A 453,650-nucleotide genomic window follows, 5' to 3' on the forward strand; every position below is an offset into this window, starting at 1 on the left:
GCCGACGAGATTGCTGAACTCTACAAGAGGCGCTGGCAGATCGAGCTGTTTTTCCGCTGGATCAAGCACACTCTCAAAATCCGTCACTTCTTCGGCACGTCCGAGAATGCCGTGCGGATCCAGATCACCATCGCGCTGATCGCCTTCCTGCTCCTGCGCTCAGCCCACAAAGCACAACAAAGCGTTGAGAACCTGCTGATCTTCACCCGTCTGGTCGCTCAAAATCTCATGCAGCGGCGGCAGATCGATCACCTTCTCGACCCACCGCCCCCAATGATCAGAAACGACCGCCAGATGAGCTTAAGACTATGCCAAAATTAAACCGGACAGCCGTGGGACAAGCCCGGCCATGACGACGAGGAATGACAGCTGAACTGCAAGCCGAAGCCTACGCCACCATCAGCATGTAGAACACGATGACCGGCGACAGCGTGAGGATCACCGACCAGATGCCGACGGCCCAGAGAATGTCCTCGGTGGTAAAGCTCTGCTCGGTGGACAGCTTGCCGTATCCGGCGTCGAAATGCGACGCCATTTCATTCTGACTATTCACAATACGCCCCCGCGATTTCTTCGCTTATGGGCGTGAATGATACCCGGGATGTTTTAAGATTCCGGCTTGCAGGCTGCTGCGCATTTTGACCGCATTTGTGACGGCCGTTTAACCATCCGCGCGCGCTGCCGCCTCAGGCCAGCCAGATCCGCAACAGCAGCACCGGCATCAGGCCGAGCATCACCGCCCAGAATCCGAACGACGAAACGACGAGAATTCCCTGCAAAAGATCGGCCGGCGCGAATTGCCGGGCGGCCGTCGGCCGGATGCGATGCCCCATGATCATTCCCCCTTCTGGAAGCTTCTGAAGGGCAACGATAGGCGCGGAAGCGTAAACGAGCCGTGGATGCGGCATGCGGCGTGAGCGAAGGCCGTTGGGATGATGTTAACCACAGGCGGCGCTCTGTCGCCCGACCGCCGTCATTCCGGGGCGCGACGAAGTCGCGAACCCGGAATCCATTGGGCGGCTGAGTTGGCGGATGAATGGATTCCGGGTTCGCGCTGCGCGCGCCCCGGAATGACACGGGGGTGGCGTGAGAAGTCCGCTACGCCGCGACCTTCGTCCGCCGCTCGATCTCGCGATCGATCGCGGCGGCGAGCTCGCTGCTGACTTCCACCATCGGCAGCCGCACTTCGGGGCTGTCGATCAGGCCGCATCGCCACAGCCAGTACTTCGCCGGCGCCGGGCTCGGCTCGGTGAACAGCAGGCGCGTCAGCTCGGCAACCTCTTGCCAGCGCGCCTGCGCCGCCTCGTGGTTGCCGCGCTTGTGCTCGGCATAGACGGCCGCAAAGGTCGCGGTCTCGACATGGGCCGACAGCACGATGCCGCCGTCGGCGCCGTCGGTGAGCGCCTCGAAATAATTCGCATCCTCGCCGGTGAGCACGCGGAATTCCTTCGGGCGGTCGCGCAGCAGCGCGATGGATTGCTCGCGGCTGGCGCCGCAATCCTTCAGGCCCACGATGTTCCTGTGCTCGGCGAGCCGCAGCATGGTCTGGTTGGTGATGTTCACGGAGGTGCGATAGGGAATGTTGTAGAGCGCGAGCGGCCACGCCGCGTGATCGGCCAGCGCTTCGAAATGCGCCAGCAGGCCGCGCTGCGAGGGCCGCACGTAATAGGGGCTCGCGATCAGATAACCGTCGATCGGCCAGTCCGCGGTCTCGTCGAGACGTTCCTGCAGCCGCGCGGTGTCGGCGCCCGACAGGCCAAGGCAGACCGGCAAGGTGCGGCGGCCGGCCGCCATCTCCTCGCTCACGACCGCGACGAGACGTTCGAGCTCGGCCTCGCGCAGCGTCATGCCTTCGCCGGAGGTCGCGCCCAGGATGAAGCCGTCGATGCCTTGCGCGCTGTAGTGCCGCGTCAGCCGCCGCAGCGACCGCTCGTCGAGGGCGCCGTTCTGGAACGGCGTCACCAGCGGCAGCCACAGCCCGTGCAATTGTTCCTGTAGTCCAGTCATGTTTCCATCTCCTTCTCGGGAAAAAGACCTGAGACGGAGGGCACATGAAAAAACCCCGTCCAGGCGGCGGGGTTTTCGAAGATTTGCAGCGATGACGAAGCTTGGCTAGCGCGCGCAAAAATCCGAGGCCCCGGGATGGGGGCCTTTTTTCGAGGCGACGGCCTCGAACGAGATTGCGCACGACTTCGTGATCATCTGTAAATGATGCGGGGTATGCGTTGAACTGTCAATACACGCGGAGGGCGAAGGTCGATCTACACGAAAAAAAGCCGGACCCGAAGGGCCCGGCTTAGGTATTGGCCACGTGAGGCCGACACAATCACCTTCCAAGAGGGATTACTGAACTCCCGCGCCACTGGAGGAGGGGGACAAATGCGCAACGCGAAGGCTCAGCGTAGGAACAGTATGGGCTTGACGAGCGGCCTCCAGCAACAGCCGAGGCCGCATGTCAGTCATGCGGAAATCAGGACGGCCAGCGCTGCGCCTTGCTGACCACGAAGTCGCGGAACACCTGCACGCGCGCCACCGTCTTCAGCTCCTCGGGATAGACGAAATAGGTATCGAGCTGGATCGAATCCGACTCGCCGAACAGCTGCACGAGTTTGCTCTGTTCCTCGACGAGGTAATCGGGCAGCGCGGCGATGCCGAGGCCCTGCTGACAGGCGCGCACCAGACCGAGGATGTTGTTCACCCTGAAATAGGCCTCGCGCGGACCGGAGCCGTTGCGCCCGGCTTCGACCAGCCAGTTGCGGTTCTGCAGATGCGGCGCGAAGTGGCCGTCGGCGAGCGTGATGATGCGGTGGGAGTCGAGCTCCTCCAGCGTGCGCGGCGTGCCGAAGCGCTTGATGTATTCCGGCGAGCAATAGGCGTGGAAGCCCATCGCGAACAGCTTGCGCTGGATCAGATCGGGCTGCGTCGGCTTGCGGGTGCGGATCGCGACATCCGCCTCGCGCATCGACAGATCGAGCTCCTCGTCGGTGACGATCAGGGAGATCCGGATCTCCGGATAGAGCGCGGTGAACTCGCCGAGCCGCGGGATCAGCCAGTTGATGCCGACGCCGGGCGTGGTGGTGATCTTGAGGTCGCCGCTCGGCCGCTCGCGGCTGTCGGTGAGTTTCGCGCGCGCCGCCTGCAGCTGCATGAACACGTCATGCGCGGTGCGGAACAGGAGGTCGCCCTGCTCGGTGAGGATCAGGCCGCGGGCGTGGCGGTGGAACAGCGAGACCGAAAGCTCCTGCTCCAGCGCCGACACCTGACGCGACACCGCCGATTGCGACAGGCCGAGCTGCTCGCCCGCATGCGTGAAGCTGCCCGCTTCCGCCGCTGCGTGAAACACCTTCAGCTTGTCCCAGTCCATATCCGTAAATCCGTCGCGTGTTCGAGGCATGATCGTTATTCCGCTGCCGCGCGCTCGCTGGCGCGCAGGGCCAAGAAACGTTCGGCCTCGAGCGCTGCCATGCAGCCGAGGCCTGCGGCCGTCACGGCCTGGCGATAGGTCTCGTCGGCGACGTCGCCGGCGGCGAACAGGCCGGGCACCGAAGTGGCGGTCGAGTTCGGGGCGACCTCGACATAGCCCGACGGTTTCAGCTTGATCTGGTCTTTCACGAGCTCGGTTGCCGGCGCGTGGCCGATGGCGATGAAGACGCCGTCGGTCTTCACGTCCGTCAGCGCGCCGGTCTTGACGTTCTTCAGGCGGACATGGGTGACCTTGTTCGGGTTCTCGGTGCCGCAGATCTCGTCCACGGCCGAGTCCCAGATCACCTTGATCTTCGGGTGCTTGAACAGGCGCTCCTGCAGGATGCGCTCGGCGCGGAAATGATCGCGGCGATGCACGATGGTGACCTGCGCGGCATGGTTGGTGAGGTAGAGCGCTTCCTCGACCGCGGTATTGCCGCCGCCGACCACGACGACGTCCTTGTTGCGGTAAAAGAAGCCGTCGCAGGTGGCGCAGGCCGACACGCCGCCGCCCTGGAACTTGGCTTCGGACGGCAGCCCGAGCCAGCGGGCCTGCGCGCCGGTGGCGAGAATGACGGCGTCGGCGAGATAGACGTCGCCCGAGTCGCAGGTGAGGCGGAACGGCCGCTGCGCCGTCTCCAGCTTGGTGACCAGGTCGGTGACGATCCGGGTGCCGACGTGGACCGCCTGCTTCTCCATCTGCTCCATCAGCCAGGGGCCCTGGATCACGTCGGCGAAGCCCGGATAGTTCTCGACATCGGTGGTGATGGTGAGCTGGCCGCCGGGCTGGATGCCCTGGATCAGGATCGGCTCGAGCATCGCCCGCGCGGCGTAGATCGCCGCCGTGTAGCCGGCGGGGCCGGAGCCGATAATGACGACCTTTGCATGAACGGGAGCGGACATTTCGATGGACGCCTTTCACGGGGGATTTGCAGCGCGGGCGCGGAACATGCCGGGAGGCGTTGCGGGGCGCTGAAATGTCAGAGCTAATCTAAGCCTTCTGGTGAGCTATGCAAGAATTGCATTCCCTATCGGCGGATTTTTCCAACAGGGAACAAAAGTCGATTGCGATGCGCGCGCAATAAAATTGCGCTGGCGCCGCAGACTGGTTATGAGGATTGCGACAAGCCACCCAATACCGCCGTAAAGGCCAGGAGTTCCAATCACGTGTCGCGGAACCTAGACGAGATCGACCTGAAAATTCTCACCGAGATTCAGGCCGACGGTCGAATCACGAATGTCGAGCTGGCCAAGCGCGTCGGCATCTCGCCGCCGCCCTGCCTGCGCCGCGTCCGGGCGCTGGAGGAGGAGGGCTATATCCACGGCTACCGCGGCCTGTTGGACGCCCGCAAGCTCGGCTTCGACGTGACCGTGTTCGCCGCCGTGCACCTGTCCAGCCAGGCCGAGGCGGATTTGCGTGCCTTCGAGGACTTCGTCCGCGCTGAGCCGCTGGTGCGGGAGTGCTGGATGTTGTCGGGCGAGGTCGATTTCATCCTCAAATGCGTCGCCCCCGACATGGCGACGTTCCAGGATTTCGTCACGCATCTGACGGCGGCGCCCCACGTCCGCAACGTGCGGACCTCGCTGGTGCTGCACAATTCAAAATATGAGGCGGCGGTGCCGCTGGAGGTGAAGGGGCGAAAGTAAGTTTCCGCTCTCGTGCCCCGGACGCAGCGCAACGCCCCCTTGGCGGTGCGCTGCAGAGCCGGGGCCCCCGTCGCGGCGACTTCCCGTGCCGCCTTATGGGTCCCGGCTCTGCGCCGCAACGCTCCGCGTTGCAGCGCGTCCGGGACACGAGAGTGGGGGCGACGCTGCACCAACGCCGTCATTGCGATGAGCTCTTGCGACGAAGCAATCCAGACTGTTTCGCGCAAAGATTCTGGATTGCTTTGCTGCGCTCGCAATGAGGTGTGGTGAGAGCTGAGCGCCTCGCGGGCCGAGCCGCACGCCGAAACAAAAAAGGCCGCGCATTGCGCGGCCTTTTCGTAACGTAGCGCAGCGACAAGTCCTTATCGCCACTCCACCTTGGTGATCTCATACGCCTTGGCGCCGCCGGGTGCGTTGACCTCGACGGTCGATCCCTTCTTCTTGCCGATCAGCGCGCGCGCCAGCGGCGAGGTGATGGAGATGCGGCCTTTCTTGGCGTCGGCCTCGACCTCGCCGACGATCTGCCACACCGTTTTCTTCTCGGTGTCCTCGTCGACCAAGGTCACGGTGGCGCCGAACTTGATGGTGTCGCCGGACAGCTTCGAGATGTCGATGATGTCGGCGCGCGCGAGCTTGTCCTCGAGCTCAGCGATGCGGCCTTCATTATGCGACTGCTCTTCCTTCGCGGCGTGATATTCCGCGTTCTCCGACAGGTCTCCGTGCGAGCGCGCTTCCGCGATATGCTCGATGATGCGCGGACGATCTTCCGACTGGCGCTTCTTCAATTCTTCCCCGAGCGCGACAAAGCCGGCCTGGGTCATCGGAACCTTTTCCATCTCTTCTCTCGTCCTTCAGCTGCGCGCCCCACGAAGACCGGGGCGCGGCAACCTTGATTCGTCGGTATTCCCGGGGCTTAACCGCGCCCACCGGGAGCTATGTGGGTCTGGTGCCGGAACAGAACAACCCACATGGCCGGACAGTTCCTCCGGCCATTGTGGCTTCATTGCCAATCACTTAGCGGCGGTTTCACCGCCGCTAGCGATCAGGTTTCCGAAAAGTAGCTCTGCAGGGTACGAACCTCAAGGTCCCCGCCCAGATAGGCCCGGATGCCCTGCGCGGCCGCCACGGCCCCGGAAAGAGTGGTGTAATACGGCACTTTATGCAAGAGGGCCGCGCGCCGCAGCGAACGGCTGTCGGCCAGCGCCTGCGGGCCTTCGGTGGTGTTGAAGACGAGCTGGACGTCGCCGTTGGTGATGGCGTCGACGATGTGCGGCCGTCCTTCCAGCACCTTGTTCACCTTCTCGGTCGGGATGCCCTGGTCGGTCAGGAAGCGCTGCGTGCCGGAGGTCGCCAGCACCTTGAAGCCGAGCGAATGCAGTTCACGCACCGCTTCGGCGATCCGCGTCTTGTCGCTCTCGCGCACCGAGACGAACACGGTGCCCTTGCGCGGTACCCGCGTGCCGCCGCCGAGCTGGCTCTTGGCGAAGGCGACCTCGAAGTTGCGGTCGATGCCCATGACCTCGCCGGTCGAGCGCATCTCGGGGCCGAGCACCGTGTCGACGCCGGGGAAGCGCGCGAAGGGGAAGACCGATTCCTTGACGCCGACGTGCTTGAGCTTCGCCTTCTTCAGCTTGAAATCGGCGAGCTTCTCGCCCGCCATGATGCGCGCGGCGATCTTGGCGACGGGGGTGCCGACCACCTTGGCGACGAAGGGCACCGTGCGCGAGGCGCGCGGATTGACTTCGAGCACGTAGATCTCGCCGTCCTTGATGGCGTATTGCACGTTCATCAGGCCGACCACGTCGAGCCCGAGCGCGAGTTCGCGGGTCTGACGCTCCAGCTCCTCGATCATCTCGGGCCCGAGCGAATGCGGCGGCAGCGAGCAGGCGCTATCGCCGGAATGGATGCCGGCTTCCTCGATGTGCTCCATGATGCCGACGATGAAGGTGTCCTTGCCGTCGCAGAGGCAGTCGACGTCGATCTCGGTGGCATCAGACAGATAGCGGTCGAACAGCAGCGGGTTCTTGCCGAGCACGGTGTTGATCTGCCCGGTCTTGTCGTTCGGATAGCGCGCCTTGACGTCGGCCGGCACCAGCTCCGGCAGCGTGCCGAGCAGGTAGTCGTTGAGCTGGTTCTCCTCGCGGATGATCTGCATGGCCCGGCCGCCGAGCACGTAGGACGGCCGCACCACCAGCGGCAGGCCGAGATCGGCGGAGACGAGCCTTGCCTGCTCGACCGAATAGGCGATGCCGTTCTTCGGCTGCTTGAGGCGAAGCTTGTCGAGCACGCGCTTGAAACGGTCACGGTCCTCGGCCAGGTCGATGGCATCGGGCGAGGTGCCGAGGATCGGGACTTCGGCGGCTTCCAGCGCGCGTGCCAGCTTCAGCGGCGTCTGGCCGCCGAACTGCACGATCACGCCGTGCAGCGTGCCGTTGCTGCGCTCCTTGGCGATGATTTCGAGCACGTCCTCGGCGGTTAGCGGCTCGAAATAGAGCCGGTCGGCAGTGTCGTAGTCGGTCGACACCGTCTCCGGGTTGCAGTTGACCATGATGGATTCGTAGCCGGCATCATGCAGCGCGAAGCAGGCGTGACAGCAGCAATAGTCGAACTCGATGCCCTGGCCGATCCGGTTCGGCCCGCCGCCGAGAATGATGACCTTCTTCTTGTCGGACGGGGTGCTCTCGTCCGCAGGCAGGCCCGCGAACGGCGCCTCGTAGGTCGAATACATGTAGGCGGTGGGCGAGGCGAACTCGGCCGCGCAGGTGTCGATCCGCTTGTAGACGGGGCGAACGCCGAGTGCATGGCGCTTCGCGGTGACCTCGGCTTCCGTCGTCTCGGCCAGCACCGCGAGCCGCGCGTCGGAGAAACCCATGGCCTTCAGCGTGCGCATGCCGAAGGCGTTGCCGGGCAGGCCGTGCTTCCTGACCTTCTCCTCCATGTCGACGATGCCGCGCATCTCGCCGAGGAACCAGGGATCGATCTTGCAGGACTTGAAGATGTCCTCGTTCGACCAGCCGAGCCGCATGGCCTGGGCGACCTGAAGAATGCGGTTCGGCGTCGGCGTGCCGAGTGCGGCGCGGATCGCGTTCTTGTCGTCGTCGCGGCCGAGGCCCTCGATCTCGATCTCGTCGAGGCCGGTGAGGCCGGTCTCGAGCCCGCGCAAGGCCTTCTGCAGGCTTTCCTGGAAAGTGCGGCCGATCGCCATGACTTCGCCGACCGATTTCATCGACGTGGTCAGCGTGGTGGAGGCGCCGGGGAATTTCTCGAAGGCAAAGCGCGGCACCTTGGTGACGACGTAGTCGATAGTCGGCTCGAACGAGGCCGGCGTAGCGCCGCCCGTGATGTCGTTGGCGATCTCGTCGAGCGTGTAGCCGACCGCGAGCTTGGCGGCGACCTTGGCGATCGGGAAGCCGGTGGCCTTCGAAGCCAGAGCGGAAGAGCGCGACACGCGCGGATTCATCTCGATGACGACCATGCGGCCGTCCTCGGGATTGACGCCGAACTGCACGTTGGAGCCGCCGGTCTCGACGCCGATCTCGCGCAGCACCGCCAGCGAGGCGTCGCGCATGATCTGGTATTCCTTGTCGGTCAGCGTCAGCGCCGGCGCCACCGTGATGGAATCGCCGGTGTGCACGCCCATCGGATCGAGGTTCTCGATCGAGCAGACGATGATGCAATTGTCCTTCTTGTCGCGTACCACCTCCATCTCGTACTCCTTCCAGCCGAGCACGGATTCTTCGATCAGCACTTCGTTGGTGGGAGACGCATCGAGGCCGCGCTCGATGATGTCGAGGAATTCTTCCTTGTTGTAGGCGATGCCGCCGCCGGTGCCGCCCATCGTGAAGGAGGGACGGATGATCGCGGGCAGGCCGATCTCGGACAGCGCCATCATCGCCTGTCCGAGCGCGTACTCCTGGTAGCGCTTGCGGCGGTCGCTCTCGCCCAGCGTCCACTGCCGCTCATGCTCCTCGAGCGCGGCACCGGAGAGCTTTTCGCGCTCGGCGAGGTACTTGTCGCGGAACGACTTCTTCAAGGCCGAGGCGTTGGCGAGCCGCGACTTCGGCGTCTCGAGCCCGATCTTGGTCATGGCCTCGCGGAACAGCTGGCGGTCCTCCGCCTTGTCGATGGCGTCGGCGGTGGCGCCGATCATCTCGACGTCGAACTTGTCCAGCGTGCCCTGGCGGCGCAGCGACAGCGCGCAGTTCAGCGCGGTCTGGCCGCCCATCGTCGGCAGCAGCGCAAAGCCGCCGGGAATGACATGGCGTTCCTTCTCGATGATCTTGGCGACGATCTCGGGCGTGATCGGCTCGATATAGGTCGCATCGGCCAACTCCGGGTCGGTCATGATCGTGGCCGGGTTGGAATTGACGAGGACGATGCGATAGCCCTCTTCCTTCAGCGTCTTCACCGCCTGGGTGCCCGAATAGTCGAACTCGCAGGCCTGGCCGATCACGATGGGGCCGGCGCCGATGATCAGGATGGTGGTGATGTCTGTACGTTTGGGCATCAACTCTCGCCGAAGTGGAATTTGGGCACAAAAAAAGGGCGCGCTGCTGCGCGTCCCTGTGGCCGAGAGCGCGGTGGTCTCCCCTCGCGCGCGGGTGGGTCTTAGACCAGTTTTCGGGGCGGCGAAACCCCGAAAAATGCCCATCAACCGGCAATTTTGACGGGTTAGGGGGCCTGGGCCGCGGTCCGGTGGGAGGTCCGTCTTCGCTTGCGCTCCGCTCCAGCTACGCCGGACACGCTTCGCCCCTGCGGGTCCGGCGTGGCTGCGCCACGCGTAGCCCCGCAGGGGCGAAGCGTGGAGACCCGGCCTGGATTTGAACCAGGATGAAGAGCGTTGCACCGCCCTCGCGTAGACGCTTCCGCCACCGGGCCGCGGCGATCATGACCGATTGCAGCGCGACAAGCTACAACGGCTAATTGTTAAGCTTAACCAACCAGGGGCGGCCGGGCGATGAAGGTCATGCGCCAGCGGTTATGGCCGATATTGCCGTGGGCGCGCTGGACGGCGAACCCGGCGGCCCTCAGCTTGGCGGTGATTTCGTCCTCGCTGTAGCGCTGCAGCCCGATGCGCGTGCGCAGATGACGGTAATCCGACAGCGCGGTGCTGATCAGCCCGATCAGCGCATCCTTCAGGAAGCCGTGGCGGAGGCCGAAGCCGAGCAGCGCCAAGACATCCCTGAACATGCCGACATTGGGCTGCAGGATGTCCCCCAGCACCAGCTTGCCGGAGGGCTTCAGGATCCGGCGGATGGTGAGCAGCGCGGCGTCGAGCTCGTCCGGCGCCATGTACTGCGCGACCGAGTTCATCACCACGAGGTCGATCGACTGGTCCTGCATGTTGCGGACGTCATCGAGCGAGCGGACGCGGATCCTGGTGTTGGGGGCGAAGCGCGCAATCAGCCGGCCGCGCACCCCTGGCGCGGGCTCGGCCAGGATCAGCTGGCCGCAGGCGGCCGCCACCTGGTTCGCCGATAGCGCCTCGCCGCAGGCATAGTCGAGCACCACCGCGTCGGGCGAGGAGATGTAGCCGATGATGTCCCGCGCGATGATCTGGAAGTGCAAGTCGCGATGCAGCTTGCTGACATAGATCGTATGCGTGGAGTCGTAATAATCGATCCAATCGTCCATGGTATCCGAAGGTCCCGGCCAAACGGTTCCTGATCGGGAACCGGCGCTGCCCGCCTTGCGTTAGGGGTGCGACGGCGCGCCGTCAATGTCCGCGTCCTAACAGGAAGGTCTCCCGTGAGCAAAACCAACAACAAGGTCTCGCCCGATCTCGATACCCCCACCGATCTGTCGCCCGATGGGGTCAAGAAGGTCTCGGAGGCGCTCAACGTGCTTCTGGCCGACGCCTTCGCGCTGTATCTGAAGACCAAGAATTTCCACTGGCACATCAGCGGGCGGCACTTCCGGGACTACCATCTGCTGCTCGACGAGCAGTCCGACCAGATCTTCGCCACCACCGACCAGCTTGCCGAGCGCGTACGCAAGATCGGCGGCACCACCCTGAAGTCGATCGGCCAGGTCGCAAAGCTCCAGACCATCAAGGACAACAACGAGGACTACGTCCCGCCGCGGCAAATGCTGCGCGAGCTGATGCAGGACAACAAGCACGTCGCGGCCGCGATGCGCAAGGCCCACGAGGTCTGCGACGAGGCCGGCGATGTCGCCAGCGCCAGCATCCTCGAAAACTTCATCGACGAGACCGAGCGCCGCACCTGGTTCCTGTTCGAGGCGACGCGGCAGGAAGGCAGCAACGCGGCGTAGGCTGAGCTGTCGTAGGGTGGGTTAGCCGAAGGCGTAACCCACCTCATCTGCTTCCGCCGATATTGACAGTGGTGGGTTACGCTTGGCTAACCCACCCTACGGCACCGTATTTGTAACTACCGCCACAGCCGCATCAACGCGCCATCCTTCCCCGTCACGGGATCGGCCGGCGGCAGCGCGATTTGGGGAATCGTCGTCAGCGCCTTGGCGTGGTTCTGCGGCGTCGCGCGGGTGATCTCCATCTTTGCGCCCGGCGGATAGGCCCCGATCACGCAGAAATCGTCGCTCGCCTTGATGCATTGATGCCCGGTGCCGGCGGGCAGGATCGCGACGTCGCCCGCCTTGATGTCCAGCTCCTGGCCGTGGTCGCCGCCGAAACGGACGCGCGCGCTGCCGCGCGCGACGCCGAGCACCTCATGCACCGTCGCGTGATAATGCAGATAATCGTAGACGCCATTGCACCATGTGCCGCCCCAGCCATTGCCTTCGAACAGGTCTTCGATGGTCGCTTCCGGGTGCTTCGGATCGAGCTTCACCGCGCTTTGGTAGACCAGAAACGGGAGGATGTTGTTCGGCACGAGGCCATCGTCCTCGAACACGATGGCGAGCGGCTCGGCATGGTCGCGGACGACGGACATGGGGACTCCCACTGGCAACGGACCGGAATCAAGCGGGCGCAAGCCCTCTTGTTCCTGACGACACTCCATACGCCGGCTTGACCGAGATCAAGGCACTGGCGGCCGTTGGCGGGCACGCAAGTGCGAGCGAAGACGAGGGAACGCCATGTACGCATCCGACGTTGCGCAGCGTCATTTCTCAGCAGCCGTCGACGAGGCGGAGACAGCCGGCCTCGGGCACGAGGCGGTCTGCCGGGCATTGCTCAATCTGGTGATTTCGAAATATCTGGAGACGAGGTCGGTCGCCGACATCCAGGCAGAGCTGCGCTTCATCGCCGAGAACTGCGATCCGGACACGGACTTCATGTTCATGCGTCCGTGAGGGAGCCGAGCCCCGGCGGACTTATCCGCCGGGCGGTGTTGTCGCCTTACGCGCTCTTCTTCTGCCGCATCAGGTCGGCGAAGCGCTGGAACAGATAGTGCGAGTCGCGCGGGCCGGGCGAGGCCTCGGGATGGTACTGCACCGAGAACACCGGTCTGCCGTCGAGCTGGATGCCGCAATTGGACCCATCAAACAAGGAAATGTGGGTCTGCGTCGCGCCCTTCGGCAGCGTCGTCTCGTCCACGGCAAAGCCGTGGTTCATCGAGGTGATCTCGACCTTGCCGGTGGTCTCGTCCTTGACGGGATGATTGGCGCCGTGATGGCCCTGATGCATCTTCTTCGTCTTCGCGCCGACGGCAAGGCCCAGCATCTGGTGGCCGAGACAGATGCCGAAGGTCGGCGTGCCCGACTTGATGACGTCCTGGATCACAGGCACGGCATATTTGCCGGTCGCGGCCGGATCGCCCGGACCGTTGGACAGGAACACGCCGTCCGGCTTCATCGCCAAGATGTCTTCGGACGAGGTCGTCGCCGGCACCACCGTCACCTTGCAGCCGACGCCGGCGAGCAGGCGCAGGATGTTGCGTTTGATGCCGTAGTCGATGGCGACGACGTTGAACTCCGGCTTGTCCTGGCGGCCAAAGCCCTTGTCCCAGGCCCAGGGCGTCTCGTCCCAGGTGAAGCGCTGGCCGCTCGTGACCATCGGCACGAGATCCATGCCCTCGAGGCCCGGCCATTCGCGCGCCTCTTCCTTCAGGCCATGCAGGTCGAACTCGCCGGTCCGGGAATGCGCGATCACGGCATTGGGCATGCCCTTGCTGCGGATCAGCGCGGTCAGCGCCCGGGTGTCGATGCCGGAGAGGCCGATGATGCCGCGCGCCTTCAGCCATTGGTCGAGATGCTTGGTGGCGCGGTAGTTCGAGGGATCGGTGATCGCGGTGCGCAGGATCACGCCGCGCGCGCCCGGCGTCGCCGCCATGTTCACCGTCTCGATATCCTCGTCGTTGGTGCCGACGTTGCCGATATGCGGAAAGGTGAAGGTGATGAGCTGGCCGGCATAGGAGGGATCGGTGAGGATCTCCTCATAGCCGGTCATCGCGGTGTTGAAGCAGACCTCGCCGACGGCGTGGCCTTCGGCACCGAGACCAAAGCCTTCGAGCACCGTGCCGTCGGCGAGCACGAGGAGCGCGCTCGGTTTGTGGTCCGGCCAGGCGGGATCGTTGTCATGTTGTGTCATGAGCGCGTTTCATAGTCCCCGCGGGCGCCGCCGTCAAAGCGCCAGAAGCCGGATTCACATGCGTTTTTGCATATTTGACAGGCCTCCTTGGGCCCTTAAGCTCGGCCGCATAATTTCCGGCAATTTGAAGGGCTTGCGAGGCAATAATGGACCAGACCACCCCGATTCTGCTGGTTCCGGGGCTGGCCTCCTCGGCCCGGATCTATGCTCCCGTCATCCCGGCGCTGTGGCGGCTCGGCCCCGTGATGATCGCCAACCATATCCGCGACGACAACATGGCTGATATCGCGGCCCGGGTGCTCGGCGAGGCGCCGCCGCGCTTCGCGCTCGCCGGCCATTCCATGGGCGGCTACATCGCGCTCGAGATCATGCGCCAGGCGCCCGAGCGGGTGGCAAAACTCGCGCTGATCAACACCCAGGCCCGGCCCGATACGCCGGAGGCGACCGCGCGCCGCCGCGGCCTGATGGCGCGCGCCAGGCGCGGCGAGCTCCGCGCCATTCGCGCGGAGAGCTTTCCGGAGCTGGTGCATCCGTCACGGCGCGACGATGCCGAGATCCTCAAGCTCGTGCACGCACAGGACGAGGATGTCGGCGTCGAGGGCTATCTGCGGCAGCAGGCAGCGATCATCGCGCGAGTGGACTCGCGGCCGTCGCTGTCCGCCATCACCTGTCCGACATTGGTGCTGACGGGCGATGCCGACAACACCATTCCCAATGCGTTCTCGAAGGAGATGGCCGAGGCCATCGCCGGCGCAAGGCTCGTGATCCTCGATCGCTGCGGACACCTGCCGCAAGCCGAGCAGCCGGACGCGACAGCGCGCGCGCTCACCGAATGGCTCGAGAGTTGATCATTCACCCGCAATAGGCGGCCTTGGTCCATAGCGGCAGGAGGAGGAAGCCCGCTACGGCCAGATCGACCACATAGAGCACGCGTCGGGCCTTCGCCGAGACCGGATTTGGATTAGCGGAGTGTTCGCCCTCATAGACCACGAGCGGATCGAACTTCGTTTCCCAGCCGAGCTTGTAGGTCAGCAGGGATATGAAGTCGTAGACCGGCAGGTATAGCAGGAGGATCAGAAACAGGCCGTTCGCGGCGATCGCGATCCAGGACGAGCCGGCTTCTCCGGTGAAGGCCGGAAGCGAGCCGCAGGTGTAGGGGCCGAAACGGCTCGCCCAGAGCACCCCGAGGCAGACTGCCAACATGGCGAGATGCTTTCCGGTCTTCATGCAAGCACCTATATTGGGCCAGGTTATTGTTGTAGATCACGAGTCTTTCCGGACTGTTTCCAAACGAGGCGATCATGCTGCGCGACGACATCAACAATGCGGTCAAGGAGGCCATGAAGGCCAAGGACGAGCGCAAGCTGTCCACGCTGCGCATGGTCAACTCCACCATCAAGAACGCCGACATCGACGCCCGCGGCAACGGCAAGCCGCCGCTGTCGGACGCCGACCTGCTCGGTGTGCTCCAGAAGATGATCAAGCAACGCCAGGAGGCGGTCGAGCTCTACGACAAGGGCGGCCGCGCCGAGCTCGCAGCCCAGGAGCGCGAGGAGATCGCGGTGATCTCGGCCTATTTGCCGAAGCAGATGGCCGACGACGAGGTGAAGAAGGCGATCGCGGATGCGATCGCCGAGACCGGTGCTGCCGGCATGAAGGACATGGGCAAGGTGATTGCCGTGCTGCGTGCGAAGTACGCGGGCCAGATGGATTTCGGCAAGGCCAGCGGTTTGGTGAAGGCGGCACTGTCGGGCTGAGCTGTCATTCCGGGGCGACGCGTCAGCGTCGAGCCCGGAATCCATCGCGCCGCCGACTCCGTTGCGAAATGGATTCCGGGCTCGCGCTACGCGCGCCCCGGAATGACAACAAGAACAAGGGGAGGCACGATGACCGCCATCAAGCCGTTTCGCATCGCCGTCGGCGACGACGTCCTCGCCGACCTCAAGTCACGCCTCGCCCGCACCCGCTGGCCGGATGCCGAGCTGGTCGACGACTGGAGCCAGGGCGCGCCGCTGAAGTGGATCCAGGAAATCTGCGGCTATTGGGCCAACGGCTACGACTGGCGCGCGCGCGAGGCGAAGCTCAACCGCTTCGCGCAGTTCACCACCGAGATCGACGGCCTCGACATCCACTTCATCCACGCCCGTTCCAAGGAGCCGAACGCGCTGCCGCTGATCATCACCCACGGCTGGCCGGGCTCGATCGTCGAATTCCAGAAGGTGATCGCGCCGCTCATCGATCCCGCCGCGCATGGCGGCAATCCGGCCGATGCCTTTCACGTGATCTGTCCCTCGCTTCCCGGCTTCGGCTTCTCCGAGAAGCCGAAGACGACCGGCTGGGGCGTCGATCGCATCGCCGCGACCTGGGCGAAGCTGATGGAGCGGCTCGGCTATGCCCGCTACGGCGCGCAAGGCGGCGATTGGGGCTCGGCGGTGACGAGCTCGCTCGGCGCGCAGGATGCGGCGCACTGCGCCGGCATCCACATCACGCTGTCCTTCAACTCGCCGCCGCGTATCGAGGGCGAGCCGACGGCGGAAGAGAAGCGCGCGCTGGCCGGCCTCAAGCATTATGTCGATCTCGACTCCGGCTATTCCAAGCAGCAATCGACGCGTCCGCAGACGCTCGGCTATGGCCTCACGGATTCCCCGAGCGGGCAGGCGGCCTGGATCCTGGAAAAATTCTGGGCCTGGACCGACTGCGACGGACACCCCGAAAACATCTTCAGCAAGGACGAACTGCTCGACAACGTCATGCTGTATTGGGCGACGGAGACGGCGACTTCCTCGGCGCGGCTCTACTGGGAAAGCTTTGGCAAGCGTCGCACCAGGCCTGTGGTCGAGGTGCCGACCGGCGTCGCCGCGTTCCCCAAGGAGATCATCACGCCGGTGCGGCACTGGATGCAGCCGAACTTTCCCAACATCACCCATTGGAGCGAGATGGAGAAGGGCGGCCATTTCGCCGCCTTCGAGCAGCCGGAGCTGTTCGTGCGCGATGTCAGGAAATTCTTCGCGACGGTGCGGTAGCCTTCACTGTCATTCCGGGGCGACGCGCCAGCGTCGAACCCGGAATCTCGAGATTCCGGGTTCGGTCCTGTGGACCGCCCCGGAATGACGCTGCATCGTCATGCCCGGGCTTGTCCCGGGCATCCGCGGCCTTAAACTGACTGACCACGGAAGAAGAACGTGGATGGCCGGGACAAGCCCGGCCATGACGGAGTTGCCGGAAAACGCCAAGCCATGCTGACCGAAGCCGCGACCTATGACGAACTCGTCCGCAACTTCCGCTGGGACATCCCGGCGCGCTTCAACATGGCGCAGGCGTGCTGCGATCGCCATGCCGACGGCACCGGGCGGCTCGCGCTGATCTATGTCGACGAGAACGGCGCGACCAGCCGCACCTCCTTCGACGAGGTCGCCGAGATGTCGCGCCGCTTTGCCAATGTGCTGAAGGCGGACGGTCTGGCGCGCGGCGACCGCGTCGCGGTCTTCCTGTCGCAATCGCTGGAATTGCCGATCGCGCATGTCGCGGCGTTTCGCTCCGGCCTGATCTCGATCCCGCTGTTCGCGCTGTTCGGCGAGGACGCGCTGGAATTCCGCCTGTCCAATTCCGAGGCCAAGGCCATCGTCACCGACGAGGGCGGCTGGGAGAAGCTTGCGAAGATCCGCGACCGCCTGCCGGAGCTGAAGAATGTCTATATCGTCGGCACGCGTGCACCGGCCGGCACGACATCGTTCTGGGATGCGGTGAAGGCGGCCTCACCCGACTTCACGCGGATCAACACCTCGTGCGATGACCCCGCGCTGATCATCTACACCTCGGGCACGACAGGAAATCCCAAGGGCGCGCTGCATGCGCACCGCGTCGTGCTCGGCCACCTGCCCAACGTCGAGATGTGCCACAACTTCCTGCCCAGGCCCGGCGATCTCATGTGGACGCCGGCGGACTGGGCCTGGATCGGCGGCCTCATCAACGGCCTGTTCGCATTCTGGTATCACGGCATCCCCCTGGTCGGCCATCGTGCGCGCAAGTTCGAGCCGCAGGCGGCGATGCAGATGATGGCCGACCTCGGCGTGCGCAACGTCTTCCTGCCGCCGACCGCGCTCAAGCTGATGCGGCAGGCCGGCGTGAAGCATGCCGGCGTCAAGCTGCGCAGTATCTTCACCGGCGGGGAATCGCTCGGCGGCGAATTGCTCGGCTGGGTGCGCGAGACCTTCGGCATCGACGCGCACGAGGTGTTCGGCCAGACCGAGTGCAATCTCGTGATCGGCAGCAACTCCAACCTGTTTCCGATCCGCCCGGGTTCGATGGGCCGGGCGACGCCGGGCTTCGACGTCCGAATCGTCAACGACAAGGGCGAGGAATTGCCGCGCGGCCAGCGCGGCATCATCGGCGTGCGCCAGCCGTGCCCCGTCACCATGCTCGAATATTGGCGCAATCCGGAAGCGACCGCGAAGAAATATGCCGGCGCGTTCCTGCTCACCGGCGATCTCGGCGTGCAGGACGAGGACGGCTATTTCTGGTATGTCAGCCGCGAGGACGACGTCATCACCACCGCCGGCTATCGCGTCGGTCCGTCCGAGATCGAGCACACGCTGATGAAGCATCCTTCGGTGGCGATGGCCGCGGTCGTCGGCATCCCCGATCCGATCCGCACCGAATCGATCAAGGCCTGGATCGTGCTGCGTCCGGGCTTTGCCGGCACCGACGCGCTCGCCCGCGAGATCCAGGACTTCGTCAAGGTGCAGCTCGCCGCGCACGAATATCCGCGCTTCGTCGCATTCGCCGAGACGCTGCCGATGACCGCCACCGGCAAGGTGCTGCGGCGCGAGCTGCGGGCGAAGGGCTGACGTTGATCATGGCAAAGGCGCCTCAAGCCGCGGGATTTCACCGCGCCTCGCTCGACAAGCTGCACGATCTCGATGCGGCGCTCGAGCTCATGTATTACGGCTGGCGCGGGATGACGCGTGAGGCGGACGCATATCTGGCCAAGCCGGGCCTGTTCGCGGCCAATCTCGCAGTGGCGCTTTTACTCGCATCGCGCTTCTAAAGCGCGATGCGAGTAGGATGAATCGTCATCGCGCTTTAGGTTGTTGTTTGAGCATGATCTTCTCGGAAAACCGCCGCGCACTTTTCCGGATCATGCTTAGCTATCGCGGCGGCGCTGCCAGGGCGGACCGCAGCATCGCGGCAAGATCCTGCCTTCGGAACGGCTTGGTCAGGATGCGGGCGGCGATCCCGTCCGGCGTCTTGACGGGATCCTGGCTGTAGCCTGAGGTGAACAGCACCTTGAGATCGGGCCGCAGCGCCGTTGCTTGTCTTGCGAGCTCCGGCCCGAACATGCCGCCGGGCATCACGACGTCGGTCAACAGCAATTGGATCTCCCCGCTTCGGTGCAGCAATTCCAGCGCCGCGGGCCCGTTCGACGCGGTGATGACGCGGTAGCCGAGCGTCTTCAGCTCGTTCTCGACATAGGCGCGCACCATGTCGTCGTCCTCGACGAGGAGGATGGTCTCGCGCTCCGCCTGTGTGACGGTCCGCTCCGGGGGCGGCGGATCTTCGCTCGGCGGTGTTGCGAGACGGGGAAAGTACAGCCTGACGACACTGCCTTGTCCCGGCTCCGAGTGCATTTGCACGAGTCCGCCGGATTGTTGTGCAAACCCGTAGACCATGCTCAGGCCGAGGCCGGTCCCCTTGCCGACCTCCTTGGTCGTGAAGAACGGCTCGAACGCGCGGCTCGCCACTTCGGAGCTCATGCCGCTGCCGGTATCCGTGACCGCCACCATGACGTAGTCGCCGGGCCGCGGCTCGCCGTTGACGTCGAGGTCGGATTGGCCGAGCGAGCTGTTGCGGACCTCGACGGTCAGCTTGCCGCCTTCCGGCATCGCGTCGCGCGCATTGAGCACGAGGTTGAGAACGGCGGTTGCCAACTGGCCGGGATCGACGCTGGCCAGCCATAGACCCGGCGCGAACGTGAAGTTGCACTCGATGTGCTCGCCCAGGGTCCGGCGCAGCAGCTGCTCCATGCCGAGGATCTTTTCGGCGATGTCGACCTCTCTCGGCCGGAGCGGCTGCTTGCGCGCGAAGGCGAGCAGGCTGCGTGTCAGGTCGGAACCGCGCTCGGCGGCGGTCGCGATGTCGGCGGCGATCCGCTGCAATTCCCTGTTGCCCGCCAGCCTGTCGGCAAGATGCTCCGAATTGCCGAGGATGACGGTCAAGAGATTGTTGAAGTCATGCGCCACGCCGCCGGTGAGCTGGCCCATGGCTTCCATCTTCTGGGACTGGCTGAGCTTGTGGCTGAGGTCGGCAATGGCGGCGCGTTGCTGCTCGAGCGACTCGGCGGTGCCGTTGAGTAGGGTCATCAATCCGCCGAGCTCGCCGCGCGGATGGGGCGGCGGAATTCGTGCGCTGAGATCGCCGCGCCCGAGCCTTTTCGCCATGACGGCGAGCCGCCCAACCTGGCGCCCGATGCTCACCGTGGTGAGGATCCACAAGCCGGCCAGGAGCAGCAGCAAGGCCACCGCGAGAATCGCCATGTCCTCGTAAAGCCGGCGGTTGGCCGCCGCGACCAATCCGTCCTTCGAACGTCCGACCAGGATGTAGAGGCCGGCCTTGCGGATCGAGGCATTGCGGGCAACGCCCCAGATCTGCGCGTGGCCGTCGCGGTCGGTCACCTCCCGAAATGGCTCGCCGTCGGGCGCTGCCGCGAAGCGGAACAGGTCGGAGCCCGCGATGGATCCGCCGACGGGCTCGCGCCAGCCGCCGCCCTTGGGCGCGGCCAGGACCGTACCGTTGGCATCGACGAAGAGGATGTCCTTTTCGGCGAGCAACCGCTTGTCGTGAAACTCCGCGAACTTGTTCAGGTTGAACGACGCGAGCAGCACGAACTTCAGCGCGCCGGTCTCTGATCGCACCGGATAGGCGATCTGCAGCACCGATAATCCGGTGAGGCGGCCGAACACCGGCTCGACCGCGACGACGCCTTGAAGAGTCTTCACCTCCTTGAAATAGCCGCGGTCGTTCAGGTCGAGCGTGCGGTTGGTCCGCAGCGAGTCGCAGAACAGTCTGCCGTCAGGATCGATGGTCAGGATGCCCGTGAACTGCGGATATTCCTCGCGGACATCGGACAGAAACGCCGAGCACGCCGCCTTGTCGCGCGTATCGAGGTCGCGCGCACGGGCGAGACCATAGTGAAGCTGGGCGGTGCCCTGGATCTTCTCGTCCAGATCGCTCGCGATGTCATCGGCGGACGCGGCCAGATTGGCCAGCGCCGCATCGATCTCGCTGGTCCGGTTCTGCATGAACCGTAGCCCGACCAGAATCGCCGGTACCAGCATGGCCGCGATGACGAGGATCAGTAACCGGGTACGCAGGCTCATCTGTTGGGCGGTCCGTTCTGATCATCGCGCGTTGGTCTGAAGGTAAAATTTGCGGACGATTGTCGGCTCAGTCCATAGCAATCTGCTCGAAAATCACATGGAAGAGTAAAGAATTCGAGGCGTGGCTCTGCTGGCCGCCGCTCCTTCCCGTCATCCGGCATTAAGTTGCACCTGCGCGCAGTGACGCTAATATCGCGTCGAGGCCGCGCGCGACGCAAGATCGCGCCGATCTGTGGAGGATGCTGATGTCCATCTCGGGCAAGGTCGATCCGGTGGTGCGTCCCGTGGCGGCGAACGACATCGCCGAAGCGCTGGTCGAGGGGCTGCGTGATTTCCAGGCACTGCCGCTTTACGGTCTGTGCTTCGGCGCGCTCTACGCCGCCGGCGGCATCGCCATCATGCTGTGCTTGACCGCCTTCGGCATGGTCTATCTGGTCTATCCGCTGGCGGCAGGCTTCGCGCTGATCGGACCGTTCGTGGCGATCGGCCTCTACGAGGTCAGTCGCCGCCGCGAGCGCGGCGAGCCGGTCTCCTTCGGCGCGATCTGGTCGGCGGTGCGCTCGCGCAGCGAGATCGGCTGGATGGCGTTCGTCACGCTGTTCGTGTTCGTGGTCTGGATGTACCAGGTGCGGCTCCTGATCGCGCTGCTGCTCGGCCTCAACGCCTCGTTCTCCAGCCTTCAGGAGTTCATGACCGTGGTGCTGACGACCAACGAAGGCCTGCTATTCCTCGGCATCGGCAATGCGGTCGGTGCCGTGCTGTCGCTGATCCTGTTCTCGCTGACCGTGGTGTCGTTTCCGCTGCTGCTCGACCGCGAGGTCGATTTCGTCACAGCGATGGTGACGAGCGTGCGCGCGGTGGTGACGAGCCCGCTGCCGATGATCTCGTGGGCCGCCGTGATCGTGATGCTGCTGATCGTCTCGGCGCTGCCCTACTTTCTCGGGCTGATCGTGACGCTGCCGGTGCTCGGGCACGCGACCTGGCATCTCTACCGGCGCCTGGTGGCGCCGGTGTAGCTCGCTGCCTTCGTCCCTTGGGCAGTGCCGTTGGGTGGGCAAAGCGGAGCGCGCACGCCTACGGCGTCTTGATGCCCATCGCCTTCAGCGCCTCGAGCAGCCGCACCGGCGGGGACATCTCGATATGCGGCGCCTTGCCGGTCTCCAGCAGGCTCTTCAACCCGGAGAGGATCGCGGGCCAGCCGGTACGGCCGCCGGAAAGGATGTCGTCGCTGAGCTCGCGGTCGTGGCGTTCGCTCATGGTGAGGCGGACGGCTTCGCCGGCCTGCTCGAGCTCGTAGGTGACGAGCGTGGTGCCGAGCTTTTCCACGAGGTCGGGCCAATTGACGTTCCAGCTCACCGTGAGTCTCTTCGGGGGATCGTATTCGAACACTTCACCGCGGATGTGCTCGGAACCGTCGGGCGCGCGCACGATGAAGCTGCCGCCGAGCTTCGGCTCCATCTCCACCGCAAAGCCGGAGAAATACTTTCGGCTGAACTCGGCCGACGTCAGCGCCTGCCACACCTGCTCCGGCGTGGAGGCGATGTAGATGGTGTAGACGGTCAGCGGCTTGAATTGATCGATGTTCATCACGCAACTCCTTCGATACCAAGCGTGGCGGGCGGGATCCTCAGTGCCTCGCCGGTTTCCGATATGGTCACGTAGACGAAGTCCGGCTTACTCATCGCGCTTCTCCAACTGACGTTTCAATTCGCCGAGCGCGGTGAGCTTGCCGCGCTCGAATTTCCTGATCCAGCGTTCGCCGATCTGATGGATCGGCACCGGGTTGATGTAGTGCAGCTTCTCCCGGCCATGCCTGATGGTCGTGACGAGATTGGCCTCCTCCAGAATCGCAAGGTGCTTGGTCACGGCCTGCCGCGTCATCGCAAGGCCCTCGCAGAGCTCGTTCAGCGTCTGGCCATTCCTGGCGTGAAGCCGGTCCAACAGCGAGCGTCGCGATGCATCGGCGAGCGCTTTGAAGACCTCGTCCATGGCAACGATAATAGGCAACCAAATGGTTGCATGTCAAGCAGAACGTCATTCCGGGGCGCGCGAAACGCGAACCCGGAATCTCGAGATTCCGGATAATTGCTGCGCGGTTTCCGCAATGGCAATTTGAGGAATCGAGCTTTTTGTCGCGCGCAATCGGCCGTGCTAGCTTCTCATCTCAGCCAGCGCAGACTGGTTCCGGGAGGACTTTCATGTTCCGTTGCGCTTCACTTGCTGCCGCCGTTGTCCTCTTCGCCTGCAGCAACCTGGTCCACGCCCAGAAGCAAACCGTCGGCGCGCCGCCTGAAGCGTCCAACATGAAGCTCGTCGGCCATCATGACCTCCAGGCTCGCAGCGCCTATCAACCGACCATCCACCGCCAGGGCGACCGCTGGATCGCCTATATCGGCCATCATGGCGGCACGGAGGATGTGCCCGCGCCGGTCAACCCGATGACGGGCAAGGCCGAGCCGAACGGAACGTCCATTGTCGACGTCACCGATCCCGCGCGTCCGAAATATCTGCGGCACCTGCCGGGGCAGGAGGGCAAGTACGAATCCGGCGGCGCGCAGATGGTGCGGGTCTGCGACGGCAAGGCATTGCCGAAGGGCGATCCCAATGCGGTCTACATGCTCAGAACCTTCGGCAGCGAGGCGCATGAGATCTGGAACGTCACCGATCCCGCCAGCCCGGTGCTCATCACGCGCCTCGGCGGCTTGAAGGACACGCACAAGAGCTGGTGGGAATGCGACACCGGCATTGCCTATCTCGTCTCGGGGCCGCCGGACTGGCGCACGCGGCGCATGACGCAAGTCTACGATCTCTCCGATCCGGCACGCCCGCACAAGATCCGCGACTTTGGCCTGCCGGGCCAGGAGCCCGGCTCGACCGGCGCGGTGCCGACGGCGTTGCACGGACCGATCTCGACCGGGCCCAACGGCAACCGCGTCTATTTCGGCTACGGCACCAACAAGGGCGGGATTCTGCAGATCGTCGACCGCGGCAAGCTCCTGAGCGGGGCAAAGGAGCCGACGCCGGACAATCTGCGCTATCCCGAGATTGCGCGGCTGCCGATGTCCGCCTTCAACGGCGCGCACACCACGTTTCCGATGCTCGACATGCCGATCGCGGAATTTTCCGAGGACAAGGACGGCAAGACCCGCGACATCGTCATGATCGTGAATGAAGCGATCCTCAACGAATGCGGCGAGGCGCGGCAGATGGTGTGGTTCGCCGACGTCACCACCGAGACGCGGCCGATGATGATCTCGAGCTACACCGTGCCGGAGGCGAGCGGGCAGTTCTGCCAGCGCGGCGGCCGGTTCGGCGCGCATTCGTCGAACGAGAGCATGGCGCCGGTCTATTACAAGAAAATGGCCTTCATCGCCTTCTTCAATGCCGGCGTGCGCGCGCTCGACATCCGCGATCCCTATCACCCCAAAGAAGTCGGCCATTTCATCCCGTCGATCACGGCTGCAACCGACAAGCGCTGCATCCCGATCGAGGGCGGCGAGCGCTGCAAGGTGGCGATCCAGACCAACAATGTCGAGACCGACGACCGCGGCTACATCTACATCGTCGACCGCGCCAATACCGGCCTGCACATCCTCGAGCTGACCGGCCCCGCGCGCACGGCCGCCGGCCTGCCGAAGAACTGACGATGCGGGGGTGGCTGCACACGATCTTTCCCCCATTTCCGCTGTCATCACCCGCCTTCGCGGGTATGACACGGGCGGTGGGGCGCAAGCGTTGCGCTCATCCGGCTTCCGTTTCCGCCTCTCGCATGCATTAATGGCTCCAAATCGCTTTCAGCCGAGTCCCTCCCATGATGTCCATGCAAGCCTATCTCGCCTTCGTCGCCGCCTGCATTGCGCTGGCGCTGCTGCCGGGGCCGATCGTGACCCTCGTCATCGCCAACGGCCTGCGCCACGGCACGCGGGCCGCGCTCACCAACGTGGCCGGCGCCCAGGCCGGACTTGCCATCGTCATCGGCATCGTCGCGGTCGGACTGACCTCGCTGATGGCGACCATGGGCTATTGGTTCGACTGGGTGCGCTTTGCCGGCGCCGCCTATCTGATCTGGCTCGGCATCAAGCTGATCTGGGCGCCGGTCGAGGGCGTCGATGTCGACACGCCGCCTCCGCCGCCGCGCGGCGGCTTCTTCCTGCAGGGGTTCCTGGTGCTGCTGTCGAACCCGAAGGTGCTGGTGTTCTTCGGCGCCTTCATCCCGCAGTTCATGGACATGAACCAGCCGCACTTTCCGCAGGTCGCGCTGCTGGGCGCCACCTTCATGGTCACCGCCGTGATGACGGACGCGCTCTATGCCCTCGCCGCCGGCCGTGCGCGAAAGTTCTTCTCGGCGCGCCGCACGCGGATGATGTCGCGCATCTCCGGCGGCTTCATGATCGGCGGCGGCATCTGGCTGGCGCTGACGCGGGCGAAGTGAGCCTTACACCGGCCGCTTCGCGGTCTGCTCGACCGCGATCTCGCCAAGTATTGCTGCAAGAATCCCAGCCAGCCGTTCGGCCCATTGCTGCTGGCCGGATTGATCCGCGATCAGATCCTGCCGGATCTCGATGCCGGTGTTGACGAGGCCGCGGGCCTCGCCATGCACGGGAATGGTGTAGTCGGTGAGGTCGCTGACCGCATAGGGCTCGTTGTCGCCGACGACGAGATCGCCTTCGCCGCGCAGATGCTTCAGCAGCAGCTGCGGCAGCACGGTGTCGCGATTGTAGAGCGCGCCGATGTGCCAGGGCCGCACGACGCCGGCGTAAACAGGCGTGAAGCTGTGCAGCGACACCAGCACCGTCGGCTGCCCGGCGTTGAGGCGGCGGGTGATCGCAGCGTCGATGCGATCATGATACGGCTCGAAGATCTCGCGCCGCCGCGCTGCGCGCTCCCATTCCGAAATGCCTTCGTTGCGCGGGATCGTGGTGGCCTCGGAGATGACGGGGATCGAGCTGGCCGCAGCCGGCGGGCGGTTGCAGTCGATGACGAGCCGCGAATAGCGCTGCGCGATCAGCTGTGCGCCGAGCATGTCTGCAAGGCGGTCGGCGACGCCGGCAATGCCGATGTCCCAGCCGATGTGCCGCGTCAGCTCGGCCTCGGTGATGCCGAGATCGCCGAGCGCGCGCGGCAGCGCGCGTCCGTAATGATCCGAGGTGAGCAGGAAAGGCGACGTTGCGCCCGCATTCACCTCATGCACGGGCGGCATGTCGCCCTCGCCGAGCAGTTGGTCGGTCGCGGCGGCCGTATGCTGGTCCATCCTGATTGCCTGTGAAACGATTACGTGTTGAAACGGAGTAGCGATATTGCACCGGCCTCGCAACGTTAGACCAGCATGACCTCCGATCGCCTCTTCGTCTACGGCACCCTGATGCGCGGCTTCGACCATCCGATGGCGCGGCTGCTCGCGGGGCACGCCGATTTTCTCGGTGAAGCGACCTGCCGCGGCCGGCTCGTGCTGGTGAAGCATTATCCGGGATTGCTGCTGTCGGGCGCGGCCTCCGAGCTCGTCCATGGCGAGCTCTTCCGGATGCGCGTGCCGGACGAGCTGCTCGGCGAGCTCGACATGTACGAGGCCTGCGGCGAGGGCTTTCCCGAGCCGACCGAATATCTGCGCCGGCTGGTCGACGTGACGCGCACCGACGGCACCACGGAGCAGGCCTGGACCTATGTCTACAACTGGCCCGTCACGGATCTGCCGCACATCGCGTCCGGGCGCTTTCTCGAGCATTGACGCCAGCTGTTCTTCTAAGCCGACAGCACTTCCTTCACCACGCGCACGTCGACCTCGCGCTCGACATAGCTCCACTCCTCGGTCTGCCGGAGCATCGCGACCAGCTCCTCGAACAGCGCGGCGTGCGTGGGGGCGAATTCGAACCAGGTCAGGAAGTCGAAGGGCTCGCCGAGGTCGCGGCAATGATAGAGCTGGCGCGCGATCGCCGGCAGGAAACGAAGGCTGCTGGCGATGTGGTGCGATCTGTCCTCGAAGATCCTGCGGCGCTCTTCCTGGGTCAACTCCCACCAGGCCTGCGACTTGCGGATCGGGATCAGCGCCGCGGAGGTCGCCTCGGGACGGCCAAGGCCGGCCTGCACGGCGGCGAGCTTCTCCTTCTCGGCCCGCTCGGTGTAGCGCAGGCTGCTGGCAACGCCGACCAGCCGCCACGCATTGCGCGAGGGCACCAGCGGCAACGACACGGCCTCGCTGTCGGTCGCCGACAGCGCTGGCACGAAGGGCAGGGGCTCGCCCGTCACCGGTGCAACCGAGGTCACGCGCCAGCCCCCGCTCTGGCCGCCGCGAAAGGTCCTGAACATGGGGCTATGGAAGCGTGGAACCGGGGCGGGTTCAAGCTTTTCCCGTCATTCCGGGGCGATGCGTGGCATCGAACCGGGGATTTCGAGATTCTCAGGTGCGCAATTGCGCACCGTAGTTCGCCCTGCGGACGCCCCGGAATGACGGGAGGGCTGTGAACAGCGCGTATAAGCCCGACAAACCTGACTTTTGCCCACCCCGCACCTATATCCCTGATCCCAGCCCACCTCACTCCGGATTGCGCTAGACACAGCCCATGCGCTTCACGCCTCAATTCCTCGACGAGCTTCGGGCCCGGCTTTCGGTCTCCGAAGTCGTGGGCAAGCGCGTCAAGCTGAAGAAGGCGGGGCGGGAGTGGAAGGGGCTGTCGCCGTTCCAGCAGGAGAAGACGCCGTCCTTCTACGTCAACGACCAGAAGGGTTTCTACCACGACTTCTCCTCCGGCAAGCACGGCGACATCATCAGCTTCGTGATGGAGACCGACGGCCTGCCGTTCGCCGAGGCCGTCGAGCGGCTCGCCGGCATGGCCGGCCTGGCGCTGCCGGCGGTGACGCCGGATGCAGCCCGGCAGGAGCAGCGCCGCCGCACGCTGCATGACGTCATGGACCTCGCCGCGACCTATTTCGCGGAGACGCTGGCCTCGCGCCTGGGCGCCAAGGCCCGCGGCTATCTCGCCGACCGCGCCATCTCGCCGGCAACGCAATTGCAGTTCCGCCTCGGCTATGCCTCGCCGGATCGCTTTGCGCTGAAGGAGCATCTCGGCAAGCTCGGCATCTCCGTCGAGGACATGGTCGAGACCGGCCTGTTGATCGGCGGCGCCGACATCCCGGTGCCTTACGACCGCTTCCGCGATCGCGTGATGTTTCCGATCACGGATCTGCGCGGCCGCGTCATCGCCTTCGGCGGACGCGCGCTGGAGAAGGACGTTCCGGCAAAGTACCTGAACTCGCCGGAGACGCCGCTCTTTCACAAGGGCGACAATCTCTACAACCACCAGACCGCGCGCAAGGCGACGCATGACGGCGCAGCGCTGATCGTGGTCGAAGGCTATGTCGACGTCATCGCCATGGTCACCGCGGGTTTTGCCGGCAGCGTCGCGCCGCTCGGCACCGCGCTCACCGAGAGCCAGCTCGCGCTGCTCTGGAAGATGGCGGACGAGCCGATCCTCTGCTTCGACGGCGACCGCGCCGGCCAGAAGGCGGCCTATCGCGCCGCGGATCTTGCCTTGCCCTTCCTCGCGCCCGGCAAGAGCCTGCGCTTCGCGCTGCTGCCGGAAGGACAGGACCCCGACGATCTCGCGCGCTCCGGCGGGCGCGGCGCGATCGAGGAGGTGATCGGCGCGGCCCGCCCGCTCGCCGACATGATCTGGTCGCGCGAACTCGAAGGCGGCAACTTCGCCACGCCCGAGCGCCGTGCCGCGCTGGAGGCGCGCATCAGGGAGCTCACCAACGGCATCCGCGACGAGGTGGTGCGGCGCTATTACCGCGACGAGTTCGTCGAGCGGCTGCAGCGCACCTTCGCCCCCGAGGGCGGGCGCGGCTTCGGCGGCCGGGGCAACTTCCGCCAAGGCCAGGGCGGTGGCGGCCGCCAATTCCAGCCCAGGGGCGGCGGCGCGAATCGATTCGGCGGCCAGGGCTTCGGAGGCAGAGGCCGCGGTACGTTCGCCCCCACCCCGCTACCGTCAGGTCCCTACCAGGCCGCCAGCCCCCAACTGGCGGCAAGCCCGATTATGAAGGGCCAGCGCAGCGCCATCTCCCGCCGCGAGGCCCTGATCCTGCAATGCCTGATCAACCACCCCTGGCTGCTGCACGACCACCTCGAGGAGGTCGCGGCCCTGGAGCTGGCCCATCCCGAGGCTCACAAGCTCAGGGCCGGCATCATCGCCGCTTTCGCCAACGACCATCACCATTCGCCCGACCCCGAGGAGCAGGCCGAGAAGATGCGGTCGGACCTCGCAAAGGGTGGATTTTCGCAACTCCTTCAAAGGGTTGAGAACGGCATCACCACCGCGGCGGTGTGGGGCGCGCGCGAGGGCGCGGCGCGGGACGATGTTCTCGCCACCTGGCATCAGCTGGTTGCCTTGCATCGGCAATGGCATTCACTACTTAGAGAGCTGAAGGACGCCGAGCTGGCCTTGGGGGAGGACCCCAGCGAGGCCAATTTGGCGTGGCTGCGTGACGTCAAGGCTCGGATCGGCGAGGTCGACGGCACCGAAGCCCTGATCGAGGGTTTTGGCGAGCTGTCGGGTCGGTTCCAGAAGAGCATGTGATGCAAAGAATCATGCGGACGGCCGGGCTAGGTACCGCTAAAAGACTCGCCAAATCCTGGGTTTGGCGGCAAAAACAGGGTTAATCGAGGCTTAACGGTCTTGTAGCACTTTGGCCCAGAGGCGGCCGCAGGCAGAACAGACGCGTCAGGAATGAATCCGCGCAATCGCTGTTGGCACTACACCTGCATCCGCTGCGACAAAGAGGCTGACGAAGCGTTAGGCAATTCCGGCGAGAGAAAGTTGGGGGTGGCGAGAGACATGTGCGCCGCCCTTTCCGTGTCGAGAGCTGCCGAAGCGAGAGCGTCGAGCAACAGGTTCATGTGAATTCAGGCAGGCGCTGCCAAGCGCCTCGCATGAAGCGCGTTTAGGAGCAATGGATGGCCACCAAGGCAAAGACGCTGCAGGCGAAGGACAAGGAAAAAGACGACAAGGCAGCGGACGCGCCGGAGAAGGACTCCCAGGACGCGCCGTCGCCCTTGCTCGACCTGTCCGACGCCGCCGTGAAGAAGATGATCAAGCAGGCCAAGAAGCGCGGCTTCGTGACCTTCGATCAGCTCAACGAAGTCTTGCCGTCGGACCAGACCTCGCCCGAACAGATCGAGGACATCATGTCGATGCTCTCGGACATGGGCATCAACGTCACCGAAGCCGACGACACCGAAGGCGAGGAAGAGAAGGACGAGGGCGAGGACGAGACCGACAACGAGCTCGTCGAAGTCACCCAGAAGGCCGTCACCGAGGTCAAGAAGAGCGAGCCGGGCGAGCGCACCGACGATCCCGTGCGCATGTATCTGCGCGAGATGGGCACGGTCGAACTGCTCTCCCGCGAAGGCGAAATCGCGATCGCCAAGCGCATCGAGGCTGGCCGCGAGGCGATGATCGCAGGCCTCTGCGAAAGCCCGCTGACCTTCCAGGCCATCATCATCTGGCGCGACGAGCTCAACGAAGGCAAGATCTTCCTCCGCGACATCATCGATCTCGAAGCCACCTATGCCGGCCCCGACGCCAAGGCCGGCATGAACACTGCGATGATATCAGGTCCCACCGGCGAGAACGGCGAAGCCACGGCCGAAGGTGGTGAGGCCGCCTCCGCTGCCGCGCCCGCCCATGTCGCCCCGCCGGCGGCGCCGCCGGCGCCGACCCCGTTCCGTGCCGCCGCTGCGCCCGGTGCCGCCGAAACCGAGGAGAAGGATCCGGCCGAGGCCGCCGCCGAATCCGACATGGACGACGACGAGTTCGAGAACCAGATGTCGCTCGCGGCGATCGAGGCCGAGCTCAAGCCGAAGGTGGTCGAGATCTTCGACAAGATCGCCGACAGCTACAAGAAGCTGCGCAAGCTTCAGGAGCAGGACATCCAGAACCAGCTCCAGAACGAATCGCTCTCGCCGCACCAGGAGCGCAAGTACAAGAAGCTGAAGGACGAGATCATCGTCGAGGTGAAGTCGCTGCGCCTCAACCAGGCGCGTATCGACTCACTCGTCGAGCAGCTCTACGACATCAACAAGCGCCTCGTCTCGCACGAGGGCCGATTGATGCGCCTTGCCGACAGCCACGGCGTCGCGCGCGAGGATTTTCTGCGCAACTACACGGGTTCTGAATTGGACCCGCGCTGGCTCAACCGCGTCTCGAAATTGTCGGCAAAAGGCTGGAAGAACTTCGTCCACCACGAGAAGGACCGCATCAAGGACCTCCGTCACGAGGTGCATCAGCTCGCTGCCCTGACCGGCCTCGAGATCGTCGAGTTCCGCAAGATCGTGCACTCCGTGCAGAAGGGCGAGCGCGAGGCCCGCCAGGCCAAGAAGGAGATGGTGGAGGCCAACCTCCGTCTCGTGATCTCGATCGCCAAGAAGTACACCAACCGCGGGCTGCAGTTCCTCGACCTGATCCAGGAAGGCAACATCGGCCTGATGAAGGCGGTCGACAAGTTCGAGTACCGGCGCGGCTACAAGTTCTCGACCTATGCCACGTGGTGGATCCGGCAGGCGATCACGCGCTCGATCGCCGACCAGGCCCGCACCATCCGCATCCCCGTGCACATGATCGAGACGATCAACAAGATCGTGCGCACCTCCCGCCAGATGCTCAACGAGATCGGCCGCGAGCCGACCCCGGAAGAGCTCGCCGAAAAGCTCGGCATGCCGCTCGAGAAGGTCCGCAAGGTCCTCAAGATCGCCAAGGAGCCGCTCTCGCTCGAAACCCCCGTCGGTGACGAGGAGGATTCACACCTCGGCGATTTCATCGAGGACAAGAACGCGATCCTCCCCATCGACGCCGCGATCCAATCCAATCTGCGCGAGACCACCACGCGCGTGCTGGCCTCACTGACCCCGCGCGAAGAGCGCGTCCTCCGCATGCGCTTCGGCATCGGCATGAACACGGATCATACGCTGGAAGAGGTGGGGCAACAGTTCAGCGTGACGCGCGAGCGTATCAGGCAGATCGAAGCGAAGGCGCTGCGGAAGCTGAAGCATCCGTCGAGGTCGCGGAAGCTGCGGAGCTTTTTGGATAATTGATTTGGGTTGTCATGCCCGGGCCTGACCCGGGCAGCCATCGTAACGAAGACGGCGGGCCGAAAAGCCCGCCGTTTTTCGTTGAAACTTCCAAATATGCAACCATTTGTATCCTAGGCGGGTATGAGGAGCAGAATTCCGGCTACCTCAATACAAAACAAGAACAAAGGCCTTGCCAACACGTTCGCTGTATATTAGATGTTACCTATTGGGTAACATCGCGGTTGACATGAAATATTACCAAACAGGTAATTTATGGAAATTAGGGCCAAGGGAAAGCTCAAGAAGGCGCTGGACAGCGAGGCGGCCTGCCAAAAGCAGTACGGGCGCGACATGATGAAGAAGATCATGATGCGGCTAAATCAGCTTCAGGCGGCAGTTTCGCTGGCGGATTTTTGGCCACCAAATTCCGGGCCTGAGCGTTGCCACGAGTTGAAAGGAGATCTTGCGGGCACGTTCTCGATGGATCTGAAGCAGCCCTACCGGCTGTTGTTCGAGCCAATTGAGGACAGTGTTCCTAAGGACCGCTCTGATGAACAAAAGCGGTGGGCGTCTATAACGAAGATTGAGATCGTAGAGATTGAGGATACCCATGGATAGCGATCAGCAAGCCACTCTGATCCAGCCGGCGGTTGTCCTGCATCCTGGCGAGATCGTAGTCGACTATCTTGAGTTTCGCGGATGGACGCAGCGTGATCTTGCGCGGCGTACAGGACTCACTCCCAAAACCATCAGCGAGATTTGTAACGGCAAAGCGCCTATCACGGCGCCGACCGCGCTTGCCTTAGAGAAAGTGCTTCAGCGGCCTGCGCATTTTTGGCTCAATCTTCAGCGTCAGTTTGATGAGGCTGAAGCAAGACGTTTAGAATTGGCGAAGTCAGCTGAATGGTCCGACTGGGCTCGTAAGTTTCCGTTGAAGGATATGCGGAGACTTCGCTTTCTCAAGCCAGGTCAGTCGGAAGCGGATGCTCTTCTAAATTTTCTCGGCGTCTCGTCCCCTGAAAGTTGGAGTGCGGTGTGGAGCGCCGCAAATGTTGCGTACAGGCAAACCAGAAAATTCACGACTAACGTAGAATCTGTCTCGGCGTGGGTTCGCGAGACGGAATTGGTTGCGTCTGAACTTCAGACTGCAGATTTCGATGAGCTTGTACTGCGCTCCTCGCTGGAATCACTTAGGCGTCTTACTAGAAAGCGAGCTGATGAAATTATGGACCCAATTCAAGGGATCTGTGCGGCAGCGGGGGTCGCAGTAGTTTGGGTTCCTGAGCTGCCTCACTGTGGAATCAGTGGCTGTGCTCGATGGCTATCAGACAAGAAGGCCCTCATTGGTCTGACGCTTCGTTATAAGACGGATGATCAGATGTGGTTTACATTTTTTCACGAGCTTGGTCACGTGTTGCTCCATAGAAAGAAGCGAGCGTTTGTCCTGGATAATGCAGCCGATAGTCTTTCAGATCAGGTCGTTGATCCTGAAATGCAGCGATACGAGAGCGAAGCAAATCAGTTTGCCGCAGATACGTTGATTCCACCTGCGGCTTTGGGTGAGTTCGTTCGGAGGAAGAACTTTGCCAGTGAAGATATTCATAATTTCGCGGAAGAGATCGGGATAGGTCCAGGGATCGTGGTGGGTCGATTGCAGCGCGACGGCCTGTTAGCGCGCCATCAGGGCAATGCCCTTAAGCAAAAGCTCAATTGGCAATTTGCTGAAGATGCCTAAGTTGCCTCGGAGGTGAAGATGATTGGGAAGATTTTCATTACAAGCAGCGGCTACGATCCGCAGCTTGGAAAGCATGTAAAAGATCCGTACCTCGGAAAGAATCCGAGCCTTGGCGCCTGCCGTCCTGATCTCAGGCGCCAAGTGAAGGCCGGGGATCATTTGTTCGTAATTTCGGGCAAGCTCCCTAATGTACGCCAGTATGTTATGGGCGGCTTTGAGGTGGTTCAGAAAATTGACGCACAGGTTGCTTATCAGCGATTTCCAGATCAGCGTCTGCGGCTCCGTGAAGACGGACAGCTGACAGGAAACGTCATCGTCGATGCGAATGGTGCGCAGCACGAGTTGGATAAGCACGACCCGAAAAAGTTCTCCAGACGGATCCCCAATTATATTGTGGGAACCAACCCTATTGCTTTGATAACGCCTGGAGAGATCTCGCTCGGAAGAGAACAGACTCTGGATGTCCTACGTGACATTTTCAAGAAGAACGGTGCATCGCCGTGGGATATTGTCGGCCACTACGGTGCGCAGCTGACGGAAGAGCAGGTCAAACAACTACATGCATGGTTGTTGTCGCTGAAGAGAGTGGCCAAAGCGGCCTAGACATTCTGAAAAAAGGGATCGGTCATGGGACAGCTGGAATTGTTCGGTCCGAAAAGAAAACAAAGATCAAAACACGCCGCTGGGTGTGAAATTACTCCAGTCGGCAAGCGAAGGGATGGTGGGACACGATACTGGTGCTTGGCACACAAGGCAGATGCCACTGCAAAGTACGGGCGTCGCGCAAAGGTTTGCCGTGCTGCGCATCTTCCAGCCATTCAGCCTAACGAAATCCTTGAATTGAATATCGATGAATATCCGGGCGGAATAGCACTTTGGGGGGCTGTTCCGCCAGTTTACGATACGACGCGCCTGCCGCTTGACTTCGGTATTCACGTTCACGCGCGTAGAGTCGCCGAGGGTGACAAGGTTATTGATCAGACATACCGTGGGGTGAAGCTGACTGGTTCTCGGCTTCCTTTAAGCGGATTGATGGTTTCTGAAATCGATGCTGTCTACTTTATGGTCAGCAGTGTGTTCGGATTCAATACGCGCTACGTTCGCTGTACTCTCTGCGGATTTCCCCACCTCGATAAAGATTGGTTCAGTATACACCCGCATCGGCGGCACCTGTGTGCAGGTTGTGGGAGAACCTTCAGTGACACCGGTTTCGGAATTGGAAACCCAATCCGCGCGACGCAAGAGACCTTGGGGCTGCTACCCCGTAAGCCCACGAAGGCAGCGAAGACCTTATCACTTCGACAGTCCGATTATCCCGGCGGCATACAGATTTGGGGTTCCAATCCGGCGATTATTTGGTCATCTGAAAAAGCTGAGGAGGAGGGCATTCATGTCCATGCTTTTAAGCGCGATTGCGAATTTCCTGACTGTGACGATACGTTTTCGGCAGTAGAGATAGATGGCGTAGAATTTGATCCTATTATGGTCCGAACGCTAATGGCCCAGAACTCGTTACCGCATCTCGAAGCCCGGGTAGTCCCGTTGAAGTGCGATAGTTGTGGTGAGATGGAGTTCAGCACCGGCGAACAGGCTTTCACTCCAGCGGTCGGACGTTTATGTTCTAGATGTGGCAGCCATCTTAGCGGACCGACGCGGTTGCGCAGGACGATCGGCAATCCTTTGATTGCGACCCTACAGAGCTTGGCGGCAAGCGCGCCTCGGCCACCGCAGAAGCATTCAACCGGACTGTTGCCAGAAACGCTATAGTCGCCTTTGCCAACCGCAATTGGATCGGGACAAATTTCATGACGCAGGAGGAGTTTGCTGCATCGCCGGCGACCGCGGCGCCATCTGTCTGCTAAGTACTTAATGAATGTGCAGACTCTTGGCTTGATAGGGGTTAAGTAGATCAGGACATGACGCCTACTTCTTCTTCGCCCCGACCCGCTCGAGCCGCTTGATCTCCAGCGCCGGGCGGCCGCTCTTCTCCGCGATCTCGCGGTCCTGCTCCATGATGAAGCCGCGGGCGGGCTCGTCGCCGTCGAGACCGCCGAGGAGTTCTGCGGGGACGCGGCGGTTGGAGCGCTGGGAATCGTCTTCATAGACGACGTTGAAGAAGGCGAATTCGCCTTTGGGATTGGTTCCGGGTTTCTTGGCCATGGCGGCTTGTCGTCGATAGCAGCGCCATAGTCAAATGACTTTGCGCGCCTTTCGGGGGCGACGCGGAGCCGTGGCCGCGGACCCGGCGCATCGAAGACGCCCGTCTCACCAATGCTTGCCTCATAAACGGCGGGCCGAAGCCCGCCGTTTATTTTGGTCTTCAGTGTCACCCGGGGCTGGCGGGGCGACAACCTAAAATAGAAGGGTATAGAAGCCGCGCTGCGATGGCAAGATGAATCACGGCGGCAGCGATGTCGCGGCGAGCGCATCAGATATGCGTTGGCCGCGATGTGTGATGTGGTGCCACATCGAAGCAATTGTTTGGATCTCAAACCACTTTGTTCATCTTGGCGTCCTCGCGCCGCACGCATGTGGGCCGCGTTCTTGTCGGAAAGTTGCGCTGGCCTGCACGTCCTCCCGCTTGCGCGCAGATGACGTGAAGCGGCTTGCATGACGGCGCGTATCTCATCGCGCGTGCGTGCGCTGCGCCACCTCCTGCACGGCGAGCCGCGACGATCCGTGCCCGCCACCTTTGCCGCTGTCCTCTTTCCGCCCCTGCGCCATGATCGCGCTGCCCATCGCGGCCGAGCCGAAGGTGATGAGGAAGGACGCCAGCAGCAGCCCCAGCGCGACGCCGGGCGAAGCATCGGCGAAGATCAGCTCGCGCAGATGGCCGGGATTGAGCCAGAGCAGCCCGCCGACGAGCAGCGCCGCGGCGCAGGCGCCGATCGCAAGGTTGATGGCGAGCAGGCGGAAGAGGGGGATGCGGAGCAGGGAGCGGCGAGGGGGCTGAGGGTTGGACATGGCTGATTGCTTCATGCTGGCTGAAAGCGGCGATCGCGGCGCAAGCAACGGCATCATAGCGCCAACTCTCTCATCCGTCATTCCGGGGCGCGTTCATCGGGATCGCGCATCGCGCGGCCCGATGACCGCGAGCCCGGAATCCATTCATCGACCGTCTCTGCCGCCTGATGGATTCCGGGCTCGCGACTTCGTCGCGCCCCGGAATGACGAGCGGAGGACTTGGCGCGATACCATTCCCCTCACGCCGCCGGCGCAGCTAGGCCGGCGGCCGCGCGCTGCCCGGCCTGCTGGCGTTCCATCATGTTTTGCCACAGCGTTGCGATGCTTGCTTGCGTCGGCGGTGCGATCAGGCAATGGCCTTCATTGTCGAAGCCGCAGAACCGCACCGACGGATCACGCTTCACCTCGACCAGCGCCTGGTTGATCATCTCGAGGCAGGTGATGACCTCGCCGACGTCGTGCAGGCGGGTGTGGTGCAGGATGTCCATCAGGCGGAACGTCATCACCGCGGGCTGGCCGAAGCTGATGCCGGGGCGGCCGAGCTCGAGCAGCACGTTGACCGCCGGCAGCACGCCCCTGACGTGCTCGAGCACGCCGGCGACGTCCTCCACGCTGCAGGCGACGAGATGGGACGCCTGGGGCGGGATCGTCACGGGCGCGCGGGGCGTAAGGCCGAGCGAAGAGATCACCTCCTGCTCGATCCATTGCCGCACCGCTGCGGGCGCATTGCGGATCTGTTCGGCGGTCAGGGTATTCCGGTCATGGGTAAGTCTCCTGCGGTTCTCCTGTTGACGGCAATCTAGAAAGCAGGGAGTGAGACGGCTTGACGCGGATCAAGCCTGCCGTTTTGACGCTTGCCTCTTTCCCGGGCATGATCCGCGCGCTGCTTCGCGCATTTTTTCAGGGATTGCTTCATATGCTGAGACTGCTTCTCGCCGCCGCGTCGGTGCTGTGTCTTTTCGGCGGTTCGGCGCAGGCCGCGCGCTGCGGCGGCGACTTCAACACCTTCGTCGCCGCCATGGCCCAGGAGGCGCAGGCGGCCGGCGTCTCGGCGAGCATCACCAATGCGGCGCTCAGCGGCGTTGCTCCCGACCCTGCGGTGCTCGCCTTCGACCGCCGCCAGCGCTACACCTTCAACAAGACCTTCGAGCAATACGTCTCGACCCGCGTCGGCCCGGGCCGCATCAATGGCGGCCGCGCGATGCTGCAGCGCCACGCCGCGCTGCTCTCGCGCATCGAGCAGAAGTTCGGCGTGCCCAGGTACATCCTAGTCGCGATCTGGGGCCTGGAGAGCGATTTCGGCAAGGGCGACATCGGCAAGATGCCGGTGGTCCGCACGCTCGCGACGCTCGCGCATGATTGCCGCCGCACCGATCTGTTCCAGGGCGAGCTGCTCGCCGCGCTCAAGATCGTGCAGCGCGGCGACCTGCCGCTGCGCGACCTTATCGGGGCCTTTGCCGGCGAGATCGGCCAGACCCAGTTCCTGCCGTCGTCCTACATCAAGTACGGCGTCGATTTCGACGGCGACGGCCATGTCGATCTCCGGCACAGCATCCCGGATGTGCTCGCCTCGACCGCGAATTTGCTGCACACGAGCGGCTTCAAGATGGGCCAGCCCTACGGCGAAGGCACCGCCAATTTCGAGGCGATGCGCGAGTGGAACAGGGCGGTGGTGTATCGCAAGACGATCGGTTATTTCGCGGATCGTTTGGCGGGGCAGTGACTTCACCCTCCCCTGGAGGGGGAGGGTCGATCGCGCGCAGCGCGAGCGGGGTGGGGTGATCTCTCCACTCGGGCAGTGTCGGATGTGGAGAGACCGTCACCCCACCCCGTCTCACATTTCGCTGCGCTCAACGTGAGCCGACCCACGGGCGAGCTACGCTCGTCCCGGACCCCTCCAGGGGAGGGTGGGCAGGAATGCTCACGTCCCCTTCGCCATCTTCTCCAGCCGCCGCTGCAGTGGTGCCCAATAGGAGCCCGGGCGGAAGCGCTGCAGCAGGTCCATGAAGCGGGCGTCGTTGCCGATCAGGATGCGCGGCTCGTTCCGTTCGATGCCCTTGATGATGCGCAGCGCGGCCTCCTTCGGCGAGGTCCTGGCCGCGTTCTCGAACCGCTCGATCGACTGCGCGCGGCGCGCATTGTCGGTGACGCCGACGCCAGTGCGGGAATTGCGCGCGATCGCGGTGGCGACGCCGCCGGGATGCACCACCGACAGTTTGACGGGACTTCCCGCGACGCTGAGCTCGTGCCGCACGCTCTCGGAAAAGCCGCGCACCGCGAATTTCGCCGCCGCATAGGCCGATTGTCCGGGCGGGGCGATGATGCCGAAGATCGAGGACAGGTTGACGATATGCGCCTCGCGCCTCGTCGTCAGATGCGGCAGGAAGGCGCGCGTGCCGTGCACCACGCCCCAGAAATTGATGTCGAACAGCCAGTCCATCTGCGCCTGGTCGATCTCCTCGAACGAGCCCATCAGCGCGACGCCGGCATTGTTGACGAGGATGCCGAGCTCCGGATGCGTGGAAATCGCCTCGGCCGCGAATTGCGCGATGTCGGCGGGCTCTCCGACGTCGACGCGATGCACGCTGACTTTGCGGTCTCGTCCGATCTCCGCCGCCAGCTCCTTCAGCCCAGCCTCGTCGCGATCGGCGAGCGCGAGATCGCAGCCGCGCCGCGCCAGCTCGATGGCCAGCGCCCGGCCGATGCCGCTGGCGGCTCCCGTGATGGCGGCGGCGCCGCGAATCGCTGTCACAATGTTTCCCCCGTCGAACTCCCGCAGATGGAACTATGCTTTACATTTTTTCATAATGGAACCGAACTCCACGCGAATTTGATCCTTAACATACGTTACGCAAGCGAGCATTGGAGACGCCGATGGGACAAGCGCAACCATTCCGAGCTACCGCGCTGATCGTCGAGGACGACGTCATGCAGCGCGAGATGCTATGTCTCCTGCTGGAAGAGAGTGGCTATCAGGTGATCCAGTGCGAGAGCGCCGAGGCGGCCGAGCGCGTGCTCGAGAAGAGCGCCGGCGCGCTCTGCCTGATGATGACCGACGTGCAGCTCGCCGGCCGCATGAACGGGGTCGAGCTTGCCCATGTCGCCAAGGATCGCAATCCCAGGCTCGACGTCGTCGTCACCTCCGGCCGCCCCTTGAAGCAGCCCTTGCCCGCGGGCGCAAAATTCTGGGCCAAGCCCTGGGCGCCGCTCGACGTGCTGCGTGAAGCCGAGCTCGCGCAGCTGTCCTGAGACGCAGGAGTGCACTTCCAGGAGCGTAGGCTTCCCCGCCGCGATGCCGGGTGATAGCTTCCGCCCATGTCCTGGTCCTTCCTGCTCACCTCGCTGATCGTCGTCGCCTCGCCCGGCACCGGCGTGCTCTATACGCTGGCCGCGGCGCTGACGCGCGGCTCGCGCGCCAGCGTTGCCGCCGCCTTCGGCTGCACGCTCGGGATCGTCCCGCACATGGTGGCGGCGATGCTGGGGCTTGCCGCCGTGCTGCACACCAGCGCGCTCGCCTTTGCCGCGCTGAAATGGGGCGGGGTGCTCTATTTGCTCTACATGTCCTGGCAGGCGCTGCGCGAGAGCGGGGCGCTTGCGGTCGAGGGCAATATACGCGAACGTTCGAGCGGCCGCGTCATCGTCACCGGCTTTCTGATCAACATCCTCAACCCCAAGCTGTCGATCTTCTTCCTCGCCTTCCTGCCGCAGTTCATTGCCGCGGACGAGGCCCATGTGCTGGCGCGCATGCTGGAATTGAGCGGCGCCTTCATGGCGATGACCTTTGCGGTGTTCGTCGTCTACGGCCTCTGCGCGGCTTCGGTGCGCGAGCGCGTCATCTCCCGCCCCCGCGTCATGGCCTGGCTGCGCCGCAGTTTTGCGGCCGGCTTCGCCGCGCTCGGCGCCAAGCTGGCGCTTGCGGAGCGGTAGGCTTCTTCACCCAATAAAAAAGCGGGCCTCGTGCCCGCCGCCTCCGAACTCTCACCCGACGCCCGGGCGGAGCGAGGCTCCACCCGGGCAAAGAACAAGCCTCGTTACTTCTTCTTCGCCTTCTTGGCCTTCTTCGCCTTCTTCTTCGTCGCCTTCTTCGCTTTCTTAGCCATAGGATCCTCTTAAGGGTTAATGGTGAAACGCGACACGAGGGATGCTCGGCGGAGGGCCAGCCTCGCAACATCCTCAGGCGCAAGCTCAGCAGATTCGCAGGTCTCTGCCCCGCGCTGTCACATCCATGTCATCGCGTTATCCACAGCCCAGATGCATTTTCAGGTGATTTTGCCGCGCGAATCCGCTTCACGCCCCCGCCGCGGCGCGGCCCACGCGTGCGCGGCAGGGCTTGATTAACGATGCCGGAGGCCGCTTTCGGGATTCATCAATCCAAAACCAACGCCGGAGTTTGCGCGATTGCGGTGAGACTCCATTAAGCGCGTCGCGCGCATGATCCTCCGCAAGAACACGGGGGCGGGGTAATGTACGGACGTTTGCCAAACGAAGAGGGCGGGACCATGCGCGTCCCGCAGTCGCCATGCTGAGCGTGCCGACACTCTGGACCGTCATCGTCATCAACTTCCTGGCGCTGGGCATGGTCTGGGCCTATGTGGCGCGCGCCTATCCCAAATTCGAGGCGGCGCGGTATTGGACGGCGGCCGCGTTTCTGGCCGCATCAGGCGCGGCGATCTCGATGCTGCGCGACGTGATGGACCCGCGCTTTCCGCTGATCGCCGGCGGCGGCATCATGATCTTTTCGTCCTGGCTCGCCTGCATGGGCGTGGCGCGGTTTTATCACCGGCCGGTGTCCTGGCCGGCCGCCATCGTCAATTCGCTGCTCGCGACCGCCGGGCTCGCGTTCTTCCTGGTCGTCGTCGACAACATGCCGATGCGGGTCGTGATCTACTCGCTGGCCCAATCGACCCCGATCCTGCTGACGCTGCCGCTGCTGATCGGCGAGCAGAGCGGCCGGGAGAACCCCGGCGCCCGGCTCGCTGCGATCGTGGGATTTCTGCTGCTGTCGATTCACGCCGTCCGCTCCGGCGCGGCGCTGCTCGGCTATGGCGGCGCCATCACGGCGATCAACTTCAACGGCTTGCAGTCCATCATGATCCTGCTGCTGGTGTTTCTGGCCATGGGCTGGAATTTCGCCTGCCTGCTGATGGCGATCGAGCGGCTGCGCAACGAGGTCGCCGACCTCGCCTTGCTCGACGACCTCACCGGCGTCGCCAACCGGCGGCATCTGTTGCAGCGCCTGACCGAGGAATGCGCCCGCTCCGAGCGCAGCCATCAGCCGTTCTCGCTGCTGGTGATCGATCTCGACGGCTTCAAGACCATCAACGACACCCACGGCCATGCCGCCGGCGATGCCTGCCTGAAGCACTTCACCCTGATGGCGCAGACGCGGCTGCGGCCCGGCGACATGCTCGCCCGCACCGGCGGCGACGAGTTCTGCGTCGTGCTGCCGTCCTCGTCCCTGCGCGAGGCCGCGATGATCGCTCGCCGCGTGCTCGAGGTCTGCCGCCAGGATGCCGAGGCCTGCACCGGCAACGACATCCCGATCGCGATCTCGATCGGCGTCGCGCAATGGGATCACGGCATCGGCGCGTTCCCGGACCGCCTGATGGCCAATGCCGACCACGCCCTCTACGCCGCCAAGAAGAACGGCAAGAACGACTTTGCCGTCTACGATCCGGCGCCGCCGCTGTCGCCCGAGCCGAACGACTCGCGCGAGGCCTCGCACCATTTCGCCTGAGGCCATGCTAGATTGCGGTCCCCGTTGGACCCCGCATGATGATTGCCCGCCTGCTCGCGGCCGCTCTCGCCGCTCTCTGCCTGATTTTCCCCGCCGTCGCCGAGGACGCCGAACTGACAAGGCTCGCGCGCGCCTCCGGCACGCCGGAGATTCCCGGCCTCAGAATCGTCTGGCTGGCGCCGTGGGGTGAGGTCCGCAACGCAAGACCCTGGCGCAACATCATCGTGCACCAGACCGAGGGGCCGGCGGGCTCGGCGCGCGGCGGCGCGCTGGCGCAGGCAAAGGCCCCGACCCGCCGCGGCGTCACGGTGTGGGTCGAGACCGACGGCACGGTCTATTGGGCAGTCGCCGAAAACCTGGTGCCGACCCATGGCGACGGCGCCAACCGCAACGACAACAAGTACATCGACAACGGCCCGACCTACCGCCAGGTCGTGCGCGACAATTCGATCGGCGTCGAGTTCGCCGGCAATTATCCCGACGTCGCCGCAGGCCCGACCGAGGCGCAGGTCGTGGCGTGGAAGATCCTCGTCAAGGTGCTGCGCGCCCGCTACGGCATCCCCCTCGACCGCGTCTACGCCCACAACTGGATCGACTACAAGGACGCGCGCTATTGCGAAGGCTGCTGGCTCGCGACCCTGGCGCGGATGTGGGGGGAGTGAGAACCGTCATTCCGGGGCGCGCGCAGCGCGAACCCGGAATCCACTCATCCACCAACTCTGCGGCCAGATGGATTCCGGGTTCGCGCCAAGAGGCGCGCCCCGGAATGACAACGGAGTTCTCACCGGCTGCGACATCCAGCCGAACAGCCGCGTCATCAATCCCGGCCGGCGCGGCACCTCCGGCGGCGCGTCGACGGCCAGCACGCGCTTGAAGAAGTAGTCCAGGAACACCATGTCGTTCGGCTCGGTGACGGTGAACTGCTCCCCGCCGAAGAACACGCTGTAGCTGTAGAAGAACGGGCCCAACAGCGGGATCGTCGCCGTGCCGGCATAATCCTTCGAGATCACGAACTCGGACGGCTCGAGGCCGTGCTCGCGCATGGCCTGCTCGACCAGCGGCAGCTTGCGCATGAAGTCGCCCGAGAAGCCGCCGACGGTGGATTGCAGGATGATCGACACGGCGCTTGTCCACTCGCTGCTATCGGTCCGATCATTCTGGGTCGGCCGATCGGCAGCGCGGGTTCAAGGCGAGCCGGTTCTTTGACGGCGGAGGGGTGTGGACTGCGGCGGTTTTCCCGGGGCATGACAGCAGGGGTGGGCTGGCTTCGCATCCGAACGATGCTTACACCCAAAACAAAAAAGCCGGCGTCGCCGCCGGCTTTCTGTCTCTTTCGATCCGCCAATCTCTCTTCGCGGCGAAGCCCCGCTCAGTGCGCGGCTTCCAGCGCTGCCTGTTCGGCCTTTGCGATCGTACCCTTGACCGCGGACTGCACCTTCTCGAAGGCGCGGACCTCGATCTGGCGGACGCGCTCGCGCGACACGCCGAACTCGGCGGCAAGGTCTTCCAGCGTCATCGGCTCATCGGCGAGGCGGCGGGCCTCGAAGATGCGGCGTTCGCGCGGGTTGAGCACGCCCATGGCGCCGTTCAGCGCTTCACGGCGGTGATCATACTCCTCGTGCTCCGCCATCATGGCTTCCTGGTTGGGCGTGTTGTCGACCAGCCAGTCCTGCCATTCGCCGGCTTCGCCGTCGTCGCGGATCGGCGCGTTGAGCGACGCGTCGCCGCCGAGGCGGCGGTTCATGTCGATCACGTCCTGATCGGTGACGCCGAGGCGCTTGGCGATGATCTTCACCTGGTCGGGGCGCAGATCGCCTTCGTCCAGCGCGTTGATCTTGCTCTTCGCCTTGCGCAGGTTGAAGAACAGCTTCTTCTGGTTCGCGGTGGTGCCCATCTTCACGAGCGACCAGGAACGCAGGATGTACTCTTGAATCGACGCCTTGATCCACCACATGGCGTAGGTGGCGAGACGGAACCCCTTCTCGGGTTCGAAACGCTTCACCGCCTGCATCAGGCCGACATTGCCTTCCGAGACGACCTCGGAGATCGGCAGGCCGTAGCCGCGATAGCCCATGGCGATCTTGGCGACGAGCCGGAGATGGCTGGTGACGAGTTGGTGCGCCGCGTCGCGATCGTCATGCTCGCGCCAACGCTTGGCGAGCATGTATTCCTGCTGGGGTTCCAGCATCGGGAATTTGCGGATCTCGGCGAGGTAGCGAGATAGGCCGGATTCTCCATTGAGGACCGGCAAAGCAGCGGTACGGGCCATGGTGCGCCCTCCAAAGGTTCAGGCCCCCGATAGCGGCGGGCCAGGCAGACGACCGCTGTGTCAAAGCCGGTCGGGCTGCGATGTTCCGCGTCGGTCATTCCAACGCAGGCGCAATATACTCCATCGGGGGGCAAAAAGGGAAGGATTGCTGACGTCACGTCCCCGTGTGGCCGCTATAACTTTTTGTAATGTAACGCCTTTCCTAAAGCGGCTGCGTCATAGCGCCGCTTTCAGGGTGCTTTGCAGGAGAAGCAAATCCTCTGGTAGAGCCGCCTCCCAGTGCAGTAATTCTCCGCTCCTCGGGTGCTCCAATACCAGAAGGTAAGCATGTAGGGCCTGCCGTCCGAGCGCGGCGAGGGCGGCTTGCGATTCGGGACCGAGCTGGTTCGCCTTGGTCTTGAAATGCGGGCCATAGACCGCATCGCCCATCAGGGGATGGCCGATATGGGCGAGGTGCACGCGGATCTGGTGGGTGCGCCCGGTCTCGAGCTCGCAGGCGAGCAGCGAGGCCACGGGCTTGCCGTCGCGCCCGGCAAAGCTCTCCAGGATCTCCCAATGTGTTACCGCCTCGCGGCCGCCCTGGCGCACCGCCATCTTCTCGCGCGCATGCGGATGGCGGTCGATCGGCGCATCGACCGTGCCGCGGTGCCGGCCGGGAACGCCCCAGGCAAAGGCCATGTAGCCGCGCCGCATCTCGCCGGTGCGGCCGTGATCGGCGAACTGGGCCGACAGCGAGGCGTGCGCCATGTCGTTCTTGGCGATCACCATCAGCCCCGTGGTGTCCTTGTCGAGCCGGTGCACGATGCCGGGCCGGCGCACCCCGCCGATGCCCGACAGCGAGGCGCCGCAATGGGCGATCAGGGCGTTGACCAGCGTGCCAGTCTCGTGGCCGGCGGCAGGATGCACCACCAGTCCCTTCGGCTTGTTGATCACGATGATGTCGTCGTCCTCGAACACGATGTCGAGGGCGATCTGCTCGCCCTTGGGCTCGGCGGGCGCTGCCTCCGGAACGTCGATTGTGATCGTATCCCCGGATGCGACGTGATAAGCGGGGTCGCGGATCGGGGCCGCCTTCAGGCTCACCGCGCCCGCCAGGATCAGGGTCTTGAGCCTTGACCGCGACAGCTCCGGCAGGCGCGCCGCCAGCACGCGGTCGAGCCGGGCCGATCCTTCGTCGCCGGCGACCACGACCTCTAACCTCTGCGCTGAACCAAGACCCTTGGGGCCAAGACTTTCCATGACGACGTCTGACACTGCTGTTCCCGAACCGACCCCCGAGCAGGCCGCGCTGTTCGCGCGGGTGCGGCGGATGATGCTGATCGCGGGGTTGACCACGGCGCTGGCGATCTGCGCCGTGCTGATCGCGGTGGGCTACCGCCTTTTCAAGTCGGAGGGAAGGGCGCCGGAGGCGGCCGGCGACGTCACCGCCACCCTGCCGAAGGGCGCCAGGATCGTCTCGACCGGGGTTGCCGGCGACCGTCTCGTGGTCACGCTGGATCTCGGCGGGGTGATCGAGATCCGGACCTTCGACGCCCATACCCTGAAGCCGGCCGGACGGCTGAAATTCGCCAATGAGCCGTAAAAGGCCCGCCGGGGTCCTTGCGGCGGACAAATTTCGAGGCTATTGGCTAGCCCTCACGCTCCCTTCGTCTAGCGGTTAGGACGCGGCCCTCTCAAGGCTGAAACAGGGGTTCGATTCCCCTAGGGAGCGCCATTGTCTTCAAGCCAGTCCTTCCCTCTGATCTCGATTTGATGTTCCACCCCTTGGGTGAACCTGTGGCGTTGGCGATCAATATCCGGGCCGACAACGAGTCAGCCGGCGAGATCGAGCGGCTCTGGGATCAGGTTGCCGTATTCGAGGTTGAGCCCTCGATGCGCGCCCTCGGCTATCGGCCTCATTTTACATTTGCGATCTACGACTCGCCGGCGGTTGACGAGAAGGCCGCGTGGGATGCGATGCTGGCAGCTGTTGCCGGCCAGAGGCAACTGCGCATCGAGTTCAAACGAATTCGCTGGTTCGAGGGTCCGCCGCTCGTTCTCTGGGCGGAGCCGGAGGCCAACGAAATCCTGGCTCGTATCCACGCCGCCATCAGCGTGGCAATCGATCCAGCGCATTGTCGCCCTCATTACCGGCCCGGCGCCTGGACCCCACATTGCACGCTCGGCACCGCCGTTGCCGATGAGTGGCGCGATGAGGCGATGGCCTTTGCACGTGCGTTTGATCGCAGCATCGAAGTGCTGTTCGACGTGGTGGACTCCGTCGTTTTTCCTCCGGTACGGATCATCGTCGAACGGAGGTTGCCGCCGTAATTGCTGTCGCTTTTGGCGTCATCGATCACGCTGCGTCAACCTGATGCCCCACCGACCGCCACCCCTCACGCCGTCGTCCCGTCGATCGACCGCCGGATCACCTTCTGCACCTCCCCATTCGACAGGAACAAATCGTGGTTGATGATGCCCCAGCCTTCCGCGGACGCATCGATCACGCGCACGCCGAGCTGCGCGATGGCGGCCTTCTCGGCGGCGCCGACCCTGGTCATTCCGCCTGCGAGCTGTCCCGACAGCGCGAGAGCGCGATCGTTGGTCGAGGCGATCACCGTGATCTTGCCGGCCAGCGGGCCGATGCGCTGGACCGCCGACGAGAACACGTCCATGTCGATGTCGGGCGCGGCAAACACCACCGCGCCGATCTTGCCCGTCACCGTCTCGCCGTATCGCGCATGGAGCTGGCGCAGGCTCTCTAACGTCAGCATGGTTCCCATGCTGTGCGCGACGATGTGGACGCGGCCCGTCCCCGGCGCCGATACCAGCGACGAGAGCACGCGCTCGAAATCGTCGCGCGACCACATCGCGCTGTCGCGGTCATAGGCGTAGTCGAACAGCCCGGCCTTGGAGGGCCAGGCGAACACCATGGTGCGGCCGCGGAACCTGATGGCATCGGAGAGATAGGCGCCGTCCAGCACCGCCGTCTCGAACGTCTGCTTGAAGCCGTGCACATAGATCAGCACGTCGCCTCCGCCGGCCTGCGCGGCGAGGTCGCCGGCGTCGGCCGGCACCGGTTCGATCCGATCGAGACGCCAACCGCCAAGTCCGACCGAGGCAAGCGACAGGCGGCTCTCGTCGGGCGCCACCAGCTTGGCCCGCGCCACGGTCATGCTGGTTGCGCGCTCCGGACCGAACCAGGGTTTGCTGCGCGCCCCATTCGCGGGCTTGCGCGTGGTGGCGACGAGCAGGGTGGGATCGACCGAGAGCGACGAGGCGTCGTAGCGCGCGCCGGTCGCGCCGAGGCCGGCGCAGCCGCCGAGCGCCAGGGCACTGCCCGCCGATAGGAGCCCGCCGAGCAGAGCGCGGCGCGACATGGAAGGATTTGCTTGAAGTAGATGTCGGTCTATCACTGGGAACCTTGGAACTTCGCCCCCGATTGCGCTGCCCGTCAGCTCCCTGAATGACAATGGGGGCGAGATGACGGCGGCGCAGAATTGGTTGAGGTTCCAGCGAAACCATCGCCAGCCTTGTACGCAATGCGGCGACGACGAGGAAGAGTGTCGTCTAGCCCTCGATGCTGATCTCTTCCTCCTTGCACCACTCGCGCAAGGCCTGCTCAGTCGCCTCATTCTCGAAAGCATGCCAGCGCTCGATTGCGCGGCCTCTGGCGAGCAGCGCCTTGAATTTCGAATAACCGCCCCTCTTGTTGATGAAGTAGCGGACATCGTCGAAATCACCGGGCAGGAACTCGCGGACGAAAGCCAGCACCAGGGGTTTGCCGAGGTCGAGGTCGCGCTTGTCCGGCAGCCTCACGTACTTTGTCGCATCCTCGATGTCGTCAGGAAGTTCGTCGAGCGGTTCCGAATACATTTCATCGGCCCAATAGTAGGTCTCTCCTGATTGTCTGCAGACATAGGCGCGGAATATCCCCATGTCGCCGCTCGTGTTGGCGAATTCGAATGCCTCTCTGATTTTTGCGAACTTCGTCGGCATGGCTTCCTCCACGAAACGCAGAATACAGGATTACGTTCGTCGTGGAAGTAGAGCCGGGTTTCGCCTCGGGCAAAACACCTCGCTCGCTTGTCAACCCCTCCGGCCAAAAATATTCCACTTTACCGAAATTCGGATTTGTCGTATGTGTCGACCATCCCAGCCCACCACAGGGGCGGTCGTACGTCGTTTCGAGCGCGGGCTGGGAGTTGCGATGGACGCGGGCGGCGTTAAAGGCGGAGCTTGCGCGTGCAGGGCGAGATCAACCTCGTGAGCATGCGTGACCCGCAAAGACGAACGGCGCTGCTTGCGTGCGGCGAAACCGTGTGGTCCTGGCCGTCGTTGCTACGGTCAAGCTGTCTGCGGAGATGCCAGCGAGCCCGACCGGGCAGACTGCATCATCCAATTCGCGGGGCGAGGGAGGCCAAAGGAAAGTTCGGCTCCCGGGAGAGCGCGGCATAGGCCGTCAAACCATCGCGCAGGGAAGGCCTGGTTTCGGCTGCCCTGTGTCTCCCCTGTGCACTGCGTGTGCATCTGTTCAGCACGGGGGTCTTTACGGGTGCCGGCCGGCGCCCGGCCTTCCCTGCGCCCTTTCCTTCGAGAGGGTGTGAAGAGAAGCAAAGCTCGGGCAAATCATGCCGCGAGGGCGCGAACGCGTGCCCGATCGACCTGCGACAATCGCGCACGGTTCACGGGCCGGTTTCAGCTTGGCGCGAGGCCAGGCGCAACCGAATCTCAACCGTACCCGTGTAGGCCTGTCTTTTGTCATTTGCGGTCTCCTACCACGGGTCTCTTGCATGAAATCGGCTTGGCGTTTCTCTTTCCTGCTTGTCGTCCAATTCCTCATGGGGGTTTCCGCCCATGCGCAGGAAGGCCAGGTCGTCAAATTGCCGGCCGGCATCGAATACCAGCGCATCGCGCGCTGGGATGCCGAGCAGCTCAACAAGATCCTGCAGGTCGATACGCCTGCTTTCGCCGGCATCACGACAGCCTACAGCCCGGCGCGCAATGCCGTTCGCCTCTATCGCGTGACCTATTCGTCCGTCGTGCCCGAGCGCGGCAACAAGCCGACGATCGCGTCCGGACTTCTCGCGATCCCCGAGGACAGCGGCACCTCGTTCCCATTGGTGTCGTATCAGCACGGCACGGTCTACGGGAAGCAGGAGGTCCCCTCCTTTCCGCAGCAGTCTCCGGAAACCCAATTGATGATCGCCCAGTTCGCAGGCCAGGGATACGCCGTGATCGGCGCCGATTATTTCGGGCTCGGAACGTCGTCGGAGCCGGAAGGCTACATGGTGAAGGCGAGCCACCAGCAGGCAACCTATGACATGCTGATGGCAAGCCGCGCCGTGCTCGATCATCTCAAGCTCGCCACGACCAAGCTGTATCTCGCGGGCTGGTCGCAAGGCGGGTTCGTGACCATGGCCATGCTCGAAAAGCTCGAGCAATCGGGCGTCAAGGTCGACGCCGCCGCCACCGCGAGCGCGCCGGTCGACGCGTTCGTGGCGCTGAACGGCTTTCTCAGCTTCCCGCGCAAGAACGATGCGAGCTGGGTGAATTCGCTGTTCATCCTGACGGCGTTCTCCTTCGAGAATTACTACGGTGTTCCCGGGCTCGCGCGCTCGCTGATCGCGGACGCCTATTACGACGTGTCGCGCAAGGCTTACATGCGCGAACCGTTCAACGCTGCGGACGTGCCGACCGATCTGCGCAAGCTGATCCGCGCCGATTATTTCGATCCCCAGTTCTTCGCGGCATCGGCTTACGGCCGGCTCGTCGCGCAGACACAGGCGTATCGCTGGATCGTCAAAAGCCCGGTCCGCAACTATTATGGCGACACCGACGAAGCCATCACCGTGGGTCTCGGCCAGCTCGCCATGACCTACCAGCGCGCGATCGGCGCCGGCAACCCGGCAGTCGAAGCCGTCTCGACCGGCAGCACCAGCCATCGCGGCACCTTCGCGACGGCCGTGCCCAAGTGGAAATCCTGGTTTGACGGGCTCTGACGGCGCGCACGATTCCGCATGATGCGTCGGCATCGGCGGCGGTAGTCGTTACCCCGAGAATCTGCCTCTATACGCGCCGGGACGGTGCGCGATGCGGCCGGTCTCCGCCTCCAAAGCTGCTGCCGGGCCTTTGGCGGCTTTGGCAATAGCTTTTCGGAGTGACGATATGGGCGGCTTGGTGATCTCTGGCGGCCGGGTGGTGGATCCCGCAAGCGGCATGGATGCCGTGGGGGATGTGGCGGTGGTGGACGGCAGGATCGCCGCGGTCGGCGCATCGCTCGGCGGCGCCGAGCGGGTGATCGATGCCACCGGGCTCGTGGTCGCGCCCGGTTTCATCGATCTGCACGCGCACGGCCAGTCGATCCCCGCCGACCGCATGCAGGCGTTCGACGGCGTCACGACCACGCTCGATCTCGAAGCCGGCGTGCTGCCGGTCGGGTCCTGGTATGAGCGGCAGGCGAGGAAAGGCCGCGTCCTGAACTACGGCGCCGCTACCAACTGGGCCTTCGCACGGATCGGCGCGATGACCGGCTCCAATGCCGAGAGCTCGCTGGAGGCGTTCGGCAACGCCATGCGCGACCGCCGCTGGATGGACAATGTCGCGACCGAGGCGGAGGTCTCGGGCATTCTCGAGCGCCTCGGACGCGGGCTCAACGAAGGCGGCATCGGTATCGGCATCCTCAATGCTTACGCGCCGGGCGCCGGCGTGCAGGAGCTGACCGCGGTCTGCCAGCTGGCCGCGGCCAGGAACGTGCCGACCTTCACTCATGTCGCCTTCATGTCGCGGATCGACCCCGAGAGCGCGGTGGAAGCCTATATCCGCCTGATCGGCTATGCCGGCGCCACCGGCGCGCACATGCACATCTGCCATTTCAACTCGTCGAGCAAGACCGACGTCGAGCGCTGCCGCGCGCTGATCGAAAAGGCGCAGGGACAGGGCCTGCCGATCACGGTCGAGGCCTATCCCTACGGCACCGGCTCGACCGTGCTGGCCGCCGCCTTCTTCAGCGACCCCGAATTCGTCGAGCGCAACGGCACCGGCTACGATTCCGTGCAGCGCGTGACCGACGGCTATCGCTTCCACGACCGCGAGGAGCTCCTGAAGGCGCAGGCCGAGGAGCCGTCCGCGCTCGTGCTCTGGCACATCCTCGACACCGAGCACAATGCGCATCACCGCGACCTGCTCGACATGTCGGTGCTCTATCCCGGCGGCGCCATCGCCTCCGACGCGATGCCGTGGACGACCTCTGACGGCAAGACCTACACCGGCGATGCCTGGCCGCTGCCTGACGATGCCACCTCGCATCCGCGCTCGGCCGGCTGCTTCACGAAATTCATCCGCGAATGGGTGCGCGAGCGCAAGACGGTGTCGCTGCTGGAAGGCGTGCGCAAATGCGCGCTGATCCCGGCCGAGATCTTGTCGCAGAGCACGCCGGCGATGCGCAGCAAGGGCCGGCTTGCTAAAGATGCCGATGCCGACATCGTCGTGTTCGACTACGAAAAACTCTCGGACCGCGCCACCTTCACGGCGATGAACCGTCCCTCCGAAGGCGTGCGGCACCTGATCGTCAGCGGCGAGGTGCTGATCAATGACGGCATTCTCGACGTCGCGGCGCGGCCGGGAAAACCGGTGCGCCGCCCCGTCGTCGAGGGCTGACCCATGCCGGTCCCCATTCTGCTGGTCACGGGCTTTCTGGGGGCGGGCAAGACGACTGTCGTGAACCACCTGCTGGCGCATGCGCAAGGACGGCGCATTGCCGCCGTCGTCAACGATTTCGGCGCCATCAACATCGATGCGGAGCTGGTCGCGGGCGCCAGCGACGGCGTGGTCAGCCTCGCCAATGGCTGCATCTGCTGCTCGCTCGAAGGCGATCTCCTGCGCACGCTCTCGACGCTGCTGCGGCGCGATCCGAAGCCCGACTATATCGTGATCGAGACCAGCGGCGTCGCCGATCCCGCCGATATCGTCCGCAATCTGATGGATCCGCTGATCCTGCGCGAGGCGCTGCTGGAGACGGTGCTGTGCGTGATCGATGCCGGCACACCGCCGGCCGCCCTCGACGATGCCCTCCAGCGTTCGCAATTGCGCGTCGCCGACATCGTGGCGCTCAGCAAGCTCGATCTGGCGGACGAGGGCGCGGCGACGCGGATGCGCGCCGCCATCCGCGCTCAGCGCGTTCCCGCCGTGGTCGTCGAGGCGCCACACGGCGCAATTCCGTCCGCGCTGCTGTTTCCCGCGCATGTCGATCGTGCGCCCGCGCCACGCAGCCCCGGGCCGAAACGGCCGGCGGAGGACCGTTTCGAGACGCTGAGCTGGACCTCCGACCATCCGCTCTCGCTGCCGCGCCTGCAGCAGGCGATCGGCCAGCTGGCACCGAAGCTGGCACGCGCAAAGGGTCTGTTCGAGACGGTCGAGCAGCCCGGCCGCCGGATGGTGTTTCAATTCGCCGGCGGCCGCGCCACGCTCGCCCCTGCCGATGCGCCCGCGCCGGGCGTGCCGCGCGCGCGGATCGTCTTCATCGCCGAGCTCGGCGTGCTCTCGCGCGCCGAGCTCGACGGCATCATGGCGGCGTGCGTTGCGAACGAGTAAGGCTCTGAACGCGGATCAGGATTCGGATGACTCGATGCAGGCCGAGATTGTGCGTCCAGGGCCCGCCGAGGCCTCAGCACAGGGCAAGCGCGTTGACCGCCCGTGTCGCCGCGTCTTCCTTGCCGGAGCCGACCAGCTGGCAGACGATGGATTCGAGCTCGCCCGGCTGCTTGCGTCGCGCGACCGCCAGCAATTGCATCAATCCGGCCTCGTCCTTCGACAGCCGCCGGCAGGACGGCGGCATGAAGCACAGCTCGCATGGCCGGCCGCTGCGCAGGATTCGGACCAGCGCGGCGGCGCGTGCCACCAGCAGCGGACTGTCGGAGACGCCCGGCGCCTCGTCGGCAAAGCGATAGGCCGCTTCCCAGCAATCGGACGCGCCGGTCGTATAGGCCGCCCCGATGAACCGGAACAGCGACAGTGCGACCCGGCAGAACTCGTCGCAGCTTTCGACGCAAGGGTGTGCCGCAAGCGCGGCCCTGAGCGGACAGAGCCGCGGCTGACCGGCGTCCGGGGCCGTCGCGGAACCGCAAGTATCAGGAGGCATGAACGATCTCGTCAGTGCAGCGTCGGGCTTCCGACCAGCCAGCTCTTCATCGCCATGGTGCGGTCATGGTCGAAAGACCTCACCTGGCGGTCGGGCAGGATGAGGCCGGCCATGCGGAAGATCGTCGCGAGCCCCCGCACGGGCGCCAGCGCCCAATCGGCGCCGACCGGCGGCAGCCAGCTCTCGAACCGCTCGCGCACGAGGTCGATGCGTTCCTGTTGTGCCGCGGCGATGGCATGCAGGATTTCCCGCTCGCTGTCCGACACGCGCGGGCAGGTCGGGCAATGCACCTCGATGGCCGTATGGGCCGTGCAGGCGAATATCTCGATGATGGATTCCAGCGAGGCCACGGCATCGCCCACGCGAAAATGGTCGTACACCTCCTGGATGTCGGTGGCGGTCGGAACGGCGCCTCCGCTGCGTGCCTTGGCCCGGAATCCCCAGAGGAAGAGCCGTTCCGCCGCGCTCAGGGCGGGCAGGTCGAGAGACCTTGATGATGTCGATGGATGCATGGAGCCTCTAGCCCTTGGCTGCTCTCACGCCACGGCTGGCGCTGGTTGTCTGCACCGATCGTTCTGCCAGAGCCCCCGCCAAGTCAACGCGCGGAAGGCCGATATCGAGGTGTTCTAGATTTGAAGAGGTTTACATTCGAATGCCGGGGCCAGGCGTCGGACTATTTCCGCGCCGCGGCATCGGCTGCGACGCCGGTGCTGTTTTTCTTGACATGACCTCTGCCGTGCTCGACGTGTAACGACGTCGATCGACGGCACCTGCGTGCCATCGCGAGAAGAAAAGCAACACGGGAAGAACGTCATGAACGCGGGCTGCGACGAGAAGGATGACCTCGCCACCTTTGCGCGGCCCGTGGGACAAGGCCTGGCCGAAGGGCACGATCTCGATCCCAATCGTTCTGCTGCGGCCTGAGTGAGAGATGCCATGTCGTTCAAGAAGCTCCTGATCGCCAATCGCGGCGAGATCGCCATCCGCATCGCGCGTGCTGCGGCCGATGCCGGCATCGCGACGGTTGCGATCCATCCCGCCGACGATGCGCTGTCGCTGCATGGGCGCGTTGCGGACGAGGCGGTCGAAATCCCCGGCCGCGGCGCGCGGGCCTATCTCGACATCGATGCGGTGGTGACGGCGGCGAAAGGCGCCGGCTGCGACGCCGTGCATCCCGGCTATGGCTTCCTCAGCGAGAACGCAGGCTTTGCCAAGGCCTGCGCCGATGCAGGTCTTACCTTCGTCGGCCCGAAGCCGGCGGCGCTCGAGCTGTTCGGCGACAAGGTCGCGGCACGGCAATTGGCAAAGCGCTATGGCGTGCCGATCATCGCCGGCACCAGCGGGCCGTCGAGCCTCGAGGAGATCACGGCGTTCTTCACCTCCCTCGGCAGCAACGCGGCGATCGTGATCAAGGCGATGGCGGGCGGCGGCGGCCGCGGCATGCGCGTGGTGGAGAACGCCTCCGATCTCGCGGAAGCCTATGCGCGATGCCAGTCGGAGGCCAAGGCCGCCTTCGGCTTCGAGGGGGTCTATGCCGAACGCCTGATCCGGCAGGCGCGCCATATCGAGGTGCAGATCATCGGCGATCGCCACGGCGCCATCTCCCATCTCTGGGAGCGCGAATGCACCATCCAGCGGCGGCACCAGAAGCTGGTCGAGGTGGCGCCCAGCCCCTCGCTCAGCGATCCCCTGCGCGGCCGCATCATCGATGCGGCAAGGCAGCTGGCAGCGGCCGCGGCCTACGACAATCTCGGCACGTTCGAGTTCCTGGTCGATGGCACCGCCGAGGACAGCTTTGCCTTCATCGAGGCCAATCCGCGGCTTCAGGTCGAGCACACCGTGACCGAAGAGGTGCTCGGCCTCGATCTCGTCCGCGCCCAGCTCGCGGTCGCCGGGGGGGCTTCGCTGGCGTCCCTCGGCCTCGCGCAGGACTCCATCCCGAAGCCGCGCGGCCATGCCATGCAGCTCCGCGTCAACATGGAGACGCTGGACGTGTCAGGTGCGACGCATCCGACCGGCGGCGTGCTCGCCGTGTTCGAGCCGCCCTCCGGGCCGGGCGTGCGCGTCGATAGTTTCGGCTATGCCGGCTACAAGACCAGCGCCGCCTTCGACTCGCTGCTGGCAAAGGTCATCGTGCATACGCCGGGCGAAGCCTGGCACGACGTGGTCGCCAAGGCATCGCGTGCCTTGCGCGAGTTCCGCATCGACGGCGTCGTCACCAACATCGCCTTCCTCCAGGCGGTGCTGGCGCATCCCGATTTCAAGACCAACCGCATCGCGACCGATTTCATCGACCGCAACATTGCAAAGCTGGTCGAGGCCGCCGATGGCGCGGCCAAGCCGCTCTACTTCGCGGCGGTGGAACGAAGCGGCGCGCACGCTGAGGCGCATGTCGCGCAAGTGGTGCCCGAAGGCGCGGTGATGGTCGCGGCGCCCTTGCAGGGCACCATCGTCACCATTCAGGTGAAGGAAGGCGAGATCGTGCGCCCGGGCCAGCAGCTCGCGGTGATCGAGTCCATGAAGATGGAGCATCTCGTCATGGCCGAGCAGGGCGGCCGGGTCATAAAGCTCGTCGCCGGCGATGGCGTTACGCTGCTGCATGGAGAGCCGATCCTGTATCTGGAGCCGCTCGACGTTGCGGCTGATCGCACGACGGCCGAAGCCGATATCGATCTCGATCACATCCGCCCGGATCTTGCCGAGCTGATCGCCCGTCAGGCCAACACGCTGGATGCGAACCGCCCGGCCGCGATCGAGCGCCGCCGCAACACCAACCAGCGCACCGTGCGCGAGAACGTCGCCCAACTCGTCGACGAAGGCTCGTTCATGGAATACGGCAGCCTTGCGATCGCGGCGCAGCGGCGCCGGCGCAAGCTCGACGACCTCATCAAGAACACGCCGGCCGACGGCCTCGTCATGGGCGTCGCCACGGTGAACGGCGAGAAGTTCGGCCCCGAAGGCGCGCGCTGCATCGTCGTGGCCTATGATTACACCGTGCTGGCCGGCACGCAGGGTCACATGAACCACAAGAAGATCGACCGCATGCTGACGCTGGCGGAGGACTGGCGGGTGCCGCTGGTGTTCTATGCCGAAGGCGGCGGCGGCCGGCCGGGCGACACCGACCGGCTCGGCATGACCGGGCTCGACGGTCCGTCCTTCGTGCAGTTCGCAAGGCTGTCCGGGCTCGTTCCTGTCGTCGGTGTCGTCTCCGGCTATTGCTTCGCCGGCAACGCCGCGATGCTCGGCTGCTGCGACGTCATCATTGCCACCAGGAATGCCTCCATCGGCATGGGCGGCCCCGCGATGATCGAGGGCGGCGGCCTCGGCGTCTATCATCCGGCCGAAGTCGGCCCGGTCTCGTTCCAGTCGCCGAACGGCGTCATCGACATCCTGGTCGAGGACGAGGAGGAGGCAACGTCCGTCGCGCAGAAATATCTATCCTACTTCCAGGGCGCGGTGACGGAGTGGGAAGCCGCCGACCAGCGCCTGCTTCGGCGTGCCATCCCCGAGAACCGGCTGCGCGTCTACGACATCCGCAGCGTGATCGACCTCGTCGCCGACAAGGACAGCGTGCTGGAACTGCGCCGCGACTACGGCGTCGGCATGATCACCGCGCTGATCCGTATCGAAGGCAAACCGTTCGGCCTGATCGCCAACAATCCGCGCCATCTCGGCGGCGCTATCGATGCCGATGCCGGCGACAAGGCCGCGCGCTTCCTGCAGCTCTGCGACGCCTTCGATCTGCCGATCGTCTCGCTCTGCGACACGCCCGGCTTCATGGTCGGTCCGGAGGCCGAGAAGACCGCGATCGTGCGCCACGTCTCGCGCATGTTCGTGACCGGCGCGAGCCTCACCGTGCCCTTGTTCGGCATCGTGCTGCGCAAGGGCTATGGCCTCGGCGCACAGTCGATGATCAGCGGCGGCTTCCACGCCTCGTTCTTCACCGCGGCGTGGCCGACCGGCGAGTTCGGCGGCATGGGCCTCGAAGGCTACGTCCGCCTCGGCTTCCGCAAGGAGATGGAGGCGATCACTGACCCCGAGGAGCGCGAGACCTATTACCGCAACAAGGTCGCCGAGCTCTACGCCAACGGCAAGGCCGTCTCGATCGCCTCGGTGTTCGAGATCGACAACGTGATCGACCCCGCCGAGACCCGGCGCTGGATCATGGCGGGCTCGCGCACGGTGCCGAGGCCGCCGGCGCGGACGGGGAAGAAGCGGCCGTGCATCGACACGTGGTGAGGGCGGTGCAGCAAATTCGATGATTTACTCCCCGTCATTCCGGGGCGGCTCGAAGAGCCGAACCCGGAATCTCGAGATTCCGGGTTCGATGCTTCGCATCGCCCCGGAATGACGAGAAGAGACAGCACAAACAGTCCCCATTCCCGGTTCCCGATTGACATCCCCGCCTGTGGTGCCAGACTTTGCACAATAATACAGGGTGGAGACGTCCGCGATGGCCAGCCTGTCGGCCTCGAACCATGTCGCCCGCGTCTTGTCCGTCGCCAATCATGTGGCCGACGTCGATGCCTCCTCGCGAATTGCCAGTTCCTGGCGACGGTGCCTCGTCAACCACAAGCTCGATCCGGCGCGGCAGGGACCGCCGCAGACCTTCACCGAGGCCGAGGTTCGGCATGCCGCCGAGCCGATGGAGGAGACAATCAGGCTCGTAACGCCCGAGCTCGATGATCTCGCCCGTGCGCTGCGTGACGCCGGCTATTGCGTCAATCTCGCTGATGCCAACGCAACCATGCTGTTCAGCCGCCTGCCGGGCGAAGCCGACGCAAGGCAGTTCCTCCACTGGAAGATCTACACCGGCTCGAATTTTGCCGAAACCTTGGAGGGCACCAATGGGCTCGGCACCGCGCTCGCGGAGCAGAAGCCGATCCTGGTGCATCGCGACGAACATTTTCGCGCGCAGTGGCACATGTTCTCCTGCGCCGTGGCACCGCTGTTCGACCAGGCGGGCCGGCTCGCCGGCGCCGTCAACATCACCTCCTGCCGCGAGGATCTGGAGCGCACCGCGCATCAGCTCGCGCTCGCGGTGACGATGCAGGCGACCCGGCGCATGGAGAACGCGATCTTCCGGGCCCATTTCCGCAGCGCCTGGATCGCCACCGTGCCCGGTGACGGTGGCAGCGGCCTCATCGCCTATGACGATGACCGCCGCGTCGTCGGCGCCTGCCGCTCCGCGCGCGCATTGCTGGGCCTCACCGACGGCATGATCGCCTCCGGCATCGATGTGTCCCGCTACATCCATGTCGATCATCAGGCCGTGCGCGTCACCGACGAGCTCGTCGAGCTGCGTCGGGCGGATGGCAGTCCGTTGGGGCAGGGGCATGTGGCGCCGCCGATGCGCGCAAGGCCCCTTGCACCGCGCCGTGATGCGCCCGTCGATCGCTTCGATGCGCTGCATCGGCTCGCGGGCTGCGATCCCGAACTGGTCAAGAGCGTGAAGCGGCTCGGGGCCGTCATCGATCGTGATCTGCCGGTGCTACTGCAGGGCGAGACCGGCGTCGGCAAGGATGTGTTCGCGCGCGCCATTCACGCGGCGAGCAACCGGGCGCGCAGCAATTATGTCGCGCTGAATTGCGCGGCGATGCCGGAGAGCCTGATCGACGCCGAACTGTTCGGCTACGAGGCCGGCGCCTTCACCGGCGCGCGCCGCGACGGCTCGAAGGGCCTGATCGTGCAGGCCCATGGCGGCACCCTGTTCCTCGACGAGATCGGCGACATGCCGATCAGCTTGCAGACGCGGCTGCTGCGCGTCCTGGAAAACCGCGAGGTCTGGCCGCTCGGCGCGCTCAAGCCGGTGGCGGTGGACATCCGCCTGATCAGCGCCACCCACCGCGATCTCGGAGGCATGGTGGAGGAGGGCGCCTTCCGCGCCGATCTCTACTTCCGTCTGCGCGGCATCGCGGTGCGTCTGCCGGCCCTGCGCGAGCGCGCGGACAGGGACGATATCATCCGCCAGATCGCGCGCGAGGAAGCGCCGAATTGTCGTCTGTCGGACCAGGCCTGGTCGCAGCTCGCAGCCTATCCGTTCCCCGGCAACATGCGCCAGCTCCGCCACGTGCTGCGGCTCGCCGGCTGCACCGCGGAGAATGGCGTGATCACGGATGCGGATCTGGATTTGCCCCCGTTCGGCGGGCGGATGGAGCCGAACCTCGAAGCCGCCGAACGTGCGACCATCGTCGAGGCGCTACGCAAGCATGGCGGCCGGGTCGCGGAAGCCGCGCGGGCACTGAAGCTGAGCCGCGCGACGCTATATCGCAAGATCAAGCAATTGAAGATCGAGGCGGCGCCGCGATCGCTCGTATCGTAAGGTGGGCAAAGCGAAGCGTGCCCACGCATTTCATGCGATCGAAAAAGATGGTGGGCTCGGAGCAGGTGCGCCTTTGCCACCCTACGATGCCGGCGCCGGTTACGAAAAATCCGTCCAGCTCAGATGCCGCGCGTCGAGGTCGCCGATCGTCACGCCCTCGCGCATCTCCCGCGGCGTATGGAAGTTGCTGCGCAAGTACACGAGCGGCGTCGCCATGGCCGAATGCGAGACGTCGCGCACCTCGCCGACGAAGATCGAGTGCGTGCTGGTCTCGAATTCCTGCGCCAGCACGCAGTCGAAAGCGGCGACCGCGTCGCTCAGCACCGGTGCGCCGGTCGCGCCGCGCCTCCACTGCCCGAAGGCGAAGCGGTCGTCGCCGTTGACGCCCTTCTGACCGCTGAAGGTGAGCGCGAGCAGCGCATGATCCTCGTGCAGGAAGTTGATCGCAAACGCGCCTTCCTCGCGGATGCGCGCATGGGCGCTGGCATTGCGGTTGACGCAGACGATCAGCGAGGGCGGATTGTCCGACAGCGAGCAGGCCGAGGTCACCGTCAATCCCGTGCGCTTGCCGTGCTCGGCGCCCACCGTGACCAGTGCCACCGCGCCGGCGCATTGGCGCATCGCCTGCTTGAAGTCCTTGGCATCGACCGTCACGCCGACATCTCCGAAATGAATGCGGGTGCGGCACGATCGCGCCGCACCCGCGATGCGTCAAGCCGCCTTCTTCGCCGAGCCGAGATGCGTAAGGCGCGGCATCACCTCGTTCTTCAGCAGCGAAAGCGAGTGGTGCCAGGCTTCCGGCTTGTGCTTGTAATCGAAGCCGAACACGCAGAGTACGCCGAAGCCGCCGACCTCGTCGTAGATCTTCTCGATCTTCTCGGCGACAGTCGCGGGCGAGCCGACGATCCAGTTCCGCTTGGCGCAATATTCGACCGTAACGTCGCTGTCGGGCACGTCGGGCGCGTGCTTCAGATAGTCCTTGAAGCCGAAATGGCCGAGCAGCGGCAGGAAGTACTCGCTCATCATCCGGCCCATCATGTCGCCGGTCGAGAGCTTCCAGGCCTCTTCATCGGTGTCGGCGACGAACACCTCGCGCACCAGCCGCCAGTCCTGCCGGTTCGGCTTGCGTCCGGTCTTGGCGGCCCCGATCTCGACCGAGTCCCAATGGCTGGAGACATAGGCCGGGTTGAGGTTGAGGCTCATCGGGATGAAGCCGCGCTCGCCGGCGAGCTTCAGCGTGTCCGAGTTCTTCGACAGCCCGGCGACGCCGATCGGCGGATGCGGTGCCTGCAGCGGCTTGATGTGTGGCTTGAGGAAGTCGAACATCGTGTCCGGCTTGGAGACCGTCCAGAACTTGCCTTTGTAGGTCCATGGCGCGGGATCGCTCCACATCTTCAGGATGATCTCCAGCGCCTCGCGGGTCATGTCGCGGTTCTGCCCGCTCATGCCGTCGACGTTGAACATCGCCCAGTCGCTCGGCAGGCCGGATGCGGCGACGCCGAAATTGAGCCGGCCCTCGGAGAGATGGTCGAGCATGGCGACGCGGTTGGCGAGCTCGGCCGGGTGGTGATAGGGCAACAGGAAGCCGCCCGGTCCGATGCGAAGCTTCTTGGTCTGCAGCAGCGCCTGCGCGATCAACAGATCCGGCGTAGGATTGGGTTCCCAGGGCGCGGTGTGATGCTCGCCGATCCAGGCTTCCTGATAGCCGAGCTCGTCGAGCCAGCGCAGGACCTGCAGATCCCAATCGTGTCCTTCCTTCAGGCCGCACTCCGGCGGATGCGAAGGCATCGTGAAATAGCCGATCTCCATGGGTTTCCTCATCTGATGTTGACGCGTCTTGTCGCGCGTTGACGGAGTTGAACGGAGAGGCTTCAGCAAGCGCTGTGCCAGCGCCATGGAGGCTCGAGTTGGAGAGAAAGGGCTGGTTTGCCCGCGCAATAGCCGGTATCTCGGCGATGGCCCACAAGAGATCGTCTCATTGTCGCGAGACGGCGTCTTGCAGGTGAGACAAGAGCTTGTAGATGAGACAAGAACCTGACCGTGGACGAGGGCAGTTTCGCATGACCGAACCCGCTTATGTCGCGGTGGACTGGGGCACCAGCAGTTTTCGCCTGTGGCTGGTCGATCGTGCCGGCCAGGTGCTGGCCGAACGCCGCAGCGATGAAGGGATGCTGGCCGCCGCCAAGATCGGCTTTCCCGCGGTGCTGCAATCGCATCTCGCGGCGGTCGAGGCGCCGGATCATCTGCCGGTTCTCGTCTGCGGCATGGCCGGCGCCAAAACCGGCTGGGTCGAGGCCGGCTATGTCGACACGCCGGCGCCGCTCTCGTCCATCCTGAACTGGGCCGTGCGCGTGCCCGGACAGGCGCGCGACATCCGCATCCTGCCCGGTATCGCACAGCGCGATGCGGCCGCGCCGGACGTCATGCGCGGCGAGGAAACGCAGCTGCTGGGCGCGCTCGGCCTCGATGCGGTGGGCGAGGCGCTGGTCTGCATGCCCGGCACGCATTCGAAATGGGTGCGCGTCAGGGGCGGCATCGTCGAACGCTTCTCAACCTTCATGACCGGCGAGCTGTTCAGCGTCATTGCGCGCGAGACCATCCTGTCGCTCGCGGTCGCGGGTGCCGACGAGGCCGAGGATGTCGCGAGCTTCAAGGCCGCGGTCAAGGCCGCGTACGCGGCGCCGGCCTTCGCCGCGAATCTCCTGTTCACGGCGCGCTCGCGCCAGCTGTTGTTCGGTGGCACGCCGGCCGCGGCGCGCGAAACGCTGTCGGGCACGCTGATCGGCGCCGAGCTGGCCGCCGGCCTTTCCGGCGCGGTGTCGCACGCCGGTGTCGTGCTGATTGCCTCGGGCCGGCTTGCGATGCTGTACCGGCAAGCCTTCGATGCGCTGTCGGTCACGGTGCAGCCGGTCGATGCGGACAAAGCCGTCCGCCGCGGCCTGTCGATGGCGGCTGCCGCGATCTGGACGAAATAGAAGGATACTCGAGATGAGCGTTGCCTTTCCGTCGATGAAGCGGCCGCTGGTCGCGATCCTGCGCGGCGTCAAGCCCGAGGAGACCGAGGCCATCGTCGCCGTGCTGATCGAAGCCGGCATGACCGCGATCGAGATCCCGCTGAATTCGCCCGATCCGTTCCGCTCCATCGCAATCGCCGTGAAGCAGGCGCCATCAGGCGTGTTGATCGGCGCCGGCACGGTGCTGTCCACCGCGGATGTCGATCGCCTCAACGACGTCGGCGGCAGGCTGATGGTCTCGCCGAACGTGGACACGCAGGTGCTGGTGCGTGCACATCAATACGCCATGGTCACGCTGCCCGGCGTGTTCTCCCCGACCGAGGCGCTGCTTGCCGCGCGCTCCGGCGCGTCGGGCCTGAAATTCTTTCCGGCGAGCGTGCTTGGTGCCGCCGGCATCGCCGCGATCCGCGCCGTGCTGCCCTCAGGCGTGATGATCGCCGCCGTCGGCGGCGTCTCCGACCAGAATTTTGCCGAATACATCAAGGGCGGCGTGACCGCGTTCGGGCTCGGCTCCAGCCTCTACAAGCCCGGCATGAGCGCCGCCGATGTCGCGGCGCGCGCCAAGGCGACGGTCGAAGCCTACGATCGGGCGATTGCGAAAGGCTGAGCCGCAATAAACCAGCTGTGAACCCGGCACCGCCTAATGTGCCTCATATTGCCGCAATGCCGATGTTGACGCATCGCGCAGTGTGACCGGCGCAGCAGGAGACCGACATGGCGATCAACAACGTGGCCGATCTGTTCGTGGCAACGCTCGAGCAGGCCGGTGTCAAGCGCATCTACGGCATCGTCGGCGACAGCCTGAATGCGCTGACCGAGGCGTTGCGCCGCCGCGGCACGATCGAATGGGTCCATGTTCGCCACGAGGAGGTCGCAGCCTTCGCCGCCGCCGGCGAAGCCGAGATGACCGGCAGCCTCGCGGTGTGCGCGGGCTCCTGCGGTCCCGGCAATCTGCATCTGATCAACGGCCTGTTCGACGCGCATCGCAGCCGCGTGCCCGTGCTGGCGATCGCGGCGCAGATCCCGACCGCCGAGATCGGCGGCGGCTATTTCCAGGAGACGCATCCGCAGAACCTGTTCCGCGAATGCAGCCATTATTGCGAGCTGGTGTCCGACCCCAGCCAGCTTCCTTACGTGCTGGAGAACGCGATCCGCGCCGCGGTGGGCCTGCGCGGCGTCGCCGTGGTCGCCATGCCCGGCGACGTCGCGTTCCGCAGCCCGCCGAAGCGTGCGCTGTCGACGACGCGCGGCCTTGGCGTGGCGACGCCGAAGGTGGTGCCGCAGGCCGGTGAGCTCGAGGCGCTCGCCGATCTCCTCAACAGTGCCGAGCGCGTCACCCTGTTCTGCGGCCGCGGCTGCGCCGGCGCGCATGCGCCCCTGATGCAGCTCGCCGAGGCGCTGAAGAGCCCGATAGTGCATGCGCTGGGCGGCAAGGAGCACGTCGAATACGACAACCCCTACGACGTCGGCATGACCGGGTTCATCGGCTTCTCCTCGGGCTATGCCGCCATGCACGCCTGCGACACCCTGTTGATGCTCGGCACTGATTTTCCCTACAAGCAGTTTTTCCCGACCGACTGCCGGATCGCGCAGATCGACATCCGCCCGGAGAACCTTGGCCGCCGCTGCAAGATCGATCTCGGTCTCGTCGGCGACGTCAGGCTCACCATCGAGGCCCTGCTGCCGCTCTTGAAATCGAAGACGCAGCGCAAGCACCTCGACGACGCCGTCGCGCACTACAAGAAGGCGCGTGAAGGCCTGGATTCGCTCGCCAGGGGCACGCCGGGAAGCAAGCCGATCCATCCGCAATATCTCGCCAAGGTCATCAGCGACCATGCCTCCGACGACGCGGTCTTCACCGCCGATGTCGGCACGCCGACGGTGTGGGCCGCGCGCTATCTCGACATGAACGGCCGCCGCCGGCTGATCGGCTCCTTCGTGCACGGCTCGATGGCCAATGCGATGCCGCAGGCGATCGGTGCGCAGGCGGCCCAGCCCGGCCGGCAGGTCATCTCGCTCTCCGGCGACGGCGGCTTCACCATGATGATGGGCGACCTGATCACGCTGACGCAGGAGAAGCTGCCGGTGAAGGTGGTCGTCTTCAACAACGGTGTGCTCGGTTTCGTCGCGCTGGAGATGAAGGCGGCCGGCTTCGTCGATACCAATGTCGACCTGGAGAATCCCGATTTCGCGGCGATGGCGCGTGCGATGGGGATTTTTGCCAAACGCGTCGAGGATCCGGGCGAGCTTCCCGGTGCGGTCAAGGAGATGCTGGCGCATGACGGGCCGGCCTTGCTCGACGTCGTCACCGCCAAGCAGGAGCTGTCGATGCCGCCGACCATCACCGCCGAGCAGGTCAAGGGCTTCAGCCTCTGGGTCTTGCGCGCGGTGATGAACGGCCGCGGCGACGAGGTGCTGGATCTTGCGAAGACGAATCTGCTGCCGCGCTAGCGCGCGATGAAATCAAGATTGACGCCACAGCGCCGGTGCGCTCCCTCTCCCGCAAGCTCGCGGTAGAGGGTTGGGGAGAGATGAGGACCGCATGCGCAATCTCAACCCCGCTTGACCGAGGGCGCAGGCAGCCGCTGCTCACGGCGCTGGAGACGTTGCCAGTGCAGCACGGCGCCGACCACCAGCGCCGGCGCGAAGCCGAGCACGATCAAGAAATGCGGCAGAACCTCCGATGAGACGAAAGCGATCGCGATGTCCGAGATCAGCCAGAGCGCCGCGAACATCACCGCGAAGTCCGTTCGCGGGCAGCGCAGGTAGTAGAACACGGCGGTGATGAATATCGCGGGGCCGATCGCGGCCGCGAACATGATCGCGGTCAGCTCCTTCGGCGTCACCGCGTCGAGCATCATCGAGGCGAGCAGCCAGAGTGCGGCGAACATGGCGACGATGTCGAGCGGATGCCGCAATCCAATACCTCTCGCGGGGACGCGCTATCGTTGTGGCCGCAGCCGTGGCCGTCAAGTTAAAATGCGTTCATTCGTCGTCACTTCCCGGCATCGGACGCAGCATGAAATGACCAAAGGCGGTGGCGATCGGCTTCGCCGCATCGTCCTGCCATGCGCGCGCCTCGAAGGCGACGATACGCCGGCCCTGCTTCACGATCGAGACATTGGCGAACGTGTCGAGCGCGCGACCCGATCGGAGGTAATTGACGGTGAGGCCGATCGGCTTGGGCGGCGCGGCGGTACCGAGCTCGCGCGCGACGCCGATGACGGCCGTCGTCTCGAGGAAGGCGCCCGTCATGCCGCCGTGGATCGCAGGCAGGATCGGATTGCCGATGATCTGCGGCGAGAACGGCATCGTCAGCGTGCCGTCGTCGTTGACGCGGATGCCGAGCGCGCGCGCGAACGGGCTGCGCGCGAACGGCCCGTCCGGATCCTCCGGCGCCTCCAGCACCGGGATGCTGCGTGCATCCATCTGGTGATCGGCGAGCATGTTGGTGCGGTTGGCGCCGATCATGAAGCAGGCGGTCGCGGTCGCGACCGGATCGTCTTCCGAGTCCTGATAGGCGGTGGAGCGCACGAAGGCGATCGAGCGCGTGGTGCGGTAGCAGACCGAATGCGCCTTGATGTCGAGGCCTGGCGTCGCCGGCTTCTGGTAGTCGATGCGCAGGTCGAGCGTCGCGATCGCGCGCGTGCCGTCGAGCGCAAGCTGCACCGCCATGCCGCAGCTCTCGTCGAGCATCGCGGTGACGACGCCGCCATGCAGCACCCCGGTCTCGGTGTCGCCGACGAAGACGGGCCGATAGGGCAGGCTCGACCAGGCTTCGGCCGGCGCGAAGCGGTCGAGCTGGAGGCCGCTGATATGGCCGTAATCGGAGCGGCGGTCCTTGATCGCCTCGGCGAGTTCCTCGAACGGGAGCGTGGTCGGTATGGTGCTCATGGGGACGTTCTAGACCAGTGTCGGCTGCCGCGCAAAAGCCCCGGATGGAATCCCGCACCGCAGGCGGTTTGGCCTCGACAGAGCGGGCCGAAGCGCCGATGGTGGGCGCTTCGTACGCCAACGAACTGCAAGGAGCGCCCATGGCCGACCCCGAAACGCCCGCCGCCAATCAGGGGCCCGTCATCATTTCGAGCTCCAGCGCGGAGCGGGCGCCGATCGTCTATTTCGACGGCGCATCCTGCTTCGGCCATCACAACGGCGCGATCCAGATCGAGCTCGCCGCAAACCTGTTGATGCCGGTCGGCGCCGCCGTCAGGGTCGACGTGGTCCAGACCGCGCACTTGCGTTGCAGCGTCGCCGCGGCGCTGGCGCTGCGCGAAGCCCTCGACAAGGCGCTGGCGATGTACCAGCAGGGCCAGAAGCAGCCGATGGCGGAGGAGATTCCGGCGGTGAAGAACTGAGATCGCAATTGACAGCGATTTATCTTTGGGCCACCTTCCGTGCAGGTTGATACGACCTGCCGGTTGCACCCTCCGTGGAATGGTGAACGTATCGAGCCTTCGTCGGCCTCCCCTTTGCCCGAGCGACCGGGTCAGCAACGCAACCACCTGACACACCTGGATCGCTCATGCAGAGGACGAACCGATGCGCGATTTTCGCGATGCCAAGGCTATGGCGCAGACCCTGCGCGAATCCCTGACCACCAAGGCCGTCACCATCAGTCACAGCGAAAGCTTCGAACTGGTGTCGAGGATGCTGGGCGTTGCCGACTGGAATACATTGTCGGCAATGCTTCACGCCGAGCGGCGCGATCTTGCGGCGCCGCCTGAGAAGCTCAAGACAGCGACGACGCTCTATCCCGCCGTTCCGCTCCGCGATCTCGTTCCGTTTCCAAATGCGACATATCCGATGTTTGTGGGCCGGGAGAGCTCCTTCCAGGCCCTGAATCAGGCGTTTGAAGGCGGACGGGAGGTCGCGCTGGCGGTTCAGCGGGAGGCGGGCGTCGATGATCCCCGATTTGCCGACGTCTACGAGATCGGCATCGTGGCCCAGCTGCTCGAACTCGAACCGCTCCGCGATGGCACGTTCAGAGTGCTGGCGCGCGGACTGCGGCGAGTGGAGCTACGCGGCTTCGCGACCGAATCGGCCGCCTATTGGGCTGAGGCGGTCGACGTCAGCGAAGGAGTTGCCCGCAACGCAAGGGATCTCATCCGAAGCATCTATCAACGTTTCCAGGATTATACGGCGGCTCATGGAATTCTGGTGCCGGACCTCTGGCTGTTCTTCGATCAAACCCGTGATGCCGGGCAAATCGCCGATACTATCGCGGCGCGGATGAAGTTGCCCATCAAGGACAAGTATGAGTTATTGGCGACACTCGATCACATGACGCGGCTCGAGCGGATCGAGGCGCTGCTCAATCTGTCGCAACGGCCGGTCTCGGCAGACTACGCGGCTACGAAACGGCAGGCGCTTGATCATGCTGATCGGCGCCGCCATCAATACGCGACACTCGAGCATTTGCTGCTCGCTCTGACCGAGGATGCGAACGCGTCAGCGGTGATGCGCGCCTGCGACGCCGATCTCGACAAGCTGAGGCAAAGCCTCGTGCAGTATCTCGATAACGAACTCAAACACACCGTGATCGAGACCGGACGTGCCGAGCCGACGGCGGCCTTCAAGCGCGTCGATCAGCGCGCCCCGTTCCTTGCCCAGGAACTCGGATATCCTGAGGTCACCGGCGTCAATGCGCTTGTGGCTCTGTTTGCCGAAACACGGAGCCCCGCGGCGCGCCTCCTCGCGGAGCACGGCGTGTCGCGCGGGCGCGTCGACAAAGCGATTGCACGAGGCGTTGGTTAAGGCGCGCGGTCTCGCCTCAGCTCACATGCACCTTCGGCTTCTTGCCGCCGTTCCACTTGCCGTCCAGCGCGCGCTCGATCTGGGCGGCGAGTTGCAGCAACAGGCCGTCATTGGCCTGCTTGGCGATGGCCTGGATGCCGAGCGGCAGGCCGTGGTCTTGCATGGCCATCGGCATCGAGATCGCCGGCATGCCGCAGAGATTGGCCAGCGGCGTAAATGCGAAGAAGCGCCAGAGATTGCCGAACCAGTCCAGCACGTCGGGATTGTCGGAGATGGTGAGATATTCCCTGGTGCCGACCTTCGGCGTCGGCAGCGCGGTGATCGGCGTCAGGATCACGTCCCACTGCTCGAAGAAGGCGCCGAAGCCGCGCGATGTGGTGTTGAACACGCCCTGCATCTTCGCGCGCTCGGCGAAGCTGGTGTGGCGGCCGGCTTCCCAGATCCGGATGTTCATCGGCTCGATCAGGTCTTCCGGCGGCTTTTCCAGCCCGCGCGCGGCGAGCATGTTGGAGATCACCACCGCGAAGTTCGAGATATAGCAGGTGGTCTGCGCGGCGAAGGCGGCGCGGAAGTCGAGCTCGGGCAGCGCATGATCGACGTGATGGCCGAGGCCTTCGAGGAAGCGGCCGGCCTTCTCCAGCTCGGCGGCGATCTCGGGCGTCGCGGTGTAGTCGCCCCAGCTGTGCGACAGCGCGATGCGCAGCTTGCCGGGATCGCGCTTGATCATCTCGGAATAAGGCTGCGCCGTGGTCCAGAACGGCATGAACTCGCCGGGCGCAGGTCCCCTCGCATGATCGACGAAGGCGGCGGTGTCGCGCACGCTGCGCGACTGGCAGCCCTGGATTGAGACGAGGCCGGTCAGGTCCGACATGTGGGGCGCCAGCGAGAACACGCCGCGCGAGACTTTCAGGCCGATATTGCCGTTGACGCCGGCGGGAATGCGGATCGAGCCGCCGCCGTCGGTCGCGTGCGCGATCGGCACCACGCCGGCGGCAACCATCGCGGCGCTGCCGGCGGACGAGCCGCAGGTGGTGTAGTCGGTATTCCAGGGATTGCGCGTGACGTAGACGGCCGGATTGTCGGCCGAAGAGCACACGCCGAATTCCGGCGTCGTGGTGCGTCCGATCAGGTTGAGGCCGGCCTGGCGGAATTTACCGGTGAGGAACGTATCGGCGCTCGCGCGATTGCCGCGCATCAGCAGCGAGCCCATTTCCTGCAGCCGGCCCTTCATGGTCGGACCGAGATCCTTCATCAGGAAGGGCAGGCCGGCGAAGGGGCCTGCGAGATTGGCGCCGTCCTTGGCGGGATCGGCGATCACATCCTCGAACACCTCGACCACGCCCGAGAGCGCCGGATTGACCTTGGCGACGCCCGCGGCGGCCTGGCGCGCCAGATCCTTCGCCGTCAGCTCGCCCTTGCGGACGCGGCCCGCCAGCGCGACGCCATCGTGCTGCGCCCATTCACTCCAGCTCATCGGCAAGGTCATGAAATCAAATCCTCTCAAGGTGCGGCGCCAGCTTTTTCGCAAGGGAGGGCCTGAATCAACTGAGCCGGCGCGAGGGGCAGGGTTGCGCGGGGCGGAGGGGTCGCGGGCGCGCGCCGTCTCAATCCGGCAGCGGTGTGACAATTGCAACCTCACATTCGCAGCCATCGCCCGCCGGGTTGCGACGAATGACGGCGGAAGTCGAAGAACCAAGTGCTGCCTCATACTCCGTCATTGCGAGGAGCCGTTGCGACTTCGCTCGCAGTGACGGCGCGGAGAGAGCCGGCGCACGCGCCGCTCGTGCCCCGGACGCAGCGCAGCGTCGCTTCGACGATGCGCTGCAGAGCCGGGCCCATCTCGCTACAGCTGTGCCGCCGTCCGGGACACGTGAAGCGTCAGTCACGCGCCTCCCCACGAATGTGGCGAGATCGCATCGGTTCGAGAAAAAAATCCCTTGTCGACGGCCCTCCGCCGTACCTTGATGAATCAGCCCCGGTTGGTCCATAAGCGGCGTCCCGTGGCCGGTGCTTCGCCGCCGCTCCACGGGCTTGGATAGAGGGAATCTCGCGTGGCAAATATCAACCAGAAAATTGCGCAGGAGCTTGGGGTCCGCAGCGAGCAGGTCGAGGCGGCGGTGACGCTGCTCGATGGCGGCGCCACGGTTCCCTTCATCGCGCGCTACCGCAAGGAAGCGACCGGTGCGCTCGACGACGCGCAATTGCGCACCCTGGAGGAGCGCCTGGTCTACCTGCGTGAGCTCGAGGACCGCCGCAAGGCCATCCTCGAATCGGTCCGCGAGCAGGGCAAGCTCGATGCCGCGCTCGAAGCCTCGATCATGGCTGCCGACAGCAAGGCGCGCCTCGAAGACATCTATCTGCCGTTCAAGCCGAAGCGCCGCACCAAGGCCGAGATCGCCAAGGAAGCCGGCCTCGAGCCGCTCGCCAACCAGCTGATGGCTGAGCCGACGAGCGATCCGAAAGTCGTGGCCGAAGCCTTCGTCAACGCCGAGAAGGGCGTCGCCGACGCTGCCGCTGCGCTCGACGGTGCCCGCGCCATTTTGGTCGAGCGGTTCGACGAGGACGCCGACCTGATCGGCGCACTGCGCGAAGACATGTGGACCAATGCGCGCATGGCGTCCAAGGTGCGCGACGGCAAGAAGACCGAGGGCGAGAAGTTCGCCGACTATTTCGACTTCTCGGAGCCGCTGACCAAGCTGCCCTCGCATCGCATCCTCGCGATGTTCCGGGGCGAGAAGGAAGAGATCCTCGACCTGCAAATTCAGGCCGAGGCCGAGGCGCCGCCGCCGGGCGTGCCCAGCCCCTATGAATTGAAGATCATGAAGCGGTTCGGCATCGCCGACCTCAAGCGCCCCGGCGACCGCTGGCTGATCGACACCGTGCGCTGGGCCTGGCGCACCAAGATCCAGGTGCATCTGAACATCGACCTCCGCATGCGGCTGTGGAACGCGGCCGAGACCGAGGCGGTGCGCGTCTTCGCCTCGAACCTGCGCGACCTGCTGCTGGCCGCCCCGGCCGGCACCCGCGTCACCATGGGGCTCGATCCTGGCTACCGCACCGGCGTCAAGGTCGCGGTGGTCGATGCGACCGGCAAGGTGGTCGATACTGGCGTGATCTATCCGCACGAGCCGCAGCGGCAGTGGAACGAGTCGCTGGCGACGCTCGGGCGCCTGGCGATGAAGCACAAGGTCGAGCTGATCGCGATCGGCAACGGCACCGCTTCGCGCGAGACCGACAAGCTCGCGACAGAGCTGGTCAAGGGGCTCGCCGAGCTGAAGATGTCCAAGATCGTGGTGTCCGAAGCCGGCGCGTCGGTCTATTCGGCCTCCGCCTTTGCCTCCGAGGAATTGCCTGATCTCGACGTCACGCTGCGCGGCGCGGTCTCGATCGCGCGCCGCTTGCAGGATCCGCTCGCCGAGCTCGTCAAGATCGAGCCCAAGGCGATCGGCGTCGGTCAATATCAGCACGACCTCGGCCAGGCCAAGCTCGCCAAGTCGCTCGATGCTGTGGTCGAGGATTGCGTGAACGCCGTCGGCGTCGACGTCAACACCGCCTCCGCCCCGCTGCTCGCGCGCGTGTCGGGCGTCGGCTCGGGTCTGGCGCAGAGCATCGTGGCGCACCGTGACGCCAACGGACCGTTCAAGTCGCGCAAGGCGCTGAAGGACGTGCCGCGGCTTGGTCCCAAGGCGTTCGAGCAGTGCGCAGGCTTCTTGCGCATCCTCGGCGGCGAGGATCCGCTCGATGCCTCCGGCGTGCATCCGGAAGCCTATCCGGTGGTGCGCCGCATCCTCGCGGCCACCAAGAGCGACATCAAGGCGCTGATCGGCTCCAGCGAGATCGTGCGCACCCTGAAGCCGAAGGACTTCGTCGACGAGACCTTCGGCCTGCCGACCGTCACCGACATCTTGAAGGAATTGGAGAAGCCCGGCCGCGACCCGCGCCCGGCGTTCAAGGCCGCGGTGTTCAAGGAGGGCGTCGAGGAAATCAAGCACCTCAAGAAAGGCATGATCCTCGAGGGCACCGTGACCAACGTCGCCGCGTTCGGCGCCTTCGTCGACATCGGCGTGCACCAGGACGGCCTCGTGCACATCTCGGCAATGTCCAAGACCTACATCAAGGATCCGCGCGAGGTGGTGAAGCCCGGCGACATCGTCAAGGTCAAGGTGCTGGACTTCGAGGTCGCGCGCAAGCGCATCTCGCTGACGCTGCGCCTCGACGACGAGGTCGGGGCCAAGAAGGACGCCCCCGGCATGCAGCGCGACAACGGCGCACGCAACCCTTCGCGCATGACCTCGTCGGCGCCGCGCCAGCAGGAGTCCTCCTCCGGCGGCGGCGCCCTCGCCGAAGCGCTGCGCCGCGCGGCCGAGAAGAACGGCGGCAAGCGGGTGTAGCAGCAGAGCGCCTGGCATAGGTCAGGCTCCATCCACGTCGTCATTGCAGGTCAGCGACAACGTCGCCCGCCAGGCAATGGACTTGGCCTCAGCCTCGTCGCCGCCGTCGCGCGGGCCTTCACGGTGCGGAGATCGCGCTGGGCGACAGCGGGCCGGGACCGACGGTGCAATTACGGTTTCCGTCGCCCACGAGCTGGAGGTGCGCTGATGCCGATCGGCGTCTCGATATCGCGGGGTCATTGAGCCACCTCAATATGGGCCGAGGCGGATCGGCCTAGCTTTCGACCGCAATCTTGCTGCCTCAGGTTGCGGGGGGACGATGCGCATCGAATTTCCAACCGGCTGGCGAAGGTATGGTGCGGTGGTCGTCGCCGCGATGCTGCTGCTCGCGTCACCGGCGCGCGCGGGGTGCAGTCTCGAGGACCTCGCCAAGTCTTTCTACGGCACGCTCAAGGCAACATATGATTGCGAGTCGCTCTGTTCCGACAGCGAGACCAACTGCGACCTCGCGATCGCGCTGGATCTGGCCCTCGCCGGCGTGGCGATCCAGGGCTCGGACACGGGCAAGGGTCAAGACCTGGTCGATCAGTTTTGCGCACAGGCGACGGGCTCCGGCGACGTGATCGCCGACAAGCTGCAGGCGATATTCGGCAGCTCCATTCCGGCCGACATCTACAAGAAGCTGAAGGAGAACAGCTCGGCCCAAAAGATCGCGAAATGCTCCTGCGAAACCGAGCAGAGCACGAATTCCATCGGTTTCGACCTCGGCGAATGCGCTCAGGATTTGCTGTGCGGCGGGTTGGGGATTGGGTGCAACTGCACGCGGCCGCCGCCGCAGAAGGCTTTTTGCGGGTCGGTCGACGTCAAGCATTGCCAACCCATGGGTCACTTCGACCAGATGAAGGATCCGGCCTGCATTCCGTACAGCTCCATCGCCAATTGCAATCCGAACTGGCAGAAGTGCGGATACGGCGACAACAGCCCGACGGTCGCGAAAGCGGAGACGCAGGACGGAACGCTGGCCATCTGGCTGCCGCCGACGCAGGAGAACACCGGCTGCGATCCCGTGCAATCCTGCTTCTGCCCCAAGCCGATGGTTCCGGCTTGGCACGAGGTGGCCAACCCAGGGACCGATGTGCATCGCTGGCTGTTCGCGTGCGACTGCCCGTATGAAGCCGATAATCCGGATCACCAGACGCATCCCGGCCCGATCCTGCCGAACGGGCTGTCACAGTGCCTCTGCGACAACACGAATCAGCCGGCAAATCTCGGCTTCGCGCCGTTCGGCATGTGCCCGCCGCCGGCATGTCCCGCGGGACAGATACGCATCGGCCAGAGCGGCGAATGCGTGAAGCCGTGCGCGGATCCGACCCAGGGCATGGCGTTCGACGGCAGCTGCTGCAACCCGGCGCAGATGACGACCTGCGGGCAATGCTGCCCGCCAGGGACGATGCCCGATTCGAACAGCGGCACCTGCGTGCCGAAGCAAATCGTGAAGTGAGGCTGCAATCATGCCGTCTCGCCGACACAGGTCGATCTCAACCGTTGTCCGCGTGATGCGCCGGGCGTCCGCGCCCGCGTTTCGCAAAGTCGGCTTGAGAGCCTCGTCCGTGGTGTTCGCTATCGCCGCAACGATCCTGCTGGCGGCGCCGGCGCGAGCGGGGTGTAACCCCAGCGACATATTCAATGCCACCAAACAGTCGGTGAGCGGACTGTCGGATTGCGCCTCGGCCTGCGCGACTGGCGCCGGTTGCGCTGCGGCGGCCGCGGCGACCGGCATCCTCACCGAGATCGCCGCCTCGGCGGGACAAGGCGTGGTCAATTCGTTCTGCAGCCATGTGCAGGGCAACGCCAACCAGATCCTCGGTGCGTTGCAGTCGGCGGGCGGGTCGTCGATCGGACAGAGCTTGCTCAACGAATTTGCCGATGTGCTGACGGCTGTCGGTTCGCCCGCGGCGGTCGTGCAATGCGCCTGCCAGACCGAGCAGGGAGTCGGCTCGCTGGGCTCCGATCTCGGGCAATGCATGGAGGATGTGCTGTGCTGGCTTCAGGGCGTACTCGGTGATTCCTGTGACTGCAAGCGGCCGCCGCCTGCCATCGTCAGTTGTCCGTCGATCGACGTCAAGAAGTGCTTGGAAGACCACGACTACTCGGGAGTCTGGAACCCGGCATGCATTCCCTCCGCCGGGATCGTCAACTGCAACCCGGATTGGCAGCAATGCGGATACGAGGGATACAGCCCGTCAGTTGCAAAGCTGCAGACCCCCGAGGGAACTCTTGCCGAGACATTGCCCGCCACCGCTGAGGGCACTGGTTGCTACGGGGTCTCCTATTGCTTCTGTCCGGTGCCGATGAACCCTACCTGGCACCAAGTGCCAAATCCGGGTGGCGATCTTCCCCGGTTCATGTTCACGTGCGATTGCCCGTACGATCCGAATGACCCTGATCGTCAAACGCATCCCGGCGCTCTGATGGCGAACGGGATCTCGTCGTGCCTGTGCGACAACACGAACCAGCCCGCAAATTTCGGCTTTGCGCCATTTGGCATGTGTCCGCCTGCGGCGTGCCCCACCGGACAGGTCCGCATCGGTGGAGTCGGCGCCTGCGTGACCCCGTGCTCAGATCCGAGTCAGGGCATGGCGTTCGACGGGAGCTGCTGCAATCCCGCTCAGATGACCTCGTGCGGGCAGTGCTGCCCGCCGGGCACCTTGCCTGACCCGAAGAGCGGCACCTGCGTCCCGCGACCTCAGCCCCCGAAATGAGGCGACAGAGCACCATGGAACCTCGTCGACACAAATCGTTCGTCAACGCGTCCCGCGCGATGCGGCGTATCGCCGTCGCGCTGAGCCTGGCTCTCGCGCTGGGCAGTGCGGCCTCGGCTCAGGCGCCGCGCGGCGTCTATGCGCCCGGCCAGGCCGCGGTCACCGGCTTCTCCGGCGGGCTCCGGCCCTTCGAGATCGAGCCCGGCCAGGACGCCGATGCGCGCTCCTTCATCAATCCCGACGGACCGTCGCTGCGCGTCGTCGATCTCAGCCGCATGGGCGGTCCACCGGAGGCGCAGCTCGTCGGAGCGCCAAAGCCCTTCACGGTGAGCGCGAAATGGATCGGGCAGGTGTTCGGCGTCGCGCTGGACGACCAATCGCCCGCCAACATCTATGTCGCGGCGACTTCGGCCTATGGGCTGTCGATCGTTGCGCCCGGAAGCGATGGCAAGCCGCAGCACATCAGGTTCGGGACAAACGGTGCGGCTTTCATGCCGGCGCAGTGGGGACCCGGAGGCGGGCCCGGCTCGATCTGGAAGATCAACGGCCTTACCGGCGAGGTGAAGCTGTTTGCGAATGTCGTCACCGCCGGGAGGGCGAACTCGGGCGCAGCGCTCGGCGGACTGGCCTACGATCCCGCTACGAAGTCGCTGTTCGTCGCCGACCGCGAGACGGGTCTCATCCATCGCTTCGGCATGAATGGCGCTGATCTCGGCGTCTACGATCACGGCACAACCGGCACCGCCGCCGTCGGGATCGCGCCCTTGCCGGCAACTGCCGGGTCCGGCATCGATCTCACCAGCCCGCAATTCGACAGTGCGCGGCCCGAGACCTGGGGCTACGCCGCGCCGGGACGTCGCGCGTTCGGCCTCGCCGTGCGCGATCATCGGCTCTATTACGCGGTCGCCGAGGGGTTGCGGGTCTGGTCGGTCGGGCTCAACGCCGATGGTTCGTTCGGCCCGGATATCAGGATCGAGGTGGCCGCGCCGCCCGCGGCCGGCCCCACCGAGATATCGCGCATCACCTTCGACGACGCAGGACGGATGTATCTCGCCGAGCGGCCGGCGCCGACCGGCGCCCAGGATTTCGAAGCGCTGTCGGTGCCGTCGATCGGCCGCGTGCTGCGCTATACGGTGATCGGCGTCACGGCGGCAAAGCAGCCGATCTGGCAGGCCGTGCCGGACGAATATGCGGTGGGCTTTCCCGAGACCTTCCGCAACGACAATGGCGGCGTTGCCATCGGTTACAGCTACGACGGGCACGGCAACATCAATCCGCGCTCCTGCGGCGGCTTCGTCTGGACTACCGGGGAGCAGTTGCGGCACGCCACCGATCCCAAGCTCGTCGCACAGCTCGGTCAGAGCGATATGCTTGCAATCGACGGGCTGCAGGGCAATCCGGCCTGGCGCACCCGCCGTGACGACGCGCCGCCGCGGCTCAGCTATTTCATCGACTATGCCGACGCGCCGCCGGATCTGTCCGCGCGGGGACATCTGGGAGACATCGCCATCCTGCGCACCTGCGCCGAACAGCCGGCGCAACTTCTGCCGGGCTTGCGCCCCGTCGGCGTGCCGCTGCCGCCGCCGCCGCCGAGCTTCCGGGCCTGTCAGACCCATGTGTGCGGCCCCGGGGGCAAGCCCGTGTGCCCGATCAATCAAGTGTGGAGCAACGGCGCCTGTGCCTCGGACTGCGCGAAGTCCGAGACTCTTGTCAACGGCAAGTGCTGTTCAGCGGTTGATCTTCGCCCCGGCGGCGCTTGCGGCAATCCCTCGACCGACATCGGCAAGCCGATGTGCGGAACGACGCAAACGGCGATCGGTCCCAACCACGAGTGCTGCGAGAACGATCACATCTATACCGGCTCGGGCGGGGCGCAGCTTTGCTGCGCGGGTGCTCTGGTCAACGGCAAGTGTCAGCAATTCATTCCCAAGATTCCGGGCGGCATATGCCTGGACTGCTGTTCGCCGGGTTACGTGAAGATCGCGGGCAAATGTTGCCTGAAGAGCCAGGCGACCTCGAAGGGGGTGTGCTGTCCGATCGGCCAGACTCCGAGCGCCGACGGGACGCAATGCCAACCGAAATTCAAGATTCCGAAGATCTCGCTTTGTTGTGCCGCCGGCTATGTGCCAACCGCGGCGGGAAAGTGCTGCGCGGCCGGAAACCTGACGTCGAGCGGCGAGTGCTGTCCTGCCCCGGTCAATCCGGACGATCGCTCGCAGTGTGTCGCACAGAGCGGCAAGAAGTCCTCGCAGCAACCCTGCGCGGCAGGCGAAACGCGTGACGACAAGGGCACCTGCGTGGCGCGCGCGCCGAAGCCTGTGCCGGTCAAGCCTTCGCCCGTTCCCGTGCCGCGTCCCTCGAAGCCGAAGGCGCCTGAAGCACGTGAGCCTTCTACTACGAGCCGTCCGATCAGCTGTCCGGCCGGAACCGTCCCAGGGCCGTTCGGCAAACGCTGCTTGCCGGCCGGACCTCGCCGAGTTGCGCCGCCTCAGCCTAGCCGGGTTGCGCCGCTTCAGCCCGGCCGTGTTGTGCCGCCTATGCGGCAACGGGAGCGCTAGGATGCTCTTGAGAGGTAAGTGGAGGAATTCGGCAATGCCAACAATGATCGACAGACCAAGGCTTGCGTTACACCGGCTCCACGGAGCCGCGCTAGGCATATTCGTCGCTGCCGCAATTGCGGTGCCGAGCACGGCGTACGCAGAGATGCAACGCAAGGACGTCGACGAGGCCATCCAGCAATATCTCGCCGCGCACCCGGAAGCCCTCGGCCCGGCAATCGAAAAATACCTGGCCGATCACCCCGAGGCGGTGCGCAATGCGCTCGTGGCCCTCATTGCCAAGCGCAACGCCGCCGCGCAGACCGCCCCAACGCCTGCGGCAAGCAACATCAGGCAGGTGATCAGTGACAACGCCAAGGCGCTGTACGCCGCGCCGCTGCAGACGACCCTCGGCGCCGCCGAAGGCGCCCGCACTTTGGTCGAATTCTACGACTTCAACTGCGGCTATTGTCGCAAGGCCCTGGGCGACACGCTGGCGCTGATCGCCGACGAGCCGAACGTGCGCATCGTGCTCAAGGAGCTCCCGATCCTGGGCCCCGACTCCGTCGAAGCCGCCAAGGTCGCGATCGCGCTGCAGATGCATCATCCCAGCGCCGCCGAAACGCTCGAATTTCATCGCCGCCTGATGGCGACGCAGGGCCGGGTCGATCGTGCCGCGGCGCTCGCGGTCGCGGCCGATCTCGGCTTTAACGCGGGGGAGATCGAGAAGAATGCGGCCAGCGCCGAGGTGAGCGAGGCCCTGCAACAGAACATGCGCCTCGCTTCGGCGCTCGGCATCAACGGCACGCCCGGCTATGTCGTCGGTGACAGCGTGATCCCCGGCGCGGTCGGCGCCGCAGCCCTGAAAGCGCGCCTCCAGGCCGCGAAGGCGCCGTGATCGCCTGAGCGCGCGCCGACCCTACAGCTCGATCACGCCGCGACGGGCGGCGTGAGCCACCGCATCGGTGCGGCCGGTGGCATCGAGCTTGTCGAGCAAAGAGCCGACATGGAACTTGACGGTGTGCACGGAGATGCCGAGCCGGCGCGCGATCATCTTGTTGGAGGCGCCCTCGGCCATCAGCGCCAGCACGTCGAGCTCACGCTGCGTCAGCGCGATGTCATCAGGCATGATGCGCGGATCACGCGCGACGATCGTCGCCGCGGCAGATTCGCCGGGCGCGGCAAGGCGTAGCCCTGTGACGTTACCGAGCAGCTTCGCCAGGCGGTCGGCGAGCGCGGCATCGTCGATCTCCAGGGACACCACGATCTCCGGGGAGCTGTCTTCACTCACGTCTCCGGCCTCTCGCCGACCGTGACCTTGAAGCCGGCCGGCTCGCCGCCACGGTGCACCGCGAGGTCGATCACCGCGCCGACGCTCGAAGGTCCCAGCGTCCGCGACAGCGCGCGCACGCCGGACAGCTTCTGGCCGTTGACTGCGACGATCACGTCGCCCTGACGGATGCCGGCTGCGGCCGACGGTCCGGCCTTGTCGACATGCATCACCATCGCGCCGACGCCTTCGTCGAGCCGCACCGGCTGCAGTCCGAGGCCGAGATAGCCGCGCGCGATGCGGCCGCGCGCCTCCAGATGGGAGGCGACCCGCTCGATCGTCGCCGTCGGGATCACCAGCACGCGCCGCGGGCCGAGCACCGCCATGCCGAAAGCTTGTCCCGAGGCATCAAGCGCAAGGCCGCCCTGCTGGCTGTCGCGCAAGCGGACGTCGAGCTCGATCCGCGCATCGATCTCGCCGCCGCGCAGGGAACGCCAGCTCTTTCCGGACGCCGACACCATCCCGAGCGCCGCGCTCGGCGTGTCGCGGTTGGTGGCGACCACGATCGCCAATGCGCCCAGCGGCGGGACAATTGCCGCGAGCTGGACCGGGGTCGATGCGATGTCGGCGCGGAGCAGCGCGATGTCGGTGGTGTGGTCGCGGCCGGCGATCGTGGCTGGGCTCGTGCGGCCGTCCGGCAGGTCGATCTCGACCTCGCCTTCGTCGGCCAGCGCCTCGTCCGCGGTGATGATCAGGCCCGTCTTCCAGACGAAGCCGGTCGAGCGAAAGCGATGCGAACGCACGGAGACGATCGAGGGTGCGGTGCGCGCCACCACGTCCGCGAGGGCGGATGACAGTGACGACAGGGGACTGGGATCGGTCATGGCGTGCTCCTGTGATTACGCTCAATCTGGGATGTCGCGGGGAATTGCGAAACTGGCCGGGTGGCCAGGACAGGGACGGCCTCGTTGAGACAATGGCCGACGAACATGTGATTGGGAGCGCCTCACGGGAACGTGTAGCAATCCCGGGATTGCGCCCCGTGGCCCCAAGGATTGCGAGCCGTCATGACCGTCGACCTCACCCGCCGCACCCTGCTGCAACTCGCCGGCGCAATCTCGCTTGCCGCGGCCGCCACGGCGGCGGCACGCGCCGAAGGCATGCAGCAAAACGGCGGGCCGACCTATGCCAGCCGCACGCCGATGCGGGTCGGCATGGTGACGCTGCGGGTGAAGCACCTCGACACGATCGCGGATTATTATCGCGACGTGATCGGCCTCACCGTGGAGCGGTCGGCGACTGCGGCAAAGCTTGGCACGGCTGGTATCACGCTGGTGGTGTTGGAGGCCCGGCCCGATGCGGCGATCGAGCCGCGCAACGCTGCCGGCCTCTATCACACCGCCTCCTGATGCCGACCCGCAAGGATCTGGCGCGTTGGCTGGTCCACGCCGCCTCGCACCGCGTGAAGCTGTCGGGCTTTGCCGATCACCTCGTCAGCGAATCCGTTTATCTCGATGATCCCGAAGGCAACGGCATCGAGGTCTATGCCGATCGCGATCCCTCGCAATGGCAGTGGAGCGAGGGCAGCGTGAAGATGGCGGCCGACGAGCTCAACATTCCTGACCTGCTCTCGCTGACCAATCCGCGCGTGCCCGATTATGCCGGGGCGCCCGAGGGCCTGCGCATCGGTCACATGCATCTGCGGGTTGGCGATCTCGCGCAGGCCGGCAATTTCTATCATGGTGCGATCGGTCTCGATCCCACCCGCAGCCGCAGCGGCGCGGCGTTCCTGTCGTCCGGCCGCTATCATCATCACCTCGGCATCAACGTCTGGCAGAGCCAGGGCGCGGGCCAGCGCGACGATCAGACGACCGGCCTTGCCTGGTTCTCGCTCGTGACGGACAAGCCGGACATTGTCGCCGCCCAGGAGCAGCGCCTGCGCAAGGCCGGCGCGAAGGTCACGGCGCTCGCGGACGGCCTGGAGGCGGTCGATCCCTGGGGCACGCGGATACGCTTGCTCAAGGCTTGATAGTTGTTCAGCCTGCCGCGCGCTGGATGCCGGCGTATTCGTCCGACCAGACGCAACGTCCGCCTCCCGCACGCTTTGCCGTATAGAGCGCACGGTCGACCCGTTCCAGCAACTGCGAGGCCGAGCCCGCAGTGATGGTCCCGGTACTGACGAGAATGCCGGCGCTTGCGCCAATGCAGACCGGAATGTCCGTCAGCAGGAACGGCATCGACAGCTCGCCAATGGCCTGACGTGCCAGCGCGAACGCCTCCTCACGACCGGCTTCGCCGGCCCTGACAGGCCGGAGCATCATGAATTCGTCGCCGCCAAAGCGTGCCGCGATGCCGGTGTTGCCGACGCACGACGCCAGCCGCTCGGCCACTTGGCGCAGCAGATCGTCGCCGGCCTGATGGCCGTGACGGTCGTTGATGGGCTTGAAGCCGTCGAGATCGATGGCGACGATCGCGAAATCGCTGCGCGTCTCGGCCAGGGCTTGGAAAAACGCGGCGCGGTTCGGCAATCCCGTGAGAAAGTCGTGCGTGGCCTGCCGCGCCAGCCGATGCTTGGCCTCGACGCGCTCGACGAACGCGGCAGACAGGTGCTTGGAGGCCTCGCGCAGGGTCAGCCAGAAGAACACCAGCATGATCGCGCCGATCTTGTAGGCAAATTCGGGTCGGAGCAGGCCGCCGACGATCGTCGGCAGCAGGAGGATGGCGGCCGTGTTCAGGATGATCCAGGGGCGGATCGCGGCGCGCGAGACCATGCCGACGCAGAACGACATCGAGAGGCCGAACGCGATCCACGCGCCTGGGTCGTCGTCGAGCTCGAGCGCACGATAGGAGAGCAGGCCTAGCGCAAGGCCGAACGCCGACGCGCCGGCGCCGTAGAGCCGCTCCCAGCGAACCACGTCTGCGTCCGACAATTGCGTGGCGCGAGCTTTATAGCGAAGCAGGGAATAGACGCGGGCGGCCGCGGTGACGAAGATTAATCCCGAAATGATGGCATAGCCTATGTCGCCGCTCATGGCCGTCAGCGCCACGGCGCCCGTTACAGATGTCACGCCGATGGCGGACACTTGCGGCAATGACGTGTACAGGAGATCGACGAGCTCGCGCCGGATGCGCGGATCGGGATGCAGATACCTGGACAGCATTGTGAGAGGCATGCGGGCACCATCGCCATCACTCCCTAATACGGAGTAGGGCGATGGGCGCGGCATCATGGCCAGTTCGCAACATCCTTAAGAACTGGTCAATGCCCGCCTTGCTGGCGATTTCCTCACATGTTAGCAGCGGTCAACGGGGTCTTTGGCGGGCTCCGATGCTTGGACCATCGACCGACATGTCCGAATTCCACGGCGTCTTCCCCTATCTCGTCTCGCCCGTCGATGCCGGCGGCAATGTGCGCACCGAAGTCCTCGGCAGGCTCTGCGACGACCTGATCGGCGCCGGGGTGCATGGGTTGACGCCGCTGGGCTCGACCGGCGAGTTCGCCTATCTCAATGCCGCACAACGCGTCTCCGTGGTGCAGACCACGATCGAGGCCGCGCAGGGCCGCGTGCCGGTGATCGCCGGCGTCGCCTCGACCTCGACGGCGGACGCGGTGGCGCAGGCGAAGGCCTACCAGAAGTCTGGGGCCGACGGCATCCTCGCGATCCTGGAAGCCTATTTCCCGCTTACCGATGCCCAGGTCGAATCCTATTTCCGCGCCATCGCGGATGCCGTCGACATTCCCGTCGTCATCTACACCAACCCGCAATTCCAGCGCTCCGATCTCACCCTCGACACCATCGCGCGCCTCGCCGAGCATCCGCGCATCGGCTACATCAAGGACGCCTCGACCAACACCGGCCGGCTGCTCTCGATCATGAACCGCTGCGGGGATGCCTTGCGGGTGTTCTCGGCCTCCGCCCATATCCCGGCCGCGGTGATGCTGATCGGCGGGCTCGGCTGGATGGCAGGCCCGGCCTGCATCATTCCGCGCCAGAGCGTTGCGCTCTACGAGCTCTGCAAGGCCGGTCGCTGGAACGAGGCGATGGTGCTCCAGCGCAAGCTGTGGCGCATCAACGAAGCCTTCGCGCGCTTCAACCTCGCCGCCTGCATCAAGGCCGGGCTCGCGATCCAGGGCTACGATATCGGCGACCCCGTGCCGCCGCAGGCACCGCTGACCGCCGAGGCGCGCAAGGTCGTGGAGATGGCTTTGCGCGAGCTGACATAGCGCTTGCCACGCGGCAATTTGCCCCGGCGACCTGTCGGGAGCAAAATGGCTCTTACCTGACAGAGAAACTTCCGTGCGCTTGCGGCGTTGCCGCGTGAGCGACCTCTGTCGCCCACGCATGTGCATCTCAGAGCCCGCATCCAGCACAAGATACGGTGATCACCCATGAACCGTCGCTATGCGATTGCCGCGGCAGTCTTCGCCGCCCTGCTGCTCGCCGTCACGGCCGCGAAGATCCTGCATGTCCCGATCTCCTATGTCCCGTGGGCGGCGCCGTCCGCGCGCGCCATCGAGCAGCGCGGGCCGCTGTCGGATGGCGAAAAGGCGACCATCGATATCTTCGAGCGCGTGTCACCCTCGGTCGTTCAAGTCGCCGTGAAATCGGCCGCCAGTCCTCTCATGGGCGACGAAGGCCAGGGTGGCGGCGGCGCGTCCGGCACGGGCTTCGTCTGGGACCGCGAGGGTCATCTCGTGACGAACAATCACGTCGTCGCCAATGGCAGCGAGATCGCCGTTCGCTTTGCGTCGGGAGAGGTCGCGCAGGTGGACCTCGTCGGCAGGGCCCCGAACTACGATCTCGCGGTGCTGCGGATCCGCAGCGTGCGCGAGCTGCCGGCGCCGGTAGCGCTCGGCAGCTCGAGCGACCTGAAGGTCGGTCAATCCGCCTTCGCGATCGGCAATCCGTTCGGGCTGGATCAATCGATGACCTCTGGCATCATCAGCGCGCTCAAACGCAGGCTTCCGACCCATGGCGGCCGGGAGATCGCCAACGTCATCCAGACCGATGCCGCGATCAACCCCGGCAATTCAGGCGGTCCCTTGCTGGATTCCGCAGGCCGTCTGATCGGCGTCACGACCGCGATCATCTCGCCGTCCGGCTCGAACGCCGGCATCGGCTTCGCGGTGCCAGTCGACGTCGTGAACCGGATCGTCCCCGAGCTCATCCGCAACGGCCGGGTGCCGACGCCCGGCATCGGCATCGTGGCGGCCGGCGAGGATGTTGCCACCCGGCTCGGCGTCGAAGGGGTAATCGTGGTGCGGACCGCCCCCGGCAGCCCGGCGGAGCGGGCGGGCATTCGCGGCGTCAACTTTTCGACGGGAGCGGTCGGAGACATCATCACCGCGGCCGAAGGCAGGCCGGTGCGGCGGCTCTCCGACCTGACCGACGCGCTGGAGCAGGCCGGGGCGGGGAAGACCGTCCGGCTCACGGTCAAGCGCGGCTCGGACAGCCGTGACGTGAATGTAGGCATCATCGATATCGACAGGTCCTAGCCGGCCGATCCGTAAGCAGCCGCAAGGGGTTCGGAGGCGCATTGCTGATGTGCCGGGGCTCGGTTGTCTGGCCCGCAAAATCCGCTAAAACCGCCGCGGTCGTTTTTGCGGATTTCGAGGACACAGCGGAATGAACATTCTTCCCGGCAATTTGCGTTTCGGGGCGGGGCAGCCCGTCAAGCGTTTGGAAGACCAGCGGCTGCTGACTGGGAAGGGACAGTTCATCGACGACAAGCCGGCCGACGGCGCGCTGTGGCTGCACGTGCTGCGCTCGCCGCACGCCCACGCCAGGATCGTCTCGATCGACACTACCGCCGCGGCCGCGATGCCCGGCGTCACCGCCATCTATACCGGCGCCGATCTCGTCAAGGACGACATCGGCGCCATCCCGACCCTGAACATCTTCAAGCGCCCCGACGGCAAGCCGATGACGGTGCCGCCGCGCCGGCTGCTGGCCCATGAGGTTGTGCGCTATGCCGGCGAGGCCGTCGCCGCGGTGGTGGCGTCCTCGCGGGTGGAGGCGCAGAGCGCGGCCGAAGCGATCGTGATCGAGTACGACGTGCTGCCCGCGGTGGTTGACCCGGTCGAGGCCGTCAAGCCCGGCGCGCCCGTGGTGTGGCCGGAGGCGCCCGACAACATCGTCGGCGCGATGTCTTACGGCGATGCCGCCAAGGTCGACGAGGCGTTCGCCAAGGCGGCGCACATTGTCGAGCTCGATCTCGTCAGCCAGCGTCTGGTTCCTTCCGCGATGGAGCCGCGCTCGACCATCGCCGAGATCGACAAGAAGACGGGGCGCCTGCTGCTGCACGTGCAGTCGCAGACGCCGGCCTCGACCCGCGACGTGCTGGCGGAAGCCGTGCTCAAGCGTCCCAAGGACAGCGTCCGCGTCCTGGTCGGCGACATCGGCGGCGGCTTCGGCCAGAAGACCAATCTCTATCCGGAAGACGGCATCGTCGCCTATGCCGCGACCAAGCTGAACAAGAAGATCCGCTGGCGCGGTGACCGCACCGACGAGTTCGTCGGCGGCACCCATGGCCGCGATCTCACCTCGACGGCGTCTTTCGCGCTGGATGAGAAGGGCAAGGTGCTGGCCTATCGCGTCAAGTCGATCGGCTGCACCGGCGCCTATTCTTCCGGCGCGGCCAACATCATCCCGCTGGTGCTCGGGCCGTTCGTACAGACCGGGGTCTACGATCTGCCGCTGGTGCATTTCGAGGTGCAGTCGGTGATGACCCACACCGCCCCGGTCGGCGCCTATCGCGGCGCCGGCCGTCCCGAGGCCGTCTTCATCGTCGAGCGCCTCTTTGACGCCGCCGCGCGCAAGATCGGCATGGATCCGCGCGCGATCCGCAAAGCCAATTGCATCAAGCCGACGCAGCTGCCGTACACCAATGCCGCCGGCCAGGTCTACGATTCCGGCGCCTTCGCGCACATGCTCGACCGCGCCGTGAAGCTCGCCGACTGGGACGGCTTTGCCGCGCGCAAGAAGGCAGCGAAAAAGAAGGGCCTGCTCTACGGCCGCGGGCTCACCTCCTACATCGAATGGACCGGCGGCCGCGCGCATACCGAAAAGGTCACGTTGCAAGCGACCTCGCAAGGGCGGGTCGTGCTGCATTCCGGCACCATGGCGATGGGCCAGGGCTTGCAGACCACCTACACCCAGATGATCTCCGACACGCTCGGCATCCCCATGGAGAAGATCGACGTGGTGCAGGGCGACACCGATCTCGCCACGGGTTTTGGCAGCGTCGGCTCGCGCTCGCTGTTCGTCGGCGGCACGGCGGTCGCGGTTTCCTCCAACGATCTGATCCAGAAGGCGCGCGAGAAGGCGGCCAACGTGCTGGAGACCTCGATCGAGGACATCGAGTACCAGGGCGGCATGCTCACCGTGGTCGGCACCGACCGCCGCATCAGCCTGTTCGATCTCGCCGAGAAAGAGAGCGGCGCCAAGCTCAGCGTCGATTCCGAGGGCGAGGTGGACGGTCCGAGCTGGCCGAACGGCACCCATATCTGCGAGGTCGAGATCGACCCCGAGACCGGCGTGTCCAAGGTCGTGCGCTACACCACGGTCGACGACGTCGGCGTCGCGGTGAATCCGATGCTGGTCACCGGACAGATCCATGGCGGCGTCGCGCAAGGCATCGGCCAGGCGCTGTATGAGGGCGTGTCCTACGACGCCGACGGCCAGCTGCTGACCGCGAGCTATCAGGATTATTGCATCCCGCGCGCCGACGACGTGCCGCCGATCGTGGTGACGCTGGATGATTCCGCGCCCTGCCGCACCAATCCGCTCGGCGCCAAGGGCTGCGGCGAATCCGGCGCCATCGGCGGCCCGCCCTGCGTCACCAACGGCGTGATGGACGCACTCGCCGAGCTCGGTATCACCCAGCTCAACACGCCGCTGACGCCGCAGAAGGTGTGGCAGGCGATCCGGGACGCGAAGGCTGCGGGATAAGTGCGGGTCATTGTTGCGCAGTCTACTGCGCCAAACTCAACTCGTCGTCCCGGGGCGCGCAAAGCGCGAGCCCGGGACCCATAACCACAGAGAGTGGTGTTGTGCGAAGCTGGTGACTGAGTCCCTGTAACCACATTCGCCTGTGGTTATGGGTCCCCGCCTTCGCGGGGACGACACTGAGGATGTGGCCCCTGTTCGTCCTCAAATCCCCAGCATCATCTTCGCGATGATGTCGCGCTGGATCTCCGAGGTGCCGCCGAAGATGGTGTAGGCGCGGCCGTTGAGATATTCCGGCACCGTCGTCAGCATCTCCTCAGGGATCGCTGGCTCGTGGTTGAGCTTGTAGAGCGGGCGCATCGGCTCGACGTGAAGCGCGTCGTGGCCGATCACGTCGACGCCGAGCCGCGTGACGGCCTGGCGGATCTCGCTGTTGCGCAGTTTCAGGATCGAGGACACAGCGCCGGGATTTTGCCCGGTCTGCAGCGCCGAGAGCACGCGCAGCTCGGTCATCTCCAGCGCGTCGATGTCGACCTCGACCTCGGAGATGCGCGTTGCGATGTCGGGGCTGTCGATGGCGCGTCCGGTCAGGTCCGACTCGGCAAGGTCCGCGATCGCCCTCAAGCCCTCGCGCAACTTGGCCGAAGCGATGCCGGCCCCGCGCTCGAACTCGAGCAGATACTTGCCGTAGGTCCAGCCCTTGCCTTCCTCGCCGACCCGGTTGGCGACGGGCACGCGCACGTCGTCGAAGAACACCTGGTTGACCTCGTGGTCGCCGCCGATGGTGAGAATGGGACGGGTGGTGATGCCCGTCGTCTTCATGTCGATCAGGATGAAGCTGATGCCGTCCTGCTGCCTGGGACCGTCGCTGGTGCGCACCAGCGCGAACATGCGGTTGGCATGGTGCGCGTGCGTGGTCCAGATCTTGGTGCCGTTGATGATGTAATCGTCGCCGTCGCGCACGGCGCGCGTCTTCAGCGAGGCGAGGTCGGAGCCTGAGCCCGGCTCGGAATAGCCCTGGCACCAATAATCCTCGCCGGAGAGAATCCGCGGCAGGTAGAAGTTCTTCTGCTCCGGCGAGCCGAAGCCGATGATGACCGGCCCGACCATCTTCACGCCCATCACGTTGACATTGGGCACGCCGGCCCGCGCGCATTCGGTCTCGAAGATCCAGCGTTGCGCCGGCGTCCAGCCCGGCCCGCCATATTCGACCGGCCAGCCCGGCGCACCCCAGCCCTGGGCGTGCAGCGCGCGCTGCCACGCCTTGCCGATGTCGGGGTCGGAGAACACCGAGGGCGTCAGCGCGGTCGCGCGCTTCATCTCCTCGGTGAGATTCCTGGCGATGAAGCCGCGCACCTCGCTCTGGAAGGCGCGCTCCTCGGCATTGAAACTGAGGTCCATGAGGCTCTCCCGGTGTCAGGCCTTGCGGCCGAGTTCGGCGTGGCGGGCATAGTGATGCGCGCTGCCGCCGAACAGCGTGTCGAAGGCGACGAGGCGCTTGAAATAGGCGCCGACCTCCAGCTCCTCGGTGACCCCCATGCCGCCATGGAGCTGGATCGACTGCTCGCCGACGAAGCGGGCGCATCTGCCGATCTTCGCCTTCGCGCCCGACGCCGCCCGGGCGCGCTCGGTCGGCGCAGCATCCACCTTCAGCGCGGCGCGCAGCGCCATCGAGCGCGCCTCGTCGACCTGTATGGCCATGTCGGCGAGTCGGTGACGGATGACCTGGTTGGCCGAGAGCGGCCGGCCGAACTGTTTCCGGATCTTGGTGTATTCGAGCGTGGTGTCGAGCAGCGTCTGCATGACGCCGACGGCTTCGGCACCGAGCGCGGCCATGGCGCGGTCGACGGCCCATTCGATCGCCGGCAGCGCGTCGTGGCCGTCGCCGAGCAGGGCGTCTTCGGGCAGATGCACATCCGACAGCTCGATGTTGCAGGCGCGCCCGCCGCCGAGGCGCGCATAGTCGGAGATCGCAAGGCCCGGCGCGGTTGCCGGCATCGCGAACAGGCCGATCCGTCCCGAAGGGCCATGATGGTCGTGCATGAGCGCAGAGACGATGATCTCGTCGGCGGCATGGCCGTCGAGCACCGCGATCTTGCTGCCGGACAGGCGCCAGCCTTGTGCCGTCTTGGTCGCCGATGTCGCGACCTTGGCGAGATCGAACCGTGCCGCCCGCTCGGAATGCGCGAATGCGAGCTTCAGTGATCCGTCCGCGACCTTTGGCAGGCTCGATTGCTTCTGCTCATGGCTGCCGCATCTGGCGATCAGTGCGGCGCCCAGCACCACGGTCGCGACATAAGGCTCCGACACCAGCCCGCGGCCGAAGGCCTCCATCAGGATGCCGATCTCGACCGCACCGCCACCGAGCCCGTCGAATTCCTCGGGCAGCGGCAGCGCCAGCCAGCCGAGCTCGGCGAACTGCTTCCACACCGCGGGACTGAAGCCGAGCGGATCGTTCGCCATCCTGCGGCGGTGAGCGGCATCGTAGCTTCCGGCCACGAAGCGCTCCGCGCTGTCGCGCAGCAGCTTCTGCTCGTCGCTGAGATTGAGATCCATGTTGTCTACTCCGCCGCCGCCGGCGGCTTGCGCACGGAAGGATGCAGGCCGGAGGGATCGACGATCATGCCGAACTCCTGAAGATTGTGGGCGTGGCAGAGCTGATGCAGGGCAAAGGCCTGATCGATCGCGGCGGGCTGGCCCATCACATCGACCGAGCGGTTGACGGCTTCCTTGGTCATCTTCAGCGCGAAGGACGGCTTGGCCGCGATCCGGCGCGCCAGCTCCAGCACGCGCGATGAGAGCTCCGCGCGCGGCACGACCTGGTTGACCATGCCGAGCTGGTGCGCCTCCTGCGCGCTCCAGCTGTCGGCGGTGAACAGGAATTCCTTGGCCTTGCGCGGGCCCAGCTCCCAGGGATGCACGAACCATTCGACGCCGCAGACGCCCATGGTGACGACGGGGTCGCAGAACTGCGCGTCGTCGCTGGCGACGATGAGATCGCAGGCCCAGGCCAGCATCAGCCCGCCGGCGATGCACTTGCCGTGCACCTCGGCGATGGTGGGTTTCGCCAGATTGCGCCAGCGCCGGGTGATCTGGAGATAGATTTCCTGCTCGCGCGCGAAGCGGCCATGGGCGTTCGGCTCGGCGAAACCGCCCCAATTTCCGATCGGCGGGAAATCGACGCCGGCCGCATTCTTGCCGCCGGGGCGCAGATCGTGGCCGGAGGAGAAGTGCGGGCCATTGCCGGCGAGAATGATCACCTTGACCGCATCGTCCTGCACCGCCGCGTCGAAGGCGGCGTTGAGGTCGTAGGTCATCTGCAGGTTCTGCGCGTTGCGCGCCTCGGGCCGGTTCATCACGACCCGGGTGATATCAGGCTCGGGCCGCTCCACGAGGATGGTCTCGAACGAGGTCATCGCGTTCCCTCTGACGATTTTCGTCTTGTTGCGGGGAGTTGACTATGTCGGCCCGTGCGAGGCAAGAGGCTTGCGTCAGTCGGCTGGGGCGCGCTCATCCATGCCGTCATTCATTCCGGGGCGCGAAGCGAACTATGGTGCGCAATTTCGCACCTGAGAATCTCGAGATTCCGGGCTCGATGCTGCGCATCGCCCCGGAATGACGTTGGGATGCTGGCGTCTTGCGGGTCTCATCTGGTAGTTTGCGCCAGATTCCACCGGGAGAAATTTAATGCGCAAGATCCTCACCGTGCTGGCGGCGCTGGCCTCGCTAAGCCTCACCAATTGCGGCTACAACGCTATCCAGAGCGAGGACGAGCAGATCAAGGCCGCCTGGTCCGAGGTCGTGAACCAGTATCAGCGCCGTGCCGACCTCGTGCCCAATCTCGTCAACTCGGTGAAGGGCTTTGCGCAGCAGGAGAAGGACGTGCTGCTCGGCGTCACCAACGCACGCGCCAAGGTCGGCAGCATCCAGGCGACGCCCGAGGTGCTGAACGATCCGGCCGCCTTCCAGAAGTTCCAGGCGGCCCAGGGCGAGCTCTCCAGCGCGCTGTCGCGGCTTCTGGTCGTGACCGAAAACTATCCGCAGCTGAAGTCCGACGCCCTGTTCAAGGATTTGATGTCGCAGCTGGAGGGGACCGAGAACCGCATCACGGTAGCGCGCAACCGCTACATCAAGTCGGTGCAGGATTACAACGTCACCATCCGCTCCTTCCCGAGCAACCTCACCGCGATGGTGTTCGGCTACAAGGAGAAGCCGAACTTCTCGGTCGAGAACGAGAAGGCAATCTCGACCGCGCCGAAGGTGGATTTTAACACCGCTCCCGCGCCGTCGAAGTAGCGGCGCGTCCGACTCAGATGCGAGCCCAACCCACCACTGTCATTCCCCGCGAAAGCGGGGAATCCAGTACGCCGCGGCCCCTCCGGATCCCGCTGGCGTCTCTGGAATACTGGATCGCCCGGTCCCGGCTTCGCCAAGGCTACGCCGAGGCTCACACCGGTGCTCGGCGCGCCGAAGCTTCAGCGAAGGCGGCAAGCCGGGCGATGACAGCGAGAGTGTGGTCGGCGCTTGCGGTCATCGCGCTGCTGCTCACCTTCGCGCTCCCAGCATTCGCCGACGTCGCCGTCCCGGAGCTCACCGGTCGCGTGGTCGATCAGACCGACACGCTCTCCAGCAGCGACATCGCCGCGCTGTCGCAGAAGCTGCAGGACTTCGAGAGCCGCAAGGGCAGCCAGATCGCGGTCCTGATCGTGCCGACCACGCAGCCGGAGACGATCGAGCAGTTCTCGATCCGGGTGGCGGAGGCCTGGAAGATCGGCCGCAAGAAGGTCGACGACGGCGCGATCCTCGTCGTCGCCAAGGGCGACCGGCACTTGCGCATCGAGGTCGGTTACGGCCTCGAAGGCGCTCTGACCGACGTCACGTCGCGGCGGATCATCGATGAGGTCATCACGCCGAAGTTCAGGGCAGGCGATTTCGCCGGCGGCATCTCCGATGGCGTCGACCGCATGATGCGGGTGATCGAAGGAGAGCCCTTGCCGTCTCCCTCGCGCACCGCGAACTTCGCCCACAATCTGGACGACCTCGTGCCGGTCTTCGCCGTGGCGCTATTTGCCTCGATCGGCGTGGGCGGCTTCTTCCGGGCAATCCTGGGACGGCTGCTCGGATCACTGGTGACCGGCGGCATCATCGCGGCGGTGACCTGGGTCATCCTCGGCTCCGCAGCGCTCGCCGCCGCCGTCGGCGTCCTCGGCTTCATCATCGGTTTCATCGCCGATCTGTTTTCGGCGATCACGCCGGGCACCGGCCGCTCGCGCAGCGGCTCCTGGTCGAGCGGCTCGTCGGGAGGCGGCTGGAGCAGCGGATCGTCGAGCAGCGGCGGGTTCAGCGGCGGCGGGGGCAGTTTTGGCGGCGGCGGCGCCTCGGGGAGCTGGTAGCGGTCATGAGCATCAAGCGCATTGCCAGACATCTCGTGCAGTATCATTGGCGGGCAAGGCAGATCTTTCCGCCAGACGTCCTCGCCCGCATCGAGCAGGCGATCAGGCGCGGCGAAGCCACCCATTCCGGCCAGGTCCGCTTCGTGGTCGAGGGCGCGCTCGACGGCGTGCCGCTGTTTCGCAACCAGCCGGCGCGGGCGCGTGCGCTCGACGTATTCTCGCACTTGCGCATCTGGGACACCGCGCACAACAACGGCGTCCTGATCTATCTCCTGCTCGCCGATCGCGACGTCGAGATCATCGCCGATCGTGGCATCGACGCGAAGGTGGGCGCGGCGGGCTGGGAGAGCATCTGTCACGCCATGGAGGCGGAGTTCGCCTCCGGCCAGTTCGAGCGCGGCGTCATCGGCGGCATTGAAGCGGTGTCGCGCGAATTGGCGCGGCATTTTCCGCCGCAGGCCTCACCCGCCAACGAGCTGCCGGATGAGCCGGTCGTGATGTGACGGACTGTGATGTGAGGGACGGGTGCTGCCTGCTGCGTCATTGCCAGCAGCCCTTGTGACGAAGCAATCCAGACTACCTCCGCGGAAGGATTGCTGGATTGCTTCGCGGAGCCTGTCATCGGGCCGCGCTTCGCGCGGACCCGTTGGCTCGTAATGACGATGTGGCTAGAGCGGGCGCTCGATCTATCACCGGCGCGTAGCCTCATTCCTGCGCCGTTCATCTTGGCCCGGTTACAAATTGTTTCACGCCCGCCACACCGGTTCCATTTTCCCGGCCTAATTCGGCCCCGGATAATTTCCTAAAACTTCGGTAAGCGGGTCCCAAGGTAAGGATTTCGCAAGCAATGAAAGTTACCAAAAGGTCAATCCAGAGCGGAGTATTTGAACCGTGAGCGAACCAATGGCTGAGCAGGCTGCCCAGGACAACAGCGTCGTCGAAGCCGAGACGACCGCGCCGCGGGCTGTCGAGGCTGCCGGGATCGACGCCCCCTCGATCGCGCCTGACCACGAGGCGCCGCCCAAGCCGGATCCGGTCGAGCCGCCGAAGATCGAAGCGTCGAGGATCGAGCTGCCGAAGGTCGAAGCCAAAGCCGAGACCAAGCCCGAGCCGAAGCCCGGCAAGCTCATCGTCATGGCGCCCTCGGAGCGCAGCTGGGACCGCGAGGATTTTGCTCCGCATATGAAGGCGGACGCGCAGCGCGAGGCCGGCGGCAAGCGGCGCCTGTCGGCGATGGCCGCGGTGGTGGCGATCGCAGCCGGTGTCGGCGCGATCAGCGGCGCGCTCGCAACCGCCGGCATGATGCATTTCGCAAGTCCCGCCCAGGCACCGGTGCAGGTCACCGATACCAGCGCGCTCGATGCTTCGGTCGCGCGGATCGATGCCGATCTCGTCGCGCTGAAGGCCAATGTCGAGCACAGTTCGAAGACGGGCCTCAGCCAGTTCAATCGCGCCAACGACCGTCTCGACAAGCTCGAGAAGGCGCAGGCCGAGCCGCTCGCCAGGATCGCAAAGCTGTCGGAAGCGGTCGACAAGCTGCGCGTCACGCCGCCCGCGCAGGCTGCCGCAGCTCCGGCGCCCGCGAAGGAGATCACCGGCTCGGTCGCTCCGACCCAGGTTGCGACCGCCGCCGCAGCGGCTCCGGTGGCTGCCGCCCCCAAGCCCGAGGTCGGCCGTCTGCCGACGATCGAAGGCTGGCGGCTGCGCAACGCCGGCAATGGCGGCGCGCTGATCGAGGGCCGCGACGGTCTCTACGAGGTCTATCCCGGCGACCCCATCCCCGGCGTCGGTCGCGTCGATGCGATCCGCCGCCAGGACGGCCGCTGGGTGGTCGTCACCAGCAAGGGGCTGATCGTCGCACGCTGAGCGTCTAGTATCCGACTTCGAAGAGGCGCTTCACCAGCATTCGAGGCGCCTTTTTGCTTGAATAGGCATCCCGGCGCGGTGTTACCTAAGGCATGAGCCGCGCGCTGCGAATTCTCGTTGCTGCCGCCGTGTTGCTTGGCGGCGCCGCCTCGTCGTCAGCCGCGGAGACCGCACAGCTGACGCGCGGCACGGCCATCACCGATCCTGATCTGTTGCGCAAGCTCGACGACGGCGACGTCCTCACGATCGCGCGCCTGCTGGCGCCGGAGCGCAAGGCGGACCGTCCGCTGACGACCGACCGGCTGTTCGCGGCGCTGCCGCAGCTCAAGGACATTCCCCCCGCGATCGACGCGGAGCTCGAGCGCTACATCGCGAGGCAGAAGGCGGCTTGGCCGACCGAGACCATCGGCACCGGCGAAGGTTTCGACGTGCAGCTGTTCGATCGGGCCAATCTGACATCGCCCGACACGCGCTTCGTGCTGGCCGGCGTCGTCAATCGCATGGACCGCGCCTATGTCGCCGAAGAATCTTGCGGCGAGATCCGGCTGATCTACCGGCTCGCGCGGTTCGGCGGTGGCAAGCCCGCGACGCGCCTGCCGATGACGTTCAATCTGGTGATGAAGGCGCGGGATGCGCGCCGGACGGAGGGGAATGGCAAGCCGCTCACCTGCGCCGAGATCGCGCGGCGCTGGCTCGACAACGGCAATTGGCAGGAGCTGATCCGCGGCCGGGACGATGCCATGCTCGACCGCATCGAGACCAACATCCAAATCTCCGTCGCGCCGAAATCGGCGCTGCACGATTTCCGCTCCGACTATCTGCTCAAGGTGTTCAAGTATGACGCCGCGACGAAGACGTTCGCGGAAGCGGTGCTGGAGAACCAGATCGACCGCGACCGCATCCTCGCCGACCAGGCGCTCCGGCGCGATTTCAAGCACTGGCTGCTCGCGCCCGGGAATCTGCGCGAATTCGATCGCGGCACGGTGCTGATCCCGGAAAGATTCCTGGCCAAGGCTGCGGTGGTGCCGACGCCCGCCGGCCTGGACGCTTCCGCGCTGCAGCCCGAGTTCGGCATGGTGCAAGGAGAGGAGAAAGGCGAGGGCGGCGGCGACCCGGTCTTCACCGATGACGACGTGGTCGGCGCGCTGAAGCAGGCCGCCGCACGCGGAGACATGCAGAACATCCGCTCGGTCGCGGGCTTTCAGCGTCGTCTCAACGACGTCACCTGCTCAGGGTGCCACCAGACCCGCGGCATCGGCGGCTTCCATTTTCCTGGCGTCGACTGGCTGGCTGGCAAGCCGTCCAACGCGGCCATCGTGCCGGCCTCGCCGCATTTCGTCGGCGATCAGCTGCGTCGCCGCGACATCCTGACCGCCTTTGCCGCGGGCAAACGTCCTGATTTCTCACGCGGATTCGCCAGCCGGCCGCAGACCCGCGGCAGCCGCGAGCTCGCCGGAAGCGAGTATCAGGACGGCTGGGGCGCGCATTGTTCCCTCGAGGATGCGGGATCGGGAACGCCAGACAAGAGTTTTACGTCATGGAACTGTGCTAACGGTCTCAGCTGTCAGGCCGCCGCGGCCTCGCGCCGCATCGGCATGTGCTTCATCAAGACGCGTTAGCCAACAAGCGATTTGGATGATTCATGACGGATACCGGCAACGCCAACAAGGCGCGCAATCGCCAGATCGCGCAGAACGAAGAAGCCAAGCAGGTCGCCGGCAGCGCCCGCGTCAGCGTCTGGGCGATCGCGATGGCCGTCGTCGTCGGCGGCATCCTGTTCACGCTCGGCTGGCTGTCGCTGCGGTAGGATCTCTGTCGACTGAGTCTCGGAGCGAGCCGCGCGATTCGCCTGGCCCCGCTTGCGGGGAGAGGTCGACGCGCGAAGCGCGGAGAAGAAGAGAGTGCCGCTCACTTGGCGTGGTTCGTCATCCGCCTGCCCGGTAGCAGCTCGTACGCCGGCTTCCAGCCGGGCAGGGCGGCGATGCGGCCGAGCCAGGCGTGGATGGCGGGATGGCTGGCCGCGAAATCGAAGCCGTGCTCGTCGCTCGGATAGTGCAGATAGGCCATCATCGAGATATCGGCGACCGTCGGCCTTGCGCCGATCGCGAAGTCGTTGTGCTGAAGATGCCCGTCGAGAATGCCGAGGAAATCCTCGAGCCGGCGGCGAAAATGCTTCAGCACCTGCGGATCGTTCTTCTCGGTGAAGGCGCGCATGAAGCGGTAGGTCGCCATGTAGCCGGTGAGCTTGTGGTTGTCCCAGAACAGCCAGCGCAGCAGCTCGAAGTTTTCGTCCTCGGTCTCGGCGCCGAAGCGGCCATATCGCTCGGCGAGCCTGAGCAGGAGCGGCGCGGTCTGCGTCATCTTCACGCCGTCGATTTCGAGCACGGGAATCTCGCCCATCTCGTTCACCGCCTTGCGCCATTCCGGCGTGCGCGTGACACCGCCGGCAAAATCGGTCCAGATCGGCTCGAACGTCTCGCCGCACAGCGTCAGCATCAGCGCGAGCTTGTAGCTGTTGCCTGACTCGGGGAAATAGTGGAGGCGGTAGCTGGGCATTGAACGCTCCTTGCCTTCGGCGGCCTGGACGACGATATTACATATGATCCGCACAACAGAACATTTGTTCTGTCGTTGGTCAAGAGCTGGATGCTGGGCCGGATGAGCAGGGATTCAAAAACAGAGTCGGGCGAGCGCGAGCGATCCCTGATGCAGGCGACGCTGCGCATCATCGGGCGAGATGGGCTGGACGGCGTGACCCACCGGGCGGTCGCGGCCGAAGCCGGGGTTTCGCTCGGTGCGGTCACGCATCATTTCGGACCCCGTGATGCGCTGGTAGAAGCGGCGCTGCAGTTTGCTCTGGCGCGCGAGGTCGGCCGGCTGCGTGCGTTGGCCCTCGGCCTTCAGGATAAGGCATTCGAGGTCGAGGCCTGGATCGATGCGCTGGTCGACTTCTATGTCCGGGAGCTCGGCACGGACGCCGAGACGCATATCGCCTGCTATGAAGCTTTCCTGGCTGCCGCGAGGCAACCCTGCTATCGGCCCGTGGTCGCCGAGTGGTTTGACACGTGGCGGCAGAGTGCGGAGCTTGCGCTGAAGGCCGCGAAGTCGCCAAACCCACGCCCTCACGCCGAGTTGTTCGTCTCGGCGTTGATCGGCTTGCTGTTTCGTCAACTCGCCACGCCCAGGGCCGGCTTCCGCCGTGAGGCGAAGGCGGAGCTGTTGGAGCTGGTGGGCGGCTTGCTCGCGCGGAAGTAACGCCGGCGCGCCGGCCTATCCCACCGCTCCGTTCGACCGAAGCTGCTTGATCGCCCCCTCGTCGTACCCCGCAGCGCGCAAGATCTCGTCACTGTGCTCGCCGACAGCGGGCGGCTTGCGCGGCTGCACCTTCTTGGCGCCATCGATCCAGATCGGGCTGTTGATGGTGAGCATGGTGTCGTTCTCGAACGGCACCAGCACCTCGTTGTCGAGCATCTGCTTGTCGTTGGGGATGTCGTCCAGAATAGCGACGACCCCGAACACCAGGCCATTGCCGTCGAGGATTTTTCGCCATTCGGCGAGATCTTTCGTCGCGAAGGTTTCGTCCAGGATCTTGATCAGCTCGACCGAGCGGGCGTGACGGTCGGCCTTGGTGACGAAACGGGGATCATTGATCAGATCCTCGCGCCCCAGGCATTTGGCCAGCGTCGGAAACTGCTTCTCCTCGTTCAGCAGCGACAGGATCAGCCAGCGGCCGTCCTTGCACTGGTAGTGATTGGCGACCGCGTTCAACGCGCGTTCGCGCGGGCGCCGTTCGCCGAACTTGGCGCCGCACAGCTTTGCCTGCGCTAGCACGCTCGCCGCCCATACCCCGTTCGCCATCAGATTGGAGGCGACATGCGAGCCCTTGCCGGTCTTCTCGCGCTGATACAGCGCGGTGACGATGGCACCGTAGAATGCCATGGCGCAGGGATGGTCGCCCATGCCGGCGACCGAGCGCGCCGGCGTGGTGTCGGTGTCGGCGCGGACCAGATCCATCAGGCCGGAGCGCGCCCAATAGGCGTTGCTGTCGAAGCCGGGCTTGTTGGCCTCCTCGCCCTTCTCGCCATAGCCGGTGAAGGAAGCGTAGATCAGCCGGTCGTTGAGATGAGCGAGATGATCATAGGTGATGCCGAGCTTGGCCCGCACCGGCGGCGGCATGTTGGTGATGAAGACGTCGGCTTCGGCCACCAGCTTGTACAGCACGGCCTGCGCCTCCGGCTTGGCGAGGTCGAGCGCGATGCTCTTCTTGTTGCGGGCTTCCAACAACCAGGCGAAATTGTGCTCGCCGGTCGGATAGCCCGGCAGGTTAGGCAGATTGCGGTAGGGATCCCCGGCGCCGGGTGGCTCGATCTTGATGACATCGGCGCCGAAATCGGACAGCACGGTTGCGGCCGCGGGCGCTGCGATGAAGCTCGCGCAGTCCAGAACCTTCAGGCCCGAAAAGATGCCCTTTTCCATCGCGGCGTCGCTCCCTCAGCTCTTGTCGTTTCCCGCGCGCTGGAATTGGCGCGGGCCGGTGGTGGGAGCCATTAGACCGATGTTTTGCAGGGATGCAACGGCGCCAGGCGCAGGGCCTCACTCCTCACCCGCAAGCAGCGCCGCATTGCCGCCGGCAGCAGCGGTGTTGATGGTCACTGTCTGCTCGGTGGCGAAGCGCGCGAGGTAGTGCGGGCCGCCGGCCTTGGGGCCGGTTCCAGAGAGGCCGTTGCCGCCGAACGGCTGCACGCCGACCACGGCGCCGATCATGTTGCGGTTGACGTAGATGTTGCCGACCTGGGCGCGGTCGATGATGGCTTCGATCGTGTCGTCGATGCGGGAGTGGATGCCGAGGGTGAGCCCGTAGCCGGTGCGCTCGATGGCAGCAAGCACGCGCGCGAGGTGTTCCGCACGATAGCGCACCACATGCAGGATCGGGCCAAAAACCTCCTCGGTGAGCTGGCCGGCTTCCTTGAGCTCGAAGATGTGCGGTGCGACGAAGCAGCCCTCCGGTGCGTCGCCTGCAAAGTGCAGCTTCGCCTCGCTCTTCATCCGCGCGACATGCGCATCGAGGCGCTGCTTGGCCTCGAGGTCGATCACCGGGCCGACATGGGTCGCGACATCCGAGGGATCGCCGATCTTCAATTCGCGCGCGGCGCCCGCGATCATCTCGATCATGCGGTCGGCGACGTCCTCCTGCACGAACAGAAGCCGCAGCGCCGAGCAGCGCTGGCCGGCGGAGCGGAACGCGGAGGTGACGACGTCGTCGGCGACCTGCTCGGGCAGCGCGGTGGCATCCGCGATCATCGCGTTGATGCCGCCGGTCTCGGCGATCAGCGGCACGATCGGCCCGTCCTTGGCGGCGAGCGTCCGGTTGATCAGGCGGGCGACCTCGGTCGAGCCGGTGAAGACGACGCCGGCGATGTCAGGATGCGCGGTCAGCATCGCGCCGATCTTGCCGTCGCCGGTGACGAGATGCAGCGCGCTTCTGGGGATACCGGCCTCGTGCAGCAGGGCGACGGCTTCGCGCGCGATGCGCGGCGTCTGCTCGGCCGGCTTTGCCACCACGCTGTTGCCGGCCATCAGCGCGGCCGTGACCTGACCCAGGAAGATCGCCAGCGGAAAATTCCAGGGCGAGATCGCGGCGAAGACGCCGCGGCCGCGCATCGCGAGCGCATTGCTCTCGCCGGTCGGGCCGGGCATCGCGGTATCAGCACCGAACAGCTTGCGGCCTTGCGCGGCATAATAGCGGCAGAAATCCGCAGCTTCGCGCAGCTCCGACAATGCATCGTCGAGCGTCTTGCCGCCCTCGGCTTGCAGCAGCGCGATGAAGCGGGCGCTGCGGCTCTCCAGCAGATGCGCCGCCTGTTCCAGGGCCGCCGCGCGCGTGGCCGCCGGCGTCCGGCTCCAGGCGGCAAAGCCCCCGCGCGCCGCAGCGACTGCTGCATCGGTCTGATCCGGCGTGGCATCGGCGATGGGCTTGAGGTCCACGGCCGCGGCCTTCACATCGGCCAGCAATTGGTCGAGCGCGAGGCGCGCGCCGACTTCGACGCCGCGCGAATTGCGCCGCTCCGGCGCGAACAGGTCGGCCGGCAACGGAATCTTGGAATGGGCCGTCGCTTCCGGCCGGGCAGTGGCAACTGCCGGCCGCTGCAGCAGTGCCGTCACAGGCACGCGATAATCGGCAGCCTGCGCCACGAAGGAGGAGTTGGCGCCATTCTCCAGGAGGCGCCGTACCAGATAGGCCAGCAGGTCGCGGTGGCTGCCGACCGGCGCATAGGTGCGATAGGCGATGTCGGGCCGGTCCTTGGCGAGCTGCTCGTACAGCGCCTCGCCCATGCCATGCAGGCGCTGGAACTCGAATCCGCCGCTACCCGCGGCGAGCTCCAGCACGGTCGCGACCGTCAGCGCGTTGTGGGTGGCGAATTGCGGGAAGATGCGCGGCCGCAAGGCCAGCAGCTTCGTCGCGCAGGCAACGTAGTTCAGGTCCGTCATCGCCTTGCGCGTGAACACGGGATAGCCGTCCAGCCCGCGCTCCTGCGCGCGCTTGATCTCGGTGTCCCAATAGGCGCCCTTGACGAGGCGCACCATCAGCCTGCGGTCATGCGCGCGCGCGAGTGCGTCGACATGGTCGATCACGGCGCCGGCACGTTTCTGATAGGCCTGGATCGCAAGGCCAAATCCGTCCCAGCCTTTGAGCGAGGCATCGGCGAGCGTTGCTGCGATCACGTCGAGCGACAGCTCCAGCCGGTCGGCTTCCTCGGCATCGACGGTGAAGTTGAGGTCGTGGGCCTTGGCGCGCTGCGCCAGATCGAGCAGCAGCGGAACCAGCTCGGCCATTACCCGCGCGCGGCTGATCGCCTCGAAGCGCGGATGCAGCGCCGAGAGCTTGACCGAGATGCCAGGCCGGTCGGGGAGGGAATGAGTGCCTGCGGCCTTGCCGATGGTTTCGATCGCGCTGGCATAGGCATCGAAATAGCGCGTCGCGTCGGCCGCCGTACGCGCGCCTTCGCCGAGCATGTCGAAGGAATAGCGCGACTTCTGGCCGGAGCGCGGCTGAGCCCGCTCCAGCGCCTGCTCGATGGTCTCGCCGAGCACGAAATGGTTGCCCATCAGCCGCATCGCCTGGCGCGTCGCAGTGCGTACCGCCGGCGCGCCCAGTCGCTTGACGAGGCGGCCGATGGTGCCGTCCGGCGTCTCGCCGGGCTGGATCACCCGTGCCGACAGCCCGAGTGCCCAGGCCGAGGCGTTGACCAGGAACGCCGTGGACTTGGTCTCGTGGTGGATGAAGTCACCCTCGCCGAGCTTGTCCTCGATGAACTGGTCGGCGGTGCGCGCGTCGGGCACGCGCAGCAGCGCCTCGGCCAGCACCATCAGCGCGAGGCCCTCCTTGGTCGAGAGCGCGAACTCCCGCAGCATGTCCTCGACGCCACCAAGATTCCCTGCGAGCCGGTCGTCGCGCTTGCGGATTGCCTCGATCAGCCGGGTCGCGGTCCGGTCGATCCGTGCCTCCTGCGGCGGGGCGAGATGCGCCGCCGGCAACAGCTGCGCGGCAAGCTCGGCATCGTCCGGCGCGTAGGGGGCGGCAAAGGGAGGCGGGATGTTCGGCATGGCGTGTCCTGTGGCTGAATTCAGGATAATGCCCGCGTGACCGCAGTTCGATAGACAATCTAGCTCATTTGCCTTAGAAAATGAAGATTGACACCAAAATAGCCTCAGAAGATATGGAACTAGATCGCGTCGACCGGAGAATCCTCTCGATTTTGCAGGAGGATGGACGGATCGCCAATGTCGACCTCGCCGAGCGCATCGGGCTGTCGCCGACCTCGATCGGCGAGCGGCTGAAGCGCCTGCAGCGCGAGGGCTTCGTCGAGGGCTATGGCGCGCGGCTCAACCCGCATCGGCTGGGCCTTGGCCTTCTGGTGTTCGTCGAAGTGCTGCTCGACAAGACCACCCCCGACAATTTCGAACGGTTCGCGCGCGCGGTGAAGCTCGCGCCTGAAGTTCTGGAGTGTCACATGGTTGCCGGCGGCTTCGACTATCTTGTGAAGGCGCGGCTGGCAGACATGGCGGCGTATCGACGCTTTCTCGGCGAGACCCTGCTGGCGATGCCGGGCGTGCGCGAGACGCGGACCTATGCGGTGATGGAAGAGATCAAGCGCGACGCACCGTTGCCGGTGGGCTGACGAAATGCCGTCGCGATTGTCATTGCTGTGGCGTTGAACGTGCGGTCTTCCCGGGAAAAATAGCTATCCTCGTGCAATCGCAACGCCTGTCGTCGAATGCACTGGCCGTCTTCTGAAATTTGCTTGGCCCGCTCCCGGAAGGTGTTCCGGGAGGCAGCAAAGGCTGGCGGGCTTATACTTTGAGGTTCTCTGCGGAAGTCTTGCCCCGGTTTGCGATCTCTTCGTATTCCACCGTCTGTCCCTCGTTCAGGGTCGACAGACCGGCCTTCTGCACTGCCGAGATATGCACGAACACATCCTTGCCTCCCGACGCAGGCTGGATAAATCCATAACCCTTCGTCGGGTTGAACCACTTGACCGTACCTTTAGCCATCACGACTTCTCCGCGGGTCTTCCTCCGAAATCTCCGAACCGCCAGTCCCCGCCAACCGGCCGGTTCGGTCCTAACAGGATACGCGGAATGTGGCGGGCTTGGTAGCTCAAACCACATCGGCATTTCGCCGAATTCCGCTCAACTTCGCGGCGCTTTTGCCGGTTTTGCCCGTTTCGCGGTCAAATGGCCCGCACGCCGCAAACCATGCTGCGGAAGAGGGAAGAGCGGCGGTTCTTGCTGACCCTCCCCCTCCATGGGAGGGTGTCAGAGCAGTTGCGCCTGACGTCTGCCTTCAATAAGTGGCGGCCAGGTAATCGACGATCTTGCCGACATCCGCATCGTCGATCGGTGCGCCATAGACCTTGATCATCTTGGTCACCTCGGCCTGCCAGAAGCCCTTCTTGTCCTTCATCGGCGGCTGCGTCTTGATGTAGTCGGCCGAGTGGCAGGCGCTGCAATTGCCCTTGACGACTTCGAGACCGGGGCCCGGCTCGAACGCTGCGACCTCATCAGGGGTCTTGTAGTTGACCGGCGCGGCAAGTGCCGAACCCATCGCGGCGGCAAGGCCGAGCGAGACGGCGAGGAGAACGGTGCGCTGCATGATCATTCTCCCTCAGGCCACGGTCACGCGGGTGGTTTCGACGACGTTGCGCAGATAACCCGCCGGGTTCCAGCGCGGCGTGTCCGGCTGCGTCTCGCCGCCATTGCCGGTGGCGCGCACCTTGAGCTCGACATTGCCGGCCGCGAGCTTCACCGGCAGCCTCCATTCGCGGAAGGCGTATTTGCCGAGATCCTTGCCGAGCTTGGCGCTCGTCCAGCTCTTGCCGCCGTCGGTGGAGACCTGGACCTCCTTGATGCCCTTGCCGCCGTCGAAGGCGATGCCGCGCAGCGTCGTGCGGCCGGCCTTCAGCTTGGCACCGTCAGCCACGCTGGTGATGAAGGAGCGGATGGTGAAGCGGTTGATTGGGATGGTCGCCTTCGGCGTGGTGCCGGGCTCGATCGAATTGTCCGGTGTATCCGGAATGCGATAGGCCGACTTCATCCAGAAGCCGTCATAGACATTGTCGATGACGGTGATCTCGTTGAGGTGCTTGACCCAGTAGGTGCCGAAATAGCCGGGCACGATCAGGCGCAGCGGGAAGCCGTTGAGGAACGGCAGATCCTCGCCGTTCATGCCATAGGCCAGCATCACCTCGCCGTCATTGGCGTGATCGACGTCGAGCGCCTTGACGAAATCGGGCGTCTTGTCGCTGACCGGTCCGTCCATGCCGCCAAACGTCACCTGCTTGGCGCCACTCTGCACGCCGGCCATCGCCAGCACGGACTTCAGCGGCACGCCGCGCCAGCGCGCACAGCCCATCGCCCCGTTGGCGAGCTGGCCGCCGGCGACGCGCGGCTCGAAGAAGCCGCGGCTGTTGCCGGAACATTGCGCGACGGCGACAATCTCCGTCGCCTTCATCTTCCGGATGTCCTTCAGCGACAGCTTGAGCGGCTTGTCGACCTTGCCCTTGACCTCCAGCGTGAACTTGTCGGGATCGAGATCGTAGGGCAGGTCGGAGAGGTGATAGCGCACGAAGAACGCGTTGTTCGGCGTGATCGGACCGTCGTTGAAGATCGCAAACGGCGTCTCGAGCTGCGGCGGCCGGCTGGTCAGGCCGATCATCGGCCGCTTCTGCGGGTATTTCACCAGCGGCCGTTCGCCATTGGCGAACGGGAGTGTGACGGTGTCGAGGGCCGCCGCCCTCGTGGAATTCAGTGTGGCCGCAAGTGCGGTCAAGCCCGCTCCCTTGAGCAGGTCGCGTCGATCGAACATCCTCGTCTCCTCCCGGAGCTTTCTTCCGTCCGCGGTCATCACCGCCGACCTGCGCTCATCTGTCGCAACGATCGGAACGAAGTCAATTCGTGCTTTCGCAGCTGGCCCATGCCGCTGCGTCGCAGCAGACCGGTGTTACGCCTGTGACGAGATTGAACGAAAGTGTAGCCGCGACGGCAGTGTGTTCCCTCGCCCCGCTTGCGCGGAGAGGGTTGGGGTGAGGGGGAGTCTCCGCAAGGGAGGAAGCAGTTGGACTCGCGGAGAGGCCCTCTCACCCGCCGCGCTGCGCGCGTCGGCCTCTCCCCGCAAGCGGGGAGAGGCGAACATCACGCCGCGACGCGCTGGCTGCGATCGACCAGCGCCGCCAGCTCCCTCGCATCCGCCACCACCCGCACGGCAAGCGGCTCGTCGCGGCCGCGGATCGCGACCTCCTGGTGCGGCAAGGCATCGTCGGCCAGGCCCGCGCTGCGGCTGATCTCGTCCGACACGATCGCCTCGCAGCCCAGCGTCTTGGTCATGTCCTGGAGGCGGGCGGCGACGTTGACGGCATCGCCCAGCGCCGTGAACACGATGTGATCGCGATAGCCGATGTCGCCGATGATGACCTCGCCGCCGTGAATGCCGATGCCGAAGCGGATCGGCTGGCGAAGATCATGGCTCAGGAGCCGGTTCAGCTCGTCGAGTTGGGTGGCGATGCCGCTTGCCGCCTTCAGCGCCTGCCGGCAGGCGGTTTGCGGGTCGGCCGTGAGCCCGAACAGCGCCAGCATGCCGTCGCCGACGAACTGGTTGGGCTGGCCGCCATTCTCGATCACGGCCTGCGACACCGCGCCGAGGAAGCGATTGACGATGAACACGGTGTCGAACGGCAGCCGCTTCTCGGCGAGCTGCGTCGAGCCGCGCATGTCCACGAACAGGCTGACGAGATAGCGCTCCTGGCCGATGCTCGCCGGCGCCGAGGCATGCGCGGTCGCCGTCGTCGCTTGCGGGGTGAAGAGCTGGAAGAAGGAGAGGTCCGACGTCGGCCGCAGCTGGCAGGCCAGCCGGATCGAGGGATCGTTGGTGCCGACGCGCGTCAGCACGAAGGCTTCGCGCTGCGACGGCTCGGGCAGGGCGGCATGATCGCCGATGATGCGGATGCGGCAGGTCGAGCAGCGGGCCCGGCCGCCGCAGACGCTGGCATGCGGCAGATTGTGGCGCAGGCTCGCCTCCAGCACCGAGAGGCCCTTGGGAACCCGCACCGTCTTGCCGTTGCCGTAGGACAGCGCGATGACGCCGCCGCGCCGCTCGCGCCAGGCGCGCACGCCGCGCGCCGCCAGCGCCAGGCCCACCAGCCCGAAATAGGCGATGGTGAAGCCGCCGGTGATGCGATCGAGCGTCGCGGCCTCGGCCGAGGTGCCGACCTGGCGCCGGGTGAGATTTTGCGCCCGCCACTCGCCGTCTTCGGCCTCGATCACGACGCTGCGGCCGCCCTGATAGATGCCGAGCAGCGACAGCGTCGGGATCAGCACGGCGGCGGCGAGCAGATAGGGGGCGGCACGCGTGAAGAACGGTTTGAGGCGCAGCCAGAAATAGATGCCGATGCAGCCATGGACCCAGGCGATCATGAGCAGGATCGTCATCTGCCAGAGCCGGCCCGGAGCGGCGACGAAGAACAGGTAGAGCTCCTGCGGGTAGAGCTTCTGGTGATCGTACAGCGTGTAGCCGAGCCGCACCCCGACCACGTGGCCCATGACCAGAGCAGGGATGCTCAAGCCCAGCGCGAGCTGCAGCGGCTCGGTCGTCCGCCAGCGGAACTGGCGGCGCTGATAAAGCGCGTAGATGCCGAGCCCCATATGCGTCAACGCGGCGGTATAGAACACGATCGCGACGGGCAGGAACTGCCAGAACAGGATGTGGTAGGTGACCCCGGCCTCCATGGCCTCGACCGAGATATTGCCGAGCGCATGGTTGAGGAAATGGCTGATCACATAACAGAACAGGATCACCCCGCAGACGAGCCGCACCTGCCGCACGCTGGTCGCGCGGACGAGTTCGGACATCTGTGCAGCAGCGGTGACCATGATTCGATTCTATCAGCTCGGAAAGCAGAACGGCCAGCCTAGCGTTTAATTCCCGGGGGTGACAGGTCACATGCGCGGCAAGCCCCACTGTCGTCCCGGACCAGCGCGCCCCCAGGCGCGCGCAGATCCGGGACCCATAGCCCCAGGGAGATATTTGGGGCTGGCCGGCAACCACGAATCTTCGCCAAACTCCTCCCTGTGGTTATGGATTCCGGGTCGCGCTTCGCTTGCCCGGGACGACACCCAGGGGCTCCCCGCATTGACTCCCCCTCCCGGGTTGGCGAAAAGCGCGGCCGTGACGATCGCTGCCGATATCCCTGTTAAGCCAGACGGCGCCGAACGCCGTCTCATCCTTGTTGCCGTGCTCATCATCGCCGCGATGACACTGCTGCGCATCGTCTACGCCTCCGCGATCGAGCTGCGCACCGACGAGGCCTATTACTGGACCTGGTCGAAGGAGAGCGCGCTCAGCTTCCTCGACCATCCTCCGGGCATCGCCTGGCTGATCCGCCTCGGCACCGCGATCTTCGGCGACACGCCGCTCGGTGTCCGCTTCGGCGGCATCGTCGCGATGCTGCTGACGCAGCTGTTGCTCGCAGACATGGTCCGCCGCCTCACCCATGATGTGCGCGCGATCGTGCTCGCGGCGCTGATGCCGGAGGCCGCGCTCTATTACGGCCTGCTGATGGCCAAGGTCGCGCCCGACGTCGCCATGATCCCGTTTGCGGTGGCGATGATGTGGTCACTGGTGCGGTTGTCGGAGAGCGGCGACGGACGCTGGTGGCTGGCGGCCGGCCTGTTCGCCGGCCTCTCGATGCTGTCGAAATTCACCGCGATCATGTTCGCGCCGGCGGTTGCCGCCTTTCTGCTGGTGCCGGATTGGCGTTGGCGCTGGCTGCGCAGTCCCTATCCGTATCTCGCCGTGCTGGTTGCCACCCTCGTGTTCTCGCCTGTGCTGGTCTGGAACGTGCAGCACGACTGGGCCTCGTTTCGTTTCCAGGGCGTGCGCGCCACCGCCAATTACGGCATCTCGCTAAGGACGCTCGGCGATTACATCGGCCTGCAGTTCGGCCTGGTCGGCTTCGTCATGCTGCCGGTGGTGCTGACCGGGCTGGTGCTGACGGCGTGGCGCGGCTATCGCACGCGCGAGCCGGTCGCGATCCTGTCGTCGACCGCGGTGCTGGTGCCGTTCCTGTATTTCCTCGCGAAGTCCACCACGCTGCGGGTCGGCGATACCTGGCCGATGTTCATGTGGCCGGTCGGCTTCGCCGCTGCTGCCGTGAACCTCGTGGCGATGCTGAAGGAGGATTGGTCGGCGCGCATGCTGAGATCGTCGCTGTTCTGGGCGAGGACCGCCATCGTCTCCGGCATCGCCTTCGTCGTCATCGTGTTCCTCTATTACGTCGCCGCCCCGTGGAATCTGCTCGGCAGGATCGACCCCATCGGGGCCGAGGCCGGCTTTGAGCAGGTCGCCGCCCGCGCACAGGCCGCGCTGGACGAGACCGGCGCGACCTGGATCGCCACGACGGATTACCGCACCTACGCCATGATGCGCTGGCTGTTCAGGGGGCGCGTGCCCGTCATCGAGATCAACGAGCGCGGCCGCTTCCAGGATTTTGCCGATCCCGGCATGGACCGGATCAAGGGCCACGCCGGCATCTATGTCGGCCGCGAGCCGGACAATCGGTTGTCGCTTTGGGAGAACATTCCGGCGAAACGCGAGCAACTCGCGACGGTGGAGCGCCGCTGGCGCGGCCTCATAATGGATACCTACGCCATTGAAAAACTTTCCGGCTGGACCCCGGAGCTGTCACCACCCAAAGACTCGCCGCTGTTCCAATGGAAGGTGCTGGCGGGGGAATTCAGCGTGAGACTTGCACATTTTCTCTTACCCTCCCCTGGAGGGGGAGGGTCGATCGCGCGCAGCGCGAGCGGGGTGGGGTGATCTCTCCACGCGAGCAGTGTTCGAGACGGAGAGGCTGTCACCCCACCCCGTCTCGCATCGCTGGCGCGCTGCGAGCCGACCCTCCCCCTCCAGGGGAGGGTAAGGAAGCGCCGCTACTCCTCATCGTCCTTCTTCCGCAGCAGATCCGTCGCCAGATCCGACAGCTTCGGCGGCGGCAGTGCGGCGAACGGCAGCGGGCGCGTGACGTCGATCGCGGCGAGGCCGAGCCGCGCCGTCAGCAAGCCGTTCAGCACGCCTTCGCCGAGCCGCTGCGACAGCTTTGCCGCGATGCCGTGGCCGAGCACCTGCTGCACCAGGCTGTCGCTCGCGGCCATGCCGCCGGTGATGGCGAGATGGGCGATGACGTGGCGCAGCAGGCGGATCATGCCGAGCGCGCCGGGGCGGCCGCCATAGAGAAAAGCGAGCTGGCGGATCAGGCGCAGCGCGGCGACGAACACGAACAGCACGTCGATCGCGGCCCGCGGGCTCACCGCGGTCACGATCGAGACCTTCTGCGCGGCCGACGACACCAGCCGCCGCGCCTCCGCATCGAGCGGCGACATCAACTCGCGCTCGGCGAGCCGGATCATGTCGGCGCCGTCGATGATCTCGCCGGTGTGGCTCTCCAGCGTGGCGCGGGCGCGCGCGAGCTGCGGGTTCTGGTGCGCGATCTTGAGCAGGTCCTGCACGATCACGCGGCTCTCCTTGCGGTCGTCGCTGGCAAGGACGGCGGCTGCGCGCTGGTGCAGTTGCTCGATCGTCGCAAGACGCGCGAGGCCGAACGCTTCGCGTCCGATCACCACGGCCAGCGCCAGCGCGGTGACGGAGGCGAAAGCGAGGCCGACGAAGCCGAGCGTTTCGCTCCGCGCGAACAGATCCTCGATCAGATGGACCACGGCGAGCCCGGTGCCGAGCAGCGTCAGCCCGGCGAGCCCCGACCAGAACAGCGCGCCCCAGGGAAAGCCGCGCCGTGCGGGAACGGCGGCCGCGATCGGCACCGGCAGCGCCTGCGGATCGTGCTCCGGCGTGATCTGGATGGTGGCGCGGCCGAGCCGCGCCGTCTCGTCGGCTTCGGTGACGACGACGCCGGGATCGTCGAGCCGGAACGTCGCCGGCCGCCGTGGCTTCGATCGGTCGTTCATGCGAGCTTGTCTCCGATCAAGAACTGCAGGGCGCGGTCGAGGCGGATGTGCGGCAGCGTCGGCGGCTCGGTGCCGTCGCGCTCGAGGCTAGGCGGACGGAAGCGCAGGAAGCGGAAATCGCTTCTCTCGGCGGCCTCGGTCGCAAGGCCGCGGAACGCATCAGTGCCGTTGAACAGCGGCTCGGGATCCAGCGGCAGGTCGCCCGGAAAGGTTGCCACTTCCGTGTTGCCATCGAAGAACTCGCCGCCGGCGCTTTCGCCTGCGGCGGGCGTTCCCAGGATCGACGGCAATTTGTCGCGGCCGCGCGCGACCTGCGCTTCCCTCGTGGCGCGCACGGCGGCCAGCGCCACCACGTCGATGGTGGCACCGGTACTTTCCGCGCGCGCTACGGCGCCCGAGACGGCGCGGCGCAGCACGGCCTCGAGCCGGTCGTGGCTGGAATGATGCAGATGGTCGGCCTTGGTCGCCGCGAACAGGATGCGGTCGATGCGCGGCCGGAACAGGCTGGAGAGCAGGGTGCTGCGGCCGATGTTGAAGCAATCGAGAATGCCGGCGAGCGCGGCTTCGAGATCGTGCAGCGCCTCGGGGCCCGAGTTGAATGCGGCGAGCGCGTCGGCCAGCACGATCTGGCGATCGAGCCGGGCAAAATGATCGCGGAAGAACGGCCGCACCACGACGTCCTTGTAGGCCTCATAGCGGCGCACCATCATCGCCCACAGCGATCCGTCCGATGCCTGCCCGCCCACGGGCACGTCAAGCGGCGCGAAGGTCAGCGCCGGCGAGCCTGCGAGATTGCCGGGCATCAGGAAGCGGCCGGGCGGCAAGAGGCTCATGGCGAAGCGCTCGTCGCGGCAGGCGCGCAAATAATCGGTGAAGAGCTTCGCGGCGGCGAGCGTCGCCTGCTCATCCTCGCGCGCGTCGGGCTTGAGCGTTGCGAGATGGGCGTGCCATTCGCCCGCAAGATGCGCGCGCGGCGCCTCGCGCGACAAGGCCAGGCTCTCCGCCGACCATTGCTCAAAACTCTTCTGCAGCAGCGGCAGGTCGAGCAGCCATTCGCCGGGATAGTCGACGATGTCGAGCGTCAGCGTGCGGTCGGCGCCGTTCGGGCGCTGGTAATCGATGACGAGCCTGAGCTCGCTGATGTCGACGGTCGAATTCGGCCAGCGCCGCTCCTCGACCAACGCGCGCAGATGGCTCTCATAGGCAAAGCGCGGCACGGCATCGTCGGGCTGCGGCGCCAGATGCGCCCGCGCGATCCGGCCCGAGGCATAGGCGTCGAACACCGGAAACCGTCCGCCGCGGGTGAGGCCGTGGACCAGCGCGGTGATGAACACGGTCTTGCCGGCCCGCGACAGGCCGGTAACGCCTAACCGCACCGTCGGGTTGAAGAAGTGCTCGCCATAGTCGATCAGCGCCTGCGCGGACAGCCGCGCTTCTTCGACCATATCCTGGAAACTGAATGCCATCTGAACGTTAGAGGATCCGGGGCGGGAGGAATGTGCGGCCGTTCACAAAAGTGGCAATTGCGTGAGGAAAATCAAGCTCCATACTTCCACCGCCTTTGTCGGAGAATCAGCCGTTTGAACGACGCGCCGATCCCGAAACACCCATAGCAGAGGGCACTACCTCTTTTTGCGGATTGCCATGACCGTCTTCCAACTGAAACAGCTTGCATCCAGCTCTGTCCACGCCGCGGCCGACGCGATGGGCTGGCACTACGACCGCGCCGAGCTCATCGCCGACGGCATCGTCCACGCGATCGGAGTGCTCGCCGGCATCGTCGCGGCCACCGTGCTGGTGGTGCTGACGGCGATCTATGCCGACGCGACCGACGTCGTCGGCGTCTCTATCTACATCGCCGGCCTGCTCTCGATGCTGGTGCTGTCGGCGACCTATAATCTCTGGCCGGTGTCGCCGGCCAAGTGGCTGCTGCGCCGGTTCGACCATTCCGCGATCTATCTCCTGATCGCAGCGACCTACACGCCGTTCATCCTGGAGGTGAAGGACAGCGGCTTCGCGCTGGTGCTGCTCGCCGGCGTCTGGTGCGTGGCCATATCAGGCATCGTGCTGAAGCTTTGCTACCCCGGACGCTTCGACCGCGTCTCGGTCGGCATTTATCTTGCGATGGGCTGGAGCGGGGTGATGCTCTACGACGCTGTGGTCCGGGCATTGCCGGCGCTGGCGCTGGGCTTCATCCTGGCTGGCGGACTGCTCTACAGTTTCGGCGTGATCTTCCACGCCTGGCGGCGGCTGCGCTTCCAGAATGCGATCTGGCACGGCTTTGTCTTGGCCGGCGCGGCATGCCATTATACCGCGGTGCTCGACCTCGTGTTGAGCTGAGCAAGCTCCGCGCCGCGGAATAAGTGCGCGCGGTGTCAAGCGGTATGAGACAAGAGGAGACGTCGCATGCAGGTGACCGGCAAGGTCGTGGTCGTCACGGGCGGCGCAAACGGTATCGGCAAGGCGTTGTGCGAGGCGTTTCACAATGCGGGTGCGGCCAAGGTCGTGGTCGCGGACATGGATGCCGCCAACGCCAGGGCGGTCGCCGCGATGGTGGATGGCGCCGCCTTCAAATGCGACGTCGCGCAGGAAAAGGACATCGCGCATGTCATCGAGGAGACCGAACGGCAGTTCGGGCCCATCGACCTGTTCTGCTCCAATGCCGGGATCGGCGGCGGTTTCGATCCGATGTCGGAGAATGCCGGCGGCGCCTCCGACGAGCCGTGGCAGCGCAGCTGGGCGATCCACGTCATGGCCCATGTCTACGCGGCGCGGCATCTCGTGCCCCGCATGAAGGCGCGCGGCGGTGGCTATTTCCTCAACACCATCTCGGCCGCGGGTCTGCTGTCGCAGGTCGGCAGCCCGGCTTATTCGACGACCAAACACGCCGCGGTCGGCTTTGCCGAGAATCTCGCGATCTCGCACAAGGCCCACAATATCAAGGTGTCGATCCTCTGCCCGCAGGGCGTCGACACCAACATGCTGCGCTCGATCCCCAAGGGTCCGCAATCCGGCGACGGCGACCTGACGCCCGAGCAGGTCGCCAAGGACGTGCTCGCCGGCCTCGCGCAGGAGACGTTCCTGATCCTGCCGCACCCCCAGGTGCTCGGCTACATGCGCAAGAAGACCGAGAACTACGACCGCTGGATCGGCGGCATGGCCAAGATCCAGGCCAGGATGCGCGAAGAGTTCGGGAAGTGACAGACTACGATCTCGCGACTGCCTAGAATCACAACTACGACGCTCGGCGGCCGCAGGCTTAGTTGCGAGGAACTATTTCTTTCTCCGTTTTCCTTCGCTGATCACATGCCGTATCTTAAATTGATCTGCCGTCGCTCCAAACATGGCATAGTAACTTTGATGCTCCGGATTTAAGAAGGCGTCCTTTCTTGCCTCAAAGAATTCCCGATTGTACCAATTGACTCCGAAATAGATCGTCATCCCCTCTCGCCAGGTCATTTGCCAGTCCCACAGTATTCTCTGATCTGGTCGAGCCCTAAGACGTTCATCCGACCAACGTAAGAGGCGTACACATTGACGAAGGTCACGTTCGTTGTTGAACGTGATTTGTACTTCCGATCTCGCATATGGCTTTCTTGGCGGCGCGCTTGGGTCTTCGCTGCCCTCGAGTATCTGCACCCGCTCTGAGCGTCCCTTCTTCAATAGCTTATCTAGCTGAGCATCGATGTCAGGAAGAAGGTCGTCACCGATCCTTAGGATGTCGCCTTCAAAATTTCGATTTTCCACCATTGCAATCTCCTGATAAAACAACCAAAGGTTATTATCGGGGAGCAGCAACTACAAATACTTTTATGAGGATTTTCCCGGCGCGACGACTTGTCTCATACCTTGGGCCATGGATCGTAGGGCGATCCCTTATGCGTTTCGATTGGCTCCGCGAGCGCAAATCACCCGGCTAATTCAGCCTCGCTCCCCACCCGGCTCGCCCGCAGCGCCCGCGCATAGAGCATCATGCCCTCGCGTACCTTGCGCTGCTCCGCTTCCGTCAGGGTCGCCAGCGCGCCGCGCACCTGCTGCCGGCCGAAGGCATGCAGCGCTTCCAGCGTGCGGCGGCCCTTCGCCGTCAATGACAACAGCTTGCTGCGCGCATCCGCCTCGTCCGGCGTCTCCCTGAGCTCGCCGCAATCGATCAGCTTGCGCACCATGCGGCTGACGCTGGATTTCTCCAGACGCAGGAAGTCGCCGAGCTCGCCCGAGGTCATGGGACCGCGGATGCCGATCTCCAGGATGGTGTGCACCGCCGAGGGCGGATAGTCCGATGCCGCAACCGTCGCGTCCATGAAGCCGAGCTCGCGCACCATCAGGCGCGAGGCGGCGCGGATATCGTCGATCAGCGAAAGTTCGGCCATCTTGACTCCCGGCATATAGTTGTACCATACAACTATATGGGCGCAACAATGCGCGCAAGTGTCTGGAGTGCGCGATGAGCGGGACTTTGCCGGCAGGTCAGCGGATGAGCGGCAAGGTCTGCCTCGTCACCGGCGGCGGCAGCGGCATTGGCCGCGCCACCGCGCTACGCATGGCGTCCGAGGGCGCCGAGGCGATCCTGGTCGCGGGCCGGCGCGAGGCCGAGATCGAGGCAACCGCCGTCTCGTGCCGCGAGCTCGGCGCGAACGCGATCGCGATTCAGACAGACATCACCAAGGAAGACGACGTCGCGCGCCTCGTCGGCACAGCTGTCGCGCGTTGCGGCCGGCTCGACGTTGCCTTCAACAATGCCGGCTTCCAGGAGCGCCGCGCGCCGCTGGAAGAACAGGGCACGGAGATCTACGACAACGTGTTCGACACCAATGTCCGCGCGCTGTTCCTCTGCCTGCGTCATCAGCTGCCGGCGATGCTGGCACAGGGGCGCGGCAGCATCGTGGTCAACGCCTCGGTCAGCGGCGTGCGCAATCCCAATCCCGGCTTCTCGCTCTATTCGGCCTCCAAGGCCGCCGCGATCTCGCTGACGCGTTCGGCGGCGCTGGAGAACGCCCCGCGCGGCATCCGCATCAACGCCATCGCGCCCGGCCGTGTCGTCACCGACATGATGCTGCGCGCCGGCGTCGGCGACGTCGCGACGGTCAGCGCCGGCCTGCCGCTGCGGCGGATGGGAAGTCCGGAGGAGGTTGCGGAGGCCGTGGTGTGGCTATCGTCGGACGCGTCATCGTATGTCGTCGGGCATGTGCTCGCGGCGGACGGGGGCTTCCTGGCGTCGTGATGACGTAGCCTGGATGGACGGAGCGCAATCCGGGGCCGGCTCGCTTGTGGCAAGATCCCTGGATTGCGCTCCGCTCAATCGGGGCTACGACGCTACATGCGCAAGAAGACGGAGAACTGCGATTGTAGGATCGGCGGCATGGCCAAGATCCACGCCAAGATACAGGAAGAGTTCGGGAAGCGGGGCGGCGGACTCGACGCCGCGCTAACCCGCGCGAAAACGGATTAGAAAGTTCACGGTAAGGCTGGGTGGCATGTTGTTGTGGGCCTTGCCTCCGCCAACAGATTCGGTCGATCCCGTCGTGGCGCCGAAGAGGCCATTATCCCGTCGCGTGTGGTCACCATCGACGCCTGTGTAAGCCGGCGTTCTATGGGCGTGACTTGGGATTTCGTCGATGGTGAGAGTGTGTGCTTCCTCACCCACAGCTTCACCTAATTTGCGCGCTGACAGCCCGTTTGCTGCAGCAGCATTCGCGCCGATCGGTGATCGCGCGCGAAAATCCGGAATGAAAAAATTCTCAGGAACGCTGACTTGGCCATGACCATAATTGGATCCGATCGCTGCAAACAGCTCAGGAAACTTGGCTCGCGAGAGAGAGCGTCCATCGCATACCAGCCAGCCGGCCTGTTCAAGCTTCTTCTCGATAGAATCGTTCAGTTGACCTGCCCATATCACGACTTCTCCGGCAACAGGCAACATGGCAATCTCCTTTGATAATATACTGCGATGCACAATCAAAATCGGATTAAGCAACTAAAGATTGTTTCAACTTGCCCGTAAAGTCTAGTCCTTTTGCGCAGACGTCAAAGGTACGCGGAGAGCGGAAGCAGGAGGCTTTGACGGCGGCGTACTACAGCCTATGCGCGTTTAGCTTTTCTGCCCGTACAGCACCGGCACCGCGGAATCCACGACGACCTCGACGAGGCTCGTGCCCTCGAACGCCATGCCGCGCTTCAGCGCCTCGCCGAGCTCCGCGGCCTTGCTCACCCGCACCGCATGGCAGCCCATGCCTTCGGCGAGCCGCACGAAATCGATTCCCGGCAGCTCCAGCCCGGGCACGCCCCGCACCTGCATCACCTGGCTGAAGGAGCGCATCGCGCCGTAGCCGGAATTGTTGATGACGATGACGGTGAGCGGCAGCTTGCGCTGCGCGGCGGTCCACAGCGCCTGGATCGAGTACATCGCCGAGCCGTCGCCGATCAGGCAGATCGTGCGCTGCTTCGGCTTGCCGAGCGCCATGCCGACCGCGGCGGGCAGCGAATAGCCGAGGCCGCCGCTCGCCATGGTGTAGAAACTGTCCTGGCCGGGCATCGGCATGAACTTCTGCATGGCCGGCCGGTGCGAGGGCACTTCCTCGACCAGCGACGCCCCATCCGGCATCGCTTGCGACAGCGCGTGCAGCAAAAATTCGACCGGCAGCGGATCGGCGGCCTGCGGTGCCGGCGGCAGGGTGCGGCCCTTCGGTGCCGCGCGCTTGCTCTCCGGCAGCAACTCGAGCAGCGTGGTCAGCGCCGGCTTCATCGTCGCGATGATGCTGGTGCCGACCGGCGTCACCGCGGCGGCATCCGGATCATCGGTGATCTGAAAAATGGTCGCCCCGCCGTCGAAGATTGCGGCATGGCCCTCGACATGGAAGGTGAATACCGGCGCGCCGATGACGACGACGAGGTCGTACGCGCGCAGCGCGTCGGACAGCTGCGCCGGCGAAGCGTGCAGGAAGCCGGCGAATTGCGGGTGACGCTCGGGGAAGGAGCAGCGCGCCGAGAACGGGCTGACCCAGACGCTCGCCTTGGCCTTTTCGGCCACGCGCACCATCAACTCCACCGCGCCGGCGCGGTCGACGCCGGGGCCGACCACGAGGGCAGGATGCTTTGCGCTGGCGAGCGCGGCCACCAGCGCCTTCATCGCGTCAAGCTCGGGGCCGATCTCGCGGCTGACCTTGCGCGCTTCCACGGGGGCGGTGGCGTGAGCCCAATCATCGATCGGGATCGACACGAAGGTCGGCCCGCACGGCGGCTGCATCGCGGTGTAATAGGCCCGCGCGATCGCGGCCGGAACGTCCTCCGGCCGCGCCGGCTCGACGCTGTACTTGACGTAGGGCCGCGGAAACTCCGAGGCGCGCTCGGCATAGAGGAACGCTTGCAAGGGCAGGATCGAGCGCGCCTGCTGGCCGGCGGTGATCACCAGCGGGGTCTGGTTGCGATGCGCCGTGTAGATGTTGCCGAGCGCGTTGCCGACGCCGGCCGCCGAATGCAGATTGACGAAGCCGGCATTGCGCGTCGCCTGCGCGTAGCCGTCGGCCATGCCGACGGCGGACGCCTCCTGCAGCGCCAGCACGTAGTCGATGTCGTCGGGCCAGTCGGACAGGAACGGCAGCTCGGTCGAGCCGGGATTGCCGAACACTTTTTTGATGCCGAAGGCGCGCAAGAGGTCGAGCGTCGCCTGCTTGACGGTGACGGACTTGCTGCCGGTCTTGCCGTTCCTGGCCATTGGTTTCCGTCCCTTGTTGTTGGCTGGCGCGGTATCGACCCCACCGTCATTGCGAGGAGCTCTTGCGACGAAGCAATCCAGACTATCACCGCGGAGGGATTCTGGATTGCTTCGCTACGCTCGCAATGACGGAAAGCGAGCGGAGCTCACCACACCGCCGTGCCCTTCATCGTCGGCTGCCCCTCCGCGTTCGCGGTCCACAGCTCCATGCCCGCCTCTAGCTCGTTGGCATTGACGGAGAACTCGCTGCCCTCGAACAGCGGCTGCAGCCCGCGATAGGTGAACTTCTTCGGCGCCTTGCCGCCGCGCAAGCGCGCCGCCATCTCGATGATCAGCGCCGCCTGCAGCGGGCCGTGGAAGATCAGGCCCGGATAGCCCTCGACCTTGGTGACGTAGTCGCGGTCGTAATGGATGCGGTGGCCGTTGAAGGTCAGCGCGGAATAGCGGAACAGCAGCACGGGATCCGACACATGTGTCTCGCGGTGCTGTGCCTTCGGCGGTGGCGGCGGAGCTTTCGTGGTCGCCGGCGCGCTGCTCGTCATCTCGCGATAGACGATATCCTGCCGCTCGCGGATGGCGGTGCCGCGCGGCGAGGAAATGCTGTGCTCGACCGAGACGAAGCATAGTGTGCCGGTCGAGCCTGACTTCACCTGGACATCGGCGATGCGCGAGGTCCGGGTCGATTCGTCGCCGACGCGCAGCGGCTGCAGGAACTCGATCTCGCCGCCGGCCCACATCCGGCGCGGCAGCGGCACCGGCGGCAGGAAGCCGCCGCGGGTGGGGTGGCCGTCGGGGCCGAGCATCGACATCGGAAACACCGGCTGCGCCAGGCACCAATGCACCGTGAACGGCGCGGCGTCGCCCTTCCTGGGCTCGCCGACGTCCTGGAACAGCGTCGCGCGCAGACCCATGACGAGCTGCGCGGTGACGATGTCGGTCGCCTCCGTGCTGCGGCCGATCCATTGCCGCAAATGATCGATGTCGAGCTTCTCGGTCATGATGCCTCGCTCTGCTATTTCCTGGCTTGGGGCTTTTCGCCGATCGCGGGCACGGCGCCATAGTTGCGCGTCTCGCCGACGACGATCGGTGCCGGCGCGGGATAGCTGACACGTCCCTGCGGCGTGTCGACCTCGATGCGGCGCAGATGCGGATGCTTGGCAAGATCGGCCATGGTGTTGACCTCGGCAAAGGCGATGTCGGCATCGGACAGCCGCTTCAGCAGTTCGTCGCGCGTCATCTTGCCGAAGGCGTCCGCGACCGTCTGGTCGGTGAAGTCGCGATTGCGCACGCGCTCGACCATGTTGGCGACGCGCGGATCGGCCGGCAGATCCGGTTGATCCAGCACCTTGGCGCACAGCGTCTTCCACTCGCGCTCGCTCTGGATCGAGATCAGGATGTCCTTGCCGTCCTTCGACGTGAACACGCCATAGGGCGCGATCGAGGGATGGCGCAGGCCCATGCGCTTGGGCGGATTGCCCGCTTCGGAGTTCAGCAGCGGCACGGTGCACCAATCCGCCATGACGTCGAACATGGAGATGCGGATGTCGGCGCCCTTGCCGGTGCGCCCGCGCGCGATCAGCGCTTCCAGGATCGCCGCATGCGCGGTGGCGCCGGTGGCGACGTCGACGATCGACATGCCAACGCGCGAGGCGCCATCAGGATTGCCGGTGATCGAGGCCAGCCCGCTCTCGGCCTGGATCAGGAGGTCATACGCCTTGCGATGCGCGTAGGGACCCTCGTCGCCATAGCCGGTGATGGTGCAGGAGATCAGCTTCGGATAGTCCTTCAACAGCCGCTCGCGGGAGAAGCCGAGCTTGTCCATCGAGCCGGGCTTGAGGTTCTGGATCAGCACGTCGGCGCTTGCGATCAGCTTTTCCAGCTCGTCGCGGCCTTCCTTCGTCGTGAGATCAACCACCGCGGATTGCTTGCCGCGGTTGAGCCAGACGAAATAGCTGCTCTGGCCTTTGGCCGCCGCGTCATAGCCGCGGGCGAAATCGCCCTCGGGCCGCTCGATCTTGATCACCTCGGCGCCGGCATCCGCCAGGCGCGAGGAGCAGAACGGCGCCGCCACCGCCTGCTCGACCGCAATCACCCTGATCCCGTCAAGTGCTCCCATGATGGCGCCTCAGTACGAGCGGGGCATGCCGAGCACGTGCTCGGCGACAAAGGAGAGCACGAGGTTGGTCGAGATCGGCGCCACCTGGTACAGCCGCGTCTCGCGGAACTTGCGCTCGACGTCGTATTCCTCGGCAAAGCCGAAGCCACCATGGGTCTGGATGCAGGCGTTCGCCGCTTCCCAGGAGGCATCGGCCGCCAGCATCTTGGCCATGTTGGCCTCGGCGCCGCAGTCGAGCCCGGCCTCATATTTCCAAGTGGCTTCCTTCACCATCAGCTCGGCCGCGCGCATCGAGGCGTAGGCCTTGGCGATCGGAAACTGGATGCCCTGGTTCTGGCCGATCGGCCGTCCGAAAACGCTGCGCTCCTTGGCGTAGTTGGTCGCCTTGGCGATGAACCATTTGGCGTCGCCGACGCATTCGGCGGCGATCAGGATGCGTTCGGCATTCATGCCGGAGAGGATGTAGCGAAAACCCTTGCCCTCCTCGCCGATCAGGTTCTCCGCCGGCACCTTCATATCGGTGAAGAACACTTCGGTGGTGGCGTGGTTCATCATGGTGCGGATCGGGCGGATTTCCAGGCCGTTGTTCTTGGCCTCGCGCATGTCGACGATGAACACCGACAGGCCGTCGGTGCGCTTCTTGGCCTGCTCCTTCGGCGTGGTGCGCGCCAGCAGCACCATCAGGTCGGAATGCTCGGCGCGGCTGGTCCAGATCTTCTGGCCGTTGACGATGTAGCTGTCGTTGCCGTCCTTGCGCGCGAAGGTCTTCAGCGAGGAGGTGTCGGTGCCGCTGGTCGGCTCGGTGACGCCGAAGGCCTGCAGCCTCAATTCGCCGCTCGCGATCTTCGGCAGGTACTTGGCCTTCTGCTCGGCATTGCCGTGCCTGAGCACCGTGCCCATCGTGTACATCTGGGCATGGCAGCCGCCGCCGTTGCAGCCCGCGCGCTGGATCTCTTCCAGGATCGCGGCGGCCGCCGACAGCTTCAGGCCCGCGCCGCCATATTCCTCGGGGATCAGCACCGAGAGATAGCCGGCCTGCGTCAACGCATCGACGAAGGCCTTCGGGTAGGCCATCTCGCGATCGAGCTTGCGCCAATATTCGCCGGGAAACTGGGCGCAGAGCTTTGCGACGGCGTCGCGGATATCGGCGTAATCTTCGGTGTGGTGTTCATCGCTCATGGCGTTTCCCGTTGGTAGCGGCAGTTAAGATAACGCCGGCCGATCCTCTGGCGTTGTGAAAACAATGCCAGCCCCCTATGCTCATTTGTTATAGCGTATGGAGTAGCCTTCCAGGATTGGCAAGCATGGATTTCCGGCAGCTCAGGACCTTCAGTTGCGTGGCGGAGCTCGGCAGCCTGTCCAAGGCGTCCGACACGCTGCGCGTGGCGCAGCCGGCGCTTTCCAGGCAGATCAAGCTGCTGGAACACGAGCTGCGCACCGAACTCTTCACCCGCAACGGCCGCGGCATGGTGCTGACCGAAGCCGGCCGGCTGCTGCTGGCGCGCACCTCCGGCATCGTGCGGCAGATCGACCAGATCCGCGACGACATCCAGTCGTCCCAGGGGCCGCCTTCGGGCCAGGTCGTGCTCGGCCTCGTTCCGACCGTCAGCTGCGTGCTGTCGGCGCGCTTTGCGCGGCGCTGCGTCGAGAAGTTTCCAGGCATCTCGCTGCGCATCGTCGAGAGCTACAGCGGCCATTTGGTCGAATGGCTGCATCGCGGCGAGATGGACCTCGCCATCCTCTACGGCCGCTCCGCCGACCTGCATCTCAACGTGGAGAGCCTCGGGCGCGACAACATCGTCGCGGTCGGCCCGCGCGGCTGCGGCCTTGCGCGCAAGAAGAGCGTCGATGTTGGCTGGCTGCTGCGGCAGCGGCTGGTGCTGCCCTCTCACTCGCACGGCCTCCGCGCGCTGATCGAGCACGCAGCCGCCCAACGCAAGATCAAGCTCAACGTCCAGCTCGAGGCGGATTCCTTCCGCGTGCTGACGAGCCTCGTCGAGGAAGGTCTCGGCTTCGCGCTGCTGCCGCCTTCGTCGGTCCATAGCGAGGTCGCGGAGGGCCGGCTGGAAACCGCTTCCGTCTCAAAGCCGATGACGCGCGAGCTCATTTTCGCTTCTCCGATCGACCGGCCGGTCTCGACGGCCTCGCTCGCCGTCACGGCGCTCCTGCGCGAGGAGGTCGCCGCCTGCCGCAAGGACGGGGTGTGGGACATCAAATTGAGTTAGATGGCGTTGTGGTAGAACACTCGGGCGACGACTTGCCTTCGCATCTGGCGCGAGCTGTCATGCCGGAATTTTATAGCTGGGTTGCGGGGGACTGCGGGTGTGGCGCGCAGATGCACTCACAATCTCGTCATTGCGAGCGTAGCGAAGCAATCCAGGAATCCCTCCGCGGCGGCAGTCTGGATTGCTTCGTCGCAAGAGCTCCTCGCAATGACGGAGGAGGGAGCGAACGACAGCGGATGAGAGCCTACCCCGGAATCCGCACCGGCAGCGTCTCATACCCCTTGATGAAGCTGGAATAGATTCGCTTGGGCTCACCGACCACCTCGATGCGCTCGAAGCGCTTCAGCATCTCCTCCCACACGATCTTGAGCTGCAGCTCGGCGAGGCGCATGCCGACGCAACGATGGATGCCGAAGCCGAAGGAGAGGTGGGTGCGCGGGCGCGGGCGGTCGATGATGAACTCGTTCGGCCTGTCGAACATCTCCTCGTCGCGGTTGCCGGAGACGTACCACATCACGACGCGGTCGCCCTTGCGGATCGGCTTGCCGCCGATCTCGGTGTCCACTAGCGCGGTGCGTCGCATATGCGCGAGCGGCGTCTGCCAGCGGATCACCTCGGGCACCATGGAGTCGATCAGCTCCGGATTGGCGCGCAGCTTGTCGTACTGCTCCGGGTTCTCGTTCAGCGCCAGCACCGAGCCGGTCATGGTGTTGCGCGTGGTGTCGTTGCCGCCGACGATGAGCAGGATGATGTTGCCCATGAGATTGTCGGGGTCCATATGGCGCGTGGCGTCGTTATGGGCCATCAGCGACAGCAGATCGTTGCGCGGCTCCGAGTTGACGCGCTCATTCCAGAGCCTCGACATGTAGGCGTAGCACTCGTCCATCTCGCGGCGGCGCTCTTCGGCGCTGGCCACGATGCCGCTCTTGGGCAGCGCGGTCGAGACGTCCGACCAGCGCGTCAGCTTGCGCCGCTCCTCCCAGGGGAAGTCGAACAGGGTCGCGAGCATCTGCGTCGTCAGCTCGATCGAGACGCGCTCGACGAAATTGAAGGTCTCGTTGCGCGGCAGGTTGTCCAGCACGGTCTGCGAGCGCTGGCGGATCAGCTTGGCGAGCTCGTCCAGATGCTGAGGGGTGAACATCGGCGACACCGTCTTGCGCTGCGCCGAATGCTTGGGCTGGTCCATCGCGATGAAGCTCGGATAGTCGTAACCTTCCGGCACGTCGCGGATCGAGATGCCGCCGAGCTTGGAGTCTGAGGAGAAGATGCCGTGATTGGTGTCGACATGCATGATGTCGTTGTACTTGACCACCGACCAGTAGGGCTCGATCGGCGCGTTGGTGCAGCAATGCACCGGCTCTTCCTTGCGCAGCCGCTCGAACCACGGCCACAGCGTGTCGTCCTGGAACAGCCGGGGCGCGCCGGGATGGAATTGCGACAGCGGCGTCGCATAGGCCTCCTCGCGGGCCCTGCGCATGCGTTCGGCCTTGTCCACCTTAACCGGCGCTTGGATGTTCATCGTCGTGGCTCCAGTTGTTCTCTTGCTTCGCCTCTCCGCGCTAGTGGGAGAAGGAGTTGACTCACGCCGCAATCTTCACCGGCAGCTCTTCCAAACCCTTAACGAAGCTCGAATAGACCCGCTTGGGCTCGCCGACCACGTCGATATGGTCGAACCGCCTAAGGATCTCTTCCCAGATAATCTTGAGCTGGAGTTCGGCAAGCCGCAAGCCCACGCAGCGGTGAATGCCGAAGCCGAAGGACAGATGGGTGCGCGGGCGGGCGCGGTCGATGATGAAATCGTAGGGCTTTTCGATCGCCTCCTCGTCGCGGTTGCCCGAGACGTACCACATCACGACCTTGTCACCCTTCTTGATCTGCTTGCCGCGGAACTCGAAGTCGGAGAGCGCGGTGCGGCGCATATGCGCCAGCGGCGTCTGCCAGCGGATCACCTCGGGGACGAAACTGTCGAGCAGCGCCGGATTCTCGCGCAGCTTGCGATATTGCTCCGGATGCTGGCTCAGCGCGAGAAGCGAGCCGGACATGGTGTTGCGCGTGGTGTCGTTACCGCCGACGATCAGAAGGATGAGATTGCCGAGGAAGTTCTTGGCATCCATGTCGCGGGTCGCGGCGCCATGCGCCATCATCGAGAGCAGGTCGCTCTTCGGCGGCTGCCCGGCGCGTTCCTTCCAGAGCTGGGAGAAGTAGGCCGCGCATTCGCCAAGCTCGGCCAATCGCTCCTCGTCGGTGGCGACGAGGCCGTCAGGGCCGGGAATCGTGGTGGCGATGTCGGACCAGCGCGTCAGCTTGCGGCGGTCCTCCCAGGGAAAGTCGAACAGCACCGCCAGCATCTGCGTGGTCAGCTCGATCGAGACACGGTCGACCCAGTCGAACACCTCGCCGCGCGGCAGATTATCCAGGCATTCGGCCGAGCGCTTGCGGATGTTGAGCGCGAGATTGTCCAGGTGCGTCGGCGTGAACATCGGCGCCACGGTCTTGCGCTGCGCGGCATGACGCGGCGGATCCATCGAGATGAAGCTCTCGCGGCGCAGGTCCGGATCGATGTCACGGATGGTGATGCCGCCGAGCGCGGAGGCCGAGGAGAACACCGCATGGTTGGTCTCGATCTCCATGATGTCGTTGTAGCGCGTGACCGACCAGTACGGCCCGAACATCGAGTCCTTGCAATAATGCACGGGGTCTTCCCGGCGCAGGCGATCGAAATAGGGCCAGAACGTATCGGTCCTGAACAATTCAGGATCGCCCGGATCGAATTGCTCCAGCGGCAACGAACTGGCGCGATCGCGCAATGCGTCGAGCTTGGCCGCGCTCATGGTCCCATGCATGACCGTTCTCCCTGGCACGAACCGCGCGTTCTCGTTGAATTCTGCGCTGCGGTATTTAATTTGCAATTACAGCCGGTTGTCTGCGCCGGAGCAAGGGAGAGTTTTGCCACATCCAACTTTTGCGAGAGGGCTGGGCAGACGCGTAGCCCGGATGGAGCGCAAGCGTAATCCGGGGCCGGCTGCGCTTGGGGCAACTCCGGATTGCGCTTTGCTCCATCCGGGCTACGGGACCCTCACAGCGTGATTCCCCGCACACCGTTCGTCGTGAAATCGTGCCAGAAATCGATTGGAATCGAGGTAAATCGAACCCGGCCGTGTTGGGGATCGACCAATCTCTGATCTATAGTTTGATTGGAACAGACCGACATCCCGAGGTTGCCGCCGTGAACGACATGCAATGGACCCCGATCGGCTCCGAGCCCATTCCGCCGCCGCTGCCGCCGACGCGGGTCGAGTTTTCGGGCAACCGCTCCGACTTCCGAAAAATGGTCACCAAGGGTGCCATGTTGGAGCTCGTCACCTTCGGCTTCTACCGGTTCTGGCTCGTCACCGACATTCGCCGTCATCTGTGGGCGCACAGTGCGATCGACGGCGATGCCGCCGAATATACCGGGCGGGCCAGGGAGCTTCTGGTCGGCTTCCTGTTCGCGCTCGCGATCCTGGTGCCGATCTACCTCGCCTATTTCCTTGTTGGCATCGAGTTCGAGCGCTGGCAGGGCTTTGCCTCGGTGCCGCTGTTCATCGGTTTCTACGCCTTCGGTCAGTTCGCAATCTTTCGCGCGCGACGCTACCGGCTGACGCGCACAGTCTGGCGCGGCGTTCGGTTCTGGATGGACGGCTCGGGCTGGGCCTATTCGTTCCGAGCCATGGCCTGGGGTCTGCTGGTGTTGCTGACGCTCGGCCTGGCGCTGCCGTGGCGCGAGGCCGCGCTCGAACGCTACAAGATGCAGCACAGCCATTACGGCGATCTGCGCGGCGATTTCGAGGGCGATGGCTGGACCTTCTTCAAGCGCGCCTGGTGGCTGTGGCTGCTCAGCCCGATCGCGGTCGTGATCTTCCCGCTCGCGCCGTTCTTCTATGCCGAATTCAAGGCGCGCGAATGGCGCTGGTGGCTGGATGGCATCCGCATCGGCGGCGTCAGCCTGTCCTCGGACCTGCCTCATGACGCCTTCTACGGCCTGTACTGGAAGGTGGTCGGCTGGTGGATGCTGCTCACGTTCGCCTTCGCTGCCTATATGGGCGTCGGCGGCTTGCTGCTGGTTCAGCTGAGCGGCGTTCCGGCCGAGGAGATCTTCGCCGGTGACAACGGCACCAAGAGCATCCCGATGGTGGTGATGATGGTAGCAGGCTATTTCGCCCTGGCGCTCGCGATCAACATCGTGATGCGGGTCTATCTCCAGCGCGATCTCTGGGCCAAGGTGCTCGAGACCGTCGAGGTGCACGACATCGCGGCCGCGGCGGACGTGCGCGGCAGCGGCCAACTTGCCAGCGCGCTCGGCGAAGGCTTTGCCGACGGGCTCGATGTCGCGGGATTCTAGGCTGTGAGTGAAACATTTGCCGCGGCGCCGGCGCAGTCAGCGAAGCCGACCATCTTCTTCGACGGAACGTCGAGCCGGAGGCGGCAGGTCACGCTGGGGTTCGGCGATGCGCTGGAGATTGCCGAGGAGGGCGGGGCGCCGGCTCGCTGGGCTTACGCCGACATTCGCCGCGCCGACAGTCCGTCCGGCATCTTGCGGCTGTCGTGCACCGCCGCGCCGCCATTGGCGCGGCTGGAAATCCGCGACGCTGCGCTCGCCGCAGACGTGACGGCGCGCTGCATGCGGCTCGACGAGCACAGGACCTCGCGCCGTGGTGTCGCGAAGATCGTCGGCTGGTCGGTGGCCGCCGCCGTCTCCATCGTCTGCGTCGTTCTGTTCGGCGTGCCGCTCGCCGCCGATCGTCTGGCGCCGCTGGTGCCGAAACCCGTCGAACGGCGCATCGGCGACGCCGCCGAAGTGCAGGTGAAGACCATCTTCGGCCGCAATGCGTGCGAAGATCCCGCCGGCAAGGCCGCCTTCACCAAGCTCGTCAATCGCCTGCGCGACGCCGCCGGCCTCGACGACGATTCCATGACCGCGGGCGTGCTGCCGACCTCGGTGCCGAACGCGTTCGCGCTGCCGGGCGGCAAGGTCTACGTGCTCAAGGGGCTGCTCGACAAGGCCGAAAGCCCCGACGAGCTCGCCGGCATCCTCGCGCACGAGCTTGGTCATCTCAAGCATTACGACAACATGCGCGGGCTGATCTACAACGGCGGCACCTCGTTCCTGATCGGCCTCCTGTTCGGCGACGTCACCGGCTCGTCCGCGGTGATCTTCGCCTCGCGCAGCCTGGTCGAAGCCTCCTATTCGCGAGAGGCCGAGACCGCCGCCGACACGTTCGCGATCGAGGTCATGCACAAGCTCGGCCGCTCGCCGAAGCCCGCCGCCGAATTGATGTTCCGCATCACCGGCAAGGAAGGCGGCTCGACGCTCACGACGATCCTCGCCAGCCACCCGCTGACCGAGGACCGCCTCGCCCGCATGACCCGGGAAGACCGCCCGGCCTCCGGCCCGCCGCTGCTGACCGATAAGGAGTGGCAGTCGCTGAAGCTGATCTGCGGCAGCGGGAAGGTGTGAGCGGACCGCCGATCACTTCGCCGGCGCAGCCGGCGCGTTCGAGCCGGTGGTGACGCTCGGCGCATTGCTCGGACTGGTCGACGTCGCCTGCGGTCCGACCTCGCGCCCATTGTAGAAGAAGACGGTCGCGATCACGGCGATCACGAAGATCGCGCCGATCGCCCAGCCGGTCGGGCTGTTGCGGCGCGCTCTGTCGGCCCTGCGGTCATTGTCCTGATAGGTCATCGAGTTCTCCATCCTGAAAGCAGGAGAACCGCGCGCGATCGAAGCTGTTCCTAAGCGGGCGAAACGCCGCCGAGAGACCTATCGCGTTCCGTAGGCGCGGTCGCCGGCATCGCCAAGGCCGGGCAGGATGAAGCCGTTCTCGTCGAGGCCCTCGTCCACCGCTGCGGTCCAGATCGGAACGTCCGGATGCAGTCCGCGCAGCCGCTCCAATCCTTCCGGCGCTGCGATCAGGCAGGCGAGGCGGATGTCCCTGGCGCCGCGCTCCTTGAGCCGGTCGATGGCGGCGACGGCCGTGTTGGCGGTCGCGACGACAGGCGTCACCACGATGGCGAGGCGCTCGCTGAGGTCGGACGGCGATTTGAAGAAATACTCGACCGCCGCAAAGCTGTGCGGCTCGCGGTAGAGGCCGATATGGGCGACGCGCGCGGTCGGCACCAGGTCCATCATGCCGTCGACGAAGGTGGTGCCGGCCCGCAGCATCGGCACGAACACCAGCTTCTTGCCGGCGATCTTGGCCGAATGCATCGTCGCCAGCGGCGTCTCGATCACGGTATCAGTGAGCGGCAGATCGCGCGTCACCTCGTAGCACAGCAGCATGCCGATCTCCTTGATCAGCTCCCTGAACGATTTGGTCGAGATGGATTTGTCCCGCACCAGGGTCAGCTTGTGCTGCACCAGCGGATGATCGACGATCGTGACGCCTTCCATGATGAGATGCTCCTGAAATTCACCGAGACGTCATTGCGAGCGCAGCGAAGCAATCCAGAATCTCTCCGCGGTGGGACCCTGGATTGCTTCGCTGCACTCGCAATGACGCGCGTGGTCGAAAATCTCTATCCATTCTCTAAAACACCGTGCCGTCGCTGATCACCTTGAGCGGCGGCGAGCCATCGAGACGACGCGAAAATGCAATCGCGCGGCCCGCGGCCCAGGTGCCGCCTTCCAGGATGCTGGCGAGCGGCAAGGTCTCCGCCGTGCGGCCGAGCTTGGCGCGAATGAGGTCCGCAAGCCGGTCCAGCAGTGCCACCGTCAGCGCGCGCCATTCCACGACCAGCAGCGAATCCACTGCATGCGCGCGCCCGGCATCGGCGCCATCGCGCAGGCGCAGCACCTCGTGATCGACGAACAGGCCGCCATTGCGATATTCGGCCAGCCCGGTCAGGCCGTCGATGTCGGTGACGTCGAAGCCGGCGCGCTGCAGCGGCTCGATCAGGGAATAGCTCAGCCATTGCGACAGCTTGTGCAGCGGCACGAGGCCCGCCGTCGCGTCGTCGGCCTTGATCGCCGGATGGCGCCAGCAATCGCCGAGCGGGACGCCCGCAAGCTCGAGCCGCGAGGGCCAGATCGGTCCGAGCTGGTTCAGCACTGCGGCGAGGATCGCAGGCGCGGCAACGGCGCCGCCCTTCGCCTGCGCCGCGATGTGATCGAACAGGCCGCCCGGCCGTGGCGCGTCGCGCAGGCCGAACACGTCTGCGCGCTCTGCCGCCAAGGTGCCCAGACGCCGCAGCAGGTCGACGCGTCCCTCGAGGCCCAGCAGCGGATTGGCATCGCTGACCTGAAAGGCGGAGGTGAGGGAGGCGAGCGGCAGTCTTGCCAGCACGTCCGCATCGGCCCTGAACGGCGCACGGACGTCACCCGAGAACAGGCCGCCCGCGAACATGTCGAGGCTCGCGATCGCAAGCCCTTCCGAACGGCCGATGGCTTGTCCCGTCACAGCATCGCGATATCGCCACGCCGCGCCCGCGCCGGCGTCGAGCAGCACGCTGACGATGGCGAGGTCGAACTCGGCGCGCGCCCGTGTCGCGCGATCGGGCCGGGGCGCCGCGTCCGCAAGCCTTGCCCAGCGGTCGACGCCGCCGGTCACAAAATGCCGCCAGCGCGCATGGAACGGAATCTCCAGCGTCGGATAGGCCTGTCGCGTCACCGCGAGCACGGCCTCCGCGACACCATCCATGCGATCGAGGTCAACAGTGAAGTGGTGCAGGCCGCCGGCAAGGCCGATATCGAGCATCTGTCCGGCACGCGTGCGCACCGCTCCTGCGCTGAGCAGGGAGCGGGCCTGTCGTTCCAAAGCGTCCGCCATGGCGCGATCAGTATTTTTCCAGCGAACGTCCGACCACGCCATCGACGTCCTTCTCCGGCGCGATGTCGGTCGAATAATAGCCGGCGGCCTTCTTCGCGGCGATCTCGACATGGGCGTCGGCCGGGATCAGCTCAGGCGGGATCGGCACACGCTCGACGATGTCGATTCCCTGCGAGGTCAGCGCATCGTATTTCATGTCGCTCATCGACAGGAAGCGGTCGATGCGCTTGAGGCCGAGCCAGTGGATCGTGTCCGGCATCAATTGCTGGAAGCGCGCGTCCTGCACGCCGGCAACGCATTCGGTGCGCTCGAAATAGGCCGCCGCGGCGTCGCCGTCCTCCTGGCGCTTGCGCGCGTTGTAGACCAGGAATTTGGTTACCTCGCCGAGCGCGCGGCCTTCCTTGCGGTTGTAGACGACGAGCCCGAGGCCGCCCTCCTGCGCGCCGCGGGCGGATTCCTCGATGCCGTGGATCAGATAGGGCCGGCAGGTGCAGATGTCGGAGCCGAACACGTCGGAGCCGTTGCATTCGTCGTGGACGCGGCAGGTGATCCTGGTGCGATGGTCCGGCAGCTTCGTCACGTCGCCGAACATGTAGACGGTGGTGCCGCCGATCGGCGGCAGGAACACCTTCATGTCCGGCCGCGTCACCAGCTCGGGGAACATGCCGGCGGTCTGCTCGAACAGCGTGCGGCGCAGCTCGGTCTCGCCAGTGCCGAAACGCGTCGCAAGGCCGGGCAGGTACCAGACCGGATCGATCGCGATCTTCACCACGGAGACGCTGCCATTGGCATGCACCACCTCGCCGTCGGCGCGCAGCCGTTTTGCGGCGAGCGCCTCGCGGATCTCCGGCAGGTCCAGCCGCGCCCGCGTCACCGCGATGCTCGGCCGGATGTCCGCGCCCTCAGTGATCTCCTGGCGGAAGTTCTCGGCAACGAGATGGCCCCAGGGATCGAGCGCGACGATCTTGGTCGGATCCTGCCATTGCGGGAAGGGGCCGATGGTCGCGGCCGGAAACGTGTTGGTGAGGTCGGGCCGGCGGATCGGATCGAGTGCGCCGGCGGACACCGCGAGCGCACGGTACATCGCGTAGGAGCCGCCATGGCTGCCGATCACGTTGCGATCGCCGGCGCGCGACACCGTGCCGATGACCGGCCCACGCGCGCGCGCCTCGGTGGCACCCCAGTGGATCGGGAAGGCGGACTTCTTGCCCGGCTCCGGATGCGAGGTGAGGCGGATGTGGTCGGTACGGTTGGCGCGGCTCATGTCCAGGCTCCCAAAAAGCCAACGGCCCGCCGCTCGGACGGGCCTGGCTCGCTTGCGAGGCCGAAACCGGCGGCGCAAGCTCAATCCAACATATTGTAACCGCGGCGAGCGACAGACAAGTTAATCGTGCGCGGCGGCCGCGACCCATCCCCGCGCTCGTTCGGATCGGCGAAGGGCGCCAGATGTTTCCTATATCTATGTAATTGTTATCATTTTTGAAGGGGTGGGCGGCGTCTCGGATGCCCCAACAGGTGACTGGATAAAACCTGCAGCTTCGGACATATCGACCGGATCGGCTCTGCCCCCGGAGACCCCCATGCCCGCCAGCTACATCGACCCCCGCAACGGACAGCTCTATCCCCTCGACCAGCCGCGCTGGTGCTCGGACGAGCGCACGCCGCTGCTGGTGACGCCGGGCGCCGGCATCTCGCGTGACGATATCGATGGTCGCACGCGCTCGCTCTGGCGCTACCGGGCCGCACTGCCGGTCGAGATCGCAAACCCGATCACGCTCGGCGAAGGCTGCACGCCGCTGGTTCAGCAGAATTGGGGCGAGCTGCGCCCGTTGTTCAAGCTGGAATGGTTCAACCCGACCGGCAGCTTCAAGGACCGCGGCTCTTCCGTGATGCTGTCGTTCCTCCGCCAGATCGGCATCTCGGCCATTCTTGAGGACTCCTCCGGCAATGGCGGCTCGTCGATGGCGGGCTTAGGGGCCGCCGGCGGCATGCGCGTGAAGATTCTTGCGCCGGCCTCGACCTCGCCGGCCAAGATCGCGCAGGTGCGCGCCTATGGCGCGGCGGTGCAGCTCGTCGAAGGCCCGCGCGAGGAATCCGAGGCGGAGGCCATCCGCCAGTCGAGCCAGACCTTTTACGCCAGCCACAATTGGCAACCGTTCTTTCTCGAAGGCACCAAGTCGCTCGCCTATGAAATCTGGGAGGATCTCGGCTTCCGCGCGCCCGACAACGTCATCGTTCCCGTCGGCGCCGGCAGCAGCCTCCTGGGCTGCGCCTTCGGCTTCCGCGAGCTCAAGAAGGCCGGCCAGATATCGAAGCTGCCGCGGCTGTTCGCGGCGCAGCCGCTCAACTGCTCGCCGGTCGATGCGAGCTTTCAGGCCGGCGTCGACACGCCCGTCGCGCGCGAGGTGAGCAAGACAATCGCCGAAGGCACCGCCATCAAGCATCCGCTGCGCCTGCGCGAGATCATCGCCGCCCTGCGCGAGAGCGGCGGCGGCTCCGTTGCGCTCACGGAAGCTGAGATCGTCGCCGCGCTGCGCCGCCTTGCGCGCCAGGGCCTGTTCGCCGAGCCGACCAGCGCCAGCGCGGCGGCGGCACTGGACAAGCTCGCAGCCGCCGGCGCGATCAAGGCGACCGAGACCACGGTCGCGGTCCTCACCGGCACCGGGCTCAAGGCCGCGACGACTGTGGCTGATCTGGTGCAGTAGGGTCGGAGCGGGCGCCGTGCTTACCCTCCCCTCCAGGGGCAGGGCAATCGCATATGGGAGCGATCTCGCCTGTGGCCATCCTTCGAGACGCCCGCCGTTGGCGGGCCCTCAGGATGACGACCAGGTGCGCGGCACCAGTTTCAACGAGCACCAATGCTGCTTAGCCTCATCCTGAGGAGACCGCGAAAGCGGTCGTCTCGAAGGACGAGGCGCGCGCTCAGGTCTCGCAAAGCGCCATATGCGTTAGCCCTGCCCCTCCAGGGGAGGGTAAGCAACACTTCACTCCTTCAGCTCATTCACCTGCTTCACCCAGGCACGCACGTCGGTGAGCACGGCGGGCAGCACGGCCTTGACCTCGGCGAGGGTCATGCCTGCCTTGATGCGGGGGTCGTACAGCAGGTTGAGGATGTACTGGTCGTACACGTCGAAATAGCCCATCGAGACGTTGTCGTTGAACATGGTCCAGGGCACGCTCGTGGTGTCGTTGATCGGCCCGAGCGATTGCAGCAGCTCCTCATAGGCGCAGTCGAGAAAGACGAAATCGCCGTTGTCGACGGTGAGGATCACGTCGGAATGCTCGATCTCGAAATTGTCGTTCTTGCGGAAGCCGGACAGGCATTGCGGGTCGAGCGAGGAGCGGATCTCGCGCGCCTTCGCGGCGCCGTAGAAGCTGGTGAGGGTGCGGTAGACGTCGCGATCGCGCACCAGCTTCACCCGCACATTGGCCGCTTCGGAGGTCGCGGTCATGGCGATGTCGAGATGCTGCACGCGCTTGCCGATGTCGGCGACGACCTTGGCAAGCTGCGCCTTGCGATCGGCGCGGTCGCTCTCGGCATAGACGCGCACCGGTCCGTCGAACTTGCGGATGCGGTCGACGCGGCCGGCGAGGTGATATTCGGCGCCGAACGCCGTCTTCAGGAAGCCGTCGACGATCTCGCCGTCGGTGAAGCTCTTCTTCTCGGCGCGCTGGCGCGAGGAGATCGCGGGCAATTCGCCGGCGGCGGCGGGAGCGATCTCAGGCGCGCAGGTGAGCGCTGCCAACGCCAGCAGGGCGAAGCGAAGGGCAGCAGAGGACGAAGTCGATGCGCTCATCATGGTGCGACGCTGCCGCATTCACGCCGCGCGCACAAGAGTGCGAGGCCGCACGTCCTGCGGTTCCCGGCGTTGTCTGTCGCAAGAGAATGACAGTGCCGTAGTGCCGTAGGGTGGGCAAAGCGGAGCGTGCCCACGCCTCTGTGGCCGGATCGGAAAGATCGTGGGCACGGCGCTTCGCGCCGTTGCCCACCCTACGAGGGCTTGCCTCTGGTCAGTTGTTCAGCACCACCACGGGGGTGCCGACCGCGACGCGGCTGTAGAGATCGCTGACGTCGTCGTTGGTCATGCGGAAGCAGCCCGAGGAGACCGCCTGGCCGATCGTCTCCGGCTCGTTGGAGCCATGGATGCGATAGAGCGTCGAGCCCAGATACATCGCGCGTGCGCCGAGCGGGTTGTCGATGCCGCCCTTCATGTGGCGCGGCAGGTCGGGGCGGCGGGCCAGCATCTGCGAGGGCGGCGTCCAGTCCGGCCATTCCTTCTTGGCGGTGATCCTGTGCATCCCGCCCCAGCGGAAGCCGTCGCGGCCGACGCCGATGCCGTAGCGCAGCGCCTGACCGTTCCCGAGCACCAGATAGAGCCGGCGCTCGGCCGTGTTCACCACGATCGTGCCGGGCGCATAATTGCCGTTGTACATGACGGTGGTGCGGGGAATCGGGCTGGCGCCGCTGCCGAGAAAGCCGGTGGGACTGGTGCCCGTGAAGTCTATCATTCCCGCCGCGGATGCGTCGGCCGCGCCGGCCAGCACGAGCGCCATTGCGGCGATCTGCGCGGCAAAAAACCGGATCATTGCTTCCCCCAGAAAAAATCGATTCAACAAAGGCCACAGGCCATATTTACGGGCATTTCGCAAGCCACGGGCGCGTGAGGCAGGGCATCCTTAACGGATGGTGTCGCCAAATCGGCAACCGCGTCAATTTGCGCAAAAACGTCGAAGCGCTGTCAAGCAAGGCGGCGCCCGGTCGGCGTCAAGAACACGCGTCAGGACGAGACGCTGATGCTCCGTTCCGGATCCACCGGAACGGAGCATTAGCCAAACCCGCGCATCGTCATGCGGGGCAGGGCCGCGATGCCGGCTCTTGCTTTGACGGGCCGAGCGAACAATGATTGATCGCATGGATCGCCGGAAGCGACCGGTTGCGGAGCAAAAAGAATGAACGGTGCGGAAAGCCTGGTGCGGACGATGGTCAAGGGCGGGGTGGACGTCTGCTTCACCAACCCGGGCACTTCCGAGATGCATTTTGTCGCAGCGCTCGATCGCGTGCCGGGCATGCGCTGCGTGCTCGGCCTGTTCGAGGGCGTGGTGACGGGCGCTGCCGACGGCTATTTCCGCATGAAGGGCACGCCGGCATCGACCCTGCTGCATCTCGGCCCCGGCCTCGCCAATGGCCTTGCCAATCTGCACAACGCCAAGAAGGCCAATTCCGGCATCGTCAACATCGTCGGCCAGCACGCGGTCTACCACATCGGCTACAACGCGCCGCTGACCTCCGACATCGAGGGCCTGGCCCGGCCGATGTCGTCCTGGGTCCGGACCTCGCCGGATGCCAAATCGGTCGCCGCTGACGGCGCCGCGGCCATTGCCGCCGCCAAGAGCGCGCCGCCGCAGATCGCCACCCTGATCCTGCCCGCCGACACCGCGTGGAACGAGGCCGACGGCATCGCCGAGGTCCCGGCCGAGCAGCAGCGCGCGAGCTATTCGCCGCAGGCGGTCGAGCAGGCCGCAAAGATCCTGCATGGCGACGGCGAGGGCACGCTGCTCTTGATGACCGGCAGCGCGCTGAGCGAGCAGGGCCTGGCATTCGCCGAGCGCATCGCGAGCAAGACCGGCTGCACCGTGATGGGCCCGACCTTCAGGCCCAAGATGGCGCGCGGCCGCGGCCGCTTCTCGATCGACCGCATCCATTACGTGATCGAGCAGGCGCTGCCGATGCTGGCCAAGTTCCGTCACATCGTGCTGGTCGAGTCCGACGATCCCGTGGCGTTCTTCGCCTATCCGAACAAGCCGAGCATGCTCAAGCCGGAAGGCTGCGAGGTCCATCGCATGACCTCCTGGGGCGAGAACTCGGTCGCCGCGCTCGAGGCGCTTGCCGGCGCGGTGAAGGCCAGGCCTGCGGACGTCAAGCCGCAGGCTTTGCAGGAGCTGGTCAAGCCGACCGGCGCGCTGACGTTCGCCTCGATCGCGCAGGCGATCGCGTGCGCGATCCCCGAGAACGCCATCATGGTCGACGAGTCCCTGACCACCGGCCGCGGCTTCTTCCCGCCGACCGCGGCGGCAGCTCCCCACGACTGGCTGCAGAACATGGGCGGCTCGATCGGCTTCTCGACGCCGCTGTCGATCGGCGCGGCGATCGCCTGCCCGGACCGCAAGGTCATCACCATGGTCGGCGACGGCAGCGCGATGTACACGATCCAGTCGCTGTGGACCCAGGCCCGCGAGAATCTCGACATCGTCACCATCGTGTTCGCCAACCGCATCTACCAGATCCTGCGCGGCGAGTTCGACAATGTCGGCGCCGGCGAGCCCGGCCAGCGCGCCAACGACATGCTCAGGCTCGACCGTCCGACGCTGGATTTCGTCGCGCTGGCCAAGGGCATGGGCGTGCCCGGCCGCGCCGTCACCAATGCCGACGAGTTCAACAAGGCGCTGGCGGAAGCCGTCGCCGAGCCCGGGCCGCGGCTGATCGAAGTCCAGATGTAGGTCTGGCCGATCGCGCCGCGAATTCAGCCCTCGTAGCCCGGATGGAGCGCAGCGTAATCCGGGACTTCGTGCGTCTTGCGAGAACCCCGGATTGCGCTACGCTCCATCCGGGCTGCGAATTCTTGCGTGCGCGTGATGAGCCCGGAGGCACGATGCAGACCGAGCTGAACAAGGTGGTCGCGGCTGTCAGGGACTTCTACGCCCACGAAGGCTTTCTGTTCGAGAAGGACATCGGCGAGCGCGCGCTGACGCACCGCTTCGCCGTGCACCTGGAGAAGCAATTCGCCGGCTGGTCGGTCGACTGCAATTACGACCGGCTCGGCGAGCGCACGCTGCATCTGCCCCACGGCACCATCATCTCGACCGACGATCATCTGGGAAAGTCGATCTACCCCGATGTCGTCGTGCATCAGCGCGAGATCCCGAACAATCTGCTCGCCGTCGAGATCCGCAAGGCGAGCAATCACACCCCGCTGGACCACGACCAGCACAAGCTGAGGGCGCTGACCGACGTGCACGTCTGGTTTCCCTACTGGATCGGCGTGCTGCTGGTGCTGGACAAGGACCGGGTGACGATGTCGGAAGTCTATGTCAGCAGCGCTGCCGACGACACGCTGTCGCGCTGGTTCGCGGCGCGGCTCGCGGAGGCCGGCGTCGGCGTCGCGGGGTAGCAGGCGCATTCATGCCGGCAGGACCCGCTCGGGTGATCGCCGACGACCCGTCGGCTTTTCGGTAACCTTGCTGGTCGCCGTGTCGTCCGAGACCGGCAGCGGACTGGCGAGCAATGTGATCTCGGCCACAGTTCTCCTGTGGGATCGGACCTAATGTCGCCAGACTTGCACGCGTCGATGCCGCAGGCCTAGCTTTGGCCCGTTGGGATCAGGCAATTTTGGAGGTTCTGATGCAAAAGTCATACTTGCTGGCCGCGACCGCGACGCTGGCGCTCATCATGCAGACACCGCTCGCGCTGGCCCAGACCGCGCCCGCCGCCGGCGGGACCGCCGCGCCGGCGGCGACAGCCACTGCGCCGGCCACGACGGCGGCACCGGCTGCGACCACCGACAGCGCCAGCCAGCCGACCGATGCCAAGAAGAGCGCATCGAAGAAGCCGGCGAAGAAGAAGATGACGCGGCAGCAGGAAATCGATCACTCCGTCGACACCGGCACCGTGCCCGCGCGCTATCGCAGCTCGGTGCCCAAGCAATACCACCAATATATTCCGTTCGATAAGCGGTGACGGATCGCACGGCGGCGCTTGCGGCCATCCTTCGAGACGCCAGCCGTTGGCGGGCCCTCAGGATGAGGGCAGAGTGCGTTGAGCCAGTTTCAAACGGCTCTGGTGCCGCTTAGCCTCATCCTGAGGAGACCGCGAAGCGGTCGTCTCGAAGGACGAGGCGCGCGCTCAGCTTTCGCGCCGCCGGGCCCTCCGACCAATGGTCTGCGACGAACCGCCTCTGCCAGGCGGACTCCGCTCGCAGATCCCCGGTGGCAGTCTGCGGGAGCAGTGCTAGAATAGGCCGAAGCCGGGGGGAATGATGAGCGACGACGTGAAGGATGCTGGCCTTGTGGCCATGATCAGCAGCATCCTCGGAGGCAACAAGCGCGCAGACAATGTTGCACCGCCGCCGCTCGCCGAGGCGCCGCCGACAATGCCCGCGAACGGAGCGGAACCGGTTTCGGCGCCCGTCACCGAGGCGACCTCGATCCGGCAAGAGGACGCGTCCGACGCTGCACCGGCCAAAGTGGAGCCGGTCGAGCAGCCCGCAAAGGTCGTCACGACGCGGGATGGCAAACAGCTGCTGCCTGCGGAAGCGATCGCCGATCTCGTGCTGGGCGAGCTGCGCAAGCTGGAGGATTTTCCGGCAAACGGGGCCTCGATCACGGTCTATGGCTACCGGCAATGGAACGCGATGATCACCTTCGCGCCGTTCTCGACCAGTTTCCAGAATGCAACGCGGTTCCGTCAGGCCCTGCCGGATATCGTCTTCAAGCTCCGTCGTTTCGTCGAACTTGAGATATAGTCCGGGACAAGCGGCGTCGCCTGGCGCCGCCCCCGGAACGGTTCGACAGGATTGTTGCATTGAGCGTCGCCTTTACCAAGGAAGAAAGCGCCGAGACCGCGTCCGAGACGCTGTTGCCGGATCGCCCGATCTCGCCGCATCCCAACCTCGTGACGGAAGCCGGCCTGCGAGCGTTGCAGACGCAGCTTCGAGAAGCCCGCGAGGCCTATGAAGCCGCGCAAGCCATCGATGACGTCAACGAGAAGCGCCGGCAATCGGCCGTGCCCTTGCGCGACGCCCGCTATCTCACGGAGCGGCTGCGCACGGCGCAGCTCGTTCCCGATCCGGTGTCGAACGATGTCGTCGCCTTCGGCAGCACGGTGACCTTCAGCCGCGCTGACGGCCGCGTGCAGACCTATCGCATCGTCGGCGAGGACGAAGCCGACCCGAAGGCGGGGACGATCTCCTTCGTCGCCCCGGTGGCGCGGTCGCTGATGGGCAAGACGGTTGGCGATATCGTCGGGGCAGGCGCGCAGGAGATCGAGATTTTGTCGATCGCCTAGCAAAGCGCGCTATCGACAGGAGCAATCCCATTCGCCTAAAGCATGATCCGGAACAGCGCGAGGCCGTCGTCTCCGCCAAACGAAGCGCGATGGTTGGATGAGACGGTTTCTATCGGGAGCATTGCCGTTCTACGCGCTGGCCGGCCTTGCCGTATGCATGTACCTCGTTCTGTACAGGACGAGCCTGTTCGACTTGAACGCGATCGTCCACGGCGCCACCGGGTCGGCATGGTTTCCGGCCTTCATGTTCGTCTGCGTGCTGCTGGAAGCGGTGTTCCCGTACTTCGGCTATTTTCCCGGAACGGCTTTGATCCTGATGTCGGTGGCGCTCAATCCCAAGGTGGATGGCTCCGTCTTCATCGTGGCGTGGCTCGCCATCATCCTCGGCGCCGTTCTCAGCTACGGACAGGCTCGTTTCTTCAGGCCGTTCCTGCAGCGGGTGGCCTCGAAGGCGGCCTTGCGCCGATGCGAGTCGCTGTTCGATGCCTACGGTCGTTACGCGCGCATCGCCCTGTTCATTCATCCCAACGCCTGCGCGATGTATTTCACCGCGCTCGGGCTTCTCGGCCGCAATCTGATGCGGGAGCTCGCTTATCTCTGCGTCGGAGCCGCGGCCGCCGTCGGTATTCTGTTCGTCATCGTGACCCGGCTGGTGTCGTCCGTCGGCCCCACCGACGATGGCGAATTGCAGCTGCTGCTGGCCGCCGCGCTGGTCGCCATCGGGACCATGGCCGGTCTCTACACGGCCTGGCGGACGCAGCCGGTCGCCTGAAGCGCCGCTCTCTCCACCGACGTGCCCTACGCCGCCGGCAGCTCAACGCCTGTCAGCTTCTCCAATTCCGCGATCAGCGCGTCCTGAAACTTCGGATCCGCCGCCTCGCTGGCCGGCTGCTGCTGCGCGAGATGATGCCAATAGCGCCCGCTGACCAGGGCCGCGGAATCCTCGCTGACCGCCAACCAGGTTTGCGTCCGTTGCCCGGTGTCGATATCGACCGGCGCGCCTGCGCCGCCCATCTTCGTGCGCACCCAGCCGGGATCGACGGCGTTGCAGAGGACCCCAGGCCAGCGCCGCGCCAGCGCGAAGGCGAGCGCGACCACGTGCAGCTTGCTCTCGGCATAGGCCTTGGCCGCATCCCAGGGACGCCTGGTCCAGTCGAGGTCGTCGAGCGAGCCTTCTCCACCCCGGTGCAATCCGCTGCTGAGATACACCAATCGACTCGGCCGTTCGGTCAGCGCCGTCAGCATGTAAGGCGCAAGCGTGTTGATCGCGAGCGTTTCGGCATGGCCTTCCGGCGTCGTGCCACGGGCTGGCCGCGTGTAGACGCCGGCGTTGTGGATGACCGCGTCCATGCGCCCGATCGCGTTGACTTGCTCGGCGACAGCCTTTGTCGCGGCTGCGCTTGTGAGATCTCCGATTGCGATCCCCGCGCAGCGCGACCTCAGTTCGCCGAGCGCGTCGGCACGATCGGCCGAGCGCGCGTGCAGCACCACGCGGTGTCCTTGATCGAGCAGCGATTGCGCCGCCGCCCGGCCGAGGCCATCGGTGCTGCCAGTGATGAAGATGGTCGCCATGGGCTACTCCAGAGGCCAATTCGGGAAAGCCGCAACCCCTTGATTTGGCTGAGGTCGGCTACTGTGCATGGGGTTGTTTTCGAGGTTTTGCCGGAGCGGGAGCAAACGCCCCAGTCCGTCTCCACGCTTCGAGCTCCGCCGGACCCGCTTCGCCATGATTGGACGTGGCTGCGCCACGCGAAGCCTCTTGGCGGTGGCTGCGCCACGCGAAGCGTTCTGGCGAAGCGTGGTGGGCGCACAAGGGATCGAACCTTGGACCTCTCCCGTGTGAAGGGAACGCTCTCCCGCTGAGCTATGCGCCCGGGACCATCATGCAGACGGCCGGACCTTGTCGGCCGGCCGGCGCATCGGAGCCCGCGATTTAGAAGTGCGGGCTTGAGGTGTCAAGTTTTCAGGTGCCGCGGGTCAGGAAAACCTCGCCCCGGTCACCCGATGCCGTCGCCGAGGCGCGATTTGGGCCGCTTACGCGCCCTGCTGGCGGGCGCGGGAGGCGTGGGCCTGCAGCGCCCGGATCCGCTCGGCCAGCGTTCCGCCGCCTTCGGGCAGGCTCGGCGTGCCGTTGGTCGCGGCGTCGTTGGCCGGGCGCGGCGCCGGCTTCGGCGGCTGGCCGGCCTCGGCCGCCAGCAGCGCTTCGATCGGCGAGTTCGGGCCTTCGAGCTGCATCGCGAGCTTGGCCACCTCGGCGGCGATGTCGTTGATGCGCTCGCGCAACAGCGCATTCTCCATGCGCTCGGTCGCCCAGGAGCTCTCCGCCTGCTGCTGGATCGCATTGACGTCGCGCTGCAGCTTGGCGCGCTCCTCGCGCGCGGTGCGGAGCTGGGCCTCGAGCGCGGCCTTTTCCGCCCGCAGGGTCTCGACGGCGGCCGACGACTTCGCGCTGCTCAAGCCGGCGATGTCGACGCGCAGCTCCTTGATGGTGCGCTCGGCTGCTTCATTGGCCTGGCGCAGCTGGTTGTTCTCGTACTCGCGCTCGGCGAGCAGCTTGCCCTGCATGGCGAGGCGGCCTTCGAGATCGGCGACGCGGCCGGACAGCATCTCGGCTTCCTTGACCTGCAACAGCAGCTGGCGGTCGAGCTCGGTGACGCGCTGGCTGAGATTCTCGACCCGGCCACGCGCCTCGCCGAGCTCGCGCGAGGCGGTCTCGGATTCGGTGCGCTCCTGCGCGAGGCGCGCCTGGGTGGCGGCAAATTCCTTCTCGGCGTCGCCGACCCGGTTCTTCAATTCCTCGATCTGCGCGCGCACGGCGAGCAGCTCGACCTGGCGGCTCTCCGCCATCATCGAGCGATCGGAGAGCTCGGAGTTGATCCTGGCGAGCTCGGCCTGCTTGTCGGCCAGCGCGATCTCGGCTTCGCGCAAGGCTGCGGTCTTGGTGTTGAATTCCTCTTCGGTGGCGCGGAGCTGCTCCTTCACCGCTTTCTCGCGCGCCTCGAGCGCGAAGATCGTGGCGTTCTTCTCGCCGAGCTCGATCTTCATGCGGTTGATGGCGTCGCTCTTCTTGCCGAGCTCGGCGAGCTGGCTCGTGGTCTTGTTCTTGAGCTGGTCGACGCTCATCTCGAGCCGCCGCGCCGACATGGCGAATTCGGCGCGGAGCTGGTCCTTGTCGGCCTGGATCTCCGCCATCGACAGCGGCGTGGCGGCCTCCAGCCGGCGCGTGGTCAGGCGCACGGCGCGGTTATGCACCAGCGGCACGATGGCGAGCCCGCACAGCATCGACAGCAGGAAACCGATCGCCAGGTACATGATCGGCTCGACCATGGGGCAGAACTCCCAAGCTTAAGGAAAAATTCACCAACGACCATGCCATGGCGCGCCGGCAGAAGGCCAGCCCCGGCCTGTCGTTAACCTTGATCCGTAACCGGATGGGAGCAGAAGGACCTAGAACGGGTTCCAGGTCGCCCGCGGGGTGTATTTGAGATAGCCGATATTGGCGCCGAGCCGTAAGCCCAAGCCCGAGCGGATCGGCACCAGCACGATGTTGTTGGCGGTGAGCGCCGTCATGCCGAAGCCGCCGATGATATAGGCCGAGCCGTCGAGGCCGGCGAAGCGCTGGTAGATCGCGTTGGTGGCGGGCAGGTTGTAGACCAGCGTCATGGTGCGCGCGCCGTCGCCGCCCCAGTCGAAGCCGAGCGAGGGGCCCTGCCAGTAGACGCGCAGATCCCCGGCGTTCTTGGTGTAGAGCGTGCCTTCGCCGTAGCGCAGGCCGGCGACGAAGGCGCCGGAACCTTCCTCACCCAGGATGTAGCCGTTGGGCAGGCCCCATTGGCTGACCGCCTTCTCGATGATCGAGGCGAGCCCGCGCGAGACGTTGCCGAAGAAGCGGTGGCCGGCCGTGACGAGCTCGTCCGGTCCGTAGGTGCTGGGCGTCGGGGTCCGCTGCGGCGGCGGCAGGTCCGGCGGCGGCGCCGTCTGGGCCGAAGCCGGCACGATCCAGCCGACCATCGCGGCAAGCGCGAGCGCAGCAAGGCGTGATGCGAAAGTCATGAAAGAACCCCTGGTACCGAATCCGGTCGCTTCCTTAACCTGACGCCAACAGGCATGGCTTTAGGTTGCGCCGGATGTCCCCTCGACTCGGATGTTATCCGTAGCAACTATGACGGCACAACGGCAGGAAGATAGCCCTTTGCGCCCCGGAATCGCCTTGATCGGGCTCCTCGTCTGCCTGCTGTCGGGCATATGGATCGCCGGCGCCGGCTTGCCGGCCGAGGCTGCCACCACCGAGCGGGTCGTCGTCAACCGTTTCACCGGCGTCGCCATCGAAGGCTTCGACCCCGTGGCCTATTTCGTCGATGGCCAGGCGGTGCAGGGCACGGCGGAGTTCGAGGCGAACCTGTGGGGCGCGGTCTGGCGCTTCCGCAACGAGGGCAACCGCGCCTCCTTCCTGGCCCATCCTGAAATCTATGGGCCGCAATTCGGCGGCTACGATCCCGCCGATATCGCCCGCGGCGTCACCATCGCCGGCAATCCTCGTTTCTTCGCGATCTCGGCGCAGCGGCTGTATTTGTTCAGCCGGGAGGCCAATCGCGACGCCTTCGCCGCCAATCCCGAACGGTTCCTCTATGAGGTCGGCAAGCGCTGGCCGGCGCTTCTGGAACAGCTCGGTCAGTAGCGGCCTACCGCCTGCGGATCGCCCCAGGCGACGAATTCCGGGATGATGAAGCCGCGCGCCTGCCGCGCACCGAAGCGCAGCTCGCCGCCCTTGCCGTCGGTCACCCTGCCGCCGGCCGCGGTCACCACCGCAGCACCGGCCCCGACGTCCCATTCACAGGTGGGCCCGAAGCGGGGGTAGATGTCGGCGCTGCCTTCCGCGATCCGGCCGAATTTCACGGCCGAGCCGCAGGTCTTGCGCACGGCGTTGGGCCTGCCATCGATGAAGGCCTCGCTCCTGGGATCGCCATGCGAGCGGCTCACCGCTGCGATCCAGGGCTCGCCCCGCGCCGGCAGCTTGCGGGTGTGGATCGGCTCGGCCGTGCCAATGGTCGCGCCGTCAAGCCGCACCCGCTCGGCGCCGCGGCCGACGATGCCGCGCCAGAGCACGCCGAGCGCGGGCGCGCTGACGATGCCGAGCAGCGGCACGCCTGACGTCACCAGGGCGAGGTTGACGGTGAACTCGTCGCGACCGGCGACGAACTCCTTGGTGCCGTCGAGCGGATCGATCAGGAAGAAGCTGGCGTCAAACGGCGGCGAGGCGAGCTGGGCCCGCTCTTCCGAGAGCGTCGGGACGTCGCCTGCGAGCTGTGCCAGGCCCTCGGCGATGATGCGGTCGGCGGCGAGGTCGGCCTCGGTCACGGGCGAGCCATCCTGCTTGCCCTCGACCCGCATCGCCGCGCGGTTGACCGACAGGATCGCCTCGCCCGCCTTCACGACCAGCGCCGTCAGCGGCTCCATCAGCCCGGAGGCGGCCGCGCCGTCGATGATCCGCTTCACCTGGATGCCTCAATCATCGGCAATTCGTTCCTTCTGGACTGATTCGGCCCGATCGATTGATCGGGCTTATGTCCGCCTCGACCCGATCGCAAGCTAGCTGCCGCGGGCTAGCGAATGTTAGAACCCGCAGCATCCGTCAAGCATGCGTGATTCGCGGCGTCCAGCGCCGTGCAATTCCAGGAACCCTCCAGGACCCCTTTATATGTCTGACGCCTCGTCGCCCGCGACCGCTACTGCTCCCGATATGCTCGAACTCGCCGCGCTGCTGTGCTCGCGGGTCTGCCACGATCTCATCAGCCCCGTCGGCGCCATCGTCAACGGGCTCGAGGTGCTCGACGACGATCCCAAGCCCGAAGACCGCGAGTTCGCGCTCGACCTGATCCGCAAGAGCGCCAAGACCGCCTCGGCCCGGCTCCAGTTCTGCCGTCTTGCCTTCGGCGCGGCCGGCTCCTCCGGCGCGCAGATCGATCTCGGCGATGCCCAGACCATGGCGAAAGGCCACATCGAGGACGGCAAGTGCTCGATCACCTGGAACCTGCCGCGGCTCCTCCTGCCGAAGAACCGCGTCAAGCTGCTGCTCAACATGCTGGTCGTCGCCCAGCACACGATCCCGCGCGGCGGCATGCTGACGATCGACCCGATCGGCGAGGGCGAGACGATGAGCTTTCGCATCACCGCGACCGGTCATAACGCGCGCCTGCCGCAGAACATCTCCGAGCTGCTGAGCGGCGAGCGCGGGCCGGCCGCCGATGCGCACGCGATCCAGCCTTATTATACGCGGCTGCTGGCGCAGGCCTGCGGGCTCACCGTGAAGCTCGCGCCGGAAGGCGAAGCCATCACCGTTACCGCTTCGTAAACGCCGCGTCGCGCCCGGCCTCTTAAGCAAATCTTTACGAGGCGCTTCGGCTTGTCCGGAGCGCCTTATCTCTTTGTTGGTTCCGTTCTTTTGCACATACTCAACCAATATTAAACGCTTTGCGGTGAAGCTGGCATCATTCCGAAATGGCGCATCACACATCGTGCGCGCCCTTCCTGTATGAAGGCCTTTTTCATGGATGATCTGTTGCGGGAGTTTCTGACGGAGACCAGCGAGAGCCTGGACACCGTGGACAATCAATTGGTGAAGTTCGAGCAGGAGCCGAACAACGCCAAGATCCTGGATAACATCTTCCGCCTGGTCCACACCATCAAGGGCACCTGCGGCTTCCTCGGCCTGCCGCGGCTGGAAGCGCTGGCCCATGCCGGCGAGACCTTGATGGGCAAATTCCGTGACGGCATGCCGGTGACGGCCGAAGCCGTGACGGTGATCCTGTCCTCGATCGACCGCATCAAGGAGATCCTGGCAGGGCTCGAAGCCACCGAGGCCGAGCCCGAGGGCAACGACCGCGACCTCATCGACAAGCTGGAAGCGATGGTCGAGCAGGGCATGGCGGCCATGGCTGCTGGTAGTGCTGCGGCTCCCGTCGCGGACGCCCCGCCGCTGGCGCCGGAAGCCCCGGTCGCCGCGCCCGCCAAGGAGATGGCGACGGGCACGCTGATCGACCAGACCCTGGAGCGTCCGCTGCGTCCGGGCGAGGTCTCGCTCGACGAGCTCGAGCGCGCCTTCCGCGAGACCGCGATCGAAGCGCCGGTGCCCGCGCCGGTTGCCAAGCCCGAGGTGAAGCCCGAGCTGAAGGCCGAGCCCGCTCCCGAAGCGCCGGCCGCCAAGGACGCAAAGCCCGCCAGGGAGAAGGCCGCGCCGAAGAAGTCGATGGCCGACGAGGGTGCCGGCGAGGGCGCCTCCATCGCCAACCAGTCGATCCGCGTCAACGTGGATACGCTGGAGCACCTCATGACCATGGTCTCCGAGCTGGTCCTGACCCGCAACCAGCTCCTGGAGATCTCCCGCCGCAACGAGGACACCGAGTTCAAGGTGCCGTTGCAGCGCCTGTCCAACGTCACCGCCGAGCTGCAGGAAGGCGTCATGAAGACGCGCATGCAGCCGATCGGCAATGCCTGGCAGAAGCTGCCCCGCATCGTCCGCGATCTCTCATCCGAACTCGGCAAGCAGATCGAGCTGGAGATGCACGGCGCCGACACCGAGCTCGACCGCCAGGTGCTCGACCTGATCAAGGACCCGCTCACCCACATGGTGCGCAACTCCGCCGATCATGGCCTGGAGACCCCCGCCGAGCGCCTCGCCAGCGGCAAGGGCGAGCAGGGCACCATTCGCCTGTCCGCCTATCACGAGGGCGGCCACATCATCATCTGCATCGCCGACAACGGCCGCGGATTGAACACCGAGAAGATCAAGGCCAAGGCGATCTCTAGCGGTCTCGTCACCGAGGCCGAGCTGGAGAAGATGAGCGAGGCCCAGATCCACAAGTTCATCTTCGCGCCCGGCTTCTCCACCGCGGCCGCCATCACCTCGGTCTCGGGGCGCGGCGTCGGCATGGACGTGGTGCGCACCAATATCGACCAGATCGGCGGCACCATCGACATCAAGTCGGTGGCCGGCGAAGGATCTTCGGTCACCATCAAGATCCCGCTGACGCTCGCCATCGTCTCCGCCTTGATCGTGGAAGCCGCCGGCGACCGCTTCGCGATCCCGCAGCTCTCGGTGGTCGAGCTGGTGCGGGCCCGCGCCAATTCCGAGCACCGCATCGAGCGCATCAAGGACACCGCGGTGCTGCGCCTGCGCAACAAGCTGCTGCCGCTGATCCACCTCAAGAAGCTGCTCAAGATCGACGACGGCGCGGCCTCCGATCCCGAGAACGGCTTCATCGTGGTCACGCAAGTCGGCAGCCAGACCTTCGGCATCGTGGTCGACGGCGTGTTCCACACCGAGGAGATCGTGGTCAAGCCGATGTCGACCAAGCTTCGTCACATCGACATGTTCTCCGGCAACACCATCCTGGGCGATGGCGCCGTCATCATGATCATCGACCCCAACGGCATTGCCAAGGCGCTCGGCGCCGCCGGCTCCTCGGCCCATGACATGGGCGACGAGAACGGCGCCCATCACATCGGCTCGGGCGAGCAGACCACCTCGCTGCTCGTGTTCCGCGCCGGCTCCTCGCAGCCCAAGGCGGTCCCGCTCGGCCTCGTCACCCGCCTGGAAGAGCTGCCCGCCGACAAGATCGAGTTCTCCAACGGCCGCTACATGGTGCAGTACCGCGAGCAGCTGATGCCGCTCGTGGCCATGGAAGGCGTCACCATCGCCAGCCAAGGCGCCCAGCCGATCCTGGTGTTCGCCGACGACGGCCGCTCCATGGGCCTCGTCGTCGACGAGATCATCGACATCGTCGAGGAACGCCTCAACATCGAGGTCGGCGGCTCCTCCTCCGGCATCCTGGGCTCGGCCGTGATCAAGGGCCAGGCCACCGAGGTGATCGACGTCGGCCACTTCCTCCCGATGGCGTTCTCCGACTGGTTCACCCGCAAGGAGATGAAGCCGTCGCTGCACTCGCAGTCGGTGCTGCTGGTCGACGACAGCGCGTTCTTCCGCAACATGCTGGCCCCGGTGCTGAAGGCGGCCGGCTACCGCGTCCGCACCGCGCCGACCGCGCAGGAGGGCCTCGCCGCGCTGCGGGCCCAGAGCTTCGACGTGGTCCTGACCGACATCGAGATGCCCGACATGAACGGGTTCGAGTTCGCCGAGACCATCCGCGCCGACAACAATCTCGGTTCGATGCCGATCATCGGCCTGTCGGCGCTGGTGTCGCCGGCGGCGATCGAGCGCGGCCGCCAGGCCGGCTTCCACGATTATGTCGCCAAGTTCGACCGTCCCGGCCTGATCGCGGCGCTGAAGGAGCAGACCGCGGGCGCCGCCGGCGCCTCCGAGCTGAGCCGGGCGGCAGCGTAAGAGCAGGACAGGGATAGGAGATACGAGATGACCAGCAAGACCCAGTCCGCCGAAGGCGCCATGGTCGAATACGTCACCGCGATGATCGGCGGCCAGCTGTTCGGGCTGCCGATCTCCCGCGTCCAGGACGTGTTCATGCCCGAGCGCGTCACCCGCGTGCCGCTGTCCTCGCGCGAGATCGCCGGCGTGCTCAATCTGCGCGGCCGCATCGTCACCGTGATCGACATGCGCGCCCGGCTCGGCCTGCCGCAGCCCGAGGACGGCAAGGTGCCGATGGCGGTCGGCGTCGACCTGCGCGGCGAATCCTACGGCCTGCTGATCGACCAGATCGGCGAGGTGCTGCGCCTGCCCGAAGCCGGCATGGAAGAGAACCCCGTCAACCTCGATCCCCGCATGGCCAAGCTCGCCGGCGGCGTCCACCGCCTCGACGGACAGCTCATGGTCGTCCTCGACGTCGATCGCGTCCTCGAGCTCGCGCCCGAGATGATGGCGGCCTGATACCGCGGCCTCACCGCCGACGGACCTGCAATTGGAAGTGCCCCCCAACGGGGGGAGGAAGCAGAGGTTCACATGCGCACTTGTCTCGTCGTTGATGATTCCAGCGTCATCCGCAAGGTTGCGCGCCGCATCCTGGAGGGCCTCGACTTCCAGATCCTCGAAGCCGAGGACGGTGAGAAGGCGCTGGAAGCCTGCAAGCGCGGCTTGCCCGACGCGGTGCTGCTCGACTGGAACATGCCGGTGATGGACGGTTACGAGTTTCTCGGCCATCTCAGGCGGATGCCCGGCGGCGACCAGCCCAAGGTGGTGTTCTGCACCACCGAGAACGACGTCGCCCATATCGCGCGCGCGCTGCATGCCGGCGCCAACGAATACATCATGAAGCCGTTCGACAAGGATATCGTGACGGCGAAATTCCTGGAAGTCGGCCTTATCTGAGCGATCCGCCGGTGGCCGACCGGATTTTTCGGCGCCGTTTTCAACCGTACCCTTTCAGTCTGAGTTGGTGAGTAATGAGTGTTGCGTTCGCAGGGAATTCGGCCACGACGGCGTCGCGCGAAGCAGGGCCGCTGCGGGTGATGATCGTCGACGATTCCGTCGTCATCCGCGGTCTGATCTCGCGCTGGGTCGGTGCCGAGCACGACATGGAGGTCGCAGCCTCGCTGCGGACCGGGCTCGAGGCGGTCAACCAGATCGAACGCATCAACCCCGACGTCGCAGTGCTCGACATCGAAATGCCCGAGCTCGACGGCATTTCGGCGCTGCCGAGACTGCTGGCGAAGAAGCGCGATCTGGTCATCATCATGGCCTCGACCCTGACCCGCCGCAACGCGGAAATCAGCTTCAAGGCGCTGTCGCTCGGTGCGGCCGATTACATTCCGAAGCCGGAATCGACCCGCGAGGCGTCGGCCGCGGACATCTTTCATCACGACCTGATCCAGAAGATTCGTCATCTCGGCGCGCGGCTGCGGCGCAAGTCCGCAGTCGCGAGCCCGCCGCTGGCGCCCGCGAGCCCGGCTCCGGTCCCGCGCGGTCCCGTTGCGCGGCCCGCCGCGCCCGCTGCGACCGTGCCGGCCGCGCCGTCGGGATCGCTGGCGCTTCGCCCGTTCTCCAATCAGGCCCCCAAGGTGCTGCTGATCGGCTCCTCGACCGGCGGTCCGCAGGCGCTGATGGCGCTCGTCACCGAGCTCGGCCCGGTGATCGACCGTTTCCCGGTGTTGATCACCCAGCACATGCCGCCGACCTTCACGACCATTCTCGCCGAGCATCTGGCGCGTTCGAGCCGCCGGCCGGCAGCCGAGGCGGTCGACGGCGAGCCGGTGAAGCCGGGACGGATCTATCTTGCGCCCGGTGGCAAGCACATGCGCGTCGCACGCAACGGCGCGGACACCGTGATCGCGCTCGACGACGGCCCCGCGGTCAATTTCTGCAAGCCCGCGGTCGACCCGCTCTTCATCTCCGCCATCGACATCTGGCACGGCAATATTCTCTCCGTGATCCTGACGGGCATGGGGTCGGACGGCATGCGCGGCGGCAAGGACATCGTTGCCGCCGGCGGCAGCGTCATCGCGCAGGACGAGGCCTCCAGCGTGGTCTGGGGCATGCCGGGCGCGGCGGCCAATGCCGGCATCTGCGCGGCCATCCTGCCGCTCAATCAGATCGGCGCCAAGGTCAACCGCCTGTTCGCGGGAGACCGCTCGTGACGCCCACCGATTACGATTATCTGCGTAAGTTCCTGAAAGAGCGCTCCGGGCTCGATCTGTCGGCGGACAAGCAATATCTGGTCGAGAGCCGGCTGTTGCCGCTGGCGCGCAAGGCGAGCCTTCCCGGCATTCCCGATCTGGTGCTGAAGATCAGGAACGGCGACGGCCGGCTTGCGACCGACGTGGTCGAAGCGATGACCACCAACGAGACCTTCTTCTACCGCGACAAGATCCCGTTCGATCATCTGCGCGACACCATCCTGCCCGGCCTGATCCAGGCGCGCGCGGCACGCAAATCCTTGCGCATCTGGTCGGCGGCGTCGTCGACGGGGCAGGAGCCCTATTCGATCGCGATGTGCGTGAAGGAGATGGCCGCGGCTCTCGCCGGCTGGCGCATCGAGATCGTCGCCACCGACCTGTCGCAGGAGGTGCTGGAGAAGTCGAAGGCCGGAATCTACAGCCAGTTCGAGGTGCAGCGCGGCCTGCCGATCCAGATGCTGGTCAAATATTTCAAGCAGACCGGCGAGCTCTGGCAGCTCAATGCCGACATTCGCGCCATGGTGCAGTTCCGCCAGCTCAATCTGCTGCAGGACTTCTCTCATCTCGGCACGTTCGACGTGATCTTCTGCCGCAACGTGCTGATCTATTTCGACCAGGACACCAAGGCCGTGATCTTCGAGCGGATGGCGAAGGCCCTGGAGGCCGACGGCACGCTGCTGTTGGGGGCCGCCGAATCCGTCGTCGGCATCACCGACGCGTTCCGCCCCATCGCGGACCGCCGCGGTCTCTACCAGCTCAACCCCGCCCGCTCCGGCCGCCCGATGGGCGGATTGATGCCGCAGCCGCTGAAGCTCGCCGCGGCGAAGTGAGCTTCTCCTCGTCATTCCAGCCTCACTCGCTTCGCGAGCGCCCCGGAATGACAATTCACAAAATCGCATGCGGCAGGAAGCGCGAGCGGTTGCCCGTGATCGGGCTCTCGTCCTCGCGGATCGACAAGCCGCACGGCTCGTGATTCACCAGCCAGCTTCCCACCACCGGATAGAAGCCCGAAAAGTTCGGCAGCGGTGCCAGCGCCTGGTGCACGAAACCTTCGGCGCCGTAGGGGCCCGCCTGCTCGTCGAGCGGCATCCCGCCGGACACCAGCGTGACGTTGGCGCCTTCGCGCGACAGCAGCGGCTTGCGCACATAGGACGTGCCGAGCTCGGCGGCGCGCGGATCATCCTCGAAGAACGCCGGCAGCAGATTGGGATGGTTCGGAAACATCTCCCACAGCAGCGGCAAGATGCCCTTGTTGGAGAGCACCGCCTTCCACGGCGGCTCGATCCAGCGCGTCGGCGCGTCTTTCAGCTTGGCGCCGAAGGCGTCGTGGAACATCCACTCCCAGGGATAGAGCTTGAAGGCGAGCGCGATGTCGTTCTCGTCGAGATCGACGAAGCCGCCGCCTTCATCGCGCCAGCCGATCTGCTCGATGTCGAGCAGCCTGGTCGAGAGCCCGGCCTGGCGTGCGGTGTCCTCGAGATAAGCGAGCGTGCCGGCGTCCTCTGCGTTGTCGGTGATGCCGGCGAGATGGAGATGGCGCCCGGCAGCGATCTCCTTCCACGCCGCGATCAATCGTTCATGGATGGAATTGAACTGATCGGCTCGCGAGGGGATGACGCGGCGTTCGATCGCCTGTTCGAGCCAGGTCCATTGAAACACCGCGGCCTCGAAGATCGAGGTCGGCGTGTCCGCGTTGTACTCGAGCAGCTTTGCCGGACCCTTGCCGTCAAATTTGAGATCGAGACGGCCATAGAGGCTGCGATCGTCGCGCTGCCAGCTTTCGGCGATCAGGCTCCAGAACGCGTCCGGTATCTGCAAGCGCCGCAGGTGGCGCTCGTCGCCGATCACGCGGCCGGCAAGCTCGAGGCACATCGCCTCGATCTCGCCGGTCGGCGTCTCGATGCCGCGCTCGATCTCGTCGAGCGTGAAGCCGTAATAGGCGCGCTCGTCCCAATAGCGTTCGCCGTCGATAGTGTGGAAGACGAAGCCGCATTTTGCCGCGGTCTCTCGCCAGTCGTCGCGCTCGAGGCAAGTGATCCGCTGCATGGATTCAGCCGCCGCCGGAGAATCCGTGGCCGAACGAGCCGAAGCCGCCGCGGCTCACGCTGCTGTGGCTGACATTGGATGACGTGCTCGACGAGGAATGGCTCGAGGAGTCGCCGCTGTAGAAGCTCGTCCGCGACGGCCAGCGCGAGCTGCCTCCAGACGAACTGCTGCTGCTGGTGCAGGTCGTGGTGGTCTGCCCCGGCACGGCGCCGGGCGTGGGTTCGCAATTCTGCCGCGGCATCAAGGTGTAGGCGGTGGTGCCGACCGCGAGCGTGCCCATCACCAGTAGCGCGACGTGGCCGGAGCGCTTCGCCGGCGGGCGCGGCGGCGCCGGATCGGCGACCGGCCGTCGCTTGCCGAACTCTGTCTTGGCGGGTTTGTCGACCATGTCAGTAGATCATGCTGGCGGCGTTGAGCAGACCCGCGGCGAGCGAGGACAGGCCGAGCCAGATCGCGGGGGCAAGCTCGCCGGCGTCGATGCGCCTCGACAGGTCCGGTACCGGAACCTTGACGAGATAGAACACGATGACCTGGACGATCAGCGCGATCGTCGCCCAGATCAGGCAGTCCAGCACGTTGGCCGAATGCGCGATGGCGCTGACCAGCGGCGCCACGAAGCCGAGCAGGCTGAGCCCGAGCGCGATCGCCGCGGCCGGCTGGTTGTCGCGAATGAGCTGGAATTCGTTGTGCGCGGTGATGCGGGTGTAGACGAACAGATAGGCCACGACCGCGATCAGCCCGGTGCAGAAATAGACCAGGAAGGCGGGCAGGCCGGCCAGTGATTGCAGGATCATCGTTCCCCCGTCGTGCAGCGACCATTCGTCGGCCGAGGAAGGATAGCGGTTCAAACGTTAAGAGGGATGAAGTGCATCGACATGGTTTCGCTGTGGCCATCCTTCGAGACGCCCGCCTCTGGCGGGCCCTCAGGATGAGGATCTCGTGCGCTGCGCCACCTTCACGAGCACGGGTGCTGCTTAGCCACATCCTGCGGGACCGCGAAGCGGTCGTCTCGAAGGACGAGGCGTGCGCTCAGGGCGCGCAAAATCCCATTTGCGGCAAAGCGGGAAGACGTTCTCCAAAAACAAAACCCCGCCATTTGCGGCGGGGTCCAGGCTGGGAGGAGCGAGCCCTGCGGCTCGCGACGTAACCCAAAAGGTCAGGCGGGGATGCGTTCGTCGGCCTCGTGCGGCTCGCGCAGCACGTAGCCGCGGCCCCACACGGTCTCGATGAAGTTGCGGCCCTCGGAGGCGTTGGCCAGCTTCTTGCGGAGCTTACAGATGAAGACGTCGATGATCTTCAGCTCCGGCTCGTCCATGCCGCCATAGAGGTGGTTGAGGAACATTTCCTTGGTGAGGGTGGTGCCCTTGCGGAGCGAAAGCAGCTCCAGCATCTGGTATTCCTTGCCGGTCAGATGCACGCGCTGGCCGCCGACTTCCACCGTCTTGGTGTCGAGGTTGACGACGAGGTCGCCGGTCTGGATGACCGACTGGGCATGGCCCTTGGAGCGGCGCACGATCGCGTGGATGCGGGCCACCAGCTCGTCCTTGTGGAAGGGCTTGGTCATGTAGTCGTCGGCGCCGACGCCGAGACCCTTAACCTTGTCCTCGATGCCGGCGAGGCCGGAGAGGATCAGAATCGGTGTCTTGATCTTGGAGACCCGGAGCTGCTTGAGCACGTCGTATCCGGACATGTCGGGCAGGTTGAGGTCGAGAAGGATAATGTCGTAATCGTACAATTTACCGAGATCGACGCCTTCTTCCCCCAAATCGGTCGTGTAGACGTTGAAGCTCTCCGACTTCAACATCAGCTCGATCGACTGCGCGACGGCGCTGTCATCTTCAATCAGCAAAACGCGCATGCCAGTTCCCCATAGTCGCCGCTCCTGGGCGTCAGGTCGGCCGCATTCGCGGCACTCAACAAAACGCCTTTGAACAACTGATTCGGATCCTGACAACAGATGGTTAACAAATCCTGATTCTGGAACGCAAGTCCCTCGGGTGCAATTTTTGTCGAATCGCCCTAAGGTCTTGCGGTGAAGCAGCTTTCGTCACCCAACTCCGTTCAAGTTCCACTTTAAGAGACGGGCCTAACCGACTCCCGCGACTCAGCCTTCTTCTGAAGGGGAGTCACGCTCAGTCACAAAGACAGTGACGCAATGATTAATGATGCGGGTAAACACGAAGTTAAGCGGCGTTCAGAAATATGGCGAAACTTAAGGTTTCCTCCGTGAAGTCCCGGGGATCGCTGCGGCGGCCGGGAATTCGCGAAGGCGCCCCATTACATGAAGGCCCTCATATTGAACGTGCGCTCCTGATGAAGGCTTCCCGATGAAGGCTCTTGCCGAACAGATCGGCGACATCGACGGCATCAATATCTACGGCCGCGTGGTCGGCGTCCGCGGCCTGATGGTCGAGGTGGCCGGTCCCATTCACGCCATGTCGGTCGGCGCGCGGCTGGTGATCGAGACCGGCGCCAACCGTTCGATTCCTTGCGAGGTGATCGGCTTCTCCGGCAACAATGCTGTCGTGATGCCGTTCGCCGGCCTCGACGGCGTGCGCCGCGGCTGCAAGGCCGTCATCGCCAACGCCGCCAATCTGGTGCGGCCCTCGTCGGCCTGGCTCGGCCGCGTCGTCAACGCGCTGGGCGAGCCGATCGACGGCAAGGGACCGCTGCCGCAAGGCGCCTCGCCGATGCCGTTCCGCAATACGCCGCCACCGGCGCATTCGCGCAAGCGCGTCGGCAGCCCGCTCGATCTCGGCGTGCGCGCGATGAACACCTTCCTCACCTGCTGCCGCGGCCAGCGCATGGGCATCTTCGCGGGCTCCGGCGTCGGCAAGTCGGTGCTGCTGTCGATGCTCGCCCGCAACGTCGATGCCGATGTCAGCGTCATCGGGCTGATCGGCGAACGCGGCCGCGAGGTACAGGAATTCTTGCAGGACGACCTCGGCGAGGAGGGCCTGGCGCGCTCCGTCGTGGTGGTCGCGACCTCCGACGAGCCGGCGCTGATGCGCCGCCAGGCGGCGTATCTGACGCTCGCGGTCGCCGAATATTTTCGCGACGAGAGCAAGGACGTGCTGTGCCTGATGGACTCGGTGACGCGCTTTGCCATGGCCCAGCGCGAAATCGGCCTGTCCGCCGGCGAGCCGCCGACGGCCAAGGGCTACACGCCGACAGTCTTCACCGAGCTGCCGAAGCTTCTGGAGCGCGCCGGCCCGGGCCTGGGGGAGGGCGCCATCACCGCGATCTTCACGGTGCTGGTCGACGGCGACGATCACAACGAGCCGATCGCGGACGCCGTGCGCGGCATCCTGGACGGCCACATCGTGATGCAGCGCTCGATCGCCGAGCGCGGCCGCTATCCCGCGATCAACATCCTCAAATCCGTGTCCCGGACCATGCCGAAATCGGCCGATCCGCAATTCTGGCCCGTGATCCAGCGGGCGCGCCAGGTGATGGCGACCTATGCCGACATGGAGGAATTGATCCGTCTCGGGGCCTATCGGGCCGGCTCCAGCCCGGAAGTCGACGAGGCGATCCGCCTGCACGAGCCGCTGGAGGCCTTCCTGCGCCAGCGCAAGGACGAAAATGCCTCGCTTGCGGACGGCTACCGCCAGTTGGCTCACATCCTCGGTAATTTGGAAACGGAACGCTAACTTTGTCCGGTCATCATCCGATCCCACAGAGTAGCAGAGCCGGTCTGGGCCTCCATCGGGCCCGTGGGGTGACCGGTATCGTCCCACGTGCAGCGGGGGGACTTCTGGGGAGTACGAGTCGATGAAGTCACGAGATACCCTCATTCGCCTGAAGAAGTTTCAGGTCGACGAGAAGCGCCGCCGGGTCACCCAGATCGAGACCATGATCGCCGATTTCCAGCGGATGTCGGTCGATCTCGAACGCGAGATCCAGACCGAGCAGGAGCGCGCGGGGATCAACGATCCCTCGCACTTCGCCTACCCGACCTACGCCAAGGCTGCGATCCAGCGCCGCGAGAACCTGACCCGCTCGGCCGACGAGCTCAAGGGCCAGCTCGACGAAGCCAAGGCCGCGCTGGCCGAGGCCTTCGAGGAGCTGAAGAAGGTCGAGCTGCTCGACGAGCGCGACCAAGCCCGCGAGCGCGCCGAAGAGAACGCCCGCGAGCAGGCCGACCTCGACAGCATCGGCCTGATGCGCGCCCGCATCGGCGCCGTCGCCTGACGGCCGACAAGCCAGGCTACCAAGAAATCCGCAGAACCCGGACCCGCAAGGTCCGGGTTTTCGCATGTGCTGTCCACAGCGTGGCGCCGCGCCCCTTGGTGGTCGGCTTGGCCGCGCGCTATGGTGATGGGGATGAATGCTGTGCCAGCGACGGCGGTGCCCACTTCTCCCTTGGGAGAGGTCGGCGCGGAGTGCCGGGTGAGGGGTGACGGTCCCCCTTTAGCCCTGTGCCCCCTCACCCGATTTGCTGCGCAAATCGACCTCTCACCGTTGGGGAGAGGTGAAGGAAAGCGGCAGGCCGCGTGTCAGGGGGCTGAATGCTGACGCCAGCAGAGCTGGTCGGGTTGATCGAGGCGGTGGCGAAGGGCGATCAGGCCGCGTTCGAGCGCCTCTACGCCGCCACGCGCGCGAAACTCTATGGCGTCGTGCTCCGTATCTTGCGGCGGCAGGATCTCGCAGAGGAGGTCATTCAGGAGACCTACGTCAAGATCTGGAACGGCGCCGGCCGGTTCAATCCGGCGCTGTCGTCGCCGATCACGTGGATGGCCTCGATTGCGCGCAACGGCGCGATCGACGTCGTCCGCAAGAAGTCGGAAATGTCCATCGAGGAAGAGCCTCAGGCGATGGAGGTTGCAGCCGACAGTCCCGATCCGCTGGCGCGCCGGGAGATGACCGAAGAGCTGAAGCGGCTCTTGGAATGCATCGGCCGGCTCGAGCCGGACCGTCAGCGGCTCGTGCTTCTCGCCTATTACAACGGCTGGAGCCGCGAGCAATTGGCGGAGAAATTCGCAGCCCCCGTCAACACGGTGAAGACGTGGCTCCGGCGCAGCATGTTGGATATCCGGGAGTGCCTCGGACTATGAATGGCTCGATCGTGAGGATGGTTCTGGATCGCAATTGATGGCCTACACTGAGGACCATATCGCGCTCGCCGCGGAATATGCGCTCGGCACGCTCGATGCCGACGAGCGCGCGCAGGTCGAGACCATGATGGCGGTGGACGAGGCGTTCGCCGCGATCGTGCAGGCCTGGTCCTTCCGGCTCGGCGGTCTCAACCAGATGGTCGGCTCGATCGAGCCGCGGCCGATCGTGTGGGAGAACATCAGGGCCGAGATCGCGCGCACGGCGCAGGCGCAGCAGCCGCCCGCGCTTGCGGAAGCTTCGCCGCCACCTCCGCCTGCACCGGAGCTGCCCGCTGCGGAGGCGGCACAGCCGGCGACGGAGACTGCGCCGACACCGGCGGGGTCGCAGGCCGAGGCCGCGCCGCCGGAGATGCCGCGTCCGGAGCCGGACACGCTTGCCGACGTCGCGCCGCAATTCATCCCGCAGGTCCATGCCCCGGATCTTGCCGTCGCGCGCGCGCCGCAGGCGGCGGTCGTCGACGATGGCAACGTGATTCGCCTCGAGGGCCGCATCAGGCGCTGGCGCTCCATCGCATCCGTTGCCGGAGCGCTCGCGGCGGCGCTGCTCGTGACGCTGTCGCTCCAGATCTTCCTGCCCGACGCGCTGCCGAACGGCTTGCGTCCCGCTCCGCGCATCCAGACCGTGGAAGTGAAGGCGCCCGCCGCGCCGCTCGCCGCCTCCGCGCAATATGTCGCGCTGTTGCAGGGCCAGGCCGGCGGTCCGGCCTTCATTCTCACCGTCGACGGAGCGACGCGGAATTTCACGGTGCGCAAGGTCGGTGCGACGCCGGAGCCCGGCAAGAGCTTCGAGCTCTGGCTGATCTCCGACAAGCTGCCGCGCCCGCGCTCGCTCGGCGTGATCGGCTCCGGCGATTTCACCGCGCGTCCGCTGCTCGCCTCCTATGATGCCGAGATCGTCAACGGCGCGACCTACGCCGTCACCGTCGAGCAGGCCGGCGGCTCACCCGACGGCCGGCCGACCTCGGCCCCGGTGTTTTCCGGCAAGCTGATCGAGACCGTGCCGCCGTCCCAGCCGCAGGCGCCCGCGAAAAACTAGTGCGGTCCGGACAAGCGAAGGCGATATCCGGGACCGCTCCCGCATCTCGCTACGCTCCTGCGGGCTACGATACCGTCGCTACGGTCCGCTTTGCCGTCGCATTCCGACAAGCCCCCCTGAATCGGTCCCCGATTTGAACCTCGCCGCAATCCGTGGCGTCAAATTTCCGGAAATTGCAGTCGGCGCCGCCGATCGCGGAGCCGAAAGAGGGGCTAGAGATCAAATGGATGCAGCGAAAACGCCGGGCATCGTCGTTCACCAATATACGGGACTGCCGCAGGGTGCGGCGTTCGAGCATTGGCGCGAGCGGGCCGTCGGTCCCTGCGGCCTCGACATCGGACCGAGCCATGGCGACAGCATCGATTGCCGGCTCCAGGTCAGCGTGGTCGACAACATCACGCTCGCCATTCCCGAAGGCGCCTCCGCGCAATATTCCCGCACCCAGAGCCATCTCGCCGACGGCAGCGACGACCTCGTCCTGATCGCGGCCCATGCCGGCCGCGTCCGCGTCGGGCAGAACGGCCACACCGTCGAGCTTGCGCCCGCCCAGATGGTGCTCGTCGACATGAGCATCACCGGCACCGTCGGGCACACCAGTGAGGACCGCTTCACCACCATCCGCATGCCGCGCCGCGCGCTGCTCGACATCAATCCGCGCGCCGAGGGCAAGCTGTCGCAAGTGCTCTCCGACGGAGCGGTCGCCGAGACCATCTTCCGCTACCATGCGCTCGCCGCCAATCACGCGCCGCATCTCGACGCGGTGGGCCAGCGCCTGACCGCGCAGCACATGGTCGATCTCGTCGGCCTCCTGCTCGGCACCGATGCCGAGCACGCCAGTCTCGCGCGCGGCCGCGGCCATGCGGCGGCGCGGCTCGACCTGATGCGCGCCGACGTGATGGCCGCGCTCGGCCGCAACGATCTGTGCCTGTCCGAGGTCGCGACGCGCTCGGGCTTAAGCCCGCGCCAGGCGCAACGTCTGTTCGAGCAGGCCGGCACGACCTTCACCGAATTCGTGCTCGAGCAGCGCCTGCTCAACGCGCGAAAACTGCTCGGCGATCCCCGCGCCAGGGCGCGCAAGATCAGCGACATCGCGCATTCCTCGGGCTTCGCCGATCTGTCCTACTTCAACCGCGCCTTCCGCAAGCGCTTCGGCGCGACGCCGTCGGAACTGCGGGAGGGGTAAGGCGCGACTTGTAGGCGCGCGGCCGTGTCCGTGGAAAATTCTGGACTGATTTCGCCTTGGCCTCTTGTGCCCCGGACGCAGCGCAGCACGAAGTGATGCGCTGCAGAGCCGGGGCCCATTCATCAGCGAGTCCCGCCGCCCCCTGGGTCCCGGCTCTGCGGAGCGTCACTGCGTGCCGCACCGCGTCCGGGACACGCGAGAGACGCGCGCTGTCGCCACACGCTCCGTCATTGCGAGGCGCGAAGCGACGAAGCGATCCGGACCGTCTCCGCGGAAGGATTCTGGATTGCTGCGAGGCAGAGGCCTGCTCTCCTTCACCACATTTAAACCTTAAGATTCTACGAATACTCGCCCATGGGCCGCAGGGACATGCAAACAGCCTTCGTACAGAAGCCATCCGTGGACTTCGGGCAATGAAGGTCTGGCAGACCAGCTGCATTGTGGCTGTTATCGCATCCGTCGGCATTTATCTGGCTGCCGGTAACAGACCGGCGGCGACAATCCCGGATGTCATGCCGCAGGCCGCAGCGAGCATGGCGGCTCCCGCGAACGTCGTGACGCCAGCCTTGTACGCAGAGGCATCCGCCAGGCTGGCGGCTGCGCTTCTGTCAGAAAGAGCAGAGCTTGGCTCGGTGACGTCAGCAGGCTCCGGGCCGCTGAGCCCCGAAGCCGAGATCGTCAATGAACCCGTCGCGCCAAAATTGGCGTCGTTGGGACAGGATATCATCCAACCGCTGCCGCCAGAGCGCGATGCATCCAGCGATGCTCCGAAAGCGGCGTCGGTGCGGGATTTCCGTTATCTGGTCTACTACGTCTGGTCCGAACTGCCGCCCGCCGAAAAGCCGGCGGAGATCGTCTTGCGTGCATTCAAGGACATTCCGGTGGGAACGCCGGCCGAAGAGATCAAGCGCGCTTCCGACGCGTTTGGTCTCGATTTCAATTTCATGATGGCGGTTGCCAAGATCGAATCCGGTTTCAACCCCAATCAACGCACCGGGTCGTATATCGGGCTGTTCCAGCTGAGCCACTATGAGTTCGGGAAGTTCGGCTTCGGGCAGATTCGCAGTCCACGGGATAACGCCGTTGCGGCCGCCTACAAGATCATCACCGAGGGCGTCCAGTTCGAGTGGATCACGCGCCGCAAGCCGGACATGAGCGATCTCTACCTGATCCATCAGCAGGGCTGGGAAGGCGCCGCCGAGCACATCAGCAAGCCCGCTCGCCTCGCCTGGAAATCAATGTGCGCCAGCAGCGAAGGCAAGGAGAAGGGTGAGAGGTGGTGCAAACGCGCGATCTGGGGCAATGCACTTCCGGCCTTCAAGCGCACCTGGAAATCGGTCGACAACGTGACGTCGGAAGCGTTCGTCGGCATGTGGCGCGGCCGGGTCGCCGAGTTCTACACGAAGTATGTGGCGACTGCCGCTGCGGCGGCGGCAAGCCCATAATTCACTCCAACAGCGGATTGGTCCAGCTACACGCTCTTGTGTTGCCCGACGGCAAAACACACAAGCCCTCGGTCAATCCGCGCCGGCGAAAATATTCCACTTTACCGAATTTCGGAAATGACGTATGTGTCGCGCAACCCGGCCCAAGGAAGAGGGGCGTATCGCGATCGTCACGAACGCGGGTCGGGCGGCGGTGGACGTGGGTCACATCGGCGCGAAAAGCTTTGCAGGGCGGGCGACCGTGAGCGAAGACCTCGCGCCAACGACAGATGCGATCTGCGTACGGCAAAATCGTGTGGTCCTGGCGCCCGGGGTCTGTGCGCCAAGTCTTGTGGTGATGCGGCGGCCCGACCGGGCCCGCGCATCAGTCATCTGCACGGCGACGGGGGCAATAGTGCATCGCTCCCCGGGGAGAGCGCGACATAAGCCGTAAGCCCACTGCGCAGGGAAGGCCGGATGTCTGGCTCCACCTGTATGCCGCTGTGCAGATTCTTGTTGCCACCTTTCGCACAGTGGACCGTGGGTGCCCGGTCGGCACCCGGTCTTCCCTGCGCCCTCTTTCAATCGAGGGTGAGTTGATGGGCAAAGCTCGGGCGCGATGAGCCGCGAGAATGATTAGCCATGTATATCGTTCAACAAAAGTCTCGTGCCCCGGACGCTGCGCAGCACGAAGTGATGCGCTGCAGAGCCGGGGCCCATTTATCAGCATGCCGCGCGGCCTGCTGGGTCCCGGCTCAGCGCCGCAACGCTCGCGCGTTGCAGCGCGTCCGGGACACGAGAGTGGCAATTGTCGTCAACCACACGAATTCGATGGGGGCACCGATGCAGCATACCCCAGACATGAGAAAGCGCCCGTGGGGGGCGGGCGCTTTCTGTAGTCGACTTGGGGTTGGGGTCGTCTACATATCCACGTGGCGACTTTGGGGGGCTGATAAAGAGCCGCGTGAATTCCTGAAACTCATGTTCTCCTTAGCGAACGAGCGACGTGTTCGCGCTGGTGATGGTGACCGGCTTGCCGGCCTTCATGACGCGTGCGGTCTGGGTGAGGCCTTCGTCCGAGCTCGTCGCGCGCGCAGTAATGCCGAGGCCCGCAACGGCGATGCCGGCAACGAGGGCAACGACCACGATCTTCAAGTGGGTCGAGCGATCTGCGCTGTAAATCGAGTGGTTCATGGAAGGCTCCTGCCGCCATCTACCCGAAGTAGTCGCCTGCGTATTTGGGCAGGTTCATGCTTTCGGTGCCCAACAACCTAGTATTGGGGGGATTCGTTCCCAAGAGGCCATCACAAGAGCGTGACAGGACGTGAGAAATCGCGAGTGAAAGCGATCCCTGATCGTTAATTTTTACAATTATTTCAAAGCTGTAATGTGCCGGTCAGGCGCCTTTTCGACAGCTGGTCGACAAGGCGCCGGGAACTCAAAAACCATTTGCCTGTGCCGAAAAACACACGGCTTCTTAAGACAAATCAGACGCTTCCGACCGTTTTCAACCTCGCCCTGGGGTGGATTTCAGCCTGCGACAGCACGGTGGTCTGGGCCCGGAACCGCTCCACCAGGGACCGGACGAAGGGGCGAATGGCCGCAGAGGTGACCAGCACCGGCGCCTCACCCTCGCGCGCGGCACGCTCGAAGGCTTCGCGCACGGCGGTCATGAATTCCGACAGCTTCGAGGGCTGCATCGCAAGACTGCGTTCCTCGCCCTGGCCGATGATGGATTCGGCAAAGGCCTGCTCCCATTTCGCCGACAGCGCGATCAGCGGCAGATAGCCGGCGTAGGAGGTGTTCTGGGCGCAGATCTGCCGCGCCAGGCGCGCCCGGACATGCTCGACCATGGTCGCGGGATTGCGCGAGAAGGCCAGCGAGTCCGCGATGCCTTCGAGGATGGTGGAGAGGTCGCGGATCGAGATCCGCTCGGCGAGCAGCAATTGCAGCACGCGCTGGATGCCGGAGACCGTGACCTGTCCCGGCACGATGTCCTTGACCAGCTCGCTCTGCTCCTTCGGCAGCTCCTTGAGCAGCTTCTGCACCTCGCCATAGGAGAGCAGGTCCGACATGTTGGCCTTGAGCAGCTCGGTGAGGTGGGTGGAGAGCACGGTCGCGGCGTCGACCACGGTGTAGCCCTTGAGCGAGGCCTCCTCCTTGAGGCTGGCATCGACCCAGGTCGCGGGTAGGCCGAAGGTCGGCTCGGTGGTGTGGATGCCGGGCACCTGCACCTGGCTGCCGCCGGGATCCATGACCATGAACTGGTTCGGCCAGATCTTGCCGGTACCGGCGTCGACCTCCTTGATCTTGATGATGTAGGTGTTGGCCTCGAGCTGGACGTTGTCGAGGATGCGGACCGCCGGCATCACGAAACCCATCTCGATCGCGAGCGAGCGGCGCAGCGCCTTGATCTGCTCGGTGAGGCGGTCGGTGCCGTCGGGGCCGTTGACCAGCGGCAGCAGGGCATAGCCGAGCTCGATCTTGAGGTCGTCGATCTTGAGCGCGGCCGAGATCGGCTCGTCTGCCGCGGCGGCGCCCGGCGCACCCGGCGCACCCGGAGCGGGCGCGGCGTGAGCGGCGGCTTCGATCTTGGCCGTCGCCCGGTTGCGGTTGCGGGCGTTCCAGGCCAGCGCGCCGGCGCCGGCGCCGAGCGCCAGGAAGGGCAGGGTCGGAATGCCCGGCAGCGCCGCCAGAACCAGCATCACCGCCGAGGACATCGCCAGCGCCTGCGGATAGCCGGAGAACTGCTTCATCAGCGCCTTGTCGGCGGCGCCGGAGACGCCGGCCTTGGAGACGAGCAGGCCGGCCGCGGTCGAGACGATCAGCGCCGGCACCTGGGTGACGAGGCCGTCGCCGACGGTCAGGAGTGTGTAGGTGCGCCCGGCGTCGGCGAACGACATGCCCTGCTGGGCCACGCCGATGATAATGCCGCCGACGACGTTGATGAAGACGACCAGGAGGCCGGCGATGGCATCGCCCCGGACGAATTTGGAGGCGCCGTCCATGGCGCCGAAGAAGCCGCTCTCGTCCTCCAGCTCCTTGCGGCGCTCCTTGGCGACCTTCTCGTCGATCAGGCCGGCTCCGAGGTCGGCGTCGATCGCCATCTGCTTGCCGGGCATGGCGTCGAGGTGGAAGCGCGCGGCGACTTCGGCGATACGGCCCGAACCCTTGGTGATGACGACGAAATTGACGATGATCAGGATGGCGAAGACGATGATGCCGATGACGAAATTGCCGCCCATCACGAAGTTGCCGAACGCTTCGATGACGTGACCGGCGGCGGCCGTGCCCTCGTGCCCGTGCGACAGGATCAGGCGGGTCGAGGCCATGTTGAGCGACAGGCGCAGCATGGTCGAGATCAGGAGGACGGTCGGGAAGGACGAGAATTCCAGCGGCGTCTGGATGAACAGCGAGGTCATCAGGATCAGGATCGAGAGCGTGATCGAGATCGCCAGGAACACGTCCAGCACGATCGCAGGCAGCGGCAGGATCAGCACCACCAGGATGGTGAGAACGCCGAGCGCCAGCGCGATGTCGCCGCGCTTGAGGACGGTGACGATGTCGTTGAGGGAGGGGATCGAGGGCCTCGTGCTGCCTACGCCCTGTCCTGCGGTGACGTCGACCATGGTAGCTGCCTCCCCGCGCGACTGCCGTCCGCGCGCCCCAAACGTCTGCGCGGCGGCCGATGGGCCGCCGTTCCGAAAGTGAGGCACCGCACTGGCGTCCACGGGGTTCCTCCCGTTCTACGCGGCCGACGACACTCGACTTCACCCGGCAATTCTTGCCGGGTGTATGGTTAGCAAAGGGTTAACGGAGGGTGGGAAGTGGGGCCAATGTGGTCATTCCGGGGCGATGCGGAGCATCGAACCCGGAATCCATCGGGCCGCAGGCGTTGTGGAGAAATGGATTCCGGGCTCGCGCCAAGGGGCGCGCCCCGGAATGACGGATCAGAGAGGCCGCGCCTATTTCGCCTTCTGCATCTTGGTCACCGTGTACCCCGAGGCCGCCTCCTCGGCCTCGAAGGTCACCTTGTCGCCGACCTTCACCTGCTTGAGCATGGCGGGATCCTTGACGCGATAGACCATGGTCATGGGGTCCTCCATGCCGAGGCTCTTTGCCGGACCGTGCTTGAGCGTGATCTTGCCGGCGCCCTCGTCGATCTTCTTGACCTCGCCGCTGATCGAGGCGCCCTCGGCGGCGAGGGTTGCAGTCGCAAGGCCGACGGTCAGCGCCAGCGCGGCAGTGATACCGATGATGCGGTTCATGTGGATCTCCTTTCGCTTTACTTCACGGTGACCTGGCCGACCATGCCGTACTCGCGGTGGTCGGGAATGAGGCACGAATATTCGAAGGTGCCGGGCTTGCTGAACTTCCAGAGGATCTCGGTCGTCTTCTTTGGTGCAAGCCGTGCCGCATTGGGCTCGTCGTGCTCCATGTGCGGATGCTTCTTCATCTGCTCCGCATGCGCGAGGTTCTCCTTGGTCGTGGCGAGCAGGAATTCGTGGTCCTCCTTGCCGACATTGCGCAGCACGAAGCGGATCTGCTCGCCGCGCTTGACCTCGATTTTCGCAGGCGTGTAGTCCATCTCGTTGAGCAGGATCTCGATGGTGCGCGCCGGCTTCTTGGGATCGCCGGGCTCGCCTGCCGAAAAGGTCGCGTGAGAGTGCTTGTCGTGCGCAAGGGCCGGCGCGGTCGACAGCGCAATCAGCGCGAGGCCGAGCTTGATCGTCTTCATGGTCAACTCCAGTTGATGGTTCATCGAAACGCTCACATCTTGTGCTTCATCGGCGGGCTGCCGGATTTCTGCCGCGCCGGCTCCGGGGCGGGTGCGGCCACCTCGTAAGCGACGGTGCCTTGCGGGAATTTGTACGGACCGGGATCGCGATAATCGTCGCGCGCGAGGTCCTCGCGGATCTTCATCACCGTGAACATGCCGCCCATCTCGATCGGGCCGAACTGGCCGGTGCCGGTCATCATCGGCAGCGTGTTGTCCGGCGTCGGCATCTCCATGTTGCCCATCGCCATGCCGGTCGAGCCCATCGCCATGCCGTCGGGCGCGAGCTTGCCGACGGCCTTGGCGAGATCCTTGCGCGACACGCCGATCAGGTTGCGCACGTCGTGCCCCATCGCGTTCATGGTGTGATGCGACTTGTGACAGTGGAATGCCCAGTCGCCGGGATTGTCGGCGAGCACGTCGAACACCCTGACGGCGCCGACCGGCACGTCGGTCGTCGTCTCCGGATATTGCGCGCTCTCCGGAATCCAGCCGCCGTCGGTGCAGGTCACCGCGAAGCTGTGGCCGTGCAGATGGATCGGATGGTTGGTCATGCTGAGATTGCCGATGCGCACGCGCACCTTGTCGCCGAGTCTGACCGGCAAGGGATCGATGCCGGGAAACACCCGCGCATTCCAGGTCCACATGTTGAAGTCGGTCATCTCGTTGACATGGGGCAGATAGGTGCCGGGATCGACGCGATAGGTGCTCATCACGAAGACGAAGTCGCGGTCGACCGGTCGGAAGCTCTGGTCGCGCGGATGCACGACGACCATGCCCATCATGCCCATTGCCATCTGCACCATCTCGTCGGAATGCGGGTGGTACATGAAGGTTCCGCTTTTCTTCATCTCGAACTCGTAGACGAAGGTCTTGCCCGGCTGGATGTGCGGCTGGGTCAGCCCGCCGACGCCGTCCATGCCGCTCGGAATGATCATGCCGTGCCAGTGCACACTGGTGTATTCGGGCAAGCGGTTGGTGACGAAGATGCGGAGCTTGTCGCCCTCGACCGCCTCGATCGTCGGTCCGGGCGACTGGCCGTTATAGCCCCACAGATTCACCTTCATGCCCTCGGCGAACTCGCGCACCACGGGCTCGGCGACGAGATGGAATTCCTTCCAGTCGCCGTTCATGCGGAACGGCAGCGACCAGCCGTTCAGCGTCACCACGGGGCGATAGTCGGGTCCGCTGGCGGGATGGAGCGGCGGCTGCATCACCACCTTGTCCATGTGCGGGGCTTCCGGAATCGACGCGGCCTGGACGCGGCCCTGAATAGCCGATGCGCCCACGAGCGCGGCGGTCCCCAAAAATCCTCGGCGCGAAAACATCTCGGTCTCCGTGTCAGTGGCCGCCGCCGGCGGCAGGCGCTGCCGCGGCGATGGCGGTTGGATTGTCGCCTCCTGCGGCCGGCACGCCGCCGCCGTTGACGGCGGTCTGCAAGTCGGCCTGGGCGAGAAAGAAGCGCTGCCTGGCGTCGATCGCGCCGCGCAGCGAAGCAAGGCGCTGCCGCGCCTCGGTCAGCAGCGCGAAGATGTCGACCTGCATGCTGGAGAAGCGCAGTTGCATCTCCTCGGTGATGATCTTGCGCAAGGGGATGATCTCGCGCTGGTAGTGGCTGGCGATGTCGTAGGTGGATCGGTAAGTCCGATAAGCATCGCGCGCTTCCGAGCGCACGTTGACGGCGCGCTCGGTCAGGCGGTTGAAGGCGAGATTGTAGGTCTCCGCCGCCTGCCGCACCCGCACCTCGCCGCCGTCGAAGATCGGGATCTGGAACTGGACGTCGAAGCCGCGTTCGCGGAAAGACGGCCCTTCCGGATCCTGCGTGCGGCGGGCGATGCCGGCGAGGTCGAGCAGGGTCACGAAGCGCGTCGCCTCGGTGAGGTTCAAGGCCTTGGCCAGTGCCACCAGCTCCAGCCGCGCGATCTGCAGGTCGATGCGATGGGCGACCGCGTCGGTCTCGATCGAAGGCAGGGTCAGCGGGCGGCGCGGCAGCGGCGGCAACGCGTTCGGCAGGCGGAAGTCGAGGCCGCCGTCCCACAGCCCCAGCAGGCGTGCCAGTCTCTCGCGCGAGCTCGCTGCCATCTGCCGTGCGGTGGCGAGGTCGGCGGTGGTCTCGGCGTAAAACACCTGCTCGCGCGCCTGGTCGAGCTTGTTGAGGGAGCCGGTCTCGCCGAGCTTGACGGCAAGCTGTGCGGTCGATTCCGCCGTCGCCTTGGCGTCGGTCAGCAGCGCCACCATCTCGTTGCCGGCAACGGCGCGCCAATAGGCGCGGCGGACGTCGGCTGCGAGCCGCAGCGTTGCCAGCGCCGCGCGCAACTGGGCCTGACGAAAATGCTCGCGGGCGATGTCGGAGCGGAACGGCAGGGTGGCGAGCGCGAGGATGTCGCCGACCACCTGGCGCTCGATCTCGCCGGCGCCATTGCCCGTGATGCGCGAGACCGCGAACACGGGATTGGGCGGCAGGCTCTGCTCGACCAGGTCGGTCTCGGCCAACGCCAGCTCGTTATAGGCGGCTTGCAGTCCCTTGTTGTTGAGCAGCGCGATCTGCACCGCGCTCTCGACGCTCAGCGTGCGCGCCAGCAATTGGTGAACGCGCGCCTCGACCGCGCCGGCGCCCTCAGTCGTTCGCACGAAGGCGACGTCCTTGTTGATGGCCCGGCTGGTCAGCTCGGAGACGGCGCTCATGCCGCTGTCGGGCGAGAACGCGGCGCAGCCGGAGACGCTGAACGCGGTGAGGACGAGCAGGCCTTGCGCAAGATGGGATGTCATGGCGCGCTCCTACCGGTCCAGCTTCGGCTGCGGCGTCACCGCGTCGTTGCGGCCCCGCCATGGCACCGGCGTCGCTGGCCGCAGGCTGGTGTAGGGCGCGATGGTCGACCGATAGCCGACCGGCGCGACCTTCGCCGCCGGATCGGCCGGATCGGCGGCCGCGACCTGCGTGGTGGCCGGCATGCAGCCGGACAGCGCCAGCGCAACCAAAGCCAGCAACGGCCAATAGAATCGAAAGTGTCGTCCACGCACCGCAGATGTTGCGGCGGACTCCGCCCCGGAAAGCGTCAGCATGATTCATCCCTGATCTGAAAGACCACAGGCTCGCGCGCGCGAAAGAGCGCGCAACGGCCCGAAATCGTCGTGTCGGATCAGGCGATGGGAGGGCGGTAGTGCAGGGGCGGCGCCGCGCTGTGCAGGCCGGCCACGATCTCCGGCGCACAGTCGGTGACAGGCAGAAGCGGCATGGCGACGCTGGGCAGATCGGCCGGCAATGCGCTCACGCACATCATTGCGCAGCAGGGGCCGACCGTGCCCTGGTCGCCGTGGTGATGCTGCGCCGGCGCATCCCGTTCGGCGGTCTGGTGATGCGCGTGCGCTCCGGCGTGCTGATGCGAGCTGGCGTCATGCCCGTGGCCGGCAGGCATCTGATGATGCGCCGGCACGGCCTCATCGAGGCAGGGCGCCGGGCCGTTGCTCCAGGCGAGGCTTGCTGCCGGCGCGAGCACGCAGAACAGATAGGCGAGGGCAATGAGGCGCCCCACCTTGATCCGCACCGATCGTCTCAATCGCAGCAACATGCGTCGTCAGGTTCCCACGCGGCGATGGTGCCTGCGCTGATTGCAAGCTAATCGCAAAAGCGGCGGCCGCCAAGCACCTTGTTACCGCAGTGCACAGCGCATGCCCAATATCGCGCCACGATGCTTGACCATCAAGCGCCCAGCGAACATGTTCCGGCCGTGCTCGCGCCAAATCATCCAGGACAGAGACCGGCCTCCTTCACCCCTGACTCCCGTCAGGCCTGGGTGCGCCTCGTCCTTGCGCTCGTCATCGGCTCGATCGGCGCCGTCGGCATGTGGGCGGTCGTGGTCGTGATTCCCGTGGTCCAGGCCGAATTCGGGGCGACGCGCGGTGCCGTGTCGCTCGCCTTCACGATGATGATGTTTGGCTTCGGGCTCGGCGGGGTGATCGCCGGCAAGATCACCGACCGGTTCGGCATCGTGCTCGCGATGGCCATCAGCATTGCCTTTCTCGGCATCGCCAACCTGCTCGCGGGCCTGTCGACGCAGCTCTGGCAGTTCGTCGCCGCCTATTTCCTGATCGGCCTCGGCACGTCGGCGACCTTCGCGCCGCTGATGGCGGAAGCCTCGCATTGGTTCGAGCGCTATCGCGGCCTTGCCGTGACCATCGTCGCCAGCGGCAATTACGTCGCGGGAGCGATGTGGCCGCCGATCGTGAGCTGGGGCACCGAGACGATCGGCTGGCGCTACACCCATATCGGCATCGGCATCGTCTGTGCCAGCACGATGGCGCTTCTGGTCCTCGTCCTGCGCGCGCAGATGGGCGACGACCATGTCCGCGACCATGCCAATGCGCCGCCGCCCCGCGTCGATCTCAAGCTGTCGACCAACACGCTGACCGTGCTGCTCTCGATCGCCAGCATCTCCTGCTGCGTCGCCATGGCGATGCCGCAGGTGCACATCGTCGCCTATTGCGGCGATCTCGGCTACGGCGTGGCGCGCGGCGCGGAGATGCTGTCCTTGATGATGGGCTGCGGCATCATCAGCCGGATCGGCTCCGGCTATCTCGCCGACAAGATCGGCGGCATCCGCACGCTGCTGGTGGGATCGCTGGCGCAGGGCTTTGCGTTGGTGTTCTATCTGTTCTTCGACAGCCTCGCCTCGCTCTATCTCATCTCCGCGATGTTCGGCCTGTTCCAGGGCGGCATCGTGCCGAGCTATGCCATCATCGTGCGCGAGGCGATGCCGGCGAGCGAGGCGGCGACGCGCGTCGGCATCGTGATCTTCGCCTCGGTGTTCGGCATGTCCTTCGGCGGCTGGGTGTCGGGCGTGATCTTCGACGCCACCGGCTCCTACGGCGCGGCGTTCGCCAACGGCGTGGCCTGGAACGCGCTCAACATCAGCATCGTCGTGCTGCTGCTGATCCGCTCGCGGATGAGCGCGGCGAAAGCGGGACCGGGTTTCGCGACCTAGGCTCCCTCAGGGCGCAAGCGGGTCCAGGAAGGGCGTATCGACCGCGCTGACATAGAAGATGACGACCCTGGTCTCCCCGTCTGTGCGGTTGTAGCCGGTCATTGGTACGTTGGGCGGTTCGACCAGGGCCTCGCCCGCCCTGACCGTGAGCGGCGGTTTGCCGGCCAGCTCCAGGGTGAAGGCGCCTTCGAGCACGTACACGGTCACCGGGAAACGGTGGGTGTGATAGACGGTCTTGTCGCCCGGCTTGAACGATGCGGTCATCACCCGCACCGATTGCTTCTCATCCTTCGGCAGCCCGTCAACCGCTTGTTGCAGCACCAGGTTTGGTTTGGCGACGCCATGCGCATCGTGGCCTTGAGCGACGGCTGCGGTGGTCCAGCCCATCACGATTGCGGTGCTGAGGACGAGGCGAGGGCGCATGTTCAGGCTCCATTGCGGATCGCGAATGTGCGGCAGCCTAGGGGCGGTCGTTCAGGCCCGGGAGCCGCAACATTGCGGGGGGCGGCCGCAGAAGTGCATAATCTCTCCATGTTCGACTGGAACGATCTCAAATATTTCCTGGCGGTCGCGCGCCACGGCAGCACGATTGCCGCCGGCAAGGCCCTCGGCATCAGCCAGTCGACCGTGCATCGCCGGCTCGACGAACTCGAACGGCGGCTCGGTCGGGCACTGGTGGCGCGTCAGCAGACCGGTTACCGCCTGACCGAGTTTGGCCATGCGATGTTGCCATATGCCGAGCGCGTCGAAGCCACTATCGGCGACTTCGCGCGGCGCGCCAACGACGTTGAGCAGGACATGAAAGGTGTGATCCGCGTGACCTGTCCGGAGCCGATCGTTGCCCGGCTGATCCAATCTGGCCTGATCGACGTTTTTCACGCGCAGCATTCCTCGCTTCGGGTCGAGTTCGTGATGAGCGATCGCTATCTCGATCTGTCCAAGGGCGAGGTCGACGTGGCCTTCCGCTCGGGCGATACCGATGATGAATTGGTGGGGCGCAAGATCGCCGAGTCGATCTGGGCGGTGTACGCCAGCCGCGACTATCTCGAACGGCACGGCAAGCCCCAGCACATCGAGGATCTCGCGGGGCATCTGCTGGTCGGCCTGGACGAATCCCTGGCCCATCACCGTGCCGTCAAATGGTTGAAGGAGGTTGCGCCGGATGCCCGGATGTCTGCGCGCATCAACAGCGTGCTTGGTCTTGTCTCCGCGATCAAGTCAGGGGTCGGCATCGGGCCGCTTCCGATTGCGCTTGGGGACGCCGAGCCCGACCTCGTACGCGTGCTCGGGCCTATCCCGGAATTGACCCGGAATTGGCGTATCCTGACGCATCCCGATCTCAGGCGCGTGCCGCGGATCGCGGCGTTCTTCGAGTTCATCGTGCTGCAGCGCGACGCGCTGAAGCCCATCCTGACGGGATGATCTTTATCGCCTCCGCTTTGCGGTCGGCTTCGCGGGCTTGGCGACGCGTGCCTTGGCCCCAGACTGCACGCGCAAGCCGTCGACGAACACGTCGAGCATGCGCAGCACCGAGGATTGCCAGCCGGGCTGGTCGTGCATGTAGCACATCCCGATCAAGGCCCTGAGCAGGTCCTCCGGGCTGATGTCGCCGCGCATCTGGCCGGCCGCGACGGCGCGGTCGAGCAGCGAGCCGATCGCCTTGGTCAGCCGGTCCATCGAGAACGCGGCGAGCTCCGACGAGCTCTGGAATGTCAGCGCCAGCGCGGCCGACATGCCTTTCTTGGTGGCGACGAATTCGACGTTGGACCGCAGCCAGCGCCTGAGCGCGTCGACCGGGTCCTTGGCGTTCTTCAATTGCTCGGCCAGCTCGCTGAGCTGCTCGACCTCGCGCCGGTACACCGCCTCGAACAGATCCTCGCGCGTCGGAAAATGCCGATAGAGCGTGCCGATGCCGACGCCGGCGCGCCTTGCGACGGCTTCCAGGCTGGCCTCGGGACCTCCGGCGCTGAACACGGCCTTCGCGGCCTCGAGCACGCGCTCGCGGTTGCGCACGGCGTCGGCGCGGGGCTTTCGAACCTGGTCGGCGTGGTCGTCCATGGCGCGCAATGTAGATCACGAATTGGTTAGATTGAACCCTTGCCGGACCTTCGCAGGGCTGCATCGCGTTGATGGTGCAAGCGCTTTCGACGAATTCCAAATATTTCCGCACCGGCCTTGTTAAACGGAGGGTGCCTCCGTATCTTCGTTGGGCTGTCGGCCGGCTTCCGTCCGGCCGGCGCATGTCGACGGCGGCCACGGCGGTGGCGCGCTGCGCGATGATTCATGTCCAAATCTGATCGGAGCCTTGTATGAACCACTCCATCAGCCTCACCGTGAACGGTGCGCGGCGCGACTTCGTCCTCGACGATCCGCGCGTCACGCTGCTCGATCTCCTGCGTGAGCGCCTCCATCTCACCGGAACCAAGAAGGGATGCGATCGCGGCCAGTGCGGCGCCTGCACCATTCTGGTGGACGGCAAGCGCATCAATTCCTGTCTCGCGCTCGCCATCAGTCATGACGGCGCCGACATCCTGACCATCGAGGGCGTCGCGCGCGGCGACCAGCTGCATCCGGTGCAGGCCGCTTTCATCGCCCACGACGGCTTCCAGTGCGGCTTCTGCACGCCGGGCCAGATCATGAGCGCGATCGGCATGATCAAGGAGGCGCAGGCCGGCAACGATCCCGAGCGCATCCGCGAATGCATGAGCGGCAATCTCTGCCGCTGCGGCGCCTATGCCGGCATCGTCGATGCCGTGCTCGATGCGCAAGGACAGATGGACCAATCCAATCAGAGGCGCTCGGCATGAAACCATTCGCGTACATCAGGCCCGCCACGATCGCCGAGGCGGTCGCCGCCGCAGCCCGGCCCGGCGCCGCCTATCTCGCCGCCGGCACCAATCTGCTCGATCTGATGAAAGGCGGCGTCAGCCGTCCGGATCGCCTGGTCGACGTCACCCATCTCGACGGGCTCGATGCCATCGAGACGCTTCCCGACGGCTCGTTGCGCATCGGCGCGCTGGTGAGCAATGCCGATCTCGCGCATGATCCGGCCTTTGCAAAGTCCTATCCCGCCGTCGCCGAAGCGCTGCTCTCCGGCGCTTCCGCGCAATTGCGCAATGCCGCGACCGTCGGCGGCAATCTGTTGCAACGGACGCGTTGCGCGTACTTCTACGACACCGCCAGCCGTTGCAACAAGCGAGAGCCCGGCAGCGGCTGCGATGCCCGCGAGGGCGAGAACCGCGGCCATGCCGTGCTCGGCTGGAGCAAGAGCTGCATCGCCACGCATCCGTCCGACTTCTGCGTGCCGCTGGTCGCGCTCGATGCCATGGTCGAGATCGAGGGCAGGAGCGGCCGTCGCGAGATCGCGCTCGACGAGCTGCATCGGCTGCCCGGCGACACGCCGGCGCGCGAATCCGTGCTCGAGCCCGGTGACCTCATCGTCGCGGTGCGCCTGCCGCCGGCGGCGCGCGCGTTCGCGGCGCATGCGCGCTACCTCAAGGTCCGCGAGCGCACGTCCTATGCCTTTGCAGTCGTCTCCGCCGCCGCCGCGTTGCGGATCGAGAACGGCAAGATCGCGGACGCCCGGCTTGCGCTCGGCGGCGTTGCCGCCAAGCCCTGGCGGGCCCGCGCCGCGGAAGAGGTGCTGAGGGGCGTTGCGCCCACGGTAGACGTCTTCCAGCAGGCCGCCTCGCGTGCGCTGACCGACGCGAAGCCGTCCGGCGACAATGCCTTCAAGATCGAGCTCGCGCGCCGCATCGTCGTGCGCGCGCTGCGACTTGCCGCCGCCGGTACGCCCGCGCGCATCCCTGCGCTGCCGGCGTCTCCCTTTGCCTCCACGTCCGGAGCCGTTCATGTCTGAGCTCAACCTCACCAGCGCGCCTGCCCATATCAGGCACGGTTCGAACATCGGCCAGCCGCTGACCCGCCGCGACGGCGTCCTCAAGGTCACGGGGCAGGCGACCTATGCCGCCGACAATCATCCGCCCGGCATGCTCTATGCGGTGATCGCCGCCGCCGGCATCTCGCACGGCCGCGTGGTCTCGCTGGACGTCGCCGCCGCCAAACGTCATCCCGGCGTCGTCGACGTCATGACGCCGGAGCACAAGCCGCAGCTGGCGATTGATCCGGAGATCAAGACCAATCCGTTCGTGTTCCGGATGGAGGCGTTGCAGAGCAACGAAGTTCGCTACGCCAACCAGCCCATCGCGGTCGTGATCGCGGAGACGCTGGAGGCGGCGACGGAAGGCGCGGCGTTGCTGGCGCCGCGCTACGAGGCGTTGCCTCCGCTGGTGGGGCTTGACGCCGGCAAGAGCTTCGTGCCGCCGGTCGTCGGCGTCGGCAATCCCACCGAGAATCACCGCGGCGACGTCGAGGCCGGCCTTGCCGCGGCCGAGAAGCGGATCGAGGCGACTTACGAGACGCCGCCGCAATACCACAACGCGATGGAGCCGCACGGCATCGTCGCAAGCTGGGATGGCGACAGATTGTCGGTCGACATGCCGACCCAGGGCCTGAAGCTGTCGCTGGCGCGCATTGCTGAACTGTTCGGCATCGCGCACGACAAGATCCATATCCGCAGTCCCTTCCTCGGCGGCGGCTTCGGCTCGAAGGGGCTGATGGGCGGGCCGTCGGCCCTCGGCATCATGGCGGCGAAGCTTGTCGGCAAGCCGGTCAAGCTGGTGCTGCGCCGTGAGCAGATGTACGGCCCGGTCGGCCATCGTGCGCCGACGCGTCAGCGCCTGCGCCTCGGCACCGACGGCGAGGGGCGTCTGACCGCGCTCGATCACCATGCGCGGACCGTGTCGAGCACGTTCGACGATTTCTACGAGCCCGCGGCCGATGCCTCGCACACGCTCTATGCGGCCCCCGCGATCCGCACCTCGCATGACGCCGTACGTGTCCACACGGGAACGCCGCTGTTCATGCGCGCGCCCGGCGAGGCGACGGGCTCGATTGCGCTGGAGAGCGCGATCGACGAGATGGCCTGGGCCTGCGGCATGGATCCGCTCGCCTTCCGCCTCAAGAACTACGCCGAGGTCGAGCCGATCAGCGGCAGGCCGTTTTCGTCAAAGGCGCTGCTGGCCTGTTACGAGCAGGGCGCCGCGCGCTTCGGCTGGGCCAAGCGTTCGCTGGAGCCACGGCAGATGCGTGACGATGCCGGCCTCCTGGTCGGCTGGGGCATGGGCACGGCGACCTTCCCGGCGCTGATGTTCCAGGCGGAAGCGCGCGCGGCGATCCGGCGCGACGGCTCGGGCGTGATGGAGATCGGCGCGCACGACATGGGGCAGGGCGCCTGGACCGCGCTGGCGCAGATCGCGGCCGACCAGCTCGGCCTCGACATCGACCGCGTCGAATTCAAGGCTGGTACGTCCGACCTGCCCGATGCCGGCATCGCCGGCGGATCGGCGCACACCGCGACGGCCGGTGCTGCGATCCACAGCGCCGGTGCGGCCGTGATTGCCAAGCTCGCCGAGCTCGCGACCGGTGACGAGCGCTCGCCGCTGTTCGGCGCCGGCAATGCCGGCGTGATCGCGCGCGAAGGCCGGCTGGTCCGGCGCGACGACGAGAGCCGCGGCGAGAGCTATTCCGAGATCCTGGCGCGTGCCGGCCTCGCCGAAGTCGAAGCGCGCGGCACCGGTGCGCCGAACCCGGCGGCGATGGAGGAATACGCGATGCACGCGCACGGCGCGGTGTTCGCAGAGGTGAAGGTCGATCCCGAGCTCGGTCAGGTCCGCGTCAGCCGCATGGTCGGCGCCTTTGCCGCCGGGCGGATCGTCAATCCGCGCATGGTGCAGAGCCAGCTGTTCGGCGGCATGATCTGGGGCCTGTCGTTCGCGCTGCACGAGGAGGCGATTACCGATCGCCGGACCGGCCGCATCATGAATGCCAATCTCGGCGAGTACCACGTTCCCGTGAATGCCGACGTGCCGCCACTCGACGTCATCACGGTCGAGGAGCACGACCCGCACGTCAACGCGCTCGGCATCAAGGGCGTCGGCGAGATCGGCATCACCGGCAGCGCCGGCGCGGTCGCCAACGCGGTCTGGCATGCGACCGGCGTCCGTGTCCGCAAGTTTCCGATCCGGATCGAGGAACTGCTGACGCCGCACTGAGGCGGCAGGGAGGCGAGGTCTCCTCGCTCCGCCGGTTGTCAGTTCATCATCTTGCGGAGGGTCTTGATCTGCACTCGTAGCGCCGCGATGTATTTCTCGAGGGCCGCGCGCAGCTCTCGCGAGTGCAGCTGGTCGGCGTCGCTCAGCACATCATGGAGTGTGGCTTCGGCATTCACGGGGATGGTCTTCATGCGCGAGCTCCGTCTACGAAGCGGCCCCGGAGAGCCCAAGAGAGCCCAAGAGTCCGGGGCCATAACCTCAGCACCTCTACGCCAGGCTGCTCGGCTATGTTTCTCAATATAGAGGCGGTTTGGCCGCCGGAAATTGAGCTGGCTCAATCTGCTTCGGAAAAGGCGGGGCCCCGTATCCTCCCGGATGCGGCCGATCGCGCCTCAGAACGTCGGCGGCGTGCAGGCCGAGATCACTTCGCAGGGCTTGCCGCCGACGCAGCGGAAGCGGTGCGGCCGGCGGCTCTCGAAATAATAGGCATCGCCCGGGTTGAGAATGCGGCGCTCGTCCTCGACGGTGACTTCGAGCTTGCCCGAAATCACGATGCCGCCTTCCTCGCCCTCGTGGACGAGGTGGACGCGTCCGGTGTCGCTGCCGGGCTCGTAGCGCTCTTTCAGGATCTGCAGGTTGCGGCCGAACAGATTGTCGCCGATCTGACGGTAGGAGATCGGTTTCTTGCCGACCTCGGTGAGCTCCTCGGCACGGTAGAAGATCTTGCGCCTGGACTCCGGCTCCAGCGCGAAGAACTCGGCGAGTCCCATCGGGATGCCGTCGAGGATGCGCTTGAGCGCGCCGACCGAGGGGTTCATCTGGTTGGATTCGATCAGCGAGATCGTCGAGTTGGTGACCCCGGCACGCTTGGCCAGCTCGCGCTGCGACAGCTTGTGGCGTGCCCGGATGAATCGCAGCCGTCCACCGATGTCGACGCTCATGAGCCCAGGTCCCTGTTGCGAGTGTTGCGGATCGCGCAAATATGGACCGGTAGCCCCAGACAAATCAATGGCTTGCGGCGCACCAGAAAAGGACTTGTTGCGCATGCCAAGCCGTGCCTCTGCTATGAAGTCAGCAAAGGAGCGCGGCCGTGACCCTTCATCAGATTCCGAACACTATCAAGACCGACTCGTTCTGGATGCCGTTCACGGCCAACCGGCAGTTCAAGAAGGCGCCGCGCCTGTTCTCCTCGGCCGAGGGCATGCACTACACCACCGTCGACGGCCGCAAGGTGATCGACGGCTCCGCCGGCCTCTGGTGCGTCAATGCCGGCCACGGCCGCAAGCAGATCGCCGCCGCGGTCGAGCGCCAGCTGATGACGCTGGACTTCGCACCGTCGTTCCAGATGGGCCATCCGCTGGCCTTCGACTTCGCCGAGCGGCTCGCCGAGATCGCGCCTAAGGGCCTCGACCGCGTCTTCTTCACCAATTCCGGCTCCGAGTCGGTCGACACCGCGCTGAAGATCGCGCTCGCCTATCACCGCGCCACCGGCCAGGCCAGCCGCACCCGCCTGATCGGCCGCGAGCGCGGCTATCACGGCGTCGGCTTCGGCGGCACTTCGGTCGGCGGCATGGTCGCCAACCGCCGCGCCTTCACAACCCTGCTGCCGGGCGTCGACCACATCCGCCATACCCACGACCTCACCCGCAACGCCTTCGCCAAGGACCAGCCGGAGCATGGCGCCGAGCTCGCCGACGATCTCGAGCGTCTGGTCGCCCTGCATGGCGCCGAGACCATCGCCGCCGTCATCGTCGAGCCGGTGCCGGGCTCGACCGCGGTGCTGCCGCCGCCGAAGGGCTATCTGCAGCGCCTGCGCGAGATCTGCGACAAGCACGGCATCCTCTTGATCTTCGACGAGGTCATCACCGGCTTCGGCCGCCTCGGCACGCCGTTCGCCGCCAACTTCTTCGGCGTCACGCCGGACCTGATGACGACGGCCAAGGGCATCACCAACGGCACCATTCCCTGCGGCGCGGTGTTCGCGAGCCGCAAGGTGCACGACGGCATGATGGTCGGCCCGGAAAACATGATGGAGCTGTTCCACGGCTACACCTATTCGGCGCATCCGACCGCCTGCGCCGCCGGCATCGCGACGCTCGACATCTACAAGGACGAGGGGCTGCTGACGCGCGGTGCCTCGATCGCCGAATACTGGCGCGATGCGCTGCATTCGCTCAAGGGTCTGCCGAACGTCGTCGACATCCGCAATTGCGGCCTGATGGGCGCGGTCGAGCTGGCGCCGCGTGACGGTGTCGTCGGCGCACGGGGCTACGACGTCATGGTCGACTGCTTCAACACCGGCCTTTACCTGCGCATGAGCGGCGACTCGTTCGCGATGTCGCCGCCGCTCATCGTCGAGAAGAGCCATATCGACCAGATGGTCTCGATCCTCGGCGACGCCATCAAGAAGGTGGCCTGATAATTGCTCTCGCCGCTAGCGAGTTGTGTCCTTGCAGCGGCGAAAGTGATGCCGCGGGAGTTTGACCAAGCGTGAAAGTTCTGATCCTCGGCAGCGGTGTCATCGGTGTCACCTCTGCCTACTACCTCGCACGTGCCGGCCACGAGGTGACGGTCGTCGACCGTCAGCCCGAGCCGGCGCTGGAGACCTCCTTCGCCAATGCCGGCGAGGTGTCGCCCGGCTATTCCTCGCCCTGGGCCGGCCCCGGCGTGCCGGTGAAGGCGGTCAAGTGGCTGTTGATGAAGCACGGTCCGCTGGTGATCCGGCCGAAGCTCGATCCTGTCATGTGGGTCTGGCTGCTCAAGATGCTGCGCAACTGCACCAGCGCGCGCTACGCGGTCAACAAGAGCCGGATGATTCCGATCGCGGAATACAGCCGCGATTCCTTGCGCGATCTGCGCCGCGACATCGGCATTCAATATGACGAGCGCGCGCAAGGCACGCTGCAGCTGTTCCGCTACCAGGCGCAGCTCGATGGCACCGCCGAGGACATCGCCGTGCTCAAGCAATATGGCGTGCCGTTCGAGGTGCTGAGCCGCGAGGGCTGCATCGCGGTCGAGCCGGCGCTGGCAGGCGTCAAGGAGAAGTTTGTCGGCGGGCTGCGCCTGCCGCAGGACGAGACCGGCGACTGCCACATGTTCACGCAGGCGCTGGCCAAGCATGCCGAAGCGCTCGGCGTGCGCTTCCTGTTCAACACCTCGATCGACCGCATCGTCACCGAGGGTGCCCGCGTCAGCGGCGTTGCGACCAGCGCCGGGCTGTTGCAGGCCGACGCCTACGTGCTTGCGCTCGGCAGCTGGTCGTCGCGGCTCGCAGCGCCGCTCGGCATCTCGCTGCCGGTCTATCCGGTGAAGGGCTATTCGATCACGGTGCCGATCAAGGACGCCTCCGGCGCGCCGGAATCGACCGTGATGGACGAAAGCTATAAGGTCGCGATTACGCGATTGGGCGATCGCATCCGCGTCGGCGGCACCGCGGAAATCTCCGGCTATTCGGACAAGCTCTACGATGCGCGCCGCGCCACGCTGGATCATTCGCTGACCGACCTGTTCCCGCGCGGCGGCGATCTCGCCAAGGCGACATTCTGGAGCGGCCTGCGCCCGATGACGCCGGACGGCCCGCCCGTGATCGGCCGGACGCATTACGCCAATCTCCACCTCAACACCGGCCACGGCACGCTCGGCTGGACCATGTCCTGCGGCTCAGGCCGCGTGCTCGCCGACATGCTGTCGGGCAAGAAGCCGGACATCGACGTCAGTGCGCTGTCGGTGGAGCGGTACAAGCACCGGTTCGGGTAAGGCGCTCTCTCTCTTCGTCATTGCGAGGAGCCCTTGCGACGAAGCAATCCAGACTGCATCCGCCGCAAGACTCTGGATTGCTTCGCTGCGCTCGCAATGACGGCGCGGAAGCGTGGCGCTCCAACTTCATCACCGTCACCCTGAGGTGCGCAACGCGCGCCTTCGGATGACGGGGCGCGCTCAGAAATCCGTCTGTTCACGGCCCTCGCGACGGGCGGAGAGAATCCGAGTGATGTGGCCGGAATCGCCGTACATGGCGTCCCGCAGATTGACGCCGGATGCCCACGATCTGATCCAATCTTCGAAGCGGGGTGATTCCGCGAAGAACGCGTCGGTCCAACCATCTCCATCGTGAACGTTGGGATCGAAAATTCGCATCCGGAAATCCGGGTCGTAACAATCGATGCACGAGTAGATGGCGCATCCCCAATGGCAGATCGGCAGAAGGCCGTCCGGCCAAGCCAGCTCCGGATCGCTCCGAAACAGATCGTAGATCGCGATAGCGGTCTTACCGGTATCGTCGGGAACGCCGTTGGTCAGTCCGATCAACCCGTATCCCGGGCCAAAACCTCCATTGCCAACATCTGCATACATTCGCTTTAAGAGGGGTGGCAGCCGGAAACGAAGATGCTCTTCATCGGACGCAATATCGCCCTCCTTGGCGGGGATCAGTCTTGTGCGCGGAAGTAGGCCCAGATCGGTGGGCTTTGTCTTCAACCGACGCCGGATCGCAGCGATGATAAGATCATCCATCGACGGGGCCCTTCGTCCTGAAGAATGCGTTCACATCATGCCAGCAGACGGCATTTGGCGATACTACCCCGCTCCCGTCACGCAATTCACCCATAGCACGACGGACTTCGCATCCTGCGCCGGGTTCGAGAACCGGTGCGGTCGTCGGCTGGCAAATCTAAAGCTGTCCCCTCGCTTCAGCGACCAGGTCTCGCTATCGACCGTCAGCAGCATCTCGCCGTCGAGCACGAGCCCGGCTTCCTCGCCGTCATGGGTGTAGAGCTCGTCGCCGGTGGAGCCGCCGGGCTCAAGATGCACCAGGAACAGGTTGAGCTTGCTGTCGGCGCTCGCCGGGCTGAGCAGCTGCTTCGACACGCCGGTGCGCCACAGCTTCAGCTCCGGGCGCTGCTGCCCGCGCGTCACCACCTGGTCGGAGGCGCCGTCGGCGCTCGGGCTGGCGCCGAACAATGCGGCGATGCCGACGCCGAGCACGTCGGCGAGCGTGGCCAGCACGCGCAGCGACGGCGAGGACAGGCCGCGCTCGATCTGGCTGAGGAAGCCGATCGACAGCTCGGTGCGCGCCGCGACCGTCTCCAGCGAGAATTGCCGGACGCGCCTGAGATCCCGGATGCGGCGGCCGACCGCGACGTCCATCGCGGGCTCCGCCGGTTTGGTCACGGCCTTGGACTTCGCCCGCTTCGCCGGCTTCTTAGCGGCCGGTTTGCGCATTCTTGTGCCACCGCTCACGTCAAACCGCTTCCTTCATGTGCATGAAAACCGCTTGCATCATCAGCGAAAGTGTGACCAAATTTTCATATTGGTGAAAATAGGCCGAAACGGCGCGGCCCGCAACGTCTGATCACGACATGCGCGAGCGCCGCCACCGGCCGGGTCCAAAGGGGGATGCGATGAAGCGTTTTGGTCTGGCCGCGATCGCGGCACTCGCACTTGCCACCGTCGTGCCGGCTTCGGCGCAACAGGTGCTGAAGGTCGGCTCGACGCCGACGGGCGTTCCCTTCACCTTCCTCGACACCAAGACCAACACCATCCAGGGCATCATGGTTGATCTCATCACCGAGGTCGGCAAGGACGCCGGCTTCAACGTGCAGATCGAGCCGATGCAGTTCTCGGCGCTGATCCCGTCGCTGACCTCGAGCAAGATCGACATCATTGCCGCCGCGATGTTCATCACGCCGCCGCGCAAGGAGGTCGTCGATTTCTCCGACCCGATCTACAGCTATGGCGAGGGCCTCGTGGTGCCGAAGACCGACACCAAGGCTTACGCCACGCAGGACGACCTGAAAGGCGCGACGGTGGGCGCCCAGGTCGGCACCGCCTTCGTCGATGCGCTGAAGAAGACCGGCCTGTTCGCCGAGGTGAAGGCCTACGACACCATTCCCGACATCCTGCGCGACGTGAACACCGGCCGCCTCAAGGCCGGCTACGCCGATTATCCGATCCTCGCCTACAATCTGAAGCAGGGCGGTTTCCCCGAGGTGCGGCTGGTCGACGGCTACAAGCCGGTCACGGTCGGCTCGGTCGGCATCGGTGTCCGCAAGGGCGAAGCCGCGCTGCTCGGCAAGATCAACGCTTCGCTGGCGAAGCTGAAGGCCAACGGCACCATCGAGAAGATCCTGGATAAATGGGGCCTGAAGGCCCAGGGCTGATCAAGCGGTGCTGATCACTAGCGACGGATCGATGAAGGCTGCGCGATGAAAGGCTTCTGGCACGACGCCGCCGAGTTCTTCCCGATCCTGATGAGCGGCGTCGCGCTGACGATCCTCGTCACGATCGGCTCGCTGCTGCTCTCGACGGTGCTTGGCCTCGTCTGGGCGATGATGCGGGTCTCCGGCATCAAGCCGCTGTCGATGCTCAGCGCCAGCCTGATCAACGTGATCCGCGGCATCCCGATCATCGTGCTGCTGTTCTATCTCTACTTCGTGATGCCCGAACTCGGCGTCACGCTGTCGGCCTTGCAGGCCGCGATCCTGGGGCTCGGCATCGCCTATTCGGCCTACCAGGCGGAAAACTTCCGCGCCGGAATCGAGGCGATCGACAAGGGTCAGATCGAGGCGGCGCAGTCGATCGGCATGGGCTGGTGGCTCACCATGCGCCGCGTGGTGCTGCCGCAGGCGGTGCGCATCGTGCTGCCGCCCTACGGCAACGTCATGATCATGATGCTGAAGGACTCCTCGCAGGCGTCCACCATCACGGTCGCGGAGCTCGCGCTGCAGGGCAAGCTGATCGCGTCCTCGACCTTCAAGAACACCAGCGTGTTCACGCTGGTGGCGCTGATGTATCTCACCATGAGCATTCCGCTGATCCTCCTGGTCCGTCACTTCGAGAAGCGGGCCGGCAAGCGATGATCGAGTTGAACGACGTCCACAAGAGCTTCGGCAAGGTCGAGGTGCTCAAGGGCATCACGGCCTCCGTCGAGAAGGGCGAGGTGGTCTGCATCGTCGGCCCCTCCGGCTCCGGCAAGTCCACCATCCTGCGCTGCATCAACGGGCTGGAAAGCTACGATCGCGGCGACATCAGCATCGAGGGCCTCAAGGTCGACCGCGATGCGCCCTCGATCGTGAACATCCGCACCCAGGTCTCGATGGTGTTCCAGCGCTTCAACCTGTTCCCGCATCGCACCGCGCTTGAGAACGTGATCGAGGGACCGCTGTTCGTGAAGAAGGAGCCGTGGGCCCAGGCGCTGGAGCGCGGCCGCGCCCTGCTCGCCCAGGTCGGCCTCGCCGAGAAGGCCGACGCGCATCCGCCGCAGCTCTCCGGCGGTCAGCAGCAGCGCGTCGCGATCGCGCGGGCGCTCGCGATGCAGCCCAAGGCCATCCTGTTCGACGAGCCGACCTCGGCGCTCGACCCTGAACTGGTCGGCGACGTGCTCGGCGTGATGCGCAAGCTCGCCGACGACGGCATGACCATGGTCGTCGTCACCCACGAGATGGGCTTTGCCCGCGATGTTGCCGACCGCGTGCTGTTCATCGACGGCGGCGTCATCGTCGAGCAGGGGCCGGCCAAGGCGCTGCTCAACCAACCCCAGCATCCGCGCACGCAGGATTTTCTCCGCCGCGTGCTGCATCCGCTCTGACCGGTCTTTCGCCATGTCGCGCCTGCCTTTGCCGCCCTCGCTCTATGCCGACACCGCGGTCGCGCCGGTGCCAACGCCGCCGCTCGATGTCGATAGGAATGTCTCTGTCGCGATCGTCGGCGGCGGCTACACCGGCCTGTCCACCGCGCTGCACCTGGCCGAGCAGGGCGTCGAGGCTCTGGTGCTGGAGGCGCAGGAGCCGGGTTGGGGCGCGTCCGGCAACAATGGCGGTCACACCAATCCCGGGTTGAAGCACGATCCCGATCAGATCGAGGCCGATTTCGGCCCTGAGCTCGGCCGCCGCATGATCGAGTTTGCCTACGGCACCACGGACTTCACCCATGATCTGATCCGCCGCTACCAGATCCCGTGCGAGGCCCGGCAGAACGGCACGCTTCGCGCGGCGTACAACGAGGCGAGCGCCGCCGCCATCGAGAAAACCGCGCAGCAATGCATCCGCCGCGGCATGCCGGTGTCGTATCTCAACCGCGAGCAACTCCGCGCGATGACTGGCACCGACCGCTACATCGGCGCCATGCTGGATACGCGCGGCGGCGATCTGCATCCCCTGAGCTACGCCCGCGGCCTCGCGCGCGCCGCGATCTCGGCCGGCGCGAAGGTGCATGGCGAGACGCCGGTGCTGTCGCTGCGCCGCGAGGGCAGCCGCTGGCGCATCGAGACGCCGCGGGCAATCGTGCATGCCGACAAGGTGCTGCTCGCCACCAACGGTTTCACCGGGGATCTCTGGCCGGCGCTCCGCCGCACCATCGTGCCGGTGTTCTCCTCGATCGCCGCCACCGCACCGCTCTCCGATGCGGTGGCACGCTCGATCATGCCAACCCGTCCGGTGCTCTACGAGAGCGGCCACATCACGGTCTATTACCGCATCGATCAGGACAATCGTCTCCTGATGGGCGGCCGCGGCCCGATGCGCTGGATCAAGTCGCCGTACGATGTCGCCTATCTCATGCGTTATGCGGAAAGACTATGGCCGCAGCTCAAGGGCGTTGCCTGGACCCACGGCTGGAACAGCCGGCTCGCCATCACTGGGGATCACTACCCTCATGTACATGAGCCGGCCGAGAGCGTCCTGATCTCGCTCGGCTGCAACGGCCGCGGCGTTGCGCTCGCGACCGCGATGGGCGCCCAACTCGCGCGCCGTCTGATCGGCGGCATCAAGGCCGAGATCGACATGCCGATCACGGGCATCAAGCCGATTCCGATGCATGCGTTCTGGCCAGTGGGTGTGACGACCGCCGTGATCACGGGTCGGGTGCGCGACCGGCTGGGAATTTAGCCTCAGCCCTCCGCCACCGCATCGGCCCACGGCTGGAAGATCTCGACCGCGCCGAAATTCGTGTCGCCCTCGCGCATCACCACGCTTGGGCAGGCGAATTTCTGCGGCAGTGTCTGCACCTGGCACTCTTCATAGTCGAAGCGTGCAGCCAGCACTTTGCGCACCTCCGCCGGCAGGCGGGCATCGCCGATCACCACCACGCCCTCGCTGGCGTCGATGCGCGGCTGATGGATGGCGGCGTCGAGATCCATGCCGTAATCCATCGCGAACGAGACGAGCTGCAGCACCGACGGCAGGATGCGGCGGCCGCCGGATGCGCCGACCGCGAGGCGCTTGCCGTCCCTGGTCTCGGCGATGACGGGCGTGTAGTTGCAGAGGCAGCGCTTGCCAGGCGCGAGCGAGTTGGTGGTGCCGGGCGTCGGATCGAACCACATGATGCCGTTGTTCATGGCGATGCCGGTGTGCGGCGTCACATATCGCGAGCCGAAGGACGAGAGCAGCGTCTGCGTCACCGCGGCGATGTTGCCGTCGCGGTCGACCACGGAGAAATGCGTGGTGCAGGCCGGCGCCAGATATTCGGCGCCGAGCGAGCGTTTGCCGTCGGCATCGCCCATGTCCTTGAGCCGCTCGCGGAAGGCCGCCTGCAGAGCGAGTGCATATTCGGCATAGGCGGCCGCGTCCGGCGCGCCTGCCGGCGTCAGGCTCTGCTGCAACAGGCGCAGCGCGTGCGCCATGGTGGGCCCGGCCGTGAGCTCGGGCGTCGCATACACCTTGCCGCCGCGATACGGGATCGCCAGCGGCTCGCGCATATGCGCGCGGAAGGCGGCGAGGTCCTCGACCGACAGCGAACCGCCGTCGGCCTTGATGTCGGAGGCGATGCTCCGGGCGAGATCGCCTTGGTAGAAATCGCGCGGGCCGGTCTCGGCGAGATGCGACAGCGTCGCCTTCAGCGTGGCCTGCGGCAGCCGCGTCTCGGCCTTGATGCCCCAGGGCGCGGTCGGCGGCAGGCCGTCCTTCAGGAACGCCGCCGCGCTGGCGGGATAGCGCCTGAGATCGGCGGCCGAGCCCGAGATCGTCACCGTGGTCCACCAATCGACCAGCAGGCCTTCGCCGGCAAGCGCGGCTGCCGGCACCACCAGATCCTTCCACGGCATTTTGGCGTAGCGGCGATGCGCCTCTTCCATCCCGGCGACGACGCCGGGCACGGCGATCGAACCGGGACCGTGGATGTTGCGATCGTCCTTCACCCGCGGCCAGGGGAAGAGATCGGACGCAGCGCCTTCGCCGCTGAGCGGATAGTCGGCGACGCGCAGGCTCTGCGGCGCGCACATGCCGTAATCAATCACCTCATGGCGATTTTCCTTGGCGCGGAAGAGCACCATCGCACCACCGCCGCCGATGCCGCTGTTCCAGGGCTCCAGCACGTTCAGCGCCATGGTTGTGGCCACGACCGCGTCCACGCAGTCGCCGCCCGCCGCCAGCACCTGCGCCCCGACTTCGGCCGCCCGCCGCGATTGCGAGGCGACGATGCCGCCCTTGGACGTGACGGCGGGTTTGCGGACGGTTTGGTTGAGGCTGAACTGATGAGGCATGATGTCGTCTTGATGTTCTATGCTGGCTTCGCTGCGGCTGACTTGCTCCGCGATTGGCGAAGCCCGCGGACAATGGCACATTGCGGCCAACGAGAACATCCAAAGGGAGGCGCGACATGGCTGGTGTGAAACGGGCGCGGGATGGCGCGGTCGGAATCCTGACGCTCGACGAGCCGGCGAGCCTGAATGCGATGACGCCGGATCTGCTCGGCGCGCTCGCCGCCGCCATCGGCGAGATGTCGCAGGACGAGACTATTCGGGCCCTGGTCCTGACCGGCGCGGGACGCGGCTTCTGCTCGGGACAGAACCTGAAGGCTTCGGAGGCGCTGGGCGAAGATATCGCGGCCGGCGTCATGCGTTTCTACTGGCCGGCCTTCAAGGCGCTCCGCGAGTGCCGCGTGCCCGTCGTCGTCGCCGTGAACGGGGTGGCGGCCGGCGGCGGCTTCAGCCTCGCCATGGCCGGCGACATCATCGTCGCGGCGCGGTCGGCCAGCTTCATCCAGGTGTTCAGCCGCATCGCGCTGGTGCCGGATCTCGGCTCGACCTGGCTGCTGCCGCGGCTGATCGGCCGGCAGCGCGCGCTCGAGCTGATGCTGCTGAACGAGCCGCTGACGGCAGAGCATGCCCAGGAGATCGGCCTGGTGCGCCAGGTCGTCGACGACGCGAAGCTGATGGACGAGGCGCTTGGCCTGGCCCGCCGCCTCGCCGAGGGCCCGACGCGCGCTTTGGTCGCAACCCGCCTGCTGGTCGAGGAGAGCGAGCATGCGACCTACGAGGCGCAATTCCGCCGCGAGATCGAGCTTCAGGCCGAAATCCGCAAGAGCGCGGATGCGATCGAAGGCCGCAATGCCTTCGTCGAGAAGCGCAAGGCGAGGTTTACGGGCAGGTAGGGCAGGAGCGCGCTTGTCCCCCAGCCGTCATGGCCCGGGCTCATCCCGCCTGCGCGGCCGAAGCCGCTTCGGCGAGGCGAAGGCCCGGGCATCCACGTCTTCGTGTCCGCGTCTCCAGAACGTAGATGGCCGGGACAAGCCCGGCCATGACGAAGGAGAGACGGAGACTAACGAGAAGCAGCGGAGACCGCAGCGTCACAGCCCGCGGTTCAGCCGGCTGGCCTGATATTTGGCGCGCCATTTCGGGCCGGGCCCGCGCATATAGTGGAGCTCGGGGCGGTAGGGGTCGCCGGCGACCCTGACCAGCGTCTGCCATTTGGCGACGACGAAGCTCAGGGGGTGGCGAAGCAGGCTCAGGGAGGCGATCAGCATGGCATCACCTCAATGCGGCTTGCCGAGCATGGCGGTGAAGGGGAGATCGAAAATCTCCTCGCCGTCATCGTCGCTGACATGGATCACCCAGTCGCGCCAGTCTTCGTTGCTCGGCGTCAGGATCATCGACCGCATGATCTGAGAGGCATGGTCGCGCGCCTCGGTGAGATTGGAGACGGCGGCGCCGTAGCGGTCGATCAGCGTGCCCTCGGTGTTGGAGCAGTGAAAATAGACCTGGACCATATGCGCCTCCTGGCGGAGCAACTAGGATGGCAAAGCGATACCACCTGACGCCTTCGCGAAACATTCGGGTCGATTCCGGTGAGGGAATCTACGGAGATTGGTCGTCACGAAGATCGTTACAGGTTTAATCACAGGCGAGTGATGTTGGGCTGGACCGCGTTTCCGCGTCATGGAACAGGTTTTCGGCGGAAAGTCTGGGAGGCCGCCGTGAGCTATTTCACATCTGGGAGGCTGCGCGCATGTGCGTGGGCGCTTGCTGTCGTGCTCGGGCTCATTTCGGTGGCGTCGTCGGAGCCGCTCCGCCGCAGCGGCTATGCGATCGGCGCGGATAGCTGCGGCAACGGCGATCTCGCTTTCCCCAGCATCCAGATCGACATGATGGCCGGATTTTGCGCCGGGCTCGTCGCCAGCGAGGAGGATCGCCTCAAGTTTCCGCGGTCGATCGTCCAGGTTCCGGGCCGCGATCTGTTCGTGGTGGCCGACATGGGCGGCTGGGGCCACAGCGACGGACGGCTGCTGCTGCTCGATCCGCGCGCGCCACAGGGCGGGCGGCTCAAGGAGCTTCTCGCGGGAATCGAATATCCGTTCGGCCTCGCGATCGGTCCGGACAAGAAGCTCTACGCCTCCACCACTGATGCGATCTTCCGGTTCGATCCGCTCGCCGACAATCCGCGCGGCACGGTCGAAACCATCATCCGTCACTTGCCCGGCCGCCGGATCAAATTGCCCGACGGCATCAGGCTCGAGGAGAGCGCGCACCCGCTCAAGCCGTTCGTCTTCGACAGGAACGGGCGGCTGTTCGTCAGTGTCGGCTCGCACAGCGACGATTGCATCACGCCGGCTCCGATCACAAAACCTTGCGCGGCGGCCGAGGGCGCTGCGGCCCTGGCCTCGATCTGGCTGTTCGCGCCGCCCGCGGGCGGCGTCTTCCCGGCGCTGAATCCCGGCGATCCCGATCCGCCGCACACCGTCTATGCGCGCGGCCTGCGCAACTCGATGGCGCTGGCGCTGCATCCGAATTTCCCTGATGCCGGCTACGCCTTCCTGCAGGGCGAGAACAGCCGCGACCTGCCCGATATCTTCAAGCCGAACGAGGAGATCAACGCGATTGTGCAGGGCGGGCATTATGGCTGGCCCTATTGCTACGACCTGTCGACGCCGAGCCCTGAATTCAGAACCGTGCTGCAATCCGGGCCCTACAAGTCGTTTTGCACGGCAGGCGCGCTCTACAAGCCGCCGTTCACGCTGCTGCCGCCGCACGGCGCGCCGCTCGCGATGCTGTATTATCGCGGCGGCAAATTCCCGGAGCTGGAGGGCAAGCTGCTGGTCGGCCTGCACGGCTATCGCCCGACCGGCAGCCGCGTTCTCGTCTACGACGTCGACGACCGCGGTTTCCCGAGGCCAAGCCCGGCACCGGTGCGCTATCACGTCAGCTGTGCGGCCGAGCCGACGCGCAGCTTTCAGACCGAGGCCGGCGACGTCGCCGCCGCGCCGTTTGGCGAGCTGATCGCGGGCTGGCACCGCGTCAACGGCGCGCGGCCGCAAGGCGCGCCGGTCGGCATGACGGTCGCGGAGGACGGCGCGATCTGGCTGGTCGAGGACAAGAACCGCAGCGTGATCCGCATCGATCGTGCCGCGGGCGGTCCGCCGCCACCGCTGCCATGCGACACGCGCAGCGAGGCGATGATCGACCAGCTTGCGGCCTTCGTCGCCCGGGACGCGCAGAACAGCGCCCGGCTGACCACGCTGCGCAAAGGCCTCATCGAGCGGCACTGTGTCGGCTGTCATTCGGATTTCGGCTTGAAGCCGGGTCAACCGGAGGCGGAGAAGGACGGCGCTGTGCTCCGCTTCATGCTCGCGCAGGACGGCTGGATCTATCCGGGCGACCCCGCGTCCGGCAGGCTGCGCACGCGCCTGCGCGGCATCGGCGCCGAGAAGCTGATGCCGCCGGGCGGCGAGAGCCTGCCGAAGACCGAACCCGGCTATGGGCGCCTGCTCGACATCATGGACCTGCTCGTTGCGAAGATGGTTCCGGGCACGCGGATGCGGATCAAGCCCGGCCCGCCGCAGCGCAAGTTCTTTGGCAAGACCGGCAAGGAATGCGGCGAAATACCGGCTGGGAAGGTCGTTGTCGTGACACAAAGCAGCGCTGTAGACAAACCCGGCTTCAGCCGATTCTTCCGGCCGGCCGACCCTTACCTGAACGGCGAGTGCACCGACGGCGATGGCTATTACATCCGGCAGGAATTTCTGGTGCCTGTGCAGTAGCGTCCTCCTCGCCGTTGCGACGGCTTCCGCGCAAGCGGAGACGAAGCTGTTCGAAAGCGCGCAGGTGACGCCCGCCGGCGAATACACCTTCGGCATCGAGGGCCCCGCGGCGGACCTCGACGGCAATCTGTTCGTGGTCAATCTCGGCAAGCCCGGCACCATCGGCAGGCTGCCTGCGGGCAGTACGGCGTCGGAGCCGTTCACGGCGCTGCCCGAGGGCAGCGTCGGCAACGCCATCCGCTTCGATCGCAGCGGCACCATGTTCATCGCCGACTACAAGAAGCACAACATCTTCGCGATCCCGAAGGGGACGACCGCGCCCGCCGTCTGGTTTCACTCCGACGAGATGAACCAGCCCAACGACATCACGATCGCCCGCGACGGCACGATCTATGCGAGCGATCCGAACTGGAAGGGCAGGGAAGGTCACATCTGGCGGATCGCAAAGGCCGCCGACGGTACGGTGCAGGGACAGCCGATGACGTCACCGCGCGCGATGGGCACCACCAACGGCATCGATCTCAGCCCCGACGGCAAGACGCTCTATGTCGGGGAATCCAGCAACGGCCAGATCTGGTCCTATGCCATCAACGGCACCGAGCTGACGGCGGCAAAGCTGATCAAGACATTCCAGCCCGACACCGTCGACGGCTTGCGCACCGATATTGCCGGCCGTCTCTATGTCGCCCGCATCCTCAAGGGTACGGTCGCGCTGCTGAAGCCCAATGGTGCGGTCGAGCGCGAGATCGCACTCAAGGCCAAGGAGCCGACCAACCTCGCCTTCGGCGGCAGCGACGGCAAGACCGTCTTCGTCACCCAGCGTCAGGGCGGCTTCATCGAGTCCTTCCGCACCGACCAGCAGGGCCGCGAGCACTGCCTGCAGCGCGGGCGCTGCTGAGAGCGAGCCGCCTGAGGACGGTCTGCTTCCATCAGTAGAACGGCGGCGCCCTGCGGCATTCTTCTTGCTTGCATCTGGCCGCCGCGGGGATCAAGACTTTCGTGGCACGTCGAGAGAATCTGCGACCACGGAGTGTTTGAGTGAAAGCCGTCCATACCGAACTGCACCGCAGCCACGATCCGCAATTCTTCCTGGTTCGAGGCGTCGTCAAGCGCACCACCGAGCAGCCGGAGCGCGCCGACCGCTTGCTCAAGGGGTTGCAGGACGGCAAGCACCAGCTGGTCGAGCCGACCACTTTCGGGCAGGGGCCTCGCGCGCGGGTTCACAGCCCGGAATATCTGTCGTTCCTGAGCGAAGCCTGGGACGCCTGGACCGCGCTCGGCGATTCCGGCCCGGAGATGATCGGCAACATCCACCCGGTGCGACATGCCGCGACCTATCCGACCCACATCGTCGGCAAGCTCGGCTGGCACACCGCCGACACCGCGGCGCCGATCGGCCCGGGCACCTGGGCCGCGGCCTGTGCCGCAACCGACGTGGCGGTCACCGCCGCGCAGATGGTGATGGACGGTGAGGACGCAACCTATGCGCTGTGCCGTCCGCCCGGTCACCACGCCTATCGCGACATGGCCGGCGGCTTCTGCTTCCTCAACAACAGCGCGATTGCCGCAGGCCATCTGCGGCAGAAGCACGAGCGCGTCGTCATCCTCGACGTCGACGTCCATCACGGCAACGGCACGCAGGGCATTTTCTACGCGCGGCCGGACGTCTACACGGTGTCGATCCACGCCGATCCCATCGCGTATTATCCCTATGTGTGGGGCTACGCGCACGAGCGGGGCGAAGGTCCGGGCCTCGGCACCAATCTCAACATTCCGCTTCCGATCGGCACCGGCGATGACGGCTACATGCAGGCGATGGAGCTCGCACGCAAGGCGATCGAATCCTTCGCCCCCGGCGCGCTCGTCATCGCGCTCGGTCTCGATGCATCCGAACACGATCCGCTGAAGGGACTGGCCGTCACCACGCCGGGCTTCCGCCGCATCGGCCAGGCCATCGCCAGGATGGGCCTGCCGACCGTGTTCGTCCAGGAGGGCGGTTATCTCTCGGATATTCTGGGTGCGAACCTGACCTCGGTGCTGGCCGGCTTCGAAGAGGCGAGGTGAGGTCTCTTCACCTCGTCGGGTCGGTCGTCATGCCCGGGGCTTGTCCCGGGCACGCGCCGCCGCGAGCGACGAACGCTCAACCCGCTTCAGCTCGAGACCTGTGCTTGTTTCGCTTTACCTTGATTCGAATCGTGAGTTTCCCCCGTCTTCCGGCGCGGCTATGAGTGCGGCCTGATGGCCATTTGAGCGCGCTCCATGCATTCCGTTGCCCTGCTGACCGCCAGCTATGCCAAGGATATCGAACGCTTCTCGCTGCTCAGCGAGAGCATCGACACCTGGCTGACGGGATACACGCGGCATTATGTTCTCGTTAACGATGAGGACGTGCCGCTGTTCGAGCGCTTCGCCTCGGACAAGCGGGTCATCGTTCCGGCCTCGCGCTACCTGCCGAAATGGCTGTTCGCGCTGCCGCCGGCGCTTCAGTTCATCAGCAAGCGGCGGGTCTGGCTGTCGCTGCTGTCGTCGCCGGTGCACGGCTGGCACATCCAGCAGATCCTGAAGATCGCCGGCGTTCTCAACGCGCCCGAGCAGCGCGTCTGCATCCTGGATTCGGACAATCTGTTCTTCCGCGAATTCGACGTTGGCCAATATGCCGGCGCTGAGAAGACGCCGCTGTTCGTCACGCCGAAGGACATCGGCGCCGACCACCCGCTGCATGGGCTGTGGCTGCGGACGGTCGATCAGCTTCTCGGCATCAAGGACCGCTCCTTTCCCGCCGACGATTATGTCGGCAATGCCTTGGTCTGGGACAAGGACACCGCGCGCGCGATGACCGCCGCCATCAAATCGGCGACCGGGCTGAGCTGGGTCCTGGCGCTGTGCCGGAAGAAGAAGTTCTCGGAATATCTGATGTACGGCCATTTCGTCGCGAGCTCGCCCGCGCATCTGGCCAATCACCGGGTCACGGAAGACAGCATCGCGGTCTCGCATTGGGACGACACGCCGCTCGACCGTCCCGCCATCGAAGCCATGATGCGCGCCGCTTCGCCCGAGCAGGTCGCGCTCTGCATCCAGTCCTATTCGTCGACCTCGGTCGACGACATCCGCGAAGTGTTCCGCCTCTCGTCGCGCGATCGCCGGGCTCCGGGCCTTGCACCGGATCACATCGACGAGGCGGCCGCCTTCGTCGCGCCGAAGACGCGCTGAGATCCGGCGCCCTCAGGCGTCTTTCGTGAATTTGCTGATCACGTCCAGGAACGGCTTCGGCTTGAACTCGCCGTCGAGCGGCAGCGGGCGGTTCGGCTGCTTGTCGGCACGCGCGAAGGTGCCGTTGATCCAGCTGTAGCGATCCGAAAGTCCCCAGGTCAGGATCGAGCGCACCGGGCCGCTGGTCGAGATCGCCGTCAGCAGGTCGTCGACGCGCTTGGCGACGATGGCGTCACGCTGCGCAGGACTTCCCGCCAGCTTCTGGTCGTCGACGTCGAGCTCGGTGACGAGCACGTCCAGTCCCCACGAGCGCAGCTCGGTGACGAATTCGGCGAGGCCGTGGGTGTCGATCTCCAGCTCGGCATGCAGATGCGCTTGCAGGCCCACGGCGTGCAGCGGCACGCCCCGGTCGAGCAGGTCCATGATGAGATTGCGATAGGCCGCGCGCTTGGCGATGAACGAGTCCTTCGCCGACTCGATGTCGTATTCGTTGATCGCGAGCTTGACCGATGGATCGGCCGCGGCGGCGGTGCGGAAGGCCAGCGGAATCCAGCTCTGGCCCAGATGCTGCGTCCAGAACGTGTCGCGCCGGTCCTTCGGACTGCGGGGGTTGTCCGGGATCGGCTCGTTGACGACGTCCCACGACGTCAGCTTGTCCTTGTAGTAGGAGACGACGGTGCCGATGTGGTCGACATAGGCGCGTTCGACGCCTCTTGTGTCCTTGATCTGCTTGGTCCAGTCCGGAATGTCGTGATACCAGGCGAGCGCGTGGCCGCGCATCGTCAGGTCGTTGTCGCGCGCGAAATCCAGGATCGCGTCGGCGCGCTCGAAATTGAACGTGTGGGCGTTCGGCCGCAGCATCGGCCATTTCAGCTCGAGCACCGGCACCACCTGCGTGCAATAGGTGCTGATGGCTTCGCCGAGCCTGGGATCGGCCTGCAGGTCCCAGAGCGTGGCGGCCGCGCCAAAGCCGGGGCGGCGCTGCGCAAGCTTCGACGCCGGGGCCGCGGATGCCGTTGCTGCCGCCGCCAGGGCTGCGGCGCCGCCGAGGAGGAATTCGCGTCTATCGAGCCTGGTCACGGCGGTCCTTTTCGAGCCAACGCAGCATCGTACCAAGCGGGGAGCTGCGACGCCCTCGATTTTGCCGTGTTGGGTTAACCCCTGCGGTTTGCCGGCCATGGCCGCGCATGACCGCGCCTTGGCGTTCCGGGAAGGCCAAATTTAACGCTAACGCGCGAAAGCGGCTTCTAGGCTTCATTTGCCGCCCGATCTGCGCACTTATGTGACAATCTTGAGCGATGTTGCGGCGCAGTTCGTTCGTCTCACCAAGGTCCCATTGATTAACGGCCGCCACACTCGCAAGACCGCCCACGGTCCCGTGCTCGCATGCTGAACCGCCATTTCTCGATCTATCTCGTCGCCTATATCCTGCCTGCGGCGGTGGGCTTCTTCGCCGTCACGGCCTATACGCGGCTGCTCAGCCCGGCGGAGTACGGCGTCTATGTCGTCGGCATCAGCCTCGCCGGCATTCTGGGCGCGATCTTCTTCGCCTGGATCAAGCTGTCGGTGTCGCGCTATCAGGCGATGTCGGCGGAGGTGGATTTTCGCGGCACGGCGATGGTGGCCTTCGCCCTCACCGCGGCCGTGCTCTGCGCCACGACCCCCTTGGTCTTCCTGGTCCGCAGCGACGTCAGCGTCGAGCTGCTGCTCGCCAGCATGTTCGTTGCGATCATGGCCAATGCCGTCGATGTCGGCCAGGAGTTCGAACGCGCCAAATTGCGCCCCTACCGGTTCGCCGCCATCTCGATCGTGCGCAGCGTGTCGAGCGTCGGGTTCGGCCTGCTCGCCATCTGGCTCGGCTGGGGCGGATTGGGGCTGCTGGCCGCGTTCGGCCTGGGCTCGCTGACCGGGATCATCCTGAACCTGGTCGGCGACCACACCAGGATCGCACGCTTCCAGCGCAGCCAGTTCATGCAACTGGCGCGCTACGGCCTGCCGCTGACGCTGGCCGGATTGTCGGTCGCGGTCTATTCGGCCTGCGACCGCCTTATCGTCGCCTATCTGCTCGGCAAGGATGCCGCCGGCATCTTCGGCGTCGCGGCCGACCTGCCGCGCCAGTTCATGGTCATGATCGCATCCAGCGTTGCCGCCGCCACCGTGCCGCTGGTGTTCCGGTCATTGTCCGAGAACGACGCCGCGGCGACGCGGGAGCGCTTGACCGAGAGTCTCGAGCTCCTGCTCGTCGTGGTCACGCCCGTTGCGGTCTGGCTCGCGCTTGCGGCGGACCAGGTTGCCGGCACGCTCGTCGGCGTCGACTTTCGTGCCGGCGTGTCGGCCCTGCTGCCGACCCTGGTGCTCGCCCGCTTGTTCGGGATCGCCAATCAGTTCTACGTTCAGATCAGCTTCCAGCTCGCCGAGCGGCCCTTCATGCTGGCGGCGCAGTCCTTCCTCACCCTGGTCGTCAGCGTGGTGCTGATGGTCGTGCTGGTCGCCGGCTACGGCATCTACGGCGCGGCGCTGGCGACGCTCGCGACCGAGGCGATCGGTTTGCTCGTTGCAATCGCCCTGATGCATCGCGCTCATCCGGTGCCATTCGACTTCAACCGGCTCGCCGGGGTCGCGGTTTCGGCCGCGGCGATGGCCGCCGCCATCCTCCTTGCGCGTTCTCAGGCCGGCGGCACCGGCCTCATCGCGCTCAGCATCGTCAGTCTGGCAGGCGGCCTCGCCTATGCCCTCGCGGCCTGGCTGCTCAACGTCGCCAATGTCCGGACGCTGTCGCTGCGGTTCCTGCGGAGCTTCAACCGCAAGGCTCTTGGCGTCTGACGGGCGACCTCGCTCGCGGGCAGAGCGGACATTCTGCCGCACTGACTGGTGCCCGCTTCGGGCCGGCCCCGGCTGCAACCGACCTTCCGCCGGCTCGGGCCATCGTATATGAGGGATTTGTTGCCGGACCGTGCCGAATATCGCCACAGACGGAACGTAAGCCGGCTGCGATTTCTTAATTCAATGATCGCAACCTGATACATGATCGGCACAGGCCGGCATTTTCGACCGAGGATGGCATGAACAACCGACTGACCACGGCGCGATCCACCTGGGCCATGCGGTGTTGGGGCCTTCCCGGAATTGTGACGATGGCGGCGGTGGCGGTCCTTGCGACGGTCGCGCCGGCGAATGCGGCCAAGCAGGCGCGTCAGGCGGCCGAGGCGGTTGCGCCGCGGCAGGCCGGCGACCCGATCATGGCGATCGTCTCGATCAAGAGCCAGCAGGTCACTTTCTACGATGCCGACGGCTGGATCGTGCGCGCGCCGGTGTCCACCGGCACCACCGGTCGCGAGACGCCGGCCGGCGTCTTCGCCATCCTCGAGAAGAACCGGGAGCATCGCTCGAGCCTGTATGACGATGCCTGGATGCCGCATATGCAGCGCATCACCTGGAACGGGATTGCGCTGCATGGCGGACCGCTGCCCGGCTATGCCGCCTCGCACGGCTGCGTGCGGATGCCGTTCGGCTTTGCCGAGAATGTGTTCGACAAGACCTATATCGGCATGCGCGTGATCGTCTCACCGCACGACACGGTCCCGACCGATATCTCTCATCCCTCGCTGTTCGTGCCGAAGCCGGAGGCCATCGCGGCAGCGCCCCGCCAGGCCGACAAGCTCGCCGTCGAGGCGGAGGAGGCGACAAGGGCTGCGGACGAAGCCAAGAAGGCTGCTTCCGTCGCCGCGAAGGAGGCAGCCTCGCTCCCCGCCGCGCTGCGCAAGCTGGAACAGCAGAAGGCCCGGGCGGATGGCGAAATCGCCTTCGCCAACAAGACGCTCGCGAACGCCAGGACCGATCAGGCCCGCGCCAAGGCCGAGGAGCTGACGCAGAAGGCGGCAGCCAAGGCCGCCGACGCGGCGACGCAGCTCGATGCCGCCAAGGCCGCCGCGCAGCCGAAGCGCGAAGCCGTGGCCGCGACGAAGGAGGCCGCCAAGGCCGCTGCGGCCAGAAAGGCTGAAGCCGTCAAGGCCGCGACCGACGCAAAGCTCGCAAGCGAGCCGGTCTCGGTCTATATCAGCCGCGCCACGCAGAAGCTCTACGTGCGGCGAAACACGCACAAGCCGGCGCCCGACGGCGGTGGCGAGGTGTTCGACACCAGCATCGAGGTGCCCGTCACGATCCGCAACCCCGAGCAGCCGATCGGCACGCACATCTTCACGGCGATGGCGAAGACCGATGCGGGCCTGCGCTGGAGCGTGGTCACGATCGAGAACGGCGACGAGGCCCGCAACGCCCTCGACCGCATCACCATCCCGCAGGACGTGTGGGATCGCATCGGGCCGACCGCATTGCCGCGCTCCTCGATCGTCATCTCGGACGAGCCGCTGAGCAGCGAGACCAATTACCGCACCGAGTTTGTCGCGGTGCTCAGCAACGAGCCACAGGGCGGCTTCATCACCCGCAAGCCGACCGCGCCTGCCATGATCGCGAGCGACGACGGCTGGGACAACGGCTTCGGCTTCTTCTTCCAGCAGCGCGATCCCTACGTCCAGCAAGGCAATCCGCGCCGCCGCAGCCAGTACCAGTATTATCAGCCGGCGCAGCCGATGCAGCGGGGCTTCTGGTAGGCCGACGCGCCGCCGCTGCGGCGGAGCCAGCAGCGGCGCAAATTGCGGGCGCTCGGTTCTACGATCGCCCGCCGCCGACCTCGCGGATCGGCCGCGTGCCGTCCCAGTTCAGTGCGGCCTGCCGGACCTTCTCGAAGAACGGCCCCTTGGTGCCGCTGATGTCGGAGATCTCGATCACCGTGCCGGGATGGGCCTGCGTGTCGTAATAGGCAAAGCGTCCGCGCTCGCCGCCGATCTGGCCCTCATGGCCGATCCTGTAGCCGAGCCCGAGCGCCTTGTCGTAGAGCGCCTGGTAGTCATGGCTCCAGTACGACATGTGCTGGAGCCCTTCGTGGCCGGCGTCCAGGAACTCCTTGTACAGCGATGGCGCGTCGTTGCGCTGCTGGATCAGCTCGATCTGGAGATTTCCGGAATTGGCCAGCGCAATGCTCATCTCGACGGCGGAGTCCTCGCCGCGATGGCGGAACCAGTCGGTCTTGACGCGGTCCATGTAGTACCAGGGTCCGACGCCCATCACCTCGATCCAGTGCTTCATCGCGGCCTGGATGTCCCGCACCACATATCCGTTCTGGCGCACCGCGCCGAAGATGCGGCTCATGTCCGCGCTCCTGTTCTCGATCTATTTCATTGCTACGGCAGCGGGACTGGCGCGCGAGGCACGGCCTGCTTGTTCGAGACGCCCGCCTTGCGGGCTCCTCACCATGAGGGTCCGATATCTCACTGAGAAACGAGACCTCATTCTGAGGGCCCGCCAACGGCGGGCGTCTCGAAGGATGGCCGCACGCGAGCTGCCAGCCGCTCACTCACTTGACCTCGATGCCGGCGTCCTTGGCGACCTGCTTCCAGGCTGCGATGTCGCGGGCGTTGATGTCGCGCTGCTCCTCGCCGGACACGAATTGCGGCGTGGTGCCGAGCGCGAGCAGCTTCCCCTTCACCAGATCATCGCCGAGTGCCTCCTTCAGCGCCGCCGACAATTTCTGTGCGATCGGCGGAGCAAGGCCTGCGGGCGCATACATCGCCCAGGACAGGTTGCGGTCGAACGGCACGCCCTGCTCCTTGTAGCTGGCGACGTCAGGCAGGCTCGGCGAACGCTCGCCGCAGGCGGCCAGCGCCTTGATCGAGCCGTCCTTCACCAGCGGCGTCGCGGTTGCGACGTCGAGCGTCGCCAGCGAGATGTGGCCGCCGAGCAGGTCGCCGGCCAGCTTCGCGATGCCGTTGAACGGAACGTGATCCATCTTGATGCCGGTCTGCTGCATCAGGATTTCGGCACAGAACTGCCCGGTCGAGCCAACGCCCCAGCTGCCGTACTGGACCGGCTCGCCCTTCTTGGCCAGCGCGACCAAGCCCTTGATGTCATTGGCGGCAAAATTCCTGGTCGCGACCAGCATGATCGAGGAGGTGCCGACGCGGCCGATGGTGGTGAAATCCTTGATCGGATCGTAGGGCAGCTTCGGATAAATTGCCGGCGCCAGCACATGCGTGGTCATGCCGCCGACGGTGATGGTGTAGCCGTCGTTTGCAGATGTCGCGACCATCTGCGTGCCGAGCGTGCCGGCCGCGCCCGTGTGGTTCTCGATATAGATGCTGTGTCCGAGCGTCTTGCCCATCCTGTCCGCAAGCAGTCGGCCGACCACGTCGCCGCCGCCGCCGGCTGCATAGGGCAGCAGCATCTTGATCTTGCGGGTAGGGTAGGCGGCCGGATCTTCGGCGCGGGCGGACGGCGCCGCAGACAAGATCAGCAGCAATGATGCGACGATGCGAAGCGCTGCGGTTGATTGTGTGGGCAAAAGGCGAGCGTGGCTTGCCATGGCGTTCTTCCCCCAATTGCTCTCCGCTTATCGAGCGGAGTTGAATGTCACGATCGTGCACAGCGCTTGCTGCGTCGTGCTGATGATCTCCGATCGGAAAACGAACGATCGTTCGTACGGTTGACTAGCGAACGATCGTTCGTTAGTCAAGCGGCATGGCTGCCCATACCTCCACCGCTGCGGATGCGGCTGTGCCCACGACGCGCGAGCGCATCCTCGCCGAAGCGCTCAACCTGTTCGCGCAGAGCGGCTATGGCGGCGCTTCGATGCGCGAGCTCGCGCGCCGCGTCGGCATCCGCGAGAGCAGCCTCTACAACCATTTCCCCGGCAAGGCGGCGATCCTCGAAGCGATCGTCAGCGAGCATGGCCCGGCCAGCTCGGCGAGCCGGCTGGAGGAGCCGCGCTACAAGCAGCTCGCGCGCCAGCCTGCCGCGTTCTGTCGCCAGTTCGCGCTCGACCTGGTCGAGCAATGGTCGGATCCGCGCGAGCACCAGTTCCAGAAGGTCATCACCGCCGAGCGCAACCGCGTCCCCGGCATCCGCGCCAAGTTCGCCGATCACTTCTATGCGCGCGAAGAGAGCCTGATGACGGCCTATTTTCGCGGCTTCGCGCTGGCCGGCCTGGTGTCGACGCCCGATCCGCGCGAGACCGCCCGGCTGTTCGCGGCAGGCCTGATCTACATCCGTCTCGAGCATTACGTGATGGGCGCAGTCCCTTCGCCGCGGCCGAAGGTGCTCGAGGCGATCGACCGCTATCTCGATTTCTTCCTGTCGCTGATCGCGGCAAGGAACGGCGCCGACAACAAGAAACGAAAGCCCAAGGGAGAGAACCGTGGCAAGGCTGCCTCTGATTGATCCGGAGACGACGCGCGGCGACATCCGCGCCTCGTTCGACCGCATGCCGGTCAAGCTCAACATCTTCCGCATGATGGCCCATGCCGAGGCCAACATGATTCCGGCGATGCGGCTTGGCAATTCGATCCTGCACAAGCAGAAGCTCTCGTCCGTCAACCGCGAGCTTCTGATCCTCCTGGCCGCGCAGCTCGAGGGCGGCGCCTATGAATGGCGCCAGCACGTGCCGATCGCGATCGGCGTCGGCTGCACGCAGGCCCAGATCGATGCGGTGGAGCGCGGCGACTGCGATGCGGACGCGCTGAATGGGGCGGAACGCGCCTTGCTGAAGTTCGGGCGTGAAGTCGTCGAGAACGTCCGTGTGCCTGAGGCCGTCTTTGCCGCCGCGCGAAAACACTTCAGCGACCAGGAGATCATAGAGTCGATCGTCGCGCTCGGCTTCTACATGATGATGGCGCGCCTGACTGAAGCGACCGAGACGGATCTCGATCCCGCCGCCGGCATGGCGGTCTATGACGGCGGCAAGAAACAGGGCGGCTGAGGATGGCGGAGACCGAGAGCAAGCCGGAGCGCTTTGTCCGTCCGCCGAGCGCGGCATCGCTGGGCGAAGCGCCGGGCAGGGGGCGACTGAAAGGCCGCCATATCCTCATCGTCGGCGGCGGCCAGCGCGTGTTCGATGCCGTGACCGATCCGATCGGTAACGGCCGCGCCATGAGCATCCTCTGTGCCCGCGAGGGCGCGAAGGTCGCGGTCGCCGATCTCAACCACGCCTCCGCGCAACAGACCGTCGAGCGCATCACCGACGAAGGCGGCGAGGCCTTCGCCATTGCCGCCGACGTCACGCGTGAGACCGATGTCATCCGAATGATCGAAGAGGCGCATCGCGCCATGGGCGGCCTCGACGGCATGGTGCTGAACATCGGCACCTTCGGCAAGACCGGCCTCGACAACGTCAGCCCGGAAGAGTGGAATAGGATCTACGACGTCAATGTTCGCGGCCCCATGCTGTGCTGCCGCGCCGCGCTGCCGAAATTCGACGATGGCGGCGCCATCGTCTTCATCTCCTCGATCGCCGCGCTGAAGGCCGGATCGCAAATGGCGGTCTATGATTCCTCGAAAGCCGCGCTCGGCGGCCTGATGCGCAACATCGCCCATCTCGGCGCGCGCCGCGGCATTCGCGCCAATCTGGTCTATCCCGGCCTCGTCGACACCCCGAATGGCCGCGAAGCCGGCGCCGGCCGCCCCAATCGCGGCAAGGGCCACATCCCGTTCGGCCGCCAGGCCACGGCCTGGGAGGTCGCCTACGCCGTGCTGTTCTTCCTGTCCGACGAAAGCGTCTATGTCACCGCGCAAACGCTCGCGGTGGATAGCGGCCTGAGCGGGATGTGAACTCTGTAGCCCGGATGGAGCGAAGCGTAATCCGGGACCGCAGCCTCATCGCACGGGCTGCCCCGGATTGCGCTGCGCTCCATCCGGGCTACGGAGGCGGCAAAGCAAATGATCGAGCGAGATGTTTCCGGGTCCGTAGGCCATGAGGGCGAGCGCCATGGCGGCCCAGGTGAGGTGGATCGGCCAGCCGTCGGGCACCGTGAGCTCGACGATGATTGTCATGAACAGCAGCCCAAGCCCCGCGAACCGCGTGCCGAGCCCGAGCACGAGGAGGATGGGAAACATGATCTCGCCGCAGCCCGACAGGAATGCCATCAGGGTCGGCGCCGGAAAGTGGTAAGGCCCGCCCGGCAGGTGAAGCATGAACTCATCGCTGAACAGCGTCACGGCGGTGTCGTTGAGCCTGAGGAAGCCGTCCCATTTGAGCATCCCCGAGCGCCAGAACGGCACCGCCAGCGCGAAGCGCAGCACGAGCAGGACGAGCGAGGGGACGGCGATCGCCTGCACCAGCTGATTGGCCCTGTCGGCGAGCAGCCCGGGCGACGGCAGGCCGCCGCCGGTCGCCATGCGTTGGTCCGTGATCATGGTGCGTCTCCAGCAGCAAGCGAGGTGAAGGCACCGGCCTCGATCAGGCCGGCGATGTTCGAGGCAAGGTCGAAGTCGGGCGATGCCTCCAGTGCCATCGCGGCAGCTTCGCCGAGCGGTTGGCCGGATGCGAGGCAGGCGGCAAAGACGGCGCCGGCGGGTGGCAGGTGCAGCACCGCGACGTCGAATTCGGGCCGTGTGATCAGCGCGTCCTCCGGCCTGGACGCATCGATGCGCGCGGGGGGAGCGCTGCCGCGATTGGCGGCGAAAATCGTCACCGCGGCGTATGGCGAACGAACGATCCGCATCGCCGGGTGCGGGATGAAGACGGCGTCCGCCAGACGTTCCGGGTCGATCGCGGACAGCCGGGCCGGTGACAGCGGCGCGGCGTCACCGGCATGATAGGCATCGAGCCAGGCCCGTTCGATGCGGGCGATATCGGCGAGCCAGGGCATATCCTGCGCATGCTCATAGGCTTCGATGAACCCGGGAAACTCGCGGCCATATTCGAACAGCAGCGGCGAAGCCGGCGGATGGCTGCGGACATGGAAGCGTGCCATGGCGCGAAAAAATTCGGCGCCGGTGATGCGCTGCACCGCCGGATAAACCGCGGCCAGCGCCTCGATCAGGCTGACGGTGACGTTGTTGCGGTAGACGTCGTAGCGCCGGTCGGCGGCCTTGCCGTTCGGGCCGGTCACGACCGCAGGCGTTTCGCGTGCGGGATCGAGCACCGCCGGCGCGAATGCAGCGGCAAAGGACAAGCCGGCTTCAGGCCGCATGACGCTCTCCTGCCATCGCGGCGGACTGATGACGGTCGAGGATCGCCTGGGCGGCAGCGGCTTCCGCCTGCAGCACCGTCCAGTCCGGAATCCTGCTGTCCCATTCGATCAGCGTCGGCACCGCGCCGCGGCGCTGGATCACGATCTCGTAGAGCTTCCAGACGGCATCCGCAACCGGCCTGTCGTGGCTGTCGATCAACAGCAGATCGCCTTCGTCGTCGGCCTGCTCGGCATGGCCCGCAAGATGAATTTCCTGGACACGTGACAGCGGAAAATCCGCGAGGTAGTCGAGCGCCGAAGCGCCGTGATTGGTGGCGGAGACGAACACATTGTTGACGTCGAGCAGCAGCCCGCAGCCGGTGCGCTCCGCAATTGCGCGAATGAACTCGGTCTCGCGCATCGAGGATTCGCGGAAGGCGACGTAGGTCGACGGATTTTCCAGCAGCAGCGGACGGCGGATGGCCTCCTGCACCTGGTCGATGTGGTCGCAGACGCAAGCCAGCGTCGCTTCGGTATAGGGAAGCGGCAACAGATCGTTGAAGAAGCTGGCTTCATGCGTCGACCAGGCCAGATGCTCGGACACCAGCGCCGGCTGATAGCGCGCGACCAGGCCGCGGAAGCGCGCCAGATGCGCCTTGTCGAGCGGCCGTGGCCCGCCGATCGACATGCAGACGCCATGCAGGGACAGCGGATGGTCGCGGCGGATCGCCTCCAGCGCGCGATGCGGTGGACCGCCATCGCCCATGTAGTTCTCGGCGTGGACTTCGAAGAAGCCACGCCGAGGTCCTGCCTCGAGAATTGCCGCAAGATGCTCCGGCTTGAAGCTCGTCCCGGCAACGCCGCCGATGGGAATCGCGAAGCGGAGCGGCATGGCTGCCGGTCGGGTCGACTTGATCGCCGTGCTCATCGTGCTGCTCCGTTCGTGCTTGCTGGCGACGTCGTGAAGGCCGCTAGACCGGCTTGAGCGAGCCCTTCTTGCCGCCCGGCAGCTCGATGCTGGTGCAGGTGCCGCCCTGCACGAATTTCCAGGCATTGCCCTGGTAGTCGACGGTCGAGGTGCCCTGGCAGGTCGTGCCCGGTCCCGCCGCGCAGTCGTTCTGGCCCTTCAGCGCGACGCCGAAGCACTTCTCTTTCTTGGCGGCGACGGCAGCGTCGGCCTCGGACTTGGTCAGCGGGCCGGCGGCGGCGAGTGTCGCGAGCGCGGTCGACATGGCGCCGGCGAGGACGAGCGAGGTGACGGCATGCTTGGCAGACATCGAGATTCTCCTGTTCGAGATGGCATCGCCTTGCAGGCGATGTGCGCGTGGTCTCCTTCGCTGCGCGCGCAGCCGGCGTTACCTGCGGGCTGCTCACAAAGCCGTGAGACCGATTGGATCGGGCGCACCGCCGGTGCGCTTGACCGGCATTAGCGGGCAAGCCTCGGCTCAAAGCCAATGCCTTGGCTCTATCGACACGGTAGCCGCCGCGCATTGGCGGCCGGAGCCCGTTCCTGTCAGACGTAACGGACGAGCGCCGGCGGCGTAGAACAAGGTCAGCGGCTCGGCGTGAACCGGCAGGCGAAGAGGGCGATGAAGGTTGATCCCGAACGACGGCTTCGTGCGATCGCAGGGCTGACGGTCAGCATCCGCCTCGCGGTGTCGGCGCTGGTGCTGGCTGCGATCCTGCTGACGGCCGCGCTCTCCAGCCTGCTCTGGTGGCGCACGGCGGAGGCGACCAGCCGGCAGCTCGCCTCGACCATCAACGAGCAGATCGTGGCTGCGGTGCGCAAGGAGGTCTCGGCCATCGTCGACGAGGCGCGCGCCGCCCACACCGCGATCCGCACCCTGTTCCTGCAGAACGTGCTCGACACCCGCGAGGCCGACAAGCGCGAGTTCGTGTTCCTGTCGCAATTGCAGTCGCAGGCGACGATCTCCTGGGTCGCGTTCGGCTGGCCGGACGGCTCCTTCTTCGCCGCGCACAAGCTGGGCGATCGCCGCCTGGAGATGATGGAGATCTCGCTGACCGACCATGCCGGCCAGCGCCGGGTCGATGAATATGACGTGGTGCCCGGCGACATCGAGTTCGCCAACCGCCGTTTCGAGCCGACCTCGTTCCGCGTCGCCGATCAAGCCTGGTTCAAGGCCGGGCTCGACGCGGACGAGCCGCAATGGTTCAGGGTGACGGAGCACGCGACCGGCGAGCGACCGTCGATCGCGTTCGCGGGGCCGATCGACGTCTATCAGGAGCGGCAAGGCGTTCTGGCCGTCATCATCGAATATACGAGGCTCGCGCGCTTCCTGTCGCAGCTCGAGGTCGGGCGCACGGGGACTGCGTTCATCGTCGATGGCAGCGGCGAGCTGGTCGCGGCACCGGACAAGGACGCCGACGAGCTCCATCCGGCGCGCGGTGACACCACGTTGCTGCCGCTCGCGCGCGCAGCGCTCGACAAGGCAGGGGAGGCCGGCCGCAAGGAGGCGTGGCGGAGCCGGCTCATTTCGGGCGGCGCGGCCTACGAGGTTGCTCTGACGCCGCTGCCGTTTCCCGGCTGGTCGCTCGCCACCGTGATTCCGGAGGCGGAGTTTCTCGGGCCCGTCGAGACGACGCTGCGCCGCCTGATTTTCGGCCTTGCCATCGGCGCCGTGCTCGCCGCGCTGGCCTCCGCGATGCTGGCGCGGTCCGTCATCGCCGCGCCGCTGTCGCGCGTCGTCGGCGAGCTTCGCCATGTCGAAGCCTTCGCGCTGGAGCAGGTCCGCCGCCATCCCTCGCGGCTCAAGGAGATCGCGAGCCTGTCCGGCGCAATCGCGGAGATGGCGTCCGGCCTGTCCGCCTTCCGCAAATTCATTCCGGCTGATCTCGTCCGCGGCCTGCTGCGCCAGGGTGTCGAGGCGAGGCCCGGCGGCACCGTCCAGGAGCTCAGCGTGATGTTCATCGACATTGCCGGCTTTACTGGATTGTCGGAGCGGCTCGGCGATCGCGTGGTGCCGCTGCTGTCGCGCTATCTCGACGTCACCTCGGAGATCATCGTCGCCAATGGCGGCACCATCGACAAGTTCATCGGCGACGCCGTGATGGCATTCTGGGGCGCGCCGCAGCCGCAGGACGATCACGCCGCGCGATGCTGCCGCGCGGCGCTCGCCTGCCGCAAGGCCGTGGCAGAGTCCGGTCTGGTCGACGATCTCGGCCAGCCGCTCCAGATCCGGATCGGCATCAATTCGGGCCGCATGCTGGTCGGCAATATCGGCTCGGAGCTGCGGCTGAACTACACCGTGATCGGCGATGCCGTGAATGTCGCGAGCCGGCTCGAAGGCGCCAACAAAGCCTACGGCACGCACATCCTGATCGGCGAGACGACCGAACGCCTGGCGCGCGGCGCCGTCATCACGCGTGAGGTCGACAGCATTGCGGTCTATGGCCGGGAGGAGGGATTGTTGGTTCACGAGCTGATCGGGATCGTGGATGGAGAGGCCATCGACGCCGAGGCGATCGGCTGGATCGCGGATTACGAGCGCGGCCTTGCCGCCTATCGCGCGCGGCGGTTCGCCGCTGCGCTGGCCGATTTCGAGGCCGTGTTGAAACAGCGCCGCCACGACCGTCCCGCCGAGCTGATGCGCGAGCGCTGCCGTCAGCTCGCATCGGCTGCGCCCGACGCAGATTGGCGGGCCGTGGCAGCCTTGGCGACGAAATAGCGAGGTCGCAGTTCATGACGCTTGGCGCGTCGATCACGAAATCCGCGCATGTCACATCAGGCTCTTGAGCCCGCCGGGCGTCTATAGTAAGGATTGCGCGGGTCTGCAGTTCACCCAGGCGTCACCGTCCCGCGAGGGAAGCTAAACCTGCAAGGCTTAGTACCTGCAAGGCTCCATCGAACCGACACCAAACCTCGTGCCGCGTCGTAAGCCGGTGACCTCCGACAATCCTATCCGGATCGGCACTTTGAGGATTGGTCATGGCCAGAACTCCCATTGCCTTTGTTGCGGGCGACATCTCCGCGCTCGCGAAATCCGTGCGTGCCCAGCTTTTGCAGCGGACGTCGCCACCCGGGCACGTCGAGCTGCTCAACATTCTTGCGCGCGCGACGGGACATAAAAATTATCAGCACTTCCGGGCAAACGCGGTCGGCAAGCCCGTGGACGACCGCGGCGGTCCCGCGGTCCAGCACGATGCCGTCGATCTGAAGCGCGTGCAACGCGCGGCGCGCCATTTCGACGATCACGGCAGGCTGCTGCGTTGGCCGGCCCGCCACAATCTGCAGCAGCTGAGCCTCTGGGTGTTGTGGGCCGGCTTCCCGTCGCGGTGCAGCCTGGCCGAGGCGGAAGTGAAGGCGCTGTTGAGTAGACAGCACGCTTTCGCCGACGATGCCTTGCTCCGCCGCGCGCTGTGCGATCACGGCCTGGTTTCCCGCACGGCCGATGGGCGAGCCTATCGCAGGATCGAACGTCCGCCGCCGATGGAGGCGGTTGCGCTTCTGCGTCACCTCAAGACCGGCGCACCCGGACAATCGGAAGCCGTGCCATGATCGCAAGTCCGGACGTATTGCCCCTCGCGGGGCCTGCTCCGGTTTGGGTGCAGACTTCCCGCGGGACTGTCCAATGCGCAAGTGCAGGCGAGGGACCGGCCATCCTGGCCATCCATGGCGGCATGGGTGGCCACGACCAGTCGTGGCTGCTGGCGCGCGCCCTCGCCACGACGCTCAGAGACAAGCAGGTGGTCGCCGTGTCCCGCCCGGGCTATCTCGGCTCGCGCCTCGCGCTCGGCGCATCACCCGACGAACAGGCTGACGTCTATGGAGCGCTGCTCGACGCGCTCGGGATTGCCAGCGCGGCGGTCGTCGCGGTCTCCGCCGGCGGTCCCTCGGCGCTGCAATTCGCAGCTCGTCACCCTTCGCGCTGCCGCTCGCTCGTGCTGGTATCGGCCTGCACCGGACAATTGCAGGCGCCGCCGGAGATAGCAGCGCGCCTGCGCCTGATGCGACACCTCGCGCGCCTTCCCGGCCTGCCGCGCCTGCAGAAACGGCAGGCTGAACGGAATCCGCAGGCCGGTGCGCGCCGCGCCATTCCTGATGACGCCATGCGCGAACGCACTCTGCGCCATCCCGAGGCCGGTCCGCTCCTGCGCGCCTTGCAGTCGAGTGTGTTCGAGCATCTGTCCGCCCGGCTGCCGGGGACCGTCAACGACATCGCGCAGTTCTCGGCGCTGGAACAGCTGCCGGCGGGATCGATCTCGGCGCCAACTCTGGTCGTGCACGGCCGCGCCGACAATGTCGTGCCGTTCGCGCATGCCGAGAACGTCTGCCACGCAATCCCGCAGGCGAAGCTGCTGGCGCTCCCCGACGGCGGCCACGTCTCACTTTTCACGCATCTGGATGTCGTGCGCAAGGAGGCCAAGCCGCTGCTCGAGGCGCGCGAACTCGCTCCGTCCCCTCATCGCCTCGAGGCTCTCCCATGAAGACAACATTGCTTACACCCGAAGACTACACCCGCTCACCGTGGAAGAACGGCGGCGGCATCTTCACCGACATTGCGGGCGCCTGGCGCGTCGACGCGGCGGCGAAGGATTGGAGCAGCCTGCTGTGGCGCCTTGCGAGCACGCCGATCGTGGCGCCCGGTCCGTTCTCGCATATGCCCGGCATCGACCGGCTGCAGATGGTCGTCAATGGGCGCGGGCTGGTGCTGAAGTCGCCGACGCAGGAGTTCGACGAGCGTGAACCGTTTACGACGGTGCGCTTCACCGGCGAGATGGAGATCGTGACCGCGCTCGAAGAAGGTCCGGTCGAGGTCGTGAACCTGATGGCCCGGCGCGGCGCGGCGGAGATCGAGATGGTGGCGCTCAGGGATCCCGGCACGCGGCAGCTTGCCGCCGGCACGCATCTGGTCTACGCCGCGCGCGGCGATTGCCGCGTTCGCCTCGATGGTGAGGACTTCGCCATCCCCGGCAACGGCACGCTCAGGATTGATTTGACCGAGGCATCGACGCTCGCGCTCGTGGCCGGCCTGGCGGTGCTGGGTTCGGTCCGGCTTCTCGGCTAGGCGGCATCGGCCCTGAAGACCCGCTGCGCATAATCCATGCAACTGGCCAGGTTGACGCGGCGAAGCTGGGCACGATATCTGCCCTGATGCAGGCCACGGCCATAAGGGGCAGGACATGAACGCACCGACCAACAATGCCCCGACGCAAGCCGACGGTGTCATCGACTGGCTGACCAGCGGCACGCGCGACGAGCGCTTCATCGACGATATCTTCGCGCAGATGTGCATCCGGCTGCAGCAGGCCGGCATTCCGCTCAAGCGGGCGACGCTTCACGTCCAGATCAATCATCCGCAATGGCTGGGCGCCCGCATGATTTGGGCCGACGGGATGAAAGGGGCCGAGATCGCGCGGGTCGATTACGACGTTCGCGAGCGGTCCGAATATATCGGAAGTCCTGCCAACGAGATCCATGAGGGAGCGGACGAGCTGCGCGAGAATCTCGAGCGCGATCCCTCGCTCGGCCGCAAGCACGCCCTCTATGACGAGATGCGGGCCAACGGCCTGACCGACTACGTCGCCTGGCCGCTGTACCACACGCTGGGCAAGCGGCACATCGTCACCTTCGCGACCGGCCGGCGAGGCGGTTTTGATCCCGCGCATATCGCCGCCCTCAAGAAGCTCCTGCCGGTGCTGGCGCTGGTCAGCGAGATCCGCATCAAGAACCGCCTGGCGCGAACCCTGCTGGAGACCTATGTCGGCTCCCATGCCGGCGAGCTCATCCTGGCCGGCGCCACAAGGCGCGGCACCGGCACGACGGTGCGCGCCGCGATCATGATCTGCGACCTCAGGGATTTCACCAAGATTTCCGACAATTGGCCGCGCGACGACGTCATCGACCTGCTCAACGACTATTTCGACGCGATGTCGGAGCCGATCGCGCGGCACGGCGGCGAGATCCTGAAATTCATCGGCGACGGTCTGCTCGCCATCTTTCCGCTTCAGGATCCCGACGCCTGCGCAAACCTGCTCCACGCCGTCACTGAGGCCCGTCAGGCCATGATCGCCCTGAACGAGCGGAACAACGCGACCGGCCGCGCGCCGCTGAACTACGGCATCGGCGTTCACGTCGGCGACGTCATGTACGGCAATATCGGATCGGCCAGCCGGCTCGACTTCACCGTGATCGGCCCCGCCGTCAACATGGCCTCGCGCTTGGAAGCGCTGACCAAGCAATTGGGACGGAAGGTGCTGCTGTCGCGCGATTTCGCGGAGCTGGTGCAGCCGAAATTCGAGCTGGAGCATGTCGGCAAGCACGAGGTGCGCGGCTTCAGCGATCCGATCGAGCTGTTTGCATATCACGGCTGAGGCGGGCATTTCCGGCCGCGGGCTGAAGGCGGATTCCGAGCCGAGGCTCGTCTGTTGCAAACGCGGAAATGTGCAACTACGCTTCACCGCGACCAGTTCATGGTCCCCGCGATCAGCTGCACACATGCCCAAATTTCTGCGCATCGGAGTCCATCAGTCGAACGTATCGGGGTACACGTCGAAGGCGTGGTGCGTCCGGCGGGTTGGTTCGGCGGTGTTCCTGAAGTGGGGCGCCGTGGAGGTTCATGGTGCGGGCGATGGGCGAAGGGTCTATTGGGCGCGGGTGCCGCAGGAGAAGACCGTTCGCTGCGGCACGGCGCAGCGCGCCCAGGATTACGCAAAGGCCGCGATCGCCCGGCGCCGCAATCATCGCTATGAGCCGCTGACCGGGCCGATTGCACCCCGGCGCCGGTCGGCCGAGCGCAGTGCCGAGCTCAAGCAAGCGCGGGCCACGATCCTGATCGTCGACATCGTCGGTTCGACCGCAAAAGCCGCCAAACTCGGCGATGCGCGCTGGACCAAGATCATGGGCCATTATTACGCCGCGGTCCGCAAGGAGCTGAAGACGTGCCGCGGCAAGGAAGTCGTGACGACGGGCGACGGCGTCTTGGCCACGTTCAGGAAACCAGACGGCGGCATCGCCTGCGCGGCTGCGATTCAGAAGGCCATGCGCACGCTGGGCCTCGAGATCCGGATCGGCTTGCACGCCGGCGAATACACCATCAGCGGCGGCGAGATGGTCGGCCTCGCCTTTCACATCTGCACCCGCGTCGCGGCGAAGGCGCGCCCCGGCGAGGTGCTGGTGTCGAGCGCGGTCAGAGAGCTGATGAAGACGCAGCCTGCGATCATCCTGAAGGATCACGGCATGCACCGGCTCAAGGGCGTGCCGGAACGATGGAGGTTGTGGCGGGTCGCGGGGTGAGGGCCGCGGTCACCTCATCTGCACCACGACCTTTCACTTGGCTCGTCCCTTTTCGAGGTAGCCAAGCGTCTGTCTTACCTGGTCGAAGGGAAAGACATCGTCGATCACCGGCCGGATGCGCTCGGCCGCGAGAAGGCCGATGTGCGAGTGCAGAAGCTTTCATCAGGACCAAGCGCGACGTTCCCGGTTGGGAACTGCGGCGGTTCCTTTTTTCCAACGATTGCGGCAGCCGCGTTAAGGTCAAAGACACCAAGCGCCTTTACGGGTCCTTCGCCCCTCTGTCCTAGCGTTTGATGTGGCTGGGACAATCTCGATGGGTTTCTTCGCGCGGCTTCGCGACGCTTTCGCGATTGGTGACACGACCGATCCGCTCGGCCGTTCGCTGCTGGTCGAGCAGTTCCGCGTGCTCCGCAAGCAGGTGCCGGTTCTCTATGCCGCGCTTCTGGTCAACAGCATCAGCGTGGGGTTGCTCCTTCCGAGCACGGTGTCGCCATGGCTGCGATTTGCCTTGCCGGCCGGTCTCCTCATGGCCTGTCTGTTTCGGTTGGTGCAGTGGCTGCGGCTGAAGAAGGAGGACTTCACCGCCGAGGAGGCTTACCGAGAGCTCGTAAGGGCTCGTCTCGCCACCGTGGTGATCAGCTCCAGCTTCGTAATCTGGATCCTGGCGCTGTTCATGGTGGTCGATCCCGGCCTGCGTGTGTCGGTCTCCCTGCTGCTCTTCATGGGCTGCGTCGGGACTGCCTATTGCCTCGGCAGCTTCCCGCCGTCGTCCCGGCTGACGATGTTGATCGCCGGTGCACCAATCGCGACACTCCTGCTGCTCTCCGGCGACGGGATGCTGATCTCGGTCGGGATCAATCTGCTGGCGTTGCTCGTCCTGCTCGCCCGGATGATCAACACCAATTTCCGCTCCTTCGTGAAACTGGTCGAGACCCATGCACGGTTGTCCGAGGAAGGCGATCGCGCCCGGGCCGCCGAGCAGACCGCGACCGCGTTCGCGGAGCGCTTCGACCGGGCGCTCAACAACATGTCCCAGGGGCTCTGCTTCTTCGACGCCGATCAGCGCCTGATCGTCTGCAACCGGCAATACCTCGAGATCTACGATCTCGATCCGAAACTGGTCCGGCCGGGCATGAAGCTGAGCGAGATCGTCGATCTCCGCTATTCGGCCGGCAGCGCCCCGAAGATGTCCAAGCAGGATTATCTGGTCTGGCGCAACAGCGCTCCGGTGATCGCCGAGAATTCGGATACGACCGTGGAGCTGACCAACGGCAGGATCGTGCGGATCCGGCATCGCCCTGAGGGGAAGGGCTGGGTCGCAACCCACGAGGACATCACGGAGCGCCATCGCACCGAGAGGGCGCTGGCGGAAGCGGAAGCCTCCTTCCGCCTGCTGTTCGAAGAGAACCCGCTTCCGATGTGGGTGGTCGATGCGAAGACGCACCGGCTCATCGCCGTAAATGGTGCGATGTGCAGGCACTACGGCTATTCCCGCCAGGATCTCCTCGCCATGTCCGAGCATCAGCTCGCCCATGCGGAGCAGCAGGCGACAGCCGAACGCGACTGCGAGTTGCACAGGACGGCCGACGGCGAGGTGATCGAGGTCGTGATCGAATCCCGGCCGCTGGTCTATGACGGGCGACCCGCCCATGTCTGCGTCGGCTTCGACGTGACGGAACGGAACAGGGCACAGCAAAGGGTGAGCTATCTCGCCGGTCACGACGCGCTCACGGAGCTGCCCAACAGGGCCGCCTTGGGCCAGCATCTCTCCGCCGCGATCGAACGCGCCGAGGTCGCCGATGGCGCCTTCGCCGTGCTCTGCATCGATCTCGACCACTTCAAGGCGATCAACGACCGCTTCGGTCATGCCGTCGGTGACGCCGTGCTCCGCGAGGCCGCAAGACGTCTGCAGGAGGTTTCGCAAGGATCCTACGTGGCGCGTGTCGGAGGCGACGAATTCATCGGCATCATCGATGAAGCGCCGCTGCCGGCAACCGCGGAGCTGCTCGCCACCAGGATGCGGGCGCAGTTCGAGCAGCCGATCGAGGTCGACGGCCATGCCCTGAAGATCGATCTGTGCGTCGGCGTCGCGCTGTACCCGAGAGATGCCGGCGATTCCGTTGCGCTGCTGGCCAACGCGGATGCCGCGCTCTATCGCGCCAAGCACGAGGGCAGGGGAGCCGTCCGGCTGTTCACCAGCGCGATGGACCAGCAATTGCGGGATCGCCGTGAGCTCGAGCACGATTTGCAGGCCGCCGTGGAGCGGGGCGAGCTCTATCTGGAGTACCAGCCGCAGCAGCATCGCGATGGCACGCTGATGGGCTACGAGGCGCTCGTGCGCTGGCGGCATCCGGTGCGCGGGATCATCCCGCCGGGCGAGTTCATTCCGATCGCGGAGCGAAGCGGCTCGATCGCGCAGATCGACGACTGGGTCCTGATGGAGGCGTGCCGGGAAGCAGCGTCGTGGGATCAGCCGCTGCGGGTGGCCGTCAACGTCTCGGCGGCGCAGTTCCGCCGGGAAAACCTCGACCGGCAGGTCCGCCGGTCGCTGCGCGACAGCGGGCTTCCGGCCGCGCGCCTCGAGCTCGAAATCACCGAAGGCGTCCTGATCGAGGACATGCAGCGCGCCAAGAGGACGATGCAGTCGCTCAAGGCGCTCGGCATCCTGATCGCCCTCGACGATTTCGGAACGGGATATTCGTCGCTGTCATATCTCGAAGCGTTTCCGTTGGACCGCATCAAGATCGACCGCTCCTTCGTCGCCTCGCTCGGCCAGAGCGACCGATCGCTCGCCATCGTCCGGGCCGTGATCGGCCTCGCCCACGGGCTCGGGGTGCCGGTCCTTGCCGAAGGCATCGAGACGGAGGAACAGATGTCGCTGCTGATGCAGGAAGGCTGCGACGAGATGCAGGGATATTTGATCGGGCGGCCGCGGAGCCTTGTGTCCTCCCGGCCGAGCAAGAAGGCCTCGAGGCGCGCGGCCTCCTGACCGGCGGAGGCAGCGCGCTCTAGCCGGCCGGGTCGGCCCGATCGCATTTCGGGCATCGCCCGTCCGCCGCGATCGCGAGTTGCCGGCCGATTTCTTCCCTGAGCGCGTCCGCCTCGAAAGGCGTCCCATCGCTTCTCAGGATTCGCTTGGCGCGTTCGTAGGCATGGCTCTCGGCGGCATCATCGCCGACGCGGATGATCACCTCGCCGTGGAACGGGCAGACCGTGGTCGCGCGCGTCGTCTCGAGCGCGTAGCGCACGGCCGCAGAGAGATCGTCGAGCTTCGCGGACATCATGACTGCTCCCCTGACCGAGGCGGTCCCGATGAAATGTCTGTTACCGGCGGCGCGAGTTGGTGGCGGGCCGGCCGGGCGAAATCAATCAGCCCCGGTTTCCGAGGAGCGTTTCCAACGGGCAACCGAGGCCGATTGCATGGTCTGTCCAGGGCTGGGCCATGAATGGCTGGGCCATTGAACGGCCGGGCCATCCAACCCGCGGTACCGGCCTTCGTTCCATCGAACCTGCCGGCGAAGCCTCCCCTTGCGGAGCCGGCTCCCTGAGCGCGGACGCTTGCACCCTGTCGCGGCGCCCGGAGTGCCTAGGAGTCCGGGCTCCGCTTCGTACGGCACCGGAGCGACAGCGCCCGATGTCGTGCAAAGCATAGGGAGCGGCGGTCCGTTCGCATTGACCCATCGCAAACCTGGGAAAGGCCCGTAAGGAATCGTCCGCAATTTCGCCGGCCCGGGTTTGGGCGCATGAATGAAGCATGCAGCGCCAGATTCTCTTCAGGTGCCCGCGCACCGGCATGAACGTCCAGCAACGGATCGACGACGAGCGGCCCGAGGGTCGCACGCCGGTGGACAGCTATGTCCCGGTGAGGTGCCCGGCCTGCATGTCGCTGCACTTCGTCAACACCACCACCGGCCGGCTGCTGAACGAGCCGAACGGACAGTCCGGCTCCACGCCGCGTTCCGCCTGATCCGCTCCGGCCGATGGCGCCCGCGACGCCCCGAGGATGGAGCGGCTCGCGGTTCGCCGCTGACTATTTGCTCTTCGCGCCCGTCGAGCCGGAGCCTGGCACGGCAGACGTCGGGACGCACGATCCGAAAGGATACGCTGCGGCTTGCTGAAACAGCCGGCTTGATTCATCACGTCATGCGATGACAATTCGCATTGATCGCATCGCGCGTCACGCCGACCAGCGGTCCTGCTCCTCCCGGTGCGCTTGCTCGTTGAGCCGCTCGGCCAATTCGTCGGCAATCTGCTCCGACTCGGCCGAGGCGACCGGCTCGCCCTTGTGCGTCCTGAGCTTGTCCTTGTCGGCTTCGAGCGGGAAGTCGTCGGGTGTCAGTCCGGCATCCTTGTCGGTAGGCTTGGTCATGGCGCGCCTCGCTGTGTGCGCCGGAACAACGCGAAGGAGGGCTGATTGTTGCAACCGGGATAAGGCGCGCCGACCGACAGGCCGAAGCGGGCCGCTCCGACGACCCGGAACGGTGCCTCGTGTTCGCTATTTCTCGACGGCCCCGGTCCAGTCCTTGAAGCCGCCGAGGTTATAGACCTTGTCGTAGCCGAGATCCTTCAGCAGCTTGCCCGCCAGCGCCGACCGGCCGCCGGACGCGCAATAGAGGATCACGGTCTTGCCCTTGTCGAACGCCTTGTCGTGAGACGGCAGCTCCGGGTCCGCGCGAAACTCCAGCATGCCGCGCGACACATGGACGGCCCCCGCGATCTTGCCGCTGGCGGCGATCTCCGGCGCGTCGCGAACGTCGACGACCAGCGTGTTGCCGCTCTTGATCATCTCGGCGGCCTGGTCCGACGTGATCTTGGGCACCGCCGCGTTGGCGGCTTCGATCATCTGCTTGACGCTGGTGGGCATGGGGGACTCCGGTGCTGGTTTCGGCCGGAGCATAGCACAGCGGGCGCGGCTTGCCTCCTCCTGTTCGAGGAGCGCTTGCATGCACGATAAAAGGGACTGCTTCGCGATTGATCAGGGTGGATGAGCCGTTATCCTCGAGGGTCAAGCCTTCGCCAGGACAGTCGCTCCGTCGCTTGCTGGCGCAGGATCGGCGCCTTTGCGGGGTCCGTTGTCTATCTTGAGGATCGCGACCTGCTTCGCTTGGCATTTGCCGAGAGCAGGGGTTGTACAATCGGCAGGTCGGCCGCGCGAATGCTTGACCTCGATGCCCTCTTCGATCCGGCGATCTGGACAAGATTTTCGATCAATGAAGGGGCGATTTCCTCAATCGTCGGTCCGAACCCGAGCTTTCTTGCGAGGTGGAGGCTGACGAGGCCGTGTAGCGCGCCCCACACGGTGTGGCATGTCACGATCACGTCGCGGTCCTCGCGACTCGTGTCTCTGAGTTCGGCCACGATATCGAGCGCGGCCGACCAGCCCCGCGTCATGTTCAATGAGCGGACGCCGTCGGCCGCCAAAACGGCCTGATAAGCACTGCGACTCCAGTGGCCGAAAATCAGCTGATAGTCAGCGGGGGCCTCGCAGCCGAACTTGATGTAGCCCAGGCAGTGCCGTCGCAATCGTGCTTCGGGCGTTCGTCCCGAGCTCGCACATGCGTCGAGATAGGCACCGAACCGGTCGAAGACCAGTCGTTTGATCTCGACGAAGAGCGCGTCCTTCGATGCGAAATGCCGGTAAGGCATCATCTGGGTGGTGCCGAGCCTTTGTCCCAGGGCTCGCATGGAAAATCCTTCGAGGCCGCTCTCAGCCACGATCGCGACCGCCGCTTCCACGATCCTATCGCGAGAGAGCTGGCGAGAGCTGGGTCTCTGTCCGGACGAGGGGTTACGCACGTTCCGGCTTCTCGCGGTTCTGCTGGTCAAAGGACTTCCTCACATCCCGCAAACCTTGCCGGCCGGGAAGCCGGACAAAGGTGGAAGATGCGCTGCAGCGCAACCAGGATCCTCGAGAAGGGCATCACGTCGCTCTGCCGACGGCGCAAGAAGTTTTTGCTTACGCTGTAAACCAAGCGTCTTGATTTTCGAATTGCGGCGTGTTTGTTTCGTATGAAAGGCAATACGAAAGTGGCTCGCGTCCATGAAGGCGCGATCAAGATAAATTGCCCGCGGAATCAATGGGGAGGGACGAATGTCGCACATCGCGCGCATGTCAGGATTTTTGCTGCTTCTCGGAACGGTCGCATCGTCGCCCGTGCCGGCGCTTGCAGAGGACAAGGTGGAGTTGCTGCCGCCGAACCTGCTCGAGGCGACCTCGCCGGACATGACCCCGCCCGGAAAATTCAAGAAGGATGGGCCCTGGAAGATCGGCATGTCGTTTCCCGGTGTCGGCAACACCTGGATCGTCCAGATGGCCGAGGAAACGAAATACGAGGCGGCGCGCAATCCCAAGATCAAGCAGTTCATCTTCACGGAGGCCAACTGGCAGCCGGCCAAGCAGGTCGCCGACATGGAGGACCTGATCGCACAGAAGGTCGATGTGTTGATCGTTGCGCCCCTCGCGCCGCCCCTGGTCAAGAAGCAGGTCGATGCCGCGGTCGCCGCGGGCATTCCCGTGATCAACTTCGGCACGAGCAACGGAGAATTGGCTTCGACGGTCGAGATCATGGGCGGAGGAGAGCGCTTCGGCGAGGTCGGGGGCAAATTCCTGGCCCAGAAGCTCGGCGGCAAGGGAACGATCTGGGCATTTCGCGGCGTCGCCGGGGTCGGCGAGGAAATCCTGCGCTACAACGGCTTTCGCAAGGCCATCGAAGGCACGAACATCAAGATCGGCTCCGAGGTCTACGGCGACTGGAACTATACCAAGGGCAAGCAGCTCTGCGAAAATCTCGTCCTGTCCGGTCAGCCGGTCGACGGAATCTGGTTCTCCGGCGCCGACATGACGCGAGCCTGCATCGACGTGTTCAAGGAGTCCGGCAAGCCGCTGGTCCCGATGACGGGGGAAGCCAACAATGGTTTCCTGCGGGCGTGGACGGAGTCGAAGGTCGAGGCCGTTTCCCCGATCTTCACGCCGGGTCTTGGCCCCGCCGTCCTCCGGGCAGCGGTTGCCCTTCTCGAAGGCAAGTCGCTGCACAAGACGTATTATTCGTCGCCGGCGCCGATCGACAACACCAATCTGAAGTCATATTACCGGCCTGACCTGAACGACTCCTTCTGGGTGACCTCGACGCTGCCGGAGACGGAAATCCAGAAGATGTTCAAGCGCTAGGGACGCGTGCGGGCCGGACGAGGTGCCTTCGATGGTGGATACCCGCCCTCCGGGTGAAACGTCGCGCAGCGGCGTTTCGCCTGCGATGATCTCGTTCGACAAGGTCACCAAGCGCTTTGGGTCGAACGTGGCGCTGAGTGATGTGTGTCTGGCCTGCGTGGCCGGCTCCGTTCATGCCGTCACCGGCGAAAACGGGGCCGGAAAATCCACCTTGATGAACCTGCTGGCCGGTGTTCACAGGCCGGACGAAGGGCGGATCCTGCTCCGCGGCGAGCCCGTTTGGCTCGATAGCCCCCACCACGCCCAGCGTTTGGGTATCTCCACGATATTCCAGGAGCTGACGCTGCTGCCGAACCTGACGGTGGCCGAGAATCTTTTCCTCGGCCGGGAGCCGGCGCGCCGCGGCATGGTCGACCGCAGCGCCATGCGCGCGAGGGCAGAGGTCGCCTTGCGGCGCCTCGGCAGCCGGGTCGGTGTTGACGAGTACTGCGGCGAACTCTCGGTTGCTGATCAGCAGCTCGTGGAGATCGCCAAGGGAATCTCGGCCGACGCCGACATCTTCATCTTCGATGAGCCGACCGCCGCGCTGAATGCGCCCGAGGTCGAGAAGCTCGGGGAATTGATCGCAACACTCAAGTCGGAAGGGAAGCTGATCTTCTACGTCAGCCATCGACTCGAGGAGATCTTCAAGTTCTGCGACCACGTTTCGGTGCTCAAGGATGGCCTGCATGTCGCGACGCGGGCGGCGCGAGATCTCACCCACGACGAGCTTATCTCGCTCATGGTTGGGCGCGTGCTGACGCAGTTCTATCCTGCTCGCCGGCTGCCGCAGCAATCGTTGCCGTCTGCGCTCGAGGTGTCCGGTTTGGTCCCCGTGGAGGGCGGGATGCCGGTTTCGTTCGCGGCGAGGCGCGGTGAAATTCTCGGTCTTTCCGGCCTCGAAGGGCAGGGGCAACGCGACATCATCCGTGCGCTTGCCGGATTGCAGCCGGCGATCCAGGGACAGGTGACGAAGTCGAGCGCCGCCGAGGGCGCCATGCTCCCGCTCGATCTCACCGTGGTCGCCACCGCGCTGGCTGGCGTCGGTTTCGTGCCCGAAGACCGCAAGACCGAGGGACTTTATCTTTCGCTGTCGATCGCGGAAAACATCGTGCTCGGCATGCTGCGCCGTTTCTCGGTCTGGCAACGCGCCAGGGTCAGGACCGACCTCATCGCAGGCCTCATGGAGCGCATGCGGGTTCGGGCGACAAGCCCCAAGCAACTGGTTGGAATGCTGTCGGGTGGCAATCAGCAGAAGGTCATGATCGGACGCTGGTTGGCGTCAGGCGTCGATGTGCTTCTTCTTGAAGAGCCGACCCGCGGCGTCGATATCGGCGCCAAGGCCGAGATCTATGCATTGCTGCGGGATTTCGCAGACAGCGGAGGGGCGGTGGTGCTCACATCGAGCGAATTGCAGGAATTGTTGGGGCTCTGCGACCGGCTGCTGGTCATACGGGGTGGCGCGATCACCGCAGAGCTCGACGGCGCTGCGACCAGCGAGGAGGAGGTGATGCGCTTTGCCTTGACGGAGCCATCTGCCAGCGGCCGATCGAACGCCAGGAGCGTCAATGCTTAGCCTCTTTCGCAGACCCGGCCGCTCGGGACTCAAGGCGACGACGCTCGCCCTGCCGTTGCTGCTGTTCCTGATCCTCTGCCTTCTGTCCTCGACGTTTCTCAGCTTTCAGAACCTTGCCAACGTCAACAGCCAGGTCGCGGGGCTTCTGATCGTTTCGCTGGGACAGATGATCGTTGCCATATCCGGGGGCATCGACCTGTCCGTCGGTTCGGTCATGAGCCTGACCAGCGCCCTGCTTGTCACGCTCGATCCTCGGCTGGCGCTGCCCGCCGTGTTGGCCCTCGGCATCGCGGCGGGACTGGTCAATGGACTCGGCGTGACCGTGTTCAACGTCCATCCGCTCGTCATGTCGCTTGCCACCATGACCTTCCTGCAAGGCCTGGCCCTGCTGGTCCATCCCGTACCGGGCGGCCAGGTTCCGGAATATCTGAGGACGCTCGCGGTCTCGCAAGTGGGCGGTATCCCGGCCGCGTTCTTCTGGTGCGTGACGGCGTTGGGTCTGACGGCCGCGATGCTGCACCTCACGAGGTTCGGGCTTCGCATCTTCGCGATCGGCGCCAATCCGACCAGCGCTGCCCGCAATGGCATTTCCGTCACCTGGTACAGGGTCGCTTGCTATGTGGCGTGCTCGCTCAGCGCGGTGTTGGCGGGCACCTTTCTGACGGCGAGGGTTGCCGGCGGGGACGCAACGATCGGTGCGCCCTATTCGCTCGATTCCGTCACCGCCATCGCCCTGGGAGGGGTCCAGCTGGCCGGCGGTGCCGGCAGCGTTGTCGGGGTGGTCGCAGGCGTCCTCACGCTCGGTTTCATGACCAATGGCATGAATCTCGTCGGCATCTCGCCGTTCCTCCGGACCGCGGCCACCGGCTGCCTCCTGCTGCTGGCGATCGGCCTGCAACGGCGGAAGGTGATCGGCGCATGACCGAGATCATGATGGCCGGAGCGCCCGTATGGAGGCAACGCCTGCGCTGGGCGGGCAGCACCGTTCGCGAGCTTCCGTTCGCCTATGCGGGCCTCGTCATCCTGCTTCTGGTGTCCTACATGATCCGCCCGGCGCTGCTGTCGCCGTTACTGTTGCTTCTGATCGCGCGCCAGGCGGCGCCGCTCGGCATCGCCGTGCTCGGCCAATCGCTCTGCATGCGCGTCCTTTCACTCGACCTCTCCATCGGCGGGGTCATCGTCGGCGTGAGCTATATCCTTACGAGCGGCCTGCTGCCGTTTTCCGAACCGGTCCTTCTCCTGATCTGCCTGGCCTTTGGTGCTTCGGTGGGATTGATCAATGCCTTCTTCATCACCCGCCTGCGTGCGTCGTCGGTGATCGTGACGCTGGCCATGACCATGATCATCACCGGCGTGGCGGTGTCGTTCAGTCAGTTGAGGTCGCCCGGGGACGCACCCGCGCTCCTGCGCCAGATCGGACAGTTGCGGGTCGGCATTTTCCCGGTCGCGCTGCTGGTCTGGCTTGGGCTTTTGATTCCGGCTGCGATCTTCCTGCGTGTTTCGGTGTTCGGGCGCTATGTCGACGCCATCGGCGCCAATCCGCAGGCGGCCTGGGTCTCGGGCATTCCCTACGTTCGTGTCGTGACGATCGTGCACGTGCTGTCGAGCCTGTTCGCCGTGTTTTCCGGCTTTCTGCTGATCGGCTTCGTCGGCGTCGGCAGCATGGATCTCGGCCGCGACCTGGCGCTGAATTCGCTCGCAGCGGTCATTCTCGGCGGCGTGACTTTCGGCTCCGGAAAGGGAGGCATGCTCGGCCCGACCGTCGCCGCCTTGATGTTGACGTTCAGCTTCAACCTGCTCACCAGTCTGGGGCTTGGTGAATCTGCCAAGCTGATGTTGCAGGGTGCGATCATCGGCCTTGCAGCGGCCGCGTATTCAGCGAGGCGCCAGTCCTGATGGCCTCGATATCGAAAACCGATGCGGTCACGGCCGCGAAGACAACGGGAAAGAAGACAATGGGAGAGATGACATGACCGATGTGATGGCTGGAGCCGAACCCTTCTTCATGCAGGGCAAGGGGCCTGCGGTCCTCGTGCTTCACGGCTTCACGGGAACGACGCAAAGCATGCGGTATCTCGGCGAAGAGCTGCACCGGCGCTTCGGCTTTACCGTGAGCGGCCCGCGCCTGCGCGGCCACGGCACCTCGCCGGACGACATGGAAACGACCGGCTATCTCGATTGGCTCGCCTCGGCGGAGCAGGCGCTTCACGAGCTGGCTGGCCAGGGCAACAAGGTCTTCGTCACCGGCCTCTCGATGGGGGGTACGCTGACGCTCAACCTTGCCGCACGATTTCCGAACATCGTGGCGGGCGCCGTGCCGATCAACGCTGCGGCCGGAATCTTCGACGGCGCGATGGCCGAGCTCGTGTCCGACGGCGCGGCGCCGAAGCGCGTTCCGGGCATCGGATCAGACATCAAGGCCTCGGGCGTCACGGAGCTCGCCTATCAGGAGGTCCCGGTCGCTTGCATCAGGCAGGTCCACGTCCTCATTGCTGCGACCGAAAGCCTCTTGCGCAAGGTCAGCTGCCCCACGCTGGCCATTCATTCCAGGGACGACCACGTCGTGCCGGCGGCCAATGGCAAGCGCATAGCGCAGGAAATCAGTTCCAACGACGTGCGCCTGCTCTGGCTCGACAATTCCTATCATGTCGCCACGCTCGACAACGACAAGGACCTGATCGTCGAGCGCTGCGGGCGATTCATCTCCGAGATAGCCGGGGCGGCAAGCTGAAGCATGATCCGGAAACGCGCGAAGCGGTTTTCCGGAAGGATCATGCGTCAACGACCTGAAACGCGATGACGATTCATCCGGATCGCATCGCGCTTCAGTGTGCGTCACGCAATGGTGAGCATGCCGATTTGCCATTCGCGCAGCTGTGATTGTTCACCGCGTGTTTCTTCCCGAGCGCATACCCACCTGATGTTCATCAAAGAAATTCGAAGGAAACGCATTCAACAGAGCAGCCGATTCGAGAACAGCGCGAATGCTCCGCACGAAAACAACAGCCGTTTGGAGCACGACCATGACTGGATTCAGGACCTTTATTGTTGCAGCGATGATGTCGATTGGCGCGATAAACTCTGCAAGCGCCCAGTGCCCATTGTGGGCAACTCAACATCCAAATTCGTTTCAGGCGCAATATCCCGATCGGGATGTGTTGAACGACTGCGAACTGACGCCAGCAGGCAGGGTGGGCCTGGAACGCCCTGGCGGCGCGGCTCCCTTGTTTGGGCCCGGCAGCGCTTATGAAACAACGCCTGGCGTTGCCCAACACCACGGCTTTCACCACCGATCGCGGTGAGTATCCGAACCAGATCCGGTTGCTCGGATTCCTGCGGAGACACGTTCGCCCTGGAGCAGATGGCCAAACGCGGCCTCAAGCAGTGAGCGCACGACCCTGCCATTCCAATGGATGTCCGATGGATTGGCTTCTCGCGGAATCGAAGGTTCGTCGCGCTTGGGTGGCGCCGAGCCGGGGGCGATTGCGGCCAGGAACAAATCGGATCAGCGAACGTCATCCGGTCAGCACAAGGAGCGGCCCAAATGACCACGACGCGGAACCGGGTGCCTCTGCATTCGTCCGAGGCGGACAATCGTCGCATCAGGCGCACAATGCAGGCCAACGTGGCCTATTTCGCCGAACATCGGGATCAGATCGGCGATCGCTTACGTGAGATCGACCGGGAGTGGGATATCGAGAGAGCCATCGAGGCGAACGCAGCGGTGCTCGGCTTCACCGGCACCGTGCTGGCGGCCACCAGCGACAGGCGCTGGCTCGCGCTTCCGGCACTGGTGACCAGCTTTCTGTTCCAGCACGCCGTCCAGGGGTGGTGCCCGCCCGTTCCGGTGCTGAGGAAACTGGGCTTTCGCACCTCCTACGAAATCGAGGAGGAGCGCCGCGCCCTCATGGCGCTGAGAGGCGATTTCGGCCAACGGGCCGAGAATGCAGATGCGGCCCTTCGCGCCTCACGAGGCACTGCCAGCACGCCCTTGCCGGCGTAATCCGTTTCGTCGTTCGCGGTCGGCTGTGGCGAATGGCGAGGCCTCGGTCTCGCAGAGTGCAAGCACGTGGCCGGTCCGGACAAGTTTCCTCCTGAGGAACCTGATGCTGAAAGGCGGCTTATGTCGTCATCGTCTCGGAGGAAAAGCCATGGCCATAGATGCGTTCGCCGGCACCACGCCGGTGTTTCTGCCCGAGCAGTTCTTCGTCGGCCGCCTTGAAGGATGGGCGGTGGTTGAAAGCCTCGTCGGTGGGCTCTTGAAGCGCGCGACGATCGCGGCTCATGGCGAACTGGACGCGGACACCGACACCGTCGTCCTGACCGAAACCTACACCTTCGATGACGGCCACAGCGACACGCTGCGCTGGACGATTCACAAGCTGAGCGAAGGTCAGTACACCGGTCATGAAAACCGCCTGGAAGGTGAAGCCGCCGGCGAGCAGGCCGGTTGTGCATTCCACTGGAAGTACACGCGCGACACGCCCCAGGGCGATGGCAAGTCCTTCAAGTTGAATTTCGATGACTGGTTCTACGCGATCGATGACCGCGCCTGCATCGTTCGCGGCAGCGCCGGGCGTGCGGGCATTCCGTTCGCGACGGCGCATGTGACTTATCGGAAGCTCTAGGGTCGCCCGACGCGCCCCTGCGGCCCTGCTCCCCTGCGTGCCCAGGGCCATCGCATATGGCTCGTGGCGGCGGTCGGCGCGCACGCCTCGTCCTTCGAGACGGCGCTGACGCGCCTCCTCAGGATGAGGTTCATCAGCTTCAGTGCCCTTTCAAACTGCAGCCACAAACTCCGCCCTCATCCTGAGGAGCCCGCCTCAAGCGGGCGTCTCGAAGGATGGCCGCAGGAAAAGCTCTCAAATACGACAGCCCTGGCTGCGCGCCTCTCTTCCTCGGGATTAACATTTTTGAATCGCGAGCGCAGCGAAGCAAAGTACGGTGCGCGTTCCCGGGAGGGGATTTTCTGGCGCTGATTGATCCAGCGCGGGGGCAGGCGCGTGAATTTCCAGGTGACGGTTCTGAAGATCCTGGTGAGCTATCCGGACGGCTTTGCCGTCATGGAAGATCTCAAGCGCGACATGGCCATCCTGGCGACCAGTGGCCGCGATTGGGCCGAGCGGACGAGGCGTCTCGCCAGCCGCGTGCCGGACCTCGACATCTTTTCACAAGGGCTGGTCGAGCGCATCAGCGGTGGCTGGAGACTGACGTCCAAGGGGCGAGACCTCTTGGAGTTCATGGAAGCGCGCCCGGCGCCCGGCGAGCCGAGCCTGGCGTCGCCGGTCAACGAGAAGCCCCAACCCGTATTCGAGATTGCTCCGGTTTCCCCGCTGCCGCAGCCAGCTGACCGTGCCAAGCGGCGGCGCGAGCGCCGAGAGCGCCGCCGCGAAGCCCGCGAACGGGCGAGGGCGAACGCGTCGTGAAGCGGGATTGAGGTCGGCGGCGAACATCGCTGCTCGTGCCAAGACAACAGCAGTAGATTTGAAATGCTCTCCAGTGCCACCCCGCTACTTAACGAAATCGATACTCCGGCACTTCCAGTCATCCAGCGGAAATTCAAATGATAAGAAATCCTCATCGGGCACGGAAGCCGCTCCGTTCGCCATCTCGATTCGATTCAACAAGAGCGTGCGCCATCCTTGGGAGACAGACATCCACCATTCTCGGCGCATACATGTGTGCTCGGCGTATTCGAAGGCCGTTTGAACCGCGAGCGTTGTGAGCTGCCTGTATGGTTGCAAGCAAAATGATTTGGCAAATCGCTGGCTCGGTTTTTGCCCCTTCAGCCAAGTGAATACGACGGCCGGCTTTTTGTCGACCGTCAAAATATGCATTCCGATATATGCAGCTTCTTCAGAAAAGTTCTGTAGCTTCGTTCCGATTACGTCGTAGAGCGGACGGAAAGCACAAACAGAGAGCAGAACTGGTGTTGCATCAAATCGAATTATTGCCGCTCGGAGTTCATCATACCTCGACAGGTTGATCATCGTCTCAGTGCGTTTGAGGTGCTCTTCCGCCGCGATCGCGGCAAGCGAATGGATCTGAAACGCATTGTAGAATGGTTGGCGTTGTGGATCAGTACTTACATATTTCCTCGCCTCGTTCGCGGCTGCGTCTTCCGCGTTTCCTCGGATATAAACTTCTGCTGCCATCGCTCTATAATGCAGCAGGGTGAGTTGTTCGCGTGTGAAGGTGAGTGCTACGTCCTCCAAAGGCGCAAACAGACTCTTGTCATGACGTGCGCAGAAGCACTGTAGCGTCGAGAAGTTGCCTATACCAATATCTTCCGCCTGAAAGCCGGATCTCTTCATCTGTGCGATGGGTGAAAGGCGAGTAGGAGCGGCGTGGACGTGGCCTTGCTCAGCAATTTGTAAGAGCTGCGAGCGGGGAATCATGTGCGCGTGAACGATCCTGCCATTACAGTCGCCCCCGCCGAAGCGCTTGGACAGACACTCTTTGCTATCGAGGGCGCTTTGATAGCGCTTGAGAAAGCTCCATTGCGTAGGTGTGATCGGTTTCATGGCCTGAGCGCGCAGGTAATCGTAATATGCGTACTATAGTCGAAGCTCGCCGCGCCAGTCCGTCGTCGCTTCCGCTGTGCTCCAGCTATGCCGGACACCACGCTTCGTCCTGCGTTCTCCGCGTGGCTGCGCCACGCGTAGCCCGAAGGGCCAAGAGTGGTGGGCCCGGCAGGACTCGAACCTGCAACCAGACCGTTATGAGCGCAAGTGCACGCAGGTTGAGGGCAAATTTAAAGAATGCAAATGTTTCAATCGCTTATGCCAATGCGAAGCAAATGCGTTTTCGCCAAAGAATGCAAATCATTGCATTCCATCGCTGTTCGTTTGCATTCGTTTCCGCGCTTTCAATCCAACTCTTGAATTGAAAGCTCTCTTAAAGAGAGGAAAAAACGTCCGCGGCTACAACTGCGCGTGGACCGAATTCATCTTAAAGATACGATTTTCACCTCTATCACGTCGTCCAGAATCTGTAACCCCAAAGTAACGGGTGGGATTTCCAGGAGAGCTAGTGTTCTCCCAACGTGCAGTCACATGGTTTCGGATCGTACCTTCAATCGCGCCCCGAGAGCCGATACGGCTCCGAGAATTCAGATAGCGGTCGATGGAGGTTTCCGGGCACCATTCCTTCTCGATGTCCTCTAATTTGATGATACCCTTCCGCGCACCTCTTTTTGCTGCGAGAGCGATTTGGTGCTTAAATATCCGTTCAAAACCGGCAAATTGGTCGACCCCGCTACAGCACGCCTCACCATCCGAAAGAAATTGGAAGTCGTTATCTGCTGCTCCAAATGTCATCCTGTGGCGATGGGCGAGTGCACGGACCTTCAGGATGGTTGTGTATTTTTGATCTGATGGGAGTATGTACTCCCGACCATCTCTCAATGCGCCACGTTCCTGATATTGGCTTTTCAGGACAGACATCGAAATGCCCGCTCGTTTGCTGGCCCAGCCTCTCTCCTCAAGCGGTACCTTGAGATGTTCCAGAGAAAGATGAAATGCGCCGGCGTCGGCAACACGTCCGACATATACGTCCGGAGCCTCTGCGAGCGTCTCGATGTAAGGTTGCCACCGAGCGGAAACATGGACACCGATCTTGGCTAGTCGTTCCATTGATTTCAGAATAGCTGAAGGCTGTGTAGCGTAAGGCTCCAGCTGAATCGCTCTACTATCCTCGGTACTCGTCAAAGAGAATTGGACGACAACGTGCCAGCCGCTTGCTAGGAGTTCGCGATAGGGCGTCTCCGCAACTATCGCGCTCTTGGTGCTAATTACGGTTGGGTAATTTCTCCTCTGCAACTCCCTAATAAAGCTAAGGGAGATTCCCTCACGGCGCTCTCTGGGCTGAAAAGGATCGCTCATACCCCCGAAATGAATGGGCACTCCGCGTACTAGGAATTGTCGAACCGTGCCTTCGGCGTGACCTCTATCGATCTGACTAAATATGTTCGTCAGATAAGTGGGATTTGCCGTGACAATCCGCTGGGGAGGAGAATTCCCGCCGCGGGCCCGTGCAAAGCAATAACTACACGCGAAGCTACACCCTCTATATGCGTCGAGGCGGAGTGGAAGGCTGCAGTGTGAGAACTGGCTTGTAATGCTAAGCGGCGAGTCTAAATGCGCTCGGGTCATCTATAGATCGCGTGGCCAATGTATTGCAGGGCAGCTGAAATATTCTCGCAAACGATGTAGCCCGTTATCGCAGCCGCAGCCAAGACCAACCATCGGATTGTTGTGGCAAAGAGGGACCGTGATTTTGCCCAACCTCCGAAAACTTCCCAAAAGACATCCTGCTCCCATGCACGCTGACGTCCATCGGTATCTTCGGCCGGTGAGCCGAAGCGATAGTTCTGAGATTCGTGGGAAAAAACCAAATAGGTGCTCTCTGCAGTTACGTTGGGCTCAGACGTAAGAGCTTCATCGGTTGGCTCGGCATAGTTCTTGGTGATAAGGCGGCGCTCAACGCTGTTACGGACGTGATGGGGTGTTTCCATGTAGTAAAACTCCCACACTATCCAACGGACAGCATGGCCCTCTGCGAGGTAAGCTGTGTAATTTGGGTAACGTTTGACGAATCTGGGACAAGCGATCGAATAGATGGCGAACGCCATGAAAAACAATAATGAAGCAAACCAAAGCAACTGCCAGTTGAAGGGAAGTGCAATTGGGAATTCTAGAAACGTGCATTGGCTTTGGGCATTGGCCCAGCTCCGTGCAGCGGTTCTTGTTGAATCGTCTGGTTGAGAGGCTGGGCCAATTTCGATAACCCAGTTGCAACTCTGAGGTAGCTTTAAAGACTCGGGCGCTTTCGAAAGCAGATGTGCTGCCACAGGAACAACGGCAAACCAGGTGATAAATAGCTTTGCCACCGTCAGAGAAAAAAACGGCCGCATAAATTGCCAGTGGCGCAAAAACGGCGGACTCCAGAGAAGATCGTACAGCCGGACGCCTGCAGCTCTTAACCGGGCAGTGTGAGTAGGGAAGGGCTCTCTTATGTCTGATAGGAACGCAAGGACCGCTAGCAGCACGAGGATAAAAAGCGCAACTAAGGCTGGGTACATAATTAGCTCATTGCGAGATGTGCCTTTTCGCTTTCTTATTAAACATTCCGGCTAACACGCTGCAAGCATCATCTAGGCTAAAACACAACTCACTTGCGAGTGCATTTAGGACCGCGTGATCATGAATGTTTCCTTGGCGCTCGCGTATGATGATTATGGGAATATTGAACGCGCTTGCCCAATGGATCTCTCCAACCGATCCAATTGATACGCGGTCTTTCGCATGAAGGAAGTTGCACAGAAGTACATCGCTCTTGGCTATCTGATGACGATTGCGATCCGCGGTGAATTTGCCATGTCTGAGCCGTTCTAGGTCTTGCGTTGGTGTCAACGACTGCAGGTAGCCGATGCGGCGGTCTGCCGATTGAATAGAAGGATCGAAAAACGTAAAAGCTGGAGGCAGCTTCCGCCGCACAGCCGCGCGCCAACCGTCCTCGCGTGCGGAAGTTCCGGTGATGGGGCCTGACAGGTAGATAAGCGGCATGGGCGCTTTGTTTCCATTTTGGCGTGCCAGAATAGCTCTATTCTGACCTTTGGGAACGACAAATGTGTATGTTGTTGCCGGGTTCGACAACGCCCGCGGTACCTCAAAGCGGAAAAATGTCCGTTACTTTCGCAAATGGCTGCCGCTTCTCGCTGTGATGTCGCGCCTTCGCAGCGATGATCCGCCCCAAATCGAGCCGGCGATTAAGGGCGAAGTAGATGTCGGTTCCGTCCATCATGATGAGACGACGCGCCGTGAATGCGTCGAAACTCTCCACAGAGAAGCCGCCGTAGCTGACGTACAGCCCTCGCGTCCAATCGGGGCGCTCGAGCAGCTTGCCTTGGAAGCCGTGTAGCATCTTCGCGTCCGCCGGCTTGTTTTGCCACTTGGCCTCGACGAGATACGTTGCGCCATCGTGTTGGAAAGAGCCATCGATTTGCTCGCCGGTAGTCCGGAACGATGCGCGCGCGTCGAGACCCCATGCATCAAACCAGCGTTTAAGAAGTCGCTCGAACGCGAATCCGCGTTGCTGGGGAGCCTCTTCCATCTGTGTTAGGGCCGTGAAATCGACCTCCAGCGCGACCAGCATGGACTCGGCTGGGCCAGCGTGCTTCGTGGGTGATGCTGGCGGTTCAGCTGATAAGTCAGCAGGCAGAGGTCTGCCACCCAATTTCACAATCAGTGCGCTGAGCCGAGCTCGGGCTTGTGGTATCTTCTCCTCTTCGCCGCGTTCCATGCGTTCGGCCTCGCGGATCTCCCAGAGCGCGTGCAATGCCTTAATGACGGCGCTGGTCTGGCCGACTTCCAAGAAGCCCCATAAGCGCTTGCCTTTCGAAGTGCCATGTATGGCGTAAGCATCATCGTAGATGTCGATGCCGACATCCCGGGAGAAGAACGATGCGAAAGTATTGTTGCTAAAGCTCAGCACGTAGCCACCATACATGCCAAACAGGCTGTCGATGAGCTTCATATCGACGGTAGAAAGACTTGGCATCGCAGAGACCTCAATTTCGCGATGTTCGCGCAAATTAGCTCGCGCCAATCTCGGCTTCCAATTGCTTCATGATTCTGCTCGGAGTTGTATCAAGCGCTCGCGCCAACCGAAAGAGCATTACAATGGTTGGCGATTTAAGTCCTCGGTCAATCTGACTGACATACGTCCGGTGAATTGATGCGCGCTCCGCCAACTCCTCCTGCGAGAGTTGGGCGGTCCGTCTCAGACCAGCAATGATCTTTCCGAAGGCGGCGGTCGGATTTTTCACACCTCCACTGTCTTGGTTCGAACACTAAAGAGCTACAGACTATAGTATTCGAAGCGTTTTCGCGTAGAGTGAGTGGCGCAGTATCCATCGTGTCTCATGAGCAAGTATTCACCCGATACGCCTCTTCGGCTCGACGTTGCTGTGCGAGAAGCCTTCCCCGCGGGCGGGATGACGATATCGGGATTGAGAAAGGAAATCGCGAAAGGCAACCTTGAGGTCGAACTTATCCGGAAAGCACTTCACAACATTGGCCGCGATCGACCGCATGAGAGAGCGGTGTCGTGTACCAAGGAGGAGGGCAGCGCAAAGCGAGCCCGACATGACACAAGCTGCTGCGGAGATCAGGCAGCAGCGTCTTCTCTCTCGCCTCGAAAAAGATCAAGCGAAGCTCAACAAAGGCGAAAGCGGTCTAGCACACCGACGAAAGCAGATTTGGAAAAATAGATTATTCAGCGGGACCCGAAGCGGGGCCCGGGATTATGGAACATCCTATAAGTCATTGATCTCATTGGTGGGCCCGGCAGGACTCGAACCTGCAACCAGACCGTTATGAGCGGCCGGCTCTAACCATTGAGCTACAGGCCCCGCCGCGAGGCAGCTCGCGGGAACGCGGCCGGCAACGGTGCGCAGTTCGTTTACAGGGATGGCGGCGGGGGTGCAATGCTGACCCGGGCGGATGGGAACGCCGGCACGGCAGCACCCGTCATTTCGAATAACCGAAATTTCGGATGATGCCTGTATACCCCTGTTTTGCCCGACGAAGCAAACCGCCTTGGGAAGCGGGGGACACGCGGAGGGCCGGTTTTTAGCCTCCCGTAACCCATTGAAAACACTGGCCCCGTTTACTGTGCATGGGGTTGTTTTGCGACTTTTTGGTATGGAGGGGGCCCTCCCGAGCCCCCTCAGACCCTGCCGCGGGCGCCACGCGCTCAGCTAATCCACCGAGACGCCGGCGAACTCCACCACCTTGCGCCATTTCGCGGTCTCATCAGTGACCAGCTTGCCGAACTCGGCCGGCGTCATCGGCTTGGGGATGCCGCCGGTCTCGGCGAGCTTGGCCACCAGCTTCGGGTCCTTCAGCGCTTCGCCGACGGCCTTGTTGAGCGTCTCGATCACCTCGGGCGGGGTGCCCTTCGGGGCGGAGATGCCGTAGAAGCCGACCGATTCGAAGCCCGGCACGGTCTCGGCGATCGCGGGCACGTCGGGCACGCTCGGCCAGCGCTGCGGCGAGGTCACGCCCAGCGCGCGGACATTGCCGCCTTTCACCTGCTCCATGGCCGAAGGTAGGTTGTCGAAGATCAGCTGCACCTTGTTGGAGATGATGTCGGGGAAGGCGATGGCCGAGCCGCGATAGGGCACGTGCACCATGTCGCACTTGGTCAGCACCTTGAACAGCTCGGCCGACATGTGCACCGAGGTGCCGTTGCCGGAGGAGGCAAAGGAGATCTTGCCGGGATTGGCCTTGCAATAGTCGACGAACTCCTGGACCGTCTTGGCCGGGAACGCGTTGGACACGACCAGCATGTTGGTGAGCTGCATGATGCTCGCGACCGGCGCGGTGTCGCGCAGGAAGTCGAACGGCAGCTTCTTGTACAGCGAGGTCGAGATCGCGTTGTTGGGCGCGACGAACAGCAGCGTGTAGCCGTCCGGCGGCGCGTTGATCGCAGCCGCAGCGGCGATGTTGCCGCCGGAGCCGGTGCGGTTCTCGACGATGACCTGCTGGCCGAGCCGCTCCGACAGCCATTGCGCCATGATCCGCGCCACGATGTCGACCGGGCCGCCGGCGGAAAATCCGATCAGCCAGTGGATGGGGCGGTCGGGATAGGCGGCGGAGGCGGGAGGCGTGGCGCTGAAAAGACCTGTGAGGACCGCGAGCCCGACAACACCGCACCGCAAAATTCGCAACATGATATCTCCCCATTGTTCTATTGTGCTTGGGGCCATGCTTTCACAGAATCGGGCCGCTGCCTACATCGCCGCAGGTCGCTGTTGACGCGGGCCCCCGAGGGACGACCATGCGATTTGCGATCATCCTCGTCAGCGCGGCGCTGCTCGCGAGCCCGCTTGCCGCTCAAACCGGAGCCACGGCCATTCCGACCACGACACTCAGCCTCGGCACCGCGACGCCGGGCGGCGGCTTTCCGCTTTACGGCAATGCGTTTGCCGAGGTGATGAACGCGGCCGATCCGCACCTCTCGATCGCGCCGCGCAACACCAGGGGCAGCAACGAAAACATCCCGCTGCTGGAGAAGGGCGAGCTCGATCTCGCGCTGGTCGCGGGCGAGCCGGCCTACGAGGCCTTCGCCGGCATCGGCCGCGCGCCCGTGCGCCTGAAGATCCTCACCGCGATCTATTCCAACCCCGGCCTATTCGTGGTGCGCGCGGACAGTCCCTACAGGACGATCCGCGATCTCGTCGGCCAGCCTGTCGCGTTCGGCGCCAGGGGCTCGGGTCTGCCGATCCTGGCGCGCTACGTGCTCGACGGCATCGGCCTGAAGCAGGACGAGGACTTCAAGGCCGTCTATCTCGACCGCGCCGGCGACGGCCCGGCGATGGTCGAGGACGGCCGCGTCGCCGCGCTGTGGGGCGCGGGCATCGGCTGGCCCGGCTTTGCCGCGGTGGCATCGAGCGCTGCGGGCGCGCGCTTCATCGCGCCTGATGTCGAGGAGATGATGCGCATCCGCGCCAAGCATTCGTTCCTGAAGCCGCTGCTGGTGCCGGCGAACAGCTATCCGGAGCAGGACGCGCCGATCGCGTCGCTCGGCTCTTGGAGTTTTGTCCTCACGCGCGAAGACTTGCCTGATGATATTGCGTATCGCCTGGCGAGGACGCTGCACGGCGTTGAAGCCAACTTCTGCAAGAAGCTCGCCCAGGCCTGCGAGACGACCGCGTCGAACACCGTCGCCGCCGCGCCGAAGATGGAGCTGATCCATCCCGGCGTGATGAGGTATTATCGCGAGATCGGGGTAGTGAAATAGGACGCGGCTGCACCCACAACCGTCATGGCCGGGCTTGACCCGGCCATCCACGCGTCACCGCAATTGAGGAAAGACGTGGATGCCCGGGTCAAGCCCGGGCATGACGAATTAATGGGCGCTATTGCTTCTTCACCAGCGGGCACGCCGGGTCCGGCGGGCCGAACGCCTTGTCGCCGGAGATCGTGGTCAGGATCTTGTAATAGTCCCACGGATATTTGCTCTCCTCCGGCGTCTTCACCTGCACCAGCCAGAGGTCGTGCACCATCAGATTGTCCTCACGCAGCTTGCCGTTGCGGGCGAAGAAATCCTCGATCGGCTTCTCGCGCATCTTGGCGGCGACCTTGAGCGGATCGTCGCTGCCGGCCTCCTTGATGGCGTTGAGATAGTGCATCACGCTGGAATAGACGCCGGCCTGCCACATCGACGGCATCTTGTTCATCTTGGCGAAATAGCGCTTCGACCATTCGCGGGTCTTGTCGTCCATGTCCCAGTAGAACGACGTGGTGAGGAGCAGGCCTTGCGCCGCCTGCAGGCCGAGGCCGTGGATGTCGGTGATCAGCGCCAGCAGCGCCGCCATTTGCTGGCCGCCCTTGAACACGCCGAACTCCGAGCCGGTCTTGATCTCGTTCATGTTGTTGGGGGGACCGGCGGCGATGCCGATGATCTTGGCCTTGGAAGCCTGCGCCTGCAGCACGAAGGAGGAGAGGTCCGGCGTTGCCAGCGGCGGCCGCACCGAGCCCAGCACCTTGCCGCCATTGGCGGTGACGACCGCGGAGGCGTCGCGCTCCAGCGAATGGCCGAAGGCGTAGTCGTCGGTGATGAAGAACCAGCTGTCGCCGCCGCGCTTGACCACCGCGTCCGCGGTGCCGACCGCGAGCGCGCGGGTGTCGAACACCCACTGGATGGCGTAAGGCGAGCAGAACTTGCCGTGGAAGTCGGCGGTGCCGGTGGAGTGGGTGATGAACAGCCGCTTCTTCTCGTTGGCGATGTTCTGCACCGCGAGCCCGACCGCCGAGACCGGCACGTCGACGATCAGGTCGACCTGCTCGACGTCGAACCAGCGCCGCGCCAGCGAGGCGCCGATGTCGGCCTTGAGCTGATGATCGCCGACCACGACGCTGATCGGCTTGCCGAGCACGGTGCCGCCGAAATCGTCGATCGCCATCTGCGCCGCCGTCACCGAACCCTGACCGGTCGGCGCCGAGGCCGGGCCGTTCATGTCGGTGAGCACGCCGATCTTGACGACGTCGTCGGATAGCTGCGCCATGGCGGCGCCCGACATCAGCGTCGCCGCCAGGAACGTTGCGGCAAAGCCGGCCGCGGCCGGCAGTCCAAATCTCGTTGGATTCACGTGTCTCCTCCCCTGGTCCGGCGCGTTGGCCGGTGTTGCCCCGGCTGTGCCGCCGGCTGAATTGGTTTCTTTTGCAACTATTTGGGGGCGGGCGTCAATGTCAGGCTGCGAACCGGATCTGGCCTGCGGCCGAGGGATCGTAGCCGGTCAGCTCCTCGGCGCGCTGGCGCAGCCGTCTTTCGCCGAGAAACCGCAGCAGGGCCTGCATGGCAGGGCGGAAATAGCTGCGCTGCCGCATCGCGAGGTCGAAATTCTCCCAGATCAGCGGCACGAAATCGAGCCCCGCCGAGCGCGCGGCCGCACGCGTCGCGATGCCGCAATCGGCCTGGCCGGCGCGGACCAGCTCGGCAAGGTCCGGGCCGGTGAGAGCCGGCGTCTCGACGCGGCGCAGATCCCGCGTCGTGGCGCCGGCGCGCTTCAGCAGCACGTCGAGCAGCATCTGCGCCCCGGTGCCCTGTTGCCGCATCGCCATCCTGGCGCCGAGCGCGAGCACGTCGGCCAGGCCGTGCAGCTGCTTGGGGTTTCCTGGCGGCAGCACGAGCCCTTGCTCGCGGCGCACGAACGCAACCAGCACCGCATCATGCAGGTCGGGAGCCGCGCGCACCGCTTCGACACTGGCATCCCCGGCGACATCGTCGGAAGGGTCCCGCCCGTGAAAGTGCACCGCCGCCGCCATCACCTCGTTGCGCTGCAGGCGCTCGAGCCCGCGCACGCTGCCCTCGCTGATCGATCCCAGGCCCGAGCCGGATTCGCGCAAGGCCCAATCCAGGAGCTCGTCCTGACTGCCGCCCACCACCGGCGGCGGCTCCGCGATCAGCATGCCGGCCGGACGCGCGAGGCCCGACAGCACCCAAAGATCGAGTTCGTGTCGCGGGAAGAGCCACTTTCCGGTCACCTTGGTGCAGGGGATCGCGCCGGTGGTGACGAGTTCATAGAGCTTGCGCTCGCCGAGCCGAAGATAGTCGGCCGCTTCGCTGGTCGTCAGGAATTCCATCCTGCATTCCTATTGCAAATTCTTACTTCTTCTTGACGTTCGACGCAGGCTGGACGTTCTGCATTTCAAGAGTTCGCGGGAACCATGCCCGATCATCTCGCTGCTTTGCAACACATCCTCGCATGCGATTTCTGCTTTGGTGAACGATTCCGAAGCGCGCAGCTTTGCCGAAATTTCCCGATTGGAGCGCGCGGAGCGCGCAAACGCGTCACGAGTGCGGCGCATTCGATCCGCATCATGATCGCGTCATAGCCAATGGGAACCTGATCATGGGCCGCCTGTCCGTTGCATTCGCGCTGTTCTGCGGCCTCATCGCGGGCATCGCGGCGTCATTCGCCGAGGACCGCAGCATCGTCCTCGCCACGACGACCGCGACCCAGGAATCCGGTCTGCTCGACTATCTGCTGCCGATCTTCCGCGACAAGACCGGCATCGAGGTGACCGTGATCGCGCGGCGCGCCGACGAGGTGCTCGACGGGCCGCGACGCGGCGAGGCCGACGTCGTGCTGATGCACGCGCGGCCGCAGGAGGAGAAATTCGTCGCCGACGGGTTTGGCGTGAAGCGTTTCGACGTGATGTACAACGACTACGTTCTGATCGCGCCGAAGAGCGATCCCGCGGCGGTGAAGGGCAAGGACATCGTGACCGCGCTGAAGGCGATCGAGGCCAAGGGCGCGCCGTTCGTGACCCGCGGCGATCGGTCGGGCACCCACGCCGCGGAGCTCGCGCTCTGGATCGTCGCCGGCATCGACATCGCGGCCGCCAAGGGCGCCTGGTATCGCGAGGCCGGGCAGGGCATGGCCTCGGCTCTCGAGGCCGCGCGGGCCGCGAATGCCTATGTGCTGTCGGATCGCGGCAGCTGGATCTCGTTCAGGGACCGCGGCGATCTCGACATCGTCGTCGAAGGCGATCGCCGGCTGCTCAATCAGTACGGCGTGACGCTGGTGAATCCTGCGAAGTTTCCCAACGTGAAGAAGGATCTCGCGCAGACCTTCATCGATTGGCTGACCTCGCCGGAGGGGCAGGGTGCGATCGCCGCCTTCAAGATCGACGGCCAGCAGCTGTTCTTCCCGAATTCGGACAGGTCCGGCGGGTGAGGCCCACATCGTCGGCGGTTGCCAAAGCGGGCGATGCGTGGTCCATCATGGCGCATGACCCAGCGCCTGCCGCCTTCGCTGACGCCGCTCGACACCGCGCTCGCCGCATTGCTGAGCGGGCTCGCGCCGCTTGCGCCGGTGGAGTTGCCGCTGCGCGAAGCGGCCGGGTGCATCGCGGCGGGCACTCCGTTGCTTGCGGCCCATCCGCCGCATGACATTGCCGCCACGGACGGCTGGGCGCTCCGCGCCAATGATCTGGTCGGCGCATCCTCTTATTCGCCGCTGCCTTTGACGACAGCCCCGGCTTGGATCGAGGCCGGCGACGCGATGCCGGCGGGATGCGACTGTGTGCTCGATGCCGACGCGGTGGAGGTGTCCGGGCCGCTGGTGCAGGTGTTGGCGGAAGCCGTGCCGGGGCAGGGCGTCAGGCGCGCCGGCAGCGACATCGCGGCGCGCACGCCTGCGGGGGCCGATGGCTCTCCGGTCGGTGCGGCCGATCTGCTGCTCGCACGTGTTGCGGGCCTGGCGAAGCTCGGCGTGCGGCGGCCGCGCCTGCGCATCGTCAATGTCCCGGGTGCAACGGCAACGATGCACATGATCGCCGGCTTCGCGCGCTCGGCAGGACTGGACGTCGAACCGCGCGAAGCCGGCGCGCGCGATGAAGCATCGATTGCCGACGCGCTTGACGCCTCCTCGTGTGATCTCGTGCTGACCGTCGGCGGCAGCGGCGTCGGCCGCCGCGACGCCGCCGTGATGGCGCTGGCCCGGCGGGGCGAGGTGAAGGCACACGGCCTTGCGCTTCAACCTGGACGTACTGCCGCGGTCGGTCGGCTCGGACAGGTTCCCGCCGTGGCGTTGCCCGGCTCGCCGGATGCTGCGCTCGCGGCCTGGCTCGCGCTGGTGCAGCCGCTCGTCGATCGCCTGACGGCGCGCCGGACGCGCCGACGCATCACCTTGCCGCTCGCGCGCAAGATCGCATCCAGCGGCGGCATCGCCGAGGTCGTTCTGCTGGCCGGGGAGCGTGATGCCTGGACGCCGCTCGCAGTCGGGGAATGGCCGTTCCACGCCATGGCCGGTGCGGACGCATGGCTGCTCGTTCCCGGCGACAGCGAGGGATTTGCGGCAGGAATGCCGGTCGATGCCTATCTGCTCCGGGAGTGATATGGGTTCGGCATGACGATGATCCCCCAGCCGCAAGACCGCAGCGCCTTCGAACAGGCGCAGTTCCTCAAGATCCTCTCGCGGGAGGAAGCCTTGGCGCGCTTCGAGGCGGCGTTGTTCCCGCGTTCGATTCCAGCCGAGCCGCGCAAGCTGGCCGATGCGCTCGGCGCAGCGCTCGCCGAAGACGTCACGGCGCCGATCGACGTTCCCCCTTTCGACCGCTCCAATGTCGACGGCTTTGCCGTCCGCTCGGCCGATCTCGTCGCGGCGGGCGAAGGCAAGCCGGTGCGCCTTGTGTTGAACGGCGAAACGATCCAGTGCGGCACTGCGCCGAGGCTGCAAGTTGCGGCGGGAACCGCGACGGCGATCGCCACCGGCGGTCCGCTGCCGCGTGGCGCCGACGCCGTCGTCATGGTCGAGCACACCCAGCCGGCGGGGTCCGACACGATCGAGGTTCGTCGTGCCGTCTCGCCCGGGCAATTCGTGTCCTATGCGGGATCCGACATCGCGCGCGGCGAGGCGCTGCTGCGGGCCGGCACCATCATCGGCTCGCGCGAGATCGGCATGCTGGCGGCTTGCGGCATCGCCGAGGTGAAGGTCGCGCGCAAGCCGCGCGTGGCCGTGATCTCCACCGGCGATGAACTGGTTCAGCCCGGCCAGAGGCTCGCCCCCGCCGGGATTTACGACACCAACGGCGCCATCGTCGCGGCCGCGATCGACGAGAACGGCGGCGAGGCGATCTTCCTCGGCGCCATTCCGGACGACGAAGCCAAGCTCGAAGCGGCCATGCGCGGCGCGCTCGCGGATGCCGACATGCTTGTGCTGTCAGGCGGCACCTCGAAAGGCGCGGGTGACCTGTCCCATCGCATCATCGGCCGGCTCGGCGCGCCCGGCATCATCGCCCATGGCGTTGCGCTCAAGCCAGGCAAGCCGCTGTGCCTTGCGGCTTGCGACGGCAAGCCTGTCGTGATCCTGCCGGGCTTTCCAACCTCGGCCATGTTCACCTTCCACGACATGATCGTGCCGGTGCTGCGCAGGCTGGCCGGCCTGCCGCCACGCTCCGATGCCAAGGTGAACGCGACCGTGCCGGTGCGCATCGCGTCCGAGCTCGGCCGCGCCGAATTCGTCATGGTCTCGCTGGTCGAGGGCAGGGATGGCCTGATCGCCTATCCCTCCGGCAAGGGGTCCGGCGCGATCACGTCCTTCGCGCAGGCCGACGGTTTCTTGCGCATCGACGCGCTCGCCGACCAGATGCCGGCCGGGACCGCAACCGAGGTGACGCTGTTCACGCCGCATGTGCGGGTGCCAGACCTCGTCATCGTCGGCAGCCATTGCACCGGCCTCGATCTCGTCACGGCTGGGCTTGCGCATGCCGGCCTGACCGTGCGCTCGATCGCCGTCGGCAGCCTCGGCGGACTTGCGGCCGCCAAGCGCGGCGAATGCGATGTCGCGCCGATCCATCTGTTCGACGACTCGAGCGAGACCTACAACACGCCCTATCTCGTCGACGGGCTCGAACTGGTGCCGGGCTGGCGGCGGATGCAGGGCATTGTCTTCCGCAAGGGCGACCGGCGTTTCGAAGGCCTGGACGTGAAGCAAGCGGCGGCCGCTGCGCTCGCCGATCCCGCCTGCATCATGGTCAACCGCAACCAGGGCGCCGGCACGCGCATCCTGATCGACCGGCTGCTCGGCGGCGCGCGCCCGGAAGGTTATTGGAACCAGCCGCGGTCGCACAACGCGGTCGCGGCGGCCGTGGCGCAGCACCGCGCCGATTGGGGCATGACCATTGCGCCGGTCGCCCACGCCGTCGGCCTCGGCTTCATTCCGCTGGCCGAAGAGCATTACGATTTCGCGCTGGTGACCGCGCGTAAACACCGGCCGGCCGTGCGGGCCTTTCTCGACGCGCTCGGCTCGAACGCAGCGCGCGCCGCACTCGAGCACGCGGGATTTCGGCCTGCGTAGACGGCGACGCGGCCTTCAAGCCGCGCGCAGTGGACTGTACGGCTACGACGTCTCGTCGGCGCCACTGCTGGCCTCAGGCCTGCTCCCGCTTGCGCTCACGATCCTCTGCCTCGGCCAGCGCACGACGCGCGGCAGGCGACAGCGGCCTCGGGTCCGGTGGAACTTCCACGATATCAGGCTTGCTCAACTGTCTCGTGCGATCGATCGTCTCGGAGAGATCGAGGACGTAATCGACGAATTCGAAGATGGTATTCAAGAGAGGGGCGGCCATGGCTCATCCGGTGCAAGGTCCGAGCAGTGGTCGCTGCCGTCTTCGGTCCGGTTCAAGTGAACTCCGAGGGCTGCCGCAGCGACCAAGGAACATGAGCCAGGTCATGACCGCATCGACGCCCTTCAATTTCCGCAAGCTTGCTGCAATCGTCGCGGCGACCGGTACGCTGTTCTGGCTTTACACCTTCTATCACATCGCCAATGTCCCGCAGGGAGACCGCACCGGCTTTCAATGGCTGGCGGTGTTTCCGCTCGGCATGGTCTTCGGGGCGTTCTTCCTGCCGGCCTGGCTGCTGGTTGCGATCGGCCGTCTGCCGCGATTCACCACGGCCCTCGGCCTTTGCGGCCTGATCGCCTTCGCGATCATCTGGGCGCAGCTTCTCAACGAGTTTCCGAAAACGTAACGCCGCCAAAGCGCGATGCGATGAGGATGAATCGTCATCGCGCTTTAGGTTGTTGTTCAAGCATGATCTTTTCGGAAAACCGCTGCGCACTTTTCCGGATCATGCCTTAGGCCGCCTCATCCAGCGCCGCCAGCCGCTCGGCCTCGGCGATATCCTCGACCGTGTTGGCGTTGAAGAACGGATCGAGCGGCTCGGTCGGCCACGTCACCGTCGCCAGCGGATAGCGCCCGGTCCAGCGGTCGATCTTGCGGAGGTCTTCGACCACGAGCGCGTGGCGCAGCTCGTCGCGCAAGGCAACCCGCCACAGGCCGATCACGGGATGCGATTGCTCGCCTGACGCGGCGACCGCAAGCTGCGCGTTCTCACGCGTGCGCGCCTCATGCAGGCGCGCGACGAGATCGCGCGGCAGGAACGGGCAGTCGCCGGCGGCGCTGAGCACCCATTCGACGCCCGTCCGGTTCGCCGCGGTCCAGTCCAGTGCCGCGAGGATGCCGGCGAGCGGGCCGGGAAAGCCGGGCACGTCGTCGGGGACGACCGGCAAGCCGAAGGCCGCGAAACGCGCGGGATCGCCGTTCGCATTGAGGATCAACCCGCTGCATTGAGGCGTCAGGCGCGCGATCACGCGGTCCAGAATGGTGCGGCCGCCGATCGTGCGCATCGGCTTGTCGCCGCCCCCCATGCGGCGGGCGAGGCCGCCGGCGAGCAGCACACCTTGCGTGGCCGGGAATTCAGTCGTCACCACCTTCACCCTTGCGCTTGTGCTTCGCCGATTCTTCTTCGACGTAAGCAAGGTTCTGGTCGTAGACGATGCGCTCCTCGCCCGCGAGCACGATGAAGCGCTTGCCGCGGGTGCGGCCGACCAGCGTCAAGCCCACCTGCCTTGCAAGATCGACACCCCAGGCGGTGAAGCCCGAGCGCGACACCAGGATCGGAATGCCCATGCGGACCGTCTTGATCACCATCTCCGAGGTGAGGCGCCCCGTGGTGTAGAGGATCTTGTCGGAAGCGTCGACGCCGTGGCGATACATCCAGCCGGCAATCTTGTCGACGGCGTTGTGGCGGCCGACGTCCTCGGTGTAGCAGAGCGGGGTGCCCTCCTTGCACAGCACGCAGCCGTGGATCGCGCCGGCCTCGAGATAGAGCGAGGGCATGGTGTTGATGGTCTGCGTCATCTGGTACAGCCAGGATGTCCGCAGCTCCGCCTTCGGCAATGCGACGCTCTCAACGGCCTCGAGCAGGTCGCCGAAGGCGGTGCCCTGCGCGCAGCCCGAGGTCTGCGTGCGCTTCTTCAGCTTGGCCTCGAAATTGGTGTGATGTTCGGTGCGCACCACGACCACCTGGAGATCGTCGTCGTATTCGACCTCGGTGACCGCGTCGTTATATTTCAGCATGTTCTGGTTCAGCAGATAGCCGAGCGCCAGATATTCCGGATAGTCGCCGATCGTCATCATGGTGACGATCTCCTGCGCATTCAGGTAGAGTGTCAGCGGCCGCTCCATCGGCACCTTGATCTCGACCCTGGCGCCGGTCTGGTCGGTGCCGGTCACGCTCTGGGTCAGGCGCGGGTCGTCCGGATTGGGGACGATCAGGGGCACCGGAGCTTTGTCGATCTTCATCATGGCGGCGAGGTTAGCATGACATTCGGGTCAAGCCGATATATGCATGGCGGGGAATGAGCAAAATGCCTCCGTTCGTCATTGCGAGCCAACGGGTCCGCGCGAAGCGCGGCCCGATGACAGGCGCTGCGAAGCAATCCAGGATCTTTCCACGGAGCCAGTCTGGATTGCTTCGCTGCGCTCGCAATGACGGGGAGAAGCCGGAGGTTCCATCGGCCAGCGAGCCGTTGGCGGAGATCGAACGGTTATGAAAGTCATCGGCCTTGCAGGCTGGAGCGGGGCGGGCAAGACCACGCTGTTGGCGCGGCTGATCCCGCATTTCAACGCGCAAGGCCTGCGCGTCTCGGTGATCAAGCATGCGCACCATCGGTTCGACGTCGACGTGCCCGGCAAGGATTCCTGGCGGCATCGCGAGGCCGGCGCGGCCGAGGTGCTGGTTGCCTCGTCAAACCGCTGGGCTCTGATGCATGAATTGCGCGGCGCGGCAGAGCCGCGGCTGCCGGAATTATTGGGCAAGCTGTCCGCGGTCGATCTCGTCGTGGTCGAGGGTTTCAAGCGCGAGCCGCACCGCAAGATCGAGGTGCATCGCGCGGCCAACGGCAAGCCGCTGCTGTTTCCCGACGATCCCGGGATTGCCGGGATCGCGACCGACGCCGCCATTGACACTCACCTGCCGACTGTCCATCTCGACGACATCGAGGCTGCTGCCGCGTTGCTGCTGCGCACGGCGATGCCGGTCGAGGAAGTGGTGGCGGCAAGCGCCGCGATACGCTGACGAGGCACCATGGCGCAACTGTCGGACGATTGCTTTGCCTTCGGCGGCCCGATGATGTCGGTCGACGACGCCGTCGGCCTAATCACGACGCGCGTCAACGCGATCGCCGATCTGGAGACGGTGACGCTCACCGACGCAGACGGGCGCGTGCTGGCGCGCGACGTCGCAGCGCCGCTGCCGTTGCCGCCCTTCACCAACTCGGCCGTCGACGGCTATGCCGTGCGCAGCGCCGATCTTCCTGTTGGCGCCGAGCAGGCGTTCCCGCTGGATGGCCGCATCCAGGCCGGCGGGCTCGCCCAGGCACCGATCAAGCCCGGCCACACCGCGCGCATCTTCACGGGCGCGCCGATGCCGCCCGATGCCGAGACCGTCTTCATGCAGGAAGATGTCCGCGTCGATGCGGCCGGCAGGATCGTGCTGCCGCCGGGGCTGAAGCGTGGGGCCAATGTTCGGCCCGCGGGCGAGGACATCCCGCAGGGACATGTCGCGCTGCGCGCGGGCCAGCGCTTGCGGCCGCAGCACGTCGCGCTGGCGGCGGCGTTCGGTCTGACCAGCCTCGACGTGGTCAGGCGCATTCGCGTCGCGGTGTTCTCGACCGGTGACGAACTGGCCTCGCCCGGCGAGCCGCGCGCGCCCTCGCAGCTGTTCGATTCCAACCGCTTCATGCTGATGGCGATGCTGCGCCGGCTCGGTTGCGAGGTCAGCGATCTCGGCATTCTGCGCGACGAGCGCACCTCGCTTGCGAACGGCCTGAAGCAGGTGGCGGGTCGCCACGACCTGATCCTCACCACCGGCGGCGTCTCGACCGGCGAGGAGGACCACGTCAAGGCGGCGGTCGAGAGCATCGGCTCGCTGGTGCTGTGGCGGATGGCGATCAAGCCCGGCCGCCCCGTGGCGATGGGCATCATCGACGGCACGCCGCTGATCGGATTGCCCGGCAATCCCGTCGCGAGCTTCGTGACCTTCGTCCATGTGGTGCGGCCGACGGTGCTGGCGCTGGCGGGCGGATCGCCGGAGCCGTTGACGCCGATCCCGCTGCGCGCCGCGTTTACCTACAAGAAGAAGGCGGGCCGGCGCGAATATGTGCGCGTTTCCCTGCGACGCGCGCAGGACGGCCGGCTCGAGGCCATCAAGTTTCCGCGCGAGGGAGCGGGACTCCTCTCCTCGCTGGTCGAGACCGAGGGCCTCGTCGAGCTCGGTGAGAGCATCACGGGGGTGGAGCCGGGGCAGGAGGTCGGCTTTCTGTCCTACGCCGATCTGCTGTAGCGGCCCCCGCGTTGACGCCATCGCTTCGTCCCGCCATGTTGCGCCCATGACCAGAACGATGCTCGATCTCACCGGACTGAAATGTCCGCTGCCCGCCCTGAAGACGCGCAAGGCGCTCAAGCCATTGCAGCCCGGCGATCAGCTCGAGGTTCATTGCACCGATCCCCTGTCGGTGATTGACATTCCGAATCTGATCCGCGAGACCGGCGACAAGGTCGAGATCACCGAGCGCAACGAGGCCCGCATCGTGTTCCTGGTCGAAAAGGGCGACGGCCCGTAGAAAGGTGCATATTCACGGCGGCGGCGTTTGACTATGCTGCGCCGTCGGGGAGACGGCCGGGTTTCGCTGCAATGCGAAAGGCGCGGGCTGTTGCGTGGATGGTCTCAAACCTAAGACATCGGGCATGACTTTCTCAACATCGAGGGCAAGCGTAGCCGCACCTGCCGCGGCGGGCCGCGAGCCTGCCGTCAAGCCCGGCAAGCCGACGGCAGGGCCGGAGTTCGGCGCGCTGGCGCAGGCCTCCATCCTGATCGTCGACGACGAGCCGGGCATGCGCAATTTCCTGGTGCGCACGCTTGGACCGCGTTGCAAGCTGGTGGACGAGGCGGCCGATACCGATCAGGCCTCGCGCAAGCTCGATTCCAACCGCTACGACGTCGTCATTCTCGACAACATCATGCCGGGCAAGAACGGCGTCGATTGGCTTGCCGAGCAGCGCGCCGTCGGCTTTTTCGCCGACGCCATCCTGATTACCGCCTTTGCCGACCTCGACACCGCGATCCAGGCCCTGCGCGCGGGTGCGGCCGATTTCGTGCTCAAGCCGTTCCGCTCCAACCAGATCCTCAACGCGGTGGCGCGATGCCTCGACCGTGTCCGCCTTCAGCGCGAGAACTACGTCCTGCGCTATGCCTTGCGTGCCTCGTCCGACCGCACCTTTCTGCGCGACAACCTGATCGGGCAGTCGGCACCGACGCTGCGCGTGCGCGAGACCATCGCACGGGTCGCGCCCCTGCCGACCTCGGTTCTCCTCACCGGCGAATCCGGCACCGGCAAGGAAGTGGCGGCGCGCTCGATCCACTCGCTGTCCGACCGGGCCGACAAGCCCTTCGTGCCGGTGAATTGCGCAGCGATCCCGCCCGACATGATCGAGGCCGAGCTGTTCGGGCACATCAAGGGCGCCTTCACCGGCGCCGATTCGGGGCGTGAGGGCCTGTTCCTGCATGCCCATGGCGGCACGCTGTTCCTCGACGAGATCGGGGAGCTGCCGCTGCCGATGCAGAGCAAGCTACTCCGCGTGCTCGAAGACCGCCGCGTCCGCCCGGTCGGCTCCGAGCGTGAAGTTCCGGTCGACCTGCGCTTCATCTTCGCAACCAATGCCGAGCTTCAGAAGGAGGTCGAGAGGGGCCGTTTCCGGGCCGATTTGTTCTACCGGCTCAACGTGGTGCAGATCCGCCTGCCGCTTCTGAAGGATCGCGGCGACGACGTGCTGGAGCTTGCCGGCATCTTCATGAGCAAGCTGTCGGTCCAGCTCGGCATGCCGCCGGTGCCGATCGACGCCTCGGTGCGGGCGGCGCTCGCAAGCTATGACTGGCCGGGCAATGTGCGCGAGCTGCGCAATCTGATCGAGCGCACGCTGATCCTCGGCGCCTTCCCCGACGATTTCGCCGGTCCCCGCAACGACGGTCAGTCGGCGCCCGCCGACAGCCTCGCCGAGCTCGAGCGCCGTCACATTCTCGGCGTGCTGAAGGAGGTGGGCGGCAATCGCGAGGAGGCGGCCCGGCGCCTCGGCATCTCGCGCAAGACCATCGACCGCAAATGCGCGTTGTGGGATGTCTGATGCTGCCGGCCGCAGCGGCGAGCTGGTGCGGGGACGCTCCGTCCGCTTCCGGCTGCTCGCGATCGCGTTGCTGCCGATGCTGGTCATCCTGCCGCTGCTGCTCGGCGTCGCCATCTATCGCTGGAACGCGAAATTCGACGCCACCCTGATCTCCAAGGTGAACGGCGACCTCACCATCGCCCATCAATATCTCGCCCGCATCCTGGAGAAGACCGGCGTCCAGGTCCGCGCGCTCGGCCTGTCGGCCCGCTTCCACGAGGTGCTGGCGCCGGATGCGCGCGGCTCGTTGCGGGATCTGCTCGACGAGGCCCGCAAGGAGATCGGTCTCGACTTCCTGTATCTGACCAACGATCGCGGCGAGGTCCTGGCCTCGTCGCCGCCTTTGCAGCATCAACCGAGACGCGACTGGCCGATCATCATGTCGGCGCTGTCGGGCCAGGTCGCTGCGACCGGCGTCGACATTTTCGGCAATGACGAGCTCGCCGCGATTTCGCCGACCCTCGCCGAGCGCGCGCGATTGGACCTCGTGCCGACCCCGAACGCGGTGCCGACCGACCGCAGCACGGAGACGCGCGGCATGGTAGTGCATGCGGCGAGCCGGGCGATGCTGCCCGACGGGAGCGCCGCGGCGCTGGTCGGCGGCACATTGCTCAACCAGAATCTCGAATTCATCGACACGATCAACGACCTCGTCTATCGCGCCGCGAGCCTGCCGGAGGGCAGCCAGGGCACCGCGACGCTGTTCCTGGACGACGTACGGATCTCGACCAACGTCCGTCTGTTCGAGGGGCGGCGCGCGCTCGGCACGCGCGTGTCGGCGGCGGTGCGCTCGGCCGTGCTGGGCGAGGGGCGCACCTGGCTCGACAGCGCCTTCGTCGTCAATGACTGGTACATCTCCGCCTACGAGCCGCTGGTCGACAGCTATGGCAAGCGGGTCGGCATGCTCTATGTCGGCTTTCTGGAGAAGCCGTTCAGCGAAGCCAAATACCAGACATTGCTGATCATCATCGCGGCCTTCATCGCCATCACCGCCGCGACCGTACCGATCTTCCTGCGATGGGCGACCTCCATCTTCATGCCGCTGGAGCGCGTCACGGCGACGATCGCCGAGGTGGAACGCGGCAACCTGTCCGCCCGCACCAAGATGCCGGTGTCCGGTGACGAGATCGGCCGCGTCGCGGTTCATCTCGACGGCCTGCTCGACCAGATCCAGGAACGCGACCGGCAGCTGCGCGAATGGAACGAGGAGCTGAACGTCCGCGTGCTGGAGCGCACCCGGGACCTCGAGCACGCCAATCTCAAGCTCGAGGCCACCACCAAGCAGCTCGTCATGTCCGAGAAGCTGGCGGCGATCGGCGAGATCACCGCAGGCGTCGCCCACGAGATCAACAATCCGATCGCGGTGATGCAGGGCAACCTCGACGTCATCCGCAGCGTGTTCGGGGCCGAGGCCGACAAGGCCAAGGTCGAGTTTCGCCTGCTCGACGAGCAGATTCACCGCATCAGCCAGATCGTGACCAAGCTTCTGCAGTTTGCAAGGCCGGAGGAATATGCCGGCTATGTCGAGCGCCATGCGCCGGCCAGCGTCATCTCCGACTGCCTGCCGCTGGTGCAGCATCTTCTGAACAAGACCGAGATCGCCGTGGTCAGGGAGGATCGCGCCAATCGGCTCGTGCTGATGAACCGGAACGAGCTGCAGCAGGTGCTGGTCAATCTGATCGTCAACGCGATCCACGCCATGCCTGATGGCGGGACCCTGACGCTCCGCTCCTTCGATGCCGAGCGCGACGGCCATCGAGGCGTCGCCATCGAGGTCACTGACACCGGCATCGGCATGAGCGAAGAGGTGATCGAGAAGATATTCGATCCCTTCTACACCACGAAACGGCGGCAAGGCACCGGGCTCGGCCTCTCCATCAGCCAGACGCTGATCAAGCGCCAGGGCGGGCAGATCACGGCCGAAAGTCACCTCGGTTCCGGAAGTACATTCACGATGTGGCTGCCGGAAGCGAGCTGATCGGACATTTTGTCCTGGGATTTCGGACATTCTGTCTGCCGCGGCACATTGCGCTGCGGGAAGTCGTTGAATCATCACGATGTGATTTCTGGCACGCGCGTTGCTCATCTCAAGACAGGGTGTTGAGGGGGGACGAGGGCGCGATCGCCGTCGCTGCAACACTGATTGCGAAGCGAAGAGACATCGCCCGCGACCAGTTGCTTGCTCGGCGCACATGAGGCGATGCGCGCCAGACGATTCCACTTCGGCATGAAATCCGATCGGTCATGCGGGCCCGCCAAGCCCGGCACATGACCGGTCTCATACCGACGTGCCCGCAAAGGCCGCGCTTGGGAGGAAATGCTTATGACGACTGCCGATACCGTCTATGCACCGGTTGGTGCTCCCGGCTTGCTCGATCGTGAACGCACGATCGCGAAGGCCGGCTTCAATCGCTGGCTGGTGCCGCCGGCCGCATTGTGCATCCATCTCTGCATCGGCATGGCCTACGGCTTCTCGGTGTTCTGGCTGCCGCTGTCGCGCGCGATCGGCATCTCGCAGAGCAAGGCCTGCGCCGACATCTCGCTGTGGCAGGAGCTGTTCACCACCACCTGCGACTGGAAGGTCGCGAGCCTCGGCTGGATGTACACGCTGTTCTTCGTGCTGCTCGGCGTCTCCGCCGCGATCTGGGGCGGCTGGCTCGAGCGTGCCGGCCCGCGCAAGGCCGGCTTCGTTGCGGCGCTGTGCTGGGGCGGCGGCCTGTTGGTCGGCGCTTTCGGAATCTATGTCCATCAGCTCTGGATCATGTGGCTCGGGGCCGGCGTCATCGGCGGCATCGGGCTTGGTCTCGGCTACATCTCGCCGGTGTCGACGCTGATCAAATGGTTCCCCGATCGCCGCGGCATGGCGACGGGCATGGCCATCATGGGCTTCGGCGGTGGTGCGATGATCGGCGCGCCGCTCGCCAATCTCCTGATCAATTACTTCAAGAGCGCGAGCGACGTCGGCGTCTGGCAGACCTTCGTCGTGATGGGGGTGATCTATTTCGTCTTCATGACGATCGGCGCCTTCTCGTATCGGGTGACGCCGCCCGGCTGGCAGCCGGACGGTTGGACGCCGCCGAGCGAGAAGAAGTCGATGATCACCGAGCACCATGTGCATCTCAACAACGCGCACAAGACGCCGCAATTCTGGTTGATCTGGTGGGTGCTCTGCCTGAACGTCTCGGCCGGCATCGGCGTGATCGGCATGGCCTCGCCCATGCTCCAGGAGATCTTCGCCGGCAAGCTGATCGGGCATCCGGAGCTGAGCTTCAGCCAGCTTTCGGGTGAACAGAAGGCTGCGATCGCAGCGATCGCCGCCGGCTTTGCCGGTCTGCTGTCACTGTTCAATATCGGCGGCCGCTTCTTCTGGGCCTCGATGTCCGACCTCATGGGCCGCAAGAACACCTACTACACGTTCTTCATCCTCGGCATCGTGCTCTACGCGCTGGCGCCGACCTTCGCGGCGATGGGCTCGAAATTGCTGTTCGTGCTCGGCTTCGGCATCATCCTGTCGATGTACGGCGGCGGCTTCGCCACGGTGCCGGCCTATCTGGCCGACATGTTCGGAACCCAGTTCGTCGGTGCCATCCATGGCCGGCTGCTGACGGCCTGGTCCACGGCCGGAATCATCGGTCCCGTGGTGGTCAACTACATCCGCGAGTTCCAGCTCGCTGCCGGCGTGCCACGCGATCAGCTCTACAACACGACCATGTACATTCTCTGCGCCATGCTGATCGCCGGTCTGATCTGCAACTACATGATCAAGCCGGTCGATCCGAAGTGGAACATGAGCCAGGAGGAGGTCGCCAGATTGCAGGCGGCGAGTGCCAAGAGCGCGGCGTCGATCCAGCACGGCTCGTTCGGCATCGGCAAGGGCGGTCTGGACGCCCGTGCCGCAATGTTCTGGGCCTTTGTCGGCGTGCCGCTGGCCTGGGGCGTCTGGAAGACGCTGGAGAGCGCGGTGAAGATTTTCTGATCGCGCATCATCGCGAGCGGGAGCGCGGCCTGCGCGCTCCCGCGGTCATTTCATGTGAAGGGGGCACCTCGAGCCTCGGAGCCAGAAGCCCGATACGACTTCGCTATCGCAGCATGGGAAGCCTTTATTGATCTCCGGACCAATTCAGGCTTCGTTCTATCGATTGGCGCGTTGGATGAACGCAGGGCCTTGTCCGGGCAGCAGCGATCCAGGCTGGCTCTTGGACTTTTGTTAACTGCTTCGGCGAGCATGATAATTTTCTTGGCATCTGGCATGCCAAGAGCTAGAACTGAACCTGTTCTGAAGACGAGATCGAGACGAATCGATGAGCCACGACGTGCATGAGGTCCGCCCGTTCGAGCATCCCGGTGAGGGACGCCGGCGCGCCAAGGCCACGCCCAAGGGGCGCCAGGTCGACCCAACCGCCGCGCACGAGATCGAGCAGCTGCTTGGCGACCGGCCGCGGCGGCGGGATCTGTTGATCGAATATCTGCACCTGATTCAGGACAAATATCACCAGATCTCGGCTGCGCATCTGGCTGCGCTTGCCGACGAGATGAAGCTCGCCTTCGCCGAAGTGTTCGAGACGGCGACGTTCTATGCCCATTTCGACGTGGTGAAGGAGGGCGAGCCTGACATTGCGCCGCTGACGATCCGCGTTTGCGACTCCCTGACCTGCGCGATGCTCGGCGGCGAGAAGCTGCTCGAGGATTTGCAAAGCGCGTCGGGTCCCGGCATCCGCGTCGTGCGCGCGCCCTGCGTCGGGCGCTGCGATACCGCGCCTGCTGCGGAGGTCGGTCACAACTTCGTCGATCATGCGACGGTGACGAGCGTGATGGCCGCCGCGAAAGGCGGCGACACCCACGCCCATCTGCCCGACTATGTCGGTTACGACGCCTATGTCGCCGGCGGCGGCTACAAGCTGCTGGGCCGGCTGCGCTCGGGGGAGCTGTCGACGGACGATCTGTTGAGGTCGCTCGACGACGCCTCGTTGCGCGGGCTCGGTGGCGCCGGCTTCCCGACGGGCCGCAAATGGCGCGCCGTGCTGGGCGAGCCCGGTCCGCGGCTGATGGCGATCAACGGCGACGAGGGTGAGCCCGGCACGTTCAAGGACCGCTATTACCTCGAAACCGATCCGCATCGCTTCATCGAAGGCATGCTGATCGGCGCGCATGTGGTGCAGGCCTCCGACGTCTACATCTATCTGCGCGACGAATATCCAGCCTCGCGCGAGATCCTGGAGCGCGAGATCGCAAAGCTGCCGCCGGGCGGCCCGACGCTGCACATGCGCCGCGGCGCCGGCGCCTATATCTGCGGCGAGGAATCCTCGCTGCTCGAGAGCATCGAAGGCAAGCGCGGCCTGCCCCGGCACAAGCCGCCTTACCCGTTCCAGGTCGGCCTGTTCGGCCTGCCGACGCTGATCAACAACATCGAGACGCTGTGGTGGGTGCGCGACATCGTCGAGAAGGGTGCCGACTGGTGGAAGGGCCATGGCCGCCACGAGCGGCACGGCCTGCGCAGCTTCTCGGTCTCGGGGCGGGTCAAGAAGCCCGGCATGAAGCTCGCGCCCGCCGGCATCACCGTGCGCGAGCTGATCGACGAATATTGCGGCGGCATGGCCGACGGCCATCAGTTCTACGCTTATCTGCCGGGCGGTGCGTCCGGCGGCATTCTGCCGGCGTCGATGGACGACATCCCGCTCGATTTCGGCACGCTGGAGAAATACGGCTGCTTCATCGGCTCGGCCGCGATCGTGATCCTGTCGCAAAAGGACAGCGTGCGCGCGGCGGCGCTGAACCTGATGAAGTTCTTCGAGGACGAGAGCTGCGGCCAGTGCACGCCGTGCCGCGTCGGAACCCAGAAGGCGGCGCTGCTGATGCAGAAGCCGGTCTGGAACCGCGCGTTGCTGGAAGAATTGAGCCAGGCGATGCGCGACGCCTCGATCTGCGGGCTCGGACAGGCGGCATCGAATCCGCTGTCCTCAGTGATCAAATATTTCCCTGACGAGTTCAAGGAAGCGGCCGAATGACCAAGATTACGTTCGAGCTCGACGGCAAGCAGGTCGAGGCCAAACCCGGCGAGACCATCTGGCAGGTGGCCAAGCGCCAAGGCCGCGACATTCCCCATCTGTGCTATTCGCCGGCGCCCGACTATCGTCCCGACGGCAATTGCCGCGCCTGCATGGTCGAGATCGAGGGCGAGCGCGTGCTGGCGGCGTCCTGCAAGCGCACGCCGTCGGTCGGCATGAAGGTGAAGACCGAGAGCGCGCGGGCGGTGTCCGCGCAGAAAATGGTGATGGAGCTGCTCGTCGCCGACCAGCCGGCGCGCGAGACCAGCCACGATCCGGAGTCGAAGTTCTGGCACTGGGCCGAGACCACGGGCGTGACCGAGAGCCGCTTCCCGGCTGCCGAGCGCTGGGCGACCGACGCCAGCCATCCGGCGATGCGCGTCAACCTCGATGCCTGCATCCAGTGCGGCCTGTGTGTGCGCGCGTGCCGCGAGGTCCAGGTCAACGACGTCATCGGCATGGCTTATCGTAGTCACGGCTCGAAAATCGTGTTCGACTTCGACGATCCCATGGGCGAGTCCACCTGCGTCGCCTGCGGCGAATGCGTGCAGGCCTGCCCGACCGGCGCCTTGATGCCGGCCGTGATGCTGGACGAGAAGCAGACCCGCGTCACCTACGCCGACAAGAAGGTGGACTCGCTCTGCCCGTTCTGCGGCGTCGGCTGCCAGGTCACCTACGAGGTCAAGGACGAGAAGGTGATCTATGCGGAAGGCCGCGACGGCCCCGCCAATCACAATCGTCTCTGCGTCAAGGGCCGTTTCGGCTTCGACTACATCCACCATCCGCATCGCCTGACCAAGCCGCTGGTGCGGCTGCCGAATGCGAAGAAGGATGCCAACGATCAGGTCGATCCGGCCAACCCCTTCACCCATTTCCGCGAGGCGAGCTGGGACGAAGCGCTCGACATCGCTGCCAAGGGCCTCGTCAAGATCCGCGACGAGAAGGGCGTGAAGGCGCTGGCCGGCTTCGGTTCGGCCAAGGGCTCGAACGAAGAGGCCTATCTGTTCCAGAAGCTGGTGCGCACCGGCTTCGGCTCGAACAATGTCGACCACTGCACCCGTTTGTGCCACGCCTCCTCGGTGGCGGCGCTGTTCGAAGGCCTGAGCTCGGGCGCGGTGTCGGCGCCGTTCGCGGCGGCGATGGATGCCGAGGTCATCATCGTGATCGGCGCCAACCCGACCGTGAACCATCCGGTCGCCGCGACCTTCATCAAGAACGCGGTCAAGCAGAACGGCGCCAAGCTGTTCGTGATGGATCCACGCCGGCAGACGCTGTCGCGCCACGCGACCAAGCATCTGCAGTTCAAGCCCGGCTCCGACGTCGCCATGCTGAATGCGATGATCAACACGATCATCACCGAAGGCCTCACCGACGACCAGTACATCGCCGGCTACACCGAGGGCTTCGAGGACCTCAAGGAGAAGATCAAGGAGTTCACGCCGGAGAAGATGGAAGCGATCTGCGGCATCCCGGCGCAGACGCTGCGCGAGGTGGCGCGGACCTATGCGCGGGCGAAGTCGTCGATCATCTTCTGGGGCATGGGCATCAGCCAGCACGTCCACGGCACCGACAATGCGCGCTGCCTGATCGCGCTGGCGCTGATCACCGGCCAGGTCGGCCGTCCCGGCACCGGCCTGCATCCGCTGCGCGGCCAGAACAACGTGCAGGGCGCCTCCGACGCCGGCCTGATCCCGATGTTCCTGCCGGATTATCAGCCGGTGGGTCGCGACGATCTGCGCAGCAGCTTCGAGAAGCTCTGGCAACAGGATCTCGATCCCGTGCGCGGCCTGACCGTGGTCGAGATCATGAACGCGATCCATGCCGGCGAGATCAAGGGCATGTATATCGAGGGCGAGAACCCCGCGATGTCGGATCCTGATCTGCAGCATGCGCGCCACGCGCTCGCCATGCTCGATCATCTCGTGGTGCAGGATCTCTTCGTCACCGAGACCGCGTTCCACGCCGACGTGATCCTGCCGGCCTCGGCCTTTGCGGAGAAGGACGGCTCCTTCACCAACACCGATCGCCGCGTGCAGCTCGCCCGTCAGGTGATCAAGCCGCCGGGCGATGCGCGGCAGGATCTCTGGATCATCCAGGAGATCGGCAAGCGCATGGGCCTGCCGTGGAATTATTCCGGTCCCGGCGAGGTCTTCACCGAGATGGCGGAGCTGATGCCGTCGCTGAAGAACATCACCTGGGAGCGGCTGGTGCGCGAAGGCGCGGTGACCTATCCGGTCGATGCGCCCGACAAGCCCGGCAACGAGATCATCTTCACCACGGGCTTCCCGACCGCGAGCGGCCGCGGCAAGATCGTGCCGGCCAAGGTGATCCCGCCGGACGAGATTCCCGACGCCGAATATCCCATGGTGCTCTCGACCGGCCGCGTGCTGGAGCACTGGCACACCGGCTCGATGACCCGCCGCGCGCAGGTGCTCGACCAGATCGAGCCGGAGGCGGTCGCCTTCATGTCACCGAAGGACATGCGCAGGAAGCAGCTTGCGCCCGGCGATTTCATTAGGCTGGAGACCCGCCGCGGCGCCGTCGAGGTCAAGGTGCGCTCCGATCGCGACGTGCCGGAGAACATGGTGTTCATGCCGTTCTGCTACGCGGAAGCGGCGGCGAACCTGCTCACCAATCCCGCGCTCGATCCGTTCGGCAAGATCCCGGAGTTCAAGTTCTGTGCGGCCAGGGCCGAGCGCGTGGAGCTGCGGGACGCGGCGGAGTAGGACGTTCTTGTCGGGTTTGGCAGCCTAGCGCCGCCAAATCCGACTGTCGTCCCCGCGCACGCGGGGACGACAGCCTGTGGCGGGCAATTTATACCCCCATCCCCCCGTCGCGCTCCTCGCAATGACGGTGGTAGATATGGCCCATGTCCAAAGTCACCCCCGCCACACGCGCACTCGCAGCCGCCGGTGTTGCCTTCACCGTCCACGCCTACGACTACGATCCTGACGCCGAGAGCATCGGGCTGCAGGCGGCCGCCGCGCTCGGCGAGGATCCCGCGCGCGTGCTCAAGACGCTGATGGCGCAGGTCGACGGCAAGCCGGTCTGCGTGGTCGTGCCGTCGGACCGGGAAGTCTCGATGAAGAAGCTCGCCGCTGCGGCAGGCGGGAAGTCGGCGCAGATGATGAAACCGCCCGAGGCGGAGCGCGTCACCGGCTACAAGGTCGGCGGCATCAGCCCGTTCGGACAGCGCAAGGCGGTGCGTACGGTGGTCGAGCAGAGTGCGCTCGCGCAGGAGATGGTCTATCTCAATGGCGGCCAGCGCGGCTTGCAGGTGCGATTGAAGCCAGCCGATGTGCGGGATGTCCTCAAGGCGGTCGTTGCGGATGTACTGGCGTGAGCAGGATGGAGCGGGGTCATGAGGCGGCTGCTTCTGCCGTGGCTCGCGGTGCTGCTTGGCATCGGTCTTCCGGCTGAGGCGCATCAGGTCAACCTTGTCACGGCGCGCGTGGCGCTGGACGCCGATCGCACGGTCAGCGTCGAACTCGGATTGAAGGGCAGCGATGTCGATCGCCTGATCGCAATGCGGACCTATGACCCCAGACAAGACGCGGTCGATCCCGCCGCGGTCGAAGCAGCCAAGTCCGCCATCCTCGCCTATATAAGCACGCACCTGGCTGTCACGGGCGGTGCCAAGCCCTGTGTGGCCCGAGATGCGGCGATCCTGGCCGACGGCGACGGCATTCTCTATCGCAACGGATTTGTCTGCGCTGACGCCGCCGGCGACATCGTCTATCGCTCGACGGTGCTGACCGAGAAGGATCCGGCCGCGCGTCAAATCGTCCTGATTGCGCAGGGCCGGTCGGAGGCACAGGCCTTGCTCGACGCCGGCCATACGACGATCACGCTTTCAACGGCGCCGCCGTCGCTATCGTCGACCCTGCAGCGTTATCTGTTCACCGGCATCGAACACATCTTCCTCGGCTACGATCACGTCGCATTTCTGGTCGCCGTGATGCTGTGGGCGAGACGGCTCGTTCCCGTCGTCAAGATCGTGACGGCCTTCACCATCGCCCATTCGATCACCTTGTCACTGGCCGCGCTGGATGTCCTCGTCATCCCGAGCCGCGTCGTGGAGCCCGCAATCGCGGCTTCAATCGTCTTCGTCGCCGTGGAGAACTTCTTCTCGCGCGACGTCGACAGGCGCTGGCGCGTGGCCTTCCTGTTCGGCTTGATACACGGCTTCGGCTTCGCCGGCGTGCTTCGCGAGGTCGGGCTGCCACCGAACGCAGTCCTGCCCGCGCTGGCAGCTTTCAACATCGGCGTCGAGATCGGACAGGTCGCGATCGTCGCGATCGCATTGCCGATCCTCCGTCTGGCCGATCGACCCGGTGTTGAAGATCGGTTCGAAGCGGTGAGGGCGCCGGCGCTGGTTTACGCGCTGTCCGCGGTGATCTGCCTGCTTGGCAGCTATTGGCTGCTCGCGCGCGTTTTCGAGGCCTGATCCCGAGCCGCCAGCTCCTGGGACAATGCACTCCTATTGAAGCCCCTCGCGACGGCATGCGGCTTCCTGAGCACCCCACCACTTGAGTTCGGGCGGAAGCTCTGTATAGATCTGAGTAGAATAGAATGACGTTCTGCACAATAGAACGAGGGAGGTGAGGCGATGCAATCCAATCTGTTTCCCGACACCGATCCACCGGTGCCGTTCGCGCCCGATGCCGTCACCGCCGCCTTCGAGATGATCCCGGACCTGCTGGCGCGCGATGCCGCTCTGACCTTCCGTGGACGCTGGCTCGACGTCGACTGCCTGCTCGGCCCGAGCACCCAGCCCTTTCACGTTGCCATCCGCGCCGGGCAGATCGTGGACATGACGCCGGCACCCGTCCTGATGCGCTCCTGGCGGTTCGCCTACCGTGCGACGCCGGCTGCGCTTGCCGCCCATTGGCAGCAGATGCCACCAGCCGGCTGGCATGATCTGCTCGCGCTGACCAAGCGCGGACAGGCGACCCTTGAAGGGGATCTGCATCCCTTCATGACTCATCTTCAGTACTTCAAGGATCTCCTGGCGCTGCCCCGACAGAACGGTTTTGGAGGCGCGTCATGAACGGCTTCATCGAGCCGATCGTCGGGCGCTACGTGCACGTTGAAATCAACGGAGAGACCAACCGCATCTATTTCGAGGAGAACGGCAGCGGCATTCCCTTGGTCTGCCTCCACACCGCCGGTTCTGACGCGCGACAATGGCGGCATTTGCTGACCGATCCCGAGCTCACCAGACATTTCCGCATCGTCGCCTTCGACATGCCTTGGCACGGCAAGTCCAATCCGCCCGACAGCCAGTATGGCACCGAGTACCGACTGACCACGGCAAGCTACACCGCGACCATCCGCGCGTTCTGCAACGCGCTGAAGTTGGAGCGCCCGGTGGTGATGGGCTGCTCGATCGGCGGCCGCATCGTGCTCAATCTCGCCATCGAGCACGCGCGCGAGTTTCGCGCCCTGATCGGGCTCGAGGCCGCGGACTTCCAGCAGCCCTGGTACGACACGGCTTGGCTGAACCGGCCCGATGTTCATGGCGGGGAGGTCTGCGCCGCGCTGGTGTCCGGGCTGATCGCGCCTGGCGGCCCGGAAGCCTCGCGCAACGAAACGCTGTGGGGCTACAAGCAGGGCGGCCCCGGCATCTTCAAGGGCGATCTTTATTTCTATCGCGTTGACGGAGATCTGCGCGGCCGCACCGCTGACATCGACGTCAACCAGTGCCCGCTTTATCTCCTCACCGGCGAATACGACTTCTCCTGCACGCCGGAAGACACGCTGCGCACCGCCGCCGGCATTCCCGGCGCGAAGGCGACCGTGATGGAGCGGCTCGGCCATTTTCCGATGAGTGAAAATCCGGAACAGTTCCGGCGCTACATCGCGCCGGTGCTGCAAGACATCCTCAACAAGCAAAATTCGTAAACGGGAGGCTTATCTTATGAAGTTGCGTTGGATCATGGCGGCAATTCTGGCCGCACAAGCGAGCACCGCATTTGCAGCCGACAATGTGATCAGGATCGGCGTGCTCAATGACCAGTCCGGCGTGTTCGCCGACAATGGCGGGCGCGGCTCGGTTGCCGCCGCAAAGCTTGCCGCCGAGGACTTCGGCAACGAATTGCTCGGCAAGAAGATCGAGATCGTTTCGGCCGACCATCAGAACAAGCCGGACATCGCATCGGCCACCGCGCGCAAATGGTTCGACAATGAAGGTGTCGACATGATCGCGGACGGCGCGGCCTCCTCGGCCGGTTTTGCCATCCTCGAAGTTGCCAAGCAGAAGAACAAGATTTTCGTCATCTCGGGCCCCGGCTCGTCCGATTTCACGGGAAAAGCGTGCTCGCCGGTCAGCTTCCATTTCAACTACGACACCTATGCGCTGTCCAAGCTCACCAGCGATGCGATCACGCGGGCCGGCGGCAAGACGTGGTATTTCGTGACGGCCGACTACGCCTTCGGTCACGCGCTTCAGCGCGACGCGACCAAGTTCATCGAGGCCGCGGGCGGCAAAGTGATCGGCTCGGCCGCGCACCCGCTCGGAACCGCCGACTTCGCGTCCTTTCTGCTGCAGGCGCAGGGCTCCAAGGCCGACGTGGTGGGCCTGGCGACGTCGGGTGCCGACGTGCAGACCGCGATCAAGCAAGCGGGTGAATTCGGCATCGTCGAGGGTGGCCAGAAACTTGCTGGCCTGCTCGTTTTCATCACGGACGTGAACTCGCTCGGCCTGAAGGTCACCCAGGGTTTGCAGGTGACGACCTCGTTCTATTGGGATCTCAACGAGCAAACCCGGGCATGGTCGAAGCGCTATGCCGCCCTGATGGACGGCAAGGTCGCGAGCATGGTCCAGGCCGGAGTCTATAGCGGCGTTCACCACTACCTTGCCGCCGTGAAGGCGGCCGGCACCACGGACGCGACGGCCGTTGCCGCCAAGATGCACGCGTTGAAAGTCAATGATATGTACAACAAGGATGTGGCGATCCGCCCCGACGGGCGCGTGCTGCACACCATGCATCTGGTCCAAGTGAAGAAGCCGGAAGAATCCAAGTACAAGTTCGACTATTACCGGGTCGTCAGCTCCAAGCCGGGCGAAGAGGTGTTCCGACCGATGAGCGAAGGCGGCTGCCCGCTGGTGAAGTAACGACGTGACCGGGCGGCCCGCAGCCGCCCGGTCACAATGGTTCGAGGGAGAAGAACGGAATGTCTGGTTCGATTGGATTCGTCGGTCTTGGCGTCATGGGCGAGCCGATCTGCCGCAACCTGTTGCGCAAGAGCGGCCGAGCCGTGCTCGCGTTCGACCTCGCCGCAGAGCCGTTGGCGCGGATCGTGGCCGACGGAGCGAAGGCGGCAAAGTCGGTCGAGGACGTCGTCGCCGGCGCCGGGACGATCTTCCTGTGCCTGCCCAGCGCCAAGCATGTGATGTCGGTCTTCGAAGGCATCTTGCCGAACATCAGAAGCGGACAGACCGTGATCGATCTCGGCACCTCCGATGTCGGCCAGACGCGATCATTCGCCAAGCAGCTGGCTGACAAAGGCGCGCTCTGGATCGACGCGCCTATCGCGCGCACACGTCAGGCCGCGCAGGACGGCACGCTCAGCGTCATGGTCGGCGCCACGCCCGAGCACTTTGGCCGGGTCGAGCCGCTGATCCGCCATTTCGCCACGGACGTCACCCTCTGCGGTGGCACCGGGGCCGGGCAGGTCACGAAGATCCTTAACAACATGGTGCTGTTTGAGACCGTCAATGCGCTGGCGGAAGCCGTCGCGATCGCCAAGCACAGCGGCGTCGAGCCGAAGCTGCTGCTGGAGACGCTGTCGAAGGGGTCTGCGGACAGCTTTGCCCTGCGCAATCATGGCATGAAGGCGATCGTCGCCGAGGAGTTTCCGCTGCGGGCCTTCTCGACCGAATATGCGATGAAGGATCTCTCCTACGCGCTGGAGCTGGGCGCACAGGCCGGGCTGAGCCTGCGCGGCGCGGCGCTGATGCGCACGATCTTCCAGGAGACGATCGACAAGGGCATGGGCGATGCGTACTTTCCCGTCATCGCCAAGCTCATCGATCCCTCTGGATTCCCGGACTAGGAGCCTGCATGCCCGGTGTCGCCGCCGTCGACCGCGCCCTGACCATCCTTGCGGCCTTCGAGGATGCGCCGGAGCCGATGACTCTGGCCGAGCTCGCCCGGCGCACCGGCATGTACAAGAGCACGCTGTTGCGGCTGATGGCCTCGTTACAGGAGTTCGGCTATCTCCTGCAGCTCGCCGACGGCCGCTACCATCTCGGGCCGACGCCCTTCCGGCTCGGCGCGATCTATCAGCGCGGCAACAACCTGTATGATCGCGTGATGCCGATCCTGCGCCAGCTCGTGGCGGACGGCACCGAAAGCCCTTCCTATCACGTGCGGCATGATGCCAAGCGCCGGCTCTGCGTCTTCCGCGTCGACTCCCAGCATTCGACGCTCGACCGGGTCGAGGCCGGCATGCTGCTGCCGCTGGATCGCGGCGCGGCCGGACGGGTCATCCTGGCCTTCGACGGTGAAAAAGGCGAGGGCTATGACACGATCCGCGAGAGCTGCATCGCCTTGTCGTTTGGCGAGCGCGATCCCGATTGCGCCGGGCTTGCGTGCCCGGTGTTCGGCCCCGGTGGCAAATGCGTCGGCGCCCTGTCGCTCTCGGGGCCGAAGCCGCGCTTCACGCGGGACAATATCAAGGCGATGACGTCGCTGTTGCTGAAAGCCGCCGCCCGCCTGACGCGCGCGCTGGGTGGCCCGACCGAGCTGCTCGACAGTGCTTTATCGGCTTCGTCTGAAGACGCGCGTCCCGCGCGCCGGGCGAGGCGCTAGTTGTCGACAAAATGCGCAACGCTGGAAGGTCGAGCATGCCACTGACGGACAAGTTTTCCCCAATCTCGCGTGCCGTCGGGCGGCCGGCATGAGCGGCAAATACGACGTGCTGGTGATCGGCGGCGGCAACGCGGCGCTGTGCGCAGCGATCAGCGCGCGGCGCGGCGGCGCGTCGGTGCTGGTGCTGGAGGGAGCGCCAAAATTCTATCGCGGCGGCAACACCCGCCACACCCGCAACATGCGCTGCGCCCATGACGCAGCCACCGAGATCCTGACCGGTCCCTACACCGAGGAGGAGTTCTGGGAGGACCTGCTGCGCGTCACCGGCGGGCAGACCGACGAGGCGCTGGCGCGTCACATGATCCGCGAGTCCAAGGACATCCTGGACTGGATCGTGCAGCAGGGCGTGCGCTGGCAGCCCTCGCTCGGCGGCACGCTGAGCCTTGGCCGCACCAATTCCTTCTTCCTCGGCGGCGGCCGCGCGATGCTGAACGCGCTGTATCTGACCGCCGAGCGGCTCGGCGTCGACGTCGAATACGATGCCGAGGTCACCGACCTCGTGATCGAGGACGGCATGTTCCTCGCCGCACGGCTGAAACGGCCGGTCAAGGGCGAGACCGAGATCCGCGCCACCTCGCTGGTCGCCGCCGCCGGCGGGTTCGAGGCCAACATCGAATGGCTGAAGCAATATTGGGGCGAGGCGGCCGACAATTTCCTGATCCGCGGCACGCCCTATAATCGCGGCGCGATCCTGAAGATGCTGCTCGACAAGGGCGTGCAGGAGGTCGGCGATCCCACCCAGTGCCATGCGGTCGCGATCGATGCCCGCGCGCCGAAATTCGACGGCGGCATCATCACCCGCCACGATTCCGTCGTGTTCGGCATCGTGGTCAACAAGCACGCGCAGCGCTTCTACGACGAAGGCGAGGACATCTGGCCGAAGCGCTACGCGATCTGGGGCCGGCTGGTGGCGGCGCAGCCCGACCAGATCGCCTACATCATCTTCGATTCCACCGTCGTCACCAGCTTCATGCCGACGCTGTTCCCGCCGATCGCCGGCCAGACGGTGGCCGAGCTCGCCGCCAAGCTCGAGTTCGATCCGGCCGCGCTGGAGAAGACCATCACCGAGTTCAACGCCGCGGTGCGGCCCGGCACGTTCGACCACACGATTCTGGACGATTGCGTGACCGAGGGCATCACGCCACCCAAGACACATTGGGCGCGCAAGATCGAAACGCCGCCTTTTCTCGCTTATCCTGTGCGGCCCGGCATCACCTTCACCTATCTCGGCACGCGCGTGAACAAGGAGGCGCGGATGCTGATGAAGGGCGGCAAGCCGTCGGCCAACATGTTCGCGGCCGGCGAGATCATGGCCGGCAACGTGCTCGGCAAGGGCTATGCCGCCGGCATGGGCATGACCATCGGCAGCGTGTTCGGACGAATCGCAGGACGGGAAGCGGCAAAACATGCACGGAACTAGGATTCTCGACGAAGCCGACCGCCTGATGACGGTCTGCAATTCCTGCCGCTATTGCGAGGGCCTGTGCGCGGTATTTCCGGCGATGGAGATGCGCCGTGCCTTCTCCGACGGCGACCTCAATTATCTCGCCAATCTCTGTCATTCCTGCGGCGCCTGCTACGTCGATTGCCAGTTCTCGCCGCCGCACGAATTCAACGTCAATGTCCCCAAGACGCTGGCAGTCGCGCGCGCGGAATCCTATGCGGCCTATGCCTGGCCTCAGGCGCTGTCCGGTTCCTTCGCGCGCAACGGTCTCGTCATCAGCGTCATCGCTGCGCTCAGCATGGCGGCGTTCATCCTTGGCTTTGCCGCCCTCAACGATCGCAGCGTGCTGTTCGGCGTGCACACCGGTCCCGGCGCCTTCTACAAGCTGATGCCGCACAATGCGATGGTCGCCCTGTTCGGCGCCGCATTCCTCTATGCCGTTCTCGCGCTGGTCATGAGCGTGCGCGCCTTCTGGCGCGACATCGGTCCCGCGATCAGCGGGCGCGCCGATGGCGGCTCGATCTTTCAGGCGATCCGCGACGCCGGCGAGCTGCGCTATCTCCATGGCGGCGGCGTCGGCTGCTACAACGAGGACGACAAGCCGACCGACCGGCGCAGGCTGTATCACCACCTGACGTTCTACGGCTTCATCCTGTGCTTCGCCGCGACGTCGGTGGCGACGCTGTATCACTATCTGCTCGGCCGCGAGGCGCCGTATCCGTGGTGGGACCTGCCCGTCGTGCTGGGCACGCTGGGCGGCATCGGCCTGATCATTGGCCCGATCGGCCTGTTCGCGGCCAAGATGCGGCGCGATCCGGCGCTACTCGACGAGCTCAGCTACGGCATGGATGTCGGCTTCATCGCCATGCTGTTCCTGACCGGCCTCACGGGCATGCTGCTTTTGATCCTGCGCGAGACCGCCGCGATGGGGCCGCTGCTCGCGCTGCATCTCGGCGCGGTGTTCGCCCTCTTCATCACCATGCCCTACGGCAAGTTCGTGCACGGCATCTATCGCTTCGCCGCGCTGGTGCGTTACGCGCAGGAGCGGCGGACGGCGGCGTGACCCGCGCACCGTCCGGCTTGGAACCTCCTACGCCACCTCGCGCTCCGGCGCCGACGCCTGCTCGCGCGCCATCGTCGTCGCGGTGACGTAGTCGGTCTTGCCGGTGCCGAGCAGCGGCACCTTGTCGACCACCATGATCGCCGCGGGCACGGTCAGCTCGGACGCGCCGATCGCCTTGGCCTGGGTCTGCATCGCGCTGCGCTCGGCATTCTTCTCCGTCGTCAGCAGCACGATGCGCTCGCCCTTGCGCGGATCGGGGATCGACACCGCGACCGACGCGGCCTGCGGCCACAGCGTCGCCGCGATGGCTTCGACCGCGGACAGCGAGACCATCTCGCCCGCGATCTTGGCAAAGCGCTTGGCGCGGCCCTTGATGGTGATGAAGCCGGCGGCGTCGATCGAAACGATGTCGCCGGTGTCGTGCCAGCCCTCGGGCAGCGTTTCGAGCACGCCGGGATTTTCGGCCCGCAAATAGCCGAGCATCACGTTGGGACCACGCACCGAGAGGCGGCCGCCTTCCTCGATGCCGGGGACCGGATCGAGCCGGCTTTCCATCAGCGGCGAGAGACGGCCGACGGTGCCGGGACGGTTGGCCATCGGCGTGTTCATCGCCAGCACCGGCGCCGTCTCGGTGACGCCGTAGCCTTCGAGGATGCGGATGCCGTAGCGCTCCATGAACACCTGACGCGTGCGGTCCTTGACCGCTTCGGCGCCGGCGATCACGAGGCGCAGGGTGCGGAAGTCGTAAGCGTGCGCCGAGCGGGCGTAGCCGGTGAGGAACGTGTCGGTGCCGAACAGGATGGTGGCGCCTGTCTGGTAGATCAGCTCGGGCACGATGCGATAATGCAGCGGGGAGGGATACATGTAGATCGGAATGCCCGCCAGCATCGGCATCATCATTCCGCCCGTGAGCCCGAACGAGTGGAACACCGGCAGCACGTTGAACACCTTGTCGTTGGCGTTGGCATCGACCCGCGCCAGCGCCTGCGCCGCGTTGGCGAGGATGTTGCGGTGGGACAGCACGACGCCCTTGGGCGTGCCTTCCGAGCCCGAGGTGAACAGCACCACGGCGGGATCGTTGGCCTGGCGGACAACGCGCGGTTTGGTGCCGGCGAGCAGGCCCTTGATCTTGTCGGCCACGCCGATCGAAGCGCGGACGTCCTCGAGATAAACGACGCGCGCCTCCGCGGAGATCGCGGTCATCAGCTTGTCGAGCTTGCCCTTCTCGATGAAGGCCTTCGACGTCAGCACGGTCCTGACCTGCGCGGCCTTCATGGCGGCGAGCACGTTGACCGGGCCGGCCGAGAAGTTGAGCATCGCCGGCACCCGGCCGCTGTTCTGCAGCGCCATGAAGACGACGGCGACGCCGGCTGAATTCGGCAGCAGCACGCCGACATTCTCGCCGACGCTGGTGCCGTTCTCCAGCTTGCGGCTCAGGACCTGCGCGCCGAGGATCAGCTTGCGATAGGTCAGCTTGGTGCCGAGCGCATCCTCGATGATGACCTTGCCGGTGTCGCGATCGCGATAGGCGTGTCCGAGCGCCTCGAACAGCGAGTGATCGAGCATGGCGTTCTTGACCAGGGCGTCGATCATCACGTCCTGGAGCGCGGCGCCGGCGGCATTGCGGCGCGCCTTGCCCTTGAGCGTTTCATCGACCGGGAGCTTGACCGGCGGCAGGATGGTGACCGTCACGCGCGGAAACCACGACCGCTTGATCTGGCTGCTGGTGAGATAGCTGAGATATGAACGCTGCGCGCCTTCGATGCGAACCGGCACGACCACGGCGTCGGCCTTGTCCGCGATCATCGCGGTGCCGTCATACACCTTCATCAGCGATCCCGAGACGGTGATGCGTCCTTCCGGGAAGATCACGACAGGCTCGCCCGCTGCGACCAGTTTGATCAGGTCGCGGGCCGCCAGCGGCTTGGTCGGGTCCATGGTGTAGTGCTTGACGACGCGCAGGAACGGCTTGGCCCACCACGCCTTGGCGATGCCGGTGTCGACCGCGAAGCTGGCGTCGATCGGCAGCACGGCGTGCAGCAGCGGGCCGTCGACCAGGCTGACGTGGTTGGGCGCGATCAGCATGCGCGTGCCCGGAGGCGGCAGGTTTTCCAGCCCGCGCACCTCCGTGCGGAACAGCGCGCGAAACAAGAGGCCGCCGGCATCGCGCACGCCTTCCTTGCCCCACTTGGTCATCACGAACCAGACCGCGCCGAAGCTGGCGAGGCCGAGGCCGAAGAAGATCCAGCCGATATGGAGGCCGGCCGCCTGCAGCAGCGCGACGAACAGCGAGCCGACCACCATGAAGGCAGCCTGCAGCACGTTGCCGGCGGCGATGATGCGGGCGCGCTCGGACGCTGCCGACCAGGCCTGGACCGCGGCAAAGGACGGAACGACGAACAGGCCGCCGCCGAACGCGAAGGCGATGAAGTCGGCCAGCATGCGCAGGCCGGCGAACGAGGTCGCGAAGCCAAACGCGGTGATCTCGTGCCCCTTGGCGGTCACGCCGATGGCCCAGGCCAGATCGAGGCCGGCAAAGCCCATGATGATGGCGCCGATCGGCACCAGCGCCAGGTTCGGGCGGACGTGGCTGAGGCTTGCGGCAAACAGCGAGCCGATCGCGATGCCGATCGCGAAGATGGCAAGGCACAAAGTCACCACGCCTTCGGTGCCGCCGACGACATCCTTGACCAGCGCCGGCAGCAGCGACAGCACGATGGCGCCGACCAGCCAGAACCAGGACACGATCACGGTGCCGTCCCACAAGCGATGGTCGGCGTGCAGGGTCCTGAGCAGGCTGAGCGTCGAGGTCCAGGGATTGGCATCGACGGGCAGGTCGGGCGCAGAGGGCGTCGTCTGCGGAATGCGGGCGGCGAACGCCCATGACAGCAGGGCCAGCGCGACCACGGCGGATGCGACCCAGCCCATATGCGCGGAGCCGGCCACGAACTGGCCGCCGGCGACGGTGCCGAGCAGGATCGCCATGAAGGTCGCGCCTTCGACCAGCGCGTTGCCGGTCGCGAGCTCGCCGAGCTCGAGCTGGTCCGGCAGCATGGCGTATTTCACGGGACCGAACAGCGCGGCGATGGTGCCGAACAGCGCCAGCGCTGTGAACAGCAGCGGCACCGAATGCAGGAAGAAGCCGGCGGCGGCAAAGCAGGCTGCGAAGATCTCGACGAACTTGAGCCGCCTTGCGACGACGGATTTGACGTATTTGTCGGCGAGCTGGCCGCCGAGCCCGGACAGGATGAAATAGGGGAAGATGAAGACGGCGCCGGCCACCGTCACCAGCGCATCGCCGTAGCCGGTTGCGGCGCTGTAAAGCAGAATGATGACGAGTGCGTTCTTGAGCACGTTGTCATTGAGCGCCGAGAAGAATTGCGCCCAGAACAGCGGCGCAAAGCGGCGTGACGACATCAATTCCCTGATCATGACTAGTCCTGTCTTGGAAATGCAGCCTGAGGTTGTTGCCGGTGAGGCGTCACGACCGGAAGCGTATGGGCCGATGAGTGCAGGGGACGACGAGTGCAGGGGACGAAGTTGCCTGCCTGCTCTGTCCCGTCCGTCCTTCCGATCCTGTTGGTCTCCAAATGCTCTCGTTAGGTTCGCAACTATCTGGTCGCGGCCGCGTCGCCTCCGGCGGACGAGCCGCGCTGACCCGGATAGGGTCCAGGCGATGAGAAAACCTGAACCGCATCACGGAGGTAAGCGAGATCGACCGCGAATGTCCGGTCATGGTGAGTCCTTCGTTGCAACCAGTCCGGGATTCGGGCCGCACTTGAGGGGCACGACTGCATTCGCCTCAGGTGAGATGGGAGAGGTGGCGAAAGGGCGAGAAGCGGCCGAGAACGCTAAACCTGCGTCCTTCGGAACGTGCACGGTCGCGGCTGGCGCGCCACATCCGGAAGGCGGCCCGACGTTCGGCGAGCACGCCGGCGACGTCGCAGGCGTTGGCGATGCGATTGATCGGCGCCATGGCGAACCGCAACAGGGCCCGGCCAAAGCCGGTCACGAGAGCGGCGGCGTCATCGACGAAAGTCGTGGCGATATCAACAGCGAGGGTTTGCATTTTACAGGTCTCCTGGTTAAATTGAACAATGTTCACATGAGTAGCTTGAAAATGAACAATGTTCAAGAAGAATCGCTGCGAGACCGGAAAAAAAATCGGCGGCGGCTCCAGATCCTGGAGATCGCGCGCGGCATCATCGCCGCTAAAGGATTGAGATCATTAAAGGTTCGGGACGTCGCGGAGGCCGCCGGCTGTTCCGTCGGCAGCGTCTATAACGAGTTCGGCGACTTCGACGGCGTGATCCTGACCGTCAATCGGGAGACCGTACAGGCCCTCACGGCCCGGCTTCGCGGGGTTCCCGCCGATGACCCCGTGCGCCAGCTCTACGGACTTGCCGCAACCTATCTCGACTTCTTTGCCGAGCACGCCAATCTGCTGCGCTCGCTGTTCGAGCACCGGATGGAGGATGACCGCCCCTATCCCGATGACATCCTGCAGATGGTGATGGACGCCTTCGCGCTGATGCATCAACCCCTGGTGCGGCTGCTGCCGGATGCGGATGACGTGAAGATCGCGCTGCTGTCGCGCACGCTGTTCTCCGCCGTGCATGGCATCATCTCGCTCGGTCTCGAGGAGCGCATGGTGGCCGTGCCGCCCCAGATGCTGCGCCAGCAGGTCGAGCAGTTCATCGACGTGCATCTCGCCGGCCTTGGCATTCTGCCTTTGCGGTGAACGATGCAGGTCAACGAGGCTTGGGCCTCAGGCCCGTGCAGCCTCGCGCGGCCGGGCTGCAACGAGCACGACGTCGGGTCTGCCGCCGTCGACCTGGACCCGGTTGCGTCCCTTTTCCTTGGCGCGATAGCAGGCGGCATCCGCGCGCCGCATCGCGTCCTCGAGCGTGGTGGTGCTGTCGGCGATGCAGGCGACGCCGATGCTGGCGGTCACCGCAAAGCAGCGGCCGTCCCAGGCGAAGGTGAACATCTCGATCGATCGCCGCAGCCGTTCGGCGGTATCGACCGCGTCGTAAGGCGAGCACTGCGGCAGGATCAGGCCGAACTCGTCGCCGCCCAGGCGCGCCACCAAATCGTGCGGATGCCGGTCGTGTTGCAGCAGACGCGCGACCTGGCAGAGCAGGCGATCGCCGGCAAGATGTCCGCAGCTGTCGTTGACATTCTTGAACTGGTCGAGGTCGAGCAGGATCAGGCTGAGCGAACCCGCGGCGGCAGCGTCCAGCTCGCCCTGCAGTCGCGCCTCGAAGGCGCGGCGGTTGGACAGGCCGGTCAGCCAGTCGTGCGAAGCCTGGAAGGCCAGACGTTCCTTCTCGGCATGCAATGCGTTCTCGAACGCCTGTCGTTGCAGCACCAATCGTCTGGTGTGCCAGATCAGGAGCAGGGCGAGCCCGGCGGCGGTGACGATGTTGATGCCGGTCAGCGTCAGCTTGATGGCGCGGGAGCCTTCACCGAGGACGGCCGAGAACCGCTTGGCATGCACCGTGAACTGGGTGTTGAGCTCGGAAAGCCGCGACGACAGGGCTTGCACACGGCTTGCGTCCTGAAGAGGACCGTTCTGCCACTCGGACCGAATGACCTCGCCGAAGACGCTCAGCTCCAGCAGCATGGGATCGGTGGCTCTCCACTCCTGGATCGCTTCCTGCAGGAAGTTGACGCGGTTGAAATAGCGAAATAGCCAGATCAATCCCGGGACGTCATCGGGATGGTTGCCGCCTTGCAGGAAGCCGATGCGGGCCGCCTCGACGTCGACCGGATCGCGCTCGAGTGCCCAGCGCGCGAACTCGTCGCCGATGGGGACGGCGAGCGAGGCCTGGTACTGCGCGAATTGGCTGGGCTCGCCGGAATGCAGATAGAGATTGAGGAAATAGACGGCGTTCTTCTGCGAACGCGACCAGAATGCTTCGCCCGCGACATAGGCGCGAACCGACGACATCACCTCCAGGCTGAATCCCGCGATCGCCGCCTGGAGCACGACGACCATCACGAAAGGCGAGACAAGCTTGATGACGTGAAGGAAGCTGCGCCTCTTCATCGACGTCACTGTTCTGCGAAACACACTGGCGTTCCCCGAATCGCGCGCTGCCCCTGACAGAGCGCCGCGCCTGCAATGCGAAGTAGAAGCGATGGTTGCTTAACTCGGCCTGAAAGGGGCGGAGGACTGCGTCGCAGGGTGAAGGCGCCGTGAAATGATCGCCTTCAGATTGCGTCAAATGCCGTCAAATCGCCCGACCGACTTGTCGCATTCGTCGTGTGCGCCTTGCTTGGCAAGGACGGACGTGCCGGGGCTAGACCAGCACCGGCTTGCGCACGCGGCCGGCGTCGCCGAACACGCGCAGGTACCGCTCGATCTCCGAGGGGATGCCGGTCGCCTTCTCCGGATTGTCGGAGAGCTTGACGGCGGGATGGCCGTCGACCGACGACACCTTGCAGACCAGCGAGATCGGATCGAGATTGAACGAGCCGTCCGGCGTGCAGCCGACAAAATCATTGGTGAGGTTGGTGCCCCAGCCGAAGGAGAGCCGCACCCGGCCGGCAAAATGGTGATAGGTCTCCTCGATCGAGCCGACATCCATCGCGTCGGAGAAGACGAGCAGCTTGTCCTTGGGGTTGCGGCCCTTCTTCTCCCACCAGGCGATGATCTCCTCGCCGGCCTGGATCGGCGGCGCGCTGTCGGGCCGGAAGCCGGTCCAGTCGGCGACCCATTCCGGTGCATCGCGCAGGAAGGCCCTGGTGCCGAACGCATCGGGCAGTGCGATCAGGAGGTTGCCGCCGTAGGTCTGGCGCCACTGGTCGAGGATGCGATAGGGCGCCCAGCGCAATTCCTCGTCGTCCTTGGCGAGCGCGGCCGCGACCATCGGCAGCTCATGCGCATTGGTGCCGATCGCCTCGAGGTCGTTGTCCATCGCCAGCAGCACGTTGGACGTCCCGATGAAGGACGAGCCGAGGCCCTCCTTCACCGCCTCGACGCACCAGCGCTGCCAGAGGAAGCCGTGACGGCGCCTTGTGCCGAAGTCGGACAGGCGCAGGTTTTCCAGCTTGCGAAGACGCTCCACCTTGGTCCAGAGCTTGGCTTTGGCGCGGGCATAGAGCACGTCGAGCTCGAAGCGGCCGCGGCCCTTGATCGCCGCACGGGAGCGCAACTCGTTGAGGATCGCGAGCGCCGGGATCTCCCACATCGTGGTGTGGGTCCACGGCCCGTGGAAATGCAGCTCGTACTGGCCTTCGACCTTGCGCAGCTCGTATTCGGGCAGGCGGAATTCGGCCAGCCAGCGGATGAAGTCCGCCGAGAACATGTGGGTCTTGCCGTAGAAAGTGTTGCCGGCGAGCCAGATCAGCTCCTTCTTGGTGAAGCGGATGGTGCGGGCATGGTCGAGCTGGGCGCGCAGCTCGCTCTCGTCGATGATCTCGGCGAGCCGCACGTGGCGCGAGCGGTTGATGACCGAGAAGGTCACCTGCTGACTCGGGTAGGTTTCCCGAATCATCTGCAACATCAATAGCTTGTAGAAGTCGGTATCAAGCAGGCTGCGGATGATGGGATCCAGCCGCCAGCTGTGATTGTAGGTCCGGCTCGCAATGTCGGTCACTGTCATAGAGTAATTCTAGCGTGGTGGCCCGCGCGCAACCAGTGGAATTGGCCAGAGCTGGTCTTCCGAAAGACGGTATCGTTATCACGCCTTGATCACGCCTTGGCGGCCGTCGCTGCCACGGTCTCGAGCTGGTTCCTGACCCAGCGATGGGCCGGGTCCTTCTGATAGCGCTGGTGCCAGACCATGAACATCGGCAGCTCGGCCAGCGTCCGCGTGCGGGACGCCAGCGGAATCCGCGCTTGCGCGAAATCGCGCATGATCCCGGACGCCAGCAGGCTCGGCATGCTCGCCAGCATCTGCGAGCCGCGCAGGAACGACGGCACGCCGGAGAAGCTCGGCACCGAGATCGCGATGTCGCGGTGAAGACCATTGGCCGCCAGCCGGCGGTCGAAGTCGAGCCGCTCATTGTCGGTATAGACGACCGTGATGTGCCGCGCCGCGAGATAGGCAGCACGGCCGGCCGGCGCGGTGCGCGTTCTGGGATCGAAGTAGCAGACGTAATGATCGCTCAAGAGGCGCTTCTGCACGATGTCGATACCGGACGGCGGCAGCGGCGTGATCAGGACGTCGCAGCGGTTTTCGCGCAGCATCGCGGGCGAGGGCGACTGCGAAGGGATCACGCGCAGGCTCAGGTCCTTCACCTGTGCAGCGACATGAGCGAAGAACCGCGGCAGCAGCAGATCGCGCTGGAAGTCATTGGCGGCGATCGTCAGCGACAGCTGCGCGCGGGCCGGCTCGAACGTGACGCCACCGGCAAAGCTCCGCATCTCGTCGATCAGCGCCCGCGCCTTGGCGGCGAGGGCCTGCGCATGCGCGGTGGCGACGATGCCGCGGCCGGATTTCGCGAACAGCGGATCGCCTGCGATTCGTCGCAGCTTGTTCAGCCCGTGGCTGACCGCAGATTGCGTCAGGCCGAGCCGGGTTGCCGCCGCGGTGACCGATCCCTCCTCCAGCACGGCGAGGAACAGCTCGAGCGCGTGGCCGTCGAGCGCCAAATGATCGATTTCTTTCATGCAATATATTATAATCGATCTATTTATCCGGGGAATAGAGCGGACCATGATCTCTCGATAAGCCGCGCGTCCGGACCGGACGCCCCAGGGAGAGACACGATGAATGCCCAGGCGCCAGCCTTGCGGGATGCCCGCCTCAACCGTCCCGAGCCCTTGACGCCGCCGCTCGGCGACGGCGGCTTCTTCCAGCGCGACCGTTCCATTCATCCGCCGGCGCATGCGCCGGGCTACAAATCCTCGGTGCTGCGCTCGCCCCGGCAGGCGCTGCTGTCGCTGGAGGGCTCGATCTCGGAGATCACGGGTCCGGTGTTCGGCCACAACGATCTCGGTCCGCTCGACAACGACCTGATCCGCAACTACGCCAAGGACGGCGATCCGATCGGCGAGCGCATCGTCGTCCACGGCCGCGTGGTCGACGAGACCGGCCGCGGCGTGCCGAACACGCTGGTCGAGTTCTGGCAGGCCAATGCCGGCGGCCGCTACCGGCACAAGAAGGACACGTATCTGGCGCCGATCGACCCGAATTTCGGCGGCTGCGGCCGCGCGCTGACGGACGACAGCGGCTACTACTATTTCCGCACCGTGAAGCCGGGGCCCTATCCCTGGCGCAACTACGTCAACTCCTGGCGTCCCGCCCACATCCATTTCTCCGTGTTCGGCTCCGGCTTCGCGCAGCGGCTGATCACGCAGATGTATTTCGAGGGCGATCCCCTGATCCCGATCTGCCCGATCCTGACGACGATACCGGACAAGGATGCGCTCGACCGCCTGGTCGCACCGCTCGACCTCAACGCCTCGACGCCGTTCGACTCGCTCGCCTACCGCTTCGACATCGTGCTGCGCGGCCAGCGCTCCACCTATTTTGAAAACCGCACCGCGGGGAACTGAGCCAGGAAATCCAATCATGCCGCAGCCGCTCAACTATCTCAAGGAAACCGCCTCGCAGACGGCCGGGCCCTACGTCCATATCGGCCTGATCCCGGCGATGGCCGGCTTCGACATCTTCGAGAAGAACTTCTCGAACGTTCTGACGACGCCGAACACGCAGGGCGAGCGCATCACGCTGGAAGGCAAGGTGCTCGACGGCACCGGCACGCCGCTGCGCGACGTGCTGCTGGAGATCTGGCAGGCCAATGCCAGCGGCCGCTACAACCATCCGGCTGATCGCTCGGCCGGCGCGCCGGATGAGGAGTTTCGCGGCTGGGGCCGCGCCGGCTCCGATTTCGAGAGCGGGCTCGTGACGTTCGAGACCATCAAGCCGGGCGCGATCGTCGACAAAGCGGGCCGGACATGCGCGCCGCACGTCAACGTCTGGATCGTCGCGCGCGGCATCAATATCGGGCTCAACACGCGGCTATATTTCTCGGACGAGGAAGCCCCCAACGCCGCCGACCCCGTGCTCAATTTGATCGAACAGCCGTCCCGGCGCTCGACCCTGATCGCAAAGCGCGGTGAGCGTGGCGGCAAGGTCGTATATTCCTTCACGATCAATCTGCAGGGGCCGGAGGAGACGGTGTTCTTCGACGTGTGAGGCTTCAAGTCTCTTCGCCGTGCAGCTGCGCGCGGAAGGCGCGCGGCGACACGCCCGTGGCGGCGGCATAGACGCGGCTGAAATAGGCGGGATCCTCGAAGCCGAGCGTGTAGGCGATCGTCGAGACCGGCAGATTGGTGTAGACGAGGTTGCGCCGCGCCTCGCGGATCAGGCGGTTGAGGATGAGGTGCGAGGCGGTATCGCCGGTCGCCGCCCGTGTGATCCGGTTGAGATGGGTCGGCGTCACCGCCAGCGCCTCGGCATAGTCGGCGACGCTCCAACGTTCCAGATGATGCTGCTCCAATAGCGCCTCGAAGCGGCGGAACAGGCCGGATTCGACCGCATTGTTGCCGCCGCTCTCGCTCGTGAGCGCGCGTGCCACCAGCCCGATCATGGCGGACGACAACGCGCGCAGCACATGCGCGCGGCCGAAATCGCGCGCGGCGTGCTCGGCGAAGATCTGCTTCATGATGGCGCGGATCTGCGGCGTGCCGCGCACCACGGCCGAGCGCGACAGCGCGCCGCGCAGGCCCTCGGCGGCGAGCAGCGCCTCGTCCAGGATCTCCGCGGCGATGGTCAGCACCCATCCTTGCGTGTCGGGCACGAAGCGGAAGCCGTGGACGTGGCCGACCGGCACGTTGACGACCTGCATCGGCTTGAGCGGCACGACGCGTCCGTCCAGCGTCGCCTCGCCGCCGCCGCGCTCGATCAGCAGCACCTGGTGCAGCCGGGCGTGGCGATGCACGGCCAGGGTCCAGTCATGCAGCACCGAGCGCGAGGCGATGGTCTCGCAATGCACGACGTCCGGCAAGTCGCCGGACTCGCCGAACAGGTTGTAGATCCGGATCGCGGGGGCGGGGCCTTTCATGTTCGAATAGTACAAGACAATGACGAAACCCTCCATCGGTCTGCGGCATCAAATCTGCAAAAAAGTGCCGACGGGAGGACGCAAAAATGAAAGTTCAGGTCTGTATCATCGGCGGCGGGCCGTCCGGGCTGCTGTTGTCCCAGCTCCTGCACCTCAAGGGCATCGACACCATCGTGCTGGAGAAGTACAGCCGCGACCATGTGCTCGCCCGCATCCGCGCCGGCGTGCTCGAGCATGGCTTCGCCAAGCTGATGCGCGAGGCGCAGTGCGGCGAGCGCATGGACCGCGAGGGCGAGATCCACCGCGGCTTCGAGATCGCGCATGACGGCGTGCTGTCCAAGATCGACCTGCACAAGCATTCCGGCGGCAATTCGGTGCTGGTCTATGGCCAGACCGAGCTGACGCGCGACCTCTATGAGGCCAGGGACCGCCTCGGCGGCAAGGTCGTGCACAATGCGGAAGACGTGACGCCGCACGATCTGACGTCGGACCGGCCCTACGTGACCTACCGATCGAACGGCGAGACGGTCCGCGTCGAGTGCGACTACGTCGTCGGCGCCGACGGCTTCCACGGCGTCAGCCGCAAGTCGATCCCGAAGGACGTGCTGCGCGAATATGAAAAGGTCTATCCGTTCGGCTGGCTGGGGGTGCTGTCGCGCACCAAGCCGGTGTCGCCCGAGCTGATCTATGTGAAGCACGAACGCGGCTTTGCGCTGTGCTCGCTGCGCTCGCAGGTGCTGAGCCGCTATTACATCCAGGTGCCCTTGACCGACAAGGTGGAGGATTGGTCGGACGATGCGTTCTGGGCCGAGCTGAAGCGCCGCCTGCCGGATCAGGTGGCCGGCCGCCTGATCACGGGTCCATCGATCGAGAAGAGCATCGCGCCGCTGCGCAGCTTCGTCGCCGAGCCGATGAGTTATGGCCGGCTGTTCCTCGCCGGCGATGCCGCGCACATCGTGCCGCCGACCGGCGCGCGCGGACTGAACAGCGCCGCGTCCGACATCTATTATCTCTACCACGCCCTGCTCGCGCATTATCAGCGCGGCGATGAGTCCGGCCTGAAAGGCTATTCCGCCAAGGCGCTCGCCCGGATCTGGAAGGCGCAGCGCTTCTCCTGGTGGATGACGATGATGCTGCACCGCTTTCCCGACCGGATCGACTACGAGGATCGGCTGCAGCAGACGGAATTGGACTATCTGTTGTCGTCCGAGACCGCGCAGCGCCTGCTCGCGGAGAATTATGTGGGGCTGCCGTTTTAGAGCAATGCTCACTTCACCCTCCCCTGGAGGGGGCCGGGACGAGCGTAGCTCGCCCGTGGTCGATCGCACGCAGCGCGGAGCGGGGTGGGGTGATCTCTCCATACGGGCAGTATTCGTGTGGAGAGATCACCCCACCCCGTCACGCAATCTCGCTTCGCTCGATCGCGCGCCGACCCTCCCCCTCCAGGGGAGGGTAAGAGGCCGCTACTTCCCCTCCAGCGTATTGACCGGTGTCCAATCAGGCGGCGGTGGATTCGCGATGAATGCCTGTGCGCGCTTCGCAAACAGCGCTGACGCCGGATCGCTCTCCGCAATTCGCCTAAAAGCGTCGGCCGCCTTCGCAAAGTCCCGCGCGCGCCAGCAGGCGAGCCCTTCCGCATAGACGGCAGCCACCTTCGCCTGCCGGCCGCTCTCGGCGCCCGCCTCGGCCAACGGCTCGAACACCTTGATGGCCTCGCCGCGGCCCAGCACCCTGATCGCATCGAGCTCGCGCCAGGCGAAGGCATCGCCGGTCTGCGCCATCGTCGTCTCGGAGGCCATGATCGCGGTGCCGTAATATTTGTTGGCGCCCTCGAGCCGCGAGGCGACGTTCACGGTGTCGCTCATCACGGTGTAGTTGAAGCGGCGGCGCGAGCCGATGTTGCCGACCACGGCCTCGCCGCTGTTCAACCCGATGCGATGCGACAGGCCGTGGCCGGCGAAGGCGGGGTGATCGGCGTTGAGCTCCGCGAGCTTTTCGTGGCACTTCAGCGCGGCGCGAACGGCCTTGGTTGCGTGCGCGGGATCGTCGGCCGGCGCACCGAACATGGCGACGATGGAATCGCCGATATATTTGTCGACGTAACCGCCGTGGCTTTCGATGATGTCGGTCATGGCGGACAGATATTCGTTCATCAGCGTCACCAGCTCGCCCGGCGTCATGGTCTCGGCGATGGACGAGAAGCCGCTGAGATCGGAGAAGAACATGGTGACGTTGCGCATCTCGCCGCCGAGCGCCGGCATCTTGCCGGAGGCGACCATGGTGTCGATCACCTCGGGCGCGAGATAGAGCGCAAAGCTCTTGCGCAGGAACCGCTCGTCGCGCTCGGCCAGCACGAAGCGGTAGCCGATCATCATCGCGATCGCGGCAAGGCTCGCGAGCGCGGGCTCGGTCAGCGGCAGCGCCCGGGCGTGATCGAAGGCCGCGACGGCAATTGCGGCATAGACGGCGGTGAGCACGAACCAGACGATCACGGCGCCGCCGGGTGCGAGCGCGCAGGCCGCGCCGGCAATGATTGCCGCGAACGCGATCGTGACGACGGCCCGCATCGGAAAGCCGAGCTCGGTGACGGCGTCATGCTCCATCAGGTTCCGAACCGCCGTGGCGTGGACAAACACGCCCGCGACCTCGCTGCGGGATTTCTGCGGTGTGCTTGCCGGCGCGGGCAGGGCGCATCGCGCGGCCGGCGCGCCGTCATGTCCGCCGGACAGGCGCATCGAGGTGAGCTTGCGGTCCTCGAAATTCAGCACGGTGCCGAGCAGCACGACCTTGCCGTCGAAAGCGCGGCGAAAGAAATCGCGGTCGCCCTTCTCGACGCAGGCGCGCAGGTCGACGAAGGAAAAGGTCGGGATGTCGCCCCCGAGCCCGCGGAAATTGAGCGTCATCGTATTCGGCACCGCGCTCGGGATCGCGTAGCCGGACAAGGCGGTCGCGCCCGAGGGTGCAATCTCGGGCTTTGCGCCGGTCGCGCGCGCAGCGAGCTCGACCGCCATTGCGGGGACCGGCCGTCCCTCGATGGTGAAGCTCAGCGGCATTCGCCGGATGACGTCGTCCTGGTCGGTGTGGACGTTGAGCGCCCGGACGGTGTTGCGCACGGCCACTTGCTGGGCGCGATAGGGCACTTCCGGATGGTCGTTGCTGAGGATTTCGCCGAGCACCAGTTTGCCGCTGTCGGAGATTTGCCGCAGCGCGAGGAGATAATCCCGGTCGAATCCTTTCATGCGGCCGCCAAGCGCGGTGTCGCCAAAGGGAATCTCCGACTGTTCGATCGAGTTCTTGAAGATGACGTCGAAGCCGATCACCTTGGCGCCGCCTTCGGTGATGCTGCCGAGCACGCGGCCGATCTCGCGGGTCCAGGTCTGCGTCGGTGATCCCTTGAAGGGCGCCGTCTCGTAGGTTTCATTGTCGATCGCCACGACGACGACCGGCGAATTGGAGGGATCGCGGCGGTCGCCGATGAGCTTGCCGCGCAGCGCCGTGAGGATGTCGAGCGAGAGGCCTTGCAGGACCTGAAGCGGCGGCGACGTGAAAATTGCGCCCGCGAGGAGCGCAATCAGAATCGCTGCGACGATGTCCCGTCCCCTGATCCGCCGCATCGCCCCGTCGCCAATTCCGCTTATTCGAGTCCGCTATTCGAGCCGCAGCAGGCGGCCGATGATCGGGGTCGGCGATGCGGTGGCGCTGGCATCGACCTGGAAGGTATAACGCTTGCTGCCGAGGCTTGCGAGATAGCTGCCGCCCGGGGTCAGCGACTTTCCGGCCTTGGCGAAATCATAAAATTTGCCGCGGGTCATGACGTCGCTCTTCAGCGGCACGCTGATCGTGGGCTCCTTGCCGTCGGTGCGCTCGATCACCAGCGTGCTGCCGGTCTTGGCCTGGATGAGCGGCGCGACGCCATAGATGGTCGGCAGCCTGGACGGGGCGGCCTTGGCATCGGACCGCACGGTCCGAAACGTGGTCGCGGCGCTCTGGTTCGCTTCGCGCTCTGAGAGTCGCGCCGCCTTGGTGTCGCACGGCACCTTGGCGCGCTGCACGTCGCCGAGCTGCACGGTGCTTTGCTCGGCGCCGACCAGCACGACGCCTTCGCTAATCGTCTCGCGCAGGCAGGATTTGAGATAGCTGAGCGTAATGCTGGCCTTGGGGCCGAGCTTGATGATCTTGCCCGCCGCGACATAGTCCATGAATTCGACGCCATCGACCTTGCCTTGCACATCCTCGACGATGGCGGCAGGGGTCTCCGCCAAGGCGGGGGCCGCGACAAAGAAGGCGCCGACAGCAGCGCCGATCAGGCTTTTCATGGGAATTCTCATCCAGTTCGACCGACGGTATGGGTCCCCGTCCTGGTTCGATGCTTAGCAGCAGGGGTTCCAGGCAAGTGTGACCAGAATCACTCTTTGGTGTTGGTGCCATTCTAGCAGGAACAGGTTCAAGCCGGCGACCGGAGAAACCAGAGCCGCGGCAAGCTGTTGCTCGAATTGTCAGGCCGCCGGGACGGGCTCGGCCGGACGGCTCTCCGCTGCGCTCCCTGAATCGGGAACGAGCGGGGCTTCGGTCTTCTGAAACGGCGTGGCCTGCTGCCCCGCGGCGATCTCCACGACCTCGTTCCAGCGCGACAGGAACGCATCGATGCAGGCCGGGTCGAATTGCCGCCCCCGGTGCTCGATCAGGTAGTTGCGCGCCGCCTCGAGCGGCATCGGCTCCTTATAGGGTCGCCGCGTCGTCAGCGCATCGAACACGTCGGCGACCGCGACGACGCGTGCGGCCACCGGAATCTCGTCCGCCTCGAGCCCGTTCGGATAGCCCGCGCCGTCCCAGCGCTCGTGATGGCCTGCGGCGATCTGCGCGCCGAGCCGGATCAGCTCGCAGCTGGAATCGGCCAGGATCCGCTCGCCGATCGTCGCATGCGTCCGGATCACCGCCATCTCTTCGTCGGTGAGCTTACCGGGCTTGAGCAGGATGTGGTCGGGAATGGCGACCTTGCCTACGTCGTGCAGGGGCGCAGCCAGATAGATGTCGCGGCACAGCCGGGAGGGCAGGCCGAGCTGCTCGGCGATGACGCGGCTGTACCTGGCTACCCGCAACGTGTGCTCCCCGGTGTCGTTGTCGCGGTACTCGACCGCGAGCGCCAGCCGCAGGATGATCTCCTCCTCGCGTTCGCCGAGCTTTCGCGTTGCTGCTGCGACCTCGCTGGCCAAGTGCGCGGCGCGGTCGTTGAGCTTGCGCACAGCTGCACCAAGCTGAATCAAATTGCGCAGGCGCACCGTCATCTCGAGGCTTTGTGGCTGTTTCGGCAGAAAATCGGTTGCACCGGCCTGCAGCGCTTCCATCTTGACATCATCGGTTTGGCGCGAGGTGATCATCGCGATTGGAATGTCGGCGCAGCCGGGAAGCCTGCGCAAGCTGCGGATGAAGCTGATGCCGTCCATATGCGGCATCTCGTAGTCGACCAGCACCAGATCGAAGACGCGCCCCTGCGCGCAAGCCAGTGCCTCCACGGGATCGAGGAAGGTGGTGGCCTCGACCAGGCCTTCAGCCTCAATGTGACGTTTCAGGAAGTTGAGGACGGAGCGGCTGTCATCAACCAGGAGCGCTTGGGTCAGCATCGGTGGCCGGGGCTCTCTTCGCTGGCAAAGGCACGGACCCCACGCATAACCCGGCGGATTTAACGCGAAGCAAATGCGCTGCGCGGCCCGCGTCGCTGGCTGTCATTTGAGCAGCTGTGCATGCCTGCATATACCTGCGCGAGTTCCGACCGAATGTCACCCGTAGTTGTACGGACCGTCGCGTTAGGAGTTTGCTCATGGGATTCGCGTCAAACGTGTAGCGGAATTTTAGCAAAGGCGGGGCTTTGATGGCGCTCGATCCGACGGAGCCGAAATGGTCGCTGCGGTTACCCGCCGATTGCAGCATCGCTGCTGTTCGCAGCGTTTATGATCTCATTCGCGAGGCCTTCCGGCGCGAGCAGCGGCTCGAGATCGACTGCTCCAGCGTCGACAAGGCCGACGTGACCTCGATCCAGCTGCTGCTGTCGACCGCCAAGACCGGCGAGGCCCAGGGCCGGCCGGTGGTCCTGACCTCCTTCTCACAGTCTCTGCGTACCACCCTTCGTCGCGCCGGCTTCGCCAGCGATGCGATGATCGATCAGCATTTCCCGCAAAAGAAAGATGGCACCTGATGGCCACGATTCTCACGGTCGACGATTCCCCCAGCATTCGCCAGATGATCAAGGTCGTGCTCGAGCCGGCCGGCCACAGCGTGATCGAGGCGGGCGACGGTGCGCAGGGGCTCGCCAAGGCCCAGGCCGGCAAGCTCGACCTCGTGATCACCGATCTCAACATGCCCGTCATGAACGGGCTCGAATTGATCCGGGCCCTGCGCAAGCTGCCGAGCGCGGTCGGTATGCCCATCGTGTTCCTGACGACCGAATCGAACGACACGGTGAAGCAGGAGGCCAAGAGCGCCGGCGCCACCGGCTGGATCACCAAGCCGTTCAAGCCGGAGCAGCTGCTCGCCGTGGTCGGCAAATTGGTGCGCGCATGAGCGCGATGGACCCGACCGAGATATTCCGTCAGGAAGCCAGCGAGCTGTTCGAGGTGCTCGAAGGAGCCCTGCTCGATCTCGGTCTGCGTCCCGACGACCGCGAGCTGGTCGATTCCGCCTTCCGCGCCCTGCATACGATCAAGGGCTCGGGCGCCATGTTCGGCTTCGACAAGGTGGCGTCCTTCACCCACGAATTCGAGACCGCTTTCGACCGCGTCCGCAAGGGCGAGATCAAGCCGACCCAGGAGCTGATTTCGGTCGCGCTCGCCGCCAAGGACTATATCCGCGCGCTGATCGAAGATCCCCAGTCGACCGACGACGTCATCGGCGAAGCCATCCTCGACGACCTCAAGCGCTTCGTCACGGCCGACCAGCCTGCCGCTCCGGTCGTGGACATCGCCGAGGCGCCGCCGCTGGCGCCCGGCGCGAGCAAGCAGGCCGGGTGGCACCTGTATCTCGAATTCGAATCCCACATCCTGCGCAACGGCTCGAACCCGCTCGATCTGCTTGAAGATCTCTGCAAGCTCGGCCCCTGCTTTGTCGTGCCCGTCACCGACGGCGTCCCGTTCCTCGACGAGATGGATCCGGAAGATTGCTATCTGAAGTGGGACGTCAAGCTGCACGCGGCCTGCGACAAGGACGCGATCGACGACGTCTTCATGTTCGTCCAGGACGAGATGAAGCTGACGCTCTCGCCGCTCGAGCAGGCCGAGGCGCCCGCGCCGGCGCCGCTGTTCCAGTTGCTCGACGAGGAGGTCGTCGCCGAGACGGCTGCGCCGGCGGTCGAGCCTGCGCCGGTCGTCGAACGACCCGTCGCAAAGGCGGAAGTCGAAGCCGCGCCCGAACCCAAGCCCGAGATCAAGCGTGAGGCGGCGCCTGCGCGCCGCGAGGAGGCCAAGCAGGATCGCGGCATTGCCACCGTTCGCGTCCAGGCCGAGCGCCTCGACGAGTTGATGGACCGCGTGGGCGAGCTCGTCATCGCGCAGGCGCGTCTGACCCAGCTCGCTTCGTCCGGCTCCGACCTCTCGATCAAGATGATCGCCGAGGAAATCGAACGTCTCGCCTCGTCCTTGCGCGATACCACGATGGGCGCGCGCATGGTGCCGATCGGCTCGCTGTTCGGCCGCTTCCGCCGCCTGGTGCACGATCTCTCGCGCGATCTATCGAAGCCGGTCGAGTTCGTCACCTCGGGCGAAGACACCGAGCTCGACAAGACCATGATCGAGTGCCTCGCCGATCCGCTGGTGCATCTGATCCGCAACGCCATCGACCATGGCATCGAGGATACGGCGACGCGCTCGGCCAATGGCAAGACCGAGCAGGGCCGCATCGAGCTCGCCGCCGTGCATTCCGGCGCGCAGGTGCTGGTCACCGTGAAGGACAACGGCGGCGGCCTCAATACCGCGCGCATCCGTGCGAAAGCGGAAGAGCAGGGCCTGATCGCGCCCGGAGCCGTGCTGACCGATCACGAAATCCATCAATTCCTGTTCCACCCCGGCTTCTCGACCGCGCAGACCATCTCGGCGCTGTCGGGCCGCGGCGTCGGCATGGACGTGGTCAAGCGCACCATCGAGAACATGCGCGGCTCGATCGACCTGTCGACCAGGCCCGGCGAGGGGACCACCGTGACGCTGCGTCTGCCGCTCACGCTCGCGATCATCGAAGGTCTGCTGATCCGCGTCGGCGAGGGCCGCTACATCATTCCGCTGTCCGCGGTCGAGGAATGCATCGAGCTGACCGCCGAGGACGAACGCTCCCGCGGCCGCAATTTCCTCAACGTGCGCGGCAATCTCGTGCCCTTCCTCCGATTGCGCGAGATCATGACCGCATCGGGCGCGCCCGACCGGCATCAGAAGACCATCATCATCTCGACCGGCGAGACCCATGTCGGTCTCGTCGCCGACCAGATCATCGGCAACCACCAGACCGTGATCAAGTCGCTCTCCAAGCTGCACTCGGACGTCACGATGTTCTCGGGCGCGACGATCCTGGGTGACGGCACGGCGGCGCTGATCCTCGACGTCGCGCAACTGGTCGCGCTGGCGCAGTCGAAGGTCGAAAAACAGCACATCAGCGAGGCGGCGTGATGAACGACGGTTTGACTGGCGAGCGTCAGACGGGCGCGATGCAGGTCGTGATGATCGGCCTCGGCGAGGAGAAATTCGCTCTCGATGCCGGCCTCGTGCGCGAGATCATCGATCCCGTTCCCGTGACCAGGGTCGCGGGTGCGCGGGCCTTCGTTCCCAGCGTGATCAACGTCCGCGGCAACGTCATTCCGCTCGCCGATCTGCGTATCCGCTTCGGCATGCCGCAGCTCGACGACACCGCCGACACGCGCATCGTCGTCATCGAGCTGGAGCTCGACGGCGAGCCGGTGCTGGTCGGCGTCACTGCCGACAAGGTCTACGAGGTCACCGAGATATCGCAGACCGACGTGCAGCAGACGCCGCGGGTCGGCATGCACTGGAAGCCGGAGTTCATTCGCTTCATCGCCAAGTGGCGTGAAGAGTTCGTCATCGTTCCGAACATGGAACGCATTCTGAATTGAAATGCGATCTCGGGGCGAGATCGGTAGGGGCTGAACATGAGATTTACGGTCAAGGCGAAGCTTGCCAGCGCGTTCGGCGTGGTCCTGTTGCTCTCGATGGCGGCGGGCGGCCTCGCTTATGTGAAGCTCAGCGATATGATCGAGACTGCCGACAATCTGGTGTCCCGCGCCGGCCGGATGGAGCATGCGGCCGAGATCGAGAGGGGGATCCTGACCCAGGTTCGGGCCGAGAAGAATCTGCTTCTGGCGCCCGATAGCGAAGCGGATGGCTTCGTCGCCGAGATCGCAAAGCAGCGCGAGGCGCTTCTCAAGCTGAAAGAGGAGATTCACGCCGCAGCGTCCCCGGAAGGCAAGAAGTTGATCGAGAATTTCGCCGCCGCCTACGCCCGGATGAATGCCGCTCAGGACGACGCGCTCAGGACCGCCCGAACGAACAGGCCGAAAGCCGTCGAGCAGTCCGCGGTCGAGGTTCGCAAGGCGGTCCGCGAAGCGATGGACGCCGCCCACGTTTATATCAGCAACGTCAAGAAGAACATGGCGGACCGGGCCGCCTTGGCGCATGAGGACGGCAATCGCGCCCACGTCATGCTGGTCTCGGCGGTGGGTGCATCGCTCGTGATCGGCCTGATCGCCGCGATCTGGATCTCTCTCAGCATCTCCCGCGGGCTCGGCCGTGCGGTCGGCCTCGCCGGTGCCGTGGCGGGCGGCGACCTGACCCAGACGATCAACGTCGCCAGCAATGACGAGATCGGTGATCTCGTGAAGTCGCTCAACACGATGGTCGCGAAGCTTCGTCAGGTCGTCGAGGAGGCTCTCACCGCGGCCAGCAACGTCTCCGCCGGCAGCCAGGAGCTCTCCGCCAGCGCCGAGCAGCTCTCGCAGGGCGCGACCGAGCAGGCCTCGTCCGCCGAGGAAGCCTCCTCCTCGATGGAGGAGATGGCCTCCAACGTGAAGCAGAACGCCGACAACGCCAACCAGACCGAGAAGATCGCGGCGCAGTCGGCCAAGGACGCCGAAGCCAGCGGCGTTGCCGTCGGCCGCGCCGTCGAGGCGATGCAGACCATTGCCGAGAAGATCACTATCGTGCAGGAGATCGCGCGTCAGACCGACCTGCTCGCGCTCAACGCGGCGGTGGAAGCCGCCCGCGCCGGCGAGCACGGCAAGGGCTTTGCGGTGGTCGCTTCCGAAGTGCGCAAGCTCGCCGAGCGCAGCCAGGCGGCTGCGGCGGACATCGGCACGCTCTCGACGGAAAGCGTCAAAGTCGCGCAGGAGGCGGGCCAGATGCTGTCCAAGCTCGTGCCCGACATCAAGAAGACCGCGGAGCTGGTGCAGGAGATCACCGCGGCCTGCCGCGAGCAGGACGTCGGCTCGGCCCAGATCAACCAGGCGATCCAGCAGCTCGACAAGGTCGGCCAGCAGAACGCCAGCGCCTCCGAACAGGTGTCCTCGACCTCGGAGGAGCTCGCCTCGCAAGCCGAGCAGCTGCAATCGACCATCTCGTTCTTCCGGATCGAGGACGCCGTGCGCAAGGAGAAGGCGGCTGCCGAGCCGATCGACCGCGCCGTCGGCCAACTGCGCGCCAAGGCCGCGCACATGGCGGCGGTTGACCGCGGCACCAAGAAGCCAGTGCCTGCCCGCAAACCGGCGCGAGCCATGAAGGTCGCCGGCGGCGGCGGCTTCGCCTTCGACATGGATGACGGCGACGACGATCGCGACGCCGAGTTCCAACGCTGATCAACCGGTCCGGCCTCGTGCCGGACCGCGCCCATTTCCAACCTTCGGAACCCCGGACCGCATCATGGCCGCAACCTCGCAATATCTGACGCTCGGGCTCGCCGGCGAGACGTTCGGCATCAGCATCCGCAACGTCCGCGAAATCCTGGACATGCGGCCGATCTCGCGGCTTCCGCACGCGCCCGACTTCCTGCTCGGCATGATCGACGTCCGCGGCAGCGGCTATCCGATCGTCGACCTGCGCACCAAGCTCGGCCTGCCGGCCGTGGCCGCCACCGAAGCGACCCGCATCATCATCCTGGACGTGCCGATGAAGGATCGCCTGGTCGGCGTCGGCTTCGTCGCCGACTGCGTGTTCGAGGTCACCGACATCGACGAGCAGGCGATCGAGCCGGTGCCCGAGGTCGGCGGCAAGTGGCAGTCCGACTATGCCGCCGGCATCGGCCGCAAGGGCGAGAAGTTCGTCGTGATCTTCGATCTCGCCAAGCTGATGGCGAACGACAAGCTTCCGGAAGGACGTGATGCCAGCGCGGATGCGCCCCGCGCCGCCTGAAACGACAAGCGTAAAGCGTTGCCTATTTGCAATCCCAATTTGAACCGATGAGATCGACCATGAGATTCACCGTCAAGGCCAAGCTCGCAAGCGCATTTGGCGTCGTCATTCTGCTCTAGATGATCGCAGGCGCCGTCGCCTATCTGAAGCTCAACGACACGGTCAACACGGCCGAGCATCTGTCCCAGCGCGCGGCCCGTCTTGCAAAGGTTGCCGAGCTGCAGGAGAGCGTGCTGCTCCAGGTCCGGGCGGAGAAGAACGCGATCCTCGCGTCGTCTGAGGCAGACCAGGAGAAGTTCATCAGCCAGATTGCGCAGCTTCGCGAGAGGGCGATGAAGGTCAAGGACGAAGCCTATGTCGGCGCGAGCGAGACCGGCAGGAAGATGATCGATGCCTTCGCCACCACCTATGCTGCCTCGAATACGGTCCAGGACGAAACCCTTCGGATGGCGCGGCAGGAGAAGGCCAAGGCCGCCGAGCATTCGATGAATCAGGGCCTGAAGTCGACCACGCTGGCTCTGAATGCCGCGACCGATTACATCAACTACGTCAAGAAGTCGATGGCCGAGGAGAGCGCCGAAGCGCGGCATGAAGGCAGCCGGGCGATCACCATGCTGCTTGCGCTGGTGGCCACATCGCTGCTCATCGCAGTGGTAGCCGCGGTCTGGATTGCCCTCAATATCAGCCGCGCGCTGGCGCTTGCAGTCGGACTCGCCGATGCCGTTGCGATTGGCGATCTCTCGCAGAAGATCGAGTCATCCAGCAATGACGAGATCGGCGATCTGATCAAGTCGCTCAACACTATGACCACGAACCTGAACCAGACCGCGGCCCTCGCCAACGAGATCGCGCAGGGCAACCTCACGGTCGAAGCCAAGCCGCTGTCGGACAAGGACACGCTGGGCCTGGCGCTCGAGCGCATGGTGGAGAAGCTCCGCCAGATCGTGTCGGAAGCTCTCACCGCGGCGCAGAACGTCTCGGCCGGCAGCCAGGAACTCTCCGCCAGCGCCGAGCAGCTGTCGCAGGGTGCGACCGAGCAGGCCTCGTCCGCCGAGGAAGCCTCCTCCTCGATGGAGGAGATGGCCTCGAACGTGAAGCAGAACGCCGACAACGCCAACCAGACCGAAAAGATCGCCGCGCAGTCGGCGAAGGACGCGGAAGCCTCCGGCGCCGCGGTCGGCCGCGCCGTCGACGCGATGCAGACCATCGCCGAGAAGATCACGATCGTGCAGGAGATCGCGCGCCAGACCGACCTCTTGGCGCTGAACGCGGCGGTCGAGGCCGCCCGCGCCGGCGAGCATGGCAAGGGTTTTGCGGTGGTCGCCTCCGAGGTGCGCAAGCTCGCCGAACGCAGCCAGGCCGCCGCGGCGGAGATCGGATCGCTGTCGTCCGAGACCGTGAAGGTGGCGCAGGAGGCCGGCGCCATGCTTGCCAAGCTCGTTCCGGACATCAAGAAGACCGCCGAGCTCGTCGAGGAGATCACCGCGGCCTGCCGCGAGCAGGACGTCGGCTCGGCCCAGATCAACCAGGCGATCCAGCAGCTCGACAAGGTCGGCCAGCAGAACGCCAGCGCCTCCGAGCAGGTGTCCTCGACTTCCGAGGAACTCGCCTCGCAGGCCGAGCAACTACAGTCGACCATCGCCTATTTCCGGATCGACCAGGCCTCGAAGAACCAGGCCTCGGCGCCGATCGACCGCGCGGTCAATCAGCTGCGCGCGAAGGCAGCGACCATGGCAGCCGCCGGCGGTCCGGCGAGGAAGCCGCAGGCCAAACCGGGGCGCGCCGTGAAAGCTGCCGCTGGCGGCGGTTTCGCCTTCGACCTGAATGACGGCGAGGACGATCGGGACGCGGATTTCCAGCGCTGAAAGTCAACCCAATGATCGGCCCGCCCGTACGTGGCGGGTCGATCCATCCTTCGTAACGGTGTGAACGCGTGAGACGTAAGATGGCCCCAACGGCCCGACACTCAGTGCAGGCGGCGGCCATCCCGGACGGGGGCATGCAGCCATGATGCCTGCCGTACAGGACACCGCCGTCCATCTGTCGGACCGCCACTTCCGGACCATCGCCGAACTCATCGAGGGGCAGGTCGGCATCAAGTTGCCGCAGGGCAAGCGGCTGATGCTGGAAGGTCGGCTGCACAAGCGCGTGCGGGCATTGAAGTTCTCCGACCTCAATGAATACGTCGAGAACCTGTTCGAGGGCGATCATTTCGAGACCGAGCTCACGCATCTCATCGATGTAGTGACGACCAACAAGACCGACTTCTTCCGCGAGCCCCAGCATTTCACCTTCATGCGTGAGGTCGCAATTCCCTCCCTGCTGAAAGCCCGCGGCGGCAAGAGCGCGACCCTCAAGCTATGGAGCTCGGCGAGCTCGACCGGCATGGAGGCCTATACTATCGCGATGGTGCTGGACGACATGGTCCGGAACGGCTCGCGCTTTCAGTACCGCATCCTCGGAACCGACATCTCGACCGCGGTGCTGCGTCTCGCCAAGACCGCCATCTACACCCGCGACGTGCTCGCCCCGGTGCCGGAGCCTTTCCTGAAGCGCTATTTCCTCTCGTCGCGAAACAAGGCGAGCGGTGAGGTGCGGGTGGTGCCGGAATTGCGGCGCACGACACATTTCATGAGGATGAACCTCATGGACAAGTCCTATCCCGTCGATCGTGACGTCGATATCATCTTCTGCCGCAACGTCCTGATCTATTTCGAGCGCGAGACCCAGCGCAAGGTTGTCGAGCAATTGTGCAGCCATTTGCGTCCGGGCGGTTATCTGCTCGTCGGGCATTCGGAATCGATGGTTCACAGCGCGTTGCCGGGTCTGAAGCAGGTCCAGCCCACCATTTTCCAGGTTTGATCGGAGCACCGCCCCCAATGCCGAAGGAGAAAGTTCGCGTACTGATCGTGGACGATTCGGCGTCGGTGCGCCAAATCCTGCTGACGATCCTGAGTGAAGATCCCGAGATCGAAGTGATCGCGACGGCATCCGACCCGTTCGTCGCCGCCAAGAGGCTCGAGAAGGAGCTGCCCGACGTCATCATTCTCGACCTCGAAATGCCGCGCATGGATGGCATGACCTTCCTGCGCAAGATCATGGCGCAGCGTCCGATCCCGGTGATCATCTGCTCCTCGCTGACGGAGGCGGGCTCCAACGTGATGTTCGAGGCGTTCGAGGCCGGTGCGGTCGACATCGTGCCGAAGCCGAAGATCGACACGCGGCAGGCGCTGCTCGAATCCTCGGCACGGCTACGTGAGGCCGTGAAATCGGCCGCCCGCGCCCGGGTGCGCCCGCGCGCGGAGCGCCGCGCCATCGAGCAGAAGCTGACGGCCGATGCCATCATCCCGCCGCCGGTGCAGGGCAAGGTCCGGCCGACCACGGAGCGCATCGTGTGCGTCGGCGCGTCCACGGGCGGCACCGAAGCTCTCAACGACGTTCTGGAGATGCTGCCGGTTCATTGTCCGCCGCTGGTCATCGTCCAGCACATGCCGGCCGGCTTCACTGCGGCCTTTGCCAGGCGTCTCGACAGTGTTTGCCAGATCAGGGTCAAGGAGGCCGAGGACGGCGAGCCTGTCCTGCCGGGCTGTGCCTACATCGCGCCCGGCGCGCGGCACATGCTGCTCCAGCGCATCGGCCTGCGCTACCAGATCGCGATCAAGGACGGGCCGCCGGTGTCGCGGCATCGTCCCTCGGTCGACGTGTTGTTCCGCTCGGCGGCCCAGCATGCCGGCGCCAACGCGCTCGGTGTCATCATGACCGGCATGGGCGATGACGGCGCGCGCGGGATGCTGGAGATGCGCAAGCTCGGCGCCTCGACGCGGGCGCAGGACGAAGAGAGCTGCGTGGTGTTCGGCATGCCCAAGGAGGCCATCGCCCATGGCGGCGTCGAGAAGGTCGTGTCGCTGCATCAGATTCCGCGCGAGATCATGCACTGGTATCAGGCCGGGCACGCGGCGGTGGCGGGTTGATGGCCATGTCCCTGGTTCCGGCCAATACGCTTGCCGAGGCGACCGCGGCGATCGAGGACGTCTCCTCGCGCATCGAGGAGGTCTTCGCGCGCGTCGGTCACGACCTCGGGCGCGGCCACCTCATCTTCCAGGAGCTGAACCAGGGCCTGGCTGCGCTCTCGGGCGAGCTCTCCGGCGCCGAGATCGAGGGCGCCGCGACGGCGCTGCAGGAGATCGCCGCGCGGCTGAGCGAGCTGGCGCGAGCGCTGCCGGCGGAAAGCGCGCTGCTGGAGACGATCGGCAAGAGCGCGGCGGAGGCGTCTTCGCTGCTCAAGCCGCTGTTCAAGCACATCCAGATGATCACCATCGTCGCGCGCAGCGCGCGGATCGAGGCTGCCTCGCTCGACGGCGACCGCGAGGGCTTTCTCGCCTTCACCCAGGAAGCCTATGATCTCGGCAAGGCCGTGCAGGGCTCGATCGAAGGCTGCGCGCGGGACCAGCAGCGCCTGTCGGAAGCGGTCGCCACCGCCTCCGGACGGCAGAGGGAGTTCGAGAGCCGCTACCGGGCCCAGCTGATGTCGGAGAGCGCCGAGCTCGGCGCCGCCTATTCCGGCCTGCGCGAGCAGCGCAGCAAGAGCGGCCATCTGGCCGAGCGCGCCAGTTCCAGCACCAGGAAGATCGCCGATGCGGTCGGCAGCGCGATCATCTCGCTGCAGGCCGGCGACAGCACGCGTCAGCGTCTCGAGCACGTGTGCCACGGTCTCGGCCTCGCGCCGGCCGCCGCGCCGAGCCTCGTCCCGGAGCCTGTCCCGGGCGACGACGTCATGCGCGCGATTTGCCGACTGCAGGCGGCCCAGCTCAGGGATGCCCAGCGCGAGTTCGGCGGCGACATCGGCCAGATCGTCGGCGCGCTCACCGCCATTCTGCGCGATGCGGGCAGCGTCGCCGGCCACGGCCGTACGCTGTTCGGCGGCGAGGAGGACGGCTCGTCGTCGTTCCTGACGCGCGTCAAGCAGGCGCTGGCGCACGCATCGAACCTGATCGCCACCTGCGACAGTGCGGGCCGCTCGGTCGACGAGGCGCTCGCGATCCTCGAGGACACGCTGGCAAAGTTTCGCCAGGCCATCGCCGGCCTCGCCGAGGCGACGGTCGACATCACGCTGATCGGAATGAATGCCGGCCTCAAGGCGAGCCATCTCGGCAGCCGCGGCAGCGCCTTCGTCGTCATCGCCAACGAGCTCAAGGCCACCGCCGACCAGGTCTCGGCGGGGGCCGCGCGCCTCCGGCCCGTGCTCGACGGGATTGAGCGCTCGGCCAGGGAGCTGAAGCAGCTGCGCGTGCAAGGTGACCCCACGCAGCTTGCCAAGCTCGAGCCGCAGATCCTGCTGGCGCTGCGCGAGGTCGAGGCCGGCAATGAGCGGCTCGGCAAGCAGATGAGCCGGCTCGTGAACGAAGGCGCGGAATTCGAGAGGCTGATGAATTCGGCCCAGGGACTGATGACCACGCTCGGCGAAAGCTCGGCAGCCTTGCCCGCGGTCGCGACGCGGCTGGAGACGGCGGCCGCGGGAGCGCAGCGGCTTCAGGTGGAGGTGCAGGATCAGGCGATACTCGACGATCTCTTCGCGCGCTACACGATGGAGCGCGAGCGCGACGTTCATCGCGACTTCCTGCAGACGATCGGGCTTGAGTCGACCGCCGCCGCGCGCCGGGTCGAGGCGGCCGCGACCGCGGACGACGGTATAGAATTGTTCTGACGCGCCGCGGCGATCGCCTCGCGCGGCAGGGTCAATTTGACGGGTCGGCTTTGCAGGGCATTAACCGTGGCGGAATGCTCGCCGCATCGGTCATTGTCGCGCCGCAGACTTGGGTTGCAGATACCGGTGAAGTTTACGGTGGATGCTTCCATGATGCGAGACGGCAAATACGCGGCTTGGTTCAGGACCCCGCGCGGCCAGGGCACGGGCATCGTGCATCTGGCGGATGGACGGATCTCCGGTAGCGACAGCTTCTTCACTTATGGCGGCTCCTATCGGTTCGCTGACGACCAGCACTTCACGGCGGTCCTGACCACGCGGCGGTATGCCGAGGGCCCGCCGACTGTGTTCGGTCCGGACGAGGTCGAGGTCGAGCTCGCGGGCGTGTGCAGCGGAGCGCTGGCGACCTGCTCCGGCAAAGCCAAGCAGGCGCCCGACGTGCCATTCGAGGTGACGCTGATCTTCTGCCGGGAAGACGCGCCGGCAGTGGAAACCCGGTCCGCTGTCGTGAAGCTCAATGACAAATTGCCCAAGGGGCTCGACAGCCGTTCGCGGCCGCGCCAGTTCCCTCTGCCTCCGAGGCCTCCCGCGTCTTAGCCTTGCGTTGACGCTATCGCAGCGAAGCGGGCTGCGAATGCGCCGCGGCAACGGTGCATTTAGAGGCGGAACGTTACGATGAGGCCGCAATGAAGGACGGACGAAATATGCCTCAGATCTGGATGACATACGAGGAACTGGCGACGCTCAGCGGCTGCACGTCCGCGGAAGCCAGAATGCGGGCCATCCATCTGTCGCTCGACCGCCGCAAGAGCCGCGATGGCGCAACGCGCGTCAAGCTTGACCTGGCGCTGACGGCCAAGTTCTTCGCATCGATCCGCGAAGCGGATTTCGATCTCGACGGCGCCATCGCCGCGCTCCAGAGCACGCACAGGCAAATGGCCGAGCTGCTGGCGCCGACCGGGTTCCGCGAGCGCGGTGCAGCCTGAGCGCTGCGCCTTACCGGGCTCACCGCAAGAGCGGCGCCCGTCGATCTCCACTGTCTTTTCGAATCAGGCATAGTCCTGTCTCCGGAATTTTCAGCCGGGGGCCGGGGTTTCAACCGCAACGGGCCATAGAGCCCGCGAGGAGAATGCCATGAGGACAGCCAGGGATCGGATCGGCGTGACACTGTGGGGAACGGCGGTGCTCGGTGCGCTGCTGATGGTCGCCGCCGCGCCGTCGCGTGCGGAGGTCATCAAGCTGCAGGCCGAGCTCAAGGGCAGCAATGAAGTCCCTCCGAACAATTCCTCCGGTTCAGGCAGGGCCGAGGCCACGTTCGATAGCGAGACCAAAGTCCTGACCTATACCGTCACCTTTACCGATCTGTCGGGGCCGGCGATGGGAGCTCATTTCCATGGTCCGAGTGAAGCGGGCAAGAACGCCGGCATCGTCTTGCCGTTCAAGACGGTGCAAAGCCCGATCCAGGGCAGCGCCACGCTGACGGACGCTCAGGCGGCCGATCTGTTGGCCGGCAAATGGTACGCGAACATCCATACGGCCGCCAACCCGGGCGGCGAATTGCGCGGGCAGATGATGAAGTAGGGATGATGTCCCGGCGGCGTTGAAGAGGTTGTCGGCGCCGTGATCGTTCAGGCCGGCGGCCGGGGCAGGAAGGCCAGGATCGTCTGGGCGAGGAGGACGCCGACGGTGCCGCCCGCCGCCTTTTGCAGCACGTCGAGGAAGCCCGGATCGCGATCGGGGATCAGCGCTTGCAGAACCTCCAGCCCCATCGCGACGGCCACGACCAGCGAGCAGGCCAGAACGAGCCGGCCGGGCAACAGGAAGGACAGCAGGAAGCCCAACAGGCCATAGGCACTGAAGCGCTCGATCACGACGATCCAATAGGCCTCGTGATGCCCCATCAGCGCCGGCCGTCCCGCCAGTCTTGCCAGGGTGGCATAGACGATCAGGGCGAGGCAGATGGCCGCGGCTGCGATGAGGTGATTTCGACGCATGGCCCACCATAGCCGCCCGGATGCGGTCCCGCCTTCGAAAGACGAGAACATCGTTAAAGCGCCTTTGAACGCCGGCGGGGATGGTCAGGCGACCAGGACGTCGCCGCCCGGTGCTGCGGCTGCGGAATGGCGGCGCGACTCGACCAGCTCGCTGAACTTGGCGAACGGGAGCGGGGCGGCGACGAGATAGCCCTGTCCTTCTTCGACACCGGACGCGATCAGGGCGCGGCGCTGCTCCTCGGTCTCGATTCCCTCCGCGACGACCGTCATCCGAAAATCCCTGGCGAGCGCGACCAGCATCTCGACGATCGTTGTGGTCGACGCATCCACGGTGATGGTGTCGACGAAGAACTTGTCGATCTTGATTGCGCTGGCGCCGAGCCCCTTCAGCCGCGACAAGCCGCTATGGCCGACACCGACGTCGTCGATGGCGACGCGGAAGCCATGGTCACGCAGCTCCGCCACCACGGTCGCGGCATGCGCGAGATCGTCGAGCTCGTCGCGCTCGGTCACCTCGACCACGATCTGGCGTGCGGAGATTCTCGCCGTCAGGACCGTGCGCCGCAGCGTCTCGACGAAGCCGGCGCTCAGCAGGTGCTTGGGCACGACATTCACGGACATCTTGAAGCTCTTGTCCGCCTTCAGCACGAGCCGCAGATCGGAAAGCGCCGATCGCAGGATCTGCCAGGTCATCGCCTGGATGCGCCCGCTGGATTCGGCCAGCGGAATGAAGTTCACCGGCGGCACCACCGAGCCGTCCTTCCGGACCCAGCGCGCCAGCACCTCGCATCCGGTGATCCGGCCGGTCCTGAGGTCGAAGATCGGCTGGTAGTACGGCTTGAATTCGCCGGCTGCGAGGGCGCGATCGAGGTCCGCGACTGGCCCCTCCGTCCGGCGGCTGCGTGCCAGCAGGATGCCGAACAGTGCACCCAGTCCCAGCGCGACCGCGAGCGCCGGCCAATACGCTTCGCTGTTCCAGCTCGAAAGCACGGCCTGCTCGAGCCTGATCGTAGCGTGAAGCGGCAGGCGCGCGGACCGCCTGTCGAAGCTGATCGGTCCCGGCAGCGGCTTGTCGGCATCGAGCCGGAATTCGCCGAGCTTCTCGCCATTGCTCAAGGTGAGGATCACCTCGCTGTGCGCGCGCAGCTCGGCGGGCATGAGATCGAACAGGCCGGAATTGATGCCCACGATGGCGACCAGCGCCGAGCTGCGATTGACGTCCCTGAGCACGCCCAGCGCGTCACCGCCGAACTGCTCGACGCGGAATAAAGCGAGCTGCTGGTCCTGCGAGGGCAGCATGTCGCGGCGATCCGCCCATCCCTTGTCGAACTCGAGCGTCTCGGAATAGGCCGAGCAGATCACCGATCCGTCCGGATTGACGAGACGGACGTCCTTGATCGCCGAGCGCTGGTAGACATGGAGCCGGATGGCTTGCAGCGCCGCCGGCGCGCAGCTGGCAAGATCGCGCTTGGCGAGGTCGTCGAGGCTGGCTGCGGCGAAATCGACAGCCAGTTCGGAACGGCGCAGAACCACCTCGGTCAGCTCGTTCAGCTGGTGCACCTGCTGGTGGCGAATGACGGCCTCTGCCGCGAAATGGCCCGCCAGCCCAAACGCCATCATGCTCGCAAGCACGAGCGCCACAAACGGAAGGTTCAGTCGCTGGAGTTTCATCCGGTCCGGGCGGAATTCAAGGAGAGGCAGAGGACGATCTTGGCAATGACCTTGAGAATTATCTTGGCAATTGATCCTAGCCAGCGGGGGCTAAGATAGGGTTTAACGGGCGGACCGGCCCGGAAGGGCGATCGCGTGGTTTGCCTGACCGATGGCCGGCGCGGCCCAAGCATGAAAGTTGAGCAGTATGATCAGGACGTTAAGCCTTCTCCTGTCGTTGGTTCTCGGCAGCGCGGTGGCCTCCGCGCAGGGGACCAAAGACCAGCCAGCGGGCAATCAGCCCACCAGCCGCAGCGGCGCTGCGACGAATTCCGGCTCGGACAGCATGGGCGGAGCTTTCAAGGGGACGGGGACACCGAACTACGGAACCAGCCCCGGGATGGGCTCCCAGAAGAAGACGCGCAACTAGGTTTGAACGGCCAAGCGGACTGAAAGACGGGACGCTTGGTCGCGTTCACCGCAGGCGGGCGGAGACGGCCTCCGGATGGTTGCTCCGGCCCTCACGGCGGAATGAAGGAGCTTCTGCGCTGGCGGGCAAAGCTGCCGTCGGCGGCGAACTGTTTCCAGGACTAGCCCTTCTTCCCGGTCTTCGACTTCAACGAAAGACCAAGCCGCAAAGCCATGCGCTTGATCGCATCCGGCGAGCGGCCGAGAAGTTTCGCCGCCTGCTCCAGCGAAGCCGAAGACTTGGCCAATTCCATGAGTCGGCGGTCTTCCTTGAACGACCAGGGCTTGCGCGCCATAACCGAAATGATCCTCTTGTCGACACAATGACAAAGCCGCCAAGCGACCCATGTTCGCTCGACGGCTTTGCTTGGGTGGGGCCAGGCTTGGGGGAGCCCGGTGCGAAGATGGATATGCCTTTCGCGAGACTTCGCAACAAACAACGCGGATTAAGCTAACCGCTCAACCTTACCGCGACAAAATCGGCGGGCGAGGTACGTATGATCCCGGTGAACCAGGGTTCATGGTGTCGGCGGGTCGAGTTCTGTAAGAAGAACGGAGCCTCTTCACCGCACCTCTGCAATGACGTGCCGATCAATCTTCAAGCACCACGTTGCACAAACTTCATCTTCGTCTGACAAAAGTTTCGGCGCTGCCGATCTTGAAGTCGGCGCAACGAAAAGATGAAAATGAGCGCGGGAGGAACGTTCCGGCAAACGTGGGACATTCCAAATGACGGCAGTGTTGGTCTTGGTTTCGATTTTCGCGGCGGGCTTTGGCTGCGGCTATGGTGTGAGGGCATGGCGCTCGCGGAGGCGATCGGCACGATATCGCCTTTACGCGCCCTATACCCCGGCCTCGATGGCGACCGGTCGAACCCAGCCGCCATCGTCGTAGACGGCGCGCGCACTCCAACTCGAAAGTCGTGGCGAAATCGAAATAACCATGTGCGGTTAGGTTAACTCGTCGCCGTGCTTGAGCACTTCGGAAAGGCAGCCTAAGACGAGACAATTGATGATGAGCGTTTGGCCGCCTCTGTTTTTCGGAGGCGCGCAGGTGGACATAGATGGCGTATCTCATTGCGTTGCTGGGCGCGACGATCTGCGTCCTCATTCTGATTGTGTTTGTTTTTGGTTTCGGCCGGCATCTGAAAGATCTTGCAGGTCCCTGGATCATGAATGAGGGCCCTTCGAATGATTGATCAACGGCACAACGCGCCGCGCAGGTATTTCGTCGACGCGCAGGGGCACCGCGTTCTGGTCGGCCTTTCGCTGGAGGAGACGGCGGAATTCGAGGCGCTGGATCTTGCGCCGACGGAGACGGTGCAAATCGCGGCCGAAACCGGCCTCGGCAAGGCATCGGGTGCGGTTGACGACGCTCGGTGGCTCGAGCTCTATTCCAAGCACGAAGCAGCCTGGCGGGCGTGGATCGCACGAAGCCAGGCGGAGCGGCCGCAGGATTTAGGCTTTGTTAACTATGCCTGACCGAAGGTAGCGGCTTAAATCTCGAATGTGGGGATAGCCCAAATGTTTCAGCTGTTCCTGAGAGCGCGCGCGCACAATCTTCTCGGCTCTCGCCGCGAGGACAAAGGGTTCAAGGCGCGCTCCGTCGAGCGTGATGCGGAGACCGACCGGGTTCGGATCGGTGCCGTCCTGGCGGCGATCGAAACCGCATTGCAGGAGGCGGAGCGGGAGCAGGCCGGCCTCAACCGGCGCGTCGATGACGCACTTGCACGTGCATCCGTCACCTTCGGCAACGGCACCGACGAATATCTCGAGCGGGAGGCGCTCGACAATCATCACCAGGATCTTTTTGCGGCCGACATCTCCAACGGCCAGCGCCGGCTCAAGGAGTTGGCGAGCAGCATTGCCCACCTGAAGTTCGTCAAGACCGCAATGCTGACGCGCTTCCCGGATTTCAAGCCGCCGCAGCTCAGCCATTGACCGCCGCACACTCCCGGGTTGCCGCCCAGACGGAGATGATGCGGATCGAGCGCGATGGGATCGATCAGGTTTTCAACTGCTTCGGGTCCTCGGCGCAAGACATCGCCTCTTCGTCCAGGCCGAGATCCGTGATGCGGTATTCGATGCCTTGTTGTCCACATCGACTTTCCACCCAGCCATTTGCCAGCAGGGTAGCCTTGATCACTCTTCGATCTGGCAGCATCGACTCATTGATCCAGCCGCCGTTGCGCAAGTACCAAAGAAATTGAAGATGATGAATATTCATCGATTACGCCGTGGGCTAACGAGCACCATGAAAACCTCACCTGACAGCGGATGCGGCACCGATGCAACGTGAGACGCGCCTTAATCTAACTCGTTAGGATTACTGCGCCGGCAAAGATTTGCCTAACATCCGGCTGCGATGCCGATTGCTCCGACCCCGGCCTGCGTCAACGGGGCTCAGGCTCCAGATGACATCGCAAGGCAAGCTTGCTAGGTTCTGCGAGGATGGAATGGTCGTTGATCGCGATGAGTCGCTACCTGATATTGCTACTTACAATGTTGGCTGCTCAGGCAAACGCCGCTGAAGAAGTTGCGGACCCCAGATCCGAGCAGTTGCTCGGAGCAAGGGGCCCTGATGCAGAGGCGATCTTGCCGGATTCCCTGATCTCTCGCGACGAATAGAGCGCGCGGATTGCACTGGCCAGGAAGCGGGCCGAACAGGCTCGGCGAGCCTGGCGGTTCGGCCAGGCCGTTCCCGGATCGTCTCCTGCCGAGGCGCGCGAGAAGATTGCGACGGACCGTGTTCTTAACGATGGCACCTTGCAGCCTGGAGATATCATCGCCACGGACAAGGAGCTTTTCTTGTTTCGGGGTCGTCCGGACGGTCAGCCTCCTGACCTTGCGCCGATTTCTCCCCGTTAGCGACGCCTACCCAACCTGCATTAACGGAAAACATGGTACGACAACCCGGCTTTAGCTTGCCGCCATTTGTTGTTACGGTTCCTTGATTGTCGATTGGTATTTCCGGAGCTTTTCAATGCGTGGGGTGTCGGAAAGTGCACTCGTCATTTCGGCAAAGGTGGCGCGCGCCTGCGACGGAGCCGCTGCCAAGGCGTTTCCACCTCGCCAACCTCGGAACCCGGCAGCAGACAGAGCCAAGCGATCGGCGCAGGACCAGCGGATCCATCTCGATAGGAGCGTCGCCAATGGCGGGAAGATCGACGATCTCTCCCAGCGTATCAACTAAGCAAAGAGAAGCGGCACTTTTCCATGACTAAGCGCGAACTGGAGCAGAGGCCAGGTCAGGGCGGCGACGCTCGTATGGCCGAAGTGGAATTCGCGCTGGTTCTGTCCCGAATCATTTCGTCGGTCAGCTCTGACCAAGACAGTTTGCGCCAGACGGTTTACGACCTGGCGCGGTACAAGCTGAGTGAGCAACTGCAATCTTCGGGGATGCCCGCCAGCGAGGAGTTGAAGGCCAGAGAGGCGCTGGAAGTAGCAATCCAGGGTGTTGAGGCTTTTTCGAGGAATACCGAGCTGCAGCTGCCTGTTCCACCGAGGGCGGCGCCCGCGCCCCTCGCGATTTCGGACCTTAGGGGACAAACCGAGAGGGATACCGCAAGGACGGTGTGGTCAGATGCCCCGTCTCATGAATTTGGCTCCGTCGCTTCCAAACGCAGGAATGGCCCTCTCGCAGCGACCGTCCGGACGCTGGCTGTGCTTGTGTCCTTGGTTTGCGGCCTGCTCGCGGTCGTTTATCGCGACGATCTCGTGCTGATGGGCAGAAGGCTGCAACTTGCCAATTCTGCTGTGGGCACTCCCAAACGCGCGGATAGGGTTGTCTCCGTCGAGCCTGCGAAACCGACGCGTTTGCTGCCGACGGATTTCGGCGTCTATGCATTGAGCGAAAACACGCTTTTCGAATTGGATCCGCTGCCGAACAAGGCCCAGGACGCCCGGGTCGCCATTTCGCCGACGATGGGACTGACTAAGCAGCCAGTTCTTCAGGATGGTCACCCCAGGTTCATCGTCTATCGCCGCGAGGCGGCCCAGAACATTCCTGAGCGAGCCGAACTTCGGATTATCGCCAAGGTGGCCCACTCTATTAACTATGATGCGGCTGGCAAACCCGTCGAGACACCCGATGACGGGTGGTACATCCGCAACATCTCGTTTCCCTATCGTGTCTCGCCCATCAAGGAGAACGCCGAGATGTACGAGATTCAACCGGAAAACGGCGGTGCTGGGCTGTCGCCCGGCCGTTACGGCTTGGTCCTCAAGGGGCAGCTCTACGACTTCGTCATTGGTGGCGAAGTCAAGGATCCGCGCCATTGTTTGGAGAGGCTGACGGCTAAAAATGGGACTTTCGTTTCCCAATGCCGTCAGATGTGACCCACGTTACCGCAGGTACTCGGCGGATGCAGGTGTTTGCGGGCCGAAGCTGCTTCCTTTCCATTTGACTAACGAAGCGCCGGGCTTTTAATTCGAATGGTCCCCAGCGCGTGAGCCTTATTTCAAGACGCTTCTTGTAAGTTTCCCGAACAACATGTGGGGAGCGCTCAGATGCGCAAGGCAACAATCACTCTACTGGCCGCGGTGCTCGCAATGGGGATGCAGCACAGCGCTACGGCCGGCTTCGTCGGAACTCCGATGTCGCTCCGCGGTGCAATTCAGAATATCAAGTTCGACGCGCCGACGCTGCCGCCGATGGCCTTCACGGCTTTTTGCCTCAAGTACCAGAGTGAGTGCAAATCCCGCCGCATAGTTTTTCGCGGAGGACGGCTCAAGCTAACTCAGGAGCGTCTAGCAGACCTGCGCGCCGTCAACCGGCAGGTGAACAGTTCCATCCGGCCGCAGCCCAATCCTGACGGGATTGCGGGCGAGAAATGGCTCCTACATCCCGTCGCGGGAGATTGCAACGACTACGCGGTGACAAAGCGCCATGATCTCATCAAGAAGGGTTGGCCCACGCGTTCCGTACTCTTGAGTGAGGTTGTGACAGGATGGGGCGAGCATCATCTCGTTGTCGTGGTGCGCACGTCCGAAGGCGACCTTGTTCTGGACAACCTGACCGACAACATCTTGCCGTGGTCGAAGCGGCCGTACCGCTGGGTCCGCATTCAGACGCCGAAGAACCCCAACTTCTGGGCGTCGCTCGGCGATCGCAACGTTTGATCCTCGCGGGCGGGACCCTGCGCCGGTCGCGATGATGCTTCGTGCCGGACCCGCAGTTTCTGTCGCACTCAGAGAAATCCCATCCGATCGCCCTCAATCCATAGGCACGTTAGCTGCCCGGTCGCATAGGCTCCGGTGTCGATATTAATCCGGTTCGGTCGAATTTCGGGGGTTCGAACGGGTGTGTGTCCGTGGATGACGAGCTTCTCGAATAGCCCGTCATGCCGAAGAAAATCGTCCCGTATCCAGCACAGATCGGCCAGCGATTGATCGGCGAGCGGGGTTCCTGGTCGCACGCCGGCATGAACGAAGAAAAGCCCCTCGAAGGCGAAGCAAGGTCGCAGGCGTCGAAAGAAGTTCAGATGCGAGGCGGGCAGGGCTTGTGCCAATTCTGCCGCCAAGCGCGACTGGTCGGCTTCGCTCAGGTTACGGGGTGGATGGATCCCATAGGATATCAGGGTTTCCTGCCCGCCGACCTGAAGCCACGTGGGCAAGGTCGCCGGTATGTCGATGAATGTCGTCAGGCATGTCTCGTGATTGCCCAGGACGAAAACGGTGTCATGTTTCCCCTCAAGGCCAATTAGGTATTCAATTACCTCTCTGGAATGCGGCCCGCGATCTACATAGTCTCCCAGGAAGACGCGCACAGAACGTGCACACGGCCTCCGTTTCAGGTCGTCGTCGATCTTCGCATCGACTCTCTCGAGCAGGTCCAGCCGACCATGGATGTCCCCGACTGTGTAAAAGCGCAGTTGAGCGGGAGAGCTGAAGCCGGACGGCAGTCGTTGGTCGGGCAGAGCCTGCATAGTCGCGATGCCCAGATGTAGCAGCGATTAGGACCTCCGACAGGCACGTTGGAGCCGCCGGGACACCACTAATATCAGAAATTCGACCGGGGCAAGCCAAAGGTGGTTTTTGCGCGGACCGTGTCATCTCTGGATAGTCTCAACAGCACAGATGCGAGATAACCCGCCTGCAAGCCCGTGACGGTCAATACGGTCATCATCACCGCGGTCCAGGGGCCAAGCTCGCCCATGAGCCAAAGGGCCGCGTCGATTGCGAAGATGAGGAGGTGCGCGGGTAACAGCGTAAACACGTTGTATCGGGCGTTGCCGACGAGCAAGCCGATCACAGTAGCAAGCAGGGTGACGCTGACCATTTTGGACCTCTGGCCCAGTCTTGGTTCATCTTCATTAAAAAAGTCTGACGCAGTTCCCTTTGCAGCCCGTTCGGGGATTAACGAGCGGTGTTTGGAAAAGGTTCAACGGGCGCTCGCAATAATGCTCAACAAATAAGCAGCGCCCGCACTCGGAAGCATCTTTTCCGGAGGCTCTATGTAAGATATCATTAGCAAATTCTTACCTTCAAGTTTCACATTTGTGGTTGTTTTCTGTGGCGAGTACTATTGAGAACGATGGAGGCGTTTTCGCCTCTCGTGGCTGTGCCGGGATTGGCCAAGACTTGATGTTGCGCTCCCGGCGGGCGGCATTTTCGAGGCGCGTCAGTATCGTTTTCTTCACTATCGGCGCGGTCGAGTTCTTTTGCGTGGCAGCGGCAGCCTTTGCGTCGGCGTGGCTCTACCACGAACTGGCTTCGACCCCGAGTCTACGGGTGAAGGTCTACCTGCTGGCATCCTGCTTTGTAGGAATCGCGGAAGTCTGCATTGCCGCGATGGCAGGTCAATTTCTGCACTTGCAGAAGCAGCGCGAGATCCGGTTCGTCTCCGCTGGAGTCGGAGCGGCTGCCATGACGTTCGTCGTCCTGACGTCGCTCCTGTTCATTTTCAAGCTGTCGGATGTCTATTCCCGCGGCACCTTGATCGTGCAGTTTGTGACTTGCTCAATGGTGGTCGGGATGGTCCGGCTGGCTGCCTATCGCGCCTTTCAGAAGGCCGCCGAGAGTGGAGTCCTTCAAAAGCAGCGTGTGGTGCTGGTGGGGCATCAGGACGATTGCGAAGAATACGAGAATCAGCTGAGGAGATCGGGAGCCGGGATCGAAGTTCTTTCTTGCCCGATTCTCTTGGACGCTGTGTCCGCAAGGCCCGCTCTCGATCGCGCCACCGGCGCCGGTCTGGTTGAGCGCTGCAGGTTTCTGCGGCCCGACAACATCATTCTGCTCGTCGACAGAAAGCACGAGGACGGCAGCGTTGGAATGCTGCTATCGCTTCTGAGGCAGATCCCCGCCGACATCTATGCCGTGCCGACGCACAGGGACATCTTTTGGGCGACCGCGCAGACGGCCGAGATCGGCGGTCTTGCCACTTTCGCACTCTCGCGCAAGCCGCTGTCCATGTTCGATCTCCTGGTGAAGCGGACGTTCGACATCGTCGTAGCGATTGCCGGACTGGTTGTGATGTCCCCGCTGCTACTGCTCTCGGCGCTGGCGGTGAAGCTCGATTCGAACGGGCCGGTTTTCTTTATCCAGACCCGCCATGGCTACAACAACGAAGCGATTCGCGTCCTGAAGTTCAGAACGATGTATGTGTCTGAAGGCGATGAATTCCGTCAGGCGGCGAAGGGCGATCCGCGCGTGACCAGGATGGGTCGCATCTTCCGCGCGACCAGCATCGATGAGTTGCCCCAGCTTTGGAACATTCTTCGGGGCGACATGTCCGTAGTTGGTCCGCGGCCGCACGCGGTCACGCATAACGAGTTGTTTACGCCGCACATCGACAGCTTCGATCGCCGGCATACGGTCAAGCCCGGCCTGACGGGCTGGGCTCAGGTCAACGGATACAGGGGCGAAACGAACACGCTTGAGAAGATGCAAAACCGCATCGAGCACGATCTTTATTACATCGACAACTGGTCGCTGCTGCTTGATGTAAAGATCATCTTGCTAACGCTGTTTTCAGGCAAAACCTATCGCAACGCGTGGTAAGCGAACGCTGAGGCTTCGCGACCAATGCCGCCAAGCCTGACGGGACGGGAGTTCTGCGCTCCCATCCCGAAAATACCGCAGAGATCAGTATTCAGTGTAGACGCTGAGGAAGGCCGTGCCGCCATACGGACGGTACGCGTCGTACAGCCCGTAGCAAGCATAGCGATCCGGGCAGCGACAGAGATTGACCACCCGGCAGCCGCGGGGGCCGCATCGCTCGGCGTGGCATACGTCGACCAGCGCGCGGCGCGGCACAACGTTCTGCGGCTGCGGAATGATGGAGTAATCCGCTGCGACCGCCGCCCCCGCGGACATCATCAGCACTGCACCGGCAACTATCGACTTTAGCATCTGCGTCCCCTCATTCATCCTGTCCACTGTCAATCTCTAAAACCGCTCCGAATACTCATACCGAAAATCCTTGGTCGATGGTAGGGTTCCCAGGATGGCTTCTTTCCGCTCGCGGCCGCCAAGGTCCATTTCGATGCAGCTACGCGTTCCATAGTAGCATACCTGCACCCTGATGCGATCGCTGCAGGTATTTTCCGCGTAAATCCAATGGTTGAACAGGCGGTCGTTGTTGGGAAGGGCGCGAGATGCCGCGGACAGCCTGAGGCAAATAGCGCCCGTCGGGCCGCGGTGCTGGCGGGATGAGAGATCGTCCGATGGCGGACGGGCAACTCCAAACGTAGCTCCAACGCCGGAACGCTGCATTTGGGCCTGGGCATTCGGAATGACGAGAAACTGCGCCATCACGCAGAGCGCAAGGCACGTTTGACTACCCGGCTTCTTAAGGACCAACTGGTTTTCTCCAAGGGCAATGAGCTGGATGCTGACACTGACAGGCTCAAAAAGACTTTATACCCGCGATTCGAGTGCCAAAATGATTTCCGCCGTGATGCCGTTCGGCCGAGTCCCCCTTGTCGCGGCGGGCTTTACGAGGTCGCTCATGGCATTGGTGTTGGCGGTCCTGGCGAACGGATGCAGGGCGGATGATGTCTCCATTAACGTTGCAGGCGCCCGCGCAGATGTTCCAGGTCAGGAGGCGGCGATCAAGACCGGCTCACTCGCCGAAGCGATCGAGATCGTAAGAAAGGACGGGAAACAACGCACCAGCCCGGTGACTTACAATATCAATCTGCCAGCGGAAGCCCAGATCCTGGACCAGCCCCTGGTCATCTCTGGTCTCGAACAAGCCGCGGGCTCTCGCGTCATTATCACTGGCGCTGCTGGTGGCACCAGCATATCAGGCGCGGCATTCGTAGAGAAATACCTCAAGCCTACACGTACCGGGAATGGGCGCTACGAGTACGCATTGCCGCTTTCGGATTTGCCCGGCGATGTAGCGCATAAACTACTTCGGAAGTTGGCCAGCGTGTCGCCAAGGCAGTTAATGATACGGGCCAATGGCAAGAAGGTGCTGCGGTCCACGAGGTGGCCCAATAGCGGGTTCCTGCCAGTGATCGAGATCGCCGACGGTCCTGTGAACTCCGCCGCGATTATGTCGTTCGCAGACCTGCCAGACGGAGTGCGGCGCTCCCCCGACCTTTGGTTCGGCGGATATCTCACCGATTCCTATCTCTTCGTGAACGCACGGGCCCTCGCCGTCAATTCGAGGGGAGTGCAGACGGACCGGCACAGGTTGAGGGCGGACGGCAAGCCGCCCGAGAGAGTCTTCTTCTATAACGTGGCGACTTTTGCCCAGTGCAACTCGTTCTTCTATGACGCCGCGACGAGGACGCTGAATTTCTGCTCCGAGGATCCGATCAAGACCCTTGAAGTGCCGGTGCTCGACACCTTGCTGACGGTTTCCGGATCCCGGAATTTGACCGTTCGTGACGTCGTCTTCGAACTTGCGATCGGAACCGCCGTGACAGTGCGCGAAAGTTCGACGATTAACTTCTCGAACATCATACTTCAGCTGGCGGGCGCCGATGGAATTACGTATGCGAACTCGAATGACTGCCGGATTGATCATGCCAGCATTCGCTGGGTCGGTGGACGAGGGGCATGGCTGTCGGGCGGAGACCGCGCGAGCCTGACGCCGGGGCGCATCTCGATCGAGGATAGTAGCATCCAGGACTTCTCCCTGATCTACCGTACCTTTTCGCCGGCGGTGCAAATGGACGGCGTCGAAATGAGTGTGCGCCGAACGGTCATCTTCAACGGACCTCAGTTCGGAATCCTTTATTCCGGGAACGATCACGTCATTGAGGACAACCTCATGGTCCAGCTTCTCACCGAAGCGGGCGATTCCGGTTTCATCTACAGCGCGCGCGACTTCACCAGCCAAGGCACCATCATTCGCCGAAACATATTGCTTGGGACGGGCGGGCAATATTTCAACGACGCGAGGGGAATTTACCTTGACGAGTTTTCGAGCGGAAATCTCGTCACCGACAACGTCATCGTGGGTATCCCATACGGGATACTGATGAATGGCGGTAAGGATAACAAGTTACTATCAAACCTCTTCGTTCTAAGTTCGCCATCGATTTGGAGCGCCGCATTGGGATATGCATCGTGGTGGCAGGTATGGCGAAACGATCATATGCAAGTTCCAAATGGGCTCAGCGTTCGGAATCTGTACAGCTTGCCCGTAGCCAAGGAGCCTTGGGCAAGCCGTTATCCCGAACTCGCCGGCTATAAGGGGTCGGACCTTCTCCGCCCTGAAAGAAATCTGATCGAAGGAAACAAGTTTGTGGGCGCCGGGTCCATCACGGCCTCTGACGGCAACATTCCCACGGCCGAGGTCCGGAACAACAGTGCTGTCGTGTACCGGGGCAGCCTTCAGCTTCTCGAGCGCATGCGCAACTGGATTGCGCCGGCGCAATTGGACGAGACCCTCGCGCTCGTTTCATCTGAACTCGATCGCCACGGCTTGACCGAGCGCATTCCACTGCGTGGGCCGGATCGGGCTGGAGCCCAGCTGCCGGGGGATCGCCCTGCAACCCTGTCCGAGTTCAGATGACAAAGAAGCGTGTTCTGATCATTTATCGGTCTTTTTTTCCGTCGTTGTCGCATCTTGGACCTGCCACGGCGATCCGCAACCTCTTGCACAACATGTCGGAAGATTATGATTTTCATCTGGTGACGCTCAATTATGACTTCACCAGCGGCGTCCCCATGTTCGAAACGCAGCTTCATCGCGAGCGGATGGGGACTGCCACGGTGGAGTATATCCCAACGGGGATCGCCGGATTGCGCGTTCTCTTCGATCGCGTCAGGGAAGATTTCGACGTCGTCGACATTCAGTGTGCCTTCGACCCACTGGTCGCGATCCCCACTCTCATCCTGAACCGTTTGGGATTCCTCGGGAACAAGCGAGTCTTCCACACGCCGCACGGCATCTTCATGGATGTGATCATGTCCGCGTCCGCTCTGAAGAAGCGGCTGTTTTGCCGGCTGGCCGATCTGATCGACCTATATCGCGGGGTCATTCACCTCGCGGGCTCTCCGGCGGAAGTGCACGACATTCGCCGCAATCACCTTCGTTCCCAAAACGTGCTGATGGTTTCGCAGTTCGTCGAGGGCGGTGCGCTTCGGCTGACCAGGAGGGAGAAGCAGCCAGCGCGGCTCAGGATGGCGATGGTTGGTCGCGTCACAGTGCAGAAGAACGTCACCTTTGCGCTCGACATCGTGCGTCGCCTCACCGTTGCGTCCTCGCTCGATATCTTTGGCGAGATCGACGACAGTGCTTATGCGAAACAATGCATCGAGATGGTGCGGGCCGGAACCGGACAATGCGACGTCACGTTCAAGGGGAATCTGCCCAAGGACGAACTGTTCGCGCAGCTTGCGGATTATGACGTTCTCCTGCATCCAACGCTTGGCGAGAATTTCGGCCATTCGATCGTCGAGGCACTTTCGCTCGGACTGCCCGTTGTGATCAGTGACAGGAGCCCCTGGACCGACGTCGCGGCGAGCAACGCGGGCTGGGCGCTCTCGCTTTCAGCGCCGAACTCCTTCGTCGAGAAGCTCGAGGCGATTCACGCGATGGGTCCGGAGGCGTGGTCCGAGTTGAGCGAGGGAGCCCTCCGCTATAGCGGCGCGACCTTCGACGCCCGAGCCACGTCCGATCGATACCGACAGGCCTATGGTTGAGTTCCTGGTCGTACGTGTGAGGAAGAGGATTTCCACAGAATGCAATTGATCACCATCCAGAAGGGCGTGTTTTGCGCGCTTCGTCCGTCTCTGTGGCGGTTATTGAGCATGCGAATAGCTCCCGCCATCGAGCACATCGAGGCGCTGTCGCGGCTTTCCTTTCAGACAGTCGTGGATGTCGGCGCAAACAGGGGGCAGTTCGCGGTCATGGCCCGGCGCCTGTTTCCTCAGGCGCGCATCTATTCCTTCGAGCCACTCGCGGAGCCTGCCGCCCGCTTCACCGTAGCTCTCGGCCAAGATGACAAGGTCCGGCTCTTCCCCTGCGCCATCGGTCCAACCGCCGGGCCAGCCAGCATTTACGTTACGAGCCGTGACGATTCTTCGTCACTCCTGAAGCCGGGATCGGCCCAAAGCGAGATATTCGGAGGGCAGACCGCCCGAAAGGACGAGATTGCCGTTTGCAGGCTGTCGGATTGCCTAGAGGCAGGAGCTATCCGGGGGCCAGCGCTCCTAAAGGTGGACGTTCAGGGGGGGGAACTCGACGTGCTGCAAGGCTCTGCCGATCTCATTAACCAATTTCAGGCCCTCTACATCGAGTGCTCGTTCATACAGCTGTATGAGGGCCAGCCGTTGTTCGGCGACATCTCGCGTTGGGCCGAGGAACATGGATTTCGGCTGGCAGGAGTCTATAATCAGTACGTCGATCCGCGACATGGCCCGGTGCAGGCGGATTTTCTTTTCCTCCAGACAGCCCCGCCCGGGGGCCGCCCGCGATGAGATTACCCGTCTTTGTCTCCGAGAATCTCGCGATCCTGCGCAACCTTGTGCGAGGCGGCGCATTCAATGCGGCTGGGCTCGGCTTCAGCTTCTATGTCGTCGCAATCTGTTATCCTGGCATCAAGGCGACCCCGGCTCAGCTTATGGATTTGCGGAGTGGATTTACCACCCAGGCAGACGTTGGAGGATTCAGCCTCCTCGTTGCTGTTCCTGCGCTCTTGCTGGGCTTGTTAATATTTGCTCGTCACGGAACGTATGCCGCGATCCGCCGATCGCAACCGATACTGATCTTCCTGCTGATCTATTCGGGCCTGATCGTCCTCGCGTCAGTGGCGGCAGCGAAGTATATCGAGTCGTCTGGGCAAATTGTCCAGTACGTCGTCACGCTGGGCGCGTTCCTGCTCTGTCTCTGCTTTTGGCAGGCACCTGCGCAGAGTGTTGATAATGCGCTCGCGATGGCATTTCTGGCGTTGGCTATTTCCCTCAGCGCGGCCGCGGTCGTTCAAGGTTTCCACGAGTACAGATGGGTCGGCCTGATTCACCCCAATCACTATGCCAGATACGCCTATATTGCGTTGGTGCTCCACTCTTTAGTAGTTAAACGAGTGAGCTTGCCTGTATTTGTGGTCTGCTTCGCCGCAACTTACATAGTTAGTGCGCGAACTATCATGATAGCGACGCTGTTGTTTTACCTTGGGTATCTCGCCTTTGTGAATTGCCGATCACTCTTCGGTCGCGCGCAGCAAATTATCAACGTTCGCATGCTCGCAATTTGCATGATTATCTTCCCCGTCGCCCTTTTGATCCTGCCGTTTATTACCGACACAGACCGGCTGATTGACAAGATCACGAGTGATCTGGCGCTTTTCGATCCAGATCGAGGAATTCTGTCGGGATTTACCGGGCGTGCAGAGTCCTGGAACGCTTTCTTCGGAGCAATCGACGAGTATGTATTCTTCGGATATGGCTTCCGTTCCAGTCGATATAATCTGCATGCAGTCCATAGTGGGGTCTTGTCCTACTTCATGGACTTTGGCCTCTTGCTCGGTGGCCTCTTGCTACTCGTTGTCGCCGGCCGCGGAATTTATCTCGTCTGGATCGGCACGAAGCGCAATGATCGCAGGACGTTGCTCTGTGGGCTGGCGGTCACGTCTACGCTCCTGATCCAGTGGTTTGAGCCGGACAACTACAACATCGGGTTTATCGGTTCTTTCTTCTTTATGCTTTTTCTAGCTTACACGCCTCCGACTAGGCGGCGTTACGTTTCAACTTCACTGCGTCATGCAAGATTGCCGCGAGGGCAGTCATCACAACAGCCCGTGGCTGACGTCTCTTAGCCGTCAGCACGGTATAACGTCGGATTCTTCATATGCCGCTAGATCATTTGCAGTCCTGCAAGGAGATTGTCCGCCACGTATTGTTTCGGCTCGGTGCAGACGAAATCATCAATGTTGCGAGACGCCTGCGTGGTCGTGATACGAGCCACATGCGAGAGGCCCAACTCGATAAAGTATTCTCGGAAATTTACGTGAATGGGGTCTGGATCGAAAGCGCAGAGCAGGCGAGTCTTTCAGGTTTGGGTTCTTCCCGGTTGGCCACCGACCCATTGACCCGCCAGCTCTCAGAATTCCTGCGGGATGTCGAATGCACCGGGCTGGTGGATATCGGCTGTGGCGATTTTAACTGGATGTCTCGAGTTGCTGGCGACTTCGACTACCTCGGCATCGACATCGTTCCGTCGTTGATTGCTTCTCATAATGAGGTTTACGCGCATGCGAGAAGGCGCTTTTCTTGCATGGATGCGACGAAGCAGCCTCTCGAGCGCTGGGGTGACGTGGCGATATGCCGTGAAGTGCTCTTTCACCTTTCGTTCAAGAATGCTCTTGCGCTCCTCAGAAACATAAGGTCTGCAAACTTTCGGTACGTCTTGCTCACCAGCGATAGTTCTATGTGGTTCAATTCGGACATTCGGGATGGTGACTTTCGGAGAATTAATCTTATGCGGTCTCCATTTGGTCTTCCCGCTCCGAAGCTCCAGCTCAGGGACGATGGGGTTTCAGGTGGGCGAATACTTGCTGTATGGGATGCCGGTGCCCTGAATTCGCTGCCCAATATTGAGTGATAGCGACCAAATCCATTCGTCCAAGACGGTTTTATCGTTGCAGGAGCGCATTGAAAATGTTAAAGGCGGGCATTCAAATCTTATTGTTTTTCGTGCCGTGGCCCCTTCGTCGCTGGGCCCTGAATATTCTCTTTGGCTTTTCCCTCGACGCAAACTCTCGCATTGGCTTTTCGATTCTTCTTGCCGATGAAGTTATCTTGGCGAAGGGAGCTTCTCTCGGTCATTTTAATTACATCGGCCGCCTCGATAAGTTGGAAATGCATGAGGAGGCGATCATTGGCAATTTCAACTGGATTACCGGGCTATCCCGAAAGCTGAACTCTCTGTTCTTTAGGAAGAACCCGGGACGACGATCGGAGCTGCTGATGAAGCGCGCGAGCATGGTTGCACACCAGCACTATATCGATTGCTCCGACCGGGTGGAATTCGGTATGTACAGCGGACTCGCTGGAGTTCGCTCACAGTTGATCACGCACGGCATCGAGCCGCTCTCGTGTAGGCAAACTTGTACTCCGATCATTGTCGGCGACTATACTATGGTGGGAACTGGTTCGCTGATCACGAAGGGGGTTAAGATTCCGAGCTATTGTCTCGTCAGCGCCGGTTCGGTTGTCGGTCATGCAAAGCCGGAATCGTATTCCTTAATTGCCGGAAATCCTGCGGTTCACATTCGCAATGTGCCGGAGACCGCCAAGTTCTTCTCCCGCACGAACGCAGTCATCCATTGACGGGAGTGGCTGGTTAAAGCGGTACGCGGTCCAAATATGAAAGCAATCCTGTTCTCCGCCGCGGCAGGATGGCTCGCCAGGCTGCTCGCGATCCTTTTGAATTTGGTGGGCACTCCAATAGTTCTAGCCGAGCTGGGACCGTCGCGGTTCGGCCTTCTGCTCGTCATTTTGAGTATCAGCTCGTGGATTGGGTTTGCCAATGTTGGCATGGGACGGGTGATTGCAAATACCGTTGCACGAACCCGCCGGAGTACGAGTGCCTTCAAGACCGAGACTGTTTCGCTTGCTACAGCACTCTCAGCAGTTATCAACCTCCTATTGTTTGGTGCTGCTGCGGCAGCATTGATGGTTTTTATGTGGATGGTGCCAGTAAATGAGACGATTCTCGCAAACTACAGCGAGTCTATTGTCACGGTTCTGGTGGTCTTTTTCGGCCTGGCGCTTTGGTTCTTCCTTTCCATTTTTGAGGGAATAGATGCAGGGCACCATCAGTTGCATCGCCTCTATCTGTTTCAGGTGGCGAGTTATGCAGTGTCGTTCGCGTTGCTACTCTTTGTGTTTCCGGCCCATCCGTCGATCGTTTTCGCCGCTGTTCTTCTTAGTCTCGGCTTCCTGTTCGGGTCGGTGTTCCATGCGCTAGACGTCGTACGTCGCAATCGAGACCTGTTTTCCAGCGAATGGAGATGGAAGCCGCGGATCGCCCGACGCTTGCTGCTAAGCTCGGTTCATTTCACCATCATCAGCCTTGGGATAGGTATCCTGTACCAGCTCGCTACGGGCCTTTTCGGTTTAATTGCAGGGCCCGATGCCGTTATAGAGCTTGGGATATTCATGCGGTTGATGCAATCTTACGGGGGACTCGTCGTTGCGTTTACGTATCCGTTGTCAAATATCCTAGCGACAAAGCTGAAGATGCGAGACGAACTGACGGCGGCGCGGATTGTGCGACTTAGCGGGGCAGTGTTGCTGGCCGGATCTTGTCTGGGGGGAGGAGTTTTCTGGCTATTTGGCAATCTGGCACTGTCAATTTGGCTACGTACGACGATCGAACTGGACCGCCTGTTTTTGACGGCAGCAGCTTTGCTGGTTGTTCTGAGCGCCTTGCAGTTCTTTTTCTCGGCTTTGCTCATCGGTACGTCCAATATAAGGGAGGCTGCGAGGCTACAGGTATGGCAATCGCTCATTTATGTGCCCATTGCTTGCGTGCTCTTCAAAATCTGGGGGCAAGAGGGCGTACTGCTCGCCATGGACGCTGTCATGAGCGCAGGTCTGGCCATTATGATCAGATGTGTTTGGAACCATCCGGTAATCAAGGCGGCTTTCATGGTTCAGTTGGTGGGACGAACGAGGCCTTCCACCACGATCTAATGAGGCCAATTTGCAGAGATGACAGGCCAGTGCTGGCGAGGTATTCTGGAGCCGGTCCATCGAAATGCTGCAAGCGCTGCGATTTCGCGTTGCTTCAGGGCGCCTCAGCGAACAACGACGGATGTTCCCGGAATGCGAGCATCGATCCCTTTGCGCGCAAGCTGGACCGCAAATATCTGCCGGTTCTTGGCTGGGACGCTGTCCATCCGTTTCACCAGTTGAGCTTGGTGAAGTCGGGCCGCGCCGAGGAATATCTCGATCGCCTCGGCATAAAGTTCGCTTCGCAGCAGCAAGCAGAACTCGTCGATGACTTTCGACTGAAGCGTTTCGGAAAGAGCCGGTAAGATCGCAAAGGCTGCGCGATTTCTGGGGATTGCGAGCCAGCCCTCGTTAGGTCCGACTTGGTACGACATGTCGAGATAACGGAGGTATTCCTGCCGGAGACCCATGCGAAGGCTTTCAATCTGAAACAGCGAAAACCATAGATACGGATCTGAGGGCAGGCACGACAGCGCTTCCACGACGGTGTTTCTGCCGCGCTCTAGAGCGGCGTCGGTTTTCGATGAGGCGTCGAATTGCCCCCGGACGATCGCCAGATCTACGACTGCCATGTCGTGGCTTGCGCTAGCATTGCAGCGGACCAATTTGCTTGTCTCGCGATAAAGCCGGAGTTTCTCTTCCAGCCGGTCGACTGGGAAGGTCTCGCCGCGAGTGATACGGTTCGAAAATTGCTCTAGCGGCAACTGCCGCCAGGACGTCGGCAACATCGCGGCAGACCAGGCCAGCCCGCCCAGCGCCAACACCGTCACAAGCAGACGGGTGATCCCAGTCGCGACTGCGCCCGGTAAGTCGCCCTTCCTCAACCAACTAGCCCGGCTGTGAGTACTTGGGGTCGTAGTAATAGCTGGTCCCGTATCCTTCATATCGCTTCAAGAGATTCGTGTCGGCCTTGTTCATGATCACGCCAAGTAGATGTTCTCGAACCGGCCGGGCATTCGCCAATGCACGTTCGAGGACATCAATATTGGTTTTGCCCCACTCGACGACCAGGACATAGGTGGGAATGAAATGCCCGGTCGAACGGACGTCGATCACAGGCGCCAGCGGGGAGAGGTCGACGATGACATAGTCGTATGTGCTGCTGAGGCGCTCGACGAGCGACTTCATGCCCTCGGACGCGAGGATCTCGCTCGTGTGTGCGATCGGCGCATGGATCACGGTGGGCACGAAATCCAGTCCGGTCGTACCCTCACGCAGGACGACGTCCTCAAACCTGCGTTGCCCCGTGACAATGTCGATCAGGCCGGCGGCCGCGTTTGGTGCCATCAACTTGGTCAGGGCTGGATTTCGAAGGTCCGCGTCGATCAGAATCACCTTGTGCCCGGACTGCGCGCTGAGCAGCGCAAGGCCTGCAGCAGTGGTCGATTTTCCCTCTCCGGGAAGCGCCGAGGACAGGCCCACGATGCGGCCGGTGCGTATCCGGCTGTTGAGGTCTATCGCGGACTTTATCGATCGGAGTCCCTCGGCATATCTTGAGAACGGCGAACTGACCACGGCCCAGAAAGCTCCGGCCTCCGCCCGCATCTCCTGCGGTGACGGCGGAGCATCGCCGGGCCGAACAACAGGTGCCGCAAGCACGGGAAGGGTCGCGAGGCAGTCGGTTCCGAGCAGTCGCTCCACCTGGTCGCTGGTACGCACCACCCGATCGGACAGGTCCCTCATGAGACCGATGCCAAAGCCCAGCATCAGGCCTCCTGCGCAAGAGATCGAGAGAACGAGAATGGTCTTGGGGCTGCTGCGCTTGGACGGCCGGCCGGCGCTCGATATGATGCGTGCCTCGGTGATCGGGAACGACTGCTGCTGGATCGATTCCGTGTAGCGCTGCAGGAACGTCTCGTACATCGAGCGGTAGGTCTGGGAGTTGCTCTCGAGCTCCTTCAGCTGAACTTGAGCCTGGCCGCCGATTTGAGATCGGGAGACGGCGGCATCGAGCGCGCGTTGGGCTTCATCCTCACGCTGCTTGGCGATCTCGTAGTCGCTCTTGTAGGTCTCGGCGAGGCGACCGAGTTCCGCCGTGATCGACTTGGCGATTTCGCGCATCTGGTTACGCAGATTGACCGCGGCCAGATGGCTTGTTCCGTACCTCATCGAAAGATCGGCCTCACGATTGGCGATCTCCAGATACTGCGATCTCAATTTGCTCACGACTTCGTTTCGCAGCGTATCCGTCACGGTCGCATCGCGAACATCGGACTTCATAATCTGTTCGATGCGATCGAGGCGGGCGCGCGCGTCCGTGGTGACCGTCCGTGCGGTAAGCAACTGACTGTTTAGCTCGGCGACCTGCTGTTCGGAAATCGATCGCCCGCCAGCATCGATGATGTTGTTCTTGTTCTTGAAGTCGACAATCGACCGGTCGGCCGAGAGCGCCTGCTGCTTGAGCTCCTGGATTCGGCTGGACAACCAGTCGCCGGCACGGCGTGCCGACTGGTACTTGGCGTCGAGCTGATCGTTGATGTAGGCCTCGGCCACGGCGTTGGCGACCTGAGCGGCCCGTCCGGGCAGGGCGGAGCGATAAGCAATCTCGATCACGTAGGTTACACCTACGCGCTTGGCCGAGAGATTGTTGGAGAATTCGCGCAGGGCGCGTCGCTCGATCTCGTCCTGCGACTCCTCACCTGGTTCAAACAGTTGGTAGAAATAGTAGAGCATATTGCCGATAAAGCCCCCGCCGTAGCGAGAGAATTCGGGCTCGTCCGCCAGGTGCAAATCGCGGATGACAGATCGCGCAATGTTGTCGGACTTGATCAGCTCGAGTTGGCTGTCCACCGCGGGCGAGTCCACGGGGATTTCTGTGAACAGAGAGTTCTGGGACGAATAGGGTTGAAGCTTTCTTGTGTCGATGATGATCGTCGCCTGCGCCGTATAGGTCGAGCGGACCACCACGAGGTAAGCCGCACCCAAGGCAAGGGTGATCAGCATCGTCACCAGAAAGACGGGATACTGGCGGCGAAGGAAACCGAGGGCAGCTGCGAACATCTGGTCGGGCGAGACATAGTCCGCACGGTCGACTTCGTTTTCCTCAGGCTTCAGAAGCTGGAGCATTTTTTGATCATTGTGATGCGGCGGTTCGCGAGGCTCGCCTGTTGATCACGCAACAGCACATGCCGGTCAAAGCCGGCATGTGGTTCGAATACGGATTGCGCCGACATTCCCCTTACGGGCTTACCGAACTCGAAACGGTGCCGGACGTGTTGTTCGTGAACGTATTTCCCAACCCGCTAACGCCCGATGTGTAGCTGAACGGATTGGTGTTGGTGCCGTTTCCGCCGATCTTTTCCGCACCACCGCCGCTACCCGCGCCGAACTGAAGCGGATTGGTCTGACCGCCGCCGGCACCACCACCGCCGGCACCACCCGCGGCTCCGATCGGCCGGTCGCCAGCGCCGGCCGCGAAGGCGAGCACGACGTCCTGGTCCTTGGTGTTGAGGATCGCCTGCTGGATCTCCGTCGCGAACGCGGGATTGGTACGGACAACGATTTTGGCAGCCTGCGCCAGACCCGCGCCGATCGCCGCCTTCTGGTCCTTGTTGGCGTTCGCGATCAGATTGATGATCGGCTGGAGCGTGGCAGCGTCTCCCGAAACCAGGTCACGCACGCTGCCGACAAGCTCAGCACCGCCGTTGGGCGACTTGGCGAGAAGATCTCCGGGGTTGCTCAGGAATTGAGCAGTCGCTTGAGGCGAGCGCTGGGCGAACGCCGAGGGCGTGACCTGAGCGGATACGGAGAGTGCGATGAGCGCCGACGCTGCGATGCCAGTGAGGCTCCGCTTGAAAGTTGTCTGGAACATACCCTGAACCCTTCTAAAAAATATATGAAATGTTAACTGGATAGCGTTCCGACATCAATGTCTGTCGAGCGCCGCCGGACTTTGCTTCATTTCAAAGTTAATCGCTCCGGCCTGCTCAGCCGGCCTCTGCACCTGCGCGAGAGCGGCGCCAAGAAGAACAATCACGGTACCCGCATAAGCGGGTATTTGCAGCGAAAAATCAATCAAAGAGTGCAGGATGGCCACCGTTGAGATGGCCAGGGCGGCACGCGGGAGGGTACGGGAGCGCTTAGGATCCAGACAGGCACGGACCAAAATGGCCATGGCTCCGATCCAGAGCAGGGCCACGATGCCCGCGAGCACCAGGCCGCCCTCAGCGGCAATCTCGAGGGGAACATTATGGGCCCGATCCCAGACGCCCCAGCCCGAAATCTGGTTGCTACGGTAGGCCGCGAAGCTCCAGCGGAACGTGCCCAAGCCGGTCCCGAGCCATGGGAAGTCCGAAATCATGCGCAGGACGGAGGCCAAGACATTGGCGCGACCTCCGCCGGCGGCTCCTTCCGTTTCCAGCCGCTCGCCCAGACCGCTGCCGAAGATTTGATAGATCACCAAGATCACGACGACGGCAGCGCCAGAAGCCAGCCATTTGCGAAGCCTGGGCGACATTTCGGCCCTAAAGGTCAGCCCAAACGTCACCAGCAGTCCGGCAAAACTGCACGCGACACCTGCGCGGGAGCCAGTCAGAACGAGTGCAAGCAGGGAAATGCCAAAGAAAGTGCCCGGGACTGCTAGGTTGCGCCAACTGACTTGTGTCGTCGACGGGCGGCGTTTGCCGGAATGGCGTTTCTTGCGGAGACTGAGGCGCCGGAGCATGAGAAGCAGCCATGCAATAGAGATCGATCCGAAATACACCGCCGCTGCATTGCGGTTAGTGAACGTCCCGGTGAGATTGCCGGCATAGGCGATTTTCTCCTGCCAAAGCACCAGGTTCGGCTCAAGCGCGTAGGAGCAGATCGCGTAAATGGCATAAAGCCCGCCTGCCCAGGCGATCGTTCGGAACAGGCGGCGCGAGAGGACTTCGTCGGCGCCGCAGAGATAGCCCCCCGTAAACAGCAACAGGTTGAGGAGCGGTGTGCCGACCGCGAGGTACGGCTGCCCCACGGCGATCGATGCGGTCGACACCAAAGAGAGGCCCAGCAACTGGCTGGCCTGGATCCAGATCGGATGGACCAGGGGATCAGATGAGTTCCGAACCTGCACCTGGAGGTAGAGAACAACTGCATAGCTCGCGACAAGGGTGACGATAACGGCCGCAAGAAGCAGAGGCGAAGCAGCGGGGGGCGGTCGAAAGGCAAGCCCGAGCACCGCCATGCCCACCAGCCCACACCATAGGGAGATGGCGACGGAGGATACCGAAGCGAACGGGAAGGGCATGATCGCCACGACCGTGAACAGCAGCGCAGCAAACAGATCCGACGGTTGCTGCGGCTTGAGGGCGACGATCGCCTTCGTCACGAAGACGGCGTATCGCCCATCGCGTCGCACGTGGATCAGGGAGCCGTTACGACCAGGTTCCGAAGGGCGGCAGCATTGTATGCTGCGACGATCGGATCGTTGACCGTGGCGGTGACCAGCCTGATGTAGGTCATCAACTTGGCCGATTCGACTGCCGGAGCATTCGACGTGTACAGAACGTCCTTGTTCCGGATCAGCACTTTCGTCGCCAGGAAGTAGGTCGACGGGTCCCGCATGTTGAAATTATACACGATAGGGATGATCGGCGTCGTGAAGCGACTCACGTCGACACCCAGCATCGCGGCAACCTCCCGCCGCTCGCCGCGGTAGAGGAAGATCGCGCCGGGATCTGCCAAGGTATCGTTCAGGCCGCCAGCTTTACCCACGGCTTCCGCCACCGAAATCCGCCAGGCATCGAAGTTGAACTGACCCTGCTGGCCGGTTGCACCGAAGGCAACGAACGTCTGCGGCTCACGATAGACGTAAACCGTATCGTTCGGGTGGACCCAGATATTATTGGACGGCTCGTACACAAGCGCCCCGAACGGCACGGTGGCCTGCTTGCCGTTGCGCTCAAGCATGACCCAGGTGTCGAAGCCTTGCCCCTTCGGACCTCCGGCGCGCGTAATCGCATCCAGCAGGTGTTCGCCGGCGGCGTTTGCGGGATAGCGAACAGGATTGTTCACCTCGCCGAGCACGCTGATGAGCGACGTCCGCTGGTCAATCAGGGCTACAACGGCCTGAGGTTCGATCGCACGATTCTTCAGCGCATCGGCGATCGCCTGTTGGACCTCGGAAGGCGTCCGCCCCTGCGCCCGGACAGCGCCGGCATAAGGCACGGAGATGTTGCCGTTATGGTCGACCGTCTGATTCGGAAGGGCAATGAAATTACCGGGCCGGACACCCGCTTCAGCGGGGATAAACAGGCCGCCTGCAGCAGCCTCGAAGATCGTGACGCTGACGACGTCGCCTACGCCAAATCTGATTTCACGGGGGGGCTGACGATCCGGATACGTAACCGTCAACCTGCCTGTATTGCGTGCCAGTATGGAAACGACATCGGAATTGACGCGAACCAAAGCGTACGGAAGACTGTTTTCATCAACCGGCGCCTCGCTTTTTACCGCTTGGCCAGATGGACCAGACGTCGGCAATTGACTGCACCCGGCCAGAGCAATCATGGCGCAGAGGGCAATACCAGCTAAAAACTTGGTTTTAAATATAGTCCCCATGTCTTCGGGACTATCACGAGCTTCGTAAAATCTCTAAGCGAATCTACGCTTGGCAAGGGTTTCGACACCGGCAGTTGCGATTTTGCAACAATTCTGCGAGTCTTGCTTATCCGTTACGCGGTTTGGCGATCTCTTGGCGCAACATTGTAGGTTGCCTGGGCATCTACGCGGGAGGTTGAATAGGTAGTCAACTTCGGCCCTGGACGAGCCCGGCGAGCCGCCACTTTTATGACTTCGTGATTTTAAGGATAGCCATGTTTTTGATGCGACTTGCCACGGGCGCTGTGGTTCTTGGAATTCTGTGTCTGACTGTAATGCCTGCCACGGGCCGGCCGGTGACCGGCCTGGATCGAAACATCGAGCATTTCCTTTGTTTTGCACTGGTCGGTTCTGCCGTGGCGCTGTCGTTCCCGGCGGTGAGAAAGTCGCTTTGGCCTTTGGCCATTCTTTTCGCGTTAGGGATCGAGCTGGTTCAAATACCGCTGCCAACGCGCCATGCGCGCTTATCCGATTTCCTGATCGACGCGCTGGCCGGATGCATCGGGCTTGGGATCGGAAAGCTCGTAAACCTCGGCCTGCCGAAGAGGATCACCGGTTAGAGCTGCTGCCGGCGTAGCCACCCTTCGACTGGGAGCTGCTGGAGCTTCCAAATGGGCTAGTAAACGGGCTGTTAAATCCGCTGCTCGTGCTGACGCCCTGATTGGTTCTCACCGCGGAGCTGAGGCCGCCGTTCACGGTCGTTCCGCTCCGGCGTTGCTGTGTGACGGTTTGAGTGGGGGATTGCGACACGCCCTGCGCCATTGCTTCCCCGGCGGGAAGCAATAACAGCATCAGTGTGGCGGTTCCGTATCTCATGGCTCACTCCTTCTAACTTCGGGCAGATTGACCGGCCATCTTCAACCCGCTGCGACGGCGAGGAATTCGGGGCGGCATTGTGTTAGCTGCCAATAATGTTCGAAAATAGCAAGCTGGCCTGCTCTTTCAGTATAGGTGGGATGGACGTGGCGCGCCAGATCCCCCTGGGGGCCGACGTAGACAACAGCCCTCTCCTGGTAGTTGATCAGGCAAGCGACGCCGTAAGCCGTTGTGCCGTCGCGCGCCATGGGAACTGGATAGACGAACTCGGCCAGAGCGGTCTCAACCTTGTTCGCGATCATCGTCTGGAAGATTTCCTTTTGATCGGTAAGGACGGCATGGAGAGCATTGATGGATCTCCTGGGATCATCATCGGTCGCGGCAAGCATGGCTGCTGCTCCACCCGGTGATCCAGAAGTCCAGTTCACAACCGCCCCCAAGTACCGTGGTGGTCGACCCAGCCGGACGACCCCATATGCAGCATTGGAAAAGCTTACCCCCACGCCTGCCACCACCCATTTTCGCCCCGATATCGCACTGCCGACGGCGCCAGTCTTGCGGATGACTTGCCCGGTCGGTGATACACCGAGGTTCGGGGAATCTGGACGGTCGAAGTCGTCGAAAAAGACCTTGTCAGGCCGGCTTAGCGCGGCGCAATTAACGACCTTGCCGGCGAACAGCGTGAGTGCGGCGATCGTCGAATTCCAGCTCCCACTCACCCCGCTGCCAAGTCGCGCGAGCTTTAGTCCCACGGGCATCTCACAATCGATCGTCTTGAGAGGCTTTCCATTGAGCGAGGCCGCGAGCCCTTTTGCGTCCTGAGCCAGGCAAACGGTAAACCGCATCAACGGAGGTACGATACCGAGCCGGACCTCGCTCGGGCTGCCCTTGCTTACGACCTTCGCATAGAGAACCCGCTCGCGCTGCTGGATTTCGACATAGTTATCGGGATCCCCGTACTCGCACCACAGAGCGCCCGATGCTACAAATCTTGGCGCGTCTGCAGTGAGCAGGACGGAGCGCTCTGGATGAGAGAGATAGCGGTCTGGGTCGGTCAGCGTGACATCGTCGTCCTTGCGTGATGTCGCGCAGAATGTCGATCTCCAGGCACGCCGCTCTAGCTGGGGGGAATGGAGCTCGAATGTGATGTCAAACCGCGCTTTTGTCGTCACCCTCAGGGCAAGGATCGCAAAACCGTCCGCCGTCGCAGTCGCGCGTACTTGTTCCCACCATGGCTGATCGGTCTGTAGCAGCTGAATTGTGACCGCGACGGGAGAGGCGACTGACCCGTCAGATTTCACCTGCTGAATGCACAGCTCTACCTTGACCAGCCCGCCGGCCTCGCGGCTTACCGACCGCAGGGCCAATGACCCCGTCAGCAGTTCTCCCTGCTTGACAGCGAAGTGTCGGCTAGCCGCCATATTGATAAAGAACTGACCAGCACCTTCTCCTCGCACCTGCAAGCGTCCCAACGCCGGAGCGACCCTGGTGAACGTGATGTCCTTGCCCGCGATCGGCATGACCTGCCATCCGGTGGGCAGTGCGGCTTCACTCGAGAAGCCGGCATCCTCAGCCCCGTTCAGGGCTGCCTCCTCGATCGCAATACCGGCTGGATCGCCAAAAACCTCGTGGTCCACATAGCGCAGATTGCCACGAAGGGCGCGCGCGTGCTGCTCCGACGCTCTCCGATCGAGAAAGTTTAGATCTGCAAGCGGAGCGGGGGTCTGCTCGGCGGCACTGGACTGATTGCTCAGCAGCGCGAACAAGGCGGAGCCCAAAATCTCCCTGCGTGTCGGCATGTCCAAAGACTCCACGTTGCAGCCTCTATATTGGCAGACGCGTTTTCTCTGGACAAGTTCGGCGACGCGTAGTGCGGCCGGCCTCCTTAGGCGTGCACCATGAAGGCGTCATGGGTGTGAACGAAGCTGGTATCGCCCATCGCGTGAAGATAGAGGTGTGCGTCCTGCGGGATCGAATTCGTTTGCCATTCAAGTAGCACCTCGTTGGAGGGCAGAGTGGCGGGTGTGTCAAACGTGCTTGTGTTATCGGTTGCGGTGATGGGACGGAATACAAATCCGTCGGCGCCCTGCACCATCGCAATGGCGGCCGTTTGATGCGGTGTCGCGTCTTGCGCGGGAGGGTCAATGACGAACGTGCCGCCTTGTCCGTCACTTGCCAGGTTGAATGTCGAGTGCGTGTAGTCGCCTACCAGATTTAGACGTGCAGTGTGGTTCTGTGTGTCAGTGACCGTCAGTAGGCCGCTCGATGTATTTCCGGAGTACGAAACCGAGGTTCCGACTCCGTAAGCGATGTCCCGCAGATCGAGGATGTCTGAGGCGGTTGGGTCGCCATTTCCCGAAAGACCGATGATATTTCCCGTAAACTTGGTGGCTTCATCCAGGATCAGCATGCCCGTGGTCTGCTGGAACGTGATCGAAGCCGATACTGCTCCGGCGAGCTCGAGGCTACCGCCAGCTTCGATTGTGTAGTGCAGGCCGTTGCCGCTCATGGCGGTCGCATCGACAGCAAAGAGACCACCGGTGAGGCCCATCATGCCGTCGCCGTTGAGGTCCTGATGCATCGTCATTTCCAGCGAGCGTAGCGTGTTGCTTGAGCCAGAGACCGAGTCTGCAAGGATCGATAGGAAATTGCCGTTCGCATCGGTTGCCGCGACCGTGTAAAGACCGGTCCCACCAGCCTCCCAGGCGATATCGTAGCCAGTTGCCGTCTTCTCGGCGCCGATGAAATTGTAGCTGGGATACTGATCTGTGTTGATTGCGGCGCCCCCGAGTTTGAAGACGACGTCGGTGCTGCCGGTGACGAGGTGGAGGCTGTTTCCGACCTGTTTCAGGGCCGTAGTACCCGCCGTTTCGATAATCTTGACGGGCAGGCCGATCGTGCCATCGCCGTTCAGATCCTGACTCATTGTCGACTCGAGTGTGCGCAATGCATCGCTCGTGCCGGAAACCGAGTCGGCGAGCATCGACAGGAAGTTGCCGTTCGCATCGGTGGCGGCGACGGTATAAAGGCCGGTGCTGATAGCTTTCCAGGCGACGTCATAGCCAGACGCCGTCTTCTCGGCGCCAATGAATTTGTAGTTGGTGAACTGGTCCGTGGTAACCGCGGCACCCCCCAGCTTGAACACGACATCGGTGCTGCCGGTGACGAAGTGGAGGCTGTTTCCGACCTGTTTCAGGGCCGTAGTACCCGCCGTTTCGATAATCTTGACGGGCAGGCCGATCGTGCCATCGCCGTTCAGATCCTGACTCATTGTCGACTCGAGTGTGCGCAATGCATCGCTCGTGCCGGAAACCGAGTCGGCGAGCATCGACAGGAAGTTGCCGTTCGCATCGGTGGCGGCGACGGTATAAAGGCCGGTGCTGATAGCTTTCCAGGCGACGTCATAGCCAGACGCCGTCTTCTCGGCGCCAATGAATTTGTAGTTGGTGAATTGGTCCGTGGTAACCGCGGCACCCCCCAGCTTGAACACGACATCGGTGCTGCCGGTGACGAAGTGGAGGCTGGTTCCGACCTGCATCAAGCTCGTGCTTCCCGCGCCTTCGATCAGCTTGCTGATCTCGAGCACGTTGGACCGTGCGCCCGTGTTGCCGGCCGCGTCGGTGGCGGTCGCCGAGAAGGAGTGGGTATCCCCGGAAAGCGATCCGACGTTGATGCTCCAGGTGCCGTCGCTCTTGGCCTTTCCAGAGCCGATCAGGGTCGCGCCGTCGTAGAGTGCGATGGTCGCGTTGGCCTCGGCAGTACCGGCGACGGTGGATTGGGCCGGTGTAAACGAGACCACGACGGGTTTGACGGGAGCCGCCGTGTCAACCTTCACCGTGAGGGACGTGGAGGTGGAACTCACATTGCCGGCAACATCCATGGCCTTGGCCGTGAACGCATGGCTGCCGTCGATCAGGGCCGCCGTCGAGAACGACCAACTGCCGTTCCTGCTTGCAATCGCGGTACCGATCTGCGTCGATCCGTCGAAGATCTGGACCGTGCTACCAGCCTCGGCGCTGCCGTTTAGCGTGACCTGGTTTTGGTTGGTGATGCCGTCGCCGACGGTTGCGCTGTCGGGCGTGAATGAGGCCATGGTAGGGGATGCGGGCGCCGTCGTATCGACGGTCACGGCGAGTGCGCTCGACTCCGAGACGATGTTGCCGTTCTGATCCGCTGTCTTCGCTACGAACGAGTGAACACCATCGCTGAGGTTCCCAGTTGTGAAAGACCACTTTCCGGTGCTGTCGGCAATGGCCGTACCAAGCTTGGACGAGCCTTCAAATACCTGGACCGTGGCGCCGACGGCAGCCGAACCGACGAGAGTGACCTGTTTGACCTTAGTGATGCCGTCGCCGGTGACGTTGCTGTCGGGACCAAAGGAGCTGATCTGGACAGAAGGCGGTTTCGCGGAGTAAGCGCGAATGTAGTTGATGAGCATATCTCCGCCCACCTGCGATTTCGGATCGGTGATGGCCGGCCCGTACAACGCAAGGTTGGCGATAATGTACATAGGGGTGTGCATGTCTTCCGGAGTGGCAATCTGGAATGCCTTCTCCCCGTCGACATACCAGGTGATCGTGTCGGGCTCCCAATCCATGCCGTAGGTATGGAAGCCCGATGACATCGACGGCAGGTAAATCCCGCCCTGCTGGAGTTCCATGCTTCCGGTCGCAGAACTGTGCGACGTCATGTAAGCGATGGTCGGATTGTTGCCGATCATCTCCATGATGTCCAATTCTTGCGCGGGCACCGTACCAAATAGTCCATTGTTGGTAGGCAACAGCCAGAATGCAGGCCAGAGGCCCTGGCCGGCCGGCAGCTGGGCGCTCATTTCGAAGTAGCCGTAGAGCTGCGAGAAGGAGTGATAGCTCGTGATCATGCCCGATGTGTACTGGGCATTGTTGATATAGGGTTGGATCGAAGGATCTGCGGCGCCGGCATGGAGATCGAGGATGCCGTCCTTCACAGTCCAGGGCGTCACCGAACTGGTGGGCGCGTAGTTGCTGTTGATGTACCAGTTGACCTCTTGGTTCCCATCAATCCTGATGCCGTTGTCGGCGCCCCACCAATACGTCGAATCCCAAGTCCCGCTCTTGCCATTCCACAAGCTGAGGGAGTCGAATTCATCCGAAAAAGTCAGTGTGGCAGTTCCAGCCAGATTGTTCGGATCGATTGACATAGCCGTCTCCTGTTTAGGAGATTGCTACGGGATGGGCCGTCTCACAGACCTTAATAGTCGGCTATGACCTCGCCATGTTACTAAAGGGGCCCTGATCGAATCGCTAAAAGCTTACCGATCGCAACCTCGCGAGGTCAGGCTTCGTGGAGGAGGCGGATTTGTAGGCCTGAGCGCTGCCAGTAGGAGAGGCAGGAAGCCAGGTAGAATGTTCATCTACGCGCTGTTAGCCATCGGTGGTAGTGCGACGTCAACCCACGCTTCTCTCTGAACTCGTCATTTCTCGACGAGAGGTCGACGGAAGCAGCCGTGTCGGCCTTGGACCGTGGCCGCTGGCTCTGACTATTCGCCAGATACTGTCAAGCGCACGGAAAGGGCGTCCATCCGAGTTCGGATTGATCCTGTCGACCGCATGCCGCGCGATCCTCGAGATGAACCGGGGCTGAGGGCGGGAGCCGCTGACCTCTATGGAGCTTTGATCGCCAAAGCCGCGTGCGCCGCCCTGTTTTTACTGGAACAAATCTTGCTCGACAGACGTGGGCGGGATAGGAATGGGGGCGATGGGTGAGGAGTTCATCGAGTGTAACGCATTGCTTCCGCCTCGGTGGTTGGGCGGTCCGTTTCCCGTAACGCGGGTTCGGTGGTTTTTCGTTGCTGCGCTGAGACGCTTCGTGCGGATGAGTGCGCATCTTCATCATTAATGTGTTTGACCGGCGAAATTGGGCTGTCGCGTGATAAATAGTATTTTAGCAATAGGACGAGATTTGGCCTTGTTTTGCCGGCGAGGGCTGCATCGGCTCAGCAGCCGCCAAGCGATCGAGGCGGTAAAGGGTTACGTATGACAAGAGCTTTCGCCTACGATCTGACGGGCAGGCGCGTTTTCGTCGCCGGCCACGGCGGTATGGTGGGATCTGCCATCGTGCGCCGCCTCGCTTCTGAGGGGTGCACTGTCCTGTACGCCAATCGCAGCGAACTCGACCTTTCGAAGGAGATGCCGACGTTACGTTGGCTCGAGCAGAATCGTCCGGACGTCGTGATCCATGCTGCCGCCAAGGTCGGCGGTATTGCGGCCAACAGCAAGTTCCCCGTCGATTTTCTCTGCGATAATCTCGCCGTCGAACTTAATGTAATCCGCGCAAGCCATACGATCGGCGTCGGACGGCTGCTGTTTCTTGGTTCGTCTTGCATCTATCCCAAGCACGCAAAGCAGCCGATTGCCGAAAGCGAATTGTTGACTGGCCCCCTGGAGCCGACCAACGAATGGTACGCAATCGCCAAGATTGCCGGTCTCAAGATGTGCCAGGCCTATCGTCAGCAATATGGCAGCGATTTCATCTCGGCGATGCCGACAAACCTATACGGCCGCGGCGACAATTATCATCCGGACCATAGTCATGTCCCGGCTGCACTGATCCGGCGCTTCCACGAAGCCAAGCTTACCCAGGCACCCGCAGTCACCGTATGGGGCACCGGCAAGCCGCTTCGCGAATTCCTCAATGTCGAGGATTTTGCGGATGCCTGCGTTTTCCTTCTGAAGAATTATTCAAGCGACCTGCCGATCAATGTCGGTAGTGGCGACGAATTGTCGATTGCCGAATTCGCGACAGTAGTCGCAGATGTCGTGGGCTATGAAGGCAAGCTCGGGTTCGATACCTCCAAGCCTGACGGAACGCCGCGCAAGTTGCTGGATAGCTCGAGAATTCGAGGCCTTGGTTGGCGGCCGAAAGTTAACCTGCGGCCCGGCATCGCGGCCGCCTATGCAGATTATCTCCATGGCTACGGGCGTCATCTGGAAGTCGGCGCAGCGAGCTGAGTAGACTAGTTTAGATGGCTCGACAGTTTTTTATTTTAAAGTTTGAATTGAGGCGGGCTTTATGCGTGTTCTCCTGGTCGGCATCAATTATGCTCCCGATCTGATCGGCGTGGCCAAATATAACGCAGAGCTCTGCGAAAGTCTGGTAGCCGAAGGTCATGAAGTCAGAGTGATCACGGCACCTCCCTACTACCCAGCATGGAAGATCCCTCCGGGATTCAAGTCATCGTACTTCAGGTCGAGAAATATCGACGGTGTTCGCGTAACGCGTACCCCAATTTTTGTGCCCGGACATCCCTCCGGCGCTAAACGGCTGGTCCATCACGCTTCATTCGCGATCACGAGCTCGGCCCCTGTTCTTTTTGAGGCCCTGTCCTGGCGTCCGGACGTCATGATCGCCGTTGCGCCATCGTTGATGTCGGCTGCCTTTGTCTCGTTCATTGCTCGTCGCATCGGCGCCAAGTCATGGCTTCACGTACAGGATTTCGAGGTGGATGCGGCATTCGATCTCGGTTTGCTACGCAATCCTTCTCTACGGAAGTGGATGGTTCGAGTCGAAGCTGCGATCCTCAAATCATTCGATAACGTTTCAACCATCTCTCTTAAAATGATGGAGCGGCTGAGGATCAAGGGACTGCGGCCCGAAAAGACCGCGGAAGTGAGAAACTGGATCGACACGACTGCGATCTGCCCGGGTCCCCGAATGACCAAATACCGTCAGCTACTCAAGCTGGGTGAGGGCGATATCGTCGGACTGTATTCCGGCACGATGTCTAACAAGCAAGGCCTTGAACTCGTGATCGAGGTTGCAATCGGCTTAGAGCGGAGCCACCCGCATATCCACTTCATTCTTGCAGGCGAAGGGCCCCACAAGACAAGGCTCGAGCAGCTTGCCGGCAGGCGTCCCAATATACACTTCCTCGGCCTACAGCCTTATGACAGCTTCAATCAATTGATGGCCACGGCCGATTTCCATTTGATTCCGCAGAAGGCAGAGGCGGCGGATCTGGTTCTGCCCTCGAAGCTCGGGGCGATCTTCGCCTCTGCTCGGCCGGTCATTGCGATGGCAAAAGAAGGCACCGGCCTCGCCGCTGAAGTTACGAATGCGGGCCTTGTGGTTACACCGGGAGATTCGTCAGCTCTCGCGCTTGCGATTCGTCAGCTTAGTGAATCGCCGGCCCTACGTGAGCATTACGGTGAAGAAGGAAGAAGGCGAGCCCTTGATCGGTGGGATCGGCGCACGATCGTACGCCGGTGGTCGGAGGCCATGACGGAGCAAGGCGATAAAAAGGGGCAGGTGAATGCCGGCCTGCCGGGCGCTCCCAACGACATTGGGCTCCCGGTGGAGGATGTCGTTCGCTTGCCATGAGAAGTGGACGGTGCGGTTTGACATAATGCCCGTCCTGGTCGCACCGGGTTGCCAAACTCCGTTCCGCCGAAGGTCGCCGGCCTGCCATCCCCGAGAACGATCCAAGGTGCCCGCGGCCTGCGGCGAAACAGGCGGGCGATCAAAGTGTCTTTGATGGATTGCCGGGAAAGCCAAGGAATGGCGCGCGATAGATATCCGCTCATCAAGCATTGGACGCCTGACGAAGCGCAGCTCCTACGAGAGATGCTCAAACGAGGCTCCCGGCCCGAACAAATTGCTGAAGTGTTGGACCGAACGCCGAAGGCAGTTAGAATTAGGGCCAATCTGTTGGGCTTTGCGTTCTCCCGTGTCAGCCGGCGCATCCTATCTAGAGGATCGGAGGTTAGGTCTCAATGCGGTAACCTTCAACACCGCGGAGATCAGCATTCCCCAAAGCGAGAGGCTAATGTGACCCGTAGTCCAATCTACATTGCCCTCCTCGCCGCGCTGCTCGTCACGTGCGCTCTGCTGACCTGGTTCGGTTGGTTGGTGTGGCTCATGGTGAATCCTGACTAGGTATCATCTCTTGATGAGCTCTCTCCGAGTCCCGAAATGTCCCCCCATATACAGGGAGGTATTGCGCCCCTCAGTAGCCGCTAGGGTACTTTGTACGCATCCTAAGGTTTGTTCCGAGGGCTTGCTTCAGTTCACATCGCTGACCGATCTTAAACCTACTCGTGGCGGGGGTAATATCTAAACCCGTGCTGCTTGATGAGCTCGTCGCGCTTTGCGGATTCGAGATCTTCCTTCATCATTTCACGAACCAGGCTCTCGAACGACGTCTTGGGCTCCCAGCCGAGTTTCAGCTTGGCTCTTGACGGATCACCCAGAAGCGTCGCGACCTCAGTGGGGCGGAAATAGCGGGGATCGACTGAAACTATGCACTTGCCGGTCTTGGCGTCATATCCCTTTTCTTCGACGCCGCTGCCTTCCCAGCGAACTGCCATGCCCACTTCGTTGGCAGCGACATTGACAAAATCACGGACAGAATGCTGCACGCCCGTAGCGATCACGAAATCCTCCGGCTTGTCCTGCTGCATCATAAGCCATTGCATTTCGACATAGTCACGCGCGTGTCCCCAATCGCGCAAAGCATCGAGATTGCCAAGATAAAGCCTCTCCTGCAGTCCCAAATGGATCCGCGCCAAAGCGCGCGTGATCTTTCGGGTCACGAAAGTCTCGCCGCGGACCGGAGATTCGTGGTTGAATAGGATGCCGTTACAGGCATACATCCCGTAAGCTTCACGGTAATTGACCGTGATCCAGTAGGCATAAAGCTTGGCGACGGCGTACGGTGAACGCGGATAGAACGGCGTTGTCTCCCTTTGCGGAATCTCCTGAACTAAGCCGTAAAGCTCGGAGGTTGAGGCTTGATAGAAGCGCGCCTTCGTCTCCAAACCGGTAATGCGCATGGCTTCAAGGATGCGCAGGGTTCCAAGACCATCTGAATTCGCAGTGTATTCGGGTTCTTCGAACGAAACGGCAACGTGGCTCTGGGCCGCGAGGTTGTAGATTTCGTCTGGCTGCACTACTCCGACAATCCGGATTAAACTCGAAGAATCGGTCAGATCGCCGTAGTGAAGCCGGAACGGAGGATTGGGCTCATGCGGGTCGAGATAGAGATGATCGATGCGGTCCGTATTGAAAAGCGACGTCCGGCGCTTGATGCCGTGGACTTCGTATCCCTTCTGCAAAAGAAGTTCGGCCAAATAGGCGCCATCTTGGCCGGTGACGCCGGTAATAAGTGCTCGTTTCTTTGTCATATCGATCCCAAATTGAATTTGTGTCTACACGAAATTGACTTGGTTAGGGAGGGTGAAACCGAACGAAAATCAAGCTTAGATTAACAGCATTTCGGTGCGGCGGGTGTCAAAGGATCTCCGAAGTCACGGCACGAGGTCGCAGTGGATTTCCTGTCAGTTACAGCCAAGCCACGCAGAAAGGGTAAGGGTGGGTTGAACTCTTGGCCCTGACCGTTGACCGGCACGCTGAGGACAACAGCCATGCGCATTTCTAAGATTCGGACGAAAATCCTGCTCGGAGAGTGTTAAGCTGCCTGCTTCGCCATTTTCGTTTTCCGCACATGAGGAACGCGAGCAAACCGAAGGTGCGTTGTCATGCGGTACGTCGTGACGAGGCATGAATCAGCCAGAGAAATTTAGGCAAACTGTGTCAACCGGACGAGACAATGCCCATTGATCGGCGCGCGGAATTGTCGGAGATCAGGGTGGGCTGAGGCAGAGCCGAAGGAAGGCTGATGCCAAGAACTCTTCAAGAGCAACTGGATCAAATTGAATGCGACATCAGAATGTACATGCAATTTGATCAAGAACAGAAAGCCCGGCTAAATCGCGAGTCTTACTTATGGACTGCAGAGGATCGCATCGAATGGCAGGAGATACAATCTGACATTGCTCAAAAGCTCCAGGAATTGCTCGAGGAGCGCGAAATTCTGTGCCGCCAACTGGGCCCATAAAGCGACACCGGCTGTATTGCCGTAATCGCGATTTTCGTTTGTGCTGGACTTCCCTTCCCTGGGCTCCGCGGACGCAAGCTCTGGGCTGCGCAATGCGCACGACACCGAGCCTCGATACTAGGACTTATCGGAGGCATTTAGGTACCTTTGGTTGGCTTTGCCGCTAGCATTTTGACCGCAGCGCGCTGCACGCGAACGCTGAAGGATATGGATCTCCTTCAGCATCGTCAGGCGCCGAAGCTGTGCTGCAGTTAGGAGCGATTCAAACAGAACGAGGATCTCGCGAGCCTGAACGTAAGTTTCCATGCTGATAGCGTGTTGATCGAAGCCGTATGATCGAAGACGTGCTTCGATATCGAGCGCAGCAGAAGCATCCATTTGCCAGTCCAGGGCGTTATTGATGGTATAAATTTCGGCGACATCCTGAAATTCCGGGGCAATGCCGGCAAGGTCGACGCGGCGAAGCGTCATCTCGATAGCCTGTTGGCGGTAGGTGTTTAGGACCCTATGCCGCAGTACTCGGTACCGCTGCATCTCCCATGAGAGCTCGGCGATGTCGATGGCGAGTAGCCATTCGATCGTTGATTGAGGAGCAAGGTCGCGGAAGATTGCGGCCTGGATCGCGTGATAATCGTCGATGTTCTCGCCGGGCAGAAGTTGTGGCGGAGGACAGAGCGCCTCGAACTCGGACGGTACCCCGCGAGCAAACTGCTGCTGAGGTAGGGCGACGGGACCATTCATTGACCTTGCGCCTTGGCGATCGAAGGCAAAGGCAGTGCAGGAAGTGTCGCTCCGTTCGCCAGATGCACGGGACTGTCATCCCAAAGCTGCTTCGCGATCGGCAGCGGCGAAATCTGCAGGTTGGCCCACCAGGCTCTTTCGTTTCCATGTCGGTGAAGCGATTGATGATGGGATCGGCAGAGCGGCACTGTGAACTCATCGCTGACTTTGCGCCCAAGCGTGCGTGGTTGAGCAAACTTCAGGTGATGCGCATCAGCAGGTGTCCTCTGACAAACCAGACAGCCCTGGCTACGGATAAAAGCTAGGTGATCCTTGCTCCGTCGCCGGGGCGGCTCTTTCGGGAAGGCAAGACCGGTCTGCTCTGCGGGAGAGGCGCCGAGGGGTGCGGGAACGTCGCTCGAGGCCTGCGAATGGTGTTTTTCAATCAGAAAACGTTCAGCCGCTGACACAAGCTGCTGATCTGCTACATTGCTATCGGGAAGGGCGGTTTCCTCGAGCCTCTTCTGGTAGGCGGCCTCAAGCAAGCGAGCGTCTGCCTCCAGGAGGGTGTTCTTCAGCGGAAGGCTGATCTTGGTCCAGGCAAGCAGCTCCTCGCTGCCCTCCTGGAGGGCAAGCTCCCCCAAGAGCCGATCGAGAAGCTCGGCGGAGCGCTCTGGCGGCAGGACCGGTGGCCGGTTCAGGACGCCCTTAGGCGACTTTCCCTTCGGCAAAGGTGCGGCCTGCGGCTCGGTGGCGGCGGGAGGACCTGTAACGACGTCAGGCGCGTCCAGATCGTCCTCTCCGGCTATCCCGACCAGTGCAAACAGGGCGTACCGACGCGCGTAGGTGAGGGCCGCCCCCATCCGGTGCGGGGCTTCGACTTCCTTGGAGGCGCAGACCGGCAGGTCCGAGGAGATCCATTCCCCGGAGGCGTGGGCGAGTAGGGTGATGAGGTGGATCTGACCGGTGACCTGCTCAATCCGGGTGGTCTGGATGGTGGCGATCTCTTGCTGGCTTAACGTCTTGCGGACGATGTCCAGGCCGGAGGCCAGGGATGCGTAGCGGAAGGTGCGATCATCCTCCCGGGGGAACGGCGACCGGATCACGGCGGTCAGGGTCTTTTCGGGGTTGGTCAGTTCAGCCTGGGCCCGAGCGAGGGCGGCGGCGATGGTTCCGATGCGCTCACTGGACTGATGCATGCGAAGCCTCCGCTGCTTGGGCTTCAAAGCTGATCGCCCCGGACTTGGAGCGCTTGGCCTTGACACCATGACCAGTTGCCTCCTTGGCGTCCTCCGGCATGAGTTTCTTCAGATCGGCCTTGGCGGTTTCATGCTCACCATGCGCCTCTCGGGTTCGGAGGTAGGTGGCCGCCAGCTCCGCCCATTGGTTGGACGTGGACATGTCGACAACCCTGACCGCTTCCAGTCGGGGGCGCGGCGTCTCGATGTTGAACAGGATAGGCAGCTCGCCACTCTGGACGCAGCGCCAAAACTTCTTCTCGGCCGTGAGGAGGAGGTGCTGGTACAGCGGGTCGGCGTGAAGCTTAATCTCGACCCATCTGCCGCCGCCCGTGATGATGGAGAGAACGGCGCTGCGGGATGCGGTGACCCACATGTTATGCTGCAGCTGAGCCATATGCTTGTCGGCTGCGGCTTCCTCGGTGAAGGCCCAGGGCAGCATGAACTTGGCTTCGAAGACGGCGCCGGTCTGCTCGACGGTCCCGTCCAGCGTTGCCGCCATCCATTTGTGGACGGGATGGCGAACGCGCTTCTGGATGTCCTTGACCGTGTGCCCGCTTGCGCGTTGATACCAGGCGCGGTTCAAGACCTCGGTCACGGTGCCGAGCTGAACGATCAGATTGTCCGAGAGATCCTGCGGCTCCGCTTCGCCGCGCTTTTCGCGCCAGAGGCGTATGAGGCTCTCTTGGTCATCGCCCATGATGATGCGGGCGTCTGAGCCGCCGATGAAATGGCGACGGTCGTTGGGATTGAATCTGATGATTTGATGCTGTGGCTCGCCTTGGTCGTCACTCGGTACGCTACGCACTGGTATCTCCTTCAAGAACAGCGGCGATCGTCGCCGCACTGCCTGAAGCCCCGCGTCCGCGAGGTGAGATACCGGCGCTGCGATCGCGGCCGGTCGACTCAGTAACGCTCCGATCCCAGGCGAATGCCAGTCCTTTCTGCAGCAATCTTGTTGCTCATATTGCGATCCATGGCGGCGATTGGCTTCGCGGCGATTGGCTTCCCTGTATGTCTCTATCGCAAAGTGACAAATCGAAGCCAAATAAAGGTAGCCCCCGGACGAGCGGTCGTCCAGGATCAGCTCAGTGGGTTTTGGCATCGGTGCCGCGCCGGAGCAGCGAGTCAGGGGTGACCAGCGCCATTCTGAACTTCTTCAGAAAGCCCACTAAATAGGGACGCTTCGGCCGGCATTCCCGTCTGAGAGCCGGGGAGGGCGACAGCAGTTGAATCCCGAGTCGGATCGAGGGAAGCATGCGGGATAATAGGAACTACAGAACGCAGCCGTATGACCTCAGAGCGAAAGATCGAAGCGAATCGGCTGAACGCCAAGCGAAGTACTGGGCCCAAGACGGAGATTGGAAAGGCAAGGTCTAGCCGCAATGCTCGCCAACACGGGCTCTCGCGCCGGAAGGAGGAGGATGCCGGCTCCATTCCACCAGGCAGCGCGATCACGGCAAAATTCAAGCAGCAACAGAGCCTATTTGACGTGGATGATCTTGTCCGAGCCACTTTACGGCTGGGGCGCATCCGCCAAGTCCGCAACGAGTGGCTTGTTGCGTTGCTAGCATGCCCGAGCCCGAAGCTGGCCAAGCGCCTCGCTGGGTTGGAGCGGTACGAGAGGCCGGCCCGGGCCGCGCAGCGGCGCTTCCTGAAGCGCTGGCTAAAGCAGGGCTGACAAAGAGCCCGCTGGATAGGCCGCGCTCACCGAATCTTTCAAATCTGGTGCTGGTGGCCTCGCGGAAGTGGGCTTCTCAAGCTTTCACATCATGCGGCATTCGAGCAAGTAAGGTGGCGGCATCATGAAGCCGGCAGGCTTCATAGATCAATTGCTCGATATCCATGGAGACCTGAATTGCCTCGGCTACCCCGCCGGCCTCTGCGCAGGCCCGTGCCGCCCTGGCGATCTGCTCGGCCGCCTTCAGCTTGCCATGGATTTCCGCAAGGCACGCCCTGACAGCGGGTTCGATGATTTCTGCTTGCATGAGTGATCGGACTCCGTTGAGAGATTGCGATGCACGCTCCGTTCGGTGCCGAAGTCCAGCTCTTTCGGAGCAGTTTGTGGCTTTGGGTGATCCTTAGGACTGCGTTACTGGCCACGTGAGGCAAAAGCGGCGATCGGATCCCCTTCTGTATCGCTGTATCAATGACGACTGGCCTAATGAACCTTCCCGCCCTCGCTCCGTCTTCTGCATTGTTTTTTTCGAGACCGATCCAAATGGGGGCCGGATCGCCGCAGCTACGAGTTGGCGTGGCGTTCAGCTCGTAATCAGCACCAACGGCGGGCACCGGAGCCGAGGGGCAAAGGATTGCCTTGTGGAGCCGGAAGTATGCAAAAACGTCGATCGTGGAGATTCTCCAGTGATCGATACCTTGGGGATAGGACCACGCAGTCGGCTCCACAAGCATTCCCACACAACCTATACAGGTATAATGGTTACTCTCATTTTCTCGATTTACTACAGCTCAGATGCAGGCCCTTTGTCTCCGCCGCCGTTCGGGGCATGCCCAATCTGGGTGATGCCGCCTGAGCGATCCACCGTTAGATGCATCCAAGAGCTTTCGTTGATTCATAGTGTGCTGCATTCGCGGCACAGGCCAGTCTAAGTGCCGCCCGGATCGCAACGGCCGGGCAAACAAGTTTGGGGGAAGTACCATGATCCATCGGACAATCTATCTGATTTCGGCAGCAATCCTTACTGCTGCGACCCTCCTATTTGCCGAACTAGCGCCTGCAAACGCCCAAGTCGTGGCTCTCGGTGCAAGCAATACTGCCGGCAAGGGCGTTGGCGAGGCCGCAGCGTACCCGGCCCAGCTTGAGGCCATCTTGAGGTCGCGAGGCTCGCCTATGACGGTCACAAATGCCGGTATCTCTGGAGATACGACCGGCGGAATGCTCGCCCGTCTCTCTAGCTCAGTGCCTCAAGGCACCAAGTTCGTCATTCTTCAGTTGGGCGGAAATGATAGTCGGAAAGGCGTCTCCGAAAATGAGCGACGCGCGAATATCGCAGCCATACAATCGCAGCTGCGGGCGCGCGGAATCCGAACTGTGAGCGCCGACGGGCTCGTCAGATCGGCTCTGAAGTCGGGCATGGCGCAGCCCGACGGGATCCATCTGACAGTAGCCGGGCACCAGCAAGTTGCAGTCGGGCTCGCGAAGATGATCCGCTGAGCGAGTGGCGATCGCGTTCTTACCGAGCACCCTCACTAAGGACACGGAACGCTTGACTGGTGGATTTCGAATCGTCTTGGTTGTCGAGAACATCCCATCGCCCCTCGAACGGTGCGATGGTCTTCAGGCTCATGAACGCCGCGGTGTCCCAATTCTTGGGCGTCGACATTTGCCCAGCTACAGCGGCGTTTCGCACGATGAAGTAGCGCACAGGCTGTTGCGCGTCTTCCTTGCCGAGTAGCACGTAGATGGTGAGTTGCGAAAGCATATCGCCGGCGAACTGCGATTGCCGCACGTACCAAGGCTGGCTTCGCACCGTCTTGACCTGGACCTTTATCAGGGCTGGATCGCCGTGCCGGCCGACGAGCAGATCGTAGCCGGCCGTGTTGCGATCGGCGAGCTGCGCGTCATAGCCTCGGCGAAGCAGCTCGCCCATTACGAAATATTCGCCCGCGTTGCCGGTGGGAATGCCCGATTTTCTTTTCTTGAGTTTCATTGTCAAAGTTCGAGCTGAAGTCTCTGCAATGCTCATAAAGCTGATCTCCTCGTCGGCACTGTAAGAGAGCGCCATGGAGATTATCTGAATAATTCTGCAAGAATGTAAACGAAGCAGAACACTTCAGGAGGTTTGCAGAGCGGTTCAAGCTCCCTGGTCGGTCCTGTGCCTACTGAACCGCCCCGGGATTACCGGGGGCTCCACCAGTCACCACTAAATCATTGGCGAGCCCGAGAGGCGGCTACGATAGCTTTTGAAGATGATGTTGGTTTTTCCCGCATGAAGCGCCGAAGCAGCTTCAGCGGATCCGCCTCAAGCGCCTCCACGATAGCGATGAACTCGACAACATCCAAGCGGCGTTCGCCGCCCTCGTATTTGGCCACAAAGGATTGCGGCTTGCGCAGCTTCTTGGCGAGGGCGTGTTGGCGGATACCCGCCTTATGTCGCGTTGCGACAAGCAGGGTGATGAGGCGGGCATATTCGGCGGATTTGAGCGACTTTTCCATTGGCCGCCGGCTGTGATGCGATTCGGCGGCAGCCAATCTGATCCTGGAACGGGATTATCCCAAAAGAGGATCGAATTAACTCTCATGTGCGAAGCTGGTTGGCGAAGCGCTCGGTTGTGCTGGACTTGTGCGGTCAGCGGAGCGCAATGGCGGGGTATGACAAACCCCAAAAGGAGGCTCACAATGCTCGCTGAACTGCATCAGGACCCGCTTACTTCGCACTCCCGCGCTTCCAATATTCGGGAGCAGGCGCTGCTTCATCTTCTTCTCGGCCAGCTCATGGCCGCACGCTGGGAGCAGGGCCGGCATGACATCGAGGTGCTCACCGGTGAGGTGGACCGGGGCGGCTACGACATCGTGCTGGAGGCCAACGGCATCCTCCGGCACGTCCAGCTGAAGTCGACCTTCTCCGGCTCCAGCGTCCGGCACGTCACCGTCAGCACCCGGTTGCTGGAAAAGCCCAGCGGCTGCGTCATTTGGCTTGAGGTCGAGCAGCGCACCCTGGCCTTCGAGCGCTACTTTTGGTTCGGCGGCGAGCCGGGAGCGCGGCTGCCGGATCTAGGCGCGAAGATCAGCCGGCACACGCGCGCGGACAGCAGCGGGCGGAAGCTCGAACGCCCCATGCACCGGGACCTCGGCAAGGCCTGCTTCGAGCGGGTCGATAGCGCGGATGAGCTGCTCGCCAGGTTGTTCGGCTAGGCAGCCCAGAGAGAAGAGCGGCCAGCGATCCGCGGTTCGTGGGTGCGGCCGCTCGTTCTCTCAACGAACGGCGCAGGCCTTGAGATAACGCCAAAGCCTTTCGGGCCATCGGGGGCGAACAAGAGCAAAAAGGCGATAGCCTCTCCAAGGCCCAGGGAAGGCCGTGGAGGAGATTTGCCTCCTGGCCGCACTCCGACAGGTCCGGAATCCTTCAAATTCGTGCTTTTGAGGCAAACCTATCAAATTGCTTGGCCAATAATCGCAAGCGAAAACAACGGCTTAAATCGTGCCGGGCGGGCCGTCACGGCTCTGTTCATCCAGTTGGAACGCGTCAAGCAGGGACCCTGTTGCCGCCGTGGGGAGGCGTGTTGGCCCAAATAATGCTATAGTTGGGCGATACATCATTGTGGAGCCAAATCGATGCACCCGCTTCCCAAAAAGGTACAGCCACCTTCCCAGTTTGAAAAGCCCGCCAAGCAGCGTTTGCTCGAAAAGGCGGATGAGCTGTTTCGTTTGCTCGGGGTCAGGGTCGCTCCAATCTCGATCGCTCACGCGGCCCATACGAACATCGACACCTTCGCTAAATATTTCGGCCACGGTGAAGCGTTGGTGGGTCGTTTCATCAAGACGCTGATCGAGGAGTGCGAGGACTATTGGCGCTCTCTCGCCGCAGAACATCCGAACGATCCCGAGGCGCAGCTGCGGTGGTGGCTAGCCTTCGAAGAGGATCAAGACGGCTACATGATCCAGCCGCGGGTGTTGCTCTCACGCACTGCGGCCGAATTGTTCGAACCTCGTAGGCAGCAGCAGCCGCTGCTGCGGGAGATCGAGGAATATTGGCAGGCCGAGAGGCGGCGCGTGGTTGGACTGTGTCGGGCCGCGGGCTTGCGCGATCCTCTCGAGCTCGCAGACAAGCTGCTCTTATTGGTCCACGGCGCACGCAACGAACGGGGTGCTTACGGGCGCTTAACTCCGAGTCGCGTGCTGCAGAAGACCGGAATAGAGCTTATGGTTGCGCATGGCGCTTCTGCCAGGTCCGCCAGCGACGAGACGCCCAATCTGGATTGAAACTGAGCATGAGCAAGACCGATGACACCGCTGTGGTGGTCTTTACCTCCGAGACACGGCAGGAGATCCTGACGCGCGGGGGATCGCGGGGTTGGGTTCTCAGTCCCAAGAGCGTCGAGCACTGCCCCTACCTCGTTTGCTGCCGGCGACAGATCTGGGGCAACAAGGCCGAAGGCATTGCCCCTCGGACCGCATTCCTGGTCGGCCGGATATCATCGCTCACGCCGCTCGATGAGACGAAGAACTCGCGGGGACAGGCTCGGTTTCACATCGGGATATCGGAGTTCGCCGACGTTGCTGTTGATGAGGTCTGGCGCAAGGAGCTGCGCAACCCCGTCGCCTACGCCGGCCTGAAACAGCTGGGGATCCAGCTCAAGCGCTTGAAATTTCAGCCGCTCCCCGCAGCTCGTCCTGCCGGCTCTGTTACGGCGGGAGGAGGGTTGACGATCGCCGAGGCGAAGCAAGCGTTGGCGGCGACCTTCGGCGTGCGGCCCGAAGATGTCGAGATCACGATCAAGGGGTGATCGGGTTAACCAACGGCGCGACGGTAGTCCGGTTATCTGCATGTATGTTTGAAGTATATGGATATATTTTGTATAGTTCGGACCTGTCCTTTGGAGAGGTCTCAATGAGTGATTTTCGCGTCGACCATTTGCCCATTGCCGAGCTGAAGCCCAACCCGGCCAATGCCCGGCGGCATTCGCGCAAGCAGCTGCATCAGATCGCGGCCTCGATCCGCGAATTCGGATTCAACAGCATCGTTGTGGTCGACGAGGACGGCATGATCCTGGTCGGCCATGGCCGGGTCGAGGGTGCGCGGATGGCAGGGCTAGAGCGCGTGCCGGTGTTGCGGGTGGGCCATTTGTCGGCCGCGCAGAAGATCGCGTTCTCGCTCGCCGACAACAAGATCGCGCTGAACTCAGATTGGGACATGGACCAGCTGCGTGGGCTCTGGCGCGAGCTGATGGGTGTCGAGATCAATTTCGACGTGGAGGTCACCGGCTTCGAGACCGCCGAGATCGATCTGCTGGTGGACGGCGAAGCGGGGCGCGAGAAGCCCGACAAGAGCGATCTGGTTCCAGCCGTAGAGGCCGAGCCGGTCTCGCGTCTTGGCGATCTCTGGGTTCTAGGGGAGCATCGCTTGCTGTGTGGCGACGCCTGCGATCCCGCCTCCTTCGCGGATCTGATGGATGGCGACGAGGCGCGCGTGGTGTTCACCGACCCGCCTTACAACGTGCCAATCGATGGGCATGTATCCGGGCTCGGCGCCGTCAAGCACCGCGAATTCAAGATGGCTTCCGGTGAGATGAGCTCTCTGGAGTTTGCCGGGTTCTTGAGTGTGGTGTTCGGCAATATGGCGCGGGTAAGTGTGGATGGCGCGATCCATTTTGTGTGCATGGATTGGCGGCACATGGACGAGGTGCTGAAGGCGGCGGGCGGTGTCTATTCCGAGCTGAAGAATCTGTGCGTCTGGAACAAGAGCAACGGCGGCATGGGCTCGTTTTACCGGTCCAAGCATGAGCTGGTGTTCGTCTACAAGGTGGGGCAGGGGCCGCACGTGAACACGATCGAGCTCGGCAAGCACGGCCGCTACCGCACCAATGTCTGGGACTATGCCGGCATCAACAGCTTTGGCGCGAGCCGTGCGAGCGAGCTTGAAATGCACCCGACGGTCAAGCCCACCGCGCTCGTGATCGACGCCATCAAGGACTGTTCGCGCCGTGGCGACATCGTGCTCGACCCCTTCTCCGGATCGGGGACGACCATCATGGCCGCCCAGAAGTCCCGCAGGCGGGCACGCGTGATCGAGCTCGATCCGCTCTATGTCGACGTCGCGATCCGCCGTTGGCAGGCCTATACCGGGCAGGCTGCGACCATGGCTTTGACCTGTGAGACATTCGCCGAGGTTGAGCAGCGCAGGGCCGATCCACTCCAGTAGCAGGGCATTTGCTCGGCTCCGAACAAAGACGGGGCCATTCAGCCGGCTTGATCTGCCAGGTAGAATGGTATATCTATCTTGGTAGAAGGTGGATAATGAGCCTGAATATTAAGAACCGCGAGGCGCATGAACTAGCAACCGAGCTAGCGCAGCGGACTGGGGAGTCGCTGACCGCGGCGGTCACGAATGCGGTACGTGAGCGGCTGGAGCGGGTTCGCCGCGCGCAAGGTGCACGTCTGTCGGATCGTTTGTTGAAGATCGGCGAGGATTGCGCCAAGCACTTGAAAGAGCCGTACAGATCGGTCGATCACGGCGATCTGCTCTACGACGAGCGCGGACTGCCTCGATGATCCTCGATACATCTGCGCTCATTGCCATTTTGCGTGGCGAACCCGAAGCACGGCGCTGCGCGCTTGCGATCGAAGCGCATCCCATTCGGCGGATGTCTGCAGCCAATTTCGTCGAGGCAGCTGTCGTGATCGATGCCAGCCGCGATCCTATCGCTAGCCGCCGTTTCGACGAACTGGTGAAGGAAGCACAGATTTCGATCGAAGCTGTGACCGAGGCTCAGGCGCAGGTCGCGCGCGAGGCCTATCGCGATTTCGGGAAGGGCAGCGGCCATCCTGCCAGACTAAATTTCGGCGACTGCTTTGCTTACGCGCTCGCCAAAATTACTGGCGAGCCTTTGTTGTTCAAAGGTGACGATTTCATCCATACCGATATTGCTTCGGTCGACCCGTGACGATTTCCATCGCAACGGCTTCGGGCCCAGCTATATTCTATTAAACATTTGAGGTTGCCATGGGGCGCGGATTCCGCAGGTCGACAGACACCGAGGAGCAGATTGCGCGCAAGCGCAACCGGCTCGTTCTGGAGCAGGCGCGCGCCGTCGGGCTGATTGGCAGGGCAAAGGACACGCGCTTGTCTGTCCGGTTGCCGGCAGGCTTGCTCGAAACGGCAAAGAAGCGGGCTCACGTGTCCTCCGATACCCAACTCCTGGAGATCGCCTTGTCGCGTTTGGCGCTCGAAGACGATTTCGGGGCGCGACTTGGCCAGCGCAAGGGAAGAATCCCGGCAGAGATCGATCTTGCGATTTGATCTCCAGGGCTTTGCGGAGGCAGAAGCCGCACAAACGCCTGGAGCGCTCAACCCGACCCGATTGCGAACTTGCCTGGGCCTCCGACGAACCCTTGGTCGAAAGCGGGCTGGTGCTCAATGCCAGTGTTGTTCAGACAAGCCCCCCGGACGCCGTCGATAGATTGCTGACGTATCGCGCCTTCCATCATTTGGCCGTCTACCTTGCCGAACTAACTCTTGTCTTGGCAGCGCGTGGCGGCCTGCTCGCCAATTCGGCGGCTTTGCTTGCTCAACACCATTAATTGCGGTAAAAAGCTCTTGCCTCGTGCGAGAGCCGGGTTGGGTCCTTTTTGGGACTTTGCGTGATGCACAAACCCGGCATGTAGTGCGGAAATGATGGCGTGACGCCTGATGGGTCTGAATCTCTGCTTGCAGGGATTTGGTAACCGGAGGCCACGCCATTTTCATTTGCGCATGTCCTCCTGAATTCCATCATTCGAGGAGCACAACATGGCTCGTAATCTTAAGGGACAGTTTGCAAAGGGCACGTCGGGCAATCTGAATGGACGCCCGCGGAAGCAGCCGCACCCCATCTCCGACGACCAGGTTCGCCGCGATTTCTTCGATGCGGCAGAGATGCCGGTGGCGATAGTGGTGGGAAATAAGCGCGAATTCGTTCCAGCGCGCGTTGCGATAGATCGCCAGCTGGTGGTTAAGGCCGTATCCGGTGATATGCGCGCTATCTGCGAATATAATAAGAGAAAGGATCGGTTTACGCTTGAGCATGTCGAGCTCCAGCTGAAGAATCTTGAGGCCATCTTCGCAGCCGAAGACCGTATCCGCATGTTTCCCGAAGATATCACTGACGAGTTTAAGCGGCTCTTGGCATTGTTGCGAAAGAAGATTGATCCGGACTATTTGCCGTAAAGACCCCGGAAAAATCCAATCTAATGCTCGGGAGCGCCTCTTCGGCGCTCCCTTTTCTATTCCAGGTGCTACGCAGATGCGACAGCCTGGATGTACCACTTATCTTGACACTGCGCTTGAGAGCGGTTGTCCGCTCGATCTTGGCCTGTCTGAAGGGCCGTTCACTGGCGACCTGCGGGATGAATGAGAGAACATCGAGTGTACGATCCTGTCCCAGGTTGCAGGCCTGACTGGGGCGCTCACCTGCATCTCGTCGTCAAGGCCTGGGCGGCCGGAAGAGGCTTCCCTACCCCGGACGGCTACATCGCCGCGATCGCCGCCGTGCATGGGTTCGCCGTGGCATCGCGCGATACGAGTGCGTTCAATGCCGCGAGTCTGATGATCATCGATCCGTGGATGGTGGTCCGCTTCTTGGGGCTGAGCGGAACTCTGTCGTCGGAACTCCCGAGGGCGGCGTTTGACCCAAAGCGGACTTCGCTGCGATCCTCTTTGTTAGGAATTGCTGATAGCCTCTGGGGCTAACGAGCCGGGTTAATTCGAGGCTGTAGAATGTTAAGCGTGATGCGAAACGCCCCTGTAGGAGCGCTCATATACGAGTTTTTATTTGACGTTTATCGTCTGATCGAAGCAGAGCGGGGGCATAATCTGTGGCTCCCTGACGAAGATGGCGTGCTGCGCGAAGCCTTCTGCCACAACTCCACTAGCTGCTGGGAGTGGAGCACTTCCGTCTTGGAAGAGGCCGGCGTCACTAAGACGCTCCGATCGCCCCCGCCCGTTCTCAAGTTCATTGAGCCTGATCCGAACATGAGGAGTGCGTATAGCTATCCCTTGATGACCTTGGACGAGTGTCACGCCGGGGACTTTTCAGCGTTCGAGACCTTCGACAATTATTGCTACGCAATGTTCGCCTTCTGGCAACTGGTCGGTCAAATGTCGGGGCGCGACGATGCCATCAATCTCGCTGTTCTGTCTCCCCGCTTCTTGGAAGCGGTAGCTACCAAGGACGATATCTTCGTCTTTGAGGGCGTCTATCGCGTTAGAATTAGAGAGGATCGCTTCGAGAAAAAGGTGATGATGCGTTGGCGCGAGATGGACCTCCGCGTTTTTCGACGCAAAGAACCCGCGCGAGGTATGCCGCCTTCCTGAGGCGTCAGTTCCGCTGCTGACCCATTCCGGATTTCACGTGTTTATGGAAAATTGAGCATCGGTCGTGGCCAAGGTTGACGTGCTTCTCCTTATGCAACCAAAAGACGTTCGTAACCAACACCGAAGAATGGTTGAGGCGGAGCAGCCGCATGCACCGTATTTGGAAGGCCACGATCCTAGCGTTGCTTGCCGCCACGAGTTCAATATCAATTGCGCTGTGCGAAGAAGTGATCAAGCGAGCCCCGGACGGAAGATACCTCGTCGACTTGAATGGCGTGACCGTTGCACTGCCGGAGGAGGATCCAAAGGACCGGCAGACTGGCTTTTACATATCAACCCCGCCGGGCCGCAGCCCGATTCATTTCTATCTAGACGACCTTCTACATGACCCCGAACGTTTGGCGCCCAGATTGCGCTCGTCGGAATGGAGTTCTGTGAGCGTAGGCTCGTCGAGTGACCATCCGCGCGAAATCATTGGCATTACCGTGGCACGGGGAGTGAACCGGGTCGGTATCCTTGTTGGCGTGGATAAGAACTGCGAGTCGTGGCTGGCCGGCTGGTCCCGCCTTCGGGCCGCTGCTGTCGACTTGGCGCCCGACCAGTATGGCTGGACTCGGCAGGAGTTCTCGAAGAGCACCGGCGAGACGATGTTTATCAGGTTCCTGGACGAGGGCGACAGACGCACAGGTCGGTACTATGCAGTTCATTGCGCTTTCAACGGAGGATGTTCCACGCGGGCGTGTCGCAACGGGCTTACCGCTTGGATTGCGTTCTATTCCTCGGACAAGCCGCGAGGTGAGGACTACTCCGCGAGAGAGTTCGATGAACAGATCGCAAGCGGGAAGAGCGTGCTCGAGCGTTTGCTCGTGGACAGGTCTGTTGATCTCTCGCACCCTTAGTTGCCAAAGAGATTAAGGTCCGCTTCTGGCCCATAGCGGACCTTGACCGCTTTTGACCCAAATCTGACCCCACAAGCCAGTTGATGTGAGGCTTGCGATGATAAGCACAGCAAACTCACCGCTTGCGATTCGATCGCCAGCTCGCCACTCTCGCCTTCAGTCGCAAGGATCTTCGAACAGCCTCGTAGCGTGGCTCTGCTTTGGCAGCGTGGGGATCTAGGATCTTTCGTTCATCCGGCGCTCGTTGAGATGCGACGAACATTCCAACGATTGCACCAATGCCAAAACCGCCGAATCCGATGCCCACGCTCAGACCCCAGGCGACGAAAACGTCAAGGTCGCCGCCATGTCTTGGATCGAGAAATAGTGACAAGAACCTGAAGCTAGGAATGTTAGCCAAGGCAGCCAATGCCCAACCCCATGCGAGATGGCGCACAAAGAACTTTCCAAAGCAGAAGGCGGCTATAACAAAGCCCACTGCATTGTAGAGTAGGACAGTCTCGATCATTCCAATCCCTGTTGGATCGAACCTTAACATCGCGAGATTTTGTGAGCTTCAAATCTAGCACTTATCGACAAGATAAGAAGTAGATCTCAGGTCTCCTACCTATTTCCGTACTTGTTTCGGTCGGCACGACCGGCATGTCCGCTTCTGGCCCATAGCTGACCTTTACGGCGATGCCTGCTGAGGGCCGCTTGTGAAGACTGAACGGGCAAGGCTCCGCCTCTGCGCGGGCTAGTCAGGCTTCTATACACGAGGCCTAGTCGATGCTCTCAAGCATCCTCGCCGCTCGAGTGCGATGCACCCCTTTTCTGCATCTCCATGTCGCCCCCTGCTAGACGGTGGACCTGAAGCAGCCCTGTTCGACCCCTGTAACGACCCTGATCATCTCCTGTTCTTGATCCTGTTACTGGCGTCCCCTTGGCAGTGCAGGTGGCTCATAAACTGCTCAGATGTGGGCATTTTCTCCTGCATGTTGCCCGCCAGCGACGATATCGCGCATATTTATCAGGCAGATCAGGTTCATGAGGACGTGACCTCACCCTCTAAGCCCTCTTGCTGCCTAGTGAGAATCGTCTCATCGACTCATAGAAAAACCGCCGCTGCTGATTGCTCAGCATTGCGGCGGGCTGTCGTCGATTGATCGGTTAGTGAAGCGCTTCAGTTCGTCACCGCACGTACCAATATCCCCACCAGCGGTGCGACACCGGACGCGCCTGCGCCTTCAGGGCGGCGACTTCCTCGACCGGGCGAAGCTGGGGACCATAGATCGCGGGCGGGTAAACGTCATCCCACAGTACAACGCCGCCTTGGACGGCGGCGGCCCGGTGTGACGGCGCCAGCGCGAGCTCGGCGGCCGGTGCAACCGAGACGGTCACGGCGAGACCAAGAGCGGCCAGGGCAATCGATGGAATAAGAGCGCGGAAGTTCATTGGATTGAATCCCTCGTAATATGCGATGCGAAATAATGCGACGGGTTCCGGACGGTTGCAAGGGCATGGGGCCGACCGGTCGGCCGAAATTCCTGTTCGCGGGAAACCGCAGTCAGGCCTGCCCGACGGCAACGATGTTGGAGAGGCCGGGCCCTGCGCGGACGTCTCTCTATATAGAGTGCTCCTCATCGAGTGAGCTTGATCGCTGCGATCGATGCGCGCGAGATTGCGCCGCGTGCACGCCAGAGGTCAGGCATGAACAATCTTTCGGCGGCCGACGGGCAGCAGGAATCATGATGTCGACACAGTGCTCGCTCTTATAAGTTCTGGACTATCCAGGGCGACTCCCATGACTTCAGCATTCGTCTCCACTTTCATTTTCAGTGCCGGACTCATCTCGGGATACGCGTTGCGTGCTTGGCGTATCCAGCGAAGTCCCGCGGAATCATCCCGTGCCGCCTCGCGCCGAACGGCCGGTGCAACTCCCACCTCAACGTTCGGTCACGCCCGGCGAGCCTTTTAGGCCGTGTCCGATGCGCTGGCAGAACGCGTGATTTCACTGATACGAATGGGGCATGGCGAGATGAGCGAACCGAAGAGGGACGCGCCCCGGCGCTACATCGTGGATGGCGCGGGACAACGCGTGCTTGTCGGCCTGACGATCTCGGAGACGGCCGAGTTCGAAGCCCTCGATAATCCAGGCGCCCGCCTTGGCGCCGACTTCCTTGTCGAAGCGCGCCGTGTCCGTCAGGCCGGGCATGGCGAGCGTTGGCTGGAGCTCTACGTCAAGCACGAGCGCGCCTGGAACGATTGGATGGCCGAGACGCGTGCGCGGCTGCAGAAGCCCTGCTTGCTCAACTAGATCGGGCTCCGAGGTCCATTCGGCCCAGGAGCCGGCTTCGGCAACCCTCGGCAGGCGGTCGTCGTCTCACAGCGCGAGCATGCGGCTGCCCTGGATACTCATCAGGGTCAGGTTGCCGGTCGCATAGGCGCCGGTGTCGATGTTGACGCGGTTTGCCAGGAACTCGGCGCTGCGGACCGGCGTGTGACCATGCACGATATATTTGCCGAACTGCTGCTCGCTGCGCAGGAAGTCTTCGCGGATCCAGAGCAGATCGCGCTCGGCCTGCTCGGCCAGCGGAACGCCCGGGCGAACGCCGGCGTGGACGAAGAAGAAGTCCCCGCAACTGAAGCTCAGCCGCAGATTGTCGAGGAACTCCAGATGTTCGGTGGGCATTGCCCGGATCAAATCGCGCATGATCGATGCGGGCTCGTCGCGCTTCAGGTCCGGCGGGGGGAGCCCGTAGGACATCAACGTCTGCGCGCCGCCCACGGCGATCCAATCCTCGAACAGTGAAGGGTCCTCGAACACGCTGACAAGGAACGCCTCGTGGTTTCCCTTGAGGAAGACCGCGTTTCCACGACGGCTCCGTTCGACCAGGACGTCGAGCGTGGCGCGCGTATCCGGGCCGCGATCGATGTAATCGCCCATGAACACCTCGACCGCGTAGCGCGGCCGGCTGTGGGCAACGTCGGCGTCGATCACCCGCAGCATGGGCCGGAGCAGATGCGCGCATCCGTGAATGTCCGAGATCGCATAGATTCGGACTCCCTCCGGCAATTGCGGTTTGGGAACGGACGGACGTGGCCGGGCGAGAGATATCATGGCGCTCAATCGATCGGGTGGTCGAAAAAATTCCCCAAGTCGCCGGCACCCAGGAGCTTCCATGCAACGAACAGCGTGCATTCGGCGAGGCAGCGTCCCTGTTCTCCGGCTCGATCACGCCAAAAGAAGGGCGCGGCAGTTTTTGCCGACTGCCCATGCCGGCAACGCGAATGATCGCTCGGCCAGAATTGCATGCCTGCATCGAATTTCGCGGCGCACGCCCAGATAGAAATCCATCGAAATTCTCGCGGTCCGCCGCGGCGAGTCTGCATCGAGCAATTGCGTCGCCTGAAAGATGGGCGGAAAGACGCTCGCGCAACGATCAGCTGCCGCGCCGGATGTGGAACTTGATTCAAAATAGGGCAACGCGTTCGCTCCTATGTCATCAGTGTGACGACATTTTCAGCGCGACGAATTTCATCGCGCATTTCAACGCGGCACACGATCCTTGCGCCGCAAAAGTTTTGCGTGCAGCGCCACAATGTCGCTGCGATCAACCAACACTTTCCGTGCGGGGAAGTGACGAGTCTTCAGCATCACGATGAGCGTCAGGCACTCTCTCGATAGGCAGAGGTTCGAATGGCTGTTGCAACTTATGGTTCTGAAAACGCTCACACGCTGTCGTCGACGCGCGGTGGCTCTCTTCAGAGGCCATTTCAGATCGTCGTCATGGCGGCTGACTTTCTGCTGATCTTGTTGAGCTATGCCGCTGGGGCTTCGTTGTACGGCGCAGCCGTCGCTTCGCCCAATGACGGCGCCTCGGTGGGAGCAGGGTTGTTTGTCGGTGTGGTGTTCGTCGCGGTCGCCTATTTCCGGGACGTCTATGCCACCCATCGTCTGCTCAACGTCGTCTGGCAGCTTCGAAAGGCGGTGACGATCTGGCTGATGTCGCTGACGATCCTTGCCGTTGCGGCCTTCCTGCTGAAATCGACGGACAATCTGTCGCGCGGCACCGTCATCGTGTTTGCCGTGATCGGCGGGCTCGGCCTGATCAGCCTCCGCTTCGTCTGGCAGGCGGTGTTCGGCACCAGCTTTGCGCGAAGCCGGCTGGTCGACCGCAAGGTGATCCTGCTCAGCCTCAAGCCGCTCGACTTCACGTCGAGCCGCTTCAAGGACCTGCGGAGGAATGGCTTCGACGTGATGCGCCATTTCGTGCTCGGAGCCGATCGGGACGACGGCCAGTGGGAGCGCCAGATTCGTGACGTGATCCGTCAGTCGCGTTCGGCCGACGTCGACGAATATCTGCTTGCGATCGACTGGAACGAATTGCCGATGCTTCGCAAGCTGGGGCCGTACTTGCGCGCGGTCCCACAGCCCATACGCCTGCTGCCGGACGACCCGGTCGCTGATCTCGTGGCCCGTCCCTTCCTGCCGGTCAGTGGAACCGTCGCGGTCGAAATCCAGCGGCCGCCTCTCACCATTCTGGAGCGGCTGCAGAAGCGCTGCCTCGACATTGGCGTGGCCGTGTTCGCGCTGGTGATGCTGACGCCGTTGCTGCTGACCGTTGCCGTGCTGATCAAGCTGGACTCCCCCGGAAACGTCATATTCCGGCAGTCGCGCCGCGGCTTCAACGGCAGGCCGTTCGAGATCTGGAAGTTCCGAACCATGACCGTTTGCGAGAACGGCGAGACCATCGCCCAGGCAACCAAGCGGGATGCCCGGGTCACCAAGATCGGGCGCTTCCTGCGCATGACGAGCATCGACGAACTGCCGCAGCTCTGGAACGTGCTGCGCGGGGATATGTCACTGGTCGGGCCGCGACCGCATGCGCTGGCCCATGACAATTATTACGACGAGCTGATCAGCAAGTACGTCTACCGGCACCACATGAAGCCGGGCCTGACGGGCTGGGCCCAGGTGAACGGGTTCAGGGGTGAGACGCCGACGATCGATCTGATGGAAAAGCGGGTCGAGTACGACGTCTGGTACGTCAGCAACTGGAGCATCTGGCTCGACCTGAAGATCATGGCCCGCACGGCGTCCGCGGTGATGTTCCAGGAAGCCTACTGACTGCTCAATGGCCCGATGATCTAAAGCGGCAGGCGGCGGAGCTCAGGTTCCGTCCCGTGTCGATCCGCCGAAGAGCCGCATGATCGCATCCCGCAAGGCGAGCAGCGGCGGCACCAGCACGAAGAAAGCCCCCATCGCAACGGAGACGATGACGTGGCGGATCGAGAACGGTTCGTCCTGCTCGATCTCCCGCCGGCTCGGATCGATGGGCGCGGGCGAGAGTGTCGGCGCCGCCATCGGCTGTCGACGCGCCTTGCGTGGAGGAACCACGATCAACACGAACAGGATGTTGAGCAGCACCCAAATGGTCAAAATCGTGAGGACGATCAGCATTCCGAGCCCGCGGGAAAGGAACTACAAGTATGAGCCGAGATTAGCCTCAGGGAAGCCAGAAAGAAAGATGCCCAAAGTTTCGGCATTTTGAGGCCTCGAAGACCGGATTGTCTCGTCTTATCGATGAACGTTGGCCAATTGACGCACTGTCCTAGCCGTCGCCGTCTCCGTCAATCCTTGCTTTTGGCTAGAGCAATAACTGCAAGTTGTGGATTCCGGACGAATACGGAGGCCGGAGCAGGTCCGGTCGGCTTGGCGCGATCTCCGGTGGCGCAGCCGAAGGCGCGCTCGATCGCCTTCACGCAGCAATTCCGCAAAGCACGGAAAAGGCCCGCTGCCAAATGGCAACGGGCCCGAGGTCGTTCCAGGTCGGCTGAGCGCGGCGCCCGCGCCTCCGCCTAGGCGTGCTCGACGTAGTAGCTGTTGTGGTGCTTTCCCTTGTACGCCTCGATGCGCTTGAGCATCTTCGGGTTGGCGCGGTTGAGCACGGCACCGAGCAGCTTCTTCTGGAGGACTTCCGATCCGGAAACCGACTCCTGCAGGGCGCTTCGTGTCGTCTGCCCCCATTCGATCACGTAGACCATGGCGTCGATCAGGAGGCTGACGGCCTTGGAGTCCGCCACCGGCATCACCGGGGCAAGGTCGATCACGATGTACTCGTAGTGCTCTCTCAGAACCTTGAGCAGCTCGGCCATCGCCTTCGATCCAATGACGTCGGCCGAATTGACCATGCGGGACGCGACGACGGAGGGCAGGAAATCCAGGCCCGTCTCCTTGCTCCGCTGCACATGGTAGCCGAGGCTCGCCGGATCGCTGAGAGCCTCCACCAGTCCGCTCTGGGCGTTGGGTGCAAGCTCTCGGGTCAGCGAGCGCGTGTGCAGATCGCCGTCGATCAGGACGGTGCGATGTCCGGTGAGGGCGATCAACTGCGCGAAGTTGGCGGCCACCGTCGTTTTTCCTTCCTTGGGCAGGGAAGACACGATGCCGATCACCTTGATCTCGCGGGTCAGGCGCGCAACGTCGATCGACACCTTGATGTTGCGCAACGTCTCGGCGAACCGCGAGAACGGATGATCGACGACGTAGCGGGACAGATCGGCCGAGCTCGTCTTGGCCGACGTCGAAAGCAACGCGCCGGTCGTCGTCGGCGGCCGAATGTCGGGCAGGACCCCGAGGCACTTGACGCCGAGCTCGTCCTCGACCTCGGCGGGGGTCCGCAAGACGTCGCTGAGCAGTTCGCGCCCGAATGCGACACCGAAGCCGAGGCAGAGGCCGCCGACCAGGCCTCCCACCAGCGCCAGCACCGTGCGCGGCGAGCTCTTGCGTTCGGGCTTGGTGGCGGTGCTGATCAGGCGCGCCTCGCTGAGCGGAAAGCTCTGATTCTGCGTCGCGCTCTGCAGCTTCTCGAGGAAATTGTTGTAGAGGTTGCGGTAGGTGTCCGCGGCGCTCTCGAGGTCGCGCAGCTTGACCGCGGCCTGGCCGGTATCGCCGGCCTGGGCGACGAGCTCCTTGACGTTCTTCTCGAGCGAGGCTTCGCGGCTCTTTGCGATCTCATAGTCGCTGCGATAGGCGTCCCCGATCCGACGCAGCTCGTCGGCGATGTTCTTGCGCAGCTCCTCCATCTTGTTGGCGAGATTGACCGCCGCAAGATGTTGCTTGCCGTAGCGTCTCGACCAGTCGGCATACTGGGCCTGGAGATCCAGATATTGCGCGCGCAGGCGGGTGATGACGGAGTTGTTGAGAGCGTCGGTCACCGTCGATTGTGCGACGTCCTGGTCTGAAATCGCGGTGATCCGGTCGAGCCGGGCCTTGGCTTCGGCCGTCGATGCCCGCGCCTGAACCAGCTGGGTATTGAGGTCCGACAATTGCTGCTCGGACATCAGGCCGCGGCTGGTTCCGACGATATTGTTTTCGGCCTTGAAGGTCTGCACGGCACGGTCGCTGGCGGTTGCCTGCTCGCTCAGCTCGATGCTGCGCTGCTGAAGCCATTCGGTTGCCCGCTTGGTGGACTGATATTTGGCTTCCAGCGCGCCAACGAGGTAGGCATTGGCGATGGCGTTGACGATCTTGGCGGCCTTGTCGGGGCTTCGCGCGCGATAATTCAACGACAAGACATACGTCGTCAGGACGCGCTCGGTTCTCAGGCTCTTTTGAACCGTCTCGACCACGGCATGTTCGAGCCGCTCCTGGGACGGCGGCTCGCGGGAGCCAAACGGCGACATGACCTTGCCGAGGACGATGGACAGCAGGCCCGGATTGGAGCCATTGAACTCCGGATCCTCCGTCAGCTTCAGGCGACGGACGACCGAGAGGATCAGGTCGTCCGAATTGATGACCTCGACCTGGCTGTCGACGTAGCCGGTGTCGATGAGGGCGCTGCTGGCGTTGCTGTCCTTGTCCAGCACCTGTGCCTGACGCGTGTCCATCATGATGCGGGCATTCGCCGTGTACATCGGTTGCGCCAGCGCCAGATAGACCATCACCAGGGCCAGCGAAGCTCCGGTGCAGGCCGCGATGACCGGCCATTGCCGGCGCAGGACGTCCGTGACGCGCTCGAAGCTGAGGACCGCTCCGCCGAATTCGATGCCGAATCGGTGTCCCGACTGGAAATGTTCTCTGGGTTGGTACATTGGTTTGCTTCGCTGCCTCTGACGGTCGCTGATCAGTTCGGAAGGGGGACGGGTTTGAAGGGATTGGCCAGCTTGGTCTTCCATTCGCCGTCGAGCAGCGCCCCGCCCCGGGGCGGTGGCGTCGAACTCTTGGCTTGCGATTGAATCTGGATGCCAGAGGCGTCGTCTCCCGCGGCGGAATAACCTGCTTGCACGTTGAGATCACCGATCCGTTGCACGAAATCCCTGATCTTGCGTGCAGCCTCCGGCTTCGTCGCCGTGCACCTCCCTTCGGCAATGCGCAGTGCGGCACCGATGGAGGAGCGGTCGGCCGAGGCCGATGAAGAGATCAGCGTCTGCACCGACGGCAACACCGACGGATTCGTGGCGAGATAGGTCGCGAGCTGAAATCTCAGCTTCTCCTTGTCATTGCGCAGCCGCTCCAGAAGCGAGGAGGGTGACTTGACGAAGGTGTCGAGTTCCAGTTGCGAGGCACGGCCCGAAAATTCGACGCACTGAGCGCGGCAAGCATCGACGCTCGAGACGATCAGCGCAGAACCTATCAAGACGGTCGATAGCCATCGCGGTTGTGCATGACGACGTGTTAGTCCGCGGCCCATCCGTGTTCCTTGCTTGTGTTGCAATGAGAGAACAGGCGAAACTTGTCAGGTAACTGTGTCATCTTTTTGTGCGGCGCAAAAGCTGACGCACGATCGTCGATGACGAACAGATGCTCTGCGACTTTGCACCGGTTGCAAAGACGCGGATTACAATGCCTGCGAGACCGGCATGTCGCGCTCACGAATGTTGCAACTTGAAAACATATCGGGCACCCGCGGACCGGCGTGTCGCAGAACCGACACAAGTCGCGCCGCGTTTCATTTGTTCCCGGTTCAGCAAAAATTTTCACTGCGATAACTCACGCCAGAAATCATCTCGTGCGCTGGGCTTCCATCGCAACACCGCCGAATTTCGCGCACACTTTGTACGCAAATGCTCGCAATGATCCCGGCCGAATTGATTTGCGCGCCGATGCGCGGCGGTCTCAAGCAAATAGTGGCGTGAACTTGGCGCTCGCATGTCCGGACGAACTGCGAGCGTTGAAATTATCGTCGACCGTCATGCGCCTGATGCGAGTCCGCGATCGCAGAGATTGAACGCGCGCGAGTCCTGATACACAGTACTGCGGTGCAATAGCTGGGAATGTTGATGTGACGGAGTTGGTTCATCGTGAGAAGGCGCATGTCCTGCCGCTCGACAGCATCCGGGGTATCGCCGCGACATCGGTGGTGATTCACCATCTGCTGCTGATGCCGACCTTCCTCGCCGCGTTCCCGCACAATGCGTGGATCAACTGCTCGTTCTTCAGAAGCTCCTGGCTGCTGGTCGATCTGTTCTTCGTTCTCAGCGGCATCGTCATGTCGCTCAGCTACGTCGAGAGCGAGTTCGGACGCTTCTCGCTGCGCGAGTTCATGGTGCGGCGCCTGGCGAGGGTCTATCCGCTGCACATCGTCATGCTGCTGGCGAATCTGTTGTTTCGCCTCCTGCGCATCAGCCTGGTCATGGCGGGAGTCGTCGTGGCCGCGCCGGCGGCCTTCGAAGTGAACAATGCCTATTCCTTCGGTCTCAACGTCCTGCTGCTGCATTCGATGGGATTGATCGACTATCTCAGCTGGAACGCGCCGAGCTGGAGCATCAGCGTCGAATTCTACACCTACCTTGTGTTCGGCCTGATCGTCCTTGTCGCCCAGCGCTTGCGTTCCCTGTTGTTGTTCTACGTCCTCTGCGGCGCGCTGGCGGTCGGAAGCCTGGTCTTCATCATCTTCGTGCTCGACAAGAGGAGCCTCGGGCTTCAGACCGACTTCGGTATCCTGCGCTGCTTCGTCAGCTTCTTTCTGGGCGTGCTCACGGTCAGGATCGTCGATCGCCTGCCGGCCAGGCCGGGCCCCGCGGTTCAGGGCGCGCTGCAATTCGCCGCCATGACGGCCAGCATCGTGCTGGTGTCCGTGGCGGAGACCAGTCCTGCATCGACCTTCCTCGCGCCCGTGACGTTCGCGGTGTTCCTCGGCAGCCTGCTGGCCTTTCCGGATGCGCTTCTGGTGCCGCGGATGCTGGTAGCCAGGCCGCTGGTCTGGCTCGGCAAACGTTCCTACTCGATCTATATGGTGCACGCGCTCGTGGTGCTGCTCGCCGAATATTTCGTGCGCGCCGTGGGGGCGGGGCGGATCGCCGCGCTGGATTCGGTCTGGGCGGGCCTGCCGGCGACGTTGAACCTCGTGGTCTCGCTGGCCGCTGTTCTGGCGGTCTCGCACTTCACTTATCTCTACATCGAAATTCCCGGCGGCAAGTTCATGCGGAATGCGCTCGGAAGCCGTCGGGATTTCGCGGGGGCTCCCGCGCGCTCGGCGCGGCTGACGAACTGAGCCGCACATGACGATGCTCGCGCTGCAGCAGCCCAGGATGACGCTGATCAGCCTCAACATCGAGGCGATCGCGCTCGGCGCCTATCTGGTCCGCGACGCCTTTGGCGGCGTGATCCGCTATTACACCAGCATCTATCACATGAACGCGCTCTGGTACGTGCCCGACGCCATTGCGATTCTGTGCCTGATCCAGTTCTTCGTGCACTGCATCTTGCGCAATCGCAGTACCCTGGCCCTCCTGGTGTTGGTGCAGATCATGCTGTCGCTCGTGCTCGGCTATTTCATGCTGGGTACGGTCAACGCAGCGGTCTCGTCGTTCAAGATGATGCTGCCGGTGTTCGTCGGATTCTGCTTCTGCGACTCGAGCCTCGGCTCGTACAAGAAGCTTCTGTCGGTCATCGCCGTGACCTTCTACCTGTCGGTGATCGGCGTTTTCCTGACCAAATTCTACCTGATGCCCTGGGTGGGCTACAAATACGAGTCTTTCGGCGCAGTCCGCGAGGCCGGCCGATTGTGGTGGGCCTATGGCGGCGACGACCAGCGCCTTATGGGCTTTGCGGCCGACAACACCATGGCGGCCTTTTTCATCCTGGTGTCGTTCGCGATCACGTCGATTCGCATGAGCACCACCTGGTGTCTCCTGCTCGGCTCCATCGCGATCTATGCCACCAAGCTGACCACCAGCAAGACGACCATGATCGTTCTCGTGCTCTACTTGATCCTGCTGGTGTTGGTGCGGATGCTGCCGGAGAGATCGCGCTTTCCCGCGATCCGAACCATCGCGCTGTGGTCGTATGCGTCGATCTTCGTGCCGTTCTTCATGATCGTGCTCGCTTCGGGGACCGCGGCGGTGCCGCATTCGACCCTCTTCAGCATCCTCGATCGCATCAACAACAGCTGGCAGAAGCCCTTCATCTACCTGACTCAGCTGATGCCGGTCGGCCTCGTGACCGGTTGCGGCGCGGGCTGCTTCAACTATCCGCAGCAGCTGTTCTCGCCGCTCGCGGCTTATTGGGTGCCAGTCGATAATTTCTACATCGGGACGTACCTGATGTTCGGCCTGCCCTTTGTCGCGTTCATGGTGATGGTGTTCCGGGCAACGTTCGGAGCGACAGACGTGTACAAGTTGACGCTGATCTTCATCGTCAACCTGTTCACGATCACGGTGCTGAACTACGGCCCGGCATCCGGTCTCCTGATCATCGCATTGAGCTTCAGCGAGGTATTTTCGCGGCGCGCGGCCTCCGCACGGACGGGCGACACCGTGCCAATTGTCATGAAGCCGCCGCTGCCGCCATTGGAAGGCTTCCGCCCGGACATGCCGGCGGCGAGCGGAAGCAGGTGAGAACGAACGATGCATAAACGGCTCGCATTCATCGACACGCTGCGCGGCATTGCCGTGTTGGCGGTCCTGGTCCAGCACGTGTTCGAGGTGATCGTCGAAAAGCATCCGACCGGCGCCTATTACTGGCCCATCCACGACGTGTTCGGCTACTACATGAACTTCGGCCGGTTCGGCGTGGTGCTGTTCTTCTTCGTCAGCGGCTTCGTCATTCCGTTCAGCTTTCCCGACAGCGCCACGCCGGTGCGGGATTTCGCGATCAGCCGCTTCTTCCGGCTCTATCCGGCCTATTGGACCTCGCTCGTCATCGGGCTGGTGACGATGTATCTGCTGGACTCGAAGGTCTATCCGCTCGGGCAGGTCGCCGCGAACGTGACGATGCTGCAGACCTTCGTGAATGTCCCGAACCTCTGGGTGTTCTACTGGACCCTGGCGATCGAGCTGCTGTTCTACGTCGGATGCACCATTCTGTTCGCGATGGGGCTGCTGAACCAGCGCTTCACCGCCGTCGGGATCGTCGTTGCGGCCGCGCTGGTCGGAACCAGCGCTGCGCTGCTGGTGGAGAACAGGACCGTGTCCTCGGTGATGGAGGTCGGGTTGAACCTGTCGGCGATGTTCCTGGGCAAGATCATTCGCGACACCGTCATCGGCGGGAAGTTGCGATGGAGCCACGTGGCCGTCTGCACGCTGCTGTATGCGATCTTCGCCATCACCCTGTCCGACCGGCGGTTCGGCGGCGTGTATCACGAGAATTTCTTCTACAGCTATTCGATCGGAGCGGCCTATGTCGGCGCGGCGCTGGTCTTCATCGGCTTTGCCGTGTTCGGCGAGCGAATGGCGTGGCGTCCGATGGCCTTCGTCGGCGTGATCAGCTTCTCGGTCTATCTGATGTCGCCGTTCGTGATCGTCTTCGTCCATCGCCTCGTCTGGTTCGGCGACGGGCCGCTCGGATGGTCGATTTTCCTGGGCGTGATCCTGGCGTTGTCGCTTGCCGTCAGCTGGATGACGTTCTTGTTCGTCGAGAAGCCCAGTATTGCCTATGGACACCGGTTCCGCTCGGCGCGCCGCAAGAAGGTGGTTATCGAGCCTGCGCTCAGCACCCAAGGGGCCGCAGAGTGACGAGGCTTCCGCACCAGGCGGGCCCGGCCTATGACGGATCGTTCGTCCCGTCGGTCCAGGGACTGCGCGGCATTGCGGCGCTGAGCGTGCTGATGGACCATTTCTACGACATGCCGAAGGGCGGCATGTACGACATCCCGAATCCCGGATTCCTGCCGCCGCTCTGGGCCTGGCTGCAATCGGTGATCAATGTCGGCGGGCACGGTGTCGAGCTGTTCTTCATGATCAGCGGCTTTCTGATCCCGGCGAGCCTGGTCCGGCACGGGTCGCTGCCGCGGTTCTTCTTCGATCGCGTCCTGCGCATCATGCCGGTGTTCGTCGTCCTGCATCTCGCACTGTTCGCGATTGGTCCGATCGTCGCCTACAAGTTCTTCCGTGGCATCGATCTGCCGAGTTATCTCGCTATCTTCACTGCCAACCTGTTCTTCGTGCAGGATGCGCTCGGCCTGCCCATTGCCCAGCAGAATGCCTGGACGCTGACCTACGAATGGGCATTCTACATCTGGTTTGCGCTGACATTCTCCATGTGGCGCAGCGCCGGCAGGCTGCTGACGGCGCCCCTGATCCTGCTCGGCATCGCCTGTCTGCTGCATTGGCCGATCACGGCCTTCTTCTGCATCGGCATGCTGTTCAGCGCCACGGGATTCCGTATCTCGATTCCAGGGCGCCTCGGCTTGATCGCAGGGCTTGCTTGCGGAGCGGCGATGTTTGCGAGCCTCGTGCTGTTTCACCCATTCGTGGGGCTGCTGCCCGGCTTCCTGCTATTCGGCATGGCGCTTGCCCCGGAGTCGGGCCTCGGCAAGGCCCTGAGTGCGCCGGCCCTGCAATATGTCGGCAAGATCAGCTACAGCCTCTATCTCGTGCATCCCTTCGTGCTGTTCCCCTTGCAGGTGATCGGCCTGAAGCTGGTTGCCGCCGGCGTCGATCGCTGGCTGCTGTGGGCTGCCTTCATCGCGCTCGGGCTGGTGCTGTCGTTGGTTGCGAGCGTGATCAGCTATGAGCTGATCGAGGTGAGGCTGAGGCGCCAGTTGGACGGGGCGATCCGCGGCATGTTTTTTCGGCCGCTGAAGGTCGGGCAATCGGCTTGAGCGCCGCGCGCCCGTCGCCGTCAGCTCACGGTACGACCGGCGAGCCTGTGATAGGATCCCAGCAATTGCTCGGCGATGCGGTCCCAGTTCAAAATGCCGGCGGCGGTCTGCCGTGCGCCGTCGGTCAGTGTCGCGGCAAGAGGCTTCGAAGTCAGCACGCGTTCGAGCGCATCGGCCAATGCGGCGGCGTCGCCCGGCGGGACCAGCAGCCCGTTGACGCCGTCGGTGACGACGTCGGGAATGCCGCCGGTGGCGCTGGCAACGACGGGACGGGAATTGCCGTAAGCCGATGCAAGCACGCCGCTCTGTGTTGCGTCCTTGTAGGGCAGGGCGACCACCGTGGCGGATTGAAACAGCTGCCCGGTATCCGCAGGCGAAATATAGGCATTGATCGTCTTGACGGTCGGCATGGCCTCCATCCGCGCGCCGAGCCGCGTCATCTCCGGGCCGCGGCCGGCAACGATCGCCTCGTGGGCCACGCCGCGCCGGGTCAACATGTCGATCGCGTCGATGAAGACGTCGAGGCCCTTGTAAGCCCACATCCGCCCAAAAAACAGGATGCGCGCGGATTCGGGTGCTGCGATCGCGCCTCCTGCCGGTGGGACCATGAGCACGCCGTGCATGCTGGACACCGTCTCGCCCTTGAAGTCAGGTGACGCGCGGCGAAAATCCGCGATGCAGCTTTCGCCGTGCGTCGTGACGATTGATGCGGCCGCGCGCATGCGTCCACGCCAACCATCCTCGCGTGGCGAGGTGCCCGAGCCGCCTTCCGAATGCGGAATCGCATCGTGAACGGTCAACACCAGAGGAATGCCGAGCGGACGAAGGAACTGGATCAGCTTGGACGTGTAGATTTCCGGAACTTCGTGACAATGAATCACGTCCGGACGAAATGAAATTATGTCGAGGAACGAGGCCGGGATGCCGATCGCGCCGCCGCGGCGCAGGCTCAGGTCGCGAACCCGGGTCTCGAAGGGAGCGGCCACGGCGATATCGGCCAGTTCCCATTGCTGGTTGGCATCCTTGCGGTTGAGCACGAGGCGGACGTCGCAATGGTGAGCCAATCCAGAGGCGAGCCGATAGGAATATTCTGCAAAATGCGGCGCGTAGATCGCCACCCGCAAACGCTTCGAGTTACGGGCAGAACGCGGAGCAGGCGAGTTCATCAAGGCATCCATTTTGCATCACATCGCAAAGGTCGATTGGAGTGTAGTCCACGATTTGAACTCACTTCCACTCTAAATCGGAATCGTGACGGCACTCATCTGGTTGCCATCACTCGGTCGTATTGTCGCGAGCAATCACTGCTCCGCAGTGGTCGAAGACGGCGACGTCGCGGTAGCACCGTGCCACGTCGTCTAGCCTGCGATTGTGGTTGGATCTGTCGGAATTGGGTCGAATTGTTGATGAACGTCACGCCGGGCAAACAACATCAGGTCGTGGTTGCCTTGTTCTGGTCGCTTGCACAGAATTGGGGCGGCAGGGCGCTGTCGTTCGTCCTGTTCCTGGTGCTGGCGCGGCTGCTCAACCCGGCGGATTTCGGCCTGGCCGCGCTGGTCGCCTTCATCCTTCTGCTGTTGAGCTCGATTGCGGAATTCGGCTTCGGTGATGCCTTGATCCAGCGGCGGACGCTCGCGCCCGCCGACGTGACGCTGCCCTTCTTCTGCTCTTTCGCCGCTTCGACGCTTCTGGCGGTTCTGATTGTCCTCCTTGCGCCGGATATCGAACGTTGGCTCGATGTGAAGGGGCTCGCGCCGCTGCTCACAGCCGCCAGCCTCGCGCTTCCGATCGGGACCGCGACCCTGTTCCAGGAGGCGCTCTACAAGCGCCAGATGGATTTTCGCGTGCTCGCGGTCAGGACCATGGTGGCAACCGCCGTGTCCGGCGTCGTGGGGATCGCCTGCGCCTATGCCGGGTTCGGCGCTCTCAGCCTCGTGATCCAGGTCGTCGTCCAAAGCGCGATCAGCGGCTTGTGGCTCTGGAGCCAGCCGCGCTGGCTGCCGATGCGCGGCCACGACATGAAGAGTTTCCGCGAGCTCTCGGGCTACAGCATCCACGTCGTGCTGAACAGGCTGCTGGATTTCGCCATCGTGCGTACCATCGACATGATCATCCTGTCGCTCTATGGCGTTGCGGCGCTCGGCATCTATACGGTCGGTGCGAGGGTCTACATCATCCTGATGCAGCTGCTCACCCAGGCGGTCATGGACGTCGCGCTCAGCGCGTTGTCCAAGATCGCGCACGAGCGGGACCGCATCGCGGCTGCTTATTTGCGCAGCGTCAGCCTCGGTGCGCTGGTCGGATCTCCGGTCTTTGTGCTGCTCGCGGCGATCGCGCCGGAGTTCTCCCTGCTGCTGTTCGGCGCGAAGTGGGGCGGCAGCGAAGCGGTGATGCGGCCGCTGATGCTGATCGGCGCGGTCCAGACCGTGCAGTTCGTCAACAGCGCCTATTTCGGCGCGCTGGGCAAACCGAACTACGTCTTTCTGCTCAATATCCTGAAGTTCTGCACGGTCGTGCCGGCGATGTTCCTGCTGCCGTCGCGCGACATTGGCCAACTGGCCACGATCTTCGCGTTCTCGCAGCTCGTGGTCACTCCCGTGACATTCGCGCTGGCGCTCCGGCTGCTGGGCCTGAGCTGGGGCCAGTTTCTGCGTCCCATTGCGGGCTGCCTTTGTGCCATCGTTCTGGCTTACGGCGCGGTCGTGCTGTGCCGGGAGGCGACGCCGGGCATGAACCCCTATTTGCGGATTGGACTGCTGTCGTCCTGTTTTGGGGTGACCTACCTGACGGGCCTTCTGCTGCTCTGGCGCAAGCAGGTCCTGTCCCTGATCGATTTCGTCGTGAAGCGCGGTGCGACCGCTTGATGCAGACGAGGAGGATGTCGTGAAGCAATTGATCCCCGTGCCCGTACGCAGGCAGCTGCGAGGCTGGCTCAACAGCGCGAAGAATACGCCGCTGGCGCTCGATCTGCTGGAGCTGCGCAGGTGGCAGATCGCGCGAAAGGACGTCGGCGTCAACGTCGCGCCGCGCAACAATCCGCGCCGGCTCGTCGTGCTCCCCTCCGACCCCTGGAGCGTCCATCAGTCGCGCGGCGACGAGGCCATGATCGAAGCGGCCACCGGAGAGGTGAAGCGGGCCTATCCCGATCTCGAGGTCTACATCGTGACCGCGACTGCAGCCGCCAGCGCGGACGTGCGCGCGATGGGCTTCAAGCCGCTCGAGCTGTGGAGACAGCCGTTCTCCTACGAGACGGTGGCGCAGGAGCTGTCGCTCACCAGGCCGGATTTCGGGCTGACTCTGGGGGCCGACGTGCTCGACGGCTACTACTCTCCGGTGGATGCCGCGCGCATGCTGCTCGTTGCCGATCTGATGGCGGCGTTCGGCGCCAAGGTCAGCGTGCTCGGCTTCAGCTTCAACTCCCGCCCGGCGAAGGCGTTGCGCGAAGTGTTCCGACTGCTGGATCCGGGCGTGGTCCTGAATCTGCGCGATGCGATATCGCTTCGGCGGTTCGACGATTTCGCCAGGAAGCGTGCCCATCTGGTGACCGATGCGGCGTTCATGCTGACGCCGCGGGCGGATACGGCTTCGGTGAAGCAGATCGCGGCCAAGATAGCGCGGCAGCGCGAGCAGGGCCGCAAGGTCTTCGTCTTCAACATCCATCCGATGTTGTTCAAGAAGCCGGAGCCGGCCAAGCTGCGGCAAATGATCGAGCTGGCGGCGGGCGCCATGCAGCTTCTGTCTCGCGAGCACGATGCAAGCTGGGTCCTGCTGGCACACGACTATCGCCCCGAGATCGCCGACGACAATTGTCTGCGGCCGCTGGCCGACCGCCTCAAGCCCGTGCTCGGCGATCGCGTGCACCACGTCGATCAGGCGCTGTCGGCGGGCGAGATCAAGGCCGTGGTGGGTCTGGTCGACGGCGTGATCACCGGCCGCATGCATCTGGCGATTGCGGCGCTGGGGCAGGGCACGCCGGTCGCGGCGATCACCTACCAGGACAAATTCCAGGGCCTGTTCGCGCACTTTGGCGTCAGCGAACAGCTCTTGCTGTCGCCGTCGCAGTTCCTCGTCGGCGATAGCTTCGAGACGTTCCTGCTGAACTTCGTCGGCGCGCACGAAGCGGTCGGCCAGCAGGTCCGTCAGGCGCTGCCTGACGTCATGGAATTGTCCCGCGCCAATATCGCGCCGTTGCTGGGTGAAGATCCGATGCGGTTCGCGCCGGCGGCCGACGGTAAGGTTGCCTGAACGCGCTCACGTCATCGGCAGGGCGGTCAGTTGACCGCCCGCTCGGTGTTGTCGAACCGCATCGATGTCTCGGCGGCCACCGTCTGGACCTTGCGCGAGGAGGGAACGCCGGTGTCGGCCCAGCGATTGATGAGCCGCCGCGCGGGATTCTCGAAATAGGCGTAGGTACGGTCCGCGATGATCGTCAGGACCGCACAGCACGCCAGGGCGTACAGGCCGAACTGATCGGGGCGCAGTCCGAGCCAGGTCCACAATGGCTTGAACACGGCAATGAGAACCGCGTCGTGCAGCATGTAGATCGCATATGAGGTGTTGCCGAGCCGGCCGAGCAGGCGGGCGCCAGGAAACTGCTTGAAGGCGCTTTCGCCGACCGCCGTCAGCAGGATGGCGCAGGAGAACAGCAGGATGGCGAGGTCGGGCTTGGCGAAGACGTTGAGGACGAGCACGGAGACGCCGAACATGCCGATGCCGGCGATGATCATCCGCTTGCTCCGGTAGGGATGCGACATCCGGAACAGGATGGCGAGCAGGATTCCGTTCAGGAAGCTCGGCAGCGCGCGGAGCATTCCGTAGTCGAAATTGGCGCCATACATCTGCGACCGCTCCTGCCAGATCGGCAGATGGCCATGGGCGAGGACCAGATAGAGCGCCGCCACGATTGCGGCGAGCACCATTGGTTGGACCTTGCGCGCAAACAGCATCAGGAGCGGAAAGATCAGGTAGCAGAAGAACTCCGCGCTGATCGACCAGGACGGCGAGTTGAAGCTGAGGTGATCGGTGACGCCCCAGGCCTGGACCAGCAGGATGTTGTACAGGAAGTCCAGCGGGTTCGAGCGGGCGGTGCGCTCCAGCCCGACGCCGATCAGCACCACGAAGATGAGCAGGCTCAACAGGTGCAGCGGATAGATCCGCGCAATACGCCGGATCATGAAGCGGGAATAGGCAGCCACGCCACGCGCGTCGGACGGGTAGGAGTAGGAGATCACGAAGCCGGACAGGATGAAGAACATGTCGACGAACAGGCCAAAGGACCCGTTCCAGGCCGGCGAGATGCCCGTGTCGATCAGCTTCAGGTGGAAGATGAAGACCCCGAGCGCGGCGACGAAGCGGTAGAAGTCGAGAACGACGAAACGTCTTGCTTCACTGGCTTCCATCGGGCCTCGGAGTCCTTGCGCGGGTCATCGCCGTGTCTAGCGGCGAATTGTGACGCAAGTTCGCTGAACGCGTTCGCCGATGCGGCGCAATCGCGGCGGTCCGGCCGAATTCATGGGACCCATCCAATTGCGGATGGGTCATCGCTCTGCCCATTGATGAGGCAGGCGCCCGATAAGAGAATGGAGCCGGGATCCTGCATGATCCCGGCCCCCGAAGCATGCTGGCGCGTGCTCAGACGAACACGAAGTCGTGGCTCGTCAGGCTGGAGACATAGACGTTCTTCAGCAGGATCGAGTCGGTGGCGGAGAATGTGATGAGCGCGTTCGTGCCGGACTGCGTCATCTGCAGGTGGCTGTAGTCTTCGGCCAGCAGCTTCGAGATCTGGATCACGTCGTGGGTCGTGCCGTCGCCGGCCTGGAAGTTGAGGATCTGGTCCTGGCCGTGGTCGTAGGCGATGGTGGTCGAGCTCGGTGCGGCCGAAAACACGTCGTTGCCGGCCCCGCCCTGGATCGTGACGCCGGCAGCGACCGCCGTGACGTTGTGGGTGCCGTCGGTCTTGGTCTGATCGATGAACTCGAGCGCTTTGGCGCTGTTGTAGCTCTCGTGCTGCGTGGTGCCGGTCTGTCCGTTGAAGTTGAACAGGAAGACGTCCTTGGAGCCGTCGGCGTTGTTGGCGATCTCCTGCGTCTTGTTGCCGGCGCTGTCGTAGATGTCGGTCAGCTTGCTGCCGTCGTCGTGGATCACCTGGGTATAGTCCAGCGTGCCGTCGGCGTGGGTCCGGGTGAGCTCGACCAGCTTGCCCGAGGCGTCCAAGTGCTGATGCTGGGTGGTGTAGGACTGCCCGGTGACGTTGTAGTTCCAGTTGTCCTGGCTGCCGTCGGCATTCTTGATATAGGCTGCCGTCTTCACGCCGGCGGTGTAGACCGTCGTGGAGCTGTAACCGTCGCTCTTGGTCGTGACCTCGCTGGTGATGACGCCCTTGGCGTCGTACCACTCCGACGTCTTGGTGCCGTCGGCACTCTGCTCCAGCGTGAAGGCCAGGCTGTTGTCGGCGTGAGTGCGCACGATGTTGGTGAGGAAGCCGGTCGAGTCGTAGCTGTCGTGCTCGTTGGTGTAGGTCTGGCCGACGATGTTGAACTGGTAGACGTCCTTGGAGCCGTCGGCGTGGTAGTCGGTCTGCAACTTCTTGACCCCGGCCGCATCGTAGCTGGTGACGACGCTGCTGCCGTCGTCGTTGACGACCTGGGTGTAGTCGAGCGAGCCGTCGGCGTGCCAGCGGGTCACCTCCGTCGTCTTGCCGGTGGGGTCGAGATGCTGGTGCTGCGTGGTGTAGCTCTGGCCGGTGATGTTGTAGCTGTAATTGTCGTGGCTCATGTCGGCATTGGTGATGTAAGCCGCGGTCTTCACGCCGTTGGTGTACACCGTGTTCGAGCTGTAGCCGCTCGGCTTCTCGAGCACCTCGCTGGTGAGAACGCCCTTTGCGTCGTACCATTCGGTGGTCTTGGTCCCGTCCGCGCTCTGCACCAGCTTGAACGCCATGCTGCCGTCGGCATGCTTGCGGATCAGCGTGGTGAGGAAGCCGGTCGCATCGTAGACGTCGTGCTCGGTCGTATAATTCTGGCCGGTGATGTTGAACAGGAAAACGTCCTTGCTGCCGTCGGCGTGCAGGTTGGCTTCCTTTATCCGAGTTCCCGCGGTATCGTAGTTGGTGATGACGCTGCTGCCGTCGGCGTTGATGACCTGCGTGAAATCGAGCGTGCCGTCGGCGTGCTCGCGGGTCACGGAAGTGATCTTGCCCGACGGATCGACGTGCTGGATCTGCGTGGTGTAGCTCTTCCCGGTGATGCCGAATGCGTAATTGTCCTGGCTGCCGTCGGCATTCTTGACGTAGGTGTTGGTCTTGACGCCGTTGCTGTAGGTCGTCGTCGAGACGGTCCCGTCCGCCTTTTGCACGACCTCGCTGGTGAGGCTGCCGGCGGCATTGTACCAATCGGTTGTCTTGGTGCCGTCGGCGCTCTGGACCAGCTTGAAGGCGAGACTGCCGTCGCTGTGCAGGCGGGTCAGGTTGGTGAGGAAGCCGGTGGTGTCGTAGACGTCGTGCTCGGTCGTGTAGTTCTGGCCCTTGATGTCGTAGGTCCAGACGTCCTTGCTGCGATCGGCATGATAGGTGGTCTCGACCAGCTTGACCCCCGTCGCGCTATAATTGGTGATCACGCTGCTGCCGTCGCTGTTGTAGACTTGCGTCGAGTCCAGCGAGCCGTCGGCATGGGTACGGATCACCGAGGTGACCTTCCCCGAGGCGTCGAGATGCTGAACCTGGGTGGTGAAGCTCTTCCCGGTGATGTTGTAGGTATAGTTGTCTTGCGAGCGGTCCGCGTTCTTGACGTAGGCGGCGGTCTTCACACCGGCGGTGTAGAGCGTGGTGGAGTAATAGCCGTCGGACTTCTGGACGACTTCGCTTAGAAGGGTTCCGGCCGTGTTGTAGGTGTCGGTGGTCCTGATTCCGTCGGTGCCGACGTGGACGAACTTCGTCATCACGCCGCCCGTGTAGCTGATCAGGTCCTTGGAACCGTCGGAGTAGGCCACGGTGGTCGAGGTCGGCTGTCCGCTCGAGTTCAGGCCGGTATCCGACTTCGACAGCAGCGTTCCGCTCGCATCATAGGTCTTCGTGCTGCTCCAGGTCGCGGCGGTATTCGTCACCGCGAACGAGTAGCCGCCCTGGATCTTGGACAGCGCGCTGCCGTAATGGGCGATGATGTAGTCCATGGTCGCCTTCGAGGCGACCGGCAGGACGTGCGAGTCGGTCAGCGTGATAGTCTGCAGCGCCGTCGAGTCGCTCAGGTCGGAGAGCTCAGGCACGATTTCGGCCGCCGTACCGCTGACGCTGGTCCTTGTGTCCGGCGGAGTCGAAGTGGCCGGGGGCGCGTCGATCTCGATGATCAGCGGGTGGTCGCTGACCGGAATCGTGATCGAGCTGACGTCGGTGTAGCTGGCGATCGCCGTGGTTCCCGTCAGGGTGTCGTACACCTTCACCGAATGATGCACGCCGCCGAGGTTCACGGTGACCGTCTGGGCCGCATTGGTCAGCTCGGTATCGGTGGAATCGTTCCAGAGCTTCGGCTCTGCCCATACGACCAGTTCGTAGGCGCCGTTGCTCTTGCCGAGCACCATGCTGTTGCCGGTGGCCGGCATGTTGCTCAGGGTGTAGTTCAACGGATCGGTCGGTTGCAGGCCGCCCTTGCCGTCGTCGGCCAGAATGGACGTCAGGTTGTGAATGGCCGTGGCGGCGAGCTTCGGCGTCCCGTCGGAATTGAACAGTCCGAAATTGGCCTCGGGATTGGTGTTGCCGGCGGACGAGTCGCGATCGAACAGCTCGTAGAGATAGGTCGCGCTCACCCCGGCCTTGTAGGCATCCACCAGGGTGTTCAGGATCGATTTGGCCTGCACCGTCTCGTTGACGCCGAGATATTGGGTGTTGGCTTGCGTGGTGTAGCCGGTCTCGGTGATGACGACGGGCTTGCCCGGCGCCGCGGTCATGACGGCGCTCAGCGTCGCCGAAATTGAGCTGCTGGTCGTCAGGCTGGTGCTGACATAGGCATGGGCGTTGGCGTAGTCGACCGAGCCCGACATGTCGCCGAGCTGGCTGTAGCCTTGCGGATCGTTGTAGGCCAATGACAGATTGAAGACGGGGATGCTGCCGAGCGTGGCATTGGCATTGACGGCCTGATAGAGCGCGCTCTGGAACTGGGCTGCGGCGGTGAGGCTCGAGCTGCCGTTGTAGCTGAAGGGTTGGTGATTGGCTTCGTTGAGCCCTTCGATGGCGCTGATGCTGCCCGCATAGGTCGTCGCGAACTTCTCCAGCGAGGCGATGTACTTCTGCAGTCCGACCGTGCCGGTCTGGGGCAGGGCGGACGACACCAGGAAGTCGAACTTGTAGCCGGCTGCGGCCAGTCCCTCGACGACGGGTTGCGCTGCCGGGCTGGTTCCCATCGCGTCGCGGAGATGGGTGACGCCGAGATACTCGAGGTTATCGACCATCATCGCGAGATTGTTGTAGCCGGTCCATCCGAAGCCGGCGTGTGTGTTGACGCCAATGGAGTTGATGAAGCCGCTGGCGGACAGGATGGTTTGATCGGGCATTGCACACTCGAGTTTCAGCGCGAGCGAGAATGCTCGCAGGGATTTGCGTTCAAGCTTCTCTGTGGAGTGTGAATTTCAGATAAAAATCGAAGCTGCAAATCGCGAGCGAAACGAGGTTCCTTGTGCAGGAACAGACTTGCCCGTTGGCAGCAGAATGTTCGAGCGATGCCGGATCGGCGTGGCGCGAGAAAGGCGCTTTCAAGATTTTCTCGATTTGCGCTGCTGAATGTATGCGCAGGCGGCGCAGAAAGGTTTTACAATTTTTGTTGGGAGCGCGCTCACGCGACTCGCTTGTCGCCGTTCGCGGTACTTCGCTCGCACGCGAAGTTCGCAGATGCCGCTTCCATGGGCGGCTAAGTCATGCAGTATACCCGCAAGGGTTGTGTATGCTCAGAGATGGTGCAGACGCTGTTTGCTGGCGACGCCGGTTCCTTGCCGGAACCCGGCGTGCACGACAGACGGTCGTGCGAGAATCAGCCGCGGCGGGCCAGCATCAAGAAGTCGCCGCGCCATCCGATCACCGCCGTCGCAATCGCGGCGATCACGATCTTGCCGGCGAGCCACGTCGTAGGCTCCGTCGGCAGCGAGCCGAGCGATCCGATCAGGAGCGCGGCCACCAAGGCCTGCATCACCAGCGGCCAGCGCGGGAACGCCTCGAACCGCAGGGTCGGGCCGAGTGCGACCAAGATCGTCGCGAACGTGGCGACCGCAGCCCAGCCGACCGCCCCTCGCGGCGACAGGCCGGCCGACACCGCGACGAGGGAGACGGCCACCACGACGGCGAGCTGGCCGGCCGCGACGAGCACCAGCCTGGTCGCCAGCTTCTCGAGGTGGGGGACGACCGCGGTCGTCGCCTGCAAATGGGTGTGCAGGAAATAGAAGGCGGCGACCATTGGCGCCGTCTCCAGAAAGCCAGCCAGGCTGGCCTGCGGCACCAGGATACGTGCTGCATCCGGAATGAATCCAATGAGACCGCCGAGCAGCACGAGGGTCGTGCAGATCATAAATTCGAACATCCGGCGCGCCGACTGCACCGATCTTGCGCTGCCTCCGTGTTCGAAGTCGTTGACGACCTCCGGATAGCTCACGGTGTGGATCGCCGCATTGAGGACCCAGAACGGGCGCTGCAGGAGGTCGAGCGCCATCGAAAATCCGGCGCCGGCTCCCGTCGCGCCGAGCCGGCCGAGGATGACGACGCGGAGCAGCACCGGCACCGACAGATGGATGACGGATGCGCCCGCCGCGAGCATGCCGTAGCGGGAGAAGTCCTTCCAGTCGGCCAGCATCCTCTGCAACGGCACGCGTTCGATCGGCGTGCGATATGCGACCAGGCCGGCGAGGAGGCCCAGAACGTGCCCCGACGCGATGCCGAGCAGCGCCGCTTCGGCCGTCCCCGAGATCACGCCTGCCGCGACGGCACCGGCCAGAAGCCCGGTGGCACGCAGCGCAAGCAGGAAGGAGGCGATGCCGAGCCGGTCGGACAGGCGGACCGACAGGAAATAGAGGTCCGTCAGGCCCTGCAGGACGGAGATGCCCAGACCCAACGCCACGACCCCTGTTGGGAGCACGCTGGCCAGAGACGCGCAGGCGCCGACCACGACGAGCGCGGCCGCGCTCGACAGGCCGGCTGCAAGCAGCGACCACCTCAGCCGGGCCGCCTCGTTCTCTTTGGCTGCCGCCAGGAAGCGCAGTCCCGCCAGTTGCAGCCACTCGAACATCAGGACGCAGAGCAATTGGCTCGAGGCCAGCGCGAGGGAAAAGTTGGTGTAGTCGGCGGCGGGCAACAGATGGCTGATCGCGAAGATCAGGATGATCGCCGCGGCGCTCTGATAGACGTAGCCCGCCATCGCCAAGAGACGTGTCATCGCGGGCGTGTCATCGCGGAATGAGGCGCTCCTTGCCGACGGCCCGTCCCTGCGGCGCTTCATTCGTCGCAGCGCGCATGCGCGACATCCGCCGTTCGCGCAATTGTTCATACAGGTTCTTGTATGAGGACAGCACGTCGGCAAAGATCCACTTGTTGGTATCCGCGATCAGGCGTCGGCTGATCTCGTCGATCTTGTGCGGATCGGCGGCGACCGCGAGCATGCTCCTGGCCAGGGATTGCGGATCGGCATCGGTCAGCCAGCCGGTCACGCCGTGCTCGATGACTTCGGGCATGCCGCCAAAGCGGGTTCCGAGCAGGGGCCTGCCGGCTGCCTTGGCATCTGCGACGACCAGTGGACCGGGGTCGTGCCAGATCGAGGGCGCAATCACCACGTCGACCTGCTTGTAGAAATCGTCCGGCGCCACGAAGCCCATGAACTCGATACGCGCATCCGGCGCGAGCGACCTGAGACGTCGCTGCTCCTCGTCGCTGACCCGGCCGGCGATCATCATGCGGATGCGATCCCGGGGCAGCAGAGCCAGAGCGCGCATCAGGTTGTCGATGCCCTTTTCCTCCGTGAGGCGGCCGATGAACCCGAACGTCACCTCCGTGGTGCAGACCGGGCGGGGATAGGGCGCGTGCGGCGGCTCGGTCGAGGCGTTGCGGATCACGGTGCGGATCGGTGTTTCCGCGAACATGCCCATGTCGGTATGAATCGACAGGACGCGCTCGCTGACGCCGACCACGGCGCTGAGCCAATGCGTGGCACGCTTGCGATGAAAGGTCAGAACAGCGCAGCTCGTGCAAGTGTGCTCGCAGGACCGTCCGTTGTCGAAGCGGGAGCAGCGCGGGCAGGTCAGATAATAGTCGTGCAGCGTGTGAAGCACGGGAACGCCGAGCTGGGCGGCAACCCGCCATATCGCCGTGGTGAGGCCCGACAGATTGTTGGAGTGCAGCACGTCCGGCTTGAAGGCCCGGATGCGTTCCGCGATCATGGGGGCCTGCATCTGCCAGTCGTCGATTGCGTGCCAGATGCTGCGCAGCGCGACGTTCTTCTGCTCCGAGAAGGGCAGATACACGTTCCGCACCGGCGCGGAGTAGACGTTGATGCCGTCGCAGGTTTCCGGGACCTGCCCGGGCCTGGACGCGGCCCGGATCACTTCCACCTCGTCGCCGCGTTGCGCCAGACCTTCGGCGAAACGACGGGCGAAGATCTCCGCGCCGCCGACGATCTTGGGTGCCTGAGGCGTCGGATAAAGCGTGGACGTCAAAAGAACTTTCATCGCGTCAACCTCATGTCTGCAAATGGGCTCTACCGCGCCGGCCTGATCTCCAGGGCGGGAACGGCACTGTCATTGGCTGCAATCAGAACCGGTGTGCTCGAGACGGGGATCCAGACCCCGGACGCAGGCCTTGCCGCCTGGTCGCACGGCATCGCAAAGCTCGCCCCTTGCGGATCACCCTTGAGTCGGATTTCGTAACGTCGGTCCGGAGTCTCGGACCAGACCGCAATTCTGCCGCCCGAGGTCGTTGATGCATTGATCGACACGACGCCGCTGGCGAGCTCGCGACGTTCGGCACTCAGGCTGGAGCGAATGAAGGCCCAGGCGCCCTGCACCGCGCAGGCCACGGGCTTCGGCGAATTGTCGAAACGGTAGAGCCCGAAATTGTGCTCCAGGTCCGATGGATTCTGTCCGCTGTCCTTGAGCTCGTAGAGCCACATGCCCTTGAGCCAGCGCGCCGCGGTCGATGCCCACAGGATCAGCTGCGCACTATTGTCGGCCTGGGCCTGTTCGCTGACGCCGCATTTGTTGCTCGCCGTGGTCCAGCCCGTCTCGGTGACATAGATCGGGAAGTCGGGGTTTCCGCTGGCCTGGCCGACGAGGCGGTGAAACGCCGTCAGCCGGTCGATGATCTCGGCCGAGGTGCGCTTGCTCGGGCCCATGCAGAAATTGTAGAGATGAATCGAAGCGCCGTCGGCATATTGAAGGATGCCGGATCGCAGCATCTTCTCCGTCCATGTCCAGCCCGGATCGTCGCCGAGCGCACCGACCAGGAACGGCGCGTTCGGCGCAACGCGCTTGACCGCCGGCCGCGCGACTTGCGCGAGCGCCAGATAGTTCTCCGGCGAGAACGCGGCATCTTTCTTCGCCGCCAGGTTCCATTCGTTCCAGAGCTCGAACAGCGGCTGCTGCGGCAGGACCGATTGCGCCGCCGCCGCGGCATAATCGGCGAACCGCTGCCGCGCCTCGTCGGTGGTGGGCGGCGAGGAATTCGGCACCAGATGATGCCCGAACGCAAGGATCAGAAGGGGGCGCGCGACGCCAGACCTGACTTGCGATTCCAGCCTGCCGAGCCTGGGCGTGAACCCCATCCGGCGGCCCCCCGTCTCGAAATCGGACCAGGGAAAATCATCGCGGAAGGTGTTGAGGCCGAGCTGCTTGATCTGGGCGACGTTCTCCGCAGGCACGTATCCGCGCGCGCTCACCGGGCCGCCCAGGCCCTGATGCGTGCCGACCCCCAGCAGGAATCGGGCACCGAGCGGTTTCGCCTGCTGGGCGCAGACCGAGACCGGCAGAACAATGGATGCGATGAGGCTCGCGAGCCGGAGACCGTCGCGAACCAAGGTGCGTGGGACTAGCGGCGCCATCAGAAATTCTTGGAGAGATCCGATTGCAGTCCCGCCTTCGCCCCGACCGGTGTCTGGTCGTTCTGCAGCAGCTCGAGATAGACCTGCTGCAACTGCCCATGCGTCTTCTGAACGTCATACAGCTGCTTGAACCGGTCGTAGCCGCGCTGTCCCAACACCCTGAGATCGAAATCGAGGGCCCGCCGAAAGCCGTCCACGAGCGGTTGAACGCCGACAGGCTCGCAAAGCACGCCGGTGACGCCGTCGACCACGATCTCGGGCAAGGCTCCGCTGCGGAACGCCAGGATCGGTTTTGCCGCGCGCATCGCCTCCAGGGCAACGAGGCCGAAGGCTTCCCATCGTGACGGGATCACGACGAGATCGGCGGCCTCGAGCTGGGTCTCGATGGTCGGGCGGTCGAGCCAGCCCAGCAGGGTGACGTTGGACGGCACGCTCGGGCCTTCGTATTTGTTGACGACGGAGGCGCCGATCATGCGGATATCAATCACGTCTTCGAGCGTGCGCGCCGCCTCGATCAGGAGATCAAAGCCCTTCTGACGGTCGAGCCGTCCGATGAAGAGAACCTTGACCTTCTTGGAAGTCCAGTCCGCCGCGAGAGGCTGCGGCGAGCGCGTCTTCGAGATGCCGTTATGGACGATGGTGAGCCGGTCGGCAGGAATTCCGGCGCGGACGGCTTCGTTGAACTCGTCGCCGGAGATGCAGATGATCCGGTCCGACGTTCGTGCAAGGAGGTTCTCCGCCGCCTTCGTCACCGCGTGACTGAGGCGGCCCGTCTCCCGCGAAAACGCCCAGCCGTGCGGGCAATAGACGACGCGCGGTCCGTCCGAGCGGGCCGCGAGCGCGGGACGGAGCACGAGGCCCGCGAACGAGGAATGCAGGTGCACCACGTCCGGCTTGAAGGCGTCCAGCGCCTGCATGCTCGCGCGCAGCATCTGGAATAGTCCGGCGACGCTGCGGCCGGATCGCTCGAACGTCGTAATCTGGTTGTCATCGATCCCGGGGAGATCGCGACGATGATCCGAGGGCACGATGTAGTGCACGTTCTCGGCGCCGAAGCTTGCTTGCTGCTGCGGATGCAACTCGTTCAGATAGCTCGCAATCCCGCCGCGAATCGTCTCGGCGACGTGCAGCACTTTCATCGGTTGCCTTGCATAGGGCTGCGTCGGAGAGCCGGACATCGTGTATCCCTGTTCTGTGTTCGCGAGTGCGAAACACAGTTCCTCGAATACGTAGCGATAATGGGGCAGCGATGTGGTGATGTTGCGCCATGCGCATTGCGCGCGCGTTTGTCACGGCAACGCAAACATTTCGTGGAACAAGGCGAAGGCGCTCGCGTTGCAGCCAGTTGCAAACTGTTTGTGCGAAAACCGACGCGCGCAATAGGTGAAATGCATTGAACTTCAAGCAGCGCTGGCAACGCTCGCCGGTGGTGCGAGATGCTCGAGCAAAGACTTGGCCGATTTTTGCCACGAATAAAATGCGACGCGTTCCTGCTGTCGTCGTCGTTCCTGCTCCGAGATGGCGCCGGTTGCCAATCTTTCGAGCATGAGTTGCTTCAATGCTTCGGCATCGTTGGCGTCGAAATACGCAGCGGCGTCGCCGCACGTCTCGACGACCGCATCAGCCGTCGAGGCGATGACCGGGCAACCGAAGATCATGGCTTCGAGTGGCGGTACGCCGAAACCCTCGTAGAGCGAGGGAAACACGAATGCCGATGCATGCGCATAGAGCGCCGCAATCTCGCTGTCCGTCAGTCGTCCGGCCAGCAGCAGGCCGGAAACCCCCTCGCCCGAATTGTCCTGAAAGACCTTGCTGTTATCTCCTCCGACGATGACCAGCGGAACGTCGGCCCGATCGAGCAGCTGAACGGCGCGGATCGCCACGGAAAGATTCTTGTTCTTGGTCTTGGAGCCGACGAAGAGGAAGAACTTCTGCGGCTGAACGCCAAGCCTGGCGAGAATGCCGGGGTCGGGCGTCGTCGCCGCGAAGTGTTCGGCGCTGTTGGGAAACACTGGAATGCGCGATGCCGATAGATTCAGCACGTCGGCAAGCTCGCGGCGGGAGAAGCCCGACACCGTTGCGATGGCTGCGTGGCGCGCGAGCAGCCGGCCCATCGTGCGATGGGCGGTCAGATAGCGCCAGTTGAAGAAGTCCGGCCTGCGAAAGACCTGAGCGTCGTGGATCACGACAATGTGGTCGCGATGGAAGACGGGGCCGGAATTGGCCAGGCTGATCAGGCGGCCTCCTGCCGCGGCGCGCGCCAGATCGATCTGGTCCCAGGCATGACCACGCAAGCGGCCGACGGCGCGGATCTTGATTCGGTCGAGATCGAGGCCCTCGCTTGCATCCGCCGGCGTGAGCAATTGCCAATCCGCGTTCCGCAGCGAGGCCGCAGTGTGCTCGGAGGTCAAAAGCGCGTCGATCGCCTTGACCATTTCAGCGGCATAGCGCTGAACGCCGGTGATCTTTTGCGACAGAAAGCGCCCGTTGATGAAGAACTTCAATTGGCTACCATGGGGTTCATCGGCTTTCGGGTGGTGGACGAGCCCCACAGGAGCAATCGTTAGGTACGGAAATATGACGCTGCTCGCAGCCCAACGCCAAAACGCTCCGATGGCACCAAAGCGAGCTGCCTTGCTGCGTGTGGGGGCGCGGTGTAGATGTCGGCCATGAGTGACGATACCCATACGCTCCGCAGCGGCCGACTTGCCAGCACCATCAAGGCGTATGGGGCCGAGCTGTGCTCGTTGACGGACGGCGCCACCGAGTTCGTCTGGCAGGCGGGACCGGAATGGCAACGCCATGCGCCATTGCTGTTTCCGATCGTCGGGCGCCTCGCCAATGACGAATTGCGGCATCGGGGCAAGACCTACCGGATGACCCAGCACGGCTTTGCGCGCGACAGCCGCTTTGCATGGACGGAGCGCGGCGAGCAAAGCTGCACGCTGGTGCTCGAGGACAGCGAGGCGACGCGTGCGCTCTATCCGTTCGCGTTCCGGCTGACCGCAACCTATACGCTCGACAGCGCCGGTCTCGATCTGACGCTCGTGATCGCCAACCCCGGCAAGGAGACATTGCCGGCTTCGATCGGCGGTCATCCCGCGTTCAACTGGCCGCTCCAGCCAGGACTTGCCAAGGAGAGCTATTCGCTGACCTTTGCGAACGCGGAATCGTCTCCCGTCCGTCGCCTCGATGGCGGATTGCTGCGCGTGGCAACGGAGCCGAACCCGGCCAAAGGCGCGGTGCTCCCCTTGTCCGAATCCCTGTTCACCGACGACGCCGTCATTTTCGACATGATCGCGAGCGACGCGGTCCGTTATGCCGCGCCCACCGGCCCCTGGCTCAAAATGTCATGGCGCGGCTTTCGCGAGCTCGGCGTCTGGTCGAAACCATCTGGCGCGCCATTCCTCTGCATCGAGCCCTGGCGCGGTTATGCCAGTCCAGCCGGATTCGACGGCGAGTTCAGCGACAAGCCCGGCCTGATGCACATCGCAGCAGGCGCCGAAGAGAGCTTGTCGTTCCGGATCGAGGTCGGATCGAGCTGAGGGCGCTCAGACCTCGATCCGCGTGAGATCCTCGCCGAGCACGACAGGACCCGAATAATCCTGTCGCACGTCCGCGAGCAGCGCGTTCAGCATGACATCGTTGGTGCGCGGCCGGTGATGGGTCAGCGCGAGCTTCTTGACGCCGGCCTTGGCCGCGACCTTGCCGACGGTATCGCCGCAGGCGATCGTGAACTTCGCAAGGCGGCGCAGGTGCTCGTTGTTGATCTCCGGCGTTGCGAGGAAGCAGCACTGCACGAGCAGGTCGGCGCCCTCGGCCAGCCGCTCCAGCCCGGGGCAGGGGACGGTGTCGCCGGAAATTGCAATGACCTTGCCCTCCGCCTCGAAGCGGTAGCCGAGACACATCCATCGCGCCAGGAAGGCCGGCTGCATGTCGAGACCATCGCCATGCGAGACCAGCTCGGCGCTGATCTTCCAGCGTCCGGTGTCGAGAACGGGACCCGGTATGATGTCCGTCGCGACGACGGGTTTCCAGCCGCCAAGGGTCGGCTCGCCCTGATCCCGCCAGGCGATGTCCTTGTCGTAGACCTGCGTGACCAGCGTGTTGACGAGCCGCTCGGTATCCGGCGGCCCATAGACCCGCAACGCGTCCTTGCGTCCGTGCATCCATGAATTCAGCATCACGTCGTAGAGGTCGCCGATGTGGTCGAAGTGATGGTGCGTGAGAAAGACCGTGTTGACCGCGCCGAGTGGAACGCCGGCCTTGCTGAGCTGCAGCACGACGCCGCGGCCGGCATCGAACAGGATATTCTCGTCACCGAGCCTGATCAGCGTGGTCGTTGCCATGCGGCGCGGGTCCGGCCGCGGGCCGCCGGTGCCGAGCAGTATGACCTCCATGGTGCCCACTCCAGCGTGAAGATGCTTCACAGTAGATACGAAGCCGGCCATGAAGCAAGCCGCGTAGGGGCGCGATCTCGCCTGCAAAATCCCCATAAGCGATAGCCCAGGGGTGGTGGGGAAGGGGGCGCTCAGCGCGTGCTGGCGGCGATGGCCGGCCGGAGGCTTGACCGGTACAGTCCCATCGTCGTCAGGCGATGCGCCAGGTCCTGCGCGCGCCGTTCGACCAGATGCCATGTCGCGCGTGCCACGAGATAGCTCAGCGCGGCGGTGACGACATAGGCGATGAGCAGCGAGACCAGCCCGTCCGCGAGCGGCCAGATCTGACGCAGGCCGTAGATCACCGCGAAGTGCGACAGGTACATCGAATAGGAGTTGCGGCCGAGCGCTTCGAGCGGCTGGAAGCGGATGGCAAGCTTGATGCAACCCGTCACCAGCACGCCGAGCACGAGATTGATCATGAGATAGTTGAACTCATGCGAGCCGGTGGCGCGGTCGGCGACGAAGGACAGCGCGATGAAGACGGCGAAGATCGCGGCGTCGGATCTGGTGAAGCCGTCGCGCAGCGAGAAGAACAGCGCGCATCCGATCAGGAACACCGGAAGCTGGTTCAGGAAGCTGAGATGCAGCGTGGTCCAGACGAACCCCTCGTGGCCGGGACCGTAATAGGCCGAGAACAGCGCGAAGGCCCACGGTTTGAACAGGCAGACATTGACGAGATGCAGCACGATCGCCAGCGCGAGATAAAGACGACGGCGCGACCCGAACGCGGTGATCAGAAGCGGGAAGACCAGATAGAAGGTCATCTCCGCCGCGATCGACCAGTCGCCGGGCACCACGCTGTTGACGCTGTCCGGCCAGAAGCCGTGCAGGAACGTCGCGGTCAGGATTACCTGAACCGGTCCGATGCCGCCGGGCGCGTTGTCGCTCGGTCCGGTGCCGTTGATGGCCAGGTAGATCGGGATCGCGAGCCAGAACAAAGGCGCGATGCGAAGGAAGCGTCGGATGTAGAACTTGCGGGTCGGATTGGCCTCGCCGCTGCGCTGCGTCCACATCAGGCACATCGTCATGGCACTGACGAAGTAGAACACGTTGACGCCGGTCCAGCCGCACATGAAAGCGTAATCGACGGCGCGGATGTTCGACGGAAATGCCTGCGAGACGTGGATCGCCATCACGCCGGCGATGGCGAGGCCGCGTAGCAGGTCGAGCGTGTGCGAACGGGCGAATGGCCGGGTGCCGAGTTCGGTTCGGCCGGCAGCCAATCGGGTCTGCTCCTGCATCACGCCTGCTCCGTGGTTCTCATTGTGCAGGCCGGACCATAGAGGGGCAGGCTGGCTTTCCGAAGCCGAAGGCATTCTTTACGTTAACCTGCGGTCGGGTCCTGCGGCGAAAGTGCGGGATCGGCCGCCACGGGCCAGGCACCGCCTATGCACTCTTGATGCGCTGAATGGGAATTGTGGGCCAGTTCATACTTAATGCGTCAAGACCATGACCAATATTGTTTGCGCGCCGTAACGCGCCTAATATTGCGGCGGCTAGTTTCGGGGGCTCGAACAGGTCGTGAATGTCCGTTCACATGACAGCGCGTTGCGCGGCGGCTTGAATCTCCAAGGCGGGCCGCAGGCCATCCAAGGCGGGCCGCAGGCCATTCAAGGCGGGCCACAGGTCATCAAAGGCGGGCCGCAGGCAGACAGGACACCCAAGACCGTGGTTGATTCCGCAATTCGGGAATTGCGCCCCGCCGGCCGCGAGCGGTTGATCGTCGTCGAGGATGATCCGGTGACGCGGACCATGCTGGTCGGCTATTTCAGCGACAACAATTTCGACGTGGTCGGGGCCGGCTCTTGCGCGGAATGCCGCCAGGCGCTGCGCGGGCGCACCGATCTCATCTTCCTCGACGTGCAGCTGCCCGACGGCGACGGCTTCGAGCTCGCCAAGGAGATCCAGGCGACCAGCAACGCCGGCATCATCTTCGTGACGCGCCGCGACACCGACGTCGATCGTATCCTTGGTCTCGAGATCGCCGGCGACCATTACGTCACCAAGCCGATCAATCTGCGCGATCTGCTCGCGCGCGCCCGCAGCGTGCTGCGGCGGCGCTCGCTCGACCGCAAGGCGGCGCGCAGCCACAATTCGATCGCCTTCGGCGACTGGATCATCGACCTGACCCGGCGCGAATTGCTCGGCAGCGGCGGCAAGCCGGTGTCGCTGACCCGCGCGGAATTCGACCTGCTCGCGGCGCTGGTCGGCGCCGACGGACGGCCGCTCAGCCGCGACTATCTGATCGAGGTCGTCAGCAACCGCCAAGCCGAGGTCGATATCCGCACGGTCGACGCGCTGGTGGCGCGGCTGCGCCGCAAGCTGGTCGGCAGCGGTACGCCCGTGATCGCGACCGTCACCGGCGTCGGCTACAAGCTCGCGCTCAGCGAGCGGTTGTAGGGTATCGTCTTCAACGCGCCGCGACGCGCTTCCACTTTGCCTCGATGCGAGCCTTGATCTTGCTGACCTTGGCCTCGTGGGCCGCCCAATAGGCGCGACTGGCGGCTGCCGTGCCTTGACGATACCGGGCATAGACGGCTTTGGGCTGCACCGGCATTTTCGGGCGGCTCGCCGGCTTTGCAGGCGCCGCAGCCGCAGCTGCGATCGGGGGCGCCGGATCCGGAACAGCCGTCGCTTCGGCACCGGCCAAGGCCGAATTCATGGCGGCCAGGCGGTTGCGGGCCCGGTTGCAATAGACCCGCGACCGCGGCGTCATCGCTTCCTCGCCATGGCCTGCCCGGTATTTCATGAGGGCGCGGCAGATCTCCCCGCCGGCCAGAAGCCAGGCCTGGCTGAGATAAAGCACCCCGTAATGGATGTTGATGTCGGGTTCGGCAAGTTCCGCCTCGCTGCCCCGGAAGCCCAGCATGGCGGCCGTGTCGGGCCGCACCTGCATCAGGCCGATCTCGCCGGCGCTGCCGATCACGGCCGAATTGTAGCCGCTTTCGACGAAGACGACGGCTTCGGCAATGTCGGCCGGCAAATTGGTGCTCGCGGTTTCTCTCTCGATGATCTTCCGGATCAGGGCCCGGGATGACGGCGTTTCGCCTGCGCCGAGCTCCGTGTTGCCGTCTGCGGCGTGCGCGCAGAGCGGGGCCGACAGCAGCAGGACGACCGCCACGGTTCGCCACGCCGCGCAAAGATGTAAGCCTGCCCGATCCCACCGCATCGCTCCGTCATAGAGCGCCGGAGTTAACAAACCGGCTCCCGCGCCCGTCGGCTAGCGCGCGCGGGCGCTCTGATCGGTGGCGGGCGCTTGCGACGGGCCGGCCAGGCGGTCGTCGATCGCATAGAGCGTGCAGGTAGGCGACCATTTCAGGCAGGCGGCCAGCGAGTCGCGCTGGGCCTCGCCGGCCGTGCTGCGCCCCGCGCGCCAGCCGTAGCCGCCGTTCGGCGACACCGCGAAAGCCTTGTGCGGCAGCATGCTGGCGAGATAGCGCGCGAACTCGGCCCGCGCGGCCTCGTCGAGCTGGCGCGGCGGCGGCAGGGAATCGGGCGGGCTCAGGATGTCGCGATTGAGGAGGCCGCGCTGGCGCAGGAAGGCGTCGACATAGGGCGTCCATTGCGGACGGCCCGCGACCGAATAGAGATAGTGGCCTTCGTCGCCGTAGGCCGGCGCCGCGATGAAGGTCGCGTTGCCGCCGCCGGCGCGAAACCCGTCATGGAGCCGGCGCGCGAGCTCGGGGCCGAAGTAGGAATCGTTCGCCGCATAGACCCAAAGCGTCGGCACACGCGAGGACTTGCCGAAAGCCGTGAAGGCCTGCACCAGCCCGCTCGGATTGCAGACGTCGTCGTCGTCGCGCGAGCCGCGGCCGCCGGCGAAGTTGATCGCGGCGACGAGACCGGGCGGGGCCTGCGCGGTGAGCGCGATCGTCGCCAGCCCGCCGGCGGAATGGCCGGCGGCGATCATCCCCGACGTCGTCACGTCGGCCCGGCGCGCCATCGCATCGATCGCGGCGCGCAGATCGGCAACCGCGACCGCGGCTGCGGGCAAATAAGCGGCTTTCGCGCAGCCGCCGACGCTGTCGATGCGTCCGCCGGGCGAGGTGCCGTAGCCGCGCCGCATCACGACCAGCGCGGCAAAGCCGCGCCGGGCATATTCCAGCGCGATGCCGTAATATCTGTGGGCCGACATCGTCGCGCGGTCCTCGAAGCTGCGCGGCGAGCCGTGGCTCAGCAGCGCCAGCGGATAGCGCTTCGCTCCCGCCGGGCGGACCAGAAAGGCCTCGAGCCCCTGCGACCCCGCCTGCGCCATCGGAATGCGCAGGTCCTCTATGTAGAATTCGGCGGCGCGCACCGGTGTCGCCGCCGCGACGAGGCCGGCGATCAGCAGAAGCAGCTTGCGCGTAAGAGCCATGGGACGATTCGACCGGCCTCGATGGCGGCAAGCATAACATGATCTCCTTACGCGAGCGTGAGCCCGCAGCCAACCACGGTGATCCCCAGGGAATGAGGGCGGGGCAATCGCGTGGCAGCGATCTCGCCCGTGGCCATCCTTCGAGACGCCCGCCGTTGGCGGGCCTCAGGATGAGGATGCGGGTGCGCGGCACCAGTTTCAACGAGCACCAATGCTGCTTAGCCTCATCCTGAGTTCCCAGCGCCGAAGCGGACGCTGCACACAGGACCATGAACCACCAGTCAGACGTCGTCTGACAGGTGGTTCATGGAGAGGAGCTTGTAGCAAGCGTCTCGAAGGACGAGGCGCGCGCTCAGGTCTCGCAGGGCGCCACATGCGATGGCCTGTGTCGCCCTCTGTCAACCCATTCCCGCAAAAATATTCCACTTTACCGAAATTCGGAAACGGCGTATGTGTCGCCCATCCCGGCTCAACCAGGAGGGGCGATCTCGAGGTCGTCTTGATCGCGAGCCGGGCTTGCGGTGGACGCGGCAGCGTCGGCACGAGATGGGACGGGCAGGGCGGGTAGTCCCTGTGAGCCCGAACCCCGCGTGTGACGAACGGCGCTGCTAGGCTTCGTCTCGCCTGTAAGTTTCCGGCTTCGTCGACAGGGCTGGAAATACTGCGGCGAAAGGGCGGGCCGTGCGTACGGCAAAATCGTGTGGTCCTGGCCGTCGTTGCTACGGTCAAGCCGGATCGAAGATGTGCGCGAGCCCAACCGGGTGGACGGCATCGTCAATTCGACCGGCGAGGGAGGCCAGAAGGACATTCGGCTCCCGGGAGAGCGCGGCATAAGCCGTCCGACCATCGCGCAGGGAAGGCCGAGTGATCGGCACCACCTGTATGCTGCTGTGCGGTTCTTCTGCGTGTGCATTTTGCGCAGCAGACCGCGGGTGCGTTGTCGGCACCCGGCCTTCCCTGTGCCCTCTTGGATTTGAGGGTGGAGACGCAAGCAAAGCTCGGGCGAAAACAAGCCGCGAGGCTGCGAAGGCGTGTCTATGAGTCAAACTGCGTGTCACAAGCTCGATCTCGTAGAGTGGGCAAAGGCGCTCTTGCGCCGTGCCCACGATCTCTCTCGACCGCGAAAGATACCTGGGCACGCTCCGTTTTTGCCCACCCCTACGGCACTAGCGCCTGGTGGATGCGCCGAAGCTGTCCGTGGTGTCGCTACGGAGCTCCCGCTCGAACCGGCGCCTTACCTTGGCGAGGTCATGATCCACGGCTGCGTTGCGCAGCGTCGGGTTGAGTTCGACGCCCGTTCGCTCGACGTATCTGGGAGACGATAGCGCCAAGGAACTGGCGAGCAGCACGGCCGTTGCGAGAATGGTCATGTCCCAATTCATGGACCCAAATGCGGCCATTTGTTGCCGGCGTCGGCCGATGGCTTTTGAGTTGGCGTGTGCAAGCCCAATGCTATGGTGCGGCAGGGCCTCAATTTTGACAACGACGAGGATATTCCAGTGGCTGATGTTCATCCCGCGGCGGGCAAGCAGGCTTCGCCGGACGCGCTCACCAATATTCCGCGGCTGGTGACGGCCTATTTCGCCGGCAAGCCCGATGTCGCGGATCCCGCGCAGCGCGTGGCGTTCGGCACCTCCGGCCATCGCGGCACCTCGTTCAAGAACACGTTCAACGAAGGCCATATCCTCGCGACCACGCAGGCGATCTGCGACTATCGAAAGGAAAAGGGCCTGACCGGACCGCTCTTCATCGGCATCGACACCCACGCCCTGGCCGAGCCGGCGCTGGTCAGCGCCGTCGAGGTGTTCGCCGCCAATGGCGTCGACGTCATGATCGACAAGGACGGCGGCTACACGCCGACGCCGGTGGTCTCGCGCGCGATCCTCGCCTACAACAAGGGCCGCACCGGCGGCTTGGCCGACGGCGTCGTCATCACGCCCTCGCACAACCCGCCGGACGATGGCGGCTACAAATACAATCCGCCGCATGGCGGCCCGGCCGACACCGATGTCACGGGCGTGGTCGAGAAGCGCGCCAATGCCTACCTCGCCGACGCTCTCAAGGGCGTCAAGCGCATGGACTACGCCAAGGCGCTGAAATCATCGACCGTCCACCCGACCGACTTCGTCACACCCTATGTCGCCGATCTCGGCGAGGTCGTCGATCTCGAGCTCGTCAAATCCGCCGGCATCAACATCGGCATCGACCCGCTCGGCGGCGCCGCCGTGCACTATTGGCATCCGATCATCGAGCGCTACGGCCTGAAGGCCACCGTGGTGAACGAGGCGATCGATCCGACCTTCCGCTTCATGACGGTGGATTGGGACGGCAAGATCCGCATGGACTGCTCCTCGCCCTACGCGATGGCGAGCCTGATCGGCATGCGCGACCACTTCGACGTCGCCTTTGCCAACGACACCGATGCCGACCGCCACGGCATCGTGACGCGATCCGGCGGCCTGATGAATCCAAACCATTATCTCGCGACCGCGATCTCCTATTTGTTCGCGCACCGTCCGAACTGGGGCAAGGACGCCGCGGTCGGCAAGACCGTGGTGTCGAGCTCGATCATCGACCGCGTCGCCAAGAAGCTCGGCCGCAAGCTGGTCGAGACGCCGGTCGGCTTCAAATGGTTCGTCGACGGCCTGCTCACCGGCGGCTTCGGCTTCGGCGGAGAAGAGAGTGCGGGGGCCTCGTTCCTGCGCCGCGACGGCGGGGTCTGGACCACCGACAAGGACGGCATCATCCTCGGCCTGCTCGCCGCCGAGATCATGGCCAGGACCGGCCGCGATCCGAGCCAGCTGTTTGGCGATCTCACCGCCGAGTTCGGCATGCCGCATTACGCCCGCATCGACGTCGCCGCGACCGGTCCGCAGAAGACCATCCTGAAGTCCGTCACGCCCGAACAGCTCGGTCTCAAAAGCCTCGCCGGCGATCCGGTCCGCGCGACGCTGAGCAAGGCGCCCGGCAACGGCCAGCCCTTCGGCGGCATCAAGGTCGAGACCGATTTCGGCTGGTTCGCGGCAAGGCCCTCGGGGACAGAGGACGTCTACAAGATCTACGCCGAGAGCTTCCGCAGCACCGTACACCTGAAGCGGATTCAGGAAGAGGCGCAGGCGGGTCTGGCGAGGGTGTTCGCGGCGTAAGTTGTTCCGAGAGGTGCCGCTCTCTTACCCTCCCCTGGAGGGGGAGGGTCGATCGCGCGTAAGCGCGAGCGGGGTGGGGTGATCTTTCCTCTTGGGCAGTACCCGTGTGGAGAGATCACCCCACCCCGCTCCACATTTCGCTTTGCTTCATGCAAGCGACCCTCCTCCCTTCCCAGGGGAGGGGCAAGGCGCGTCTTGGGCAGACGTGTATACATCGACGGTGTTAATGGTATTTTTATACTCTCAAATTAGCCTTGAACGCTTCCGTCTCTCTGCTACTGTATACATAACGCATACATAAGCCCCGTGGGAGTGAGACCGATGACAAAGCCCTTCCCGATGAACGCCTGGTACGCCGCCGCCTGGGATGCCGAGGTGAAGCCGGCGCTGCTGCCGCGGACGATCTGCGGCAAGCATGTCGTGATGTATCGCAAGGCCGACGGCTCGGTCGCCGCGCTGGAGGACGCCTGCTGGCATCGCCTGGTGCCGCTGTCCAAGGGCCGGCTCGAAGGCGACACCGTCGTCTGCGGCTATCACGGCCTGAAATTCAACGCGCAGGGCCGCTGCACCTTCATGCCGTCGCAGGAGACCATCAATCCGTCGGCTTGCGTGCGCTCCTATCCCGTGGTCGAGCGCCACCGCTACATCTGGCTCTGGATGGGCGATCCCGCGCTGGCCGATCCCGCGCTCGTCCCCGACCTGCACTGGAATCACGATCCGGCCTGGGCCGGCGACGGCAAGACCATCCACGTCAAATGCGACTATCGCCTTGTGCTCGACAATCTCATGGATCTCACCCACGAGACCTTCGTGCACGGCTCCTCGATCGGCAACGAAGCGGTCGCCGAGGCGCCGTTCGACGTCACCCACGGCGAGAAGACCGTCACGGTGACGCGCTGGATGCGGAACATCGAGCCGCCGCCGTTCTGGGCCAAGCAGCTCGGCAAGCCCGGCCTCGTCGACCGCTGGCAGATCATCCGTTTCGAGGCGCCGTGCACCATCGCGATCGATGTCGGCGTGGCGCCCGCCGGCACCGGCGCGCCGGAAGGCGACCGCTCGCAGGGCGTCAACGGCTTCGTGCTCAACACCGTCACGCCGGAGACCGAGAAGACCTGCCACTACTTCTGGGCCTTCGTGCGCAACTACCAGCTCGGTGAGCAGCGCATCACGTCCGAGATCCGCGAGGGCGTCTCCGGCATCTTCCGCGAGGACGAATTGATCCTCGAAGCCCAGCAGCGCGCCATGGACGAGAACCCGGACCGCATCTTCTACAACCTCAACATCGACGCCGGCGCGATGTGGTCGCGCAAGCTGATCGACAAGATGGTGGCGAAGGAAAGCGCGCCGCAGCGCCTTCAGGCCGCGGAGTAGGTCATGGCCGAGCGTGAGGTCGACCGCTCCGTCTCGCAGACCGTGAAGGCGCAGCTCGCGCTGCGCGATCAGATCCTGTCCGGCGCCTTGCGGCCGGGCGAGCGCATCTCCGAGCTGCAGGCGGTGGAGACCACCGGCGCCTCGCGCACCCCGGTGCGCATGGCGCTGGTGCGGCTGGAGGAGGAGGGTCTCCTGGAGGCGATTCCCTCCGGCGGCTTCATGGTGAAGGCGTTCTCGGAGCGTGACATCTCCGATTCCATCGAGCTGCGCGGCACGCTCGAAGGCCTCGCCGCGCGCTTCGCGGCCGAGCGCGGCGTCTCCGCGCGCGAACTCGAGCCGCTGAAGGAGTGCCTGGCCGCGATCGACGAATTGCTGCGCCAGGTGCCGATCTCGATCGAAGCGTTCTCGTCCTATGTCACGCTGAACGCGCGCTTCCACGCGCTGCTCACCGAATTGTCGCGCAGCCCGCCCTTGATCCGCCAGATCGACCGTGCCTCCGCGCTGCCGTTCGCATCTCCCAGCGGCTTCGTGATGGCGCAGTCGGCGCTGCCGGAGGCGCAGCAGATCCTGATCATCGCCCAGGACCACCACCGCGTCGTGATCGACGCGATCGAGAACCGCGAAGGCGCGCGCGCCGAAGCGATCATGCGCGAGCACGCACGGCTCGCAGTGCGCAATTTGCGGCTCGCGCTGCGCAACCGGACCCATCTGGACCTGTTGCCGGCGCTGGCGCTGATCAAGTCCGCAACCGACTGAGGGCCGCCACCATGCGCTTCATCGAAACCTGGACTCCGGCAACGCTCGTCTCGACGCGCGATCTCGCCCCCGGCATCCGCGAATTCCTGATCCGGCCCGATCAGTATGACGGTGTCGCCTATCCGGTCGGCAGCCACATCAATATCAGCGTGACCATCGACGGCGTGCCGGAGACGCGATCCTATTCGCTGGTCGGCGAGGCCTCGCCGCACGGCTTCAAGATCGCGGTGCGCCGCGCTGACGATTCCCGCGGCGGCTCGCGCTACATGTGGCAGCTCAAGCCGGGCGCGCGGCTCGACATCACCCAGCCGGCCTCGCTCCTTGCGGTGGACTGGTCACGCGACAGCTATTGCCTGATTGCCGGCGGCATCGGCATCACGCCGATCCTCGGCGCTGCGCAGGCGCTGGTGCGGCGCGGGGCCGACGTCAAGCTGCATTATGCGGTGCGCTCGCGGGCAGAGGCGGCCTATCTCGACGATCTCGCCGCGCTGCTCGGCGATCGCCTGGTCGTTCATGCCGGCGACGAAGGCAAGCGGCTCGATCTCGACGCGCTGTTCGGCTCGCTCCCCAAGGGCGCGCTTGCACTGTTCTGCGGCCCGATGCGCATGCTCGATGCCGCACGCCACGCCTGGATCGGCGCCGGCCTTGCGCTGCCCGACCTGCGCTACGAGACCTTCGGCTCCAGCGGCACGCTGCCGACCGAGGCGTTTCGGGTGCGCTTGAAGGGCTCGGATGTCGAGCTGGAAATCCCGCGCGAGCGCTCGATGCTTGACGTGCTCAACGCCAGCGGCTTTGAGGTGATATCCGATTGCAAGCGCGGCGAATGCGGCCTGTGCGCCATCGACGTGGTCGATGTCGACGGCGAGATCGACCATCGCGACGTCTTCTTCAGCGACCACCAGAAAGAGAGCAACCAGAAGATCTGCGCCTGCGTCTCCCGCGCGCGGGGGACCATCACGGTGGACACGTTGCTGCGGGCGGACGCGATTTGAGGTGATCGTAGCCCGGATGGAAGTGGAGAAGACCTACGCCGCGAAGGTCGTCCGGAGCTTCCTCGTCTCCAGCAGCGCCAGCACGCTGTCCGCCGACACCGGGCGGCTGATCAGGTAGCCTTGAATCTCGTCGCAGCCGATCTGCCTGAGATATTCCAGCTGGTCGGCGCTCTCGACGCCTTCGGCCACCACGCCGATGTCGAGGTCGCGGGCAAGGCCGATCACCGACTTCACGATCGCGGCGCAGTCGGGCTGCACCAGCATGTCGCGGATGAAGGACTGGTCGACCTTGATACGGCTGAACGGCAGCTTGCGCAGATAGGTGAGGGAGGAGAACCCCGTCCCGAAATCGTCCAGTGCCACGGTGACGCCGAGCTGCAGCAGCGCGTTGAGCACCGGCTCGGCCAAGCCGTATTTCGACAGCAGCATCGATTCCGTGATCTCGATCTCGAGCCGGTGCGGAGCGATTCTGGCTTCGCGGAGCGCCTGCACGATGATCTGGAGGATGCCGGCGTTGTGAAATTGCGCCGCCGAGAAGTTCACGGCGACCCTGATCTCGTCGGGCCATTTGGCGACTGTCGCGCAGGCGCGGCGGACGACCCATTCGCCGATCTCGTGGATCAGCCCGGTCTCCTCCGCGATGGGGATGAATTCGCTCGGCGGCACCAATCCGCGCTCGGGATGCTGCCAGCGCAGCAGCGCCTCGAAGCCGGTGATCCGGCTTCGGTCGAGATCGAGGAACGGCTGGAATACGAGGAACAGCTCGTTGCGCGCGATCGCGCCCTCGAGGTCCGATTGCAGCGCCTTGCGATCGCGCGACACCTTGTCGTCGCTGGCCTCGAAGAAGCGGATACTGCCCGGGCCCGCCTTCTTGGCGCGGTAGAGCGCCGTATCGGCATTCTTCATGATGTCGAGCGGCGCGCTGCCGTCGCGCGGCGCCAGCACGATGCCGACGCTGGTGGCGCCCACGATCTGGCGGCCCTCGATACGGAACGGCTCGTCGAAGGCCGCGACGAAGCGCTCGGCGATCTCGAGGGCGTCTTCCGGGCGCGCCAGATTGGCCATCACCAGCGCGAACTCGTCGCCGCCGATGCGCGCGACATGCTCGGCGGCGCGTGTGCAGCGCCGCAGGCGGCTTGCGACCTGGACCAGGAATTCGTCGCCGGCGGGATGGCCGAGCTGGTCGTTGACCTCCTTGAAGCGATCGAGATCGAGCAGCAGCACTGCAAACTCCTCGCCGGACAGCGTCAGCCGCTTCAGCGCAGCCTCGAGCGTCTCGTTGAAGGCGACGCGGTTGGGCAGGTGGGTCAGGGGATCCAGCCGCACCGTGCGCTCTGCCTCGATCTGCTGCGTGACGCGCCGCGCGAACGAGAACGAATTGACGAACACGCCGCGCAACAGCACGCTGCCGTAGACCACGACGAGGAAGGCGATCAGGACAAACGCCAGATCGCCGCTCCTGCCGAGACAGATGGCGATCCCGACGAAGATCGGTGCCGTGAAGGCGATGGCTGCGATCGGGACGGTGGCGAAGGCGAGCGCGCCGCCGGCCAGCATGCCAGAGCACAGGCAGGTGATGACGAGCTGGCCGCCGGTCGAGGCGTCGGCGAAGAACGCGGCGGGGACGATGCCCCAGGCGGCGCCGAGGACGAAGGCATTTCGCACCAGGCGGTGCATGGCGCGGCGCGAGACGAATTGCGGCTTGGTGATGCGGCGCGCGGTGCGGGATTGCAGGCCGAACGCGATCGCCGCGCCGGCCACAGCGGCGGCCCAGATCAGCGCGGAAATCCGGTCCGGCGACTGCCAAAGCGCGATGGCGAGCACGATGGCGTTGCAGGCATTGGCAAGCATGATGCCGACCGAATAGCCGAGCACGAGCGACATCTGCTCGGCACGGATATGGCCGGCCACGGCTTCGTCCGTCACGGGACCGCCGAACGCCGACAGATCGCCGGCAAACAGCCGCGCGAAATAGGTGGTCAGTTGAGTCCGCATTCCAGAGCCTGCATGCGCCGTTGGTCCGGCTCGGCGCGGAGAATTCGCTGCAAACCTTTGACGAACTATGAATTATCCTTCGCCGCAGGGCTCGCGCCGCCCACTTCTGCGTGTTCGTGCCAAGTATCGATAACAAATCGATACAAATGCGGGATGGCTTGCCGCGCCCTGACGTTGTGCTCGACCGCGTGATAGGATTGGTGGACCGACCAGGCTTCGGTGCGCCGCGTCGGCAACGGATATGTCTGCGATCCCGAGGGCCCTGTTCATGAGCGAGCCTTCAGCCGACGTTTCGGCAACGGTCGAATACACGATGGACAAATGGCGGATGGACCGCCTTCCTTGGGCGATGTGGGCCTGCGTCGCCGGCCTTGCGATCGCGCTTCACGCCGAGAGCCGCGGCCAGAGCGGAGCGGCCTTGGCCGTCGTCTATCTGGCTCTCCTGGGGCTGGCGTTCGCGGGCTTTGCACTGACGACCCTGATCGGGCGGTCCGGGCTGCCATTGCTTCTGGAATTGTTGATCGGCGTCCTTGTCCTGAGCATCGTCGCCGGCGTGATCGGCGTGATCAGCGTGTTGGTCGGCGGGCCAAGCGGACGCTCCAGCTATGGCGGCGTCGTGCCCAGTCTCTATTGGAGCCGTCTCGTGAATCCATCGCTGAATGTCTTCGGCTGGATGCTGCTCTATCTGGGCTTGGGATGGATCGCGTTTTCAGCTTACCGGCACCTCTACGCCGACCAGGCGGTCGTCTCCATGTCCGCCGCCGGCATCCGGTTTCACAGGCCCTGGCTCAAGGGCCTCTTCATTCCCTGGCAGGAGGTGCGTGGGGTGGGCCATCTCGTCGTTCCCGGGATCTCGGGGGTGCCGTACGTCAGTCCATACGCTGCGGCAGTCACGGTCGGTCAGGATTTCTATGAGCAGCATATCGCTCCGAAGCGCAGCTTCTTCGCGCCGCCCGGGTCTGAAGCCATGTTCCAGCCGAAAGGCGAGATGATGCAGGTTGTGCTGAGCGGCGGCGACATGACGGTCAAGCCGGAAGATTTTCTCGGGCCTGCTGAGGCGCGATGGAAAGCATTCCGGGATCAACCGGGGTCGTCATCCCGGAACGGCGGCACCATTGTCTATGGTCGGTGGTCGATCGACGGCTCCGCGTGGCAGGCCGTCTGGTTTCTTGCGCCTCTCATCGGCATGGCCGTGGTTATGCTCTACCGATAGTGGCAACTCCCGGAAACACTCAGCGTCCGAGCTGTTTCGGATCGTAGAAGAAGCGCTCCTCGAGGATCTCGTTGCCGCGCCAGGTCTGCCAGGCGATCTCCTCCAGCGTCCGCGTCACGCCGTCGGCGTTGGTGAAGGAGAATCTCCAGCGGCTGGCGACAACGTCGCCAGCGATCAGGCTCGGGCCGAGGCGCTCGGCAGTGACGGCCTTGAAGGCCGCCAGCACCCCACGCTCCTTGTCTGCGAGCTTGTCGCGCCCGACCACCGGCGCGGCGAGATTCTCGTAGGTCGCGGCGTCGGGCGTGTAGTAGTCGAGGATCGCTCCGACGAAGTCGCCATCCTCCAGCCTCTTTGCGAACGCTTCGACCACCTCACGGCTCGGCATGACGCACCTCCAGGACATAAACCGACTGTTAGTCGGTAAATACCGACTGGCGGTCGAAAAGTCAACTGGCGGCCGGCGCATGATTGGACTAGACGAGACCCATGGCGAAGCAGGCGGAGCGGCGGGCGGCGACATCGGAGGCGATCCTGGCGGCGGCCCGCCGCCTGTTCGGGACGCGAGGCTTCGCCGCCACCACCATGGATGAGATCGCGGAGGGGGCCCGCGTCGCCAAGGGCGCGGTCTATCATCACTTCAAGACCAAGGAGGCGCTGTTCGAAGCCGTGTTCGACCAGGTCTCGCGCGACCTCGTCGTCGAGATCGACGGAGCCGCGCGCGCGGAGAAAGACGTGCTCGCCGCGATGGTCGCCGGGACCCAGCATTACTTCGCCGCGACCGCGAACGGCCCGACCGGCCAGATCATCTTGCGCGACGGCCCTGCGGTGCTCGGCTGGGAGCGCTGGCGCGAGATCGACGCAAAACACTTTGGCGGCAAGCTGCCGCGCGCGCTGGCGGCGGCGATGGACGCCGGTCTCATCGCAAAGCAGCCGGTCGAGCCCTTGGCGCGGCTGCTGCTCGGCGCCGTCACCGAGGCTGCAGTCGCCTGCGCCGGGCGCGCTGACATCGCAAGGGCGGGCGCGGAATATGCCCGTGCGTTCAAGTCGCTGGTCGAGGCGCTGCGCGTCAAGGCATGATCGTGCTAGTGACGAACCGGAACGCCCGCTCCAACGAGAAGAACCGCAGCGCATGAACGCAACTTCCTCCCTCACGCCGTCCGATCCAGAGTTCGATTACATCATCGTCGGCGCCGGCTCTGCCGGCTGCGTGCTGGCCAACAGGCTGTCGGCGAACGGCAAGCACACAGTGCTGCTGCTCGAGGCCGGGCCAAAGGATTCCAACATCTGGATCCACGTGCCGCTCGGCTACGGCAAGCTGTTCAAGGAGAAGAGCGTCAACTGGATGTACCAGACCGAGCCGGAGCCCGAGCTGAAGGGCCGCCAGGTATTCCAGCCGCGTGGCAAGACGCTGGGCGGCTCGAGCTCGATCAACGGCCTGCTTTATGTCCGCGGCCAGCACGAGGATTATGATCGCTGGCGCCAGCTCGGCAATACCGGCTGGGGTTATGACGACGTGCTGCCCTATTTCAAGAAGGCCGAGAACCAGTCGCGCGGCGCCGATCAATATCACGGCACGGGCGGACCGCTGCCGGTCTCCAACATGGTCGTCACCGACCCGCTGTCAAAGGCGTTCATCGACGCCGCGGTCGAGAGCGGCCTGCCCTACAACCCCGACTTCAACGGCGCCACGCAGGAGGGCGTCGGCCTGTTCCAGACCACGACACGCAACGGCCGCCGCGCTTCGACCTCGGTGGCTTATCTCGGCCCCGCCAAGGCACGCGGCAATCTCAAGATCGAAACGAACGCGCTCGGCCATCGCGTGCTGTTCGAGGGCCGCCGCGCCGTCGGCGTCGAATATCGGCAAGGCGCGCAACTCCGCCGCGCTCGCGCGCGAAGAGAGATCGTGCTCTCAAGCGGCGCCTACAACTCGCCGCAGCTGCTTCAGCTCTCCGGCGTCGGTCCCGCCGATCTCCTGCGCAAGCACGGCATCGACGTCGTGCTGGACGCGCCGGGCGTCGGTCACGACCTGCAGGACCACATGCAGGTCCGCATCGTGATGCGCTGCTCGCAGAAGATCACGCTGAACGACACCGTCAATCATCCGCTCCGCCGCACCATGGCCGGCGCGCGTTATGCGCTGTTCCGGAAGGGATGGCTGACGATTGCGGCCGGCACCGCCGGTGCGTTCTTCAAGACCAACCCGCGGCTCGCCTCGCCCGACATCCAGGTGCATTTCCTGCCGTTCTCGACCGACAAGATGGGCGAGAAGCTGCACGATTTCTCCGGCTTCACCGCGTCGGTGTGCCAGCTCCGTCCCGAGAGTCGCGGCTCCCTGCGCATCAGAAGTGCGGACCCCACCGTGCCGCCGGAAATCCGCATCAATTACATGTCGACCGAGACCGACCGCACCACCAACGTCGAAGGCATCAAGATCTTGCGCAAGATCCTGAACGCGCCGGCGCTGAAGTCGTTCGTGGTCAGCGAGTACGATCCCGGGGCGAAGGTAGCTACGGATGCCGAAATATTGGATTATTGCCGCGAACGCGGCAGCACCATCTACCATCCGACCTCGACCTGTCGTATGGGCAACGACCCGCTCGCGGTGGTCGATCAGCGCTTGAAGGTGAGGGGTCTCGAAGGCCTGCGGGTCGTCGACGGCTCCATCATGCCGGACCTCGTCTCGGGGAACACCAATGCGCCGATCATCATGATCGCCGAAAAGGCCTCCGACATGATATTGGAGGATGCGCGGTAGAGCATGATCCGGAAAAGTGGGAACCGGTTTTCCGATCAGATCATGCTCAAAGATAACGACGCGCCTCTCGAAAGGACCAGGACTTGGCTACGCGACTGAAGATCGGCACCCGCAAGAGCGCGATGGCGCTGGCCCAGACGGAGGAGATCGCGCGCCGCCTGACCGTCGCCGTGCCCGGTCTCGACGTCGAGATCGTCAAGTTCGACACCACGGGCGATCTCGATCAGACCAGCAAGCTGCTGCCGCATGGCGGCAAGGGCGGCGCCTTCGTGGCGCAGATCCGGGCGGCTGTTCGGTCGGGCGAGCTCCAGGCGGCGATGCATTCGCTGAAGGACATGCCGGGAAACGAGGACACGCCCGGCCTCGTCATCGGCGCCACGCTGTCGCGCGATCCGCCGACCGACGCTCTGGTGCTGCGCGACGGCGTGACGTTGCAGGCGCTGCGCCAGTCCCGCGGCAAGGGCTTCAAGCTCGGCACCAACGCGGTACGCCGCGCCGCCTATGCCCGCCGGCTGTTTCCGGAGATCGAGGTAATCCACTTCCGCGGCGCCGCCGACACGCGCGTGCGCAAGCTCGACAATGGCGAGATGCAGCGGCTGCCGGATGGCGGCGCCGTCGGGCCGGCCGATGCGTTGATCATGGCACGGTCGGGCCTCGACCGCGTCGGCCTCGCCGATCGCATCGCCTATGAATTCACCCCGGCTGAGATGCTGCCTGCGGCGGGGCAGGGCATCGTCGCCGTCGAATGCGCGGCGCAGGACTGGCAGACGCGAAAAATCCTGTCGTCGATCGACGATCCCGCCGCGCATGCCTGCGCCGACGCCGAGCGCGAGGTGCTGTGGGTGCTGAACGGTCATTGCAATTCGCCGGTGGCGGGCTTCTCGACCATCGCGGGCGATCGGATGTCGCTCACCGCGTCCGTGCTCGATCTCTCCGGCAACACCATCATCGAGGCTTCGCGCGAAGGCCCGGCCGATCGCCCGCGCGAGCTCGGGCGTGCGGTGGGCCTGGACCTGCTGACGAAGGGCGCCGCCGAGATCATCGAGCGCAGCCGGCCGCGCTGAGCCTCATCGCGAGAACGCCGCGTCTGTTTTGCCCGCCGCGTCAAACGCACGGCTGAGCCGCGTCATGCCGGCCCAGCCTTTTCAAAGACTTGCCTACTGTGCATGGGGTTGTTTTCGCGTTTTTGTGTCTGCCGGTCGGGGCAGGGCGAATTAACCCCGCACGCGCTTGATCATCTGCTCGACATGGGCGATCGGCGTTTCCGGCTGGATGCCGTGGCCGAGATTGAAGATCAGGCGCCCTTGCGCGAAATTGGCCAGCACGTCGTCGATCGCGCGATCGAGCGCGGCGCCGCCTGCGATCAACACCAGCGGATCGAGATTGCCCTGCACGGCAACCTTGCTCTGCACGTGGTTGCGGATGAAGGCCGGCTCCGCGGTCCAGTCCATGCTGACCGCATTGACGCCGGTCGCCTCGACATAGGCCGGCAGCAGCGCGCCGGCGCCGCGCGGGAAGCCGATGATCTTGGCATCCGGCGCCTTGGCCCGCACCCCCTCGACGATGCGCCGCGTCGGCTCGACCGACCAGCGCGCGAATTCGGCCGGCGGCAGCACGCCCGCCCAGGTGTCGAAGATCTGCAAGGCATTGGCGCCGGCTTCGAGCTGCGCCAGCAGGTATTGGACTGAGTTCTCGACCAGCACGTCGATGATTTCAGCGAACGCCTCCGGATGCCGGTAGGCCATCATCCGTGCCGGCGCCTGGTCGGGCGTGCCCTGGCCGGCGACCATGTAGGTCGCGACCGTCCACGGCGCGCCGCAGAAGCCGATCAGCGCGATCTTCGGATCCAGCGCGCCGCGCACGAGCTTGAGCGCCTGGAACACCGGCTCGAGCTTGCCGAAGTCGGCGCGCGGCGAGAGGGTCGCGACCTTGGCGGGATCATCCAGCGGATCCAGCCGCGGGCCCTCGCCGACCTCGAACCGCACCGAGCGCCCGAGCGCATAGGGGATGACGAGAATGTCCGAGAAGATGATCGCGGCGTCGAAGCCGAACCTGCGGATCGGCTGCAGCGTCACCTCGGCCGCAAGCTCCGGATTGAAGCAGAGGTCGAGGAAGCCGCCGGCCTTGGCACGCACCTCGCGATATTCCGGCAGATAGCGGCCGGCCTGCCGCATCATCCACATGGGCGGGATGCTTTGGCGCTGGTCGGAGAGCACGTCGATGAAGGGCTTTTTTGCAGATTGGGGCACGAACGGTCCTGAACAGGGTTATCGCCCCTGATACACCGCCTCGGCCCTCAGCGGAACAGGGGAACCAGCGCGACGGGGCCGCGTTGACCCCGACGGAGGACATCATGGCTGAGACATTCAATCCCGCGCCGCCCGACAAGCATGCTGACGATCTGCACGAGGCGCTGGCCGCCGATCGGCAATCCAAGCTCGACGCCGGGCTGAAGGACACCTTCCCGGCATCCGATCCCGTGAGCGCGGCACAGCCGACGCCCTCGAAGGCCGATGCCGAGGCCGACAGTCCCTCGCTTTGGGACAAGGTCAAGGCGATCTTCAGCTAGCGGGCGGAGGCGCACGCCGGATTCCGATAGGTTCGCTAACATCTTGTTAGCGATGCGCCGATTGCGGCGTCCGTAGGACTACCGGGAAACCGGCGGACGCTGCGTATTGCCGGCGGGATTTCAGAGTTCCCTAATAGAAGCGGCAGAGGCTCCGAAACATCGGAGAAATTCTGCCGCATGAGTGCTACGACCCAGCGAACTGGATGGAGCCACCTGCCGCTGCGTGCGGCGGCTTTCGTCGCGCTGACCGGCGCGGCCATCCTCGGCGTCAGCGGCTGGCGCGAATGGACCGCGCGCGATGCGGTGCTGAGAGGTGCTGAGACCGAAATGGCGAACGTCGCCCGGTCGCTGACCCAGCATGCCGAGGACAGCCTCGATCTCCTGGATTCCGGGGTTGTTGGCGTCGTCAGCCGGCTCGAAATGGACGGCACTTCGCCGGTCACGATCGCGAAGCTGCGCATCCTGTTGGAAGCGCGCAAAAAGGCCCTCGAGCGCATTCACAGCCTCGCCATCATCGACGACCAGGGCAACTGGCTGACCTCGCCTGGCACGATCCGGTCAACGCTCAGCGACGATGCGTTCTTCCGCTATCATCGGCTCTCCTCGAAACGAGAGCCCCATGTCGGCCCTCCCGTAAAGAGCCTGCTGGACGGAGAATGGGTGGTCACGCTGTCGCGCCGCTTCAACAAGCCGGACGGTAGCTTCGGCGGCGTGGTGATCGCGACCATCAGCTCAAAGTATCTTTCGCATTTCTACGAGCAGTTCGAGATCGGCCGCAACAGCTCGGTGTCGCTCACGCATGGCGACGGCCTGATGATCGCGCGTAATCCCAGCAACGAGGCGTTCGTCGGGCGCAGCGTTTCCGACACGCCGTTCTTCCGCGACGCCAGCCTGCAGGGGCCGAGCGGCGCCTACCATTTCAAGTCGCCGCTGGACGGTGCCGAGCGCGTCAGTTTCTTCAAGCGCAGCAGCCGTTTCCCGCTGCTCCTGATTGCCACGATCGACAAGGACGAGCTGCTGGCGCCCTGGCGTGCCGCGGCAATCTCCCGCATGCTCTACGTCGTCGCGCTGGTGCTGCTGATCGCGGTCATCGGCGCCGTGCTGGTGCGGCAGCTGCAGCGCGGCCAGCGCATGGCCGCGGCGCTGGTCGAGAAGGAGGCGCATTTCCGCCTGCTCGCCGAAGGCTCCAGCGACATGGTGACCCGCATCGGGCTCGACGAGCACCTGCGCTATGTCTCGCCCTCGTCCGTGCGCGTCGTCGGTTGGCGCCCCAATCAATTGGTCGGCACGCCGGCGCTGGCGGGCATCAATCCCGAGGATCTGCCGGCGGTTCAGGCGGTCGTCGACGCCATGAAGCGTGGCGAGCGGGAGGAGGCGCGCCTCACCTACCGCAACTCGCACCGGCAAGACGGCGAAGTCTGGCTGGAATCGACCATGCGGGTGACGCGCAAGGACAATGGCCGCGTCGACGGCGTGGTCGCGATCTCCCGCGACATCTCCGAGCAAAAGAAGCTGGAAACCAGGCTCGAGACGCTGGCGATCGAGGACAGCCTCACGGGCCTTGCCAACCGCCGTCGCTTCGACGAGCGGCTGAAGGAAGAATGGGCACGCGCCTATCGCGACCGCTCCAGCCTCGCTTTGCTCATGATCGATGTCGATTATTTCAAGGCCTATAACGACGAATACGGCCACCCCGCGGGCGATGCCTGCCTGCGCCTGGTCGCAAAGATCATCGCGGCCGAGACGCAGCGCGCCGGCGATCTGGCGGCGCGCTATGGCGGCGAGGAATTCGCCATGCTGCTGCCGAACACCGATGCCGCCGGCTGCGCCCAGGTTGGTGAACGGATCCGCAAGGCCATTCACGACGCCGGCCTCGTTCATGACAGCAATCAGGCCGCCGGCTGCGTCACCGCCTCGGTCGGCGGCGCGACATGCCGGCCCGCGCTGGAACGCACGGCGGGCGTGAGCTCGCTGCTTGAGGCGGCCGACCGCGCGCTCTACGCGGCCAAGGACGCAGGCCGCAACCGCCTGATGATGTCCGGCGAACTCATGAATTTGATGCCCAAGGCGTCCGGCCAGTAGGCGGCTCAATAATGCGGCGGCGGCTCGTTGACAGGCCCAGGCGCATTGGCCTCGGCGTCCTGCAGCCGCTCGCCGAGCTCTGCGATCTTTCGCGTCAACAGATCGATCTGCTTCCACTGCGCGGTGATGGTCTCGTTCAACGTCTCGATCGTGTCGTCCTGATAGGCGAGCCGCGTCTCCAGCGTGTCGATGCGCTCGCTCAGCGTCCTGATCTCATTCGTCACGCGCTGCGTCCTTATTCCGTTCGCGCAAACCGTGGCCGAGTGCGACGCGCTCGTCGAACACGAAGCATTCGCCCCTCCATCGGCTCTGCGCCTCCGGCACCTCTTCCAGATATTTGAGGATGCCTCCCTTGAGGTGATAGACCTCGGCAAAGCCGCGCGCGAGCAGATGCGCGCTCGCCTTCTCGCAGCGGATGCCGCCGGTGCAGAACATCGCGATCTTCCGATGCTTTGCCGGATCGAGCCGCTCGGCCGCGAAATCCTTGAACTGGCCGAAGCTCCTGATGCCGGGATCGACCGCCCCCGCGAACGTTCCCATCGCCACCTCGAAGGCGTTGCGGGTGTCGAGCAGCAGCGTGTCGGGCGCGGAGATCAGCGCGTTCCATTCGCTTGCCTCGACGTAGGTGCCAACCTGGCGGGTCGGATCGGCCGCCGCATCGCCGAGCGTGACGATCTCCTTCTTCAGCCTCACCTTGAGCCGCCCGAACGGCATCGCCTCGGCGGTCGAGAATTTCAATTCGAGATTATCGAGCCTGCCGCCGAACAGGTCGCCGTGCGTCAGCTCACGCGCGAGGGCGTCGATCGCGGCCGGCGCGCCGGCGAGCGTGCCGTTGATGCCCTCCTGCGCCAGCAGCACGCTGCCCTTCAGCTTCAGGCCGGCGCAGAACGCGCGCAGGGGCTCGCGCAGCTCGCGGTATTCCGGGAGGGCGGCGAACTGATAGAAGGCTGCGACCTTGGTGACCGAATGCGGATCAGACATGGCGGCTCGTTTAGCAGGCGCCCGCCGCTCGGAAAACCCACATCGCCGCCGGCCGCGAAGGTCCATACGTCCAGCAGATGGCAGCCATTTCGCTGGCATGCCAGCATTGCCGACGGCCGCGGGAATGTGTCATGTAGACCCGGTTTTTCCGAGATCGCGCGCCACCCGCGCCCACGGCCAAGAGAGCAAGAAATTCGATGAGAAACTTCCATTTCCCCGGCAGGTCCACGGTTCACGCCACCAACGCGATGGTTGCGACCTCGCACCCGCAGGCCTCGCTCGCGGCGATCGAGGTGCTGCGCGAGGGCGGCACCGCGGTGGACGCGGCCGTGGCAGGCTCGGCCGTGCTCGGCGTGATCGAGCCGCAATCGACCGGCATCGGCGGCGACTGCTTCGCGCTGGTCCAGCCGCGCGGGGAGGGCAAGATCGTCGCCTATAACGGCTCCGGCCGCGCGCCGAAGGCGGCGAATGCCGACTGGTATCTCGAGCGCAAGATCAACTCCGTGCCGCTGACTTCGGCGCATGCGGTCTCGATCCCCGGCGTGGTCGATGCCTTCGCCACCGTCCTGCGCGATCACGGCAAGTTCGGCTTCGACCGGCTGCTGCAGCCCGCGATCAAGGCCGCCGAGGAGGGCTACGTTGTCGCGCCCCGCATCGCCTTCGACTGGAAGAACCAGTTCGAGAAGTTGAAGGCCGGCACCAACACCGTCCGCTACCTGTTGCCGGGCGGCAAGCCACCGGTGGCCGGCGACGTCATCCGCCAGGCCGAGCTCGGCAAGACCCTGCGGGCGATCGCCAAGGACGGCCGCGATGCCTTCTACAAGGGCCCGATCGCGGAAGACATGGTCGAGACGCTGCGTGGGATCGGTGGCCTGCACACGCTGGACGACTTCGCCGCGCACACCACCGAGACGACAGCGCCGATCGGCACCATGTACAAGGGCTATGATTTTTGGCAGTGCCCGCCGAACGGTCCGGGCGTCACTGCGCTCCTGATGCTCAACATCCTGTCGCGCTTCGATCTGACCAAGTACGCGCCCGTCAGCGTCGAGCGTTTCCATCTCGAGGCGGAAGCCGCGCGCATCGCCTACATGAATCGCTAGATGCATGTCGCCTCTCCCGAGCACATGAAGATCAACGTCGCCGAGATGCTCGAGAAGGGTTTTGCCGACGAGTACATCAGCAAGATCCGCATGGACGGCCTCCTCGACCTGCCGAATGTCGCGCCGCCGATGAATCCCTCAACCATCTACATCACGGTGGTGGACAAGGACCGCAACGTCTGCTCGTTCATCAATTCAGTCGCGCATTCCTTCGGCTCGGCGATCGTCTCCAACAAGACCGGCGTCCTGTTCCAGAACCGCGCCGGCGGCTTCCGCATCCAGCCCGGACATCCCAACTGCATCGAAGGCGGCAAGCGCCCGCTGCACACGATCATGCCCGGCCTGCTCACCAAGGGCGGCCGTTCGACGATGTCGTTTGCCGTGATGGGCGGACAGTATCAGCCGACCGGCCAAACCCATGTCTTGACCAATATCCTCGATTATGGCTGCGACGTGCAGGAAGCGATCGACATGCCGCGCGGCCTGCACTACGAGGGCCAGTATCAGCTCGAGGACAGCGTGCCGGCCGCAATCGTCGAGGGCCTGAAGAAGCTCGGTCACAAGACCACCAGCGTGGTCGGCCCGCTCGGCGGTGCACAGGCGATCTGGATCGATTGGGACAAGGGCACGCTCACCGGCGGTTCCGATCCGCGCAAGGACGGCTGCGCGCTGGGTTATTGATCGCAGCGCGAGTTCCTCGCGCGACATCAGGAAAAGTTGACGAAGGGCGATGCGGCATTTGCCGCATCGCCCTTTCCCGTTCGGAACGGAGCTCATTGCTTCAGGTTAAGGGGCGATCAGCGGTGCAGGCGTGCGCTGCCTTGAGAGATCAGCGGCGGAGGCGTCGATGTCCGACACACCAGGTTCCAAGCAATCAGCATTCGACCGGCGCGCCTTCATGGCCGGCGCGGCCGGCAGCGCGCTGGTCCCGCTCACGGCCCGCGCGGCCGCAGAGGAGGCCCGGACCCCGGCGGCACAGGATCCGTCGCTTCCCGTCGATGTCACGCTGCGGGTCAACGGCAAGGACAAGCGTCTGCACATCGACGCGCGGACCACGGTGCTCGATGCGCTGCGCGACCATCTCAAGCTCACCGGCAGCAAGAAGGGCTGCGACCACGGCCAATGCGGCGCCTGTACGGTTCTGGTCGACGACCGGCGGGTGGTGTCGTGCCTGACACTCGCGCTTGCGGCCGAGGGGCAGGAGATCACGACGATCGAGGGCCTCGCCACCGACGATCGTCTGCATCCGATGCAGCAGGCCTTCATCGACAACGACGCGTTCCAGTGCGGATATTGCACGCCCGGCCAGATCATGTCCGCAATTGCCTGCGTCAAGGAGGGCCATGCCAGCAGCGAGGCCGACATCCGCGAGTATATGAGCGGAAATATCTGCCGCTGCGCCGCCTATCCCAACATCGTCGCCGCGGTGAAGCAGGCCGCGCCCGAGATCACGAAAGGCTAGCGCATGCGACCGTTTTCGTACCAGAGGGCAACAGATCCCGATACGGCCGTGCGGACGCTCGGCGCTGCTGCGGCCGCGAACGATCCGCTGACCCAGGCCCGCGCGCAGCCGCTCGCCGGCGGCACCACGCTGATCGATTTGATGAAGCTCGACGTGATGCGGCCTGCCGCGATCGTCGACATCAATCCGCTCGCGCGTAGCTGGTCGGCAATCGAGCCAAAGGGCGATGGTGTGCGCCTCGGCGCACTCGCGAAGATGTCGGACGTGGCCGCGCACGACGAAATTCAGCGCAGCTATCCGGTGATCGCCAATTCCCTGAAGCTCGCCGCAAGCGCCCAGCTGCGCAACATGGCGACGCTCGGCGGCAACGTGATGCAGCGAACGCGTTGCAGCTATTTCCGCGACGTGTCCTACGACAATTGCAACAAGCGCAATCCTGGCTCGGGCTGCGCCGCCATGGACGGCGTCAACCGTATGCACGCGGTGCTCGGCGTCTCCGACCAGTGCATCGCGACCTATCCCGGCGATTTCGCGCAGGCGCTGATGGCTCTGGATGCAACTGTCGAGATCACCGGAAAATCCGGGGCCCGCAGCCTGCCGTTTGCGCAGCTGCACAAGGCGCCCGGCACCACCCCCGATATCGAGACCACGCTGCAACCGGGTGAGCTGATCTCGGCGTTCTCAATCTCCGGACGCTGGCCCCGATCGGTCTATCTCAAGGCGCGCGACCGGCAGTCCTACGAGTTTGCGCTGTCCTCTGCTGCGGTCGCGCTCGACGTGCAGAACGGCACGATCCGCGATGCGCGCGTCGCGCTCGGCGGTGTCGCCACCGTGCCCTGGCGGGCGCGCGAGGCGGAGGCGCTGTTGAAAGGACAGACATTCGATGACGGCCTGGCGCAGCGTGTTGCCGATGCCGCCTTCGCGGACGCCAAGGGGCGGCGGCACAACAGCTTCAAGATCGCGCTCGGCAAGCGCGTCGTGGCACGTGCGCTCCAGCAGGCCGTAACGATGGAGATCTGATCATGAAAGCTGCCGCTCCCGAGCCGAAGGCGAACATGGGCCAGCCTGTGCCGCGCTACGACGCGGTCGTAAAGGTGACGGGACGCGCAACCTATGCGTCCGACATGCCGCTCTCCGACCCCGCCTATGCCTTCCTCGTCACCAGCGCCATCGCCAAGGGGCGGATCGACGGCTTCGATCTCGATGAAGCCAGGCGTGTCCGCGGCGTGATCGATATCGTGACCCACGAGAACGCACCGAAGCTGAAGGATTCCAAGCTCTTCAGCAACGGCGGTTATGCGGGAACGACGATCCAGCCGCTGAAATCCGCCGATATCGCCCATGACGGCCAGATCATCGCGGTCGTCGTTGCCGAGACCTACGAGGCGGCGCGCGAGGCCGCCAACCGCGTCAAGGTCAGCTACACCGCGACCACGCCAAGCGCGACCTTCGACTCGCCGGGGACGACCGCGGCGGCTGCGAAGGGGCAGAATGCCCAGTTCAAGGAAGACCCGAAAGTCGGCGATTTCGCCAAGGCATTCGACGAGGCCGAGGTCAAGCTGAGCGCCTCCTACGAGACGCCGACGCAGCATCACAACCCGATGGAGCTGTTCTCGACGAGCTGCGCCTGGATGGGCGACGAGCTCGTCATCTACGAGCCGAGCCAGTTCGTCTACGGCCTGAAGTATGGCGTGGCCGAGCAGCTCGGTATCGACGCCGACAAGGTGCGCGTGGTCAACCCCTATGTCGGCGGCGGCTTCGGTGCGCGCGGCTCGATGACGCCGCGCACGGCGATCATCGCCGGCATCGCCAAGCGGCTGAACCGGCCGGTCAAGCTGGTCCCGACCCGCGACCAGGGCTTTACCATCACCACCTACCGTGCCGAGACCCGTCATGAGATCAAGCTTGGCGCGCGCCCCGACGGCAAGCTGGTCGCGCTCAGGCATGAGGGCGCCGAGGTGTCTTCGCGCCCCGACGCCTATTGCGTCGGCGGCACCAAGACGACGACGCGCCTCTATGCCTGCCCGAATGTCGACAGCCTCGTCTCGATCGTGCGGGCCGACCGCAACACGCCCGGTTTCATGCGCTCGCCGCCGGAGGTGCCGTATCTGTTCGCGCTGGAAAGCGCGATGGACGAACTCGCGGTCAAGCTGAACATGGATCCGGTCGAGCTTCGCCGTGTCAATGATGCCACCAACGAGCCCATCGGCGGCAAGCCCTACACCTCGCGCTCGCTGATGGCCTGCTTCGACGAGGCCGCGAAAGCGTTCGGCTGGGCGCAACGCTCGCCTCAGCCCAAATCGATGTCGGACGGCGACTGGCTGATCGGCTATGGCTGTGCCGCAACCTGCTATCCGGCGCAGATGGGGCCCGCAGCAGCTCGCGTACGGCTGCAGCGCGACGGCCGCACCCGGGTCGAGATCGCCGGCCACGAGATCGGCACGGGCGCCTACACCGTCATTGCCCAGACCGCGGCCGAAAGGCTCGGCGTGCCGCTGGAGAAGGTCGCGGTCTTCATCGGCGATAGCGATCTGCCGCCGGCGCCCGTTGCCGGAGGCTCGAACTCCACGGCCAGCACCTGCTCGGTGGTGACGATGGTGTGCGACCAGATCCGGCAGCGCCTGTTCAAGGCGGTGATGCCGGGCCAAAGCCTGACGGACAAGGCCAGGGAGACCGTGGGCATCGGCCAGACACCGGCCACGCAGGCCGCGAAGGGCGACCAGCCACTGGATCTGGAGAAGGCATTCGACGCCCTCGGAGTCGGCGTGGTCGAGGAATATGGCGAGTGGAAGCCGGAAGGCGCGCCGCCGGATTCCTTCCGCGCCATGCATAGCGGGCAGGTGCGGCTCGTGGGTGGTCACCAGATGAAGGACCAGATCGCCTATGCGTTCGGCGCGGAGTTCGTCGAGGTCCGCGTCAATCGCTTCACGCATGAGATCCGCTGCCCCCGCCTGGTCGGCGCCTTCGCCGCGGGCCGCATTATGAACCCGCGCACGGCCCGGAGCCAGCTGATGGGCGGACTGATCTGGGGCATGTCCTCGGCCTTGCTGGAGGCCACCGAGATCGACGAGCGCAATGCGCGCTACGTCAACGATAATCTCGCCGATTACCTCGTGCCCGTGAATGCGGACGTCGCCGATGTCGAGGTCATCCTGCTGTCCGAGCAGGATGACCGCATCAATCCCGTCGGGGTGAAAGGCGTCGGCGAGCTCGCCAATGTCGGCACCAATGCGGCGATCTGCAATGCGATCTACCACGCCACGGGCCAGCGCATCCGCAAGCTCCCGGTCCGGCTGGAAAATATCGAGGTGTGAGGGGTGGAAACCCCACCCGCGTTGCGCTAGACACCTTCCGCCTCAAACGGAAGGTGCCTTATGCAGCGTTTCCAGCGCGCGCTCCTCACCCTGATGTCGGCGCTCGCGATCACCGTGATCGCCGGCGTGTCGCATTTCGTTTCCACCACGGCCTCGGCCCAGACCGCAGGAAAGACCATGACCACAGCTTCAGGCTTGCAGATCATCGATTCCACCGTCGGCACCGGCGCCTCGCCGCAGCCCGGCCAGATCTGCGTGATGCACTATACCGGCTGGCTCTATGAGAACGGCCAGAAGGGCAAGAAATTCGACAGCTCCGTCGACCGCAAGGAGCCGTTCGAATTCCCGATCGGCAAGGGCCGCGTCATCGCCGGCTGGGACGAGGGCGTCGCCTCCATGAAGGTCGGCGGCAAGCGTACGCTGATCATCCCGCCGCAGCTCGGCTACGGCGCGCGCGGCGCCGGCGGCGTGATCCCGCCGAACGCGACATTGATGTTCGACGTGGAATTGCTCGCAGTGAAGTGACGGCGCAGCCGGGCATGACATAGAGAGCAGTCGAAACAAAAAGACCGGCCTTTCGGCCGGTCTTCTCGCATTCAGATTGCAGCGCGTCACTCCGCCGCGCGCTTTGCGGCTGCCGCGGCGCGATCGATCGCATCCTTGGCCGCGTCCTTGGCATCGCCCATGGCCTGCTGGCCCTTGCCCTTCACTTCCTGGACCACGCCTTCGCCCTTCAGGCGGTCGGAACCGGTGGCTTCGCCGATGCCCTGCTTGGCCTTGCCGATCGCCTCGTTGGCGTTACCCTTGATCTTGTCGGTCGTGCTGCCCATGAAACTCTCCTTTTCATTTTGTTCGCAAGGACAACGCCCTGGAGCTATGAGGGTTCCAATTTTGCTATGGCTCGCGGGCGAAGCTTCGGGTTAGTTTGCCGCGCACGGAACCAACAGAAAGCTAAGTCCCATGACCGGCCATGACCACTCGCACTCCCACCATGATCACGATCATCATGATGATCGCTGGAAACATGACGGCGTGCGCGTCATTCCCGGCAACCAGCTCGATACCAACGTGCCGTCCACGGCCGGCATGGATCGTGCGGCCGCCATCAATTTTGCGCGCGTCGGCGCGCAGAAATTGTGGGCGGGCACGGTCAGCATCAAGCCCGATGCCAAGACCGGCGCACATCACCACGGCCATCTCGAAAGCGTCATTTACGTCGTGAAGGGCAAGGCGCGGATGCGCTGGGGCGAGAGCCTGCAATTCACGGCGGAGGCCGGCCCCGGCGATTTCATCTTCGTCCCGCCTTACGTGCCCCATCAGGAGATCAATGCCAGTCCGGATGAGGTGCTGGAATGCGTGCTGGTGCGCAGCGACGGCGAGGCCGTGGCGATCAACCTCGACATCGAGCCGGTCGAGAAGCCCGAGACCGTGCTGTGGATCGATCCGGTGCATCGGGATCCGAACGAGAAGAAATAAGCCTGACGGTCCGCCTGCCGGTTCTATGCGACCGAAGCGGCACAAGGCCTCAAAAATATCCGGAAGCGCTGTCGGATGGCCGTCGGCCCATCCGTCCTTGGGCAGAACCCCGCCCAAGGAGCTTCCGATGCCCAGGATGATCTTCCTCAATCTGCCCGTGACCGACCTCGAGCGCGCGACCGCCTTTTACGAGGCGATCGGGGCAACCCGGAATCCGCAATTCAGCGACGACACGGCGAGCTGCATGGTCTTTTCCGAGACCATCTACGCGATGCTGACGACCCACGACAAATTCCGTCAGTTCACGCCCAAGCCGATCGCCGACGCAAAGACCTCGAACCAGGCTCTGTTCTGCCTGTCCGCCGATACCCGCAACGAGGTCGACGATATCGTCGGCAGGGCCGAGGCCGCGGGCGGGGTGGCCGATCCCAGCCCCAAGGACGAATACAGCTTCATGTACGGCCGCAGCTTCGAGGATCCGGACGGCCATATGTGGGGTGTGAACTGGCTGGATATGGCTTCGGTCCCTCCGCAGCCCGCGCTGGCGAATGCCTGATCGCCGTCCTTCCGAACGCTAAATCCCAGAGGAGCATTCACGATGTCCAAGGTCGTACCCTGCATGTGGTTCAACGGCGATGCCGAGGAAGCCGCGAAGTTCTACACCTCGCTCGTGCCGAACTCGGCCATCACGCACGTTCAGCGCAACGTCTCGGATGGTCCCTCCGGCAAGGAAGGCTCCGTGCTCGTCGTCGAGTTCACATTGGCCGGGCAGCCCCTGGTCGCGCTCAATGGCGGCATGACGATGGAGTACACCCACGCCATCTCGCTGATGATCCATTGCGACGACCAGGCCCAGGTCGACAGCGTCTGGAATGCCTTTCTCGCTCATGGCGGCAAGGAGGAGCAGTGCGGCTGGCTGAGGGACCGCTGGGGCGTGGCCTGGCAGGTGGTGCCGAAGGTGATGTTCGAATTCCTGTCGAGCCCCGACAAGGCCGCCGCCGCGCGCGCGGTGCAGGCGATGATGAAGATGGTGAAGCTGGATATCGACGCGTTGCGCCGCGCGTTCGAGGGCAAGTCGGCGGCGTGAGACCAAGGCCCGAGCCACACATGCGCTGTCATCGTCCGGCTTGCCGCCTTCGCTGAAGCTTCGGCGTGCCGAGCGTCAGTGTAGGCCTCGGCGTAGCCTTGGCGGAGCCGGGACCGGGCGATCCAGTACGCCGAGACGGTTGTGATTGAATCGATAGGCCGCAGCGTACTGGATTCCCCGCCTGCGCGGGGGAATGACAGCCGTGCTTCGCGCTAATAATTAATCCTAAGCCCAACGCCGCCGTGGATCGTGTTGCCGACCGGCTGCGGGCCGAGCGTGCCGTTGGCGAAGATATCCACGATCCAGCCCTTCTGCACGCGGAAGCCGAGGCGGCCGCCATATTCGAACCAGCCCTGGTTGCCAATGGTCGGCACCACCGTGCCCTGACCGGTCACGGTCGCCACGATGCCGCTGTGACTCGCAAACGACTGCACCCAGCCGCCGTTGATGTTGGCCTCGAGATTGCTGCCGAACAGATGCGTCCACTGGCCGCCGATCTTGACCAGGCTGGTGCGGTCGGTGCCATCAGCGATGGTGGCGTCGAACGGATTGAAGGCCACCGCATTGTCGCTGTAGCCGGACACGCGCTGCCAGAGCTGCCAGACCTCGATCGAGGCTGCGACTTCGTCGCGCGGCGACACGCGGCTGATCCAGCCGGCGCGGCCGTAGACCGCGTAGTTCGAGGCGTTGGTCGAGCTCGTCACGCTCACCGGGCCGAGGCTGGTGTCGTAGCTGCGGGTGTAGCGCGCCTTCTCCCACGGCGTCAGGATCGTTCCGACGTCGAAGAACGGACGCGAGGAGCCCCAGTCGGTGAAGTCGTAGCGAAGCGCGAAGGCGCCGATCGGTGCGCTGGTGATCTTGTAGCCGCCCTCGTTGTAATGCGTGTAGGCGATGCCGGCGAGCAGCGACAGGTTGTTGGTGAGCTCCTTGCGGCCGTGGATGCCGGCCGAGAACGAGCCGGCCGAGCCGAATGCGCTGATGCAATCGCCGCAATTGACCTGCTCGTTGACGCCGAGCAGCACCGTGCCGAGCACCCGGTTGGTGATCATCTGGTTGAAGCGCTGATTGGCGAGACCGCCGATCGAATTGCCGCTGGAATCGGCGCCGGTCGGTCCCGACGGCGGAGGATACGGGCTCGGCGATGGCGACGGAGCCGGGCTCGGTGAAGGCGATGGGGAGGGGGTCGGCGTTGGTGACGGATAAGGCGAGGGAGAATAGGTCGGGGACGGAGTGGGATTGGGCTCGCACTCGGACCCGCACTCCGAGGCCTGTGCAGCCGCCGGTTGGGCATCGAACGTGACGAGCGCAAACGCTGCTGCTGCGGTCAGCGCAGCGGCAAGGATGAGGCGCCGGACGGTGAATTTCGCCATGGTCAGCGCCCGCACAGCATGCCGTCGTCGTGGACGGCGGGCGTGATGGTCGGCGAGGCGCCGGCATATTGGTTCACCGCGCATAGCCCGGCACTTGCAGCGCAGTTGGCGGCGAAGGTCCAGGGCGGCGTGCTGGACTTGGTGATGCCGACCTTGCCGCCGGTCGATGTGATGATCGCGGTGTCGCCGGGCTGGGTGAGCTGCACGCACTGGCCGCTTCTCGTGCAGACGCTGGCTGCGCCGTCCTGAAGCACGACGACGGAGCGTCCGCGCTGCGAGAGGATGTCGAGCGTGGTGCCGCGCACGCCGATGGTCGCAAGCGGCGTCGTGATCTTGTAGGCGGACTTATCGGAATGTCCGGTGACGAAACGGAATGCGCCGGTGGTCATGCGGATCGCGACGTCGCGATAGCTGCGCTCGTCGTTGAAGACGGTGCGGTCGAGCTTCAGCGTGGCGCTGGGGCCGAGCGACAGATTGGTGCTGTCGGCCATCACGAAGCGCGCCGCGCTGTCGGCGCCGGTGCGCACGGTCTCGTCGCGCAGCATGCTGTCGCCGACATTGATCGGCGTGGTGGTCGCAGCGACGCGCACCACCTCGTTCTGGATCACGACGGCTTCGCCGACGCGCGTCTGCGCCAGCGCGCAAGGACCTGCGCACAAGGTGGCCGACAACAAGGTGGAGAAAAGCCAGAAACGCAAATTCATTTCACAACCGATCGATATGTCCCTGATCGTACCGGATCGCGCTTGCTTGTGTTGTGGCGGAATTATCACAAGCGGCGCGGGACGTGCGTCATGCTTAGTGACAGTTGCGGCAGAATGCGTTCAATGAAAAGCGCAGCTTCCATTTTTGTCCGCGGTGACGCAAATTTGCCACGCAAAACAGCCCCACAGCAGCCGCTTCAATCATCCGCAGTTCCAAAGATGTCGCGGAGCGCAGTCATTGCTGTCGCGATTTTCCTGGTCGCGCATCTCGCGCTGTTGATCGGACTGACGACGCCGGAAAAGTTCGTCTTCGACGAGGTGCATTACGTGCCGGCGGCGCGGCAGATGCTGGCACCGGCGATGTCGCAGCCGATGCTCAATCCGATGCATCCGCCGCTGGCCAAGGAGTTGATCGCGGCCTCGATCGCGGTTTTCGGCGACAACGCGCTTGGCTGGCGCTATCCCGCGACGTTGTTCGGCGCATTGGCGATCGTCGCGATCTATCTGTGCGGCCTCGCGCTGTTCTCGGCGCAAGGCCCCGCGATCGCCGCGGCGCTGATCGCGGGGCTGAACCAGATGCTGTACGTGCAGGCGCGTATCGCCATGCTCGACATCTTTGCGCTCGGCTTCAGTCTGCTCGCGACGGCCGCCTTCATGCATGGATTTCGACGAGAGCGGCCGCAGGCGCTGTTCGCGCTCGCGGGCAGCCTGTTCGGCCTTGCTGCGGCCTGCAAATGGAGCGGCCTGTTTCCGCTCGGCGTCTGCATCGTCGTCGTCGCCGTGATCCGCCTGATGCAGGGCTGGCGCACGCTGTTCGCCGACGCCAAGCCGGACGATTGGTATCGGCCGGACCTTTGGCCCGGCCTCCGGCTGCATCATGTCGCGCTGTGCTTCGCGGCCTTGCCCGGTGTGGCCTACCTTGCCGCTTTCGTTCCGCTCTACGGGATGTCGGTGCCGGAGCTGATCGAGGCGCAGCGGCGGATCTTCGCCGACAACACCACGACGGCGATTGCCGGCCACACCTACATGAGCTCGTGGCCGTCGTGGCCGCTGCTGGCGCGACCGGTCTGGTTCCTGTTCGACAAGACCGCGGAAGACAATGTCTCAGCGGTCGTGTTCCTGGGCAATCCGCTGGTTCTGTGGCCGGCTTTGCTCGCGCTCGTCGTCGTGCTGCGCGATTTCGTCGTCGAACGCCGCTGGGATGCATTCCTCATCGCGGCGTTCTATGTCGGTCCCTGGCTTGCCTGGGCGTTGCTGCCGCGCACGCTGGGCTTCATCTACTACTATCTGCCGGCCGCCACGGCGGCCTCGCTCGCCCTGGTCTATGTGCTGCGCCGGGACAGCCTGCCGCGCTGGCTGCTGTGGGCCTATGTCGGCATTGCGGCGATCGGCTTTGCAGTCATGCTGCCGATCTCGGCGGCCTTTATCGGCACCTCGATGCGGAGCTTCAACCGGCTGATGCTGTTCCAGAGCTGGATCTAGTGCCCGCTTGCGTGCATAGGCCGGGCAGAATTGACTTGCGGGAATCAACCGGAGCGTGTGGACTGGCTGTCATTGCCGGAATCGGAGGGGCGGCAGGTGAGCATGGAGGACGGTATTGCCGGTCCGGATCAATCCAACGCGGATTGGCTGCGCGCCGTCGTCGATACCGCTGTCGATGGGGTGATTCTGATCGACGCCGCCGGCGGCGTCCTGATGTTCAATCCGGCCTGCGAGAAGTTGTTCGGCTATTCCGCCAGCGAGGTCATTGGACGCAACGTCAAGGTGCTGATGCCGCCCTCGTACCGCGACGCCCATGACGGCTATCTTCACAACTACCATGTCAGCGGCGAACGCAAGATCATCGGTATCGGCCGCGAGGTGGTGGGGCAGCGCAAGGACGGCTCGACCTTCCTGATGCATCTGTCCGTCGGCGAGACCAGGCAGGCGTCGGGCAAATCGATCTTCGTCGGCATCATCCACGACCTCACGGAGCGTGAACGGGTCGAGAGCGAGTTGCGGGAGAGCGCGGCACGGCTGCGCGCGGTGGTCGACACCGCCGTCGACGGCGTGATCCTGATCGATTCCAATGGCACCATTCTGAAATTCAATCCGGCCTGCGAAAGACTGTTCAAGTACAGGGCCGACGAGGTTCTCGGAGAGAACGTCAAGATCCTGATGCCGGAGCCCTACCGGTCCGGGCACGACGGTTACATCCGCAATTTCGTGACCACCGGCGAGAAGAAGATCATCGGCGTCGGCCGCGAGGTGGTGGGCCGGCGCAAGGACGGAACGACCTTCCCGATGGATCTTTCGGTCGGCGAGGCCAAGCAGGTCGGCTCGTCGATCTTCGTCGGCATGATCCACGATCTGAGCGACCGCAAGCGCACCGAGGCCCAGCTGATCCAGGCGCAGAAGATGGAGGCGGTCGGCCAGCTCTCCGGCGGCATCGCCCACGACTTCAACAATCTCCTCACCGTGATCGTCGGCAACGCGGAATTCCTGTCCGAGCAATTGCTGTCGCGCGGCGACCTGAAGCGGCTCGCCGACGATATCTGCAGCGCCGGCGAACGCGGCGCCGAGCTGACGCAGCGGCTGCTCTCCTTCAGCCGCAAGCAGTTGCTGCGGCCGGTCGAGACGGAATGCAACAAGCTCGTCGAGTCCATGCACAAGCTGCTGCTGCGGACGCTGCGCGAGGACATCGCCATCGCTACCCAGACCGATCCCGCGCTCCGGCACGCATTTGCCGATCCGGCGCAGCTCGAATCGGCGATTCTCAACCTTGCGCTGAACGCCCAGGATGCGATGGCGTCAGGTGGACGCCTGACCATTTCGACGGCGAACGCATCGCTCGATGCGGGCGCTCACAACGCTCATCCGGAGGTCGGACCGGGCGAGTATGTCGTGATCGCGGTGACCGACACCGGGGCCGGCATGCCCAAGCGGGTGCTTGAACGTGCGTTCGAGCCCTTCTTCACCACCAAGGACGTGGGCAAGGGCAGTGGGTTGGGGCTCAGCATGGTCTACGGCTTCGTCAAGCAATCCAACGGCCATGTCACGATCTACAGCGAGCCCGGCCTGGGGACGACGGTGCGGATCTATCTGCCGGCCGTGCTGGCGAAGACGCAGGACGTACCGCTGGCGGTCGACAAGGAGGTGACGCATAGCGGATCCGAGACCGTGCTGGTCGTCGAAGACGATCCGTTCGTCCGCTCCTACGCGGTCATGAGCCTGGAGAGCCTGGGTTACAAGGTGGTCTCCGCCGTCGATGGCAGGGACGCTTTGCAGACGCTGGCGGCGGCGGCGCATATCGACCTGCTGTTCACAGACGTCGTCATGCCCGGCGGAGTCAACGGCTGGGAGCTTGCGGACCTCGCACGCAAGGACAGGCCCGAGCTGCGCGTGCTGCTGACGTCGGGCTACGCGCTCGAAACGCTGGAGGCGCACGGCCATATCAGGCAAGGCGCTCTGATCCTGGAAAAGCCCTACCGCAAGGCCGAGCTCGCGCGTCTGGTGAGGGAGGCGCTCGTCGCGCCGCTGCCGGTGTGAGCCGTCCGCCGCCCGCCGGGGTGCGGCAGGCGGCGTGTTTCGCGCGATGATGGCGATTACTTCGACGCCGTCTTGGTGTCCATGTTGACGACCTGGACGCGACGGTTGGCCGGGTCGGCGCCGTTGGCGGCGTCCTTCAGCTTGGTCTCGCCGTAGCCGACCGTGACGAGATCGTTGCCGTTGAGCCCGTAGTTCTGCACCAGGTACTTCTTGATGGTGTCGGCTCGCCGCTCGGAGAGCCCTTGATTGTACTGTTCGCCGCCGGTCGCGTCGGTGTGGCCGGCGACCACGAAGGTCGAGCCCTTCAGCGCCGGATCGGACAGCGCCTTGCCGAGCGCCTGCACCGAGGGCATCGAGGTCTTGGCGATATCGGCCGAGTTGTAGTCGAACTGGATTTCCAGGTCGATCTTCGGCTTGGTCGCCGCGAGCTCGGCGATCTGCTCGCGCTCGCCCGTCGAGAGCGACCGGGTCGAGCGGTTGCGCACCGTGTTCAGGAAGGTCGCTTCCTTGGCTTGCGCGGTCGTGTCGGTCTGCGGACCGACGGACAGGCCGCGGGTTGCCGGCTTGGGCTTCAGTGCATTCAGGATCTTGTCGGTGGAGACATTGCTGTCGCCGGCCAGAGCCAGGCCCGTCGTCATCGACAGGGCTGCGGAAAGAGTAATCGCCTTCAGTCCAAAGAATTTATCAAAACGGGTCATTGTCGTATCCTCGCTGTTACGCCTGATAGCGATTTGATGCTGCGAGCATAGGGCAGGTTCAAAGGCCCTGATGTGATCTTGGTCACGGTGGCCGACAGCGCTTCCAGGCTTGGTCTCGCGTATTTTCCGGCTTTCGGGCGATGAACCGGCACGTTTCGCGGCCTCTCCGGGAGCGGAGCCGATCGTCCCAATAGCAGTGGTCGCATCCTGCGCGGGACCGGTTCACACCGCGGCAGGCCCGGTGTGATTGAAATCACGTTGAGAGCGCGGGCTCCTTGCCGGGAGACGGACTGCCGCAGTGGCCCGCCGGACCGGGCAATGTGCCTGAGCCGGAGGTCGCTACCGGCAGCCGCGGGGGGAGCGCCCAAAAGTCGCACGCTGACAGCGGGCTTGCGCTGCGGCGCAGCAACGAAAATGTCTTCTCCCTGCAAACTTGTCGCTAAAGAATGGCTGTCGTGTTGACCGGCATGGCGCCGGTTTCGCTCTACGGAGGAGACACTAGATGAAGATCTTGCTTTCGGTCGTTCTGCTCGCCGCGTTTTCGGCATCGCCGGCTTTCGCAGCCAAGATGCAGCCCTGCACGGGCGAAGCGATGGGCAAGTCGATCACCGCGATGGGAACCGTCGATTCGCCGGCCAAGCAGGCGATGGCGAAGGAAATGGCTTCGGCCAACTCCGAGATGAGCAAAGCCAATATGCGCGGCGCCTGCAAGCACTACATGAAGATGCAGAAGATGAGCGCGAAATAGTCGAGCGTTCGTCGACCGGCCGCGCTGCCAGGAGATGGCAGCGCGGTTTTCTTTGCCTCGATTGTTTGCCTCCGCGCGAATCTCGCTACATTGCATTCTGCAATGTCACGCACGCCCAAACCCCATCCCCTCACCACGAGACAGGCCCGGCAGATCTGGCTGCATGCCCAGCGGCTGGATGAGCGCACCCCGTTCGGCGAGGGAGCACAGGCCGTCGCGGATGCGGTCGCTCATCTCGGCTATGTGCAGATCGACACCATCAACGTCATCGAGCGCTGCCATCATCACATTCTGTTCAGCCGGATCCCGTCCTATCGCCGCGCCGATCTGCGCCATGCCCAGAGCGCCGACAGAAGCGTGTTCGAATATTGGACCCACGCGCTCTCCTACGTGCCGACCGGCGACTTCCGCTTCTTCCTGCCGGCGATGCGCGAGCATCGGCGCGAGGGGCACAAATGGTTCGCCTCGGTGCAGCCCGCCGACATGCGCAAGGTGATGCGGCTGCTGCGGGCCGGGCCGCTGACCATCCGCGACATCGAGGATGACGTGCTCGTCGAGAAGGAGCATCTGTGGCAGAGCCGCAAGCCCTCCAAGCGGGCGTTGCAGCTGGCCTTCTATACCGGCGCTGTCACCATCAGCGAGCGGCAGGGCATGCTCAAGACCTACGAGCTGATGACGCGCCATTTCGGCTGGGACAGGCTGCCAAGGCCTGCCTCGGCAAGGGAGATCACGACCTATCTGCTCGACCGGGCGTTGCGGTCGCAAGGTGTGGTGAGCCTCGATTCGATCTGCCATCTCGATGCGCCGCGGAAGAAAGCGGTGGCCGGCCTGATCGCCTCCCGTGTCCGCCGCGGCGAGCTCGTGCCGGTCGCGATCGACGGCGCCGGCAAGCAGGAGCATTGGGCTGCGCCGGCCGCGCTCGAGCCGAGCGGTGAGGCGGTCTCGCCCGACCTGGTCCACATCCTGTCGCCGTTCGATCCCCTGATCATCCAGCGCAAGCGCACCAATCTCATCTTCGGCTACAATCATCTGTTCGAGGCCTATGTGCCGAAGGCCAAGCGCAAGCTCGGCTATTTCGCGCTGCCCGTGCTGGTCGGCGACGAGATCGTCGCCGCGCTGGATCTCAAGACCGACCGGCAGGCCAAGAAGCTCCTGATGCAGAAATGGACCTGGGTCGGACAAGGCAAAAAGACCGCGGGCCGCTCGGCGCTGAAGCAGCGGATCGAGGAGGAGCTCGATCGCTTCGAGCGTTTTCAGCTCTCGGAGTGAATTGCAGGACACCGTTCTCGTGGGTGGGTTAGCCGATTCAAGCAGCCAGTCGCTCAACACTGAAATCTGCAAGGCGTAACCCACCGCGGTCCATCCACTCGGACGAGAAGTGGTGGGTTGCGCTTCGCCTTCGCTGTTCAAGCTTCGGCGAACGCTAACCCTCCCTACGCAGCATCATCAGCCTATCGATCGAGACCCCAAACGCAATCCCCACCGCATACGCCGCCAGATTCCAGAGCGAGAAGATGCGGCCGAGCAACAAGGCGCCGGCGGTCGTCAGGCGGAATGCGTCGAGCCACGGCGCATGCACCAGGCGGGAGAATTCCACGGCAATCGCGATGATCGCCGCGAGCGCTGCAATCTGCGTCCGCGTGAGTCGCGGCAGCAAAACGCCAGCCAGCAGAAACACCATCGTGGCCCACAAGAGCGAGCCGCCATACTTCACCACGAAAGCGGGGAGGCCGAGCGGAAAGCCGTACCAGCGCAACGACAGCCCGCAGGCGATGACGATCAGCGCGAGAGCGGCGCGGATCATCGCCTTCTGCATCGGCGCAATGGCTTGATCCGGCTGCGTCCCGTGCATTGCTCGCTCCATTGACTCTTCGCCCGCGATGCTCAAAACCGCCCATCGACCCACAAAAGCAACAACCAAGGGGGAAGCCATGAGCCAGACCACCACCTATGCCGGTTCCGCCGGCGGCGCCAGGAACGTCAAGAGCGAAATCGAAACGTCGACGATCCGCGCCATCTCCTGGCGCCTGATTCCCTTCCTGGTGCTGGCCTACTTCTTCTCCTATCTCGACCGCGTCAATCTCGGCTTCGCCGCTTTGACCATGAATGCGGACCTAAAGTTCACCCCGCTGATCTTCTCCTGGGGCGCCGGCATCTTCTTCATCGGCTATTTCATCTTCGAGGTTCCGAGCAACCTCGCGCTGGAGAAATTCGGCGCGAGCCGCTGGATCGCCCGCATCATGGTGACCTGGGGGATCATCTCGGCGCTGATGGCGATGGTCAGCGGAGTGACGAGCTTCTACGTCCTGCGCTTCCTACTCGGCGTCGCCGAGGCCGGCTTCTTCCCCGGCATCATCCTCTACCTCACCTACTGGTATCCGGCAGAATATCGCGCCCGCTTCCTGGCGGCTTTCGCCATCGCGGTGCCGGTCTCGACCGTGATCGGTGCGCCGATCTCGGGCCTCCTGCTCGGGCTCGACGGCCTGATGGGGCTGAAGGGCTGGCAGTGGCTGTTCATCATCGAGGGCATCCCTTCCGTGCTGCTCGGCATCGTCACCTGGTTCTATCTCACCGACAGGCCGGAGAAGGCGGATTGGCTCTCGGCCGAGCAGAAGGCCTGGCTCAAGGCGAAGCTCGATGCGGAGATCGCGGCCAAGCAGGCGGTGAAGCATGTCTCGCTCGGCGAGGCGCTGTCCTCGCCCAAGGTGATCGCGCTCAGCCTGATCTATTTCGGCTTCGTCGGGGCGCTGTATGGCATGCAGTTCTGGCTGCCGCAGATCGTCAAGGCGTTTGGGCTGACCAACGCCCAGACCGGTTTTGTCACCGCGATCCCGTACCTGTTCGGCACCATCGCCATGATCCTGTGGGCGCGGCACTCCGATGCGACGCGCGAGCGCGTCATGCATGTCGGCGCGCCGCTGCTGCTGACGGCGGTCGCGCTCGGCGTGTCCTCCTATCTCACCGATCCCACCACGACGATGGCCGTGCTGACGATCGCGGCCATCGGCGTGTTCTGCTGCTTCGGCGTGTTCTGGACCCTGCCGACCGCCTGGCTCTCGGGCACCGCAGCCGCCGGCGCCATCGCCTTGATCAACTCGATCGGCAACCTCGCCGGCTTCGGCGGGCCGTATCTGATCGGCTGGGTCAAGGAAGCGACGGGCCAGACTTCGAATGGCCTGCTCGTGCTCGCCGTGCTGCCGCTGCTCGCTGGCATCCTGGTGTTTGTCGGCGGCCATGACAGCAAGCACGAGTTCGCTGGGCAGGGGCGGTAGCGGGGCTAATTGCGTAGGGGAGGCAAAGGCGCGCTCGTCGCGCCGTGCAACCATCTTTCCCTAGGCTCGGTGTGTCCCGGACAAGCTGCAACGCACAAGCGTTGCAGCGCAGAGCCGGGACCCAGAGGCCACGAACCCGGCGCATTATGGGCCCCGGCTCAGCAGCGCGCCGTCGAAGAGACGCTGCGCTGCGTCCGGGGCATGAGCGCGCGCGGCTTCGCCTCCTCTGTTGCCATCCAACCTCTTCTTACCACCCCTTAACGATCACGGATTCCTGATGACTGACGATTATTGACTTTTATCAGTGATTAGTCGACATTCCTCCGAGTCGAGATGCAGGAGTGTTCTTCGATGTTCGTCCGGTTGGTTTTATCGAGCTATTCCAGGCTGTTGGCAGGCGCGGCGCTGGCCCTGATGGCCGCGACGCTGGCCGGGTGCAATGACACCGTCGCCGAGAAGGCCGAGCCCCCGCGGCCGGTTCTGGTCGCAACCGCGCATTATGATGCCGAGACCCCGGAGCGCAGCTTCGTCGGCACCGTCAGGCCGCGGATCGAGAGCGATCTCGGCTTCCGCGTTGCCGGCAAGGTTGCCAAGCGCCTCGTGGAAGTCGGTCAGACCGTCGAGATCGGCCAGCCGCTCGCCACCCTCGACGAGGTCGATTTGAAGCTGCAGGCCGAGCAGGCGCTGGCCGAGCAGACCGCCGCGACCGGCGTGCTGGCCCAGGCCGCCGCCGCCGAGCAGCGTGCCAAGGATCTGAAGGCCAAGGGCTGGACCACGGATGCGCAGATGGATTCGAGCCGCGCCGCCGCGGACGAAGCCCGCGCCCGCCTGAACCGCGCCGAGCGCGCGCTCGAATTGAGCAAGAACTCCCTTTCCTACGCGACGCTCGTTGCCGACGCCCGTGGCGTGGTCACCGCAACGCTGATCGAGCCCGGCCAGGTGGTTGCCGCGGGCCAGGCTTCGATCCGTGTCGCCCGCTTTGCCGAGAAGGAAGCGGTCGTCGCGATCCCTGAGACGCTGGTTGGACGTGCCAAGTCGGGCGTCGCCAGCGTCACTCTTTGGTCCGAGCCGGGCAAGAAGTACGCGGCCAAGCTGCGCGAGATCGCGCCGACGGCCGATCCGGCCACGCGCACCTATCTCGCGAAATTCTCGCTGCCCGAGGCCGACGACAAGGTCTCGCTCGGCATGACGGCGACGCTGACGCTGTCGGACGCCGCGACCGAGCGCGTCGCGCGGCTGCCGCTGTCGGCGCTGTTCAACGAAGGCGGCAAGCCGTCCTTTTACGTCGTCGACGACAACGGCGCGCTCACCCTGAAGCCGGTGACGGTGAAGTCCTACGAGAGCAACGACGTCGTCATCACCGGCGGCGTGGAAGAGGGCGCCAAGATCGTCGCCCTCGGCGTGCAGAAGCTCGATCCGGGCCAGCGGGTGCGGGTCGTGTCGTCATTGAGTTTCTAATTCCCGTCATTCCGGGTTCGCCCTAGCGGGCGTCCCGGAATGACAAGGAAATTGAGTTACGTCGCCTGAGGTGAGTTTCGGCCTTTGTCCCTAAGCAAAGGCTGAAGCGGCGAAGCGATCCAGAACCTGCCCAGCCCCCTGGATTGCTTCGCTGCCTCGCGACGACGGTTTGAACGGGATGGCTGTCGTGTCTGTGGCAATTGGATCGTCCTTTCGGAGAGAGCGATGAAGCGCTTCAACCTTTCGGCCTGGGCCGTCAGCCATCCGACGCTGGTTCTCTTCATGATGATCATTCTCGGCGTCGCCGGCTTCTTCTCCTATGAGAAGCTCGGCCGCGCCGAGGATCCGTTCTTCACGGTGAAGGTGGTCAACGTCTCCGTGATCTGGCCGGGCGCGACCGCGCAGGAGATGCAGACGCAGGTCGCCGATCCCATCGAGAAGAAAATCCAGGAGCTGCCCTATTTCGAGAAGGTGCAGACCTATTCCAAGCCCGCCTTCACCGCGCTCCAGGTCACCTTCCGCGACAACACGCCGCCGAAGGAGGTGCCCTATCTCTTTTATCTCCTGCGCAAGAAGCTGGTCGACGTGCAGGGCCAGCTGCCGTCGGGCATTCTGGGACCCGTCGTCAACGACGAGTTCTCCGACGTCGATTCCATCCTCTACATGATGACCGGCGACGGCGCGGATTACGCCCAGCTCAAGAAGGTTTCGGAAGGCTTCCGTCAGCGCCTGCTCAAGGTGCCCGGCGTGACCAAGGTCGACGTCTACGGCAACCAGGACGAGCGCATCTTCGTCGAGTTCAGCCACGCCAAGCTCGCCACCCTCGGCATCACGCCGCAGGCGCTGTTCGATTCGCTCGCCAAGCAGAACAACGTCACCCCTGCCGGCACGGTCGAGACCTCCTCGCAGCGCGTGCCGCTGCGCGTCACCGGCGCGCTCGACGGTGCCAAGGCCGTGGCCGAAACGCCGGTCGAGAGCAACGGCCGCGTCTTCCGCTTGGGGGACATCGCCACCGTCACCCATGGCTATGTCGATCCGCCGAGCTTCGTCGTCCGCCAGGAAGGCAAGGCGGCGATCGGCATCGGCGTCGTCACCGCCAAGGGTGCCAACATCCTCGAGCTCGGCAAGGAGGTCGAGAAGGCGACCGCGGACTTCATGAAGGCGGTGCCGCAGGGCATCGACGTCAAGCTGATCGCCGACCAGCCCAAGGTGGTCGAGCATGCCGTCGGCGAGTTCGTGCATTCCTTCATGGAAGCGCTCGTCATCGTGCTGTTCGTCTCGTTCCTGGCGCTGGGCTGGCGCACCGGCATCGTTGTCGCGCTGTCGGTGCCCCTGGTGCTCGGCATCGTCTTCATCGTCATGAACACGATGTCGCTCGACCTGCACCGCATCACGCTGGGCGCCCTGATCATCGCGCTCGGACTGCTCGTCGACGACGCCATCATCGCGGTTGAGATGATGGTGGTGAAGATGGAGCAGGGCTGGGACCGCATGCGTGCGGCATCCTTTGCCTGGGAATCGACTGCGTTTCCGATGCTCACGGGAACGCTGGTCACGGCCGCTGGCTTCCTCCCCATCGGCTTTGCCAATTCCGCGGTCGGCGAATATGCCGGCAGCATCTTCTGGATCGTGGCGATCGCGCTGGTCGCCTCCTGGTTCGTGGCAGTGATCTTCACGCCCTATATCGGCGTCAAGCTGCTGCCGGAGATGAAGGCGCACCACAACCACGATCCGCATGCGGTCTACGAGACCCGCATGTACCGCGGCCTGCGCGCCATCGTGAAATGGTGCGTCAACCACCGCATCACCGTAGTGGCAGCGACCGTCGGCGTCTTCATCGCCTCCATCGTCGGCTTCGGCCAGGTCCAGCAGCAGTTCTTCCCGCTGTCGGAGCGGCCTGAGCTGTTCTTCCAGCTGCGCCTGCCCGAGGGTACCGCCTTCAACGTCACCGAAAAAGCGGTGAAGAAGGCCGAGACGCTGCTCAAGGACGACAAGGACATCGAGACCTATACCTCCTATGTCGGCCAGGGCTCGCCGCGCTTCTGGCTCGGCCTCAATCCGCAGCTGCCGAACGAGGCTTTTGCCGAGATCGTCATCGTCGCCAAGGGCGTCGAGGCGCGCGAGCGCATCAAGGCCAAGATCGAGAACGCGGCTGCCGAGGGCTTCCTGTCCGAGGCGCGCGTGCGCGTCGATCGCTTCAATTTCGGTCCCCCGGTCGGCTTCCCGGTCCAGTTCCGCGTGATCGGCCCCGACGCCAACAAGGTGCGCGAGATCGCCTACCAGGTCCGCGACGTCATGCGCCAGAACAAGAGCGTCAAGGACGTCCAGCTCGACTGGAACGAGCAGTCGCCTTACCTCAAGCTCGTCGTCGATCAGGACCGCGCCCGTGCCATGGGCCTGACGCCGCAGGACGTCTCGCAGGCGCTGGCGATGCTGATTTCCGGCTCGCAGGTCACGACCGTGCGCGACGGCATCGAGAAGGTCGGCGTGGTCGCCCGTGCGATCCCGTCCGAGCGGCTCGACCTCGGCGGCGTCGGCGATCTCACCATCACCTCGCGCAATGGCGTCGCCGTGCCGCTGCAGCAGATCGCCAAGATCGAGTACGCCCACGAGGAGCCGATCATGTGGCGGCGCAACCGCGACATGGCGATCACCGTGCGCTCCGACGTCGTCGACGGCGTGCAGGCCCCTGATGTCACGAGCCAGATCACGCCGAAGCTGAAGCCGATCATGGACCACCTCGAGCCGGCCTACCGGATCGAGCCGGGCGGCGCCTTCGAGGAATCCGCCAAGGGCAATGCCTCGATCTTCATCCTCTTCCCGGTCATGGTCATGGTGATGCTGACGCTGCTGATGATCCAGCTGCAGAGCTTCTCGCGCCTGACCCTGGTGTTCCTGACCGCGCCGCTCGGCATCGTCGGCGCCTCGCTCGGCCTCAACGTCGCCAATGCCCCGTTCGGCTTCGTGGCGCTACTCGGCCTGATCGCGCTCGCCGGCATGATCATGCGCAACACGGTCATCCTGGTCGACCAGATCGAGACCGACGTCTCCCACGGCCTGCCCCGGCGCGAGGCGATCGTGGAGGCCACCGTCCGCCGCGCCCGGCCCGTGGTGTTGACGGCGCTTGCCGCCATCCTCGCCATGATCCCGCTGTCGCGCTCGGCGTTCTGGGGTCCGATGGCGATCACCATCATGGGCGGCCTGTTCGTCGCGACCTTCCTCACGCTCCTGTATCTGCCGGGCCTCTACGCGCTGTGGTTCAGGAAGAGCCTGGACGAGGCAGGTATCCCCGAACAGCCTACCGCGCCGCAGCATGGGAGCGATGAGCATTCAGCTATTCCGCTTGCTGAAGCGGCTGAATAAGTGACATGAAGTACTGATCGGTGAGTCCTGACTGATGGCCCTTGTTTCGGAACATATCGAAGGCGACACCCGGGATCGTATCCTCGAGGTGGCCGAACGGCTGTTCCGCCAGATCGGCTACCAGAAGACCACGGTCGGCGACATCGCCAAGGAGCTCAGGATGAGCCCCGCCAACGTCTATCGCTTCTTCGAATCGAAGAAGGCGATTCACCAGGCGGTCGCCCGTTCGCTGATGGGCGAGGTCGAGCTCGAGGCGCAGCGGATCGTGGCAAGGCCCGGCCCGGTGCCGGAGCGCTTCCGCGAGCTCCTCACCACCATCCATCGCATGAACACCGAGCGCTATGTCGGCGATAACAAGCTGCACGAGATGGTCGAGATCGCGATGCAGGAGGACTGGGAGGTCTGCGTCAACCATATGGAGTGCATCGCCGGCGTCGTCGGCCAGATGATCGCGCAAGGCGTGGCCTCTGGCGAGTTCGAGACGAAGGATCTCCAGCTGGCCTCGCTGTGCGCCTGCACCGCGATGATGCGGTTCTTCCATCCCCAGATGATCGCCCAGTGCGCCACCAAGCCGGGCCCGAACATCGACCAGATGATCGATTTCGTCATCGCCGGTCTGTCGCCGCGCCACTGACGTGTGGGCCGGTTTCCCTCTATAAGCTCACCTGCCGTCATTCCGGGGCGCGCGTAGCGCGAACCCGGAATCTCGAGATTCCGGGTTCGATGCTCTGCATCGCCCCGGAATGACGGAGAGTGGAGAGCCAGCGTGACCGACAAAGACATTTACTTCTACGAGCCCTCCAAGGGCCACGGCCTCAAGCACGATCCCTTCAACGCCATCATCGCGCCGCGGCCGATCGGCTGGATCTCCTCCCGCGACAGCAAGGGCCACGTCAACCTGGCGCCCTACAGCTTCTTCAACGCTTTCTGCTACGTGCCGCCGATCATCGGCTTCTCCTCCACCAATTGGAAGGACACGGTGGAGAACATCCAGCAGACCGGTGAGTTCGTCTGGAATCTCGCCACGATGGACCTTGCCAAGCACATGAATGCGACCGCCGCGCATGTCGCGCCCGAGGTCGACGAGTTCAAGCTCGCTGGGCTTACCGCCGTGCCCGGCAAGCTCGTCAACGTGCCGCGCGTCGGCGAAAGTCCGGTCGCCTTCGAATGCAAGGTGTCGGACATCATCCGCCTCAAGGGCGCCGACGGCAAGGAGGCCGACGCCTGGCTGACGTTGGGGGAGGTCGTCGCCGTGCACATCGACAAGGCCATGATCAAGGACGGCGTCTATCAGACCGCCGCCGCCCGCCCGATCGTCCGCGCCGGCCGCCGCGGCGACTATTTCGAGATCAAGCCGGAAAACATGTTCGAGATGGTGCGGCCGGACTAGGCCGGCCACCTCCGCTCCCTCCACGCCGTCATTCCGGGCTCGCGCCAAGAGGCGCGCCCCGGAATGACGTGGGGAGACATCTGGCCCCATCCCCCTCCCGGAACTGCCGTCGCACCCTGGCCGTTATGGTCCGGGGCCGCCCGGCCGCGTCAATTTTGCAGGCGAACTATTCGCCTCCGCCAGCCAGTTTCCGCTAAAATGTCCTGTCACCGCGCCGATGCATGAGGTCAGCCATGAGCTTCCGCCGCGACACCCTGACCAAGCCGATCTTCTCCTGGGCGCGCGGCGTGCTGCCGTCGATGTCCGATACCGAGCGCGAGGCGCTGGAGGCGGGCGACGTCTGGTGGGACGCCGATCTCTTCACCGGCAACCCTGACTGGTCGAAACTGCTGAAAATTGCGCCAGCCAAATTGACCGAGGAGGAGCGGGCTTTTCTCAACGGGCCCGTCAACGAGCTCTGCGCCATGCTCGACGAGTGGAAGATTTTCTGGGAATGGCGGGACCTGCCGCAGGACGTCTGGCACTTCGTCAAGCGCGAAAAATTCTTCGGCATGATCATCCCGAAGGAGTTCGGCGGCCTCGGCTTCTCGCCTTATGCCCATTCGGAGGTGGTGCGAAAGATCTCGACCCGCTCGATCGCAGCTGCGGTCACGGTGATGGTGCCGAACTCGCTCGGCCCCGGTGAACTCCTGATGCGCTTCGGCACAAGAGAGCAGCAGGAGCGCTGGCTGCCGCGCCTCGCCGACGGCCGCGACATTCCCTGCTTCGGCCTCACCAGCCCGGAAGCCGGTTCCGATGCCGCCTCGATGGTCGACAGCGGCATCATCTGCAAGGGCGAGTTCGAGGGCCGCGAGGTACTCGGGCTCAGGCTGAACTGGCACAAGCGCTACATCACGCTCGGCCCGGTCGCGACACTGCTCGGCCTCGCCTTCAAGGCCTATGATCCCGATCATCTCGTCGGTCATCAGGAAGAGCTCGGCATCACCGTCGCGCTGATCCCGACCGATCTGCCCGGCGTCGAGATCGGCCAGCGCCATCTGCCGTCGATGCAGGTATTCCAGAACGGCCCGAACCGGGGCCGCGACGTCTTCATTCCGCTCGACTATGTCATCGGCGGCCAGGCGCGGCTCGGGCAGGGCTGGAAGATGCTGATGACCGCGCTTGCCGCCGGCCGCGGCATCTCGCTGCCGTCGCTCTCTGCCGCGGGTGCCGCCTATGCAGCGCGCACCACCGGCGCCTATGCCCGCATCCGCGAGCAGTTCGGCATCTCCATCTCCAAATTCGAAGGCGTCGAGGAGCCGCTCGCCCGCATCGTCGCGACCGCCTACCAGCTCGACGCGGCGCGCCGGCTGACCTGCGCGGCGCTGAATGCCGGCGTCCATCCCGCCGTCATCTCCGGCATCATGAAGCTGCATGCGACCGAGCGGATGCGCACCGCGATCGACGATGCCATGGACATCCACGGCGGCAAGGCCGTCATCGACGGTCCGCAAAACTATCTCGGCAATCTGCATCGCGCCGTTCCGGTCGGGATCACGGTCGAGGGCGCCAACATCCTGACGCGCAATCTCATCGTGTTCGGGCAGGGCGCGATCCGCGCGCATCCCTATCTGCTCGACGAGATGAATGCACTCGCCGACACCGATCGCGAGCGTGGCCTCACCGCGTTCGACAAGGCCTTCTGGAAGCATGTCGGCCACAGTTTTCGGACGCTGTTTCGTGCCTTCGGCCGGAGCTGGACCTTCGGCGCCTTCGCGCTTGCCCCGGATGCGGGCGACGCCACGCCATTCTATCGCCAGCTCTCGCGCTATTCGGCGGCGTTTGCGCTCTGCGCCGACATGGCGCTGCTGACGCTGGGCGGCGCGCTCAAGCGCAAGGAGATGCTGTCGGCGCGCTTCGGGGACATCCTGTCCGAGCTGTATCTGCTCTCGGCGGCGCTGAAGCGCTGGAACGACGAGGGCCGGCAGAAGCAAGACTTTGCCGCGCTGGAATGGTGCATGGCGACCGGCTTCAGGACCATCGAGAACCGGCTGGCCGAAATCCTCGCCAACCTGCCCAACCGCTTCGTCGCCGGCTTCCTCAAGCTCGTGGTCCAGCCGTTCGGCGCCCGCGTGCTCGGCCCGTCCGACCGCGTCGTGCACCAATGCGCGAGCCTGGTGCTGGAGCCGTCGGCCGCGCGCGAGCGCCTGACGCCGGATCTGGCTTACGTCGATGACGACGGCGGCTTTGCCCGGCTGGAGCATGCTTTCAAGTTGGTCACGGGCGCTGAGGCTATCGCCAGGCGCATGCGCGCCGCGCATATCCGCGACTGGAAGGATGCCGTCACCAGGGGCGTGATCACGCAGGCCGAGGGCGAGCAACTGGCCGCTGCTCATGAAGCCGTCACAAAAGTGATCGAGGTCGATGATTTTGCGCCGGAGGCGCTGTCGCCGATTTACAAGAAAACCGTCAATGTGCATCAGTTCTTCCAGGAACTCGGTGAGCAGAGGGCGGCGGGCTGATGGCACGACCGGTATTCATCGTCGACGGCAGCAGGACGCCGTTCCTGAAGGCGCGCTCGGGACCCGGGCCGTTCACGCCGGTCGATCTCGCCGTGCAATGCGGCCGTCCATTGCTGGCACGCCAGCCGTTTGCGCCCGATAGTTTCGACCAGGTCATTCTCGGCTGCGTCAACGTCATCGCGGACGAGATGAATCCAGCCCGGGTTGCCGCGCTCCGGCTCGGCATGGGCGAGGACATGGTCGCCTTTACCGTGCAGATCAATTGCGGTTCCGGCATGCAGTCGATCGACACCGCCTATCGCTACATTCGCGAGGGCCATGCCGACATGATCCTGGCGGGCGGCACCGAGGCGCTGAGTCACGCGCCGCTGGTCTGGCCCAATTCGGGCGTGCGCTGGTTCGCCGGCCTTGCTACCGCCAAGGGGGTCGCCGCGAAGCTCGCCGCGGCCTTCAAGCTCCGCCCCCGCGATCTCAAGCCGATCATCGGCCTGGAGCGCGGGCTGACCGATCCGATCACCGATCTGAACATGGGCCAGACCGCCGAGGTCGTCGGCCATCTCTTCGGCATTACGCGCGCACAATCCGACGCCTACGCAGCCGAGAGCCATCGCCGGCTCGCGCAGGCGCAAGGCGCGGGCTATCTGAAAGGCGAGGTCGAGACCGCGTTCGCGCGCGACGGCAAGTTCTTCGACCATGACGACGGCGTGCGGCCGGACTCCACGGCGGAGACGCTCGCGAAACTCCGGCCGGTGTTCGAGCGGCCCTGGGGCCAGGTCACCGCCGGCAATTCCTCGCAGATCACCGACGGCGCCTCCTGGGTGATCCTGGCTTCCGATGCGGCGGTGGCGAAGCACAAGCTGACGCCGAAGGCTGCGATCGTCGACAGCCATTGGGCGGCGCTCGATCCTGGCATCATGGGGCTCGGTCCGGTGATGTCAGTGACGCCGCTGCTGCAACGCAATGGCCTCAGCATCAAGGATGTCGAGACCTGGGAGCTCAATGAAGCCTTTGCCACCCAGGTGCTCGGCTGTCTCGCGGCCTGGAACGACGACAAATTCTGCCGCGAGATCCTCGGTCTCGACGGCGCGGCCGGTGAGATCGACCGCGACAAGCTCAACGTCGATGGCGGGGCGATCTCGCTCGGCCATCCCGTCGGCACCTCCGGCAACCGCATCGTGCTGCATCTCGTCAACGCGATGAAGCGGCTCGGCACGCGCCGCGGAATTGCCACCGAATGCATCGGCGGCGGTCTTGGCGGGGCCATGCTGATCGAGGCGGTGTGACCATGGATTCCAAGATCATGACCGCGCTCGGCGATCGCGTCCTGGAGCTCGGGCCCAAGCCCGCGCCCGACAGTCCGTACAAGCATTTCAAGCTGACGCGCGATGCCGACGGCATCGCCTGGCTGCTGTTCGACCGCGCTGACGCAAGTGCCAACACGCTGTCCTCCGACGTCATGGAGGAGTTCGATGCGGTGCTCGCGGCGATCGAGACCGAGCGTCCGGCTGGCCTGGTGATCCGCTCGGCAAAACCGTCGGGCTTCATCGCGGGTGCCGACGTCAACGAATTCCGCGGTGTCTCCGATCCCGGCATGGTCGAGACGCGTATCCGCGCCGCGCACGCCGTGGTCGATCATCTGGAGGCGTTGAAGTTGCCGACCGTCGCGGTGATCCACGGCTTCTGCCTTGGCGGCGGGCTCGAGGTTGCGCTGGCCTGCCAATCGCGCATCGCGATCGACGGCGCGCGCTTCGGCTTCCCGGAGGTGATGCTCGGTCTGCACCCCGGCCTCGGCGGCACCGCGCGGTTCACCGCGCTGGTCAATCCGACCCAGTCGATGGCCTTGATGCTCACCGGCCGCACCATCGATGCGCGCCGGGCCAAGGCGCTCGGCCTCGTCGATGCCGTCACGCAGGAGCGCCATGTCGGGGGCGCGGTGAAGGATGCGCTGTTCGGCCGCCTGAAGCGGGCCAAGCCCGGCCTGCTCGTGCGCGCCGCCAATCTCGGGCTGGTCCGCGGCTTGCTCGCCAAGCGCATGCGCTCGGAGGCGGCCAAGGCCGCGTCCCGCGAGCACTATCCCGCGCCTTACGCGCTGATCGACCTCTGGGAGACCCATGGCGGCAGCAAGGCCGCGATGCTGAAGGCGGAGCAGGCATCCTTCGCCAAGCTGATGGTGACGCCGACCGCGCAGAACCTGATCCGCGTGTTCTTCCTGCGCGAGCAGATGAAGAAGGCGGCGGGCGGCGGCAACACCATCAAGCATGTCCACGTCATCGGCGCCGGCGCCATGGGCGGCGATATCGCGGCTTGGATAGCCGGGCAGGGGTTGCGGGTCTCGCTCGCCGACATGAAGGCCGAGCCGATCGCGGGTGCGGTGAAGCGCGCTGCCGAACTCTACGGCAAGATTATCCGCAAGCCGATCGAGGTACGCGACGCACTGGATCGCCTCATCCCCGACATGAACGGGGACGGCGTGCGCAACGCCGATCTCATCATCGAGGCGGTCCCGGAAAAGCTCGAGCTGAAGCAGAAGGTCTATGCCGGGCTGGAGCCGCGGATGAAATCGGGCGCAATTTTTGCCACCAACACGTCGAGCATTCCTCTCCAGGACCTGCGCACCACGCTGGCGCGGCCGGAGCGGCTGGTCGGCCTGCATTTCTTCAATCCGGTGTCGCGTCTGCAACTGGTCGAAGTCGTCAGTCACGACGGCAACGACGCGCAGATATTGAAGGACGCGCTCGCTTTCGTCGGTGCGATCGACCGCCTGCCGCTACCTGTGAAGAGCTCGCCCGGCTTCCTCGTCAACCGCGCGCTGACGCCTTACATGCTGGAAGCGATGGTGATGCTGGACGAGAAGATCGACCAGCGCCTGATCGACGCCGCGGCCGAGCAGTTCGGCATGCCGATGGGACCGATCGAGCTCGCCGATCAGGTCGGGCTCGACATCTGCCTCGACGTCGGCGACATGCTGCGCACCAAGTTCGGCGATCTCTTGCCGCCGACGCCGGCCTGGCTGCGCGACAAGGTCGCCAAGGGCGAGCTCGGCCGCAAGACCGGCAAGGGCTTTTACACCTGGAAGGACGGCAAGGCGGAGAAGGCACCGCTCCCCGAGACCGGTCCGCGCGTGACCGACCAGATGATCGACCGCCTGGTGCTGCCGATTTCCAACGTCTGCGTTGCGGCCCTGCGCGAAGGCATCGTCGACGATGCCGACGCTGTCGATGGCGCCATGATCTTCGGCACGGGTTATGCACCGTTCCGCGGCGGTCCGCTGAATTATGCGCGCACGCGTGGTGTGGAGAATGTCGTATCCACCTTGCGCGGGCTCGCCGAGAGGTTCGGCGAACGGTTCGCGCCCGATCCGGGCTGGGACAGTTTCAAGTGAGAGAGACATGAACGAGCAGGCGAATACCGGGCCGCGCGGCGATCTCTGCATCCGCACGCTGGCGATGCCGGCCGACACCAACGCCAACGGCGACATCTTCGGCGGCTGGCTGCTGAGCCAGATGGACGTCGGCGGCGGCGTGTTTGCCTCGAAGGTCGCGAAGTCGCGGACCGTGACGGTCGCGATCGAGGCGATGAATTTTCGCAAGGCGGTTTATGTCGGCGATCTCGTCTCGGTCTATGCCAATCTTGTCCGCGTCGGACGGACCTCCCTCACCGCGCATCTGGAAGCCTGGGCGCTGCGGCGCGGCGAGGAGCATCCGTTCCTCGTCACCGACGGCAATTTCACCTACGTCTCGATCGACGAGCACGGCCGTCCGCAAGCGGTTCGCGCGACCGACGCGACGATCGCGACGTAATCGCGCGCGACGCGCTGCCTCATCTCGCGAACGTGTGCCCGCGGTCAAACGCGTCGCCTGTAAGTCATTGTCGTCGCGGCTTCGCCAAGAACCAGTCAAGAACCAGTCATAAAACGGATGAGGTCCCGGCGTACTCAATTGCGTGTCGATTCGGGGTGGAAACGGCCTCAAATGCCTGGGGAACCTTTGGGCAGGAGCACCGTTATTTGCCCGCACTGAGGAATCCACGGACCATGCCGGACAGCTACATCATCGAAGTCGATTCGCAGACCGCAGGTATCGTCGTTCGTTCTCAGGGAGGCTATTGTTTCTTCGCCTCATCCCACCGCTTCAACCGCCTCGAAGGCCAGCTTTTTCGCAACGCCCGCGAAGCCGAGCGCGCCGCGCGTAAGCTGGTTAACGGCGATGTGAAGGAAGCGGCGTAGTCTGCGCTGTCATTCCGGGGCGCGCGTAGCGCGGGCCCGGAATTTATCTCGCTGCAGAAATTGCCGACCAATGGATTCCGGGCCCGCGCCTTTCGGCGCGTCCCGGAATGACGTCGATGGTTACAGCTTCGTCGCCGCCCGCGACAGCAGCTTCCATTCGTCGCCCTGCTTCTGCCAGTTCATCAGGATGTGAAGATTGGTCGATACTTTCTTCCCGTCGGCCGCCATTTCCTGTTCGCCCAGCCAATGGAACCGGACGATGGCGGCGGGGCCGACGACCTTGATGGTCGGATCCTTGTATTCGATCGAGAGGAATTTCGACTTGCCGTCGGTGGCATTGGTGATGAAGGTCGCCTTGTCCTCGACCTTGCCGCTGGAATGGCTGTAGCTGAGATCGTCCCAGCACAGCGCGCCGAGCGCCTTCGGGTCGGCCGCAATCTGGGCGAGGCGGAAGGCCTCGACCTTCTTGGCCACCGCCTCCTCGTCTGCCGAGGCGGCGAGCGCCGGTGCCATGAGCGCAAGCGCGGAGACGGCGAGAGTCGAGAGAGCAAGGTCGCGTCGGTTGATCATCGTTTCCTCCTTTTTGGTCTTGTAAGGAGTGTTGCAGTCGTGCGCGGCTTTGTCGAGTGGTGCATCGTCGTCATGTCGATGCATCATTGCGCGTTCGAGCCCGTATTGATACGTCTTCCGCATTGATGCGTCGCGGACTTGGGAAAGTAGGGAAATGATCGAGGCAATCGGCAGGGCGTTGTTGTTCGACATCGACGGCACACTCGCCAACACTGACCCGCTGCATCTCAAGGCCTTCAACCATGTGCTGGGGCCGCGCGGCCATGTGTTCGACCACGCGCGATTCTCCAGGGAGCTGCAGGGCTTCGCCAATGTGTCAATCGGCGACCGCTTTCTGCCCGACGAAACGCCGGCGCAGCGCGCCGCGATTCTCGCCGAGAAAGAGGAGATCTTCCGCACGCTCGTGGCCGGACAGATCGAACCGTTGCCGGGTCTGATGGCGCTGCTCGACCGCGCGGACGCCGCCGGCGTTCCCATGGTCGCCGTCACCAATGCGCCGCGTCTCAACGCCGAGCTGCTGTTGTCGGGCCTCGGCATCACCGAGCGGTTCAAGGCGATCGTGATCGGCGACGAGCTGCCCTACGGCAAGCCGCATCCGCTGCCCTATCAGGAAGGGCTGCGCTTCGTCGGGGGCAGTGCCGCATCCTCGGTTGCGTTCGAGGATTCCCGCACCGGCGTGCAATCGGCGGCCGCCGCCGGCATTCCGACGATCGGAATCCGGACCAGCCTCAGTCATGACGATCTTGTCGGTGCCGGCGCCGTTGCCTCTGCAAGCGCCTTCGACGACCCGGATCTGCTCGCGCGCCTTGCCGCCGCCATGGCATGGTGAGCACCGCTCCATCCGTCAATCGTGACGGCGCGCGCATTGACCGCAGCTGCGAACCGCCTCACCATGCAGCTTCCTGCACCATCCAGCTTCCTGATGTGAGGCCCTCGCCGTGACCGGACTGACCCATCGCCAAGCCGAAATCCTCAACATCGCGCGCGCCTCGGGCCGCGTCATGGTCGAGGAGCTCGCGCGCCGCTTCGAAGTCTCGGCGCAGACCATCCGCAAGGATCTCAACGATCTCTGCGAGCGGAGATCGCTGACCCGCATCCATGGCGGCGCCATCATCGCCTCCGGCGTCGAGAACCTCGCCTACGAGGCGCGCCGCTTCGTCGCCGCCGACGAGAAGAAGGCGATCGGAGCCGCAGCCGCCTCGCTGATCCCGAACGGCTGCTCGCTCTTCATCAATATCGGCACCACGACGGAGGAGGTCGCGAGCGCGCTGACCTCGCACGAGGATCTCCTCGTCATCACCAACAATCTCAACGTCGCGATGCTGCTCTACCGCCATCCCCGCATCGAGGTCGTGGTCGCCGGCGGCACGGTGCGGCGTGCCGATGGCGCCGTGGTCGGCTCGACCGCGACGCAGCTGATCGGCCAGTTCAAGGTCGATTACGCCATCATCGGCGCGTCCGCGATCGACGAGGAGGGCGCGCTGCTCGACTTCGACTATCGTGAGGTGCAGGTCGCGCAAGCCATCATCGCCAATGCCCGCAGCGTCATGCTGGTTGCCGATTCCACCAAGCTGCGTCGCAGCGCGCCGGTGCGCATCGCCCACATCACCCAGATCCAGACCTTCGTCACCGACCAGGAGCTTCCCGAGCGCCTCGCCACCATCTGCCACAGCAAGGGCATCGAAGTGGTCGCGGCGATGCCGAAGGACGCGGACATCGACGATGCGCCGGCCGACGCCCAGGACGCGGCTCCGGAAGCCGCGCCGGTGGTGCGGCTGAGATAGATCCTAGACATCGTCCCACGGATTGAGCAGCACCACGCCCGTGGATTCGAAATCCCCCACATTGCGCGTAACGATCGTCAGGCTGTGAACAAGTGCGGTCGCCGCGATGAGTGCGTCGCGCTCGGCGCGTGGGCTGGGGACGTGAAGTTGTGCACAACGCTGCGCCACGGCCGTATCGATGGCGAGGATCCGGCCGTCGAAACGAGCCAGGATGTGATTGTCGATCCAATTGCGCAGCACGGTACCTTGCGTCGTGTCCTTGCGCTGGATAAGGCGCGCGCCAAGTTCGATTTCGAGGATCGAGATCGCGGATATGAAGAAGCTCGCTGCGGGGATTGTATTGGCCCAGGCAACGACATTACGGTGAGCCTTGTCAGGTCGCCTCAATTCGGAAATCACGTTGGTGTCCAGCAGAAACATCAGTCGAGATCGACGGCCTTGAAGATTCCTCCGGTCATGCGCGGCGGATCAAAATCAAAGTCCGCGTCCGCCTGCGCCAGAGCTTCGGCAAGGCTCATGTGCCCACCGGTCAGGCGCAAATAATCCTCGATCGTTAGCAGGACATGGGCCGGGCGGCCGCGATCCGTAATGAAGACCGGCCCGTGCGAAGCCGCCTTCTTGGCGCCGCTGGTATCGTGATTGAATTCTCTGCTGGTCAGAGTGGTCGCCATCGCTTGTCACCTCTCGGCCGGAACGATGCCTCATACTGCTTTGATATGTAGGTACGTTGCTACATTCAAGTCGGTGACAGTTCTGGACTGCCGATTTCTTCATCGCATTGCTCACGGAAAAAGTTCTGCTTTCACTTCCTTTCGCTTCTCTTTCGTCTTGCTTTCGTTTTATGGTGTGATCTAATCAAAATCGAAAGTAGCCGCTCGAAGGAACGGGCGGTCGTCGGGGGATGCGTCTGTTGGAGCGTATTTTCGACCTCGCCATCATCGGAGGCGGTGTGAACGGCTGCGGTATCGCGCGTGACGCGGTCGGCCGCGGCAATACCGTTTTCCTGTGCGAAATGAACGATTTGGCGAGCGGGACATCGTCCTGGTCGACCAAGCTGGTGCACGGCGGCCTGCGCTATCTCGAATATTACGAGTTTCGCCTGGTCCGCGAAGCTCTGATCGAGCGCGAGGTGCTGTGGGGCATCGCCCCCCACATCATCCGCCCCCTCCGTTTCGTTTTGCCGCATCATGCCGGCCTGCGGCCCGCCTGGCTGCTGCGCCTCGGCCTCTTCCTCTATGATCACATTGGCGGCCGCCATTTGTTGCCTGCGACCCGCTCGGTCGATCTGGGGCGTGACGAGGTCGGCAAGCCGCTGATCCCGAATCGCTACAGCCGCGCCTTCGAATATTCGGATTGCTTCGTCGATGACGCCCGACTCGTCGTGCTCAACGCGCGCGATGCCGCCGACAAGGGCGCCGAGATTCGTACCCGCACCCGCGCCACCGAAATCCGCCAGTCCGATGGCCTCTGGACCGTCGGCATGGTCGACACGCTGACCGGCGAGCGCTCGCAGATCCAGGCGAAGGCGCTGATCAATGCCGGCGGCCCCTGGGTCGAGGACGTGCTCGGCCGCGGCGCCGGCGTCAACGCCAAGGCCAAGGTGCGCCTGGTGCAGGGCTCGCACATCGTGGTCAGGAAGCTCTACGACCACGACCGCGCCTACATGTTCCAGAATGCCGACGGCCGCATCATCTTCGTGATTCCGTATCAGGATGATTTCACGCTGATCGGCACCACGGACCGCGACTATGACGGCGATCCTGCCAAGGTGAAGGCAACGACCGAGGAGATCCAGTATCTCTGCACGGCGGCGAGCGAATATCTGGCCAAGCCTGTCATGCCGGATGACGTGGTCTGGACCTATTCCGGCGTGCGCCCGCTCTATGACGACGGTGCCAGCGAGGCCAAGGCCGCCACCCGCGACTACGTGTTCGAGCTCGACACGCCCGGCGGAGTGCCGCTGCTGTCGATCTATGGCGGCAAGATCACGACCTATCGCCGCCTCGCCGAAGAGGCGCTTGAGCGGCTCGCGCCTTATTTGCGCAGCGCGAAGGCGCGCGAGGGCTGGACCGGCAAATCGCCGCTGCCCGGCGGTGACATGAACGTGTCCGACATCGACGGGCTGATCGCCGAGCTCCAGCGTGGCTATCCCTTCCTCAGCCACGAGCATGCGCGGCGGCTCGCGCGCGCCTATGGCACGAGGGCCGTCAAGCTGCTCGGCGACGCGAAATCGGCCGCCGATCTCGGCCAGTCCTTTGGCGCGACGCTGACCGAGCGCGAGGTCCGCTACCTCATGGCCAATGAATGGGCCGTCACCGCCGAGGACGTGGTCTGGCGCCGTTCCAAGCTCGGCCTGCGACTATCTGCCGACGAGGTCGGCGCGCTTGACGACTGGATCAGGACCCACGCCGTGCCGCAAAGTCCCCTGCTGGAAGCGGGAGGACGCTCATGACCGTGACACTCGACCACGTGACCCGGACCGTCGATGGAATCCCGCATATCCGCGATGTCTCGCTGACGTTCGAGAGCGGCACGCTGAACGTGCTGCTCGGGCCGACGCTGTCGGGCAAGACCTCGATCATGCGGTTGCTCGCCGGTCTCGACAAGCCGACCACGGGCAAGGTGGTGGTGAATGGCAAGGACGTCACCGGTGCCGACGTGCGCCGGCGTTCGGTCGCCATGGTCTACCAGCAATTCATCAATTATCCCTCGCTCACGGTCTATGAGAATATCGCTTCGCCCCTGCGCGTGCAGGGCAAGCCCCGCGACGAGATCGAGGCGCGGGTGGCGGAGGCCGCAAAGCTGCTGCGGCTCGAGCCGTTCCTGAAGCGTACCCCGCTGCAGCTTTCCGGCGGCCAGCAGCAACGTACCGCGATCGCGCGCGCCCTGGTCAAGGGCGCCGATCTCGTGCTGCTCGACGAGCCGCTCGCCAATCTCGACTACAAGCTCCGCGAGGAGCTGCGCGCCGAGCTGCCGCGCATCTTCGAGGCCTCGGGCGCGATCTTCGTCTATGCCACCACCGAACCGACCGAGGCGCTGCTGCTCGGCGGCAACACGGTGTGCATGTGGGAAGGCCAGGCGCTGCAGATGGGCGAGACGACCAATGTCTATCGCCGGCCGCAGACGCTGCGCGTCGCGCAGGTGTTCTCCGATCCGCCGCTCAACCTCGTCGGCATCGAGAAGAAGAACGGGCAGGTCGCATATGCCGGCGGCACGGCTTCGCCGGCCTCCGGTCTTTATTCAGGCCTCGCCGACGGGGCCTATCGCGTCGGCTTCCGCGCGCATCAGCTCGCGCTCGCCAATGGCGAGGCCGATCGCCATGCGTTCCACGCCACTGTCACGGTGACCGAGATCACCGGTTCGGAGAGTTTCGTGCATCTGACCCGCGACGGATCGAACTGGGTGGCGGTGCTGCATGGCGTGCACGAATTCGAGCCGGGTCAGACGCTCGACGCCGTGCTCGATCCCAACGATGTCTTCGTGTTCGACGCGGCGGATCGCCTCGTCGCGGCACCGAGCTCCTGAGGAGATGCGCCATGGCCCGCATTGACCTCGTCGATCTCGCCCATTCCTACGGTGGCAACAACGCGCCGCAGGAGACTTTCGCGCTGAAGCCGGTGACCATGACCTGGCGGCAGGGCGGCGCCTATGCGCTGCTCGGGCCGAGCGGCTGCGGCAAGACAACGCTGCTCAACGTCATCTCCGGCATCATCACCCCGTCGCGGGGGAAAATCCTGTTCGACGGGGTGGACATCACACCGCTGTCAACCCAGAAGCGCAACATCGCCCAGGTGTTCCAGTTTCCGGTGATCTACGACACCATGACGGTGGGGCAGAACTTGGCGTTTCCGCTGAAGAACCGCGGCGTGCCGAAGGCCGAGATCGACAAGCGCGTGGCCGAGATCGGCCGCCTGCTCGACCTCGAGCCCTATCTGAACCGCAAGGCGACGCGGCTCACCGCCGACGCCAAGCAGAAGATCTCGCTCGGCCGCGGCCTCGTCCGTTCCGACGTCGCCGCCGTGCTGTTCGACGAGCCGTTGACGGTGATCGATCCCGAGCTGAAATGGCAGCTCCGCTCCAAGCTGAAGGCGCTGCATCGCGAGCTCGACCTCACGATGATCTACGTCACCCACGACCAGACCGAGGCGCTGACCTTTGCCGACACCGTCGTCGTCATGCATGACGGCCGCGTGGTGCAGAGCGGCACGCCGGCCGAGCTGTTCGACAAGCCGGCGCATACTTTCGTCGGCTATTTCATCGGCTCGCCCGGCATGAACATCCTGCCGGCCGAGGTGAGGGGGCGGGAGGCCAGGGTCGGCGGCCACGTCATCGCGCTCACCCGCGCCTACGACAACCTGCCGGCCGGCGCCAAGATCGAGATCGGCGTCCGGCCCGAATTCGTCGAGGTCGTTGCGCCCGCGCCCGGCCTGCTCACGGCGAAGATCGAGCGTCTCGACGATCTCGGCCGCATCCGTTTTGCGCGCGCGCGTTTCGGCGACGCCAAGCTCGCGGCGCGCGCGCCGGCAGGCTTCGCCAGCTCGGACGGCATGGCCGGTCTGAAATTCGATCCGTCACACGTCCACGTCTATGTCGACAGCCTTCTGGTGGAGGGAGCTGCCTGATGGACAAGACCGTCAACCAAAAAGCCTGGTTCCTGGTGCTGCCGGTGTTCCTGGTGGTCGCCTTCTCGGCGGTGCTGCCGCTGATGACGGTGGTGAACTATTCGATGCAGGACACCTTCGGCAACAACCAGTTCTTCTGGAACGGCGTCGGCTGGTTCAAGGAACTGCTCGATCCCTCGACCGATCTCGGCGGCCGATTTCTCGCCTCGCTCGGCCGCAACCTGTTCTTCTCGCTGGTGATCCTCGCGATCGAGGTGCCGCTCGGCATTGTGGTCGCGCTGTCGATGCCGCGCCAGGGATGGACCGTGGCCGCCTGCCTCGTAATTCTCGCGCTGCCGCTGCTGATTCCGTGGAACGTGGTCGGCACGATCTGGCAGATCTTCGGACGTCCGGACATCGGGCTGCTCGGCTACGTCCTCAACGCCGCGGGCATCGATTACAATTACGTCTCCAACGACATCGACGCCTGGGTCACAGTCATCGTGATGGACGTCTGGCACTGGACCAGCCTCGTCGCGCTGCTCTGTTACGCCGGACTAAAGTCGATTCCCGAAGCCTATTACCAGGCCGCCCAGATCGACGGCGCCTCGCGCTGGGCCGTGTTCAAGGCGATCCAGCTGCCGAAGATGAATCGCGTGCTGCTGATCGCGGTGCTGCTGCGCTTCATGGACAGCTTCATGATCTACACCGAGCCGTTCGTCGTCACCGGCGGCGGGCCCGGAAACTCCACCACGTTCGTGTCGATCGAGCTCGTCAAGATCGCGCTCGGCCAGTTCGACCTCGGCAAGGCCGCGGCGCTATCGCTGGTCTACAATCTCATCATCCTGATCGTGTGCTGGATCTTCTACACCGTCATGACCAATGCCGGCGCCGGGCGCGCCGTCAAGGAAGGAGCCGCGTGATGCATTCGATCCCCGGCCGCCGCCTCATCATGGGGCTGTTCCTGGTCTTCCTGCTGCTGCCGATCTACTGGCTCGTCAACATGAGCTTCAAGACCAACAGCGAGATCGTCTCGACCATGACGCTGTGGCCGCATACCCCGACGCTGCAGCACTACAAGCGCATCTTCACCGACGAGAGCTGGTATTCCGGCTACATCAACTCGCTGACATACGTGGTCCTCAACACCATCATCTCGATCTCGGTGGCCTTGCCGGCGGCCTACGCCTTCTCGCGCTACCGTTTTCTCGGCGACAAGCATTTGTTCTTCTGGCTGTTGTCGAACCGGATGGCGCCGGCCGCGGTCTACGCGCTGCCGTTCTTCAACCTCTATTCGGCGATCGGCCTGTTCGATACGCCCTGGGCGGTTGCGCTGGCGCACTGCATCTTCAACGTGCCGCTGGCGGTGTGGATCCTCGAAGGCTTCGTCTCCGGCGTGCCGCGGGAGATCGACGAGACCGCCTTCCTCGACGGCTATTCCTTCCCGCGCTTCTTCATCAAGATCCTGGTGCCGCTGATCGCGAGCGGCATCGGCGTCGCCGCCTTCTTCTGCTTCATGTTCTCCTGGGTCGAGCTTCTGCTCGCGCGCACGCTGACGTCGGTGCATGCCAAGCCGATCGCCGCGATCATGACGCGCACGGTGTCGGCGGCCGGCATGGATTGGGGCCTGCTCGCGGCCGCCGGCGTGCTCACCATCATCCCGGGAGCGCTGGTGATCTGGTTCGTCCGCAACTACATCGCGCGCGGCTTCGCGCTCGGCCGGGTCTAGGAGGTTTTCATGGAATCCATCGCATGGATGGCCTGGACGCTGCCGACTGCGATCTTCTTCGCCGCGCTCGCCTGCACGCTTGCGGTGATGACCTGGCTCGCGGCGGTCTATCCCGAGGCCGAGCGCGTCGGCGTGCTGCGCATCCCGACCACGCGCGGCGATCGCCTATTCGTCTCGTTGATCGTGGCCGCCGTCATCCACCTCGTGTGGATCGGTGTCGTCGGCACTGATCCGGTCGCCACGCTGCCGATCGGCGAGGAGGGGTTTGAGATTTCGAGCCTGTGGCTCGCAAGTGGAATTTCGCTGGCCACGGCCGTGCTTATTTTTCGCACGGTCTGAAGCTCGCGAAGGGACGGCCAGATCCGGGGGCAACCCGGGCCTGTATAAAAGTTTGTCGCTGCAACGGAGGAACACCATGCGACAGTTTAGGAGAAGGAAAGGTCCATTGACCAAGAGCAGTTTTCTGACCATGTCGAGCGCCGCCGCGATTGTTGCGGTCTCGTTCGCTCTCTCGGCTCCGGTACGCGCCGCGGACGAGGCGACGATCCAGAAGTGGATCGCCGAATTCCAGCCCTCGACGCTGTCGAAGGAAGACCAGAAGAAGGAGCTGGAGTGGTTCGCCAAGGCCGCCGAACCTTTCAAGGGGATGGAGATCAACGTCGTCTCCGAGACCATCACGACCCACGAATACGAGGCGCAGACGCTCGCCAAGGCATTCTCCGAGCTGACCGGCATCAAGCTCAAGCACGACCTCATCCAGGAAGGTGACGTCGTCGAGAAGCTGCAGACCCAGATGCAGTCCGGCAAGAACGTCTATGACGGCTGGATCAACGATTCCGACCTGATCGGTACCCACTTCCGCTACGGCCAGACCATCGCGCTGTCGGACTACATGACCGGCGAGGGCAAGGACGTCACCAATCCGATGCTCGACGTCAACGACTTCATCGGCAAGTCGTTCGGCACCGGGCCGGACGGCAAGCTCTACCAGCTGCCCGACCAGCAGTTCGCCAACCTCTACTGGTTCCGCTACGACTGGTTCACCAACCCCGACTACAAGGCCAAGTTCAAGGCCAAGTACGGCTACGAGCTCGGCGTGCCCGTGAACTGGTCCGCCTACGAGGACATCGCCGAGTTCTTCACCAACGACATCAAGGAGATCAACGGCGTCAAGGTCTACGGCCATATGGATTATGGCAAGAAGGACCCCTCGCTCGGATGGCGCTTCACCGACGCCTGGCTGTCGATGGCCGGCAACGGCGACAAGGGCATTCCGAACGGTCTGCCGGTCGACGAATGGGGCATCCGCATGGAAGGCTGCCGCCCCGTCGGCTCCTCGGTCGAACGCGGTGGCGACACCAACGGACCGGCCGCGGTCTACTCGATTACCAAATACCTCGAGTGGATGAAGAAGTATGCCCCGCCGCAGGCCCAGGGCATGACGTTCTCCGAGTCCGGCCCCGTGCCGGCGCAGGGCAACATCGCCCAGCAGATGTTCTGGTACACCGCCTTCACGGCCGACATGGTGAAGCCGGGCATCGCCGTGATGAACGCGGACGGTACGCCGAAATGGCGCATGGCTCCCTCGCCGCACGGCTCGTACTGGAAGGAGGGCATGAAGCTCGGCTATCAGGACGCGGGCTCGCTCACGCTCCTGAAGTCAACTCCGCCGGATCGCCGCAAGGCAGCGTGGCTGTATCTTCAGTTCATCGTCTCCAAATCGGTGTCGCTGAAGAAGAGCCATGTCGGTCTCACCTTCGTCCGTGAATCCGACATCTGGGACAAGTCGTTCACGGAACGTGCGCCGAAGCTCGGCGGCCTCGTCGAGTTCTACCGCTCGCCTGCGCGCGTGCAGTGGACCCCGACCGGCAACAACGTGCCCGACTATCCGAAGCTGGCGCAGCTGTGGTGGCAGAACATCGGCGATGCGTCGTCCGGTGCGAAGACGCCGCAACAGGCGATGGATGCCCTCGCGGCCGCCCAGGACTCCGTCATGGAGCGGCTGGAGAAGTCCGGCGTGCAGGGTGCCTGCGGTCCGAAGCTGCACAAGAAGGAGAAGCCGGAATACTGGTTCGCCAAGGCCGAGAAGGACGGCACCATCGCGCCCCAGCGCAAGCTCGCCAACGAGAAGCCGAAGGGCGAGACGGTCGACTACGACACGCTGATCAAGTCGTGGCCGGCCACGCCGCCCAAGCGCGCGGAAGCCAAGTAAACGGCGCTTTGAGCGTCACAAACACGCAAGGCCGGGAGCGATCCCGGCCTTTTTCTTTGTGCTTGTGATGACGTGGGACGCGCGTCCCACACTTTCGATGTCATTGCCCGCGAAGGCGGGCAATCCAGTATTCCAGAGACGGCCGTGATTGAATCGAGAGGCCGCGGCGTACTGGATGCCCCGCCCCCGTGCGCAATTGCGCACTAGGCGGGGCATGACGGTTGTCGTGTGGAGGGGGGTTACTCCGCCGGCTCGGCCGACAGCGTCGGGTAGTCCGTATAGCCCTTGGCGCCGCCGCCGTAGAACGTGGTCTTGTCCCAGTCGTTCAGCGCCGCACCCTGCTTCAGCCGCTCGACGAGGTCTGGGTTGGAGATGAACGGCTTGCCGAAGGCGATGAGGTCGGCTGCGTTCGCGTCCAGCACCTTGGTGGCGAGATCGAAATCATAGCCGTTGTTGGCGATGTAGGCGCCGGAGAAGCGCTTGCGCAAGGATGCGTAGTCGAACGGCGCGAAGTCGCGTGGCCCGCCGGTGGCGCCTTCGACGACGTGGAGATAGACCAGCTTCAGCGCGCTGAGACCGTCGACGATGTGGTCGAACAGGGCTTGCGGATTGCTGTCGGAGATGTCGTTGGCCGGTGTCACCGGCGAGATGCGGATGCCGGTGCGATCGGCGCCGGCTTCGGCGGCGACGGCCCTGGACACTTCCAGCATCAGCCGCGCGCGGTTTTCGATCGAGCCGCCATAGGGATCCTTGCGCTTGTTGGCGCCGTCCTTGGCGAACTGATCGAGCAGGTAGCCGTTGGCGCCGTGAATCTCGACGCCGTCGAAGCCCGCTTCTAGCGCATTCTTCGCGGCGCGCTTGAAATCGTCGACGATGCCTGGAATCTCGGAAAGCTCGAGTGCGCGCGGTTCGGAGACGTCGGCGAAGCCGCCGTTCACGAAGGTCTTGCCTTTGGCGCGGATCGCGCTCGGTGCCACCGGCGCTGCGCCATTCGCCTGAAGATCGACGTGCGAGATGCGGCCGACGTGCCAGAGCTGGATGAAGATCCTGCCGCCGCGCTCATGCACCTTGTCGGTGACCTTGCGCCAGCCGGCGACCTGGTCCTTGCTGTAGATGCCGGGAGTGTCCTGGTAGCCTTGCCCTTGTTGCGAGACCTGGCTTGCTTCGGTGATCAGAAGGCCGGCGGAGGCGCGCTGGCCGTAATATTCGGCGGCGAGCGCGCCGGGCACGAACGTTCCTGGTACGGCGCGGTTGCGCGTCAGCGGCGCCATCACGAGGCGGTTGGCCAGCGTGATCGGGCCGAGCTTGTAGGTCTCAAACAATTTGGTCGAACGGCTCATTTGGGATGTTCCAGACGGTGAAAGGTCAGGAACACTTGTGCATCGCGACATCATGCGCAAGAGACGAGCCATACGGAAAGTGCAGGCGAGCTACGCGGCAAGTCCCGCGTAGCATAATTCATGTGCAATCCCGGCCGCGGCAGCGGATTTCGACTGCCGCGTGCGATTGCCAAGTCGCGATTGCCAAGTCGCGATTGCCAAGTCAGGTCAGGCCCATGAAATCGCGCTTGCCGATCTCGACGCCGTTGTGGCGTAGGATGCCGTGGGCGGTCGCGCAGTGGAAGTAGAAGTTCGGCAGCGAGAACGCGCTGAGGAATTGCTGGCCCTTCAGGGTCGTGCTCTTGTCGGGTCCGGTCGGGAAGGTGACGTCCTTGGCATCTGCGCCCTCGAATTGCTCGGGCTTGAATGACTTCACGTAGTCGATCGTCTTCGCCAGCCGCTGCTTCAACTCCGCAAAGCTCGTCTCGGTGTCGGGTGTCGAGGGGACCTCGCTGTGGGTGAGGCGCGCGCAGCCCTTGGCGGCGAAATCGCTGACCAGCTGGATCTGTCTCGACAGCGGCAGCATGTCCGGAAACAGGCGGGAGCCGAGCAGGGCGCTGGGGTCGATCTTCTTGGCCGCGCAATGCGCCTCGGCTTTGGTCAGTAGCCCGGTGACGCTGTTCAGCATTTGCAGATAGGCGGGGACGACCGCGTCGTAGAAGGACATGTGTGCTCGCTTCGTGAATGGGAAATCTCAGGAGAAAACCTGAGCCACTCACATGGGAGCCTCAGGGAAAAATACAATCGCGAAATCGGCTTGTGCGATGCGAAAATTCTCGCGCTGCTCGCGGTAGCGTCGCGCCACACCCTCACTGTCATCGCCGCGACGCTGTCATCGCCCGGCTTTGACCGGGCGATCCAGTACGCCGGGACGGTTGTGGCTGAATCGACAGGCCGCGGCGTACTGGATGCCCCGGTCGAGCCGGGGCCTGACAGTGGACGGGCCGCTACCGCACCACGCCCGCCGGCTGCGCCTGGACCGTGCCGCCGCGCATGCGGGCGAGCAACTCGGCGGTCGGCCAGGAATCGGCCGGCAGGCCGAACTTGGTCTGCATCGCCTTCACCGCAATTCGGCTCTGCTGGCCCAGCACGCCGTCGACCTTGCCGACATTGAACCCGGCGCGCACCAGGAGTTGCTGCAATTCCTTCAGCTCGTTGAACGGCAGTTGCGGCACCGGTTGGGCCGGCTTGCGCATGGGGGCGGCGCCGGCAATGCGCGAGGCGAGATAGCCCGCCGTCGTCGAATAGATCAGCGAGTTATTCCACTCGGTGTAGGCGGCGAAATTCGCATAGGCCATGAAGGCCGGACCAAAGCGCCCCATCGGCAGCAGCACGGAGGCCGGCAGATTGTCGTTCGGCAGAGGACGGCCATCGGGATAGGTGACCCCCAGCTGCGCCCACGTCGAGCGCGGCTCCCGCACGGTGAGGTCGGTCTTTTCCCACGGCAGGTTCGGCGGCACCTTGATCTCCTCCAGCCACGGCTCGCCGCGCCGCCACTTCAAGCCGTTGGCGATGTAGTTTGCGGTCGAGCCGATCACGTCGGCTGGCGAGCGCAACAGGTCGCGCCGTCCGTCGCCGTCATAGTCGACCGCGTAGTTGACGTAATGCACCGGCAGGAACTGGGTCTGCCCGAGTTCGCCGGCCCAGGAGCCGATCATCTCGTCGGGATGCAGGTCGCCGCGGTCGATGATCTTCAGCGCGGCGATGGTCTCGCCCACGAACATCTCGGAGCGGCGGCAGTCATAGGCGAGCGACACCAGCGATTTCAGCGTCGGCAGATTGCCCATGTTGGCGCCGAAGTCGCTCTCCAGGCCCCAGAACGCGGCAATCACCGCCGGCGGTACGCCATAGTCCTTCTCGGCGCGCGCGAACGCAGCCGCGTGTTGCTTGATGTGCTGCTGGCCGTTCTGCATGCGATAGGGCGCGGCCATGCGGCCGGCGAATTCGGTGAAGAGCTGGCCGAACACGCGCTGGCCGCGGTCGCGGTTGACGATGCCCTGGTCGTAGACGAGATAGGGCGAGGCCTCCGCGATCGTCCGCTGCGACACGCCGGCCGCCACCGCCTGGCTCTTCACGTCGGCCAGGAAGCGATCGAAGCTCGCGCCGTTGTGGCACGAGGCGGCGCGCGGCGAGGGCGCGGTCGCCTTGGGGGCTGGGGCCCTAGCGGGCGGAGGCTGGAGCTGGGCGGAGGCAGGCAAGGACAGCGCAGCGAGAGCAACGGCCGCGATCGCAAATCGGGTCTGGAGCATGGAGTTTCCGGCGGGGAGGAGACGCTTGGATTCTGAATGAAGTTTAATGGAAGTATGGTGCGCAAACCAGTGCCGCGGCTCCGCGACGCACCTTGAAACCTTGCACTCTGGCAGGGGTCATCCCTACCTGATGCTTGCCGGCCTGCAGGTGCTTCCAGCAGCCGCGGCCGGCTCTGGGAGACGGCCATGAACTATCTTCGTACCGCAATTCTGCTCGCAGGCCTGACCGCCCTGTTCATGGGCGTGGGCTATCTGATCGGCGGCGCCTCAGGCGCCCTGATCGCGCTCGTCATCGCCGCGGCGACCAATCTCTTCACCTACTGGAACTCCGACCGCATGGTGCTGTCGATGTACGGCGCCCATGAGGTCGACCGTTCGAGCGCGCCGGAGCTGGTCGGGCTCGTCGCCGAGCTTGCGGGCCGTGCCGGCCTGCCGATGCCGCGGGTCTTCCTGATGGACGAGCCGCAGCCCAACGCGTTCGCGACCGGACGAAATCCGCAAAATGCCGCGGTCGCCGTCACCACCGGCCTGATGCGCCAGCTCAGCCGCGAGGAGCTCGCCGGCGTGATCGCGCACGAGCTCGCCCATATCAAGAATCACGACACGCTGCTGATGACCATCACCGCGACCATCGCCGGCGCGATCTCGATGCTGGCGCAGTTCGGCATGTTCTTCGGCGGCAATCGCGAGAACAACAATGGTCTCGGCATCGTCGGCTCGATCCTGATGATGATCCTCGCCCCGCTCGGCGCCATGCTGGTGCAGATGGCGATCAGCCGCACCCGTGAATACGCCGCGGACAACCTCGGTGCGCGCATCGCGGGACAGCCGATGTGGCTGGCCTCCGCGCTGGTGAAGATCGAGGGCGCCGCGCATCAGGTCACGAACTACGAGGCCGAGCGCAACCCTGCGACCGCGCACATGTTCATCATCAATCCGCTGTCGGGCCATGGCGTGGACAATCTGTTCGCCACCCATCCGTCGACGCAGAACCGCATCGCTGCGCTTCAGCAGCTGGCGGCCGAGCTCGGCACGCGGGCCGCGCCGTCCGTCGGCGCCAACGAGAACTACCCGCCGCGTGGTCCGTGGGGCCGCTCCTCGTCGCGTGGTCCTTCGCGTGGTCCTTGGGGCTGACGGAACCGCAGGCCTTTGCGTGCGGCTTTGTGACCTGGCGCACACAGAATCCCCAACGCCGGTGTTAACACCCCGGCAAGACCAATTCTTCGAAAGGGGATGCGTGGCCGGCCCGCTGCCGGCCATCGCCGAAGATGACCAGAGTTTTGGTGCCACTACTGATCGTCCTGTGCGTGCTTTTCGGCCTGTCCACGCACATGGTCGTCAATTGCGGCGACGAGGACGATCCCGACATCTGCTCGGCCGTGATCGGCTTCTCGCCGCTACGCGGCTCGCTGATCGCCTTCGCCTATGAGGGGCGTGGGCGGATTGCGCTGCGTCACGGCGACTTCAGGCGGGCGATTGCCGATTTCAACGAGGCCATCCACCTCAATCCCAACCGCGCCTCGCTCTATCGCGACCGGGCGCTGGCGCGCCGGCAGAATGGTGACCTCGAGCTTGCGGTTACCGATTATGACGAGGCGATCGCGCATGATCCCAAGCGCGCCGCGCCCTATCACCAGCGCGGGCTCGCGCTCGCTGCCATGGGCGATCTCGATCGCGCCATCCTGAGCTACAACACGGCGGTCCGTCTCGACCCCTCCGATGCGCAGGCCCGCCTCGACCGCGGCCTCGCGTTCCTCGCCCGCGGCCAGGCGGACGACGCCCGCGCCGATTTCGAGGCGGCGCTGGCGCTGCCCGCCGGCAAGGACAGCCGCGCGCGCGAAGCGGCGCGCGCCAAGCTCGCCGAACTCGCGAGCGCCGAGCCGATGCCGATTGCCGCGTCGAGAAGGTGACGGGCCTGGAGCAGCACTCGCCGCCCGCACCTTCCCGCTCCGTGTCTGAGACAGGTGGCTCGCCGTAGAGCTGTGACTGATACGGCCGCGGATCAATAATGTCGCGGTTCCTCATGGCGCGCGTTCGAACCAATCTCCCGGAATTGATTTGGATCAACGCCGACCGCGGTCAGAGTGCACCGGTGTCGTGCGGACTTGGAGGAGGTTCCAATGCGGAAATGGAGTCTAACGCTCTTGACCTTGAGCATTGCCCTGACAGCCGGGCACGCTCGGGCCCAAAGATACGATCCGGCGTTTCCCGTGTGCCTGTACGTCGTTTCTCGGGGAATGACCCCTTACTATCGATGCACCTACATGACGATGGACCAATGCAGGGCGTCGGCGAACGGTCAGATGTGCGTCCTCAATCCTTACTACAATGGTGCGGCGGCCGGAGGAAACAAACGGCGTCAGTAGCGTCAAACCTTCATGCCGTCTCGGCCGCCGGTCCACTACCGGGCCTCACCGTACAATCAGTTCAATGAACCGTATTTCGGAGCGTCCCAAGGCTATGCGCCGGGCGAGAAAGAACGATTTCTCCAAAGTGCGAGGAGCTACGTGTGACAGATGACGGATCGGCTATGGACTGACACGCGTGTGTGCCGGCGGCCGCTTCGTACGTCACGGCCGATCCTATCGCGCCTTCGGGCACGTCGCCCGAAGGTCGTAAGCGAGCATTGCTGCGTGGGGGCACGCGAGCCGATTGCGCCGGAGATGATCAGACAACCGGACCAGTTCTTCCGAACGACAAGCAGCAGGCGCGGGGACGAACAACGGCTACTTCGTCTTCTTCGCTTTCGCCTTCGCGGCTTTCTTCGCCGGCTTCTCTGCCTTGGCCTTCTTCGCCACCTTCACCGCCACCGGCGCGCTGGCGGCAATCCGCATCGACCGCGCGTAGCTGTCGGCGACGTTGTCGGCGGACATCTGGAGGCGCTTGGCCGCGGCGGTGGCCTGCTCCAGGGTGGCCTTGGCCATCATCTTGAAGCGGTCGGCGGTCTCCTTGCTCTTGGCCTTGGCCGCCAGGCCGTTGAGGCGATCCCGTCGCTCCTTGGCGCGGGTCATCAGGCCCGTATGCAGCTGTCTGGCCAGTTGCCGGATCACGACATCCAGGTCGGCGTCCGCCATGTTCTCTTATCCCCTTCGAAATACGCTATCGATGCGGGCCGGACTATGCAGATCGGGCCCCGCCTTGGCAATTCCCGGCAATGCGTCATCCGCAGCTTCCAGCGGCCAAAACTGAAAAAGCCGCGCATGCCGCGCGGCTCTTTCGACGTTTCGGCGTGGCGCCTTACTTCAGCGAGGCAACCGGACCGCTCGCCGCCGCGGGCTCGGGGTCGAATCCGAACACGCCGACCAGATATTTGTAATAGTCAGGCATCTTTTCCTTGAGCGCCACGCGCGACTTCGGGTCGTGGAATTCGCTCTTGCCGGCCAGGAAGATGCTGGCGGTCACCGCGAAGAACTCCATGGGATTCTTCATCGCATAGGTGTCCTTGGGCAGCAGGTCCTTGGACTTGGCCAGGGCGTAATAGGCGATCACGCCCTTGTTGGCGTAGCCGTCCGGCAGCAGCCGCGCATGATAGGCGTGAAGCAGCTCGTGCAGCAGCACGGCCTCCTTTTCGTAGCGCATCATGTCCGGGCGCAGCATGATCACACCGAGCCCCGAATCGACCGCGAGGTCGACGGCGTTCGGATTGGTCCAGCGCTGCTTGTTCGGATCCCACACCGTGAGCGTTCGCGGCGCGGTGCGGCGGATGTCCGGCGTGACCCGGCCGTAGCACGCAGTCGCGGCGCCTTCGTCGAGGCAAGCCAGCTCGCTCGCGACGATCGGCACGGTATGGAAGAAGCGCAACACGCGCGGCGAAAGGCCGGCGCCTTCGACGAGATCGATTTGCTGCTTCAGATTGTCGGTGAGCTTGTCGACGTCCTTGCGCTCGGAATTCTCCGACAGGTCGAACATGTAGCCGCGATAGCTCTGGAAGCCCGGCGGCAGCGGCTGCGCCGCGTCGGCATCGAGCGATCCCGCGCGGGACGGACTGGCGAACAGCGTGCCGACGATGGTTGCGGTCAGCAGCAACGCAATGCGCATGATGAAACCCCCTGATGTCACTTCGCCCGGCAGAATAGGCCGCCGTTGTTTGCGAAAAGTGAGTGGGGCGAGACTAAGGCGCCGATGTTGAGGCGTGCTTAACCGCTGGTTGCAGATCCCGCGCGGGGATTAGGGCCGGGTTAACCAAGCATGGATCGGCGGCGCGCTTCGGGGCCGCTGCTCGCCGAGCATGCCAGCGCGGCGGCAGGGCCGGTGATCGTGCATACGCTGGCACAGAGCGGTCCCGGCTCTGCGCAGCAGCGCAAGAGCGCTGCAGCGCGTCCGGGACACGAGACCTCCCCCCTCACAGCTCCCGTGCATTCGAGAACGCGAAGCTCGACACCCGCCGCGTCGTCTCGTCCAGGATCAGCGTGCGCGTGATCGGCGGCTCGGCGCGCTGGGCGCAGTTTTCGCGCTCGCACAGGCGGCAATTGACGCCGATCGGCGTGCCCTCGGCCTTCTCGAGGTCGATGCCGGCCGCGTAGGTCAGGCGTGCGGCGTGACGGATCTCGCAGCCGAGGCCGATGGCGAAGCGCGGCTGTGGCAGCGGATGCGGCGCGACCGGGCGGCGCACCATCTGTGCGATCGAGAAATAGCGCGTGCCGTCGGGCAGCTCGATCACCTGCTTGAGCAGGCGATCCGGCGTGTCGAAGGTCGAGTGCACGTTCCACAGCGGGCAGGTGCCGCCGAACTTGGAGAACGGAAAGGTGCCGGAGGAGAAGCGCTTGGAGACGTTGCCGGCATTGTCGACGCGCAGCAGGAAGAACGGAATGCCGCGCGCGTTCGGCCGCTGCAGGGTGGTGA

At 64.4% G+C, this 453,650-nt stretch carries 417 protein-coding genes, 4 tRNA genes and 3 pseudogenes (1 of these 424 cut by a window edge); 240 read left to right on the top strand and 184 right to left on the bottom strand.

Going from position 1 to position 453,650, the window contains the following annotated elements:
• Positions 1-321: IS4 family transposase (locus K410_RS0108545; protein WP_028134463.1), on the top strand; the 321-nt coding region annotated here is incomplete at its 5' end.
• 67 nt (positions 322-388) lie between these two features.
• Here K410_RS0108545 and K410_RS39335 read toward each other — a convergent pair.
• The 5 genes from K410_RS39335 to trxB form a co-directional block, all read right to left on the bottom strand.
• Positions 389-535: a hypothetical protein gene (locus tag K410_RS39335; RefSeq protein WP_155253294.1), complete on the bottom strand. Its 147-nt coding sequence runs from the start codon at positions 533-535 to the stop codon at positions 389-391.
• A gap of 151 nt (positions 536-686) precedes the next feature.
• Positions 687-833 carry a hypothetical protein gene (locus K410_RS40295; RefSeq protein ID WP_196236001.1) on the bottom strand — a complete coding sequence of 49 codons (147 nt, stop codon included), beginning with the start codon at positions 831-833 and terminating at the stop codon, positions 687-689.
• Between the two features lie 265 nt (positions 834-1,098).
• Positions 1,099-2,007, bottom strand: a complete 909-nt coding sequence (dapA, locus tag K410_RS0108560; RefSeq protein ID WP_028134464.1) for a 4-hydroxy-tetrahydrodipicolinate synthase — start codon at positions 2,005-2,007, stop codon at positions 1,099-1,101.
• Between the two features lie 463 nt (positions 2,008-2,470).
• Entirely contained in the window at positions 2,471-3,394 is a 924-nt protein-coding gene (locus tag K410_RS0108565) for a LysR family transcriptional regulator (RefSeq protein WP_028134465.1), read from the bottom strand.
• 5 nt (positions 3,395-3,399) lie between these two features.
• The gene (gene trxB / locus K410_RS0108570) at positions 3,400-4,365 is read right to left on the bottom strand and encodes a thioredoxin-disulfide reductase (protein ID WP_028134466.1); all 966 of its coding nucleotides are present in this window, start codon (positions 4,363-4,365) and stop codon (positions 3,400-3,402) included.
• A 264-nt stretch (positions 4,366-4,629) separates the two neighbouring features.
• Between trxB and K410_RS0108575 the strand changes: the two genes are divergently transcribed.
• A complete protein-coding gene (locus tag K410_RS0108575) occupies positions 4,630-5,109 on the top strand; it encodes an Lrp/AsnC family transcriptional regulator (protein WP_028134467.1) in 480 nt (159 codons plus the stop codon).
• A 362-nt stretch (positions 5,110-5,471) separates the two neighbouring features.
• On the opposite strand, the gene greA (K410_RS0108580) is transcribed toward K410_RS0108575, so the two are convergent.
• The 4 genes from greA (K410_RS0108580) to K410_RS0108590 all read right to left on the bottom strand — a co-directional run bounded on the left by greA (K410_RS0108580) (position 5,472) and on the right by K410_RS0108590 (position 10,743).
• Positions 5,472-5,945, bottom strand: a complete 474-nt coding sequence (gene greA / locus K410_RS0108580) for a transcription elongation factor GreA (protein WP_018643807.1) — start codon at positions 5,943-5,945, stop codon at positions 5,472-5,474.
• A gap of 206 nt (positions 5,946-6,151) precedes the next feature.
• Entirely contained in the window at positions 6,152-9,616 is a 3,465-nt protein-coding gene (gene carB / locus K410_RS0108585) for a carbamoyl-phosphate synthase large subunit (RefSeq protein ID WP_028134468.1), read from the bottom strand.
• Positions 9,617-9,911: 295 nt separating this feature from the next.
• A tRNA-OTHER gene (locus tag K410_RS39340) sits at positions 9,912-9,987 on the bottom strand.
• Between the two features lie 54 nt (positions 9,988-10,041).
• Positions 10,042-10,743, bottom strand: a complete 702-nt coding sequence (locus K410_RS0108590; protein WP_028134469.1) for a class I SAM-dependent methyltransferase — start codon at positions 10,741-10,743, stop codon at positions 10,042-10,044.
• Positions 10,744-10,857: 114 nt separating this feature from the next.
• Between K410_RS0108590 and K410_RS0108595 the strand changes: the two genes are divergently transcribed.
• Positions 10,858-11,382 carry a Dps family protein gene (locus tag K410_RS0108595; protein WP_028134470.1) on the top strand — a complete coding sequence of 175 codons (525 nt, stop codon included), beginning with the start codon at positions 10,858-10,860 and terminating at the stop codon, positions 11,380-11,382.
• Between the two features lie 116 nt (positions 11,383-11,498).
• Here K410_RS0108595 and K410_RS0108600 read toward each other — a convergent pair whose 3' ends face one another.
• Positions 11,499-12,020, bottom strand: a complete 522-nt coding sequence (locus K410_RS0108600; RefSeq protein ID WP_028134471.1) for a cupin domain-containing protein — start codon at positions 12,018-12,020, stop codon at positions 11,499-11,501.
• Positions 12,021-12,165: 145 nt separating this feature from the next.
• Here K410_RS0108600 and K410_RS0108605 point away from each other — a divergent pair, with 145 nt between their 5' ends.
• The gene (locus K410_RS0108605; RefSeq protein WP_024340377.1) at positions 12,166-12,381 is read left to right on the top strand and encodes a hypothetical protein; all 216 of its coding nucleotides are present in this window, start codon (positions 12,166-12,168) and stop codon (positions 12,379-12,381) included.
• 46 nt (positions 12,382-12,427) lie between these two features.
• On the opposite strand, the gene carA is transcribed toward K410_RS0108605, so the two are convergent.
• Complete coding sequence (gene carA, locus K410_RS0108610) at positions 12,428-13,618, bottom strand: glutamine-hydrolyzing carbamoyl-phosphate synthase small subunit (RefSeq protein WP_028134472.1); 1,191 nt, start codon at positions 13,616-13,618, stop codon at positions 12,428-12,430.
• Positions 13,619-13,764: 146 nt separating this feature from the next.
• Between carA and K410_RS0108615 the strand changes: the two genes are divergently transcribed.
• Entirely contained in the window at positions 13,765-14,466 is a 702-nt protein-coding gene (locus tag K410_RS0108615) for an alpha/beta fold hydrolase (protein ID WP_028134473.1), read from the top strand.
• Positions 14,467-14,470: 4 nt separating this feature from the next.
• Here the strand turns inward: K410_RS0108615 and K410_RS0108620 are convergent, their stop codons facing one another.
• Positions 14,471-14,845, bottom strand: coding sequence for a hypothetical protein (locus tag K410_RS0108620; RefSeq protein ID WP_028134474.1), 375 nt, complete (start codon positions 14,843-14,845; stop codon positions 14,471-14,473).
• A 74-nt stretch (positions 14,846-14,919) separates the two neighbouring features.
• On the opposite strand from K410_RS0108620, the gene K410_RS0108625 reads away from it, so the two are divergent.
• From K410_RS0108625 to K410_RS0108640, 4 genes are all read left to right on the top strand, one after another.
• Positions 14,920-15,375, top strand: coding sequence for a GatB/YqeY domain-containing protein (locus K410_RS0108625; RefSeq protein ID WP_028134475.1), 456 nt, complete (start codon positions 14,920-14,922; stop codon positions 15,373-15,375).
• A 129-nt stretch (positions 15,376-15,504) separates the two neighbouring features.
• A complete protein-coding gene (locus K410_RS0108630; protein WP_028134476.1) occupies positions 15,505-16,641 on the top strand; it encodes an epoxide hydrolase family protein in 1,137 nt (378 codons plus the stop codon).
• Between the two features lie 213 nt (positions 16,642-16,854).
• Entirely contained in the window at positions 16,855-18,465 is a 1,611-nt protein-coding gene (locus K410_RS0108635; protein ID WP_028134477.1) for an acyl-CoA synthetase, read from the top strand.
• A gap of 8 nt (positions 18,466-18,473) precedes the next feature.
• Positions 18,474-18,665 (top strand): hypothetical protein, encoded by a 192-nt coding sequence (locus tag K410_RS0108640; RefSeq protein WP_245269342.1) that lies wholly within the window; start codon positions 18,474-18,476, stop codon positions 18,663-18,665.
• 100 nt (positions 18,666-18,765) lie between these two features.
• On the opposite strand, the gene K410_RS0108645 is transcribed toward K410_RS0108640, so the two are convergent.
• The gene (locus tag K410_RS0108645) at positions 18,766-20,994 is read right to left on the bottom strand and encodes an ATP-binding protein (protein ID WP_028134478.1); all 2,229 of its coding nucleotides are present in this window, start codon (positions 20,992-20,994) and stop codon (positions 18,766-18,768) included.
• Between the two features lie 245 nt (positions 20,995-21,239).
• Here K410_RS0108645 and K410_RS0108650 point away from each other — a divergent pair, with 245 nt between their 5' ends.
• Entirely contained in the window at positions 21,240-22,010 is a 771-nt protein-coding gene (locus K410_RS0108650; protein WP_028134479.1) for a DUF2189 domain-containing protein, read from the top strand.
• A gap of 58 nt (positions 22,011-22,068) precedes the next feature.
• Here K410_RS0108650 and K410_RS0108655 read toward each other — a convergent pair whose 3' ends face one another.
• Both K410_RS0108655 and K410_RS0108660 read right to left on the bottom strand, forming a co-directional pair.
• Positions 22,069-22,581, bottom strand: a complete 513-nt coding sequence (locus K410_RS0108655; RefSeq protein WP_028134480.1) for an SRPBCC family protein — start codon at positions 22,579-22,581, stop codon at positions 22,069-22,071.
• 87 nt (positions 22,582-22,668) lie between these two features.
• The gene (locus K410_RS0108660) at positions 22,669-22,983 is read right to left on the bottom strand and encodes an ArsR/SmtB family transcription factor (RefSeq protein WP_028134481.1); all 315 of its coding nucleotides are present in this window, start codon (positions 22,981-22,983) and stop codon (positions 22,669-22,671) included.
• A gap of 209 nt (positions 22,984-23,192) precedes the next feature.
• Between K410_RS0108660 and K410_RS0108665 the strand changes: the two genes are divergently transcribed.
• Positions 23,193-24,638: an LVIVD repeat-containing protein gene (locus K410_RS0108665; RefSeq protein WP_028134482.1), complete on the top strand. Its 1,446-nt coding sequence runs from the start codon at positions 23,193-23,195 to the stop codon at positions 24,636-24,638.
• 167 nt (positions 24,639-24,805) lie between these two features.
• Entirely contained in the window at positions 24,806-25,426 is a 621-nt protein-coding gene (locus tag K410_RS0108670; RefSeq protein ID WP_080672135.1) for a LysE family translocator, read from the top strand.
• A 3-nt stretch (positions 25,427-25,429) separates the two neighbouring features.
• On the opposite strand, the gene K410_RS0108675 is transcribed toward K410_RS0108670, so the two are convergent.
• The gene (locus tag K410_RS0108675; protein ID WP_028134484.1) at positions 25,430-26,245 is read right to left on the bottom strand and encodes an N-formylglutamate amidohydrolase; all 816 of its coding nucleotides are present in this window, start codon (positions 26,243-26,245) and stop codon (positions 25,430-25,432) included.
• A gap of 75 nt (positions 26,246-26,320) precedes the next feature.
• Here K410_RS0108675 and K410_RS0108680 point away from each other — a divergent pair, with 75 nt between their 5' ends.
• Positions 26,321-26,719: a gamma-glutamylcyclotransferase family protein gene (locus K410_RS0108680; RefSeq protein WP_028134485.1), complete on the top strand. Its 399-nt coding sequence runs from the start codon at positions 26,321-26,323 to the stop codon at positions 26,717-26,719.
• A 14-nt stretch (positions 26,720-26,733) separates the two neighbouring features.
• Here the strand turns inward: K410_RS0108680 and K410_RS0108685 are convergent, their stop codons facing one another.
• On the bottom strand, positions 26,734-27,297 hold the full coding sequence (locus K410_RS0108685; RefSeq protein ID WP_028134486.1) for a chlorite dismutase family protein: 564 nt from the start codon (positions 27,295-27,297) through the stop codon (positions 26,734-26,736).
• A 254-nt stretch (positions 27,298-27,551) separates the two neighbouring features.
• Between K410_RS0108685 and dnaG the strand changes: the two genes are divergently transcribed.
• From dnaG to K410_RS38350, 6 genes are all read left to right on the top strand, one after another.
• On the top strand, positions 27,552-29,564 hold the full coding sequence (gene dnaG, locus K410_RS0108690; protein ID WP_028134487.1) for a DNA primase: 2,013 nt from the start codon (positions 27,552-27,554) through the stop codon (positions 29,562-29,564).
• 377 nt (positions 29,565-29,941) lie between these two features.
• Positions 29,942-32,077: an RNA polymerase sigma factor RpoD gene (gene rpoD, locus K410_RS0108700; RefSeq protein ID WP_028134488.1), complete on the top strand. Its 2,136-nt coding sequence runs from the start codon at positions 29,942-29,944 to the stop codon at positions 32,075-32,077.
• 252 nt (positions 32,078-32,329) lie between these two features.
• Positions 32,330-32,674, top strand: a complete 345-nt coding sequence (locus tag K410_RS0108705) for a type II toxin-antitoxin system RelE/ParE family toxin (protein ID WP_028134489.1) — start codon at positions 32,330-32,332, stop codon at positions 32,672-32,674.
• Positions 32,667-33,791, top strand: coding sequence for a HigA family addiction module antitoxin (locus K410_RS38340; RefSeq protein WP_080672136.1), 1,125 nt, complete (start codon positions 32,667-32,669; stop codon positions 33,789-33,791). The genes K410_RS0108705 and K410_RS38340 overlap by 8 nt, the downstream gene beginning before the upstream one ends.
• 18 nt (positions 33,792-33,809) lie before the next feature.
• Entirely contained in the window at positions 33,810-34,394 is a 585-nt protein-coding gene (locus tag K410_RS38345; RefSeq protein WP_155253296.1) for a hypothetical protein, read from the top strand.
• 138 nt (positions 34,395-34,532) lie between these two features.
• Positions 34,533-35,558, top strand: a complete 1,026-nt coding sequence (locus K410_RS38350; RefSeq protein ID WP_210164233.1) for a hypothetical protein — start codon at positions 34,533-34,535, stop codon at positions 35,556-35,558.
• A 156-nt stretch (positions 35,559-35,714) separates the two neighbouring features.
• Here K410_RS38350 and K410_RS0108720 read toward each other — a convergent pair whose 3' ends face one another.
• From K410_RS0108720 to K410_RS0108730, 3 genes are all read right to left on the bottom strand, one after another.
• On the bottom strand, positions 35,715-35,951 hold the full coding sequence (locus tag K410_RS0108720; protein ID WP_028134491.1) for a hypothetical protein: 237 nt from the start codon (positions 35,949-35,951) through the stop codon (positions 35,715-35,717).
• 465 nt (positions 35,952-36,416) lie between these two features.
• Positions 36,417-36,755 carry a hypothetical protein gene (locus tag K410_RS0108725; protein WP_028134492.1) on the bottom strand — a complete coding sequence of 113 codons (339 nt, stop codon included), beginning with the start codon at positions 36,753-36,755 and terminating at the stop codon, positions 36,417-36,419.
• A gap of 239 nt (positions 36,756-36,994) precedes the next feature.
• A complete protein-coding gene (locus K410_RS0108730) occupies positions 36,995-37,504 on the bottom strand; it encodes a hypothetical protein (RefSeq protein WP_028134493.1) in 510 nt (169 codons plus the stop codon).
• Between the two features lie 167 nt (positions 37,505-37,671).
• On the opposite strand from K410_RS0108730, the gene K410_RS0108735 reads away from it, so the two are divergent.
• The gene (locus K410_RS0108735; protein WP_028134494.1) at positions 37,672-38,478 is read left to right on the top strand and encodes a lytic murein transglycosylase; all 807 of its coding nucleotides are present in this window, start codon (positions 37,672-37,674) and stop codon (positions 38,476-38,478) included.
• 198 nt (positions 38,479-38,676) lie between these two features.
• On the opposite strand, the gene K410_RS0108740 is transcribed toward K410_RS0108735, so the two are convergent.
• On the bottom strand, positions 38,677-39,507 hold the full coding sequence (locus tag K410_RS0108740; RefSeq protein WP_028134495.1) for an SDR family NAD(P)-dependent oxidoreductase: 831 nt from the start codon (positions 39,505-39,507) through the stop codon (positions 38,677-38,679).
• Between the two features lie 122 nt (positions 39,508-39,629).
• On the opposite strand from K410_RS0108740, the gene K410_RS0108745 reads away from it, so the two are divergent.
• The 4 genes from K410_RS0108745 to K410_RS0108765 all read left to right on the top strand — a co-directional run bounded on the left by K410_RS0108745 (position 39,630) and on the right by K410_RS0108765 (position 43,154).
• Positions 39,630-40,004: a response regulator gene (locus tag K410_RS0108745; protein ID WP_028134496.1), complete on the top strand. Its 375-nt coding sequence runs from the start codon at positions 39,630-39,632 to the stop codon at positions 40,002-40,004.
• Positions 40,005-40,070: 66 nt separating this feature from the next.
• The gene (locus K410_RS0108750; RefSeq protein WP_028134497.1) at positions 40,071-40,682 is read left to right on the top strand and encodes a LysE family translocator; all 612 of its coding nucleotides are present in this window, start codon (positions 40,071-40,073) and stop codon (positions 40,680-40,682) included.
• 592 nt (positions 40,683-41,274) lie between these two features.
• Positions 41,275-42,492, top strand: coding sequence for a GGDEF domain-containing protein (locus K410_RS0108760; RefSeq protein WP_028134498.1), 1,218 nt, complete (start codon positions 41,275-41,277; stop codon positions 42,490-42,492).
• 35 nt (positions 42,493-42,527) lie between these two features.
• The gene (locus tag K410_RS0108765; protein ID WP_028134499.1) at positions 42,528-43,154 is read left to right on the top strand and encodes a peptidoglycan recognition protein family protein; all 627 of its coding nucleotides are present in this window, start codon (positions 42,528-42,530) and stop codon (positions 43,152-43,154) included.
• Positions 43,155-43,160: 6 nt separating this feature from the next.
• Here the strand turns inward: K410_RS0108765 and K410_RS36625 are convergent, their stop codons facing one another.
• The 3 genes from K410_RS36625 to K410_RS0108780 form a co-directional block, all read right to left on the bottom strand.
• Positions 43,161-43,613: a hypothetical protein gene (locus K410_RS36625; RefSeq protein ID WP_245269344.1), complete on the bottom strand. Its 453-nt coding sequence runs from the start codon at positions 43,611-43,613 to the stop codon at positions 43,161-43,163.
• A gap of 248 nt (positions 43,614-43,861) precedes the next feature.
• Complete coding sequence (gene rpoH / locus K410_RS0108775; protein WP_028134500.1) at positions 43,862-44,761, bottom strand: RNA polymerase sigma factor RpoH; 900 nt, start codon at positions 44,759-44,761, stop codon at positions 43,862-43,864.
• A gap of 216 nt (positions 44,762-44,977) precedes the next feature.
• Complete coding sequence (locus K410_RS0108780; RefSeq protein ID WP_433994207.1) at positions 44,978-46,108, bottom strand: RluA family pseudouridine synthase; 1,131 nt, start codon at positions 46,106-46,108, stop codon at positions 44,978-44,980.
• Here K410_RS0108780 and K410_RS0108785 point away from each other — a divergent pair.
• From K410_RS0108785 to K410_RS0108795, 3 genes are all read left to right on the top strand, one after another.
• On the top strand, positions 45,999-46,343 hold the full coding sequence (locus K410_RS0108785; protein ID WP_028134502.1) for a hypothetical protein: 345 nt from the start codon (positions 45,999-46,001) through the stop codon (positions 46,341-46,343). The genes K410_RS0108780 and K410_RS0108785 overlap by 110 nt on opposite strands.
• Positions 46,344-46,400: 57 nt before the next feature.
• Positions 46,401-46,475, top strand: a tRNA-Glu gene (locus K410_RS0108790).
• Positions 46,476-46,537: 62 nt separating this feature from the next.
• On the top strand, positions 46,538-47,071 hold the full coding sequence (locus K410_RS0108795; RefSeq protein ID WP_028134503.1) for a 2'-5' RNA ligase family protein: 534 nt from the start codon (positions 46,538-46,540) through the stop codon (positions 47,069-47,071).
• Positions 47,072-47,136: 65 nt separating this feature from the next.
• Here the strand turns inward: K410_RS0108795 and K410_RS0108800 are convergent, their stop codons facing one another.
• Both K410_RS0108800 and K410_RS0108805 read right to left on the bottom strand, forming a co-directional pair.
• Complete coding sequence (locus K410_RS0108800) at positions 47,137-48,120, bottom strand: alpha/beta hydrolase (RefSeq protein WP_049819968.1); 984 nt, start codon at positions 48,118-48,120, stop codon at positions 47,137-47,139.
• Positions 48,121-48,310: 190 nt separating this feature from the next.
• Complete coding sequence (locus K410_RS0108805; RefSeq protein ID WP_028134505.1) at positions 48,311-48,739, bottom strand: hypothetical protein; 429 nt, start codon at positions 48,737-48,739, stop codon at positions 48,311-48,313.
• An 842-nt stretch (positions 48,740-49,581) separates the two neighbouring features.
• Here K410_RS0108805 and K410_RS0108810 point away from each other — a divergent pair.
• The 3 genes from K410_RS0108810 (at position 49,582) to K410_RS0108820 (ending at position 53,332) form a co-directional block, all read left to right on the top strand.
• Positions 49,582-50,742, top strand: coding sequence for an alpha/beta hydrolase family protein (locus K410_RS0108810; protein ID WP_080672219.1), 1,161 nt, complete (start codon positions 49,582-49,584; stop codon positions 50,740-50,742).
• A 166-nt stretch (positions 50,743-50,908) separates the two neighbouring features.
• Positions 50,909-52,399 carry an amidohydrolase family protein gene (locus K410_RS0108815; RefSeq protein WP_028134507.1) on the top strand — a complete coding sequence of 497 codons (1,491 nt, stop codon included), beginning with the start codon at positions 50,909-50,911 and terminating at the stop codon, positions 52,397-52,399.
• A gap of 3 nt (positions 52,400-52,402) precedes the next feature.
• On the top strand, positions 52,403-53,332 hold the full coding sequence (locus K410_RS0108820; protein ID WP_028134508.1) for a CobW family GTP-binding protein: 930 nt from the start codon (positions 52,403-52,405) through the stop codon (positions 53,330-53,332).
• Between the two features lie 73 nt (positions 53,333-53,405).
• On the opposite strand, the gene K410_RS0108825 is transcribed toward K410_RS0108820, so the two are convergent.
• Positions 53,406-53,879: a hypothetical protein gene (locus K410_RS0108825; RefSeq protein ID WP_028134509.1), complete on the bottom strand. Its 474-nt coding sequence runs from the start codon at positions 53,877-53,879 to the stop codon at positions 53,406-53,408.
• A gap of 11 nt (positions 53,880-53,890) precedes the next feature.
• A complete protein-coding gene (locus K410_RS0108830) occupies positions 53,891-54,391 on the bottom strand; it encodes a hypothetical protein (protein WP_028134510.1) in 501 nt (166 codons plus the stop codon).
• A gap of 424 nt (positions 54,392-54,815) precedes the next feature.
• On the opposite strand from K410_RS0108830, the gene K410_RS0108840 reads away from it, so the two are divergent.
• Together K410_RS0108840 and K410_RS0108845 are read left to right on the top strand one after the other, a co-directional pair.
• The gene (locus tag K410_RS0108840; RefSeq protein ID WP_028134511.1) at positions 54,816-58,118 is read left to right on the top strand and encodes an acetyl-CoA carboxylase family protein; all 3,303 of its coding nucleotides are present in this window, start codon (positions 54,816-54,818) and stop codon (positions 58,116-58,118) included.
• Between the two features lie 214 nt (positions 58,119-58,332).
• Entirely contained in the window at positions 58,333-60,201 is a 1,869-nt protein-coding gene (locus K410_RS0108845; RefSeq protein ID WP_028134512.1) for a sigma-54-dependent Fis family transcriptional regulator, read from the top strand.
• Between the two features lie 99 nt (positions 60,202-60,300).
• On the opposite strand, the gene K410_RS0108850 is transcribed toward K410_RS0108845, so the two are convergent.
• Positions 60,301-60,855, bottom strand: a complete 555-nt coding sequence (locus K410_RS0108850) for a flavin reductase family protein (RefSeq protein WP_028134513.1) — start codon at positions 60,853-60,855, stop codon at positions 60,301-60,303.
• Positions 60,856-60,912: 57 nt separating this feature from the next.
• Positions 60,913-62,010: an LLM class flavin-dependent oxidoreductase gene (locus K410_RS0108855; RefSeq protein WP_028134514.1), complete on the bottom strand. Its 1,098-nt coding sequence runs from the start codon at positions 62,008-62,010 to the stop codon at positions 60,913-60,915.
• 251 nt (positions 62,011-62,261) lie between these two features.
• Here K410_RS0108855 and K410_RS0108860 point away from each other — a divergent pair, with 251 nt between their 5' ends.
• The 3 genes from K410_RS0108860 (at position 62,262) to poxB (ending at position 65,666) form a co-directional block, all read left to right on the top strand.
• A complete protein-coding gene (locus K410_RS0108860; RefSeq protein ID WP_028134515.1) occupies positions 62,262-63,176 on the top strand; it encodes a 2-dehydro-3-deoxygalactonokinase in 915 nt (304 codons plus the stop codon).
• Between the two features lie 13 nt (positions 63,177-63,189).
• Positions 63,190-63,822: a 2-dehydro-3-deoxy-6-phosphogalactonate aldolase gene (locus K410_RS0108865; RefSeq protein ID WP_028134516.1), complete on the top strand. Its 633-nt coding sequence runs from the start codon at positions 63,190-63,192 to the stop codon at positions 63,820-63,822.
• A 107-nt stretch (positions 63,823-63,929) separates the two neighbouring features.
• On the top strand, positions 63,930-65,666 hold the full coding sequence (gene poxB / locus K410_RS0108870) for a ubiquinone-dependent pyruvate dehydrogenase (protein WP_028134517.1): 1,737 nt from the start codon (positions 63,930-63,932) through the stop codon (positions 65,664-65,666).
• Between the two features lie 101 nt (positions 65,667-65,767).
• On the opposite strand, the gene K410_RS0108875 is transcribed toward poxB, so the two are convergent.
• Both K410_RS0108875 and K410_RS0108880 read right to left on the bottom strand, forming a co-directional pair.
• Positions 65,768-66,133: a hypothetical protein gene (locus tag K410_RS0108875; protein ID WP_028134518.1), complete on the bottom strand. Its 366-nt coding sequence runs from the start codon at positions 66,131-66,133 to the stop codon at positions 65,768-65,770.
• Between the two features lie 67 nt (positions 66,134-66,200).
• On the bottom strand, positions 66,201-67,109 hold the full coding sequence (locus K410_RS0108880; protein ID WP_028134519.1) for a PaaI family thioesterase: 909 nt from the start codon (positions 67,107-67,109) through the stop codon (positions 66,201-66,203).
• A gap of 140 nt (positions 67,110-67,249) precedes the next feature.
• Between K410_RS0108880 and K410_RS40300 the strand changes: the two genes are divergently transcribed.
• Complete coding sequence (locus tag K410_RS40300; RefSeq protein ID WP_028134520.1) at positions 67,250-67,570, top strand: hypothetical protein; 321 nt, start codon at positions 67,250-67,252, stop codon at positions 67,568-67,570.
• 184 nt (positions 67,571-67,754) lie between these two features.
• Positions 67,755-68,969, top strand: a complete 1,215-nt coding sequence (locus K410_RS0108890) for an LON peptidase substrate-binding domain-containing protein (protein ID WP_028134521.1) — start codon at positions 67,755-67,757, stop codon at positions 68,967-68,969.
• 16 nt (positions 68,970-68,985) lie between these two features.
• On the opposite strand, the gene K410_RS0108895 is transcribed toward K410_RS0108890, so the two are convergent.
• Positions 68,986-70,455 carry an amidase gene (locus tag K410_RS0108895; RefSeq protein ID WP_028134522.1) on the bottom strand — a complete coding sequence of 490 codons (1,470 nt, stop codon included), beginning with the start codon at positions 70,453-70,455 and terminating at the stop codon, positions 68,986-68,988.
• 565 nt (positions 70,456-71,020) lie between these two features.
• Between K410_RS0108895 and K410_RS0108900 the strand changes: the two genes are divergently transcribed.
• From K410_RS0108900 to K410_RS36635, 5 genes are all read left to right on the top strand, one after another.
• A complete protein-coding gene (locus K410_RS0108900; protein WP_028134523.1) occupies positions 71,021-73,360 on the top strand; it encodes a Tex family protein in 2,340 nt (779 codons plus the stop codon).
• A 319-nt stretch (positions 73,361-73,679) separates the two neighbouring features.
• Positions 73,680-74,861: a hypothetical protein gene (locus K410_RS0108905; RefSeq protein WP_028134524.1), complete on the top strand. Its 1,182-nt coding sequence runs from the start codon at positions 73,680-73,682 to the stop codon at positions 74,859-74,861.
• A 109-nt stretch (positions 74,862-74,970) separates the two neighbouring features.
• Positions 74,971-76,122, top strand: coding sequence for a hypothetical protein (locus K410_RS0108910; protein WP_155253299.1), 1,152 nt, complete (start codon positions 74,971-74,973; stop codon positions 76,120-76,122).
• Between the two features lie 14 nt (positions 76,123-76,136).
• On the top strand, positions 76,137-78,680 hold the full coding sequence (locus K410_RS36630; RefSeq protein WP_155253300.1) for an NHL repeat-containing protein: 2,544 nt from the start codon (positions 76,137-76,139) through the stop codon (positions 78,678-78,680).
• Between the two features lie 145 nt (positions 78,681-78,825).
• Positions 78,826-79,557, top strand: a complete 732-nt coding sequence (locus K410_RS36635; RefSeq protein WP_049819970.1) for a DsbA family protein — start codon at positions 78,826-78,828, stop codon at positions 79,555-79,557.
• 21 nt (positions 79,558-79,578) lie between these two features.
• On the opposite strand, the gene K410_RS0108925 is transcribed toward K410_RS36635, so the two are convergent.
• Both K410_RS0108925 and K410_RS0108930 read right to left on the bottom strand, forming a co-directional pair.
• Positions 79,579-79,950: a response regulator transcription factor gene (locus K410_RS0108925; protein WP_028134526.1), complete on the bottom strand. Its 372-nt coding sequence runs from the start codon at positions 79,948-79,950 to the stop codon at positions 79,579-79,581.
• Positions 79,947-80,813, bottom strand: a complete 867-nt coding sequence (locus tag K410_RS0108930) for a S1C family serine protease (RefSeq protein ID WP_028134527.1) — start codon at positions 80,811-80,813, stop codon at positions 79,947-79,949. Before K410_RS0108930 ends, K410_RS0108925 begins: the two co-directional genes overlap by 4 nt.
• A 183-nt stretch (positions 80,814-80,996) precedes the next feature.
• Between K410_RS0108930 and K410_RS0108935 the strand changes: the two are divergent.
• Positions 80,997-81,958, top strand: a pseudogene (locus tag K410_RS0108935) (VOC family protein).
• A 7-nt stretch (positions 81,959-81,965) separates the two neighbouring features.
• Here the strand turns inward: K410_RS0108935 and K410_RS0108940 are convergent.
• Positions 81,966-83,102 (bottom strand): GGDEF domain-containing protein, encoded by a 1,137-nt coding sequence (locus tag K410_RS0108940; RefSeq protein ID WP_028134528.1) that lies wholly within the window; start codon positions 83,100-83,102, stop codon positions 81,966-81,968.
• Between the two features lie 176 nt (positions 83,103-83,278).
• Here K410_RS0108940 and K410_RS0108945 point away from each other — a divergent pair, with 176 nt between their 5' ends.
• The 3 genes from K410_RS0108945 (at position 83,279) to K410_RS0108955 (ending at position 87,881) form a co-directional block, all read left to right on the top strand.
• Positions 83,279-84,154 carry a dihydrodipicolinate synthase family protein gene (locus tag K410_RS0108945; protein ID WP_028134529.1) on the top strand — a complete coding sequence of 292 codons (876 nt, stop codon included), beginning with the start codon at positions 83,279-83,281 and terminating at the stop codon, positions 84,152-84,154.
• Between the two features lie 165 nt (positions 84,155-84,319).
• Complete coding sequence (locus tag K410_RS0108950) at positions 84,320-85,426, top strand: S1C family serine protease (RefSeq protein ID WP_028134530.1); 1,107 nt, start codon at positions 84,320-84,322, stop codon at positions 85,424-85,426.
• A gap of 130 nt (positions 85,427-85,556) precedes the next feature.
• Entirely contained in the window at positions 85,557-87,881 is a 2,325-nt protein-coding gene (locus K410_RS0108955; RefSeq protein ID WP_028134531.1) for a xanthine dehydrogenase family protein molybdopterin-binding subunit, read from the top strand.
• A gap of 201 nt (positions 87,882-88,082) precedes the next feature.
• On the opposite strand, the gene K410_RS0108960 is transcribed toward K410_RS0108955, so the two are convergent.
• The 3 genes from K410_RS0108960 to K410_RS0108970 are packed head-to-tail and all read right to left on the bottom strand — an operon-like array spanning position 88,083 to position 91,294.
• A complete protein-coding gene (locus K410_RS0108960) occupies positions 88,083-89,279 on the bottom strand; it encodes an acyl-CoA dehydrogenase family protein (protein ID WP_028134532.1) in 1,197 nt (398 codons plus the stop codon).
• Between the two features lie 15 nt (positions 89,280-89,294).
• A complete protein-coding gene (locus K410_RS0108965) occupies positions 89,295-90,434 on the bottom strand; it encodes an acyl-CoA dehydrogenase family protein (protein WP_028134533.1) in 1,140 nt (379 codons plus the stop codon).
• A 5-nt stretch (positions 90,435-90,439) separates the two neighbouring features.
• On the bottom strand, positions 90,440-91,294 hold the full coding sequence (locus tag K410_RS0108970) for an enoyl-CoA hydratase (protein ID WP_028134534.1): 855 nt from the start codon (positions 91,292-91,294) through the stop codon (positions 90,440-90,442).
• A 271-nt stretch (positions 91,295-91,565) separates the two neighbouring features.
• Between K410_RS0108970 and K410_RS0108975 the strand changes: the two genes are divergently transcribed.
• The 6 genes from K410_RS0108975 (at position 91,566) to K410_RS40305 (ending at position 96,944) form a co-directional block, all read left to right on the top strand.
• Positions 91,566-92,174, top strand: a complete 609-nt coding sequence (locus tag K410_RS0108975) for a LemA family protein (protein ID WP_028134535.1) — start codon at positions 91,566-91,568, stop codon at positions 92,172-92,174.
• Positions 92,175-92,377: 203 nt separating this feature from the next.
• Positions 92,378-93,271 carry a TPM domain-containing protein gene (locus K410_RS0108980; protein ID WP_028134536.1) on the top strand — a complete coding sequence of 298 codons (894 nt, stop codon included), beginning with the start codon at positions 92,378-92,380 and terminating at the stop codon, positions 93,269-93,271.
• A gap of 5 nt (positions 93,272-93,276) precedes the next feature.
• Positions 93,277-93,774, top strand: coding sequence for a TPM domain-containing protein (locus tag K410_RS0108985; RefSeq protein WP_028134537.1), 498 nt, complete (start codon positions 93,277-93,279; stop codon positions 93,772-93,774).
• A 400-nt stretch (positions 93,775-94,174) separates the two neighbouring features.
• Entirely contained in the window at positions 94,175-95,137 is a 963-nt protein-coding gene (locus K410_RS0108990; protein WP_028134538.1) for a hypothetical protein, read from the top strand.
• Between the two features lie 92 nt (positions 95,138-95,229).
• Complete coding sequence (locus K410_RS0108995) at positions 95,230-96,756, top strand: hypothetical protein (RefSeq protein WP_028134539.1); 1,527 nt, start codon at positions 95,230-95,232, stop codon at positions 96,754-96,756.
• A 23-nt stretch (positions 96,757-96,779) separates the two neighbouring features.
• A complete protein-coding gene (locus K410_RS40305; RefSeq protein WP_196236002.1) occupies positions 96,780-96,944 on the top strand; it encodes a hypothetical protein in 165 nt (54 codons plus the stop codon).
• Positions 96,945-97,045: 101 nt separating this feature from the next.
• On the opposite strand, the gene K410_RS0109005 is transcribed toward K410_RS40305, so the two are convergent.
• The gene (locus K410_RS0109005) at positions 97,046-97,693 is read right to left on the bottom strand and encodes a glutathione S-transferase family protein (protein ID WP_028134540.1); all 648 of its coding nucleotides are present in this window, start codon (positions 97,691-97,693) and stop codon (positions 97,046-97,048) included.
• Positions 97,694-97,783: 90 nt separating this feature from the next.
• Here K410_RS0109005 and K410_RS0109010 point away from each other — a divergent pair, with 90 nt between their 5' ends.
• Positions 97,784-98,392 carry a TetR/AcrR family transcriptional regulator gene (locus tag K410_RS0109010; protein ID WP_245269345.1) on the top strand — a complete coding sequence of 203 codons (609 nt, stop codon included), beginning with the start codon at positions 97,784-97,786 and terminating at the stop codon, positions 98,390-98,392.
• Between the two features lie 15 nt (positions 98,393-98,407).
• On the opposite strand, the gene K410_RS0109015 is transcribed toward K410_RS0109010, so the two are convergent.
• Together K410_RS0109015 and putA are read right to left on the bottom strand one after the other, a co-directional pair.
• Positions 98,408-99,613 carry a CaiB/BaiF CoA transferase family protein gene (locus K410_RS0109015; RefSeq protein ID WP_028134542.1) on the bottom strand — a complete coding sequence of 402 codons (1,206 nt, stop codon included), beginning with the start codon at positions 99,611-99,613 and terminating at the stop codon, positions 98,408-98,410.
• 117 nt (positions 99,614-99,730) lie between these two features.
• A complete protein-coding gene (putA, locus tag K410_RS0109020; protein WP_028134543.1) occupies positions 99,731-102,742 on the bottom strand; it encodes a bifunctional proline dehydrogenase/L-glutamate gamma-semialdehyde dehydrogenase PutA in 3,012 nt (1,003 codons plus the stop codon).
• A gap of 113 nt (positions 102,743-102,855) precedes the next feature.
• On the opposite strand from putA, the gene K410_RS0109025 reads away from it, so the two are divergent.
• On the top strand, positions 102,856-103,317 hold the full coding sequence (locus tag K410_RS0109025; protein ID WP_028134544.1) for an Lrp/AsnC ligand binding domain-containing protein: 462 nt from the start codon (positions 102,856-102,858) through the stop codon (positions 103,315-103,317).
• Positions 103,318-103,489: 172 nt separating this feature from the next.
• Here K410_RS0109025 and K410_RS0109030 read toward each other — a convergent pair whose 3' ends face one another.
• From K410_RS0109030 to K410_RS0109045, 4 genes are all read right to left on the bottom strand, one after another.
• Positions 103,490-103,690, bottom strand: a complete 201-nt coding sequence (locus K410_RS0109030) for a cold-shock protein (protein ID WP_008563500.1) — start codon at positions 103,688-103,690, stop codon at positions 103,490-103,492.
• A 292-nt stretch (positions 103,691-103,982) separates the two neighbouring features.
• A complete protein-coding gene (sorB, locus tag K410_RS0109035; protein WP_028134545.1) occupies positions 103,983-104,291 on the bottom strand; it encodes a SorB family sulfite dehydrogenase c-type cytochrome subunit in 309 nt (102 codons plus the stop codon).
• Between the two features lie 12 nt (positions 104,292-104,303).
• Positions 104,304-105,503, bottom strand: a complete 1,200-nt coding sequence (gene sorA / locus K410_RS0109040; RefSeq protein ID WP_028134546.1) for a SorA family sulfite dehydrogenase catalytic subunit — start codon at positions 105,501-105,503, stop codon at positions 104,304-104,306.
• A gap of 326 nt (positions 105,504-105,829) precedes the next feature.
• Positions 105,830-107,563 carry an adenylate/guanylate cyclase domain-containing protein gene (locus K410_RS0109045; RefSeq protein WP_028134547.1) on the bottom strand — a complete coding sequence of 578 codons (1,734 nt, stop codon included), beginning with the start codon at positions 107,561-107,563 and terminating at the stop codon, positions 105,830-105,832.
• 379 nt (positions 107,564-107,942) lie between these two features.
• On the opposite strand from K410_RS0109045, the gene K410_RS36640 reads away from it, so the two are divergent.
• Positions 107,943-109,508: a glycosyltransferase family 39 protein gene (locus K410_RS36640; protein ID WP_080672221.1), complete on the top strand. Its 1,566-nt coding sequence runs from the start codon at positions 107,943-107,945 to the stop codon at positions 109,506-109,508.
• 113 nt (positions 109,509-109,621) lie between these two features.
• On the opposite strand, the gene K410_RS0109055 is transcribed toward K410_RS36640, so the two are convergent.
• Together K410_RS0109055 and K410_RS0109060 are read right to left on the bottom strand one after the other, a co-directional pair.
• Positions 109,622-110,650, bottom strand: coding sequence for a YcjF family protein (locus tag K410_RS0109055; protein WP_028134548.1), 1,029 nt, complete (start codon positions 110,648-110,650; stop codon positions 109,622-109,624).
• A complete protein-coding gene (locus tag K410_RS0109060; protein WP_028134549.1) occupies positions 110,647-112,116 on the bottom strand; it encodes a YcjX family GTP-binding protein in 1,470 nt (489 codons plus the stop codon). Before K410_RS0109060 ends, K410_RS0109055 begins: the two co-directional genes overlap by 4 nt.
• A 178-nt stretch (positions 112,117-112,294) precedes the next feature.
• Here K410_RS0109060 and trhA point away from each other — a divergent pair, with 178 nt between their 5' ends.
• Together trhA and K410_RS0109070 are read left to right on the top strand one after the other, a co-directional pair.
• Entirely contained in the window at positions 112,295-112,990 is a 696-nt protein-coding gene (trhA, locus tag K410_RS0109065) for a PAQR family membrane homeostasis protein TrhA (RefSeq protein ID WP_028134550.1), read from the top strand.
• Between the two features lie 66 nt (positions 112,991-113,056).
• Positions 113,057-113,851 carry an SDR family oxidoreductase gene (locus K410_RS0109070; RefSeq protein ID WP_028134551.1) on the top strand — a complete coding sequence of 265 codons (795 nt, stop codon included), beginning with the start codon at positions 113,057-113,059 and terminating at the stop codon, positions 113,849-113,851.
• A 72-nt stretch (positions 113,852-113,923) separates the two neighbouring features.
• Here K410_RS0109070 and K410_RS36645 read toward each other — a convergent pair whose 3' ends face one another.
• A complete protein-coding gene (locus tag K410_RS36645; RefSeq protein WP_155253307.1) occupies positions 113,924-114,400 on the bottom strand; it encodes a hypothetical protein in 477 nt (158 codons plus the stop codon).
• 158 nt (positions 114,401-114,558) lie between these two features.
• Positions 114,559-115,020, bottom strand: a complete 462-nt coding sequence (locus K410_RS36650; RefSeq protein ID WP_080672222.1) for a MarR family winged helix-turn-helix transcriptional regulator — start codon at positions 115,018-115,020, stop codon at positions 114,559-114,561.
• A gap of 74 nt (positions 115,021-115,094) precedes the next feature.
• Between K410_RS36650 and K410_RS0109085 the strand changes: the two genes are divergently transcribed.
• Positions 115,095-115,871 carry an SDR family NAD(P)-dependent oxidoreductase gene (locus tag K410_RS0109085; protein ID WP_028134552.1) on the top strand — a complete coding sequence of 259 codons (777 nt, stop codon included), beginning with the start codon at positions 115,095-115,097 and terminating at the stop codon, positions 115,869-115,871.
• 204 nt (positions 115,872-116,075) lie between these two features.
• Here the strand turns inward: K410_RS0109085 and K410_RS38360 are convergent, their stop codons facing one another.
• The 5 genes from K410_RS38360 to K410_RS0109110 form a co-directional block, all read right to left on the bottom strand.
• Positions 116,076-116,570, bottom strand: a complete 495-nt coding sequence (locus tag K410_RS38360) for a phage tail protein (protein ID WP_080672139.1) — start codon at positions 116,568-116,570, stop codon at positions 116,076-116,078.
• Positions 116,571-116,738: 168 nt separating this feature from the next.
• A complete protein-coding gene (gene mdlC, locus K410_RS0109095) occupies positions 116,739-118,361 on the bottom strand; it encodes a benzoylformate decarboxylase (RefSeq protein ID WP_028134553.1) in 1,623 nt (540 codons plus the stop codon).
• Between the two features lie 146 nt (positions 118,362-118,507).
• Positions 118,508-119,359, bottom strand: a complete 852-nt coding sequence (locus K410_RS0109100; protein WP_028134554.1) for an HTD2 family dehydratase — start codon at positions 119,357-119,359, stop codon at positions 118,508-118,510.
• Positions 119,360-119,373: 14 nt separating this feature from the next.
• Positions 119,374-120,477 (bottom strand): CaiB/BaiF CoA transferase family protein, encoded by a 1,104-nt coding sequence (locus K410_RS0109105; RefSeq protein WP_028134555.1) that lies wholly within the window; start codon positions 120,475-120,477, stop codon positions 119,374-119,376.
• Positions 120,478-120,486: 9 nt separating this feature from the next.
• Positions 120,487-121,656 (bottom strand): acyl-CoA dehydrogenase family protein, encoded by a 1,170-nt coding sequence (locus K410_RS0109110; RefSeq protein ID WP_028134556.1) that lies wholly within the window; start codon positions 121,654-121,656, stop codon positions 120,487-120,489.
• Between the two features lie 125 nt (positions 121,657-121,781).
• On the opposite strand from K410_RS0109110, the gene K410_RS0109115 reads away from it, so the two are divergent.
• Entirely contained in the window at positions 121,782-122,702 is a 921-nt protein-coding gene (locus K410_RS0109115) for a LysR substrate-binding domain-containing protein (protein WP_028134557.1), read from the top strand.
• 244 nt (positions 122,703-122,946) lie between these two features.
• Here the strand turns inward: K410_RS0109115 and K410_RS0109120 are convergent, their stop codons facing one another.
• Positions 122,947-124,221, bottom strand: a complete 1,275-nt coding sequence (locus K410_RS0109120) for a cytochrome P450 (protein ID WP_028134558.1) — start codon at positions 124,219-124,221, stop codon at positions 122,947-122,949.
• A gap of 61 nt (positions 124,222-124,282) precedes the next feature.
• Entirely contained in the window at positions 124,283-125,545 is a 1,263-nt protein-coding gene (locus tag K410_RS0109125; protein ID WP_028134559.1) for a cytochrome P450, read from the bottom strand.
• A 383-nt stretch (positions 125,546-125,928) separates the two neighbouring features.
• Between K410_RS0109125 and K410_RS0109130 the strand changes: the two genes are divergently transcribed.
• Both K410_RS0109130 and K410_RS0109135 read left to right on the top strand, forming a co-directional pair.
• Positions 125,929-127,083, top strand: a complete 1,155-nt coding sequence (locus tag K410_RS0109130) for a DUF898 family protein (RefSeq protein WP_049819974.1) — start codon at positions 125,929-125,931, stop codon at positions 127,081-127,083.
• A gap of 3 nt (positions 127,084-127,086) precedes the next feature.
• Complete coding sequence (locus K410_RS0109135; protein WP_028134561.1) at positions 127,087-128,199, top strand: M48 family metallopeptidase; 1,113 nt, start codon at positions 127,087-127,089, stop codon at positions 128,197-128,199.
• A 12-nt stretch (positions 128,200-128,211) separates the two neighbouring features.
• Here K410_RS0109135 and K410_RS0109140 read toward each other — a convergent pair whose 3' ends face one another.
• The 4 genes from K410_RS0109140 to K410_RS0109155 form a co-directional block, all read right to left on the bottom strand.
• Positions 128,212-128,424, bottom strand: coding sequence for a hypothetical protein (locus tag K410_RS0109140; protein WP_028134562.1), 213 nt, complete (start codon positions 128,422-128,424; stop codon positions 128,212-128,214).
• Positions 128,425-128,502: 78 nt separating this feature from the next.
• Positions 128,503-129,132, bottom strand: coding sequence for a uracil phosphoribosyltransferase (upp, locus tag K410_RS0109145; RefSeq protein ID WP_028134563.1), 630 nt, complete (start codon positions 129,130-129,132; stop codon positions 128,503-128,505).
• Between the two features lie 136 nt (positions 129,133-129,268).
• Positions 129,269-130,507: a URC4/urg3 family protein gene (locus K410_RS0109150; RefSeq protein ID WP_028134564.1), complete on the bottom strand. Its 1,239-nt coding sequence runs from the start codon at positions 130,505-130,507 to the stop codon at positions 129,269-129,271.
• A gap of 7 nt (positions 130,508-130,514) precedes the next feature.
• Positions 130,515-131,771, bottom strand: coding sequence for a GTP cyclohydrolase II (locus tag K410_RS0109155; RefSeq protein WP_028134565.1), 1,257 nt, complete (start codon positions 131,769-131,771; stop codon positions 130,515-130,517).
• A 316-nt stretch (positions 131,772-132,087) separates the two neighbouring features.
• Between K410_RS0109155 and K410_RS0109160 the strand changes: the two genes are divergently transcribed.
• A complete protein-coding gene (locus K410_RS0109160; protein ID WP_028134566.1) occupies positions 132,088-133,212 on the top strand; it encodes a threonine synthase in 1,125 nt (374 codons plus the stop codon).
• 279 nt (positions 133,213-133,491) lie between these two features.
• On the opposite strand, the gene K410_RS0109165 is transcribed toward K410_RS0109160, so the two are convergent.
• On the bottom strand, positions 133,492-134,304 hold the full coding sequence (locus K410_RS0109165) for a DUF2927 domain-containing protein (protein ID WP_028134567.1): 813 nt from the start codon (positions 134,302-134,304) through the stop codon (positions 133,492-133,494).
• 214 nt (positions 134,305-134,518) lie between these two features.
• Positions 134,519-135,094 carry a L,D-transpeptidase gene (locus K410_RS0109170; RefSeq protein WP_028134568.1) on the bottom strand — a complete coding sequence of 192 codons (576 nt, stop codon included), beginning with the start codon at positions 135,092-135,094 and terminating at the stop codon, positions 134,519-134,521.
• Positions 135,095-135,457: 363 nt separating this feature from the next.
• Here K410_RS0109170 and K410_RS0109175 point away from each other — a divergent pair, with 363 nt between their 5' ends.
• The 6 genes from K410_RS0109175 (at position 135,458) to K410_RS0109200 (ending at position 140,340) form a co-directional block, all read left to right on the top strand.
• Entirely contained in the window at positions 135,458-137,005 is a 1,548-nt protein-coding gene (locus K410_RS0109175) for an acetolactate synthase large subunit (protein WP_028134569.1), read from the top strand.
• 152 nt (positions 137,006-137,157) lie between these two features.
• Entirely contained in the window at positions 137,158-137,676 is a 519-nt protein-coding gene (locus K410_RS0109180) for a hypothetical protein (RefSeq protein WP_028134570.1), read from the top strand.
• A 230-nt stretch (positions 137,677-137,906) separates the two neighbouring features.
• Entirely contained in the window at positions 137,907-138,242 is a 336-nt protein-coding gene (locus K410_RS0109185; protein ID WP_028134571.1) for a hypothetical protein, read from the top strand.
• 298 nt (positions 138,243-138,540) lie between these two features.
• A complete protein-coding gene (locus K410_RS0109190) occupies positions 138,541-139,026 on the top strand; it encodes a hypothetical protein (RefSeq protein WP_028134572.1) in 486 nt (161 codons plus the stop codon).
• Positions 139,027-139,085: 59 nt separating this feature from the next.
• Positions 139,086-139,568 (top strand): transcription elongation factor GreA, encoded by a 483-nt coding sequence (greA, locus tag K410_RS0109195; protein ID WP_028134573.1) that lies wholly within the window; start codon positions 139,086-139,088, stop codon positions 139,566-139,568.
• Between the two features lie 97 nt (positions 139,569-139,665).
• Complete coding sequence (locus K410_RS0109200; RefSeq protein WP_028134574.1) at positions 139,666-140,340, top strand: hypothetical protein; 675 nt, start codon at positions 139,666-139,668, stop codon at positions 140,338-140,340.
• Positions 140,341-140,366: 26 nt separating this feature from the next.
• On the opposite strand, the gene K410_RS0109205 is transcribed toward K410_RS0109200, so the two are convergent.
• From K410_RS0109205 to K410_RS0109220, 4 genes are all read right to left on the bottom strand, one after another.
• Positions 140,367-141,140: an SDR family NAD(P)-dependent oxidoreductase gene (locus K410_RS0109205; RefSeq protein ID WP_028134575.1), complete on the bottom strand. Its 774-nt coding sequence runs from the start codon at positions 141,138-141,140 to the stop codon at positions 140,367-140,369.
• A 227-nt stretch (positions 141,141-141,367) separates the two neighbouring features.
• Positions 141,368-141,442: transfer RNA gene (locus K410_RS0109210), tRNA-Val, on the bottom strand.
• A gap of 160 nt (positions 141,443-141,602) precedes the next feature.
• The gene (locus K410_RS0109215; RefSeq protein ID WP_028134576.1) at positions 141,603-142,895 is read right to left on the bottom strand and encodes a coiled-coil domain-containing protein; all 1,293 of its coding nucleotides are present in this window, start codon (positions 142,893-142,895) and stop codon (positions 141,603-141,605) included.
• Between the two features lie 120 nt (positions 142,896-143,015).
• Complete coding sequence (locus tag K410_RS0109220) at positions 143,016-143,621, bottom strand: DUF1134 domain-containing protein (protein WP_028134577.1); 606 nt, start codon at positions 143,619-143,621, stop codon at positions 143,016-143,018.
• 139 nt (positions 143,622-143,760) lie between these two features.
• On the opposite strand from K410_RS0109220, the gene K410_RS0109225 reads away from it, so the two are divergent.
• Positions 143,761-144,246, top strand: a complete 486-nt coding sequence (locus K410_RS0109225) for a YHS domain-containing (seleno)protein (protein WP_028134578.1) — start codon at positions 143,761-143,763, stop codon at positions 144,244-144,246.
• On the opposite strand, the gene K410_RS0109230 is transcribed toward K410_RS0109225, so the two are convergent.
• Positions 144,240-145,064, bottom strand: coding sequence for a 3'(2'),5'-bisphosphate nucleotidase CysQ family protein (locus K410_RS0109230; RefSeq protein ID WP_049819975.1), 825 nt, complete (start codon positions 145,062-145,064; stop codon positions 144,240-144,242). The genes K410_RS0109225 and K410_RS0109230 overlap by 7 nt on opposite strands.
• Positions 145,065-145,266: 202 nt before the next feature.
• Between K410_RS0109230 and chpT the strand changes: the two genes are divergently transcribed.
• The 6 genes from chpT (at position 145,267) to K410_RS0109260 (ending at position 151,978) form a co-directional block, all read left to right on the top strand.
• Entirely contained in the window at positions 145,267-145,920 is a 654-nt protein-coding gene (gene chpT / locus K410_RS0109235; RefSeq protein WP_028134580.1) for a histidine phosphotransferase ChpT, read from the top strand.
• A 195-nt stretch (positions 145,921-146,115) separates the two neighbouring features.
• Entirely contained in the window at positions 146,116-148,908 is a 2,793-nt protein-coding gene (locus tag K410_RS0109240; RefSeq protein WP_028134581.1) for a hybrid sensor histidine kinase/response regulator, read from the top strand.
• Positions 148,909-148,935: 27 nt separating this feature from the next.
• Positions 148,936-149,406 carry a chemotaxis protein CheW gene (locus tag K410_RS0109245; RefSeq protein WP_028134582.1) on the top strand — a complete coding sequence of 157 codons (471 nt, stop codon included), beginning with the start codon at positions 148,936-148,938 and terminating at the stop codon, positions 149,404-149,406.
• A gap of 72 nt (positions 149,407-149,478) precedes the next feature.
• Positions 149,479-149,844, top strand: a complete 366-nt coding sequence (locus K410_RS0109250) for a response regulator (RefSeq protein ID WP_028134583.1) — start codon at positions 149,479-149,481, stop codon at positions 149,842-149,844.
• Positions 149,845-149,918: 74 nt separating this feature from the next.
• Complete coding sequence (locus K410_RS0109255; RefSeq protein WP_028134584.1) at positions 149,919-151,109, top strand: protein-glutamate methylesterase/protein-glutamine glutaminase; 1,191 nt, start codon at positions 149,919-149,921, stop codon at positions 151,107-151,109.
• Positions 151,106-151,978 carry a CheR family methyltransferase gene (locus K410_RS0109260; protein ID WP_028134585.1) on the top strand — a complete coding sequence of 291 codons (873 nt, stop codon included), beginning with the start codon at positions 151,106-151,108 and terminating at the stop codon, positions 151,976-151,978. Before K410_RS0109255 ends, K410_RS0109260 begins: the two co-directional genes overlap by 4 nt.
• Before the next feature lie 55 nt (positions 151,979-152,033).
• On the opposite strand, the gene K410_RS0109265 is transcribed toward K410_RS0109260, so the two are convergent.
• From K410_RS0109265 to ctrA, 4 genes are all read right to left on the bottom strand, one after another.
• Complete coding sequence (locus tag K410_RS0109265) at positions 152,034-153,194, bottom strand: glutathionylspermidine synthase family protein (RefSeq protein ID WP_028134586.1); 1,161 nt, start codon at positions 153,192-153,194, stop codon at positions 152,034-152,036.
• A gap of 4 nt (positions 153,195-153,198) precedes the next feature.
• Complete coding sequence (locus K410_RS0109270) at positions 153,199-153,582, bottom strand: hypothetical protein (RefSeq protein WP_028134587.1); 384 nt, start codon at positions 153,580-153,582, stop codon at positions 153,199-153,201.
• A 1-nt stretch (position 153,583) separates the two neighbouring features.
• A complete protein-coding gene (locus K410_RS0109275) occupies positions 153,584-153,988 on the bottom strand; it encodes a DUF350 domain-containing protein (protein ID WP_028134588.1) in 405 nt (134 codons plus the stop codon).
• A gap of 362 nt (positions 153,989-154,350) precedes the next feature.
• Positions 154,351-155,052, bottom strand: coding sequence for a response regulator transcription factor CtrA (ctrA, locus tag K410_RS0109280; RefSeq protein ID WP_016848562.1), 702 nt, complete (start codon positions 155,050-155,052; stop codon positions 154,351-154,353).
• Positions 155,053-155,521: 469 nt separating this feature from the next.
• Here ctrA and fliI point away from each other — a divergent pair, with 469 nt between their 5' ends.
• From fliI to K410_RS0109310, 6 genes are all read left to right on the top strand, one after another.
• Entirely contained in the window at positions 155,522-156,847 is a 1,326-nt protein-coding gene (gene fliI / locus K410_RS0109285; RefSeq protein WP_028134589.1) for a flagellar protein export ATPase FliI, read from the top strand.
• A 121-nt stretch (positions 156,848-156,968) separates the two neighbouring features.
• Positions 156,969-157,388, top strand: a complete 420-nt coding sequence (gene fliJ / locus K410_RS0109290; protein ID WP_011084990.1) for a flagellar export protein FliJ — start codon at positions 156,969-156,971, stop codon at positions 157,386-157,388.
• Positions 157,389-157,705: 317 nt separating this feature from the next.
• A complete protein-coding gene (locus K410_RS0109295) occupies positions 157,706-158,251 on the top strand; it encodes a sigma-70 family RNA polymerase sigma factor (protein ID WP_028134590.1) in 546 nt (181 codons plus the stop codon).
• Positions 158,252-158,288: 37 nt separating this feature from the next.
• Positions 158,289-159,347, top strand: coding sequence for an anti-sigma factor (locus K410_RS0109300; RefSeq protein ID WP_028134591.1), 1,059 nt, complete (start codon positions 158,289-158,291; stop codon positions 159,345-159,347).
• 223 nt (positions 159,348-159,570) lie between these two features.
• Positions 159,571-160,530, top strand: a complete 960-nt coding sequence (locus K410_RS0109305; protein WP_028134592.1) for a helix-turn-helix transcriptional regulator — start codon at positions 159,571-159,573, stop codon at positions 160,528-160,530.
• A 413-nt stretch (positions 160,531-160,943) separates the two neighbouring features.
• Complete coding sequence (locus K410_RS0109310) at positions 160,944-161,975, top strand: lysozyme family protein (protein WP_028134593.1); 1,032 nt, start codon at positions 160,944-160,946, stop codon at positions 161,973-161,975.
• 969 nt (positions 161,976-162,944) lie between these two features.
• Here the strand turns inward: K410_RS0109310 and K410_RS0109315 are convergent.
• The 8 genes from K410_RS0109315 to K410_RS0109350 form a co-directional block, all read right to left on the bottom strand.
• Positions 162,945-163,148: a hypothetical protein gene (locus K410_RS0109315; protein ID WP_024341740.1), complete on the bottom strand. Its 204-nt coding sequence runs from the start codon at positions 163,146-163,148 to the stop codon at positions 162,945-162,947.
• A gap of 293 nt (positions 163,149-163,441) precedes the next feature.
• On the bottom strand, positions 163,442-165,583 hold the full coding sequence (gene flhA / locus K410_RS0109320) for a flagellar biosynthesis protein FlhA (protein ID WP_028134594.1): 2,142 nt from the start codon (positions 165,581-165,583) through the stop codon (positions 163,442-163,444).
• 336 nt (positions 165,584-165,919) lie between these two features.
• Positions 165,920-166,222 carry a copper-binding protein gene (locus K410_RS0109325; protein ID WP_028134595.1) on the bottom strand — a complete coding sequence of 101 codons (303 nt, stop codon included), beginning with the start codon at positions 166,220-166,222 and terminating at the stop codon, positions 165,920-165,922.
• A 17-nt stretch (positions 166,223-166,239) separates the two neighbouring features.
• Positions 166,240-166,716: a cupredoxin domain-containing protein gene (locus K410_RS0109330; protein ID WP_373569385.1), complete on the bottom strand. Its 477-nt coding sequence runs from the start codon at positions 166,714-166,716 to the stop codon at positions 166,240-166,242.
• An 8-nt stretch (positions 166,717-166,724) separates the two neighbouring features.
• On the bottom strand, positions 166,725-168,059 hold the full coding sequence (locus K410_RS0109335; RefSeq protein ID WP_028134597.1) for a copper oxidase: 1,335 nt from the start codon (positions 168,057-168,059) through the stop codon (positions 166,725-166,727).
• 13 nt (positions 168,060-168,072) lie between these two features.
• Positions 168,073-169,500: a TolC family protein gene (locus tag K410_RS0109340; RefSeq protein ID WP_028134598.1), complete on the bottom strand. Its 1,428-nt coding sequence runs from the start codon at positions 169,498-169,500 to the stop codon at positions 168,073-168,075.
• A gap of 9 nt (positions 169,501-169,509) precedes the next feature.
• Complete coding sequence (locus K410_RS0109345) at positions 169,510-169,794, bottom strand: hypothetical protein (protein WP_028134599.1); 285 nt, start codon at positions 169,792-169,794, stop codon at positions 169,510-169,512.
• Between the two features lie 77 nt (positions 169,795-169,871).
• Positions 169,872-170,300, bottom strand: a complete 429-nt coding sequence (locus tag K410_RS0109350; RefSeq protein WP_028134600.1) for a hypothetical protein — start codon at positions 170,298-170,300, stop codon at positions 169,872-169,874.
• A gap of 225 nt (positions 170,301-170,525) precedes the next feature.
• Between K410_RS0109350 and K410_RS0109355 the strand changes: the two genes are divergently transcribed.
• Positions 170,526-171,713 carry an MFS transporter gene (locus K410_RS0109355; protein WP_245269346.1) on the top strand — a complete coding sequence of 396 codons (1,188 nt, stop codon included), beginning with the start codon at positions 170,526-170,528 and terminating at the stop codon, positions 171,711-171,713.
• 6 nt (positions 171,714-171,719) lie between these two features.
• On the opposite strand, the gene K410_RS36655 is transcribed toward K410_RS0109355, so the two are convergent.
• Positions 171,720-172,136, bottom strand: a complete 417-nt coding sequence (locus K410_RS36655) for a cupin domain-containing protein (protein ID WP_049819977.1) — start codon at positions 172,134-172,136, stop codon at positions 171,720-171,722.
• 93 nt (positions 172,137-172,229) lie between these two features.
• On the opposite strand from K410_RS36655, the gene K410_RS36660 reads away from it, so the two are divergent.
• Entirely contained in the window at positions 172,230-173,135 is a 906-nt protein-coding gene (locus tag K410_RS36660; RefSeq protein WP_196236003.1) for a LysR family transcriptional regulator, read from the top strand.
• A gap of 3 nt (positions 173,136-173,138) precedes the next feature.
• Here the strand turns inward: K410_RS36660 and K410_RS0109370 are convergent, their stop codons facing one another.
• Complete coding sequence (locus K410_RS0109370) at positions 173,139-173,771, bottom strand: TetR/AcrR family transcriptional regulator (protein ID WP_028134602.1); 633 nt, start codon at positions 173,769-173,771, stop codon at positions 173,139-173,141.
• Positions 173,772-174,022: 251 nt separating this feature from the next.
• On the opposite strand from K410_RS0109370, the gene K410_RS0109375 reads away from it, so the two are divergent.
• Genes K410_RS0109375 through K410_RS0109385 form a run of 3 tightly spaced genes read left to right on the top strand, consistent with a single transcriptional unit; the run spans position 174,023 to position 177,826 of the window.
• Positions 174,023-174,520, top strand: coding sequence for a (2Fe-2S)-binding protein (locus tag K410_RS0109375; RefSeq protein ID WP_028134603.1), 498 nt, complete (start codon positions 174,023-174,025; stop codon positions 174,518-174,520).
• Positions 174,517-175,572, top strand: a complete 1,056-nt coding sequence (locus tag K410_RS0109380) for an FAD binding domain-containing protein (RefSeq protein WP_028134604.1) — start codon at positions 174,517-174,519, stop codon at positions 175,570-175,572. Before K410_RS0109375 ends, K410_RS0109380 begins: the two co-directional genes overlap by 4 nt.
• A complete protein-coding gene (locus K410_RS0109385) occupies positions 175,565-177,826 on the top strand; it encodes a xanthine dehydrogenase family protein molybdopterin-binding subunit (RefSeq protein ID WP_028134605.1) in 2,262 nt (753 codons plus the stop codon). The genes K410_RS0109380 and K410_RS0109385 overlap by 8 nt, the downstream gene beginning before the upstream one ends.
• 38 nt (positions 177,827-177,864) lie before the next feature.
• Here K410_RS0109385 and K410_RS40310 read toward each other — a convergent pair whose 3' ends face one another.
• Complete coding sequence (locus K410_RS40310; protein ID WP_196236004.1) at positions 177,865-178,017, bottom strand: hypothetical protein; 153 nt, start codon at positions 178,015-178,017, stop codon at positions 177,865-177,867.
• Between the two features lie 201 nt (positions 178,018-178,218).
• Entirely contained in the window at positions 178,219-178,767 is a 549-nt protein-coding gene (locus K410_RS0109395) for a cupin domain-containing protein (RefSeq protein WP_028134606.1), read from the bottom strand.
• A 149-nt stretch (positions 178,768-178,916) separates the two neighbouring features.
• Between K410_RS0109395 and aptA the strand changes: the two genes are divergently transcribed.
• Both aptA and K410_RS0109405 read left to right on the top strand, forming a co-directional pair.
• Positions 178,917-180,245 carry an omega-aminotransferase AptA gene (gene aptA / locus K410_RS0109400; RefSeq protein ID WP_049819979.1) on the top strand — a complete coding sequence of 443 codons (1,329 nt, stop codon included), beginning with the start codon at positions 178,917-178,919 and terminating at the stop codon, positions 180,243-180,245.
• A gap of 71 nt (positions 180,246-180,316) precedes the next feature.
• A complete protein-coding gene (locus K410_RS0109405; protein ID WP_028134608.1) occupies positions 180,317-181,582 on the top strand; it encodes a D-amino acid dehydrogenase in 1,266 nt (421 codons plus the stop codon).
• A gap of 180 nt (positions 181,583-181,762) precedes the next feature.
• Here the strand turns inward: K410_RS0109405 and K410_RS0109410 are convergent, their stop codons facing one another.
• On the bottom strand, positions 181,763-182,335 hold the full coding sequence (locus K410_RS0109410) for an SMI1/KNR4 family protein (protein ID WP_028134609.1): 573 nt from the start codon (positions 182,333-182,335) through the stop codon (positions 181,763-181,765).
• A gap of 63 nt (positions 182,336-182,398) precedes the next feature.
• The gene (locus K410_RS0109415; protein WP_049819980.1) at positions 182,399-183,043 is read right to left on the bottom strand and encodes a helix-turn-helix domain-containing protein; all 645 of its coding nucleotides are present in this window, start codon (positions 183,041-183,043) and stop codon (positions 182,399-182,401) included.
• 179 nt (positions 183,044-183,222) lie between these two features.
• Here K410_RS0109415 and K410_RS0109420 point away from each other — a divergent pair, with 179 nt between their 5' ends.
• From K410_RS0109420 to K410_RS0109435, 4 genes are read left to right on the top strand one after another with little or no spacing between them, the layout of a single operon-like run.
• Positions 183,223-183,981 (top strand): ABC transporter substrate-binding protein, encoded by a 759-nt coding sequence (locus tag K410_RS0109420; RefSeq protein ID WP_028134611.1) that lies wholly within the window; start codon positions 183,223-183,225, stop codon positions 183,979-183,981.
• Between the two features lie 45 nt (positions 183,982-184,026).
• A complete protein-coding gene (locus K410_RS0109425; protein WP_028134612.1) occupies positions 184,027-184,680 on the top strand; it encodes an amino acid ABC transporter permease in 654 nt (217 codons plus the stop codon).
• Positions 184,677-185,408 carry an amino acid ABC transporter ATP-binding protein gene (locus K410_RS0109430; protein WP_028134613.1) on the top strand — a complete coding sequence of 244 codons (732 nt, stop codon included), beginning with the start codon at positions 184,677-184,679 and terminating at the stop codon, positions 185,406-185,408. Before K410_RS0109425 ends, K410_RS0109430 begins: the two co-directional genes overlap by 4 nt.
• 13 nt (positions 185,409-185,421) lie before the next feature.
• The gene (locus K410_RS0109435) at positions 185,422-186,705 is read left to right on the top strand and encodes an NAD(P)/FAD-dependent oxidoreductase (RefSeq protein ID WP_028134614.1); all 1,284 of its coding nucleotides are present in this window, start codon (positions 185,422-185,424) and stop codon (positions 186,703-186,705) included.
• 2 nt (positions 186,706-186,707) lie between these two features.
• Here K410_RS0109435 and K410_RS0109440 read toward each other — a convergent pair whose 3' ends face one another.
• Positions 186,708-188,297 (bottom strand): gamma-glutamyltransferase family protein, encoded by a 1,590-nt coding sequence (locus K410_RS0109440; protein ID WP_028134615.1) that lies wholly within the window; start codon positions 188,295-188,297, stop codon positions 186,708-186,710.
• A 116-nt stretch (positions 188,298-188,413) separates the two neighbouring features.
• Between K410_RS0109440 and K410_RS0109445 the strand changes: the two genes are divergently transcribed.
• Entirely contained in the window at positions 188,414-189,187 is a 774-nt protein-coding gene (locus K410_RS0109445) for an enoyl-CoA hydratase-related protein (protein ID WP_028134616.1), read from the top strand.
• A gap of 195 nt (positions 189,188-189,382) precedes the next feature.
• Here the strand turns inward: K410_RS0109445 and K410_RS40315 are convergent, their stop codons facing one another.
• On the bottom strand, positions 189,383-189,559 hold the full coding sequence (locus K410_RS40315) for a hypothetical protein (RefSeq protein ID WP_196236005.1): 177 nt from the start codon (positions 189,557-189,559) through the stop codon (positions 189,383-189,385).
• 9 nt (positions 189,560-189,568) lie between these two features.
• Positions 189,569-189,802, bottom strand: a complete 234-nt coding sequence (locus tag K410_RS0109455; RefSeq protein WP_028134617.1) for a DUF6894 family protein — start codon at positions 189,800-189,802, stop codon at positions 189,569-189,571.
• A 207-nt stretch (positions 189,803-190,009) separates the two neighbouring features.
• On the opposite strand from K410_RS0109455, the gene K410_RS0109460 reads away from it, so the two are divergent.
• The 4 genes from K410_RS0109460 (at position 190,010) to K410_RS0109475 (ending at position 195,280) form a co-directional block, all read left to right on the top strand.
• Positions 190,010-192,070 carry a PQQ-dependent sugar dehydrogenase gene (locus K410_RS0109460; protein WP_028134618.1) on the top strand — a complete coding sequence of 687 codons (2,061 nt, stop codon included), beginning with the start codon at positions 190,010-190,012 and terminating at the stop codon, positions 192,068-192,070.
• Entirely contained in the window at positions 192,027-192,968 is a 942-nt protein-coding gene (locus K410_RS0109465) for an SMP-30/gluconolactonase/LRE family protein (RefSeq protein WP_028134619.1), read from the top strand. Before K410_RS0109460 ends, K410_RS0109465 begins: the two co-directional genes overlap by 44 nt.
• A 140-nt stretch (positions 192,969-193,108) precedes the next feature.
• Positions 193,109-194,134 (top strand): histone deacetylase family protein, encoded by a 1,026-nt coding sequence (locus tag K410_RS0109470; protein WP_028134620.1) that lies wholly within the window; start codon positions 193,109-193,111, stop codon positions 194,132-194,134.
• A gap of 195 nt (positions 194,135-194,329) precedes the next feature.
• Positions 194,330-195,280: a DUF6492 family protein gene (locus tag K410_RS0109475; protein ID WP_028134621.1), complete on the top strand. Its 951-nt coding sequence runs from the start codon at positions 194,330-194,332 to the stop codon at positions 195,278-195,280.
• A 12-nt stretch (positions 195,281-195,292) separates the two neighbouring features.
• Here the strand turns inward: K410_RS0109475 and K410_RS0109480 are convergent, their stop codons facing one another.
• Positions 195,293-196,360: an endo-1,4-beta-xylanase gene (locus K410_RS0109480; protein WP_028134622.1), complete on the bottom strand. Its 1,068-nt coding sequence runs from the start codon at positions 196,358-196,360 to the stop codon at positions 195,293-195,295.
• A gap of 306 nt (positions 196,361-196,666) precedes the next feature.
• On the opposite strand from K410_RS0109480, the gene K410_RS0109485 reads away from it, so the two are divergent.
• Both K410_RS0109485 and K410_RS0109490 read left to right on the top strand, forming a co-directional pair.
• The gene (locus tag K410_RS0109485; protein ID WP_028134623.1) at positions 196,667-198,103 is read left to right on the top strand and encodes a lipopolysaccharide biosynthesis protein; all 1,437 of its coding nucleotides are present in this window, start codon (positions 196,667-196,669) and stop codon (positions 198,101-198,103) included.
• Between the two features lie 239 nt (positions 198,104-198,342).
• On the top strand, positions 198,343-199,890 hold the full coding sequence (locus K410_RS0109490; protein WP_028134624.1) for a L,D-transpeptidase: 1,548 nt from the start codon (positions 198,343-198,345) through the stop codon (positions 199,888-199,890).
• A gap of 58 nt (positions 199,891-199,948) precedes the next feature.
• On the opposite strand, the gene K410_RS0109495 is transcribed toward K410_RS0109490, so the two are convergent.
• Both K410_RS0109495 and K410_RS0109500 read right to left on the bottom strand, forming a co-directional pair.
• Positions 199,949-200,488: a VOC family protein gene (locus K410_RS0109495; protein ID WP_028134625.1), complete on the bottom strand. Its 540-nt coding sequence runs from the start codon at positions 200,486-200,488 to the stop codon at positions 199,949-199,951.
• Between the two features lie 205 nt (positions 200,489-200,693).
• The gene (locus K410_RS0109500) at positions 200,694-201,698 is read right to left on the bottom strand and encodes a Bug family tripartite tricarboxylate transporter substrate binding protein (protein WP_049819981.1); all 1,005 of its coding nucleotides are present in this window, start codon (positions 201,696-201,698) and stop codon (positions 200,694-200,696) included.
• Between the two features lie 155 nt (positions 201,699-201,853).
• On the opposite strand from K410_RS0109500, the gene K410_RS0109505 reads away from it, so the two are divergent.
• From K410_RS0109505 to K410_RS0109515, 3 genes are read left to right on the top strand one after another with little or no spacing between them, the layout of a single operon-like run.
• Positions 201,854-202,552: a TetR/AcrR family transcriptional regulator gene (locus K410_RS0109505; RefSeq protein ID WP_028134627.1), complete on the top strand. Its 699-nt coding sequence runs from the start codon at positions 201,854-201,856 to the stop codon at positions 202,550-202,552.
• Positions 202,530-203,090, top strand: a complete 561-nt coding sequence (locus K410_RS0109510; protein WP_028137482.1) for a carboxymuconolactone decarboxylase family protein — start codon at positions 202,530-202,532, stop codon at positions 203,088-203,090. Before K410_RS0109505 ends, K410_RS0109510 begins: the two co-directional genes overlap by 23 nt.
• A 2-nt stretch (positions 203,091-203,092) precedes the next feature.
• Positions 203,093-203,938, top strand: a complete 846-nt coding sequence (locus K410_RS0109515; RefSeq protein WP_028134628.1) for an SDR family NAD(P)-dependent oxidoreductase — start codon at positions 203,093-203,095, stop codon at positions 203,936-203,938.
• Positions 203,939-203,983: 45 nt separating this feature from the next.
• Here the strand turns inward: K410_RS0109515 and K410_RS36665 are convergent, their stop codons facing one another.
• From K410_RS36665 to K410_RS0109535, 4 genes are read right to left on the bottom strand one after another with little or no spacing between them, the layout of a single operon-like run.
• Positions 203,984-204,523: a DoxX family protein gene (locus K410_RS36665; RefSeq protein ID WP_049819982.1), complete on the bottom strand. Its 540-nt coding sequence runs from the start codon at positions 204,521-204,523 to the stop codon at positions 203,984-203,986.
• Positions 204,520-205,302, bottom strand: a complete 783-nt coding sequence (locus tag K410_RS0109525) for an HvfC/BufC N-terminal domain-containing protein (RefSeq protein ID WP_028134629.1) — start codon at positions 205,300-205,302, stop codon at positions 204,520-204,522. Before K410_RS0109525 ends, K410_RS36665 begins: the two co-directional genes overlap by 4 nt.
• The gene (gene bufB / locus K410_RS0109530; RefSeq protein WP_028134630.1) at positions 205,292-206,209 is read right to left on the bottom strand and encodes an MNIO family bufferin maturase; all 918 of its coding nucleotides are present in this window, start codon (positions 206,207-206,209) and stop codon (positions 205,292-205,294) included. Before bufB ends, K410_RS0109525 begins: the two co-directional genes overlap by 11 nt.
• 43 nt (positions 206,210-206,252) lie before the next feature.
• Positions 206,253-206,558 (bottom strand): BufA1 family periplasmic bufferin-type metallophore, encoded by a 306-nt coding sequence (locus K410_RS0109535; protein ID WP_028134631.1) that lies wholly within the window; start codon positions 206,556-206,558, stop codon positions 206,253-206,255.
• Between the two features lie 312 nt (positions 206,559-206,870).
• Between K410_RS0109535 and K410_RS0109540 the strand changes: the two genes are divergently transcribed.
• From K410_RS0109540 to K410_RS0109565, 6 genes are all read left to right on the top strand, one after another.
• Positions 206,871-208,967, top strand: coding sequence for an adenylate/guanylate cyclase domain-containing protein (locus K410_RS0109540; protein WP_028134632.1), 2,097 nt, complete (start codon positions 206,871-206,873; stop codon positions 208,965-208,967).
• Positions 208,968-209,227: 260 nt separating this feature from the next.
• Positions 209,228-209,797 (top strand): DUF2087 domain-containing protein, encoded by a 570-nt coding sequence (locus tag K410_RS0109545; RefSeq protein ID WP_028134633.1) that lies wholly within the window; start codon positions 209,228-209,230, stop codon positions 209,795-209,797.
• The gene (locus K410_RS36670; RefSeq protein WP_063831414.1) at positions 209,794-210,726 is read left to right on the top strand and encodes an alpha/beta fold hydrolase; all 933 of its coding nucleotides are present in this window, start codon (positions 209,794-209,796) and stop codon (positions 210,724-210,726) included. Before K410_RS0109545 ends, K410_RS36670 begins: the two co-directional genes overlap by 4 nt.
• On the top strand, positions 210,723-211,307 hold the full coding sequence (locus K410_RS0109555) for a HutD/Ves family protein (protein ID WP_028134634.1): 585 nt from the start codon (positions 210,723-210,725) through the stop codon (positions 211,305-211,307). The genes K410_RS36670 and K410_RS0109555 overlap by 4 nt, the downstream gene beginning before the upstream one ends.
• Before the next feature lie 115 nt (positions 211,308-211,422).
• Positions 211,423-212,613, top strand: a complete 1,191-nt coding sequence (locus tag K410_RS0109560; RefSeq protein ID WP_028134635.1) for an adenylate/guanylate cyclase domain-containing protein — start codon at positions 211,423-211,425, stop codon at positions 212,611-212,613.
• Positions 212,614-212,737: 124 nt separating this feature from the next.
• The gene (locus K410_RS0109565) at positions 212,738-213,535 is read left to right on the top strand and encodes an adenylate/guanylate cyclase domain-containing protein (protein ID WP_028134636.1); all 798 of its coding nucleotides are present in this window, start codon (positions 212,738-212,740) and stop codon (positions 213,533-213,535) included.
• 33 nt (positions 213,536-213,568) lie between these two features.
• Here K410_RS0109565 and K410_RS41255 read toward each other — a convergent pair whose 3' ends face one another.
• Positions 213,569-213,688, bottom strand: a complete 120-nt coding sequence (locus K410_RS41255) for a zinc-binding dehydrogenase (protein WP_080672223.1) — start codon at positions 213,686-213,688, stop codon at positions 213,569-213,571.
• Positions 213,689-213,848: 160 nt separating this feature from the next.
• Here K410_RS41255 and K410_RS36675 point away from each other — a divergent pair, with 160 nt between their 5' ends.
• Positions 213,849-216,524, top strand: a complete 2,676-nt coding sequence (locus tag K410_RS36675; protein ID WP_049819983.1) for an EAL domain-containing protein — start codon at positions 213,849-213,851, stop codon at positions 216,522-216,524.
• Between the two features lie 19 nt (positions 216,525-216,543).
• Here the strand turns inward: K410_RS36675 and K410_RS0109575 are convergent, their stop codons facing one another.
• Positions 216,544-216,819, bottom strand: a complete 276-nt coding sequence (locus K410_RS0109575) for a hypothetical protein (RefSeq protein ID WP_028134637.1) — start codon at positions 216,817-216,819, stop codon at positions 216,544-216,546.
• A 470-nt stretch (positions 216,820-217,289) separates the two neighbouring features.
• On the opposite strand from K410_RS0109575, the gene K410_RS0109580 reads away from it, so the two are divergent.
• On the top strand, positions 217,290-217,502 hold the full coding sequence (locus K410_RS0109580) for a hypothetical protein (RefSeq protein WP_028134638.1): 213 nt from the start codon (positions 217,290-217,292) through the stop codon (positions 217,500-217,502).
• A 210-nt stretch (positions 217,503-217,712) separates the two neighbouring features.
• Here K410_RS0109580 and K410_RS0109585 read toward each other — a convergent pair whose 3' ends face one another.
• From K410_RS0109585 to K410_RS40320, 4 genes are all read right to left on the bottom strand, one after another.
• Entirely contained in the window at positions 217,713-217,904 is a 192-nt protein-coding gene (locus K410_RS0109585; protein ID WP_028134639.1) for a hypothetical protein, read from the bottom strand.
• Between the two features lie 126 nt (positions 217,905-218,030).
• Positions 218,031-218,399, bottom strand: a complete 369-nt coding sequence (locus K410_RS0109590; RefSeq protein WP_028134640.1) for a rhodanese-like domain-containing protein — start codon at positions 218,397-218,399, stop codon at positions 218,031-218,033.
• A gap of 212 nt (positions 218,400-218,611) precedes the next feature.
• On the bottom strand, positions 218,612-219,271 hold the full coding sequence (locus K410_RS0109595; RefSeq protein ID WP_028134641.1) for a TetR/AcrR family transcriptional regulator: 660 nt from the start codon (positions 219,269-219,271) through the stop codon (positions 218,612-218,614).
• A gap of 99 nt (positions 219,272-219,370) precedes the next feature.
• On the bottom strand, positions 219,371-219,808 hold the full coding sequence (locus tag K410_RS40320; RefSeq protein WP_196236006.1) for a hypothetical protein: 438 nt from the start codon (positions 219,806-219,808) through the stop codon (positions 219,371-219,373).
• Here K410_RS40320 and K410_RS0109600 point away from each other — a divergent pair.
• From K410_RS0109600 to K410_RS40325, 8 genes are all read left to right on the top strand, one after another.
• Positions 219,807-220,703, top strand: coding sequence for an ABC transporter substrate-binding protein (locus K410_RS0109600; protein ID WP_196236007.1), 897 nt, complete (start codon positions 219,807-219,809; stop codon positions 220,701-220,703). The genes K410_RS40320 and K410_RS0109600 overlap by 2 nt on opposite strands.
• 85 nt (positions 220,704-220,788) lie before the next feature.
• Positions 220,789-222,318 (top strand): sugar ABC transporter ATP-binding protein, encoded by a 1,530-nt coding sequence (locus tag K410_RS36680; RefSeq protein WP_049819984.1) that lies wholly within the window; start codon positions 220,789-220,791, stop codon positions 222,316-222,318.
• A 55-nt stretch (positions 222,319-222,373) separates the two neighbouring features.
• Positions 222,374-223,240, top strand: a complete 867-nt coding sequence (locus K410_RS0109610) for an ABC transporter permease (RefSeq protein ID WP_196236008.1) — start codon at positions 222,374-222,376, stop codon at positions 223,238-223,240.
• Positions 223,237-224,214, top strand: a complete 978-nt coding sequence (locus K410_RS0109615; protein WP_049819986.1) for an ABC transporter permease — start codon at positions 223,237-223,239, stop codon at positions 224,212-224,214. The genes K410_RS0109610 and K410_RS0109615 overlap by 4 nt, the downstream gene beginning before the upstream one ends.
• A 73-nt stretch (positions 224,215-224,287) precedes the next feature.
• Positions 224,288-225,049, top strand: coding sequence for an alpha/beta hydrolase (locus tag K410_RS0109620; RefSeq protein WP_028134645.1), 762 nt, complete (start codon positions 224,288-224,290; stop codon positions 225,047-225,049).
• A gap of 813 nt (positions 225,050-225,862) precedes the next feature.
• Positions 225,863-226,321 carry a hypothetical protein gene (locus tag K410_RS36685; protein WP_049819987.1) on the top strand — a complete coding sequence of 153 codons (459 nt, stop codon included), beginning with the start codon at positions 225,863-225,865 and terminating at the stop codon, positions 226,319-226,321.
• 148 nt (positions 226,322-226,469) lie between these two features.
• Positions 226,470-226,946 carry a DUF3833 family protein gene (locus K410_RS0109630; RefSeq protein ID WP_028134646.1) on the top strand — a complete coding sequence of 159 codons (477 nt, stop codon included), beginning with the start codon at positions 226,470-226,472 and terminating at the stop codon, positions 226,944-226,946.
• A gap of 375 nt (positions 226,947-227,321) precedes the next feature.
• On the top strand, positions 227,322-227,744 hold the full coding sequence (locus tag K410_RS40325) for a hypothetical protein (protein ID WP_028134647.1): 423 nt from the start codon (positions 227,322-227,324) through the stop codon (positions 227,742-227,744).
• A gap of 84 nt (positions 227,745-227,828) precedes the next feature.
• Here the strand turns inward: K410_RS40325 and K410_RS0109640 are convergent, their stop codons facing one another.
• The 8 genes from K410_RS0109640 to K410_RS0109660 form a co-directional block, all read right to left on the bottom strand.
• Positions 227,829-228,842: a hypothetical protein gene (locus K410_RS0109640; RefSeq protein ID WP_028134648.1), complete on the bottom strand. Its 1,014-nt coding sequence runs from the start codon at positions 228,840-228,842 to the stop codon at positions 227,829-227,831.
• Between the two features lie 399 nt (positions 228,843-229,241).
• The gene (locus K410_RS39390; RefSeq protein ID WP_155253318.1) at positions 229,242-229,952 is read right to left on the bottom strand and encodes a hypothetical protein; all 711 of its coding nucleotides are present in this window, start codon (positions 229,950-229,952) and stop codon (positions 229,242-229,244) included.
• A 515-nt stretch (positions 229,953-230,467) separates the two neighbouring features.
• Positions 230,468-231,250: a hypothetical protein gene (locus tag K410_RS39395; protein ID WP_210164234.1), complete on the bottom strand. Its 783-nt coding sequence runs from the start codon at positions 231,248-231,250 to the stop codon at positions 230,468-230,470.
• A 157-nt stretch (positions 231,251-231,407) separates the two neighbouring features.
• Positions 231,408-231,884 carry a hypothetical protein gene (locus tag K410_RS39400; RefSeq protein WP_155253320.1) on the bottom strand — a complete coding sequence of 159 codons (477 nt, stop codon included), beginning with the start codon at positions 231,882-231,884 and terminating at the stop codon, positions 231,408-231,410.
• 103 nt (positions 231,885-231,987) lie between these two features.
• Complete coding sequence (locus K410_RS0109650; RefSeq protein ID WP_245269347.1) at positions 231,988-232,926, bottom strand: restriction endonuclease; 939 nt, start codon at positions 232,924-232,926, stop codon at positions 231,988-231,990.
• Complete coding sequence (locus K410_RS38385; RefSeq protein ID WP_080672143.1) at positions 232,913-233,146, bottom strand: helix-turn-helix domain-containing protein; 234 nt, start codon at positions 233,144-233,146, stop codon at positions 232,913-232,915. The genes K410_RS0109650 and K410_RS38385 overlap by 14 nt, the downstream gene beginning before the upstream one ends.
• Before the next feature lie 509 nt (positions 233,147-233,655).
• Positions 233,656-233,731 (bottom strand) — tRNA-Ile (locus K410_RS0109655).
• 348 nt (positions 233,732-234,079) lie between these two features.
• Complete coding sequence (locus K410_RS0109660) at positions 234,080-235,054, bottom strand: Bug family tripartite tricarboxylate transporter substrate binding protein (RefSeq protein WP_028134650.1); 975 nt, start codon at positions 235,052-235,054, stop codon at positions 234,080-234,082.
• A 107-nt stretch (positions 235,055-235,161) separates the two neighbouring features.
• Here K410_RS0109660 and K410_RS0109665 point away from each other — a divergent pair, with 107 nt between their 5' ends.
• On the top strand, positions 235,162-236,124 hold the full coding sequence (locus tag K410_RS0109665; RefSeq protein ID WP_028134651.1) for a TAXI family TRAP transporter solute-binding subunit: 963 nt from the start codon (positions 235,162-235,164) through the stop codon (positions 236,122-236,124).
• 118 nt (positions 236,125-236,242) lie between these two features.
• Here K410_RS0109665 and K410_RS0109670 read toward each other — a convergent pair whose 3' ends face one another.
• A complete protein-coding gene (locus K410_RS0109670) occupies positions 236,243-237,475 on the bottom strand; it encodes an ABC transporter substrate-binding protein (RefSeq protein WP_028134652.1) in 1,233 nt (410 codons plus the stop codon).
• A gap of 100 nt (positions 237,476-237,575) precedes the next feature.
• Positions 237,576-238,469, bottom strand: a complete 894-nt coding sequence (locus K410_RS0109675; RefSeq protein ID WP_028134653.1) for a substrate-binding domain-containing protein — start codon at positions 238,467-238,469, stop codon at positions 237,576-237,578.
• Between the two features lie 269 nt (positions 238,470-238,738).
• Between K410_RS0109675 and K410_RS0109680 the strand changes: the two genes are divergently transcribed.
• The 3 genes from K410_RS0109680 to K410_RS0109690 are packed head-to-tail and all read left to right on the top strand — an operon-like array spanning position 238,739 to position 242,689.
• Positions 238,739-239,566, top strand: a complete 828-nt coding sequence (locus K410_RS0109680; RefSeq protein ID WP_155253322.1) for an ABC transporter substrate-binding protein — start codon at positions 238,739-238,741, stop codon at positions 239,564-239,566.
• 54 nt (positions 239,567-239,620) lie between these two features.
• A complete protein-coding gene (locus tag K410_RS0109685; protein WP_028134655.1) occupies positions 239,621-240,727 on the top strand; it encodes a molybdopterin-binding protein in 1,107 nt (368 codons plus the stop codon).
• A 12-nt stretch (positions 240,728-240,739) separates the two neighbouring features.
• Positions 240,740-242,689, top strand: coding sequence for a molybdopterin biosynthesis protein (locus K410_RS0109690; RefSeq protein ID WP_028134656.1), 1,950 nt, complete (start codon positions 240,740-240,742; stop codon positions 242,687-242,689).
• A 73-nt stretch (positions 242,690-242,762) separates the two neighbouring features.
• Here K410_RS0109690 and K410_RS0109695 read toward each other — a convergent pair whose 3' ends face one another.
• A complete protein-coding gene (locus K410_RS0109695) occupies positions 242,763-242,960 on the bottom strand; it encodes a hypothetical protein (protein ID WP_049819988.1) in 198 nt (65 codons plus the stop codon).
• Positions 242,961-243,063: 103 nt separating this feature from the next.
• Here K410_RS0109695 and K410_RS0109700 point away from each other — a divergent pair, with 103 nt between their 5' ends.
• Positions 243,064-243,363, top strand: a complete 300-nt coding sequence (locus K410_RS0109700; protein ID WP_049820235.1) for a hypothetical protein — start codon at positions 243,064-243,066, stop codon at positions 243,361-243,363.
• 106 nt (positions 243,364-243,469) lie between these two features.
• On the opposite strand, the gene mobA is transcribed toward K410_RS0109700, so the two are convergent.
• Both mobA and fdhD read right to left on the bottom strand, forming a co-directional pair.
• Entirely contained in the window at positions 243,470-244,111 is a 642-nt protein-coding gene (gene mobA / locus K410_RS0109705) for a molybdenum cofactor guanylyltransferase MobA (RefSeq protein WP_028134659.1), read from the bottom strand.
• Positions 244,092-244,982, bottom strand: coding sequence for a formate dehydrogenase accessory sulfurtransferase FdhD (gene fdhD / locus K410_RS0109710; protein ID WP_028134660.1), 891 nt, complete (start codon positions 244,980-244,982; stop codon positions 244,092-244,094). The genes mobA and fdhD overlap by 20 nt, the downstream gene beginning before the upstream one ends.
• Positions 244,983-245,226: 244 nt before the next feature.
• Here fdhD and mobB point away from each other — a divergent pair, with 244 nt between their 5' ends.
• The 17 genes from mobB to tcuB all read left to right on the top strand — a co-directional run bounded on the left by mobB (position 245,227) and on the right by tcuB (position 266,324).
• Positions 245,227-245,754 (top strand): molybdopterin-guanine dinucleotide biosynthesis protein B, encoded by a 528-nt coding sequence (gene mobB, locus K410_RS0109720; RefSeq protein WP_028134662.1) that lies wholly within the window; start codon positions 245,227-245,229, stop codon positions 245,752-245,754.
• Positions 245,755-245,763: 9 nt separating this feature from the next.
• Positions 245,764-247,020 carry a molybdopterin molybdotransferase MoeA gene (locus tag K410_RS0109725; RefSeq protein WP_028134663.1) on the top strand — a complete coding sequence of 419 codons (1,257 nt, stop codon included), beginning with the start codon at positions 245,764-245,766 and terminating at the stop codon, positions 247,018-247,020.
• Positions 247,021-247,066: 46 nt separating this feature from the next.
• On the top strand, positions 247,067-247,300 hold the full coding sequence (locus K410_RS0109730; RefSeq protein ID WP_028134664.1) for a sulfurtransferase TusA family protein: 234 nt from the start codon (positions 247,067-247,069) through the stop codon (positions 247,298-247,300).
• Between the two features lie 124 nt (positions 247,301-247,424).
• Entirely contained in the window at positions 247,425-248,858 is a 1,434-nt protein-coding gene (locus K410_RS0109735; protein ID WP_028134665.1) for a sigma-54-dependent transcriptional regulator, read from the top strand.
• The gene (locus K410_RS0109740) at positions 248,851-250,875 is read left to right on the top strand and encodes a sensor histidine kinase (protein WP_028134666.1); all 2,025 of its coding nucleotides are present in this window, start codon (positions 248,851-248,853) and stop codon (positions 250,873-250,875) included. Before K410_RS0109735 ends, K410_RS0109740 begins: the two co-directional genes overlap by 8 nt.
• Before the next feature lie 345 nt (positions 250,876-251,220).
• A complete protein-coding gene (locus tag K410_RS0109745) occupies positions 251,221-252,873 on the top strand; it encodes an OFA family MFS transporter (RefSeq protein WP_028134667.1) in 1,653 nt (550 codons plus the stop codon).
• Positions 252,874-253,198: 325 nt separating this feature from the next.
• Entirely contained in the window at positions 253,199-254,902 is a 1,704-nt protein-coding gene (locus tag K410_RS0109750; protein ID WP_028134668.1) for an NADH-ubiquinone oxidoreductase-F iron-sulfur binding region domain-containing protein, read from the top strand.
• Positions 254,899-257,667 (top strand): formate dehydrogenase subunit alpha, encoded by a 2,769-nt coding sequence (fdhF, locus tag K410_RS0109755; protein ID WP_028134669.1) that lies wholly within the window; start codon positions 254,899-254,901, stop codon positions 257,665-257,667. Before K410_RS0109750 ends, fdhF begins: the two co-directional genes overlap by 4 nt.
• A gap of 143 nt (positions 257,668-257,810) precedes the next feature.
• Complete coding sequence (ybaK, locus tag K410_RS0109760) at positions 257,811-258,284, top strand: Cys-tRNA(Pro) deacylase (RefSeq protein ID WP_028134670.1); 474 nt, start codon at positions 257,811-257,813, stop codon at positions 258,282-258,284.
• 18 nt (positions 258,285-258,302) lie between these two features.
• Entirely contained in the window at positions 258,303-259,388 is a 1,086-nt protein-coding gene (locus K410_RS0109765; protein ID WP_028134671.1) for a HupE/UreJ family protein, read from the top strand.
• Positions 259,389-259,550: 162 nt separating this feature from the next.
• Positions 259,551-259,991, top strand: coding sequence for a hypothetical protein (locus K410_RS0109770; RefSeq protein WP_028134672.1), 441 nt, complete (start codon positions 259,551-259,553; stop codon positions 259,989-259,991).
• Entirely contained in the window at positions 259,988-260,845 is an 858-nt protein-coding gene (locus K410_RS0109775) for an alpha/beta fold hydrolase (RefSeq protein ID WP_028134673.1), read from the top strand. The genes K410_RS0109770 and K410_RS0109775 overlap by 4 nt, the downstream gene beginning before the upstream one ends.
• A gap of 16 nt (positions 260,846-260,861) precedes the next feature.
• Positions 260,862-262,058 (top strand): ABC transporter substrate-binding protein, encoded by a 1,197-nt coding sequence (locus K410_RS0109780; protein ID WP_028134674.1) that lies wholly within the window; start codon positions 260,862-260,864, stop codon positions 262,056-262,058.
• A 59-nt stretch (positions 262,059-262,117) separates the two neighbouring features.
• On the top strand, positions 262,118-262,999 hold the full coding sequence (locus K410_RS0109785; RefSeq protein WP_028134675.1) for an NAD(P)-dependent oxidoreductase: 882 nt from the start codon (positions 262,118-262,120) through the stop codon (positions 262,997-262,999).
• Positions 263,000-263,007: 8 nt separating this feature from the next.
• Complete coding sequence (locus K410_RS36690; RefSeq protein ID WP_049819989.1) at positions 263,008-263,757, top strand: IclR family transcriptional regulator; 750 nt, start codon at positions 263,008-263,010, stop codon at positions 263,755-263,757.
• A gap of 88 nt (positions 263,758-263,845) precedes the next feature.
• A complete protein-coding gene (gene tcuA / locus K410_RS0109795) occupies positions 263,846-265,237 on the top strand; it encodes an FAD-dependent tricarballylate dehydrogenase TcuA (RefSeq protein ID WP_028134676.1) in 1,392 nt (463 codons plus the stop codon).
• Positions 265,224-266,324 (top strand): tricarballylate utilization 4Fe-4S protein TcuB, encoded by a 1,101-nt coding sequence (gene tcuB, locus K410_RS0109800; protein ID WP_028134677.1) that lies wholly within the window; start codon positions 265,224-265,226, stop codon positions 266,322-266,324. Before tcuA ends, tcuB begins: the two co-directional genes overlap by 14 nt.
• Before the next feature lie 27 nt (positions 266,325-266,351).
• Here the strand turns inward: tcuB and K410_RS0109805 are convergent, their stop codons facing one another.
• On the bottom strand, positions 266,352-269,756 hold the full coding sequence (locus K410_RS0109805) for an acyl-[ACP]--phospholipid O-acyltransferase (RefSeq protein WP_028134678.1): 3,405 nt from the start codon (positions 269,754-269,756) through the stop codon (positions 266,352-266,354).
• Positions 269,757-270,444: 688 nt separating this feature from the next.
• Between K410_RS0109805 and K410_RS0109815 the strand changes: the two genes are divergently transcribed.
• Positions 270,445-271,065, top strand: coding sequence for a TetR/AcrR family transcriptional regulator (locus K410_RS0109815; RefSeq protein WP_028134680.1), 621 nt, complete (start codon positions 270,445-270,447; stop codon positions 271,063-271,065).
• Between the two features lie 27 nt (positions 271,066-271,092).
• Here the strand turns inward: K410_RS0109815 and K410_RS0109820 are convergent, their stop codons facing one another.
• The 3 genes from K410_RS0109820 to K410_RS0109830 all read right to left on the bottom strand — a co-directional run bounded on the left by K410_RS0109820 (position 271,093) and on the right by K410_RS0109830 (position 274,944).
• Positions 271,093-272,400 (bottom strand): GGDEF domain-containing protein, encoded by a 1,308-nt coding sequence (locus K410_RS0109820; RefSeq protein ID WP_028134681.1) that lies wholly within the window; start codon positions 272,398-272,400, stop codon positions 271,093-271,095.
• A 229-nt stretch (positions 272,401-272,629) separates the two neighbouring features.
• On the bottom strand, positions 272,630-273,934 hold the full coding sequence (gene pncB / locus K410_RS0109825; protein ID WP_028134682.1) for a nicotinate phosphoribosyltransferase: 1,305 nt from the start codon (positions 273,932-273,934) through the stop codon (positions 272,630-272,632).
• 89 nt (positions 273,935-274,023) lie between these two features.
• A complete protein-coding gene (locus K410_RS0109830; RefSeq protein WP_028134683.1) occupies positions 274,024-274,944 on the bottom strand; it encodes a LysR family transcriptional regulator in 921 nt (306 codons plus the stop codon).
• A gap of 99 nt (positions 274,945-275,043) precedes the next feature.
• On the opposite strand from K410_RS0109830, the gene pcaH reads away from it, so the two are divergent.
• Entirely contained in the window at positions 275,044-275,832 is a 789-nt protein-coding gene (gene pcaH, locus K410_RS0109835) for a protocatechuate 3,4-dioxygenase subunit beta (RefSeq protein WP_028134684.1), read from the top strand.
• A gap of 16 nt (positions 275,833-275,848) precedes the next feature.
• On the top strand, positions 275,849-276,475 hold the full coding sequence (pcaG, locus tag K410_RS0109840; protein ID WP_028134685.1) for a protocatechuate 3,4-dioxygenase subunit alpha: 627 nt from the start codon (positions 275,849-275,851) through the stop codon (positions 276,473-276,475).
• A 4-nt stretch (positions 276,476-276,479) separates the two neighbouring features.
• Here pcaG and K410_RS0109845 read toward each other — a convergent pair whose 3' ends face one another.
• Positions 276,480-277,379 carry a helix-turn-helix domain-containing protein gene (locus K410_RS0109845; RefSeq protein ID WP_028134686.1) on the bottom strand — a complete coding sequence of 300 codons (900 nt, stop codon included), beginning with the start codon at positions 277,377-277,379 and terminating at the stop codon, positions 276,480-276,482.
• A gap of 50 nt (positions 277,380-277,429) precedes the next feature.
• Between K410_RS0109845 and pobA the strand changes: the two genes are divergently transcribed.
• Positions 277,430-278,602, top strand: a complete 1,173-nt coding sequence (pobA, locus tag K410_RS0109850) for a 4-hydroxybenzoate 3-monooxygenase (protein WP_028134687.1) — start codon at positions 277,430-277,432, stop codon at positions 278,600-278,602.
• A 204-nt stretch (positions 278,603-278,806) separates the two neighbouring features.
• Here the strand turns inward: pobA and K410_RS0109855 are convergent, their stop codons facing one another.
• The 3 genes from K410_RS0109855 to K410_RS0109865 form a co-directional block, all read right to left on the bottom strand.
• Complete coding sequence (locus K410_RS0109855) at positions 278,807-280,957, bottom strand: CHASE2 domain-containing protein (protein WP_028134688.1); 2,151 nt, start codon at positions 280,955-280,957, stop codon at positions 278,807-278,809.
• A gap of 33 nt (positions 280,958-280,990) precedes the next feature.
• A complete protein-coding gene (locus K410_RS0109860) occupies positions 280,991-281,659 on the bottom strand; it encodes a hypothetical protein (RefSeq protein ID WP_049819990.1) in 669 nt (222 codons plus the stop codon).
• 180 nt (positions 281,660-281,839) lie between these two features.
• Positions 281,840-282,964 (bottom strand): HD domain-containing phosphohydrolase, encoded by a 1,125-nt coding sequence (locus tag K410_RS0109865; protein WP_028134690.1) that lies wholly within the window; start codon positions 282,962-282,964, stop codon positions 281,840-281,842.
• A gap of 248 nt (positions 282,965-283,212) precedes the next feature.
• Between K410_RS0109865 and K410_RS0109870 the strand changes: the two genes are divergently transcribed.
• The 13 genes from K410_RS0109870 to K410_RS0109930 all read left to right on the top strand — a co-directional run bounded on the left by K410_RS0109870 (position 283,213) and on the right by K410_RS0109930 (position 296,021).
• The gene (locus K410_RS0109870; RefSeq protein WP_028134691.1) at positions 283,213-283,536 is read left to right on the top strand and encodes an STAS domain-containing protein; all 324 of its coding nucleotides are present in this window, start codon (positions 283,213-283,215) and stop codon (positions 283,534-283,536) included.
• Positions 283,536-283,901: a response regulator gene (locus tag K410_RS0109875; RefSeq protein ID WP_018317043.1), complete on the top strand. Its 366-nt coding sequence runs from the start codon at positions 283,536-283,538 to the stop codon at positions 283,899-283,901. The genes K410_RS0109870 and K410_RS0109875 overlap by 1 nt, the downstream gene beginning before the upstream one ends.
• The gene (locus K410_RS0109880; RefSeq protein WP_028134692.1) at positions 283,898-285,988 is read left to right on the top strand and encodes a chemotaxis protein CheA; all 2,091 of its coding nucleotides are present in this window, start codon (positions 283,898-283,900) and stop codon (positions 285,986-285,988) included. The genes K410_RS0109875 and K410_RS0109880 overlap by 4 nt, the downstream gene beginning before the upstream one ends.
• The gene (locus tag K410_RS0109885) at positions 285,988-286,449 is read left to right on the top strand and encodes a chemotaxis protein CheW (RefSeq protein WP_028134693.1); all 462 of its coding nucleotides are present in this window, start codon (positions 285,988-285,990) and stop codon (positions 286,447-286,449) included. Before K410_RS0109880 ends, K410_RS0109885 begins: the two co-directional genes overlap by 1 nt.
• Positions 286,450-286,485: 36 nt before the next feature.
• Positions 286,486-288,183, top strand: coding sequence for a methyl-accepting chemotaxis protein (locus K410_RS0109890; RefSeq protein ID WP_028134694.1), 1,698 nt, complete (start codon positions 286,486-286,488; stop codon positions 288,181-288,183).
• Between the two features lie 64 nt (positions 288,184-288,247).
• The gene (locus K410_RS0109895; RefSeq protein ID WP_028134695.1) at positions 288,248-288,736 is read left to right on the top strand and encodes a chemotaxis protein CheW; all 489 of its coding nucleotides are present in this window, start codon (positions 288,248-288,250) and stop codon (positions 288,734-288,736) included.
• A 119-nt stretch (positions 288,737-288,855) separates the two neighbouring features.
• Entirely contained in the window at positions 288,856-290,601 is a 1,746-nt protein-coding gene (locus K410_RS0109900; RefSeq protein WP_245269348.1) for a methyl-accepting chemotaxis protein, read from the top strand.
• Positions 290,602-290,743: 142 nt separating this feature from the next.
• Positions 290,744-291,598: a CheR family methyltransferase gene (locus K410_RS0109905; RefSeq protein WP_028134696.1), complete on the top strand. Its 855-nt coding sequence runs from the start codon at positions 290,744-290,746 to the stop codon at positions 291,596-291,598.
• A gap of 17 nt (positions 291,599-291,615) precedes the next feature.
• Complete coding sequence (locus K410_RS0109910; RefSeq protein WP_028134697.1) at positions 291,616-292,707, top strand: protein-glutamate methylesterase/protein-glutamine glutaminase; 1,092 nt, start codon at positions 291,616-291,618, stop codon at positions 292,705-292,707.
• A 5-nt stretch (positions 292,708-292,712) separates the two neighbouring features.
• Positions 292,713-294,440 (top strand): hypothetical protein, encoded by a 1,728-nt coding sequence (locus tag K410_RS0109915; protein WP_028134698.1) that lies wholly within the window; start codon positions 292,713-292,715, stop codon positions 294,438-294,440.
• 150 nt (positions 294,441-294,590) lie between these two features.
• Positions 294,591-295,037 carry a hypothetical protein gene (locus K410_RS0109920; protein ID WP_028134699.1) on the top strand — a complete coding sequence of 149 codons (447 nt, stop codon included), beginning with the start codon at positions 294,591-294,593 and terminating at the stop codon, positions 295,035-295,037.
• A gap of 176 nt (positions 295,038-295,213) precedes the next feature.
• Positions 295,214-295,426 carry a hypothetical protein gene (locus K410_RS0109925; protein ID WP_245269349.1) on the top strand — a complete coding sequence of 71 codons (213 nt, stop codon included), beginning with the start codon at positions 295,214-295,216 and terminating at the stop codon, positions 295,424-295,426.
• Between the two features lie 148 nt (positions 295,427-295,574).
• Positions 295,575-296,021, top strand: a complete 447-nt coding sequence (locus tag K410_RS0109930; RefSeq protein WP_049819992.1) for a CHRD domain-containing protein — start codon at positions 295,575-295,577, stop codon at positions 296,019-296,021.
• Between the two features lie 47 nt (positions 296,022-296,068).
• On the opposite strand, the gene K410_RS0109935 is transcribed toward K410_RS0109930, so the two are convergent.
• The 3 genes from K410_RS0109935 to K410_RS40330 all read right to left on the bottom strand — a co-directional run bounded on the left by K410_RS0109935 (position 296,069) and on the right by K410_RS40330 (position 298,848).
• On the bottom strand, positions 296,069-296,434 hold the full coding sequence (locus tag K410_RS0109935) for a VanZ family protein (protein ID WP_028134702.1): 366 nt from the start codon (positions 296,432-296,434) through the stop codon (positions 296,069-296,071).
• 84 nt (positions 296,435-296,518) lie between these two features.
• Complete coding sequence (locus K410_RS0109940) at positions 296,519-298,105, bottom strand: EAL domain-containing protein (protein WP_028134703.1); 1,587 nt, start codon at positions 298,103-298,105, stop codon at positions 296,519-296,521.
• Positions 298,106-298,674: 569 nt separating this feature from the next.
• Positions 298,675-298,848: a hypothetical protein gene (locus K410_RS40330; RefSeq protein ID WP_164718874.1), complete on the bottom strand. Its 174-nt coding sequence runs from the start codon at positions 298,846-298,848 to the stop codon at positions 298,675-298,677.
• Between the two features lie 767 nt (positions 298,849-299,615).
• On the opposite strand from K410_RS40330, the gene K410_RS41260 reads away from it, so the two are divergent.
• From K410_RS41260 to K410_RS0109960, 3 genes are read left to right on the top strand one after another with little or no spacing between them, the layout of a single operon-like run.
• Positions 299,616-299,750 (top strand): hypothetical protein, encoded by a 135-nt coding sequence (locus tag K410_RS41260; protein WP_283805919.1) that lies wholly within the window; start codon positions 299,616-299,618, stop codon positions 299,748-299,750.
• Complete coding sequence (locus K410_RS0109955) at positions 299,743-300,033, top strand: hypothetical protein (RefSeq protein WP_049819993.1); 291 nt, start codon at positions 299,743-299,745, stop codon at positions 300,031-300,033. The genes K410_RS41260 and K410_RS0109955 overlap by 8 nt, the downstream gene beginning before the upstream one ends.
• Positions 300,034-300,075: 42 nt before the next feature.
• Positions 300,076-300,492 carry a hypothetical protein gene (locus K410_RS0109960; RefSeq protein ID WP_028134706.1) on the top strand — a complete coding sequence of 139 codons (417 nt, stop codon included), beginning with the start codon at positions 300,076-300,078 and terminating at the stop codon, positions 300,490-300,492.
• Positions 300,493-300,556: 64 nt separating this feature from the next.
• Here K410_RS0109960 and K410_RS0109965 read toward each other — a convergent pair whose 3' ends face one another.
• Positions 300,557-300,778, bottom strand: a complete 222-nt coding sequence (locus K410_RS0109965; protein WP_028134707.1) for a hypothetical protein — start codon at positions 300,776-300,778, stop codon at positions 300,557-300,559.
• A gap of 989 nt (positions 300,779-301,767) precedes the next feature.
• Between K410_RS0109965 and K410_RS0109975 the strand changes: the two genes are divergently transcribed.
• Both K410_RS0109975 and K410_RS0109980 read left to right on the top strand, forming a co-directional pair.
• Positions 301,768-302,889 carry a hypothetical protein gene (locus K410_RS0109975; protein ID WP_049819994.1) on the top strand — a complete coding sequence of 374 codons (1,122 nt, stop codon included), beginning with the start codon at positions 301,768-301,770 and terminating at the stop codon, positions 302,887-302,889.
• A gap of 171 nt (positions 302,890-303,060) precedes the next feature.
• Positions 303,061-303,672, top strand: coding sequence for a transglutaminase-like cysteine peptidase (locus K410_RS0109980; protein WP_028134709.1), 612 nt, complete (start codon positions 303,061-303,063; stop codon positions 303,670-303,672).
• Positions 303,673-303,740: 68 nt separating this feature from the next.
• On the opposite strand, the gene K410_RS0109985 is transcribed toward K410_RS0109980, so the two are convergent.
• On the bottom strand, positions 303,741-304,478 hold the full coding sequence (locus K410_RS0109985) for a metallophosphoesterase family protein (RefSeq protein ID WP_049819995.1): 738 nt from the start codon (positions 304,476-304,478) through the stop codon (positions 303,741-303,743).
• A 74-nt stretch (positions 304,479-304,552) separates the two neighbouring features.
• Positions 304,553-304,831 (bottom strand): hypothetical protein, encoded by a 279-nt coding sequence (locus tag K410_RS0109990; protein WP_028134711.1) that lies wholly within the window; start codon positions 304,829-304,831, stop codon positions 304,553-304,555.
• A 305-nt stretch (positions 304,832-305,136) separates the two neighbouring features.
• Here K410_RS0109990 and K410_RS36695 point away from each other — a divergent pair, with 305 nt between their 5' ends.
• The gene (locus tag K410_RS36695; protein ID WP_080672144.1) at positions 305,137-306,552 is read left to right on the top strand and encodes an undecaprenyl-phosphate glucose phosphotransferase; all 1,416 of its coding nucleotides are present in this window, start codon (positions 305,137-305,139) and stop codon (positions 306,550-306,552) included.
• 84 nt (positions 306,553-306,636) lie between these two features.
• Here K410_RS36695 and K410_RS0110000 read toward each other — a convergent pair whose 3' ends face one another.
• Together K410_RS0110000 and K410_RS39405 are read right to left on the bottom strand one after the other, a co-directional pair.
• A complete protein-coding gene (locus K410_RS0110000; RefSeq protein ID WP_155253325.1) occupies positions 306,637-306,903 on the bottom strand; it encodes a hypothetical protein in 267 nt (88 codons plus the stop codon).
• Between the two features lie 36 nt (positions 306,904-306,939).
• Positions 306,940-307,353, bottom strand: coding sequence for a hypothetical protein (locus K410_RS39405; protein ID WP_155253326.1), 414 nt, complete (start codon positions 307,351-307,353; stop codon positions 306,940-306,942).
• Positions 307,354-307,381: 28 nt separating this feature from the next.
• Here K410_RS39405 and K410_RS0110005 point away from each other — a divergent pair, with 28 nt between their 5' ends.
• From K410_RS0110005 to K410_RS0110035, 7 genes are read left to right on the top strand one after another with little or no spacing between them, the layout of a single operon-like run.
• Positions 307,382-309,523 carry a right-handed parallel beta-helix repeat-containing protein gene (locus tag K410_RS0110005; protein WP_196236009.1) on the top strand — a complete coding sequence of 714 codons (2,142 nt, stop codon included), beginning with the start codon at positions 307,382-307,384 and terminating at the stop codon, positions 309,521-309,523.
• Positions 309,520-310,656: a glycosyltransferase family 4 protein gene (locus K410_RS0110010; RefSeq protein ID WP_028134714.1), complete on the top strand. Its 1,137-nt coding sequence runs from the start codon at positions 309,520-309,522 to the stop codon at positions 310,654-310,656. Before K410_RS0110005 ends, K410_RS0110010 begins: the two co-directional genes overlap by 4 nt.
• 39 nt (positions 310,657-310,695) lie before the next feature.
• Positions 310,696-311,433, top strand: a complete 738-nt coding sequence (locus K410_RS0110015) for an FkbM family methyltransferase (RefSeq protein ID WP_049819997.1) — start codon at positions 310,696-310,698, stop codon at positions 311,431-311,433.
• Complete coding sequence (locus K410_RS0110020; RefSeq protein WP_028134716.1) at positions 311,430-312,770, top strand: hypothetical protein; 1,341 nt, start codon at positions 311,430-311,432, stop codon at positions 312,768-312,770. The genes K410_RS0110015 and K410_RS0110020 overlap by 4 nt, the downstream gene beginning before the upstream one ends.
• Before the next feature lie 32 nt (positions 312,771-312,802).
• Complete coding sequence (locus K410_RS36700; RefSeq protein ID WP_049819998.1) at positions 312,803-313,555, top strand: class I SAM-dependent methyltransferase; 753 nt, start codon at positions 312,803-312,805, stop codon at positions 313,553-313,555.
• 56 nt (positions 313,556-313,611) lie between these two features.
• Complete coding sequence (locus K410_RS0110030) at positions 313,612-314,283, top strand: acyltransferase (RefSeq protein ID WP_028134717.1); 672 nt, start codon at positions 313,612-313,614, stop codon at positions 314,281-314,283.
• A 36-nt stretch (positions 314,284-314,319) separates the two neighbouring features.
• The gene (locus tag K410_RS0110035) at positions 314,320-315,651 is read left to right on the top strand and encodes an MATE family efflux transporter (protein WP_028134718.1); all 1,332 of its coding nucleotides are present in this window, start codon (positions 314,320-314,322) and stop codon (positions 315,649-315,651) included.
• A gap of 104 nt (positions 315,652-315,755) precedes the next feature.
• On the opposite strand, the gene K410_RS36705 is transcribed toward K410_RS0110035, so the two are convergent.
• From K410_RS36705 to K410_RS0110060, 5 genes are all read right to left on the bottom strand, one after another.
• On the bottom strand, positions 315,756-316,514 hold the full coding sequence (locus tag K410_RS36705; RefSeq protein ID WP_049819999.1) for a hypothetical protein: 759 nt from the start codon (positions 316,512-316,514) through the stop codon (positions 315,756-315,758).
• Positions 316,515-316,518: 4 nt separating this feature from the next.
• Entirely contained in the window at positions 316,519-318,756 is a 2,238-nt protein-coding gene (locus K410_RS0110045) for a polysaccharide biosynthesis tyrosine autokinase (RefSeq protein WP_028134719.1), read from the bottom strand.
• A 112-nt stretch (positions 318,757-318,868) separates the two neighbouring features.
• A complete protein-coding gene (locus K410_RS0110050; protein WP_049820000.1) occupies positions 318,869-319,501 on the bottom strand; it encodes a hypothetical protein in 633 nt (210 codons plus the stop codon).
• 54 nt (positions 319,502-319,555) lie between these two features.
• Complete coding sequence (locus K410_RS36710; protein WP_049820001.1) at positions 319,556-320,995, bottom strand: O-antigen ligase family protein; 1,440 nt, start codon at positions 320,993-320,995, stop codon at positions 319,556-319,558.
• A gap of 35 nt (positions 320,996-321,030) precedes the next feature.
• Positions 321,031-322,227, bottom strand: coding sequence for a polysaccharide biosynthesis/export family protein (locus tag K410_RS0110060; RefSeq protein ID WP_080672146.1), 1,197 nt, complete (start codon positions 322,225-322,227; stop codon positions 321,031-321,033).
• A gap of 254 nt (positions 322,228-322,481) precedes the next feature.
• On the opposite strand from K410_RS0110060, the gene K410_RS36715 reads away from it, so the two are divergent.
• Complete coding sequence (locus K410_RS36715; protein ID WP_049820002.1) at positions 322,482-322,826, top strand: VanZ family protein; 345 nt, start codon at positions 322,482-322,484, stop codon at positions 322,824-322,826.
• Between the two features lie 297 nt (positions 322,827-323,123).
• Here K410_RS36715 and K410_RS0110070 read toward each other — a convergent pair whose 3' ends face one another.
• On the bottom strand, positions 323,124-324,881 hold the full coding sequence (locus K410_RS0110070) for a hypothetical protein (RefSeq protein ID WP_155253327.1): 1,758 nt from the start codon (positions 324,879-324,881) through the stop codon (positions 323,124-323,126).
• An 86-nt stretch (positions 324,882-324,967) separates the two neighbouring features.
• A complete protein-coding gene (locus tag K410_RS36720; RefSeq protein WP_049820003.1) occupies positions 324,968-328,261 on the bottom strand; it encodes an Ig-like domain-containing protein in 3,294 nt (1,097 codons plus the stop codon).
• An 835-nt stretch (positions 328,262-329,096) separates the two neighbouring features.
• Between K410_RS36720 and K410_RS0110080 the strand changes: the two genes are divergently transcribed.
• From K410_RS0110080 to K410_RS41410, 3 genes are all read left to right on the top strand, one after another.
• Complete coding sequence (locus tag K410_RS0110080; RefSeq protein WP_028134723.1) at positions 329,097-330,071, top strand: GDP-L-fucose synthase family protein; 975 nt, start codon at positions 329,097-329,099, stop codon at positions 330,069-330,071.
• Between the two features lie 61 nt (positions 330,072-330,132).
• On the top strand, positions 330,133-331,440 hold the full coding sequence (locus K410_RS0110085; protein WP_028134724.1) for a WcaI family glycosyltransferase: 1,308 nt from the start codon (positions 330,133-330,135) through the stop codon (positions 331,438-331,440).
• A 177-nt stretch (positions 331,441-331,617) separates the two neighbouring features.
• Positions 331,618-331,995: an SANT/Myb-like DNA-binding domain-containing protein gene (locus K410_RS41410; RefSeq protein ID WP_349509794.1), complete on the top strand. Its 378-nt coding sequence runs from the start codon at positions 331,618-331,620 to the stop codon at positions 331,993-331,995.
• Positions 331,996-332,150: 155 nt separating this feature from the next.
• Here K410_RS41410 and gmd read toward each other — a convergent pair whose 3' ends face one another.
• The 5 genes from gmd to K410_RS0110120 all read right to left on the bottom strand — a co-directional run bounded on the left by gmd (position 332,151) and on the right by K410_RS0110120 (position 337,901).
• Positions 332,151-333,242 (bottom strand): GDP-mannose 4,6-dehydratase, encoded by a 1,092-nt coding sequence (gene gmd, locus K410_RS0110090; protein WP_028134725.1) that lies wholly within the window; start codon positions 333,240-333,242, stop codon positions 332,151-332,153.
• Between the two features lie 830 nt (positions 333,243-334,072).
• On the bottom strand, positions 334,073-334,696 hold the full coding sequence (locus tag K410_RS36725; protein ID WP_245269350.1) for a hypothetical protein: 624 nt from the start codon (positions 334,694-334,696) through the stop codon (positions 334,073-334,075).
• Positions 334,693-335,874 carry an ERF family protein gene (locus tag K410_RS0110105; protein WP_028134727.1) on the bottom strand — a complete coding sequence of 394 codons (1,182 nt, stop codon included), beginning with the start codon at positions 335,872-335,874 and terminating at the stop codon, positions 334,693-334,695. Before K410_RS0110105 ends, K410_RS36725 begins: the two co-directional genes overlap by 4 nt.
• Positions 335,858-336,676 (bottom strand): YqaJ viral recombinase family protein, encoded by an 819-nt coding sequence (locus K410_RS0110110; RefSeq protein ID WP_049820239.1) that lies wholly within the window; start codon positions 336,674-336,676, stop codon positions 335,858-335,860. Before K410_RS0110110 ends, K410_RS0110105 begins: the two co-directional genes overlap by 17 nt.
• A gap of 994 nt (positions 336,677-337,670) precedes the next feature.
• Positions 337,671-337,901, bottom strand: coding sequence for a hypothetical protein (locus tag K410_RS0110120; RefSeq protein WP_028134729.1), 231 nt, complete (start codon positions 337,899-337,901; stop codon positions 337,671-337,673).
• 671 nt (positions 337,902-338,572) lie between these two features.
• On the opposite strand from K410_RS0110120, the gene K410_RS0110125 reads away from it, so the two are divergent.
• The gene (locus K410_RS0110125) at positions 338,573-339,088 is read left to right on the top strand and encodes a GDSL-type esterase/lipase family protein (protein WP_049820005.1); all 516 of its coding nucleotides are present in this window, start codon (positions 338,573-338,575) and stop codon (positions 339,086-339,088) included.
• A gap of 19 nt (positions 339,089-339,107) precedes the next feature.
• Here the strand turns inward: K410_RS0110125 and K410_RS36735 are convergent, their stop codons facing one another.
• Positions 339,108-339,659: a PDDEXK-like family protein gene (locus tag K410_RS36735; RefSeq protein WP_049820006.1), complete on the bottom strand. Its 552-nt coding sequence runs from the start codon at positions 339,657-339,659 to the stop codon at positions 339,108-339,110.
• A gap of 143 nt (positions 339,660-339,802) precedes the next feature.
• Complete coding sequence (locus K410_RS0110135) at positions 339,803-340,126, bottom strand: helix-turn-helix domain-containing protein (protein WP_433994195.1); 324 nt, start codon at positions 340,124-340,126, stop codon at positions 339,803-339,805.
• Between the two features lie 147 nt (positions 340,127-340,273).
• Between K410_RS0110135 and K410_RS0110140 the strand changes: the two genes are divergently transcribed.
• The 11 genes and pseudogenes from K410_RS0110140 (at position 340,274) to K410_RS0110195 (ending at position 347,845) form a co-directional block, all read left to right on the top strand.
• A complete protein-coding gene (locus K410_RS0110140) occupies positions 340,274-340,789 on the top strand; it encodes a hypothetical protein (RefSeq protein WP_049820007.1) in 516 nt (171 codons plus the stop codon).
• 420 nt (positions 340,790-341,209) lie between these two features.
• Positions 341,210-341,857: a hypothetical protein gene (locus K410_RS0110145; RefSeq protein ID WP_028134733.1), complete on the top strand. Its 648-nt coding sequence runs from the start codon at positions 341,210-341,212 to the stop codon at positions 341,855-341,857.
• An 8-nt stretch (positions 341,858-341,865) separates the two neighbouring features.
• Positions 341,866-342,381 (top strand): tautomerase family protein, encoded by a 516-nt coding sequence (locus tag K410_RS0110150; RefSeq protein ID WP_155253328.1) that lies wholly within the window; start codon positions 341,866-341,868, stop codon positions 342,379-342,381.
• Positions 342,378-343,796, top strand: coding sequence for a site-specific DNA-methyltransferase (locus K410_RS36740; RefSeq protein ID WP_245269351.1), 1,419 nt, complete (start codon positions 342,378-342,380; stop codon positions 343,794-343,796). Before K410_RS0110150 ends, K410_RS36740 begins: the two co-directional genes overlap by 4 nt.
• A 95-nt stretch (positions 343,797-343,891) precedes the next feature.
• Entirely contained in the window at positions 343,892-344,146 is a 255-nt protein-coding gene (locus K410_RS0110160) for a type II toxin-antitoxin system VapB family antitoxin (RefSeq protein ID WP_028134735.1), read from the top strand.
• On the top strand, positions 344,143-344,538 hold the full coding sequence (locus tag K410_RS0110165) for a type II toxin-antitoxin system VapC family toxin (RefSeq protein ID WP_028134736.1): 396 nt from the start codon (positions 344,143-344,145) through the stop codon (positions 344,536-344,538). Before K410_RS0110160 ends, K410_RS0110165 begins: the two co-directional genes overlap by 4 nt.
• A 59-nt stretch (positions 344,539-344,597) precedes the next feature.
• Positions 344,598-344,894, top strand: coding sequence for a hypothetical protein (locus K410_RS0110170; protein WP_028134737.1), 297 nt, complete (start codon positions 344,598-344,600; stop codon positions 344,892-344,894).
• A 489-nt stretch (positions 344,895-345,383) separates the two neighbouring features.
• Positions 345,384-345,800, top strand: a complete 417-nt coding sequence (locus K410_RS0110180; RefSeq protein ID WP_028134739.1) for a DUF5681 domain-containing protein — start codon at positions 345,384-345,386, stop codon at positions 345,798-345,800.
• Between the two features lie 249 nt (positions 345,801-346,049).
• A pseudogene (locus K410_RS36745) lies at positions 346,050-346,196 on the top strand (PIN domain-containing protein); the annotation flags it as partial.
• Between the two features lie 153 nt (positions 346,197-346,349).
• Positions 346,350-346,946, top strand: a complete 597-nt coding sequence (locus K410_RS0110190; protein ID WP_245269352.1) for a hypothetical protein — start codon at positions 346,350-346,352, stop codon at positions 346,944-346,946.
• A 149-nt stretch (positions 346,947-347,095) separates the two neighbouring features.
• Positions 347,096-347,845: a hypothetical protein gene (locus K410_RS0110195; RefSeq protein WP_028134742.1), complete on the top strand. Its 750-nt coding sequence runs from the start codon at positions 347,096-347,098 to the stop codon at positions 347,843-347,845.
• A gap of 115 nt (positions 347,846-347,960) precedes the next feature.
• Here the strand turns inward: K410_RS0110195 and K410_RS39410 are convergent, their stop codons facing one another.
• Together K410_RS39410 and K410_RS0110205 are read right to left on the bottom strand one after the other, a co-directional pair.
• Complete coding sequence (locus tag K410_RS39410; protein ID WP_155253329.1) at positions 347,961-348,353, bottom strand: hypothetical protein; 393 nt, start codon at positions 348,351-348,353, stop codon at positions 347,961-347,963.
• 662 nt (positions 348,354-349,015) lie between these two features.
• Positions 349,016-349,279 (bottom strand): hypothetical protein, encoded by a 264-nt coding sequence (locus tag K410_RS0110205; protein WP_028134743.1) that lies wholly within the window; start codon positions 349,277-349,279, stop codon positions 349,016-349,018.
• Between the two features lie 526 nt (positions 349,280-349,805).
• Here K410_RS0110205 and K410_RS0110210 point away from each other — a divergent pair.
• Positions 349,806-350,141 carry a hypothetical protein gene (locus K410_RS0110210; protein ID WP_349509795.1) on the top strand — a complete coding sequence of 112 codons (336 nt, stop codon included), beginning with the start codon at positions 349,806-349,808 and terminating at the stop codon, positions 350,139-350,141.
• Between the two features lie 66 nt (positions 350,142-350,207).
• Here the strand turns inward: K410_RS0110210 and K410_RS0110215 are convergent, their stop codons facing one another.
• Complete coding sequence (locus tag K410_RS0110215; protein WP_049820009.1) at positions 350,208-350,945, bottom strand: metallophosphoesterase family protein; 738 nt, start codon at positions 350,943-350,945, stop codon at positions 350,208-350,210.
• 114 nt (positions 350,946-351,059) lie between these two features.
• Positions 351,060-351,311: a hypothetical protein gene (locus tag K410_RS39415; protein ID WP_155253330.1), complete on the bottom strand. Its 252-nt coding sequence runs from the start codon at positions 351,309-351,311 to the stop codon at positions 351,060-351,062.
• 213 nt (positions 351,312-351,524) lie between these two features.
• Between K410_RS39415 and K410_RS0110220 the strand changes: the two genes are divergently transcribed.
• On the top strand, positions 351,525-352,955 hold the full coding sequence (locus tag K410_RS0110220; protein ID WP_028134746.1) for an undecaprenyl-phosphate glucose phosphotransferase: 1,431 nt from the start codon (positions 351,525-351,527) through the stop codon (positions 352,953-352,955).
• Positions 352,956-352,997: 42 nt separating this feature from the next.
• On the opposite strand, the gene K410_RS0110225 is transcribed toward K410_RS0110220, so the two are convergent.
• The 3 genes from K410_RS0110225 to K410_RS0110235 all read right to left on the bottom strand — a co-directional run bounded on the left by K410_RS0110225 (position 352,998) and on the right by K410_RS0110235 (position 356,517).
• On the bottom strand, positions 352,998-353,288 hold the full coding sequence (locus K410_RS0110225) for a hypothetical protein (RefSeq protein ID WP_028134747.1): 291 nt from the start codon (positions 353,286-353,288) through the stop codon (positions 352,998-353,000).
• Between the two features lie 398 nt (positions 353,289-353,686).
• Positions 353,687-355,918: a Wzz/FepE/Etk N-terminal domain-containing protein gene (locus K410_RS0110230; RefSeq protein WP_028134748.1), complete on the bottom strand. Its 2,232-nt coding sequence runs from the start codon at positions 355,916-355,918 to the stop codon at positions 353,687-353,689.
• A 32-nt stretch (positions 355,919-355,950) separates the two neighbouring features.
• Positions 355,951-356,517 carry a hypothetical protein gene (locus tag K410_RS0110235; RefSeq protein ID WP_245269354.1) on the bottom strand — a complete coding sequence of 189 codons (567 nt, stop codon included), beginning with the start codon at positions 356,515-356,517 and terminating at the stop codon, positions 355,951-355,953.
• Between the two features lie 591 nt (positions 356,518-357,108).
• Here K410_RS0110235 and K410_RS0110240 point away from each other — a divergent pair.
• Genes K410_RS0110240 through K410_RS0110255 form a run of 4 tightly spaced genes read left to right on the top strand, consistent with a single transcriptional unit; the run spans position 357,109 to position 361,869 of the window.
• The gene (locus K410_RS0110240) at positions 357,109-358,320 is read left to right on the top strand and encodes an acyltransferase family protein (RefSeq protein WP_245269355.1); all 1,212 of its coding nucleotides are present in this window, start codon (positions 357,109-357,111) and stop codon (positions 358,318-358,320) included.
• Positions 358,321-358,327: 7 nt separating this feature from the next.
• The gene (locus K410_RS0110245; RefSeq protein WP_028134751.1) at positions 358,328-359,665 is read left to right on the top strand and encodes a hypothetical protein; all 1,338 of its coding nucleotides are present in this window, start codon (positions 358,328-358,330) and stop codon (positions 359,663-359,665) included.
• 9 nt (positions 359,666-359,674) lie between these two features.
• Positions 359,675-360,781 carry an acyltransferase family protein gene (locus tag K410_RS0110250; protein ID WP_028134752.1) on the top strand — a complete coding sequence of 369 codons (1,107 nt, stop codon included), beginning with the start codon at positions 359,675-359,677 and terminating at the stop codon, positions 360,779-360,781.
• The gene (locus K410_RS0110255; protein ID WP_028134753.1) at positions 360,778-361,869 is read left to right on the top strand and encodes an acyltransferase family protein; all 1,092 of its coding nucleotides are present in this window, start codon (positions 360,778-360,780) and stop codon (positions 361,867-361,869) included. Before K410_RS0110250 ends, K410_RS0110255 begins: the two co-directional genes overlap by 4 nt.
• A 20-nt stretch (positions 361,870-361,889) precedes the next feature.
• On the opposite strand, the gene K410_RS0110260 is transcribed toward K410_RS0110255, so the two are convergent.
• Positions 361,890-363,035, bottom strand: coding sequence for a glycosyltransferase family 4 protein (locus K410_RS0110260; RefSeq protein WP_245269356.1), 1,146 nt, complete (start codon positions 363,033-363,035; stop codon positions 361,890-361,892).
• A gap of 240 nt (positions 363,036-363,275) precedes the next feature.
• Here K410_RS0110260 and K410_RS0110265 point away from each other — a divergent pair, with 240 nt between their 5' ends.
• Together K410_RS0110265 and K410_RS0110270 are read left to right on the top strand one after the other, a co-directional pair.
• The gene (locus tag K410_RS0110265) at positions 363,276-364,733 is read left to right on the top strand and encodes a lipopolysaccharide biosynthesis protein (protein WP_028134755.1); all 1,458 of its coding nucleotides are present in this window, start codon (positions 363,276-363,278) and stop codon (positions 364,731-364,733) included.
• A gap of 19 nt (positions 364,734-364,752) precedes the next feature.
• Positions 364,753-366,114, top strand: coding sequence for a polysaccharide pyruvyl transferase family protein (locus K410_RS0110270; RefSeq protein WP_245269357.1), 1,362 nt, complete (start codon positions 364,753-364,755; stop codon positions 366,112-366,114).
• A 26-nt stretch (positions 366,115-366,140) separates the two neighbouring features.
• Here K410_RS0110270 and K410_RS0110275 read toward each other — a convergent pair whose 3' ends face one another.
• The 7 genes from K410_RS0110275 to K410_RS0110305 form a co-directional block, all read right to left on the bottom strand.
• A complete protein-coding gene (locus K410_RS0110275; protein ID WP_028134757.1) occupies positions 366,141-367,268 on the bottom strand; it encodes an acyltransferase family protein in 1,128 nt (375 codons plus the stop codon).
• Positions 367,269-367,500: 232 nt separating this feature from the next.
• Positions 367,501-371,409 carry an RHS repeat domain-containing protein gene (locus K410_RS0110280; protein ID WP_028134758.1) on the bottom strand — a complete coding sequence of 1,303 codons (3,909 nt, stop codon included), beginning with the start codon at positions 371,407-371,409 and terminating at the stop codon, positions 367,501-367,503.
• 473 nt (positions 371,410-371,882) lie between these two features.
• Complete coding sequence (locus K410_RS0110285) at positions 371,883-373,274, bottom strand: hypothetical protein (protein WP_028134759.1); 1,392 nt, start codon at positions 373,272-373,274, stop codon at positions 371,883-371,885.
• 10 nt (positions 373,275-373,284) lie between these two features.
• Positions 373,285-374,559: a glycosyltransferase family 4 protein gene (locus K410_RS0110290; protein ID WP_028134760.1), complete on the bottom strand. Its 1,275-nt coding sequence runs from the start codon at positions 374,557-374,559 to the stop codon at positions 373,285-373,287.
• 29 nt (positions 374,560-374,588) lie between these two features.
• Positions 374,589-375,926, bottom strand: coding sequence for a hypothetical protein (locus tag K410_RS0110295; RefSeq protein ID WP_028134761.1), 1,338 nt, complete (start codon positions 375,924-375,926; stop codon positions 374,589-374,591).
• A complete protein-coding gene (locus K410_RS0110300) occupies positions 375,926-377,104 on the bottom strand; it encodes a glycosyltransferase (protein ID WP_245269358.1) in 1,179 nt (392 codons plus the stop codon). Before K410_RS0110300 ends, K410_RS0110295 begins: the two co-directional genes overlap by 1 nt.
• 222 nt (positions 377,105-377,326) lie before the next feature.
• Entirely contained in the window at positions 377,327-378,430 is a 1,104-nt protein-coding gene (locus K410_RS0110305) for a glycosyltransferase family 4 protein (protein WP_028134763.1), read from the bottom strand.
• Positions 378,431-378,595: 165 nt separating this feature from the next.
• Here K410_RS0110305 and K410_RS0110310 point away from each other — a divergent pair, with 165 nt between their 5' ends.
• Positions 378,596-379,471, top strand: a complete 876-nt coding sequence (locus K410_RS0110310; protein ID WP_028134764.1) for an aldose 1-epimerase family protein — start codon at positions 378,596-378,598, stop codon at positions 379,469-379,471.
• Positions 379,472-379,477: 6 nt separating this feature from the next.
• Here the strand turns inward: K410_RS0110310 and K410_RS0110315 are convergent, their stop codons facing one another.
• The gene (locus K410_RS0110315) at positions 379,478-380,326 is read right to left on the bottom strand and encodes an MBL fold metallo-hydrolase (protein ID WP_028134765.1); all 849 of its coding nucleotides are present in this window, start codon (positions 380,324-380,326) and stop codon (positions 379,478-379,480) included.
• A 131-nt stretch (positions 380,327-380,457) separates the two neighbouring features.
• Complete coding sequence (locus tag K410_RS0110320) at positions 380,458-381,609, bottom strand: acyltransferase family protein (RefSeq protein ID WP_049820010.1); 1,152 nt, start codon at positions 381,607-381,609, stop codon at positions 380,458-380,460.
• Positions 381,610-382,036: 427 nt separating this feature from the next.
• Here K410_RS0110320 and K410_RS0110325 point away from each other — a divergent pair, with 427 nt between their 5' ends.
• On the top strand, positions 382,037-382,768 hold the full coding sequence (locus K410_RS0110325) for a response regulator transcription factor (RefSeq protein WP_283805920.1): 732 nt from the start codon (positions 382,037-382,039) through the stop codon (positions 382,766-382,768).
• Positions 382,769-382,778: 10 nt separating this feature from the next.
• Here the strand turns inward: K410_RS0110325 and K410_RS0110330 are convergent, their stop codons facing one another.
• The 3 genes from K410_RS0110330 to K410_RS0110340 form a co-directional block, all read right to left on the bottom strand.
• Positions 382,779-383,537 (bottom strand): transglycosylase SLT domain-containing protein, encoded by a 759-nt coding sequence (locus tag K410_RS0110330; protein ID WP_028134768.1) that lies wholly within the window; start codon positions 383,535-383,537, stop codon positions 382,779-382,781.
• A 51-nt stretch (positions 383,538-383,588) separates the two neighbouring features.
• On the bottom strand, positions 383,589-384,725 hold the full coding sequence (locus K410_RS0110335) for an alpha/beta hydrolase family protein (protein ID WP_028134769.1): 1,137 nt from the start codon (positions 384,723-384,725) through the stop codon (positions 383,589-383,591).
• A gap of 1,166 nt (positions 384,726-385,891) precedes the next feature.
• Positions 385,892-386,095: a hypothetical protein gene (locus K410_RS0110340; RefSeq protein ID WP_155253332.1), complete on the bottom strand. Its 204-nt coding sequence runs from the start codon at positions 386,093-386,095 to the stop codon at positions 385,892-385,894.
• A 129-nt stretch (positions 386,096-386,224) separates the two neighbouring features.
• Here K410_RS0110340 and pgm point away from each other — a divergent pair, with 129 nt between their 5' ends.
• The 4 genes from pgm (at position 386,225) to K410_RS0110360 (ending at position 390,990) form a co-directional block, all read left to right on the top strand.
• Positions 386,225-387,871, top strand: a complete 1,647-nt coding sequence (gene pgm, locus K410_RS0110345) for a phosphoglucomutase (alpha-D-glucose-1,6-bisphosphate-dependent) (protein ID WP_028134771.1) — start codon at positions 386,225-386,227, stop codon at positions 387,869-387,871.
• A 321-nt stretch (positions 387,872-388,192) separates the two neighbouring features.
• Positions 388,193-389,242, top strand: a complete 1,050-nt coding sequence (locus K410_RS0110350; RefSeq protein WP_028134772.1) for an aromatic ring-hydroxylating dioxygenase subunit alpha — start codon at positions 388,193-388,195, stop codon at positions 389,240-389,242.
• 3 nt (positions 389,243-389,245) lie between these two features.
• Positions 389,246-389,998, top strand: a complete 753-nt coding sequence (locus K410_RS0110355; protein WP_028134773.1) for a GntR family transcriptional regulator — start codon at positions 389,246-389,248, stop codon at positions 389,996-389,998.
• Positions 389,999-390,009: 11 nt separating this feature from the next.
• The gene (locus K410_RS0110360) at positions 390,010-390,990 is read left to right on the top strand and encodes a PDR/VanB family oxidoreductase (RefSeq protein ID WP_028134774.1); all 981 of its coding nucleotides are present in this window, start codon (positions 390,010-390,012) and stop codon (positions 390,988-390,990) included.
• Between the two features lie 33 nt (positions 390,991-391,023).
• Here the strand turns inward: K410_RS0110360 and K410_RS0110365 are convergent, their stop codons facing one another.
• Positions 391,024-392,985 carry a putative bifunctional diguanylate cyclase/phosphodiesterase gene (locus K410_RS0110365; protein ID WP_028134775.1) on the bottom strand — a complete coding sequence of 654 codons (1,962 nt, stop codon included), beginning with the start codon at positions 392,983-392,985 and terminating at the stop codon, positions 391,024-391,026.
• A 268-nt stretch (positions 392,986-393,253) separates the two neighbouring features.
• On the opposite strand from K410_RS0110365, the gene K410_RS0110370 reads away from it, so the two are divergent.
• Positions 393,254-394,198 carry a hypothetical protein gene (locus tag K410_RS0110370; RefSeq protein WP_028134776.1) on the top strand — a complete coding sequence of 315 codons (945 nt, stop codon included), beginning with the start codon at positions 393,254-393,256 and terminating at the stop codon, positions 394,196-394,198.
• A 19-nt stretch (positions 394,199-394,217) separates the two neighbouring features.
• On the opposite strand, the gene K410_RS0110375 is transcribed toward K410_RS0110370, so the two are convergent.
• Complete coding sequence (locus tag K410_RS0110375; RefSeq protein WP_028134777.1) at positions 394,218-394,583, bottom strand: nuclear transport factor 2 family protein; 366 nt, start codon at positions 394,581-394,583, stop codon at positions 394,218-394,220.
• Between the two features lie 101 nt (positions 394,584-394,684).
• On the opposite strand from K410_RS0110375, the gene K410_RS0110380 reads away from it, so the two are divergent.
• From K410_RS0110380 to hemC, 3 genes are all read left to right on the top strand, one after another.
• The gene (locus K410_RS0110380) at positions 394,685-395,275 is read left to right on the top strand and encodes a TetR/AcrR family transcriptional regulator (protein ID WP_028134778.1); all 591 of its coding nucleotides are present in this window, start codon (positions 394,685-394,687) and stop codon (positions 395,273-395,275) included.
• Positions 395,276-395,327: 52 nt separating this feature from the next.
• The gene (locus K410_RS0110385) at positions 395,328-396,953 is read left to right on the top strand and encodes a GMC family oxidoreductase (RefSeq protein ID WP_028134779.1); all 1,626 of its coding nucleotides are present in this window, start codon (positions 395,328-395,330) and stop codon (positions 396,951-396,953) included.
• Between the two features lie 83 nt (positions 396,954-397,036).
• Positions 397,037-398,017 (top strand): hydroxymethylbilane synthase, encoded by a 981-nt coding sequence (gene hemC, locus K410_RS0110390; RefSeq protein ID WP_028134780.1) that lies wholly within the window; start codon positions 397,037-397,039, stop codon positions 398,015-398,017.
• Between the two features lie 150 nt (positions 398,018-398,167).
• Here hemC and hemE read toward each other — a convergent pair whose 3' ends face one another.
• A complete protein-coding gene (hemE, locus tag K410_RS0110395) occupies positions 398,168-399,202 on the bottom strand; it encodes a uroporphyrinogen decarboxylase (protein ID WP_028134781.1) in 1,035 nt (344 codons plus the stop codon).
• A 104-nt stretch (positions 399,203-399,306) separates the two neighbouring features.
• Between hemE and K410_RS0110400 the strand changes: the two genes are divergently transcribed.
• Together K410_RS0110400 and K410_RS0110405 are read left to right on the top strand one after the other, a co-directional pair.
• Positions 399,307-399,522, top strand: coding sequence for a hypothetical protein (locus K410_RS0110400; RefSeq protein WP_028134782.1), 216 nt, complete (start codon positions 399,307-399,309; stop codon positions 399,520-399,522).
• A gap of 177 nt (positions 399,523-399,699) precedes the next feature.
• On the top strand, positions 399,700-401,604 hold the full coding sequence (locus tag K410_RS0110405; RefSeq protein WP_028134783.1) for a diguanylate cyclase: 1,905 nt from the start codon (positions 399,700-399,702) through the stop codon (positions 401,602-401,604).
• 5 nt (positions 401,605-401,609) lie between these two features.
• Here the strand turns inward: K410_RS0110405 and K410_RS0110410 are convergent, their stop codons facing one another.
• Entirely contained in the window at positions 401,610-401,828 is a 219-nt protein-coding gene (locus K410_RS0110410) for a SlyX family protein (RefSeq protein WP_028134784.1), read from the bottom strand.
• Positions 401,818-402,585: an oxygen-dependent tRNA uridine(34) hydroxylase TrhO gene (gene trhO, locus K410_RS0110415; protein WP_028134785.1), complete on the bottom strand. Its 768-nt coding sequence runs from the start codon at positions 402,583-402,585 to the stop codon at positions 401,818-401,820. The genes K410_RS0110410 and trhO overlap by 11 nt, the downstream gene beginning before the upstream one ends.
• A gap of 197 nt (positions 402,586-402,782) precedes the next feature.
• Here trhO and ggt point away from each other — a divergent pair.
• The 5 genes and pseudogenes from ggt to K410_RS0110440 all read left to right on the top strand — a co-directional run bounded on the left by ggt (position 402,783) and on the right by K410_RS0110440 (position 408,989).
• Positions 402,783-404,369 (top strand): annotated as a pseudogene (gene ggt / locus K410_RS0110420) (gamma-glutamyltransferase).
• 166 nt (positions 404,370-404,535) lie between these two features.
• A complete protein-coding gene (locus K410_RS0110425) occupies positions 404,536-405,150 on the top strand; it encodes a (2Fe-2S)-binding protein (RefSeq protein WP_028134786.1) in 615 nt (204 codons plus the stop codon).
• Between the two features lie 3 nt (positions 405,151-405,153).
• Positions 405,154-406,170, top strand: a complete 1,017-nt coding sequence (locus tag K410_RS0110430) for an FAD binding domain-containing protein (protein ID WP_028134787.1) — start codon at positions 405,154-405,156, stop codon at positions 406,168-406,170.
• A gap of 2 nt (positions 406,171-406,172) precedes the next feature.
• On the top strand, positions 406,173-408,464 hold the full coding sequence (locus tag K410_RS0110435; RefSeq protein WP_028134788.1) for a xanthine dehydrogenase family protein molybdopterin-binding subunit: 2,292 nt from the start codon (positions 406,173-406,175) through the stop codon (positions 408,462-408,464).
• A 60-nt stretch (positions 408,465-408,524) separates the two neighbouring features.
• Complete coding sequence (locus K410_RS0110440; protein WP_018323238.1) at positions 408,525-408,989, top strand: FKBP-type peptidyl-prolyl cis-trans isomerase; 465 nt, start codon at positions 408,525-408,527, stop codon at positions 408,987-408,989.
• Positions 408,990-409,075: 86 nt separating this feature from the next.
• Here K410_RS0110440 and K410_RS0110445 read toward each other — a convergent pair whose 3' ends face one another.
• The gene (locus K410_RS0110445) at positions 409,076-409,294 is read right to left on the bottom strand and encodes a CsbD family protein (protein WP_028134789.1); all 219 of its coding nucleotides are present in this window, start codon (positions 409,292-409,294) and stop codon (positions 409,076-409,078) included.
• A 130-nt stretch (positions 409,295-409,424) separates the two neighbouring features.
• Between K410_RS0110445 and K410_RS0110450 the strand changes: the two genes are divergently transcribed.
• The 3 genes from K410_RS0110450 to K410_RS0110460 all read left to right on the top strand — a co-directional run bounded on the left by K410_RS0110450 (position 409,425) and on the right by K410_RS0110460 (position 411,027).
• On the top strand, positions 409,425-409,940 hold the full coding sequence (locus tag K410_RS0110450) for a cupin domain-containing protein (RefSeq protein ID WP_028134790.1): 516 nt from the start codon (positions 409,425-409,427) through the stop codon (positions 409,938-409,940).
• A 127-nt stretch (positions 409,941-410,067) separates the two neighbouring features.
• Positions 410,068-410,496 carry a VOC family protein gene (locus K410_RS0110455; RefSeq protein WP_028134791.1) on the top strand — a complete coding sequence of 143 codons (429 nt, stop codon included), beginning with the start codon at positions 410,068-410,070 and terminating at the stop codon, positions 410,494-410,496.
• A 42-nt stretch (positions 410,497-410,538) separates the two neighbouring features.
• A complete protein-coding gene (locus tag K410_RS0110460) occupies positions 410,539-411,027 on the top strand; it encodes a VOC family protein (RefSeq protein WP_028134792.1) in 489 nt (162 codons plus the stop codon).
• Between the two features lie 212 nt (positions 411,028-411,239).
• Here the strand turns inward: K410_RS0110460 and K410_RS0110465 are convergent, their stop codons facing one another.
• Together K410_RS0110465 and K410_RS0110470 are read right to left on the bottom strand one after the other, a co-directional pair.
• Entirely contained in the window at positions 411,240-412,397 is a 1,158-nt protein-coding gene (locus K410_RS0110465; protein ID WP_049820241.1) for a hypothetical protein, read from the bottom strand.
• Between the two features lie 2 nt (positions 412,398-412,399).
• Positions 412,400-413,101: a FecR family protein gene (locus K410_RS0110470; RefSeq protein ID WP_028134794.1), complete on the bottom strand. Its 702-nt coding sequence runs from the start codon at positions 413,099-413,101 to the stop codon at positions 412,400-412,402.
• 51 nt (positions 413,102-413,152) lie between these two features.
• Between K410_RS0110470 and K410_RS0110475 the strand changes: the two genes are divergently transcribed.
• Both K410_RS0110475 and K410_RS40335 read left to right on the top strand, forming a co-directional pair.
• Complete coding sequence (locus K410_RS0110475; protein WP_028134795.1) at positions 413,153-414,583, top strand: glycosyltransferase family 39 protein; 1,431 nt, start codon at positions 413,153-413,155, stop codon at positions 414,581-414,583.
• A gap of 102 nt (positions 414,584-414,685) precedes the next feature.
• Positions 414,686-416,629: a hybrid sensor histidine kinase/response regulator gene (locus K410_RS40335; protein ID WP_049820012.1), complete on the top strand. Its 1,944-nt coding sequence runs from the start codon at positions 414,686-414,688 to the stop codon at positions 416,627-416,629.
• A 56-nt stretch (positions 416,630-416,685) separates the two neighbouring features.
• Here K410_RS40335 and K410_RS0110485 read toward each other — a convergent pair whose 3' ends face one another.
• Positions 416,686-417,327: an OmpA family protein gene (locus tag K410_RS0110485; protein WP_028134797.1), complete on the bottom strand. Its 642-nt coding sequence runs from the start codon at positions 417,325-417,327 to the stop codon at positions 416,686-416,688.
• Between the two features lie 502 nt (positions 417,328-417,829).
• Here K410_RS0110485 and K410_RS0110490 point away from each other — a divergent pair.
• Both K410_RS0110490 and K410_RS0110495 read left to right on the top strand, forming a co-directional pair.
• Complete coding sequence (locus K410_RS0110490) at positions 417,830-418,075, top strand: hypothetical protein (RefSeq protein WP_028134798.1); 246 nt, start codon at positions 417,830-417,832, stop codon at positions 418,073-418,075.
• 102 nt (positions 418,076-418,177) lie between these two features.
• Positions 418,178-419,344: a winged helix-turn-helix domain-containing protein gene (locus K410_RS0110495; RefSeq protein WP_028134799.1), complete on the top strand. Its 1,167-nt coding sequence runs from the start codon at positions 418,178-418,180 to the stop codon at positions 419,342-419,344.
• A 154-nt stretch (positions 419,345-419,498) separates the two neighbouring features.
• On the opposite strand, the gene K410_RS0110500 is transcribed toward K410_RS0110495, so the two are convergent.
• On the bottom strand, positions 419,499-419,927 hold the full coding sequence (locus K410_RS0110500) for a ribosomal maturation YjgA family protein (protein WP_028134800.1): 429 nt from the start codon (positions 419,925-419,927) through the stop codon (positions 419,499-419,501).
• Between the two features lie 79 nt (positions 419,928-420,006).
• Here K410_RS0110500 and K410_RS0110505 point away from each other — a divergent pair, with 79 nt between their 5' ends.
• The 10 genes from K410_RS0110505 (at position 420,007) to K410_RS0110550 (ending at position 434,284) form a co-directional block, all read left to right on the top strand.
• Positions 420,007-421,347 (top strand): MFS transporter, encoded by a 1,341-nt coding sequence (locus tag K410_RS0110505; protein ID WP_028134801.1) that lies wholly within the window; start codon positions 420,007-420,009, stop codon positions 421,345-421,347.
• A gap of 351 nt (positions 421,348-421,698) precedes the next feature.
• Positions 421,699-422,805: an efflux RND transporter periplasmic adaptor subunit gene (locus K410_RS0110510; RefSeq protein WP_028134802.1), complete on the top strand. Its 1,107-nt coding sequence runs from the start codon at positions 421,699-421,701 to the stop codon at positions 422,803-422,805.
• Positions 422,806-423,030: 225 nt separating this feature from the next.
• On the top strand, positions 423,031-426,168 hold the full coding sequence (locus K410_RS0110515) for an efflux RND transporter permease subunit (protein WP_028134803.1): 3,138 nt from the start codon (positions 423,031-423,033) through the stop codon (positions 426,166-426,168).
• A 34-nt stretch (positions 426,169-426,202) separates the two neighbouring features.
• Positions 426,203-426,802: a TetR/AcrR family transcriptional regulator gene (locus tag K410_RS0110520; RefSeq protein ID WP_028134804.1), complete on the top strand. Its 600-nt coding sequence runs from the start codon at positions 426,203-426,205 to the stop codon at positions 426,800-426,802.
• 132 nt (positions 426,803-426,934) lie between these two features.
• Positions 426,935-427,558, top strand: coding sequence for a flavin reductase family protein (locus K410_RS0110525; RefSeq protein ID WP_028134805.1), 624 nt, complete (start codon positions 426,935-426,937; stop codon positions 427,556-427,558).
• Positions 427,559-427,791: 233 nt separating this feature from the next.
• Positions 427,792-430,059: an acyl-CoA dehydrogenase gene (locus K410_RS0110530; protein WP_028134806.1), complete on the top strand. Its 2,268-nt coding sequence runs from the start codon at positions 427,792-427,794 to the stop codon at positions 430,057-430,059.
• Positions 430,059-431,342, top strand: coding sequence for an acetyl-CoA C-acetyltransferase (locus tag K410_RS0110535; protein ID WP_028134807.1), 1,284 nt, complete (start codon positions 430,059-430,061; stop codon positions 431,340-431,342). The genes K410_RS0110530 and K410_RS0110535 overlap by 1 nt, the downstream gene beginning before the upstream one ends.
• Before the next feature lie 2 nt (positions 431,343-431,344).
• The gene (locus K410_RS0110540; protein ID WP_028134808.1) at positions 431,345-433,441 is read left to right on the top strand and encodes a 3-hydroxyacyl-CoA dehydrogenase NAD-binding domain-containing protein; all 2,097 of its coding nucleotides are present in this window, start codon (positions 431,345-431,347) and stop codon (positions 433,439-433,441) included.
• A gap of 7 nt (positions 433,442-433,448) precedes the next feature.
• The gene (locus K410_RS0110545) at positions 433,449-433,859 is read left to right on the top strand and encodes an acyl-CoA thioesterase (protein WP_028134809.1); all 411 of its coding nucleotides are present in this window, start codon (positions 433,449-433,451) and stop codon (positions 433,857-433,859) included.
• 233 nt (positions 433,860-434,092) lie between these two features.
• Positions 434,093-434,284: a hypothetical protein gene (locus tag K410_RS0110550; RefSeq protein ID WP_028134810.1), complete on the top strand. Its 192-nt coding sequence runs from the start codon at positions 434,093-434,095 to the stop codon at positions 434,282-434,284.
• Between the two features lie 120 nt (positions 434,285-434,404).
• Here the strand turns inward: K410_RS0110550 and K410_RS0110555 are convergent, their stop codons facing one another.
• Positions 434,405-434,854, bottom strand: a complete 450-nt coding sequence (locus K410_RS0110555; protein WP_028134811.1) for a nuclear transport factor 2 family protein — start codon at positions 434,852-434,854, stop codon at positions 434,405-434,407.
• Positions 434,855-435,008: 154 nt separating this feature from the next.
• On the opposite strand from K410_RS0110555, the gene K410_RS0110560 reads away from it, so the two are divergent.
• Both K410_RS0110560 and K410_RS0110565 read left to right on the top strand, forming a co-directional pair.
• The gene (locus K410_RS0110560) at positions 435,009-435,683 is read left to right on the top strand and encodes an HAD family hydrolase (protein ID WP_028134812.1); all 675 of its coding nucleotides are present in this window, start codon (positions 435,009-435,011) and stop codon (positions 435,681-435,683) included.
• 109 nt (positions 435,684-435,792) lie between these two features.
• Complete coding sequence (locus K410_RS0110565; protein WP_028134813.1) at positions 435,793-436,638, top strand: DeoR/GlpR family DNA-binding transcription regulator; 846 nt, start codon at positions 435,793-435,795, stop codon at positions 436,636-436,638.
• 3 nt (positions 436,639-436,641) lie between these two features.
• Here the strand turns inward: K410_RS0110565 and K410_RS0110570 are convergent, their stop codons facing one another.
• A complete protein-coding gene (locus K410_RS0110570; RefSeq protein WP_028134814.1) occupies positions 436,642-437,058 on the bottom strand; it encodes a type II toxin-antitoxin system VapC family toxin in 417 nt (138 codons plus the stop codon).
• Positions 437,058-437,309 (bottom strand): type II toxin-antitoxin system Phd/YefM family antitoxin, encoded by a 252-nt coding sequence (locus K410_RS0110575; RefSeq protein ID WP_028134815.1) that lies wholly within the window; start codon positions 437,307-437,309, stop codon positions 437,058-437,060. Before K410_RS0110575 ends, K410_RS0110570 begins: the two co-directional genes overlap by 1 nt.
• A gap of 230 nt (positions 437,310-437,539) precedes the next feature.
• Here K410_RS0110575 and glpD point away from each other — a divergent pair, with 230 nt between their 5' ends.
• The 7 genes from glpD (at position 437,540) to K410_RS0110610 (ending at position 445,180) form a co-directional block, all read left to right on the top strand.
• Positions 437,540-439,090 (top strand): glycerol-3-phosphate dehydrogenase, encoded by a 1,551-nt coding sequence (gene glpD, locus K410_RS0110580; RefSeq protein WP_028134816.1) that lies wholly within the window; start codon positions 437,540-437,542, stop codon positions 439,088-439,090.
• Positions 439,087-440,163, top strand: a complete 1,077-nt coding sequence (locus K410_RS0110585) for an ABC transporter ATP-binding protein (protein WP_028134817.1) — start codon at positions 439,087-439,089, stop codon at positions 440,161-440,163. Before glpD ends, K410_RS0110585 begins: the two co-directional genes overlap by 4 nt.
• An 11-nt stretch (positions 440,164-440,174) precedes the next feature.
• Positions 440,175-441,260, top strand: a complete 1,086-nt coding sequence (locus tag K410_RS0110590; protein ID WP_028134818.1) for an ABC transporter ATP-binding protein — start codon at positions 440,175-440,177, stop codon at positions 441,258-441,260.
• A complete protein-coding gene (locus K410_RS0110595) occupies positions 441,260-442,162 on the top strand; it encodes a carbohydrate ABC transporter permease (protein WP_028134819.1) in 903 nt (300 codons plus the stop codon). The genes K410_RS0110590 and K410_RS0110595 overlap by 1 nt, the downstream gene beginning before the upstream one ends.
• Complete coding sequence (locus K410_RS0110600; RefSeq protein WP_024341434.1) at positions 442,162-442,968, top strand: carbohydrate ABC transporter permease; 807 nt, start codon at positions 442,162-442,164, stop codon at positions 442,966-442,968. The genes K410_RS0110595 and K410_RS0110600 overlap by 1 nt, the downstream gene beginning before the upstream one ends.
• Positions 442,969-442,977: 9 nt before the next feature.
• Positions 442,978-443,307 carry a DUF2160 domain-containing protein gene (locus K410_RS0110605; protein ID WP_028134820.1) on the top strand — a complete coding sequence of 110 codons (330 nt, stop codon included), beginning with the start codon at positions 442,978-442,980 and terminating at the stop codon, positions 443,305-443,307.
• A 130-nt stretch (positions 443,308-443,437) separates the two neighbouring features.
• Positions 443,438-445,180, top strand: a complete 1,743-nt coding sequence (locus K410_RS0110610; protein ID WP_049820242.1) for an ABC transporter substrate-binding protein — start codon at positions 443,438-443,440, stop codon at positions 445,178-445,180.
• 239 nt (positions 445,181-445,419) lie between these two features.
• Here K410_RS0110610 and K410_RS0110615 read toward each other — a convergent pair whose 3' ends face one another.
• The 3 genes from K410_RS0110615 to K410_RS0110625 all read right to left on the bottom strand — a co-directional run bounded on the left by K410_RS0110615 (position 445,420) and on the right by K410_RS0110625 (position 448,808).
• Positions 445,420-446,520, bottom strand: a complete 1,101-nt coding sequence (locus K410_RS0110615) for an alkene reductase (RefSeq protein WP_028134822.1) — start codon at positions 446,518-446,520, stop codon at positions 445,420-445,422.
• 202 nt (positions 446,521-446,722) lie between these two features.
• The gene (locus K410_RS0110620; protein ID WP_028134823.1) at positions 446,723-447,226 is read right to left on the bottom strand and encodes a DUF1993 domain-containing protein; all 504 of its coding nucleotides are present in this window, start codon (positions 447,224-447,226) and stop codon (positions 446,723-446,725) included.
• A 280-nt stretch (positions 447,227-447,506) separates the two neighbouring features.
• A complete protein-coding gene (locus K410_RS0110625; protein ID WP_028134824.1) occupies positions 447,507-448,808 on the bottom strand; it encodes a lytic murein transglycosylase in 1,302 nt (433 codons plus the stop codon).
• A gap of 186 nt (positions 448,809-448,994) precedes the next feature.
• Between K410_RS0110625 and htpX the strand changes: the two genes are divergently transcribed.
• The 3 genes from htpX (at position 448,995) to K410_RS38410 (ending at position 451,174) form a co-directional block, all read left to right on the top strand.
• Positions 448,995-449,942 (top strand): zinc metalloprotease HtpX, encoded by a 948-nt coding sequence (gene htpX / locus K410_RS0110630; protein ID WP_028134825.1) that lies wholly within the window; start codon positions 448,995-448,997, stop codon positions 449,940-449,942.
• A gap of 134 nt (positions 449,943-450,076) precedes the next feature.
• Positions 450,077-450,718, top strand: a complete 642-nt coding sequence (locus tag K410_RS0110635; RefSeq protein WP_028134826.1) for a tetratricopeptide repeat protein — start codon at positions 450,077-450,079, stop codon at positions 450,716-450,718.
• Positions 450,719-450,928: 210 nt separating this feature from the next.
• Complete coding sequence (locus tag K410_RS38410; RefSeq protein ID WP_080672149.1) at positions 450,929-451,174, top strand: DUF3551 domain-containing protein; 246 nt, start codon at positions 450,929-450,931, stop codon at positions 451,172-451,174.
• A 360-nt stretch (positions 451,175-451,534) separates the two neighbouring features.
• Here the strand turns inward: K410_RS38410 and K410_RS0110640 are convergent, their stop codons facing one another.
• The 3 genes from K410_RS0110640 to K410_RS0110650 all read right to left on the bottom strand — a co-directional run.
• Positions 451,535-451,882, bottom strand: a complete 348-nt coding sequence (locus tag K410_RS0110640; RefSeq protein ID WP_028134827.1) for a hypothetical protein — start codon at positions 451,880-451,882, stop codon at positions 451,535-451,537.
• A gap of 163 nt (positions 451,883-452,045) precedes the next feature.
• Positions 452,046-452,846, bottom strand: a complete 801-nt coding sequence (locus tag K410_RS0110645) for a hypothetical protein (RefSeq protein ID WP_028134828.1) — start codon at positions 452,844-452,846, stop codon at positions 452,046-452,048.
• Positions 452,847-453,150: 304 nt separating this feature from the next.
• Positions 453,151-453,650, bottom strand: partial view of a helix-turn-helix domain-containing protein gene (locus K410_RS0110650; protein WP_028134829.1) — the 3' end only. 946 nt of this gene lie beyond the right edge of the window; 500 of the gene's 1,446 nt are visible here — the last part of the coding sequence; its start codon lies off the right edge, out of view — the gene reads right to left on this strand; the stop codon is at positions 453,151-453,153.

This window comes from Bradyrhizobium sp. 22, from assembly GCF_000482425.1.
Classification (GTDB): domain Bacteria; phylum Pseudomonadota; class Alphaproteobacteria; order Rhizobiales; family Xanthobacteraceae; genus Bradyrhizobium; species Bradyrhizobium japonicum_B.

Excerpts from the sequence above, each read along its gene's own strand:
- K410_RS0109975 (WP_049819994.1), top strand. The coding sequence starts at position 301,768 with ATGACTAAGCGCGAACTGGAGCAGAGGCCAGGTCAGGGCGGCGACGCT.
- K410_RS0110490 (WP_028134798.1), top strand. The coding sequence starts at position 417,830 with ATGAAGATCTTGCTTTCGGTCGTTCTGCTCGCCGCGTTTTCGGCATCG.
- sorA (WP_028134546.1), bottom strand. The coding sequence starts at position 105,503 with ATGTTCGATCGACGCGACCTGCTCAAGGGAGCGGGCTTGACCGCACTT.
- gmd (WP_028134725.1), bottom strand. The coding sequence starts at position 333,242 with ATGACAAAGAAACGAGCACTTATTACCGGCGTCACCGGCCAAGATGGC.
- K410_RS0108960 (WP_028134532.1), bottom strand. The coding sequence starts at position 89,279 with ATGGACCTCAGTTTCAATGCCGAGGAGCGCGCCTTCCAGAGCGAGGTG.
- K410_RS0110220 (WP_028134746.1), top strand. The coding sequence starts at position 351,525 with ATGGCTGTTGCAACTTATGGTTCTGAAAACGCTCACACGCTGTCGTCG.
- K410_RS0110460 (WP_028134792.1), top strand. The coding sequence starts at position 410,539 with ATGTCCAAGGTCGTACCCTGCATGTGGTTCAACGGCGATGCCGAGGAA.
- K410_RS36630 (WP_155253300.1), top strand. The coding sequence starts at position 76,137 with ATGGAACCTCGTCGACACAAATCGTTCGTCAACGCGTCCCGCGCGATG.
- K410_RS0109955 (WP_049819993.1), top strand. The coding sequence starts at position 299,743 with ATGATTGATCAACGGCACAACGCGCCGCGCAGGTATTTCGTCGACGCG.
- K410_RS0110340 (WP_155253332.1), bottom strand. The coding sequence starts at position 386,095 with ATGACCATTCTCGCAACGGCCGTGCTGCTCGCCAGTTCCTTGGCGCTA.
- K410_RS0109175 (WP_028134569.1), top strand. The coding sequence starts at position 135,458 with ATGAACGGTGCGGAAAGCCTGGTGCGGACGATGGTCAAGGGCGGGGTG.
- K410_RS0109680 (WP_155253322.1), top strand. The coding sequence starts at position 238,739 with ATGGGCCGCCTGTCCGTTGCATTCGCGCTGTTCTGCGGCCTCATCGCG.
- K410_RS0109615 (WP_049819986.1), top strand. The coding sequence starts at position 223,237 with ATGACCGAGATCATGATGGCCGGAGCGCCCGTATGGAGGCAACGCCTG.
- K410_RS0108660 (WP_028134481.1), bottom strand. The coding sequence starts at position 22,983 with ATGGACGAGGTCTTCAAAGCGCTCGCCGATGCATCGCGACGCTCGCTG.
- K410_RS0110355 (WP_028134773.1), top strand. The coding sequence starts at position 389,246 with ATGGCCGAGCGTGAGGTCGACCGCTCCGTCTCGCAGACCGTGAAGGCG.
- K410_RS0110560 (WP_028134812.1), top strand. The coding sequence starts at position 435,009 with ATGATCGAGGCAATCGGCAGGGCGTTGTTGTTCGACATCGACGGCACA.
- K410_RS0109815 (WP_028134680.1), top strand. The coding sequence starts at position 270,445 with ATGAACAATGTTCAAGAAGAATCGCTGCGAGACCGGAAAAAAAATCGG.
- K410_RS0109305 (WP_028134592.1), top strand. The coding sequence starts at position 159,571 with ATGGATGCAGCGAAAACGCCGGGCATCGTCGTTCACCAATATACGGGA.
- K410_RS0109015 (WP_028134542.1), bottom strand. The coding sequence starts at position 99,613 with ATGGAAAAGGGCATCTTTTCGGGCCTGAAGGTTCTGGACTGCGCGAGC.
- K410_RS36720 (WP_049820003.1), bottom strand. The coding sequence starts at position 328,261 with ATGTCAATCGATCCGAACAATCTGGCTGGAACTGCCACACTGACTTTT.
- K410_RS0110375 (WP_028134777.1), bottom strand. The coding sequence starts at position 394,583 with ATGCCGAGCCGTGAGGTGGTCGAAGCGTTCGCAAAGAGGCTGGAGGAT.
- K410_RS0110625 (WP_028134824.1), bottom strand. The coding sequence starts at position 448,808 with ATGCTCCAGACCCGATTTGCGATCGCGGCCGTTGCTCTCGCTGCGCTG.
- K410_RS0110280 (WP_028134758.1), bottom strand. The coding sequence starts at position 371,409 with ATGCCCGATCAAACCATCCTGTCCGCCAGCGGCTTCATCAACTCCATT.
- K410_RS0109465 (WP_028134619.1), top strand. The coding sequence starts at position 192,027 with ATGGCTATTACATCCGGCAGGAATTTCTGGTGCCTGTGCAGTAGCGTC.
- pncB (WP_028134682.1), bottom strand. The coding sequence starts at position 273,934 with ATGACAGTGACCGACATTGCGAGCCGGACCTACAATCACAGCTGGCGG.
- ybaK (WP_028134670.1), top strand. The coding sequence starts at position 257,811 with ATGTCCAAAGTCACCCCCGCCACACGCGCACTCGCAGCCGCCGGTGTT.
- K410_RS0108995 (WP_028134539.1), top strand. The coding sequence starts at position 95,230 with ATGAGCCGCGCGCTGCGAATTCTCGTTGCTGCCGCCGTGTTGCTTGGC.
- K410_RS0109865 (WP_028134690.1), bottom strand. The coding sequence starts at position 282,964 with ATGCTGACCCAAGCGCTCCTGGTTGATGACAGCCGCTCCGTCCTCAAC.
- K410_RS0109420 (WP_028134611.1), top strand. The coding sequence starts at position 183,223 with ATGAAGCGTTTTGGTCTGGCCGCGATCGCGGCACTCGCACTTGCCACC.
- K410_RS0109895 (WP_028134695.1), top strand. The coding sequence starts at position 288,248 with ATGGCCGCAACCTCGCAATATCTGACGCTCGGGCTCGCCGGCGAGACG.
- K410_RS0110540 (WP_028134808.1), top strand. The coding sequence starts at position 431,345 with ATGGATTCCAAGATCATGACCGCGCTCGGCGATCGCGTCCTGGAGCTC.
- K410_RS0110045 (WP_028134719.1), bottom strand. The coding sequence starts at position 318,756 with ATGCTCCAGCTTCTGAAGCCTGAGGAAAACGAAGTCGACCGTGCGGAC.
- K410_RS0109395 (WP_028134606.1), bottom strand. The coding sequence starts at position 178,767 with ATGAGCGTCGACATCGGTGGACGGCTGCGATTCATCCGGGCACGCCAC.
- K410_RS0109935 (WP_028134702.1), bottom strand. The coding sequence starts at position 296,434 with ATGCGTCGAAATCACCTCATCGCAGCCGCGGCCATCTGCCTCGCCCTG.
- K410_RS0110170 (WP_028134737.1), top strand. The coding sequence starts at position 344,598 with ATGGGGCGCGGATTCCGCAGGTCGACAGACACCGAGGAGCAGATTGCG.
- K410_RS0109335 (WP_028134597.1), bottom strand. The coding sequence starts at position 168,059 with ATGTTTTCGCGCCGAGGATTTTTGGGGACCGCCGCGCTCGTGGGCGCA.
- K410_RS0109070 (WP_028134551.1), top strand. The coding sequence starts at position 113,057 with ATGCAGGTGACCGGCAAGGTCGTGGTCGTCACGGGCGGCGCAAACGGT.
- K410_RS0108720 (WP_028134491.1), bottom strand. The coding sequence starts at position 35,951 with ATGGCCAAGAAACCCGGAACCAATCCCAAAGGCGAATTCGCCTTCTTC.
- K410_RS0108650 (WP_028134479.1), top strand. The coding sequence starts at position 21,240 with ATGTCCATCTCGGGCAAGGTCGATCCGGTGGTGCGTCCCGTGGCGGCG.
- K410_RS40305 (WP_196236002.1), top strand. The coding sequence starts at position 96,780 with ATGACGGATACCGGCAACGCCAACAAGGCGCGCAATCGCCAGATCGCG.
- K410_RS0109915 (WP_028134698.1), top strand. The coding sequence starts at position 292,713 with ATGTCCCTGGTTCCGGCCAATACGCTTGCCGAGGCGACCGCGGCGATC.
- K410_RS0109445 (WP_028134616.1), top strand. The coding sequence starts at position 188,414 with ATGGCTGGTGTGAAACGGGCGCGGGATGGCGCGGTCGGAATCCTGACG.
- ctrA (WP_016848562.1), bottom strand. The coding sequence starts at position 155,052 with ATGCGCGTTTTGCTGATTGAAGATGACAGCGCCGTCGCGCAGTCGATC.
- K410_RS0109100 (WP_028134554.1), bottom strand. The coding sequence starts at position 119,359 with ATGACCGAGAAGCTCGACATCGATCATTTGCGGCAATGGATCGGCCGC.
- K410_RS0109265 (WP_028134586.1), bottom strand. The coding sequence starts at position 153,194 with ATGCAGCGGATCACTTGCCTCGAGCGCGACGACTGGCGAGAGACCGCG.
- K410_RS0109695 (WP_049819988.1), bottom strand. The coding sequence starts at position 242,960 with ATGGCCGCCCCTCTCTTGAATACCATCTTCGAATTCGTCGATTACGTC.
- K410_RS0109155 (WP_028134565.1), bottom strand. The coding sequence starts at position 131,771 with ATGAGCCGCGCCAACCGTACCGACCACATCCGCCTCACCTCGCATCCG.
- K410_RS0110450 (WP_028134790.1), top strand. The coding sequence starts at position 409,425 with ATGACCGGCCATGACCACTCGCACTCCCACCATGATCACGATCATCAT.
- K410_RS0110485 (WP_028134797.1), bottom strand. The coding sequence starts at position 417,327 with ATGACCCGTTTTGATAAATTCTTTGGACTGAAGGCGATTACTCTTTCC.
- dapA (WP_028134464.1), bottom strand. The coding sequence starts at position 2,007 with ATGACTGGACTACAGGAACAATTGCACGGGCTGTGGCTGCCGCTGGTG.
- trhA (WP_028134550.1), top strand. The coding sequence starts at position 112,295 with ATGACCGTCTTCCAACTGAAACAGCTTGCATCCAGCTCTGTCCACGCC.
- K410_RS0110400 (WP_028134782.1), top strand. The coding sequence starts at position 399,307 with ATGGCTGAGACATTCAATCCCGCGCCGCCCGACAAGCATGCTGACGAT.
- K410_RS0110285 (WP_028134759.1), bottom strand. The coding sequence starts at position 373,274 with ATGACACGTCTCTTGGCGATGGCGGGCTACGTCTATCAGAGCGCCGCG.
- K410_RS0110470 (WP_028134794.1), bottom strand. The coding sequence starts at position 413,101 with ATGAATTTGCGTTTCTGGCTTTTCTCCACCTTGTTGTCGGCCACCTTG.
- K410_RS0108670 (WP_080672135.1), top strand. The coding sequence starts at position 24,806 with ATGATGTCCATGCAAGCCTATCTCGCCTTCGTCGCCGCCTGCATTGCG.
- K410_RS0109345 (WP_028134599.1), bottom strand. The coding sequence starts at position 169,794 with ATGCTGACGCTTTCCGGGGCGGAGTCCGCCGCAACATCTGCGGTGCGT.
- K410_RS0109170 (WP_028134568.1), bottom strand. The coding sequence starts at position 135,094 with ATGATCCGGTTTTTTGCCGCGCAGATCGCCGCAATGGCGCTCGTGCTG.
- K410_RS0109375 (WP_028134603.1), top strand. The coding sequence starts at position 174,023 with ATGAACCACTCCATCAGCCTCACCGTGAACGGTGCGCGGCGCGACTTC.
- K410_RS0108845 (WP_028134512.1), top strand. The coding sequence starts at position 58,333 with ATGGCCAGCCTGTCGGCCTCGAACCATGTCGCCCGCGTCTTGTCCGTC.
- K410_RS40300 (WP_028134520.1), top strand. The coding sequence starts at position 67,250 with ATGGCCGACCCCGAAACGCCCGCCGCCAATCAGGGGCCCGTCATCATT.
- K410_RS0109980 (WP_028134709.1), top strand. The coding sequence starts at position 303,061 with ATGCGCAAGGCAACAATCACTCTACTGGCCGCGGTGCTCGCAATGGGG.
- K410_RS0108665 (WP_028134482.1), top strand. The coding sequence starts at position 23,193 with ATGTTCCGTTGCGCTTCACTTGCTGCCGCCGTTGTCCTCTTCGCCTGC.
- K410_RS0109165 (WP_028134567.1), bottom strand. The coding sequence starts at position 134,304 with ATGAGCGCATCGACTTCGTCCTCTGCTGCCCTTCGCTTCGCCCTGCTG.
- K410_RS0109665 (WP_028134651.1), top strand. The coding sequence starts at position 235,162 with ATGCGATTTGCGATCATCCTCGTCAGCGCGGCGCTGCTCGCGAGCCCG.
- K410_RS0109495 (WP_028134625.1), bottom strand. The coding sequence starts at position 200,488 with ATGAGCCGCATCTTCGGCGCGGTGCGCCAGAACGGATATGTGGTGCGG.
- K410_RS0109750 (WP_028134668.1), top strand. The coding sequence starts at position 253,199 with ATGAGCCACGACGTGCATGAGGTCCGCCCGTTCGAGCATCCCGGTGAG.
- K410_RS0109105 (WP_028134555.1), bottom strand. The coding sequence starts at position 120,477 with ATGGGAGCACTTGACGGGATCAGGGTGATTGCGGTCGAGCAGGCGGTG.
- K410_RS36640 (WP_080672221.1), top strand. The coding sequence starts at position 107,943 with ATGACACTGCTGCGCATCGTCTACGCCTCCGCGATCGAGCTGCGCACC.
- K410_RS0110035 (WP_028134718.1), top strand. The coding sequence starts at position 314,320 with ATGAAAGCAATCCTGTTCTCCGCCGCGGCAGGATGGCTCGCCAGGCTG.
- K410_RS0109500 (WP_049819981.1), bottom strand. The coding sequence starts at position 201,698 with ATGGCAAGCCACGCTCGCCTTTTGCCCACACAATCAACCGCAGCGCTT.
- K410_RS0110160 (WP_028134735.1), top strand. The coding sequence starts at position 343,892 with ATGAGCCTGAATATTAAGAACCGCGAGGCGCATGAACTAGCAACCGAG.
- poxB (WP_028134517.1), top strand. The coding sequence starts at position 63,930 with ATGGCGATCAACAACGTGGCCGATCTGTTCGTGGCAACGCTCGAGCAG.
- K410_RS0109435 (WP_028134614.1), top strand. The coding sequence starts at position 185,422 with ATGTCGCGCCTGCCTTTGCCGCCCTCGCTCTATGCCGACACCGCGGTC.
- K410_RS0108745 (WP_028134496.1), top strand. The coding sequence starts at position 39,630 with ATGGGACAAGCGCAACCATTCCGAGCTACCGCGCTGATCGTCGAGGAC.
- K410_RS0110445 (WP_028134789.1), bottom strand. The coding sequence starts at position 409,294 with ATGGGCAGCACGACCGACAAGATCAAGGGTAACGCCAACGAGGCGATC.
- K410_RS0109785 (WP_028134675.1), top strand. The coding sequence starts at position 262,118 with ATGTCTGGTTCGATTGGATTCGTCGGTCTTGGCGTCATGGGCGAGCCG.
- K410_RS0109200 (WP_028134574.1), top strand. The coding sequence starts at position 139,666 with ATGAGACGGTTTCTATCGGGAGCATTGCCGTTCTACGCGCTGGCCGGC.
- K410_RS0109880 (WP_028134692.1), top strand. The coding sequence starts at position 283,898 with ATGAGCGCGATGGACCCGACCGAGATATTCCGTCAGGAAGCCAGCGAG.
- K410_RS0108820 (WP_028134508.1), top strand. The coding sequence starts at position 52,403 with ATGCCGGTCCCCATTCTGCTGGTCACGGGCTTTCTGGGGGCGGGCAAG.
- K410_RS0108855 (WP_028134514.1), bottom strand. The coding sequence starts at position 62,010 with ATGGAGATCGGCTATTTCACGATGCCTTCGCATCCGCCGGAGTGCGGC.
- K410_RS40315 (WP_196236005.1), bottom strand. The coding sequence starts at position 189,559 with ATGCTGATCGCCTCCCTGAGCCTGCTTCGCCACCCCCTGAGCTTCGTC.
- K410_RS0110225 (WP_028134747.1), bottom strand. The coding sequence starts at position 353,288 with ATGCTGATCGTCCTCACGATTTTGACCATTTGGGTGCTGCTCAACATC.
- K410_RS0108785 (WP_028134502.1), top strand. The coding sequence starts at position 45,999 with ATGACGACGTCTGACACTGCTGTTCCCGAACCGACCCCCGAGCAGGCC.
- K410_RS0109295 (WP_028134590.1), top strand. The coding sequence starts at position 157,706 with ATGCTGACGCCAGCAGAGCTGGTCGGGTTGATCGAGGCGGTGGCGAAG.
- K410_RS36665 (WP_049819982.1), bottom strand. The coding sequence starts at position 204,523 with ATGATCACGGACCAACGCATGGCGACCGGCGGCGGCCTGCCGTCGCCC.
- bufB (WP_028134630.1), bottom strand. The coding sequence starts at position 206,209 with ATGAGCACGGCGATCAAGTCGACCCGACCGGCAGCCATGCCGCTCCGC.
- K410_RS0108765 (WP_028134499.1), top strand. The coding sequence starts at position 42,528 with ATGATGATTGCCCGCCTGCTCGCGGCCGCTCTCGCCGCTCTCTGCCTG.
- K410_RS0110140 (WP_049820007.1), top strand. The coding sequence starts at position 340,274 with ATGCTCGCTGAACTGCATCAGGACCCGCTTACTTCGCACTCCCGCGCT.
- K410_RS0109005 (WP_028134540.1), bottom strand. The coding sequence starts at position 97,693 with ATGCCCAGCTACCGCCTCCACTATTTCCCCGAGTCAGGCAACAGCTAC.
- K410_RS0109475 (WP_028134621.1), top strand. The coding sequence starts at position 194,330 with ATGCATTCCGTTGCCCTGCTGACCGCCAGCTATGCCAAGGATATCGAA.
- trxB (WP_028134466.1), bottom strand. The coding sequence starts at position 4,365 with ATGTCCGCTCCCGTTCATGCAAAGGTCGTCATTATCGGCTCCGGCCCC.
- K410_RS0110350 (WP_028134772.1), top strand. The coding sequence starts at position 388,193 with ATGACAAAGCCCTTCCCGATGAACGCCTGGTACGCCGCCGCCTGGGAT.
- K410_RS0109930 (WP_049819992.1), top strand. The coding sequence starts at position 295,575 with ATGAGGACAGCCAGGGATCGGATCGGCGTGACACTGTGGGGAACGGCG.
- K410_RS0110310 (WP_028134764.1), top strand. The coding sequence starts at position 378,596 with ATGAGTGACGATACCCATACGCTCCGCAGCGGCCGACTTGCCAGCACC.
- K410_RS0108815 (WP_028134507.1), top strand. The coding sequence starts at position 50,909 with ATGGGCGGCTTGGTGATCTCTGGCGGCCGGGTGGTGGATCCCGCAAGC.
- K410_RS0110150 (WP_155253328.1), top strand. The coding sequence starts at position 341,866 with ATGAGCAAGACCGATGACACCGCTGTGGTGGTCTTTACCTCCGAGACA.
- K410_RS0108800 (WP_049819968.1), bottom strand. The coding sequence starts at position 48,120 with ATGTCGCGCCGCGCTCTGCTCGGCGGGCTCCTATCGGCGGGCAGTGCC.
- K410_RS0109425 (WP_028134612.1), top strand. The coding sequence starts at position 184,027 with ATGAAAGGCTTCTGGCACGACGCCGCCGAGTTCTTCCCGATCCTGATG.
- K410_RS36735 (WP_049820006.1), bottom strand. The coding sequence starts at position 339,659 with ATGGCGCTCTCTTACAGTGCCGACGAGGAGATCAGCTTTATGAGCATT.
- K410_RS0109350 (WP_028134600.1), bottom strand. The coding sequence starts at position 170,300 with ATGTTGCTGCGATTGAGACGATCGGTGCGGATCAAGGTGGGGCGCCTC.
- K410_RS0110260 (WP_245269356.1), bottom strand. The coding sequence starts at position 363,035 with ATGAACTCGCCTGCTCCGCGTTCTGCCCGTAACTCGAAGCGTTTGCGG.
- K410_RS0110535 (WP_028134807.1), top strand. The coding sequence starts at position 430,059 with ATGGCACGACCGGTATTCATCGTCGACGGCAGCAGGACGCCGTTCCTG.
- K410_RS40310 (WP_196236004.1), bottom strand. The coding sequence starts at position 178,017 with ATGAAGACCATCCCCGTGAATGCCGAAGCCACACTCCATGATGTGCTG.
- K410_RS0110555 (WP_028134811.1), bottom strand. The coding sequence starts at position 434,854 with ATGATCAACCGACGCGACCTTGCTCTCTCGACTCTCGCCGTCTCCGCG.
- K410_RS0109455 (WP_028134617.1), bottom strand. The coding sequence starts at position 189,802 with ATGGTCCAGGTCTATTTTCACTGCTCCAACACCGAGGGCACGCTGATC.
- K410_RS0109700 (WP_049820235.1), top strand. The coding sequence starts at position 243,064 with ATGACCGCATCGACGCCCTTCAATTTCCGCAAGCTTGCTGCAATCGTC.
- K410_RS38345 (WP_155253296.1), top strand. The coding sequence starts at position 33,810 with ATGATTGGGAAGATTTTCATTACAAGCAGCGGCTACGATCCGCAGCTT.
- K410_RS0109985 (WP_049819995.1), bottom strand. The coding sequence starts at position 304,478 with ATGCAGGCTCTGCCCGACCAACGACTGCCGTCCGGCTTCAGCTCTCCC.
- K410_RS0110295 (WP_028134761.1), bottom strand. The coding sequence starts at position 375,926 with ATGGCGCCGCTAGTCCCACGCACCTTGGTTCGCGACGGTCTCCGGCTC.
- K410_RS0108735 (WP_028134494.1), top strand. The coding sequence starts at position 37,672 with ATGCTGAGACTGCTTCTCGCCGCCGCGTCGGTGCTGTGTCTTTTCGGC.
- K410_RS0110030 (WP_028134717.1), top strand. The coding sequence starts at position 313,612 with ATGTTAAAGGCGGGCATTCAAATCTTATTGTTTTTCGTGCCGTGGCCC.
- K410_RS0109960 (WP_028134706.1), top strand. The coding sequence starts at position 300,076 with ATGTTTCAGCTGTTCCTGAGAGCGCGCGCGCACAATCTTCTCGGCTCT.
- K410_RS0109675 (WP_028134653.1), bottom strand. The coding sequence starts at position 238,469 with ATGGAATTCCTGACGACCAGCGAAGCGGCCGACTATCTTCGGCTCGGC.
- trhO (WP_028134785.1), bottom strand. The coding sequence starts at position 402,585 with ATGTCTGATCCGCATTCGGTCACCAAGGTCGCAGCCTTCTATCAGTTC.
- flhA (WP_028134594.1), bottom strand. The coding sequence starts at position 165,583 with ATGGTCGACGTCACCGCAGGACAGGGCGTAGGCAGCACGAGGCCCTCG.
- K410_RS0109150 (WP_028134564.1), bottom strand. The coding sequence starts at position 130,507 with ATGGCGGACGCTTTGGAACGACAGGCCCGCTCCCTGCTCAGCGCAGGA.
- K410_RS0109125 (WP_028134559.1), bottom strand. The coding sequence starts at position 125,545 with ATGCATGGGACCATGAGCGCGGCCAAGCTCGACGCATTGCGCGATCGC.
- K410_RS0109330 (WP_373569385.1), bottom strand. The coding sequence starts at position 166,716 with ATGAACCATCAACTGGAGTTGACCATGAAGACGATCAAGCTCGGCCTC.
- K410_RS0110635 (WP_028134826.1), top strand. The coding sequence starts at position 450,077 with ATGACCAGAGTTTTGGTGCCACTACTGATCGTCCTGTGCGTGCTTTTC.
- K410_RS0109485 (WP_028134623.1), top strand. The coding sequence starts at position 196,667 with ATGCTGAACCGCCATTTCTCGATCTATCTCGTCGCCTATATCCTGCCT.
- K410_RS0109490 (WP_028134624.1), top strand. The coding sequence starts at position 198,343 with ATGAACAACCGACTGACCACGGCGCGATCCACCTGGGCCATGCGGTGT.
- K410_RS0110385 (WP_028134779.1), top strand. The coding sequence starts at position 395,328 with ATGAACGCAACTTCCTCCCTCACGCCGTCCGATCCAGAGTTCGATTAC.
- K410_RS0109575 (WP_028134637.1), bottom strand. The coding sequence starts at position 216,819 with ATGATGTCCGCGAAGCTCGACGATCTCTCTGCGGCCGTGCGCTACGCG.
- K410_RS0110145 (WP_028134733.1), top strand. The coding sequence starts at position 341,210 with ATGCACCCGCTTCCCAAAAAGGTACAGCCACCTTCCCAGTTTGAAAAG.
- K410_RS0108705 (WP_028134489.1), top strand. The coding sequence starts at position 32,330 with ATGGAAATTAGGGCCAAGGGAAAGCTCAAGAAGGCGCTGGACAGCGAG.
- K410_RS0110495 (WP_028134799.1), top strand. The coding sequence starts at position 418,178 with ATGTCACGCACGCCCAAACCCCATCCCCTCACCACGAGACAGGCCCGG.
- K410_RS0108760 (WP_028134498.1), top strand. The coding sequence starts at position 41,275 with ATGCTGAGCGTGCCGACACTCTGGACCGTCATCGTCATCAACTTCCTG.
- K410_RS0110380 (WP_028134778.1), top strand. The coding sequence starts at position 394,685 with ATGGCGAAGCAGGCGGAGCGGCGGGCGGCGACATCGGAGGCGATCCTG.
- K410_RS0108565 (WP_028134465.1), bottom strand. The coding sequence starts at position 3,394 with ATGCCTCGAACACGCGACGGATTTACGGATATGGACTGGGACAAGCTG.
- K410_RS0109660 (WP_028134650.1), bottom strand. The coding sequence starts at position 235,054 with ATGTTGCGAATTTTGCGGTGCGGTGTTGTCGGGCTCGCGGTCCTCACA.
- K410_RS0109745 (WP_028134667.1), top strand. The coding sequence starts at position 251,221 with ATGACGACTGCCGATACCGTCTATGCACCGGTTGGTGCTCCCGGCTTG.
- glpD (WP_028134816.1), top strand. The coding sequence starts at position 437,540 with ATGCGTCTGTTGGAGCGTATTTTCGACCTCGCCATCATCGGAGGCGGT.
- K410_RS0110435 (WP_028134788.1), top strand. The coding sequence starts at position 406,173 with ATGAAAGCTGCCGCTCCCGAGCCGAAGGCGAACATGGGCCAGCCTGTG.
- K410_RS40295 (WP_196236001.1), bottom strand. The coding sequence starts at position 833 with ATGGGGCATCGCATCCGGCCGACGGCCGCCCGGCAATTCGCGCCGGCC.
- K410_RS0110005 (WP_196236009.1), top strand. The coding sequence starts at position 307,382 with ATGCTGACACTGACAGGCTCAAAAAGACTTTATACCCGCGATTCGAGT.
- K410_RS36670 (WP_063831414.1), top strand. The coding sequence starts at position 209,794 with ATGATCGCAAGTCCGGACGTATTGCCCCTCGCGGGGCCTGCTCCGGTT.
- K410_RS0110510 (WP_028134802.1), top strand. The coding sequence starts at position 421,699 with ATGTTCGTCCGGTTGGTTTTATCGAGCTATTCCAGGCTGTTGGCAGGC.
- K410_RS0109215 (WP_028134576.1), bottom strand. The coding sequence starts at position 142,895 with ATGGTCGAGCCGATCATGTACCTGGCGATCGGTTTCCTGCTGTCGATG.
- K410_RS0110190 (WP_245269352.1), top strand. The coding sequence starts at position 346,350 with ATGTTAAGCGTGATGCGAAACGCCCCTGTAGGAGCGCTCATATACGAG.
- K410_RS0108680 (WP_028134485.1), top strand. The coding sequence starts at position 26,321 with ATGACCTCCGATCGCCTCTTCGTCTACGGCACCCTGATGCGCGGCTTC.
- K410_RS0110585 (WP_028134817.1), top strand. The coding sequence starts at position 439,087 with ATGACCGTGACACTCGACCACGTGACCCGGACCGTCGATGGAATCCCG.
- K410_RS36680 (WP_049819984.1), top strand. The coding sequence starts at position 220,789 with ATGATCTCGTTCGACAAGGTCACCAAGCGCTTTGGGTCGAACGTGGCG.
- K410_RS0109830 (WP_028134683.1), bottom strand. The coding sequence starts at position 274,944 with ATGAAAGAAATCGATCATTTGGCGCTCGACGGCCACGCGCTCGAGCTG.
- K410_RS0108655 (WP_028134480.1), bottom strand. The coding sequence starts at position 22,581 with ATGAACATCGATCAATTCAAGCCGCTGACCGTCTACACCATCTACATC.
- K410_RS0110335 (WP_028134769.1), bottom strand. The coding sequence starts at position 384,725 with ATGGCTCTTACGCGCAAGCTGCTTCTGCTGATCGCCGGCCTCGTCGCG.
- K410_RS40335 (WP_049820012.1), top strand. The coding sequence starts at position 414,686 with ATGGAGGACGGTATTGCCGGTCCGGATCAATCCAACGCGGATTGGCTG.
- K410_RS0109115 (WP_028134557.1), top strand. The coding sequence starts at position 121,782 with ATGGATTTCCGGCAGCTCAGGACCTTCAGTTGCGTGGCGGAGCTCGGC.
- K410_RS0110235 (WP_245269354.1), bottom strand. The coding sequence starts at position 356,517 with ATGGGCCGCGGACTAACACGTCGTCATGCACAACCGCGATGGCTATCG.
- K410_RS0110245 (WP_028134751.1), top strand. The coding sequence starts at position 358,328 with ATGACGATGCTCGCGCTGCAGCAGCCCAGGATGACGCTGATCAGCCTC.
- K410_RS39400 (WP_155253320.1), bottom strand. The coding sequence starts at position 231,884 with ATGCCGCTTATCTACCTGTCAGGCCCCATCACCGGAACTTCCGCACGC.
- sorB (WP_028134545.1), bottom strand. The coding sequence starts at position 104,291 with ATGCAGCGCACCGTTCTCCTCGCCGTCTCGCTCGGCCTTGCCGCCGCG.
- K410_RS0110515 (WP_028134803.1), top strand. The coding sequence starts at position 423,031 with ATGAAGCGCTTCAACCTTTCGGCCTGGGCCGTCAGCCATCCGACGCTG.
- K410_RS0109535 (WP_028134631.1), bottom strand. The coding sequence starts at position 206,558 with ATGTCTGCCAAGCATGCCGTCACCTCGCTCGTCCTCGCCGGCGCCATG.
- K410_RS0108980 (WP_028134536.1), top strand. The coding sequence starts at position 92,378 with ATGACAGCGAGAGTGTGGTCGGCGCTTGCGGTCATCGCGCTGCTGCTC.
- K410_RS0109525 (WP_028134629.1), bottom strand. The coding sequence starts at position 205,302 with ATGCGGCCTGAAGCCGGCTTGTCCTTTGCCGCTGCATTCGCGCCGGCG.
- fliJ (WP_011084990.1), top strand. The coding sequence starts at position 156,969 with ATGAAGTCACGAGATACCCTCATTCGCCTGAAGAAGTTTCAGGTCGAC.
- K410_RS0110430 (WP_028134787.1), top strand. The coding sequence starts at position 405,154 with ATGCGACCGTTTTCGTACCAGAGGGCAACAGATCCCGATACGGCCGTG.
- K410_RS0108625 (WP_028134475.1), top strand. The coding sequence starts at position 14,920 with ATGCTGCGCGACGACATCAACAATGCGGTCAAGGAGGCCATGAAGGCC.
- K410_RS0109440 (WP_028134615.1), bottom strand. The coding sequence starts at position 188,297 with ATGCCTCATCAGTTCAGCCTCAACCAAACCGTCCGCAAACCCGCCGTC.
- K410_RS0109315 (WP_024341740.1), bottom strand. The coding sequence starts at position 163,148 with ATGAACCACTCGATTTACAGCGCAGATCGCTCGACCCACTTGAAGATC.
- K410_RS0109855 (WP_028134688.1), bottom strand. The coding sequence starts at position 280,957 with ATGCGGCGGATCAGGGGACGGGACATCGTCGCAGCGATTCTGATTGCG.
- pcaH (WP_028134684.1), top strand. The coding sequence starts at position 275,044 with ATGAATGCCCAGGCGCCAGCCTTGCGGGATGCCCGCCTCAACCGTCCC.
- K410_RS0110575 (WP_028134815.1), bottom strand. The coding sequence starts at position 437,309 with ATGGCGACCACTCTGACCAGCAGAGAATTCAATCACGATACCAGCGGC.
- K410_RS0110530 (WP_028134806.1), top strand. The coding sequence starts at position 427,792 with ATGAGCTTCCGCCGCGACACCCTGACCAAGCCGATCTTCTCCTGGGCG.
- K410_RS0108990 (WP_028134538.1), top strand. The coding sequence starts at position 94,175 with ATGGCTGAGCAGGCTGCCCAGGACAACAGCGTCGTCGAAGCCGAGACG.
- K410_RS0110300 (WP_245269358.1), bottom strand. The coding sequence starts at position 377,104 with ATGTCCGGCTCTCCGACGCAGCCCTATGCAAGGCAACCGATGAAAGTG.
- K410_RS0110180 (WP_028134739.1), top strand. The coding sequence starts at position 345,384 with ATGGCTCGTAATCTTAAGGGACAGTTTGCAAAGGGCACGTCGGGCAAT.
- K410_RS0110230 (WP_028134748.1), bottom strand. The coding sequence starts at position 355,918 with ATGTACCAACCCAGAGAACATTTCCAGTCGGGACACCGATTCGGCATC.
- K410_RS0110360 (WP_028134774.1), top strand. The coding sequence starts at position 390,010 with ATGCGCTTCATCGAAACCTGGACTCCGGCAACGCTCGTCTCGACGCGC.
- K410_RS0108620 (WP_028134474.1), bottom strand. The coding sequence starts at position 14,845 with ATGAAGACCGGAAAGCATCTCGCCATGTTGGCAGTCTGCCTCGGGGTG.
- K410_RS0110020 (WP_028134716.1), top strand. The coding sequence starts at position 311,430 with ATGAGATTACCCGTCTTTGTCTCCGAGAATCTCGCGATCCTGCGCAAC.
- K410_RS36690 (WP_049819989.1), top strand. The coding sequence starts at position 263,008 with ATGCCCGGTGTCGCCGCCGTCGACCGCGCCCTGACCATCCTTGCGGCC.
- K410_RS0108970 (WP_028134534.1), bottom strand. The coding sequence starts at position 91,294 with ATGACCTCGTTCGAGACCATCCTCGTGGAGCGGCCCGAGCCTGATATC.
- K410_RS36685 (WP_049819987.1), top strand. The coding sequence starts at position 225,863 with ATGACCACGACGCGGAACCGGGTGCCTCTGCATTCGTCCGAGGCGGAC.
- K410_RS0110595 (WP_028134819.1), top strand. The coding sequence starts at position 441,260 with ATGGACAAGACCGTCAACCAAAAAGCCTGGTTCCTGGTGCTGCCGGTG.
- K410_RS0109255 (WP_028134584.1), top strand. The coding sequence starts at position 149,919 with ATGAGTGTTGCGTTCGCAGGGAATTCGGCCACGACGGCGTCGCGCGAA.
- K410_RS0109920 (WP_028134699.1), top strand. The coding sequence starts at position 294,591 with ATGATGCGAGACGGCAAATACGCGGCTTGGTTCAGGACCCCGCGCGGC.
- K410_RS0110550 (WP_028134810.1), top strand. The coding sequence starts at position 434,093 with ATGCCGGACAGCTACATCATCGAAGTCGATTCGCAGACCGCAGGTATC.
- K410_RS0108965 (WP_028134533.1), bottom strand. The coding sequence starts at position 90,434 with ATGGATCTCAATCTCAGCGACGAGCAGAAGCTGCTGCGCGACAGCGCG.
- K410_RS0108950 (WP_028134530.1), top strand. The coding sequence starts at position 84,320 with ATGAACCGTCGCTATGCGATTGCCGCGGCAGTCTTCGCCGCCCTGCTG.
- K410_RS0110205 (WP_028134743.1), bottom strand. The coding sequence starts at position 349,279 with ATGAACTTCCGCGCTCTTATTCCATCGATTGCCCTGGCCGCTCTTGGT.
- rpoD (WP_028134488.1), top strand. The coding sequence starts at position 29,942 with ATGGCCACCAAGGCAAAGACGCTGCAGGCGAAGGACAAGGAAAAAGAC.
- K410_RS0109010 (WP_245269345.1), top strand. The coding sequence starts at position 97,784 with ATGCTGGGCCGGATGAGCAGGGATTCAAAAACAGAGTCGGGCGAGCGC.
- K410_RS38340 (WP_080672136.1), top strand. The coding sequence starts at position 32,667 with ATGGATAGCGATCAGCAAGCCACTCTGATCCAGCCGGCGGTTGTCCTG.
- K410_RS0109780 (WP_028134674.1), top strand. The coding sequence starts at position 260,862 with ATGAAGTTGCGTTGGATCATGGCGGCAATTCTGGCCGCACAAGCGAGC.
- K410_RS0110010 (WP_028134714.1), top strand. The coding sequence starts at position 309,520 with ATGACAAAGAAGCGTGTTCTGATCATTTATCGGTCTTTTTTTCCGTCG.
- K410_RS0109590 (WP_028134640.1), bottom strand. The coding sequence starts at position 218,399 with ATGCCCACCAGCGTCAAGCAGATGATCGAAGCCGCCAACGCGGCGGTG.
- K410_RS0109740 (WP_028134666.1), top strand. The coding sequence starts at position 248,851 with ATGTCTGATGCTGCCGGCCGCAGCGGCGAGCTGGTGCGGGGACGCTCC.
- K410_RS0110265 (WP_028134755.1), top strand. The coding sequence starts at position 363,276 with ATGAACGTCACGCCGGGCAAACAACATCAGGTCGTGGTTGCCTTGTTC.
- K410_RS0109725 (WP_028134663.1), top strand. The coding sequence starts at position 245,764 with ATGGCGCAACTGTCGGACGATTGCTTTGCCTTCGGCGGCCCGATGATG.
- K410_RS0110315 (WP_028134765.1), bottom strand. The coding sequence starts at position 380,326 with ATGGAGGTCATACTGCTCGGCACCGGCGGCCCGCGGCCGGACCCGCGC.
- K410_RS0109505 (WP_028134627.1), top strand. The coding sequence starts at position 201,854 with ATGGCTGCCCATACCTCCACCGCTGCGGATGCGGCTGTGCCCACGACG.
- K410_RS0109765 (WP_028134671.1), top strand. The coding sequence starts at position 258,303 with ATGAGGCGGCTGCTTCTGCCGTGGCTCGCGGTGCTGCTTGGCATCGGT.
- K410_RS40330 (WP_164718874.1), bottom strand. The coding sequence starts at position 298,848 with ATGGCGCGCAAGCCCTGGTCGTTCAAGGAAGACCGCCGACTCATGGAA.
- K410_RS0108945 (WP_028134529.1), top strand. The coding sequence starts at position 83,279 with ATGTCCGAATTCCACGGCGTCTTCCCCTATCTCGTCTCGCCCGTCGAT.
- K410_RS0110105 (WP_028134727.1), bottom strand. The coding sequence starts at position 335,874 with ATGCATCAGTCCAGTGAGCGCATCGGAACCATCGCCGCCGCCCTCGCT.
- K410_RS36635 (WP_049819970.1), top strand. The coding sequence starts at position 78,826 with ATGCAACGCAAGGACGTCGACGAGGCCATCCAGCAATATCTCGCCGCG.
- K410_RS36650 (WP_080672222.1), bottom strand. The coding sequence starts at position 115,020 with ATGGCCGAACTTTCGCTGATCGACGATATCCGCGCCGCCTCGCGCCTG.
- K410_RS0108640 (WP_245269342.1), top strand. The coding sequence starts at position 18,474 with ATGGCAAAGGCGCCTCAAGCCGCGGGATTTCACCGCGCCTCGCTCGAC.
- K410_RS0108685 (WP_028134486.1), bottom strand. The coding sequence starts at position 27,297 with ATGTTCAGGACCTTTCGCGGCGGCCAGAGCGGGGGCTGGCGCGTGACC.
- dnaG (WP_028134487.1), top strand. The coding sequence starts at position 27,552 with ATGCGCTTCACGCCTCAATTCCTCGACGAGCTTCGGGCCCGGCTTTCG.
- rpoH (WP_028134500.1), bottom strand. The coding sequence starts at position 44,761 with ATGGCCCGTACCGCTGCTTTGCCGGTCCTCAATGGAGAATCCGGCCTA.
- K410_RS0109140 (WP_028134562.1), bottom strand. The coding sequence starts at position 128,424 with ATGACCTATCAGGACAATGACCGCAGGGCCGACAGAGCGCGCCGCAAC.
- mobB (WP_028134662.1), top strand. The coding sequence starts at position 245,227 with ATGAAAGTCATCGGCCTTGCAGGCTGGAGCGGGGCGGGCAAGACCACG.
- K410_RS40320 (WP_196236006.1), bottom strand. The coding sequence starts at position 219,808 with ATGCCGATCTTCCAGGGCCCATCCTTCTTGAATTTTCCGGGCGGGGTC.
- K410_RS0110050 (WP_049820000.1), bottom strand. The coding sequence starts at position 319,501 with ATGTTCCAGACAACTTTCAAGCGGAGCCTCACTGGCATCGCAGCGTCG.
- K410_RS0108930 (WP_028134527.1), bottom strand. The coding sequence starts at position 80,813 with ATGACCGATCCCAGTCCCCTGTCGTCACTGTCATCCGCCCTCGCGGAC.
- K410_RS0110645 (WP_028134828.1), bottom strand. The coding sequence starts at position 452,846 with ATGCGCATTGCGTTGCTGCTGACCGCAACCATCGTCGGCACGCTGTTC.
- K410_RS0109190 (WP_028134572.1), top strand. The coding sequence starts at position 138,541 with ATGAGCGACGACGTGAAGGATGCTGGCCTTGTGGCCATGATCAGCAGC.
- K410_RS38360 (WP_080672139.1), bottom strand. The coding sequence starts at position 116,570 with ATGTTGCCTGTTGCCGGAGAAGTCGTGATATGGGCAGGTCAACTGAAC.
- K410_RS0109160 (WP_028134566.1), top strand. The coding sequence starts at position 132,088 with ATGCCCGCCAGCTACATCGACCCCCGCAACGGACAGCTCTATCCCCTC.
- K410_RS0109220 (WP_028134577.1), bottom strand. The coding sequence starts at position 143,621 with ATGACTTTCGCATCACGCCTTGCTGCGCTCGCGCTTGCCGCGATGGTC.
- K410_RS36725 (WP_245269350.1), bottom strand. The coding sequence starts at position 334,696 with ATGAATGGTCCCGTCGCCCTACCTCAGCAGCAGTTTGCTCGCGGGGTA.
- K410_RS0109515 (WP_028134628.1), top strand. The coding sequence starts at position 203,093 with ATGGCGGAGACCGAGAGCAAGCCGGAGCGCTTTGTCCGTCCGCCGAGC.
- K410_RS0110195 (WP_028134742.1), top strand. The coding sequence starts at position 347,096 with ATGCACCGTATTTGGAAGGCCACGATCCTAGCGTTGCTTGCCGCCACG.
- K410_RS0109620 (WP_028134645.1), top strand. The coding sequence starts at position 224,288 with ATGACCGATGTGATGGCTGGAGCCGAACCCTTCTTCATGCAGGGCAAG.
- K410_RS0108975 (WP_028134535.1), top strand. The coding sequence starts at position 91,566 with ATGCGCAAGATCCTCACCGTGCTGGCGGCGCTGGCCTCGCTAAGCCTC.
- K410_RS0110600 (WP_024341434.1), top strand. The coding sequence starts at position 442,162 with ATGCATTCGATCCCCGGCCGCCGCCTCATCATGGGGCTGTTCCTGGTC.
- K410_RS0110330 (WP_028134768.1), bottom strand. The coding sequence starts at position 383,537 with ATGCGGTGGGATCGGGCAGGCTTACATCTTTGCGCGGCGTGGCGAACC.
- K410_RS0108810 (WP_080672219.1), top strand. The coding sequence starts at position 49,582 with ATGGGGGTTTCCGCCCATGCGCAGGAAGGCCAGGTCGTCAAATTGCCG.
- K410_RS0109025 (WP_028134544.1), top strand. The coding sequence starts at position 102,856 with ATGGAACTAGATCGCGTCGACCGGAGAATCCTCTCGATTTTGCAGGAG.
- K410_RS0108605 (WP_024340377.1), top strand. The coding sequence starts at position 12,166 with ATGTACGCATCCGACGTTGCGCAGCGTCATTTCTCAGCAGCCGTCGAC.
- K410_RS0109060 (WP_028134549.1), bottom strand. The coding sequence starts at position 112,116 with ATGGCATTCAGTTTCCAGGATATGGTCGAAGAAGCGCGGCTGTCCGCG.
- K410_RS0109770 (WP_028134672.1), top strand. The coding sequence starts at position 259,551 with ATGCAATCCAATCTGTTTCCCGACACCGATCCACCGGTGCCGTTCGCG.
- K410_RS39410 (WP_155253329.1), bottom strand. The coding sequence starts at position 348,353 with ATGATCGAGACTGTCCTACTCTACAATGCAGTGGGCTTTGTTATAGCC.
- K410_RS0109560 (WP_028134635.1), top strand. The coding sequence starts at position 211,423 with ATGAACGCACCGACCAACAATGCCCCGACGCAAGCCGACGGTGTCATC.
- K410_RS0108830 (WP_028134510.1), bottom strand. The coding sequence starts at position 54,391 with ATGCATCCATCGACATCATCAAGGTCTCTCGACCTGCCCGCCCTGAGC.
- K410_RS0110620 (WP_028134823.1), bottom strand. The coding sequence starts at position 447,226 with ATGTCCTTCTACGACGCGGTCGTCCCCGCCTATCTGCAAATGCTGAAC.
- K410_RS0109890 (WP_028134694.1), top strand. The coding sequence starts at position 286,486 with ATGAGATTTACGGTCAAGGCGAAGCTTGCCAGCGCGTTCGGCGTGGTC.
- K410_RS0109030 (WP_008563500.1), bottom strand. The coding sequence starts at position 103,690 with ATGGCTAAAGGTACGGTCAAGTGGTTCAACCCGACGAAGGGTTATGGA.
- pobA (WP_028134687.1), top strand. The coding sequence starts at position 277,430 with ATGAAAGTTCAGGTCTGTATCATCGGCGGCGGGCCGTCCGGGCTGCTG.
- K410_RS0110015 (WP_049819997.1), top strand. The coding sequence starts at position 310,696 with ATGCAATTGATCACCATCCAGAAGGGCGTGTTTTGCGCGCTTCGTCCG.
- K410_RS0110520 (WP_028134804.1), top strand. The coding sequence starts at position 426,203 with ATGGCCCTTGTTTCGGAACATATCGAAGGCGACACCCGGGATCGTATC.
- K410_RS0108890 (WP_028134521.1), top strand. The coding sequence starts at position 67,755 with ATGCGCGATTTTCGCGATGCCAAGGCTATGGCGCAGACCCTGCGCGAA.
- K410_RS0110640 (WP_028134827.1), bottom strand. The coding sequence starts at position 451,882 with ATGGCGGACGCCGACCTGGATGTCGTGATCCGGCAACTGGCCAGACAG.
- K410_RS0108860 (WP_028134515.1), top strand. The coding sequence starts at position 62,262 with ATGACCGAACCCGCTTATGTCGCGGTGGACTGGGGCACCAGCAGTTTT.
- K410_RS0110425 (WP_028134786.1), top strand. The coding sequence starts at position 404,536 with ATGTCCGACACACCAGGTTCCAAGCAATCAGCATTCGACCGGCGCGCC.
- K410_RS0109885 (WP_028134693.1), top strand. The coding sequence starts at position 285,988 with ATGAACGACGGTTTGACTGGCGAGCGTCAGACGGGCGCGATGCAGGTC.
- K410_RS0110590 (WP_028134818.1), top strand. The coding sequence starts at position 440,175 with ATGGCCCGCATTGACCTCGTCGATCTCGCCCATTCCTACGGTGGCAAC.
- mdlC (WP_028134553.1), bottom strand. The coding sequence starts at position 118,361 with ATGGCCAGGAACGGCAAGACCGGCAGCAAGTCCGTCACCGTCAAGCAG.
- K410_RS0109275 (WP_028134588.1), bottom strand. The coding sequence starts at position 153,988 with ATGATCCTGCAATCACTGGCCGGCCTGCCCGCCTTCCTGGTCTATTTC.
- K410_RS0108645 (WP_028134478.1), bottom strand. The coding sequence starts at position 20,994 with ATGAGCCTGCGTACCCGGTTACTGATCCTCGTCATCGCGGCCATGCTG.
- K410_RS0110215 (WP_049820009.1), bottom strand. The coding sequence starts at position 350,945 with ATGATATCTCTCGCCCGGCCACGTCCGTCCGTTCCCAAACCGCAATTG.
- upp (WP_028134563.1), bottom strand. The coding sequence starts at position 129,132 with ATGGAAGGCGTCACGATCGTCGATCATCCGCTGGTGCAGCACAAGCTG.
- K410_RS0110290 (WP_028134760.1), bottom strand. The coding sequence starts at position 374,559 with ATGAAAGTTCTTTTGACGTCCACGCTTTATCCGACGCCTCAGGCACCC.
- K410_RS0110405 (WP_028134783.1), top strand. The coding sequence starts at position 399,700 with ATGAGTGCTACGACCCAGCGAACTGGATGGAGCCACCTGCCGCTGCGT.
- K410_RS0110165 (WP_028134736.1), top strand. The coding sequence starts at position 344,143 with ATGATCCTCGATACATCTGCGCTCATTGCCATTTTGCGTGGCGAACCC.
- K410_RS0109385 (WP_028134605.1), top strand. The coding sequence starts at position 175,565 with ATGTCTGAGCTCAACCTCACCAGCGCGCCTGCCCATATCAGGCACGGT.
- K410_RS0109120 (WP_028134558.1), bottom strand. The coding sequence starts at position 124,221 with ATGAACATCCAAGCGCCGGTTAAGGTGGACAAGGCCGAACGCATGCGC.
- K410_RS0109905 (WP_028134696.1), top strand. The coding sequence starts at position 290,744 with ATGATGCCTGCCGTACAGGACACCGCCGTCCATCTGTCGGACCGCCAC.
- K410_RS0108615 (WP_028134473.1), top strand. The coding sequence starts at position 13,765 with ATGGACCAGACCACCCCGATTCTGCTGGTTCCGGGGCTGGCCTCCTCG.
- K410_RS0109565 (WP_028134636.1), top strand. The coding sequence starts at position 212,738 with ATGCCCAAATTTCTGCGCATCGGAGTCCATCAGTCGAACGTATCGGGG.
- fliI (WP_028134589.1), top strand. The coding sequence starts at position 155,522 with ATGAAGGCTCTTGCCGAACAGATCGGCGACATCGACGGCATCAATATC.
- K410_RS0110060 (WP_080672146.1), bottom strand. The coding sequence starts at position 322,227 with ATGGGGACTATATTTAAAACCAAGTTTTTAGCTGGTATTGCCCTCTGC.
- K410_RS0109540 (WP_028134632.1), top strand. The coding sequence starts at position 206,871 with ATGAAGGTTGATCCCGAACGACGGCTTCGTGCGATCGCAGGGCTGACG.
- K410_RS0109640 (WP_028134648.1), bottom strand. The coding sequence starts at position 228,842 with ATGAAACCGATCACACCTACGCAATGGAGCTTTCTCAAGCGCTATCAA.
- K410_RS0110545 (WP_028134809.1), top strand. The coding sequence starts at position 433,449 with ATGAACGAGCAGGCGAATACCGGGCCGCGCGGCGATCTCTGCATCCGC.
- carA (WP_028134472.1), bottom strand. The coding sequence starts at position 13,618 with ATGACACAACATGACAACGATCCCGCCTGGCCGGACCACAAACCGAGC.
- K410_RS0109340 (WP_028134598.1), bottom strand. The coding sequence starts at position 169,500 with ATGACATCCCATCTTGCGCAAGGCCTGCTCGTCCTCACCGCGTTCAGC.
- tcuA (WP_028134676.1), top strand. The coding sequence starts at position 263,846 with ATGAGCGGCAAATACGACGTGCTGGTGATCGGCGGCGGCAACGCGGCG.
- K410_RS0109580 (WP_028134638.1), top strand. The coding sequence starts at position 217,290 with ATGCAGCGCCAGATTCTCTTCAGGTGCCCGCGCACCGGCATGAACGTC.
- greA (WP_018643807.1), bottom strand. The coding sequence starts at position 5,945 with ATGGAAAAGGTTCCGATGACCCAGGCCGGCTTTGTCGCGCTCGGGGAA.
- K410_RS0109325 (WP_028134595.1), bottom strand. The coding sequence starts at position 166,222 with ATGAACCGCATCATCGGTATCACTGCCGCGCTGGCGCTGACCGTCGGC.
- carB (WP_028134468.1), bottom strand. The coding sequence starts at position 9,616 with ATGCCCAAACGTACAGACATCACCACCATCCTGATCATCGGCGCCGGC.
- K410_RS0109045 (WP_028134547.1), bottom strand. The coding sequence starts at position 107,563 with ATGGTCACCGCTGCTGCACAGATGTCCGAACTCGTCCGCGCGACCAGC.
- K410_RS0109410 (WP_028134609.1), bottom strand. The coding sequence starts at position 182,335 with ATGGATGATCTTATCATCGCTGCGATCCGGCGTCGGTTGAAGACAAAG.
- K410_RS0109690 (WP_028134656.1), top strand. The coding sequence starts at position 240,740 with ATGACGATGATCCCCCAGCCGCAAGACCGCAGCGCCTTCGAACAGGCG.
- K410_RS0109110 (WP_028134556.1), bottom strand. The coding sequence starts at position 121,656 with ATGAGCGATGAACACCACACCGAAGATTACGCCGATATCCGCGACGCC.
- K410_RS0110605 (WP_028134820.1), top strand. The coding sequence starts at position 442,978 with ATGGAATCCATCGCATGGATGGCCTGGACGCTGCCGACTGCGATCTTC.
- K410_RS0110070 (WP_155253327.1), bottom strand. The coding sequence starts at position 324,881 with ATGCCGACACGCAGGGAGATTTTGGGCTCCGCCTTGTTCGCGCTGCTG.
- K410_RS0108985 (WP_028134537.1), top strand. The coding sequence starts at position 93,277 with ATGAGCATCAAGCGCATTGCCAGACATCTCGTGCAGTATCATTGGCGG.
- K410_RS0108805 (WP_028134505.1), bottom strand. The coding sequence starts at position 48,739 with ATGCCGACGAAGTTCGCAAAAATCAGAGAGGCATTCGAATTCGCCAAC.
- K410_RS0109545 (WP_028134633.1), top strand. The coding sequence starts at position 209,228 with ATGGCCAGAACTCCCATTGCCTTTGTTGCGGGCGACATCTCCGCGCTC.
- K410_RS0109180 (WP_028134570.1), top strand. The coding sequence starts at position 137,158 with ATGCAGACCGAGCTGAACAAGGTGGTCGCGGCTGTCAGGGACTTCTAC.
- K410_RS0108840 (WP_028134511.1), top strand. The coding sequence starts at position 54,816 with ATGTCGTTCAAGAAGCTCCTGATCGCCAATCGCGGCGAGATCGCCATC.
- K410_RS0108725 (WP_028134492.1), bottom strand. The coding sequence starts at position 36,755 with ATGTCCAACCCTCAGCCCCCTCGCCGCTCCCTGCTCCGCATCCCCCTC.
- K410_RS0108895 (WP_028134522.1), bottom strand. The coding sequence starts at position 70,455 with ATGACCTTGCCGATGAGCTGGAGTGAATGGGCGCAGCACGATGGCGTC.
- K410_RS0110250 (WP_028134752.1), top strand. The coding sequence starts at position 359,675 with ATGCATAAACGGCTCGCATTCATCGACACGCTGCGCGGCATTGCCGTG.
- K410_RS39335 (WP_155253294.1), bottom strand. The coding sequence starts at position 535 with ATGGCGTCGCATTTCGACGCCGGATACGGCAAGCTGTCCACCGAGCAG.
- K410_RS0108880 (WP_028134519.1), bottom strand. The coding sequence starts at position 67,109 with ATGAGCACCATACCGACCACGCTCCCGTTCGAGGAACTCGCCGAGGCG.
- K410_RS0109730 (WP_028134664.1), top strand. The coding sequence starts at position 247,067 with ATGACCAGAACGATGCTCGATCTCACCGGACTGAAATGTCCGCTGCCC.
- K410_RS0109875 (WP_018317043.1), top strand. The coding sequence starts at position 283,536 with ATGGCCACGATTCTCACGGTCGACGATTCCCCCAGCATTCGCCAGATG.
- K410_RS0109900 (WP_245269348.1), top strand. The coding sequence starts at position 288,856 with ATGATCGCAGGCGCCGTCGCCTATCTGAAGCTCAACGACACGGTCAAC.
- K410_RS0109240 (WP_028134581.1), top strand. The coding sequence starts at position 146,116 with ATGGATGATCTGTTGCGGGAGTTTCTGACGGAGACCAGCGAGAGCCTG.
- K410_RS0110455 (WP_028134791.1), top strand. The coding sequence starts at position 410,068 with ATGCCCAGGATGATCTTCCTCAATCTGCCCGTGACCGACCTCGAGCGC.
- K410_RS0110125 (WP_049820005.1), top strand. The coding sequence starts at position 338,573 with ATGATCCATCGGACAATCTATCTGATTTCGGCAGCAATCCTTACTGCT.
- K410_RS0110370 (WP_028134776.1), top strand. The coding sequence starts at position 393,254 with ATGAGCGAGCCTTCAGCCGACGTTTCGGCAACGGTCGAATACACGATG.
- K410_RS0109085 (WP_028134552.1), top strand. The coding sequence starts at position 115,095 with ATGAGCGGGACTTTGCCGGCAGGTCAGCGGATGAGCGGCAAGGTCTGC.
- K410_RS0110000 (WP_155253325.1), bottom strand. The coding sequence starts at position 306,903 with ATGCTAAAGTCGATAGTTGCCGGTGCAGTGCTGATGATGTCCGCGGGG.
- K410_RS0109775 (WP_028134673.1), top strand. The coding sequence starts at position 259,988 with ATGAACGGCTTCATCGAGCCGATCGTCGGGCGCTACGTGCACGTTGAA.
- K410_RS0109205 (WP_028134575.1), bottom strand. The coding sequence starts at position 141,140 with ATGGCGACCATCTTCATCACTGGCAGCACCGATGGCCTCGGCCGGGCG.
- K410_RS0108635 (WP_028134477.1), top strand. The coding sequence starts at position 16,855 with ATGCTGACCGAAGCCGCGACCTATGACGAACTCGTCCGCAACTTCCGC.
- K410_RS0110465 (WP_049820241.1), bottom strand. The coding sequence starts at position 412,397 with ATGGCGAAATTCACCGTCCGGCGCCTCATCCTTGCCGCTGCGCTGACC.
- K410_RS0110500 (WP_028134800.1), bottom strand. The coding sequence starts at position 419,927 with ATGCACGGGACGCAGCCGGATCAAGCCATTGCGCCGATGCAGAAGGCG.
- K410_RS0109585 (WP_028134639.1), bottom strand. The coding sequence starts at position 217,904 with ATGACCAAGCCTACCGACAAGGATGCCGGACTGACACCCGACGACTTC.
- K410_RS0109735 (WP_028134665.1), top strand. The coding sequence starts at position 247,425 with ATGACTTTCTCAACATCGAGGGCAAGCGTAGCCGCACCTGCCGCGGCG.
- K410_RS0110085 (WP_028134724.1), top strand. The coding sequence starts at position 330,133 with ATGCGTGTTCTCCTGGTCGGCATCAATTATGCTCCCGATCTGATCGGC.
- K410_RS0110570 (WP_028134814.1), bottom strand. The coding sequence starts at position 437,058 with ATGTTTCTGCTGGACACCAACGTGATTTCCGAATTGAGGCGACCTGAC.
- K410_RS0108600 (WP_028134471.1), bottom strand. The coding sequence starts at position 12,020 with ATGTCCGTCGTCCGCGACCATGCCGAGCCGCTCGCCATCGTGTTCGAG.
- K410_RS36655 (WP_049819977.1), bottom strand. The coding sequence starts at position 172,136 with ATGCGCCCTCGCCTCGTCCTCAGCACCGCAATCGTGATGGGCTGGACC.
- K410_RS0108750 (WP_028134497.1), top strand. The coding sequence starts at position 40,071 with ATGTCCTGGTCCTTCCTGCTCACCTCGCTGATCGTCGTCGCCTCGCCC.
- K410_RS0110615 (WP_028134822.1), bottom strand. The coding sequence starts at position 446,520 with ATGAGCCGTTCGACCAAATTGTTTGAGACCTACAAGCTCGGCCCGATC.
- K410_RS0109185 (WP_028134571.1), top strand. The coding sequence starts at position 137,907 with ATGCAAAAGTCATACTTGCTGGCCGCGACCGCGACGCTGGCGCTCATC.
- K410_RS0109370 (WP_028134602.1), bottom strand. The coding sequence starts at position 173,771 with ATGGACGACCACGCCGACCAGGTTCGAAAGCCCCGCGCCGACGCCGTG.
- fdhD (WP_028134660.1), bottom strand. The coding sequence starts at position 244,982 with ATGATGAAGATCGACAAAGCTCCGGTGCCCCTGATCGTCCCCAATCCG.
- K410_RS0110275 (WP_028134757.1), bottom strand. The coding sequence starts at position 367,268 with ATGGAAGCCAGTGAAGCAAGACGTTTCGTCGTTCTCGACTTCTACCGC.
- K410_RS0109685 (WP_028134655.1), top strand. The coding sequence starts at position 239,621 with ATGACCCAGCGCCTGCCGCCTTCGCTGACGCCGCTCGACACCGCGCTC.
- K410_RS0109965 (WP_028134707.1), bottom strand. The coding sequence starts at position 300,778 with ATGAATATTCATCATCTTCAATTTCTTTGGTACTTGCGCAACGGCGGC.
- K410_RS0109600 (WP_196236007.1), top strand. The coding sequence starts at position 219,807 with ATGTCGTTTCCCGGTGTCGGCAACACCTGGATCGTCCAGATGGCCGAG.
- K410_RS0108590 (WP_028134469.1), bottom strand. The coding sequence starts at position 10,743 with ATGGACGATTGGATCGATTATTACGACTCCACGCATACGATCTATGTC.
- K410_RS0108955 (WP_028134531.1), top strand. The coding sequence starts at position 85,557 with ATGAACATTCTTCCCGGCAATTTGCGTTTCGGGGCGGGGCAGCCCGTC.
- K410_RS0109990 (WP_028134711.1), bottom strand. The coding sequence starts at position 304,831 with ATGGTCAGCGTCACCCTGCTTGCTACTGTGATCGGCTTGCTCGTCGGC.
- K410_RS0110120 (WP_028134729.1), bottom strand. The coding sequence starts at position 337,901 with ATGCAAGCAGAAATCATCGAACCCGCTGTCAGGGCGTGCCTTGCGGAA.
- K410_RS0109430 (WP_028134613.1), top strand. The coding sequence starts at position 184,677 with ATGATCGAGTTGAACGACGTCCACAAGAGCTTCGGCAAGGTCGAGGTG.
- K410_RS0110365 (WP_028134775.1), bottom strand. The coding sequence starts at position 392,985 with ATGCGGACTCAACTGACCACCTATTTCGCGCGGCTGTTTGCCGGCGAT.
- K410_RS0109925 (WP_245269349.1), top strand. The coding sequence starts at position 295,214 with ATGCGGGCCATCCATCTGTCGCTCGACCGCCGCAAGAGCCGCGATGGC.
- K410_RS0109250 (WP_028134583.1), top strand. The coding sequence starts at position 149,479 with ATGCGCACTTGTCTCGTCGTTGATGATTCCAGCGTCATCCGCAAGGTT.
- K410_RS0110440 (WP_018323238.1), top strand. The coding sequence starts at position 408,525 with ATGCAGCGTTTCCAGCGCGCGCTCCTCACCCTGATGTCGGCGCTCGCG.
- K410_RS0109845 (WP_028134686.1), bottom strand. The coding sequence starts at position 277,379 with ATGGAGGGTTTCGTCATTGTCTTGTACTATTCGAACATGAAAGGCCCC.
- K410_RS41260 (WP_283805919.1), top strand. The coding sequence starts at position 299,616 with ATGGCGTATCTCATTGCGTTGCTGGGCGCGACGATCTGCGTCCTCATT.
- K410_RS0109270 (WP_028134587.1), bottom strand. The coding sequence starts at position 153,582 with ATGGTCGACAAACCCGCCAAGACAGAGTTCGGCAAGCGACGGCCGGTC.
- K410_RS0108940 (WP_028134528.1), bottom strand. The coding sequence starts at position 83,102 with ATGCCTCTCACAATGCTGTCCAGGTATCTGCATCCCGATCCGCGCATC.
- pcaG (WP_028134685.1), top strand. The coding sequence starts at position 275,849 with ATGCCGCAGCCGCTCAACTATCTCAAGGAAACCGCCTCGCAGACGGCC.
- K410_RS0109555 (WP_028134634.1), top strand. The coding sequence starts at position 210,723 with ATGAAGACAACATTGCTTACACCCGAAGACTACACCCGCTCACCGTGG.
- fdhF (WP_028134669.1), top strand. The coding sequence starts at position 254,899 with ATGACCAAGATTACGTTCGAGCTCGACGGCAAGCAGGTCGAGGCCAAA.
- putA (WP_028134543.1), bottom strand. The coding sequence starts at position 102,742 with ATGCCGAACATCCCGCCTCCCTTTGCCGCCCCCTACGCGCCGGACGAT.
- K410_RS0108630 (WP_028134476.1), top strand. The coding sequence starts at position 15,505 with ATGACCGCCATCAAGCCGTTTCGCATCGCCGTCGGCGACGACGTCCTC.
- htpX (WP_028134825.1), top strand. The coding sequence starts at position 448,995 with ATGAACTATCTTCGTACCGCAATTCTGCTCGCAGGCCTGACCGCCCTG.
- K410_RS0109630 (WP_028134646.1), top strand. The coding sequence starts at position 226,470 with ATGGCCATAGATGCGTTCGCCGGCACCACGCCGGTGTTTCTGCCCGAG.
- K410_RS0108905 (WP_028134524.1), top strand. The coding sequence starts at position 73,680 with ATGCGCATCGAATTTCCAACCGGCTGGCGAAGGTATGGTGCGGTGGTC.
- K410_RS0110505 (WP_028134801.1), top strand. The coding sequence starts at position 420,007 with ATGAGCCAGACCACCACCTATGCCGGTTCCGCCGGCGGCGCCAGGAAC.
- K410_RS0109805 (WP_028134678.1), bottom strand. The coding sequence starts at position 269,756 with ATGATCAGGGAATTGATGTCGTCACGCCGCTTTGCGCCGCTGTTCTGG.
- K410_RS0110080 (WP_028134723.1), top strand. The coding sequence starts at position 329,097 with ATGACAAGAGCTTTCGCCTACGATCTGACGGGCAGGCGCGTTTTCGTC.
- K410_RS0109380 (WP_028134604.1), top strand. The coding sequence starts at position 174,517 with ATGAAACCATTCGCGTACATCAGGCCCGCCACGATCGCCGAGGCGGTC.
- K410_RS0108865 (WP_028134516.1), top strand. The coding sequence starts at position 63,190 with ATGAGCGTTGCCTTTCCGTCGATGAAGCGGCCGCTGGTCGCGATCCTG.
- K410_RS41410 (WP_349509794.1), top strand. The coding sequence starts at position 331,618 with ATGGCGCGCGATAGATATCCGCTCATCAAGCATTGGACGCCTGACGAA.
- K410_RS36700 (WP_049819998.1), top strand. The coding sequence starts at position 312,803 with ATGCCGCTAGATCATTTGCAGTCCTGCAAGGAGATTGTCCGCCACGTA.
- K410_RS0109310 (WP_028134593.1), top strand. The coding sequence starts at position 160,944 with ATGAAGGTCTGGCAGACCAGCTGCATTGTGGCTGTTATCGCATCCGTC.
- K410_RS36715 (WP_049820002.1), top strand. The coding sequence starts at position 322,482 with ATGTTTTTGATGCGACTTGCCACGGGCGCTGTGGTTCTTGGAATTCTG.
- K410_RS0109910 (WP_028134697.1), top strand. The coding sequence starts at position 291,616 with ATGCCGAAGGAGAAAGTTCGCGTACTGATCGTGGACGATTCGGCGTCG.
- K410_RS36645 (WP_155253307.1), bottom strand. The coding sequence starts at position 114,400 with ATGGTGGAAAATCGAAATTTTGAAGGCGACATCCTAAGGATCGGTGAC.
- K410_RS38410 (WP_080672149.1), top strand. The coding sequence starts at position 450,929 with ATGCGGAAATGGAGTCTAACGCTCTTGACCTTGAGCATTGCCCTGACA.
- chpT (WP_028134580.1), top strand. The coding sequence starts at position 145,267 with ATGTCTGACGCCTCGTCGCCCGCGACCGCTACTGCTCCCGATATGCTC.
- K410_RS39390 (WP_155253318.1), bottom strand. The coding sequence starts at position 229,952 with ATGGAACGACTAGCCAAGATCGGTGTCCATGTTTCCGCTCGGTGGCAA.
- tcuB (WP_028134677.1), top strand. The coding sequence starts at position 265,224 with ATGCACGGAACTAGGATTCTCGACGAAGCCGACCGCCTGATGACGGTC.
- K410_RS0110320 (WP_049820010.1), bottom strand. The coding sequence starts at position 381,609 with ATGCAGGAGCAGACCCGATTGGCTGCCGGCCGAACCGAACTCGGCACC.
- K410_RS0109245 (WP_028134582.1), top strand. The coding sequence starts at position 148,936 with ATGACCAGCAAGACCCAGTCCGCCGAAGGCGCCATGGTCGAATACGTC.
- K410_RS0109940 (WP_028134703.1), bottom strand. The coding sequence starts at position 298,105 with ATGAAACTCCAGCGACTGAACCTTCCGTTTGTGGCGCTCGTGCTTGCG.
- K410_RS0109860 (WP_049819990.1), bottom strand. The coding sequence starts at position 281,659 with ATGAAAAGCCTGATCGGCGCTGCTGTCGGCGCCTTCTTTGTCGCGGCC.
- K410_RS0108675 (WP_028134484.1), bottom strand. The coding sequence starts at position 26,245 with ATGGACCAGCATACGGCCGCCGCGACCGACCAACTGCTCGGCGAGGGC.
- K410_RS0108825 (WP_028134509.1), bottom strand. The coding sequence starts at position 53,879 with ATGCCTCCTGATACTTGCGGTTCCGCGACGGCCCCGGACGCCGGTCAG.
- K410_RS36675 (WP_049819983.1), top strand. The coding sequence starts at position 213,849 with ATGGGTTTCTTCGCGCGGCTTCGCGACGCTTTCGCGATTGGTGACACG.
- K410_RS0110610 (WP_049820242.1), top strand. The coding sequence starts at position 443,438 with ATGTCGAGCGCCGCCGCGATTGTTGCGGTCTCGTTCGCTCTCTCGGCT.
- K410_RS0109300 (WP_028134591.1), top strand. The coding sequence starts at position 158,289 with ATGGCCTACACTGAGGACCATATCGCGCTCGCCGCGGAATATGCGCTC.
- K410_RS0109870 (WP_028134691.1), top strand. The coding sequence starts at position 283,213 with ATGGCGCTCGATCCGACGGAGCCGAAATGGTCGCTGCGGTTACCCGCC.
- K410_RS0109415 (WP_049819980.1), bottom strand. The coding sequence starts at position 183,043 with ATGCGCAAACCGGCCGCTAAGAAGCCGGCGAAGCGGGCGAAGTCCAAG.
- K410_RS36695 (WP_080672144.1), top strand. The coding sequence starts at position 305,137 with ATGTTGCGCTCCCGGCGGGCGGCATTTTCGAGGCGCGTCAGTATCGTT.
- K410_RS0109055 (WP_028134548.1), bottom strand. The coding sequence starts at position 110,650 with ATGAACGACCGATCGAAGCCACGGCGGCCGGCGACGTTCCGGCTCGAC.